Source organism: Paenibacillus aceris, assembly GCF_017874035.1.
Lineage (GTDB): Bacteria > Bacillota > Bacilli > Paenibacillales > NBRC-103111 > Paenibacillus_E > Paenibacillus_E aceris.
Window position 1 is genome coordinate 57,672 of the sequence record NZ_JAGGKV010000005.1, and the last position, 416,575, is coordinate 474,246.

General features: G+C 45.3%; 297 protein-coding genes, 1 rRNA gene, 2 pseudogenes and 1 riboswitch (1 of these 301 running past the window's edge). Of the genes and pseudogenes, 265 read left to right on the forward strand and 35 right to left on the reverse strand.

The window, feature by feature from the left end; all coding sequences use genetic code 11:
• The 8 genes from J2Z65_RS11280 to J2Z65_RS11315 form a co-directional block, all read left to right on the forward strand.
• Nucleotides 1–597, forward strand: the 3' portion of a protein-coding gene (locus tag J2Z65_RS11280; protein ID WP_167066494.1) for an ABC transporter substrate-binding protein. Its footprint begins 1,071 nt before the window's first position; 597 of the gene's 1,668 nt are visible here — the last part of the coding sequence; its start codon lies beyond the left edge, outside the window; it ends in the stop codon at nt 595–597.
• An 83-nt stretch (nt 598–680) separates the two neighbouring features.
• Nucleotides 681–2,306: a glycoside hydrolase family 43 protein gene (locus J2Z65_RS11285; protein WP_167066491.1), complete on the forward strand. Its 1,626-nt coding sequence runs from the start codon at nt 681–683 to the stop codon at nt 2,304–2,306.
• On the forward strand, nt 2,263–3,096 hold the full coding sequence (locus J2Z65_RS11290) for a ThuA domain-containing protein (RefSeq protein ID WP_167066488.1): 834 nt from the start codon (nt 2,263–2,265) through the stop codon (nt 3,094–3,096). Before J2Z65_RS11285 ends, J2Z65_RS11290 begins: the two co-directional genes overlap by 44 nt.
• A 2-nt stretch (nt 3,097–3,098) precedes the next feature.
• Nucleotides 3,099–4,091, forward strand: coding sequence for a zinc-dependent alcohol dehydrogenase (locus J2Z65_RS11295; protein ID WP_167066485.1), 993 nt, complete (start codon nt 3,099–3,101; stop codon nt 4,089–4,091).
• Between the two features lie 7 nt (nt 4,092–4,098).
• Nucleotides 4,099–4,977, forward strand: a complete 879-nt coding sequence (locus tag J2Z65_RS11300; RefSeq protein WP_167066482.1) for a sugar phosphate isomerase/epimerase family protein — start codon at nt 4,099–4,101, stop codon at nt 4,975–4,977.
• The gene (locus J2Z65_RS11305) at nt 4,958–5,758 is read left to right on the forward strand and encodes an alpha/beta fold hydrolase (RefSeq protein ID WP_167066479.1); all 801 of its coding nucleotides are present in this window, start codon (nt 4,958–4,960) and stop codon (nt 5,756–5,758) included. The genes J2Z65_RS11300 and J2Z65_RS11305 overlap by 20 nt, the downstream gene beginning before the upstream one ends.
• Before the next feature lie 28 nt (nt 5,759–5,786).
• Nucleotides 5,787–6,683: a sugar phosphate isomerase/epimerase family protein gene (locus tag J2Z65_RS11310; protein WP_167066476.1), complete on the forward strand. Its 897-nt coding sequence runs from the start codon at nt 5,787–5,789 to the stop codon at nt 6,681–6,683.
• A 3-nt stretch (nt 6,684–6,686) separates the two neighbouring features.
• Nucleotides 6,687–7,505, forward strand: a complete 819-nt coding sequence (locus tag J2Z65_RS11315) for a TIM barrel protein (protein WP_167066473.1) — start codon at nt 6,687–6,689, stop codon at nt 7,503–7,505.
• A 66-nt stretch (nt 7,506–7,571) separates the two neighbouring features.
• On the opposite strand, the gene J2Z65_RS11320 is transcribed toward J2Z65_RS11315, so the two are convergent.
• Nucleotides 7,572–8,000: a YuzB family protein gene (locus J2Z65_RS11320; protein WP_167066470.1), complete on the reverse strand. Its 429-nt coding sequence runs from the start codon at nt 7,998–8,000 to the stop codon at nt 7,572–7,574.
• A 49-nt stretch (nt 8,001–8,049) separates the two neighbouring features.
• The gene (locus J2Z65_RS11325; protein WP_167066467.1) at nt 8,050–8,784 is read right to left on the reverse strand and encodes a phytanoyl-CoA dioxygenase family protein; all 735 of its coding nucleotides are present in this window, start codon (nt 8,782–8,784) and stop codon (nt 8,050–8,052) included.
• A gap of 132 nt (nt 8,785–8,916) precedes the next feature.
• Between J2Z65_RS11325 and J2Z65_RS11330 the strand changes: the two genes are divergently transcribed.
• From J2Z65_RS11330 to J2Z65_RS11370, 9 genes are all read left to right on the forward strand, one after another.
• Nucleotides 8,917–9,759 carry a helix-turn-helix domain-containing protein gene (locus J2Z65_RS11330; RefSeq protein ID WP_167066464.1) on the forward strand — a complete coding sequence of 281 codons (843 nt, stop codon included), beginning with the start codon at nt 8,917–8,919 and terminating at the stop codon, nt 9,757–9,759.
• Between the two features lie 199 nt (nt 9,760–9,958).
• On the forward strand, nt 9,959–11,653 hold the full coding sequence (locus tag J2Z65_RS11335) for an ABC transporter substrate-binding protein (protein ID WP_167066461.1): 1,695 nt from the start codon (nt 9,959–9,961) through the stop codon (nt 11,651–11,653).
• A gap of 63 nt (nt 11,654–11,716) precedes the next feature.
• Nucleotides 11,717–12,652 carry an ABC transporter permease gene (locus tag J2Z65_RS11340; RefSeq protein ID WP_167066625.1) on the forward strand — a complete coding sequence of 312 codons (936 nt, stop codon included), beginning with the start codon at nt 11,717–11,719 and terminating at the stop codon, nt 12,650–12,652.
• A gap of 95 nt (nt 12,653–12,747) precedes the next feature.
• Complete coding sequence (locus tag J2Z65_RS11345) at nt 12,748–13,596, forward strand: carbohydrate ABC transporter permease (RefSeq protein WP_167066622.1); 849 nt, start codon at nt 12,748–12,750, stop codon at nt 13,594–13,596.
• A 12-nt stretch (nt 13,597–13,608) separates the two neighbouring features.
• Nucleotides 13,609–14,709: a fatty acid desaturase family protein gene (locus tag J2Z65_RS11350; RefSeq protein ID WP_167066458.1), complete on the forward strand. Its 1,101-nt coding sequence runs from the start codon at nt 13,609–13,611 to the stop codon at nt 14,707–14,709.
• A 28-nt stretch (nt 14,710–14,737) separates the two neighbouring features.
• Nucleotides 14,738–15,058, forward strand: coding sequence for a MocE family 2Fe-2S type ferredoxin (locus tag J2Z65_RS11355; protein ID WP_167066455.1), 321 nt, complete (start codon nt 14,738–14,740; stop codon nt 15,056–15,058).
• 105 nt (nt 15,059–15,163) lie between these two features.
• A complete protein-coding gene (locus J2Z65_RS11360) occupies nt 15,164–15,940 on the forward strand; it encodes an SDR family oxidoreductase (RefSeq protein ID WP_240159999.1) in 777 nt (258 codons plus the stop codon).
• A 157-nt stretch (nt 15,941–16,097) separates the two neighbouring features.
• Nucleotides 16,098–16,844 (forward strand): type I methionyl aminopeptidase, encoded by a 747-nt coding sequence (map, locus tag J2Z65_RS11365; RefSeq protein WP_167066449.1) that lies wholly within the window; start codon nt 16,098–16,100, stop codon nt 16,842–16,844.
• A 274-nt stretch (nt 16,845–17,118) separates the two neighbouring features.
• A complete protein-coding gene (locus J2Z65_RS11370; RefSeq protein ID WP_167066446.1) occupies nt 17,119–17,349 on the forward strand; it encodes a hypothetical protein in 231 nt (76 codons plus the stop codon).
• 221 nt (nt 17,350–17,570) lie between these two features.
• On the opposite strand, the gene J2Z65_RS11375 is transcribed toward J2Z65_RS11370, so the two are convergent.
• Nucleotides 17,571–18,095 carry a hypothetical protein gene (locus J2Z65_RS11375; RefSeq protein ID WP_167066443.1) on the reverse strand — a complete coding sequence of 175 codons (525 nt, stop codon included), beginning with the start codon at nt 18,093–18,095 and terminating at the stop codon, nt 17,571–17,573.
• A gap of 920 nt (nt 18,096–19,015) precedes the next feature.
• On the opposite strand from J2Z65_RS11375, the gene araD reads away from it, so the two are divergent.
• From araD to J2Z65_RS11395, 4 genes are all read left to right on the forward strand, one after another.
• On the forward strand, nt 19,016–19,735 hold the full coding sequence (araD, locus tag J2Z65_RS11380) for an L-ribulose-5-phosphate 4-epimerase (protein ID WP_167066440.1): 720 nt from the start codon (nt 19,016–19,018) through the stop codon (nt 19,733–19,735).
• Nucleotides 19,736–19,826: 91 nt separating this feature from the next.
• A complete protein-coding gene (araA, locus tag J2Z65_RS11385; RefSeq protein ID WP_167066437.1) occupies nt 19,827–21,317 on the forward strand; it encodes an L-arabinose isomerase in 1,491 nt (496 codons plus the stop codon).
• A 107-nt stretch (nt 21,318–21,424) separates the two neighbouring features.
• Nucleotides 21,425–23,023 carry a xylulokinase gene (locus J2Z65_RS11390; RefSeq protein ID WP_167066435.1) on the forward strand — a complete coding sequence of 533 codons (1,599 nt, stop codon included), beginning with the start codon at nt 21,425–21,427 and terminating at the stop codon, nt 23,021–23,023.
• A gap of 223 nt (nt 23,024–23,246) precedes the next feature.
• Complete coding sequence (locus J2Z65_RS11395) at nt 23,247–24,686, forward strand: PAS domain S-box protein (protein WP_167066432.1); 1,440 nt, start codon at nt 23,247–23,249, stop codon at nt 24,684–24,686.
• An 80-nt stretch (nt 24,687–24,766) separates the two neighbouring features.
• On the opposite strand, the gene J2Z65_RS11400 is transcribed toward J2Z65_RS11395, so the two are convergent.
• The 3 genes from J2Z65_RS11400 to J2Z65_RS11410 form a co-directional block, all read right to left on the reverse strand.
• Nucleotides 24,767–25,222 carry a CBS domain-containing protein gene (locus J2Z65_RS11400; protein WP_240159998.1) on the reverse strand — a complete coding sequence of 152 codons (456 nt, stop codon included), beginning with the start codon at nt 25,220–25,222 and terminating at the stop codon, nt 24,767–24,769.
• 126 nt (nt 25,223–25,348) lie between these two features.
• Complete coding sequence (locus tag J2Z65_RS11405; RefSeq protein WP_167066429.1) at nt 25,349–26,095, reverse strand: SDR family NAD(P)-dependent oxidoreductase; 747 nt, start codon at nt 26,093–26,095, stop codon at nt 25,349–25,351.
• 36 nt (nt 26,096–26,131) lie between these two features.
• Nucleotides 26,132–26,884 carry an SDR family NAD(P)-dependent oxidoreductase gene (locus tag J2Z65_RS11410; RefSeq protein WP_193581113.1) on the reverse strand — a complete coding sequence of 251 codons (753 nt, stop codon included), beginning with the start codon at nt 26,882–26,884 and terminating at the stop codon, nt 26,132–26,134.
• 144 nt (nt 26,885–27,028) lie between these two features.
• On the opposite strand from J2Z65_RS11410, the gene J2Z65_RS11415 reads away from it, so the two are divergent.
• From J2Z65_RS11415 to J2Z65_RS11465, 11 genes are all read left to right on the forward strand, one after another.
• Nucleotides 27,029–27,940 (forward strand): LysR family transcriptional regulator, encoded by a 912-nt coding sequence (locus J2Z65_RS11415; RefSeq protein WP_167066426.1) that lies wholly within the window; start codon nt 27,029–27,031, stop codon nt 27,938–27,940.
• A 1,172-nt stretch (nt 27,941–29,112) separates the two neighbouring features.
• Nucleotides 29,113–29,559 (forward strand): hypothetical protein, encoded by a 447-nt coding sequence (locus J2Z65_RS11420; protein ID WP_167066423.1) that lies wholly within the window; start codon nt 29,113–29,115, stop codon nt 29,557–29,559.
• 140 nt (nt 29,560–29,699) lie between these two features.
• Nucleotides 29,700–30,476 (forward strand): DeoR/GlpR family DNA-binding transcription regulator, encoded by a 777-nt coding sequence (locus tag J2Z65_RS11425; RefSeq protein WP_167066420.1) that lies wholly within the window; start codon nt 29,700–29,702, stop codon nt 30,474–30,476.
• A gap of 154 nt (nt 30,477–30,630) precedes the next feature.
• Nucleotides 30,631–31,443, forward strand: a complete 813-nt coding sequence (gene phnX, locus J2Z65_RS11430; RefSeq protein ID WP_167066417.1) for a phosphonoacetaldehyde hydrolase — start codon at nt 30,631–30,633, stop codon at nt 31,441–31,443.
• Nucleotides 31,440–32,579: a phosphonoacetaldehyde reductase gene (locus J2Z65_RS11435; RefSeq protein WP_167066414.1), complete on the forward strand. Its 1,140-nt coding sequence runs from the start codon at nt 31,440–31,442 to the stop codon at nt 32,577–32,579. Before phnX ends, J2Z65_RS11435 begins: the two co-directional genes overlap by 4 nt.
• Before the next feature lie 48 nt (nt 32,580–32,627).
• Complete coding sequence (locus tag J2Z65_RS11440) at nt 32,628–33,689, forward strand: phosphate/phosphite/phosphonate ABC transporter substrate-binding protein (protein ID WP_167066411.1); 1,062 nt, start codon at nt 32,628–32,630, stop codon at nt 33,687–33,689.
• Between the two features lie 39 nt (nt 33,690–33,728).
• Nucleotides 33,729–34,517, forward strand: a complete 789-nt coding sequence (gene phnC / locus J2Z65_RS11445) for a phosphonate ABC transporter ATP-binding protein (RefSeq protein WP_167066408.1) — start codon at nt 33,729–33,731, stop codon at nt 34,515–34,517.
• Entirely contained in the window at nt 34,507–35,292 is a 786-nt protein-coding gene (locus J2Z65_RS11450; protein WP_167066405.1) for a PhnE/PtxC family ABC transporter permease, read from the forward strand. Before phnC ends, J2Z65_RS11450 begins: the two co-directional genes overlap by 11 nt.
• A 55-nt stretch (nt 35,293–35,347) precedes the next feature.
• The gene (locus J2Z65_RS11455; RefSeq protein ID WP_167066613.1) at nt 35,348–36,163 is read left to right on the forward strand and encodes a PhnE/PtxC family ABC transporter permease; all 816 of its coding nucleotides are present in this window, start codon (nt 35,348–35,350) and stop codon (nt 36,161–36,163) included.
• A gap of 145 nt (nt 36,164–36,308) precedes the next feature.
• A complete protein-coding gene (locus J2Z65_RS11460; protein WP_167066402.1) occupies nt 36,309–39,983 on the forward strand; it encodes an NPCBM/NEW2 domain-containing protein in 3,675 nt (1,224 codons plus the stop codon).
• Nucleotides 39,984–40,266: 283 nt separating this feature from the next.
• On the forward strand, nt 40,267–40,764 hold the full coding sequence (locus tag J2Z65_RS11465) for a DinB family protein (protein WP_167066610.1): 498 nt from the start codon (nt 40,267–40,269) through the stop codon (nt 40,762–40,764).
• 9 nt (nt 40,765–40,773) lie between these two features.
• Here J2Z65_RS11465 and J2Z65_RS11470 read toward each other — a convergent pair whose 3' ends face one another.
• Nucleotides 40,774–41,352 carry a GbsR/MarR family transcriptional regulator gene (locus tag J2Z65_RS11470; protein WP_167066399.1) on the reverse strand — a complete coding sequence of 193 codons (579 nt, stop codon included), beginning with the start codon at nt 41,350–41,352 and terminating at the stop codon, nt 40,774–40,776.
• Between the two features lie 233 nt (nt 41,353–41,585).
• On the opposite strand from J2Z65_RS11470, the gene J2Z65_RS11475 reads away from it, so the two are divergent.
• The 11 genes from J2Z65_RS11475 to J2Z65_RS11525 all read left to right on the forward strand — a co-directional run bounded on the left by J2Z65_RS11475 (nt 41,586) and on the right by J2Z65_RS11525 (nt 54,720).
• On the forward strand, nt 41,586–42,809 hold the full coding sequence (locus J2Z65_RS11475) for a quaternary amine ABC transporter ATP-binding protein (RefSeq protein WP_167066396.1): 1,224 nt from the start codon (nt 41,586–41,588) through the stop codon (nt 42,807–42,809).
• A complete protein-coding gene (locus tag J2Z65_RS11480; RefSeq protein WP_167066393.1) occupies nt 42,784–43,617 on the forward strand; it encodes an ABC transporter permease in 834 nt (277 codons plus the stop codon). The genes J2Z65_RS11475 and J2Z65_RS11480 overlap by 26 nt, the downstream gene beginning before the upstream one ends.
• A 2-nt stretch (nt 43,618–43,619) precedes the next feature.
• On the forward strand, nt 43,620–44,516 hold the full coding sequence (locus tag J2Z65_RS11485; RefSeq protein ID WP_167066391.1) for a glycine betaine ABC transporter substrate-binding protein: 897 nt from the start codon (nt 43,620–43,622) through the stop codon (nt 44,514–44,516).
• Nucleotides 44,517–44,853: 337 nt separating this feature from the next.
• Nucleotides 44,854–46,194 (forward strand): extracellular solute-binding protein, encoded by a 1,341-nt coding sequence (locus J2Z65_RS11490; RefSeq protein WP_167066389.1) that lies wholly within the window; start codon nt 44,854–44,856, stop codon nt 46,192–46,194.
• A 21-nt stretch (nt 46,195–46,215) separates the two neighbouring features.
• Nucleotides 46,216–47,994, forward strand: coding sequence for a cache domain-containing sensor histidine kinase (locus tag J2Z65_RS11495; protein WP_167066388.1), 1,779 nt, complete (start codon nt 46,216–46,218; stop codon nt 47,992–47,994).
• Nucleotides 47,972–49,513: a response regulator gene (locus J2Z65_RS11500; protein WP_167066386.1), complete on the forward strand. Its 1,542-nt coding sequence runs from the start codon at nt 47,972–47,974 to the stop codon at nt 49,511–49,513. The genes J2Z65_RS11495 and J2Z65_RS11500 overlap by 23 nt, the downstream gene beginning before the upstream one ends.
• A 136-nt stretch (nt 49,514–49,649) precedes the next feature.
• On the forward strand, nt 49,650–50,960 hold the full coding sequence (locus J2Z65_RS11505) for an extracellular solute-binding protein (RefSeq protein WP_167066384.1): 1,311 nt from the start codon (nt 49,650–49,652) through the stop codon (nt 50,958–50,960).
• A 70-nt stretch (nt 50,961–51,030) separates the two neighbouring features.
• Nucleotides 51,031–51,966, forward strand: coding sequence for a carbohydrate ABC transporter permease (locus tag J2Z65_RS11510; protein ID WP_167066381.1), 936 nt, complete (start codon nt 51,031–51,033; stop codon nt 51,964–51,966).
• Complete coding sequence (locus J2Z65_RS11515) at nt 51,966–52,787, forward strand: carbohydrate ABC transporter permease (RefSeq protein WP_167066379.1); 822 nt, start codon at nt 51,966–51,968, stop codon at nt 52,785–52,787. The genes J2Z65_RS11510 and J2Z65_RS11515 overlap by 1 nt, the downstream gene beginning before the upstream one ends.
• A gap of 29 nt (nt 52,788–52,816) precedes the next feature.
• Nucleotides 52,817–53,674: a sugar phosphate isomerase/epimerase family protein gene (locus J2Z65_RS11520; RefSeq protein WP_167066376.1), complete on the forward strand. Its 858-nt coding sequence runs from the start codon at nt 52,817–52,819 to the stop codon at nt 53,672–53,674.
• Nucleotides 53,675–53,745: 71 nt separating this feature from the next.
• Nucleotides 53,746–54,720: an AEC family transporter gene (locus tag J2Z65_RS11525; RefSeq protein ID WP_167066373.1), complete on the forward strand. Its 975-nt coding sequence runs from the start codon at nt 53,746–53,748 to the stop codon at nt 54,718–54,720.
• A 462-nt stretch (nt 54,721–55,182) separates the two neighbouring features.
• Here the strand turns inward: J2Z65_RS11525 and J2Z65_RS11535 are convergent, their stop codons facing one another.
• Nucleotides 55,183–56,334: a glycosyltransferase family 2 protein gene (locus J2Z65_RS11535; protein WP_167066367.1), complete on the reverse strand. Its 1,152-nt coding sequence runs from the start codon at nt 56,332–56,334 to the stop codon at nt 55,183–55,185.
• A 239-nt stretch (nt 56,335–56,573) separates the two neighbouring features.
• Between J2Z65_RS11535 and J2Z65_RS11540 the strand changes: the two genes are divergently transcribed.
• The 4 genes from J2Z65_RS11540 to J2Z65_RS11555 all read left to right on the forward strand — a co-directional run bounded on the left by J2Z65_RS11540 (nt 56,574) and on the right by J2Z65_RS11555 (nt 60,875).
• Nucleotides 56,574–57,956 (forward strand): MerR family transcriptional regulator, encoded by a 1,383-nt coding sequence (locus J2Z65_RS11540; protein WP_167066364.1) that lies wholly within the window; start codon nt 56,574–56,576, stop codon nt 57,954–57,956.
• 346 nt (nt 57,957–58,302) lie between these two features.
• Nucleotides 58,303–59,502, forward strand: coding sequence for an MFS transporter (locus tag J2Z65_RS11545; protein WP_167066361.1), 1,200 nt, complete (start codon nt 58,303–58,305; stop codon nt 59,500–59,502).
• Between the two features lie 62 nt (nt 59,503–59,564).
• Nucleotides 59,565–60,518, forward strand: a complete 954-nt coding sequence (locus J2Z65_RS11550; RefSeq protein ID WP_167066357.1) for an aldo/keto reductase — start codon at nt 59,565–59,567, stop codon at nt 60,516–60,518.
• A 39-nt stretch (nt 60,519–60,557) separates the two neighbouring features.
• On the forward strand, nt 60,558–60,875 hold the full coding sequence (locus tag J2Z65_RS11555) for an NIPSNAP family protein (protein WP_167066354.1): 318 nt from the start codon (nt 60,558–60,560) through the stop codon (nt 60,873–60,875).
• A 71-nt stretch (nt 60,876–60,946) separates the two neighbouring features.
• On the opposite strand, the gene J2Z65_RS11560 is transcribed toward J2Z65_RS11555, so the two are convergent.
• On the reverse strand, nt 60,947–62,332 hold the full coding sequence (locus J2Z65_RS11560) for an MFS transporter (RefSeq protein ID WP_167066350.1): 1,386 nt from the start codon (nt 62,330–62,332) through the stop codon (nt 60,947–60,949).
• A gap of 198 nt (nt 62,333–62,530) precedes the next feature.
• Complete coding sequence (locus tag J2Z65_RS11565; protein WP_167066347.1) at nt 62,531–63,349, reverse strand: HAD family hydrolase; 819 nt, start codon at nt 63,347–63,349, stop codon at nt 62,531–62,533.
• 630 nt (nt 63,350–63,979) lie between these two features.
• Between J2Z65_RS11565 and J2Z65_RS11570 the strand changes: the two genes are divergently transcribed.
• The 28 genes from J2Z65_RS11570 (at nt 63,980) to J2Z65_RS11705 (ending at nt 118,445) form a co-directional block, all read left to right on the forward strand.
• Nucleotides 63,980–67,945 carry an S-layer homology domain-containing protein gene (locus J2Z65_RS11570; protein ID WP_240160011.1) on the forward strand — a complete coding sequence of 1,322 codons (3,966 nt, stop codon included), beginning with the start codon at nt 63,980–63,982 and terminating at the stop codon, nt 67,943–67,945.
• 30 nt (nt 67,946–67,975) lie between these two features.
• Nucleotides 67,976–73,135 carry a DUF2341 domain-containing protein gene (locus tag J2Z65_RS11575; protein WP_167066341.1) on the forward strand — a complete coding sequence of 1,720 codons (5,160 nt, stop codon included), beginning with the start codon at nt 67,976–67,978 and terminating at the stop codon, nt 73,133–73,135.
• A 98-nt stretch (nt 73,136–73,233) separates the two neighbouring features.
• A complete protein-coding gene (locus J2Z65_RS11580; RefSeq protein ID WP_280526924.1) occupies nt 73,234–74,013 on the forward strand; it encodes a DeoR/GlpR family DNA-binding transcription regulator in 780 nt (259 codons plus the stop codon).
• A gap of 684 nt (nt 74,014–74,697) precedes the next feature.
• Nucleotides 74,698–77,109 (forward strand): nitrite reductase large subunit NirB, encoded by a 2,412-nt coding sequence (gene nirB, locus J2Z65_RS11585; protein WP_167066335.1) that lies wholly within the window; start codon nt 74,698–74,700, stop codon nt 77,107–77,109.
• Between the two features lie 34 nt (nt 77,110–77,143).
• Nucleotides 77,144–77,479, forward strand: a complete 336-nt coding sequence (gene nirD / locus J2Z65_RS11590) for a nitrite reductase small subunit NirD (RefSeq protein WP_167066332.1) — start codon at nt 77,144–77,146, stop codon at nt 77,477–77,479.
• A gap of 189 nt (nt 77,480–77,668) precedes the next feature.
• Nucleotides 77,669–78,430: a uroporphyrinogen-III C-methyltransferase gene (cobA, locus tag J2Z65_RS11595; RefSeq protein WP_167066329.1), complete on the forward strand. Its 762-nt coding sequence runs from the start codon at nt 77,669–77,671 to the stop codon at nt 78,428–78,430.
• Between the two features lie 168 nt (nt 78,431–78,598).
• Complete coding sequence (locus J2Z65_RS11600; protein WP_167066327.1) at nt 78,599–80,335, forward strand: sensor histidine kinase; 1,737 nt, start codon at nt 78,599–78,601, stop codon at nt 80,333–80,335.
• Nucleotides 80,336–80,337: 2 nt separating this feature from the next.
• A complete protein-coding gene (locus J2Z65_RS11605; protein WP_167066323.1) occupies nt 80,338–81,648 on the forward strand; it encodes a response regulator transcription factor in 1,311 nt (436 codons plus the stop codon).
• A 125-nt stretch (nt 81,649–81,773) separates the two neighbouring features.
• Nucleotides 81,774–83,492, forward strand: a complete 1,719-nt coding sequence (locus J2Z65_RS11610) for an extracellular solute-binding protein (RefSeq protein WP_167066321.1) — start codon at nt 81,774–81,776, stop codon at nt 83,490–83,492.
• Between the two features lie 87 nt (nt 83,493–83,579).
• The gene (locus J2Z65_RS11615) at nt 83,580–84,470 is read left to right on the forward strand and encodes an ABC transporter permease (RefSeq protein ID WP_167066319.1); all 891 of its coding nucleotides are present in this window, start codon (nt 83,580–83,582) and stop codon (nt 84,468–84,470) included.
• 18 nt (nt 84,471–84,488) lie between these two features.
• On the forward strand, nt 84,489–85,379 hold the full coding sequence (locus J2Z65_RS11620; protein WP_167066317.1) for an ABC transporter permease subunit: 891 nt from the start codon (nt 84,489–84,491) through the stop codon (nt 85,377–85,379).
• Between the two features lie 31 nt (nt 85,380–85,410).
• Nucleotides 85,411–86,682, forward strand: coding sequence for a Gfo/Idh/MocA family protein (locus tag J2Z65_RS11625; protein ID WP_167066314.1), 1,272 nt, complete (start codon nt 85,411–85,413; stop codon nt 86,680–86,682).
• A gap of 267 nt (nt 86,683–86,949) precedes the next feature.
• Nucleotides 86,950–89,319, forward strand: coding sequence for a helix-turn-helix domain-containing protein (locus tag J2Z65_RS11630; protein WP_240159996.1), 2,370 nt, complete (start codon nt 86,950–86,952; stop codon nt 89,317–89,319).
• A 231-nt stretch (nt 89,320–89,550) separates the two neighbouring features.
• Complete coding sequence (locus J2Z65_RS11635) at nt 89,551–91,194, forward strand: type 2 periplasmic-binding domain-containing protein (RefSeq protein ID WP_167066311.1); 1,644 nt, start codon at nt 89,551–89,553, stop codon at nt 91,192–91,194.
• Nucleotides 91,195–91,322: 128 nt separating this feature from the next.
• Nucleotides 91,323–92,228 (forward strand): ABC transporter permease, encoded by a 906-nt coding sequence (locus tag J2Z65_RS11640; protein ID WP_240160010.1) that lies wholly within the window; start codon nt 91,323–91,325, stop codon nt 92,226–92,228.
• 41 nt (nt 92,229–92,269) lie between these two features.
• The gene (locus tag J2Z65_RS11645; protein WP_167066305.1) at nt 92,270–93,142 is read left to right on the forward strand and encodes a carbohydrate ABC transporter permease; all 873 of its coding nucleotides are present in this window, start codon (nt 92,270–92,272) and stop codon (nt 93,140–93,142) included.
• Nucleotides 93,143–93,146: 4 nt separating this feature from the next.
• Complete coding sequence (locus J2Z65_RS11650; RefSeq protein ID WP_167066302.1) at nt 93,147–96,269, forward strand: glycosyl hydrolase family 95 catalytic domain-containing protein; 3,123 nt, start codon at nt 93,147–93,149, stop codon at nt 96,267–96,269.
• A 26-nt stretch (nt 96,270–96,295) separates the two neighbouring features.
• Entirely contained in the window at nt 96,296–100,324 is a 4,029-nt protein-coding gene (locus tag J2Z65_RS11655) for an OmpL47-type beta-barrel domain-containing protein (RefSeq protein ID WP_167066299.1), read from the forward strand.
• Nucleotides 100,325–100,646: 322 nt separating this feature from the next.
• Complete coding sequence (locus tag J2Z65_RS11660) at nt 100,647–106,082, forward strand: galactose-binding domain-containing protein (RefSeq protein WP_167066297.1); 5,436 nt, start codon at nt 100,647–100,649, stop codon at nt 106,080–106,082.
• Between the two features lie 263 nt (nt 106,083–106,345).
• Nucleotides 106,346–108,622 (forward strand): helix-turn-helix domain-containing protein, encoded by a 2,277-nt coding sequence (locus J2Z65_RS11665; protein WP_167066295.1) that lies wholly within the window; start codon nt 106,346–106,348, stop codon nt 108,620–108,622.
• 75 nt (nt 108,623–108,697) lie between these two features.
• On the forward strand, nt 108,698–109,819 hold the full coding sequence (locus J2Z65_RS11670) for an ABC transporter permease (protein WP_338111793.1): 1,122 nt from the start codon (nt 108,698–108,700) through the stop codon (nt 109,817–109,819).
• Nucleotides 109,820–109,849: 30 nt separating this feature from the next.
• Nucleotides 109,850–110,722 (forward strand): carbohydrate ABC transporter permease, encoded by an 873-nt coding sequence (locus J2Z65_RS11675; protein WP_167066293.1) that lies wholly within the window; start codon nt 109,850–109,852, stop codon nt 110,720–110,722.
• 57 nt (nt 110,723–110,779) lie between these two features.
• Nucleotides 110,780–112,276: an extracellular solute-binding protein gene (locus tag J2Z65_RS11680; protein WP_167066291.1), complete on the forward strand. Its 1,497-nt coding sequence runs from the start codon at nt 110,780–110,782 to the stop codon at nt 112,274–112,276.
• 42 nt (nt 112,277–112,318) lie between these two features.
• Nucleotides 112,319–113,305, forward strand: a complete 987-nt coding sequence (locus J2Z65_RS11685; protein ID WP_167066289.1) for a Gfo/Idh/MocA family protein — start codon at nt 112,319–112,321, stop codon at nt 113,303–113,305.
• 24 nt (nt 113,306–113,329) lie between these two features.
• On the forward strand, nt 113,330–115,861 hold the full coding sequence (locus tag J2Z65_RS11690; protein ID WP_167066287.1) for a glycosyl hydrolase family 95 catalytic domain-containing protein: 2,532 nt from the start codon (nt 113,330–113,332) through the stop codon (nt 115,859–115,861).
• Between the two features lie 104 nt (nt 115,862–115,965).
• Complete coding sequence (locus J2Z65_RS11695; RefSeq protein WP_167066285.1) at nt 115,966–116,331, forward strand: cupin domain-containing protein; 366 nt, start codon at nt 115,966–115,968, stop codon at nt 116,329–116,331.
• A 357-nt stretch (nt 116,332–116,688) separates the two neighbouring features.
• Complete coding sequence (locus tag J2Z65_RS11700) at nt 116,689–117,282, forward strand: TetR family transcriptional regulator (RefSeq protein ID WP_167066283.1); 594 nt, start codon at nt 116,689–116,691, stop codon at nt 117,280–117,282.
• Between the two features lie 149 nt (nt 117,283–117,431).
• Entirely contained in the window at nt 117,432–118,445 is a 1,014-nt protein-coding gene (locus tag J2Z65_RS11705) for a zinc-binding alcohol dehydrogenase family protein (protein ID WP_167066281.1), read from the forward strand.
• A gap of 68 nt (nt 118,446–118,513) precedes the next feature.
• On the opposite strand, the gene J2Z65_RS11710 is transcribed toward J2Z65_RS11705, so the two are convergent.
• Nucleotides 118,514–119,395 (reverse strand): helix-turn-helix domain-containing protein, encoded by an 882-nt coding sequence (locus J2Z65_RS11710; protein ID WP_167066279.1) that lies wholly within the window; start codon nt 119,393–119,395, stop codon nt 118,514–118,516.
• Nucleotides 119,396–119,516: 121 nt separating this feature from the next.
• On the opposite strand from J2Z65_RS11710, the gene J2Z65_RS11715 reads away from it, so the two are divergent.
• The 4 genes from J2Z65_RS11715 (at nt 119,517) to J2Z65_RS11730 (ending at nt 123,716) form a co-directional block, all read left to right on the forward strand.
• Nucleotides 119,517–120,182, forward strand: a complete 666-nt coding sequence (locus J2Z65_RS11715) for an RraA family protein (RefSeq protein ID WP_167066277.1) — start codon at nt 119,517–119,519, stop codon at nt 120,180–120,182.
• Nucleotides 120,183–120,205: 23 nt separating this feature from the next.
• Nucleotides 120,206–120,547 carry a UxaA family hydrolase gene (locus J2Z65_RS11720; protein WP_167066275.1) on the forward strand — a complete coding sequence of 114 codons (342 nt, stop codon included), beginning with the start codon at nt 120,206–120,208 and terminating at the stop codon, nt 120,545–120,547.
• Between the two features lie 47 nt (nt 120,548–120,594).
• Entirely contained in the window at nt 120,595–122,589 is a 1,995-nt protein-coding gene (locus tag J2Z65_RS11725) for an SDR family oxidoreductase (RefSeq protein ID WP_205301081.1), read from the forward strand.
• Between the two features lie 146 nt (nt 122,590–122,735).
• A complete protein-coding gene (locus tag J2Z65_RS11730) occupies nt 122,736–123,716 on the forward strand; it encodes a 2-keto-3-deoxygluconate permease (protein WP_167066273.1) in 981 nt (326 codons plus the stop codon).
• Between the two features lie 403 nt (nt 123,717–124,119).
• On the opposite strand, the gene J2Z65_RS11735 is transcribed toward J2Z65_RS11730, so the two are convergent.
• Complete coding sequence (locus J2Z65_RS11735) at nt 124,120–124,953, reverse strand: AraC family transcriptional regulator (RefSeq protein WP_167066270.1); 834 nt, start codon at nt 124,951–124,953, stop codon at nt 124,120–124,122.
• Between the two features lie 176 nt (nt 124,954–125,129).
• Here J2Z65_RS11735 and J2Z65_RS11740 point away from each other — a divergent pair, with 176 nt between their 5' ends.
• The 6 genes from J2Z65_RS11740 to J2Z65_RS11765 all read left to right on the forward strand — a co-directional run bounded on the left by J2Z65_RS11740 (nt 125,130) and on the right by J2Z65_RS11765 (nt 135,323).
• Nucleotides 125,130–126,284: an AGE family epimerase/isomerase gene (locus tag J2Z65_RS11740; protein ID WP_167066268.1), complete on the forward strand. Its 1,155-nt coding sequence runs from the start codon at nt 125,130–125,132 to the stop codon at nt 126,282–126,284.
• A complete protein-coding gene (locus J2Z65_RS11745; RefSeq protein ID WP_167066265.1) occupies nt 126,278–128,671 on the forward strand; it encodes a helix-turn-helix domain-containing protein in 2,394 nt (797 codons plus the stop codon). Before J2Z65_RS11740 ends, J2Z65_RS11745 begins: the two co-directional genes overlap by 7 nt.
• 147 nt (nt 128,672–128,818) lie before the next feature.
• Nucleotides 128,819–130,489: an extracellular solute-binding protein gene (locus J2Z65_RS11750; RefSeq protein ID WP_167066262.1), complete on the forward strand. Its 1,671-nt coding sequence runs from the start codon at nt 128,819–128,821 to the stop codon at nt 130,487–130,489.
• Between the two features lie 20 nt (nt 130,490–130,509).
• Nucleotides 130,510–131,484 (forward strand): ABC transporter permease, encoded by a 975-nt coding sequence (locus J2Z65_RS11755; RefSeq protein WP_167066259.1) that lies wholly within the window; start codon nt 130,510–130,512, stop codon nt 131,482–131,484.
• A gap of 15 nt (nt 131,485–131,499) precedes the next feature.
• Nucleotides 131,500–132,375, forward strand: a complete 876-nt coding sequence (locus J2Z65_RS11760; RefSeq protein WP_167066256.1) for a carbohydrate ABC transporter permease — start codon at nt 131,500–131,502, stop codon at nt 132,373–132,375.
• 122 nt (nt 132,376–132,497) lie between these two features.
• On the forward strand, nt 132,498–135,323 hold the full coding sequence (locus J2Z65_RS11765; RefSeq protein ID WP_167066252.1) for an alginate lyase family protein: 2,826 nt from the start codon (nt 132,498–132,500) through the stop codon (nt 135,321–135,323).
• A gap of 175 nt (nt 135,324–135,498) precedes the next feature.
• On the opposite strand, the gene J2Z65_RS11770 is transcribed toward J2Z65_RS11765, so the two are convergent.
• Nucleotides 135,499–136,962 carry a sulfatase family protein gene (locus J2Z65_RS11770; RefSeq protein WP_167066249.1) on the reverse strand — a complete coding sequence of 488 codons (1,464 nt, stop codon included), beginning with the start codon at nt 136,960–136,962 and terminating at the stop codon, nt 135,499–135,501.
• A gap of 162 nt (nt 136,963–137,124) precedes the next feature.
• Here J2Z65_RS11770 and J2Z65_RS11775 point away from each other — a divergent pair, with 162 nt between their 5' ends.
• The 8 genes from J2Z65_RS11775 to J2Z65_RS11810 all read left to right on the forward strand — a co-directional run bounded on the left by J2Z65_RS11775 (nt 137,125) and on the right by J2Z65_RS11810 (nt 147,073).
• A complete protein-coding gene (locus tag J2Z65_RS11775) occupies nt 137,125–137,979 on the forward strand; it encodes an AraC family transcriptional regulator (protein WP_167066246.1) in 855 nt (284 codons plus the stop codon).
• Nucleotides 137,980–138,071: 92 nt separating this feature from the next.
• Nucleotides 138,072–139,853 carry a sensor histidine kinase gene (locus J2Z65_RS11780; protein WP_167066242.1) on the forward strand — a complete coding sequence of 594 codons (1,782 nt, stop codon included), beginning with the start codon at nt 138,072–138,074 and terminating at the stop codon, nt 139,851–139,853.
• Nucleotides 139,850–140,899: a response regulator transcription factor gene (locus tag J2Z65_RS11785; RefSeq protein ID WP_167066239.1), complete on the forward strand. Its 1,050-nt coding sequence runs from the start codon at nt 139,850–139,852 to the stop codon at nt 140,897–140,899. The genes J2Z65_RS11780 and J2Z65_RS11785 overlap by 4 nt, the downstream gene beginning before the upstream one ends.
• Nucleotides 140,900–141,008: 109 nt before the next feature.
• Nucleotides 141,009–141,962 (forward strand): ABC transporter permease, encoded by a 954-nt coding sequence (locus J2Z65_RS11790; protein ID WP_240159994.1) that lies wholly within the window; start codon nt 141,009–141,011, stop codon nt 141,960–141,962.
• Nucleotides 141,963–142,003: 41 nt separating this feature from the next.
• Nucleotides 142,004–142,828: a carbohydrate ABC transporter permease gene (locus tag J2Z65_RS11795; protein ID WP_240159993.1), complete on the forward strand. Its 825-nt coding sequence runs from the start codon at nt 142,004–142,006 to the stop codon at nt 142,826–142,828.
• Nucleotides 142,829–142,857: 29 nt separating this feature from the next.
• Nucleotides 142,858–144,414: an extracellular solute-binding protein gene (locus J2Z65_RS11800; RefSeq protein ID WP_167066236.1), complete on the forward strand. Its 1,557-nt coding sequence runs from the start codon at nt 142,858–142,860 to the stop codon at nt 144,412–144,414.
• A gap of 37 nt (nt 144,415–144,451) precedes the next feature.
• Nucleotides 144,452–145,777, forward strand: coding sequence for a Gfo/Idh/MocA family protein (locus J2Z65_RS11805; RefSeq protein ID WP_240159992.1), 1,326 nt, complete (start codon nt 144,452–144,454; stop codon nt 145,775–145,777).
• Nucleotides 145,778–145,996: 219 nt separating this feature from the next.
• Nucleotides 145,997–147,073 (forward strand): Gfo/Idh/MocA family protein, encoded by a 1,077-nt coding sequence (locus J2Z65_RS11810; RefSeq protein WP_167066233.1) that lies wholly within the window; start codon nt 145,997–145,999, stop codon nt 147,071–147,073.
• Nucleotides 147,074–147,313: 240 nt separating this feature from the next.
• Here J2Z65_RS11810 and J2Z65_RS11815 read toward each other — a convergent pair whose 3' ends face one another.
• On the reverse strand, nt 147,314–148,405 hold the full coding sequence (locus J2Z65_RS11815) for a LacI family DNA-binding transcriptional regulator (protein WP_167066230.1): 1,092 nt from the start codon (nt 148,403–148,405) through the stop codon (nt 147,314–147,316).
• Between the two features lie 228 nt (nt 148,406–148,633).
• Here J2Z65_RS11815 and J2Z65_RS11820 point away from each other — a divergent pair, with 228 nt between their 5' ends.
• The 44 genes from J2Z65_RS11820 to J2Z65_RS12035 all read left to right on the forward strand — a co-directional run bounded on the left by J2Z65_RS11820 (nt 148,634) and on the right by J2Z65_RS12035 (nt 220,493).
• Nucleotides 148,634–149,617 (forward strand): ROK family protein, encoded by a 984-nt coding sequence (locus tag J2Z65_RS11820; RefSeq protein WP_167066226.1) that lies wholly within the window; start codon nt 148,634–148,636, stop codon nt 149,615–149,617.
• Nucleotides 149,607–150,695, forward strand: coding sequence for an SIS domain-containing protein (locus tag J2Z65_RS11825; protein WP_167066220.1), 1,089 nt, complete (start codon nt 149,607–149,609; stop codon nt 150,693–150,695). The genes J2Z65_RS11820 and J2Z65_RS11825 overlap by 11 nt, the downstream gene beginning before the upstream one ends.
• Before the next feature lie 54 nt (nt 150,696–150,749).
• A complete protein-coding gene (locus J2Z65_RS11830; protein WP_193581112.1) occupies nt 150,750–152,039 on the forward strand; it encodes an extracellular solute-binding protein in 1,290 nt (429 codons plus the stop codon).
• Nucleotides 152,040–152,099: 60 nt separating this feature from the next.
• The gene (locus tag J2Z65_RS11835) at nt 152,100–152,972 is read left to right on the forward strand and encodes a carbohydrate ABC transporter permease (protein ID WP_167066212.1); all 873 of its coding nucleotides are present in this window, start codon (nt 152,100–152,102) and stop codon (nt 152,970–152,972) included.
• Between the two features lie 69 nt (nt 152,973–153,041).
• A complete protein-coding gene (locus J2Z65_RS11840; RefSeq protein ID WP_167066209.1) occupies nt 153,042–153,908 on the forward strand; it encodes a carbohydrate ABC transporter permease in 867 nt (288 codons plus the stop codon).
• A gap of 238 nt (nt 153,909–154,146) precedes the next feature.
• Nucleotides 154,147–154,674: a cupin domain-containing protein gene (locus J2Z65_RS11845; protein WP_240159991.1), complete on the forward strand. Its 528-nt coding sequence runs from the start codon at nt 154,147–154,149 to the stop codon at nt 154,672–154,674.
• Nucleotides 154,675–154,979: 305 nt separating this feature from the next.
• On the forward strand, nt 154,980–157,346 hold the full coding sequence (locus J2Z65_RS35860) for a helix-turn-helix domain-containing protein (RefSeq protein WP_167066206.1): 2,367 nt from the start codon (nt 154,980–154,982) through the stop codon (nt 157,344–157,346).
• A gap of 213 nt (nt 157,347–157,559) precedes the next feature.
• Complete coding sequence (locus J2Z65_RS11855; protein ID WP_167066203.1) at nt 157,560–159,191, forward strand: type 2 periplasmic-binding domain-containing protein; 1,632 nt, start codon at nt 157,560–157,562, stop codon at nt 159,189–159,191.
• Between the two features lie 84 nt (nt 159,192–159,275).
• Nucleotides 159,276–160,190 (forward strand): ABC transporter permease, encoded by a 915-nt coding sequence (locus J2Z65_RS11860; RefSeq protein ID WP_167066200.1) that lies wholly within the window; start codon nt 159,276–159,278, stop codon nt 160,188–160,190.
• A 14-nt stretch (nt 160,191–160,204) separates the two neighbouring features.
• The gene (locus J2Z65_RS11865) at nt 160,205–161,077 is read left to right on the forward strand and encodes a carbohydrate ABC transporter permease (protein WP_167066197.1); all 873 of its coding nucleotides are present in this window, start codon (nt 160,205–160,207) and stop codon (nt 161,075–161,077) included.
• Nucleotides 161,078–161,123: 46 nt separating this feature from the next.
• The gene (locus J2Z65_RS11870; RefSeq protein ID WP_167066194.1) at nt 161,124–163,076 is read left to right on the forward strand and encodes an alginate lyase family protein; all 1,953 of its coding nucleotides are present in this window, start codon (nt 161,124–161,126) and stop codon (nt 163,074–163,076) included.
• 257 nt (nt 163,077–163,333) lie between these two features.
• Nucleotides 163,334–170,329: a CBM96 family carbohydrate-binding protein gene (locus tag J2Z65_RS11875; RefSeq protein WP_167066192.1), complete on the forward strand. Its 6,996-nt coding sequence runs from the start codon at nt 163,334–163,336 to the stop codon at nt 170,327–170,329.
• 254 nt (nt 170,330–170,583) lie between these two features.
• Entirely contained in the window at nt 170,584–171,435 is an 852-nt protein-coding gene (locus tag J2Z65_RS11880) for a helix-turn-helix transcriptional regulator (protein ID WP_167066189.1), read from the forward strand.
• A 118-nt stretch (nt 171,436–171,553) separates the two neighbouring features.
• Complete coding sequence (locus tag J2Z65_RS11885; protein WP_167066186.1) at nt 171,554–172,780, forward strand: ABC transporter substrate-binding protein; 1,227 nt, start codon at nt 171,554–171,556, stop codon at nt 172,778–172,780.
• A 38-nt stretch (nt 172,781–172,818) separates the two neighbouring features.
• Nucleotides 172,819–173,064, forward strand: a complete 246-nt coding sequence (locus J2Z65_RS11890; RefSeq protein WP_167066183.1) for a hypothetical protein — start codon at nt 172,819–172,821, stop codon at nt 173,062–173,064.
• Between the two features lie 17 nt (nt 173,065–173,081).
• Nucleotides 173,082–173,984 carry an ABC transporter permease subunit gene (locus J2Z65_RS11895; protein WP_205301077.1) on the forward strand — a complete coding sequence of 301 codons (903 nt, stop codon included), beginning with the start codon at nt 173,082–173,084 and terminating at the stop codon, nt 173,982–173,984.
• Nucleotides 173,981–174,805: a carbohydrate ABC transporter permease gene (locus tag J2Z65_RS11900; protein ID WP_167066177.1), complete on the forward strand. Its 825-nt coding sequence runs from the start codon at nt 173,981–173,983 to the stop codon at nt 174,803–174,805. The genes J2Z65_RS11895 and J2Z65_RS11900 overlap by 4 nt, the downstream gene beginning before the upstream one ends.
• 52 nt (nt 174,806–174,857) lie before the next feature.
• The gene (locus tag J2Z65_RS11905) at nt 174,858–176,255 is read left to right on the forward strand and encodes a sulfatase family protein (RefSeq protein WP_167066174.1); all 1,398 of its coding nucleotides are present in this window, start codon (nt 174,858–174,860) and stop codon (nt 176,253–176,255) included.
• Between the two features lie 226 nt (nt 176,256–176,481).
• Nucleotides 176,482–178,116, forward strand: a complete 1,635-nt coding sequence (locus tag J2Z65_RS11910) for a helix-turn-helix domain-containing protein (protein ID WP_240160004.1) — start codon at nt 176,482–176,484, stop codon at nt 178,114–178,116.
• A gap of 198 nt (nt 178,117–178,314) precedes the next feature.
• Nucleotides 178,315–184,158, forward strand: a complete 5,844-nt coding sequence (locus J2Z65_RS11915; RefSeq protein WP_167066168.1) for an Ig-like domain-containing protein — start codon at nt 178,315–178,317, stop codon at nt 184,156–184,158.
• Between the two features lie 16 nt (nt 184,159–184,174).
• Nucleotides 184,175–188,272, forward strand: a complete 4,098-nt coding sequence (locus J2Z65_RS11920) for a beta-N-acetylglucosaminidase domain-containing protein (RefSeq protein WP_167066165.1) — start codon at nt 184,175–184,177, stop codon at nt 188,270–188,272.
• 41 nt (nt 188,273–188,313) lie between these two features.
• Nucleotides 188,314–191,055, forward strand: coding sequence for a cohesin domain-containing protein (locus tag J2Z65_RS11925; RefSeq protein WP_167066162.1), 2,742 nt, complete (start codon nt 188,314–188,316; stop codon nt 191,053–191,055).
• Nucleotides 191,056–191,450: 395 nt separating this feature from the next.
• Nucleotides 191,451–191,819 (forward strand): YhjD family protein, encoded by a 369-nt coding sequence (locus J2Z65_RS11930; protein ID WP_167066159.1) that lies wholly within the window; start codon nt 191,451–191,453, stop codon nt 191,817–191,819.
• Nucleotides 191,820–191,824: 5 nt separating this feature from the next.
• Nucleotides 191,825–193,096, forward strand: coding sequence for a DNA polymerase IV (locus tag J2Z65_RS11935; protein ID WP_167066586.1), 1,272 nt, complete (start codon nt 191,825–191,827; stop codon nt 193,094–193,096).
• The gene (locus tag J2Z65_RS11940) at nt 193,093–193,473 is read left to right on the forward strand and encodes a YolD-like family protein (RefSeq protein ID WP_167066156.1); all 381 of its coding nucleotides are present in this window, start codon (nt 193,093–193,095) and stop codon (nt 193,471–193,473) included. The genes J2Z65_RS11935 and J2Z65_RS11940 overlap by 4 nt, the downstream gene beginning before the upstream one ends.
• Before the next feature lie 77 nt (nt 193,474–193,550).
• Nucleotides 193,551–193,760 carry an alpha/beta-type small acid-soluble spore protein gene (locus J2Z65_RS11945; protein WP_147946845.1) on the forward strand — a complete coding sequence of 70 codons (210 nt, stop codon included), beginning with the start codon at nt 193,551–193,553 and terminating at the stop codon, nt 193,758–193,760.
• A 117-nt stretch (nt 193,761–193,877) separates the two neighbouring features.
• A complete protein-coding gene (locus J2Z65_RS11950) occupies nt 193,878–194,054 on the forward strand; it encodes a hypothetical protein (RefSeq protein WP_167066153.1) in 177 nt (58 codons plus the stop codon).
• 514 nt (nt 194,055–194,568) lie between these two features.
• Nucleotides 194,569–197,340 (forward strand): glycoside hydrolase family 3 C-terminal domain-containing protein, encoded by a 2,772-nt coding sequence (locus J2Z65_RS11955; protein ID WP_167066150.1) that lies wholly within the window; start codon nt 194,569–194,571, stop codon nt 197,338–197,340.
• Nucleotides 197,341–197,412: 72 nt separating this feature from the next.
• Nucleotides 197,413–199,194 (forward strand): S-layer homology domain-containing protein, encoded by a 1,782-nt coding sequence (locus tag J2Z65_RS11960; RefSeq protein WP_167066147.1) that lies wholly within the window; start codon nt 197,413–197,415, stop codon nt 199,192–199,194.
• Nucleotides 199,195–199,558: 364 nt separating this feature from the next.
• On the forward strand, nt 199,559–200,512 hold the full coding sequence (locus tag J2Z65_RS11965) for a carbohydrate ABC transporter permease (RefSeq protein WP_209855855.1): 954 nt from the start codon (nt 199,559–199,561) through the stop codon (nt 200,510–200,512).
• Between the two features lie 4 nt (nt 200,513–200,516).
• Nucleotides 200,517–201,347 carry a carbohydrate ABC transporter permease gene (locus J2Z65_RS11970; protein ID WP_167066144.1) on the forward strand — a complete coding sequence of 277 codons (831 nt, stop codon included), beginning with the start codon at nt 200,517–200,519 and terminating at the stop codon, nt 201,345–201,347.
• Nucleotides 201,348–201,415: 68 nt separating this feature from the next.
• Nucleotides 201,416–202,783 carry an ABC transporter substrate-binding protein gene (locus J2Z65_RS11975; RefSeq protein ID WP_167066141.1) on the forward strand — a complete coding sequence of 456 codons (1,368 nt, stop codon included), beginning with the start codon at nt 201,416–201,418 and terminating at the stop codon, nt 202,781–202,783.
• 97 nt (nt 202,784–202,880) lie between these two features.
• Nucleotides 202,881–204,653 carry a histidine kinase gene (locus tag J2Z65_RS35865; RefSeq protein ID WP_167066138.1) on the forward strand — a complete coding sequence of 591 codons (1,773 nt, stop codon included), beginning with the start codon at nt 202,881–202,883 and terminating at the stop codon, nt 204,651–204,653.
• A gap of 42 nt (nt 204,654–204,695) precedes the next feature.
• A complete protein-coding gene (locus tag J2Z65_RS11985) occupies nt 204,696–206,270 on the forward strand; it encodes a response regulator (protein WP_167066135.1) in 1,575 nt (524 codons plus the stop codon).
• 196 nt (nt 206,271–206,466) lie between these two features.
• Nucleotides 206,467–209,067, forward strand: coding sequence for a glycoside hydrolase family 3 N-terminal domain-containing protein (locus J2Z65_RS11990; RefSeq protein WP_167066132.1), 2,601 nt, complete (start codon nt 206,467–206,469; stop codon nt 209,065–209,067).
• A gap of 232 nt (nt 209,068–209,299) precedes the next feature.
• Nucleotides 209,300–211,171, forward strand: a complete 1,872-nt coding sequence (locus J2Z65_RS11995) for a sensor histidine kinase (protein WP_209855858.1) — start codon at nt 209,300–209,302, stop codon at nt 211,169–211,171.
• The gene (locus tag J2Z65_RS12000) at nt 211,149–211,916 is read left to right on the forward strand and encodes a response regulator transcription factor (protein ID WP_167066125.1); all 768 of its coding nucleotides are present in this window, start codon (nt 211,149–211,151) and stop codon (nt 211,914–211,916) included. Before J2Z65_RS11995 ends, J2Z65_RS12000 begins: the two co-directional genes overlap by 23 nt.
• 172 nt (nt 211,917–212,088) lie before the next feature.
• Nucleotides 212,089–212,589: a TRAP transporter small permease gene (locus tag J2Z65_RS12005; protein WP_167066122.1), complete on the forward strand. Its 501-nt coding sequence runs from the start codon at nt 212,089–212,091 to the stop codon at nt 212,587–212,589.
• 1 nt (nt 212,590) lies between these two features.
• A complete protein-coding gene (locus J2Z65_RS12010) occupies nt 212,591–213,886 on the forward strand; it encodes a TRAP transporter large permease (protein ID WP_167066119.1) in 1,296 nt (431 codons plus the stop codon).
• 49 nt (nt 213,887–213,935) lie between these two features.
• Nucleotides 213,936–214,970 carry a TRAP transporter substrate-binding protein gene (locus J2Z65_RS12015; protein WP_167066116.1) on the forward strand — a complete coding sequence of 345 codons (1,035 nt, stop codon included), beginning with the start codon at nt 213,936–213,938 and terminating at the stop codon, nt 214,968–214,970.
• A 53-nt stretch (nt 214,971–215,023) separates the two neighbouring features.
• Nucleotides 215,024–217,696, forward strand: a complete 2,673-nt coding sequence (locus J2Z65_RS12020; RefSeq protein WP_167066113.1) for a glycoside hydrolase family 3 N-terminal domain-containing protein — start codon at nt 215,024–215,026, stop codon at nt 217,694–217,696.
• Nucleotides 217,697–218,044: 348 nt separating this feature from the next.
• The gene (locus J2Z65_RS12025; RefSeq protein ID WP_167066110.1) at nt 218,045–218,506 is read left to right on the forward strand and encodes a GNAT family N-acetyltransferase; all 462 of its coding nucleotides are present in this window, start codon (nt 218,045–218,047) and stop codon (nt 218,504–218,506) included.
• Between the two features lie 76 nt (nt 218,507–218,582).
• Entirely contained in the window at nt 218,583–219,494 is a 912-nt protein-coding gene (locus J2Z65_RS12030; protein WP_167066107.1) for a CapA family protein, read from the forward strand.
• A gap of 201 nt (nt 219,495–219,695) precedes the next feature.
• Nucleotides 219,696–220,493 (forward strand): phosphotransferase family protein, encoded by a 798-nt coding sequence (locus J2Z65_RS12035; protein WP_167066104.1) that lies wholly within the window; start codon nt 219,696–219,698, stop codon nt 220,491–220,493.
• Between the two features lie 143 nt (nt 220,494–220,636).
• Here J2Z65_RS12035 and J2Z65_RS12040 read toward each other — a convergent pair whose 3' ends face one another.
• Entirely contained in the window at nt 220,637–221,266 is a 630-nt protein-coding gene (locus J2Z65_RS12040; RefSeq protein ID WP_167066101.1) for a hypothetical protein, read from the reverse strand.
• 419 nt (nt 221,267–221,685) lie between these two features.
• Between J2Z65_RS12040 and J2Z65_RS12045 the strand changes: the two genes are divergently transcribed.
• Nucleotides 221,686–222,399 (forward strand): FHA domain-containing protein, encoded by a 714-nt coding sequence (locus J2Z65_RS12045; RefSeq protein WP_240159989.1) that lies wholly within the window; start codon nt 221,686–221,688, stop codon nt 222,397–222,399.
• A gap of 18 nt (nt 222,400–222,417) precedes the next feature.
• On the forward strand, nt 222,418–223,710 hold the full coding sequence (murA, locus tag J2Z65_RS12050) for a UDP-N-acetylglucosamine 1-carboxyvinyltransferase (protein WP_167066098.1): 1,293 nt from the start codon (nt 222,418–222,420) through the stop codon (nt 223,708–223,710).
• A 192-nt stretch (nt 223,711–223,902) separates the two neighbouring features.
• Here murA and J2Z65_RS36095 read toward each other — a convergent pair.
• A pseudogene (locus J2Z65_RS36095) lies at nt 223,903–223,992 on the reverse strand (helix-turn-helix domain-containing protein); the annotation flags it as partial.
• Between the two features lie 1,137 nt (nt 223,993–225,129).
• A complete protein-coding gene (locus J2Z65_RS12060; RefSeq protein ID WP_209855862.1) occupies nt 225,130–226,347 on the reverse strand; it encodes an IS110 family RNA-guided transposase in 1,218 nt (405 codons plus the stop codon).
• Nucleotides 226,348–226,828: 481 nt separating this feature from the next.
• Between J2Z65_RS12060 and J2Z65_RS12065 the strand changes: the two genes are divergently transcribed.
• From J2Z65_RS12065 to J2Z65_RS36100, 10 genes are all read left to right on the forward strand, one after another.
• A complete protein-coding gene (locus tag J2Z65_RS12065) occupies nt 226,829–227,284 on the forward strand; it encodes a DinB family protein (RefSeq protein WP_167059024.1) in 456 nt (151 codons plus the stop codon).
• Nucleotides 227,285–227,662: 378 nt separating this feature from the next.
• Nucleotides 227,663–227,878: a DNA-directed RNA polymerase subunit omega gene (gene rpoZ / locus J2Z65_RS12070; protein ID WP_167059022.1), complete on the forward strand. Its 216-nt coding sequence runs from the start codon at nt 227,663–227,665 to the stop codon at nt 227,876–227,878.
• Nucleotides 227,879–228,219: 341 nt separating this feature from the next.
• A complete protein-coding gene (locus J2Z65_RS12075; RefSeq protein ID WP_167059019.1) occupies nt 228,220–228,381 on the forward strand; it encodes a hypothetical protein in 162 nt (53 codons plus the stop codon).
• A gap of 45 nt (nt 228,382–228,426) precedes the next feature.
• Nucleotides 228,427–228,837: a GNAT family N-acetyltransferase gene (locus tag J2Z65_RS12080; protein ID WP_167059017.1), complete on the forward strand. Its 411-nt coding sequence runs from the start codon at nt 228,427–228,429 to the stop codon at nt 228,835–228,837.
• A gap of 114 nt (nt 228,838–228,951) precedes the next feature.
• Nucleotides 228,952–229,479, forward strand: a complete 528-nt coding sequence (locus tag J2Z65_RS12085) for a DNA topology modulation protein (protein WP_167059014.1) — start codon at nt 228,952–228,954, stop codon at nt 229,477–229,479.
• Nucleotides 229,480–229,553: 74 nt separating this feature from the next.
• Entirely contained in the window at nt 229,554–229,961 is a 408-nt protein-coding gene (locus J2Z65_RS12090) for an ABC transporter ATP-binding protein (protein WP_167059011.1), read from the forward strand.
• A gap of 149 nt (nt 229,962–230,110) precedes the next feature.
• On the forward strand, nt 230,111–230,662 hold the full coding sequence (locus J2Z65_RS12095) for a histidine phosphatase family protein (protein WP_167059008.1): 552 nt from the start codon (nt 230,111–230,113) through the stop codon (nt 230,660–230,662).
• A gap of 108 nt (nt 230,663–230,770) precedes the next feature.
• Complete coding sequence (locus tag J2Z65_RS12100; RefSeq protein WP_167059005.1) at nt 230,771–231,562, forward strand: DUF4085 family protein; 792 nt, start codon at nt 230,771–230,773, stop codon at nt 231,560–231,562.
• A 236-nt stretch (nt 231,563–231,798) separates the two neighbouring features.
• The gene (locus J2Z65_RS12105; protein ID WP_167059002.1) at nt 231,799–232,341 is read left to right on the forward strand and encodes a hypothetical protein; all 543 of its coding nucleotides are present in this window, start codon (nt 231,799–231,801) and stop codon (nt 232,339–232,341) included.
• Between the two features lie 518 nt (nt 232,342–232,859).
• Complete coding sequence (locus J2Z65_RS36100) at nt 232,860–233,108, forward strand: GNAT family N-acetyltransferase (RefSeq protein WP_420850817.1); 249 nt, start codon at nt 232,860–232,862, stop codon at nt 233,106–233,108.
• 41 nt (nt 233,109–233,149) lie between these two features.
• Here the strand turns inward: J2Z65_RS36100 and J2Z65_RS12115 are convergent, their stop codons facing one another.
• Nucleotides 233,150–234,034: an AraC family transcriptional regulator gene (locus J2Z65_RS12115; RefSeq protein ID WP_167058996.1), complete on the reverse strand. Its 885-nt coding sequence runs from the start codon at nt 234,032–234,034 to the stop codon at nt 233,150–233,152.
• A 196-nt stretch (nt 234,035–234,230) separates the two neighbouring features.
• Here J2Z65_RS12115 and J2Z65_RS12120 point away from each other — a divergent pair, with 196 nt between their 5' ends.
• The 3 genes from J2Z65_RS12120 (at nt 234,231) to lepB (ending at nt 236,567) form a co-directional block, all read left to right on the forward strand.
• Nucleotides 234,231–234,569 (forward strand): hypothetical protein, encoded by a 339-nt coding sequence (locus J2Z65_RS12120; RefSeq protein ID WP_167058994.1) that lies wholly within the window; start codon nt 234,231–234,233, stop codon nt 234,567–234,569.
• Nucleotides 234,570–234,609: 40 nt separating this feature from the next.
• Nucleotides 234,610–235,782: an MFS transporter gene (locus tag J2Z65_RS12125; RefSeq protein ID WP_167058992.1), complete on the forward strand. Its 1,173-nt coding sequence runs from the start codon at nt 234,610–234,612 to the stop codon at nt 235,780–235,782.
• A 125-nt stretch (nt 235,783–235,907) separates the two neighbouring features.
• On the forward strand, nt 235,908–236,567 hold the full coding sequence (gene lepB / locus J2Z65_RS12130) for a signal peptidase I (protein ID WP_167058990.1): 660 nt from the start codon (nt 235,908–235,910) through the stop codon (nt 236,565–236,567).
• Between the two features lie 114 nt (nt 236,568–236,681).
• On the opposite strand, the gene J2Z65_RS12135 is transcribed toward lepB, so the two are convergent.
• The 3 genes from J2Z65_RS12135 to J2Z65_RS12145 all read right to left on the reverse strand — a co-directional run bounded on the left by J2Z65_RS12135 (nt 236,682) and on the right by J2Z65_RS12145 (nt 239,370).
• Nucleotides 236,682–237,104, reverse strand: a complete 423-nt coding sequence (locus J2Z65_RS12135; RefSeq protein ID WP_167058988.1) for a DUF1259 domain-containing protein — start codon at nt 237,102–237,104, stop codon at nt 236,682–236,684.
• A 46-nt stretch (nt 237,105–237,150) separates the two neighbouring features.
• Nucleotides 237,151–237,570, reverse strand: a complete 420-nt coding sequence (locus J2Z65_RS12140; protein ID WP_167058986.1) for a DUF1259 domain-containing protein — start codon at nt 237,568–237,570, stop codon at nt 237,151–237,153.
• A gap of 171 nt (nt 237,571–237,741) precedes the next feature.
• Nucleotides 237,742–239,370: a GMC family oxidoreductase gene (locus tag J2Z65_RS12145; protein WP_167058984.1), complete on the reverse strand. Its 1,629-nt coding sequence runs from the start codon at nt 239,368–239,370 to the stop codon at nt 237,742–237,744.
• 773 nt (nt 239,371–240,143) lie between these two features.
• Between J2Z65_RS12145 and J2Z65_RS12150 the strand changes: the two genes are divergently transcribed.
• The 5 genes from J2Z65_RS12150 to J2Z65_RS12170 all read left to right on the forward strand — a co-directional run bounded on the left by J2Z65_RS12150 (nt 240,144) and on the right by J2Z65_RS12170 (nt 244,704).
• Nucleotides 240,144–240,374, forward strand: a complete 231-nt coding sequence (locus J2Z65_RS12150) for a hypothetical protein (RefSeq protein ID WP_167058982.1) — start codon at nt 240,144–240,146, stop codon at nt 240,372–240,374.
• 438 nt (nt 240,375–240,812) lie between these two features.
• The gene (locus J2Z65_RS12155; protein ID WP_167058973.1) at nt 240,813–241,304 is read left to right on the forward strand and encodes a DUF2975 domain-containing protein; all 492 of its coding nucleotides are present in this window, start codon (nt 240,813–240,815) and stop codon (nt 241,302–241,304) included.
• A 412-nt stretch (nt 241,305–241,716) separates the two neighbouring features.
• Complete coding sequence (locus J2Z65_RS12160) at nt 241,717–242,208, forward strand: P-loop nucleotide/nucleoside kinase family protein (RefSeq protein WP_209855865.1); 492 nt, start codon at nt 241,717–241,719, stop codon at nt 242,206–242,208.
• A 367-nt stretch (nt 242,209–242,575) separates the two neighbouring features.
• Nucleotides 242,576–243,115, forward strand: a complete 540-nt coding sequence (locus J2Z65_RS12165; RefSeq protein WP_167058970.1) for a GNAT family N-acetyltransferase — start codon at nt 242,576–242,578, stop codon at nt 243,113–243,115.
• Nucleotides 243,116–243,975: 860 nt separating this feature from the next.
• Nucleotides 243,976–244,704 (forward strand): GNAT family N-acetyltransferase, encoded by a 729-nt coding sequence (locus J2Z65_RS12170; RefSeq protein ID WP_167058966.1) that lies wholly within the window; start codon nt 243,976–243,978, stop codon nt 244,702–244,704.
• Nucleotides 244,705–244,879: 175 nt separating this feature from the next.
• Here J2Z65_RS12170 and J2Z65_RS12175 read toward each other — a convergent pair whose 3' ends face one another.
• Nucleotides 244,880–245,962 carry a phosphotransferase family protein gene (locus J2Z65_RS12175; RefSeq protein WP_167058963.1) on the reverse strand — a complete coding sequence of 361 codons (1,083 nt, stop codon included), beginning with the start codon at nt 245,960–245,962 and terminating at the stop codon, nt 244,880–244,882.
• Nucleotides 245,963–246,360: 398 nt separating this feature from the next.
• Between J2Z65_RS12175 and J2Z65_RS12180 the strand changes: the two genes are divergently transcribed.
• The 11 genes from J2Z65_RS12180 to J2Z65_RS12230 all read left to right on the forward strand — a co-directional run bounded on the left by J2Z65_RS12180 (nt 246,361) and on the right by J2Z65_RS12230 (nt 260,514).
• Nucleotides 246,361–247,068, forward strand: coding sequence for a Dph6-related ATP pyrophosphatase (locus J2Z65_RS12180; RefSeq protein WP_167058960.1), 708 nt, complete (start codon nt 246,361–246,363; stop codon nt 247,066–247,068).
• A gap of 57 nt (nt 247,069–247,125) precedes the next feature.
• On the forward strand, nt 247,126–247,740 hold the full coding sequence (locus J2Z65_RS12185) for a class I SAM-dependent methyltransferase (RefSeq protein ID WP_167058957.1): 615 nt from the start codon (nt 247,126–247,128) through the stop codon (nt 247,738–247,740).
• A gap of 124 nt (nt 247,741–247,864) precedes the next feature.
• The gene (locus J2Z65_RS12190) at nt 247,865–248,440 is read left to right on the forward strand and encodes a LysE family translocator (RefSeq protein WP_167058954.1); all 576 of its coding nucleotides are present in this window, start codon (nt 247,865–247,867) and stop codon (nt 248,438–248,440) included.
• A gap of 24 nt (nt 248,441–248,464) precedes the next feature.
• Nucleotides 248,465–249,259, forward strand: a complete 795-nt coding sequence (locus J2Z65_RS12195; protein ID WP_167058951.1) for an AraC family transcriptional regulator — start codon at nt 248,465–248,467, stop codon at nt 249,257–249,259.
• A gap of 121 nt (nt 249,260–249,380) precedes the next feature.
• Nucleotides 249,381–251,273, forward strand: a complete 1,893-nt coding sequence (locus J2Z65_RS12200) for a sensor histidine kinase (RefSeq protein WP_167058948.1) — start codon at nt 249,381–249,383, stop codon at nt 251,271–251,273.
• Complete coding sequence (locus J2Z65_RS12205; protein WP_167058945.1) at nt 251,266–252,324, forward strand: response regulator; 1,059 nt, start codon at nt 251,266–251,268, stop codon at nt 252,322–252,324. The genes J2Z65_RS12200 and J2Z65_RS12205 overlap by 8 nt, the downstream gene beginning before the upstream one ends.
• 134 nt (nt 252,325–252,458) lie before the next feature.
• Complete coding sequence (locus J2Z65_RS12210) at nt 252,459–253,421, forward strand: ABC transporter permease (protein WP_240159723.1); 963 nt, start codon at nt 252,459–252,461, stop codon at nt 253,419–253,421.
• Between the two features lie 21 nt (nt 253,422–253,442).
• Complete coding sequence (locus tag J2Z65_RS12215) at nt 253,443–254,312, forward strand: carbohydrate ABC transporter permease (protein ID WP_167058942.1); 870 nt, start codon at nt 253,443–253,445, stop codon at nt 254,310–254,312.
• A 33-nt stretch (nt 254,313–254,345) separates the two neighbouring features.
• A complete protein-coding gene (locus J2Z65_RS12220; RefSeq protein ID WP_167058939.1) occupies nt 254,346–255,905 on the forward strand; it encodes an extracellular solute-binding protein in 1,560 nt (519 codons plus the stop codon).
• Nucleotides 255,906–256,014: 109 nt separating this feature from the next.
• Nucleotides 256,015–258,732, forward strand: a complete 2,718-nt coding sequence (locus tag J2Z65_RS12225) for an MGH1-like glycoside hydrolase domain-containing protein (RefSeq protein ID WP_167058936.1) — start codon at nt 256,015–256,017, stop codon at nt 258,730–258,732.
• A 213-nt stretch (nt 258,733–258,945) separates the two neighbouring features.
• Nucleotides 258,946–260,514: an FMN-binding glutamate synthase family protein gene (locus J2Z65_RS12230; protein WP_193580931.1), complete on the forward strand. Its 1,569-nt coding sequence runs from the start codon at nt 258,946–258,948 to the stop codon at nt 260,512–260,514.
• Between the two features lie 125 nt (nt 260,515–260,639).
• Here J2Z65_RS12230 and J2Z65_RS12235 read toward each other — a convergent pair whose 3' ends face one another.
• Nucleotides 260,640–261,122, reverse strand: coding sequence for a hypothetical protein (locus tag J2Z65_RS12235; RefSeq protein ID WP_167058933.1), 483 nt, complete (start codon nt 261,120–261,122; stop codon nt 260,640–260,642).
• Nucleotides 261,123–261,217: 95 nt separating this feature from the next.
• Nucleotides 261,218–261,347, reverse strand: a riboswitch (SAM riboswitch).
• A 335-nt stretch (nt 261,348–261,682) separates the two neighbouring features.
• On the opposite strand from J2Z65_RS12235, the gene J2Z65_RS12240 reads away from it, so the two are divergent.
• The 41 genes from J2Z65_RS12240 to J2Z65_RS12440 all read left to right on the forward strand — a co-directional run bounded on the left by J2Z65_RS12240 (nt 261,683) and on the right by J2Z65_RS12440 (nt 310,610).
• Entirely contained in the window at nt 261,683–262,045 is a 363-nt protein-coding gene (locus J2Z65_RS12240) for a hypothetical protein (RefSeq protein ID WP_167058930.1), read from the forward strand.
• 242 nt (nt 262,046–262,287) lie between these two features.
• A complete protein-coding gene (locus J2Z65_RS12245) occupies nt 262,288–264,117 on the forward strand; it encodes a sensor histidine kinase (RefSeq protein ID WP_209855869.1) in 1,830 nt (609 codons plus the stop codon).
• Nucleotides 264,118–264,124: 7 nt separating this feature from the next.
• Entirely contained in the window at nt 264,125–265,696 is a 1,572-nt protein-coding gene (locus tag J2Z65_RS12250; RefSeq protein WP_167058922.1) for a response regulator transcription factor, read from the forward strand.
• Between the two features lie 194 nt (nt 265,697–265,890).
• Nucleotides 265,891–266,820: an ABC transporter permease gene (locus J2Z65_RS12255; protein ID WP_167058919.1), complete on the forward strand. Its 930-nt coding sequence runs from the start codon at nt 265,891–265,893 to the stop codon at nt 266,818–266,820.
• 18 nt (nt 266,821–266,838) lie between these two features.
• Complete coding sequence (locus J2Z65_RS12260) at nt 266,839–267,747, forward strand: carbohydrate ABC transporter permease (protein ID WP_167058916.1); 909 nt, start codon at nt 266,839–266,841, stop codon at nt 267,745–267,747.
• Nucleotides 267,748–267,822: 75 nt separating this feature from the next.
• The gene (locus J2Z65_RS12265; RefSeq protein ID WP_167058913.1) at nt 267,823–269,355 is read left to right on the forward strand and encodes an ABC transporter substrate-binding protein; all 1,533 of its coding nucleotides are present in this window, start codon (nt 267,823–267,825) and stop codon (nt 269,353–269,355) included.
• A 127-nt stretch (nt 269,356–269,482) separates the two neighbouring features.
• Nucleotides 269,483–269,905, forward strand: a complete 423-nt coding sequence (locus J2Z65_RS12270; protein ID WP_167058910.1) for a MarR family winged helix-turn-helix transcriptional regulator — start codon at nt 269,483–269,485, stop codon at nt 269,903–269,905.
• Between the two features lie 54 nt (nt 269,906–269,959).
• Nucleotides 269,960–270,781, forward strand: coding sequence for an alpha/beta fold hydrolase (locus J2Z65_RS12275; protein WP_167058907.1), 822 nt, complete (start codon nt 269,960–269,962; stop codon nt 270,779–270,781).
• Between the two features lie 504 nt (nt 270,782–271,285).
• A complete protein-coding gene (locus J2Z65_RS12280; RefSeq protein ID WP_167058904.1) occupies nt 271,286–272,443 on the forward strand; it encodes an ROK family protein in 1,158 nt (385 codons plus the stop codon).
• 48 nt (nt 272,444–272,491) lie between these two features.
• Entirely contained in the window at nt 272,492–273,622 is a 1,131-nt protein-coding gene (locus J2Z65_RS12285; RefSeq protein ID WP_240159722.1) for an extracellular solute-binding protein, read from the forward strand.
• 59 nt (nt 273,623–273,681) lie between these two features.
• On the forward strand, nt 273,682–274,764 hold the full coding sequence (locus tag J2Z65_RS12290) for an ABC transporter ATP-binding protein (protein WP_167058901.1): 1,083 nt from the start codon (nt 273,682–273,684) through the stop codon (nt 274,762–274,764).
• Between the two features lie 15 nt (nt 274,765–274,779).
• Entirely contained in the window at nt 274,780–276,510 is a 1,731-nt protein-coding gene (locus J2Z65_RS12295) for an ABC transporter permease (RefSeq protein WP_167058897.1), read from the forward strand.
• 175 nt (nt 276,511–276,685) lie between these two features.
• The gene (locus tag J2Z65_RS12300; protein ID WP_240159733.1) at nt 276,686–279,184 is read left to right on the forward strand and encodes an NEW3 domain-containing protein; all 2,499 of its coding nucleotides are present in this window, start codon (nt 276,686–276,688) and stop codon (nt 279,182–279,184) included.
• Between the two features lie 86 nt (nt 279,185–279,270).
• Complete coding sequence (locus tag J2Z65_RS12305; RefSeq protein WP_167058890.1) at nt 279,271–280,020, forward strand: creatininase family protein; 750 nt, start codon at nt 279,271–279,273, stop codon at nt 280,018–280,020.
• 21 nt (nt 280,021–280,041) lie between these two features.
• Entirely contained in the window at nt 280,042–281,550 is a 1,509-nt protein-coding gene (gene argH / locus J2Z65_RS12310; protein ID WP_167058887.1) for an argininosuccinate lyase, read from the forward strand.
• The gene (locus tag J2Z65_RS12315; protein ID WP_167058884.1) at nt 281,550–282,539 is read left to right on the forward strand and encodes an N-acetylglucosamine kinase; all 990 of its coding nucleotides are present in this window, start codon (nt 281,550–281,552) and stop codon (nt 282,537–282,539) included. The genes argH and J2Z65_RS12315 overlap by 1 nt, the downstream gene beginning before the upstream one ends.
• An 18-nt stretch (nt 282,540–282,557) precedes the next feature.
• Nucleotides 282,558–283,322, forward strand: coding sequence for a PIG-L deacetylase family protein (locus tag J2Z65_RS12320; protein ID WP_167058881.1), 765 nt, complete (start codon nt 282,558–282,560; stop codon nt 283,320–283,322).
• A 214-nt stretch (nt 283,323–283,536) separates the two neighbouring features.
• Nucleotides 283,537–284,871 (forward strand): LLM class flavin-dependent oxidoreductase, encoded by a 1,335-nt coding sequence (locus J2Z65_RS12325; RefSeq protein WP_167058878.1) that lies wholly within the window; start codon nt 283,537–283,539, stop codon nt 284,869–284,871.
• A 1-nt stretch (nt 284,872) separates the two neighbouring features.
• Nucleotides 284,873–285,226, forward strand: coding sequence for a GNAT family N-acetyltransferase (locus J2Z65_RS12330; protein WP_167058875.1), 354 nt, complete (start codon nt 284,873–284,875; stop codon nt 285,224–285,226).
• Between the two features lie 28 nt (nt 285,227–285,254).
• Nucleotides 285,255–286,118 (forward strand): transporter substrate-binding domain-containing protein, encoded by an 864-nt coding sequence (locus J2Z65_RS12335; RefSeq protein ID WP_167058872.1) that lies wholly within the window; start codon nt 285,255–285,257, stop codon nt 286,116–286,118.
• Between the two features lie 34 nt (nt 286,119–286,152).
• Nucleotides 286,153–286,854, forward strand: a complete 702-nt coding sequence (locus J2Z65_RS12340) for an amino acid ABC transporter permease (RefSeq protein WP_167058869.1) — start codon at nt 286,153–286,155, stop codon at nt 286,852–286,854.
• A gap of 20 nt (nt 286,855–286,874) precedes the next feature.
• Nucleotides 286,875–287,585 carry an ABC transporter permease subunit gene (locus J2Z65_RS12345; RefSeq protein ID WP_167059055.1) on the forward strand — a complete coding sequence of 237 codons (711 nt, stop codon included), beginning with the start codon at nt 286,875–286,877 and terminating at the stop codon, nt 287,583–287,585.
• Nucleotides 287,586–287,756: 171 nt separating this feature from the next.
• Nucleotides 287,757–288,509 (forward strand): amino acid ABC transporter ATP-binding protein, encoded by a 753-nt coding sequence (locus tag J2Z65_RS12350; protein WP_167058866.1) that lies wholly within the window; start codon nt 287,757–287,759, stop codon nt 288,507–288,509.
• 11 nt (nt 288,510–288,520) lie between these two features.
• The gene (locus tag J2Z65_RS12355; protein WP_167058863.1) at nt 288,521–289,537 is read left to right on the forward strand and encodes an LLM class flavin-dependent oxidoreductase; all 1,017 of its coding nucleotides are present in this window, start codon (nt 288,521–288,523) and stop codon (nt 289,535–289,537) included.
• Between the two features lie 36 nt (nt 289,538–289,573).
• On the forward strand, nt 289,574–290,065 hold the full coding sequence (locus J2Z65_RS12360; RefSeq protein WP_167058860.1) for a DinB family protein: 492 nt from the start codon (nt 289,574–289,576) through the stop codon (nt 290,063–290,065).
• Nucleotides 290,062–290,601, forward strand: a complete 540-nt coding sequence (locus tag J2Z65_RS12365; RefSeq protein ID WP_167058858.1) for a GNAT family N-acetyltransferase — start codon at nt 290,062–290,064, stop codon at nt 290,599–290,601. Before J2Z65_RS12360 ends, J2Z65_RS12365 begins: the two co-directional genes overlap by 4 nt.
• Complete coding sequence (locus tag J2Z65_RS12370) at nt 290,598–291,635, forward strand: LLM class flavin-dependent oxidoreductase (protein WP_167058855.1); 1,038 nt, start codon at nt 290,598–290,600, stop codon at nt 291,633–291,635. Before J2Z65_RS12365 ends, J2Z65_RS12370 begins: the two co-directional genes overlap by 4 nt.
• Nucleotides 291,636–291,666: 31 nt before the next feature.
• Nucleotides 291,667–293,319: an ABC transporter substrate-binding protein gene (locus tag J2Z65_RS12375; RefSeq protein WP_167058853.1), complete on the forward strand. Its 1,653-nt coding sequence runs from the start codon at nt 291,667–291,669 to the stop codon at nt 293,317–293,319.
• A gap of 13 nt (nt 293,320–293,332) precedes the next feature.
• On the forward strand, nt 293,333–294,262 hold the full coding sequence (locus tag J2Z65_RS12380; RefSeq protein ID WP_167058850.1) for an ABC transporter permease: 930 nt from the start codon (nt 293,333–293,335) through the stop codon (nt 294,260–294,262).
• Between the two features lie 54 nt (nt 294,263–294,316).
• Nucleotides 294,317–295,210: an ABC transporter permease gene (locus tag J2Z65_RS12385; RefSeq protein WP_167058847.1), complete on the forward strand. Its 894-nt coding sequence runs from the start codon at nt 294,317–294,319 to the stop codon at nt 295,208–295,210.
• A gap of 13 nt (nt 295,211–295,223) precedes the next feature.
• Nucleotides 295,224–297,254 carry a dipeptide ABC transporter ATP-binding protein gene (locus J2Z65_RS12390; RefSeq protein WP_167058844.1) on the forward strand — a complete coding sequence of 677 codons (2,031 nt, stop codon included), beginning with the start codon at nt 295,224–295,226 and terminating at the stop codon, nt 297,252–297,254.
• A 199-nt stretch (nt 297,255–297,453) separates the two neighbouring features.
• Nucleotides 297,454–298,323: a LysR family transcriptional regulator gene (locus J2Z65_RS12395; protein WP_167058840.1), complete on the forward strand. Its 870-nt coding sequence runs from the start codon at nt 297,454–297,456 to the stop codon at nt 298,321–298,323.
• A gap of 66 nt (nt 298,324–298,389) precedes the next feature.
• Complete coding sequence (gene solA / locus J2Z65_RS12400; RefSeq protein ID WP_167058837.1) at nt 298,390–299,532, forward strand: N-methyl-L-tryptophan oxidase; 1,143 nt, start codon at nt 298,390–298,392, stop codon at nt 299,530–299,532.
• A 204-nt stretch (nt 299,533–299,736) separates the two neighbouring features.
• Nucleotides 299,737–302,034: a helix-turn-helix domain-containing protein gene (locus tag J2Z65_RS12405; protein WP_167058834.1), complete on the forward strand. Its 2,298-nt coding sequence runs from the start codon at nt 299,737–299,739 to the stop codon at nt 302,032–302,034.
• Nucleotides 302,035–302,236: 202 nt separating this feature from the next.
• Nucleotides 302,237–303,295, forward strand: coding sequence for a glycoside hydrolase family 88/105 protein (locus tag J2Z65_RS12410; protein ID WP_167058831.1), 1,059 nt, complete (start codon nt 302,237–302,239; stop codon nt 303,293–303,295).
• Nucleotides 303,296–303,445: 150 nt separating this feature from the next.
• A complete protein-coding gene (locus J2Z65_RS12415; RefSeq protein WP_420850819.1) occupies nt 303,446–304,411 on the forward strand; it encodes an ABC transporter permease in 966 nt (321 codons plus the stop codon).
• 19 nt (nt 304,412–304,430) lie between these two features.
• Complete coding sequence (locus J2Z65_RS12420; RefSeq protein WP_167058825.1) at nt 304,431–305,312, forward strand: carbohydrate ABC transporter permease; 882 nt, start codon at nt 304,431–304,433, stop codon at nt 305,310–305,312.
• Between the two features lie 133 nt (nt 305,313–305,445).
• Nucleotides 305,446–307,002 (forward strand): extracellular solute-binding protein, encoded by a 1,557-nt coding sequence (locus J2Z65_RS12425; RefSeq protein WP_167058822.1) that lies wholly within the window; start codon nt 305,446–305,448, stop codon nt 307,000–307,002.
• Between the two features lie 117 nt (nt 307,003–307,119).
• Nucleotides 307,120–308,319, forward strand: coding sequence for an oligogalacturonate lyase family protein (locus J2Z65_RS12430; protein WP_167058819.1), 1,200 nt, complete (start codon nt 307,120–307,122; stop codon nt 308,317–308,319).
• Nucleotides 308,316–309,899, forward strand: a complete 1,584-nt coding sequence (locus tag J2Z65_RS12435) for a sulfatase family protein (protein WP_167058816.1) — start codon at nt 308,316–308,318, stop codon at nt 309,897–309,899. The genes J2Z65_RS12430 and J2Z65_RS12435 overlap by 4 nt, the downstream gene beginning before the upstream one ends.
• Before the next feature lie 3 nt (nt 309,900–309,902).
• Nucleotides 309,903–310,610, forward strand: coding sequence for a DUF1961 family protein (locus J2Z65_RS12440; protein WP_167058813.1), 708 nt, complete (start codon nt 309,903–309,905; stop codon nt 310,608–310,610).
• 110 nt (nt 310,611–310,720) lie between these two features.
• On the opposite strand, the gene J2Z65_RS12445 is transcribed toward J2Z65_RS12440, so the two are convergent.
• Nucleotides 310,721–311,644, reverse strand: a complete 924-nt coding sequence (locus J2Z65_RS12445; protein ID WP_167058810.1) for a hypothetical protein — start codon at nt 311,642–311,644, stop codon at nt 310,721–310,723.
• A gap of 274 nt (nt 311,645–311,918) precedes the next feature.
• Between J2Z65_RS12445 and J2Z65_RS12450 the strand changes: the two genes are divergently transcribed.
• From J2Z65_RS12450 to J2Z65_RS12465, 4 genes are all read left to right on the forward strand, one after another.
• The gene (locus tag J2Z65_RS12450) at nt 311,919–313,376 is read left to right on the forward strand and encodes an arylsulfatase (protein ID WP_167058807.1); all 1,458 of its coding nucleotides are present in this window, start codon (nt 311,919–311,921) and stop codon (nt 313,374–313,376) included.
• 191 nt (nt 313,377–313,567) lie between these two features.
• Nucleotides 313,568–314,107: an RsfA family transcriptional regulator gene (locus tag J2Z65_RS35680; RefSeq protein ID WP_167058804.1), complete on the forward strand. Its 540-nt coding sequence runs from the start codon at nt 313,568–313,570 to the stop codon at nt 314,105–314,107.
• 646 nt (nt 314,108–314,753) lie between these two features.
• Nucleotides 314,754–315,236: a DUF2975 domain-containing protein gene (locus J2Z65_RS12460; protein WP_167058801.1), complete on the forward strand. Its 483-nt coding sequence runs from the start codon at nt 314,754–314,756 to the stop codon at nt 315,234–315,236.
• 10 nt (nt 315,237–315,246) lie between these two features.
• Nucleotides 315,247–315,468, forward strand: coding sequence for a helix-turn-helix domain-containing protein (locus J2Z65_RS12465; RefSeq protein WP_167058798.1), 222 nt, complete (start codon nt 315,247–315,249; stop codon nt 315,466–315,468).
• A 246-nt stretch (nt 315,469–315,714) separates the two neighbouring features.
• Here the strand turns inward: J2Z65_RS12465 and J2Z65_RS12470 are convergent, their stop codons facing one another.
• Both J2Z65_RS12470 and J2Z65_RS12475 read right to left on the reverse strand, forming a co-directional pair.
• Nucleotides 315,715–316,779, reverse strand: coding sequence for an LLM class flavin-dependent oxidoreductase (locus tag J2Z65_RS12470; RefSeq protein ID WP_167058795.1), 1,065 nt, complete (start codon nt 316,777–316,779; stop codon nt 315,715–315,717).
• 152 nt (nt 316,780–316,931) lie between these two features.
• Nucleotides 316,932–317,369 (reverse strand): NucA/NucB deoxyribonuclease domain-containing protein, encoded by a 438-nt coding sequence (locus J2Z65_RS12475; protein ID WP_167058792.1) that lies wholly within the window; start codon nt 317,367–317,369, stop codon nt 316,932–316,934.
• Nucleotides 317,370–317,594: 225 nt separating this feature from the next.
• Between J2Z65_RS12475 and J2Z65_RS12480 the strand changes: the two genes are divergently transcribed.
• The 5 genes from J2Z65_RS12480 (at nt 317,595) to J2Z65_RS12500 (ending at nt 321,873) form a co-directional block, all read left to right on the forward strand.
• Nucleotides 317,595–317,924, forward strand: a complete 330-nt coding sequence (locus J2Z65_RS12480; RefSeq protein ID WP_167058789.1) for a metalloregulator ArsR/SmtB family transcription factor — start codon at nt 317,595–317,597, stop codon at nt 317,922–317,924.
• The gene (locus J2Z65_RS12485; protein ID WP_167058785.1) at nt 317,921–318,343 is read left to right on the forward strand and encodes an SRPBCC family protein; all 423 of its coding nucleotides are present in this window, start codon (nt 317,921–317,923) and stop codon (nt 318,341–318,343) included. The genes J2Z65_RS12480 and J2Z65_RS12485 overlap by 4 nt, the downstream gene beginning before the upstream one ends.
• 270 nt (nt 318,344–318,613) lie before the next feature.
• Nucleotides 318,614–320,869 (forward strand): ATP-binding cassette domain-containing protein, encoded by a 2,256-nt coding sequence (locus J2Z65_RS12490; protein WP_167058782.1) that lies wholly within the window; start codon nt 318,614–318,616, stop codon nt 320,867–320,869.
• 134 nt (nt 320,870–321,003) lie between these two features.
• Nucleotides 321,004–321,537, forward strand: a complete 534-nt coding sequence (locus J2Z65_RS12495; RefSeq protein WP_167058779.1) for an RDD family protein — start codon at nt 321,004–321,006, stop codon at nt 321,535–321,537.
• A 156-nt stretch (nt 321,538–321,693) separates the two neighbouring features.
• On the forward strand, nt 321,694–321,873 hold the full coding sequence (locus J2Z65_RS12500) for a hypothetical protein (protein ID WP_167058776.1): 180 nt from the start codon (nt 321,694–321,696) through the stop codon (nt 321,871–321,873).
• Nucleotides 321,874–321,971: 98 nt separating this feature from the next.
• Here the strand turns inward: J2Z65_RS12500 and spoVB are convergent, their stop codons facing one another.
• Nucleotides 321,972–323,522: a stage V sporulation protein B gene (gene spoVB / locus J2Z65_RS12505; protein ID WP_167058773.1), complete on the reverse strand. Its 1,551-nt coding sequence runs from the start codon at nt 323,520–323,522 to the stop codon at nt 321,972–321,974.
• 292 nt (nt 323,523–323,814) lie between these two features.
• Between spoVB and J2Z65_RS35235 the strand changes: the two genes are divergently transcribed.
• From J2Z65_RS35235 to J2Z65_RS12515, 3 genes are all read left to right on the forward strand, one after another.
• Entirely contained in the window at nt 323,815–324,090 is a 276-nt protein-coding gene (locus J2Z65_RS35235) for a DUF5662 family protein (protein WP_342357344.1), read from the forward strand.
• 30 nt (nt 324,091–324,120) lie between these two features.
• A complete protein-coding gene (locus J2Z65_RS12510) occupies nt 324,121–325,227 on the forward strand; it encodes an alpha/beta hydrolase family protein (RefSeq protein WP_167058770.1) in 1,107 nt (368 codons plus the stop codon).
• A gap of 80 nt (nt 325,228–325,307) precedes the next feature.
• Nucleotides 325,308–325,748: a GyrI-like domain-containing protein gene (locus J2Z65_RS12515; RefSeq protein ID WP_167058767.1), complete on the forward strand. Its 441-nt coding sequence runs from the start codon at nt 325,308–325,310 to the stop codon at nt 325,746–325,748.
• A gap of 94 nt (nt 325,749–325,842) precedes the next feature.
• On the opposite strand, the gene J2Z65_RS12520 is transcribed toward J2Z65_RS12515, so the two are convergent.
• Nucleotides 325,843–327,171, reverse strand: a complete 1,329-nt coding sequence (locus J2Z65_RS12520; protein ID WP_167058764.1) for a catalase — start codon at nt 327,169–327,171, stop codon at nt 325,843–325,845.
• Between the two features lie 132 nt (nt 327,172–327,303).
• The gene (locus tag J2Z65_RS12525) at nt 327,304–328,557 is read right to left on the reverse strand and encodes an esterase-like activity of phytase family protein (RefSeq protein ID WP_167058761.1); all 1,254 of its coding nucleotides are present in this window, start codon (nt 328,555–328,557) and stop codon (nt 327,304–327,306) included.
• A 260-nt stretch (nt 328,558–328,817) separates the two neighbouring features.
• Here J2Z65_RS12525 and J2Z65_RS12530 point away from each other — a divergent pair, with 260 nt between their 5' ends.
• The 8 genes from J2Z65_RS12530 to J2Z65_RS12565 all read left to right on the forward strand — a co-directional run bounded on the left by J2Z65_RS12530 (nt 328,818) and on the right by J2Z65_RS12565 (nt 334,669).
• The gene (locus J2Z65_RS12530; protein WP_167058758.1) at nt 328,818–329,180 is read left to right on the forward strand and encodes a hypothetical protein; all 363 of its coding nucleotides are present in this window, start codon (nt 328,818–328,820) and stop codon (nt 329,178–329,180) included.
• Between the two features lie 65 nt (nt 329,181–329,245).
• Nucleotides 329,246–329,515, forward strand: a complete 270-nt coding sequence (locus tag J2Z65_RS36105) for a hypothetical protein (RefSeq protein WP_193580943.1) — start codon at nt 329,246–329,248, stop codon at nt 329,513–329,515.
• 124 nt (nt 329,516–329,639) lie between these two features.
• On the forward strand, nt 329,640–330,104 hold the full coding sequence (locus J2Z65_RS12540) for a hypothetical protein (protein WP_167058755.1): 465 nt from the start codon (nt 329,640–329,642) through the stop codon (nt 330,102–330,104).
• A 345-nt stretch (nt 330,105–330,449) separates the two neighbouring features.
• On the forward strand, nt 330,450–331,751 hold the full coding sequence (locus tag J2Z65_RS12545) for a histidine--tRNA ligase (RefSeq protein ID WP_167058752.1): 1,302 nt from the start codon (nt 330,450–330,452) through the stop codon (nt 331,749–331,751).
• A gap of 114 nt (nt 331,752–331,865) precedes the next feature.
• On the forward strand, nt 331,866–332,798 hold the full coding sequence (locus tag J2Z65_RS12550; RefSeq protein ID WP_167058749.1) for a D-2-hydroxyacid dehydrogenase: 933 nt from the start codon (nt 331,866–331,868) through the stop codon (nt 332,796–332,798).
• A 363-nt stretch (nt 332,799–333,161) separates the two neighbouring features.
• A complete protein-coding gene (locus J2Z65_RS12555) occupies nt 333,162–333,683 on the forward strand; it encodes a metallophosphoesterase family protein (protein ID WP_338111688.1) in 522 nt (173 codons plus the stop codon).
• A 17-nt stretch (nt 333,684–333,700) separates the two neighbouring features.
• Nucleotides 333,701–334,162 (forward strand): GNAT family N-acetyltransferase, encoded by a 462-nt coding sequence (locus J2Z65_RS12560; RefSeq protein ID WP_167058746.1) that lies wholly within the window; start codon nt 333,701–333,703, stop codon nt 334,160–334,162.
• A 27-nt stretch (nt 334,163–334,189) separates the two neighbouring features.
• Nucleotides 334,190–334,669 carry a DinB family protein gene (locus J2Z65_RS12565; protein WP_167058743.1) on the forward strand — a complete coding sequence of 160 codons (480 nt, stop codon included), beginning with the start codon at nt 334,190–334,192 and terminating at the stop codon, nt 334,667–334,669.
• A gap of 163 nt (nt 334,670–334,832) precedes the next feature.
• On the opposite strand, the gene J2Z65_RS12570 is transcribed toward J2Z65_RS12565, so the two are convergent.
• Both J2Z65_RS12570 and J2Z65_RS12575 read right to left on the reverse strand, forming a co-directional pair.
• A complete protein-coding gene (locus J2Z65_RS12570; protein WP_167058739.1) occupies nt 334,833–341,900 on the reverse strand; it encodes a family 43 glycosylhydrolase in 7,068 nt (2,355 codons plus the stop codon).
• 254 nt (nt 341,901–342,154) lie between these two features.
• Entirely contained in the window at nt 342,155–342,418 is a 264-nt protein-coding gene (locus J2Z65_RS12575; protein ID WP_167058737.1) for a UTRA domain-containing protein, read from the reverse strand.
• 71 nt (nt 342,419–342,489) lie between these two features.
• Between J2Z65_RS12575 and J2Z65_RS12580 the strand changes: the two genes are divergently transcribed.
• The 23 genes from J2Z65_RS12580 (at nt 342,490) to J2Z65_RS35260 (ending at nt 391,091) form a co-directional block, all read left to right on the forward strand.
• Nucleotides 342,490–343,566: an ABC transporter ATP-binding protein gene (locus tag J2Z65_RS12580; protein WP_205300985.1), complete on the forward strand. Its 1,077-nt coding sequence runs from the start codon at nt 342,490–342,492 to the stop codon at nt 343,564–343,566.
• A gap of 35 nt (nt 343,567–343,601) precedes the next feature.
• Entirely contained in the window at nt 343,602–344,390 is a 789-nt protein-coding gene (locus J2Z65_RS12585) for a ComEC/Rec2 family competence protein (RefSeq protein WP_167058731.1), read from the forward strand.
• Between the two features lie 197 nt (nt 344,391–344,587).
• A complete protein-coding gene (locus J2Z65_RS12590) occupies nt 344,588–345,013 on the forward strand; it encodes a DMT family transporter (protein ID WP_167058728.1) in 426 nt (141 codons plus the stop codon).
• Between the two features lie 51 nt (nt 345,014–345,064).
• A complete protein-coding gene (locus J2Z65_RS12595; RefSeq protein ID WP_167058725.1) occupies nt 345,065–345,883 on the forward strand; it encodes an inositol monophosphatase family protein in 819 nt (272 codons plus the stop codon).
• A 381-nt stretch (nt 345,884–346,264) separates the two neighbouring features.
• On the forward strand, nt 346,265–352,972 hold the full coding sequence (locus tag J2Z65_RS12600; protein ID WP_209855872.1) for an Ig-like domain-containing protein: 6,708 nt from the start codon (nt 346,265–346,267) through the stop codon (nt 352,970–352,972).
• Between the two features lie 369 nt (nt 352,973–353,341).
• Complete coding sequence (locus J2Z65_RS12605) at nt 353,342–354,277, forward strand: carbohydrate ABC transporter permease (protein ID WP_338111686.1); 936 nt, start codon at nt 353,342–353,344, stop codon at nt 354,275–354,277.
• 2 nt (nt 354,278–354,279) lie between these two features.
• On the forward strand, nt 354,280–355,146 hold the full coding sequence (locus J2Z65_RS12610; RefSeq protein WP_240159718.1) for a carbohydrate ABC transporter permease: 867 nt from the start codon (nt 354,280–354,282) through the stop codon (nt 355,144–355,146).
• 80 nt (nt 355,147–355,226) lie between these two features.
• The gene (locus J2Z65_RS12615; protein WP_167058716.1) at nt 355,227–356,594 is read left to right on the forward strand and encodes an ABC transporter substrate-binding protein; all 1,368 of its coding nucleotides are present in this window, start codon (nt 355,227–355,229) and stop codon (nt 356,592–356,594) included.
• Nucleotides 356,595–356,670: 76 nt separating this feature from the next.
• Nucleotides 356,671–358,434: a histidine kinase gene (locus J2Z65_RS35870; protein ID WP_167058714.1), complete on the forward strand. Its 1,764-nt coding sequence runs from the start codon at nt 356,671–356,673 to the stop codon at nt 358,432–358,434.
• 21 nt (nt 358,435–358,455) lie between these two features.
• Nucleotides 358,456–360,057, forward strand: a complete 1,602-nt coding sequence (locus J2Z65_RS12625; protein WP_167058711.1) for a response regulator — start codon at nt 358,456–358,458, stop codon at nt 360,055–360,057.
• 233 nt (nt 360,058–360,290) lie between these two features.
• Nucleotides 360,291–363,974, forward strand: coding sequence for a glycosyl hydrolase family 28 protein (locus tag J2Z65_RS12630; protein WP_167058708.1), 3,684 nt, complete (start codon nt 360,291–360,293; stop codon nt 363,972–363,974).
• A 205-nt stretch (nt 363,975–364,179) separates the two neighbouring features.
• The gene (locus J2Z65_RS12635) at nt 364,180–369,816 is read left to right on the forward strand and encodes an RICIN domain-containing protein (RefSeq protein WP_193580929.1); all 5,637 of its coding nucleotides are present in this window, start codon (nt 364,180–364,182) and stop codon (nt 369,814–369,816) included.
• Between the two features lie 86 nt (nt 369,817–369,902).
• Complete coding sequence (locus J2Z65_RS12640; protein ID WP_209855875.1) at nt 369,903–375,680, forward strand: Ig-like domain-containing protein; 5,778 nt, start codon at nt 369,903–369,905, stop codon at nt 375,678–375,680.
• A 220-nt stretch (nt 375,681–375,900) separates the two neighbouring features.
• On the forward strand, nt 375,901–377,226 hold the full coding sequence (locus tag J2Z65_RS12645; protein WP_167058700.1) for an ABC transporter substrate-binding protein: 1,326 nt from the start codon (nt 375,901–375,903) through the stop codon (nt 377,224–377,226).
• Between the two features lie 133 nt (nt 377,227–377,359).
• Nucleotides 377,360–378,286: a carbohydrate ABC transporter permease gene (locus J2Z65_RS12650; protein ID WP_167058697.1), complete on the forward strand. Its 927-nt coding sequence runs from the start codon at nt 377,360–377,362 to the stop codon at nt 378,284–378,286.
• Entirely contained in the window at nt 378,283–379,098 is an 816-nt protein-coding gene (locus J2Z65_RS12655; protein ID WP_167058695.1) for a carbohydrate ABC transporter permease, read from the forward strand. The genes J2Z65_RS12650 and J2Z65_RS12655 overlap by 4 nt, the downstream gene beginning before the upstream one ends.
• 54 nt (nt 379,099–379,152) lie before the next feature.
• Complete coding sequence (locus J2Z65_RS12660; protein WP_167058692.1) at nt 379,153–380,919, forward strand: cache domain-containing sensor histidine kinase; 1,767 nt, start codon at nt 379,153–379,155, stop codon at nt 380,917–380,919.
• A complete protein-coding gene (locus J2Z65_RS35875) occupies nt 380,916–382,415 on the forward strand; it encodes a response regulator (RefSeq protein WP_167058689.1) in 1,500 nt (499 codons plus the stop codon). The genes J2Z65_RS12660 and J2Z65_RS35875 overlap by 4 nt, the downstream gene beginning before the upstream one ends.
• A 315-nt stretch (nt 382,416–382,730) precedes the next feature.
• Nucleotides 382,731–387,653 (forward strand): dockerin type I domain-containing protein, encoded by a 4,923-nt coding sequence (locus J2Z65_RS35250; RefSeq protein ID WP_244999148.1) that lies wholly within the window; start codon nt 382,731–382,733, stop codon nt 387,651–387,653.
• Between the two features lie 220 nt (nt 387,654–387,873).
• Nucleotides 387,874–389,070 (forward strand): macrolide family glycosyltransferase, encoded by a 1,197-nt coding sequence (locus J2Z65_RS12675; RefSeq protein ID WP_167058686.1) that lies wholly within the window; start codon nt 387,874–387,876, stop codon nt 389,068–389,070.
• Between the two features lie 23 nt (nt 389,071–389,093).
• Nucleotides 389,094–389,276: a hypothetical protein gene (locus J2Z65_RS12680; RefSeq protein WP_167058683.1), complete on the forward strand. Its 183-nt coding sequence runs from the start codon at nt 389,094–389,096 to the stop codon at nt 389,274–389,276.
• 440 nt (nt 389,277–389,716) lie between these two features.
• Entirely contained in the window at nt 389,717–390,196 is a 480-nt protein-coding gene (locus tag J2Z65_RS12685; RefSeq protein WP_167058680.1) for a MerR family transcriptional regulator, read from the forward strand.
• A gap of 208 nt (nt 390,197–390,404) precedes the next feature.
• Nucleotides 390,405–391,091 (forward strand): SRPBCC family protein, encoded by a 687-nt coding sequence (locus tag J2Z65_RS35260; protein WP_338111685.1) that lies wholly within the window; start codon nt 390,405–390,407, stop codon nt 391,089–391,091.
• Between the two features lie 142 nt (nt 391,092–391,233).
• Here the strand turns inward: J2Z65_RS35260 and J2Z65_RS12695 are convergent, their stop codons facing one another.
• A complete protein-coding gene (locus J2Z65_RS12695) occupies nt 391,234–391,464 on the reverse strand; it encodes a PLDc N-terminal domain-containing protein (protein WP_338111684.1) in 231 nt (76 codons plus the stop codon).
• Between the two features lie 64 nt (nt 391,465–391,528).
• Between J2Z65_RS12695 and J2Z65_RS12700 the strand changes: the two are divergent.
• A pseudogene (locus J2Z65_RS12700) lies at nt 391,529–392,544 on the forward strand (AraC family transcriptional regulator).
• A 147-nt stretch (nt 392,545–392,691) separates the two neighbouring features.
• On the forward strand, nt 392,692–393,486 hold the full coding sequence (locus tag J2Z65_RS12705) for an SDR family NAD(P)-dependent oxidoreductase (protein WP_167058672.1): 795 nt from the start codon (nt 392,692–392,694) through the stop codon (nt 393,484–393,486).
• Between the two features lie 226 nt (nt 393,487–393,712).
• Here the strand turns inward: J2Z65_RS12705 and J2Z65_RS12710 are convergent, their stop codons facing one another.
• The 3 genes from J2Z65_RS12710 to J2Z65_RS12720 all read right to left on the reverse strand — a co-directional run bounded on the left by J2Z65_RS12710 (nt 393,713) and on the right by J2Z65_RS12720 (nt 396,789).
• Entirely contained in the window at nt 393,713–394,447 is a 735-nt protein-coding gene (locus tag J2Z65_RS12710) for a YheC/YheD family protein (RefSeq protein ID WP_338111683.1), read from the reverse strand.
• Nucleotides 394,448–394,591: 144 nt separating this feature from the next.
• Nucleotides 394,592–395,278, reverse strand: a complete 687-nt coding sequence (locus J2Z65_RS12715; RefSeq protein WP_167058669.1) for a response regulator transcription factor — start codon at nt 395,276–395,278, stop codon at nt 394,592–394,594.
• A gap of 35 nt (nt 395,279–395,313) precedes the next feature.
• The gene (locus J2Z65_RS12720) at nt 395,314–396,789 is read right to left on the reverse strand and encodes a sensor histidine kinase (protein ID WP_167058666.1); all 1,476 of its coding nucleotides are present in this window, start codon (nt 396,787–396,789) and stop codon (nt 395,314–395,316) included.
• A 130-nt stretch (nt 396,790–396,919) separates the two neighbouring features.
• Between J2Z65_RS12720 and J2Z65_RS12725 the strand changes: the two genes are divergently transcribed.
• The 11 genes from J2Z65_RS12725 to J2Z65_RS12775 form a co-directional block, all read left to right on the forward strand.
• Complete coding sequence (locus J2Z65_RS12725; protein ID WP_240159717.1) at nt 396,920–398,239, forward strand: ABC transporter substrate-binding protein; 1,320 nt, start codon at nt 396,920–396,922, stop codon at nt 398,237–398,239.
• A gap of 71 nt (nt 398,240–398,310) precedes the next feature.
• On the forward strand, nt 398,311–399,201 hold the full coding sequence (locus J2Z65_RS12730; protein ID WP_167058663.1) for a carbohydrate ABC transporter permease: 891 nt from the start codon (nt 398,311–398,313) through the stop codon (nt 399,199–399,201).
• A 33-nt stretch (nt 399,202–399,234) separates the two neighbouring features.
• The gene (locus J2Z65_RS12735; protein ID WP_205300983.1) at nt 399,235–400,113 is read left to right on the forward strand and encodes a carbohydrate ABC transporter permease; all 879 of its coding nucleotides are present in this window, start codon (nt 399,235–399,237) and stop codon (nt 400,111–400,113) included.
• Nucleotides 400,114–400,120: 7 nt separating this feature from the next.
• A complete protein-coding gene (locus J2Z65_RS12740) occupies nt 400,121–401,539 on the forward strand; it encodes a sulfatase family protein (protein WP_167058660.1) in 1,419 nt (472 codons plus the stop codon).
• Between the two features lie 131 nt (nt 401,540–401,670).
• Nucleotides 401,671–403,923, forward strand: a complete 2,253-nt coding sequence (locus J2Z65_RS12745) for a helix-turn-helix domain-containing protein (RefSeq protein WP_167058658.1) — start codon at nt 401,671–401,673, stop codon at nt 403,921–403,923.
• A gap of 257 nt (nt 403,924–404,180) precedes the next feature.
• Nucleotides 404,181–405,128 (forward strand): ABC transporter permease, encoded by a 948-nt coding sequence (locus J2Z65_RS12750; protein WP_193580933.1) that lies wholly within the window; start codon nt 404,181–404,183, stop codon nt 405,126–405,128.
• A gap of 18 nt (nt 405,129–405,146) precedes the next feature.
• Nucleotides 405,147–406,031 carry a carbohydrate ABC transporter permease gene (locus J2Z65_RS12755; protein WP_167058652.1) on the forward strand — a complete coding sequence of 295 codons (885 nt, stop codon included), beginning with the start codon at nt 405,147–405,149 and terminating at the stop codon, nt 406,029–406,031.
• A 54-nt stretch (nt 406,032–406,085) separates the two neighbouring features.
• Nucleotides 406,086–407,696, forward strand: coding sequence for a type 2 periplasmic-binding domain-containing protein (locus J2Z65_RS12760; protein ID WP_167058649.1), 1,611 nt, complete (start codon nt 406,086–406,088; stop codon nt 407,694–407,696).
• Nucleotides 407,697–407,698: 2 nt separating this feature from the next.
• On the forward strand, nt 407,699–410,752 hold the full coding sequence (locus J2Z65_RS12765; RefSeq protein ID WP_167058646.1) for a chondroitinase family polysaccharide lyase: 3,054 nt from the start codon (nt 407,699–407,701) through the stop codon (nt 410,750–410,752).
• Nucleotides 410,721–416,006 carry a polysaccharide lyase family 8 super-sandwich domain-containing protein gene (locus J2Z65_RS12770; protein ID WP_167058643.1) on the forward strand — a complete coding sequence of 1,762 codons (5,286 nt, stop codon included), beginning with the start codon at nt 410,721–410,723 and terminating at the stop codon, nt 416,004–416,006. The genes J2Z65_RS12765 and J2Z65_RS12770 overlap by 32 nt, the downstream gene beginning before the upstream one ends.
• A gap of 473 nt (nt 416,007–416,479) precedes the next feature.
• Nucleotides 416,480–416,575, forward strand: a 16S ribosomal RNA gene (locus J2Z65_RS12775); the annotation flags it as partial.

The window sequence follows — 416,575 nt, forward strand, 5'->3', positions numbered from 1 at the left end:
CGCTTCGTTATTACCAATAAAGCGAGCAAAGACAAGCAGATTGCCGCAATTAAAATGCTCGATTATTTGTGGACCGAAGAAGCAACCAGAGGGCAAGAGTTCGGCGTAGAAGGACATATGTGGAAAATGGCTGACAATGGCCAGTTGAATGTCAACGGCAAACCTGCGAAATATCAGGTTGACGAGAAATATCGCACAGAGACGATTCATACCGACGGCTGGGATCAAGCCGGTCCGGATTTCCGGCCTCGTGAGCGCTTTGAATCGCAGGCGGTTTCACAGGATATGTTTTCACCGGAAGGTTATGAGTTGCGTTTGGTGAAGGAAACGCAGAAGTACGACGGCTTCCAACCGAAAGAGCAGGATTTCTTCCCGATCGACATTTTTATTAGCTCCGAGGAAGGCGAGGCAGCCGCTCAACTGAAGGCGACCATCGAAGATTACGTCAAATCGAATATGCTTCAGTTCATTACAGGAGATAAAAACATCGAGAGTGGCTGGGATGCTTATATCAAAGGCTTTGACGGCTTAAAGCTGAATGATTACTTGAAAATTTTGCAAAATGCTTATGATGCCGATCGCAAAAAAGTAAAATAATCACATGAGAAACAGGAATGGGAAAGACGGCCTGCGGCAGAGTGCTGCAGGCCGATTGTATAAGAAAGCAAAGGATGTGCCGTATGGAGCCAAATCTACAATCCCAAATCGTGAACCCGGTTCTGAGGGGGTTCAATCCCGATCCTTCGATACTCCGCGTGCAGGATGATTATTATATCGCAACATCGACCTTCCAATGGTTCCCGGGTGTGCAAATTCATCATTCACGCGATCTCGTCCATTGGAGACTGCTCACGCGTCCGCTTGAACGGGCTAGCCAGCTTAACATGATAGGCAATCCGGATTCCGGCGGCGTGTGGGCGCCGTGTCTAACTTACAGCAATGGGACGTTTTATCTCGTATTTACGGATGTAAAAAGCCATGCGGGCGCTTATAAAGATACACACAATTATGTCGTTACCGCCAGCGATATAATGGGGCCTTGGTCCGATCCAGTGTACTTGAACAGCAGTGGTTTTGATCCTTCGATGTTCCATGATGACGATGGGAAAAAGTGGATCGTCCATATGGCATGGGATTATCGCAAAGACCGTGATCCGTTTAACGGCATATATTTGCGGGAGTATTCGGAGAGTGAGGTGAAACTGTTCGGTCCTTCGCATCTCATTTATAAAGGTTCCAAGCTTGGTTTGACGGAAGGGCCCCATATTTATAAGAAGGATGGCTACTATTATTTAATGGTTGCGGAAGGCGGAACGAGCTATGAGCATGCCGTTACGGTGGCGCGCTCCAGGCAGTTGACGGGTCCTTATGAGACGGATCCGCAGACGCCGATGCTCACGGCGGTTCATAATCCGGATGTGACACTTCAGAAAGCCGGGCATGCAAGCTTGGTTCATACGCATAGCGACGAATGGTATATCGTTCATTTATGCGGGCGTCCTCTGGATACGGAAGACAGAAGGTGCAATTTGGGCCGTGAAACGGCGATTCAACGTTGTGTTTGGAGCGAAGACGGATGGCTTCGTCTATCCGGGGGAGGAAGTGTGCCGCTCGATTTCGTGCAGCCTCCATCGCTGCCGAAGCATAAGTTTCCGAAATCTCCAGACAAGGACGACTTCAATGACAACAGATTGAATATCCATTGGCAATCGTTACGCCAGCCATTTGCCGAAGATTGGATCTCACTTGCCGAGCGTCCTGGGTATCTTAGGCTCAAAGGGATGGAGTCTCCCAATTCACGGTTCAGGCACAGTCTAATCGGACGGCGCCAGCAATCGTTTCGCTGTGAAGCGGAGACGGTCATCGAGTTTGGTCTCAGCTCCTTTCAGCAGATGGCTGGCATGATGTATTACTACAATTCGCAAAATTACTATTATTTGCGCTTAAGTTTTGATGAGAGTCTGGGTGCGAACCTCGGCGTTATCGGTAACGATCATGGCGTATATCAGGAGCATACGGAGAGGCTCGTACCGGTTGCGGTACAGAAATCCTGCTATTTAAAGATGAAGCTGAACTACAGCGAGCTGCAATTTTATTATTCCGTGAATGGGACGGACTGGCTAGCCATCGGTCCTGTGCTGGATGCCAGTAAAATATCGGATGAATATGCGACGCATCTGGTCGATGGTTATTTTACGGATTGGGGCTTCACCGGTGCTTTTATCGGACTTTGTGCCCATGATCTGTCAGGCGGCCGCAGACATGCCGATTTTGATTATTTCACCTATTCGGAAACAGAAAACTGATCATGGAGAGATGCATGTGGAGCAGATGAATGAAACGTTAAAAGGCCGCCATCTTGTATTCGTAATCGGAGAAGATGAATATGCGTCGGAAATCACGATGCCGCGTATCGCTAAAGAGGCTGAGCATAAGCATGGAGCTCAAGTGACCGTGTTATCCGCGCATCCGGGACCAGCTGAGCCTGCAAATATTCCAGGACTGGAGGCACTTCAAACGGCTGATCTCGCCGTGTTCTACTTGCGGTTTCGGCAGCTGCCTGAAGAGCAATTTGGTTATATTCGAGCGTATCTGGAAGCGGGGAAGCCAGTAATCGGTTTGCGTACCAGCACGCACAGTTTTGATTACCCGGAGGGGCACCCACTGGCGCGCTGGAATGACGGCTTCGGCACCGATGTGCTTGGCGCACCGTGGATTCGGCATTTCGGGCATTCGTCTTCAACGGATGTTTCGATTGCCTGGGGGGCGAATGAGCATCCAATTCTAAGAGGCGTACCAACGCATTTCTCATGCCGTTCTTGGCTGTATCAGGTACTGCCGTATCCTCCGGAAGGAGCACTACTTCTGCTGAACGGACATACGGTAAACCCGGAGGATAACGGCTGGTCGTATACGGAAGATACGCCAAGGGTGCAACCTGTGGCGTGGACGCGTACACATTTCGGAGGCGGTCGTGTCTTGACGACGACGATGGGGCATCCCGAGGATTTCGAGCAGCCTGCTTTTAGAAGACTGCTGTTGAATGGCATCCACTGGGCTGTCGGAGCCGAACATTGGATATCGGAAGGAGAATGAGGATGAAAATAGCAGCGATTACCGGCGTAAGGCAAGCGGAATTGGTAGAAAGAGAGAAGCCGGTCCTCAAGGAGGGCTGGGCGCTCGTTAAAGTGTATGCAGCGCCGATGTGTGCGGAATATAAAGGGTTTGTTCATGGACATACATCGGACTGCCTCGGGCATGAAGCGGCCGGTGAAGTGGTTGAAGCGGCGCCGGGCAGCAAGGTGAAGGTTGGCGACCGGGTCGTCGTCATGCCGCAGTATCCTTGCGGCGAGTGCGAGCTGTGCATTGCGGGCGATTTCATTTATTGCGAGCACAATATGGATCATTACGAGCCGACGATGACCCAGTACATTTCCAAGCCGTCCTGGATGCTGGCGCGGATACCTGACGGAATCACCTACGAGCAAGCGTCGCTGGCCTGCTGCGGGCTCGGCCCCTCTCATGGCGCTTTCCAAGCGATGGAAGTGGACGCTTTCACGACAATCCTCATCACCGGGCTTGGACCTGTTGGACTCGGAGCGATCGTCAATGCGAAATTTCGCGGTGCGAAGGTCATTGCGGTTGAGATGAATCCGTATCGTGTCGAACTGGCGAACAAGATGGGCGCCGACATGATCGTCGATCCCCGTGTTCCTGATGCTGTGCAGCAGATCAAAGCTTTAACCGGCGGCAAAGGGCCGGACTGCGGACTAGACTGCTCAGGCGTCGTCTCGGCTCATCGGCTTCAGATTGATGCGGTGAAGCGCAAAGGCAAGGTCGCTTTTGTTGGGGAATGCTTTACGGAGACACCGATTAAAGTTAGCGATGATCTACTCCGTAAAGGCATTCATCTGATTGGATCGTGGCATTACAATATGAACGAATTTCCGCAATTAATGAAAGTGATCGAACAGTCGCCTTTAACCGGACTACTGATCTCACATACGTTTCCAATGAGTAATATTCAGGAAGCTTTTGAATTGTCTGCCTCACAGCAAAGCGGCAAAATTATTTTAAAGCCATGGGAGTGAATCATTGATGAAGATCGGTATGAATTTGCTTTTGTGGACGGATCAATCCAAGCCTTCCGAGCATTTAACATTATTGCAATCGATCAAGCAGTGGGGCTTTGACGGGGTTGAATTCGCTGCCGACAATATGGATTCAGCGGATGCACGCGCTTTTGGCTTGATATTGAAGGAGCTTGGCCTCGGATGCACTGCAATCGCCGCACTTGATGCCAGCTCGGCGGATCCGGCGAGCAGGGACAGGGCGCTGCGGCAGGCTGCGCTCCAAACGCTGAAGCGGGCGATCGACAATACGAAATCTTTGGGGGCGGAGGTGCTGTGCGGGCCATTATTTCAAGGATTGGGACGCTTCTCCGGCCATGCACCGCAGCGGGATGAGTGGGATTATGCCGTTGAAACGCTGCGCGAGGCGGGCGAATACGCAGGTTCAGTTGGCGTGAAGCTGGCGCTGGAGCCGATTAACCGTTTCGAGATGTATATGGTGAACACGCTTGCAGATGGAGTGCGTTTTGTGAAGCAGATAGGCTTGCCTAACGTTGGCTTACTAGCGGATACGCATCATGGCAACATCGAGGAACGCAATGTGCCTGAAGCTTGGCGTCAGGCGGCGGCACACATCGTGCATGTTCATATTTCGGAAAATGACCGCGGAGTGCCTGGTAGCGGTCATGCGGTACCGAAGGAAATATTCGAGGTGCTTACAGAAATCGGTTATGACGGCTGGCTCACCATCGAAGCATTCGGGCAGCAGGTCCCCGGACTGATCTCACGACTCCATTTGTGGCGGGATTATGCGAACCACCCGGATGATGCCGCACGTTTGGGTGTTCAATATATTCGGCAGCAATTAGGTTATGGAGGTTCGGTTCATGCCAATCGTTCACGTTAACGGGATAGAGCTTCATTATACGGAAAGAGGTCAAGGCCAGCCCTTGGTTTTACTGATGGGTCTTGGGGCGGACGGGAGCGTATGGGAGGAGCATGTGCGCGTCTATGAACAGCATTATCGCTGCATATTGGTCGATAACCGGGGAGCGGGCCGCTCCGCCAAGCCGGAAGGCCCTTATACGACACGGATGATGGCCTTAGACACCATCGGATTGCTGGACGCGCTTGGGATCGACCAAATGCATTTGTCTGGCATCTCGATGGGCAGCGCCATTGCGCAGGAGGTGGCCTTGGCTACTCCGGAACGTGTCCGGACTTTAACGATTAACTGCTCGTGGTCGGAATGCGATGCGTACACTACGCGCATCTTCGAAACGTTCGGCGCAGCCTATCAAGCGATGAAAGCAGATGATTTCCAGAAGTTGCTGCAGCTCATCATCTACACGCCAGCTTATCACGAACAGCATCAAGATAGGCTTAAAGAAGGCCAGAACAGCGCATTAACGAACGGCAATCCGATGCCGGTTCATGCGTTTCAAGCGCAATGTAGCGCTTGTATGTCTCATCATACGACAGGGAAGCTCGGGGCAATCACCGCTCCTACACTGATCACTGTTGGAGACCAAGATATCTTTACACCGGTCCATCTGTCGTTGTCCATCGCAAGAGAGATTCCTCATGCCGAGCTAAGCATATTTGAAGGCAGCGGCCATACGCATCACTGGGATCGGCTGCAGGATTTTAACCGGATCACGTTGGATTTTCTTAACCGTCATCAATGATCTGAATAAAGTTTAAGGAGTGATTGCGTTGAATCCCAAAATATCAATTGGTTCTTGGGCGTTCGCTTTCGGCCCATTCGCCCGGTCTCCGTGGCCGTTTACACAAATTTTGCAGTATGCCGGAGCATCCGGTTATGACGGTGTGGAAATCAATGGCTTCGCGCCTCATCCGACCCCATACAGCCATCCGACTAAGGAAAGCCGTCAGGGGCTGTTGGAAGAAATTCAATCTTATGGACTCGGGATATCCGGCTATGCGCCGGATTTCACCTCGGTGCCCCCCGACCGGTGCAATCAGGACGATTATTTGGAGCTGCTGCAAACGTATATCGCGTTTAGCGCTGATTTGGGCATTGATACCATTCGTGTGGATACGGTCAGTCCGCCGGCCGAATTGTCCGTGGGAGAGTATGAGGACAATTTCGATAGACTCGTTGCTACTTGGCGGGCATCGGCAAAGCTCGCAGCTGTGGCGGGAATGACCATCGTTTGGGAGTTTGAGCCCGGCTTTTGGCTAAATAAGCCAAGCGAAGTGAAGCGGCTTGTGGAAGCCGTGGGTCACCCTGCCTTCAAAGTATTGTTCGATACGAGTCATGCGTATATGAGCGGAGTTGTCGGTGCGCGCCATGTCGGGGAAAAGGAGCTGCTTCAGGGAGGTATTATTGAATATGCGAAGTTGCTCCAAGATCATATCGGTCATCTTCATCTTATCGATTCAGACGGAACGCTTCACGACGAAGAAACGAGCACGCATGCTGCATTTGGGGCGGGAAAAGTGGATTTTGCCGGCTTTTTATCGGCAATGAAACCGGTCATATCGCAGATGGAATGGTGGTGCGTGGATTTCTGCTTTAATGCGGAAGTCGAGGAATGGGGCCGGCGCGCAATTCCTTTCATTCGCGAGGGGATCAAGGAGGTTGATTAATCGGTGGCAATTCGATATGGATTTCAAACATATACGTGGCAAATGTCTTATGCGAAATATGGCAATCGGTTGGACCATATTCTCGATGTGATCGCGCAAGCGGGAGCTGCAGGTGTAGAGCCGGAAGTATGCATGCTTGGGCCGTATACGCAGGAACCGGCCGCCTTGCAGGAAGCGCTGGCGCGCCGGAATTTGCGGCTCAGCGCCCTGTGTCTCGCACTCGATTGGCGAGGACCTGAAGAAACGGAGGCTGAACGAATTGAAGCGGATCGGGTGATTCAATATTTACAGCATTTCCCGGATACGGTTCTGACGCTGGTACAGCTTCCGGGCAAGGACCGGAGGGATCTGGAGCAGCGGCAAAAGAATGCGCTGGCTAACATTAACGCCGTTAGCAGACGAGCTTCCGAGAAGGAGATCGTATGTGCCTATCATCCGAATTCACCGGCTGGATCGATCTTCCGGATTGAGCAGGACTACCGGATTTTGCTGGAAGGACTTGATCCCCGGTACTGCGGCTACGCTCCGGATACGGGACATATTGCTAGGGGAGGGATGGACGTGGAAACGATATTCGGCACGTACCGCTCCCTTATCAAACATGTTCATTTTAAAGATATGGATATGACAACGGGCGCATGGTCAGCTCTGGGGCAAGGCTCAATCGATCACCTGCGCATTGCTCAATATTTGAACGCTACGGGTTACAACGGGTGGATTATGGTTGAGGAGGAATCAATTGGGGCTGAAGCGGATCCAGATCAGGTGACTTTGGCGAACGGGAATTATATACGAGAAAGGCTAGCCGCTTCAGCGCAATAACCAATAATCAATCGCCAGAAAAACGCCATCCCGCATTACAATGCGAAGGGATGGCTTCTCTTGGCTTCAAATCACTTCAGATGAGGCATAATCGTTGAACGGTGTATGTTCTTCATGAGCTCTTTCGAGTTTAGATCGCAAATCGATCATTTCTTTTGCCAATTGAACGAATCGGGCATTGAGCGCGCAGGCTTGCTCAAAATCGTCTTCATTCCGCAGGCTCAAAAGCAAGCTTTCCATCTGAATTTCCAACTCCTGAATGCGGGCTATCATGCTGTCATGAACCGAGTTCGAACCGGTATCCATCGACTTCAGCGCATACGTCTCGCCGTTGCGGGTGTAATGAGCCGAACGGCGGCATGTACCGCAATTGTTCAAACACCGCTCGACTTGTATGGAGCAGCCGGCTTGCTGCAGCTTGGTCAAGTCATCACTCAGCTTATGTTGGATGACGTTCGAAAGGCAGAACCGGATACTGTTAGAATCTTCCGACATGCAAATCCCCCTCTCCGGAGACGAATTCCGCTACATAGTTTCATTGCATTCATCTCGTTTGCAGGGTGTACACATACTCGCCATTCTTCGTCATGACCGGCCCGTTATCGAAGGCAATTCCCGTTTCGGGGTTCACCGCACCGGCTACGGAATATTGAAGCACCAATCCTTTGCGAGTCGCGCTGCTGCGGTTTGGCGTGCTGCGGTGGAACAAAAGAGAATGAAAGATCACCATGCTGCCGCTTTTCAGCGGAACCGGAATGCCGGGGTCTTCTTCAAAGTAGCACTGCCATCCAATATCCGTCTTTTTATGTTCCACAAAGCCTTGTTTATGGGATTCCGGCATAACCCAGATGCAGCCATTTTCTAACGTAGCGTCTTCCAAAGCGATCCAGCAGGTTAAATAATGCATCGGTTCGATCGGCGCATAGCCGTTGTCCTGGTGCCAAGGGAAATCCCGGTTTGCTTCAGGGCGTTTGTACACCGACTGGTCAAAATACAGCTGGACATCCGGCCCCAGAATATCCATTGCGATGGCTGCCATTTTATCCTGACAACAAAATCGTTGGATATCTGCACTTTTTTTGTTGAGCTGCGCATTGAAATTGATTTGCCCAGGGATATTGAGGAAATTTTGTCCTAATTTTTGTAATTCCTTTTCGGCTTGTTCATCGAGTTTATCGATCTGCGCCGTCACTGCGTCGATCTCCGCTTTCGAAAAAAATTGATCGAGAATAATATAGCCCTGATCTTCGTAGTGCTTCAGCTGTTCGTTGGTTAACATGGTCATTCGCTCCTTCAAGTTGGTTTTAGAAAGATTGTGTTTGTGATTTCATTATGCTTACCGAACCCAACTTCTCACAATGTCGAAATCGAACTACTTATTGCAAATTTGGAACATTACGGGGGTGCTGAATTGCAAACAAAGCTAAGTATCCGTGAAAATATGGACTTCTCTTTGTATCATGTTGAGAAAGCCGCTTATCATTCGTTTCACCTGGAAATGGTCAAACCGTATTGGACGGTATCGTTTGTGCTGGAAGGGGAAGTGGAATCAAGGTCGTGCGGTGCGGTGGATGTGGCTAAGACAGGGGATGTGATGATCCACCCTCCGAATTTGCCATTCACGGAAATTGCAGTCGGACCGGGGGTTCATTTATGGATGTTGATCGAAGTGCGGGTCATTCCGCAGCTCAGCTTTTTTCAACGGTTTCCCGTAAGCCGAGTCATCACGCTGCTTCATGCGGACAGCTATGCGGCTTCCTTTGAGGTACTGCTCCATATGTGGAATGAGCCGCCTTCACCGCTGCGTGATTATAAGGGGATAGCGATTGCGCTTCAACTGTTAGGCGACATTTTGGAGAGTTGGATGGTTTCCGGCAGCCCAAGCCGGCCGGCCTCGAAGCTTTCTACCGAGGACCGGTTTCTTCAAGTAGTGAAACATATGGAGGACAATCTCGACAAAAAGCTGATGAGAGAGGATTTGGCACAGCTGGTACATTTGCATCCTGGCTATTTTAACCGGGTGTTCAAGCAAACCTACGGGGTGTCGTCCATGCAGATGCTGAAAATGCTGAGGCTGCGCAAAGCTTTGCAGTTGTTGGAGGAGCCGGACAATACGCTCGAGCGGATTGCAGCGGTGTGCGGCTTTGGCGATGCCGCCTATTTCAGCAAAATATTTAAAGAAAGCGTAGGGAAAACGCCGGGAGATTACCGCAAAAGTATCAAAAGTACAAAAGAAGGCTTTGTCTCGACCTGAGCGCATAACGGATCAATCCGGCTGCATATTTTGCCGGGCTGCCTGTTAAAGATGTTCCAAAATTACAATATGTTGTTCACTTCGTAGATTGTCCGCTATTTGAACGCTCTAATATACTTTACTTATGTTCCAAACATAACAAGTATAGGCAGCGAAGAGAATGAGCCGGGACAAATTAGCGGAGAGGGGCAACAAACAAATGAAAAGCAGAAAATTCGGGTGGATATTTATGATGCTTACCATAGTGCTCGGGATCATCGGTTGTTCCAATGACGATACCACGAGTCAAAACGCAACCGCTTCCAATGCACCAACGACGCAGAATGATGACATGGCAAAGCCAGCCAAGGCGCTAGTAACATTTAGCTACTTTAACGCAGCGCGTCCCGGGAAAGATGTCAATACGAACGAAACGACGATCGGTAAAAAGTTAGAGGAGCAGACTGGGGTCAATTTTAAAATTGAGCATCTGGTCGGTGACATTAATACGAAAATTGGGGTTATGATAGCCAGCGGAGATTACCCGGATGTGCTAATTCCGGATAGTGCGATGGATAAAGTTCTCGATGCCGGGGCCTTTATCCCGTTGAACGAACTTTTGAAGAAACACGCACCGAACATTATGAAACTCTATGGTCCTTACTTGGACATGATGAAAGCCAAGGATGGAAATATATATCATATTCCGTTCGAGGCGGCGCAGGGATATATGCCTGACCCGAATCCGACTTCCGGCTTCTGGATTCAGCGGGGTGTGCTGAAGGAATTCGGTTATCCTACCATTACAACGCTGGATGAGTACTTCGACATCATTAAACGTTATAAGGAGAAACATCCGCAAATCAATGGAAAAGATACAATCGGATTCGAAACACTGACTCATGATTGGAGATTTTTCACGCTTACGAATCCGCCTATGCATCTGGCTGGTTATCCGAATGACGGCGGCGTTATTGTCGATATGAAGACGCACGAGGCGCAATATTACGGCGATGATGAGATAACGAAAAGGTATTTAAAGAAGTTGAACGAAGCGAACAATCAAGGCTTTTTCGATAAAGAATCGTTGGTAGCGAATTATGATCAATATTTGGCCAAAATTTCATCTGGCCGCGTGCTCGGCATGTTCGATTACGCATGGCAATTCCAGCCAGCGAGCCAAAGCTTGCTAAAAGAAGGCGACGACGATAGAAGATACATTGCTTTGCCTATCGTATTTGATAAAGGGACGAAGGACCAATACTTGGATCCTCCTACATTTGTTCAAAATCGTGGAATTGGCATTACGGTCAAAGCGAAAGATCCGGTTCGCATTATTGAATATTTCGATAACATGGTGACCGAAGAGAATCAGAAACTCATTAACTGGGGGATTAAGGGTGAAACCTACGAGGTGGATGCCAACGGCAAATTTACCCGCTCACCGGAACAAATTAAGAAAACAAGCGATCCGAACTTCCAGAAACAGTTTGGCATCGACATTTACGGCTATTTATGGCCGATGATGGGTAACTTCAGCGTATTCGCCGATGGCAATCCCAAAAATCCGAATTTGCAACCGTCAGTTGTCGAGCAAGGATATACCGATGGGGACAAAGCCATTTTGAGTGCTTATCATGCAAAAGTATTCTCAGATCTGTTCTCGCCGCCTGACGAGCGCAAATGGTATCCAGCCTGGAGCGCAGGGATTGGCAAAGGGACGCCGGAAGATATATTTGTCCAAAAAACCGTTGACCTGCAGCGCAAATATTTCCCGAAAATGATCTTAGCCTCGACAGCCGATTTTTGGTCACTTTGGGATGAATACATCAAAGAATTCAACAAGTTAGATGCCAAAACTTATGAAAATACGATAACCCGAATTGTAAAAGACCGCATTAACGGTAAATGGTAAACGCTATCAGTAGGGGTGAATACAGTGGCTGATTCCATTGCAAAACCAGCGTCCCTTAAGCGGATGCAGGTGCTTAAACCGACAGGGGCAAAACTTTTTTTCATCAAATTGAGAAATCAAAAAGCATTAGCCGCCATGTCCTTGCCGTTCGTGATTTGGCTGCTCGTTTTTAAATATGTCCCCATATGGGGCTGGACGATCGCATTTCAAAACTTTAAACCGGCGAAAAAGCTGGCTGATCAACAGTGGGTGGGATTCGATAACTTTAAGTTTTTGTTTCTGGACGACGGATTTTACCGGGTCATGCGCAATACTGTGGTCATGAGCTCCATTAATCTGGTGCTTGGCTTTGTGACTGCGATTACGCTGGCTATTCTTTTAAACGAGCTGCGCAGGGCGATGTTCAAACGGTTCGTGCAAACCGTCAGTTACCTGCCGCATTTTATTTCTTGGGTTGTGGCGGCCAACATCGTTTCCAGCGCTCTATCGACTGAGAACGGTATCGTCAATATTTTGTTGATGAAGCTTCATGTGATCAACGAGCCTATTCTTTGGTTGGCTGAGGGGAAATATTTTTGGGGTATTCTTGGTGCAGCCGAAGTGTGGAAAAATGTAGGGTGGAATACGATCATTTATTTGGCTGCGATGACGACGATTGATCCAACCTTGTATGAAGCAGCAGAAATGGATGGGGCGAGCCGATTTAGGAGAATTGTGCATGTCACCTTACCTGCGTTGAAGCCGATTATTGTTATTTTGCTTATTATGAATTTAGGCAACATCCTGGAATCGGGCTTCGAGCCTCAGTACTTGCTCGGCAACGGATTGACAGCAGACTATTCCGAAAATCTGGACATATTTGTTCTGAAATACGGCATAGCGATGGGCAAATTTTCGTTCGCGACCGCTGCTGGCATGTTCAAGACGGTCATCAGTTTTATTTTTCTCTTCTCTGCGAATCATTTGGCCAAGAAATTAGGCCAACCACGGCTGTTCTAAGGGGGACGGAGACGTTGTTAACGAAAACCATTTCAGCAAAAAGACGTGATAGCCGTATAGGAGATCGTATTTTTGATTTTAGCAACAATGTGTTTATGATTATGCTCATCGTCGTTACACTTTATCCTTTCATTAATACGCTGGCGATTTCATTGAATGATGCCAACGATTCGATCAGGGGCGGCATCTTCCTTAAGCCAAGAGTGTTTACTTGGTATAACTACGAGTATGTGTTCAAGGAAGCTAGCATTTTTCACGCAACACTTGTTTCCGTGTTGCGAACCGTACTTGGTACGGTTATATGCGTATTTTGCTCAGCGATGGTAGCTTATACAATCAGCAGGAAGGAGTTCGTGCTGCGCAAGTTCGTCACAGTCGCTTTTGTACTGACGATGTATTTTAATGGGGGATTAATTCCGAATTATTTGCTGATCAAAGAGCTTCATTTGCTTAATAGTTTCTGGGTGTACATTATTCCGGGCACGGTGGGCGTATTCAATATTATCGTGATTCGCTCTTTTATCGAGGGGCTTCCGGAGGGGATCTTGGAAAGTGCCCGCATGGACGGATGCGGCGAATTTACAACATTTATGAGAATCGTCCTTCCGCTATGTACGCCTGTGCTTGCCACCGTATCGTTATTTGTTGCGGTCTGGCAATGGAATTCTTGGTTCGATGTGTTTCTATATAATTCATCCAATATTAATTTAAGCACATTACAGTATGAATTAATGAAAGTATTGCAAAGCTCGAACGCTTCGATGTCGCAGAAATCGGCTGCAGATGTGTTCAGCAATGTGGCAGGACAAACAACGAATCAGGTTACGCCGCTTGCCGTAAGGGCAACAATGACCATAGTGGCGAGTCTGCCGATCATCGCAGTCTATCCATTTTTGCAAAAATATTTTGTAAAAGGGATGACCTTGGGCGGCATTAAGGGATAAGGGGGATAAAAAATGGCGGATCCCAATTTAAAAAGAAGAGACTATCGTGTGAGTGGTCCAGAAAACAAACGCGCACAGGAAAAGGGACTGGCAGAGGCGGATTGGTATACGTGTCCGATTCCGCGCGAGCGGCTTAAGGAGCTTATGAAACGAAAAGACAAGCCGGCTATTAGAGACACCTTCATTTGGTTTGGTGCGCTTTTCGTAATGGGAATTGTTGCTTATTATTGTTGGGGATCATGGTGGGCGATTCCAGCATTCGCACTTTACGGCATTCTATACGCAACTCCCGGTGATTCAAGATGGCATGAATGCGGTCATGGGACAGCTTTTAAGACACCCTGGATGAATGAAGTTCTGTATCAGATCGCCTCCTTTATGGTTCTGAGGTCGGCAACACCCATGCGATGGAGTCACACCCGCCACCATACCGATACGATTATCGTCGGAAGAGATCCGGAAATCGTGATGGAGCGACCTCCTATTTGGAAAATAATATTTATGCAAATTTTTCATCTCTATGGGGGACCGCGAGAGTTTTATAAGTTTTTCCTTCATTGCTTCGGCAAGCTCGACAAAGAGGAATATACGTATATTCCTCCATCGGAGCACAGCAAGACATTTTTGGAAGCTCGTATATACTTGCTTATTTATGCAGCTATCTTCGTATGGTGTTTGCAAATGGGAAGCCTTTTACCGGCCATGTTTGTCGGCTTGCCTTCCTTTTATGGCATGGCATTCGTGCTCCTATTCGGTATGACACAGCATTTAGGGCTGCATGAAGACGTGCTTGACCATCGGTTGAACACGCGTACGATCTACATGAACCCTATTCTACGGTTTCTTTATTGGAATATGAACTATCATGTCGAACACCATATGTTCCCCATGGTACCTTATCATGCTTTAGCAGACCTGCATGAAGAGATCAAAGGGGACTGCCCGCCAGCATCGCGTAGTTTTGGGTCTGCCCTCAAGGACGTGATAGTTGCACTTGTGAAACAGGGGAAGGATCCTGCTTTTACAATCGATCGTCCGTTACCGGGTACTGCCCGTTCCTATAAGTTTGGTCCTGAGGAAGCAGTGCTTGAATCGGATCGTGTTGCGAATTGAATTATGCGAATAGCTGGAGGAATCGGAGATGGAACATAAAGGTTGGATTGAAACATATGCTGCTGAAGATATCAACCAAGAGGACGTAGTGCGGTTTGACCTTGGAGACCGTACATTTGCAGTCTACCGAACGGATAACAACGAGTTTTTCGCGTCAGACGGCTTTTGCACACATCAAAAAATTCATTTGGCTGACGGCTTAGTTATGGGCCATATCATAGAGTGTCCGAAGCATAACGGTCGATTTGATGTGAAGACCGGAGAGCCTAAGCGTGCGCCTGTTTGTGTCAAGCTTAGAACATATCCTGTCAAAGTAGAGGCTGGCAAGGTGTATATCAAAATCGACTGAGGTAACGGCTTGTTGCCCTTCCTATCTTTATAAACTTCATGTACACTTATTGGTAGAAAGTACCACACTCATGGAGATGGAAGGGACGGTTGGAATCTGATGAAAATGAGCGGCAATACAGTTCTTGTTACGGGCGGGTCATCCGGCATTGGCTTCGAATTTGCAAGTCAGCTGTTGAAGCTCGGGAATACCGTTATTATTACGGGGCGGGATCAAGCAAGGCTTGATGCGGCTAAGAAAAAGCTGCCAACGGTACATACGTTTCAGAGCGATGCGGGAGATCCTCAAGCGATTGCAGATTTGTATGCTTCGGTGGTGAAGCAATTTCCCAAGCTCAATGTCTTGATCAATAACGCAGGGTTTATGCGAAAAATAAATCTTCATACTGCGGGTAACGACCTGGAGGATTTGAACAGCGAGATCGAAACGAATCTCAGTGGTCCGATCTGGATGGTGCAGCAATTTTTATCGCATCTGAAAACGCAAGAGTCGGCTGCGATCATAAATGTCTCATCAGGCCTTGCGTTCGTGCCTCTTCCGATCTCGCCCATTTATTGCGCAGCGAAGGCCGGCATTCATTCCTATACGCTTTCACTACGAGCACAGCTTAAAAACACCAAGGTCAAAGTATTCGAGCTGGCTCCACCGTTGACAGCAACTCCCTTGGTGGATACGTTCGATCCGGCAGAGTTGACAGGTTCAAAGGCGATGCCAGTCGCTGACATGGTGAGTTTTGCGATCAAAGGAATGGAGAGGGACCAATACGAAATCCGGCCCGGCCAAAGCAATGCTTTGAAAATGATGAACCGGATAGCGCCGAATTTTATTTTTAGCCAGCTCAGTAAGACTGTGGACCATATGCTGGGCCAGACAAAAAAGTAAGTCATAGAAGGGCCCAAAGCGAACTGCTTTTTTGTGGCAAAAAACAGCCATGACAATCCGACACCACCACGAGTTGGTTGGTGTTTTTTTGTTAGCGGCGGAGGTTTTTTCTTTCTATGTGGTAAAATAAATTCATCTGGAAAATGGAGGGGATTTTATGACAGTAGGATCTCAAAACGATATCGATGCTCTGAAAGAAATTGGCAAAATCGTTGCATTGACGATTAGTGAAATGAAACGAAACGCACGTGTCGGAATGACGACAAGGGAACTGGATGAGATTGGAGGATGGTTTTTGAAAAAGCATGGGGCTGTGCCGGCACCTAAAAAAACATACAATTTCCCGGGCAACACATGTATTAGCATTAACAATGAAGTTGCCCACGGCATACCGGGAAATCGAATCATTCAACCTGGTGATTTAATAAATATCGATGTTTCGGCAGAATTGGGAGGCTATTATGCGGATGCGGGACATTCTTTTCCGATACCTCCATTCAACCCATCATTAATGCGCCTCTGTCGCTACACACACAATACGATGATGAAAGTAATCTCTTCACTTAAGCATGGAGTAAAACTGAACGAAATCGGAAGGATTATTGAAATCGAGGCCAAAAAAGGCGGCTATAAGGTTATAGAGAATTTGTGCAGTCACGGTATTGGGAAATCCTTACATGAGGCTCCTACAGAGATTCTTCCTGTTTATAACAAGCACGATAAACGTGTATTGAAAGAGGGTTTAGTCATTACTATTGAGCCTTTTTTATCAACGGGTGCGGATTATGTCGTTGAGCAGTCGGATGGGTGGACTTTATGTCTACCGGACGGCGGCTTTGCGGCACAACATGAGCACACCATCATTATTACAAAGAATCAGCCCATCATCGTGACGGTAGCGTAGGATATCTGAACAAAAGTGGGTAGTTTAACGAATTCTAGCTGCCACTCAATTACGAAAACCGGATTCCTTTGTAAAATACAGGGTCCGGTTTTTTCATGTAATGAATTGCTTATCGGACGATTATTTTCCCGTTGCGTAAGGTGCTCGCTCCGCGGATGATGGCTTGAAATTTAATGGCGCTTAGATTATTTTATGTTTGTAGATGAGTACATCGTGTATAATGATATCGTAAAGATTGGCGAAAATTCTATTTGAAGGTTTCAAGGGGATATAAATGAACAAAGAGGATGTTAAGCAACGTATTAAGGATTACCAGCAGGCAGAAGGAGTGCATCATCTTGCTTGCGGAAACAACAGTAAACACGAGAAATTATACCCTAAGGTGCTTGAACAAGGGTTGGTACTTCTTTGCCCTAATTGCAATTACACTCAGACATACATTCCTGATCTCTTTTTCGACGATGGTTTTTATGAGTGGCTGCGGGGCATGAAGAGCTTAATTTAAGTCGAAGGCGGTAAGTAATTTTGAAAAGTATACTTACACAAGCGTCGGCAATCTAATTCCCGAACAGCCTGGCTGTGTTGTAAAACACGGTCAGGCTGTTTTTAGCTAGCCTTCATGTTTTGAAGCAGAGCATGGCGGTGGTATAACGGCAACTGTCCAATGACACAAAGTGGGCCGGTATTTGCGGTCCTACGGAGCAGGCTCTGGCATAGCTTCGCTTGTTATTCGAGATCGTTGTCCTTTACAAAAGAATGTCCCTTTGAAATAAAACGATAAAACAACATTGTTGCACTTTGAGAAAGTAAATAAATACAGAAAGAATAATAAATTCCGTAAGAATCCTTATAATGAAACACACCAACTTGCGTGCAAACCCATTCGAAAGCTATTGAAATACATGACCATAGTAAAATATAACCTACAGTCTTTATCCCTTTTAATTGAAAACGATCATATAAATAGATAAAGAAATACCCAAATGGTGCGTAAAGAAAATAAACCACAAAATCCATCACCGTGTATGCAGGTCCATCCATGATGTCATACAAATCAAAAATGTGACCGCCAATTGAGTTATCCAACATACATGCAACCGTTGAACTAAAAAGAAATAGTAACAAAGTTATAGATCCTGAAAAACGTTTTGGCATGAGATAGATGATCAAATAGGATAGTCCAATGCAACCAATTACGAACCAATCATTAAGATCAAAGGCTTTTTCTACAAAGGGAATAGTACCTTTCATGAATGGTTGCACATCCTTCTAAAGTAGCTAATTGTCACGAATTGCATGTAGAACAAAAGAAGCCTGTACACAATAAGCCAGCATAATATTTTAATTTCACTGTAAATAACAATTTTTAACAAAAGACTTAGAGTCTCCATACCTATAAGAAAAATAATTGAACCTGCATGTATAGAAACTTTAGTAGACACACTACTAGCCAACTGCCAAAGATTAATCATGATCGCTATAAAAAGTGGAATAATGATGCTTTGAATAAGTGAAAAGGAAACATAGTTCAATGGATTTTTGGAAATTTCGAAAAAGTGAAATGTTTCACCAAACAAGTAATATAAATTGGTATCTATGAAAGCTACTAATAAACAAATAAATGAAAACTCCTGGTTTGAAAATTTACTTTTCAAGACAGCGGAAGTTGCCACAAGAATCCAACATAGGGAAACATACAGGGAAATGATCATATTGTCCTCACAGTGATCTGATTCTTCATAGCATGGATGATTGCTGGGGAAATTATGCAATTGAAGAGATAACTTGGTGATGGATACAAAGTTAACAGTGATCTGCTAGATGTTAAGGGCGCAGCTAATGCGTTGCCTGTTGTAGTGTGGACCTCTGCCAAGCACTTCCATTCGAGCCCGCCTGTCGTTTATGATTGTGTGATATGTACGTACAAGCTATATGTGGTTATAATACCGATATATCAAATCGGGTTTAGTGGTGCCAGAGCTTAATCATATGCGAGTCATCGGCCCCTCAGTCTGGAGAATAGTAGAAAAAAACAGTAGCTTAACTTGTATGTACAAGTTATAATATAGATAGTCGCATTGTTATTACCTTTCGCATCTGTATAACAGCGAAGTTATATGTCTGGTCATGATGCGGGGAGCGAACTATTTCGCATAAGGAGTGTGTCTTCCTTGCTCGAAGATTTGAAACAAGCCGTGCTGGAAGCGAATATGGATCTGCCAAAGTACGGTCTCGTTACGTTCACTTGGGGAAATGTAAGCGGTATCGATCGCTCCGCCGGGTTAGTTGTCATTAAGCCAAGCGGTGTGCCGTACGAAGCGCTAAAACGAGACGACATGGTCGTTGTCGACCTGGAAGGCAACGTCGTAGAAGGTAAGCTGAAGCCGTCATCCGACACGCCTACCCACTTGGTGCTGTACAAAGCGTTTGCATCGATCGGCGGTATTGTCCATACGCATTCGCCGTGGGCGACTAGTTGGGCACAGGCGGGGTGCGACATACCAGCGCTCGGTACGACGCATGCCGACTACTTTTATGGCACGATTCCGTGCACACGCGACATGACCGAAGATGAAATTAAAGGTGCTTATGAACTCGAAACCGGTAATGTGATCGCTGAGACGTTCCGCGACCTCGATCCATCGATGGTTCCCGGCGTTCTTGTTAAGAGCCACGCACCGTTCAATTGGGGGAAAGACCCGCACGATGCCGTTCATAATGCGGTCGTGCTTGAGGAAGTGGCGAAGATCGCCTTCCATACGCTTCAATTGAAGGCAAATGTAAGTTCGATGAGTCAAGTTCTGCTTGATAAGCATTTTCTGCGTAAACACGGAAAGAACGCATACTACGGCCAGGCCGGCAATGGAACGATTGAACCGGTTCACCAATAAACGAAGGTACAACACATAGAAACACAATCGGCATCATAGACGCAAATTATTCTTTATTAAAAATTATCCATGATCCTTAGGAGGAAACTACATGTTCGATATGACAAAACACCAATTCTGGTTCGTGACCGGCAGCCAACATTTGTATGGTCCGGAAACGATCGAAGAAGTCGCTTCACATTCGCGTGAGATGGTCGCAGGCCTGAACGCAAGCGGCAATCTACCTTGCACAGTCCAATTCAAGACAGTTCTCACGACACCTGACGACATTCGCCGTCTGCTTATCGAAGCCAACTCGGACGAATCTTGCGCCGGCGTAATCACCTGGATGCACACGTTCTCCCCCGCGAAAATGTGGATCGCAGGCCTGAGTGAGCTGCGCAAGCCGCTTTTGCACCTGCATACGCAGTATAACCGTGACATCCCGTGGGACAGCATTGATATGGATTTTATGAATACGAATCAGGCGGCACATGGCGACCGCGAATACGGATTCATCGGCGCCCGCATGGGAATCTCCCGAAAAATCGTTGTCGGCTACTGGGAACACGCTGACGTGCAGAACCGGATCGGCGCCTGGATGCGCACCGCAGTCGCTTTGCAAGAAGGACGTCGTTTGAAGGTAGCGCGCTTCGGAGACAATATGCGCCAAGTAGCCGTAACCGAAGGCGATAAAGTGGAAGCTCAAATCAAGTTCGGCTGGTCGATTAACGGATATGGCGTTGGGGATCTGGTGGCGCGCGTCAATGACATAACGGAAGCTGACATCAATGCCCTGATGGATGAATACGAAACGCTTTACGAAATTACGCCTGAAGGTCGCGGGGCAGGAGCCGTGCGCGACGCGATTCGTTATCAAGCCCGCATTGAGCTGGGACTCAAGGCGTTCCTGGTAGAAGGCGGCTTCGGGGCATTCACGACTTCCTTCGAAGATCTTCATGGCCTGCAGCAGCTGCCGGGTCTTGCTGTACAGCGACTCATGGGAGCAGGTTATGGCTTCGGAGGCGAAGGCGACTGGAAGACATCGGCATTTACACGCATTATGAAGCTGATTGCAGGCAACGAAGGTACTTCGTTCATGGAAGATTATACGTATCACTTCGAGCCGGGACGTGAGCTGGTGCTTGGATCGCACATGTTGGAAGTTTGTCCGACGATTGCGGCGAATAAGCCGCGCATCGAAGTGCATCCGCTCGGTATCGGTGGAAAAGCCGATCCAGCCCGTCTCGTGTTCGATGGCCAGGCGGGGCCTGCTCTAAACGCCTCAATCATCGATCTGGGCAATCGTTTCCGCTTGCTCATCAACACAGTAGATGCCGTTCCGGCACCTCAACCGATGCCAAAATTGCCGGTTGCGCGTGTACTATGGCAGGCGCATCCGTCCCTTCAGGAATCGGCAGAAGCTTGGATTCTTTCCGGTGGAGCGCATCATACGGTGTTCTCCAACAAAGTAACGGTTGAACAGTTGATCGATTGGGCAGACATGACTGGCATTGAATATGTGCTCATCGACCGTAACACTAGTGTACAGCAGCTGCGCCGCGAACTGCAGTGGAGTGATATAGCCTGGAAGTTGAGATAAGCGGATGAAGTTTGAAACAGGCCCTTTCCTCGTTTTTGATGGGGGCAGGGCCTGTTGCTCTTGTGTGATCAAGCTTGTCATGTACCTTATAAAAGGAGAGACATTTCATGAATAATGAAGTTAAAAATGCCATTCAGAATGGCAAAACGGTTCTTGGTATTGAACTTGGTTCTACCCGGATCAAGGCGGTTCTCATCGGTGAAGACCACTCTCCTATTGCATCTGGCAGCCATGCCTGGGAAAACAGCTATGTGAATCAAATCTGGACTTATAGTTTGGAGGATATTTGGAAGGGCGTCCAGGACAGCTATCAACAGATGGCCGCCGAAGTGAAACAGCGGTATGGTGTTTCATTACACACAATTGGAGCAATCGGCTTCAGTGGCATGATGCACGGTTATGTGGTATTTAATAAGGCAGGGGAGCAATTAGTACCTTTTCGCACATGGCGGAACAATATAACCGAACAAGCTTCCGAGACGCTAACTGATTTGTTCCAATATCAAATTCCCCAACGTTGGAGCATTGCCCATCTGTATCAAGCCATTTTGAATCAGGAAGAGCATATCGCTCAGATTGATTTCCAGACCACTTTGGCTGGATATATCCATTGGAAACTAACCGGAGAAAAGATACTTGGCGTTGGGGAAGCATCTGGTGTATTCCCGATCGATCTGAATACGAAAAATTACAACGCAAAAATGGTTGGTCAATTCAATGAATTGATTGCAGCCCGTAACCTGCCGTGGAAACTAGAGGATATTTTGCCGAAAGTGTTGGTGGCAGGTGAAAACAAAAGCGTTCTCACTGAGGAAGGGGCCAAGCTTCTGGATGTTACCGGAGAGCTGCAAGCGGGTATTCCGCTTTGTCCACCAGAGGGGGATGCTGGAACTGGCATGATTGCAACGAACAGTGTTGCGCAGCGCACAGGAAATGTGTCTGCTGGAACTTCCGTATTTGCCATGGTTGTACTCGAAAAAGAGCTGTCTAAAGTGTATGCCGAGATTGATCTTGTCACCACGCCAACTGGCAATTTGGTCGCAATGGCGCATTCCAACAATTGCTCCTCCGACCTTAATGCCTGGGTAGGTCTGTTTGACGAGTTTGCCAAAGCAATGGGGTTTGATGCAGATATGAATCAAATTTACGGCAAGCTGTATAATTTGGCCCTTCAAGGGGACCCGGACTGCGGAGGTTTACTGGCTTACGGTTATCTCTCGGGAGAACACATCACTCATTTTGAAGAAGGCCGTCCATTGTTTGTCCGTACATCCGACAGTACATTCAATTTGGCCAATTTCATCCGAGTTCATTTGTTTACAGCACTCAGCGCGTTAAAAATCGGAATGGACATCCTGCTCAAACAAGAGGGCGTGAAACTTGAGGAAATCTTGGGCCACGGTGGATTTTTCAAGACCGAGGGTGTCGGGCAGAGCTTTATGGCTGCTGCTTTAAATGTTCCCGTTTCCGTTATGGAAACCGCAGGAGAAGGTGGAGCATGGGGGATCGCCTTATTGGCCTCCTACATGATCAATAAGTCCGAGAACGAGACATTAGAGGATTATTTGAGCCAAAAGGTATTCGCAGATAAAGTGGGTAAGAAGATGTCGCCGGAGCGCAAGGACGTGGACGGTTTCGAAGTGTTCATGCAAAGGTACATCAAGGGACTGGCTATCGAAAAAGCAGCGGTAGAGTATCTCAAATAGGTTATTTGGTCTCTTACTATAAAAAGCGGCAGTTGTGGAAGTTTTTTTTCCTTGGCTGCTGCTTTTTTTTGTTATGGAGATGTATACGCATTTTCCTTGATAATACGTTTTTATCCAACGCAAAAGCTGCCGCAGACAACTGCCGTACTATAGAAAAATCATTTATACTAATAATTGAAAATTGCTGTTATTATTAATGCAACTGCTTTAAACGGAGGATCGGATGTTATCTCATTTCAATGACCATAGTCTTTTTTTACGTACATTTGAAAAATCTCCAATTGGAATAGTTTTTTTATCTTTTGATGGAAGCCTTTTTAAAGTTAATCCATCTTTTTGCAAAATGTTAGGATATAGCGAAAGTGAATTAATAAATCTCGGTGTTCCATCTGTCACCTATCCTGAAGATATAGAAGCAGATTTGGAATTGTGGCGTAAATTGGTACAGGGTGAAATTGATGATTATCAAATAGAAAAAAGGTATATTCATAAATCTGGGACCATTATGTGGGGGCTTCTAAATGTTACTATAGTAAGGAACCAACAGGGACCCAATGGTAATGTCATATCCATTTCTCAAATTGTAGATATAACAGAACACAAAAAGAAGGAAGAAGAGTTCAAGAAGATTGGAGAACTCCACAAGCTTATTTCTGAACATTCACAGGACGTTATTTTGCGTTTAACTCCAGATGGAATTATCTCATATGTCTCACCAGCAATTCGTAATCAACTTGGATATGATCCAGATGAACTTATTGGAACATATGCCTATGATTATTGGCATCAAGAAGATTTGAACGGTGGTTGGTTAAGGCAAGGTAATTCTGATAATTCAGATAGTAGAATATTTGTTTATCGTCTTCGACATAAAAACGGTCATTATATATGGCAAGAAGCGCACTCTAAAAAAATAAGAAATACTGCAGGAGATGTTCTACATGTTATCAGTATGGGCCGTGATATAACAGAACGGGTGCATTCCGAAGAATTAATCCGCAGATCAGAGAAACTTTCCTTAGCTGGCGAACTTGCAGCTGGGATCGCCCATGAAATTAGAAATCCTTTGACTAGCTTACGAGGATTTATGCAACTATATGTGAAAGAGGATATTGAAGGTACAAAGAAATTACGAAATGAAGTCATGCTTTCAGAAATTGATCGTATCAATGAAATTGTAAGTGAGCTTTTAGTGTTAGCTAAACCTTCAAATGAGACATATGAATTAAGGGACGTAGTACATGAATTAAATCACGTTACAAGATTATTTGAAGGACAAGCCAACCTTTATAACGTTCAAATAAAGAAAGAGTTAGATGCTAATTTACCATTTATTCAATGTCAACGCAGTATCAATCAAGTATTTATCAATGTTTTAAAGAATGCTATTGAATCCATGCCAAAAGGCGGAGAAGTGATCATACAAGCCAAGCAAATCAACGATGAAATATACATTCGAATTCAAGACACAGGGTATGGAATCCCACAAAATGAAATAGCCAAGATTGGAGATCCTTTTTTTACTACAAAAGAAACAGGAACAGGATTAGGATTAATGGTTTCAATGAGGATCATCCAGAATCATAAGGGGACTATGCGAATCGACAGTGATGTTGGAAAAGGAACTATGGTGGAAGTTATTTTGCCAATCTTTAAATCGTAGGCAGCCGACATCAAGCGGCTGCCTCTTCCATGCTAAACGGGCAGTTTAGTGACAACGAGTTACAAATGCCTAACCGGGAGTCAAGCAAGTTTTTCTGAATAGATATGACGTATCAAATCACTCCGGCTAATGATACCTACAAGGACACCATTGCGTTCAACAGGCACTTCCTTAATCCGCTTCCGCCCCAAGATCGTCGAAATTTCCTCTATGTCGGTATCCCACTGAACTTTAATGATGTTTCGCTTGGAAATTTCCATTATGTTTTCCTGCCTTAAGCTATCACAACGAAATCCAAAAGGTTCTAATTCTTCGAAAATATGTGTCGAAAAAAATCCAGTGTCAATCACGTTAAGATTATGTTTTCCAACTATCTTTAGGATATCCCCGTCACGTATAAAACCGACAATTTCATTGTGATCGTTTACTACTGGCATTCCACTAATACCATATTTGATCAATTTATCAATGGCGTCTCCGACAGAATCACTTTCCTTAGCCTTATAGACAGGATGAGTCATGATTGTAAATGCCAATGTTTTTATTTTCGCTTTCCCCCTTAAGATTTTCCACAAAAACTATAAAACGAGGCGGCCGAACAACCGATCGGCCGTCTCGTTTGGCTTCAACTAAATTTAAAATCATAGTATGGGTTAAATAAATTATTGAGCTGTGTATCCGCCGTCCACCATAAGATTCGTACCGACAACGAAAGAGGCATCATCACTCGCCAAGAAAAGCATGGCATTCGCAATTTCTTCTGCGCGGCCAAGACGGCCGATGGGGTGAAGCGCGACCAGATGGTTTCTCGTCGCTTCATCAGCACCGTTTAAAATAGGGGTGTCGATAAAACCAGGGCATATGGCGTTGATACGAATGCCATGCTTGGCATAAGAAACGCCAAGCGATCGAGTGAAGTTAGCTACACCGCCTTTTGCAGCATTGTAGGATGCCAGATTCATCATCCCTACATGACCCATAATCGAGGCTGTGTTGATAATTGCGCCGCCGGTGCCCTGTTGCATCATTTGCGCAATGGCATGTTTATTGCATAAGAATACGCCGGTTAAATTAATATCAATCATCTGCTGCCAGCGGTCGAGGGTGACGTCTTCAATCGGTTTGGCGGAGTGACCAATTCCAGCATTAGCGATCATGATGTCTAATTTTCCAAAATGCTGAACGGTAGCCGCGATCAAAGATTGAATATCTTCTTCCTTTGAAACGTTTGTTTTTACGAAAATGACTTCCCCGCCAACGTTTGACAATTCTTTGACTGTTTCTTCGGCTTGATCAGAAATATCACTGATGACGACTTTCGCACCTTGCTCTACGAAAAGGCGAGCCGCAGCCTTCCCTATTCCTGATGCACCGCCTGTAATAACAGCTACTTTACCGGATAGTTTCATCGTTTGTGCTCCTTTATATATAAGTTATGATGGATATTATCTAGCTGAAGCTCCGCCATCGATGATCATTTCAGTGCCTGTGATGAATGTAGATTCGTCGGATGCCAGGAAAACGACCAAATTTGCTATATCGTCAGGCGTACCGCAACGCTTGAGGGGGATGCCACTTGCTAATTGCTCCGCAGAGACATTTAAGCCTGACGCAACAGCATCGCCCATGGTTGTCTGGATAACACCGGGATGGATGGAGTTGACACGAATTTGATCCGCCGCAACTTCCATGGCCATATCCTTGGTCATAATTCGAACAGCCCCTTTACTTGCACCATACAGCGTATGGTTTGCGCTACCTGTAATACCAGCAATCGAAGATGCGTTAATGATCGATCCACTGCGGTTTGAGCGCATTTCAGGTACAACGTGTTTCATACCAAGGAATACTCCAACTACGTTAATACCTAACACGCGATTCCATTCATCAACTGTATAGTCAGTCACTGGCTTGGTGCTATAGATGCCTGCATTATTGAAAAGAACATCAACCCGTCCGAATTTCTCTTTAGCCGTACTAACAACGTGAGCCCAGTCCGTTTCTTGCTGTACATCGTGTTTTACGAAAATCACGTTGCTGTTGATGACTTTAAGTTCTTCACATGTTTGATTGCCAGCTTGCTCATTTATATCAGTGAAAACGACATTGGCGCCTTCCTCTAGAAACTTTTGAACAGTTGCTTTACCAATTCCGTTAGCTCCGCCTGTCACTATTGCTGTTTTTCCTTGTAATCTCATGATGTCTAGTCTCCCTCTAAATAGAATCGAGATGTTATATGTTTCTTTGATCGGTTTCATTATACTGCGTTAAAATATTTAAATAAAATTAATATAATTTAGTATAATATTAAATATTCTAATGGAAGCGAGAGGGGGATGATTATGAATATTGATCAGTTGAATTATGTTATTGAAGTCGCCAAAACAAAGTCTCTCTCAGCTGCTTCCCATAATTTACACGTTACGCAGTCGGCTATCAGCCAATCCATCGCCAATCTTGAGGCCGAATTGGGCATCCAGTTATTTAATCGTTCCCGTTCAGGGGCAATACCTACTCAAGAGGGGCAGAGTGTGATTCGAAAGGCGCTTGAAGTGGTCAGCAAGGTACAAGAGATGAAAGATGAGGCTTTACACTGGTCGGAAACTCATCAGGCAGAATTACGAGTTGCAGCATTACCGCATACTATGAGTTCACTTATTAGGACTGTATCCAGCTTCAAAAATGATTACCCGAATGTTACGATTCGAATAATTGAAAGTGGCTCCGAAGAGATTATAGAGGCTATTCGAAAAAATAAAGTAGACATCGGTCTAATAGGAATTAGTAAAGAGGCTAATAATAAGGAGACGGGTTTGGCTTTTGAAGCACTCTGGGAAGGGAAATTCGTTCTTGGTGTCGGAAGAAACTGTGCTTTGTCTTCTAGGAATAGCGTTACTCCAGTAGAAATGCAGCGACATTCATTTGCCCTTTATGACGAAGAGCACATTGTAGAGTTTGTTAACAAGTTTATAGCAGATTACGGGCCGCTCCACATCTTATTTACGAGCAATAATCCGCATGCGGTTGCGACTGCTCTGAGGGAAAATCTAGCAGTTACCATCGGGTATGATTTTTCATTTATTGATAGCCCTTATATAATGAGCCGTGAGTTGGTTTTGCTTGAGATCGAACTAATGAAGCAAGAACCCATCTTATTAGGATGGGCTTACTCTGAGACCAATAAAGGCTCGCGAATTTCTAAAGTGTTTATTCAACGATTTCTCAATGAGTTTCAAATTAGAAACATTAAATAGTAAATCTCTTTTAAAAACCGCGCGCTGCGCGGTTTTTTGTTTTCTAATAAGAAATTCTATTTATGAGAGGGAACTACAGGGCGCTATTTTGAAAAAAGATCCCTTCGCGTGGGTGAGAGGGAACTAGGAGCCGCTATTTCGCCATTTTGACAAAAATTTGTACAATGGAGGTTGAATAAGAGACTGCAGTTCCCCTACAATCTACGAAATTCGGTTATTTGCTTAAATAGGGGACTGTAGTTCCCTCCCATTGTAAGGGGGCATCCCTGTTTGGGATAAGCGTTGTTCAAAACACTTTTCTGAGCTTGATTGGATGCAGCAAATTCCTTGATCTCCAGGGTAACATTGGGAAACCGTTTTTTGAATGCAGCTCTCTCCCAACCTTTCAAATACAGACGTATGGAATTGATGATGCTATAATTGAAATTACTCAATCTGAAAGATCACTCGAAAGGGGGAGTTGCAAGATGAAATATCTCGTAAAGCATGACATGACCAATAACATTATTGTGTTTGACTTGAAAGCATACTTGCTTATTAATGACGACATTTAATATGAAAGATATATCTATAATAATTGGATTCCATCGCAAGCACCAGCGCGTTCCAACAATACAGCAAGTTGAAGCTGCCTATCTGCAAGCAAAGAGTGGCCAGATGGATGGAGCGGTGCTACTGGCGGATTGGAAAAGGCACTGCTTCTATGTGAGGAACGATAATGAACGGGAAGTTATGACAATGATTTTCACTTATTGTTCTGAGTTAATACATTAAATCTTCGGAGGTGTCTATTCTGCAACAATTTTTATGCGGTCAATGCGCTCAATCTAATAATTTAAGTCTTGAAATGCGAATTGCTTTAGCAATCTCATTAAAGAGGGGTTATCAATACACTTGCAGTGAATGTTCTCAAGGCTACTTATTATCACGATATAGTGCCAGAGTCGAAGATGGTGATAAGAATGAGGTAGTCGACGATATGAATGCTCCTCTTTCCTCACCGGCAATCGATATAAATAGGAATGAAAATAAAGTAGTCGCAAATAACGTAGAACAACTTGATCTCTTTCTACTTTAATTATCGTGATACAGCAAATAACCGCCGCTGCTAATAATAAACAGCGGCGGTTATTTATTAGGTAAATCGGCTTTAATCGATGGAGGGAAACCATATGAGTGAAAACGAAAATGTTGAAATTCTTCTATTAACAAATGCGATATTAAAAGATAATCAACTTTCACTTAAAGCCAAGGGACTCTATTTCAATATAATTTTCTTAAACGAAGAACAGGATCTAACCATGGGCATGTTTAAGAAAATGAGTCAAATCGATAGTGATCGTTCTATAAAGATGGGCCTCACCGAGCTTGAAAAGGGCGGTTATATTATACGAAAAACGCTTCAAAATGGAGAAGCTTGTTGGGACTTAAATCGTACAATGAATATGAAAAACAAAAAGGAAGCAGCCGTGAAAACCGTAGAAGAAAAGAAAAAAAATCAAATGAATAAGCCGATAAGAAAAAAGGTGCAGCCAAAGAAGAGTACGCGAACACAGAAAACAACAAAAAAAACCGGTTTAAATCGTGCTTTGAGCGATTTCTTTAAGGAATTCTTTTGATATATACATTGGGGAAATGCTTCCCTCGCGAACATGAGTGATGCCCTGGATCAGATGTTACATTTACTGGACCATACATTTTTGGTACGATAAATAAAAAAAGCAAATTCACGCATAAACACATTGAGGAGAGATAAGCAATGCTTGCACCGGAGAGGCATCGATTAATATTATTGGAACTGGAATCAAAAGGGCAAGCCACGGTAGTGGAATTGAAATCACTGCTGCAAGTTTCCCTCGATACGGTTCGCAGGGATCTTGAACGGTTGGAGCAAGAAGGCAAGCTTCAGCGCGTACATGGCGGTGCCGTCTCCAAAAGGGAAGAGATCGCGACGAATCAGGCATTCTTTAAGCGTAAAATTACGCTGAACGATAGAAAGCAGGAATTAGCCACATACGCCGTCGATCTCGTAAAAGAGTATCAAGCCGTCTCCCTGAATGCCGGCACAACGAACATCGAGCTTGCCAAACGGCTTGCCGCTCGCTTTGAGAAACTGACAGTGATCACAAATTCCCTTCGCGTTGCAGATATTTTGGCCCAGAAAAAAGGCTTCACCGTTATCATACCCGGAGGTTATCTGAATCATGAGGAGTTCTCTTTGTACGGGCGATCGATAGAGGAAGAAATTATGAATTTCAATGCTGACTTTGCATTCATCAGTATCAATGCGATTTCCCTTGATAAGGGGCTGACTGATTTCCGTCAGGGAGAGGCGGAGGTCATTAATGCGATGCTGAAGAGCGCCAAGCGGAAAGTTGTGGTTGCGGATTCGAGCAAATTCGAAACGGTATCCTATCTGAACATTTGCGGATTGGATCAAATTGATATGATAGTAACGGATTCCTTCATGGATAAAGAGCTACAGGAAACCTATCAAAAACGCAATATATCCATCATAAACGCAAACTCATTGTAGCTTGCGTTTTTATTATGTTTTCTTAGTGTAAAAAACAGCAATAAAAAGCATATGTTTGTTAAAAATGCGTAAAATATTGCAAAATGTATTGCGTCATTGCGTTATTTCCGTCTATAATCAAACTATCAAAACCAACAAGAATTGAGGAAGCAAGATGACGCAAAAAGAACGCATCAAAGCAGTAATTTTCGATTGGGCAGGTACTGTCATTGACTATGGTTGCTTCGCGCCCATGCACGCATTCATTCAAACTTTTGAAGAAGCGGGAGTGCCGATTACGATTCGGGAAGCAAGAATTCCAATGGGCCTTCTGAAGTGGGATCATATTCAAGCCATTTTGCAGATGGGAAGAGTAAAGGCGGAGTGGGTTGCCAAGTTCGGCAAGGAACCCGTTAGTGAGGATGTTGATCGTCTTTATGTTCGATTCGAAGCCATTTTGATGGAGTCGTTGAAAATGTATACGGACCCGATTCCGGGCGCCTTGGAAACGGTTAGCCAACTTCGCGATGCGAAGATTGCCGTCGGATCAACAACCGGGTACACATCAGGCATGATGGAGGTCATTGTCCCGGAAGCAAAGCAGAAGGGATATTCCCCGGACTTCATGATCGCCTCTGATGAGGCAAAGGCCGGTCGGCCTTATCCATATATGATCTTCCAAAACTTAACCGAGCTGGGCATCTACCCCCCGAGAGCAGTCGTCAAGGTGGGAGACACAGTTTCCGACATACATGAAGGCAGAAATGCAGGGGTATGGACGGTGGCCGTCATCCTGGGAAGCAGTGAACTTGGACTAACGCAGGCTGAAGTTGAAAGCATGCCTCCGGATGAACTGACTGAACGAATGAATCAAACGAGACGAACGTTTGAGCAAGCAGGAGCAGACTATATTATCGGCTCCATCAATCAGCTTCCGGCCGTCATTGAAGAGCTTGAACGCAGCGGACTGGAGAGGGGATTACGATGAATCACTTTTATAATCCGGTAGCTGTGTCCTTCGGGGCGGCATCGGCGGAAGCATTCGCCGATATGTTACAAAACCGTTATGCACTCGTAGAGCGGGTATTGGTTCTAACGAGGGGAGGAGACGTTGAGAAGAGCGATAGTTTAAAGTCTGTCATGCACATGCTTTCCAAGAAAGAAACCTTATTAAAGGAAGTAACGCTGTATAATCCCAATTGCGCAGATATTTTGAAGTTGAAACAAGATATTGAGCCTTTTGGCTATGAGCTTATTGTGGCCATTGGCGGAGGCAGCGTGATGGATGCGGCCAAAGTGTTGTCGGCCTTGCAGCGTAAGCAGGTTCAGACCGTGGCCCAAGTTCGGGAGGCGATCACAAGTGAGTGGTATCGCGGCGAATCGCATTTTACTCCTTGGATCGGGATACCGACAACATCGGGAACGGGCTCTGAGGTCACATGCTGGGCTACCATATGGGACGAGGAGTGCGGCAGCAAATACTCGGTTTCCGACGTGAGGCTGTACGCGAGTGAGGCATTGATCCTTCCGGAGTTGACTGTAACAATGCCGATGCGTCTAAGCGTTGCGACTGCACTGGATGCCATGTGCCATGCAACAGAGGCGTATTGGTCGGTTCATACCAACACGATTACCCGCGTTTATGCTCTGCAAGCGATCAAACGCATTCGGCGTACGCTTCCTCTACTCATTGAGCAGCCGGACGATCTGGCATTGAGAGAGCAGCTATCAACGGCTAGTGTGCTGGCTGGCCTGGCCTTTAGCAATACGAGAACTACAGCCTGTCATTCGATATCTTATCCGCTCACGATGCTTTACGGCATAGATCATGGCATTGCCGCCAGTCTCACATTAGCTGCGGTGATGAGACATAACCTTGCCGCATTGATTGATCCGGAAAAATTACTTCATGCATTTGGTGCTGCGGACGTAGATGGAGTGGACCATTTCATTCAAAGTATTTATAACCAATACGGGCTGCCTGGCCGACTTGGTCACTATGGAGCTACCGTAGAAGGCATCCGCCATGTTGTGTCTCTCTCGTACACGAAGGGGAGAATGGACAATAATCCCGTTAACTTATCCTCTGAAGAACTTGAGCGTATGCTGGTTTCATTACTCTAGTGCAGAACGATCGTACTTTTAATCATTATTTTTGGGAGGAATTATCAAATGAAAAAGAAGATGTTAACGCTAATGCTTTCTGTGTCTCTTGTTGCAGTCACAGCAGGCTGCGGTACCAAAGCTGGCGAGGCACAGAATGGATCGGCAGCTGTAAAGACCAAAGATACCATTACGATAGCTTGGTACCCGAATGAATCCGGCGCTGAAATGAAAAGTGCCCGCGAGGAAATTGGAAAAGTCGTTGCGGCCGCAACCGGGAAAAAAGTGGAGCACAAGACGACAACGGACTACACGATCGCTATCGAAGCTATTGCCAGCGGAAGCGCAGATATCGCCTATATGGGGGCGCAAGGCTATGTGGAAGCGAATGCAAAGAATAAGAAGGTCCAACCGTTGGTCATTCCAAGCGGCGAGTCGGGGACGCTGGAAGATGCTGTGTACTACAGCTGGTTAAGCGTGCGCAAGGGTGAGGAAGAAGCTTATAGAAACGGCAGCGGTTATTCCATAGACAATATTGCCGGTAAAAAGTTCTCGTTCGTGTCCAACTCCTCTACTTCCGGATTTAAAGTTCCGTCTGCCGGCATTCTTAACTATTTTAGCAAAAAAGACAAGTACAAGAATTTAACCGTCGATGATTTGATTCTAGGCGGCAAGGATAAGTTCTTTGGCGAAGTGCTTTTCGGAGGAACGCACCAAGGTTCCGCTGTCAATTTGCTGAACGGTAAGGCAGATGTTGCCGCTTTCTGCGATACTTGCGTTGCCAACTATATCGAGCTGGACTCAGGGAACGCCAACACAGCTGGTGCGGTTTACAAAATTAAGCAAGGTGCAACCGAACCGTTCAATACGATGGTTGGCAAAGAATTTGCGCTCATTTCCGTTACGCCGGTGCTGAATCAGCCGTTTGTTATTAACACAGGCACGATCAGCGAGGATGATAAGAAGAAATTACAGGACTCTTTTACATCCGATTCCGTAACGAAAAATGCTCAAATCATCCTGCCTAAGGATTCAAAGGAAGTCGGCATGTTCAAGCAGAAGAGCGGTAAAGAAAAATTTCTGACTGTCGATGACGGATTTTTCAATCCGGTGAGGATGCTGTCCAATTAAATGTTAGGCTGATAGGCCAAACCGATCGAGGGAGCAACTATGACAACATTATTGGAATTTAAGCAAGTATCGAAGCAGTATGGCAGTGATACGAAGGCTTTAACAGATGTGAACTTCGCTGTGAAAGAAGGAGAGTTTGTGTCGATTATCGGCCCGTCCGGGGCCGGTAAGTCGACGCTGCTCCGATGTATTAACCGTATGATTGATGCAAGCAACGGTGAGATCATTTTTAATGGCGCTAGCATTCTTGGCATAAAGAAGCGTGAGTTAAAACGGTTGCGAACGCAAATGGGCATGGTATTCCAGCATTATAATCTAGTGAACCGATTGTCTGTGATCGAAAATGTACTGCACGGGCGGCTTGGCTACAAGTCCACGCTGGAGGGGGTCCTTGGGCTTTACTCCAAAGAGGAGAAGAACCAAGCGTACGCGATTCTGAAAACGCTCGGACTCGAAGGGCAGGTCTATAAGCGCTGTGATCAATTGAGCGGTGGTCAAAAACAGAGGGTCGGGATTGCCCGGGCTCTCGTGCAGAATCCGAAAGTGCTGCTCTGCGATGAGCCGATCGCTTCCCTAGATCCGAATGCATCGAAGGTCATTATGGACCTTCTGCGCAATATTTCTACCAATATGGGCATTACCGTTATTGTAAACCTGCATCAAGTGGATACAGCACTCAAATATTCTGACCGGATTCTTGGTGTGAACAAGGGAACGATTGTATATAACGGTACGCCAGCGGGGATAGACAACGAGCAGTTATCCAAAATTTACGGCGCGGAGTGGAGTGAGCTTCAGGAAGAACTGGAGGTCAGTCATGCTAGATAATTTCTTTGCCAAAAAGCGATTGAACACACTGCTGTATTGTTCATTATTGCTCCTACTGACGATCATTGCTATTGTGATCACGAACTATAACGTCATCAAAGGCTTCACCTCTATTCCTAAAGCCGCAGAATGGGTGTTCAATAATTTTTATCCGGACCAAAAGGCATTGAAACGGCTTCCGGTTATTATTAGCGGCCTTACAGAGACGGTGCTTGTCTCGATTGCGGCGACGACAGTTGCTGCCGTGTTTGCCTTGATGTTTGCGATGGCAGGTTCCCATTCAACCGGCAAAGGCGGCGTGTTCAGTATGGTGAGCCAGTCGATTGCAACGATCTTTCGAAACATTGATGTCTCCGCTTGGTCGATGATTTTACTGATTTCTTTCGGACAAAATGTGTTGACGGGATATTTCGCGCTGTTCTTCGGTTCCTTTGGTTTTTTGACCCGCGCTTTCATCGAGTCGATTGACGAAGTGAGCAGCAGCTCTGTAGAAGCTTTAAGATCAACGGGAGCAGGTTATTTTGCCATCGTTTTTCAATCTGTCATTCCGTCCTGTATTCCTCAGTTGATCAGTTGGATTTTATTCATGATGGAAACGAATATTCGTCAGGCCACATTAATTGGCATTCTGACCGGCACCGGTATTGGTTTTCTGTTCAGCTTGTATTACAAAAGCCTGAATTACAGTGCTGCATCTTTGATCGTTCTTGTTCTTGTCATGACCATTTTTGTTATTGAGACGATTTCTAACTATGTCAGGAAGGTGATTTTGTAACATGGGACTACAGAATACCTGGTTAGATGCCTCAAACAAAGACACCCGTAAGGAAATGATCATCGATGAGATCAGTGTGAAAAAACCGTTCAATAAACAAGCCATGGTAATCCGGCTCACTCTGGCCTCATTGGTGGCATTGACGCTATATGCTTTCGTGACGTTTGATTATAAGGATATTCAGTTTTTCGATGCCGCTTTAGAGACAGCACGTACAGTGAAAACTATGTTCTTTCAACCTCTCTTCAAGCATATTACTTTCCTCGAGGCGGTTAAACATTTGACCATTACGCTGGGACTTGCCTTTCTAACGACGCTATTCGGCGCAGTACTCGCCTTGATTCTGGGCTTATTGGCTGCGAATAATCTGTCCAACCCTAAACTTGCTATCGTCGTTAAAGCCGTAGTTGCTTTTATTAGAGCGGTTCCAACCGTTTTGTGGGTATTGATTTTTGCTGTTGCAGCGGGGCTTGGCAGTGTTGCCGCCGTCATCGGTATGACGTTTCATTCTGTCAGCTATCTGGTGAAAGCGTACTCGGAATCCTTCGAGGAGTTGGACAAAGGGGTCATTGAATCATTAAAAGCCAGCGGTGCCAATTGGGTTCAAATTGTGTTTCAAGCTGTCCTGCCTTCGTCTGTCACTTCTTTGATCTCCTGGACATTTATGCGTTTTGAAATTAACTTCGCTGTTGCTTTGGCTATGGGAGCTGCAGCTGGAGCGGGAGGAATCGGCTACGATATGTTTATGGCCAGCTCCTATTATTATGATGTGAGGGAAATCGGAGCGATTACGTATCTGATTCTTGCTTTTGCCATCGTTCTTGAGTTCATTGCCGGCTGGATCAAGAAGAAGTTACGAGTTCAAGCGTAAGTAACTTGTCGTGTAGAAAAGTACAATTTGAATGTAGATATGCATCATAGAGACAGGCAACGGTAAAGTCATTTTTTGCAAAATCCGCTCACGTCAGTGAGCTTGATGATAAATTCAATTATGAACTGAGCCGAGGAGGATATTCATGTTGCCGTTTAAACGTATGATGAGGTGCAGCATAACCGCAGTTTTGGTCTTCGCATTCATGCTATCCGCAGTAGGGACTGTATCTGCCGAGAATGTTGCAGCAGAGCGCGAAAGTTTGACGTTTCAGTTAGGTAACTACGGCATTATGGACAAGCCGGTAGAGAGCATTCCAACGACAGCGGAAGTGTGGGTTAAGCTGCAGCCCAATGTAAATACGCGTCAGATTATTGTCGGCAATTATAAAGACGGTAAGCAAAACAGTTGGTCGTTGGAGCTAACCGCTGACAATCGACTTCGTTACTGGGAAGAGTATTATGATGCGCAAGGTGTTAAAAAAGGAATTAGCAACTTATATGTGACAGGCGTTGACGTGGCAACCAATGAGTGGATGCTGCTCTCCGTTGTACGTGATGTAGCGAATCAGCAGATTATATTTTATAAGAACGGTACGAAAGTGTTTGAGAAAACCGGTTATACGGCTATTGCGCCGAGCAACACGATTTCGACTTTACCCATGTATGTAGGTACGGATTACAGAAAAAGTATGTGGCTGAATGGGGAAGTTTCCGAAATTCGTTTATGGAACCAAATGCGCACACCCGAACAGATTAGTCAATATGTTACGACAGAACTGACTGGAAGTGAAGCCGGATTGGCGCATGCTTGGCGATTAAGCGATGCAGCAGGCACCTCACCAACTGCAACATTCAGCGATTTAGTCAGTACGAATCCGATCAAGATCACCACGGAGGGCTTTCCAACAAGTCCTGTCATTACTGATCCTACAGACCCAACAGATCATAAAAAGAGAGTGCTCATTCTTGGGTTGGACGGTACACGTCCGGATGCTTTGCAGGAAGCAAATACACCAAATCTGGATCAATTAATGCATGACGGCGCTTCTTATTTTACAGCGTGGGCAAATGCGAGCGATACATGGAGCGGTACGGGATGGTCATCCATACTTACCGGGGTATGGAAAGCCAAGCATGGCGTTACCAATAACTCCTTTACCGGCAGTAATTTTGCGGCTTATCCCAATTTATTTAAGCGCGCCAAGCAAGTGAAGCCTAATTTATATATTTCATCCATTGTGCAATGGGCGCCGATCAATACCAACATAATCGATGGAATCAACATGGAGTTTAGAGGCGAAACCGATGAAATTGTGACAGCCAAAGCTGTGCAGCATCTGCAGTTCGACAATCCAGATTTGACTTTTGTCCACTTTGATGAAATTGATGCGGCCGGGCACTCCACTGGCTTTACCCCTCAGAACGCCAATTATATGGCTGCTATTCAGAAGGCAGATGCCGAAATCGGAAGAATCATGAATGCGATTAAGGCGCGAAGCACCTACTCGCTAGAAGATTGGTTAATTATTGTTACCACCGATCATGGCGGGGTAGCCGGAGGCGGAAACGGCGGTTCGCATGGCGGTACTTCCGAAACAGAGCGGAAAGTGTTTATGATTGTAAGCGGTCCTTCTGCAGCTAAAGGCATGATTAATCCACCTTCAACACCATACCCGAGTAACACGACGACACCGAACACTTTGACAGGCATTATTCAACCGGATGTCGGGGTAACCGCTTTAACTCACCTCGGGATTCCGATTAATCCCGCTTGGAATCTCGATGGACGTGCAGTCGGATTAGCCAGCAGTCCGCCGTTGATTCGAGGGATCAAAGTGAACGGCACAAATCTAAGCAGCTTCTCCTCGGAAGTTACAAACTATAACATGAATGTTGTGAAAGCTATTGGCTCGGTTGAGCCGGTAATCGATGTGGACAAGGTTTCTGATGATGTTGTCATTGATATCACGACAGATAACAGCAATCCGAATATCAAGAAAGTAAAAGCAACTTCAGCGGATGGCCAGACCAGTAAAGAATATAGTCTCAACCTTACACAAACGGACCAATATGTCAGTGATTTGGAGGGGGTTAGCGCTTCAACAGGTTATGGCAAAGTGATGAAAGATGTCACTGATCAGGGCAATCCGATCAAACTGAAAGGCGTAAGCGGAACCGTTACATTGGACAAGGGACTTGGTGTTTATGCCAACTCATCCGTCGTATACGATTTGAGAGGCAAGAAATACGACAGATTCACAGCTACGGTCGGTATTGACCAAAACACATCTTGGACAGGGTCCTCCGTTGAATTCCAAGTATGGGTTGACGATGTGCAAGTTTACGCCAGCGGTAACATGACGCCGGCTACTATTGCCAAACAAGTGGATGTTGATGTGCGCAACAAGAAAAAGATTGAGTTAAGAGTTACGGATGGCGCGGAGTGTCCGTGTTCAAACGCAGAAGATCATGCGGCTTGGGGAGATGCGAAGTTCACGATTCCGAGCACAGATTACGGTACACCGAGCATGACGGATACATATGCAGACAGCATGGACTGGTCGACCGGGACTTCAGGATGGTTCTCCGTACAAAGAAACAGAAGCGTCGAAATGAACCCATTAACCTTACGAGCGGATGAGAGCACAGGGAAGACTGTTTATACAAGAGGACTGGGGACGCACGCGAATTCTTCTGTTGTATATAATTTGGCAGGGAAGAATTTCAAGAAATTCTCGGCAGTTGTAGGCACAGATCAAGAAGTGGGGACAAACGGGTCCGTTCAATTTCTAGTATTGGTAGATGGTGTTCAAAAATATGCAAGTGGCGCCATAACAGGCAGCACGGTTGCACAAGCGGTGTATGTTGACGTCGAAGGTGCAAGCACAATTGAACTGAAAGTGACGGATAACGGAAATGGAAATTCATCTGACCATGCGGATTGGGCTGATGCCAAATTCAGCAGCCTGGAAACGGCATACTCGGTTACGATCGATAACGGCATAACGGGCGGAACTGTAGCGGTGGATGCTGTAAACCCTGTGCCTGGTCAACAAGTGAATGTGACGGTAACTCCGGCAAGCGGCAAACGTCTTAAAGCAGGATCGCTGAAGTATACAGCGGGATCGATGGAAACGGTTATAAATGGCACGAGCTTTACGATGCCGGCAAGCGATGTGGTCGTAACGGCACAGTTCGAAGAAGCAGCGGAGTCAACACCGACGACAACGATTACAGGACCGAACGCTGTACTGGCGGGGCAAGATTTTGTCGTGAAGGTCGGCCTCTCTAGTGTAATGCAAGCGGTATACGCCCAAGATATAACGCTGGCGTTCGATCCTTCAGCGATGACATTCGTCTCCGCGAAGGAAGCGCGTGGCGGTATCAGCGTCGTTGCCCAAAAGGTTCAGAACGAATCCGGCAAACTGCGGCTTATCTTAGTAAGTCAAGGTGCAGGCAACGCGATTACAGGCAGCGCGGATGTGCTGGAGCTGAGTTTTAAAGCTAATGCGGTTACACAACCTGCGGCAGGCAGCATTGCCATCATAAGCGCTTCGCTCGGCGGCGCAAGTGGTCAAGAGGTAAACGCGACGGCCTCATCGATGAGCGTCTCGGTTACGACATTGCCTCCAGGCATTCCTGGCGATATCAACGGCGATAAGAAGGTGTCGATTGGCGACTTGGCTGTCATTGCGGCGAATTACGGCAAGAATGCCAGCAGCCCGGATTGGCTCAGCATTAAGCTTGCGGATGTGGATGGCGATAACGAAATCGATCTTGATGATCTCGTACTCGTAGCCAGCCGGATTCTCGAATAAGAATTAACATTATAGCGGCATTCGGGCAGTGGCAACACGTCCGGGTGCCGCTTAAGTAATTCGGCGTAATATGAAATTGAGCTGTCAATTGGAGCGTTATTTTTCGATGTCATTGATGCAGAACGTTAGTTGTTTTATTGGAATTATATGGTATTATATAAAGAACATAAGTTCCCTTTCTTGGGAGTGTGGAGATAACTCGAACATATGTTTGATATTGGTTTAAAGCCGAAAAGAAATGGTCACTGAAAGTAATTGAACAATTAGGAGGGAAAAGCGGATGTTGAACAAAACGCTGTTGGTCGGGGATGCCATGCAGGAATGGACGGGGACGCGCCGATTGTTGGCGAGCTTGCCGGACGAGCATCTCAATTGGAGACCGCACACGAAGTCGTATACTCTTGGTGAATTAGCGACTCATGTCGTCAACCTGATTAATTGGCAACTGGTCATTTTGCGCGATCCGGGACTGGATTTGGCGACCGTGCCATCTCACAGGGAGGCCTTAGCGAGCCGGCAGGCGTTGCTAGACGAATTCGACGCGAACATCCAGGAGCTCAAGCGGACGCTAGACGCCACCGATGAAGTTGTGTTGGCCTCTAACTGGACGCTTCGTCACGGCGGTACAGTAATGGGCGTACAGCCGAAGGCATCCGCATTCCGTACGATGGGCATGAGCCACATGATCCACCACCGCGCGCAGCTCGGCATGTACTTGCGTCTGCTCGACCAACCGGTACCAGGCGTCTACGGTCCGACCGCGGACGAACTCGGCAAGTAGCTTTTGCATTCACAACTTGTTAGGATCCTGAGGCAAATCTTTAGGTATAAAGTTATAAATATCTCCTGTTTCAAAAGAGTCAATAAGCCGATCAAGCCAGTGGTAATATCGAATCGCTTCATCGATCTTATCCATATCTGTTTGTAAAATGGATTGCAGCGTTGCATCATCAGGATAGAGCAGACCAAGTTGGTTAAGCTCAATTCTTGACTTGCGCAGAGAACTAAGATTAATTTCCAACGCTTTACGCCACTTCAGTGAAAAATAATCGGAGAAGGTTTGAAACCAGTCCATTTCTACCTCGTAGAGATCTTTTCGTGATCCCTTCTCCCAAACTTTATTCACCATTTTCAAATCAACCAGCGTACGCACGCCTGTGCTCATGCTGGTTTTACTCATTTCCATTGCTTCTCCCATTGCATCCAGAGTCATGGGCTTGTTTTGAAAAAACAACAAACCGTACAGATGTCCGATTGATTGGGTGATGCCATAGAGATCCATGTTTTTCCCAATAGATTCAATGATACGTTTGCGAGCTTTTTGAATTATCAGTTCCTTGTCTGAGCTTATGTTTTGTAGTTGTTCCATTCTAAAGTTCACCCTGCCTTTATGTTTACATCGTCAATTGTAAGAAACAATTTTAATAAAGTAAAGAAAGTCATTGGATAGCGTGCTGAAGTATGAAGGAGAATATCGATTATATCATACAGTTTTTTCTGTACAAACAGATTAAACGGAATTAATTGTTGACATAACCTGTTTTAGTTCTTTACACTTAAGTAGGCATGAGGGCATTAACGCATACAGAAAGGAGTGAGCGTATGGCAATTATTGATGTGTATCAGGTAACCAAGGTATTTGGACCTGATCCTGAGTCTGTTCTTCCGCTAATGGCTAAACAGCATTCAAAAGAGCAGATTTACAGGGATACCAAGCATACAGTGGGGGTCAACGAAGTCAGCTTTTCAGTACAACCTGGTGAAATTTTTGTCATCATGGGGCTGTCAGGCAGCGGGAAATCAACACTTGTCCGACTGCTAAACAGGTTAATTGAACCTACGAAAGGGAACATCAACATTCATGGCAAAAATATTGTCGAAATGAATGACGATGAGCTTCGTCGTGTCCGAAGAGAGACGATCAGCATGGTATTCCAGAAATTTGCTTTGTTCCCACATAGAACAGTTGCGCAGAATGTGGAATACGGTCTTGAAATTCAGGGTAAAAGCAAGAAGGAGAAACGTTTAAAGGCGATGGAGGCCTTGAGCCTCGTAGGATTACAGGAATGGGCCGACAGTATGCCATCACAATTAAGCGGAGGTATGCAGCAAAGGGTAGGGCTAGCCAGAGCGCTTGCAAACGATCCGGATATTTTATTGATGGATGAGGCCTTTAGCGCACTAGATCCGCTAATCCGTAAGGATATGCAAGATGAGTTGCTGGATCTGCAAGATAAAATGAAAAAAACAATCATTTTTATCACACACGATTTGGATGAGGCGCTTCGTATTGGTGACCGCATTGCTCTGATGAAAGATGGAAGTGTCGTTCAGATTGGGTCGCCGGAAGAGATTATGATGAACCCTGCTAATGAATATGTAGAGAGATTTGTCGAAGATGTAGACCTGTCTAAGGTTTTAACTGCTTCAACCGTGATGCGCAGGCCGGAAACGGTTGGGCTGGACAGAGGCCCGCGGGTAGCTCTTCAACTTATGCGGGAAAGCGGGATATCGAACTTGTTTGTAGTTGATCGCGGAAAAAAACTGCTTGGCGTCATCACGGCTGAAGATGCTTCTGAAGCTGTTCGAGTAGGAAAAACACTCGAGCAGATCGTCATCCGGAATGTGCCTACTGTAGCACCTGAGCAATTGTTACATGAGTTATTTGAAATATGCGGAACTTCTAAATATCCGGTGGGCGTGGTTGATGATAACAATCGTATTATTGGTGTCATTGTTCGCGGAGCCGTCCTTGGAGCATTAGCAGGGCAACCCGTTACTAAAGAGGAGGTGCGAAGGGATGATCCCCAAGATACCGCTGGATGAATGGGTGGAATTTGCCGTTGATAAACTGGAAGTGAATTTGGTTGTTTTCTTTCATTTCATCTCGGCTTGCATAGAGGGATGCGTGAATGCCTTATCCTTTGTTTTTCATGGTGTACCGGTCTTATTATTCATTGCAATTATGAGTGTACTGGCCTTTTACTTAGGACGCTGGTCGCTTGCTCTATTTTCAGCACTTGGTCTTTTGTTAATTCATAATTTAGGATTTTGGAGCCATACGATGGACACATTGGCCCTTGTTCTAACTTCTTCGTTAATTTCCATCGTGATTGGCATCCCTATCGGAGTCTGGTGTGCACAAAGCGATAAATTTCGCAACATGGTCACGCCATTGCTGGATTTCATGCAAACCATGCCAGCATTCGTTTACTTAATTCCAACTGTAACGTTCTTTGGACTAGGTGTCGTTCCCGGGGTTATTGCCTCTGTTATCTTTGCTGTGCCACCAACGATCCGGCTTACCAATTTAGGTATTCGCCAAGTGGCTGCGGATTTAGTGGAAGCTGCAGATGCATTTGGCTCAACACCTTCACAGAAGTTGTTCAAACTCCAATTCCCACTAGCCATGCCATCGATCCTAGCAGGAATTAATCAAACGATCATGCTTTCGTTATCGATGGTTGTCATCGCATCCATGATTGGAGCCCAAGGTATAGGGGCTGACGTCTACCGCGCTGTGACTCAGATTAAAACGGGCCAAGGGTTTGAAGCAGGCTTGTCCATTGTCGTATTAGCCATACTTCTTGATCGTATGACTCAATACATTCTTAAAAGAAAAAGGAGTGTATGAACATGTTGAAAAATAAAGCGAAAGCCTTGATGTTGGCCAGTTTGGTTGCTGTGACCGTAATAACAGGGTGCTCCAAAGAAGCATCGTCGTCGACAGAGAGAAGCCTCGGAAGCCAGGTCAATCATGAAATAATTGGGATCGACCCTGGGGCGGGATTGATGAAACAAACCGCTCAGGCTATCGAAGATTACGATTTGAAGGAGTGGAAGCTGGTAGAAGGTTCAAGCGCTGCAATGACCGTAGCTCTTGATAAGGCTTATAAAGATAAGAAGCCGATCATTGTGACAGGCTGGACACCTCACTGGATGTTCGCTAAATATGACCTCAAATACTTAAGCGACCCTAAAGGTGTATTTGGTAAAGATGAACAAATCCATACGATCGTTCGCAATAACTTGAAAAAGGAAGCTCCATCCGCATACACAATGCTGGATAGGTTTGAATGGACGCCCGAGGAGATGGCCGTTGTGATGTCAGCGATCATTGATGGTAAAAAGCCGGAAGAGGCAGCATCCAGTTGGGTAAAGGATAATGCCGGCAAGGTTGGTGGCTGGGTAAAAGATCTCTCCCAAGAGAAGGGTAAGAAGTTGAAGCTAGCGTATGTGGCCTGGGATTCCGAGATTGCAAGTACAAACGTCGTAAAAGCTGTTTTAGAAGAAAAGCTTGGATATAAAGTAGAAATGCTTCAAGTCGAAGCTGGTCCCATGTGGGCGGGAATCTCCGATGGAAGTGCGGATGCGATGGTAGCAGCTTGGCTTCCAACAACGCATAAGGATTACTTTGATAAATATGCCGGTAAATATGAAGATTTGGGACCGAACTTGAATGGTACAAAGCTAGGATTAGTTGTTCCCGCATACATGAATATCGAGTCGATCGCTGATTTGAATACAAAATAATGAAGCTAAAAAGAAGAGGCTGTTCCGCTAGGTAGATAAACCTTGTGGGCAGCCTTTTCTTATTAGTTCCCCTCTAACCAACGAAATTCGGCTATTTGCTCAGCCGGTCGAGCAGACGTAATGGGCGTTAGCGTAGGCTCGGTCTTCGCGGGCATGTATACAAGATTACTGATGTACGTCAAACTCAAAAGGACCGTCAGGGGGTGCCCTAACGGTTTTTCTTATTTACAAGTTAACTGGATGCGACGAAGCACATAAGCTGTTTCGGCGCTCCGTCTGCTATGAAAATATGATAAGATATTTTGTATACTGGGAAACGAAGGGAAGTGTAGGGTACATGAGATACAATTTTACATCCGGAAGCTGGAAATTATTCGTTTTGATCCTCATATGTAATCTCATTGCAGGCTGCGCATCGGTGGCCCCTACCGTTCAATCTGCACAATCAGACGCTGAGCCGAAAAAAATAACGCTAACCGTCTGGCACGATTGGGCAGCGCAGGATTCGGCCTCGGACATTATGAGAGAGCTGCTTTCCCAGTTTCAAAAGGACAATCCGCAAATCGAGCTTCGCTTGCAAAGCGTGATCCCGGATGTCTACCGGTCAAGGATTAAAACGATTGCTGCGGCAGACGAGCTTCCTGACGTTTTCCTGATCGGTCCCGATTCCATGACACGCGAGTTCGTCAGAGGAGGACTCATTCAGCCAATCGACGATTTATTGAAAGCGAATTCAGACTGGGCGAATGGATTCGAACCGCGTTCGTTTGATGCCTTCACCGTAGAGGATAAAAAATATTCCGTACCGATGACCATATCTCCTACGTCTCTAGTGTTCTACAATCAAGCTATATTTGATCAATACCGTGTACCGGTCCCTCAAACGTGGGAAGAATTGCTTCAAGCGATCAGCACATTTAATAAGCATGGAGTCACTCCGATTGCGCTGGGGAACAAATCGACCTGGGTCGCTCCTTCAAGTATTTTCAGTACGCTTGCCGATCGGATTACGGGAACCGACTGGTTTATGAATGTCGTGTCGCAGAGCGGGGCCAGGTTTACCGATGCGTCATTTATGGATGCGCTTGCAAAAATGCAACAATTGGCTCGCGCCAGAGCGTTTCAGGACAATTTTGGCTTCATCGACAGCAACCAGATGGAACAAATGTATTTTCACAAGCAGGCGGCGATGTTTATTGAAGGGGGCTGGGCCGTCGGCAGACTAATTGCGGAAGCGCCAAAGGATGTGTTGGAATCGACTCACATTACCGTACTTCCAGCAATCCCGGGCGGCAAAGGGGAGCAAATGGCAACTTCCGGTGTGGTGGGAAAAGGCTTTGCGTTAAACGCCAAGCTGGAAGGGGAACGCAGGGACGCGGCCTTAAAGCTAATTTACACGATGGCTAGTCCTGAAGCGCAAAGGAAAATGTTAAACGGCAATATGCTGGTAAGCTATCGGGTAGACGTAGACCGTACGGCTGCACACCCGTTGTTCATTGAGCTGCACGATTTCATGAAACGTGTGAAGCTCCTGCCCGCCTATGAAACACAGCTGACTACAGCAGCGGTGGAAACGCTCAATGAAGGAATTCAGGAGCTGTTAAAGGGAGGCAGTCCGGCGGCGATAGCCCAGAAGCTGCAAGATACGCAAGCCAACGTGCTTGGCAAATTCCGATGAAAAGGACGGCACGGAGATCCCATGCGACAATATATAAGAAAATCCCTGCAAGTAAAACTTACCGTCATGATGCTTTTGGCTACGACTATTCCGCTGATACTTCTCGGGGCATTTTCTTTCTTTACTTCGGCTCGGATTAGCGAAGAGAAAACGAAGCAAACCGGGATGGATGCCATTAGCCGTATTCAAACGAACGTCCGGTTTATCACGAAGGATATCGAGGAGATGTCGATCTTTCTCACAGGAGATAAGGACGTCCAGCAGTACATGAGCGATTTCGATTACGATTCTCCCGAACGCGAGCGCATTCTGACTTTGACGACGAATCTTATTCAATCGAAGGCCTATATATCCAATATTTCGATTTATTCCAAAAACAAAACGACACCGCTGCACACGCAAAATATATACTCCTCCAATTTGTCAAAGGTGATAGAGGACTGGAATATTAGCGGCAAAAAGTGGACTACCCTATATTTGGCGCATTCGATGAACGGACCGGAATATACGTTCTCCTTCTTGCGGGCTGTCAAGAGCACAAATAACTTCGAGCCTCTAGGCTTTATCTGCATCAGTGTGAATGTGCAAGAGCTGTCCGGCTATTTCGATAAGCCGAATTTCGGTGTGGGAGGAGGGGATCTGCTGCTGCTCGACACACAAGGCGTTGTCATCTCGGGGAACAAGAAGGACTGGCTCTCCCGGCAATGGGATGCGCTATTCCCCGGTTCCGAACAGGCAGAATGGAAGAAGAAACAGGATACGTTTACCTATGGCGGGGAAGACAACAAACAGACGGTTCTCTATCAGCACATACCGGATCTCAATTGGACGCTGGTCGGACTCGTACCGTACGAGCTCTATACGGAGGAGTACCGCTACATCTGGCTGTTGACGGGGAGCGCAGTAAGCTTGGCGGCATTGTTGACGTTTGGTTTGAATTTGTTTTTCATACGCCACGTTACAAAGCCGTTAAAGGTGCTGCGGCGGCTTCTTGTACGAATCGATCCGAACGAGCCCATACCGCTCTATCAGTTCGAATCTCCGGACGAGGTGGGTCAGCTTGTCGGCAGCTACAATCAGCTGGGGGAGCATATTAAGAAGCTGAAGGAGCGGCTAATCAAAATGGAAAGCCGAAAAAAAGAAGCGGACATCCGTGCACTGCAGTCACAAATCAACCCGCACTTTTTATACAATACACTTTCATCCGTTCATTGGATCGCGTTGATAAGCAATGAACACCGGATTGCCGAGATGGTCGGTGCGCTTAGCGATTTTCTCCGATTTAGCTTAAATAAAGGAAACGACTATTGCTCAGTAGGACAAGAAATCTTGCATGTCAAAAATTATGCGGTCATTCAATCCATCCGTTTTCCTAATACATTCGATCTGGAGTTCGACATTGACCATCGGATTGAAGACCTGCCTATGCTAAAGCTTCTTCTGCAGCCTTTGGTGGAAAATGCGATGATTCACGGCATGCAAAAGGTTAAGCGGAGGGGTACCATTTATGTCAGCGCAGTTAAGGAAGACAGGGGTATTCGCTTTTCAGTATTGGATGACGGCGTCGGTATGCCGCAGCCTGTGCTTGACAAGCTGATCGCTGATATACAGCAATCGATGGATCAACAGCCAAGTGTCCCCTTCGGAAGCTACGGGCTGCGAAACGTGAATGAGAGGCTTCTGCTCCATTACGGGCCATCTGCTGAATTGGCCATTGAAAGCCAGGAAGATCAGGGAACTAGGATATCGTTCATCATTCCGGTAAAGGAGAATAGACATGAAAATTATGATCGTCGATGATGAAGCTATTATTCGGGAGGGCCTTTCCAAGGTTATCGACTGGAAGCAGCTCGGGTTTACCTTCCTGCCGCCTGCCGAGTCCGCTGAGGAGGCTTTGGAGCGGATGCCGGCGGAAAGGCCGGATCTGATCCTGTCAGATATCCGCATGTTCGGAAAAGACGGATTAACAATGGCTAAAGAAGCGAAGGAGCTATTGCCTGGCGTAGAGATCATTATGCTGACAGGCTATGATGACTTTGAATATATGCAACAAGCAATTCGCAACGAGGTGAGTGACTATTTGCTGAAAACAAGCCGGCCGGCAGATATTATTCAAGCCGTGCACCGTGCTGTGCAGCGCATCCGCAATAAGTGGGAAACACAGAATCAAGCGAATCTGAAAGATAAAGAAATACGAAAACGGTGGCTTGAAAAACTGCTGACGGAAGGCATAAACGAGGGAAATCATCTGCTTAACGACTACTTTCCGCTCTTAAAGCCAGAAGAGATGCAGCTTCAGGTGCTTTTGATCAAGGCGGCAGGGTGGGGGGATAAAGAAAGTAACAGACCGTTGCTGCAATTTGCGGTCGATAACATGCTGCGCGAGATGATTCCTTGCGAAACGATGCATATGACCTCCACACTGGCAGTTGTATTAAGGGTCGAGGAAGGTTGGCGTGTGGAAGGGCGATACCGGACATTATTGGCCAAAATCGAACAATTGCTGAAGTGTACACTTTATTGCGCAGTAGGCACTCCGGTAAACAGCGGGAATGAGCTGCATATTTCTTATAGGAACGCGGTACAGGCGTCGAAATTTTGGACGATGTACGTGCAGGAACGGATTTGGAGTTATGAGTTAATCAAGACACGTAAGGGCTGGAGAACGCTCTGCTCCCGCGAAGAAGAATCCGAGCTCTCGCAGCAGCTGCTGTCAGGTGATGAACTGCGGCTTAACCAATGGATTGGCTCCCGCATTTCCGAATATTTGGTGCATCCCGATGCGACTTACGATTCGTTATCTTCGTATATTCAATCGCTTGCGATATCCGGTTTTCGCTGGCTGGAGAGGGTGGCAAGCGAATCCGAAACAGGCCAAGCGCAGATCTCCGATTTCACCTCTTGGGGAGAAGCGAACGGCGAGACCACGCTTCGCGATTCGCTGCAGCATTACCTGCATGCCTTGATGAATGTATACCGGCAGAGCCTGTCCAAGGGACCGACTGGTTACGTAGAGCGCGTCATCTCTTTCGTGAGAGCCAATATAGGCAGCCAGAAGCTGACCTTGGTCCAGGCCGCACGCCACGTGCATCTTCATCCGGGCCATCTTAGCGAGGTTTTTAAAAAGGAGACCGGCAGCAACTTTATCGATTTTCTGGTGAAGCAGAAGCTGGAACTCGCCAGGGAAATGCTGAAGGATCCGTCAGTCAAAGTAAGCGATATTTCGCGGTCGCTAGGATACGAAGATGTCAAATATTTCAGCCAGCTGTTCCGTAAGCATTTCGGTCAAACCCCTTCGGAGTACCGGGAACAAGTCTAACCGAAAATTTTCTAACCTTGATACGAATATTCTCCCCTTTAGAGATACTAGAATTATCCTTACAATTAAAACAGAAACAACGAACAAGACTACAAGATACATGGCTTTCAAGTTCAAACTACTGGGGAGGTTGGCTATGAAGAAGGTAGCAGCATCGATTACGGTATTATCTATGATGTTTTTGGCAGCGTGCGGGAGCTCACCATCTACCACTGTGAAACAAGACACACCGGCCGAAACGAAAACGGCAAGCACAGGGCAATCCGGCGAGAAGAAAACGTTGGAGTTTTGGTACATCGATCCCGGCGATAAAGAAAAAGTATACTTGGAAGCGGTCGAACGATTTAAAAAGAAACATCCTGATGTGGAAGTCAAATCGCTGCAAACGCCTAACGACACCTATAAGCAAAAGTTTGCCGTAGCCATGTCCGGAGGTACTCCACCCGACGTCTTCCATTCCTGGGGCGGAGGTTGGCTGAAGGAATTTGTTGATCAAGGTAATGTTCTGGATATTACTGGGAAGTTTGACGCGAACAATTTCAGCAAGGTTGCGCTCGATAACGCGACCTTTGGCGGAAAGACGTACGGCTTGCCTCTTGGTTTGAGTATAGCCGAATTTTGGTACAACAAGGAGATTTTTGAGAAGAACGGACTCAAGCCTCCAGCTACTTGGGATGAGTTCACGAAGGTCATCGATACGCTAAAGCAGAATAAAGTGATCCCCCTCGCCTTAACGAATCAGTCCAAATGGCCGGGAGCTTATTATCTGATGTATTTTGCCGATCGCCTGGAAGGTTCTGATTTGTTCAATAGCGCATTAGGGCGTAAAGGCAGAGGGTTTGACGACCAGGGGTATGTGAAGGCAGGCCAATATATCCAGGACCTTGTCAAGCGGGATGCTTTCAACAAAGGGTTTAACGGCGTTCCTTACGACGCCGGCGCAGGACGCCAGCTTCTCTATACAGGTCAAGCGGCGATCATGCTGATGTCCAATTCGATTGTTAACAATGTACGGCAGGAGAAGCCGGATTTCGAGAAAAAGCTGGACTTCTTCCCATTCCCGTCGTTACCAGGCGGTAAAGGAGATACTTCCAGTTTACAGGGCGCTACAGCACCGGTGTGGTCAGTTTCCAAGAAGTCGAAAAACCCGGAGCTGGCGATCGAATTGGTGAAGGAATTATCCACCGTGGAAACAGCGCAGGCTTATTCGGATCGTACGGGTAGCGTCGTTGCGGTGAACGGTGTGAATTATAAGGATGATTACGCCAAGCGAATAGCCGAACAGGTCAAGCAAGCGAAGTCGATTTTCTGGCCTTATGACCAGACGCTGCCGCCGGATCTTGGCGAGCTGCATAAGGATACAACGCAAGGGGTGTTCGGATTGTCGATCACGCCTGAAGAGGCGGCCAAGAAAATGGAAGAGAAGGCCAAACAAATGCTCAAGTAATTTCATCGGTACAATAAGGGGGGATGCGTAATCCCCCCCCCTTATTTCTAAAAAGAAGGATGTGAGGATTATGGATACTACGATTGCGGCTTCTGTGGACAACAAGTCCCGACTGGCAATGACAAAGAAAAAGGTCTGGTCCAAGAGGATGACTGTCGTGTGGTTCATTGCGCCAGCGCTTCTCGTATATCTTGTCTACATTTTATATCCAATCTACGGGACCTTCTACTACAGCCTCTTTGATTGGAAGGGCGGCCCCGCTAAAACCTATGTCGGTTTTGATAATTATACCCGACTCTTCGCTGAAGCGGAGTTTTGGACCTCTCTTGCGAATAACCTTAAGGTTGTATTCTCCTCTGTATTTATTCAAATCCCCTTGGGGCTGCTTATGGCGCTATTGCTTTTCTCTTCCATTCGAGGACTGCGTTTTTTTCAAACGGTTTACTTTATGCCCTTTCTCATGTCTACCGTGGCGATCGGTATGCTCTGGATATTTATTTTTGATCCGTTAAACGGTTCCCTCAACAAGCTGATTGGGCTCTTCGGCATGGAGAATGTCGCTTGGCTGAGTGAAGGCAAAACGGCGATGGCCTCCATTCTGATGGTTATCGTTTGGCAGTTTGCACCCTTTTACATGATTTTGTTCAAGGCGGCGATGGTTGGCATTTCAGAGGATTTATACGAGGCTGCTTCTATAGACGGAGCGGGAGCATGGGCGCGTTTTACCCATATCACTTTCCCAATGCTTGTACCTACGATTGTGAGTTCTTCGATTTTGGCCGTGGTAGGCTCTTTAAAAGCATTTGATATTTTCTATATCATGACGGGCGGCGGACCCAATAATGCTACGGAATTATTAGGGATTTACATGTATAAACAAGCTTTTATCAATTTTAATATGGGGTATGCCAGTGCAATTGCGTTCATGATGTTCCTGATTGCCTTTTTGGCAGGCGGTATCATTCAATATGTCGAATACAACCGGAAAAAGAAGGGGGCCTACTAATGGCGATTCGCGCTCTCAAATCCGTGCCGTTATATGCATTTGCCGTCATACTGCTAGGTTTCACCGGTTACCCCTTCTTATATATGGTCATGACGTCCTTTAAAACGCAGGAGATGTTCTTCACGGATCCGTTTTCCTTATTCACAACCATCCGATTTGACAACTACTTGCTTGCGTTTCGAATGGGCCTCACCGGTTATTTTATGAACAGCGTTTATATTTCGGTTTTGTCTGTGTTACTGATTGTATTGTTAGCCGCCTGGGCGAGCTATCCAATAAGCCGTATGCGTTTCGGATTAAGCAAGCCGCTTTTCATGCTTTTTGTGGCCGGGATGATGCTGCCAATTCACTCCACACTAATTCCGATCTTTAAATTGACGAAAGATATGGGCATCTATGATTCGTTATTGGCACTCGTTGGGCCGTATGTCGGTTTTGGGCTGCCGATTTCGATATTCATCTTAACGCAGTTTATGTCCGAGCTGCCCCGTGAGGTGGAGGAAGCGGCAGAAATTGACGGCTGTTCGCATGGCCGTATTTTCTGGAGCATCATTCTTCCCATGCTGACTCCCGCTATTGCGACGATCGTCATTTACAATTTTATTCATATCTGGACGGAGTTTGGTTTTGCCCTGGTATTACTTAATAGTCCTGAGCACATGACGCTCCCTCTTGGAATGCAAAAGTTTTACGGCGAGCTTACCGTTAATGTTCCAGCCTTAATGGCGGCTTTGACGATGGCAAGCCTGCCGATCCTGCTCGTATATTTCTTGGCACAGGAAAAAATCGTATCCGGGTTGACTGGTGGAGCTGTGAAATAAACTTTATAAGGATAGGAGTTCGATACGGAATGGAAATTGGCATCAATTTATTTTCTGTGAATCAGGCCTTAAATGAGGATTATTTTAAAACCCTGGAACGGGTAGCGGAGTGCGGTTACAGAAACGTCGAGTTGATAGCTACCAATAAGCACGGCGCCAGATTTGGCGATACAATCCCTTTGCCTGCTTTGAAGAAGAAACTTGCTGAGCTGGGCTTAAACCCAATTGCCGCTCATGAAGGGATCATGCCGGGGGTAAATCTGAATGAGGTGGATTGGGATTCTATCATAAAGTACAATTATGAGCTTGGCGTTAACCGGATTGTTATTCCGATTCTTCGTATAGACACTATTCATGATACCTTAACAACAGCGGAGCAGTTGAACAAGATCGGAATCAATTGCCGGGAAAACGGTATCCAATTATATATACACAATCATGCGCTTGAATTTAAAAAGGAAGATGACACAACGTTGTTCCATCTACTGGTAGAGAATACGGACCCCTCCAACCTTAAGGTCGAGTTAGATCTGGTTTGGGTTACAAGGGGAGGAAACGAGCCTGTCGCTGTACTAGAGTGGCTAGGGGAGCGTTGCGACATGGTTCATCAGAGAGACTTGAAGAAGGACATTTCCTATCCTATCAATATTTTTGATGAATTAACCGAAGCTGATAAGGGGCTGACCTATCAAGACCTGCATATGAAGTATAGACGGCCTGATCTGTTTGTAGATCTTGGAACAGGAAGTTTCGATTTTGAGCAGGTGTATCGAAAAATCAAACAGTTGGGCTATGTGAAATATGCCTTCGTTGAAAGCGATGGGGAGCGGGCAGACAAGTTCCGGAGCATTGCGAATGATTTGAATTATTTAAAACAATATATTTGACATGAAGAAAGGAGGGCTCGTTATTTTAAAGCTCCTCCTCTTTTCGTTCGAGAATAAAAGGAGTCTGACGCATGGAGAAGCTTTTGATCCCGCTAGGAATCATCGTTGTTGGCCTAATTCTTGGCAAAACGTTGAGAGGACTCTGGGAGAATAAAAAAATTTTCAAAGACGCACCGCTCGATACATTCTTAAAAAAGACGATTCAGTGGGTTCTATTTTTTGTGAGCCCTTTTATTATTACGGGAGCCTTTTGGACGGTAAAGCTAGATAGCTTAAAGCTTATTGTGCTTCCTTTTCTTGGTGTCCTTACTTTAGTAATCGGTGGTCTTTTATCGGTCGGGGTATCAAAATTTCTGAAACTGGACCGGGCTAAGACAGGTTCTATGTTTGTTTCTGGTTCATTTTCAAATATGGGCAACTTCGGTACTTTTTTCTGTTTTGTGTTCATAGGTGAAGAAAGTCTGCCCTACATTGCCATGTTTCGCCTGCTGGAGGAATTTCTTTATTATTCCGTTGGCTTTCCAATCGCCAAATCTTTTGGCGATAGTGAGGTTATAGATAGGGACAAATCGAAGCTGCGGCATTTGATAAACAATCCATTTATTATAGGATCTTTATTGGCAATTGTACTGGGCTGTTTGTTTAATATGCTCGGGGTGGAGAGGCCGGCTGTTTACGGGACTATCATTTCTTATATGGTACCGCTCTCGACATTTTTAATCGTTATCCCCATCGGTTTTAATATGAATTTCGCGGCTCTTCGGAGCTACATAAAAGAATGTTACTCGATTTCACTTGTGAAATTTGTGGCGGTACCGTTGATTATTACTGCGTTAGGGTTTGTGCTTGGGCTCGGGCAAATTCATGAGAACCTAGTGCTTAAAGTCATGCTGATTTTGTCGGCCATGCCGCCGGCTTTCACCTCTTTGGTACCGCCGCAGCTCTATAAGCTGGATACCGATTTGGCAAATTCAAGCTGGCTTTTTAATTCAGGAATGCTAATACTCGTTGCTCCTGTTTTGTATTTGATATTGCGGTCGATTTAGATGGAGGTTCGATATGAACGCTTGAAGGGGGATCTAATATGAATAGTTATTTTTGCGCTCAGTGTAAGATGTTACATGTAAAATCTCTTTCTCCATATGAAACAATCTTCACATCTGGTTTTCATTGGGTCGATTCAACTTTATATCAAGTCGGTGTATGTAATAAGCAATTTATAATGCCAATAGAAGATACTACTACAAACAACTCGCACCTGTTAATTCTGGGGTGAGTTGTTTTTATTATTTACGGCTTGCAATAACCAAGTAATGGAATCGTATATCTTGAAGATTTGTCGGAGAGTATCATTCGCTCCACCGATAATCATTATTTCAGAAAAACGGGCAATATGATCAAATGATTGTAGTGACAACTGAGTTCGTATAATTAGTAAAAATTGCCAACTGTATTGCAATATTAGCATACTGTTGGCAATTTTTTTGGTGGAAAATGGACAATCCATGTTACTCTACCTGCTTTTCAGACTTCAGCAGCATTTTTCGTAAAACGCGAGCTACACGACTTTTCCTGTTTTTTGCTTTCTTTTTTATCCATTGTAATGACCTTTTGTATGCTTGGGTATTATTTTGTTGATAGAAGTGTTTGGCTGTAAGTTGTAGTGTTCTCCGTAATAACAGCGCAGACGAACGTGTTAACTTAGATCGGATTCCCCTGCGCAATACCCGCAGCGTATTTTTGTAAGTCTCGAAATCTTCTGATGGAGGTACTAGGGCGAATAAATTTAGCGAGGAGTCATTGAATCCGTAGGTTTCAAACATGATTTTTAGATTTTCAGTATTTATAACATTACCTCTGAAGTGGGTTGGATGTTCCTGGTGATACCCAACAACCTCTTTGATGGAGTAGAAAGGGATCTTTAACCGATGCAGCCTATATCCAAGGTCCCAGTCTTCGAGTCCATATAGTACAAATCGCTCATTGAATCCCCCAATACGGGTCAAATGGCTGCGTCTCATCGATACACAACGAGTAACTAGTAACGTCCAAGGAGCTACATCCGTTTTTGCAAATTGCTTTTTGATATTTGGGGGTACTCTTGAGGGGATAACAACTTTGGATAATGCACCCGTTTGATGAAGGATATCTTCTGGCGTTATTAGCGGAATAATTTCATTCGCTGATTCAAAGTCCATATTCCATAAGTTTGTTTGTGTAAGTCTGTAACGAAAATGTTCTTTTTCTTCAGGGGAAAAGTCAGGGTAATAATGGGTATATGCATCATCCCACGAGTAAGGGATGCCTGAAATCACGGCCATGGGATATTTGCGGTGATAACGGCTAACAGTTCTAATGAATTCAGGTAACACCAAAAAGTCAGCATCACAGAAGATAATGTATAACCCACTCGCATGGCGCAGCCCTAAGTTTCTAACGGCAGATCGACCGAGTTGTTCCTGATGGGTTACATATTTTATTGGATAGGATGCTTGGAAGCCTTCGACCATTTCCTTCGTTCCATCTGTAGAACCGTCATCAGCTACAATCACTTCGAATAGATGCTTTGGATAAGTTTGTGTTTCAAATGAAACGAGCGTGAGCAGCAGTTGCTGGGCTCGATTATAGGTTGGAATGATAATGCTGTAGCGGATAGCCAATATGATCTCCCCCGACCATTTTTAGAAAAGCCTTAAATAAGACAAAATAATAACAATATATTCAATGGCTTTAGCGTGGTATGGTCAAACATCCCTTAGGGTTTGAAAAGGGTTTGGGCTTATTCGGGTTACTAACTATTTCCTTAGTTCATTGTCATTTGTCTAATGACCAGAATATTATGATACAGCTAACGTCTAAGCTGAATAAGCATAGGAAGAAAGGATGAGGATAGATAATAATGAAAAGGACATATAAGGTCAACGAGATCGCCAGTAAAATTGGAAAAACGCGAGCAGCAGTGATGGAATGGTCAAATCATTTTCGCGAATTTCTTCCGACCATAGTTGTTGGTAGATCAATAAGGTACACTGAAGAAGCCATCGAGATTTTTCAGATCATTTCCAAGATGAAAGATGACAATAAACCACTCAAGCTGATTAGAGAACATTTACAGGATATGCGTCAAAAGGTATATATCTCACTTCATAAGGAAGAAAAACCGTTGCTTCCTACACCTACTATTATGCCTGACTCCAATTTGCCTCATGGCGTAAACAAATCAACTTTTCCTCCAATTGAAATCAAGTCCAACTTGTTATTAAGCCATGAAACAATGGAACTGCGTAACATGGTACATCTTCTCACGCAAAAGATAGAAGCGCATAAAGCTTCAGGGAATGTAAAAGACCATATAGACGACCTGAATCAAAAGGTTGGTGTATCATCTACTGCAGGCGGCAGGTTTTTATCACCTATTAAGGATAACTCAAACTCTCAGTTTATTCAGTTAACGAATGAAGTCACGGAACTGCGTAACATAGTCCATGTTCTTACCGAAAGAGTAACAGAACTGTTCGAACAAGACATTAGCAGTGAAGTTGCTTCCACCATAGAATTACTTAACAGACAATTTGAGGGTGTTTCTGTAGAAGTGACAGGGCTGCGGAATGTGATCCAGATCATTCAGCAAAAGGTAACTAAAGTTTCAGAGCAAGATCTCAAAGGTGAAATGCTTACTGCCGTAACAGAGTTACTGAATCAACGATATGAAGGCGTTTCTGAGGATGTAAATGAACTACGCAATATGAATCTCCACACGCAAAAGGTAACCGACAAAAGATATGACGCCATTTCTGAAGAAGTAACCGAACTGCGCAGCGTAATCCAGATGCTAGCCCAAAAGGTAACTGAAGTTTCAGAGCAAGATCTCAAAGGTGAAATGCTTACTACCGTAACGGAGTTACTGAATCAACGATATGAAGGCGTTTCTGAGCATGTAAATGAACTACGGAATATGAATCTCCACACGCAAGAGGTAGCCGACAAAAGATATGACGCCATTTCTGAAGAAGTAACCGAACTGCGCAGCGTAATCCAGATCCTTGCCCAAAAGGTAGGGGAAATGGTGGAGCAAGACGTTAGCGGTGAAATGCATGTAAGAGAAGAATCGTTGAACAGAAGAATGCAAAACATATCTGAAGAAGTAGCAGGACTAGGTAACTTAATCCAAACAACAGAATTACTGAGCAGACGATATAACGACATATCTGAACAATTGAGAACACAGCAACTATTACTTGACAAGATTGCCAAATTTCTTGGCTATCAGGTAATAAAATAATTCTAATATTTTCCAAAGCTAATATTGCTTTAGTCGTACATGCGTTCAGCCGAAGGCTGAACGTTTTTGTCGTACCGTCCAAGAGTGTTCTAATGGATGTACTCTGGCTGAATAGCAAGCCTCGGAAGATGATTTTAGGTACAGTGTAGTCAAGCTGGCTTCTTACGCTGCTACTGCTGTTGATCTGGGATGTACGCGTTGCACTTTCATCTTACCTTCAACTGATTATAACTTGGCATTCAATAGACAGTTAACTTTAGGTAACTTAGTTTAAAATAATTCACTCCTTCTCATAACAGGAATGACTATTTATAATTGATAATAAAGAATAAATTATGAGGTATTCATGCAAATCATTCGTGACGTTCGCAAGTTTGTTTCAATCCCCGGAGCGAGAACGCTGCTTACCATGTTATTTTTATACGGTATAGGAACAGGTATTTTAGCACCTATGAACGCCGTGTATCTCAACGAGAGCGTTGGGCTTTCTAAAGTACAGATCGTTGTTGTTTTCGCGGTATCACTGTTTTGCAATATAGCCATTACGATTACAGTTGGATGGATCAGCGACAGTTTGAAAAACAAGAAGAAACTACCGGTATTAGCGGCCTTACTTTGCATAATCGGGTTGTTCATCTACATGAATGCTTCTGATTTTCGGAGCGCGCTCATTGGAATGACGATAACCGTTGCACCGTCCGGATTGATTATGGGGCAGCTGTTTGGCATGGCTAGAAATCATTTTGCCCGAAGTGCCGGTGACATTGTGGAGATGGCCCAAATATGGCTTCGGGCTACCTATAGTATTGGCTTTTTTACGGGGCTGCTGCTTGGAGCTAACATCTTCCTCATTGCAACGTTTAAGGGCGTACTATGGGGGAATATGGCAGGCTATGTGTGTTTGGTGGTTCTCTTGCTGTTGTATAAGGAAACAACGGGGGGACCGGGAGCAAAACAAGTGGTGAAAGGAGAACCGTTCTCTCTTGTTATGCTGGTAGCACTGCTTATGCTCTCTTGTGCCGATGCCATTCGAGGCTTATATTTACAGCTTGTCGTATTAAAGCTGTTCGGTAAGCCGGAGATTATGTCCTATATATGGAGCGCGCAGGCGGTATTCGAGCTGTTTTTCATGACAATGGGCGGATATTTGGCGGCACGGTACGGTAGTAAGAAGATTATTTTTCTCGGCGGTTGTTTCGCGCTCGCCACTTATTTGACTTATACGAGCAGTACCTCGCTTCCTGTCTTCTTTATCGTCCAGCCGTTGTATTCGTTCTTTGTTTCAATTCTGTACGGAGTTGCCATGGGCTATGTGCAGCGGATGTTTTTAAGCCGAACAGGCTTTGGTGCAAGCTTATACGTGTTCATATCGCAGACGGCTTCTTTAATCGGATATTTCTTACCTCTGTTCATTCAGGGGATAACGCCGAAAATATTCTTCATACCAAGCGTTCTTGTCGTGCTATCGTTACTTATCATCGGAATGGTGTTGTACAGGGAAGGACGATCGAATTTGAGGAACTCGACCGTCATTGAGCAACTATGAACACTTAAATATTTCCCATGCAATAATCGTTTGAAAAACTAATATCTGGAGGGATTTGTTTTATGCGATATCGGAATTTGGGGACAAGCGGATTGGAAGTTTCGGTGCTAGGTTTGGGTACAAATGCATTCGGTGGGCGCGCAGACAAAAACACATCGATTCGAGTCCTGCATCACGCAGTTGACAAGGGGATCACGTTCATTGACACTGCCAATGTTTATACAGGCACGAAATCGGAAGAGATAATCGGAGAAGCGTTTGAAGGACGGCGTCATGAAGTGCTCCTTGCGACAAAAGTGGGTATAAAGCTAGGAGAAGGTCCGAACAGCAGAGGTTCGTCGCGTCAGCATATTCTAAAGGAACTCGAAAGCAGTTTGCGCCGCTTGCGAACGGACTACATTGACCTGTACCAGATCCATGTTTTTGATCCGAAGACATCGCTTGACGAGACGCTCCGTACTTTGGATGATTTGGTGACATCCGGAAAAGTGAGATACGTGGGGGCCTCGAATTATGCAGCGTGGCAAATGATGAAATCCTTGGCCATAAGTGAAAGTCAACGCCTGATCAAGTATGTATCGGTTCAACCCGGCTATTCACTGGCCGATCGTGGTGTGGAAAGGGAGCTGATTCCATTCTGCGTTGATCAGGGGATCGGAATCATTCCTTATTTTCCACTGGCAGGAGGAATTCTTACAGGGAAATATTCGGGAGGTTCTGTACCAAGCGGATCACAGTTGGACATGAACCCTAACTTTGCGCGGCGTGTGAACTCTGCCCGAGTGGAGCTGGGTGAACAGGTGGCCAAAATTGCAGCGGAGATCGGTACATCAGCCACAGCCCTCTCGCTGGCTTGGTTGCTGCACCAACCTGCGGTAAGCACCGTTATCGCCGGAGCGACACGTGAATCCCAAATCGATGAGAATCTGAAGGCGGTTAACCTTGAGCTTAGCGAGGATGTTCTGAGATCGCTCGATGATGTAAGTAAAGACTTTATCTACTCGCCTCCGTTTTGATTGCATGGAAATTATTAGGAGATTGGAGTTGAATGGCCAATGATTTACGAATTGAGAATCTATACTATTCATCCAGGAAAAATCGATGCGATTCGAAAGCGTTTTTCCGATCATACGCTAGGTGTTTTTGCCAGACTCGGCATGCAGGTGTGTGATTTCTGGGAGGATTTGGAGGAGCATCCTAAGCTCTATTACACAATGCAATACGAAAGTATGGAAGAACGGACAAGACAATGGGAAGCTTTCTCGCAGGACAAGGAGTGGAACGAAGTGAAACAAAAATCCGAGCAGGATGGAAAAATTGTTGAATTCGTCGAACAGGTTTTTATGAAAAGAGCGGAATATTTTAAAAAATAGATTCAGGCCCATGTAGATTGGGGGAAAGTGAATAGAAGTCTAGTTTAAAAAAGAGGCATAGCGACTCATCGCTATGCCTCTTCAACTTGTACTTTTCTTCGTAGTCCAAGCCTGTATCGGCGGAGCAGTCCGCATGCCAGCATCGCTAGACAGAGCAGAGCCCCTAGGCCGTAGAGCACTCGCAAATGCGGCACCTGGGCGGACAAATCAGCGCCCCCTAGACTTCCAACGAGCAGCACTGCGAAGGCGATGCCTGCCACCATGCCCAAATAACGAATAAGAGCAAGCATGCTGCCGACGAGACTTGCCTTCGTCCCGGGAGCCGCGCTCATCATATCTGCATTATTGGAGGCTAAAAACAACCCGCCGCCCGCACCGAACAACCCGCCGAACCAAAGAAAGTCGGCAAGCGAGGGGAGACCGCCGACCATAACGGGAAGCATCGCGCCCATGCAGAGAAGCGCTCCTACGCTCGTCGGCCAGAAGGCTCCGAACCGGTCTCGGCTCCAGCCGGACAAAGGTCCCATAATACCGAGAAATACCGGTTGGACAGCCAGAACCAGTCCGACCGACGTGATGGAAAGACCGAGGCTGTTTTTTAAGTAAAAGGCTTGCGGAATTTGGGTAGCAGTCAATGCGGCGTAATAAAGAAAAGATGAGCTGTTCCCAATCAAAATCGACCGATTTCGGAAAAAAATGGGGTCGATAATTCCGTTTGTCTGTCCTCTTTCATACCAGGCAAGGAAAATGGCAGTCAAAAGTCCGGCTCCCCCCAAAACGGCCACGGTGCCGGAAAAACCATCCTCCTCCAAGAATACGGCTCCAATGAACAAACAGAGGACGCAGACGGCGAGAACAACGGCCCCGACGTAGTCGATCGATCGGCGGTTGCGTTTTGTCTGAGGAAACCAAAGCCAGCCTAGAATGGCTGCAACTAAGCCGATGGGGACATTAATCCAGAATAGCAGCGGCCAACCGGAGAGATGCATGAGGAAGCCCCCGATAGCAGGCCCTGATAGGGTGCCAACGGACATTACGATCGTGTTGACTCCGAGCGCTTTTCCACGTTCATGATCAGGAAAAATGGCACGGACCATCGCTTGGCTGTTCGCCATAATCATGGCGGCACCGATGCCCTGAATGCAACGGGCGATCAGCAGGAGAGCGAAGCCTCCGGGTACGGTCGCTACAAGCGAACCGAGCGCAAAGAAGAGGAAGCCGATGCTGTAGACTTTGCCGCGATTCAAGCGATCCGATAAACTCCCCAGGATGGGAAGCAGACCGATCATCGTGAGTAAATAAGCGGTTACGGCCCATTGCACGGCGGAGAGCGTTACACCATTCTCCTCCGCGATGACGGGAAGTGCCAGATTTACGATCCCGACGTCCAATGTCGTCATGAACGTCCCTAGGTTGATCACCTGCATGATCGCCCAGCGGTTTACGAGTTTTGCCACACAGATACCTCTTTTCTGCTCATGATGCTTTCCTGTCTCATTTTACTCTTAACTCGCTCCCGAGGGGTGACTATAATTCGACTTTAAATCAATAATTAGAAAAACTGCGGGAACGCTAAAAAGCATCCCGCAGTTTAAGTTATTGAATCCCCGGGCGAGCGGGAGTCAAGCGTTCTTTTTGCAGCTGTTATGGGGGCTTTAACTAATTTGCTGCATGGATCCTTGGATTGCATGCAAGAGCTGTGGAATTTCGGATAGGCTACGAATCTCGTAAGTAGGTCTAATGTTGAGCGGTGAGTGTACAAGATGATGGTTAATCCAAATGTTGGTGATCCCGGCCGTTTGGGCACCTTTAATATCTGTTGCCAGTGTATCACCGATCATCACAGCTTCATTCGGAGAGAGGCGAAGCAGATCAAGTGCATGATGAAAAATAGCAGGATCCGGTTTGCCGGTGCCAAAGGTGCCGGAGATAACTATATGATTAAAATAATCCGCTAGACCGGGAATACTATCAATTTTTTCCTGTTGGATGTCTGGTGCACCATTTGTCAATAGCAACAGTTCGTATCGTTTGTGCAGTTCATCTAGTACTTTGAAGGTATCGTCGTATACAAAAGGTCGGTTTCTTCTTTCCTTCATGAATTGTTCCGCGAGTTGGGCGCCTATGTCTGGACAATCAATGCCAAGCATTTGCAGCCCAAGATTCCACGATTCTCTTCTGTATGTAGGCGCTAATTCCTGAATTCTGCGGAAGTTCGGATGCACCCCTTGATGAAATTGCCCCCATAATGCTTCAAGGTCGGTCACATCAATCATGTGCAACCACTCATATAAGTCTAAAGATTTAAAAAGCAAGCCTGCGGAAGTGCGGACGGCGTTTTCAAGCACTTGAGCTTCAATTGCGAATTGGTTTGCCGCTTGATTGCATGTTGCTTGAAACGATTCATTGATGCTCTTTTCATCCCATAGTAAGGTGTTGTCCAAGTCAAAAATAAGGGCTTTCTTCTTATGCATAGATCTAAAGTCCTCCTAGATGTTGTTGATTCGCAGCAATAAACATGATTATCTCAAAATAAATCACTGAAAAACACAGAATATACCAATAATGCAGATTAATTTCGCGATAAAGCGAGAAATTGACTTGAAAATTGTGGAAAGATCTTTAAGTCTGTTGTTGTTTTCTGTGATTTTAAAGTAGATATTACCCTAATCAAGAAACTATATCAATGTATTTTAATAAAATTAAACATAAAACAACAATAACAAATAATATTAAACATAAATTCACATAGAGTTAACACTGCGCTAACAAATTACTTATATCTTAAAGGTATCAATAAACACTACGAAACCTAAGGGGAGAAGCAAAAAGTGAAGTTGAAGTTGAAATCTATCTTGAATGTGACTGTAAGCGCAACGCTCTTGGTGACTGTACTTGTTTGCTTGTGGTCCTGGTAAAACCACAACAACACAGGGAGGGGTTGGCAGCACATCGTGCGCGATTCCACAGGAATCATAACAGCCAAGCTGCATTAAGCCGATAGCAAAAGAATTCCTGGACTGTTAGCGAAGACGCAATAAGACGATACGCGTCCAAACAGGGGCCAAAAAAGTAAATCAGATGGAAGAGGAGAATTGTGAGTGATGAGGTTACGTTGGAATCTGTCATTTTTGCTGCTATGTTGCATCCTTTTTGGAGCTTTTGCAACCTTTATGATCCCCAAGCAGGCAATTGCCGTCTCTGCTTGTACAGGCCCAGTTCCGGTGCCGGATTTAGTAGATTTTGATTTTACCGAAAGCGTGATTAAAGATAAGTCGCCTCGACATGTGGACGGTACTGCATACGGCAACCCACAGCTCGTGTATGAGCCAAAGCTGCAAAAAAACGTGCTGAAACTGACTGGCGGACAGTTTGTTATGATACCGAACGCAGCGGAACTCAACAACTTCCCGAACGGCTTTACCATGTTGGTCCAATTTTCGGCGGATATCTTAAGCGGTGAACAAGGGATTTTCGAGAAAACGCAAAGTACAGGCTACGGATTAGAAGTAAATCCAAACAAGATGGAGACATGGGATTATATTGGCGGTGCAACAAGGAAGTTGTATAGCCCTGTATTAAGTGCGAATAAGTATTACGATGCCGCAATTACCTATGACGGCGCTCGGCATGTACTTTATATGAATGGAGCTGGGCTGAATGGGATTGGACAGGTGGCTGCTTCGGAAAATCGGACTGGAGCGGTAACATCCCCTACTTCAGTCGGGCTGGCTATAGGCGGAGATCCGCAAAGTGCAACCACCGCCCAATTAACGTTCAAAGGCTCTATAGGCTACGCCAAGATGTTCAGCCGAGGTTTATCGCAATCTGAATTGGCTTGTTATTACGAAAGTACAGGCATTCTGGCCGATCAACAGGGCCCCACATGGTCTGCCGGCAGTGAGTTAACGGGAGCACTAATAGGCTTGACAAGTTTTAACGTGAACTGGCCTGCGGCAACAGATGATAAAGCGGTAACGCAATACAGAATTTATAAGAACGATACTTTGGTGAATACGGTAAATGGCAGCACAAACAATTATTCATTTGATTTATTGATTCCGGGAGAAACGGCTACATATAAAGTCGAAGCCGGAGATGCATTTGATAACTGGACGACGAACGGACCTTCATTAACCTATACGATGCCTGGGACGGTTGTCGCGCCTCCGGGCATGGCGCCTGATTTGCTCCAGCTGACTTTCGAACATTCGGCGGGTGAAGACGGCAGTAAAGCACACAATAACGGCACGCCAGTAGGCAATGCGGCTGTTTATTTCAATCCTGATTTTAACAAAAACGTGCTTGCGCTAGATGGGAATTCGTCCTATGTTCGGATCCCCTCCAATCCAGGACTCAGTCCAAGTTTTATGACAATGGCGGCGTCCTTCTCGCTGGACGATCTGTACCATACTCAAGATATTATCGGGAAAGCGCAGCATTCGGATTACGCATTAGAATTCAATCCGATAACGCAGAAGTTGGAAGCATGGTTCTTCATTCATGATATTACAGGGAATGATTCATTCGTAATTGTTCCAAGCAGTACGAAACTGACAACGGGTCAAATATATGATGTGGAGGCTACGTTTGACGGGCAGACAGCTAAACTTTATTTAAACGGAAACTTGGAAGCAAGTCAGTCCAAAAATGGCGTGATCGGCGGTGCCGCTAAGGTCGATCTAGCCATTGGTGCAGATGCCGAACCGACAGATGCCCAGAGTTATTTTCAAGGCAAAATCGGATTCGTGGAATTATACAGTAAAGTGCTTGATGCAAGTGCCGTGCAGCAACTTCATGCCAAGTACGCACCTGCGGTTACACTGCCAGTTTCTTCGATCGGCTGGGATATTCCTGCAGATTGGTGGGTAGGTCAAAGTGCACCTGCTGTGGTGAAAAAGAGGGATACCAACTCGGTGGAAACCGTTATTGACAGCGGACTTGTGTTTCAAAGCTTGAATCCGAATGTTGCAGTGATTTCAGGAACAGGGACGATTACACCGCTTCGTGCGGGAACAGCGACGTTAACTGCCAACTACGGTTCATTTAGCTCCAGCGTTATCATAACCGTGCATGAAAGAGAGCTGCCTGAACCGCAATTTCTTTTATTAAATGGAACGTCCGTCATGGCTGCCGGAGAAACGGCCAATGTAGTTACGACGATCGTCTATGAGGATGGAAGCACGCGTCTACTGACAACAGGTGTGACTTATAGCTCGGATCATCCTGATATTGCCTTCATCGACAATAACGGGATCGTCCACGCAATTGCACCGGGAACTGCCGTGCTTAGTGCTGTTGCTGATGGATTAAGAGGCGACTTTATCCTTACTGTCAGTCCATTTGGCGAGCAAAACGGAGACCCGCAGATCACGGCACTTCAATTTACCGGACCGAATTCCTTAACAGTAGGTCAATTGGAAAACACGGTACTCACGGCGGTATATTCGGACAACTCGATCAAACGGCTAGAGTCAGGTGTCACCTATTGGAGTGAAAACCCTAATGTGGTTGTGATTGATTCCGTCTCTGGAGCCGTATATGCGGTTCAACCGGGGATCGCGCGTGTAGTCGCTCAATATCAAGGATTTAACGCAAGCTATTCGATGGCAGTTTACGCTGTAAGCGTACCAACGGATCCAACGCCTCCTGAGCAGCGTCCACAGGAGCTGCAGCTGAGCGTCCCATCAAGCTTGCACACCGGACAAAGTGCAGCAGTATCGGCTATCGCCGTATATATGAATGGAGCCTCCGAGACTTCTGTGTCGGTTACAAGCATTGCGCAGTGGCTGGTTGTGAATCCGGATATTGTCCGGGTCGACGCTCAGGGTATAGTCACCGGGCTTCGTCCTGGTACAACTGTGGTGACAGCAACTTATCAGAACCTGGTAGCACAAACGTCTATTACTGTTCTGGAACAAAGCATTGGCGGTAATGGAGGGTACGCATCTTCCGGTTCAAGCGGAACTAATTCGAACGAAGATTCAAGTATGGGACACTCTCTAAAAATTGACGATTTAAAGCAGCAATTAGCTGTGAATGGTACGTTAAAAGTGGACGCCATCATCAACAATTTTGTATTCCCGTCTCTTGCCGAAAGCACATCGAGCACACAGACGGTTAGCTTAGATCGAGGCGATATCAAGCTGAGTCTGCCTGGCGATTTATTCGTTGGATCTTCAGACAGGAAGCTGATTTTGGGATTGTCTGTCGGCTCCGAAACGGATCAAACGGCATGGCTAAAAACATCCGGTTCGTCATCCAACACGAAATTAAAATTTGCGTCGTCACTCTTTGAAGTAACAATCGCTTCACAGAAGGCAGACGGAGCAATAATACCAATTCCTCGATGGGCAGAGCCGATTCAAGTGGAATTTACCGCAGTTGGCGATAAACAGCTGTTAGGCGTCTACCGCATTTTTGATGATGGCAGTATGACCTATATCGGTGGGGAACTGACAGATAAGGGCATTCGTGCGGAACTCCATGAGAACGCCAAGTATGCTGTACTAGATTACAAGAAAGCGTTTGAGGATCTGCCTGAACAGCATTGGGCAAATCGCACTGTGCAGATCATGAGCGCTAAGTATATCGTAGAAGGCGTAAGCGACGCATTCTTCCAACCCGAGAAGGCGATTACGCGGGCTGAATTTGTAGCTTTGCTGATGAAATCGATACATCTTCCGCAGCAAAAACAGAGCCGCTTCCAGGATGTTCCGGAAAGCGCCTGGTATGCGCCTTACGTTGCAGGGGCTGCAGTATCCGGCTTGGTCAGCGGCGAAGACGATACAACCTTTCGCCCTGAATCGGTTATCAGCAGAGAGGAAATGGCTGTTCTTCTCGCTAGAGTAGTTGAACAAGCGGGCGGAAAATCAGAACAAAGCGGCGTCGAATCGTTCCAAGATGCCAATCAAATGGCAGCGTGGGCTCGTCCATCCATTGCATTGACCGCAAAGCTAGGCCTTCTGCAAGGACGCGCGGATCAATGGTTTATTCCAAGCGGGAGCGTATCCCGTGCCGAAGCGGCACAAGCGTTATTTAACCTAATAAATAAAATGCCAAAAAAATAAAGCTCTCTGACATAGAATGGAGGATCCTCCTTGCTGCGAATTCAGCGTTTCAAGCAAATAATAGCACTACTAGTCGTGCTCATGTTCCTAAGCCAAATGGTGCTGCCAGCATTAAGCCTGCAAGCGAATGCAGCACCCGCTCCCTCAACATGGGCGGATGTGGACAGAAATTACCGTACTCAGCTAAGCTTTAATAATTCGGAAGGTACAGAAGATTTGCAAAATTATCCTGTATTGGTCAAACTTGATGCAAGCCAGATCGATTATTCGGTGACTGCGTCGAACGATCTGCGATTTTACTCGGCAGATCAGTCGTCCGAGCTGCCGTACGAGGTTGAAAAGTGGGATCCTCAAGGGGAAAGCCTGATCTGGGTTAAGGTTCCCCTCATTCATGCCCAATCCAGCTCGGATAACATCTGGATGTATTATGGCGGCAGCTCGACGATCAATCTTCAACCGAAGCAGGTATGGGATCCGAATTATTTGCTAGTGTATCATTTCCCGGATAGGATCGCCGACTACTTCTATCACCCTGCTCAAGTCCAGCAGTACACAGACTCGACCATGAACAACAATACCGGTTTGCGGAATGCAACAAACGCGGGTTCAAGCGGACCTTCTTATACGCTGGATGCGAAGGACCCTCGTTACAACATGGTTGGACGTTACTACGAAAGTCATCGCGGTTATGTACGAGCGACAAATGGCAACGTGGGAGATGGTCAAGGTCAAATTACGATTTCCGCCTGGGTGCGGGCGAATGAATATGAATTAAACAGCCTCAATTACTACGTGATTGCGAGAAAAAGAGGCACTGATACGCAAAACCAAGCGTACTTTATGAAAATTGGCGGCGGCAAATGGAGCGCTAATCTGTTCACTAACGATGCCGACCCGAGCAAAAACGGCAGCACATCACTAGACTTGGACGGCGGACCCGTCACGGCAGACTGGACCTATTTGACACTGACATACGATCAGAGTCTAGCTAGCAATAACCTCAAGCTGTATCGCAATGGAGCGCTCGTGTCATCTGCTACCCGCAGTGGAGCGTTGATTACGACAAGCGGGACGTCAACGACACCGTTCACGATCAGTAAGTCTTCCGATGCCGGCGCTGCCGGCGGTGGGTATCGTGGAGGCGTAGACGAAGTTAGAGTTTCTAAGCAAGCCCGCAGTGCGGCTTGGGTCATGGCCGATTACCAAAGCATGAGCAAAGACAGCCGATTTGTCGTTTTTGGCGGCAAGGAAACCAAAGGCTCGATGCAGCTTACCCTGGTTCAACCGAAGCAGGGGGGCGTATACTACTCGCCTGACTTAAGCTTCGGTGGCGTGACCAGCGATGCGTCAACGATCCGTTATGAGTTAGATAATCAGCCTACAGTTGAAGTCGACAGCAATTCCAAAGCTTTTCAATCGATGCTGAGTCATCTTGTTAGCGGCTTGCATACCTTGAATGTCGAGGCAGTATCCAAATCGGATTCTTCGGTTAGAGCCAGTAAAACGGTTACCTTTACGATTGATGGACGCAATTTGAGCCCAACTGCCACAACGGATGGACCGAATGGGTCACTCACTCAGGCGAGCGGCGATGTCACCTTGCGAGTCAAAGCAGAGTCACCGACCGGAGATCCGGTAAATGTAAACTTTTATCAGAAGGATATGAAGTTCGTTAAAGACTTTAGCGCCAAAGTTTCCACTGATACCGCCTATGAACGTACGGATACAATGGATCCGCCTAGCAGCGCCACTATTACCTCCGAGACGGCGTTGCCGGCAAGCGCTTATGAGCAGATAAAATCTACTGACGGAGCTTATTACAGCAGCAAGTCTTTGTCGAACTATCCTTACCAGCGTTTTGATTTGGCGATTGACAGCGATTTGAGCGACGTCAATCAGTTGGATGTGACATGGGAAGGGCGCTCCAAAGAGCTTGTCAAGCTGTATGCCTGGAACTACTCGACCAGTAAGTGGATATTAATTGCTTCGCAACTGGGAAATACTAACAACAGTGATTTCAAACTGACAGGCACTTTAGATAAAACGACGATGGTGAACAGTACGACTAAAGTTGCCAAATTGTACGTGGCCGCTACGCAGCATGATACGATGCTGCCAGGCAAAAACCCGTCACCGAACGATTACGATTTCTCTTTTGTATGGATGACGGACACCCAGCTTGAAGCAGAGTCTTTCCCAAGTGTGTACGACGCAGAAACACAGTGGATGGCGGATAACAAAGATGCACAAAAAATCCAGTATGTGATCCATACCGGTGATATTGTGAACAGTGCAAGCCAGGAGTATCAATGGCAGAATGCCGATCACAGTATGAAAATTTTGGAAAATGCAGGGATTCCTTACGGTGTCATTCAAGGCAACCATGATACGAACGATACGCTGTATAGCAAATATTTTGGCGCATTCCGATTTAAAGACAGGCTGTTCAATGGGAAACCTTACTATACGGCCTATAACAGCATGAATAAGAATCATTACGATCTTATTTCGGCCGGCGGTGTAGATTTCATCATCATGTATATGGGTTGGGGCGGATTTGACGCGACATCTATAGCTTGGGCAAATCAGGTGTTACAGCAGTACAAAGACCGTAAAGCAATTTTGGCGGTACATGAGTATTTGCTGTATGAAGGCACCTACGGCACGGATGATTATGACGGAATTAACATTATGAACCAGATTGTCAAACCTAACAGTAACGTATTTATGGTATTATGCGGTCATAACCAATCCGCTTTCTATAATGTCAAACGAATCGGCGGCAAAGTTGTTTATGAGTTGCTGCATGACTACCAGGATGCGGCTCTCGGCGGTGCGGCGTACATGCGGATGATGTACTTCGATTTGAAACGCCAGCAAATTTACATGGTTCCTTATTCTCCGATTACAAATGACAATAACGGATTTTTCCAGCAAAAGCATGAGTTTTACACGATGCCGATCAGGTGGAACAACGAGCCCATCGAATTGGCTACCGGATACGTTGGCATTACGGGAAGCACCCTTCATTTGTTGAATGAACAGCCGGTTTCATCCGTAGCAGGAACGGCTAATTATGTGTGGAGCGGGAGAAATGCCAACCAGTCCTATACCTGGTATGCCGAAGCTTTGGACACATTCGGTCATAAAGTAAAGTCAGATGAAAGCAGCTATACAATTAAAGCTCCTGCCGTACAATCCATTCGGTTGAGCGGGTTGGCTCCGATGAAAGTTGGACAACAACTCAGCTCGGTCGTAGAAGCCACTTATTCAGATGGCCGCATCGTGCCTGCAGCAGGATATGTATTAACGAGCAGTAATCCAGCCGTTGCAACGGTTGATGCAAGCGGACTCGTATCGGCGCTTGCCGAAGGACAAACCGATATCACAGCGAGATTGGGTGCAATTGCGACGTCCTACCGATTGTTTGTCCAAACGTCGCCAACCGAGCAGCCAATCCTACAATCCATACAATTGAGCGGTTTACAGTCAGCTGTGATTGGAGAGCGCCAGCAATCGGTCGTCTCAGCAATCAATAGCAATAATACGACCGCATTGCTGCTGGGAGCAGGCCAACCATCGGCACAAGGGCTTTCACTGACCAATTCGGAATCATCCGTTGCGGCACTGGATCCAATAACCGGTGAAGTGACAGCCTTAAAAGCCGGACAGACGGTCATTACAGCAACCTATCAAGCGCTTTTCAGCAGCTATACCTTGCTGGTGAAAGATGTCGGGACCGTACCAACACCGGATCCTGAACCTAAATTGGAATCGCTTGTGGTTAGCGGTCTTGATACGCTTAAAGTTGGAGAGAAGGGTCAAGCGAGCGTATTCGGACATTACAGCGATAAGCAGGACTTTGTTCCGATTCAGGACAGCGTTCAATTTACGAGCAGTATGGAATCCGTAGCAACAGTGAATGCTTTGGGCGAAGTGGCTGCAGTAAGTCCAGGAAAGTCAACGATCACGGTAAGGTACAAAGGGCTGGAGGTCAGCCATGAAGTTCAGGTGGTTGCGGCAAGTTTATCGCCTGCAGCAGGAGGCGGTGGAGGCGGCTACGTGCCGGCGCCTGTTCCAGCGAATCCGGACGACGCATTCATTCAAAAAGTTGACGCAAGTCAGTTGACTGCTAATAGTGCTACGGATTCGTTCGTCGTGCAGGCCGAAAAAGGCAAAGTACAGTTGGAGCTTCCTTACTTGAATGCGAACCAGGCAAAGGCGTCTAGTGTTGCTGTTCAGCTCGATTGGGGAACGGTGAAAGTGCCTGTTCATGCACTGGTGTCCGACAAGCCAAATAACGAGTCGGCGTTTGTGGTGTCGAGTCGCGAATGGAACGACGATTATATGGATATTCTGAAAGACTTGGAGTCTCATCCATCTTTGCGCGTGAAACCTGCACCCGGGATGATTCATCTTGCCTGGGACTCCTTGGCTCAGCTTGGACCTGTCGACATTCAGGTGCCTTTACTGCAGGGGTTTAACGGGAAAAGAGTGGGGTTATATCGCATTAGTAACGATGGTCAGCTGATTTTGCAGTCTCTCAATGCTTCTGTTGATCCAACCTATATGTCGTTCAAGGCGACTGGCAGCGGAGACTTTGTCATTGTACAAAAAGATGTCATCTATTTTGACGTCAAGGGCCATTGGGCCGCGGAGGTGATCGGAGACTTGGCTGCAAGAAACATGTTTGATGCTCTGGTGGCCGACCCGATTGTTGCCGATCAAGGGGCTCAAGGTTTCGATCCTGATCGGCAGATTACTCGCGCTGAATTTGCCGCATTGCTGGCTCGTTCGTTGGAGCTGCCGAAGGGAGGCAATAACAAATTCGCGGACATTCCGCACACTGCCTGGTATTCCCAAGAAGTTGCATCCGCTTTGAGTGCAGGCATCGTGGATGGGGTCAGTGACTCCGCATTTGCTCCCGATGCTCAAATTACAAGAGAGCAGATGGCTGTTATGCTAATGCGGGCTTGGAAAGTTAAAAATAGCGGGGGGGAAGCGCCGCGCGCAGGGAAAGCTTTTGCCGATTGGAGTGAAGTTGACAATTGGGCGAAAGAAGCAGTATCTCTTGCCTCCGCAGTGCGGCTGATGAATGGGCGCGCTGATGAATCGTTTGTACCTAAAGGTACAGCAACACGAGCTGAGGGCACACAAGCCATTCACAATTTCTTATTCGGAACCAATTAATTGTTCCTGAACCCCCTATTGGAAATAGTACGCAATTTTAATATACTGAAACATATATATATATATATATATCCATTGGTGGTGTATCGTACTTGTCATTGTTAGGTCAAGAAAGAAGAGAGTATATCTTGCAAACATTGCTTCGCAACGGCAAAGTCAAAGTTCTGCCAATGGCGGAAGAGCTGGGCGTATCCTCAGAGACGGTTCGTAGAGATCTCGATGCATTGGAATTAGAGGGGCACCTTCAGCGGGTTTACGGCGGAGCTGTTCGTTCCAGTTATCAAAACGGTGAACCCACCTTTGTACAGCGCACACAATTGTATGTCGATGCGAAGAAAAAGATTGGGGAACGTGCCGCGCAGCTCATTGAGGATGGGGATACGATCGCTTTGGATGTAGGAACTACAATGATGGAGCTTGCGAAGGCCATCCAAGGCAAGCGCAACTTGACGATCTTAACGAATTCACTGCCGATTGCCTCCTATCTGTCTGAAGCATTGAATAGCAATAGGTTTTCAGGTAAAGTTTTTTTACTCGGCGGACAGCTTAATCCGGAACAGCAATCGATCACAGGTCCGCTCTGTGAACAAATCATGGAACAGTTCTATTTGAATAAAGCATTTTTGTCCATTGGCGGCATTTCGTTGACTGGCGGTGTCACGGATTATGATTTGAACGAAACTTATATTACGAAGAAGTTCGCTAAATCGGCACGGGAAGTTATTGTACTAGCGGATCAGTCGAAAATCGGTGTCCAAGCATTCGTTCATATTATGCCGCTCGATCAGATTGATGTCATCGTATCCGACCAGCCTTATCCTAAAGAATGGAAGGAAACGATTGATCAAAAGGACATATATTGGATAACAAGCGAATGACGTTCAAGTAATAGCGAATAAGTAAGGCTCCTATTGGAAATTTTCCAGTAGGAGCTTTTTCTTTTTTAAGGTATTGTGAACGCTGCTTCGTGTCCACAACCTCATTCTCGGAATGGGCGGTTGAGTGAGGTTGGATAGGTGGATGTACGGGCAAATCATCCGTATCTAGTGCGGAATATCGACGAATTGTGATCAAAGTGATTCCCTCCATTTTTTTGTTTTTATAACTGTTCGTATATGTAATATAAACTAACATTATTTCGGGATCAAATAACCTTTTCTTATGCATTGTAATAAAAGTTCATATATAAGCGATGTTTTTTGACTAACACTTGACATGTTTATGCATTGACGCTGAACAAATAAAAGGAATGTTTTAACATTGATTTTCAAATTATTGTAGTTTTATTAAGACAAATATGCAAAAACATGAAAACTACTCGAAATAAATTACGCATAATAACTATGGTTTATAAGGGAAATGTTCGTGTTATTAGGAAATGAATGAACTTAATAACGAATAATAAATAAATTTTTCTTGAAATAAACGGAAATACGAAGTATATTATTAACAATTAAATGTTAGGTAATATAACACTAAAAAATATATTATTGGTTATTTATCGATAATGGAAATAAATTAACATTGTATGTAATATTTTTAAACTGGGAGCGTGAATAAAAATGAAGAAGAAAATTGTCTTAGTAGGGAACGGAATGGCCGGAGTCAACTGCATCGAGCAATTGCTTAAGCTTGCACCGAACAAATACGAAATTACGATTTTTGGAAAAGAACCGCATCCCAACTATAATCGCATTCTGCTCTCGTCGGTTTTGGCTGGTGATGCAGATATGAATGACATTGTCATTAACGACTGGTCTTGGTACAAAGAGAATCACATTGTCTTGCATCCAGGAAATACGGTTAACAATATTGATACAGCCCGTAAACTTGTCCGTACAGACGGGGGGATCACGGTACCCTATGATGAATTGATTCTAGCAACTGGATCGCTTCCATTCATGCTTCCTTTACCGGGAGCGGATAAAGAAGGGGTTATTGCTTTCAGAGATATTAAAGACTGCGAAACAATGATTGAAACTGCCAAGAGCTATAAAAAAGCGGTAGTGATCGGTGGGGGACTTTTAGGTCTAGAAGCAGCTCGTGGTTTATTAAACCTAAACATGGAAGTATCGGTCGTTCATATTAACGAATATTTGATGAATTTGCAGCTCGACCGAACAGCCTCACTCATGTTGCAGCATGAATTGGAACGCCAAGGAATGAAATTCTTGCTAAAGAAAAACAGTGAATCAATTCTTGGGAAAAAGCGTGTAACGGGCCTTCGTTTTACGGACGGTTCGGAAATTGAGGCCGATCTCATCGTGATGGCTGTAGGGATTCGCCCTAATATTGCGCTTGCAAAAAGCATCGGCATCGAAATCAATCGTGGCATCGTGGTAAATGACTTTTTGGAAACGAGTATTCCAAACATTTACTCCGTCGGAGAATGTACAGAACATCGCGGCGTAGCCTATGGTTTAGTAGCTCCTCTCTTTGAACAAGGCGCTGTGCTTGCAAAACGGCTCGCAGGCATAGACGCCGCCGGTTACCAGGGCTCAATTGTTTCAACCAAGCTGAAAGTATCGGGTGTGGATGTATTTTCAGCGGGCGAATATGCGGATAAGCCAGATACACGCGCTGTCCGCGTGCAGGACGATTTCGAAAGCATTTATAAAAAAGTCGTCATTCGAGACGGCAAAGTCATCGGTGCGGTACTGTTTGGTGACATCAGTGACGGCTCCCGATTATTTGCAATGATCCGGAATGGCGAAGACGTAACAGGCAAAGAAAAGACGGTGCTCCTGGGCGATAGCGGTGAAAAGGCCAAATCCGGAGCAGAGATGGTTGATGTCATGAGTGATGACGAGATCGTGTGCGGCTGTAACGGGGTTTCTAAAGGCGCAATTGTGCAGGCCATTCAGGAGAAAGGCTGCTCCAGCGTCAACGAGATCAAAGCATGTACCAAAGCATCCGCTTCCTGCGGAGGGTGTAAACCGCTCGTAGCCGATGTTCTCACCTATGTCCTTGGAGAAGACGGTGTAAAAACCGTAAAAGAGGGAATTTGCGGATGTACGACACTCGGACGCGATGAAATCGTGGACGCGATTCGCAGTATAAGACTAACCACTACGAAGGAAGTCATGAATGTGCTCGAATGGACCAATACGGAAGGCTGCTCCAAATGCCGTCCGGCGCTCAACTACTATCTTGGCATGGTATGGCCAGAGGAGCATGAGGATGAAAGAGAGTCCCGCTTTGTGAACGAACGCAATCACGCTAATATTCAGAAGGACGGTACATACTCCGTCGTTCCAAGAATGTACGGCGGTGTAACCACACCGAAGGATTTGAAGAAAATCGCCGAAATCGCCGAGAAATATGAAGTACCTCTTGTGAAAATGACAGGCGGGCAGCGCATTGACTTGCTTGGTGTTAAGAAGGAGGACCTGCCCGGTATGTGGGCTGATCTGGATATGCCTTCAGGCTATGCTTACGGTAAAACGCTGCGTACAGTGAAAACGTGCGTAGGTTCAACGTTCTGTCGCTTCGGAACTCAGGATGCTATCGGCATGGGCATTCAGCTTGAGAAAAAATTTGAACGTCTAAGCACACCGGCAAAAGTGAAAATGGCTGTGTCGGGTTGTCCGCGAAACTGTGCAGAAGCGACAATTAAGGACTTTGGCGTTGTGGCCATTGACGGCGGTTGGGAACTGCATGTCGGAGGTAACGGGGGAACCAAGCTTCGCGGAACCGATTTGCTGTGCAGAGTGAAGACCGAAGAAGAAGTGCTTGAATGGGCGGGTGCTTATTTGCAGTACTACCGCGAAACCGGGAAGTACAACGAACGGACTGCGGAATGGCTGGAACGAATCGGTTTAAATGCGATTAAAGAGGCACTAGAGACCAAAGAAGACCGGACTGCGCTCGTAGAACGCATAGAGAAAGCACTGGATCTGCTGAAAGACCCTTGGAAAGAAATCATTGAGAAGCAAGAGCTGCACAAGACGTTCGTACCTATGGTAGGACAATAGGCTTATTATTTTTGAAAAGAGGAGATGACGACATATGAAACGGATATATGCAGGTAATATTTCGGAAATTGCTGAAAAAAGATCAAGGGTGATTCGAATTGGATCTTTGGAAATTGCCATCTTTAAGCTTTCAGGCGGTACGATCAAAGCCATTGAAAATCGCTGCCCACATAAAGCGGGTAAGCTTTCAGAAGGAATCGTTTGTGATCAGCACGTATTTTGTCCCTTGCATGATTGGAAAATCAACCTGCAAAATGGACAAGTTCAAGCGCCGGATGAAGGCTGTGTAACATCCTTTCAGGTAGAGGTTGATGCAGCTAGTGGAGAAATGTACTTGCACATCGCAGAGGCAAATAGCTTGGTATCCTAATAGAAAGGGGCCGGCGAATTTGGATTATGTAAAACCAGAATATGTGGTAGAACAAATGGTGCAAGCAGGCACGAATAAAGCAAACTTAAGTATTAGGGATTTATTGATACGTAGCTTTTTGGGCAATCAAAGGCTGCTTAATCGTGCAAGGAAGAAAAGGATAACTCTTGTTGTTGAGGTGACACATATATGAAAACTAATAAAGGCATAGTATTTTTTGTCGGTGCTGGTCCCGGGGATCCTGATTTAATTACGGTCAAAGGTTTAAAATGTATTCAAGTTGCTGATGTGATCGTTTATGATCGCTTAGCCAATCCAGAGCTATTAAATGCTGCCCGCAAAGATGCAGAGTTCATTTATTGTGGAAAACAACCCAACCATCACTCGATTCAGCAAGAGCAGATCAATGAAATTATTGTCTCAAAAGCCCTTGAAGGCAAGACAGTTACACGTCTAAAAGGTGGGGATCCATGTGTATTTGGTCGTGTCGGTGAAGAAGCTGAGAAATTGGACCAGCAAGGGATATGTTTTGAGATCGTACCCGGGATTACGGCGGGAATTGCTGCGCCGGCTTATGCAGGCATACCTGTTACACATCGCAACGTGGCTTCAACGTTTGCTATGGTCACTGGACATTTGTGTAACGATAATACGATCTCGCCTGACAAGTGGAAGGCGCTTGCTACCGGAATTGATACGGTTGCATTTTATATGGGAATGGGGAATATTTCTAATATATGCAACCAGTTAATTCACTACGGAAGGAATCCCGATACGCCTGTTGCCATTGTTTCTTGGGGGACGACAGAGGATCAAAGAACAATCATAAGCTCGTTGAATACGATTGAGAAGACGTTACAGGAACAGCATATATCGAGCCCGGCGATCATACTGGTAGGGGAGGTTGTTCATTTAAGGGAAAGGCTTTCTTGGTTTGCCGAAAATAGTTGAAATCAAATAATAAAATAATAGTGAAAAGTAAAGTAACGCTTCCCAGTGCCAAGGGAGGCGTCTTTGTCATGTTTCCACTTGTCCGTTCTTTTGTTATGTTGATAGATAGCTGAAAACGTATGATAATATTAAAAATACATGTCTTGAGAATTAAGCAGGGGGTATGATATGAAGCTGCAGGCTGCTGGCAGATCCAGATGGCTCGTCTATCAGAAAATCGTCATCGTGTTTATCGTGTTCCTTATTCCTTTGGTCGTCATGAATATATGGGTGAATTACAAAGGATTATCATTTGTTAAGGATGAAATATCCGAGTCGGCGGTTGCCGGTGCGTCCTTTTATTCGAAGCAGCTCGACAACGAGTTATATTTTATTCGTAACCAACAGCTGCTGTTCATGAACAACCGCGATCTGCAGAAGCTCAGTTTTGTAGGCGGCACGGTTGAGAATTATGAAGAGGTCCAATTAATCGATCAAGTGAAAGACAGCTTGCTCACGCTGCAAAGCACAAGCGATTATGTGGTTGATACAGGTGTGTACATCAAGTCGGTAGGCAAAATGATATCCATGATGAATGGCGTTGAGAATACGCCGAATGATACATTTAGGATGATCTCCACGCTAATGGAAACCAATCCAAAGCCTTCTTTTTATAGACTGGGAGATCGCATGTTATTTATTGAAAGCGAAAACAATTCAGGCATATGGTCTTATATTGAAATTTCTAAAGGCAAGTTATTGGCGGCATTGAATCAAATTGCTGCTCTATACCAGAAGTCAGCAGTTCTGCTAGGAGAAGAGAAACTGGGTAGTATACTTTCTACCACAAAAGACACGGATGTTATCCCTACGATGCTGTCGTTGGTTGAGGAACAGAGCGAACGTAATTCTAACAAACCCATCATTCAGAAGATAAATGGCACAAGCTATTTCATCACGCACAGTCATGTCAGTTCATTGAATTTGTCGTTGATTATGTATGTAAATCAGAATGAACTTACAAGCAAGCTGAGTCAGTTTAATACCTGGTTTTTCGCTATCTTTGTCATCACCATTATGGTCCTACTTCTTTATTCGTTCTCGATCCACTTCATGATTCATAAACCGCTTTCTAAGCTGACTAAGGCGTTTCAAATGATTGAAACGGATAATTTGAATTTGAGCATTGAGTCAAAGCGAAAAGACGAGTTCCATTATTTATTTAACAGTTTTAACCGGATGGCTTATCGGTTGAAGCGCTCGATTGAGGAAAATTATGAACAGAGGATCGCTCTTCAGCATTCTGAATTGAAACAGCTGCAATCGCAGATTAACCCGCATTTTCTATATAACAGTTTCTTTAATATTTACATGATGTGTAAAACGGGAGATTCGGATACCGCTGCTGAGCTTTCGCAGAAGCTTGGGAGCTACTATCAGTACATCACGAGGAGCGGCTCCGATGAGGTGCCTTTATTTAAGGAGTATCGACACTCGCTCGATTATTGTGAAATTCAGTGTATCCGTTTTTCCAATCGCATCCGTTACGAATATGCAGAAATGACGCATCCCGTACAGTCGGTACTGGTACCTCGATTGATTATTCAACCAATCGTAGAGAATGTATTTGAGCACGCATTTGAAGACGGAACGATGCAGGGAATCGTCTACTTATGTGTTGACTACCAAGAGCAAGGCATACGCGTTACGGTGGAGGATAATGGTAATTCGCTAACGGACGAGAAGCTTGAGCAATTGCGCACAAAACTTGCGAGCAGTGCGGAACAAAAAGAGAAGACGGGAATGAGCAATGTAAACATCAGACTTCAACTGAAATATGGGGCGGGCAGCGGTGTATTCGTCTCCCGCAGCCAACACGGAGGCTTACAAGTAGATCTGATAATAAACTTTACCAAGGAGACATAATCATGTACCGATTGCTTATTGTGGATGACGAGCCTGCTATTGTAAATGGACTGGCACTGCTTTTTCAGGAAAAATCGGATTTCGAGCTTGAGGTTTGCAAGGCCTACTCTGCGAGAGAAGCACTCGAAATCGCTAGAAAAACGAAGCTTGATGTCGTGGTTAGCGATATTCGAATGCCCCAGAAGAGCGGTTTGCAGCTAGTGGACGATATTGTTTATTATTGGCCATCTTGCCGTATTATTTTGTTGACCGGTTACAGTGAATTTGACTACGTCTACGAAGCCATACGTAAAAATGTGGAGAACTATATCCTGAAGACAGAAGGTATCGAACCTATCTTTCAGGCTGTTAAGAGGGCAATCGATAAATTAGAACAGGAGAATCACCATAGCATGCTGGAGGAAAAAGCGCTGATGCATGCTCAATTCGCTGAGCCGCTGCTCAAAAAAGAAATGCTGGAAGCTTTGCTGCTAGGTGAGCCGGTGTCTTCGCTTCTGACTAATGCTCGATACGCAGAGGTGGAATTTCGTGTAAAGATAGAGCGGCCGGCCTTTTTTGTAGCAGGACAGATTAACCGTCTGGAGGAGCAATCCCCCTCCCATAAATCGAAGCTGCTGCAAGCAGTGCAACAGACCTTCAATAATCATCTGCCGGTTTCCATTAATGGGGAACAAGCGATTTATGATGCGAACACACTTGTTTGGCTGCTTCAACCGGATCATGAATTAATAGCCCGTTTTACGGCTGAAGATCATGAAATGGACTGGCAAGGCATTGTAGGCTATATGAAAAGTATTCTGGAATCGGTGCAGAATGACTGTGAAGAGAATTTGAATGTCTCCGTCTCGTTTGCAGTTTCAGCCAATTTAATGAACGATTGGGAGAATCTCCATGAGCAAGTAGAGGCTGCCCGCGCCAATATCCTCAAAAGATTTCAGCTCGGACAAGAGATGGTTGTCCTTGATCTGGGCATGAGGATGGAGATGATGTCATCTCAAATGCTGCTGATTGAACAAATCCATCAATATATCCAGAATCATCTTTCAGGAGATTTGTCGCTTACCGCCATAGCCGCAGAGGTACACTTTAATCCCTCTTATTTATCCCGCTACTATAAACAAATTGCAGGCCGCAATTTAATGGAATATATTCAATCGACCAAGCTGGAATCAGCGATAGCCATGATGGCGAATCCGCAGATGAAATTGAACGAGATTGCATCAAAGCTAGGTTTCGATTCGCCTTCTTATTTCACCACTTTTTTCAAGAAGATGACAGGAACTTCGCCTCAAGAATTTCGCAATTTACAATAAGTAAATAAAGTTAAAGGAATGTAAAAGAATTGAAATTGTTTGCTTTCTCCGTTTACCTTTACAATAAAACGTAGGAAAACAAATGAAAAACCTATTGCTAATTATAAAGGGGGAAAGCGTTTACTATGAAAAGTAATCAAGGAGTAAAGCTGCTACTGACGGGCGGGATGGCACTCTCACTGTTAACCGCATGCAGCAATCAAGTTGACGACAAATCGGGTTCACCTGCGCAAGCGGCAGCTGCCACAAGTACTAGCTCTGCACAAGATCCACTAGGCAAGTACGCCGAACCAGTAACGGTTACACAAGTACTCGGATTCAACCCGCCGGAAGATCCGAGAACGCAGCAAGGGATTACACCTGATAAGAACGCCTATTTAAAAGATCTGAAAGAGATGACGAATATCGAGGTTAAATATAAATGGACCGTACCTTCAAGTCAATTCGAGCAAAAATTTGCTCTATCCATGGCTTCAGGTGATCTGCCCGATATTATGGAACTCGATCAGAAAAATTATGAGAAGCTAAAGAAACAAGGCATGCTTGCCGATTTGACGGAAGCTTACAAACAGTACGCATCCCCTACGCTCAAAAAGTATATGGAGTCGGACGGCGGATTCGCCATGAAAACGTTCAACTCAGAAGGCAAGCAGCTCGGTATTCCTGCTTTCGAAGACCCCTTCTTGTCAACGCAGCTGCTTTGGATTCGGAAGGACTGGTTGGACAGCTTGAACCTTCAGCCACCAAAATCGATCGATGACCTGGAGAAAGTCGCAGAAGCTTTTGTTAAAGGCGATCCGGACAAGAATGGTAAAAACGATACCTATGGAATTGCGATGCAAAAAAACTTTTTCTACTGGGGATTTGATGTTAGAGGATTATTTAATGGGTTCGGGGCTTACCCTTCTGTAGGCGATAATCAGTCCGCTTGGATCAAAGGCGCAGATGGCAAGTTAGTACCGGGACTTATTCAACCTGAAGTGAAGAATGCACTGGGTAGAATGCAGTCATGGTATCAGAAGGGTATCTTCGATAAAGAGTTTGCGTTGAAGGATGAGAATAAAGCTGTCGAAGATATCACGGCTGGCAAAGTAGGTATATCCTACGGCGAATGGTGGTACCCGAACTGGCCGCTTAACTTGAACGTGGACAAAGATCCAAATGCAAATTGGATCGCGCTTCAAATCCCTTCGCTGGATGGGAAGCCTGGGAAGTCACTTGTCCCAACACTGCGCAGCAATAAAATATTTGCTGTGAATAAGAATGCGAAAAATCCGGAAGCAGCTATTAAGATGATGAATTTCTACATTGAAATGGGTAAAAAGAAATACATCGACAAGAATAAAGCGGAGAATGGTTATGTCTATAACTGGTTCAATCCTAGAATCTACAATCCGGCTCAGATCGATACGATCTACACGGAAGTCAACAAAGCGCTCGATGCCAAACAAAATGAGGTTACACTCGATGACGAAAATTACAAAAACGTAGCCGACGTCTTCAAAGCGACGCAGGACTTCCTCTCTAAGAATACGACGAATGCGAGCAAAGGCGTAAATTGGGGGCAGTATTACAGTCGCGCAGCCAAAGAAGGCGGCTGGGGGCTGACGCGTCAGATTCGCGAAAACAAAGCGTTCGTTAACAACGAGTTCTACAGTGTTCCTACAGCGACGCAAGTCGAAAAAGGCGGTCAGTTGGATAAATTAATGTCGGAATCGTTTACAAAGATTGTGTTAGGCGGTTCGCTTGATGATTTCGATAAGTTCGTTACTAGTTGGAAGACGCTGGGCGGCGACCAAATTACGAAAGAAGTAAACGAGTGGTATAGCACTGTAAAAAAATAAACAAGTTGAAATAGCGGGGGAAGTTACAGGTCAATAACTTCTCCCGCTCTATTTCTACACCAAAAGGAAAGGGAGGGGCATTCCAATATGCGAACATTACGCAGAGATTTCCCGCTGCATCTAATGCTATTGCCGGGAGTTATCTTGACGCTTATATATGCATACGGTCCAATGGCTGGCATCATAATGGCTTTTCAAAATTTTGAACCGTTGTCTGGATTTTTTAAGTCGAAATGGGTTGGGCTTGACAACTTTAACTATGTGTTTCATTTGCCGGATTTCAACCAAGTTCTATGGAATACCCTTCTGATCTCCATATTCAAAATGATATTATTTCTGCTTGTGCCTCTTGTCCTTGCGCTGCTGTTGAATGAGATCACGAAGAAATGGTTTTCAGGCTTGATTCAATCGAGTATTTTTTTGCCATTCTTTCTTTCGTGGACGGTACTGGGGGGGGGAATTATTGAATTGTTCTCCTTAAATGGACCGATTAACGGTTTGATATCGCTGGTGGGCTTAAAGCCAATCATGTTTATGCTGAACAACGATTGGTTCAGGGGGATCATAATAGGCTCAGATGTCTGGAAAGGGATGGGCTATAACATGATCATCATGTTGGCTGCTATCACTGGCATTAATATGAGTCTCTACGAAGCAGCCGAAGTCGACGGGGGAGGGAAATGGAAGCAAATGCTTCACATTACGCTGCCGGGCATTGCGCCGATGCTCATTTTACTCGGTGTATTGAGTTTAGGAAATATTTTAAATGCTGGTTTCGAGCAAATCTTACTCATGTATAACCCGACTGTGTATCAGGGCTCAGATATTATCGATACGTTCGTATATCGGCTTGGGATGTTCAGCCAGCAATTCGGGCCTGCAGCAGCAGTCGGTTTATTTAAATCTATCATTTCTTTAGGATTGGTTTCTATTTCCTACTATGCTGCCTACAAATACAACAATTACAGAATATTTTAGACGGTTGGAGGATGTGTTGTGGTCTATAAGCAATCGTTAAGCAGGAAGCTTTTTGTCGCATTCAATGTGCTGTTGCTAACACTCATCACAGTATTAGGTATTATACCTTTTGTACATCTGCTTTCCGTTTCACTCAGTTCGAACACCGCAGCGATGGCTGGCGAAGTGAAACTTTGGCCTGTCGGCTTTTCTTGGGATGCGTATATATATCTTGGAGAAAAAGTGGAATTTTTCCGGTCCTTGTGGGTGTCCGTGAAGCGGGTTGCTCTCGGTAGCGTAGTGAATATGCTGCTTGTGTTTATTACAGCGTATCCTCTTTCCAAATCGCAAGATCAGTTTGCTTGGCGAACGCCCTATGTTTGGTTTTTTGCCGTGACGATGTTTTTTGGCGGAGGGCTTATCCCGACGTATATCATTGTTAAGAATACAGGGATTATGGATTCGATCTGGGCGCTTATTTTACCAGGCGCATTGAATGTATGGAATATGATTCTCATGCTTAACTTTTTTAGAACGATTCCCAAAGAAATGGAAGAAGCGGCAACGATTGACGGTGCCGGCCATTGGAAGATGTTGTGGCAGATTTACTTGCCAGTTTCGCTTCCTTCCATCGCTACGATCGGGTTGTTTACCATTGTTGGACATTGGAATGCTTGGTTCGACGGCATCCTTTATATGAATTCGCCTGAAAATTACCCGCTGCAAACGTATCTTTCTACACTGATTACAGCGATGAGTTCGCAAATGACAGCAGTTTCTGCCGAGCAATTGAAAGCTATGGAGAATCTAAGCGAGAAGACGCTTCGGACAGCACAAATCTTTATGGGAGCTTTGCCGATCATGGTCGTTTATCCTTTTGCCCAAAAGTATTTCGTTAAGGGCATGACGGTCGGCAGCGTTAAAGAGTAATGAATAATCGTTCAAGGGAGACCAGTGGCAGATGAAAAAGGTGAAAGTTGCGTTAATTGGAGCAGGATTAAGAGGAGTTAATTATCTGGAATATGCCTTGCAGCATCCTCGTGAACTTGAAGTCACCGCTGTAGCTGAACCTAATAAAGAGCGCAGAGAGAATTTCAAAACAAGGCATGGTTTAACTGAAGACATGTGTTTTACGAACTGGGACGATTTATTTGCAGCGCCAAAGCTGGCGGATGCTGTACTGATCTGTACGCAGGATAAGCAGCATTATGAACCAACGATCAAGGCTCTAAAGGCAGGCTATCATGTTCTTTTGGAAAAACCGATGTCACCTGATGCGCAGGAATGCGCGTTGATGGGAGAGATCGCCGCTCAATCAAACCGCGTTTTTTCTATTTGTCATGTTTTAAGGTACACGAATTTCTTTACTACTATCAAAGAGTTATTGGAAAGCGGTGCCATCGGGAAGCTAATGTCGATTACCCATAATGAAAATGTGGGCTATTGGCATCAGGCACATAGCTTCGTAAGAGGCAATTGGCGCAAAAAAGAGGATTCCAGCCCGATGATTCTGGCCAAATCGTGCCATGACTTGGACATATTGCTATGGTTAGCAGGCTCGGATTGTATGCGTGTATCTTCCTTCGGTTCTTTATCACATTTTACTTCCGATCAAGCACCAGCGGGTGCGCCGCTTCGCTGCTTGGATGGCTGCCCGGTTGCGGATGACTGTCTCTACTATGCGCCTAAACACTATTTGACAGATAATACGGATTGGCCTACGTCTGCGATTGGTGATGATCTCAGCTATGAGGCTCGCTTGAAAGCGCTGCAGGAAGGACCTTATGGCCGATGTGTGTATCACTGCGATAATGATGTCGTCGACCATCAAGTGGTGAATTTAGAATTCGCAAGTGGCGCAACGGCTGCATTCACGATGAGTGCGTTCACCAAGGACGTTAGCCGAACCATCAAGCTCATGGGCACGAAGGGCGAAATTCGCGGTGCGCTGGAGAAGCAAGAAATTGAAGTGATTCATTTCGGCAGCGGGAAGGTGGAGCGAATTACCTTCGAGGATGCCGGGGGCCATGTTGGACATGGCGGCGGAGACACAGGTTTGCTCAGAGATTTCATCAAGCTGGTTCGAGAGGACGGCAATACACAGGGGCTTACAGCTGCCTATCATTCCGTGCAAAGCCATATGATAGCATTTGCTGCTGAACAGGCGCGAGAAGAACACAGTGTTATCCATTTGAAGGATTTTGTTGAGTTAACAAAAGCAAAGGCTCGATAAGTTATGGTACAGTCGGGGACCCTTTGAGGTAGTTCAATATGGAGAAATAAGGTGGCTGAAGGTGCTCATTTGTTAGAATTGCTCCTAATACGGATACTTAAGCAAGTTACCGTTAATGAGCACGAATTAATTATCTTACACGCAAAAGGACCGTCAGGGTGAACTGACGGTTTTTGTTGTTAATAAACTCCAAATTTCCGCTTTGCAGTTTGAACAGGCCGAGATACAATATATGTAACAAAATTCAAGAAGAGGGTGTGGCCTGATTTGAAATTACCACTGAGTCTACCTCTGATTGGCAGCCGCAAAAGCGCGCTATCAACGATGATCGCCACCAATTTGTTTATTTTACTCATTCCGCTTGCCATGGGTTTGTTTTTGTATGCCAAGGTTGAGCAAAGCTTGGAGCAGAGTTCGAATCGCTCCAATGCGGCGATGCTTGAGCAGCTGAAGATGTCGCTCGACAACAAGTTTTCGGAAGTGGATTTATTAATGCGACAAGTCGTGTTCGATCCCAAACTCGATTATATGCTTAAAATACCGGTAGACGCAGATGATGTAACCAAATATCAGTTTATTGAATTTATGCGGGACAAGATGAGCAAGTATCGCAGTATGACAAGCAGTTTCATTTTCGATTTTTACGTTTACTTCGCAAATAGCGATACGATCGTGAAGTCGGATTTACGAACGGACTCGCGAACCTTCTATTCGACTCACTATACATATAAGGACCTCTCATATGGTCAATGGAAAATGATGCTTCAGAACGAGCATAGAATGTCTTATTTGCCGGTAACGCCTCTTACTGACGTACCGACAAACGATGAAGACACTCCTAAGGAAGTCATCACCTATATACAGTCATTGCCGATCCTTACGCAGGCGGCTAATCTTGGAAGCTTTATCGTGTTAATTGACGTTGAGCAGGTCAAACAATTGTTTGCACAGATGGAATCGGCAAATCATAGCGCCATTTATATTATTGACGATGTCGGCACTACGATTGTGAGTAACAGTGATCAGCGATTTCCAGCTGACTTGCTGGCGCGCATTGAGGGAAGTAACGATCCCTTCGCATACAAGTTAGCGGGCATTAATCAAATGGTGTCTGTTGCATCCTCGAAAAAAGCAGGCTGGAAATATGTATCTATTACACCGAATGACATTTTTATGCAGCAGGTGAATCAAATCCAGAACTGGGCTATCGTACTGTTCGCCATATGCTTGATTACTGGGCTGCTGGCCGTCAGTGTCGGAGCTTACCGAAATTATAGGCCGCTTCAAAAAACAGTGAGCGCCATTATGCGCGGGAAGGATATGAGCAAACGCCCTTCCTCCGATGAATACGAATTTATTAGGCAAACAATTGAAGGGTCGATTCATGAAGAGAAGAGTTTACGCAGCACATTGACCCAGCAAGTTCCGTTCATCCGTGCCAACTATTTGTCCCGATTGTTAAACGGTCATATGGATGTGGACCTAACGGCAGTCAGCGAAAATAATCTCCAGTTTATGGAGTTAACTTTTATAAGCGATCGATTTGCAGTCGTATTGGTCAAAATAGAGGACGTTCATCTTTTTTCTGAAGATGGCGAGCAGCAGTGGGCTCATGCCAGATTTATCGTATCCAATATCGGCGTTGACCTGATCGGACTCCATCACAAAGGATTCTCCTTGGAGCTCGACAGGGATCGGCTGGCGTTCCTTGTTAACCTGTCGGAAGTTCGGGAGGAAAACGAGTCTGATATTCGCGATATCGCCCAATCGCTCTACACCATCATCTCAGATAAGTTCCAAATCGGCATTACGGTAGCCGCCGGAGGCATTCATCAAGGACCCACAGCGATTCGCAACTCATATCCAGAGGCACTTGCAGCCCTTGAATACAGATTGATTCGGGGCAAACGTGCCATTATCCATTTCCAAGACATGACCGATACGGAGCAGCATTATTATTATCCGCTTGAAATAGAGATCCAACTGATCAATTTCGTACGCAGCGGCGATACCGATAATGTCAAAAAACTACTGGATCAGATTTATTCGATGAACTTCGATTCCAGTCACATTACACCGGAACTGGGGAAATGTTTGTTTTTTAACGTGATCAGCACATTCTTGAAAATACTTAACTCCACCAATACGAACCAGGAAGAAGTGCTTGGTCCTAATTTCGATCCGATCCGGGCTGTGTTCAACCATCCGACGGCGCAAGGCATGCACTTGAAAACGCAGGAGCTGTATGAAACGCTCACGCGTTCATTTACCATCGAACGATCGGATCACAACACGCAGCTGCTGCAGGAGATCGTAAACATTGTGCATCATAACCTCGGTGACCCAAGTCTGGGCTTGGCGCAAATTGCAGAACAGTTCCGAATGACTCCGCAATATATTTCCACGTTTTTTAAAAAGAATCAGGGACAGAATCTGCAGGACTATATTACGCACAAGCGGATTAAAATGGCGAAGGATCTTATGGAACAGAGGGAACTGACGATTGTGCAAATTTCCCAAAAGGTTGGCTACAACAACGACGTCGTATTTATTCGGGCTTTCAAAAAGCTGGAAGGCATTACGCCGGGAAAATACCGTGAAACGATGCTTCCGGATAGAGCTAGTCTGGAAGTATAAAGGCAGCCCTCTTCAGGGGCTGCCTGTCTTTTTATGATGAACTGATGATTTTTAATGTCCTACTGATTTATTTTCTGCTGGCCGGCAATTGTTAAAAAAGATCATGGCTAGTGAAAACAAGAGAGTATCCATGTTCCATAAGGGGAGTTACACTGGGAACCAGAGATCAGACAACGATGATACAGCAGCTAACGTCACCGAAACATTTATCTATTAAAGGGAGGCAAACAAATGAAGAAGCATTTGAAACAAGCAGGCTCAGTCATTTTGGTTTCCGCATTGGCAATCTCGGTTGCAGCCTGCAGCAAAGAAAGCGGGAGCGAGGTTACCTCATCTGCTGCACCGCAGCCGGTAAAGGAATCACAACCGCCTAAACTGAGTCAGTTGACATATTGGGTGCCGACTCAAACGCAAGTCTCTTCTCAAATGAAAACATATGCTGAAATAGGGACGTATAAGGAGCTTGAAAAAGCAACCGGCGTAAAGGTCGCCTTCCAGCATCCTCCCGTTGAGGTCGCTCAGGCGCAAGAGCAATTTAACTTAATGATTGCGACCAACGACCTTCCGGACGTTATAGAAGCAAGCTGGGGAGCGACAAGCGGTGCGGTGGTTAGATACCCAGGCGGACCGGAGAAGGCAATTTCAGATAAGAAAATCATTAAACTGAACGAATTAATCGACAAGTATGCTCCCAACTTGAAGAAGCTGCTCGATGCGCATCCGGACTGGAAGAAGCAAATTTCAACGGATGAAGGAAGCATCTATGCGTTCCCGTTCTTACGTGGCGACGATAAAGTCAGGGTGTTCTTTGGCCCAGCGATCCGCCAGGACTGGCTGGATAAGCTGGGCTTGAAGATGCCGACAACGATTGACGAATGGTACACGGTATTGAAAGCGTTTAAAGAAAAGGATCCGAACGGTAATGGCAAAACGGATGAAATTCCACTTTACTTGGATAAAAATCTTTTCTCTACTGATGCTCCGTTCCTTGGCGCATGGGGGATTAACTACAGCTTCTATCAAGACAAAGGTACCGTGAAATATGGTCCGATTCAGCCGGAATATAAGGATTTCCTTGCAACAATGAATAAATGGTACAAGGAAGGCTTGCTGGATAAAGACTTCGCAGCACCGAATGATAAATTATTAGATAACAAAATGACGACCAACGTTCTTGGCGCAAGCGCTGTATTTAACGGCGGAGGTATCGGTAAATATGCTGGTCTCATGAAGGATAAAGACCCGAACTTCAAGCTGGAAGCTGCTCCTTATCCTGTATTGAAAGCAGGCGACAAACCGATTTGGGGACAGAAGGATTTTGCTTACAGCGGAATTGGAGCGGCCATTTCGGCAGCCAACAAAAATCCGATCGAGACCGTGAAATGGCTTGATTACGGGTATGGGGACAGAGGCGATCTGCTGTTCAACTACGGTGTAGAAGGCGCCAGCTTCAAGATGGAGAACGGTAAAGCAACATTCCTTCCGGAAGTTTTAAATCCTCCGGCTGGAACGAGTATCCAGCAATCGCTGGCTAAATATAATCGTGGTACGTGGAGCGGCCCGTTCGTGCTCAGCGATAATTTCCAACTGCAATATCTGGCTCTCGCTCAGCAGAAGAAAGCTTTGGAAGTCTGGTCGCAGCCGACTGCCGAACGAAAGTTGCCGATTGTTACACCGACACAAGAAGAGAGCAGTAAATTTGCTTCTATCGTGACCGATATCCAAACGTATCAAGATGAAATGCTCTTGAAGTTCATTATGGGCGTAGAACCGCTTGATAACTTCGATAAGTACGTTAAGAAGATGGAGAGTATGGGGATCCAGGATGCCATCAAAATTCAACAAGGGGCGCTGGATCGTTACAACAAGCGCTAAGTAGTAAATGTTAGGCTGGGAGATGAGAGGGGTCATCTCCCAGATTACGTATCTACCCTTAAGAAAGGTAAGGCGAGACGATGACGCAACACACCGGAGTGATTCACGTGACCAAACGAAATCCGACCATGCTGCAAACCATTCGCACGGATTGGAAGCGTCATTGGGCCATTTATGTAATGGCGCTTCCTGTTATTTGCTATTATCTCATTTTTCATTACGGTCCGATGTACGGATTGCAAATCGCTTTCAAAGAATTTTCACCGGCCAAAGGAATTATAGGGAGTCCGTGGGTAGGCTTCAAGCATTTTGATAGTTTTTTTAACGGTATATACTTCTGGCGGCTGATTAAAAATACAATTTTGCTCAATCTTTACGATTTATTGTTCGGTTTCCCTGCAGCCATTATCTTGGCGCTGCTTCTTAATGAGATTCGCAGCGGCCGTTTCAAACGTGTGGTACAGTCCATCTCCTATTTACCGCATTTTGTTTCAATTGTGGTTGTAGCTGGACTCATGGTCGACTTTTTGAGCAGAAGCGGTCTCATTAACCAAATCATCGGTGTCTTCGGTATCGAGTCTATTGATTTCTTAAAGGATGAGGGCTGGTTTCGTTTCCTCTTCGTCTCCTCAGGCATTTGGCAAGGAATCGGCTGGGGCTCGATCGTTTATTTAGCGGCAATTGCCACGATAGACCCGACGTTGTACGAGGCTGGTCGGATAGACGGAGCCAACCGGTGGAAGCAGACGCTGCACATTACGATTCCTGGCATCATGCCGACCATTGTTATTTTGTTTATTTTGCAAATGGGTAACATGCTGACAGTAGGCAGTGAAAAAGTACTTCTTCTTTATAATCCGCTTACTTACGGCACAGCTGATGTCATCTCCACCTATGTATATCGCAAAGGGGTACTAGAGGCGAGTTATAGCTTTACGGCTGCTGTTGGGCTGTTTAACTCTGTCATCAGTTTTATTCTGATCGTTGCTGCCAACAGCTTCGTCAAGCGGATCAGCGAGAACAAATTGTGGTAACCGTACATGATATTTAGAGGCTGGAAAAGGAGATAGGAATCATGAGACTAACGAATGGAGAACGAACATTTGGCTATTTCAATACCGTATTGATGCTCGGTCTCTGCGCTGTCACGCTGTACCCATTCTTATACGTGTTATTTGCCTCATTCAGCAATTCGACAGAGTTACTTCAGCATCTTGGGCCACTGTATAGGCCGGCAGGATTTGATCTTAGCGCCTACAAAGCCGTATTCAGCAATCCGATGATTGTTGAAGGGTACAAGAATACGCTCTTGTACGTGTTGCTTGGCACAACCATTAACCTGATTATGACATCCATCGGCGCATATGTATTATCCAGGCCGAACTTATATTTCAAAAATATGATGATGTTTTTTATCGTCGTCACAATGGTATTTCATGGTGGTTTGATTCCTTCTTTTCTGCTCGTCAACAATCTTGGCATGATGAATACGATGTGGGCGCTTCTCATCCCCGGTGCTATCAATACGTTTAATATGATCATCATGCGAACCTCGTTTCAAGGCATTCCGGTCAGTTTGGAGGAATCTGCGAGAATGGATGGCGCTGGCGATTGGACGATATTGTTCCGCATTATGATTCCGCTTTCTTTGCCGGTTATGGCTGTTATGGTTTTGTGGTATGCGGTCGGACATTGGAACTCCTATTTCAGTGCGCTGCTCTATTTACGAAACCGCGAAGCTTACCCGCTTCAGCTCATCCTCCGCGAACTTTTAATCCAAAATAGCACCGATGCTTATTCTGCGGGTTCAAGTGACGATAAGTATGCCATTGGAGAGACGATCAAATATGCGGCCATTATCGTCTCCACGCTGCCAATTCTTTGCCTGTATCCGTTTTTGCAAAAATATTTCGTCCACGGTGTCTTGGTAGGTGCGATTAAGGAGTGAGAACATGAGAGGTGTAATCTACGAGAACGCCCCGAGCAGTTGGAACGAAGCCTTGCCGCTTGGCAACGGTCATTTTGGCGGAATGATATTTTTCGAGGATCATCAGTTGACTATGGTTCTTAATCATTATGAGGTCTATTACCAAAAACTTCATCGTTACAGTAAAAAGTATCGGAATGGCGAGGAGGGGGACTTCCATCTCCAATATGGATATACGTTTGAACAATTGAGACAACTTGCTTCTGATTTGTACCGAAATCCTGATAAAGGTCCCATATTTCTATACGGCGATGTGTTATCCAGCAATAGCATGCATAGAAAATATGGCAAATCGTCAGGTGGAACATCCCATTATCCTACTGGTGAAGTGCACCTGTTTCCTTCCGTATGTATGTCTGATCCAGACAGCTACTCGTTAAAGCTGGATGTCGAGAACGCAACGGTGCATTTCGCAATAGAAAAGGGCGATGACAAGCTTGATGTGAGTACAATTGTTGCTCAGGACGGAGATTTTGTCATTACAGACATTAGGCAGACGGACACTGGTCTACTGTCAGCTGTCTCGCTGACCGTTCCATCCAGAAGATACGTGGAAATGAGCGTTACGTATCATCAACTGGATGAAACGACATTTTACTATCAAGGTTCTTTTTATCCGGATGGAGAGGACAGAGAACGGTTCGGCCCTTTTTCCTTTCTCGTGATGATGCGAATCCTTGGCGCGAAAGGGAGCTTGATGACGGGAGAGGCAGGTGATTCCTTACGGATAACGATGCAGAACGCCGAGGGACGCATGACGCTGCTTACGACGGTTGTGACGGAGGAAGAGACAAATGACTTGCTTCGTACTGCTCTTCAGAAAGTAAACCAATCCGGTTCGCTCTTGCGAATAGCAGATATGATAGCTGCTCATCAAGAACATTGGAGCAATTTCTGGAGTCGCTCATCCGTTACAGTTCCTGACAAAATGATCGAAGAATTGTGGTATATCAATCTGTACGCGCTTGCCTGCAGCAGCGGCAAAGGAAGTCGTATGCGTGAGCAGGCAATGGGACTGAATGGTTTGTGGGATATTAAGCAGCCGACCAAATGGGGCAGCATGTGGTACTGGGACGTGAACATTCAAGCCGCCTTTTGGCCGCTCTATACGGCGAATCACCTTGAAGTGGCGGAGGTGTTTAATGATGGACTGCTTTCCTACGTTGCGGAGGCTGAAAGAATGGCAAAGCAGTTCTATGGCTTGGAAGGTATAGCAGGGGATTACCCGCATGCGCTATATTTCAGTATTTGGCCATGGTGCGCACAGTTTCTGTGGGATTATTACCGCTACAGTATGGATGCGAGCTTTTTGCGTGAAAAGGCTTACCCTGTCTTTAGGGGCATTGCCCGTTTCTTCGAAGGCTACTTGAAGGTGGATGCTGCTACGGGGCAGTTCAACATTTTTCCGGATATATCACCCGAACAAGGACCGTTAACCTGCAACTCGACCTGTACGCTGGCATCGGTCAAATATGTGTTGCAAATCGCCAGTGAAGCAAATGAGCTGCTAGGCGAAGCTGAGGCCGATCGGCTCAAATGGCGGGCATTCGCATTGCGCTTGGCACCGTATAAGGCGGCTGAAACCCAACCGTACGGCGATATGCTGTTGGATTCGGAATGGGCTCCGGTGAATCTGCATCTGCGTCATCCTTCACTATTAATGCCGATTTATCCTATCGGTGAAATAAGTAAAAACAGCGAAGCAGCGCTGCGGCAAAGAGGAGACAATACGCTTCGTTATGTCGAAAATCATACGGAATACGGCGTGTTTCAGTTCGGCTGGCTCTCCTGTGCGGCTTCCAGACTGGGCAAGGGGAATACCGCGCTCCGATTGCTGTATGAGCAAGGCATAGATCTATCGATGAGGAGCAATGGTTTGTTCTCCGAAGAAACAGAACGATGGATGAACTACTGCAACATTACGAATGAGCCTTTGTATCATCCGCACATGATGGAGGCTTCAGGTGAAATGGTCGCTGCCGTGAACGAAATGCTGCTGCAAAGCTATGATGGGGTGATCGATGTATTTCCGTCGCTACCCTCGGGTGAGCCTGAGGAGGAGCGCACGATTGGTTTGTACGACCATGATGTAGAGAAGAAGGTAAAGAAGTATGAGAAATGGAACAATTGCTCCTTTCAACGCTTATTAGCCGTAGGAGCCTTCGAGGTTAGTGCAGAGTTGAATAATGGCCGCACGGTTTGGGTTTATATTCAAAGCAAGGCAGGATCTAAGGTTGTTCTGCGCAACCCGTTTAATTGGAGTGAAAAAGTACTGGTTTCAAGCAAAAATGGTCAATCGTGGAACAAAGTGGACTATCATCAGGAAGATGGACGGATTTCATTTGAGACGGCGAAGAACGGGGAGTATGCGATTTATCCTCATTCGGAATCGTTGCTACCAGAGTTGTTTTTATCCAACTCTGATCGCGTTAAGGCCAAAAGGAGTTATCCACTTGTTCACGAAGCCCATACACATCGGAGAGTATTCCTTGGCAAAAACCAAGACACGCAGCATTACAGGACACTCGACCATTTTACGTTTGATTATTATTCTGGCAATTACCGAGAATCGAGGCTGGCGGCCTATCGCTTTGATTTTGGCGTGGCCTCGCATGTGTTGGACAAAGATTATTACAAAGTGCTGCCAAGACAGGTGCATAGGGAAGGCGTCCTCGGCCAAACGTTCAGAAAAATAACGCCAGGGACGATTTTCACCGCTTATTCGGGGAACGGATGGGAGAGCGAAGAAGGTCTCATAGCGACGGATCGCGGGAAACCTGACGAGCTTCGAAGAGATTTTATCGGAGGCACATACGAAGCAACGTTTATCGTAGAGCTTCCAAAGGGGAGATACGATTTGCTTTTTGTATCCGGCGACCAAGAGGCAGCGTCTTACACGGAAGTAGAAGTCGTTGGGCAAAGCAAGTGGAAGCCCGAGAATGCGCTGAAGGCAGGTGAATTTGCAACGGATATGCTGCCACTCACACAGAGGAAGGACGGTTATATGAAAATACGATTCAGCTCCTGCGAAGGGATGCAATGGAGGGTCAACGTGCTGGTTGTCAACAAGAACTACACGTACTTATAGAAAGCGGGGCTGAAAGGGGGTGATTGATGACTCGACGACAGATCGTTTGGAAAGAAGAACCCGAAGAGCTTTCAACTAATACTAAACGCGGAGGTAATCGAATGCGTGTTAAAAAGAAAGTGAAATTCGCAAGTCCAATTGTTCTTCTAGCGTTCTCCATGATTCAGGCTTTGAGTGGGTCTCAAACGGCTTATGCAGCGACAGAGAATTTCCCGACTTATGTGCAAAATGCAGTCCCAAACCTGACTGCCGGTAAAGCTGATATTGCAGGCTCTGCCTTCGTCGACAAGGACGGGGAGTTTCATTGGATGTATTCTTTAGCTGACTACTCACAGACGGACAGCGGCGGTTCTTGGATCAAATACAACACCAATAAGGACTTTGGTGCGTTGAACACCAATTGGGGCACTACAACAACCTATAATTCTTACTGGAACAGGCCGGGGACCATCAATTACAAGATCGACGAAACTTACGGTATTCCAACTCCCTACCAGGATGACCACAACGATGGGATCGGCGTCTGGGTTGATCCGGAAACCGGATACTGGTATGCCCTGACCAACGACGAATATCAATTCTCGCCATTTGCAACGGGCAACCCGACCAACAATGAGCGAATTTCCACAGGTGTCCATAACAATCGTGTCTTGGCCACTTATTCGACAGATAAAGGAGCTACCTGGCAATTGATCGGGCAGGTTGCCACTTCACCGTGGAACGATAGCAATGAAGCAGCTACCAATGCGAACTTTCCCGGTTCAACTTGGTCATACGGGGTGGCCGGAACCAGATTTTTCGTTGATAATGTAAACGGTTACTTTTATGTGCTCTACAACAACCACATCAATTGGAAACCGGGTTTTAGCAACATCCTCACTTACTTCAGCCTTGCCCGCTCTCCGATTAGCGCCAAAATGGCTGAAGGATCTTGGGATGTTTGGTATAACGGAACATGGACCAGATCGGCACTGAAAGGGAATGCAGGCTGGATAGGCAGTCCTATGGGGGCTGGCAGTGATCATAATTTGACCGTAAACTATACGCCAGCGACGGACAGTCTGACTTTAACCGGGACTGGTATGGATGGATCATCTCTGAATATCAGCTACACGAAGGTACCAAGCGGTGGAGATTTCACCTTCAAAGATGCTGCAGGCAACACGTATACAGCAAATACAGTCAACGGCACAATTAAAAATGCAAGCGACACCAGCCTTCCGTCCGTCTCTTACTCCGATCCGGCGTTGGATGCTACAATCACCGTTTACATCCAAAACAACCAGGTATGGATCAGCCAAGAAAACAACTCAACCGGATACTTGACCTCCGTTAAACCAGGCGGCAGCACGCCGGTATTCAAAGATACGGCGACGCAAAGATTATTTCTTCCGGTCAATACGCAGTACGAAAATGCTTTTTCCTATAATGCTTACAGTGGAAAATATCGCTCCGTCGGCTATGACGGATACGTTTATGAGACCGATGATTTAGGCGCGCCGGACACGTTCAAAGTCGTAGGTAAACTTCCGTCTACGGTAGGTAGTTATTTGTCTCAAATCGACTCAGGCAGTCTGACCAATCAACAAGTCAGCGGCTATTCCTTCAGAACGATTTCCGATTTATCGGGTTCACAAAAAAATTATTCCACAGCAGCTCCCGGTCCCGGGCAGACTTATTATTCAACATATAACCCGCCAAAAGACCAAACCGGAACAGTCATTTCACCGTCTACAGCCTATACCGTCTCAATAGGCGGAAATGCTCTTCAGGATGGCGCGGGAAATCAGTGGCAATTTATTCCTGTACCTGATGAATTTGATTCTTCTAAAAATAGCGGTTTCTACAGATTACGGAACGTATCCACAGAAAAGTATTTGAAGGTATCCGGCTCAACAGCTGCAGCAACGCGGGCAATGGGAGCCGCAATTACCTTTGGTACAGCGGATGCAGATGCCAATCCGAGCGGAAATGGCGGAAATGGAACTGCAAGCGGCAGTGACCAATGGTACCTTTTACCTGTTGGAAATGCTACACCGGCCTACCTCACTCCCTCTTCTACGCCAGCTACGATTTCAGCAGCAACGAACTCAAGTTTAAGCGGGATCACGAGCTATCGACTGGTCAACCGGGCAAGCGCGCTTGGTGTTGAATTTAGCTCCAGTCAGCCTTCCATACAGAGTATCAAGTTTGGCGCAGGCAACCCGCAAGCCATGACCATCACCCCAGTAGCGTCAAATCCAAATCTACCATCTGTCCCCACCGGTTTGACCGCAACTGGAGTAAACATGTCTCAGATCAAAGTTAGCTGGAATAGTTCTACAGGAGCTACAAGCTATGACCTTATGGTTGATGGCGTGATAGTAAGTAGCGTAAGCAATACTTATACGCATACAGGATTAGAAGCAAGCTCAAACCACACCTACCAAGTAAGGGCAAAGAATAGCGAGGGCTCGAGCTTATGGAGTTCACCGATAAGTGCGACAACACAAACCGGAATTGTGTCAAAAGGCAAACCCGCTACGGCCAGCTCGGTACAAACCGGAAATGAGGTAAGCAATGCCAATGACGGGAATACGACTTCTACCCGATGGGCGGCCGTCACTAACACCTTCCCGCAGTGGTGGAAGGTCGATCTTGGCAGCAGCATGAATATTACCAAGCTTGAGAGCTACTGGTACAACAGCACAACCTATCCACGTGTATACAAGTACAAAATTGAAGGCAGCAATGACGATGTGACCTATACGACTATACTTGACAGGTCGGATAATACAACTCAAGGATTGATAACGGATACCTTCCATGCAACTGTCAGATATGTCAGAGTAACCGTTACGGGCTCCAGTTACAGTGGTGGAAGTGCCTCCGCTTATGAATTTAACGTATATGGAGATGCGAATCCGACAGCTGACACAACTCCTCCAGTGACAACAGACGATGCGGTTGCGGGGTGGCAGCAAACAGGGCAAACCGTTACCCTGACCGCAGCCGATACGGAAAGCACAGTTTCCAAAACGGTTTACAGCGTGGACGGCGGGGCGTTTGTTGAAGGCAGCACCATTCAAATCACGGACGAAGGCGTTCATACGCTCCAATACTACAGTGTAGACGCTGCCGGTAATCAGGAGGCAACGAAATCCGTACAAGTGAAAGTCGACAAAACGGGACCTGCTGTTGAAACGACTGCTGCTGTAACGGGCGAACCAGGTGCACAGACGATAACGGTCCTTCAGTCGGATACGGTAAACATTCCGTTCACGGCAACGGATGCGCTCAGTGGTGTCGCAAGATCAGAGGTGAAGCTGGATGGCGCGATTGTCAATCAGCCACTTACAGCACAGCCATTTACATTAACGGCTGGTGACCATACGATCGTTGTGACGGCAGTGGATAATGCTGGCAACACCACGGTACGTCAGTATACTCTCAAAGTCTTACAGGTCGTAAACGATCAGCCGTCAACGACTTTAACTGGATTAGGGACTGTTAAATCAGGCGACTCCTTTAAGGTAACCTACGGTCTCAGCGTGAATACGGCAAGTATATATGCACAGGACATTACGATCGATTATGACTCGAGTATCATGGCATTTGATTCGGCGAAATCGGTGAAGGATGGCGTTGTGATTGTTCAGACGGTTAACAGTACACCAGGCAAGCTGCGCTTAATTTTGGCAAGCACTGGCAGCAGTAATGCCGTTACTGGGCAGTCGCAAATACTGGAGCTTTCTTTCCAAGCGAAAGATCTGACGCAAGCGTCAACTGGACTCATACAAGTAAGCAAAGCAACACTCGCGAACGAGCTTGGCACGGAAATACAGGCCGTTTCTTCCTCAGTCAGTATCCAAGTGACGCCTGTGCCAGTCGGAATTCCGGGAGACATCAACGGAGACGGAAGAGTCAGCATCGGCGATCTGGCCTTGGCTGCTGCTAACTACGGTAAAACGGCATCCGATACGGATTGGCTGCAAATTAAGGCGGCGGATACGAATGGCGACAACCGTATTGACATCACTGACCTTGCGGCGATTGCGAGCAAAATTTTGAACTAAATAAAGGATCAGATCGCCTTCTTCCCTTCTATATTTTGGAGGGGGAGAAGGGTACTTAGCAAGCAGTTACCTGTGGAGTCTATAGCCCATTTATATGGAAAATGTTGCGTAATGACGAAGCTTGGCACATTCGTGCAGGTGCTAGGAACCTTTGTCGAAAGCATTGCTTGGACTCTGATTTCCCAATAATATTAACGTATAAATCGATGGTTTCTACGTGTGCCAATTTAAAGTGTGTTACCGATTTAGCGGGCACGAGCTTAAAGAGGTTTCTCTTTAAGTGCGTGCTTATTTGCGTACTGCATAAAATGGGAGGTAAGCTATGTTCCATCTATTTAGTCGGCATAAACGAAGCACGATGAGAAGTTTAAGTTTCTTACTAATCGCTGCCATACTCGCTGCTTTCATTCCTGCTGGAGCGGCGACTTACGCTGCTGGAGAAGCAACGAATCTGGCCGCAGGGAAAAGCGTGACCGTTTCCTCAGAGAATGCGACCAAAAACAAGAAAGAAAATGCGGTGGACGGGAATATGACTACGCCGTGGGGCAGCCTCTATTTCGACCCCGAATGGATCTATGTCGATTTGGGTAAAGCTTACAGCGTGTCGAAGGTGAAAATTTACTGGGAAGCCGCTTACGGCAAAGGGTACAAAATACAAGTATCGCAGGACGCGATGTCATGGACGGACGTATTCGCCACGCAAAACGGCGATGGAGGGTTGGACGAGATCAATTTCGAGCCAGTCGAAGCTCGGTATGTGAAAATGCTGGGTGTCCAGAAAGCGACCAAATGGGGATATACGATTTATGAGTACGAAGTGTACGGAGTGCCTGTCACACTGAAAGCGCCAACATTAAGTTTAAGTGCCGAAACTTGGACGAATTCGACCGTCGCGTTTACGATTGGAGACTATGATCCGTCTGCGCTCACGGCCCAATATAAGCTTGGCGTTAGCGGCCAATGGTTGGATTATACAGGGGAAGTAAGTCTTAACGGGGAAGGCGTAGTGGATGTGTACGCCAGGGTGAAGGATGCTGAAGGTAATGTAAGTGCGGCCGTGCAGCGAACGAGTCGCATTGATACAACGGCGCCAACGCCTCCGAGTATCTCTAGTAACGAGGGCGAGACGAACACGACGATAGTCATTAGTGGTGGCACCGACAGCGCAAGCGGTGTGGCCGGGTATGAGTATAAGCTGAGCACCGGCGGCACATGGCTTCGTTATTCCGAGCCACTTGCGATCAGCCTGCTGGCGCCAGTCACGGTGTCGGCTCGAACGGTCGATACAGCGGGCAATACGAGTGAGGTCGTGTCCAAAACGATTGAACCGCTCAATAGCCAGACGTTCATGAATTTGGCCAAGGGGAAGACAGCAGTTTCTTCAAGCACGGATTCTGCTGCGAATAAGACCGAGAACGCGATAGACGGCGACACGGCAACTCGCTGGGCCAGTCTGAAAACGAACAACGAATGGATTTATGTCGACCTCGGGAAAGTTTCGACCGTATATTCGGCCAAACTAAACTGGGAAGCCGCATTCGCCAAAGCATATAAAATTCAGTTATCGGAAGATGGCGTCGCTTGGACCGATGTGTACACGACAACAAAGGGAGCAGGCGGAATCGAGGAAATCAGCTTCGATCCGGTTACAGCGCGTTATGTCAAAATGCAGGGGGTAGAACGCGGCACGATTTACGGTTATTCCCTTTACGAGTTTGAAGTGTACGGCTATCCGGCGCGATCCAAGGTCACGCTTCAGGCGGATGCCGAAACATGGATCAATCGGGACGTGCTTGTAACCGCCGCAAGCCAGGAAACCGGTGGGGAGATTTCCTATAAAGTCGGGGAAACGGGAGCGTGGCAGCCCTACACTGCGCCTGTGAAGATCGAGCAGGAAGGGGAAACGAAGGTATTTGCCAAGTGGGCTGACGGTTCAGGCAACGAAGGTCCGACAATCTACAAGACGGTACATATCGACAAAACAGCGCCGGCAGCCCCCTATATCCATCGCAGCAATGTGTTGACTAGCAAGCAGGACGTTACGTTCACAATCGCCGGCGGGCAAGATACGGGCAGCGGCATTCAGATCAGCCAGTATAAGCTGAATGATGCGGCATCATGGATCGATTACACCGGTCAAGTGACGGTGAGTCAAGAGGGAGAGACGAAGGTTACGGCCAGAACGATCGATAAGGTAGGAAACGTTGGCCCAGCTGCCAGTGCAGTAATTCGGATCGACAGGTCGGCCGCTAACAATCCGAAGCCTACCGTTATCCCAAGCTTGCGCGAATGGTCGGGCGGAACGGGGACATTCCAAATGACGTCTGCGTCGCGCATCATCATAGATCCGGCATATGCATCGCAGCTTGCGAAAACAGCCGAAACGTTTAAGGACGATCTCACTGAAATTACAGGCTTCAAGCTTCCGCTCGTTTCGGCTGATACGCCTCAAACCGGCGACTTTTATTTAACACTGCAAAATAGTGATGCAGAAATCGGCGACGAAGGCTATTACTTCGAGATCGGCGATGCAGCGGTGATCCGGGCGAATACGCCTACAGGCGTCTTTTACGGCACCAGATCCGCATTGCAAATTTTGAAGCAGGACGCAGCGTTGAGCCGGCTGGCAAAAGGGGTTTCCAGAGATTATCCGAAATATAAAGTGCGCGGTATGATGCTGGATGTGGCGCGCAAATATTTCCCGATGAGCTTCATCCGTGATCACGTCAAATTCATGTCGTGGTACAAAATGAACGATTTCCAAATTCACTTGAACGACAATTTCGGCACTTACTCAGCTTTCCGATTGGAGAGTGAAACGTATCCGGAATTGACGGCTAAGGATGGACATTATACAAAAGCTGAATTCCGCGAGCTGCAGGATATGGCTGCCGTTCAAGGCGTGACGATTACGCCGGAATTCGATACGCCGGCGCATTCGCTTGCTTTTACGAATATCAAGCCTGAGATCGCTTGGGCGGGAGATTCAAGCAAAGTGCATCTCGACCTCAAAAATCCCGAAACGTACAAATTCGTGGAATCGCTCTGGGATGAGTATATTCCGTTGTTCGATTCACCAAACATGCATATCGGAGCCGACGAATACGATTATTCCACTGCAGAAATCCGTGATGATTTCCGCGCTTACGTCAACCATTTTAACAATTATGTCAAAAGCAAAGGCAAAAGCGCTCGTATGTGGGGAAGCTTGGGGCGCATTTCCGGTCCAAGACCGGTGGATAAGGACATCACCGTCAACATATGGGACAACGATTGGCAAAATCCAGTGACGACGATCAATTCCGGCAACGATGTAATCAACAATTACAAGCAATTGCTGTACATCGTGCCGAATATCGCACGTTATCAATCTTATCTGAATACGCGCAAAATTTACGAGGAATGGGAACCGAATATTTTTGATTTCAACAATGCAGCGCGCAATACGACAACTGATGAGCCGCATTTGCTTGGCGGTTCGTATGCCGTATGGAACGATACGGGCGGCGCAGGCGCCAGCATATTTGATGTGCATGCCTTCACTAAGCCAGCTACGCAAGTACTCGGTGAAAAGCTGTGGAGCGGGACGACAACCGGGCAATCGTATGCGGACTTCAAGGGCCTTGCCGACAAAATCGACGAAGCTCCGGGAACGAATTTGCTGCGCGAGGTTGATACCAAAGGCAATGCAATCATTGCCTACGATTTCGAGGAAGGTAGCGGCACGGTAGCGGAGGACAGTTCAGGCAACGCTTATCACGGTCAATTGATTGAGGTGTCAAGGACGGAAGAAGGTTATACAGGCGAAGGGCTGAGCTTTAACAAGGCTAACGCGCATTTGGAAACGGGACTCCAGAGCAAGGGCTTCCCGTGGAGCCTATCCATGCGCGTGAAACGAGAAAACGATGCGCAGCAGACGGATTCGATTCTGCTTGAATCGGTTGACGGCGCCTTGAAGCTGAAGCAGAACGGCATCGATAAGCTTGGCTTTACGCGCGAGGATGGAATCGGCTTTACGTTTAATTACACCGTTCCGGTAGGCACTTGGGTGCAGCTTACGCTGGAGGGGGATAAATCCGGAACTTCGCTTTACGTAAACGGACAGTTTAAGCAGCGGCTTACGAATTCGTTCGTGCTTCCGCTTGAAAAGATTGGCAGCAGCACGTCCTCGTTTAAAGGGGTGCTCGACGATGTGCGAATTTTTGCCGACGTTCGCCCTGTGGAAACCCATAACATCGCGCTCCGCAAAGTTTCGAACGCTTCGGCCGTCGATATAAGCGGAAACGCGGGCAACAACAACGGACAAAAAATTCATGTCCAGGCGTTCGATGGCGACACGAGCACACGCTGGGAATCGAAGGCCATCGATGACCAATGGATTGACGTTGACCTTGGCGAAATACGTACTGTGAACAAAGTGAAGTTAAACTGGTACACGGGCATGCAAGCCATTGGCTACACCATTCAGGTGTCCAACGATGAACGGACTTGGACGACGGTTTCGACAGTCGCAAATGGAGACGGCGGCATAGACGAGATCGCATTTGCCCCTATTCAGGCCAGGTATGTGAAAATGCAGGGGACGCAGCGCAGCCCGGGCAAAGGCTATTCGTTAACGGAGTTCGAGGTGTACGATGCATCCTTATTGAAATGGGAAACAACTCAGACCGACTTGGATGCGGGGCAGGCGGTTGCGATGAAAGCCGTGTTGACTGCCGAAGGCGGCGCTGTCGACGGATCGGTAAGACCCGTATACAAGTCGTTTGATAATACGGTGGCTGAAGTGAATGCTGAGGGACTACTTACAGCCAAGAAGGCGGGGCAGACTTGGATTACAGCTTCTTATGGCGGACAAACGGCCGTCATGGCGTTTGTTGTAAATGATAAACCTGAAGCGACCCTGAGTACAATTTCATTTGATCAAGAGGGGTACAACGTCAAGGTGAACGATGCTGTCCAAATGCTTGTTACGGCTAATTACAGTGACGGTCAAGCAGCGAATGTTTCGGCATTAGCCCAATATTCGGTGGAGAATCCTTCTCTCGCTCAGATTGATGCAAACGGTTTGCTTCATGGATTGGTGGAAGGAAACACCGTTGTAACAGCAACGTATGGCGGGGTAACGACAAGCGCAGCGGTTCAAATTGAGAAAAGCAGTACGGGTATAAACGAACTGAATGCCGTATTAACTGGGCCAGGAACAGCGAAGCCGGGCGATCCATTTACGGTGCGCATGGGCTTGAAAGGTGTGGCAAAACCGATATATGCCCAAGATATCCACATCAGGTACGAGGACAGCATATTTGAATTTGTTGAAGCGAAGTCGCTGAAAACGGGTGTAACAATTCTGCAAACGGTGCGTAAGCCGGGCGAGATCAGGCTGATCACGGTCAGCGAAGGCGCTACTCATGCGATTGCGGCGGATCAGGACGTCATTGAGTTGACCTTCGCGATGAAGCCCTCCGTCGTGCAAACATCGGGATCCATCGCAGCGTATGATGTGACGACAGCCGACGAGCTTGGGATCGAGACGCAAGCCGTACCGTCATCAATCACAATCATCCAGACACCGCAGGCGGTAGGCGATCTTAACCACGACGGCAAAGTGAGTATCGGCGATCTTGCCTTTGCTGCTGCCCATTACGGCAAAACAACGGCAAGCCCGGATTGGCAGCAGGTGAAAGCGGCGGATGTATCAGGGGACGGTACGATCGGTATCGACGATCTGGCGGCGATAGCTTCTAAGATTTTAGAATAGGTAGATCAAGAATCTAAAACCTAGTTCCGTCTCTTTTTGAGACAGGACTAGGTTTTTTTTTTCGCAGAAATATCGATCGTAACGAGAAGTGAATGATGATTCAGGCTTTGGATGATATTTCCCCGGAAATGATCGATTACGAGTTCCTGGTGATTAGGGGGTTTTATATACTATCGTAATTAAAGACAACCGTTAATAATTTATTACATACTTTTCCATGAATACTGGTGGTAAAATCTGATTGTAAGACTAGGGGGATGATTATGAAAAGGAAAAGTTACTTCGTAAAGCTGCTCTCCTTCAACATCGTATTGGTCATCATTGCCGTTTCGTTTCTTGGTTATATAGCCTATTATAAGACATCCTCCTTAATGAACGAGAAGATCGATAAAATAAACGCACAGCTTCTCCTTCAGTCGCAGATTCAGTTGGAAAATTCGCTGCAAACTGTTGAAAGCGCAATCATCCAATTTACACTGCTGCCCAGCTTTACTAGCCTATTGGACGATGACCTTACGATGAACAGTTATGACAATTACGTTAAGGTTAAAAATATGGTGTCAGAGGTCAGCTCTTTATACGCCCATTCCTCGATCATCAACAGTCTGGAAATTATTAATTTGGAAAAAGGGTGGGTTTTACGTAATGGCGGGGTACTCTTGATCAACGAGGTATATACCCGTGAAGAAATTGACCAGTTTAGGAAAGTCGTTTCACGCTCGAAATGGAGTAAATCTGCCAATTCTGATTTTTTCCAGTACACATTGAAGGTACCTTTTTCAGCGATTGACCGGTTCCAGGGAATCGTGAGAACCAAAATTTCGAGCAGCGACATATTTCGTGAGCTGATGCCGAGCAAAGACTTAGGCCAGATGACAATGATTGACGACGATGGCAATATTATTCGGAATATTACGCAGTATGAGCTTCGAGATCAAGACGTGAACCACCTTGTCCAAATGATTCAAATGCAAGTTAACCAAACCCCGCAAGGTAATTTCTTATCCAAAATCAACGGATCCCAATATTCGTTTATTTTTCGGCATTCCGAAAAATATAAATGGACTTATATATCGTTGATATCGACCTTAGAGGCCGAGCAAAACTCCCGATTCATTGGTCTGTTTATTTTTATCACAGGTTTTGTTGTGGTTAGTGTGTTTTTCGTGCTTTCCTTTTACGGCACCCGAAGACTATACTCTCCTATCAAACGACTGTACCATATGATCGCATATAACTCCTCGGAGAAACTAAATGCGCAGTCGCAAAGCAACGAAATGGATTATATAAATAATCGGATGCACGCTTTTTTTCAGGACAGCCAGAAGCTCAAGGTTCAGCTGCATATTCAAACGAATCAACTAAACGATTTTTTTGCTTTTAAACTGTTTCAAGGGGAAGTGAACCCTCAGGAAATCGAAAGTAATTTCAGGCGTGATGCTTGCTGGAACCATTTTTATGTACTCACGGTACAGATCGACACCTTACAAGATACCGGTTATAAGGATTCAGACCGAGATCTGTTATTATTTGCTGTGAAAAATATGCTGGGCGAAACCGCCTCGGACTTGTTAGTACTGAATCCCGTCATTATGAATCATACGCAAGTCGTCCTGCTCGGCGCTGATCATCAACATGTGGATGCTTTTAAGGAGGAGCTTTACTTACTGTCTCGTTCTATCCAGCAGGTTGTAAATCAGTATTTGCGTCTTCAAGTAAGTATTGGAATCAGCCGTCCGTTCAACCAGCCAGTAGAAGCATCTACTGCATATGGCGAGGCAACGGATGCTTTAAAATCAAGGTTTACCCAGGGCAGAGAGGCCATCCTGTATGCTTCCGACTTTGATTCTAACGAATCGGGCAACAAGGGCAAATACCCCGGATTTATGGTGAAAGAATTAATCGATGCGATCAAATTCGGTGACGCGGAGCAATCGAAGCGAACGCTTCATGACGTCATTGCGGAAATATGTTCAGGTCACTATGGTTATCGGTATTGTTCCATGTTTATTTTTCTGCTGCTTATGGATTTGATCAAGATTTCCCATCAATCGGATGAAATGTTCGTCTCTTTGTTCAAAGAAAAACCGATTTTTCAGAAGCTGGATCAACTGCTGCAGACTTCTGTCCAAGAAATGGAGGCGTGGATTTTCGAGCATGTCGTTCAATTGATCATGGTCGAAATGTTGGCCCGCAGTGAATCCCAGCAGAGGAATATGATCAAAACACTGATTCAAATCATCCATGATGAATACCATTCCGAGTTGACGCTCGAAGCCTGTGCTTCCCGTTTTCATTATAACCCAAATTATTTGGGGCAAATTTTCCGAAAAGAAACGGGGAGCAGCTTTAGCGATTATTTATCCCAATACAGACTGAATATAGCGAGAAGATTGCTCGCTGAAACGGATGATCAAATTCAGGAGATCGCCGAAAAGTTGCGGTTCAGCAATTCGCAAAATTTTATTCGTTATTTTAAGAAGATGGAAGGGATCACGCCTAAACAGTACCGAGATAAATTAGTGAAATTTAACGGATAAAGGACCTAGGACAGCGCAGGCTGCCCGCTCTCGATTGAGCGCGCGGTATGCGCGTTTTTGCTTTTGGAGGACTTTGTGGATAATCACTTCGTTACTGTGCTGCAGATTACTCGTGAAACCCGTGGATGCGGAATGATCCGTAGAGAACTGCGGAACAGATTATTTACAATTGGCAGCCCCCTCTTGTACCTTAACGTTATCAAACACGAGATGGGAGGTATCATATTGAAAGCGTTGACAAAACTAGCGCAGCAAAGGCGTCATCCAAACGTCGCCCTCACGGAAGGAGCATGGGGCAAGTTCTTAAAGGAAATAAAAAGGGACTACTGGTTGTATCTAATGCTATTGCCTGGCGTACTTTATTTTCTGATCTTCCGTTATGCCCCGATGTGGGGGCTGGTCATTGCGTTTCAGAATTATATGCCGTTCCTCGGAATTACCAAAAGTGAGTGGGTAGGCTTCGCCCATTTTTATGCTTTGTTCACAGGTCCCGATTTTTGGATGCTGCTGCGAAATACCGCAATCTTAGCCGCTTACAACATTTTCCTGTTTTTCCCGCTGCCTATCATTGTAGCTCTAATGTTGAATGAAGTGCGGCATGAAGTGTACAAGAGGATTGTTGTTTCGCTGGTTTACGTGCCGCATTTTCTGTCGTGGGTCATCGTTGTGAGCTTTTTTTATTTTTTCTTTGCGATTCAAAACGGTATCGTGAATGAGATCATTCAGTCACTCGGCTTTCAGAAGGTGCACTTTCTGGACAGCGCCAGCTGGTTTAGGCCAATGGTTACCTTGGAAGTCATCTGGAAAGAAACGGGCTGGGGCACGATTATCTTCATGGCGGCGCTGGCCGGCGTCAATCCACAGCTTTATGAAGCGGCACGAATGGACGGGGCGAACCGTTGGCGGCAGCTTTACCACATTACGCTGCCTTCGATACGAAGCACCATTATCATCCTGCTGATCCTGCGGCTGGGATCGTTTCTCGATACAGGCTTCGAACAAATTTATCTCATGCTTAATACGCTGAACCGGGAAGTCGGGGAGGTTTTCGACACGTATGTATACACGGTAGGGATACTGGGTGGCCAATTCGGCTTCAGCGCAGCGGTTGGCATGTTCAAGTCAGTGATTGGACTTCTTTTGGTTATGATCACGAATCGGCTGGCGAAAAAGTTCGGGGAAGAAGGCATTTACTAAGCTTACAGGAAAGGAGGTGAAGGCATACATATGTACAGATCATGGGGCAGCAAGCTGTTCGACAGCGTCAATTATTTGCTTTTATTTCTATTGGCCTTGATTACGGTCGTTCCGTTTCTGCTCAACGTGACCGGCTCGTTCGCCGCTCCGGAGGAAGCTCTTCGGAAGAGCTATGTACTTATCCCGGAGACATTCTCGCTCGCCGCTTACCAGTACATTTTCAGTACGAAAATTATTCCGCACTCGTTATTGGTTACGATTTTCATTACGGTTGCGGGAACAGCTATTAATATCGTGCTTACCGCCCTGCTGGCATTTCCTTTAGCCAACAAACGGCTGCGGATACGCAAGCCGGTCATGCTGATGGTCGTTTTCTCCATGCTGTTCAGCGGAGGGATGATTCCGACCTATTTGGTCGTGAAAAATCTAGGACTGCTCAACACATACGGCGCCCTGCTGCTTCCCGGGGCCATCAGCGCCTTTTATCTGATTATATTGAAAAACTTTTTCGCCCAACTACCGGATGAACTGGAGGATTCGGCCAGGATAGACGGAGCTAGCGATCCACAGATCTTGTTCCGGATCGTGATTCCGCTATCGATGCCGGCGATAGCGACATTAACACTGTTTTATGCGGTCGGGCATTGGAATCAATTTCTAAACGCCCTTCTCTATATCAATGATGCGGACAAGTTTCCAATACAGGTATGGCTGCGTCAAATCGTCCTTCTCTCACAAACCGGCATAGGTGATTCCACAAACAACTTCGAGGGGGTGATTCCGCCGGGTAAAACAATCCAAATGGGAGTAACGGTCGTATCCACTGTTCCTATCTTGCTCGTATATCCTTTCTTACAACGGCATTTCGCGAAAGGCGTGCTGCTCGGGTCAGTTAAAGAGTAGGAAAGGCGGTCCGGGAGTGAAAGACCAATACAATAATAGTATGGAGGTCATGGTTTCATGAGAAAAGAGTCCAAGCGGATTGTACCCATGGTGTCAATACTGCTAATTGCGGCATTGACCGGATGTTCTGGAGGCAGCAAACCGTCCGAGGCAGGCAGTACGGAATCAGCAGCGCCGTTTCGAATTAAAATGATGAGCCAATTTGAAAGTGCAGAGCCTCCGACAGCGGACAACCCCATTGTGAAATACATTGAACAGCAGACGAATACGAAACTCGATATCACATGGGTACTGAACTCCAATTATACGGATAAATTGAACGTGTCGATGGCGTCCGGGGACCTGCCACAGGCGATGCTTGTCGTCAATCCGCAGGATACGGTCATCGTGAGCGCCGCGCAGAGCGGGTTTTTCTGGGATGTCGAGCCCTATTTGAAGGACTATCCGAACCTAAGCAAATTAGATAAAGATACGCTGAACAATACCCGGATTAACGGGAAGATATATGGACTTTACCGGGGCCGTTATCCGGAAAGGATCGTCATGTTTTACCGGAAAGATTGGTTGGATAAAGCCGGGATCAAAGAGCCGCCTAAAACCGTGGACGATTACTATCATGTGCTAAAGGCTTTTACGTCGAACGACCCGGATAAAAACGGGAAGCAGGACACATGGGGCATCACCGAAAATAAAGATTTGAGCACCTATACGTTTCCGCTCCTGTTCGGCGCACCGAATGGGTGGGGGTATATCAATAACCAGGCCATTCCGGACTTCATGACCAAGGAATATATGGACTATTTGAAATTCATGAAAAAGCTGTACGACGAAAAGATCCTCAACCAGGACTTTGCCACTGTGCCGGGCGCCAAAGTATCGGAGGATTGGATAAATGGGAAAATCGGCATCCGAGGAAACATCGTCGAGGCTTACCGTGGCGAAACATTCGTCGGCCTTGGCAAAACACTGCCAGGCGCAGACGTTCACATCATTCCGGCGCTTGTATCGACGAACGGCCAGAAGCGGGTTGCCAAAGGCAGCGGGTACTTAGGCATGTATATGTTTCCGAAGTCGAGCGTCAAAACGGAAGCGGAATTGAAGAGGATACTAAGCTTCTTTGACAAGATGGTCGACGACAAGATGGTGAAGTCGGTCATACTCGGCGTTGACGGGGTTCACTACAAGGAAGAGAACGGCGTACAAAAGATTTTGGACGACACCAAATACAACAAGGAAGTCGTGCCGGTCCAACACCTCGCAATGCGTATGGACCTTATCAACAACGGAACGCCGCTCGCGAAAGAGGCGGCGGAGACACTTAAGGAAATCAAGCAATACGGAGTTGCCGACGTATCGCACGGACTCATTCTAAGTGACGACAGCAAGAAAAAGCTGTCGACGAATAAGAAGATTATTGACGATGCGAAAATCAAGTTCATCATGGGCGTCATCGATGAAGGTGGCTGGAATAAAGAGCTTGAGAAATGGAAGCAGTCCGGCGGCGCCGACGTCATCAAGGAATATACCGAGCTATACAACAAGTACAAGAAATAACAGAGAAAAGTGTTAAATCAGAAATAAAACTGTAAAGAGAGGATGAGTAATTTGAAGGTGGTACTGGTCGGTTTGGGAAACTTTGGTTCAGGTTGGTATAGGAGACTGAGACGCCATCCGGGGGTGCAGGCGGTATGCGTTGTTGAAGCTAACGCTCAGCTCCGGGAAACGATTGATTCGGAAACCCCGTTTTATTCGACTTTGAAAGAGGCAATTATTAGTGAGCACCCTGATATTGTCATTAATGTTACGCCGCCTCATGTTCACACTGCGATAAACGAAATCGCTTTCGAGCATGGTCTGCCTGTGCTCTGCGAGAAGCCGATTTCAGACGATATCATGGATGCGCAATATATTGTCGGCCAGGCGGAACTGAAAAATATCCCGTTCATGATTTCCGAGAATTACCGCTTCTTCGCTCCGGTGCTGAAAGTAAAAGAGCTTTTAGACAGCGGCACCATCGGACATTTGTCATCGGCTCATATCGAATTTGACCGCTATCATGTGGTACCCGTACCTTATTTCAATCGGATGGCAAACGGACTGTTGGAAGATGTGGCGATTCATCATTTTGATATGATCCGTTATTTTACCGGTCAGGAAGCGGTCAAAGTGTTTGCTGTGAACAGCAACCCGCCTGGAAGCTGGACGGAGACAACGACGATCCACCTCAGCGCTTGGATGGAGCTTGACGGTGGGACCATTGTGGATTATCACGGCAGTATGATGGCTAAGGGGAAAGTGACCGAATGGTATGGAGATTGGCGTTTCGAAGGAGCGGAAGGCGCGATTGTATTAACGAGCAACCGAGTGCAGCTAATCAAGGAAGGAAAGGCGGATGAAGTGTATACCTTTGACGGGGTAGGAAACGTACTGTCGATTGATGAATTTCTAGCTGCGCTGAAGGAAAAGCGTGAGCCTAGACCAAGCGGTAGAGACTATTTGAAGTCGCAAATATTGGTGCATGCTGCTGCCGTCTCGTCGAGAGATGGCAAAATGGTTTCCGTAGAAGATGTACTCAAAAAATAATGTCCACAGGAGTGTGATTTCATTATGAATTATCGAGAGCATGTGTCTCGCGGCGATTTACATTATGAGCACACGGTCAAAAGAAGCGAAGGTGGACTTCCGATTGGGAACGGAAGAATGGGAAGCCTCCTTTGGACGTCGCCGTCCGCAGTGAAAATGCAGTTGAATCGCGTCGATGTGTATGCTAATGACCGCTCCACGAACAGTTTCAATCAACGGCATTCGGATTACGGTTATGCCTGCGCTTTTGTCGACATCGATTTTGTGGATTACGGGGAAGACGTGTTTCAGGATGGTACGGTACGCCAGCATTTAAGCCTCTTTGATGCGACAGCGGTTATCTCCGGTAATGGCATAGGTCTCGAAGCGTTCGCTTATGACCACAGTGATGTTTTTGCCTTCAAGGTCGAGGATAGAAGGGAGAGTCCTCAAGGCATCAACATCAAGCTGAAAATGCTTCGGCCTTCGGAAGTCGCAACGAAGAATCATACCGCGGTTTCCAAACTCATCGTGCACAAGGACGTTATGATCTTAAAGCAGGAATTCAGGGAAGGCGGCTATTACTGCTCTTCGGCCGTTGCAGTCGGGATCTCCAACCGTGACGGGATTATTCGGATGAACGATGAGCTTGGCGGAAAGGCGCCGGTTACCGATTTTAGGGTTAACAAAGTGCTTGGGCAGCCGAATGAGACAGAAATGCGTCTATGCATGAAGCCGGAAACGGGTAACTTTGAAATCTTCCTTGCAAGCAGTGCAACGTTTGATGAGAACGAGGACGTCGTCGCCTCGGCAGTAAACCAATTGGAAACGGCAAGAAAAGCGGGCTATGAGCGCTTGCTGCAGGAGCATAAGGTTTGGTGGAACGAGTTTTGGCAAAAGTCCTACATCCGCTTAAGCAGTGATGATGGCAGCGCTGAATTTGTGGAGAAACATTATACGTATTATGTGTATCTGATGGCGTCTAACTCCCGGGGCGGAAAGTATGCTCCTAACTTCGGAGGTATGCTCCTAAGCCCTCGAGGAGACTTGAGACACTGGGGGACGATGCAATGGTGGAGCAACCTCAGGTTATATTACAATGCGGTTCTGGCGACAGGCCATTATGAATTGATGCAGCCCTATTTCGATATGTATTCCGGCATGTACGATTCTTGCGCCAAAGCGGCGGAGCAGCAGTGGGGCAGTAAAGGGATTTATATTCCTGAAACCGTTTGGTTTAACGGAGTCGAAGAACTGCCCGAAGATATTGCTTCAGAGTTGAGAGAGCTTTACTTACTGCTTAAGCCTTGGGAGGAACGTTCCGAAAGATTCAAGCAATATGCGCATAACAAGCATCCGCATGAGAGTCGATGGAACTGGAAGGGTCACGAGGCATGGGACCAAGGGAACTTGGTTTATTCCGATAAGGGCTGGGGCCCCTTTGGATCCACGAGCCACATGTTTTGGAACATCGCCGGCATCGCCTATCATTATTGGAATTATTACGAATTCACCAAAGACCGGACTTGGTTGAAGGAGCGGGCATACCCGATGATTAAAGGGGCCGCAGAATTTTTGCGCAATTATCCGCACATGCGATTAGAGGATGACGGCAAATACCATATGTACAACACAATTAGCGGTGAGAAGTACATCGGGGGTAAAGATACGATTCAAGTGATGTCTGCGCTACACGGGATCATGCCGGTGCTGCTGAAGGCCGCTAATATATTGGGTGAGGATCAGGATATGCATCCGGTGTGGGAAGAGTTTTATCACAACCTGGCTCCGCTCCCGCGAAGTGATCATCCGGAGGCCGTCTTTCGTTCGAAAGAAAATCAGGAGCCGGTTTGGGTCGGCGCGATTGGGCAGGTGCTTGACGACCGGCGTGACATCGCTACCGATCCGATGAGGGATTTTATTCTCTGTTCCTTAGAGACTGCGAGCGTAAATCCGGATTGGTTCAAGACAGGCCTAGCGACCCTTGCCAATCAACAGGATAGGTTGGAAGGAGACTGGGGTAGGGCTGCAACCGAGATGTCTTCCGTTGCCACAATGCTCGCGGGCATGGGGATGGCCGATGGTTTTAAACAAGCAGTTTTGGCGCAGCTGGAATGTGTGAACGCCGATCGCGAATACTGCTACTATGCGGATACGGGCAAAATCAAATATTATGACAATCGGCTGACGGTACGGGAAGGCGTTAACGCCATAAGCGCGCAGAGGCTTGGAAATATGGCGAACGGCCTGCAGGTTGCGCTCTGTCAAAGCCAGCCCGGCGCTCCCGGCAGAGAGCCGGTCATTCATGTGTTCCCGGCAATCCCTGACGGTTGGGATGCTGCCTTCTCGCTCTGGTGCCATGGAGGCTTTAAAGTGACGTCCGAGATCCGATGCGGCGTAATAATCTCGCTGAGCATCGAATCCACACTAGGCGGTATATGCAGGCTGCGCAACCCTTGGGAAGAACAGCAAGTATCCGTGAAGCAGGGGGACCGCGCATTGAAGTTTTTGAATGGATCATTGATTGAAATTGAGACATCTGCAGGTGAGTCGTTCAACTTGTTCGTAACAAGGTGAGATTTTAGCGAGAACGCTAGAAAACGATTTCGGGCATATGCTTAGTGTTACAGTCTTGCGCCCGTCTAGATGACATAAAACATGGTAAAAAGGAGTGGTTTCAAATGAAAACGTATCGTTTACAACAGTTGGCCGATGTTACGGAAGGGCATATTTTGAAAGATATTATGCCGGGGGATTACCTCACTTATGGCGGGTTAGCTTTTGAGAGGCCAGGAGCGCGCGCTCATACGAACGACGGTCCGGGAGGTATCGACTATCATGTACACGAAGATTGTGAAGCTTTCCTGATCCTGCAGGGCAAAGGCGAGGTGGAAATCAACAAAGCGCACAATTACCCTGTAAAAACGGGAGACGTCGTTATTATTGAACCTGGGGAGGATCATCATCTCATTTCAAGCTTAGAAGATCCTATTGTCGTCGTCTGGTGTCATGCCGGTGCGACTCGAAACAAAAATCAAATAGATTGAAACAGATTGCCCCTAACGTTATAAATTTAAGGTAGTGGAAGAATAAAGACATCCGGAGCGCATTCTTCCGGATGTCTTTTTATTTACATAGAATTTCTATGTTTGCAGGGAAACTACAGGGCTCTATTTTGCCAATAAGATCCCTTTCCTTGAGGAAGAGGTGACTAGGATCCGTTATTTCGCTATTTTGACACATATTTGGTCGATGGAGGTCGAATAAGAGCCTGTAGTTCCCCTCCAACCGACGAAATTCGGCTTAATTTACAGCTAATCCAATTATGTAACAACCAACAAACCGTGTAGGAATGTTGCTATAGCAACAAGATTGATGAATTGTCGAGTTTAAGGAGGGGGAATGTGGCGACAAAAGTAATGAATGTAAGAACAACACAAACGAAGCAGTCTTTGATTAACGCATTTATCCAATTCGTTTCAAAAAAGGATTTTGAAAAAATAACGATAGCGGATATAACAAAGGCAGCACAAGTTAATCGAGCCACATTCTATGCACACTTTAAGGACAAATTCGAATTGTTGGATTTTATTATAGGGGACTCTGCATCGGCTGCGATCATAAACCGTACGACAGGTGAAGTGAAATTCGATCAAGACAGCATACATAAACTCGTTTTAGCATTATGTGATTTTTATGAACAACCGAACATCCGATGTCGCAGCAGCTATGTAAGCTTAGTCGTACCTCAATTGAAAGAAAAAGCATTAAATGAGTTGAGGGTTTATCTGTCGAAAAGTCTTAAACACTTGTATTCAGATGAAGAAATGAAGATGTATGTGCCCATTTATGCACAAGTTATCCATGAAGGTGCTATTCAATGGGCGACTGGGATCACGATTATGAACAAAGAGGAAGTCGCCAAAAGGGTTGCATTATTAGTAATAGGCGGATTTGAATCATCTGCGCGAACGCTAACGGGAGACGATACGCAATGAAGATACGATGTTAGTCAAGCATGAACGTGTGCAATATTTATGTATTTTTAGTGGATTATTGAGGATGAAAGCACTTGTCTTCTTCGTTATAATGACAGGGAGTCGCAAAAGCGCACAATCTTCTTGAAGAGATGAGGAGGAATTTGAAAATGAAAACAATTGTTTGCGATAAACCAAATGAATTCATATGGAAACAAAAAAGTAAAACTTTAAAAAAGCAGGGTGAGGCCCTTGTTCAAATTCGCCGAATCGGTATATGCGGTACTGATTATCATGCTTTTCGCGGAGAACAGGCTTATTTCGAGTATCCTCGCGTTCTTGGACATGAGCTTGCGGGTGTCATCGAAGAGGTGGAAGATAATGAATACGATTTCAAAGTGGGAGATCAAGTTTCCATTATTCCTTACATGTACTGCGGCAGCTGTATCGCTTGCAGGAATGGAAAAACGAACTGCTGCACTGACATGAAGGTGTTGGGCGTTCATATTGACGGTGGCATGCAGGAATATATGTCTGTTCCTTTGTCGGCGCTTATTAAAACCAATGAGCTTAGTCTCGACCAATCGGTCATTTTGGAACCGATTGCTATTGGGGCACATGCGGTTCGCCGAGCTGAAATTCGCGAGGGTGAGACGGTTGCTGTGCTCGGGGCAGGACCTATCGGTTTAGGCGTGATGGCGATCGCCAAAGGCCGCGGTGCCAAGGTCATAGCGATGGACGTGAACGAGAGCCGCTTGGAATTTTGCCGATCCTGGGCGAATGTAGACAGCACGGTGAATGTAATGAATCAGCCTTACGAAACGCTTCTTCAATTAACTGGAGGAGATCTGCCGACAGTTGTGCTCGATGCGACTGGCAATGTGAGATCGATGACAGACGCTTTCCGGTATGTATCGCACGGAGGACGATTAGTGTACGTCGGACTAGTGAAATCCGACATTACCTTCTCAGACCCGGAGTTCCACAAGAAAGAGCTGACTTTGTTAAGCAGCCGCAATGCGACGAAGGAAGATTTCGGCGTTGTCATGGACGCCATTCAATCGGGAGCGGTCGATGCCTCAAGATTCATTACGCATCGTTCCTCCTTCGAGACGATGATTGATGGCTTCGAGTCTTGGCTGAGACCGGAAAGCAAAGTAATTAAGGCAATCGTAGAACTGTAATCGATAAAAAGGACATTCAAACTGATAACAGTTTGATGTCCTTTTTCTGTATAGGAAGACGCTTCTGACTAGAAAAATCGAACTGCGTTTTGCTGTCTGTATTTAAGCGGCGTTGTATTCGTAAGGTCTTTGAATTTTCGGATAAAATTATTCACATTGTTAAAGCCAACTTGCTCGGAAATTTCATTCACGGAATTGTCAGTTTGCTCAAGAAGCATTCTAGCTTTCGTTATCCGTAATTTCAGCAAATACTCGTAGGGAGTCAAGCCTGTCTGGCGTTTGAATGTACGGATGTAAGCATAGGCGGTCAAATGGATCATCTTGGCCATATCTTTAATCGACAGATCTTCGTTGTAATGCAGATCGATATAAATGATGGTTTCCGTTATCGCTTTCGTAACGGAACTGGAAATTTTCAACGTGTCATTGACATGTTTCTCCTCACATAGGGATGTTAAGGCTCCGCACAGCGCCTCCGCCATTTTGAGATCGGCAATAGACGAGTTAAGGTTTATTTGCTCCAGTATCGTGTCTATCCGACCTTCGACGTATCCGGGCTTTTGCAAAACAATCGACTGAAACTTCCCTTCATTGACGGTGTTCTCGTAATCAACCCCCGCGGATTCCTCGAAACGTACCCATTTAATTTCCCATTTCTCCCCAACGCATTCATAGATATGAGGTTCATTGCAATCAATCAGAAAAGCATGACCTGCAGTTAAATGAAACTTTTGACCGCGGTAAATGATTTGTCCACTCCCAGCCAATGTAAGAATGAGAATTCGGTTGTCAGGACCTTGCCGTTGTACCCGATATCCGCTCAAGCAATGATAATGACCACAGGCATATACCCGGAAAGGCAACTTGGAACTTTGGGGATTCGGAAGATGAAGGAGATGGACGGAATCTGGGCTGATAATGTCATTGATGATGTTCGTTGATGTGTTCATGTTGTCGACCGTCCTCAATTTTTATATATTTTCAGTTGATTATTGGCGATGTAAATCAATATTACCTCAAATATAATAGAAATGTAAGCGTCAATACTATTCACAGCGGAGGTATTCAAACATGAGCATCGCACAGAATGACCTGGAATTATTCGAACTTATGAAACGTGAACTTTATACACCTGTTATTGGAGATATTTTGGATGACCTGGGGAGGTATCACCAAATCCTTGCCCCTGCTGTTCAACCAATGAAAGAACATATGGTGTTAGCAGGACGCGCCATGCCGGTGGTTATGATTGATGTGTACGGCAAGCAAGAGAAGCCGTTCGGACTATTGACCGAAGCGCTCGATCAACTGCAGCCTGGCGACGTTTACGTAGCGAGTGGCGGAGATATGCGATGCGCCTACTGGGGTGAGATTTTAACGGCTACCGCAAAAGCGCGTCAAGCGGCAGGGGCCGTCATCAACGGTTATCATCGGGATACGCCGAAGGTGCTGGAACAAAACTGGCCTGTTTTCTCACGGGGGCGCTTTGCACAAGATTCCTCAGTCCGGACAAAAGTTGTCAACTATCGTTGCCCGATCGAGATCAATGGCGTGTGGATTAATCCCGGCGATCTCATATTTGCGGATTTGGATGGCGTTGTCGTGATTCCTTTGGAGCTTGAAGATGAGGTTATCGGGCGTTCGCTGGAAAAAGCAAAAGGCGAGAAAGTGGTCCGGAAAGAAATTGAGGCTGGGCTTTCAAGCACCGCCGCTTTTGCAAAGTACGGCATTTTGTAAAATGAGGAAGTGAGGAGTTCGAGATGAGCGACAAATTTCGCCAAGCGAGTTTTCAAATTCATCAGGACGATAATGTGTGTATAGCTTTGTCCGACTTGGAACCTGGAAGTATTGCGATCTATGGGTCCACACAAGCTATTCGCGTTGATATAGCGAGTCAGGTGAAACAAGGCCACAAAATAGCTAATCGCTCCATTGCCGTAGGCGAGCCCATCATCAAATACGGAGTCGCAATTGGAGTAGCCATGCAACCTATAACAGCAGGTGAGTGGGTGCATTTGCAAAATTGTAAAAGCTACTATGATAAGCGTTCGTCAACCTTGGATATAGACTCCGGAGCGCCGACAGATATGCAATATCGGTAAGTATTTTCGCTGCAGGTTTGCTACAAATTCAATAGGAGGACGAAAATATGACGGGACATTCGGTTCCTTCTTGGCAAGGATATCTTCGTAAAAATGGCGCCAAAGGTATTAGAAATAAAGTATTGGTGATGTATACAGTAGAGTGTGCCTCCTTTGTTGCCAAAGAAATCGGTAATTCTTATAGAGACTCGCATATCGATGTGGATGTTGTCGGATTTGCCGGCTGTACGGATAATGAATACGCACTGCGGATGATGATCGCGATGATTCGGCACCCGAATATCGGGGCGGTGTTGACCGTTGGACTCGGCTGTGAGTATTTACAAGCCAAAAATTTGGCTGATATTGCTGGGCAAGAGGGGAAACCTGCTTCCTGGATGCTGATTCAAGACCGTGGAGGAACCTTAAAAACGATTGAGGATGGAAAGCTTGCAATTGAGGAATTACATGGGCAGCTGCTGCGGGAAACAGTTATGACGGATATGAACTTGGCCGATCTTGTGATTGGGGCAGAATGCGGAGGATCCGATTATACATCAGGCCTGTCAGGTAATGTTGTCGTCGGCCGAATGTTCGATTTGCTTGTCAATGCTGGAGGGACGGCTATTTTCGAGGAAATCGTTGAAGCGATCGGGCTTAGAGATATATTGCTGGAACGTGCGGTTAATGACGAAGTGAGAAATGATTTGGGAGCGACGTATGACAAAATGCTCGATTATTGCAAGAGCGTCCGTCAGTACTCCGTATCGCCCGGTAATTTCGCCGGCGGATTGACGACGATTGAAGAGAAGAGTATGGGGGCTTTTGTGAAAAGCGGCTCCAAGCCGATTGAAGGCGTGCTCCGCGTATCCCAAAATCCGCCGCATCCCGGATTATGGTTGTTGGATAGTACGCCGGATCCTCACTTCATGGGCTTCGGATATACGAATCCGAACGATAGTGAAGGATTGATGGATTTAATTTGCAGCGGAGCCCATCTGTTATTTCTTGTAACCGGAAGGGGAACCGTCGTAGGAAGCGCTGTCTCTCCAGTCATCAAAATAACTGGCAACGAAACAACGTATCGCAGAATGCCTGACGATCTTGATTTCTGCTCTGGTGCTGCATTAACCGGCGAGAAGACGATGGACGTGTTGTCGGAAGAACTGCTCGATCTGGTCATTGGGGCATGTCGAGGGCAACTGACTAAAGCAGAGAAGCTAAAGCATAAGGAATATTATATTCCGTATAAATATCAAACTGAAGGAACGAATTGCGGGGGGGAAAGCGCTGTGAATAATTATCAGGAAATGTTTAGTCTCGCTGGTGAACGGGTGTTAATTACGGGGGGAGCAACTGGGCTTGGACTTGCAATGAGCCAATGTTTTCAAGCAGCCGGAGCGGAAGTCATCATGGTCGGTTCCGGCTCCGGCGAAGAAAGAATGCGCCTTGCCGAGGAAATGGGTGAAAAGGTACATTACCGCTCTTTTAATATAGCGGATACGGATCAGACTGAGCGATTTATTCAAGACGTAGAAGAAACGATCGGTCCGATTACCATTCTCATTAATAATGCGGGCAACCATTGTAAGAAGCCGATTGAAGAAACGACGGACGATGATTTCCGAATGGTCATGGATGTCCACGTATTAGGAGCATTTTCGTTGTGCCGCGCCTTAATTCCACGGATGAAACAACGAGGAACAGGCAATATTATTTTTCAAGCATCCATGACGTCTTTTATTGGACAACCTAATGTCATCGCATATTCTAGCGCGAAATCCGCGTATCTCGGGATGGTAAGAACGCTTGCTTCCGAAACGTCGGCTTACGGCATTCGTGTGAACGGTATTGCTCCTGGTTGGATAGAATCGCCAATGCTTCGCAAAGCACTTTCCGGCGACGAGTTAAGAACGCAAAAAATAATAGGACGTACCCCTATGAAAAGGTTCGGTGAGCCACAGGATATTGGGTGGGCGGCCGTGTATCTTGCCTCTCCGGCGGCGGCTTTTGTCAATGGAGCGGTTCTGCCAGTGGATGGAGGAGCACTAATCGGTTTCTAAGAAAATTGGTGATTACAATTTCGTTAGGAAATGTGGGTAGCTAGGAATGCTGCTCATTTCCTAATTTAAATGTCGGATCTATATGCAGATCTATTTGAAAGCGCTTAAAGATCTGGTGAATTTATCATCTTGGAAGGGTGAACATAATGAGAATTAAACAATCCGTTGAAAGAATACCAGGCGGAATGATGCTTGTACCGCTGCTGCTAGGTGCATTACTCCATACTTTACTTCCGAACTTGCCCACTTTCTTCGGTTCTTTTACAGAGGGTCTATTCAAAGGTGCATTGCCGTTTATCGCTCTGAACATCTTTTGTTTAGGAACATCTATCGACTTTAGGGTAACACCGAAAATATTGAAAAAAGGCGGAGCGCTCATTATCTCAAAAGTAGGTGTTGCGGCGCTTGCCGGCTTGATCGCCGGTAAATTTATCGGCGACGGAATGGTGATGGGTGGATTGTCCGTACTAGCCATTATTGTTGCAATGAATGATACTAACGGCGGCATGTATATATCCTTGATGAATCAATTCGGAAAGAAGGAAGAAATTGGGGCGACAACGATTATGGCCTTGGAAACCGGTCCGTTCATAACGATGGTAACCCTTGGCATCGCTGGAATCTCGGTTTTCCCTTGGCCCTATTTAGTGGGTGCCATTCTGCCTCTTCTATTAGGAATGATTGTCGGAAATCTGGATTCAGATATTCGCAGCATGTTCAGCAAAGGAAATGCGATGTTGATTCCATTTATCGGTTTCGCGTTAGGGAGTGGCATCGATCTCAGTAAAGTGTATCAAGCGGGTTTAACTGGAATTGTCTTGGGAGTCCTTGTTGTTGTGGTGACGGGGGCAGCATGCGTAATTGCCGATAAATTGACTGGCGGAAACGGCGTTGCCGGTATTGCCGCGGCGACAACCGCAGGCAATGCCGCAGCCGTCCCAGCCGTTATAGCGGCTGCGAATCCCAAATACGCCGCCGTAGCTCCATCGGCTACCGTAGTCATTGCATCGTGCGTTATTGTAACGGCCATTCTGGTACCTATCCTAACCGCCTGGTGGGCGAAACGGGTAGGTCGGGCGGAGAAGAAGGATAACGATGACCAAGTACAAGTGAAATTTAGTACGTAACGAACGACCTATAGCCTTCATCTAAATCAATGAGATGCAAAGCACTAATGGAGGAGCCTGTCAAAGACAAGGCTTCTTTTTTTTGGTAGAACTTTTGCTTTTGCACCTACCTTGACAAACGAGTTCGTCCTAAAAGGACGACGAAGTCGGCTATCCTTGGTAGATAAGAATTTATATGTTTTGGAGTGGTTGAGGAGTTACCTTGTCCTGTAGTTTCCTTAGGAGGATCTGTTGCTTTAAAAGGGCTCATCTCTTAGGATTGCTCGAATATGAAGGACAAGTTACGCCACTGCTCATTCAAAAATTGTGGGATCCAGTGGACGATGTTCTTATTGAACAGGGGGAATTGTTTGATCTGGAAAGGGATTGGTTAGGGGGGAGGAGACTCAAGGCTTTTGGAGTTCTAGGTCGATTTACCGTATTGACCGGGAGAACTGCCGGTAATTTTTTTGAATGTACGAATAAAATTGGCATAGTCGTTAAAGCCGGACAAATGACAAGCTTCGGAGACAGAATATCCCGTGGATAATAGCTGTTTGGCTTGGGCCACCCGTTTTAATAAAATGTAACGATAAACACTTCCTCCTGTCTGAAGCTTGAACATGCGGCTGAGATGAAACTTATCCACGGATAATTCCTTGGCGATTCGATCTAAGGTTAATTCATCAAGCAGGTTATTGTCTATGTAACTCATGACAGATTGAATCAAGGAGGAAGTTATGCTCGGTACCGTAGAACTGGTTCTCCGGAAAATATCATTCGTAAACACAAGAATTTGGGTCAGATACGAAAATGAAAGCACATCACTGCCATATTTGTTTTGATCCAATACTTCAATAAGCTTAGTCGCTAGTGACATGTACGCTTCGATTTGAGCTTCGTTGAGTTGGACAATGTTGTTCTCACCCGGCTTGTGATTTTGGAAGCAGGAAAGTAAATTTGTTTTGGATGAACAGAACGGCAAGACAATTTGCGGCTTAAAATGAATTGTAATTCGCTCGTACGGATTGGGCGTCAGCTTGAAAATTTTGTGGATCTCATGATTGTTAATGACAAGGAGATGTCCTCTTTCCAAAGGGTAGCAGTATTGATCAAGAAATAAATTGATTTCGCCATTCAAAAAAAGGAAGATTTCGTAATTGTCATGAAAGTGAAAATCTTCATTGGGTACATAGGTGGAGCTGGAATAGTGCGCCAATAAATCCGCTTCCAAGTACTCGTATTTTGAATTTGACATCGTGGTTATCCCTTCCTAATACACGGTTATAAACTTAATTTAATACAGAACGTGTTAAAATTCAATGACGCAAGAAACGCAATATAATTCCCAATAATAGCAAAGAAATTGCTTTAATTTAATAATAAGCTTATAGAGAGGTTAAAGCAAAACAAAACGGGAAAGTGGGAATAAGGATGCTGCAAGCAAGCGATCAGATCTGGTTAGAGGATGTTATTCAAAAACTTACAACGAAGATGGACTGGGTAAGCGAAAAATCACAAAACAAGATTCCTTATACCACGATTAATGGCACGCATGACAACCGTATCGTGGACAACCCGTTAGGTCAAATTACAGACGGAATCAACTGGTGGACGAACGGGTTTTGGGGCGGCATGATGTGGCTCATGCATCACGAGACCGGAAACGAAAAGTATAAAGAAATAGCCAATTTTTCAGAAGAGGCGCTCGATGTATGCTTCCATCAATTTTACGGACTGCATCATGATGTTGGATTTATGTGGCTGCCTACCAGTGTAGCGAATTATAAAGTAACTGGAAATCCGGACTCTCGAAGAAGGGCGATGCATGCTGCCAATCTGCTTGCCGGGCGGTTTAATTTGGCTGGCGGTTTTATCAGGGCATGGAATGACAACGAAATCAGAGATTGCCGAGGCTGGGCGATCGTAGATTGTTTGATGAATCTCCCTCTTTTGTATTGGGCTACAGAAGAAACCGGCGATCCGCGATTCAAACAAATTGCTATGAAGCATGCGGATACGGCCATGACGGCATTTATCAGGCCGGACGGTTCCGTTAACCATATCGTTGAATTTGACCCGTTTCTTGGCGGTGTAGTGAAAACTCACGGGGGTCAAGGCTTTGAAGAAGGCTCCTCTTGGACACGCGGACAGACTTGGGCTTTATATGGGTTCATGATGAGCTATATGCATACGCAGAAGGAAGAGTATCTGCATGCGGCCAAGCGCGTCGCCCATTATTTTATGGCGAATATTCCGGAAAACGGCATCATTCCGATTGATTTCAGACAGCCGAAAGAGCCTGCCTACGAGGACTCAACAGCAGCAGCCGTTGCAGCATGCGGATTCATTGAAATTGCCAAGGTCGTCGGTCAGCACGAAAAAGATGTATATATCAACGCCGCTTTGAAGTTGGTAAAGACGCTGGATGCGTCGCGCTGTGATTGGACAACGGATTCTGATTGCATTTTGACAGGAGGTTCAGCTGCGTATCATCATAATGACCGCCATACATCAATCATTTATGGCGATTACTATTTCATGGAAGCTATTTTCAAATTGAAGGGAAATGATTTGTTTCTGTGGTAGGACGGCTGAAAGGATGGAAACGACTTGCGGCAGATCGAAGAAAGAGCGTATTTCTTACGCTCATCTTTTCTTACATGATCATTTTGCTGCTTCCCGTTACGATTGGCGGGATATTTTATACCCGAATTGAAGCAATCATGATTGAGAATGCCAACAATTCCAATACGGCCATGCTGGAGCAGGTCAAGCGGACGATGGACAGCCGCATGAAAGAAATCGATCAGTTGACGCAGCAGATTGCGTTCCATCCGAAGCTTCTCAAAATGTTCAATCCGAGAGGGGATGGATACGCCCAACAGAACCTTTCTTCGTTTATCGATTTTATGGGCGACATGTCGCGATACAGTTCGGTCAACAGTTTCATTGATGATTTTTACGTCTACTTCAACAATTCGGACATTGTTCTCTCCCCTAAGATGAAAACAGACTCATATACACTCTATGAAAATATTTATCACTATCAAAACCTGACCTACGAGCAGTTTAAGGAGCAAATATTGCTTCCTTACCATGCCCGTTTTTTTTATCCGTCCAAGGAAATGGCGGTTGGTCTGAGCCAAACCAAGCGAATGGTTACATTCGTTCAATCGCTCCCGATTGGCGAAAGGGATCGCGTTGACGGCGCGTTTGTCATTCTGATTAATGAAAATCAGATCACAGAAATGTTAGCCAGCCAAGGCATGCGTGATGAAACGGTGTTCATTCTTGACGCCGACGGAACGGTTTTGATGCGTACAGCCGGAGATGCCCAAGAAAGTGGCGAAATCAGTTCCTACTTGAAGGAATTGGGCGACGGGTTGTCCGGCAAAGAATCGCTCGCATATACCGGCGTGGGCATGGGAAAGGGACAAGGAGTGGAAAAGGACATGATGGTTACTTATACAACTTCCAACCAAAACGGGTGGACTTATGTTTCCATTATTCCTAAAGCCGTTGTGTTATCACAGGTCAATGCGGTAAAAATGTGGGCGATCACGGTCGTCCTGCTCTGTCTCGCCGGAGGCGGCGCCGTGTGCTACTACATGGCTTACCGTCACTACCGGCCGATCCGGGACCTCGTTCACGCCGTCGCTCGGGGCGGAGGAGCGGATTCAACCGGAGTCTTCCCGAAAAACGAATTTGAACTCATTAGAGAGAAGGTTCACACGTTGTTCGAGAAGGAGAAGAATCTGGAGACGACTTTGTCCCGCCATTTGCTCGTTGTCCGCACGGAATTCCTTTCCCGGCTCATCCGCGGTCATGTCGATGCGGCGGCGCTCACAGAACGGGATCTCCAATTTATGAACGTTCATTTCGAATCCGGGCTCTTTGCCGTCTTGTTGATTGATATTGACGATTTCAGTCAATTTTCCGAGCAAAACACCGAACGCGAATGGGCGCTCATGCGTTTTATTTTGTCCAATTTGAGCGTTGAACTGCTTGAGCATAAAGGCTATCTGATCGAATTGGAACGCGATAGAATAGCGATTCTCGTGAACTTACCGACCGGCAACAGTCGCGATACGCGCATGGGAACGTTCGTCGATAAGTTGAAGGACATGATGGACAAGCGGTTCAAAACCAAAATCAGCATTAGCGTCAGCGACGTTCACGAGGGGATCGAATGTATACAGGAATGCTACAATGAATCGGTCTTTGCGATGGCATACAAAATGATTAAAGGGCAAAATTCGGTTCTGTATTATGAAGAGGTGCGCAAGTTTGGCCAGCCGACGTACTATTATCCGATGGAAATGGAGTCACAGCTCATGAATGTGGCCCGCAGCGGTGATTACGCCAATGTCGAAATCATATTGAACCGCATTTATGAAGTGAATTTCCAATCGGGCGGCATCACGCCGGAGATGGGAAAATGTTTGTTTTTCGACCTGCTTAGTTCATTACTTAAATTATCCGGTTCATTAAATATCGATCAAAACCTGGTTTTCAGCGGCGAGAGCGATCCGGTACGGATCATTTCCGAATGCGCCACCGCAGAGCAGATGGTTGATCGAATCAAACGGTTGTACAGGCGGCTATGCGAAGCAGTCCAAGAGGACCGAACCGGCCACGGCGAACAATTGTACAGGAAAATGACGGACTATATACAGGAACATTTTCACGACGGCATGCTGAGTCTTACGACGATGGCCGATCATTTCGACATGAACGCCTCGTATCTTTCCGCTTTTTTCAAAAATTACAGCGGGAGGAATGTCAGCAATTATTTGACGGAAATACGCCTTAACACATGCAAACGCCTGTTGGCGGAGTCGACGCAAACCGTGTCGGAAATCGCCCGTCAAGTCGGGTATGCCAGTAACATCGGATTGACGCGTATGTTCAAAAAAGCCGAAGGAATCACGCCTGGACAGTATCGCGAGGCGATGAAACACGAATCCGGATAATCGATCCAAAAAGCAGATAACTGCCGATCAATAAAACGGATAACCGATATTGAAAGCGTATTCTACCTTTTCACTGGCTTGCTTGTTATGGTGGAGACAGGCCGGAAGCGGTCATACAACGTTTGAAATGACAGGGGAGGATAAGGTATGCAGAACATAGCAAGTCAAAAGAAATGGGCGGCAATGCTGCTGACGGTACTCACGGCCAGCTCTTTAATCGCGGGGTGCTCTGGCAACAAGGACGCCTTAGAACCTAATAAAAGTAGCTCGAGCACCGACGGAAGCGGTAACACGCAAAGATCAGGGGGAGAAGGCAAGGACGAAGTCGGTTACCCGGCACAAATGTCCTATTGGGTGCCTTTGGATGCAAACGTCGCGGCAACATTGAAAAACTTCAGCGATGTAGGCATGTACAAAAAGCTGCAAGAGGTTACAGGCACGAAGGTGGAATTTAAGCATCCGAGCGCGGACTCCACGCAAAGGACGGAGCAGCTCAACCTGATGCTGGCTTCCAAGAATTTGCCCGATGTTATTGAATATACCTGGACGGAGGTTGGCGGCGGCCCCGAAAACGCCATTCAAACCGGCACGATTCTCAAATTGAACGATTTGATCGATAAATACGCCCCGAACTTCAAGAAATATTTGAAAGAAAATCCGGATATCGCCAAAATGGTCAAAACCGACAATGGAAGTATCTATTCGTTTCCGTTCATTCGCGGCGACAGTAAGCTGATGGTGTTCTACGGCCCGATTTTCCGGAAAGATTGGCTGGATAAAGTACACATGGACGCGCCGAAGACAATCGATGAATGGGAGAAGGTGCTGACCGCCTTCCGCGATCAGGATCCGAACGGCAACGGACAGAAAGACGAGATTCCGTTTTTGCTCAAATACAATGAGGTCCGCGATGCCACTCGCAACTCTTTAATCGGGGCTTGGGGAATTGGCGCTCAGTTTTATCAGGTGGACGGCAAGGTGAAATACGGAGAAATTCAGCCGGAATACAAGCAATTTTTGACGACGATGCGCAAATGGTATCAAGAAGGCTTGATCGACCCTGATTTTGCCGCCATGGACGCCAAACTGATGGACGCGAAAGTGACGAGTAACAAGCTCGGATCGTTTTACGGTCTTAGCGGCGGCAACATCGGAAACTACTTGGGGCTCATGAAGGATAAGAATCCCAACTTTAACTTGGTCGCCGCGTCTCATCCGACATTGAAACAAGGTGCGACTCCAGTGCTTGGGCAAAAGGATAAGCCTTACAAAGGCGTTGGCGCGGCAATTTCGGGAAAAGCGAAAAACCCGGAACAAATCGTCAAATGGCTCGATTACGCATACAGTGAGGAAGGCCGTCTCCTGTACAATTTCGGGGTTGAAGGAAAGACCTACGAGATGGTGAACGGTTATCCGACCTACACGAAGCTCATTACAGACAATCCGAACGGCCTGTCAATGGTCCAGTCGATGGCTCAATGGATGCGCTCTAACTATAGCGGTCCGTTCGTTCAGGATAAGCGCTATGTCGAACAGTATTATAAGTTGGACCAGCAGAAAACCGCCCTTGAAACGTGGAGCAAAGCGGAAAACACGATTTTGATGCCGCCGCTGACGTTAACAGCGGAAGAAAACAAGCGGTATTCGTCGATTATGAACGACGTGAACACGTATGCCGAAGAAATGGGCTTGAAATTTATTATGGGCGATGAGCCTCTAGATAACTTCGACAAGTTTGTCAATACCTTGAAAAAGTTTGGAATCGAAGAAGCGGTTAAAATCCAGCAAGCGGCCCTGGATCGTTACAAGGCAAGATAAACGAACGGGGGCTCATCACTATGGCGAAATTACAAATCGAATCAACGACCAAGAAGTCCGGTCTGCCGGCGATGGATCGTCGAAGCTTCGTGAAACGCGCAGCGAACGACTTCAGAATGAACAAAACAATTTACCTCATGCTTCTTCCTGTGGTCGTCTATTACCTAATCTTTCATTACGGTCCTTTGTACGGCTTGCAGATCGCCTTTAAGGACTATTCACCCATGAAAGGCTTTGCCGACAGCCCATGGATCGGTCTCAAACATTTTACAGCGTTTTTTGACAGCTTTTATTTTTGGCGTTTGTTGCGCAATACGATATTGTTAAGCGTTTATAGCCTGATTATGGCTTTTCCGGCAGGCATCATTTTGGCGCTTTTGTTGAATGAGATCAGGAGCCGGGCTTTTAAACGGGCCGTCCAGACGATTACGTATATGCCGCATTTTATTTCACTTGTCGTTATCGTCGGCTTCATGGTTGATTTTTTGGAACGGAACGGTTTGATTAACAAGTTGCTGACGTCTATTTTCGGGATTGACTCGATTCCGTTTATGCGACAGCCGGAATGGTTCCGTACGCTGTATATCGGCTCGGATATTTGGCAAAATATCGGCTGGAGCTCGATTATTTTTCTAGCCGCGATCAGTAATATCGACCCTTCCTTGTATGAAGCGTCCAAAATCGACGGAGCCAGCCGCTGGAAGCAAACTTTGCATATAACGATTCCGGGCATCATGCCGACCGTAATCATTTTGTTAATTTTGCAAATCGGTCATTTCATGTCAGTCGGGATGGACAAAATTTTGCTCATGTACAATCCGGCGACTTATGAAACAGCGGATGTCATTCAAACTTACGTGTACCGCAAAGGGATTCTGGAAGCGGATTACAGTTATAGCGCTGCCGTAGGTCTGTTTAATTCCGTGATCAGTTTCGTGCTTCTCATACTGGCCAACGCCATAGCCAGAAGAACGAGTGAAGCAAGGCTTTGGTAAACGAGGGAGGCCATCATGAAAAGAAGCTTCGGTGAACATTTTTTTGACATTATCAACGCAGTGCTGTTAATTTCGTTGTCGATCATCACGATTTATCCGCTCATTTACGTTTTGTTCGCATCGTTTAGCGACCCCTCTTTTGTCGTGCAAAACAGGGGATTGCTGTTTTATCCGCACGGCTTTACGACGGGGGCCTATCATTTGGTGCTTAAAAACCCGAATATCGGTACGGCCTATTTGAATACTTTGTTTTACGTTGTCGTAGGGACAGCTCTCAACATTTTACTCACTTCGCTCGGCGCATACGGCTTGTCCAGGAAAAACGTCATGTGGAAAAACGCCATCATGTTCCTGGTTGTGTTCACGATGTTTTTTGACGGCGGACTCATTTCGATGTACATGTTGGTCAACAATTTGGGGATGTTGGACACCCGCTGGGCGATCATCATTCCTTCGGCGGTCAGCGCGTTTAACCTGATTGTCATGCGTACGGCATTTCAAGCCGTGCCCGTCAGCCTGGAAGAGTCGGCGAGAATCGACGGGGCAAATGATTGGACGATTCTGTTCCGCGTTGTGCTTCCGCTGTCCATGCCCGTCGTGGCCGTCATGATTTTGTTCTATGGGGTGTCCCACTGGAATGCCTGGTTTTCCGCGACGATTTATTTGCAAACGCGTGATTTGCTTCCTTTGCAAATTATTTTGCGGGAAATCCTCATCGCCAACGATACGAGCAATATGCTGACAGGCATTGACACGGGCGATAAAGCGATGATTGGCGAAACGATCAAATATGCAACCATTATTATTTCCACCGTACCCATTTTGTTTTTGTACCCGTTTTTGCAAAAGTATTTCGTCAATGGCGTCATGATCGGGGCCGTGAAAGAGTAAACAGATTAAGCGGGATTGGCCCGCAGACCATATGCTCTGCAGCCAATCCGTCTATGACCATTCGTAAATCGAATTGAAAAGAGAAAACGAAAGCAACCAATTTGCAGGAGGAAATAATAAGCATGCCTATGAATCAAGCTGATTTTTTCGGTATTTGGGATGAAGCAGAGGTTCTATGGTCGACTCCGGGCAAATGGAACTACGCTGAATTCCCTGAATTGAAGCCTGTTGAAGACTATGTCAAGCTAGGGGATTATGACAACGCGCAAATCGCACTGCTTGACTATTTCAAACAGCGGCAAACGAGAACAGCTATGCCTTATGAATATGACGAGGCCAACGCCAAACTCGCGCCTCTGCTTGCCGACCAGATCATTCCCGTACTGAAAGAAACGTATGTAGACAGCTTCTACGTTACCAAAACACCCGCTGTCTTTTCATTCGATCTGCTCACCAATGTCAAAGCAGCGGCCGGCGCCGACAAAGTGATCAGCTTTATGCTTATGGGACGCCATAAAGGCATTGAACCCGCCTATCTTTACAGCAGCCAGCATGACTCCTTCTCCTTGCCGACTGAGCAGTGCCGGCCCGTTCTAATCGTAGACTATACAGATCAACAGAGGGCGCAGTCCGTTCATCTCGCTCCGAGCATGGATACGTTTATTCGGGGGTACGACGACACCAATCACAGTCAAGAACCGTTGCTGGAGGTGCTGGAGTCCGGTGCACCGTTCGATGAGCATACGCGGAAGGCTTACTTAAAGTTTGATTTGTCCCGGATCAGCGGCAGCGTTACGTCAGCAACATTGCGCTTATCGGGCTATACGCATGCCGAGGAACCCGTAGGCGTCATGCTGTTTCATACAGGGGATAATGCCTGGGATGAACATACATTCACTTATCGTCATCACAACGGCAAGACCTTCTCATGGCAGGGGTTGCCCGAAGGTACGGATTGGAAGGGACCGGGTGAACCGGCCGCAGATAACCAGTTCGCGATGCAAATCGCCAACTTTACGTGGCTGAATCCGCTCATCGCCGAATACGCCGCAACGAACAATGAAGTCTATGCAGCTAAATATATCGATTATATGACCGACTTTATTCATGATGCCGAGCAGTACGTCACTCCTGGCGCTATCAGCATGGGAGCTGGAACTTTCCCGAAATGCTTCCAAGCCTCGCTGCGGGCTGCCAACTGGGTGGACGCCTATCATTTGTTGAAAGGCAGCTCCTCCGTGAATGCAGCCGATCATACGATGATTCTGAAGGCCGTGTGGAAAATTGCGGCGGCTTTGTCAACGGAAGAAGGTTATGATCCCCGCAATAATCACGGCATTTACGAGACCAAAGGTTTGTACAGCATTGCTGTCTATTTTCCGGAGCTTGCCGATTCGTCCGGCTGGATCGAATTAGCCAATATCCGGTTAAACGCATTGATCACCAAATTGAATTTTAGCGACGGCTCTTATTCGGAATCGAGCTCCAGTTATTCGATCGGAGCCGCAGACTCTTTTATGGCTATTAAATCATTTGGCCTTATGAACGGGTGCAGCTTCAGCGAGACCTTTGATGCCTATCTGCGGAAGATGGGCTATTACATCGCCGATCTCGCTTTTCCTGACGGATATCTCCCGCTCTTCGGCGATGGAAGCAGCTTGAATGCCAGACTGACGATCAAGCGATTGGGCGAGCTGTATGAGGATGATGTCTTGCTGTACCTAGGCACAGGAGGTAAACAAGGAACTCCGCCGGCGTATGCTTCATCGTTCTACCAGGTCAGCCAATCGGCTACGATGCGCAGCGGTTGGGGCGCCGATGCCCGCTATTTATTTATGAATGTCAAGCAAGAACGCTCCCACAGACATTCCGATGACAACAGCATTATTTATTATGCGAACGGCAGGCAGCTGATCGTCGACCCAGGCACCTATTCGTATAGTGATGAGCCGATTTCCAACTGGCTGCGTTATTCTACGGAAGCGCATAACACGGTGGAAATCAATCGGCAATCGCAAGACATGACAGAAGGTGTATTCCGGTACTGGACCGATAACGAGTCATTCAATTTTTTAGAGGGCATCATTTATAATGTACCCGGTTTTATCTACTATAGGGACGTCCTTTTCTTGAAATCATCCTATACGATCGTTTCGGATTATATACGCGCACCGGAAGGCTTACATGAGTATCGGCAGCATTGGCATTTCCTTCCTACGGCCAATCCTGTCTTGGATCCGGTCACTGGGCAAGTGCGGACAACCTTTCATGATCATCTGGCAGATATTCAAATTATTCCTGCCGATCCGGAGCAATTGTCCGAAGCCGAAATCAAAGACGGATACTACTCCAAGGCCTTCTATACTGTGTCAAACTCCAAATATGCAGCGTTCACGAAGGGAATTGTACAAGGGGATATTACGTACGACACTATCCTTTATCCGACTGCAGACGGAGAAATGCACCATATTGAGGTTCATCGGCTGGAGCTTTCACCAGCCGTACCGACTAAGATTGCAAGTGCGCTTCAAATTGACAATATCGGCGAAGAAGGCCATACAGGGTATTACTATTTGTCGCATGAAGAAGATCCGCAGCGGTCACGCCGATTCGACGCTTTTACTTTTGATGGAAAACTAGCTTATGCCGAGAAAAACAGAGATGGCGATATACGACTGGCTATCATCAAATCCGGTCAAACATTCGTACACGACTCGACAACGTTAATCTCATCCGGCCAAGTCGTAAATGACATTGCCATAGAGTGGGAAGGCACGGTAATCAAGATCACCGGCTCCAACCTCGCTATTTCCGGTAATGGCAACGCCGCTTCGGCTATTGCGATCTATGCCCCTGCAGCAACAATCATACGATTGAATGGGGAATCGATGACCGATTTTATCGTTTGCGGTAATTATATTTATGTAGAAGGCATAACTGTCGAATAGTTTCGAGAAAAGGTAAATAAGAATCGAAGACTTATGAGGTAAGTGAGTGTATGCGGGGAAATATGGAATGAACTTTGAGATTCGGAAGGAGACTACAACCAGGATTGCAAAAGGGCTGTTCCTAAGTCTCCAAGACTTAGGGCAGCCCTTGTTTCATCCGCACAGAAGCTTTTCATTAGAAGGCGAATGGCGTATATCTATCGATAAACATGGCATAGGCGTCATCGGGTATTTTCAATAAATCACCTGTGGCTAGCATATGTTCTCTGAGATATTCAAGAAGAGAGAGGATTCTTGGCCGGTGAACGTCTTGAAATGCGAGATTGATAAGTTCTTGAGCATCACTTGCAAGATCGTACAATTCAATGAATATCTCGTCCTTAAACCAATCTACAATTAGCTTATAGTCCCCTTCGATCACGCAACGTTGAAAGTTCCCTCTGGCCCCGTTACCGTCGAACTGAATAAAGAGCTTGTCACGGTTCCAGTGATGGCCATTCACAAGCGGTAATAACGATGTTCCCGCAACACCTTCAGGAATCGGGAGGCCTAAATAGTCGCATAGCGTAGGGACGATGTCGATTGCACTGACAAGCGCATTCGATTCTTGTGCCTCGCACTTGAAACGCTCCGGGAATTTCAGCAATAACGGCGTACGGACGGACTCTTCGTACATGCACATTTTTTGCCAGAGGCTATGGGAGCCGAGCATCTCGCCGTGATCGCTCGTGAAGATTAGTAAGGTATCGTCATAGATACCCTGTGTTTTCAATTCTTGGATGATTCGCCCTACACAGTCGTCGAGCAGGCGAACAAGTCCTGTGTACACCGTCCAAATCCGGTGCCACTCTTCTCTGGAATAACGAACGCCGATCGCACCTGTCAAATTGTACAGTTGCAGGGGCGACTGATGTTTCGACCATACGCCAACATTCTCAGGGAGCGTTATGTCTGTCTGTGTGTACATCGAATACCAGGGTTCCGGGATCTCTAGCGGCGGATGGGGAGCTAGAAACATGGCGCTCAAGAATAGCGGCTTTGTCCGATCCCTATGTTGCAAGGCGTGCAGAGAATCGTTCAAAATAAACCCATCGAAGAAGGCATCAAACCCTTCTTCATAGCAGCCAGTCGTGGGGATAGAGTACGTTGCCGGGCGGGTTGTCGTCCCGCTGGCCATTTCCGGAACGATTCCTTTGAAAAGAGCTCCCCCAGGCATCCGTTTCCCTTGCTCTTTAAGGTGTTTCGCATAACGCCCCTCCAGCGGTAACCAGCTGGTATGTGAGCTCTCGGAACGATCGAAGCGATCCTCTGTCAACAGATGCTGCTTTCCTGTATGCCAGCTGTCCCAGTCGTTCTCAAGGAGCTGATATAGATTGGGGATGTTCCTGCGTACATGCCCATGAGTAGCATCCTTCGCTTCCCATGGGTTAATTAAACAACCGGTTTGGTTCGGATAACGCCCTGTAAAGAAGGATCCTCGAGCAGGGACACATAATGGCGATGCACAGTAAGCCCGGTTGAACCGGAAACTTTCCTGTGATAGTTTGTGGATATTCGGCGCGAATTGGGGGGTTATCAGATCGGCGCGTAATTGATCGGCCATAATCATCACAATGTGCGGTTTCGTGAGATCGTTCATGTGCAGTCAACTCCTTATCTGTTGTTGAAGCGTTCAACGGCAACTGTATGAAAAGGATGAGTCCGCTTTTAATTGTACCTATTGCAGCATAAGATTGTTTATCTATTCCAGGGTAGTTTTTGTCTATTGGTTATATACATGCTTGGTTGGAGTGAAGAATTCATGGAGAAATTCGGCGTTAACATCTTATGGACATCTAGATACGACTACGACAGAGGCAGGGAACTGCACATGCACATGCACGATTATTATCAAATGATATATTTTTTGAATGGTGCAGGGATATTTACTTGTGATGGCTCAACGTACACGATTAAGCCTGGATCACTATTCTTCATACACCCGATGCAGAGTCATGGGTTCGTTCCTCATGCATATGACACCAGGCGGATGAAGACGCTTGATTTGAAGTTCCACATACATGACAGTCAGCTCATTCAGAAGGTAAAGATGGTGCCGGTGCATCAAGCGGATTCGACATCAGAGTTGAAGCAATGGCTTGAGCGAATTCGCCGGGAAGGTACGATGAAAGCATTATTTTACGGAGAGTCAGCTTGCTTATGCTTGGTACAAATGTTGTATATGCTATGCCGAAAAGCGAGCAAGACGGATGTGAGCCAACTCGAGTTCCACGCAAGCGAAGGGATTCAGACAACATATGAGCCTACGGAAGCCGCCAAACGTGTAGAGCATTATTTAAAGGAATATTACTATTCCGAGGCGCTTACTTTGGAGAATGTGTCAGAGCGAATTTCTTACAGCAAAAGCTATATCAGCCAAACCATTAAGCACAATTACGGCTGCTCGTTTACTCATTTTCTGCAAAAAATCAGAGTGGAGAAAGCGAAGGAACATATCATGTACTCTGATCAATCACTCAAGCAAATCGCAGAAAAGGTAGGTTTTAAGACGATTCATCATTTCAATCGAGTGTTTAAGGGCGTTGAGGGCATAAGCCCGGGAAAATGGAAGCAGCGCGAGTTGGGCGGTATATGCAAAGATGTATCGTTTGATTAACGAAATTGGGTATATGCTTGGTTGATTTTGGAAGATAGAATGGCAGGAGGTGGTGAAAAATTCGAAAAAAAATCTATGAGAGGTGAGTAACGTTGAGGAAAAAATTGATTGCCTTATTTATTATGTTTCTGTTGCTGCCATCGCTGTTACTCTCGAAGATCTGGTTTGATAAAACATCGGATACGATTGTGGATGTGGCCAGAGTATTTAACGAGCAGCTTGTCAGACAGTTAAATAATCAAATTAGTGATTATTTTCAAGATTTGGAGCGCTCTACGATGCCTTTAATTGCTCACCCGTTGGTTAAAGAATTTATGCTTCTTCAACCGGATCAGGCTTATAAGCAGTTTATATTAACTCGAGATATCCAAAATGAGTTGCTCCAACAAATTGTATTTGGTCGTCCTGAAGTTTATTCACTAACTATCTATTCTGCTAATGGTCTGCAAATCTCCAATCATGTCGCGCTGCCAAGTCAAGATGATTATGAAAGCTACCTAAGAAATACAGAGTTAGGAAATTACAATGTAATGGGTATTCGATGGATAAATAATACCCCGTTACTTACCATTACGAGGAAGTTCACTGATACCACATTGTATCAGACAAGTGGAGTTTTAGTTTTTAATATAAGGCTTAATGAGATATGGAATAAAGTGAATAAAATTCAAACTGGCATGAAGGGGAAGTTGTGGATCATCGATTCCAACAATCTTGTTATTTATGACTCAGGTCATTATGACAAATTGGGCTCAAATATGCCGGATTGGTTTATCGATGGTATTCATTCGTTGAAACCGGATGAAACATTTTTGCATGAAGAAAAAGGGGTAACGAATATCGTCAATTACAATACTTCCGAATCTACTCGCTGGACGATCGTATCTGAATTCCCTATACATGAGTTTAGTAAAGGGTTAATTGTTCTAAGGGACTATTCTATTTGGATTTTGCTAATTATTACTTTTGTTGCCTGTATCATTATTGGCGGATATGCTTTCTATCTCACAAATTCACTAAGTATCTTAGAAAGGCTTATGCGTAAAGCGCAAGACGGAGATCTGCTTATCTTAGCCCCGCACCGCCGGGAAAAAGAAATAGGCAGTTTGTTCGTAGGATTTAACAAGATGATGGGGGAACTCCGACGTCTTATCGTAGAGGTGCATGCAGGACAGTTGCGAGAAAAAGATTTATTGCTGCGGCAAAAAGAGTCCATGTTACGAGCTCTTCAGTCCCAGATCAATCCGCACTTTTTATACAATACGCTAGAGATTATTAATTCCCATGCTATTCTCCAAGGCGTAATGCCAGTTAGTAGAATGGCTACCGCATTGGCCGATATGTTTCGGTATTGCATGAAAGATTCTATGCAAGTAGTAAACTTGACCGAGGAATTACAACATATCCATACGTATCTCGAAATTCAAAAGGAAAGATTTCCTGAATTAACGTGTGAATTTCATTTTGACATGACCGTTGCTTCATCGATTTCAATTTGCCGCCTTTCTATACAGCCCTTAATCGAAAACTGTTTTATTCATGCTTACGAGAATCAAATGCTTCCACCTAGTTTTATTGGGATTACGGGAGACATTCAGAAAGGGAAATATGTCATTAGGATTATGGATCAGGGTAGAGGGATGCCGGATGATGTGCTAGTGAGATTTAGCTCTGCATTCAAAAATCAATATAACGATCATGAAAATATGAATGAAGGATTAAATGGTCATATCGGCTTGATTAACGTTCATTCCAGGTTACGATTGACGTTTGGTTATCCATTTGGTTTACACATCGCTAAATCTAATCATACCGGGACAATCGTGGAAGTAGTTATACCACTTGAACAAGGGAGAAAGGATGAATCCGCATGATCCGTACAGTCATTATTGAGGACGAAGCCTTAATTCGAAAGAGCCTGTTTAAACTTGTATCCGAATCTTCTCTTGGCTTTGACATTATAGGCGAGGGGGGTAATGGCGTTGAAGGTTTAGAGCTAGCTAAAAGTGCGCATCCCGACTTAATTATTACAGATATAAAAATGCCGCAGATGAATGGATTAGACTTAATTAAAAACGTTAAATCACTAGGAATTCACTGTGAGTTTATCATATTGTCAGGTTACGGTGATTTTAGTTTTGCTCAAGAAGCGATACATTATGGTGTCAGCGATTATTTGCTTAAACCCATACGGCCAGAACAACTTATGCAAACTTTACATAAAGTCAAATTGGAAGTTGAGAAGTATCAGATTGATTTGAATGCGTATAGCGAGTGGTTGCTTTATTGTACGGAGGAAGCAAAGCATATCGCTCACTTGATATGGAATGTGAATGAAACCGAGGCTATGAACGCGATCGATTATTTTAATAAGAAATGGGCAGATAGTCGCGGAGTGAATTCGCAATATAAAGTGCGGAGTATTGAACTTTTGAGCAGAATCTATTCATGTCTGTACAATGACTTAGGAGCCAAAAGTCTTGATTACGATAATAAACTAACGATTCTTTTTGAAAAAAATAGGGAGGAAGTACAAGTTTTAAATAAGCATTTTATTAGTACTTGGCTTCAAACTGTTCGTGAAACCCGAAATTATGGTGCGCATCTGAGCATCAAACAAGTTATCGCATTTATCGAAAATAATTATAAGAATAATGAACTTTCCCTGCAGATGGTCGCTGACCATGTTAAATTATCCGTCCCTTATCTCAGTCAGGTATTTAAACAGAGCGCAGGCATCTCCTTTTCTCAATATTTAATTCAAACACGCATGGAGAAGGCGAAACAATTATTATCCGATCCTGATTGCAAGACTTGTGAAATCCCAGAACAGATTGGATATACGGATTACCCCCATTTTACGAAAAGCTTTAAAAAGCTCTTTGGTATTTCACCTCGAGAGTTTCGCACAAAAAAATAAAGCGCATACATTTACCTTATGAAAACACAACTAGCATAAGGAATACCATGTACGAACCCTCTGATTTCTTCTAGTATGGAGTTATCAAATATGACATCAGGAGGTTCCCATGAATACGAATGCGCCCCCAATCCATTTGATTAACACGGAAGCAAGAAAAAAAAGAACCAGGCTTTATTATTCGAAATACTGGCAATTATATTGCATGATAATGCCTGGGATTATGTTTTTCTTTCTCTTTAAGTATGTCCCGATTCTGGGAAGCGTTATTGCCTTTCAGGATTATAATGTTTACAAAGGTATCATGGGAAGCCCGTTTGTCGGATTAAAGCACTTCGAAACGCTATTTACGTATCCAGAATTTTTGAAAATACTCAAAAACACCGTATTCATTAGTATTTATCAGCTTGTGTTTGGTTTTCCTGCTCCAATTATTTTAGCTTTGCTTCTAAATGAAGTTAGGAAAATGTGGTTTAAACGCTCTGTGCAAACCATCGTTTATCTCCCGCATTTTTTATCTTGGGTTATTGTAGGTGGCTTAGTCATCAATGTGTTATCGCCAAATTACGGAATTATCAATGAGATCTTAGAATTTTTGGGGATAGAGCGAAAATTCTTTATGCAACAACCTGAATTTTTTCGATCTATTGTAGTTGCCTCAGGTATTTGGAAGGAAGTGGGCTGGAATACAATTATTTATCTTGCCGCCCTAGCTAGTATCAACATGGAGATGTATGAGGCTGCCGACGTTGATGGTGCTGGAAGATTCCGAAAGATGATTAGTATTACATTGCCATCCTTATTACCAACCATTATGATTTTGTTCCTGCTGAGAATTGGACATCTGTTAGATTTAGGATTTGAACAAATTTATATGCTGATCAACCCACTCGTTGCAGAGAAAGGGCAAATTATAGACACGTATATTTATAGCGTTGGTTTACTAGGAGGACAATATAGTTATACAACGGCAATCGGAATTTTTAAATCCGTTGTTGGCTTGATGCTTATCTTTAGTTTTAACCAAATAAGTAAAAGGCTGACCGGAGAAACATTATATTAAACAGAGGTGAAGAAATGAAAAAGAGGCCGGCGATATTCCCAATGATTAATGCCATCATACTGACAGGTATCAGCCTGTTAATGCTAGTTCCTTATCTCAACATATTAGCAGGCTCCTTCAGCGGCGGGCAGGCAATTCTGCAAGGTAAGGTCTCCGTATTTCCTGTAAACTTTACACTTGATCATTATTTGGCTGTGTTAAATAATAAGGCGATTTGGAAATCTTTTGGGGTCACCATATGGGTAACGGCAGCCGGCACATTTCTAAGCCTTTTTTTTACTTCGCTTATGGGATACGGATTATCAAAATCCCATTTAAAAGGTCGAAGTTTCATGATGATTATGATTATTGTGACAATGATTTTTCCAGCTCCACTGATTCCGACCTACCTTGTTGTGAAGTCATTCGGTTTATTGGATTCATTAAGCGCCCTCATTATTCCCGGCCTAATTAGCGCGTTTAATCTGGTCATCATGATAACCTTTTTTAAAGGCATTCCAGAAGGCCTTACAGATGCGGCAACCATTGATGGATGTGATGAATTTAATACCTTTGGAAGAATCATTCTGCCGCTTTCTCTCCCTTCTTTAACGACGATTGGTCTGTTCTATGCAGTTGGGTATTGGAATGGGTATATGAGTGCGATTATGTATTTGAGAGATCCCGGACTTTTCACTTTACAAGTTAAATTACGTCAACTTCTTGTAGAGAACGATTCTGGCAGTATGGGCTCCGGCATGCTGATGTCCATTGAAGGAATAAGAATGGCAACAATTATTGTTGCTACTGTGCCAATTTTATTCATTTATCCTTTGATCCAGAAACATTTTATCCAAGGTGCAATGATTGGTTCTGTCAAAGGTTAAAAATAAAGTGACTAAGGGAGTGGGACCGAATGAAAGCAAGCAAAAAAGTAGTTGGAACACTTTTGGTTACTACAATGATTTCCGCTTGTAGTAATCAGTCAGATGAAGGCAAAAGTTCGCCGGATGGACATGGAATTCCCTCAATAAACATTACTATGAACTCTAGATCACTTCCATATGTTGAAGCGTCTCCTAATATTAATGAGGATATCTATGTTAAAAGGCTGGAGGAACTATCCAAAACAAATGTCAATATCGAAATCATTCCCGCAACAGATTTTGATCAAAAACTTAATTTGCTGCTTGCTGCTAATGAAAAACTGCCAGATCTCCTTGAAATTTCAGCCATTAATACCAAGGTGTCCACACCTGCTATAAATAACGGAGCTTTTACGGAGCTGAATGATCTGATAGATAAATTCGGTCCTAATCTTAAAAGCAATATCCCTAAAGAAGCATGGGATTCCCCGACAATAAGTAAGGACGGAAAAATATATGCGATACCAGCCATGTCGGGCACGACTCGTAATCAGGTTGTCTTTATGCGGAAAGATTGGCTTGATAAACTTGGATTACAGGTACCCAAAACAATAGATGAATACATAAATGTATTGACCGCATTTCGCGATAAGGACCCGAATGGCAACGGTAAAAAAGATGAAATTCCATTCTCTGGGCGCAAAAATTTAAGAGTTGCTGAAGCCTTTTTTGGAGCCTATGATGTCAATCCTGGCGAAGGAATATCTGCGGGCACTTGGAAGTATAAGGATAACAAGCTGGTTCCTAAATACATTTTGCCGGAAATGAAAGATGCGTTGAAAATTTATCAATATTTGTACAAAGAAAAGCTCCTTGACAATGAAGTGTTTGTTCAAGAAGGCAAAGATTGGGATGCGAAGATTAAGGGCGCTGCACGTGTAGGTATGTGGATACATGATCCGGGCTATCCAGACAAGTGGTTGGCTGAAGTAAAGAAAGGAGAGCCCACCGCTGAAATCATAAACATCCCTTCACCAATTGGTCCAGACGGAAAAGGCGGAGCAGAAATCACTTCACCGATCAGGTCAGCTTATGCGATCCCTGCCAGCAGTAAGAAAGCTGAGGATGTTATTAAATTTTTGAATTGGTTCTACTCGAAAGAGGCGAATACATTCCTGACTTATGGCATTGAGGGGGATGACTATACCGTAAATAACGGTAAGATCGAGTATAACTATCAGACAAGCGCGGATGGAATTAACAAGGAAAATATGCACTTGATGTTCCTGCAAATTACCGGCGAACCTTATATTACGAACGAAGAATTTATGAAAGGACGCCCACACGGAGATTTAATCACGAATGCTTCGAAAGTTGCAAACAGTGAAGGTCGGGTGAATGATGGACTTGATATGCCTGTTCCAGCCATTATGTTGTCTCAACCTGAGCTCGCCAAAAACGGATTGTTTATGGAAACGGCAGCGAAAATCATTGTTGGCCAGGAAAGTATCGACTACTTTGATAAATTCGTTGCAGACTGGAAAGCGCGTGGAGGTAATAAAGCAATTGATGAAGCAACCCAATGGTATCAAAAAAATAAGAAATAAACGATATCATCTTATTTATTCATAGGGGGAAATGAGAATGAGCAACCAATTATCAATGGATATTGGATATAAGCATAAGAACGATCATGAGAGTCCTGTTACTGCCATTATCGTCGGAGCCGGCCACCGCAGCTTAATTTACGCATCTTTTGCAGAGTTTCATCCTGAACGATTCAAAATTGTCGGAGTTGTAGAGCCGGATAGCGAGCGCAGAAATTTAACCAAGGAACGTTTCGGATTATCCGAGGAAAACTGTTTTGCTGATATTGCAGAGCTTGTCGGTAAGCCCAAGATCGCGGATGCCGTAATTAACGGTACCATGGATCATTTGCATGTATCTTCTTCAATCTCGTTGTTAAGGGCTGGTTATGACATCATGCTGGAGAAGCCGATCGGCGTCAGTGCGGATGAAGTTTTGGAGTTGTATCAAGAAGCTGAGCGCCTTGGCAGGAAAGTCATGATTTGTCACGTGCTGCGCTATGCACCATTCTACGAATCGATTCGTCAAACCATAGCTGATGGCTTAATCGGTGATATTGTCAGTTTGACGACAACCGAGAACGTTACTTATCACCATATGGCCATGGCTTATGTCAGAGGAAAATGGGGGCGTGTGGATAAAGGTGGTTCCTCCATGCTCATGGCCAAAAGCTGCCATGACTTGGACGTATTGGCCTGGATGAAGGGAGATATCCAGCCTGTGAAGGTAAGTAGCTTCGGAAGTCTGCTGCAATTCCGGCCTGAGAAAGCGCCTTTAGGGTCGGGCACGCGGTGTCTTGTCGATTGTTCCATTGAGGAAGATTGCCCTTATTCTGCAAGGAAACATTACATTGAGCAGCGATTGTGGAAGGCTTATGTAACCTATAATACCCATTTAGGTGTTACAATGAGCGATGAGGAATTGGCGGAATCTCTGCGAAAAGACAGCCCGTACGGTCGTTGCGTCTGGCGCTGCGATAACGACGTGGTCGATCATCAGACGGTAATCGTAGAGTTCGCAGATGGCAGTACGGGAACGCATGTCATGACCGGTGGCACTTCCAAGCCAGGTCGTTCCATCCATATTGTGGGGACTAAAGGCGAAATTCAGGGAGAGATGGAAGCAGGTGCTTATGTCATCCGGCATCCCGATGCCCGCAAAAACCATATCTATTCCGAGCAGCAGATCAATGTTGGGGTGTCGGAGGAAATGCATGGCGGAGGAGACTTGCTTCTTGTCGCCGACTTCGTAAAAGTATTGAAGGGAGCAGTGCCATCGATCTCCTCCACATCTCTGGAAAAGTCGCTGCACGGGCACTTAATCGGATTCGCAGCAGATCAGTCGCGACTGGAACAAAGAACTGTTGAGATTAAGCGAGTGTAAACTGCAGGCAAAGTCCAGCTCATACTAAACTAAACGCAGAACGAGAGCTTAAAGAACAAAGTGCATTGCCGCAGGGCAATGCACTTTGTTCTTACGAGTAAGTGTATTTTAAATTACAAAACTCCATATTTAAATCATTTTAGTCCATTTATTACTAAAATTAAGAAAGATATAATAAGGCTTACTTAGACTATGAATGAAAAGCGAGGGAAAAAAGTTATGTCTTTGATAGAATTCGGCATTGTAGGCAGAGGGTGGAGAGCCGATTTTTATTTGCGGATTGCGAAATTGCTGCCTCACCGTTTTGCCGTCCGTGCGATGCTAGTCCGCGACGAGGAACGAGGCAGGGAGATCGAGAAGGAATGGGAGGTGAAAACCTACCGGGATATAGAGTCTTTCGTTTCAAGCGGGCCTCTCATGTTCGCGGTTCTTTCCGTTTCTAGGGATGCCTTGCCAGTCTGTACACTGGAGCTGGCAGAAAGAAACATTCCGATATTGACAGAGACACCTCCGGCTAATGACATCCCGGGTATGATTGCCTTGTACGAGTCGTTGCGCAAGCTTAAGGGGCGCGTACAGGTAGCTGAACAATATTTGTATCAGCCGATGCATGCTGCACGTATTGCTTTTGTGAGATCAGGTAAACTGGGGGACATTTCTCAAGTGCAAGTATCGGCTGCTCATGGTTACCATGGCATCAGCCTGATTAGAAAGATGCTTGGCATTAGTTTCGAAAACGCCATCATCAGGGGACAGAGATTTACCTCAAAGATCGTGAAAGGCCCGGGGCGTTATGGACCTCCCGAAAGTGAAGTAATTGACGATTCGGTGCAGGATATCGCTACTCTTCAATTCGGAAACCAACTGGCTCTGTTTGATTTTACAGGTGATCAGTATTTCTCATGGATTCGCCAACATCGTGTCCTCGTTCGAGGAAGCCGTGGAGAAGTAACGGACGAAACGTTCCGGTATTTGAAGGATTATAAGACACCTGTCTATGGCAATTTTCGAAGAGTCGATACCGGTCATAATGGTAACTTGGAAGGGTATTATCACCGAGGAATTACAGCAAATGAAGATTGGGTGTATGAAAACCTATTCGTTCCCGGGCGTTTATCCGACGATGAGATCGCCATTGCTACAAGTTTAACTAAGATGGCGGACTATTTGCTGGGGGGGCCGTCATGCTATGATTTGGCAGAGGCGATGCAGGATAATTATTTATCGATCATGATGCAGACGGCTATCGAGTCGGGAGAGGAACTGACGACGACGACTCAGCCTTGGGCGCTGTGAGGTATAGCTCGAACTGCTGAAATTGTGTCCCCATGGGACTCAAGGAAAGCAGGAAAAGTTTTTAAAAGGATATCTGATTGGCGGCTTTGTACTTATTGTAATTATATTGTAAATTTTTACTATTTTTTCAAACTTCAGATTTCTTAATAGGAAAAGAGGATGCCGAATGGCGTCCTCTTCCTTTGTATTCATAATTGATATTAGTATACTGTTGGTCTTTAACCTTTAGAGGGGGCTTTCTTAATGGGATTTGAACATGGCACCGCACGATTCGCGGACCACGAGCTCGGGAGAGTGATTGATGGTAATCGTCTCGTCGGAGCCATTAATCGCACTGATCAGCTGCAGTACGGCCATTCGCCCCAAATACTCGTTATGCTGATCCATCGAAGTCAGACGCGGAATGCTGTATTCGCTCAGCGGAAATTGATCACAGCTCGCGATGGCGATCTGCTCGGGGCAGTGCAGCCCGCGATCCTTCATGGCGCGAACCGCGCCGAGCGCAACCATGTCGTTATGGGCGATGACTGCCGACGGCAGCCTGTCCGAGTTGGTATTGAGCAACTGGATCATCGCGGCGTAGCCGTCCGGCGCGTAGTAGTCCGAGGTCACGATGTAAGGGTCGTAGACGGTTTGTCCGAGCGATTTCATCGCCTGCGAGAACGCCTCGATCCGTGAAGAGGTGACGCGAATGCCGGGTTCTCCTCCGATGAAGCCAATTTTGTCGTGTCCGAGCGCCATGAAGTGATTCACGATGGACGTTACGCCCTGCTTGAGATTCCGCTCGACGAACAAGCACTCGCATCCTTCTATTCTACTGCCGACGATAACGACTGGTACGTGACGGTGAAGCTGGTTAAGGGCGAGAATGAACGAATCCGGGATATCTTCTTTATCAATTTGGCCGCCTAGAATCAGTACGCCATCCACTTGCTTCTCGAGAATGATTTTGAAGTAATCCTCTTCAGATAAGTGCGTGTCGAAGCGCTTTGAGTCGCGAGAGAACATCGTGTTAAACATGAGCGTGGCGTACATGTGTTTCAAGGCGAAACTCTCAATCTGAAGAAATAACGAGGCGAAATAAGGATTCGTAATATCAGGTAGAATAACACCGATGTTTTTTGTCGTTTGATTGATCATACCCCTGGCGAATACACTTGGCGTGTAGTTGTACTCGTCAATAACCTGTTGGATACGCTCTCGCTTCTTCTGGGAAACGGAGGGGCTATTGTTCAGCACACGCGATACGGTGGTTACGGACACGCCGCTTTTTTGGGCGATCTCTGTAATTGTAATCTTGCTCTTCAATGTGACACATCCTTTTGCAAACATAGGCACTAGTTAGATTTTAGCGCAAGTTATCAAGTGACGCAACAGAAATTTGGTAACGATACCAAAATATTTTTATTTATTGGAATAGCAATGAGGATGAGGGGAGGTCCTTTATTTTTCAGTAAAATATAGATTGACAGTATTGTTGTCACCTGATAATCTTGCATTTGTAAGCGGTTCACATATTCAAATTTGGTAACGTTACCAAATATGCGGGGGATGTATTCGATGGAAAAACAGTTTTTAGGATCGGTCATTGCGGTCGATCTGGGAGGTACCAGCATTCTGTTAGGAGAGGTCACGGTAGAGGGAGAGGTCATTCGAACGAAATCCTATCCAAGCGATACGACGAGCCAAGCAATCGCACTGCAGCATATTATCGATGCGATAGCTGACTTTAAGAAGACCTCTACATCCCGGTCGGAGCCGCTGGCGATCGGCATTGGGGTTGTCGGCCGGGTCGATGGGACGAGAGGCGTCTGGCTAGAGATTGAGCCGGGAAAATCCGAAGAGACCGACGTTAAGTCGATCATCGAGTCAACGTTCGGAGTCCGTTGCGGCATCGACAACGACGTTGCATGTGCAACGAAGGCGGAGCAGCGGTTTGGATGGGGAGAACAGTCCGACAATTTCATCTACTTGAATATCGGCACCGGAATCGCGGCAGGATTCATTGTGGATGGGCATTACGTGAACGGCGCGAGCTTAAATTCGGGCGAAGTCGGCCATGTGGTTGTCGATCTGCATAGCGATGTGGTTTGCGGCTGCGGGCGCAAAGGATGCGTCGAACGGATCGCTTCGGGCCTCGGTTTTCATGAGAGAGTACTGGCACTGAGGAGCCAATACCCGAATTCGGCTCTTGTCATTCGCGACGGCGAACGCGTCGCAACGCAAACCATTTTCGCTGGGGCGGAAAGCGGAGACGAGCTCTGCGTGCGCGTTTGCGAAGATGCGGCCAGCGCCACGGCAGCGCTCGTCATGAATCTCGTGCGCGTCAGCGATCCCGATACGATCGTTCTAGGAGGCGGCGTCACGAAGAGTGATTATTTTGTCGGCGGAGTTAATTCGTATTTGAATCCAAAAACGATGCGTTTCGTTGCCAGGTCTCTTGTGAAGACGAAGCTGCCGGAGCCAGGTCTCGTCGGTGCGGCATTGGCAGGTATGCAAGCGATCGGCATAATCGGGGAGGGGGCTACGATTTATGGATGTTAAGCCTACAATGATGACATACGTTCTGGAGCAGTCGGAGATGGTCCAATCGATCCTCGAGCGCTTTCCGGGCAACGTGGATGAATTCGTGGACATCGCGCTCGGTACGTCCGAATGGCTCGTATTCGCGACTGGCTCGAGTTATAACGCTGCTTTAAGCGCTAAATATTACGTCGAGAATCGGGCGGACGTCCGGATGGAAATCAAAGAACCGTTTCATTTTACGCATTATGACCGTATCTCCCCGCATGTTGATCTTGCCATCGGCATCTCGCAGAGCGGCCAGAGCACGTCGACGATCGGTGCCTTGGCCCGCGTACGACAGGAATCCGATATCAGGACAATTGCGATGGCAAGCGATACGACCAGCGCGATCTCCGAGATGGCGGACGTGACCACGGATATTGGCAGCGGCAAAGAACGAGTCGGGTACGTGACGAAGGGATTCACTGCGACGGTGCTCACCTTCATGCTCGCCGGACTCCGTCTTGCGCAGCGCAAGGGGATTGCTTCACACGACCAAGTAAGCAGGGAGCTGAAGGCATTTCGGAAGTATGGAGCGGCTCTGCCTTACATCATATCGGCTACAGAAAATTTCTACGAGCGCTTTAAGGAGGAGTTCGTGGGTGCTCCCCGGTTCACGGCGATCGGCAATGGACCAGCCGTTGGCACAACGAAGGAGATCGAGACGAAATTCTCGGAAACGGTCAGACTGCCGACACAAGGGATCGAACTGGAAGCATTCATGCATGGCCCGTATCTGGAAGTCAATCCGGAGCACCGCATCTTTTTCTTGGAGACGGATAGTCCGGTCAAACATCGGCTTGAGTCGTTGAGAGCGTATGAATCCCGCGTCACGCCGTATACGTACATCTTTAAGCTGGGCAATTCAAACGATGAACGAACACTAGCGCTGCCAGTCTCATTGGACGAATACCAAGCGCCCCTTGCGCTCATTGTACCTTTCCAGATCCTCGCGCATCACATTGCAGGCGGGCGGGGCATCGACTTGACCCGTCGGATCTACACCGACTTTGGGGTTGCGATGCAGAGCAAGACACAGCCTGGCGATTACGCTTAACTGTGAAAGTTAATAAAAAAAGGTGGAAGTTAATCCAAAGGGGGAATCTGTAAGATGAAAAAGTTTTGGGTCCTGGTATTAGCATTACTCCTAGTGCTTTCTGTAACTGCATGCTCAAGCAGCAACACCAACAACGAGTCTGGGAATGCCGGGCCGTCTTCGGCAACGGCGAAGAAAGTCAACCTGAAGCTCTGGACCATTTGGCCTTCAGGAGATTTCAAACCCATACGGGATGAGCTAGTAGAAAAATGGAACAAAGACCACCCTGAAATTCAAGTGGAAGTAGAGTCCGCCGAGAACGACGCTTATAAAACGAAAGTACAAACGGCAGCGGCGGCTGATGGACTACCGGATATTTTCTTTAGTTATGGCGCGGGCTTCTCGAAGCCATTTGTTGATGGCGGAAAGGTTCTCACCCTGGACGAATACCTGAATGACGGAACAAAGGACAAGCTTTCAGCCGGTTCGTTGGACAATTTAACATATAACGGTAAAGTTTACGGCTTACCGTATACAATGTGGCTCGGAACTTTGTTCGTCAATCAAGAGCTGTTCGACAAGAACAATATAAAAGTACCGACAACATATACCGAGCTCCTCGAGGCTGTAAAAGCGTTCCGTGCCAAAGGAATCGATCCGATGGCGGTAGGCGGCAAGGATCTCTGGACAAGCGAGTTTTATCAAAACGTATTCGCACTGCGTGAAGGCGGAACAAAGCTGAATCTCGATGCATTGAGAGGCAAAGCATCATTTGAAGATGCGGCATTTACCAAAGCGGCAGAGAAGCTTCAGGAATTAGCGAAAGCGGATGCCTTTATGAAAGGCTATATGGGTTTATCAAGGGATGAGTCGGAAGCGGTGTTTCTGGCAGGTAAAATACCGATGTACTACAATGGCAGCTGGTTTGCAAAATCATTGGACGCTGCTCCGGCTGTTAAAGCCAAAGTTAAGGTTATGAAATTTCCTGTCATTGAAGGAGCCGCGGGGAACGAAAATGAATGGATTGGCGGCGTGCTCGACACGTTCATGGTAAGCTCAAAAACCAAGTATCCGGAACAAGCCGTTCAATTCTTGAAGTATTTGACTGAAAATCTCTCAAGCGAAGGTTACAAAGCGGGGGCTGGATTGCCTACTTGGAAAACGAAGGTCGACGAGTCCCGAATCGACCCGGTTTTAAAAGATGTTCTAGCGGCTTTCAATAAATCTACCGGTGTTGTACCCTTGTATGATTTGTACCTGGGAGGCAAACAAGGGGAGACGCATATGAACCTTGTGGCGAAGCTTTTGGCAAACAAAATAACTCCTCAAGAATTTGGGGTTCAAATGCAGGCGTTAGAGAGATAACCATATCCGTGAGGAGGGGAGTATATCGCTCTCCTCCTTTCCCTCAAGGAGGATCTTATCATGGATCGCGTTTTAAGCAACAAGAAAGCGATACTGTTTTTTACACTGCCGGCATTTTTGTGGTACGCAGTCATTGTGCTGCTACCTGTTTTTATCTCCTTTTACTATAGCCTGTTGGATTGGGACGGCGTAGGAAAGGGTGTATTCGTCGGTCTCGAGAATTACGTAACCATGTTTCGTGATGATGATATTTTCAGGCAGTCGTTATGGAATTCCATTATACTTGCTATCCTCTCTGTGTTTGTACGGCTTCCGATCTCGCTAGTCTTAGCGCTCATTCTAGCTGGTTACGTGAAAGGTAACCGCTTCTACCGTACCGTATATTTTATTCCTGTAGTCATGTCCACGGTGGTAATCGGGCAACTCTGGATGAAAATTTATCATCCTTCTTTTGGCCTTCTGAATGGGGTTTTGGGAAGTCTCGGATTGGAATCCTGGAAGGGCGAATGGCTAGGCAGCGAGAAAACCGCTTTGATTGCCACCTTCGTGCCTATCGTTTGGCAATATATCGGCTATCATATGCTTCTTCTGTTTGCATCGGCAAAGTCCATACCGGAGGATATTTATGAAGCTGCGCGGATAGACGGAGCAACAGGGGTGAAATCCTCCCTCTATATTACCATTCCACTAATTAAACCGATGTTGAAATTATCGACGATCTTTGCCGTTATTGGATCATTAAAAACGTTTGATTTCATTTATGTGTTGACGAACGGCGGCCCTATGCATGCTACTGAAGTACCAAGTACCTGGATGTTCAGCAATATTTTTAAACAGTATCAATACGGGTACGGAAGCTCACTTGCGATCATCATCATTCTAGAGTGTTTATTATTTACGGTTATGATTCAAAAAATGTTTAAAACGGACTAGGGAGTCTTTTCGTGGGATGTTTCGTCGAAAAGACTCTAGACCATTACTTTCGTTTCGGAGGCCTAAAACATGACTGTGCAACAGGCAACGATTGCTTCACGACGAAAAAGCGGAATCAGGATCAGCACCTTGATCATGCAGTTTTTTCTCATCTTATTTGCAATTATTCAACTATTTCCTTTGGTGTGGCTCTTTCTTTTTTCTTTCAAAGATAACACAGATATATTCAGTGGAAACGTAATCGGTTTTCCGAAGGTATGGCATTGGGAAAATTATAGTTCCTTGTTTACAGGAGGCAAACTAAGTCTATATTTTGTCAATAGTTTGATTGTCACATTTGGTACGATGGTATTTACCGCCATCTTGGCGACTATGGCCGCCTATTCATTGTCAAGGTTGAAATGGAAACTCAGTAAAGTGACACTGACGGTTTTTATGATTGGGCTTATGATTCCTATTCATGCAGCCTTGCTTCCTATATTTCTTATTCTGAAAAATACGGGTCTTCTGGACACCCGACTAGCGTTGATCCTTCCTTATACCGGGTTCGGATTGTCTCTCGCGATAATTGTCATCGTTAATTTTTTCGTTACGCTCCCCAGAGAGCTTGAAGAGTCGGCCTTTATTGACGGCAGCGGAATCTATCGGACATTTGCTTTGATCATGATGCCGCTGGTGGCGCCGGCTATCGCAACCGTTTCCATATTTACGTACTTGTCCTCATGGAACGAGTTAATGTTTGCTATTACATTTATCAGCAGTGACGACCTGAAGACTTTGACGGTTGGAATCATGTCGCTGTCAGGGCAGCATTCAACTTCTTGGGGACCAATCGGAGCAGGACTGTTCGTGACAACCTTGCCTACGATCGTTCTGTATTTACTTATGAGTTCCCAGGTAGAGCGCAGCTTAACGACAGGTGCAGTTAAAGGCTAAGCAGAATTATTTTAGACCTGCAAATTGAGGGACTGTTGACAGAATGGGTTGAGGACATTATTCTCACCCCATTTTTGTATATTTATAGAGTCCTGGCTTTATTTAAAATGACAGTTCATCACTTACCCATCATTTATTTGTATCTTCCTTTTACTCGGTACATAATATTTGTATGGAAAGCGAGGTCACCCCCATGTGATACCTGTAAGAATTTATCAAACATCAGGATGACTTGCCTATGCATTTGTTTGTAAATAGCGTTGCGCATGTTCCTTACCACTGGCATAAAGAAGTAGAGAACATTTATGTCCTGCAAGGAGCCGTAACCATCCTGGTGGATCAGCAACAGTATGATCTTAAACAAGACGATATTATTGTAGTAAATAGCATGTCTGTACATAAGTTAGAACGCACCCTGCAAGACAATGTGCTTCTCTCGCTGCAATTCAGCCCTATATTATTGGAGGGAGAAACGTTTATTGCATGTAATTCTTCCGGGAAAACGATGGAAGATCAGGGATGTTATAACCAAATCCGCCGATATTTAGCCCAGTTTGTTTGGGAATCAACCAAAACTGCGACAGGTTTTCGCAGCTTTTCGTTAGGCCTGTTGCATCTTTTTCAGCGAAAAGATCGGCATGCCGTTTCAAAAATATTTGACGCTAAAGTGTTTCAAATGTTCGGTCAGAACTGGTTAATCGATCGTTCGCCGGACCGACTGATTGAGGAAATGATCCAAAATTTTGTGTTGATGCGAAGTAAATAGGATTTAGTCCAAAGCCTGTATGTATAGTAACAACAATAAGACTATGTAACAAAAATACGGTGCTTAACATTAACTTGAGCTGTTAATGTTAAGCACCTTTTCTGAGTGTCGAATCTTTTGTTTAACCCATATGTTCCTTAACCGATGGATTCAGTATCAATCGTTATTGAATTACTAAGGGGATCATTTATATTCCTATTTTTGACCAACGAATATCTTTTCAAACCAAGAACAGTTGGTGTACCATGAATATACATCCTCTCTTTTTTGGGATAAACTCGCATAAGCATCTGGAGGAGTACATCGTGTTAAACAGCATTTGGAGGAAAAGACGAAGCGTTATCATAACCTGGCTTTTTTCGTACGTGGCCGTTTTGCTTCTGCCGATTGTAATCGGTGTTTTTGTTAATCGCGAATCAAACGCAGCTTTGGAAGAAGAAATTCACAGGGCTAATGATGCATTGCTAAAACAAGTTCGTGAAGTCATTGACAATGAATTAGAAAGTGTTTTAAGGCTGAATACAGAGATTACCTGGAATACCAAACTTCAAGAACTCATGTTTACGAACATACGGGGGCAGGATAGCTACCAGTATTCCTTGTACGAGATCGCGATGGATTTTAAAATGTATAAAACCTTTTATCCACAAATTACTGACTTCTATGTCTATTACACACCGGATGATATTGGTCTAATGCCAGGGTTTGTTCGTAGCGGTAAGGATGTGTATGAGGAAGTCCACAATAATCCTGATTTCAGCTATGATGACTGGCAGACCCTGATGACTTCGAGTAAAAAGCCGAGTTTTGTTCCACTTGTATACAGAGGGTTAAACGGCAGCATCCATCAGTCTATTGCCCATATAAGTTACTTAACATCGGACGTAAATACGAAACCTGAGGGCGCAGTGGTGATTCTAATTGACGGCTCGAAGCTATTAAGTGCACTCCAAAACGTTCAATTGTTCAGTGGAGGCGAAGTATTGGTTTTGAATAAAGAGAATCAGATTCTTTTATCCACTTTGGAAACGAATCAGCATCCGGTATTAACGAATCGGGTTCTTTCCGGAGATTCTGGCTTTTTCCAAGAAAATTACAAGGGACAAGACTCGGAGTTTTATTATATTGCATCCAAAAAATCGGATCTTAAAATTGTGACCATTATGCCGAGCGCCTTAGTATGGCAAAAAGCAATCAATGTGAGATGGATTACTTACATTAGCATCATCCTGAGTATTCTCGGGGGGAGTTTGTTGACCTTCTTCTTTTTGAAAAAAAACTATAACCCGATTAAACAATTAATCCATACCTTCAAAAGTGAATCCGCTGAACAATTAAATGACGGAAGTAACGAATTTCAATTTATTCAGCATATGATCTCCAATACCGTAAATGAAAAGGAGCAAGCAAAAATTCGTCTCCAGCAGCAAAATCATTTGCTGCGCTCTAATTTTATGAACAGGTTGTTAAAAGGCCGGTTAGACAACCAAATCCCGATCGAGGATGCGCTGCCTGCTTTCGAGATGCACTTTGATAGTGAACAATATGCCGTTCTTTTATTTTATGTAGAAGCAAATGATCAGTTTTTTTCGAGCATTAATGGAAAGAGTGATAACGAAAAGGCCAAACTGCTTCAGTTTATCGTTTCAAATGTTGTTGAGGATATCATGAACGCGAGGCATATTGGTTATATGACGGAGATCGATGACATGCTCGCCTGCATCATCAATTTCCGTGACACGGGGCAGGCAGGCAGCTTGGCCGAACTGCGTCAGATGACCGAAGAAGCGCAGCAATTTTTGAAAACTAAATTTCAAATCGAACTTACGGTTTCGATCAGCAATATTCACACATCCATTGTCGATCTTTCGATTGCCTACAAAGAGTCCGTTGACGCGATGGAATATAAGCTTATTATGGGCAGAAAAGAAATTATTTCTTTTCATGAAATTCAGAATGAGGCGCTTAATGAAATCCCTCAAGGCTATTATTACCCGCTGCAGGTGGAACAGCAGCTCATCAACTTTTTGAAAATTGGCGAATATGACAGGGCAAAGGAAACGTTGGATAACATCGTGGACAGGAATTTGAAGATCAATCAGATTTCGTTACCCTTGGCTCGCTGTCTGATGTTTGATTTGGTGAGTACGATGGTGAAGGCGCTTCACGAAATTGGCGATACACAGGAAGAATCGTCTGGAGGAAGCTTGAAAGAAATCGAGAAGCTGACAGCATGCGAAACCATGCAGGATATGCATGAACAGCTCACAGAGATGCTGAAAGAAGTATGCAGCAACAACTTGGCCAAAAGAAAATCAACTTTGGTTCAAATCAGACATCAAGATTTGCAGACATTAACACAAAACATCGTACGTTTTATTCAAGAAAATTATCAGGACGCGGATATGAATATCTCGATGATCGGTCTGCGGTTTGATATGAAATCGACCTATTTATCCAAATTATTCAGAGAGCAAACTGGAGAAGGGCTTCTTGATTACATGAATAAAGTTCGTATTGTGAAAGCTAAGGAATTGATTGAAAGTCAGAACATCACCATGAATGAGATATCAAGTCTTGTCGGATTCAGCGATGTCAACGCATTGATCCGAATATTCAAAAAGTATGAGGGAGTTACGCCCGGTAAATATAAAGAAATGTATTTAAAATAACCGAAAAAGGCTGCTGCAAAGCGGTCTTTTTTCTGTTTTGGCCGGGTAAATAAAAAATTTAATATGCGATTGTACAAATTTCAGATCGATTTTATGTTTTTTTTGATGCCTTTGGAGGATTTTAAGATATTCAAATCGGGTTTACAAAAGCATAATAAAGATGCGAAAGGAAAGTTGCCCGAAATCGTACACATTATAGGGAGGTAAACACAGATGAAGAAGAAAGTGAAACTTATATCAAGCGCTTTATCCATTATCATGCTGAGTTCAGTCGCATTGGCATGCAGCAACAAAACGGATAAACAACCAGCTCCATCGCCCGTTGCAAATGAAGAAACCGCAGTAACATATCCGCTGAAAACAGACAAAACTCTCTCGTTTTGGACAGCTGATGCTAACAACATCCTGCAGATCAAGCCTAGTATAAAAGATATTCCATTTTATCAGGAATGGCAAAAAAAGACAGGTGTTGCGATCAATTTCATAAACCCTGTTATGGGGCAAGAAAAGGAACAGTTAAACGTCACGCTGGCTTCCGGCGATCTGCCTGACATGATCGAATACAATTGGAAGACGAGCTTCCCCGGCGGTCCTGAAAAAGCGATCAAAGACGGAGCGATCTTAAAGCTCAATGATGTCATTGACAAATATGCGCCTAACTTGAAGAAATATTTAAAGGAGCATCCCGAGATCGACAAAATGGTAAAAACAGACGACGGAACTTACTATGCTTTTCCATTCGTTCGCAGCGATGAATCTCTGATGGTTTTCCAAGGGCCTATGCTGAGACAAGACTATTTAACTGAACTGGGTCTTCAAGTGCCGACCACGATGGATGAGTGGTATACGGTACTGAAAGCGTTCAAAGAGAAAAAAGGGATGGAGGCTCCTCTGACATTCCGCAGCAAACCAAGAGCTCTGGACGATATCTATAATGGAGCTTTCATAGGCGCCTACGGGATCAACCGCACATTCTATCTGGATAACGGCCAAGTGAAGTTCGGACCGGCACAGCCTGCTTACAAGGATTTTCTTGTTACGATGCGTAAATGGTATGCCGAAGGACTGCTCGATAAGAATATTGCTACCGCAGACCAAAAAAACCAGGATGCAAATATGACATCCGGCAAATCCGGTGCCACCATCTCCCAAGCTGGAAGCGGAATTGGCAAATGGATTGGTGCAGGTGCGGCAAATGCTCCGAAATATGACCTTGTTGCTGCTCCTTATCCGGTTCTGAACAAGGGAGATAAACCGAAATTCGGTCAAAAGAGCTTTGCATTCGGCTCGGAGCCAAGCGGAATGATTGCCATTACGGGATCAAGCAAAAATGTAGAGCTTGCGGCTAAATTCCTTGACTACGGCTATAGCGAGGAAGGACATAACTTCTTTAACTTTGGTACCGAGGGAGTCAGCTACAAAATGGAGAACGGGAATCCGAAATATACGGATTTGATTATGAACAACCCTGAGAAACTCTCCATTGCACAATCGATGATGCTCTATATCAAAGCAAGTATGAGCGGTCCATTCGTTCAGGATAAACGTTATCTCGATCAGTACTATACGATGAAACAGCAAAAAGACGCCATTGTTACTTGGCAAAATACAGATGCTTTGAAGTATGTGCTTCCTCCAATTACGACTACACCGCAAGAAAGCACGGAATTGGCTAAAATTATGAACGAAGTAAATGCGTTAGTGGATGAAACTACGCTTAAAATTATTCTTGGAGCTTCACCTATCGACGAATTCGACAAGTACCAAGCAAAGCTGAAAACGTTGAACATTGACAGAGCGGTTGAGATTCAAAAAGCTGCTTTGGATAGATACAACAAACGATGATTGGTTATTAATGAGAAGGGGGAAGGGTAGTCCTTCCCTTTCTATACAACAAACAGATCCTACAATTTGAAAGAAGGAAACCTTATGACTACTAAGAAAGATCTATTCGTGAAGGATTTTCTTCTGAATAAATCCTTATATCTTATGATGCTTCCAGTCCTTATTTACTATGCTATCTTTCATTATGCGCCCATGTATGGAGCCATAATTGCTTTTAAGGACTACTCTCCAGTGAAAGGAATTATGGAGAGCGATTGGGTTGGCTTGCAGAACTTCAAGGATTTTATGAACAGTTTTTATTTTTGGCGTATTCTCAAGAATACACTTGTCCTTAGTCTATATTCCATTCTATTTGAGTTCCCAGCTCCGATCTTGTTAGCCCTATTCATGAATGAGTTGAAGAACAAATTTTTCGGCAGGTTTGTACAGTCCGTTTCTTACATGCCTCATTTTATTTCAATGGTTGTCATTTGCGGAATCTTAACGGACTTCACGAATAGTGGTGGCTTTATTAACTCTTTCATTGCTCATTTTGGCGGTGACGGGCAGGCATTACTGCAAAAGCCAGAGTATTTCCGTCCTATTTATGTTATCTCTGAAATTTGGCAAAAAATTGGATGGGAATCCATTATCTATATGGCCGCTTTAATGGGGATCGATCAAGAGCAATACGAAGCCTCCAGGATTGACGGGGCCGGCCGGTTGAAGCAGATGCTATACATTACATTACCAGGGATTGCTCCTACAATCGCCATTATGTTCATTATGAGGATGGGCAATTTGCTTAATGTCGGTTTTGAGAAAATTATTTTGCTTTATAATCCGGTTACTTACAGCACGGCCGATGTGATTTCATCTTTTGTCTATCGCAAAGGTTTATTGGAATTTAACTGGGGGTTCAGCGCTTCTGTAGGACTATTCAACTCAGTGATTAATTTGATTTTATTAGTAGCAGCTAACCAGATCAGCCGTAAAATTAGTAAAAATGGATTGTGGTAAGGAGGAGGGACGACATGAACCGAATGAGTCGGTCCGAAAAGGTATTTGATGCAGTTAATATAATGATTATGCTTGTACTTGTTATTGTTACCCTATATCCCTTGGTTTATGTAGGGTTGGCTTCGATTAGCGATGCAAGCTCTCTTATTGCCCATAAAGGCTTGCTTCTAAAATCGTATGGATTTCATATCGATGCCTACAAGCAAGTATTAACCAATAAAAGTATTCTAACGGGTTACAGCAACACGTTTATCATTATTGTCTTGGGGGTATTTGTAAATCTGCTCCTGACTTCTCTTGGCGCTTATGTTTTGTCGCGAAAGAACGTATTATGGAATCGCGTGTTCATTTTTATTATTTTGTTTACGATGTTCTTTCAGGGCGGCTTGATTCCTCTCTATTTGGTGATAAAAGGAGTTGGACTTTACAATTCATTATTGGCGCTTGTACTTCCATTTGCCGTCAATACCTTTAATTTGATTATTATGAGAACCTCCTTCTCGGCTATTCCAGATAGTTTGGAAGAATCGGCAAAAATAGACGGGGCCAATCATTTTGTCATCCTGTTTCGGATCATTATGCCATTATCCATGCCTGTCATAGCCGTTATGATCATGTTTTATGCCGTAGAGAAATGGAACGGCTGGTTTTATGCCTCGATTTTCCTAAAAGACAGGGATTTATTCCCGCTACAGCTCGTTTTACGCGAAATACTGCTTGCCAACTCGACAGAAAGCATGACAAGCGGAGCCGATCAGGGCTTTCAGCTTGCCGAAACGATCAAGTATGCAACGATCATGGTGGCGACTTTGCCTATCCTGTTCTTCTATCCGATTGTCTCCAAATATTTTGTTAAAGGAGTCATGGTCGGAGCTTTAAAAGGCTAAGAAAGCAAGAGTTGCTTCTGGTAAGACTAAGTAGGGAGATGAACCAATGAGCATACAAAAATGGCTGAAGGAGCCGATTTCGACAACGGTGCTATTAGGCAATTTGCGTTCCCGCCTAGAGAAGATGGACGTAAAGAGCGCTTATATTTCCAGTCATATGCCGGAGTTTGTGCAGCAGACGATAGCTAAGGCAGAGCTTGCTTATCAAGGCATGCTCATGCTGCCTGGTACTGGCGGCGTAAGGGAATTTGTAGGCAATCCACCTCGCTGGCTGGAGCGTAGACATAATGATAATGAGTATCTGTGGCAGCTGAACCGCATGAATGATTGGCAGGATTTATTGGAGGCTTATTCTTTAACGAAGAATGAGAAGTATGGCCGCAAAGTGATTGAAGAGATGCTGAATTGGATCGAAACCGTAGAAATTACTGAGGACATGATCGGTCTGCCGATCAGCTATTATTCGGAATGTCATCCGCTCCGTGCGCTGGAGCTGGGCATTCGCAGCTACAAGACCTGGCCGCTTGTCTTGGAGCATCTGGGACATTCCGATCTGTTTACGGAGGAAGTATTGGAGCAGTATGTAGCTGCCGTCTATAAGCAGATCACAATCTTACGTAAAGTATCGCCACAGCTATGGCCCAAAGCGGATCATAACCATTATTTGATGGAATGCTTGGGAATTTTGACCACAGCGCTTTATTTTCCCGAGCTGAAGGAATCGGAGGAATGGAGAGATTTTGCGATCGATGGCATCGAGAAGTGCTGCTTTGCCCAGCTGACGGAGGATGGCGGACAAATTGAAGGCTGTCCATCCTATCATAATGGCTGCATGTTCTGGTTTGGCCTTGCCGTTGTGCTCGCTAAGCGCTTTGGCTTCCAGTTCTCGGAGCCATATATGGAACGTTATAAGAATAATCTGGATTACTCGATCTATTCGCTAAGGCCGACAGGCAAATGTGTACCCGTGGGTGATTCACATGCAAACAATCTTGCGATTATGGGCGGTGTATACGGTTATTTTGCTTTGGGGGATATGACTTGGCTGGGTCTTGCTGCTAACTTGATGGATACGAGCGAAATTATGCAGGAGGCAAGCAGGCATGTATGGCGTGCGCTAGATGTGCAGCGATTCGTTAGTGATTTACATTTTCTAAAGGAAAAGCGATATACATGCGATAAGCAAACTACATTTTGGAATCGCACGCTTCATCAAGCGATTATTCGCAGCGGTTGGGATCGCGAGGCGCTTAGCTTTTTGTTTACTTGCCGCAGCCCGATTCAAAATTTGCACGCCCATATAGATCTTATGAGCTTTGATTTTACTGCGCTAGGTAAGGATATGATTTGCGATCCGGGTCTTTTTTGCTTCAGAGAGGATGAAGACCGCAAGCAGTTTAAAAGCTCGAACTTTCATTCCACACTTCTCATTGATGACCGTGATCACTTTGAATATAGAGGCTCCTGGGACTATGGTCCGCAAAAAAAGGGAGAGATATACAAGGTGGAAAACAGAGGCTTCTACCAACTCGCAAGCGCTTGCCATCTGAATTATGAGCCGATTGTCCATCATCGCCATATTTCGCTCGTGGGTGATAAGTTCGTTGTGATTGCCGATCGGGTAGAGGGTTTGGAGCATCATAGCGTGCAGCGCTATTTTCATCTTGATTTTATAGATGTGAAAGAAGCTGCGGGCGGCATAATCGCAGCAAGCGATATCGCGAATCTGGCCATCTTTACTAGTGAGCAGGGGCAGCTGGAATTTTTGCCGGGAAGACTATCGGACATGAATGATGTTGCAAGGCCTTCCACTAGAGTTAAATTTCAGGGCAGCTATAACGGCTCGAAGAGCTTTTTGACGGTTCTTATTCCGTATAAAGGGGAGCCGCAGCCTGATGTTCAGATTAAGGAGGTGATGGATGGGGTTTTCGAATTCGGTTATAGGGAGCGTTATCATGTTGTCGTTAAGGATAATGATATGGTAATTAGCTCCTCTTGAAAAAGTTAGGTGTGTAATGGTAAAACAAAGGGAGTTCTTAACCTTGTTGGATGGAGTTATTGTCGAACTAACCCATCCAACGCAAGTTTTCAAAGAATGGTGAATATCCGTATAACACGGGAGGTAGCATGATGAGAAATTTATTGGCCGTACAGAAAAAAAGGGGTTCTTGTTTACTCGTTGCTCTATTAGTCTTTGCTCAAATAGTGTTAACTTTATTTCCTAAAACTGTAAGCGCTTCCTCTGGTGTGAGCAATATGTCAGATGCGTCCTTTTTTGGCGTTTGGGATCAAACAGGGCAAAGATGGACGACACCGAGCAAACTGAACTACGATGGTTTTCCAGGGTTAAGCACCGTACAATCCAATGTAAAAGCTGGCAATTACGATCAGGCTAAAACGGATTTGCTGAACTATTATAAAAATCGAACAACTCGAACGATTCCGACTGATTACGTTTCAAATCCAGCTATGGTGCCTCTCTTGATGGACCAAATTGCAACGCCGCTTAAAGAATATTATTTGAATACCTTTACCGTTGAGCACACGCCCAAACAGTACACCATGGATTTGCTTTCTACGGTACAAGGCGCCATCGGCTCCAATCTTAGCTTCATGCTGATGGGACGCTACAAGGGTACGAATCGAGCGAATATTTACAGTCGTGAGCAGGATTGCTCACTGACAACGCTCGCGCAATGCCGCCCCACGCTTGAGATCCAATATTCAGATGCAACGGGCGCTCATACAGCAAACTTGACGTCCACGAAGGACACCTATATTCGCGGCAATGATACGGTTATCCACGCCAGAGAGTCACTGCTTCAGGTACAGGAATCCGGCGCTCCCTATGATTCGAATACGCGTAAAGCTTATATGAATTTTGATTTATCGACGATTAAAGGAACGGTTACTGCGGCAACGCTGAAATTATCAGGGTATTCCGAATTAAATGAGAATACAGATGTGATGATCTATAAATCCGGCGACACGGCTTGGGATGAGAATACGCTCACATATGCAAACCATAATGGCAAAACATTTTCCTGGCAAGGGTTGTCCTCGGGTACGGATTGGGCTGGTCCTACCCCAAATATTGCAGATATCGAATACCATTATCAGATCACTCGATTTTACTGGCTTGATCCTCTTATAGCGGAATACATCAATACGGGGAATGAAAGCTATGCGGCGAAATATATCGACTACCTGATTGATTTTATTGTTGATGGCGATGCCTCTACGAGTGTGTCTGGCGCAGGGTCATTTCCCAGAAATTTTGATACTGGCATTCGGGCTGCTAGTTGGGTAAAAGCTTACCATGTGCTAAGAGAGAGTTCCTCCATGAATGCTGAGTCCAATACGGATTTATTGAAAACGTTCTGGAAAATAGGTGATTACTTAAATACGCCTGGCGGCTTTAGTCCCGATGGCAACCACGGAACGGTTGAAACACAGGGGTTGTATACCCTTGGCATTTATTTCCCTGAGTTTACCGATTCCACCACTTGGCTGTCCACGTCCTATTCCCGATTTGACTTTCTAATGTCGACATTGATTTATAAAGATGGTTCGTACATGGAGTCCAGTGATACCTATACGACAGTAACAACCGCTCCTATGATTGCAATTAAACAACTCGGGGCGATGAATAATGTGCCTTTCGAAGGAGCATTTGACAATAATTTGAACCATTTAGGCAAATATCTGGCCGATATTTCGTTTCCCAACGGCTATGCGGCCACTTTAGGGGACAGCCAGTACACCGATCTCAAAGGTACGATCAAACAAATAGGTGATATTACTAACGATGACGCCTTACGTTATGTAGGAACTTCGGGAGCGGAAGGCACAAAGCCTTCCTACACGTCCATTCTGTATCCGGACAGTAAAAGTGCCATTATGCGCAGCGGATGGTCGCCGAATGACCGCTATTTGTTTACGAATGTGAAACAAGCGGCGCCACACAGGCATCCCGATGATAACGCCATCACTTATTATGCGTATGGCAGACCCTTATTGGTTGATCCCGGTGCGTATTCCTACAGTGACGATCCGATTGCCAACTGGCTGCGATTCTCAACCGAAGCGCATAATACGATAGAAATTAATGATACGGCTCAAAATCTGTCTGAGGGTTGGATGCAAGATTGGACGGATAATAGCAAGTTCAACTTTGTTACGGGTGTTACCCAAAATGTGCCTGGATTCAAGCATTCGCGTGACACGCTTTTCCTGAAATCGTCCTTCTCAATTGTTTCAGACGTTGTGGAAGCGCCTTCCGGAACAAATAAGTACCAGCAAACATGGCACTTTTTGCCTACAGCCAAGCCAACGTTAGATGCGTCTACCAAAAAAGTAAGCACCGTCTTTGGCGACACTTACGGCAATATCCAAGTCGTGCCTGCCGATCCTGAGCAATTTACGGCTACGCTCGATCATGGCTATTATTCCAATGCTTTTTATTCGGTGTCGGACGCCACATATGCTTCCTATACTAAGAACGTGTCCGGAAACACTACATTTGACACGGTCTTATATCCGACAGCCAGCGGCGAGAATCGCAACATCAAAGTCAGTCGAATTGACCTATCTGTCCCGACTACCGTTGCCAGTTCGCTGAAGGTTGACAACATCGGAGATGCTGGAACTTCGGGTTATTATTATGTGTCTCACGAAGAAAATCCGCAGTTCAGACGCAACTTTGATACCTTTTCATTTGACGGGAAGCTGGCTTATATCGAAAAGACGAGCAGCGATACGGTCAAATCAGCCATCATGAAATCAGGAACAACCCTTGAGAATAGCGGAGCAAACCTAATTGCATCCAAAATGCCTGTGAGCGATATTGCTGTCGATTGGAACGGCACGACTTTGGAGATTAACGGATCGAATCTCATTGCTGCGAGTGACCCGAGTGCCGTTTCGGCTGTTGCTGTGCGAGCTCCCGGTGCCACTGCAGTGACATTGAATGGCAAACCGATTTCCAACTTTACCGTTTCCGGTGATTATATCTATGCGGTAGGTGTACCTTCATGGTCATCTTCTTCCGGTTATCAGAACAGCTTCGATTTGGGTGCCGGACATTCAGGGGTTCAATCCATTGAATTTGACCTGATCCCGGCAGCTGATAAAAGCGGAGGCATGATCGGATATACGGGACAATCTTCCGTCGTGAACAGCGAGTCTGATTTGCCAATGATTGTCCGATTGAATTCCGACGGTTATTTCGATGTTCGGAATGGCAGCAGCTATGGGCAAAGTGCCAAACTCGAATATAAAGCAAATGAGCTTTATCATGTTACCTTACTTGCCGATTTGGACACGAGAACGTATAACGTATATATCTCTCAGCGTGGCAAGCCGGACATTCAGATTGCGGACCAATTCATATTTAATACCCGGTCGTCTGCTATATCGGATATTGGAAAATTGGTGATGAATAGCCCGGCAGGAGATCAGCTGCGGGTGATCAACCATACAGTAGGTCATGCGGATTTCATTCAAATCGATGTGGCCGCAGATGCATTCGTGAATTCATCAAGTCCAACAACGAACAATGGAAATAGTAAAAAAGTGGAACTCAGGACGCCTCGTCAAGCTTACTTGCGATTTGATTTAAGTAACATACCTGAGCTTGAAAACGTTTCATTTGCGAAACTTCGGCTGACATCCGCATCGACAGGTACTTTTATCGATCAGGCGCAGTTTGTCAGTGATGATTCATGGGGGGAAATGACTCTTACCGATGAGAACAAGCCTGCGGGTGGAGCTGTCTTGGGTGTATGGAGCATGCCATCGGCAGAGAATGATGTGGACATTGATGTTACATCTCAAGTTAACAGCGAACGTGCCGGCGACAAACAGTTGAGCATGCTTATCAAAACTCAGATGACAGACAACGTTCCTCATTTTTATTATGCGAAGGAGAACGGAAGTAAACAAGCGAGGATATTGCTTTACACGAAAAAGACGAAGAGTCAGGGCCAGGTTAAGAGCCTCACAATCGGCGCAGAGGCAGATACGATGGTGAGTGCAAGCGTACCAACTGCGAACTATGGTAAAAATACGAATCTTGAGGTGAGAAATTCGGCTTTTGTCCCGCGTGAAACATTTGTTCGCTTCAATTTGTCGGGCGTATCCAGCAATGTAACATCGGCTAAGCTACGCCTTACATCCTCTATTGTTGGCGGGACTTTCACAGATAAAGTACAGTTTGTAAGCGATGACAGTTGGGAAGAAACCACGACCAACTACAATAACAAGCCTGCATTAGGCGCGGATCTGGGCACATGGGAGATGCCTCCTGCCCAACAATTTGTGGATATTGACGTAACCTCGCAGGTGCTAGCCGAGCTTGCCGGGGATAAGAAACTTAGTTTGGGTATTGCCTCGCTTACAGCGAATAATATTTCACACTATTATTATTCTAGGGAAAAAGGCAGCTTAGGGCCGCAATTGTTGATCGACACCGTTACGACATCCAATAGGGTCAGTCTCATTTCCGATGTGAATATCAAGTCCAACCGAACAATTGCAACGAAAGCCGGTACTGGCAACAATGTAACGCTATCATTCACTTCTAAAGAACCGATTCAAGAGGCTTCCGTTGTCATTCCTGGTGTGGAAATCGGAGCGGCTTCAACAGACGGTTTGCATTGGACTGCAGTATATACGGTTACTAAGGATACGCCGCCTGGGCAGTTGGCTTTTACAATCCAATATAAAGATTTGAACGGTTCGGCAGGCGTGCCGGTGACGAGTACGACGGACGGAAGTTACGTTACAGTTCTGAAAGACCCGCTGGTTTCGATATCGATCGATCCGAATAATGGGAAGGTGGAAACCGGGGACTCGACCAAAGACCCGACGAGTCCGAATCTGACGTCGAACAAAACAGTAACGACTACGCCAGGCCATGTCGCGTTCAACTTCGTGAAAAATCCGGATGTCACTGGCGATGTCACCGTATCGCTGGATGCCGTGACGTACCGGCAAGCGCTTGCAAGCGATACGCTTGGCGCAGCGGTACCGGGGAATAACGCCAAGATCGAGAATGGCAAGTTCACCTGGGACAATGCGGCGCCAGGAAACTATCGCATTCAAGTAAGTCAGCAGGGCAAGCCATATTCGACGACGGAGATTATTGAAGTGGTCGTGAGAAACGATACGAAAGTCGCAAACAGCTATAAATATGTGCGGGCTCGCTATTCCTACGTGCAGGGAGTGCCTTCCAACATCGTGTTGTATACGGATGTTCTTGGCGTAAGGAACTTCGATTCCTCGAAGGCCAAGAAACTCGCTTCTATTGATGCTTCCGAGAATTCAGGGTGGAGTAATTTTATCGTTACGAACTGGACGCCGATCCAGGCGGATAGCGTATCCGATGCGCTGAACAGCCTCGTATTAACTTGGGCCGGCGCAGGGAGCAAAGTCGACTGGATTGAGTTTGCAACCGATGAGCTAGGCTCGAATCCGAAGCGAATCGAAGTGGAGCATTTTGATTACCACCAAGGTTCTACGGAGCCGAATTATTTCGAATTCGGGAGAGACGGAAAGGCCGGCATGTTAAGTCTGGGCTACTCTGGAACCAAACAGTATTATGTATACGATCAAGTGGTATTGACGCAGTCGGACAAGACAGCGCCGGTTACGAAGGCGGAGACAACGCCGCCATTACCGGACGGATTGGGCGGGTGGTACATCCATCCGGTTACCGTCAGCTTGAGTGTCTACGATGACTTGTCCGGCGTAGCGGATACGACTTACAGTTTGGATAACGGGGCAACCTGGAATCTGTATACGACACCGGTTACGGTCAATCAGGATGGCGTGAACACAATTCTGTATCATTCGACAGATAAAGCCGGGAACGAGGAAGTCGTTCATACGCTAAGCCTTAATCTGGATACGTCCGTTCCAACGGCAACGGTAGCCTACAGCACGACGGCTCCTACAAATCAGGATGTGACTGCAACGATTACACCAAGCGAAGCGGTTACGGTGACGAATAACGGCGGTCGGGCGAGCTACACGTTCAGCGAGAACGGCAGCTTTACGTTCGAATTCGTAGATGCAGCTGGTAACAAAGGAAGCGTAACGGCTAACGTCAATACGATCGACAAAATCGCTGGAAACCCAGTTATTGAATCGCCTAGTGAAGCTTTTGTTAGCCAACCGATTGACCTGAATGTCGGCGTACAAGGCGTAAATAAAGCCTTTACGACCGTGAGCACTGTGGTTTACTACGATCCGAGCAGAATCGAATTTGCGACTAAGGTGAACGAGCAGGGACAACTTACACTGGATGAAAGTGCCTTTACGACTGTCCAAGCCGGCTTGCAGGTGATCGGTACCGGCGTTAAACCGGGGCTGGGGCAAATTCTTCTCCTGCTGGCTCGTTTCGGACAAACGGAGGCCGTCCCAGGCAATTTGATTACACTTCATGGCCATGTGAAAGCTGACGCTCCAGCGGGAGCGGCGAATGTGAGCCTGCATGATTTCGGGATTTACGCCGATGGAAATCCTGTCCTACTAACCACGGCAGAAGCTACTGCAACCATCCAGGTGAAGCTGGCTGACAAGTTGGAGCTGCAATCGCTCGTTATACAAGCAGAGCAAGTATTGAGTAATAGCGTGATCGGTTCGGAACCAGGTCAATACCCTCTATCTTCAAAATCTGCTCTCGAAGCGGCCATTGCAAGTGCGGTTAGCGTTCGGGATAACACATCGGCAGGACAAGCTGATGTCAATCAAGCGGCAGCTAGTCTGAATGCAGCGATCACCGTCTTTAAACAAAGCATCAACCCGTCTACTACTCCTGTAATACCGGCTGACAAGCAGGTATTAAGTGCGGCCATCGAGGCTTTACAGTCCAAGGTTAACAAAGCAGCAGCTGGAACGAAAGTCGGCCAATACCCGGCTAGTGCCATTACAGCGCTGAAGACAGCTCTGGGCACAGCTGTTACAGTTAAGAACAATGTAAGCGCAACACAAGCTCAAGTCGATGCAGCTAAAGCAGCACTGCTTGAAGCGGAAACTGCCTTCCAGTCTGAACTCATTACCCTTGTGCCAGGTCAGACCAAAGTAAGTATCAGGGATCTTTCGATCGTTGCGAAATATTATGGCGTGAAATCCACAGATCCGAACTGGAGCAGCATTGAGAAAGCAGACTTGTTCGGTCAAGGTGAGATTACAGTTCGAGAGTTGGCAGCCATTGCGCAACTGATTATTGGGGATTGGTTATCCGAGTAGATATTTACAATAACCATCATCCCCAGAGGGGATAAGCACGGAGGAGCTGTATGAGAGGCCCATGCAATTGCGCATGGGCTTACTTTTTATTTGCCAATTTACCTTGCTTCGTCGGACGGTTTGGAATGGAGCTTGACGGGAAGAACCAGGATCATACATGAGGACCTTGCGGAAGTTGGTTACTTAGTGGAGGATATGACCAAATCCTAGCGAATACAACATCTATTACAAGTTAAACAAGGAGTGACCCTGCTTTGATCGCACAGGTGAAAGATCTATTTGCCATAGCGTTATTTGATGTGAAAAAAATACAATATTACTCCCGGTTCATGTTTGATTTCACCCAACCTTATTTGACGATATCCTATATCAAACAAGGAGAGGTGATCACGACGGATGACGGTAAGGAGTATATCGCCAGAACCGGAGATGTCATGATTCATCGCCCTGATACGCCTTTTAATGTGATATCGCAGATGGAAGGCGTTCACTTTCTCTTTAGTATTGAACTGACTGTCAGGGAGGGAGAAGATTTCTTTACGATGTTCCCTTTGAATAAGGTTATTACAATCAGAGATACCGCTTTGTATGAAAAGAAGTTCGACGAACTGAAAGACATGTGGCAGCAGAATAACAATGAGCATGAGTCCGTGCAGGCGGGTTTTCTTGCTCTTTTCCTGCTTCATGAGATTGTAGAAAGCTCCAAAATCGGAGAAAAGCGTACGTCCAGAGATACGTTTGAGATCAACAGGTTCAATTATGCGCTTCATTATATCGAAAAGGGTTTGGAGCGAAATATTACGCGTGAGGAATTGGCGGACATTTACCATATGAATCCTGTTTATTTTAGCCGGGCATTTAAAAAGGTATATGATCTTACCCCGATGCAGATGCTGCAAAAAATGAGAGTTTTACAAGCAAAGAGAATGCTGGAAGACCCTGCAAACACCATTGAGCATATTTCCCAAAAATGTGGCTTCTATGACGCGTCGCATTTCAATCGCGTTTTTCAGAAAGCTTTCCACATGTCTCCAAGTAATTATCGAAAAAGTATCAAAAGTACAAAAAGTGGAATCGTGCCTACATGGTCTGAGGATAGTTTGTAGGATAACATATGGAGTATAGATTAGGGCGAGGAGGAAATGATAGCGCATACAATCAACTTAAAGGCTCACTAAATAAGGTTAACTGCGAATATTTGTCATATTAAAGGGGGAAATGCCAATGGTACAAAAACGGAAATATGCTGCGATTTTAATCGGATCTGCACTAATTGTACAAATCATTACAGCTTGCTCTGCCTCGCCTGTGAATACAGCCAGTACCGGAACTCCTGCAGCGGGAACTTCCGGAAATAAAGCCGAAGCAGCGCCAACGGGTGAGAAAGTTACCCTGCGTGTGATGGACTGGGCAGATAGCGAGAAGCCCTATCGCGAGAAGTTTATGAAAGATTTTGAAGCTAAATATCCAAATATCAAAATCGAATATACGCTAATGAGCGTTGATCAATTCCAGAATACGATCACAACAGCGATCAAATCAGGAGATGCACCGGATTTATTCCCTATTCCCGGCAATATGTCGCTCAGTATGGCGGTTAAAGGAGAATGGTATCTCCCGTTAGACGATTACCTCGATGATGCTTTTAAGAGCCGCTTCATTGACGGTGTGTTCGTGGAAGGTTCGACTGTGTTAAACGGCAAGCTTTATTCCATTCCTGCCCTTTCGAGTGTGCCGAGTACGCTTGTCTATTATAATAAGCAGTTGTTTAGAGATGCCGGTTTGAACCCCGACAACCCGCCAAAAACATATACGGAATTCCGCGAGGCGGCAAAGAAAATTACGGAAGCCGGTAAAGGCAAGGCGTACGGCATCATTGAGGGCGGCAAGCAAATCGGCCGCTGGAAGTTGGCGGCTATGGACTGGTCCGCACTGGGCGGCAGCGGGTTAAACCAACAATCGCCGATCAGTTTGGTCACGCATGACGCGAATTATGACAGCAAAGCCGTTGTCGATGTTATGAACTTGTTCAAGGGTATGAAGGACGACGGAAGTTTCCATCCGAAGACGATGAGCATTTCCGCACCTGAAGCTCGCGCTCTATTTGGGGAAGGCCAGGCTGGTTTCATCTTGCAGGGGGAATGGTCCATCGGTGTGTGGAAACGGGATAACCCTAATTTGGATTTCGGTGTGATGATGCCTCCAGTGCCGGACGATGGACAAAAGGGATATTTGCCTAAGTCAACCATAGGTCCTTGGATCGGGATATCGAAGACATCGAAGCACCCGAAAGAGGCCGCGCTTTATTTAAAGGAATACTTCAGTAAAGAGTACCAGTCCGTATTGGTGAAAGCGGGAGACCGTTTCTCTATCTTAAAGGATGTGAATGAGACTGCCTCCTTCCGCAATTTAAGCAATACTATGACATCGTTCAGAAATCTTCCCGATTAATTCCGAATCCTCAGATTAGAAACCCTGAGCTTACAAGCGTGTATGGGAACTATAAGGATGTTCAACCTGGTGTTGGCGATATCCTGCAAGGCGTCGTAGCCGGGGCGATCAAAGATCCAACCGCTCCGTTGAAGCAGTACTCCGCTCTCGTTAATAAAGCGTTAGATACGGCTATTGCGAAGGCGAAGTCGGAAGGCGCGAAGGTAGACAGAAATGATTTCACATTCTCCAATTGGAGCGCCGATAAAAATTACTTAGAACAAGATTACAAATCGATCAAATAATGGGGAGTTCACGCATCGTGAAAACCAAATGGAAAATTGAATTATGGTGTTGGCTATTCCTGTTTCCGACGTTATTGCTTTTCGTATTGTTTCAAGGCTGGCCGATTGCAGCCAGCTTGTACTATGCCACCTTGGATTGGTCGGGGCTAACCTCCGATGCAACCTATGTCGGACTTCATAACTTCGTTCAAGTAGCGAAGGACCCATACTTTTGGAACGCATTTAAAAATAGCTTTACCTTTATGCTCGGCGTCGTGCCTCTTAATCTGTTCATCCCCTTAATACTTGCCGTTGTTTTGAATCGTCCCAGAATAAAGGGGGCCGGCATCTACCGGACCTTAATCTTTCTGCCGGTTGTTACAACCACATCGATTGTCGGTATTATCATGGTTTTCATATGGGGCAGCGACGGAGCTGTCAATGATGCGTTATTGAAAATAGGATGGCTCGACACGCCGATTAATTGGCTGGGAGATGCCAAATGGTCCATGTTTACCGTGATCCTCATTTCAGTATGGAAAAATCTCGGTATTAACATGATTTATTGGCTTGCCGGGCTGCAGGGGATACCCAAGGATCTGTATGAAGCTGCTGAAGTGGATGGAGCAAGAGGGAGTAAATTATTTTTTCATATTACCGTACCTCTGCTTCTGCCGATAGGAGCCGTCATTTTCCTGCTAAATGTCGTCAATTCCCTGAAAGTGTTCGATTTGATCAAAACCATGACCAATGGAGGGCCGTTCTTCGCAACGGATGTTGTGTCCACCTATATTTACCGATACGCCTTTTCCAGTGAAATGGGACTTCCGCAACTAGGGTACGCATCGGCTGCCGGTCTCTTCTTTGCCGTAACAATCAGTGCTCTCGCGGTGATTCAATCCGTGCTGAGTAAACGAATTAAAGGTCGTGCAAAATCATGAAAATCTTAAGATTATCATTGTTCCACGTCGTCATGACCGCCTTTTGCCTCGTTTGGATTTATCCGTTTCTATGGATGGTCTCGGCTTCCTTCAAGACACAGAGCGAATTTTTCACAAATGGACTCCGGTTGATCCCGACCAGTTTCCAAATGGGGAACCTGGTCAGAGCATGGAACGAAGCGAATTTTGAACGCTATTTTTTGAATAGTGTCGTTATTTCCGTCAGCACCATTCTCATCGTACTTCTGGCAACGGCAACCTGCGGATATGTACTAGGCCGATACGCTTTTAAAGGGAAGAAGCCGGTTTTGGCGGTTTTGGTCGCAAGTATGATTGTCCCGATGGAATTTGCGATTATTCCGATCTATGATTTGATCAAACAATTGGGGCTGATGAACAATTTACTTGGTGTTATTCTTGCTGAAGCGGGAGGAGCGCACATCATCTTTATCCTGCTCTTTGCTACCTTCTTCGGCCAGATTCCCAAAGAGTTGGAGGAAGCCTCCATAATGGACGGCTGTGGATTTTTTCGCACTTTTTTCACCATTATGCTGCCGTTATCGAAGCCAATCGTCGGCAGTGTGACGATCATGCAGTTCATCTGGTCCTGGAACTCTTTTATGATTCCGTTAATTTTAACACTCAGTTCTCCCAATCTGCGGCCTCTTGCCGTTGGACTATATGCACTTCGGGGAGAGAATGTGGTGGATTGGACGGGGATTGCGGCCGGAGGCACGATTGCTATCGTTCCGATTATTGTTATTTTCCTGTTCCTGCAGCGCTACTTTGTAGATGGGATTGCCGGGGCCGTAAAGGGCTAACTACAGAAGATGCACAAACAACAAAATACATCAAAGGCAGGTTACATGACCTATGAGAATTCTTTATTTGGATTTAGATTCTTTGCGTCCTGATCATTTGGGCTGCTATGGTTACCATCGTGCGACTTCGCCTAATATCGACCGCATCGCCGAAGAGAGCGTTCGGTTTACCAACTACTATTGCTCGGATGCTCCGTGCATGCCCTCCAGATCGGCATTAATGTCGGGCAGATTCGGGATCCACACCGGCGTCGTCGGCCATGGGGGCACGGCTGCGGATATGAGGCGCGAAGGGATGGAGCGCGGTTTCAGCGACCGGCTGGCGACGGAAAGCCTTCCTGGCGTTTTGCGTAAAATGGGCATGAAGACGGCATCGATCAGCACCTTCTCAGAAAGACATTCCGTATGGACCTTTAACGCGGGATTCAATGAAGTTTTAAATATTGGAGGCAGAGGCGGAGAATCGGCAGAACAAGTATTGCCCGTTGCACTCAAATGGCTGGAAGATAATGCAAAATCAGAAAATTGGTTCTTGCATCTTAATTTCTGGGATCCGCATACGCCTTATAGGACGCCGGAGCACGTAGGCAACCCATTTGTTAGCGAACCTATGCCGGCATGGATCACGGAAGATGTATTCCTGCAGCATAAGCTGAAAAAGGGGCAGCACAGCATTGAAGATATGAATAAGCTTGCCAAGTCGCATTATTACAGACATCCAAGGCACAGCCAAACGATTGAGCGGCATAACGATTTAAGGACGATTATCGACAATTACGATTGCGCCATTCGTTATATGGATGAGCATATCGGGCAAGTGATGCAAAGGCTTGACAAGCTCGGCGTGTTAGCGGATACAGCGATTGTTGTTAGTGCGGATCATGGGGAGAATATGGGGGAATTAGGTATTTACTCCGAGCACGGGACAGCGGACCAGGGGACCTGCCGAATTCCGATGATCATCCGCTGGCCTGGCGGCCTTAAAGGAAGCGTAGACGAGGGGCTTCATTATCAGCTGGATCTTGCCCCTACACTGGCAAGCTTGCTTGGTGCGCCGAAACCGGAGTCTTGGGATGGTTTGAGCTATGCGGAAAGCATTACGAAGGGTGCGAATACAGGCAGGCCTTACTTGGTTGTTTCCCAGTGCGCACATGTCTGCCAGCGAAGCGTCAGATTTGAGAATTGGCTGTATATCCGAACATATCATGACGGTTATCACGGATTTCCCAAAGATATGCTGTTTGACTTGGAAAATGATCCTTACGAACAGTACAATCTCGTTGAAGAAAGAAGCGATATCCACATGAAAGCTGTATATTTGCTTAATGAATGGCACGATGACATGATGCTGACTATGAAAGAGGATACAGATCCGTTGTGGACCGTTATGAAAGAAGGCGGACCGTACCACGCGAAGGAATATAGGAACATGATGGATGCTGTGAAATAAACGAAATAGCGGGTGAAGCTGGCGGATACTGCTCTATAGGTATCCGCTAATTTCATTGGGATTATAAACTAACATGTCAAAATAGAGCTATAAATGTAAAGTGAGAGGGATTTTATAAATGGATGATATCGTGTATTATGCGCATGATAGCGGTAACTTTAGCTAGAGGCGGTTAGGTAAGAGGTCGGCATTCTTTGAATAAAGGAGACGGCATAACGTGTTTAAGATGATGATTGTGGATGACGAGCCGCTCTTAAGACTTGCCTTACATCAAATGATCCCTTGGCATGACTTCAATATTCAAATCGTATGCGAAGCCAATGATGGGGCGGAAGCGATCTCATTTTTGCGACAGCATGGTGACATTGATGTGGTGATTACTGACATCAAAATGCCAAAAATGAGTGGAATTGATCTGCTGCGTGAATGCAACGCTAGTGAAATATGCAAGCCACCGGTATGGATTATTTTAAGCGCAAATAGCGATTATGAAATCGTAAGACATACCTTCTTATTGGGAGCGCTAGATTATATAGTGAAAACGGAGTTAGACGAGGAGCATCTCATTCGTGTTGTTACGAAAGCGATCCAAACACTTAAACTTAAATCGACGCAAAGGATTAGTCACGTAGAAGCGAATGAATGGGGCAGGACGAAAACAGAACAATACATTAGCAAGCTTATTCACATTAACCCTGAGGTTGAGAAGTTTGAGTACGATCAACTAACAGCCCGAATCTGTGAAAGTATCGGAGAAGTTAATCAGGTAGCCGCAGTGATGTGTATAAAGAGGCAAACGGAGCCATGGATGAGCGATACCAAGAAGGGAAGTATCGTTGCCCAAACGATTCAGACTGTCCTTCATTCCATGTCGATTCCGTTTCTGTATGACAGGCAAGATGCTGATAATTATGTGTTGTTCTTAACGCTTCCCGAAGAAAGGAGCTGGTCGGCAAGCCGCTATAAAATCCAGTTCGCTTTTCAGTTAATAAAGACCCGCATTGAACAATACATGAATATGAAAGTTTCCATTGGGGTTAGCGACACAGCTAACAGCAGAAAAGATTGGCGCCGATTGTACGATCAAGCCAAGCAGTTGGCGGCTAAGATTTATTTTGAAGGATTCGGCCGAATATTTTATCCCGAACATGCGCATGTCGAGCAGGACAGCACGAAGCTTACGGCACAGAAAGAAGAGATTAAGAGGATAATTGTTGACTTTATCCGCTTTTTTTCGCTGGAAGACAAGTTGGCATGGGAACACAAGCTGGAACAAATCATGAAGATCATCGTGAGAAACAAAGGATCGGATCCCCTTGTAACCAAAGAGGTGCTTGCTGATTTCATTTGGGGAATCGGGACGTTTTTATATCAAAAAGGGTTGCGTTGGGATGAATTGGATTGCAAGATTAGCTATCCTTTTGAGGCAATCGAAAATTCTCAGACATTGGAGGATACGCTCATTTGGCTTAGGCAAATATGCCACAGTATCTACAGCGCCACTCATGAAAGCCGTAATACGCGAGATGAGCCCAATAGTCTCCCCGTTTTGAAGGCAAAACAATTGGTGGATTCCCATTATCGCGAAAACATAAACTTGTCTTTCATTTGTGAAATGGTCGGTGTCAGTGAAAGCTATTTAAGCAAGCAATTCTCCAAAGAGGTTGGGTGTACGTTCGTTCAATATGTAACAAACCATCGTATTGAGGAATCGAAGCGCTTATTGAGAATGAACATGAAGATTAGCGATATATGCGAACAGATTGGTTACTTGAATCCTGAACATTTCAGCCGTGTGTTTAAGAAGGCGACAGGATATAGTCCTAGGGCTTATAGAGGGAAATTTCGAGAAATAGTATAAATAATATCAATTTACTTCTAAAATGATCATTCTTAAACGCTTTCATTATGTTTATTCTTAATGCAGGGTTCCGCATGCAGTGAATGAAACATTTTGTATCTAAGCAAGTGAGAGCAGCGACAAGGCTAGAGGCATGATGTGGTTCTTGACATTGTGCATCTAGTCTCTTTAAAAGGAGAAAATGAAGGAGGATGTTAAGTGAAGAGGCGAATGATTGCAGCATTTTGTTTGATTGGCGTTTTACTTTCCAGTAATGTACTTCCCCCACCCATGGCGCAGGCGCAGCAGGTGGCAACTTCGGATGCCAGTCTTGCCGCAACGGGCAAAGCCGTTAGTTACAATGGAGAAAGGAGACTCAATTTCAATGAAAATTGGCGTTTCCAAAGGGAAACGAGCGGGAGCCTTACCGGGGCGCAGCTGCCCAGCTATGACGATTCAGCCTGGAGGCAGCTGAGCTTGCCTCACGATTGGAGTGTGGAGCTGGATTTCAATGCACAGTCTCCTGCTACGCATGAGGGGGGCTTTTTGGATGGCGGTACCGGTTGGTATCGCAAAACGTTTACATTGCCATCCACGATGGAAAATAAACGACTTTCTATCGACTTTGACGGTGTTTACATGAACAGTACGGCCTATCTGAATGGGCAACTACTGGGCACCTATCCATACGGCTATAATGCCTTTACGTATGACGTGACTGGAAAGGCATATACGGACGGCAGGGAAAACGTGCTCGTAGTGAAAGTAAACAACATTCAGCCTAGCAGTCGTTGGTATTCGGGCAGTGGGATATACAGAAACGTATACCTCTCTGTAACGAATCCCATCCACGTGGAGAGATACGGCACTTTCGTAACGACACCACATTTGGAAAACGATTACAAAGCTAACAAAGCCGGTGTAAACCTCAGCACAAAAGTGAAAAATGAAACAAGCGCAGCAGCGCAAATAAAGGTTAAATCAACGATTGTGGACAGCGCCGGGACAGCTGTAGCGTCTGTCGAATCGCCGGAGCAAACCGTTCAAGCCGGCGTGGTTGCTAATTTTGCTGATCATACTGAAATCATGAATCCTAAGCTGTGGAGTGTCGATAACGCTTACAGGTATAAGCTTGTCACAGAAGTAACGGTTGGCGGCCAAGTCGTGGATACGTATGAAACACGCTTGGGGCTTCGGTATTTTACATTTGATCCGAATGACGGCTTCTCGTTAAATGGGCAGTATATGAAACTGCATGGGGTATCGATGCATCATGATTTGGGCGCGTTGGGTGCAGCTACGAACTATCGTGCCGTAGAGCGCCAGATGCAAATTATGAAGGATATGGGTGTAAACGCCATTAGGGTTACCCATAATCCTGCCTCTCCGGAACTTATAGAAGCTTGTAACAACTTAGGACTATTGGTTGTGGAGGAAGCTTTTGACGCGTGGAATCAATCGAAGAAAACGTATGATTACGGCAGGTTCTTTTCCACTTGGGGGGAGCATGACGTGAAGGAGATGGTTGATAACCACAAGAATGAGCCTTCGATCATCATGTGGTCTCTGGGCAACGAAATTTATGATACAACTAGTGCCAGCGGAGTCACAACGGCCCGTAATCTGGTTAAATGGGTGAAAGAGATCGACACAACGCGGCCAACCACCATCGGCGAGGATAAAACAAGAGGCGATAAGGTCAATGTAACAGCTCTAAACGCGAATATTAAAGCGATATTCGATGCCGTAGATATTGTAGGTCTTAACTATTCCGAAAATAATTATGCCGGTTACCACCAGCAAAATCCAAACTGGGTTATTTATGGTGCCGAAACCTCATCGGCAACGCGTTCGCGCGGGGTTTATACACACCCGAATCAATCTAATCAGAGCACGACGTATGCGGATATGCAGCAATCCTCGTATGACAATGACTATGTAGGCTGGGGCAGAACGGCCGAGGATGCGTGGAAGAGAGACCGTGATTTAAAACATGTCGCGGGACAGTTTATATGGACTGGTTTTGACTATATTGGCGAGCCAACTCCTTATTATAATTCCTTCCCTGCAAAAAGTTCTTACTTCGGCGCAGTCGATACGGCCGGATTCCCGAAAGATATCTTTTATTATTATCAGAGCCAATGGAGCGATAAACCGATGGTACACTTGCTGCCTCATTGGAACTGGAAAACGGGAGATACCGTCCGGGTATTGGCATATACGAACGCGCAGAAGGTAGAACTGCTGTTAAACGGCAGATCATTAGGCGAGCGCAGCTATGAATCCAAGACAACTTCTTGGGGGGCTGCATATAAGGAAACTTCGGCTGGAAAGACCTATCTGGAGTGGTCGGTTCCTTATGAAGCGGGCACCTTAGAAGCAGTGGCCAAGGATGCGAGTGGAACGATTATCGGCAGAGATCAGGTGACAACCGCAGGTGAGCCTGCAGCGATTAGATTGACAGCCGACAAGCAGGTGATTACAGCAGATGGCACGGATTTATCTTTTATAACAGCTGATATCGTAGACAGCGCCGGTAGAATTGTGCCTACAGCTGACAATCTGATTCAATTCAGCCTCTCGGGCAGCGGCAAGCTGGCGGGTGTTGACAACGGAAATGCGGCAAGCGTTGAGCGCTATAAGGATAACAAACGGAAGGCGTTTAGCGGCAAAGCGTTGGCGATTCTGCAATCCGATAAGCAAGCGGGCGAGATCGTTCTGAACGCAACGGCCGCAGGATTAACTGGCAATTCCGTTAGGGTCATTACCGTACCGGCCGCTGACCGCGATACGAAAACGGTGGCCGGGTTCGAACTCATCCATGTAAGCGTTGAGGTTAACGAGGCGCCCGTACTGCCTGCTGCAGTGAAAGTATTGTACAGCGATTCGTCCGTTGCCACGAAGCCTGTCACTTGGGAACAAGTGAATCCTGCCTTATATGCGAAAGTCGGCGCATTTGATGTCGAGGGTACTGTGGAGGGGGTAACCGAAAAGGTAAAAGCCAAGGTTATTGTGAAAGGCGCTGCAGCGGTTAAGCCGTATTCAACCGTAACCAAGGTCGGTGTTAGCCCTGCTTTGCCATCGAAGGTTACTGTACTTTACAGCGACGACACGACGAAGGAAAAGGCGGTCATTTGGAACGCCATACCGGCAGATCTTATCGCTAAGGAGGGAACCTTTGTCATAAAGGGCAGCGTCGCTGAACTTGATCTACAGGCTGAAGCATCGATCAGGGTCACTGGCGAGAGTAATTCCGTTAATATTATGCGATCCCAGGCGGGTTCTTCTTATCCTCTGCTGGAGGCATCTTTTACGAATCCGGATGATAAATTAAGCCATATTAATGACGGGATTAAAAGCTATAACGATACGCCTGTCAATCGATGGACGAATTGGACACGCACGCCACGTAATGATGGCGACTCCATAACGGTAGATTTTGGCGAATCATACTCCATTAATAATCTGAATTTGTTCGTATTTACGGATAGAGACACGGTAGTGCCGCAAAGCGTGGCGGTACAGTATTGGAACGGCTCAGCATGGGTGAATGTAGACCATCAAGTTAGTCCCACACCGTATGTCGTTGGGCAAAACACGATCACATTTGACGCAGTAAGGACGAATAAGCTGAAATTCCACATGATCGCATCGCAGACGAACAAGTTTGTTGCCTTGACAGAGGTCGAGGTCAATGCGGATAAGCTGGTGATGGGTTCAACCGCTAAACTTAACGAGATTTCGGTGAATGGTCAGTTGTTGAGTGCTTTCAACCCGGATCAACAAAGCTATGAGCTCAGCTTGCCGTATGGCAGCAAGGTGCCTGAGCTGACGGCAACGGCGGGCGACCATGCATCCGTTACGATCTTGCCGGCCTATCAATTGCCAGGTACGGCCAAAATTTATGTCACATCAGAAAATGGCTTGGCAGACGCGATATATACGATTCATATGTCAACCGAGAAGGCCAAATTGGTATCAGCAAGTGTGACTGCCGATAAAACGAACCTTGTCGTCGACGACATCATTGACCTTAAGGTAAGCGGAACATTCGAGGGCGGAGAAGTGATGGATTTGACCGGTTCCAATCCGACTTACGCTTTTGAAGGAAACCATATCAAAATTATGAATAACAAGCTGTATGCGCTTAAAGATGGCACGGTTAAGGTGAAGGTGACAGTGAGTTACGAGAACGTGACTGTAACGACGAAGGAGCTTACGTTCCAAATCGCTCCAAGCTCAGTCGAGAAGCGCATGGTCAGCTTAAATCCTGTGAACATCGTTGTAGACAAGGGCTCCGCTCCTGTTCTGCCTCTAACGGTAACAGCTAATTTCAATGTAGGTATTCCAGCTGATGTGAATGTCACATGGGATCCGATCGATCCTGCCCTTTACAATAAATTAGGCGAGTTTACTGTCTTAGGTACTGTGCAGGGAACAACGCTCAAAGCGATGGCCAAAGTGATTGTTAAAGGCGCTCTATCCGCTGAAAATATTACGCTGGTCGTATTGAAGAACCGGATGCCCAGTTTACCGAAGACAGTGAAGGTATTCTACAGTGACGGAACTGAGGAGCAGAAGGCTACCGCTTGGGGGGATATTCCAGCAGGAAGTACAGGAAGAGTAGGGGAATTTGACATCGAAGGTACGATTGCCGGTACTGGGTTCAAAGCAAAAGCGCATATCCGAGTAACCGATGAAATAGGTTCCGAGCTAAATATAAGCAGATCCAAAAATGGCTACGATTATCCGAAGGCTGAAGCCTCGTTCACGAATAGAGGCCCGACTTCCAATGATTTCATCGAGTCGATCAATGATGATGTTATTTCTTACGAGGCAACGCCGCAAAATCGTTGGACGAATTGGCAGAGCACACCGCGTCAGGGCGATTGGGTGTCCATCACGTTCGGAGATTATGCGCCGCAGGAATACGATGTAGACAATATGGAAGTGCATTGGTTTGAGGACAGCGGCACATCGTTCCCTGCTTCCTTCAAGATCCAGTATAAGTCTGGCGATACGTGGGTGGATGTAACAGGCTTAAAGAGTGTTCCGGCAACACCAGCCTTAAGACAGGCCAACTTCTATACGTTCGACAGCGTGAAGACGACTTCGCTGAGACTGAATATGGTCGCGAAGCCAGGTAAGAGCTTAGCAATTACGGAGTTGAAAATATTCGACAAGCAGCCGAAGGCAAACAGCGAAGCGAAGGTCAAAGATATTTTGCTCGACGGAAAAAGCATCCTTCGCGACTTTGTTCAAACAGGGGGCAGCTATGCGTACAGTGTGAACGTAGCTAGCACAGCCAGCATTCCGCAAATCACCGGCATTGGGGAAGACAATACGAGCGTTACAGTGGTACCGGCGGTTACGGCACCAGGCACGGCTAAGGTGATTGCGAAATCCGAGGACGGTAAGATGACCCTCGTATACACGATCACGTATCATCTAGCGCAGCAGGTACAGCAGTCAACCACATTAACCGGTGCTGAAGCCGTTCCGGCAGGAACTGATTTTACCGTTCGATTCGGGCTGAGCGGCGTGACACAGTATGTGTACGCACAGGACATCACGCTGAATTATGATGCGAATGTCATGGAATTCGTATCGGCAAGACCGCTCGTGGATCAGATGCAAATTGTTCGAATCGTGAAGGAGCCGGCAGGCAAGATTCGTCTGATTGTGGCAAGCGAAGGTCCCGGTCATGCTGTTACGGGAACTGCCCAAGTAGCTGAGCTAACATTTAGAGCGAAACCTCTTATCCAAGATGCAGCAGGAACTATTTCTGTCATCAATGCCACGCTGGCAGACGAAAAGGGAACTGAAACGCAAGCTGTTTCCTCATCGTTAGACATTCGTTTCACAGGAGTCGTCCCTGGCGTAGCAGGAGACATCAACGCTGACGGTAAAGTAAGCATCGGCGATCTCGCTATGATCGCTGCGCATTACGGGAAAGATTCCAACAGCCCGGATTGGCAGACGATTAAAGCAGCGGACGTTGTCGCTGACGGGGTAATCGACATCGAAGATCTTGCATGGCTAGCTAGGAAACTTATGGAGTAACAGGAGGAATAACGAGATGTCGAGAAAGCTAATTAGCATTTTTCTAGCAATCTTTATGTTATCCAGTCTTGTGTCGGGCATGGCCAGCGCTGAGGCAGCTCCGAGTAGAAACGTATTGGAAGCATCTGCCGATAGCGGTACTTACGAGATATACCCATTGCCGCAGAAGGTGATCTATGCAGGGACGAATTTTACTATAACGGATGAAGTCAACGTCGTGATTGAACCTACCGTAGATGCAGCCACGCAAAATTTTTTGAATCAAGTACTTGCCTCCAAATCCTTGAAGGCGACGAAATCTGCGGCTGTCGTATCCGATAAAACCAACGTTCTCATAGGGACAAGGAGTTCCGGCGGATATGTAGACACCTACTTCGGTGCTCATATTCCCAACGATGCAGCGATTTTCGCCAAAAATGACGCCTATGTGTTAGACATTGACAAACAACTGGAGACGAAAGGCAGCATCGCGATACTGGGAGCTAATACGGATGCGGCATATTACGGGCTTGCGACATTGAAATTGATTTTCGATCAAATTCCCGGGAAAGATTTGAAATCAGTCAAATACGAAGACTATTCCGATGCCAAATGGAGAGGCTTCATTGAGGGCTTTTACGGATTCCCTTGGTCGCATGAAGACCGCAAAAGCTTAATGCGTTTTGGCGGGCAATTCAAAATGAATTCTTATATTTTTGCGCCTAAGAATGACCAGTACCATAATTCTGCTTGGAGAACGCTGTACCCGGCAGATGAACTGGCGAAAGTCAAAGAACTCGTCGATGTCGGACGAGAATCCAAAACCCAATTTGTATGGGCGATTCATCCCGGCTTCAGCATGATTAATTGGAATACGTATGACGCTGAGCTGGCAACCTTGTTAGCCAAGTTGGATCAGCTCTATAGCATAGGCGTTCGTCAATTCGGTTTATTTCTGGATGATATCTCCACAGCGCAATCTTTGACGGATAAAGATAAACATGTAAAGCTCATCACCGATGTTGCGAACTGGGCAGCAGCTAAAGGGGACGTTAAACCACTGATTTTTTGCCCGCCGTTTTACAATCAAGCCTGGACGGGAGAAAGCGGCAAGCCTTATCTCCAAGCGTTAAGTAAAGTTCCGGCAGATGTCGAAATCATGTGGACAGGAAGCGGTGTTGTCGGAACCGTAAACACGACCGATATGCAGTGGCCGAAAAATGCTACCGGCAGAGACCCGTACGTATGGTTAAATTGGCCGGTTAACGATTACAAGGATGCCAGACTTCTGTTGGGCAAAGGAGAAGTACTGAAGGCTGGAACGCATAATATTTCCGGTGTCGTCTCTAATCCCATGGGGAGTGCGGAGTTATCTAAAATTGCCTTGTTTGCCGTAGCCGATTTTACATGGAACAGCGACGACTTTAATGACAGTCAGAGTTGGTTGGATTCATTTAAGTATGTTGCGCCAGAGGCCGCATCTGAGCTCAATACGATAGCTTATCATATGAGTGACCCGTCACCAAGCGGACATGGGCTTCAAGTAGGGGAATCTGAAAACATCAAGGCACAGCTTGAACTGTTTTTGAGTACATTTAACAAAGGGGAAGCAGCGACGGAAACCGGAAATCAATTAATTGCAGAATTCGATCGAATATTGAATGCGATTACTTCATTTAGAGCAAAAAGCAGAAATGCAAAGATGCTGACCGAAATAGATCCCTGGTTAAATTCCTTGGAGGGTGTTGTGGAATCTGCTAAGTCCGCAACAAAGTCAGCGATGGCGCTGCAAAGCGGCGATATGCGTTTAGCGTGGGAAGAGTTGGCCAAAGCGGCGAATGCGATGTCTGATTCCAAAAATTACAAAATTAAGAAATTAAATTATCCGGACGTAACGGTAGAAGCCGGCTCCAAGCGATTAGTTCCATTTGCTAATGAATTGCTTCAAAAGCTGGATGCACGCATCTATACATCCCTGGATCCTGATTTTACCATTCCTACTGCAATGAGCTCCTACGGGTCGGTCTCAGGCTTAGATCAAATGATCGACGGCAATAAATCAACCTATGTGTACGTACAGACGATTCAAGTCAATGGCGACTGGTATGGCATTGATTTTGGGAAACCGATTCAGGTCAATGATGTTGATATTTTACAAGGTCGAACAGATACTGATTTTGATATTTTCCAGAAAGGGATATTGGAGTATTCCGTAGACGGGCAAAATTGGACGGCGATCGGAGCCGAACGATCCGGCTTTCATATTGCGGTTAGCGAGCTTGACCTGAAAGCCCGATATGTCAGATACCGGTTGACGCATGCCGGTATTCCCGGGGGTAAGCCTGATTTATGGACGGCGGTACGAGAATTTACGGTTAATGCAAAAAATGGAAAAGTAAAGCTCTATTCGAATGTGAACGAGCTTGCGCAAACGAGTGTAAACAGCACGGATGTAATGTCGCAAATTTCCAATCTTAACAATGTGAGCTTGAAGCCTTCGCAGTATGTTGGGATTCAGCTATTGTCGATTGAAAGGATTGCAGAAATTGCATTGCAAAGTACGAATGCCGAGATCGTACTGGAGACTTCGGAAAATGGATATGAATGGAACTCTGTCAAGGTAGGGGGTCCATATCCGAATGCAGCATATATCCGATTAATCAATAACACAAACACAGTACTCACATTTAATTTGACGAATTTGCAGGTTAAACTGCAAAAATTTAGTGCTCCAGTCGTTACCCATAACTATGAGAGTGTTTATCAAGGTGCGATTGCTGGTATATATGACGGCAATCTGGATGCAAAAGTATGGTTTGGCGGCAAACAATCTACAGGTAAATTCGTACAGGTTGACCTTGGCGGAGTAGTCAACGTGCAGAATGCTGCTGTGGTGATTGGCGACGGTGAGGGTGATTATTTCCGAAAAGGCGATCTTCAGCTATCTGTAGACGGGACGACGTGGGAAACGATTCACAGTTTCAATAATCCGGGAGATCGCAGTTTGAATTTCCCTGATCATGAGGTTCCATACCGATATAAACGCGTTCAAGTCGCTAATAAGCCGGCCAGATACATCCGATTGATTTCAACGGTCAATAACGAAGCTTGGCTTGCGCTTAATGAAATCATTGTCAATGAAGGTCTGGATAAGCCCGGAACCGAGCTTCCTGCATTTCAAGTAAACCCACAAGGGGACACGGGTAAAGAGGCCTTTTACACAACGGATCATAAATTATCTACGTTCTACACGCCAAAGGGTGATGCGAAGCCCGGCTATTTGAACTACAAGTTGTCCAAGTTTACTGAGGTAAGCCAAGTGATTATTTTGCAAAATCCAACGAGCATTTCTAATGCCGAAGTATCGGTAAGGGATGGATACGGCTGGCATCAGGCTGGTACGCTATCCCAATCGTACAACGCGATAAATACGGCTAATTACGAGCATGTCCTGGAAGTGAGAATTCAGTGGAACGGCGTCGTCAAACCTCAAATCTATGAAATCATCCCTGTTCAGCGTGAGGGAGGCTTCTTCCCGGCAACAACTTTAACGGCAGGAAGCTCCGTCGTTGGAGGCCAAGATTTCAACGTACAAATCGGGCTGAACAACGTTACGCATGCTGTGTATGCGGAGGATATTACGCTTGATTATGATGCCAACGTGCTGGAATTCGTGTCTGCGAAGTCCTTGCCGTCAGGGATCAGTCTCTTGTCAACAGGGAAGTCTACGCTCGGCAAAATCCGCATGCTTGTGGCCAGTGAAGGCGCGGGGCATGCGATTACCGGCAATTTGCAGCTGCTGGAGCTGACATTCCGAGCGAAAACAGTGTCGCAGGCGAGGGAAGGTACGATCTCGGTATCCAAAGCGATATTGGCTGATGGACAGGGAACGGAATTGGGTGCGGCAGCTTCCTCCATGAAGATCAATGTGATGCCGATCGTTAACCCAGGTATCCCTGGCGATGTGAATCATGACGGCAAAGTGAGCATTGGCGATCTCGCCCTCGTGGCGGCGAATTATGGCAAAGATTCGGGCATTCCGGATTGGGAGCTGGTGAAGCAAGCCGACGTAACGAACGATGGCAAGATCGGTCTGGAGGACCTTGTCTTCATTGCCAGCAAAATTGTTGAGTAAATCGGGAATGTATGAAGCTGTAACAGAAGGGAGATTTAAAAATGTTAGCCTTAGAAATGGAGAATTTGCTGAAAAGGATAGCAGTCTTTCTATTCATTGCTTGTTTCTTGTTCATGAGCAATATTGTGCCGCCACAACCGGCTCATGCGCTCGAGAATGGCTTGGGTCGCACGCCAATGATGGCATGGTCCAGCTGGAATGCATTCCGTGTTAAAATTAATGAGCAATTAATTAAGGAGGAAACAGATGCGCTGGTCAACAGCGGAATGAAAGCGGCGGGCTACACGAATATTAATATTGACGATGGGTTTTTTGGGGGCCGGGACGCGAATGGCTTTGTGCAACCGAATTCTAGATTTCCGAACGGTATGAAAGCAGTCGCGGACTATATCCATTCGAAAGGCTTGAAAGCAGGGATTTATACCGATGCAGGCAGAAATACATGCGGGTATTACTGGGATAAAGCCGATGACTTATCGCAGCCAGGTGATGGAAGCTACGATCATCGCCAACAAGATTTTGATATGTTTATTAAAACCTGGGGATACGATTTTATTAAAGTTGACTGGTGCGGCGCAGACAAGATGGGACTGAACCCTCAAACGGAATATACCAAAATACGAGATCATATTTTGGCAACGGGAATTCCGGTTATGTACGAAGTATGCAATTGGAGATTTCCAGGTGCTTGGGTGACGGATGTAGGCAATCAATGGCGTGTATCGGGAGACATCGCTCCGAAATTCAGTTCAATCATGGATATCGTTGATCTAAATGCGGATCTGGCGCAGTATGCAGGTCCAGGTCACTTTAACCATATGGATATGCTGCAAGTAGGCAACGGCATGAGTTATGAAGAGGATAAAACTCATTTCAGCATGTGGTCGATTATGGCTTCTCCGCTGATTGCAGGTAATGATTTACGTACGATGTCTCAGCAAACGAAGGATATTTTGACGAATACAGAGGTCATCGCTATCGATCAGGATCCGGCAGGTATTCAAGGAACCCGCATGATCGATAATGGCGATCAGGAAGTATGGGTTAAGCCGCTCGGTTCTGCAAACAGCGGAGAAAAAGCAGTCGGTTTGCTGAATCGTGGAGACACTGCAGTGAATATGTCAGTAAATTGGGACAATATCGGTCTTGATACCAACGTAACGGTTCGGGATTTGTGGGCGCATCAGGATAAAGGTATAATTGCAAATTCCTATCATGTAAATGTCCCTGCGCACGGAATTGTACTTCTGAAAGTTAAGGGAACTCCAATTCCGCCGACGCCAATTTTCGTGACAAAGTTCGAGGCGGAGTCCTCTGCCAACACTTTGAGCGGAGCCGTTCGTATCGGTAGTGAATCAAGCGCTTCCAACGGCAAAAAAGTAGGATGGATCGGGAATGGTGCTGCAAACACGATTACATTTAATAAAGTGATTGCACCTATTGCAGGAGATTATACGGTAAATATCAGATATTACTCCGGAGAAGTTAGGGCAGTGAAGATATCTGTCAATGGCGGGGCAGCGGAAACGATTAATTTTGCAGCCGCAGGCAATTGGACAACTGGCCAAACAAAAGCCGTGACATTGCGGCTGAACGCCGGGGAGAACACGATAAAATTCAGCAACGATACCGCTTATGCCCCTGATATCGATTATATTGAGTATGTGCCTCCTAAGCTGGTAAGTGTCACAGCGCCGGTTAACGTCACCGGGTTGGCGAACGGAACGGCGAGGACTGCCAGCGCCCTTGGGCTGCCTGAAACCGTAGAACTTGTTACCGATGTTGGAAAAGGGAATGCCAATGTTCTCTGGAATGTAGATGGAACAGGCTACATTCCAGAAGTCAAAACAGAGCAAACGTTCACAGTAAATGGAACAGTCAGCTTGCCTCTTGGCGTAGCCAATCCGAACAACGCAGCATTGACAACCGACATCAACGTTACTGTAAATGCAGCGTCATCCGCGCCGCAGTCTACATTGACAGGATTAAAGCAGGTTAACTCTGGCCAAACTTTCGATGTTAAGCTGGGATTGAGCAATATCTGGCAAAGCGGATACCAGACGGTATATGCGCAAGATGCGACGCTTCTCTATGATCCGACTATTTTGAAGTTCGAGTCAGTTGCATCGCTGAAGGAAGGATTCCAAGTCATCGACCAAAAGGAGACAGCACCGGGGCAAGTCCGGATTGTGGCTGCTGGCGTAGGTGCCAACGTGCCTGCCCAAGGGGATGTGCTCGTACTCAGATTTGCGGCCAAATCTGTAGCTCAGGCAACTAACACGACCATTACAGTTGACCATGTTGTGATTGCCAACGGACAGGGGAATGAACTGCAGGTCGGCGAAGCCTCCCAAGCTGTACAAATCAGCAGTATATCCGTAGATAAGTCGCTTCTGAATGCATCAATCGATAGTGCCCAGGCAAAATACGATGCTGCAGTGGAAGGCGACGGAGACGGATTGTATGCAGCAGGCTCCAAATCGCAGTTTAAGTCAGCAATCGATGCAGCACGTGCAACAGCAAACAATGGGAATGCCCTTCAGCAACAGGTGGACAGCGCGAAGGCTGCATTGGATGCAGCCGTTCAAGTGTTCGACGCCAAACGAATTTCTGCAGATATCAATGGACAAGGTGGCGTCACTGTAGGCGACTTGGCGATTGTCGCGGCGGCATTCGGTAAAGTTCAAGATCAAGTAGGCTGGAACGAAAAAGCGGACGTGAACCATGACGGCAAGGTTGACGTTGTAGACCTTGCAGTCGTAGCAAAAGCAATTCTTCAATAAAAACTGTTTTGCAAAATGGTAGAAGGGAATCTGTAAGACGGGGGGATTTTGGTTTTCCCTGTCTTTTTTTATGGGCAAAGAATGATATAATACGATGGGCTTAGCGGATCCATCATGGGTGTAACTCGGCATCCCCATGCTGATGGCGCCGGCGTTTGATCCGGTGTTGTCCGGCTGGCTGGTCGATTCTGTCAGCTGGCACTGGATTTTCATGTCGGCGGCGAGTCAGCTCCGATTCACTTGTTCCATTTATGTTAATAATTGTAAAGTTGATACCCCCATTGGCTGTAAATGGCTGGTGGGGATTTTTTTTTCTAAAAATCACTTGCATAGCGAATACGTGTTCGGTATATAATGTAAAACACAAACACATGTTCTTATTCTGAGGTGGTTAAATGAGTGTCATTACACATATCGAGACTGACGAAGATATTCAATTAATCAAACAATTTACACTGTTTCCTATTTTGCTGGATATGTTGTCCAGGGATTCGGAGGTGCTCAAGGTTCACAAGGATAAAATTGTATATGGTCATGTTCTGTTTTACTTAAAAGAAGTTGAGAACGCTATTTACCCTGAATTGCAAAGTATTAGAAGTACCATGAAAAAGCGGGATATCAAAGTGCTGCATACATCAACCACTTCATTTGGCATTCACATTGAATATAAAGTTCGTGGCTACATTCACCATTTCACAATGCTTCGAAGTTTGATTAAGGCTGAACTTATGACAACACTCATGAGAATGCGGAGGTCATTGTAATGGGAATGAGAGAAAAAAGCGATCGCACGATCTACCTCTCGGATTGCCAATCTTTTTACGCAAGCGTCGAGAAGGCTTCTCATCCAGGTCTTGAACATCTCCCAGTTGTTGTGGCCGGGGACCCGGCTAGGCGCTCTGGAATTATTTTGGCGGCATGCCCTATCGCTAAAGGCTTTGGAATTAGTACGGCTCAGCGTCTTGGCGAAGCACTTCAATTGTGTCCAAATGTGATTGTAATGCGGCCGCACATGCAGCGTTATATCGATGTATCCCTTGCGATTACGGATATTTACAAAGAGTACACGGATCTAGTGGAAGTGTTTTCGATCGATGAACAATTTTTGGACGTGACAGGCTCGCTTAATCATTTTCGCTGTACGCCAGAACAACTGGCCGTCATGATTCAAAAGAAGGTCGCGGCCTCGATGAACGTACGAATTCGGGTTGGTATTGGTCCTACCAAAATCCTCGCTAAGCAGGCGACGGACAATTTTGCCAAAAAGAATGCAAACGGGATTTTTACACTAGGCAAAGAAGATGTTGAGAAAGTGCTGTGGCCGCTTAGCGTCGATAAGATGTATGGCGTTGGATCACGCATGACCAGACATTTTGTCGCACTTGGCATGACCACAATTGGTCACGTTGCAAGGACACCGATGCATATTCTTAAACAGAAATTTCGCGCGCGTTTTGGTAAACAATCGGACATTCAAGCGGAAGTCATGTGGCGTACAGCGAACGGTCTCGATGATAGTCCAGTCACGCCAGGAACGTTCAATGTTGCTCCGAAATCAATTGGTCACGGAATGACCTTACCGCGAGATTACACAACGGCTGAAGAAGTGGATATCGTGCTTTTGGAATTAACGGAAGAAGTTTGCCGCGATGCGCGCACAAAAGGATATACAAGCGGGACCGTTCACGTTTTCTGCATGTGCTCGCCATATGATGCTCCTACCGGATTTAGTCAGCAGCGCAAAATGCCTTTTGCCACGAACAATACGCTAAAAGTTTTCGGGTCCGTTCGCGAGATCTTTCATCGTAACTGGAACGGTCATCCGGTGCGTAAAGTCGGCGTTACGCTAGGATCACTTGAAGACGAGGAAGTTACACAGCTGGATCTTTTTGAAGATGTAACAAAGCTGCGCCAACTCGATAGCGTTCTGGATGGGATCAAAGACCGTTTTGGGAGTACGGCAATTATTCGCGCTTCGAGTTTAATGAAAGCTGGCCTGGCAGCGGATAGAGCTGGCAAAATTGGAGGTCATTACAGATGAGTAAGAAATTAGAACTTAACGGTCTTTGGGAGTCTAGTCGGATGATGCTTCCTCAACATAAAGAGTCTGCCATTCGAAATCGAAGGGAAAGTCAACGTATCTCGCGTCCTATACATGATGTGCAAGAAATACAACACATATCAGCCGTTCTGAGTCTATCGCAGATGTACAAGAAACCGGTCGATTTAGTTTTGTATGAAGAATTTAAGACTCGCTCAATTACCGGTATCGTAGCGCGCAGCAAACATGGAGAATTTCGATTAGACACGGTTGATCCGTTTAGTGGAGCAAAGGATTGGGAATGGATTGCTTACAGAGATGTTCTGAAGGCAGAGTTGAGTAAAGAATGGACAGAAGAAGAAATGATCGATCCATAAATTTAGGATATGAATGCATAAGAATTCCTTTCACTCCACATGATACTATTACACCAAGAAAAGGAGTGATTTTTTCCATGGCAAATAATAACACACTGGTTGTTCCTCAAGCAAAAGCAGCTTTAAATCAAATGAAATTTGAAGTCGCTCAACAATTAGGCATACCTTTACAACCCGAGGGCTACAATGGAAATCTTGCCACACGCGATGCAGGCTCTATTGGTGGAAACATTACAAAGCGATTAGTACAAATGGCTGAACAACAGCTTCAAGGCTTTCAACGTTAGTCCTTTGATGTAGGAGCAAGCTCAAAAAAGACTTCAATCACCTGTCCTCCTTAGGTGAATGCAGTCTTTTTATTTTGATAATATTTACATGCAACACAGAACAGGAGGTGATACAAAATGACTCCAAGGGGAAACCAAAAATCTACAGGTGAAACAAATGACCTTAATCCGAATATACCGAGTTCAACGGCAGCAGATGTTTTACATACAACGGATGAAGTTAAAAGTATGAATGACCGGATAAAGGTAGATACGACACCTGAGACATGTCGTGCGAGTTTAGATGGGAATTAATTTGTGTATGAAACCACCTTGGATAATGGTGGTTTTTTTATAGTCTAGTAGGGCAACTGCGAATCAGCAGTTGCCTTTGCAATTGTTGTAGATGGCTTCAGCTTCCCGCAAGCAGTCCAGCGCGGGCCGGCCCCTAAGCCGGCGGGAAGGCAACCGGTATTAATCTATTTTTAAGACTCCATATAAAGATATTGATCTAAGTGGAAAAGATATAGAATTCCACAATCATCCAAATTCTTCTATATTAAAATCGTACCTTAGCAAGGGGCGAATAAGATAAAGAAAAGGTTACGGTTGTATCATCATGTAAGCACTTTCAAATAACGCTGCAACCGTTCTGGGAACATGGAGGTGATTGAGTATAAGTCATAAACCGCTAGCTGTTTGAAGACTAACTCTATCGCCAAAAGAGAACAGCGCAGGAGTAAGCTGCATTGGCGTGGAACGAGGAAACCCTTGTCCCATCTGCCTCGGCGATTGCCGAGAGCTATCATACCATTAGGAGTGATTCAGTTTGGCTTCTTTCTTTCATTCGAAAAAACGTAAGCTTGCATCACTGATTTTGTCGTTGACCCTCACCTTCACCTTCGCCAGCAGCGCCTTCGCCGACACTACGCCATCGAATCCAGCTTTACCCTGGATGAACACGTCGCTCACACCCGAGGTGCGTTCCGGACTTCTCATCGGCGCGATGACGTTAGACCAAAAGATCCAACAGCTCGCAGGGAGTCCCGGAACGAACCCGGAGCTTCCCCAATGCGGAAGCACTTTTCGGCACGTTAACGGTATTCCCGAGCTCGGGATTCCGAATTTCCGGATTACCAACGGCCCCGTCGGTCTTGGTGGTGGAGACTGCAACCCTCAGGACAAAGCCACCGCTCTTCCCGTCGCACTCGGTCTTGCGGCTAGTTTCGATACAGACCTCGCGTACTCCTTCGGGAACCTGATGGGTGGGGAGGCGCGCACGCTCGGTTTGCACGAGCTTGAAGGGCCAGGTATGAATCTAGCACGCGTTGGCGAGGGTGGCCGTAACTTCGAGTACATGGGGGAAGACCCCTACCTCGCCGGCATCCTGTCTTCGAGTGAAATCCATGGGATTCAAGATAACAACGTCATCGCGATGGCGAAGCACTATGCGCTCAATGATCAGGAGAAAAACCGCAACTCGGTCAGTGTCAACATCGCAGAGAACGTGCTGCACGAGCTTTATCTGCTGCCGTACGAGATGTCGGTTAAGGCTGGGAACGTCGCCTCGATCATGTGCTCGTACAACCGGGTCGGCGGTACCTACGCTTGCGAAAACGAGTACCTGCTGAAGACCGTCCTGCGTGACATGTGGGGCTTCAAGGGATATGTTCAGTCCGACTTCGGAGCCACGCACTCGACTGCCATGGCGCTTAATGCCGGTTTAGATTTTGAGATGCAGTCTGGCACGTGGTTCTCGAATGCAAGAATTAAAGCGGCACTCGCAGACGGCAGCCTCAACATTAACACAATCAACAAGGCTCTCGACCATCGGTACGTGCAGATGTTTAAATTCGGCGTCTTTGACCGGCCGACCGTGCAGGGCACCATCGACGCTCAGGCTAATGGGGCTAAATCACGCGAGATTGCTGAGCAGACTGCGGTTCTGCTGAAGAACAGCAATGATCTGCTCCCGCTCAAATCCTCCGTGAAGTCAATTGCCCTAATTGGCCAGGCTACCTTCGCTGACGCTGCAGTCGCCGGTGGCGGCGGCAGCTCGCGTGTCTTGCCGTTGTACACAGTCACTCCGCTTCAGGGTCTGCAAAATACGCTGGCGAAGCTGGGTTCGAAAGCAACGATCACCAAGGTAATCGTGGACAATAACAACAGTAATCTCTCTGCGGCTGTTGCTGCAGCGAAGAATGCCGATGTTGTAATTCTCATGGCTGGCGTCGTGACCAGCGAGGGCTCGGACCGTCCTAGCCTTTCCTTACCGAACAATCAGGACGAGATGATCTCTGCCGTCGCTGCCGCCAACAAGAACACCGCGCTCGTGCTCAAGGATGGTGATCCTGTCCTCATGCCATGGATCAACCAAGTTCCTGCGGTCCTCGAAGCTTGGAACCCGGGCGAGGAGGACGGCAATGCCGTCGCTAACTTGCTTTTCGGGCTCGCCAACCCTTCCGGTAAGCTTCCGGTAACTTACCCTGTCTCCAAAGCAGACACGCCAACTAGCACGGAAGATCGCTACCCGGGTATCGGTTCCGGTGCTGGAGTGGTCCCTCAGGTGTACTATTCCGAGGATTTGAAGATGGGGTACCGTTGGTATGACGCCCAGGGTATCGCTCCGCAGTTCGCTTTCGGTTACGGACTGTCCTACACCAATTTTAAGATTTCTAAACTTTCCGTTACGCAGAAAAGCAATGATGGGACCAAGCCGATTCAGGTGTCTGTTTCTGTGAAGAACACCGGAACTGTCGCGGGTGCTGAAGTTCCTCAGGTCTACTTGGGTCTGCCCGAGAGTGCAAACCAGCCGCCTAAGCGACTAGTGGGCTTCAAGAAGATCTGGCTCGCCCCTGGCGAGGAGAAACAGGTTACGATCACAATCGACCCGGCTGCGTCGAACCATCCATTGTCCATCTGGGACGCCGACGCTGACGCGTGGAAAACCCTTGATGGTAATTACAAGGTGTACGTCGGCAACTCCTCGAACAACATCACGTTAACTGACACAATTACGGTGGGAAAAACGGCTACTTTGACCGGGAAAATTTCCGCAACAGCGGGAGAAACATTTAGCTTGAAATACGGAATGAAAAATGTAACTAGCAGTGTGTATCAGGCTGTTTATGCTCAGGATCTGACACTTAATTTTGATCCGACTCAATACGAATTTGTGAATGCGCAGTCTTTGAAAACAGGGTTATCTGTTGTTAAACAAGAGCAAATCGAGCCTGGCAAAGTACGGATACTATTAGCCAGCTTAGGGGCAGGCAACGCAGTGAAAATGGATGGTGACTTATTAAGCCTGCAATTCAAAGCAAAGACAAACATCCAGTTTGCGAATCCCATTTCCATAAATAGCATCGTTATATCGAATGCGAATGGGGATACGACTCAACTTGCAGATGTTTCTCAAATCTTCAATCTAGCCGATTTTAACAGTAACGGTGTAATGGACATCGGTGACTTGGGCATTATTGCCGCTGCATACGGCAAGAAATCAAGTGATGCGGATTGGGCTATGTATCAGTCAAAGGATCTGAACAATGATGGGAAAATCGATATTTTCGATCTAGCTAGGGTAGCACAACTAATTTAATCAACTATTTGTAAAGCACGGGGGAAAGTTTAGAAACTTTCCCTTGCTTTTATCGAAAGGATGGTCTTCAAAGTGAGACGAAAATTACAGTTATTCGGCTTATTGGTTTTGATGAGTATCATGTTTTTGCTGCCACAGGCCGCTTTTGCTGATACGGCTCCATCTTTTTCATTGGGGCTTAATGCCTCCCAGGTGTCGCTGGGCAACGACATTCAGGTTACGATTACGGCAAACAATATAACCGATCTTTATGCTTATGAACTGAATCTCGATTTCGATCCTACAATGCTTGAGTTTAAAGGAATCAGCAACGGTGATTCCGATGGGTTTTCGGTTGATCCTCAGGTGAATGAGAATCAGCTTCAATATGCGTATACGAAGGTTGGCAAAGTACCGGGAGATAGTGGAACTGTAAAACTTGCCACAGCAACATTCAAAACCATCCGTCAAGGGAGCGCTGTTTTTCAGCTGAAAAGCGTGAAGTTTGTGAATAGTAATTTGAATGATTATACGTACAATACGGATGCGATGGTGTCGGCACTGATCGTCACGAGTAGTGACGGTACACCAACACCAACACCAACACCAACACCAACGCCAACTAGCGGTGGTTCAGGCGGATATTCAGGAGGTGGTAGTACGATCCCGCAAAATGGCACTGCTAACCCGGGAACCATCGTCATGCAAGCCGGGGATGCGACAGTGGATGCAGCGACGAAAACGGCAATCTTTACTTTAACGGAAGCCAATTGGGAGAAGGCAATTGGGCAAGTTTCAGCAAATGCAAAAGGAGTCAAGAATATAAAGTTTGAAATGAAGGAAGTACCTGGCGCGAAAGAGTATAAACTACAAATTCCATCGAAATTACTCTCAAATAATGAGTACTCGGTTCAAATAGAAGTTGAATCGCCAATTACATCGTTATTCATACCGAATAACATGTTCCATGCCGATGAACTATCCAGTGCAATTGTCACGCTGAAAATCGGTGAAGCGGATGTTAGCAAGTTGGGCAATGATGTTCTGAATCGAATTGGCTACCGGACCTCCATTGATATAAGCATGCAAGATGGCAGCAAAACGATAGCCTGGAACAATCCGAGTGCTCCAGTAGCAGTACACATGCCTTATTCGCCAAATGAAGATGAAAAGCAGCAACTTGAACATATCGTTGTATGGTTTTTGTCTGACGATGGACAACCAGTCCCGGTACCAAATGGCAGATATGATATGAAAACGGGTGCAGTTGTATTTACGACAACACACTTTAGTAAATATGCAGCAGCATTTGTGCAAAAGACGTTTAATGATATTGTTTCCCTGGATTGGGCAAAAAATCAGATTGAAGTACTTGCAGCGAAAGGAATTATTAACGGAACCTCAGACAACCTTTTTGACCCCAATAAGCCAGTCACACGCGCTGACTTTTTAGTCATGCTTGTTCGCGCTTTAGAGCTAGACAGCTCTAGGGGAATGGGAGACAAATTTGCAGATGTACAAGAAGGCGTTTATTACGACCGATCTTTGAGAATAGCAAGAGGAATGGGGATTACGGAAGGAGCGGGCGACAATTTGTTTAAACCTGCTGAACCTATCACAAGGGAAGACATGATGGTGTTAGCAGAGCGTACACTGAGAGTGGCGAAACAAATGACGATCCCTTCAAATCAAGAGCAACTAAAACAATTTAACGACTATTTACATGTATCTGATTATGCGGTTCATAGCGTAGCCTCTCTAATCGAGATGGGGCTTGTTCATGGTTATGATAATGCTATTCATCCTAAAGATACGACGAATAGAGCTCAAGCAGCGGTTTTGATTTATAACATTTTCACTAATTTGTATAAATAATTCAATGAGGAAAGTCGAATGATATTCGAGCTGATCCTTTCAAACAAATTATTTTCTGTAAAGAAAAAATACTTTGATGTGCTTGCTCTTTCTGCTCCTTATAATGAAAGTATAACAGCATACTCGACTCATTTATTTTGGATAGGAACATAGCCCATATGTTCCTTTTCTTGATTTCAAACTGGGGTTTTCACATGAAAATAGATTCAATTGAGGAAAAGATTTTGATAAGAGCTAAAAAGATATTGAATTCCAAACCCAACCCATTCTCCCTATATTTATATTATAGCTAAACGGAGTGAGGTGGATGAGTCCGATAAGATTCGCTGTAATTCTGTAATTCATGGAGAAAGAGAGGAAACAAATGAGTGCCAACACGATCTACTCAGATAAACTGCCGACCAGCCCGGCAAACACACTAAAGCGAAAACGAATGAAACGCCCACGAACACACTGGTTGCCCTATATGTTAATTGCACCCGCCGTTCTACTCATTATGAGTTTCTTATTTTACCCGATGGCCAATGTGTTTTATTATAGCTTTCAGAATTTTAATCCAGCCAAGCCTTATTATAACGGATTTATCGGTTTAGATAATTTCAAGAGCATCTTTAGTCAGGACGAATTGTTTTACTCCAGCTTGCTGATCTCTTTTAAGTGGGTATCCATAGAAGTTGTATTTCAGTTAATATTTGGCCTGCTGATTGCATTGCTCTTAACGCAGACTTTTGCTTTTCGCGGTTTGTTCCGATCCATTTCGATTATGCCTTGGGCGGTCTCGGGGGTCATAACATCTACGATGTGGTCACTGCTTTTCAATGAGCATATGGGGCTTATCAACAGCTTGTTCGTTAAATTCGGCTTCATCGAAAAAAACTTCGCATGGCTGGCAGATTTAAATACCGTTTTTCCCGCTGTCATCATTACAGAACTATGGAGGGGGATTCCATTCTTCGCGATCACCATGTTGGCAGCCTTGCAAACGGTACCTCAGGATTTATACGAATCCGCTAGGGTTGATGGTGCGGGACGGTGGAAGTCATTCATTCATATCACTCTTCCGTTTTTGAAAAATTCGATTATTCTTTCCACCTTGCTGAGAGCCGTTTGGGAGTTCAATAATGTTGACTTAATTTTTACGATGACTGGTGGCGGGCCGGCTAATGAAACAACGACATTAACGATGTATGTGGCCAATCAAGCAATTATTTCTCAAAACTTTGGATATGGATCTGCCTTGACCGTAATCAGCTTTATCATTCTGCTCGTGTTTGCAATGGGCTATCTGAAACTTAGCCGTTTTGGCAAGGAGGGATAGACCTATGTTGAAAAAATTGGATCGACTATTTATTTTAAGACTGCCGCTTTTGCTGACGATGGCGTTTACTCTATTTCCAATCTACTGGGCTTTAGTGACATCTCTTAAACAAGAAGGGGACATTACAAAGCTACCTATTCGTTATTGGCCGGAAAGGATCACCTTTGATAATTATGTAGTTGCATGGAAAAATGTTGGATTTTCGATTTTCTTTAAGAATAGCGTGCTTGTCTCGGGAATGACTGTGATTATCGTGCTAGTCTGTTCGGTATTGGTTGGGTATGCCATCAGTCGATTTAAATTCAAAGGGAAAAATGCCTTCATGATCATGCTGCTCTGTACGCAATTTGTGCCTGGCGCCATGCTGTTGATTCCGTTATTTATGATTTTCAAACAATTAGGTCTGACGAGTAACCTTCTTGCGCTCATTATTACTTACAGTACGTTTCAACTTCCGTTCAATGCACTGCTTATGAGTGGCTTTATTAGCAATATCCCAGAAGCACTGGAAGAAGCTGCTATGATGGATGGTTGCAGCCGGTTGAAAGCGATCTTTCTTGTGATCTTCCCGATCCTGCTTCCCGGTATAGTCGCGACCACAGTTTTTACCTTCATTAGTGCCTGGAACGAGTTCCTGTTTGCATTAATGTTCATTAGTAAACCGGCACTGTTTACACTGCCTGTCGGCTTACGCTATATGCAAGGAGAGTTTGATATCCATTACGGTGCACTTGCTGCCGGAAGCCTTATTTCTTTGCTGCCTGCTATCATTTTATTCAGTTTTGTACAGAAATATCTGGTTCAGGGCATGGGTTCCGGAGCTGTAAAAGGTTAAGTTTGATCTAATTCCCCAGGGAGTTAGCCTAGATACCTATTATAAGTTAAAAAGGGAGATGTTGAAGCATGAGAAAATTGAATGTGGTCCTTACTTTGGGAGTTCTTGGTTTTTCAATACTTTTATCCGGCTGCGGTGTCGGCACGAGTAACAGTACCGTTAGTCAGGCCAGTAGTAAGCCTGATGATGCTACAAAATCTGCTGTTACAACCAAGCCGGCAGAGCATGTAAATCTAGTCTTCTGGGATGAGAACGCAGGACCTGATCGTACGCCATATTTACAGGAAATTATTAAACGTTTTCAAACGAAAAATCCGAACATTTCAGTTGAATATGTCGGTATCCCGTTCTCCTCGGCCAAGCAGAAGTATGATGTTGCGATTGCTTCCAATGATACGCCGGATATCGGAGGAGTTACCGGAATTTGGATCTCAGACTTTGCTGCCAAGGGTACGCTCCTGCCCTTAGATCCTTTCTTCGATAAATGGAGCGACAAGGACAAAATCACCAAAAGTTTAGTTGATTACAATCGTACTTTGGTACCTGATAAAAAGCTGTACCAAATTCCAAGTACCATGTATTTAGATGTCTTCTGGTACCGATCCGATTTGATCAAAAATGCGGGTCTGAAGCCGCCTACTACATGGAACGACTTTTTCATAGATGCCGAGAAGTTGACGGATGCAAGCAAAAATCAATACGGATACACCATCCGTGGGGGATCAGGAAGTATTAATCAGTTGACTACTGTCATGTATGCATATTCTGGTCTGGAGCATTACTTTGATGCCAAGGGTAAAGCTACAGTAAATGATCCGAAGAATCTGGAGTTTTTGAAGAAGTATGTAGGAATGTATAAGAAATATACACCTACGAGTGATATTACTAACGCTTATAAAGAGATGGTGGCTACGTTCGATACGGGAACGTCTGCAATGGTTCAACACAACTTTGGTTCTTATAACAACCACTTTCAAGCACTCGGTGAAGGAAAATTCGCCTCAACGATTTTACCGAAATCAGACAACGGCAAAACAATCGTGGCTCCAACTGCGAATGGTTATGGAATATTTAAAAACAGCAAGCATCCGGAAGAAGCTTGGGAGTTTTTCAAATATATGCTTTCCAGTGAATCCCAAGCCTATTGGAATGAAAAAATCGGTCAAATGCCTATCAATGTAGACGCGCTGCAAAGTGACTACGTGAAGAAATCGCAACACATTCAAGACGGTGCCAATGTAATGGCTGACAAAAACACAGTTGTATTAGATGTGCCGAGTTATTTGCCTGACTACAGCAGTATATTGGCTCAAACATTGGAACCTAATTTTCAAAAGGTAATGTCAGGGACAATGACAGCCGAAGCCTTTCTTGATGGTTGGGCCAGCGCGATGGAAAAGGCGAAAATGGAATATGATAAAGGAATCAAGAAATAGCTGAAACTTGCCAAACCGTCTGAGGAGGAAGGTCGTCTAACCCGTCCGAAAAGTGAATAGGAAAGTTCGGACGGGCTGGATGGGGGGGATTAACATTGTGGTTTATCGGAATCGTACGTTGAAATCAACTATTTTGTGGATTTCTATCCCTGTTACTATGCTATTTGTTTTTATTACTGGATTATTCTCCTACCTTCTTGCGTCCAATCAGCTGGAGCAAAATGCATTTACGAGTATTTCCGATACCGTCTCTCAAACCCAAAGTTTCCTGAACGATAAATTAACCGATGTCGTGACGAGTCTGACGATTCTCGATAGCGATGCCGACTTGTCCGATATTATGACACGTACTGAAAATCCGGCTTATAGTCTGGAACCGGACGATTATCTTCAATTCAATAAAGTATTGAACAGAGCTTCTCCCGATCGAGGCTTAATCGATTCGATGCTGCTTTACTACAATTATGACCGACTAGCGTTCTACAGAAAAGATGACCTGACCGAACTAGTGAAAGTTTCCCTGGAGCCATACAAGATTGGGCTGGCAACGGATCCGACATCTATCATTCATTGGTTAACGCTGCATACGGATCCAATCGGGGAATCATTCAATCAGAATAAAAACAGAAAAGTGGTCAGCCTATTTAAACTGCTGGGTAAAAATGTAGAACAAAGCAAAGGAATTATTCTTTTTAATATAAAAGATTCATTTTTTCAAACGATATTAAGTAATCCAACCATCAGTAAAAATGGTTATCTATGCCTCGTTAGTGAGGACGGGATCATTTCTTACAAGAAAGTAGATGGGAAATATGAGTTTAAGGATTCGGAACTTCAGCCAAAATTAATTCAAACCAGTCAAGCATCGGGAGAAATCACGGTTACCAACGAATATGGGAAAGAGATGCTGATTGTTTACGATACATTAAGAATCAATAAATGGAAGATTGCTGCAGTAGTACCTAAGGATGAATTATTTAAAAAAGTGAATTACATCAAATACCTTATCATTGCTGTTATGTTCATTTTGTTTGGGTTCGTGATCTTCTTTTCCAACTTCCTGGCTAACGTGATTACGAGGCCGATCGTTCAACTTACTAAAAAAATAAATACAATCGAAGAAGGTAACCTGGAGGTCGAATTCAGAGAAATGTCGCAAAATGAGATCGGCGTTCTCAATAGAGGTATTCGCGATATGATCTGTAGGATCAAACAATTGCTTACGGAGATAGAGAATGTGCAAGAAAAGAAAAGGAAAGCAGAATTAGATGCGCTGCAATTTCAAATCAGGCCGCATTTTCTTTACAATACACTGTATTCAATCATGCATTTGATTGAAATGGACGAAAAAAAGAATGCCAGCCGGATGGTATCGGCGCTCTCCGACTTCTTTCGTATTTCGATAAGTAAAGGGAGCGAGATTATACCGTTCTCTCAGGAAATCGAGCATATCAATCATTATTTCACGATTCAAGAGTTGCGATATGGGGACAGTTTTACCTATGAAATAGATCTGGACCCGGCTATTTTGGATCATCAAATTGTAAAGCTGACTCTTCAGCCACTCGTCGAGAATGCGATTTATCACGGAATGAAGCATATTCGTAACAAAGGCCATATTTCTATAAAGGGTATTATTCAGGATGATGATTGTGTGATCCGCATAGAGGACAATGGTGCAGGCATGTCTGCCGAACAACTTGCCAAAGTCAATGCTTCTTTATCGGACAAGCATACCGGAGAGGGAGGAGCCGGATTCGGTATTTATAATGTACATAAGCGGTTGCAGTTGAATTATGGCACGAAATATGGGCTTAGCTATGAGAGCAATCCTGGAACAGGAACCGTAGTAATCGTCACGTTCAGATAACAGCAACGTTTTGATAATAGAACTTCCAGGGGGATGACCAGTATGCATAAGGTCGCAATTATTGATGATGAAGTCATTATTACCCGTGGTTTAAGCAGGAACATCGAATGGCAGGCTAATGGCTTTGAATTGGTGGGTTCTGCAGCGAATGGGGAGGAGGGTATGAAGCTCGTCGTAGAGAAAAGACCTCATTTAATTATTACCGACATATGCATGCCTTTTGTAGACGGCTTCGAGCTGACTGAGCAGGTAGTAAGAGCATATCCCGAGACTAAAATTCTGATGCTAACGAGTTACAATGATTTTGAATTTGCCAAGAGGGCGTTACAGCTTAAGGTGTTTGACTATTTATTAAAGCCGGTTGATGGTGAAAAGTTGCTTGAAACGGCAAAGCGTGCCATTAAGGAGCTTGAATATGAGTCCGAAATGAAGCAGAAGGTCGTTGAAGGCATGCCGCTCTTGAGACAACAGTTTTTGGAAAAGCTGTTTAAAGGGAAGCTGACACCTGCGGAAATTAATTCAGGTATTGACTTCCTAGATCTTCAACTAACTGCTGAGCGCTTTGTAGTCATTCTATTGAAGGCTGATGACTATAGTTATCCCGAATACCAGAACCGATTTGGGAAAGAAGTACTCAAATACTGTGTGATCAACGTATCGGAAGAAACGCTCGCCAGCATGGGCAAAGGGCTTGTGTTTAATTCTATTGAAGACGAGGTAGTACTTATTGTGTTTGCCGAAGGGGATCAGAAGGAAGCGGAACTTCAGGCCTATGAGATCGCAGAGTCGATCCGTGCTAATGTAGAGAAGTTTTTGAAAACTACGGTTACTGCAGGTATTGGTTTTGCTTATGAGCAGACAGCAGAAATTACATTTTCCTATCATGATGCCCGTTCTTCTCTGGATTTCCGCCATATTTTGGGGACGAATCGGGTGCTTACTATTGCCGATACGGGTTTGTCGCCTCGCAAAGAATCAATTGTGTTTGACGGATTGGAAAAGGAATTGGCCTTGAAGGTCAAGTTGGGCTTGGAGGGGGAAGCGCATGCCATCTTAAATACAATAGAGCAATCGATCATTGAAAGCCAATCGTTTTCCTTATCAAGAACACGTTTAATCGGGGTAGAAATTACCGTTCTCATGTACAAAGAGTTAGAGGAACAAGCGAAACAGCTGGATGACTTTTATTCCATTTATAACAAACAACAGCAAATGCAAACGGTTCATGAAATTTTTGCATGTATCCGTCAGCTGGTGAACCAGTTGGTTTCCATTGTCAATCATCAACGCGAAAATCAGGTGAAAAAGCTTATCAATCGCGCTGTGGAGTATATGGAGCAGCATTATGATCAAGAGGGTCTTTCTCTACATGATGTTTCAAGCGTAATACACATCAGTCCTACTTATTTAAGTATTATTTTCAAGAAGGAAAAAAACATAAATTTCAGTGAGTTCCTCAATCAGTTGCGTATGAACAAGGCTATGGAGCTGCTTCGTATATCTGATTTGAAGTCGTATGAGGTAGCTGAAAAAGTAGGCTTCAAAAATGCGCATTATTTCAGTCTATGTTTCAAAAAGTATACAGGTGTGTCCCCTTCGGAATATAAGAATGCGTAAAAGTGAATTCATGAAGGAGGTGATCCATCTGAGAATTACACCGATTATTCTAAGAAATTAAAGACGTTCTATGGTGTAGGAAACATTTTGTGATGTGAAAGATGTGCTTCTGAGATAGGCATCCGGACTGGTCATATGACCTTTAATTTTTTAGTATTGAAAGCGCTTAAATATGAAAAGGTGGGGGAAAGGGAATATGACATTAATTTCGAACCATTCAAAGAAAGTTATGGTGTCATCGCTTATTTTATCGTTGCTGTCTTCACCGCTGGCTATATCTAGTGTAAGTGCGGCTGCTGGCACGCCTCAGCCTGAAATTGCAAGTCATGTAAAGAATGTTCTTAATATCGACGGCAAGACATTTAAGGATTTAAACGGGAACGGTTCATTGGACCCTTATGAGGATTGGCGTTTGTCCACGAATCAGCGCGTGGCTGATCTTCTTCCGCGCATGAGCATGGCGGAGAAGGCCGGAATCATGCAGATTACTTCTTTACCAAGTGACATCAACGGTATCAATGATTTTGTTAATAATCGTCACATTCACTATCTGATTATCCGTGACAACATAACGGCCTTGGAGCTTGCCAAGAGAGCGAACAAATACCAAGAGGTTGCGGAGGCTACCCCGCTTGGCATCCCGCTTGTCTTCACCTCCAACCCTCGTAATCACGTAAGTCAGCAGCTCACGTTCGGCATCAGTGAGGCTTCCGGACAGTTCTCTACATGGCCTGGTACCTTGGGCCTTGCAGCAACAGGAGATCTCAGCATCATCCGCGACTTTGCTGAGATAGCCCGTGAGGAGTGGCGTTCGTCTGGTATCCAGAAGACCTACGGATACCAGGTTGAGATCGCTTCGGAGCCGAGATGGAACCGAATCTCAGGTACCTTTGGGGAGGGGACAGAACTAAACTCGAAGATTGCCCGCGAGCTGGTCCTCGGCTTCCAGGGTGAGAAACTGGGCAACAAATCCGTTGCCCAGACCATTAAACACTTCGTCGGTGACGGTGCGGTGGTTCGCGGTCTCGACCCGCACAACGAACCCGGTAAGTGGGCAACCTACCCAACTGAAGGCAGTCTCTTTAAATACCAGCTCCCACCATTCCAAGCCGCAATCGACGCTGGCGTGAGCTCAATTATGTCCTATTACAATGTTCCGAGCAACGCGCTTAGCGCTAAGCAGCTCCCAGACGAAATGTGGTTTTCCAAAAACCAGCAGTTCGAGGAAGTGGCAGGCGCCTATAATAAGACCCTGATCACTGATATTCTACGTAACAAGATGGGCTTCAGCGGCTATGTCAACACCGACAGCGGACCACTGACCACCCGTGATTTCGGAGTGCATGATCTGACCATTGAACAGAAGTTCGCCAAGTCGATACACGCCGGAGCAAACATTTTCTCGGATAACAATGATCCAAGCGGGCTCATCTCCGCTGTTAACACGGGTCTACTACGCGAAGAGGAACTCAATCCCTCCGTGGCGCACCTCCTTACAGAGATGTTCGATTTAGGGCTTTTTGAGAATCCATATACGGATCCGAATAAGGCTCAGATGATTGCCAGCTCACCTGCTTCCCAAGCGCGGGCCGATGAGGCGCACCACAAGTCGATTACGCTACTGCGTAACAACAAGGGCCTGCTGCCGCTATCGGATGCAAGCATCAACACCAAGAAACTCTACGTGGAAGTTTTCAACGGTAATAATAGCGCAACGCAAACCACTGCACTTAAAAAGCTCATTACCGATAAGGACCCATCGGTAACGATCGTCAACACGCTCGCAGAGGCGAATACCGCGTTTGTGTGGGCACTGCCGACTATATATGCCTACCCCGACAATTCCAGTCAAGAGATCCAGTTGAGTACACTCACAGGCATCGATGTCAATAAGATTAAGCAGATCGAGGCGGCCGTTCTGACTGTGCTTGCAATCAACATGACCAATCCATGGGTCGTCAATGAGATCGAGCCGGGCGCTGCGGCAGTAGTGGCAACCTACGATGTCAAGGGAGAAGCCTTACTGGACGTACTGCGAGGGCGCTATAACCCTACTGGTATTCTGCCAATTACGATCCCAGCTAACCAAACGGCCGTGGAGAACAACGCATCGGATGTCCCGGGCTACGCCGAGAATTTTCACTATGCCTACACAAATGCGGCTGGTGATGACTACTCATTCGGTTTTGGATTATCTTATGGCGCAAGAGCTACTCTGGCAGGAAGCAGTTCCGTACCAGTAGGAAAAACGTTTAGTCTGAATTATGGTTTGAAAAACGTCACCCAAAGTGTTTATAAAGATGTATATGCACAGGATCTGACACTTAATTTTGATCCGGCTCAAATGGAATTTGTCGATGCGCAATCACTAAATACAGGTTTGTCCATCGTTAGTAAAAATGTCACTGAGCCTGGAAAAGTAAGGATTTTGCTCGCAAGCTTAGGAGCAAGCAATGCGATTACAACGGATGGCGACTTCATGAAACTTCAATTTAAAGCAAAGGCAACTGCAATGACGCCTCCTGCTCGCGTTACGTTGTCTAACATCGTTTTATCTAATGGAATTGGAAATGAAACGCAGGTGGCTAACGTTTTCCAAAATGTAAAAATCAGCTTTACGCTAGCTGATTTAAACGGTGACAGTAAAGTGACCATTGGTGACTTGGGCATCGTTGCGGCAGCATTCGGGAAAACATCAAGCAGTCCGGATTGGGCACGATATATGTTAGCTGATGTGAATAATGATGGCAAAGTTGACATTGTGGATCTTGCAATTGTAGCACATGCAATCAATTAAGCAATGAAATGCTAATCGGGGGGAAGTATAACCTTTCTTCCCTGCTGGTGACAACTAGGAGGCTTCCCGCTAATTAGCGAGGAGCCTCTTTCAGGCTGGGATTGACTTGAGAAAAAATAAGTTCAAATCGGCAAAATTTGTTGCATGTATTTGGAAAAGGATTGAACTATAATTCATTTGTATTCGCACTGCATACAAAAATGTCGTCCAATAGAGAAGGTGAAACATGAGAATGTACTCGAAACAAGCCAAAAAAACATTCGTCCGTATCCTGTTTTTGCGGGACCAAAGTTTGGCTACAAAGCTTCTTGTGTACTCCGCCCTTCTTGTGGTTGTGCCAATGTGTGTTATCGGCATTATTTCCTATCAACGTGCTGCTAATGTTCTGGAGCGCGAGTCCCGCCAGTTTAGCTGGCAGATTATCGAACAGGTGAATACACATGTCGAATATTATGTAAATGACTTTGAAATTAGTATTTTAAAAATATTAAACAGTACGAACATGAACAACTATATAAAAATGAAATCACAGGAAGAAATCGATCAAAGCCACATTCGCGATATCGTAGAACAGGAACTGCGGAATGCGGCCTATTCCCGGTCGGATATTTCTAATATCACCATCGTCCTCGACGGTATTGAAACGATCGACACGATCGATAACAATTTTAAACATCCCGAAAATGCCGTAGTCAACGAATATTGGTATTCGACCATCCCTTATACCAGTGAACCGAAGATATTCACCCGGACGCTGCAATGGGGGGATCGTAAAGAACAGGTCATCAGTATCGCAAGGCGCCTGGTGAGTCCGATGACGCTAAAGCCGATCGGGATGATTGTCATGGATGTGAATTTCAAACGATTTCAGGAAATTGCCGAAAAAGTCAATATCGGCCATTTCGGCTCCCTGTATATTATTGATTCAGAAGGTCATTATGTCTATCACCCCGATTTGTTCGAATTGGGTAATTCGGCGCACTTTGAAAAATTGAACGATATTTTGAATGGTGAGAATAATTCATTTGTCACTTCTCGTGGCCCCAAGGAACTGCTAACCTACAGCCATTCGTCATTTCTCGGCTGGACGCTAGTTACCTCGATCCCTTATAGCGAACTGATTCAAGGCACTGAATACATCCGACGTACCATTGCAAGTATCGTGATGATTACACTAGCTATAGCTTACTTATTAGGATTTGGTTTTGTGGGCAGCATTGTCAGGCCGGTTCGACGACTGTATCAGTATATGAGAAGGGTTGAATCCGGCGACTTCACCGGTCATATTGTAGTGGAATCGAAGGATGAAATTGGTATGCTTGTTCATGGATTTAACACAATGGTATCAAGGCTCCAAGGATTGATGGACGAAATCTATTTCTCCAAGCTTAGAGAAACTGAGCTCGCTCTACGGCATCGAGAAATCGAATTGAAAGCGTTGCAATCACAAATGAATCCCCATTTTCTGTACAATACGCTTGAAACCATTCGAGGAATGGCGCTCGAACATTCGCAGGATGATATTTCATCCATCACATCTTCAATGGCTCGTCTTTTGCGATACAATTTAAAAAATAAAGGGCAGAAAGTTGCATTAGAAGAGGAAATGCGCTATGCCGAAATTTATTTGCGCATCCAGAAGTACAGGTTTGAGCATAGATTGGTGTACGAAATGAATATACCTGAATGGGCCAAGCAGCAATTGGTCCCCAAATTTTCCATTCAACCTGTCGTGGAAAACAGTATTATTCATGGCATCGAACCAGTCTTAAGCACTATCAAAATCACCATTTCCGCGATTCGGAATATGGAGGACAACTCCTTCATCGTCCGAATTCAGGATACCGGGGTGGGCATTTCCGAGCAGACGCTTCAGAATATACGCCGCAGCCTTGAGCAAAGAGATGCAATGGAAGACGGAACCAACATTGGGATTATCAATGTACATCGGAGAATTCGCTTACTATTTGGAGAATGCTACGGCATTTCAATTGAAAGCAAGGTTGAACACGGGGTCGTAGTTGATATTAAACTACCGTTAGTTGCCACGGTAAAGTTGCAGTCGGGAGGACCTAGTAAACATGTACACGATCATGCTGGTTGAAGACGAGAGATGGGTCCGTACAGCTTTTAAACGGACTGTGGAACGGACGGGCCTGCCTTTTACTGTAATCCATGAAAGCAGTAACGGTTTGGATGCGCTTGATTGGCTGAAAGACAACCAGGTCGACTTGATTATGGCAGATATAAGGATGCCTGTTATGGACGGGTTGACGTTTATTGACCAGCTTCACGAAGGCGGCCAAAGACAATCCGTTATTATAGTGAGCGGACATGATGATTTTTCTTATGTCCAGCGGTGTTTGCGGGCAGGCGTTTTTGATTATTTGTTAAAACCCGTAGAAGTTGAAGAAATGAAAAACTGCCTGATGAAATGGATGAAGGAAAAGGACAGTTCATTGGAACCTAATGAAGGGCTTAAGCCCGAAGACAAGATTGGAATGTCAGCGATTGAAAAAGTAATTGAACTCATCAAGGTTAGCCAACCGAAAAATATTAGCTTAACGGAGGCTGCAGCTGCGGTTAAATTGAATCCCAGCTATTTAAGCCAGCTCTTCAAGCAACGAATGAATCAAACATTTTTGGACTTTTCGCTGCGATTGCGAATGGATGAAGCCGAATGGCTGCTCGTTCACACATCGCTCAGAGTATGGGAAATCGCCCAGCGACTCGGTTATACGGACTTGTCTTATTTTGGCAACACATTTAAGAAAATAAAAGGAAAAACACCATTGGAATTTCGCAAATCGTTTCAATTAATCGAGGAAGGGACAGGGCGCACCAGATGACCTTGCTCCCTTTTTTTGAATTAGCGGCAATGTTTTTGGGATATCTAAAAAAGTTACCAAAAAATCTAAAAACAGGGCAGTTATCAATAAAGTGCCAACTCATTATAATTGAAAATGTACAAAGCAATGAAAGTGCTTTCGAAAAATAGAAAGGAGGTGAGAGTGAACTGCTATGAGAACGATCAAAAAAATCGCTTTATTCATTGATAGTTTTTTTGAAAATTTCGCCCAAGTTTCTTTAGTAGCGATGATTCTCATCGTCACAATTCAAGTCATAACCCGTAAGATGTTTAATTATGTTTTTTTCTGGTCGGAAGAGATTACAATGGTGCTGCTGATCTGGTTTACCTTTATGGGAATCGCCATCGGGTTTCGGGAAAAGCTGCATTTGGCTATCGATTCGTTCACTGCCAAATTACCGCGAAAGGTCAATATGGGCATTGATAAACTTGTAAGCATTGGAAGCCTTGCTTTCGGAATTTTCATGATCAAGTATGGTTGGGACTTTACCGTTCTAATGAACAGCTCGACACTGCCAGCAACGAAACTTCCGAACAGTGCGTTTTACGCTGTCATGCCGCTGGCGGGATTTATGATCAGCATATATGCCATGCTAGAGATCCTGGGAGTCAACACGAGACGTCATCAAGGAATGGAGGAAGGAGAACACTAACATGGATACGACCACAGTCGCCATACTAATTTTGGCCATCAGTTTTACAATTATGCTTGTTTTACGTTTTCCTGTTGCGATTTCCCTTGCAGGCTCAACGATATTAACGCTTCTATATATTGAAGTACCGCTGGAAGTTGTAGGTCAAAGGATGATTCAAGGGGTTAACTCTTATGCTTTGCTGACGATTCCATTTTTTATATTAGCTGGACAGATTATGGGTGAAGGTGGACTTGCCCTGCGGTTGGTCAATTTTGCACTTCTTATTGTCGGACGTATCCGGGGTGGACTGGCGATGGTTAACTGTGTGGCCTGTCTGTTTTTTGGAAATATTTCCGGTTCAGCAGCCGCCGACGTATCTTCAATCGGTTCGATCATGATTCCGATGATGAAGAAAAAAGGATACAGCGAGGATTTTGCGGTCGGATTGACGACTACGGCTGCCATCCAAGGCGTTGTCGTTCCGCCAAGCCACAACCTGATCCTATATTCCCTGGCAGCGGGGGGGACATCCATTGCGGCTCTGTTTCTAGCCGGTGTTGTTCCTGGCATTATCCTTTGTGTTTGTTTGATGGTTGCCAGTTATTTTATGGCTATCAAAAAAGGCTTTACACAAAAACATGTGACTCCTCGAAAAGATGTGCCTAAAGTTTTGCTGGACGGTATGCTTTCCATTATGCCGGCCGTTATTATACTTGGCGGAATTTTTTCGGGCTGGTTTACCGCATCCGAATCCGGTGCTATTGCCTGCTTATATGCATTCATCGTCACCTTCTTCGTATATCGCGAAATACCGCTCAGCCGGATGTGGGTAATCCTAAAACGATCACTTCGTACTGTCTCAATGGTCTTGTTTCTAATTGCCGCTTCGGATGCCTTCAGTTGGGTGCTTGCGTATCTAAAAATACCTGCGCTCGTTACGGATGCTTTAATGCAGATATCGCACAATCCAATTATTATCTTGCTAATCATTAACGTTTTACTGCTAGTTTTGGGAGCTCCAATGGATATGGCACCGCTGATTCTGATCATGACGCCGATCCTGCTTCCTGTGGTCACGGCACTAGGAATGGATCCCGTTCATTTCGGCATCATTATGATGCTAAACTTGGGAATCGGGCTGCTTACTCCGCCTGTCGGAACGGTATTGTTCATTGGCTGTGCGATCGGCAACATTTCGATAGGCCGTGGAACAAGAGCTATGGCGCCGTTCGCTCTCGTGCTTGTCGCCGTATTAATGCTTTTAACTTACGTACCGTCAATAACCATGTGGTTGCCTAATTTGATGAAGCATTAAGAAGCATGAAGCAATTCTGTCAATATGAAAACATTTAGGGGGAATAGAAATGAAACTTTTGACGAAACAACCAACGGTAATATTGGGAACGACGCTTTCTGTTTTCTTGTTGCTCGCCGGCTGCGCAGACGATGTCAAAACCACCGGGAATGTGACTACATCTCCTCAAGCGGAAGGCAAAAAATATACGTTCCGACTGGCTGACACACATCCGGATAATTATCCGACTGTCCTTGGTGACAAGAAATTCGCCGAGCTAGTTAATCAAAAGTCCAATGGACGCATTAAAATCGATGTGTTCCCGAACTCCCAGCTGGGGGAAGAAAAAGCGGTCATCGAACAGGTGCAGCTCGGCGCCATTGAGTTTACCCGCGTAAGCTCGGGGCCTCTTGCTGAGTTCAATAAATCACTAGGCGTATTCAGTCTTCCGTACATTTTCGATAACGCAGCCCATGAATGGAAGTTCCTCGAAAGCGACAAAGGAAAAGAACTGTTGAGCAGCCTGGAATCCTCTAAATTGAAGGGATTGGCCTATTATGACTCCGGGGCTCGAAACTTTTATTCCAAAAAACCGGTGAAGAGCGTTGAGGATCTAAAAGGCATGAAACTCCGCGTGCAACAGAACAAAATCAATATTGATTTAATCGATGCTCTTGGGGCCAACGCAAGCCCGATGCCGTATGGCGAAGTTTTTAGCTCTCTGCAAACTGGCGTTATCGACGGTGCCGAAAACAACTATCCGAGCTATGACTCCTCCAACCATTATCAAGTTGCCAAAAACTTAGTCTTGGATGGGCACCAGCGTGTTCCTGAAGTCGTGATGATCAGTAAAGTAACTTGGGATAAATTAGGTGACGAAGATAAAAAGATTATTCAAGAGGCAGCAACTGAATCCGTCAAGACGCAACGCGAAGAGTGGGCCAAATTCGAGAAAAACTCAGAAGCGAAAGTGAAAGCCGCTGGTGCAACAGTTACCGAAGTAACGGATCTAAAGCCTTGGCAGGATAAAGTGAAACCTGTCATTGACAAATACCGATCCGAGTATAAAGACGTGCTTGATGCTATCGATCAAGCAAGAAAATAAGTAAATAACAAGAAACTATGTGAAAGTAGACCGCCACAAGGAGGACTAAAAATATGACTTTGAATTCAAAACATTCCAAAAAAGTTGCGTTATCTTCGCTGGCGTTGACGATGCTATCTTCGCTTGCTATATCAAATGTAAGCGCTGCGGATAGCACGATTCAACCAGAAATCTCCAATCATGCAAAGAACGTTCTAGCGGTTGATGGCAAACAATTCAAAGATCTAAATGGGAACGGAAAATTGGACCCGTATGAAGACTGGAGACTCCCCGTAGACAAGCGCGTGGATGATCTTGTTTCCAAGATGAAGCTCGAAGAAAAGACGGGGATGATGCTATCCATGTCGCATTATATGGGAAACAGCAAATCTTGCCCGGCGCCGGCAGCAGGCGGGACGCCTAACGACATACTGTGTGAGAATGACCTATGGCAAACTATTAACAACTTTGCCGTTCCAGGAAGTGAAATGTATGTGCTTGATCCGCCTGTACTTGGTGCATCGGCTGCTACCAAAGGTATTACAGAGCGTAACTTGCGCTACTTTATTATTCGCGACAATCCAAGTGCCAAAGATCTAACAATCTGGACCAATAAGATACAGGAAGTTGCCGAGGGCACAAGGTTAGGCATTCCAGCTATTATGATTTCGAACCCACGAAACCATACGTCGAGTTTGGGCTTCGGGTTTAGCGAGGCATCGGGTCAATTCTCTACCTGGCCTGGCGAATTGGGACTTGCAGCAACGAATGACGCCGACCTGGTGAAGAAATTTGCGCAAATTGCTGGACGGGAATGGGAAGCATCCGGCATTCGCAAAGGCTATCAGTATATGGCGGATATCGCTACGGACCCTTTATGGATGCGATACAACGGTACGCTTGGCGAATCGCCTGACCTATCTGGGAAAATGATAACTGCTCTTATTAAGGGTTTTCAAGGCGAAGAACTTGGTCCACATAGCGTTGCCCTGACTACCAAGCATTTCCCTGGCGGCGGCACGCGTCTGGACGGTCATGATCCTCATTATTCGTGGGGGAAACCGAATCCGTATCCAACGGAAGGCAGCTTAATGAAGTATCATGTTCCTTCTTTCCAAGCAGCTATCGCTGCCGGTACCTCGTCTATCATGCCTTATTATGCGAAATTCGATAATTCGTTGAATGCACCTCAGCTTCCAAACGGGCAGACGTTTGAAGAAGTAGGTTTCGCGTATAACAAATACATAATTACTGACCTTCTGAGGGATCAACTTGGATTCAAAGGGTATGTGAATAGCGACACTGGCATTATTACGGCCATGCCTTGGGGCGTCGAAAATCTGACAAGGGTACAGCGGTATGCTAAGGCAGTGAATGCCGGTGTTGATCTCATTGCCGGAGATCACAATCCTGCCGATCTAACCCAGGCGGTCAAGGACGGTTTAATTACCGAAGAGAGAATTGACCAATCGGTAAAACGGCTGCTGACAGAATCGTTTGAGTTGGGCATGTTCGAGAACCCTTACAGGAATCCAGAAACTGCCCAAGCGATTGCAGATGACCCCGTTTCGCAGCAAATAGCCGATGAAGCGCATCGCAAGTCGGTCGTGCTCCTGCGTAACGACAACAATATGCTGCCTCTAACAGATGACAGACTCGCAAATCAGAAGCTTTATGTTGAAGTCGTGTCCAAATCGAACAACGAGAAGCAAACCAGCGATCTGAAAGCTACCATCAAGCAGTATGATCCTGCGATCACATTGACGGACAATCTTGACGAAGCAACACGTGCATTAGTCTACGTAGTTCCTAGCGGTATATCGGATAAACCAGATCTACCGTTATCCGTAGCGCTTAACGCAGACACTGGAGTTGATGTAGCGAGGATCAAAGCCATAGAAGACAAGGTTCCAACCATTCTGACTATCAATATGAGCAGTCCTTGGCTAATCGGAGAAATAGAAGAAAAGGCTGCTAGTGTTGTCAGTGTGTTCGGAGTGAAAGCTGAAGCATTAGTGGATGTTCTTCGTGGTCGTTATGCTCCTACCGCTAAGCTTCCTTTCACATTGCCCGCTAACCAAGCAGCGGTTGACAACAACAAGAGCGACGTTCCCGGTTATGCTGAAGGTCCCGATTACGTTTACCGTGATAAATATAACAACGAATTCGGGTTTGGTTTTGGTTTGAGTTATAAGAAAGAGAATCTTGTTTCTTACGATTGGGCGAAAAAACAGCTTGAGGAATTGGCTTCCAAAGGGGTTTTGGACAAAAATGTAAATCCTGGCCAATTCGTTACACGCGGTGACTTTGTAGACACATTGATACGTGCATTAGGTCTGGACGGCAGCAAGAAAATTGGTGAACGTTTTGCTGATGTAAACGAAACTGATTACTATAATAATTCTTTGAGAATTGCCAGAGGTTTGAACATGATAGATGGTTCGGGCAACAATGTATTTGATCCTCAAAAACCGATCTCAAGAGAAGACATGATCGTATTAACTGCGCGAGCGCTCCAAGTGGCGAAACAGACTTCGGTCAATCCGAAGGCCGAAACGAAGGCTGAACTGCTAAAACAATTTAGCGATTATGCAAAAGTATCGGAGTATGCGGTTCCTAGCTTGGCTTTACTGATCGAGCTGAAGCTTGTATCTGGTTATAATAACGCGATCCATCCTAAAGAATCTACCAACTGGGCTCAAGCCGCAGCTTTGATTTCTAACATTTATGCTAATGTGGAGAAGTAGTTGTTAATATTAAATGAAAGTGAGTCCCGATGCATTTGATCGGGACTTTTTTCTATCATACAATACATGGTATTATTATGCTAATTAAGATATTTTTTGGAAGCTATTTGGTGCAGTGCCCAATAATATTTTCATTAGTGTGGGGTGATTTTAGGGTATCTAGCATATTCTAATACCAGGAAGGAAATAGAAGCACCTAATAGAGTTGGTGTTATTGATACAGGAAATGGGAGTGGTTGGGAACAACCATCCTAAAGAAAACGGGATTCCTGTAAGAACTGATAAATATGGAAATTAGCATGAAGGAGAACGATAGTTCAATACCAGATTAAAGGAGCTGTTACATAGATGAAACAGATTACTCTTCGCCAATCCCAAAATTCCGATGTTGAGACCATTGCTAATTTACGGGCAATTGTACTACGAAATGATTTAACTAGGTTAGGAAGGTATGATGAAGAGAAGGTTCGTCAACGCTTTCGTAATTCATTTGAAGCAGCTTACACTTGGATTATTGAGTCAGATTCTTCTTTTGTTGGCTGTGTAGCTCTTAAACCGGCGTTAGATGGTTATTTATTGGAACATTTTTATATTTATCCTAATTACCAAGGTAAAGGGATCGGTAGTCATGTATTAAAAATATTGCTTGAACAAAATGAAATAAAAGGAAAACGTGTCACATTAAATGTCTTGCAAGGAAGCTCTGCTCAACGTCTTTATGAACGATTTGGTTTTAAAGTTGAAAGACAGGATCTCATAGACGTTTACATGTTTCTGAATATAGAGGAAAATATCAGATCAATCGAATGAATATAAGAGGGTGCCCAACTTACAAGCATTTCGCTTTTCTATCGCATAAGGTGTAAATATGAAAGGAGTGGGGGGATTGACGAAAATCACAATCGCTGCAGTCGGGGATTTGTTGATGAAAAAGAAGATGATCGCCTCTGCCGCACGGGAAGGCGGATTCGCCCCTATTTTTTCCAAAGTGAAGCCTTATCTGCGGAGATCCGATTTAACGATAGGCAATCTGGAGACGACATTCTCCGGTAACAATTTTCGCGAAGAACCTGGAAAACTGTTGTTCAACTCCCCGGATGAATTCGCTGCGACGCTCCGGAACTTGGGCTTCGATGTAGTAGGCACAGCCAATAACCATTGTATGGACGGGAAACTATCCGGTTTGAGGCGGACATTAAACGTCCTCGATGGGCACGGTCTGCGACATACGGGCACGTACCGTTCCGCCCGCGAAGCTCGCCGGAAACTGATTGTTAACGTAAAGGGAATAAAAATCGGAATATTGGCTTATACGAAAGGAACGAACGGGATCCCAGTGCCGGAGCCGTCGTTAGTCAACCGGCTAAACCAGAAAAAAATAATAGCTGACGTGCGCAGCTTGAAGAGTAGAACAGATTTTATCATCGCTTGCCTACATTTCGGTAAAGAATTTCGAACGTTTCCCGACAGCAACCAAATCCGGCTCATGCAGCTGTTGTTTAATAATGGTGTGAATGTAGTGCTGGGAGCGCATCCCCATGTACTGCACCCGATAAGAATGTTTAAGGCGAAGGACATCGACGGAAACATTAGAAATCGGGTAGCGGCGTCTTCTCTAGGAAATTTCGTATCCACCGAACTTCCCCAGCATACCGCTAGACTGCGTGGAACAATCTTGATGTTAACCATAACGAAAAATGCCAATGGGATAACGGATGTGTTGAAAATGTCATGTGTGCCAACCCGCATTTTGCAAAATATAGGGAAGAAAAACGTTTATCGGGTTGTGCCGAATTGATAGGACGGATATCGATAAAAGAGTTGTTAAATCTGAAGGTCTCCGTCAAGGAGATCTTTTTAGTGTGTGCGGAATGTATGTGAAATCAGCTTCGGGTGCATAGATTGACCGAGGCGCTCATTATTGCGGTTTTATCTTTTACCTCATTCGATTATAGTAATTTATAGGATTATTATTCTGTATAGGAATAGGAGGCGTCTCATGGGACTGGGAGAACGGATTGGCAGAGGCAACACTGCGGATATTTATGTACTAGGGGCGGATCAGGTTCTTAAAGTATTCCGCGACCCGAAATTGCTGGAACTGGAGCAAGGGATCAGCAACATTATTGAGGAGTTGGCGGTAGGTGCTCCGAAATTTTATGGTAACGTAGAAATTGACGGTTTTGCTGGACTTGCTTATGAGAGAATCATGGGGCCTTCTATGTTGGAGATTCTGATGGGTAAGCCGGAGCAAGCTGTAGAATACGGTCGTCAGTTGGCTCAGCTTCACGCCAAGTTGCACAGCGTCAAAGCTAGCGGTCGTTTGCAATCCATTAAAAGCCGACTGGCTGATACAATTAGCCTTATTCGTCATGTCGGCTTTGAGCCTTTTCGAGAGGCGGTTGAAAGTCGTCTGTCCGATCTTCCCGCAGGGGAACATCTTTGCCACGGCGACTTCCATCCAGGCAATGTACTCTTAAGTCAGCAAGGGCCAGTCGTAATCGACTGGATGACCGCAGTATGTGGACCAGCACAAGCCGATGCAGCCAGGACGATCCTGATACTTCGTCACGCGGTCTTGCCGGCAGAACTGCCCGAGGTAGTCAGGCAGACGTTTGCTGAGATTCGAACCGTATTGCTGCAAAGTTACGAAGACACATATCTCGAACTGACCGGTTACAACAGGGAAGAGCTGACGAAGTGGGAGCTACCGTTGATGGCAGCACGCCTAGTTGAGAGCGTTCCGGAAGAGGAACAACGTACACTTCTCGCTCTAATACAGCGGCAGCTCAGCTAAGATAACAAGGACAGATGGCCGAAGCCGGCTGCTGTTACTGTTTCATTAAAGCAACGGCGGGGTATCGTGTTATCACCTTAAAATGATAAGAATATCAGTAAAAAATAGCAATGCAGATTAATCTCTGCCTTGCTATTTTTGTGTTATTCCTGCAGTCTTTCCAACCGATCCACGCGGATCCAGCTCATTGCTTCAATACCAAGAATGCTTTTAAACTCATCTACGAGCTTATAGCGATTATGAGGATTTAAAAGGTTCCCCAACTCGAAAAGGTGACGAAGCTGCTCAAGCTGTTCGTCGCCAAGCTCGAAGAGTGAAAAGGTGCCAACATCGAGCCTCTCGAGTAACGTTTTGGCACGGTCTTCACAGCTACGCAACTGTTGCAGCTCCAGTAGCATGTTTTCTTTGAAAACATGCGAGTCGGGATTAAGGTAAAGAAGCTCAATATGATCTTGATCTGGGAATTTTTCCTGGACGTATTTCATCAATTCAATTTCTTCTTGTTCGTACGAAAAATCAAATGTTGCAATCACGCTACCTTGTTGCAAGATGCTGAATCCCCAGCCATGATCTTCAAAATTATAAAAGTAAAGTACGGGCGCTTCTTGTGTAATTCCCATGACATCATGTGGACAGTCTTCACTAACTTCTGTCCCTTCAGTAAAAAATAAACTCCACTTATCATTCAATTCATCCATAAAAATAGGATTATACTTTTGTACTGAGGGTTTAAATTTATTAAGAACCAAATTGCCTGAAGTAAATTCGCTCATGATATTCCCCTACCCTTATTTTCGATAGAAGGAAATTCGATATTCATTATGCATTTTCCTGTTGAATAGAACATGAGAAACTATCTGATCCTAAATTCCTCAATATGGTAAAATGAAGGAAAAATCATTAGAGGTGGTGGAATATGAAGCATCAACCTCCAGATTGGGAAAGTAAATATGGCTTAGAATTTCAAACCATTACTTGAAGAGTGGAAGCGAGAATATCCAAATTGAATTAGTGACTTACCCCATTAACAGGTGTTGTCGCTAAACTATCTGGAGTGATATACATTCCGGTTCTCAATGTTACTGAAAAGTGAGTGAGGCGTCAGTGTCAAGAGGTTTTAATCAGTCTCAGTTTGGGTTACGATGATAACTGGGGTTATTTCGCATAAGAAGGGGTAAGGCTGCATCATCAAATGGAGGGAAGAAAACTGGAAAACTTTGCATGCTTATACATCGTACGTGGCGAACCATATCGATCGGGCACCTGCGTGAATCTCAGCGAGGTTGAAACACTGGTCGGCCGGATATCCAATCAGTTAACTCCGGATTTGGCCTTTACGAACGCTTTTATTTCCCGGGAGCATTTCGTCATCCGCAAAGAGCAAGATAAGGCGGTGCTATATGACTTAGGGAGTCGACACGGAACTGAGATCAACGGCGTATTGCTAACGCCGCATACCCCGTATACTTTGAACAATTTTGATATCATTAAGCTCTCTAAAGGGATGACCGTCATCCACTTTTCTTATATGTTTGCCGAGCAGACCCTAGAAATCGAACCGCTCAGCATCACCAGGGATCTGGAAATTCCGGAACTGCCGCTCACGATTCATTGGGAGAGAAGAGAATGCGTCGTGGAAGGCAAGCGAATCCTAATGTCCGAAAAAGAATATTTACTGATTCGTGTACTACATGAAAATGCCAATCGGCTCGTTCCGCTTGAGGAAATTAAATCTACGGTATGGCCGGAAAGATCAACGGGAGCAGAAGGCTTCTCAGATGTGACTCTGGACGAACTGAATGCCCTGGTCTATCGGGTGCGAAAAAAATACGGAAAAGCTACCTTTCTGATTAGCGCAGTGCGCGGCAGTGGCTACATGCTCGAAACTGAATTGAAATCGTCATAACGAAAGTAGGGACACTTCTTGAAGTATATACAGGCTGAGTTTTCAGGTCCACTGAACGGAACGGTACATATACCAGGAGCGAAAAACAGCTCCCTTGCCTTACTTGCCGCCGCTTGTCTGGCGGACAATATAGTAACTTTAGAGGGCATTCCACGTATAGACGATGTCCGTATTATCGCGGATATCGGTCGGGATATCGGAATGAAGCTTAGACAGGATGGTGGACAAGTCATTATTGACCCACGGTGGATTCATAGTTCCGTGATCGATCCAGGAAAAGCATCAAGCTATCGGGCATCTTATTATTTTGCAGGCGCGTTACTGTCCAAATTCGGCAGAGTTACGATCGGATTACCTGGCGGTGACAATTTCGTTTCAAGGCCGATTGATCAACATATCAAGGTATTTAAAGCACTCGGAGCGCAGGTACATCTCTTCAAAGATTATTACGAAGTCGAGGCTGCCGAGCTAAAGGGTGCGGACATTTATTTCGACACAATTACCTCTGGTGCGACGATTAATGCGATGCTGGCGGCTGTGCTGGCAAAAGGGCGAACACAACTACACAACGCAGCTATGGATCCGGAGGTGTGCGATACGGCAAGCTTCCTTAATCAATTGGGTGCACGAATCTACGGGGCGGGAACGGAACATATTCGAATTGAAGGCGTCTCATATTTGAACGGGGGAACGCACACGGTTATTCCTGACAGGCTGATTGCCGGAGCTTTTCTGATGGCGGCTGGGCTCCTTGGGGGTCAAGTTACTGTCATGGACGTCATTCCCGAGCATCTTGGCTCATGTCTAGCTAAGATGGAGGAAATAGGGATGTATGTGGAATGTGGCGAGAGCCAAATTACCGCTTTTGGTACGAATTCGCTGAAAGCAACGCGTATTCGCACAGGCATGTATCCGAGCTTTGCCACCGATTTACAGCAACCCATGACCGCGCTTTTACTTCAAGCCAAGGGCAAGAGCATAGTTACAGACCGTGTCTATCCAAAGCGGTTCGCTCACGTTCCCCAGCTACGGCGGCTTGGCGCAGAGATAGAATTACGGCAAGAAAGTGCGTTTATAAGCGGAGGACGCCCATTGCAAGGCGGTTGGGTGCATGCTGCAGATGTGCGTGCAGGCACTTGTTTGCTGATGGCCGGTTTAGCGGCTGAGGGCAGCACGTGTATTACAGGCGTTGAGCACATCGAGCGCGGCTATGAGGACGTTATTGGCAGCTTCCGATCCATAGGGGCCAAGCTTTCGATGCGCGAGATGGATGCACAGGAGCACCTAAGCCAGATCCGTGAATCTCATTGAAGTTACAGAGAAATGTTTTATCGGAACAAAACAGCCGAGTGTATAATCGGCAAAACATAAACATCGCCCTTGAAAATGGCGGTGTTTTTTCATTTTTTTACAAAAGGTGTCGGATGATAAGAATCGTATCTCTTTCACGATGGAGGTATTCTGCAAGGATCCAAAAAGTCCGAACAAGCTCGGTCCACAGTTTTAATTATTTTGCATTCGCAAAATATCGGCAGTCGGAGGACACCCAAATAACCGTGCATACTCGCGACTGAATTGAGATGGACTTTCATAGCTTCTGACAACCCGCCGACTAACTAAACTTTGATTTCAATGTCTGGTTACCGTCGGTAATAAGGTTGACGCTCATTAATGTGTTCATAGAAAAATAAAGTTTCAGACTGAGACAAGGAGGCATATACCCAAGCCATATTAATTTCTACACAATTATGGTAGAAAAGTAAGTAAAAGCCTGGGGTTGCTTTCCCTCTGGCTTTTGGTCATCTACTTTGGTTTAACAGCATTTACACTGCTATTATTAGATAGCCTTACTGGTTCATCAAGTTTGGAAAATAAATTGATAGTATAAATCAATAACAGCACATGCAGAATCATAGATAGCTTAAATATCAAAGGGTATTTTTTACTAATCCATCTTATTATTAAGCAAAAAAGTAATGTTATGATTGCCGTTACTACCATCATTATTCTTAAATAGACTAATGCATTATTGAGACCGACATGAAATAAATCATTCCCCCACATTGAAACTCGTGTGAAAAATTGAATCCAATAAATAGGGAAAAGTATGCAATAGAATAAAGCTTTTGTTATCATCTTGAAAATTTTAATTATATCCACCCGCCATTCTAATTAAATACCCGACAAATGGTTGCTTTCTCCTTAGAGGACTAAGTCTGATGCTTCGAGTACAAGAAAATAATACCATTTACTTCCAAGCTTCTCTATCTTTATTTATTTGTAGCAACGTTGGTGCAATAATGCAGAGGTAGACTAAGACATTATCTTCATGTCCTAGAGTCTTGGGGAAATAAAGTATTAGACTTAAAAATAAGGTGTAGCCCTAGACTAGCGCTGCCGTCATTAAGCTCCCATGAAAATTAAATCCGGAGTATCAGAAAAAGGCCGCACTAAATAAGACGCAGTTCATTCATTTTTTGAAAGCGTCTGAAGGTGGGGGAGATAGAACTAGGTATTAGCTGCAATTGTTACGGAGTAACCTAAGTTCTCTAGTCTTCGAACGGCATACTTTACAATAGATTGTTGCTTCTGTTTGTCAAAGTAGTCTTCACCTAGATCTACATACATTTCTCCCATGAAAATTAAATCCGGAGTATCAGAGAAAGGCCGCACTAAATAAGACGCAGTTCATTCATTTTTTGAAAGCGTCTGAAGGTGGGGGAGATAGAACTAGGTATTAGCTGCAATTGTTACGGAGTAACCTAAGTTCTCTAGTCTTCGAACGGCATACTTTACAATAGATTGTTGCTTCTGTTTGTCAAAGTAGTCTTCACCTAGATCTACATACATTTCTTTACGTGTTAGGAGATAAAATGCAATCCGTAACATCGCATGTGCCACATTTACAGCTGCTCGCTTTTTACCTTTTCGTGCAGCCGTACGTCTATACATCGCTCCAAGGAAGTTCTTAGATGCAGCAACGGAATGGGCCGCTTCTATTAAAGCAGATTTAAGATATTTGTTTCCGTTTGTGGTTTTGGCAGATTTCTTTTTTCCTGCACTTTCATTATGTCCAGGTACCAATCCAGCCCAAGAGCATAAATGTGCCGCACTAGGAAACTGTTTCTTAATATCCGTTCCGATTTCCGCCAGGATTTGTTCTGCCATTCGAATAGCTATACCTGGGATTGAATCTAAACGTTCAACATCTTCTTGAAAAGATGCTATCCGCGCAGCAACTTCCTGATCGAGCACTTCAACTTGTTCATTTAAAAAATCAATGTGAGTTAAAATGGTTTTGATCATCAAACGCTGGTGAGGGTTTACATAGCCTTGAAGAGCTAGTTCGAGTTCGTTCTTTTTTTGTTTCAAGGTGCGCCTAGCAAAGTTCGCTAGTTTTTCGGGATCATCTTCGCCCTCTGCAATAGCACGCAACATATCGCGAGAGGAGACACCCATAATATCCGAAACGACAGAGCCAAGCTTAATATTCGCTCCCTCTAATACCTTTTGAATGCGATTGTGCTGTCTGGATCTCTCTTCAATGATGCTTCGGCGATACCTAACAAGCTCTCGAAGTTCACGTTGATTTCGATTTGGAATGAAGCTTGCTTTAAGAAGTCCATGACGGAGAAGTTTGGCGATCCATTCCGAATCCTTGACATCTGTTTTACGTCCAGGTAACGCCTTCATATGCTGGGCATTCACTACTAAAAATTCAATTCCCTCAGCTTCGAGTAGGTTAACAATTGGCTTCCAAAAAACCCCTGTGCTTTCCATTGCAACGTGAGAACATTCATGTTGTTTAATCCAGTCGATAAGTTGTAATAGATGCAGCGTTTTCGTAGAAAACGTTTGAATCTCCTTTCCTTTAGACGTTAGAATACATGCTGTAATGTTATCCTTGTGAATATCCATACCGCATGCACGTTCAATGACGACTTCCACTTAAAAAACATCCTCTCTACGGCTAATTCGGATAAGAGGCTGGTGCAACAACCAGAGTAGGATTAATCTCCCATGAGTGCTTCCAAAAAGGAGCGACAATCTGTGATGCACCGTGATCGTTGGAGTCAGACTAAAGGTTGGGCTCTAAGGCACCATAGCTTATCGACCTTCCTCTCCCAGCCATGGTACCAGTATTGACGGATTCCTCATCCCATTTTCATCATCTGTGGTGCGGCGCTTGCGCTGCATGTATGGCTAAAGGGCAGCATTCCTATAATGAAGTCCATCTTCCTCGATGTTCCTCAATATGATAATGTGTTGCTATAACAACAATAACTAAGAATAGAGGTTTCCCCTCATGTAGAGTGTTACAGCAACAAGGAATTCACCCAATAAAGGTTGTTTTAGTTCATTCAAATGAATAAACTAACGGATAACAGTAGGTTCAAGTAATCGATGAGACGAAGAGGGGGAAACCGAAATGAAGACGATCAAGTACATGATGGACCACCTGTACTGGGCGGACGGACGCATCTTGGACGCGCTCGAGGAGAGTGAGACGAAGAATAAGGACCTTCTGAAGCTGGTTCGGCACGTCGCTGTCGCGGAACGAGTCTGGCTGTCCCGATTGCAGGGCAAGGGCAGCGCGCAATATTCGTTGTGGGAGGAAGCGGAAGACCTGACGGCGATCCGGACGATGTTCGAAGAAAACGCCGAGCAATATCGCGTCTATATCGAAGGGCTCGAGGAATCCGAGTTGGACGAGATGATCGACTATGCGAACCAGAGCGGGGTTCCGTTCCAAACGTCCGTCCGGGACATCCTGTTGCAGGTCCTCTTACATGGGCAATATCACCGGGGACAGATCAACCGGGCTCTTCGGATCGAATCGGCAGAGCCTGTCCAAGTCGATTACATCACGTTCGCGAGGCTCTAACAGGGCCTAATAATCATCATTACTCGGAATGGGATTGGCATTGAAATAACGAGGAACGTTAGTTCAATGAGACTGTAGGCAATGGTTTGTGAGAAATACTTCAAAACTTATTTGTCACCCAACATTAAAGAACATTCGTCATTCGTTACTTTCAATGCTTACAGTGGATAATTAGCTGATAAAGAGGGCATAATAAAATAAAGCTATGCCCAAAAAGTAGCCCGGTATGAAAATGAAAATTTCGTGATTTATTGGTGGTACTTGCATTTTATCACTAGGCTCTTGCATATGTTGGAAGATCCCTGGCTTAGTGGCCGAAGTGTACACATTAAAACGTCGAATACCAAAAATCGCAACAATGGAACTGAGGTAAATTGAATGTTATATCCTTCAATTGATAAACTACTTGATATCGTAGATAGCAAGTATTCGCTAGTTGTAGCTTCTTCCATGAGAGCAAGATCTTTGCGTGATGGTGCTAAATCTGATTTGAAAGGCCAAAAGTCTCACAAACATGTTGGAATTGCGTTAGAAGAACTTTACGGCCACTATATCAGTTATGAAAAAATTATGACCGAGATGGACAAGAAATAAACAAGGGGTTTACCAAACAGTTAAAAGCGTCATCGGAGAATTCCGGTGGCGCTTTTTATCTTTACCAGAAATCCGAGACGGCATCAGTTTTCTTTTCAGCAGAACCAGTTCGAAAGACAATGGCTACCTTCACAACAGAAGCTTCTGCAGCAGTTGAACATCGTCATTTTCGGTACCGGAACGTTTTGTCTGTTGAAGTAACGGGCAGTTATCGCTAATTATTTTCACTCAATACCAGAATAAAACTAATTTGAAGTAATATCATCGTCGGGATAGACATACGAATACTTTTACGGGACACTCTATACAGTGGCATAGTGGCACCACCGGAGGTCAGACACTTGTATTTTGCGATGGTAGGCATTCCAAAAGTGCTGAGTCATTCGGAAGATTTCCAATATCACGATTCTTACTTCCTAGTGATACATATTGATCCATATAATGACGAAGCTGCCGGTACGATCGGCAGCTTCGCTGCGTTAACGGGCAGTTATCTTCAATAAGTTGTGTTAAAATATGGAATAGGATATATAGGTAGGGGGAAAGAGATGAGAATTGCTGTTGCAAATAATTCTGACTATGGATATATACAACAACGCGACCATCACATATTACAGGGCTTAATACTACAAAAAATTAAGGGAAATGAAATATATATTCTGCGGGACGAGGATGAAAATTATATCGGATGGATGAGGTACGGATATTTTTGGGACAACACACCATTCATGAACATGATATGGGTCGAAGAACAATATCGGGGTCAAGGGTTAGGTAAGCAAATCGTTTTTTTTTGGGAAGAAGAAATGAGACATAAGGGCTTAAAGTTGGTCATGACCTCTACTTTGGCTAATGAAGAGGCACAGCACTTCTACAGAAAGTTAGGTTATCGGGATTCAGGCTGTCTGTTACTTGAAGATGAGCCATTGGAAATCATTCTGACTAAGAAAATTACTTAACCATACCGAAGAGAGGCTGCTGACAAGATCGCAGCCTCCAATGCGTTAAATAATAAATACATTTACGGGCACTTAGTTAACTGTTTTTTTTTTTGAAAAACCACGGAGGACTTTATGAGAAAAATAATACTTATAGGTTCAGGCGGTTCGGGAAAGTCATCATTAGCTCGTGAGTTAGGCGACATTTTGGCAATTAGAGTTTATCACTTAGACGCAATATTCTGGAAACCAGGGTGGGTAAGCACGCCCAAAGAAGAACAAATAAGGGTGCAAGAGGAACTTATAAGTCTTGATAAATGGATTATAGACGGTAATTACGGAGGTACAATTGATATTAGATTGCGATCTGCGGATACGATTATTTTTTTCGACCTGTCTAAATGGTTATGTCTGTATCGTGTGTTGAAGAGAAGAATACAGTACCATAAGAAAAATAGGATTGACATGGGAGAAGGTTGTGAAGAAAGAATTGATCTCCAGTTTTTGAAGTGGGTCTGGGAATATCCTGAAAAACAGAAACCTAAGATTTTAGAGAAACTTCGTGCACTTTCTCAAGAAAAAGAAATTATCATAATAAAGTCCCCCAAAGCGGTTAAGGAGTTCTTAGAAAAAGTGAAATCATTATACGAACGGGAGAACTAGAGCTTAATCAATTTGCGGGTAAATTTAACTAATAGGTGGATGAAAGCAATTTTATGGGAAGTAGGTGTTGGTAGATGGTCTTTGAAATTGAAGCTTATGTCGGAGCAGGTTCACTTCATTTTGGTATGACAAGTGGACAGGTAAGCTCTGCATTAAATAGTATTGCTCAAAAATTTTTAAAAACAGAATCTAGTCAAATGGAAACAGATGCTTTTGAATGGTGTCATGCTTATTATAAACAAGATGGATTGCTTGAGGCTGTCGAGTTTTTTGAGCCTGCGGAAGTGAAATTTATGGGAAAAGACTTATTAGGTTTGCCGTTTGAAAATGTGAAAGATATGTTCAGTCAACTAGATGAAAAGCTAGCAATAGACGCTAATGGATTTACCTCTTATAAATTCGGAGTAGGAATTTATGTGCCATACCATGAAGCCCAAGTTGAAGGAGTAATTGTATTTGAGAAGGGTTATTACGATATATAAAGCCTTCAACTAACGGAAGAACAATAGCTCAATCACGACATGACGGTAGCCGGCACACGATTGGATGAATGTATGGATTATGAACTGCTCTAGTAACGGGAGACGTTAGCTGTAACTATTGCAATATAATATAGGAAGAAGTGGAATAAATGAGAACCTTTATTTATTTTGTCAGACATGCCGAATCACCATATTTTGAAGGTATGGAGAGGTCAAGAGGGTTGTCTGACAAAGGTAAATTAGATGTACTTAAAATCAATGAAATATTGAAAGATGAAGAATTTGATGTTTTTATATCGAGTCCGTATGAAAGAGCGATTCAAACTATTAATGGCGCAGCCGGAACTAACAAAATAATATTATATGAAGAGCTCAGAGAAAGAGAAATTGGTCAGATAGAAAATATGAGTTTTATGGAAGCCAAGCTGAAACTGTATAAAGATATTAATTTTTCATTTTCTAAGGGTGAATCAACCATTTATGCTCAAAGAAGAGCAGTGAATGTAATAGAAAACATTTTAAAAGAAAATATGGGAAAGAAAATTGTAATTGGAACGCATGGAGATATTATGACTTTAATACTGAATTACTTTGATAACCGATATGATTTTGAATTTTGGGAATCAACATCTATTCCGGACATATATAAATTAGAATTTGAAGAACAGAAATTAATCGAATTAGAGAGACTTTGGAACTAGGAGAAGGCAGGGGGTAGTTCAACCATAACAGGGAGCAGACTGCCGTGGTGCTCCTCCCTGTCTCATTGAAATCACTTTATTTCTTTAGGGAGAGGCGAGAGTAATAAAATGAAACATTTTACTAAAGAATGGTATGAACTGTGTCAAAAAACAAGTTTTCATCTAAGTTTAGAGGAAGAAAAGCACGCTGAAACATTTTCAGAAGAATATTTTCAACAACTTTATAACACAGAGTTAAATAGTTGGCTTAATTTACAAGAAGAAGTTGCTTCCATAATGAAAAATAACGAAACCGTAAATAGAAATAATAATAATGAATATGAGCCCTTTAATAGAGATAGGAAAATCGAACAATTTCATGACGGTTTCATCTATAATCAAGAGTATTTAAAAAGGAAATTACCAGAAACAATTTTAAAACAGATAGCTGATATAAGGGTTTTTACTTTAAATAAAGCAACCCGAACAGTAATAAACGCAGTAACTCAATATTGTGAGGATAATGAAAAGTCAGTAAACACAACAATTGAAGATTTTAGAAGATATATGGGGGAAGTCTCCAACACACTTGATAAAGCAATTGTTGACAAATTTAGATTTCATGATTGTACGATTACAAACTCAGTACAGGAAGATATGTCCTTAATATTACTCCTTGATAACTCAGGTGGTTTTACAAATATCGATCAAGTCACCTTTAAAAATTTTAATATAATAAAGCAAGAAGGTTCATTGGAAGATTCATGGTGGCTGTATGAGGAAGTATATAAAGTCAATGACAGATATGAGTTTCATGTTTTGCTACAAAACAACAATATGGGTTTAATTGACTTTATTATTTCAGCTGATCAAATTTCATTCAAAAGTAACAAAATATTGAACTCTAACGAGGAACTATAGTTCAATCACGACATGACGGCAGCCGGCATACACGATCGGCTGCCTTTGTCTGTTTATCTAACGGGCAGCAGTTTAGTTGAACAAGAGGATGGTATTTTTGTTAGTATTAAACAAAAGGGAGTGGATGAACGTGTATAACAAGAAGTATTTTATGTACAATGAAGAAGTTTAAAGAGTAAGATAATATTTCATCTCTATAACTTCTATGCTGAAACCTGAATGAAAGGAGAAACAAAATGTTCTTAATAAATTCAAAAACAATTGAAGTTCTAGATGCAACGTTATCTGGAGTTATGAATCACGATGGATTTATAGAATGGTACATAAATATAGATTGCGACAGTGCTGAATTTGACGGTATTAATACATCGCCAAGAATATATCTTGAAAGATATGAGTGGGGAATTAGTTGTATTGAAGAAATAACAAACAAAGAAATAAATATTGAAAAGGGCTCTAGTTTAAGTAACGATAACATGTTTCCTGGGGAAAGTTTATGTTGCCTTTATGCTTTTGAACATCAATTTCTAGATGAAAATCAAATAAGTTTTTATTTGAAAAGTGAGGACTTATATATTTCATGGAAAGCAAAGAACTCTAATAATTATCCTGAAAGATTTGAAGTTGATGTAGATACTAAGATAGATTTTTTGGGAATTAATTTAGGCGAAACTAAAGATTCAGAGACAGCTAAAAAACTCATTAGATTTGATACATCAGGTCTGGATTATTATAAAGAAGAAGGAACTCTCTACTTAATACCGGTAGAAAAAAAGTGAAGGATGTAAAAATACATTAAAGTTTCAATGGGTTAAGTTAATCATTGTTCCTCCGGAATTGAAATAATGTCGGTGACAAGAAGATTATCTCAGTAAGGGCCGCGAAAATCACGGCTTAATTTTAATACAGGTTAAGAATAGCGGCGCTTCGGAAATGATAATCAGGTGTAAATATAGGAGGTTTGCCCGGCGGTAACGACTGTGCGAAAACCACGGGAAGGTAGTTTAATATTAGTTGGGAATCTTTCATACATCCGAATGAATCAATTGTAAATAAACTATTTGAGAGTAAAGAGAATCAGGGATGTAATAGGTAGAACTCAAGTTATTAGAATAGAACAAAACTAATGAAGGTATTTTTAAATGAAGGGAACGAATACTATCCTCATATTGTTAAGCGAGGGTGGAGGCAGATATGGCTAATAAAAGCGAATTAGTCCTCGACATTGCAGGGGTCCTAGCTACTAACTTTTCGCCGTTTTTTTGGCAAGAACTATCTGATTTGTCTAAAGTGCCTTATGAAATGCTTGTTAACTTTATACAGGAAAGTTCATCCAAGTTACCGAAGATTAGGATTAGCGACTAAGCTAAAACTCAAGTTGGAGGAAGAAGCTGAAAGTCATAAAGTTAATTTAATTTATACACATACAGAAGAAACAAATAATCATGTCATCGAATTAAATAAAAAAATCGGGTATCAAGAGGTTCGACGTGGGCCAATTTGGGATGAAGTAATCCGAGTAAGCCTGATTAAGCAATTAAGCTAACATCCAGGGATTCACCATAAACACAGAGATCTCTTGTCTAATTAATTTAACTGGCTTTTACGATACTGAATGGGAGTAAAGCCCGTTATCTTTTTAAAAATCCGACAAAAGTAAGGGAAATTAGGTATTCCAACCAAAGAACCGATCTGTTCTATAGATTTTGATTCTGTTTTTAACAACCAGCAAGCTTGTCTTATTCTTCGCGCGATCACATATTCGGTGATGCTTCCCCCTGTTTCGGCTCGAAATAATCGAGAGACATGATTCTTGGAAAGATGGAGTTCCTTTGCTAATTCAATCAAGTCAAAAGGTTCCGTATAATGCTCTTCGACCCAATTCATTATTTTTTCAGCATGGCTATCCGGGCGTGCGACCCCTCCAAATCCTCCAATATGTAGTGAGGTAAGATAGTCTAAAATGTTGAGAATCAACATGGACGCAGTCTCGTGATCCTCATCCTTTTCTTTCCACCCCGAAACCAAGTCATAGAATCGTTCAAGAACGCCTAACATATAAGTCGAGTCGCGCTCCTCACGGAACACCTGATTGGACATTTGTTCCTTCCATATCTGCTCAAAAAAACGAGACAGCACAGAAAAGTTTTTTAGATGAGGTGCAACGATGGAGGGCTCAAAGGTTAAAACCGTTCGTACATATGGATTTTGAGGATTGGCATCAAATTGAATACGGTGAAGCTGGAAAGGTTGTAAAATGACGACACATCCAGCCTCTAATTTGTAAATCTTGCGGTTGAGGGTCAGGGTTCCTTTTCCTTGATGGATAAATAAGACCTCGATCCCTTTATGATAATGGTAAGTAATAGGGGGACACTCTAAGGACACAGCCCTATATTTAAGTCGTATCGCCCGGTTGTTTAGAACATGAAATACTTGTGCACGTTCATCTATTTGATTCGTGTGTTTCAACGATGCTCACCATCCAACCATCTTTTCAAAATTATCAATTGAGTGATATTTTGTGACTTAAGAATATAACTTTTTTGACCAAAAAATAAGCTATGATAATAATGTCGATATGATCTAATTATACGATGTAGTAATTATTGGTGACAATGCTGCTAGCAGAGAATAAGAATCACAGACCTTCGGAGGTGGGCGTAGAATGACTTTCGTTTTAGCGACTCTAAAAGAGGACGAATACACCGAATTATTGGATGGCATCAAAGATATTCTGAAAGAATGCTATCAGATAACAGAAGACGAGGCGAAGTTAGTTATTCATGAAGGTAGTGAAAAAGCGCAAGAGTATTTAAATGACTATTTCCCCTACATAGACTCGATTCGAGAAATGGTTGACGGAATTAATGACACACTAGACAAGCATATGAATCTAGTGTTTCAGGAGGAAGAATTACCGAATAAAATGATTTATGAAGCAGCTGCGTGGCACGCGTTTGAATATGTAAGATGTTACTATAAAAGAGCGGCAAATTTCGTGTAACGGCATTTCCGACTAAAACATGAGGAAGGCGAAAAATCCGATGGCCAGAAAATCAACTTACGTGTACATGTCCGTGTATTACTCGCTGGTATTTATGGCGCTAGGCGCCTTTAGTAACTATATTCCGCTCTATTACAACGACATCCGTCTTGATCATTTCCAGATTGGTCTGCTCTCGACCGCGGGAGCGATTACCGCGATGATCGCTCAGCCACGCTGGGGATTGGCTGCCGACAGAGCGGCATCGAAAAACCATCTGCTCCTTCTGGCCTTGCTGCTGACCTCTATCCTCGTCTGGACGCTGCCGGCGGTAGGCAATCAATTCTGGTTGCTATTTGTGTGCACAGTTGTGTTCGGCGCCGTCCAATGCGTAATCAACCCGCTCGGAGACACGATTACGCTGGAGATTTCCCGCAAGTCGGGATTTAACTTTTCACGCATCCGCACAGCAGGATCCGTCGGTTATGCCTTGATGGCGGTTATTGCCGGTTGGCTGCTGGACCGTAACCTGCATTATATGTTCCCCTTGTTCTCTGGACTCGTGTTCGTCGCCTTCCTGCTAGCTTGGGGCATCCCTAAAGTGGAAGGCCATCAGCGCAAGGCGAAGGTGGAACTGAAACAGCTATTCACCAGTAGAAAGCTTGTACTGATCTACTTGTACACGTTGGTGGTAAACTGTACGATGGGCTTTTTTACGACGTTCCAAGCCGTATACAGTAAGGAGCAGGGATTGAGTACGGCGTTGATCGGCCTTGGGGTAAGTATAGGTTCAGTCAGCCAGTTCCCGTTCATGCTGTTTTTTCAACCACTTTACCGAAGGTTCGGGATCTTTAAGATTTTGCTCTGCTCCGGGATTATCCTTGCCGTACGGTGGTTGCTGTTCAGCGGCTCCCTAAGCCCGGCCGTCTATTTGGCGACGTGGGTATTGCACGGTGGGACGTTCATGTTGTTTTACTTATGTCTCGCCGAGTACGTGAACACACATGTGCCCATAGAGCTGAAGGCAAGCGGCCAAATGATGAATTCATTGACGATGAACGCCATCAGTCGTACAATGGGTTCACTGTTAGGCGGACTGTACGCCGGCTGGTTCGGCATCCGTTCAGGGTTTGCAGTTAGCTCCTTCATCTGCATGGCTGCAGTGGCGTTGTTTTGGTATTATTATAGGCCGAACGATGAGGAACAAATGGAAATGGAAGGGTCCGCCCAATAGGTGCGGTTGCCTACCGGCAGATTAATGCCACACGTTATCATTTGCGGAAGTTCAGGAAATTGTTGGAATTTATTAGTGAATTCTCCATTTAAATGAGTAATATCAAATTAGGGGGGATTCCTGTGATGAAATCATTTTTGATTATTTTCTTTTTTCTATTCATTCTAGGCTGCGAAGAGCAAAGTATTACTGACGTAATCACTCAAGAGTCGCCTAAGACAGTAGTAATGAAACAGGACCTTATCACTGTTGAAAATCAAAATGATGGAATGGCGCGTCGCAACTTAGAATATATCTCCAAAGACAAAGGGAAGATAGCTGTCGACCCGAATTATTTTAATATAAATGATATTAATCGCGGCGATGTAATTTACTATAAAACACCTACAATTGATAAGAACAAATATCCAAGGCTAAACCCGCCCGAGTATAATATTGCAAGGGTTATAGCTCTTCCAGGCGAAAATATTGAAATAAAAAAAGGTCAAGTTTATATTAACAATAAAAAGTTAGATACCTTCTATGGTAAAGCTCTCAGTTGGGGACTCGAAGAAGAAGAGTACTTTAAAACGGTCAATAAGCCAGGTTCAGCTCAATGTGATGAATCATGCCAGAAAACAATGAAAGAATACTTTAACATGGAGATGGCTAATGTTAAAGTGCCTGAGGGACATGTCTTTGTTATGGGTGATACGTGGTGGAGAAGTATTGACAGTCAAATCTTTGGTACTTTGCCTGTCTCCACTATTAAGGGAAGGGTATTGGGATATGCTGGTACTTTATGACGAGAATACCCCAATTGATCTTCGATGAATTGCTTTTACAGGAGAACGATAGCAAATTAACAAACAGGGAGCAGCTTGCAGCAGCAGCTCCCTGTTCCTTTCAAGCAGATTACACTAACCCAAAAAAGCGATAGAACGTTTTACTTTTTTTGCAAATTCAATAGGATTATCAATCGACTCCCAGTGAATATACATAAGACGCGGGTTCTCGAACAGCCAGTGATTATGGACTGCTGTTACTTTAATCCCGTTATTGCGAAGATTTGAGAGCAAGCGATTTACTTGGTTTTGGAAAAGAGCCGTTTCCCCCAAACAGAGTGCGCGCCCCGACTTGTCCAATGATTCAAACGAAAACAGTTGATAACGGACTAAAGGAGATGTTGTGCGTCTTCCTAAAATAGCTGCGTTTACTCTCCTATTTCTAGTAACAAAACAAACCGGACCTTTTGTAATTTCATGCTCGGTTGCACCTAAAATGGTTGAAAATTGATTACATAGTCGTCTAAAGGCAGGACTTACATTTACTTGCTCCGCCATATGAAATCATCCTTTCATAATAAGATACGAACAAACTCAACGGCAATTAACCCAAGAATGCAATGGACTCTTTGGTTCTTTTCGCAAATACGACAGGATTCATGATAGCTTCCCAGTGCATATACATTAATCGAGGATTTTCTTTTAGCCAGTGATTATGAATCGCAGTCACTTTTATCCCGCGTTTACGGAGGTTCGTTATTAAACGATTAACCTGATCTTGATGAACGGCAGTCTCACCCAAGCATAGCGCACGACCCGAACTATCTAGCGATTCAAATGAGAACATTTGCATTTGAACCAGAGGGGAGCGCGTTCTTCTTCCTAAGATCGTTTCTTTTAAATTCGTCATTCGCGTCACAAAACAAACCGGACCTGCATCAATTTCCGATTCGCCTCCTAAAATTTTGCCAAATTGCATACAAAGTCTTCTAAATTGCGGACTTACTTTCACTTGTTGTGCCATATAAATCCTCCTTTAATCGTGTTCTCCATAACGTATGATCAAAGTAGAAGAGAGAATTGGACCAATCACTATTGTTTCAAAAATGTACGAATTCCATAGACCAGAAAAAACACTAAAAAAGCACTCTGAACGTAGAGTGCCTTTATGAAAACTGAACGTAAGAGATTTCAGTTACTCTTCGCTATTTTCGAATCTCTCTCGAATCTTCCTCCGTTGTTTCCTTTTATCTAACCATATGACTTGTTTAGCGATCGTATATCCGATTAGATATGCTGCCGCCGAAGTATTTCCATCCACAGTAAATGGGATGATTGAAGCGTCTGCAACAATTAAATCTTTTACCCCGTGAACGTTTCCACGCCGATCAACGACCCCTCCATTTTTTAAAGGAGCCATACGAAGCGAGCTTTGTTGGTGATGATTGTGGTCAAAATTTTCTTTAATAAATTGCTCAAGTTCGGTATCATCTTCTATCGTTTCAGGAGTTGGTGAAATGAGGCGGTATGTTGGATCAATGGAGACTAGCTCAGCAGCTATATTCTTTACATAGATCTTATAAATGTTTTTTACGGCTTCCAAATCACTCGGATTATCGAGAAATCCTTCATCTGCGAGCACAATTTTAAGTGGGTCTTTGTTTTGGATTTTAATGGAACCGCGACTCTTCGGACGCAGGTAAATCAAACCTAACGTTAACGTATCACCCTCAGAACCAATACCCAAAATTTGAACCGCTCGACGCTTTCCATCTATTTTTAAAGGGTCAGGCAGGAAAGCCCCGCCAGTATAAAGGGCATTTGGATCATTTGAAGGTAAAGGTCTGTCGCTAGGATTTGATTGAAATACTGCAAAGTTAAGTGTGTGGTTTCTTAAGCTTTTCCCCACGTTTGGATTATGAAAGATGCAGCGAATACCAGCTTCTTTAAGTATTTTTGCAGATCCTATACCGGATAGCATTAAGAGTTGAGCGCTGTTAATACCTGCTGTAATAATGACCTTTTTCCTTGCGTGTGCGATTATGCGCTTACCATTTTTTAGAAATTCCACTCCGCGGGCGCGCTTATTAGAAAAAATCACCCGTAAAGCGGTCGAATCAGAAAATAATCTTAATTTACGACCATTTACTCCCCGACCATTCAACGCTAAGACATCCGAAGACAAAAATGCAGTGGAGGAACTTTCCCTTCTGCCATTCGGTTTTTGATATAATTGCCATCGAGTAAAGGGGCCAATTGTGGTTTTCGGATTATTATAATCGAGAATTTCAGGGAAGCCGGTAGCTCGCTCGATTGCATTAACTAATTTTTTTGCCATGGATGTCGGATTTAGAGGAGCCTGACGAATGTCAATGCGCCCACGATACCCGCGTGCAGAGGCATTATTTGTATTCCCATTATATTTTTCAAGTCTTTTGAATCGCAGAACCGCTCGATTAGGAGACCAGAGAGGCCCGAGCAGCCTTTCCCATTCTTTCAATACCTTGCCTGTTGGGCGCACGTACTGTTCTCCGTTAATTGATGAACCGCCGCCCAAGAGACGTCCTGTTGTCCATTCAAACATTCGATCGTCCAGCCCCGCTTGCGGGACACCTTCTCCTTGCCAGAAATACTGAGGGAAGAACTGTTCTTCCAGCTCAGAAGCCATCGTCGAGTCGCTAATCGGTTTGTCTTTATCGTTGTTTCCGCCCGCTTCTAAAACAAGGACGGATGTTCTTTTATCGTCGGATAGGGTTTTCGCGATTACTGCTCCTGCGGGTCCTGTACCCACAATAATGTAATCAAAAATTAATTTTCTTTCCATCAAAACTCTCCTTTAATAACGGGCTAATGTAGGATATTAAGTTTAGTTGTCTCATGTGTCGAAAAAATAACTTGCCCTGTACACCCAGAGGGAAGATCGACTTGGAAAAATAAAATGCATCAAGTTGGTTAAGGGTTTTGTTATTCGAAAATTATCAATGTAGCCAAGTCATTAATGAAAGTTTACGTTACAGTACCTGAGTCTAGGCAAATGCCGTGTGCAACCAAGGTGTTTCCCCATAGACTGCTGTTGTAAGTCGATAAAAAACATAATGTGCTGGGAAAATGCGATTAGCTTTTTGGTAATAAAGGAGACGATTCAACTAGTAAAAAAGGAGAGGGATAAATGTCTAGAGAGTTCCATTTAACTACAACTCGAAGAGTGCCTTTGAAAACACAAAAAAGGATAAGAAATATTTCCCCTGGTCTGATTGGTAGAGTTGTTGTTGTTCGAACACTATTTAATACATTTACTGGCTGTTTATTAAGTGTTGGGCCAAACACAATTCGATTACGGATTTTTAGCGGGATAGACCGAATATTTATAACGATTCGTATTCCAATTGGTATCATAATTGATATTTTCCGTTTTCCATGCCCATGACAAGGTAGATTTGAGTTAATGAAAAGGAAATTCGGTAGAGGTGTGGCAGGGGTTTCGGCGTAAGCGATCACTTCCATATCAGAGTTCTATTAAGGCGAGTAGTTGTAAAAACTCGTCTTTTTTGCAAGCTTAAATGCCGCATTAGGTTTTCTACAGGGAGGTTCTGACCGATGAAAAAGGATCAAAGACCTGTAACGAATCGTTATATAACAATTGCCATTTTACGTCGAGCCGCTGCACGAATGATCCCCTTGTATACTCGAATTGCGCATAATCGAAAATATGCGGAAGCCTGGACCGCAGCCTTACGAGAAGGCAACATATCCCAACGCCTGTTAGATAAAATTGGCATAAGCCTTAACGATAAGGACATTTTCTCCTTTGGTGGTGCAGGAAATTGAACTCGGAAGCATTTCGCGCCGTTCAAATTACGAAGACAGGCTTCCAAATCGTTTTTCAATTTGGTGCAAGTCCAATTTTCTATTATAACGAGTTTTATCGCGGGGTAGATTTTTAGGGATAAAGCCATTCAATATAGGTGCTTTCTCGAAGAGCTACATCAAAATGATTAACTGAATGGTTAGTGAAGGAGAATAGACTAAACAAATGGGAAACGAGAGTTAAGTAATTGTTACATGATTGAAATTTTATTTCGTTGTAAATTTAATATTTTAAAGTAAGAGCATTTCTTTGTAATGAGAAATGCTTTTTATTTTTGTCAAAATCAAAAGGATATTTCAAAAACAATAATAATATAATAAATAACAGTATAAATTTATTGTAAAACGATATATTGTATGTTAAAATCATGTTGTCATTAAATAAGTGAGGTGTTTTAAATGAATGTTAAACGAGGCTCAACCACGTTCTTAAAGGTAATTATTTTTCTGGCTGGAATTGCAGTGCTTGCTTTGTGTATCTGGTTGCCTGTGATAGCCGTTAGAGATGCAAGGGTACATCCAGATACGGCTTACTTCCTGATCCCCTTTTTAATATGTGCATACGGATTTTGTATTGCGTTTTCTGTTGCGTTGTATCAAGCATATAAACTCTTAACCTACATCGAAAAGAACAATGCTTTCTCTGAATTATCCCTTAAATCTTTGACGATTATAAAGAAATGTGCTTTTACAGTCATCTTTCTCATTTTGTTAGGAATAGTAAGCTTAAGGGTGCTTGCTCAAGTTACAGATAGTGATGATGCGGCGGGTCCTACGTCATTATGTCTAATGGGCATTTTAGCAACAAGTATCATCGCAGCCATTGTGGACGCACTTCAAAAGCCATTAATAAATGCCCCAGATATAAAGTCAAAAAACAAAGTGGATTGATTTCGAATTACACAAACAGGAACGATAGTTCAATCGCGACATGACGGCAGCCGGAGCAGGAACGGCTGCCGTTGTCCATTGTAACGGGCAGGTTAGTTGCAATATGTGGTAAAATGAGGTATCAAGTTCAGTTTTTGGGGGATCAGGGGATGCCATCTTATGAGTTTGAGTTGAAACCGAAAGAACTTCTTCGATTGCTGTTCTTTAAAAAGATCTGTCCTGACTGCAAGAATAAGTTGGTGAAAAATAACGAAAAGACCTTTCTCAAAAGAGGTTGGTACAACATGAACGGAACTTATAGTTATGGAAACCAATATTTCTTCGTTTAGTTTCGGTACACGTCACTCAAGTAACGAGTAGTTTAATTCAAAAAAATTTTGTATATATGTTTAAAAAAAGGAGATGGAATCTCTTGGCGTCCCTTCATCTAATGGTTGGTCTCCCTTGTAGCGGTAAGACTACTTTGGCTCGTCAACTCGAAACGAAATACTCTGCACTTCGCCTTACTCCCGATGAATGGCATATCCGTCTATTTGGGCAAGATTTCGGGGATAACATGACGGAATCTGACGAAACAAAGCATGACTCTAGACATGATTCTGTGGAATCCCTAATGTGGGAAGTGGCATCTAGAGTATTAATTCTTGGTGTTGATGTTATTCTGGATTTTGGGTGTTGGGTTCGAAGTCAACGAGACGAGTTTCGTACTCGAGCTAATAACCTTGGGGCTGACTTTAAAATTCATTTTGTTGATGTGCCTGAAGAAGTGTTGTTTGAACGTCTAGAAGCTAGAAATGTGATGAACCCAGAGGGAACTTTTTTCATACCCAAAGCTAAACTTAAAGAATGGATACAAATTTTCGAGCCACCTTCACCAGAGGAACTTGAAACTTCCGCCGGTTAAACTAACGGAAGAACTATAGTACAATAACAAACAGGGAGCAGCTTGCCGCAGCAGCTCCCTGTTTGCATTCAAGTAACGGGCAGGTTAGTTGAATTTGTACTTTACTACTCCCATTAGTGTCCCAAGGTAACCCTTGAGATACCATCCATTGATTTCCTCGTTAGAACGGCGCATACCCATGCCATACTGTACAAATAAATCATATAACAAACGAGCGACTCTTTTTTGAGTTCACTAGAGTGATATGGAATACAATTTCTTCGATAAATTTTACACAAAGAAAATGTAGAATTAATATAATCCACAAAGTCCTTTTATATACTTAAATTGTTAGATATAGAGCTAAAAGGACTAGGTGGTAGATATAATGTTAAAAAAACGTGATTTGCACGAGTGCCATTCACTGTATGACTTAATGATGGATCCTGCAGTTTTTCCTTACGTTCGTTATAAATGCCAATTTTATGAAGAATATTTATTCATAACCAAACAGTTGATCGTTGAAGAAGAACGGGAAACATGTATTTCTAGAACAATTCTTGACGAGATGGGACATCCCATTGGTACCATTGATCTATATGATATTGTTAATAAAACAGGCTTCTTGGCCACATGGATTGGAACTCCTTATTTTGGAAAAGGATATAACCAACGAGCGAAAGAGTCCTTTTTTGCTGAACTATTTCTTGAACATAATATCGAAACGGTATTTTTGAAGATACGAAAACAAAATATTCGATCGAAGAAGGCAGTAGAAAAACTACCGTATGCCAAATTAGCAAATGATACAAACCATCAAATATATAAATCGATAAATAAAACGCAACAGATCTATGATTTGTATCAAGTGGATCGGTTAGGATTTTTAGAAAGTAGTAGAGTTATGCAACATGAGGTTGCTACGTAACAAACTATGCAAAAACTGTTGCTGATAAACGTCAAACTAAAACGTAAAATTTACTACGACCTTCAGAAAGCCCCAGCTGGTTGACTTTGTAATGAAGGTTTTGAATCAGTTTCTCTCAATTTTAGTCCTCATTTTTAGGGTTATGGTCTATTTATTTAAATCCAAAAGAACGGCCTACTGGAACTGCTTGCCTGTTTTACATGTTCCAATTCTTCAGCAAGGATTTGAAGTCCTTTTTCAATATCCTGTTCATCCGTGCGCATAATACTCATGCGTAACAGGTTCATTTTCGGGAAAGAGGAAAGGAAATGGTATCGCGGTCTTGCTCAGGGAGGAATAGCAGTCGTCGGGCAGTTGCAACTCCTTCAACCATTCTTTGGTCTGTTACTCTCGGCTCTTGTTTTGCATGAATCCATTGGATGGACAATCTTTATTGTCAACATTGGCGTTGTTTTGTGTGTGACGTTCGCAAAACGTTTTGCATCCAATTAGTGCTGGAGGTTGTAATATTCTCATATTTATCAAATAAAGCTCTAACGGGGAACGATATATAGAACAATAAACAGGGAGCCGTTTGCCGCGTCAGCTGCTCCCTGTTTTCGTTCAAGTAACGGGCAAATTTGTTTAATTGTGCAATCATGAACACTTCATTGCGTATGTATAAATAATACAAGATGGGCTTGCGGCCGCGACCATCTTTTTCGTTGTTCAACCAAGGGGGGAGTGGAAGAGGGAATTTGAAACGTTTTGGAAGAATTTTAATTATTGAAAGGACTTCTCTGAAAAAATCTTTTCTAAAAAATAGGAGGTTCTTGTGAAATCAAGAAGTGTGGGGTAAATAGCAGATGGGGGTGTGTTAGTTGGATGAAGGAACCAGATTTAAAGTATATAAGGATTGGGCAGAGCGATTTGATTGTGATATTTCATCAATGACTATTCCGAACGTCATAGTTCGTGAACACTCCAAGACTTTGAAAGGATATAATGGTATTTATTGCTTTTTTAATGGAACGACAAGCATTATATCGTCTCCCACTAAGTATACCTCATATATAAAAAGGGCCATCAGTGGTAGACATCCAATGGAAACTTTTGATGCGAATTTTCTTGTAAAGGCAATTGATATAGGTAAATACAAGGTTATTGGTCCTGCATTTCAGGGATACATTGATAGGGCTTCATTTCTTGAAGCATCTTCCCTTGAAGTTGTAGAACTTGTAACTTCAAATCAACTATCTCTACTTAATGATTTACGTAAATCTTGCTCTGAAACGGAGTGGGAGCATAGCTCCATAGAAATCAATAGACAACCAATACTAGCAAGGATATCTGATGAAAGAATTGTAGCAGCAGGTTCTTGGAGAGTAGAGGAATCTGGTTTTCTTAGCGTAGGTATTTTATGTCACCCAGATTATCGAGGTAAAGGACACGCCAAAGCAGTTGTAAGTGCTTTAACTAGGAAAGGGTTAGAAGATGGTTTCACGATGCATTATCAAACTTTAATGTCCAATAGTTCGTCAGTAGCTATTGCTAAATCGCTGGGATATGAAAAATTAGCTTGTACTTTGGCTATAAGGATTCTTGAGTAATTCTTGGATTGGTTTTAGTCGGTAATTAATTTAAGTGGTTAGTTATTCTAGTGCTAATGGGCACGATAGTGGAAATTACAGTTCAGGGTATGCTCCCTTCAGAGTACCCGGATCGTGGAGCCAAAATAAGTGATTTGATAGTTCTTCGCCGTGCCCCGTTCTCCTCGTAATTCGCTTACAACAGCTCACTGACCTTTAGATCGAAGAAGGCGGTCATCGCTTTTTGAAGCTGCGGGTACCATACCCATCTCATTGGTTCCATCTGCGACGGGTCGGCGCACCATTCGACAGCAACATATAGGCTCTGCACTACACACAGCCTGTAATCTAGACAAAGCTGCTCCCATGAATAGAGATTCACTCCATTGCTGCGCAGCACTTCATGATACTGCTGTAAAACCTGAAACTCCAGCGCCCGTCGGCTCTCAGTGTCCCACCAATGAATCATAGCGTAAGCCAGATCACTTACGCCTAGCCAGCAGGTCAACGACCAGACAAACGGCTGGCGGTCAATCAAAAACATGGGTGCGAGGCCGTTATGACGAATCAGGATATTGCCGGGATTCAAATCCCCGTGAATGAGGGTGAAACCTTCGTGTGAACGAGTCCTCTCGATCATCCGCTCCGGATGCTTCTCCAAAATCAGCGGCAACGTTTTGGTCCAAAGGTCGGGAATATCCTGTCGGCATGCCTCAAGCAAAGGGTCAAGCCCAGGGCGGATCGCTGAAAGATAGCGCTCAATTTCCTCCCTCTCCGGAACAGGCTGGCTTCCCGGTCTTCCTGCCCCTAGTTCGTTATTCACCCAGTGATGGGCATGCAGTTTGGCAACCGCTTCCGCGAGCGCTCTACCGTACTGCAGGGTGGGCTGAACTTCCCAACTCGGTTTGTGGGTATCTGTGACATCTTCCAGCAGTAGGTAATAGCTTTCTTCCGAAGCGTCATGCCCTGCATCATAGCATCTGAGGATGGGAGCATTCTGCAGGGTGATGTAGTCGCGGGCATAGTAAGCCGGCTCGGAAGCGGCGGCGAATTGTACCGAATCGCACAATTTAAGGAAGAGGGTCTGCGGAAGCACACCTTCTGCCTCTTCTGAATAGGAGATCCGTACCCGGTAAACTCTCGAATTGTCGCTCCGCGCCGGAAAAACCTCAAGCCCGGCCACTTCCCCTGCAGTCAGCGCGCCCGTCCTTCGGAGAATCTCCGTCAACCGTGCTCGCGACAGTTCGTACGGATGCCGAATCATTTTACTGCTATTCATAAAAAGACCTCCCAAAATTTAAAACCTAGACCATTCATTGTCACACGGCCGAGCAAGCGCAAAGGCGCCGCAGCAATCTGCTCCTGATCGTTCAAGCAGCGGAGATTAACGCAATAGATGATTGTTCATTTTCAATACGGTACTCCATATTTCTCGAATGCTAATTTTATGTTTTCCATCACACGATATATTCCTGATTAACTCCAGATCGAGTTGACTAAATTACCAAGCCGTAAATGACAAGCTCTATGCGGATCTTAAACATCCTCTCATCATTCGAGAGGAACTCATGATAGAATTAAACGAATGGAACTAGGAGCCTCACTTATTTTAAATACAAACTGATTTATCAAGGGGCATCCAGTAAAGAGCCTTAAAAACAAAGGGGAACGATAGGAATGACGGTAGCTACAGATTGGAAAAATGGCGCTCTAGGGCACAAATTTATAACTTCTTTCAGCGGAGGAAAGGACAGCGTCCTAGCTCTATATAAAGCAATGAAGGTTGGAGAAGCAGTTGGACTGATCGTCATGTTAGAGGAAGAAGGGCAACGCTCCAGATCCCATGGAATGCCCCCTGAGCTCATACGTGCACAAGCTGAATCTATAGGTTTGCCTGTCTACACTGCTGCTGCTAGTTGGACAGATTATGAAGAAGAATTTATGCGGCTTTTGGGAAATGCAAAAAATCAAGGAGCAGAGGTGTTAGTTACAGGAGACTTGGATATGCCTGTTCATGGTTGCTGGCATGACAAGGTTACGAGAAATGCTGGATTAAAGCTTGGGATGCCTCTGTGGGAAATGGATCATCATAAGGTTATCGAAGAGTTCATAAACCTAGGATTTATAACGATACTTGTGACTGTAAATTTATCATTAGGAATGCGTGAAGAAGATCTAGGACGAACGATAACCCATGAGTATGTGAAGGAGCTTGAATCTCGTGGTATTGACCCTTGTGGGGAAGGTGGTGAGTTCCATACCACAGTAATTGATGGTCCCATTTTCAAGCATCTTATTCCCGTACGCAAATGTGAGATTATTAAGAATGGAGAATATGCCTTTATGCCTTTGGAGTTGGATCACCCCGTGAGTAATCAGTACTAACGAGGAACGATAGTTCCATAATACAAATCATATCGTCTGTTATTGGAGGAGGGAACTATGAACAAAGAGAAACTCATCCGTAAATTTGATAATCAATCCAAAATTTATGAAGCGAGAAGGAAGAACCAGTCAGAACGGAAATGGCGGGAAAAATTGATCGGGAGTGCAAATGGGAAGGTTCTCGAGGTAGCTGTTGGTGCCGGAGCGAATTTTTACTTTTACCCCAATGATGTGGATGTGACTGCTGTCGATTTCAGCGCTACTATGTTATCCAAGGCAAAAGAGTCCGCCACGGCTAGCAATGTTCGGGCCATATTCATTCAATCAGATATTGAATCTATTTCGTTTCCTGAAAACTCATTTGATACCATCGTCTCGACATTATCCTTTTGCGGTTACGAATATCCTGTTAGAGTGTTGGAATCTTTTAGCAGGTGGTGCAAGCCAGGCGGTCAAATTTTGTTAATGGAGCATGGTCTGAGTTCAAACCGATTGATTGGCAACACCCAAAAGATCATCGAACCGTTATTTCTACGCGTTGTCGGCTGCCATCTGAATCGTAATATGATCAATATTTTTCAGCAGTCCCCGATTCATATACATCATATGGAACGCTACATATTTAATACTGTTCATTTGGTGTGGGCATCGCCAATCAAAGGAGAGGGTTAAAGTAGGGAGTAGTATTATGCCATTCAGATCCATGGCGGATGTAGCTCTTCGTCTGCAATAATATACTATATGGTATTTCATTTTAAGATGTAGGATATGTGAATAGCTTGAAAGGAGCATTCTCATGAATATTACATCTTTTTTGATTTACTGTATGATTGCCACTTTTACTCCAGGACCTACTAATATCGTCATATTGTCTACCGTGCATCATTTGGGGGCAAAAAAAGCAATGAAGTATTCGTATGGAGCAACGATTGGATTTGGTTTATTACTTGTTATTTCTGCTGCGTTAAATACAATGCTTGTAACGATCATACCGAAGATATTAATTGTCATGCAAATAATCGGGAGCATGTATATGTTCTATCTCGCTTATCAAATTTACAAAAGAGACACGTCAAAGCCAACTGTAAATCAACCGGCTACCTTAATGTCAGGCTTCCTAATGCAGTTTTTAAATCCAAAAGTAATACTCTTTTCAATGACTGTAATTCCAAGTTTTATATTGCCAAACTATAACGCGGTCCCTGAGGTGGCGACAAGTATTATAGCTATAACACTAATCGGATTTTCAGCTTTTTCTACGTGGGTTCTATTCGGTACAATCTTCAAGGAGTTTTTACAAAAGTATGATAAGACTGTTAATGTACTGATGACCTTATTTCTAGCTTATGCTGCGATCATGATCTGGATATAGTCAGCTAATGTAGAGGTGATTGAAATGGAGAAGTTTATCTATAAAAAGTCGGCAGGTATTACTGCATTATCAGCAAGTATGACTGAGTTTAAGTATAAAAAGCACGCTCACAAGGAGTATGCAATAGGCGTAACATTACGAGGTATTCAACATTATAACCTGGACGGCAGTCTACAATTATCCTATCAAAATGGAATTATGCTTTTTAATCCAGAACAGGCGCATGACGGAATGGCACATGATAAGGCAGGTCTTGATTATGTCATGCTATATATTGAGCCGCAAATGTTTTTAGAGGCTATAGAGAAAAAGGATATCGTACGTTTCTCTGATCCTATTGTGTATGATCGTAAACTTGAACAACGAATACTAAGTCTTTCTCATGCCATATTAAACGAAAAAGATGAGGCGTTGTGCAGTGAATTGCTCTTATCCCTCACGGATAATCTTATTCAAAACAATCTTTCTGCACACGACAAGAAAGATAACGCTCTAATTAGCAAAGCAAAGGATATGCTTCAAGCCAATTTCGAACATGTACTTAAGCTTGATGAAATCTGTAAAGAGCTTTATTTATCGAAATTTCAGTTTATCCGATTATTCAAGGCTCATACCGGAATTTCACCCTACCAATACTTTCTTAACTGCAAAATTGAACGTGCAAAACAATTAATTGAGCAAAAAAGAGATATTTATTCTGCTGTGGCTGCATGCGGTTTTGTTGATTTAACCCATTTAAATAAACACTTTAAAAGCGTATATGGAACAACAGCGTTTGAATACATGGCTCATATATATTCAGGAGGGAATGGAAGATAATTTGATTTGAATGAACCTTGTGTAATTTAGGAGAGTTACTAGGTTTATAAAAGTTGATAACATTAGAAGAAGGCAGCCGACAGTATAGAATGGCAGCCTTCTTCGGTTATGGGGCAGGATAATGGAAATATCTGCAGAAGAGATAAAGGAAATTTCGATGTGTATCAAACTGAGGCAGCGAGGTGGGAAATTGTTATTTAAGAAAGCGCTATCAATCAAAGCGAAGCTCGTGCTGCTCATTCTCTTCTTTTTATGCGTTCCGCTGCTAGTTTTTGGTACACTGTGGTATGAGAAGGCATCGGAAAGCATTGAATATAATGCTATCGATTATAGTGAGCAGCTTATGGGTCAAATTAATTCGCAACTGGACGGATATTTCTACGACCTGGAGAGGATAACCTATCCATTGCTGCTGCACCCCCAGATTCAATCGTTTATGAAGTTGGATCCTGAGGACCAATACGACAGGTTTCTTGTCAGCAAAAAAATATCCGACGAGCTATTTCCTAGTATCACCTTTGGCAGGCCTGATATTTATGGATTGTCTATCGTTTCTAATAGCGGGATAGCTACTTCAAGCTATAGTGATTTTGCCGGTAGGGAAAGTTATGAGCTATATAAAAATGCAGTTCTTGGTGAGCGGAACTATCGGATTGTTGGCATAGAATATATGGAGTCTACTCCTGTTCTGACAATCGCGCGCAAATTTTTGGATACGGTTTCATATCAATCTAGCGGAATGCTCATTATCCATGTACGGCTTAATGAGATTATTAAAATCTGTGAAAAAATTAAGCTAGGCGACACCGGATTCTTATGGATTATGGATGCGGAAGGGCGAGTCATTTATCACCCAGAGAAGGAAAGATGGGGAAAACAGGCATTGACGCCGGAACTTAGTGAAAAACTGTCAAGCGAGAACGGCTACTATGTGGAAAAGGCGCGGCAGGATAACAGGCTTATTATTTATGAACGCTCTCCGATGACAGGCTGGACGCTTATTTCGGAAGTATCGCTAAAGGAATTGAACAAAGATATGATCAGCCTGAGAAACGTTACTGTCTGGATCGTTCTCCTGCTGGTTGGTATTGCTTTAATTCTTACTGGTGGCTTTTCCCTCTACTTAACACAATCGTTGCTGCATTTGCAGCGACTTATGCGCCGTGCTGAAGAAGGGGACCTTAGCGTCAAAGCTCCCGAAAGGAGGAACGATGAATTGGGGGGATTAAATCGCGGCTTTAATCGGATGGTCGGTGAAATCCGCCGTCTTCTCGAAGAGGTGCAGACTTCCCGTATGAAAGAGCAGGAAATGGAAATTCGTCAGCGTGAATCTGCCTTACAAGCGATGCAATCGCAGATTAATCCCCATTTTCTATACAATACATTGGAGATTATCAACTCTTACGCAATTATTGAGGATGTAAAGCCAATTAGCCGGATGGCGACTTCATTGGCAGACATTTTTCGTTACAGCGTTGGAAATCCGAGCCAAGCGGTCACGCTTTTGGAGGAGATCCGCTACATACGTACTTATCTGGAAATACAGCAGGAGCGCTTTAATGCTTTGCAAGTAGAGATTATTGCCGACGAGCGACTGCTTCCTATGGTTCAAGCTGTTCGGCTTATGATTCAACCGCTTGTGGAGAATGCTTTTAAACATGGCTATCAGGCTCATAAACTGAGACCCAGTTATATAGGGATTAAGGGCATGATGCAGGACGGGGATTATGTGCTTCGGATAGAGGACCAGGGAAAAGGAATGGACCGTCAGCTAAGAGAACGCTACAATGCAGCGTTTATAGCCGGTGACAGCAGGGAGATGCGGCAAAAGGGGGAAGTCAGCGGAATGTTTGACACTATCGGCCTTTGGAATGTGCACCAACGCATCCGTATTAGCTTCGGTGACCCTTACGGGTTGTTTATTGTAAAGTCCAACGAGACAGGCACCATCATTGATATGCGGCTGAAATTCGCTGCTTGGCCGGTTGAAAAGGGGGTTGGGAACGATGTATAGCGTTTTAATCGTTGATGATGAAGTGATGATAAAGCATAGTTTAACTAAGCTGATTGATGGAAGCCAGTACGGTTTTCGCGTAAACGGGGAAGCAGAGGACGGCAGTGAGGCGTTAGCGCTCTGGGAGCGGCTGAAGCCGGATTTAATCATTACGGATATCAGCATGCCGGTCATGGATGGGCTAGAACTAATTGAAGAAATCCGTAAACGAAGCCAAGATACAGAAATTGTTATTTTGTCTGGTTATGACGATTTTGGATATGCCCAGCAGGCGATTCGCTACGGGATCACGGATTACGTGTTGAAGCCGGTCAGACAGGAACTTTTGGAGAACCTGTTGAGGAAAGTAGCTGACCGCTTGGATCAAAAAGGGAGAAGTTTCAAGGAGCGGGGGCAGAGGCTGTGGGAATGCCGGGGCATTGCTGCCTCGCTTACGGAACATTTGTGGATGCTCCGCGAGCCGGAAGCCCTGCTGCAGTTATCAGACTTCCATCAGCAACTCATGAGCCGAGGACTGAATCTCGCGCAGTGCTTGGAGCACCTGGAGGATGTGATCGCCTTGGCGGAAGCGGAGCTTATCGCAAGGAGCGGCGGAAAGATGCAGGAGCTTCCGAAGCCACGGTTATCCGCTGCAATTGCATCCCAGGATGAAGTCGTCCTTCACACACGGATCAGTATTGCGGCATTTGCCGAACAGGTTCGTATGATCCGCAACTGGGGACAGCATCATGGCATTATGAAGGCCGTGCGATATATCGAAGCGCATTACGCGAACGAATATTTGTCACTATCCCAAGCCGCTAATGAGGCAGGAATGTCCGACTCCTATTTCAGTAGGTGTTTTAAAGAGGAATTAGGCTTAAGCTTTATTGAATATGTCATTAAACTTCGCATGGAGAAGGCCAAAGATCTGCTGGAAGCAGCCGAAAGTAAAACGAATGAAGTTGCTCATGCTGTCGGCTACAGCGATTATCCTCACTTTTCCAAATCATTTAAAAAATATTGCGGTGTAGCACCTAACGAATATAAAAAACGATTAACCGGTAAATAAGACGCGGAGAGAAGCGCGTCTTTTTTTGTTGAAACATGTTAGTCAAAAAAACACAACATGTTACGGTTTTACACATGGATGCAAGGAATGATAGCGGTTACAATAAAGCTGCAACTTAGGAAGGAGAGATAATAATGGAGTTAAGGAGTAAACCCGCATCACGGGAACAAGCGGGCTCTTTTCCGGCAGAAGCCGTGAAGCGAAAGCCTTATTGGTTGAAGCACTGGCAAATATATTCAATGGTTCTTCCGGGACTGATTTATTTTATTTTGTTTAAATATATTCCTCTATCGGGTGTAATTATTGCGTTTCAGGATTATAGCGTATTTACCGGTATTTTCGGCAGTAGCTTTGTCGGGCTTAATCATTTTCACAACCTTTTCACATATCCCGAATTTCTTCGTGTCTTAAAGAACACACTGCTGATCAGCATCTACCAGATTGTCCTAGGGTTTCCGGCACCAATCGCTTTGGCTATGTTGATGAATGAAGTGCGCAAGATGTTTTTTAAACGCGCGGTGCAAACAGTTCTATATCTTCCGCATTTCATTTCCTGGGTCATTGTCGGAGGACTCGTTATCAACTTTTTGTCCCCAAGCTCAGGCATGGTCAACGATTTTCTCAAGTGGCTGGGCAAGGAGCCTGTCTTTTTCATGCAGGAGCCAAATTACTTCCGTTCGATCGTAGTTACTTCGGGAATATGGAAAGAGGTTGGCTGGGGGACGATCATTTATCTTGCGGCCTTGGCAGGCATCAATCCAGAGCTTTATGAGTCAGCCGAAGTGGATGGAGCCGGGAAGCTGAAGCAGGCGTTCAGCATTACGCTGCCATCGCTTTTGCCAACGATTATGGTGCTGCTGCTGCTGCGAGTCGGACACGTGCTTGACCTAGGTTTCGAGCAAATCTACATGCTGCTGAATCCTCTCGTGACGGAGACGGGTGAAGTTCTCGATACTTACATTTATCGCATCGGGCTCCTGGGCGGACAATATAGCTATACGACGGCAATTGGATTATTTAAATCGCTTGTAGGCGTCATTCTAGTTGTTGGCGCTAACCAACTAAGCAAGAAAACAACTGGAAATTCAATTTATTAATTCTGAAAGGAGAGCGGTACATTGATCAGGGAAAATGCCTCTCGACGTGCATTTATGTATGGCAATTATTTGGTTTTAACGGTAGTAAGTTTAGCTATGCTTCTTCCATTTCTACATATATTTGCGGGCTCTCTAAGCAGCGGGAGCGCAATTTCTCAAGGACGGGTCAGCATCTTTCCCGTTGAATGGACGATGATTAATTATAAAGCCGTGCTGCAAAACGCAGCTATATGGAAATCCTTCGGCGTGACCGTTCTATTGACAGTCGGAGGGACGGTGTTCAATCTGTTTTTTACCTCATTAATGGCATACGGTTTATCTAAAAATGAATTGAAGGGCCGCTCCTTAATTTTATTGTTGATTGTGTTGACAATGATTTTTCAAGTACCGCTGATTCCCGGATATTTGCTGGTCAAGTCTCTAGGAATGCTGAATACACTGTGGTCTCTTATCATACCTGGAACGATAAGTGCTTTTAATTTGATCATTATGATTTCTTTTTTTCGTGATATTCCAGAAGGGCTTGTGGAGGCTGCACGCATTGACGGCTGCGGCGAGTACCGCACTTGGTGGAGCATCGTGCTTCCTTTGTCGCTGCCATCGCTTAGCACCATCGGATTGTTTTATGCGGTTGGCCATTGGAACGGGTATTTCAGTGCGATCATGTACATCCGTGACCCTGCCTTATTTCCGCTACAGGTCAAGCTTCGCCAGTTGCTAGTCGAAAGTGATACCGAATCATTGATGCAGAGTGTAAACGTGACGCTGCAATCGATGGAAGGCATTAAGATGGCGACCATCATCGTTGCTACCGTTCCCATATTGTTGATTTACCCGCTGATCCAGAAACATTTTATTAAAGGCGCCATGCTTGGGTCAGTGAAAGGTTAATATATCATGATAAGCGAAAAGGAGACGGGTCAAATGAGAAAAAAAATGACGTTGCTTGCATTATCCGCTGTATTGGCTGCCGGGACTCTGGCAGGTTGTTCATCAAGCGGCGGCTCTCAGACTCAAGCCACTTCACCGGCTGCAAAAACAGAAGAAAAACCGGCGAAGGTGAAAGTTGGCATCGGTACGGAAGGACTTCAATATATTGAAGGTTCTCCGAACATTAATGAAGACAAATATACGAAGAAGCTTCGTGAATTATCCAAAACAGATGTGACGTTGGAGTTAATTCCGCACAGCCAGTTTGATCAGAAGCTGACGCTGTTGTTTGCCGGCGGCGAACTGCCAGATCTGCTGCAAACGCACGGTATTAACCGTCCGGAGGTGGCTCCTGCCGTTGATACGGGTGTATTAATTCCACTGAACGAACTAATTGATAAATATGGCCCTAATTTGAAAAAGAATATTCCGAAGGAAGCATGGGATTTTGCCTCTGTCAGCAAGGGGGGTAAAATTTACGGCATCCCTAACGTTAACCCGACTCCCAACGGCAATGTGATGATGGTTCGTAAGGATTGGCTGGATAAATTGGGCATGAAGCCGCCGAAAACTGTGGATGAATATATCGAAATGTTGAAAGCGTTTAAAGAGAAAGATCCGAATGGCAACGGAAAGCAGGATGAGATTCCATTCTCCGGACGCGAGAAGCTGGCTTTTACCGAAGCGTTCTTCGGAGCATATGATGTGATGCCAGCAGATTGGAAATTTGAAAACGGACAGCTGATTCCGAACATGATCCGACCCAACATGAAAGAAGCATTAGGGGTTTACCGGAAGCTTTATGAACAAAAGCTGCTGGACAACGAGGTATTTGTGCAAAAGCCGAAGGATTGGGATGCAAAAATTAAAGCCCAAGGTGTAGTAGGTTTATGGATCCATGGTCCAAGATTGGCTGATAAATGGGCGGCAGAGGTTAAGACTGGAAGCCCTACATCCCAGTTGGAAATTATTCCAGCACCAGTAGGACCTGACGGCAAAGGCGGTTTGAGCATCGGGAGCACGGTTGGAGGGAATGTGTGGGTCATTCCAAAAACGACCAAAAATCCTGAAAATGCGATCAAGCTCCTGGATTGGTTCTATTCTGACGAAGCTCAGAAGTTCCTCACCTACGGTCTGGAGGGTGATGATTACACAGTTGAGGGCGGTAAAATTAAATACAAATATCCGCAGAAGCAGGATGATATTTATAGAGAGGAAATGCATCTTACATGGCTTCGAATGGTCGGCCCTTCTCATCTGAGCGATGCGGAATTTATGAAGAACCGTCCATCCGGAGATCTCGTGATGAAAGCAATAGATGTAGCATCCAAGGAAGGCCGTAAAAATGACGGATTAGGTATGCCGGCGCTGCCGACACTGCAAGCTCGTCCGGAACTGGCAAGAGATGGTCTTTGGTTGGAGCTTGCTGCAAAGATCGTAACCGGCAAGGAGTCCCCCGATGCGTTCGATAAGTTCGTGGAGGATTGGAAGAAACGCGGCGGGGACCAAGTCATTAAAGAAGCTACGGATTGGTATAAAAGCACTCACAAATAAAAATGGATAGACGGGCTGGGGCATTGTTCTATGCAATGCCCTATTCTCTGTAATTTTCATGGAACATTACTTTATGCTTAAACCTTATACAAGGAGTCGGTTGTCGCATATGGAGCATTTACGTGGTACACATGACTTAAAGCAGCTCCCCCTGTGGGGGCCCTACACGAAGAAATATATAGGAATCTCGCATATAGCCGATTCGGAGAGGGGATTCCGCTTCGATCTAAGCGTATTTCCCGGCTTTTACCGCAGAAAAGTCGATGTGCCGAATGTGATGTGGGAGTCAGGATATCATCCGTGGGAAGCCGCGCCCGATTTAAGCTGGTATACGCACCGGCATGAGCTCGAATGGAAGGATCAGGTCTACACGGATATCTCTTACGCCGAATTATCAGCAAATGCGAGGTTAATCCGCTGTGAATTCGTTAACCGGACGCAGGCTAGTCAAAATGTCGTGCTGCATTACATGGCCTCCATGCATTTTCCGCAAGTGCGTGGGCACGGGGAGCAGCTGCGGACCGTTCGCCCCGAGCTTCCGAAGGAGCGGGCGTTATGGAGGGATGCGCTGGACTATGATTCATTGGCATTCGCAACGCACCGGCCGAACGATAATCTGGTTTACGACGGTTTTATTCGCGGAGAAGAGCGAGGGCAGAACCTAGTGGGAGGCTCGTCTCTCCGTTTCGGCCAGGAAGCGGGAGACCGCGTTGCCTATACAATTACGCTGGCTGAACCGATGAAGCAAGCTGCGCTGCTCTTGCGTTACAGGATGAAGGATGGACAACGACTTCGCCTTCAAATCAACGGTGCCTTTGATGCTTCTATGGAGCTTAACGGAACGGATGAGCCGGATGAATGTTATGTTGACGTGGGGACGCTGCCAGCGGGGCGGCATGAGGTTGTATTCACTACTGCCGAATCCTCCTCCAGTACGAGCGATTGCGCCGTTTCGGCGGAGCTTGATGGGTTTATCCTTACAGAGCGGGACTTACTGGGGAAGGTGCGGTTTGTGCATGAAACAACAGAGGCGCATCCGCAACGGTTTCCAGGGCCAGTTCCTAATAGTCTATTGCTCAAATATGAAGGCATCGAAGCTTACTACGGGTTGCTTTGGGCTTGTGATGACTATGAGGTGCGGGAGTTCCACTGTGATGAGCTTGATCGTTTTATGCGGCATAATGTACATCATCATGTTCACTCGGTGTTTAAAGGAGAAGGTGACGGTCACTTCACCAATGTTTATTTGAGACCTATTCCATTAGCTCCACAGTCAAGCAAGACCCTATATGGAATGGTTTGCTGCGGAACCAAAGATGAGGTGATGGGGCAGATTTTATCCTATAAGCCCGATGCCGAGCAGTTCGAGACGTTCTTCTCATCTGTGAAGCGGAAGTCAAAGTCCAAGCCATTCAACCCCTCTGGGGAGCCTTATCGCTTCAGTCAGCAACTGATGGAGGCTACCTTGGCTACGAATGTCGTTTATCCGGTTTATACGAAGCAGTCGTATATTCGCCATAACACTCCCGGGCGGTGGTGGGATAGCTTGTACACTTGGGATTCGGGTTTTATCGGAATCGGATTGGCCGAGCTCGATATAGAGCGTGCGGTGGAATGTCTGAATGCCTATGTTACAGAACCGGGAGACCCTCATGCGGCTTTCATTCATCACGGCAGTATGGTTCCTGTACAGCACTACTTGTTCCTGGAACTATGGAATAAAACGCAGTCGAGAGAGTTTTTGGACTATTATTACCCTAGGCTTAGGCAATATTATCAATTTTATGCCGGCAAAATGGGAAGTTCAACAACAGGAATTTTTTCTTCCCATTTGCTGAAGACGTGGGATTATTTCTATAACTCCGGAGGCTGGGACGACTATCCGCCACAAGTCGAAGTCCACCGTAGCCGTTTGACAGCCAAAGCGGCACCTATATCCAATACCTGCCATGCAATACGTATCGCCAAAATTTTGAAAATGGCAGCAGCCGCAATAGGCGGGTTGGAAGAGGACATTTATGAATACGATAGTGATATTGGACGCTTTGGAAAAGCTGTTCAGGCATATGCCTGGGATGAGGAAAGCGGCTATTTCGGCTATGTTCTGCATGATGAACAGGGGAGCCCCAAAGGATTGCTCCGGCATGAAAGCGGACAAAATTACAATATGGGGCTAGATGGAGCCTATCCGCTGATAGCCGGCATTTGCACTCCCGAACAGGAAAAGCGTTTAGTAGGATATATTTCTGATGGTGAGCGGTTATGGAGTCCGATCGGTCTGTCGACTGTAGATCAGAGCGCCGCTTATTTTAAGAAAGACGGCTATTGGAACGGGGCCGTTTGGATGCCGCATCAATGGATATATTGGAAAATGCTTCTTGCTCTTGGGTTTAGTGAACCTGCTCACCGTATTGCCCGCACGGGTTTGAAGCTGTGGCAAAGAGAAACCGGAGAAACCTACAACTGCTATGAACATTTTATCGTGCAGTCCGGGAGAGGAGCTGGGTGGCATCACTTCGGCGGACTTTCAGCCCCTGTGCTGAGCTGGTTTGCCTCTTATTACCGGCCGGGTACGCTCACATGCGGTTATGACGTTTGGCTGAAAAAGACAGATTTTAATTATGACAATACGGAGCTCTCGGCTGATCTTAGCTATTTTGGAGAGGAAGGCCGCGACCATACCGTGCTGGTTTGTATGAAGGCGGGACCCTTGTATCGCGTGTCTTGGAATGAGCAACCAGTCGGGTTCTCAACGGATGGCGATGGATTGCTGGATATTCGCTTGCCGGGGGAAAGCAGTGGAAGGCTAACGGTTACTTTGGTCTGAGTGCCGAAACAATTTATACTTCATATTGCGACGAAGTCTTTAAATACGTTTTTGCGGTATATTTCACACCACGGAGTATCTGTGGTGTTTTTTTATTGAACAAATGGATTCGAGAGTTTAATAAGTAAACCTTCCTACACATGTTGGCTTAAAATTGGAATAAAATGAAATACTAAACTCATTTCACTTTTAGCGATCCGGAGGTTTTTCTAAATGCTGCACATTATCCTGTTAGTCATATTGATTGCTATCGTTATTTTGCCACCACTCATCTTTTTTGGTTATATGTATGTTTTATCCAAAAAACCAAAGCATTCCATCATCCGCTCTCACCCGTTCCTTGGTTGGCTGCGTTATTTGCTTGAAAAGCTCGGACCCGAGTTTCGCCAATACTGGTTTGACAATGATACGGATGGGAAGCCTTTCTCGCGAGCTGATTTTGTCGGGATTGTGTATGCGGCGAAATACCGGACAGATCTCATCTCATTCGGTGGCAAACGCGATTATGAAAAACCTGGTTTCTATTTGTCCAACGCCATGTTTCCGAAATTGACTAGCGAGCTTAGGGTGGATAACAAAGAGACGATACCCGGAAAAAAATATGTCATTACCGATGAGGGGCTTTTTACTCGGCAGGAAAAGTTCGTGGAAGAACAAGTGAAACCTTGGTTGCTAGATGATGACGATGTCATTGTGGTAGGAGAAAACCGCAGAAACCCTTGGCGGCTTAAAGGCATGTTCGGTGCTTCAGCCACTTCCTACGGAGCAGTCGGCGAGCATTATATTCAGTCCACTGGTAGCGGGGCAAGGATGGCGGGTGGCTCGTGGATCAATACAGGTGAAGGCGGGGTTGCGGATGTACATCTTGCGACGGGGGTCGATATCATTTCACAGATCGGGCCCGGCATGTTTGGCTTCCGAGATGGTAGTGGCAACTTCTCCATAGAAGAATACAAGCACAAAGCTAAGGTCACAAATATCAAGGCTTTTGAATTGAAGTTTCATCAGGGTGCCAAAATACGTGGCGGACACCTTGAAGGCTCAAAGGTAACCGAGAAAGTCGCAGCAGCCCGCTTGGTGCCTGTTGGGAAAACGGTGAATTCGCCGAATCGGTTTGAATTTCTAACCAATCCGGAGGAAGCACTCCGTTTCATCAGCACCCTGCAAGAAGAGGGAGGCAAACCGGTGGGCATCAAAATTGTCGTCGGTGATCCGAAGCGTCTAGAACCGTTTTTCCGTTCTATGGTAGAGTTGGATATCTATCCGGATTTCATTACAGTAGACGGTTCTGAGGGTGGTTCTGGAGCGACCTTTAAGGCGATGGCGGATGGTATGGGATTACCGCTCTTTGCCGCGCTGCTCATCCTCGACGATATAGCTAGAAAATTCGGCGTGCGCGACCGTTTCAAAATTTTCGCTTCCGGTAAGCTCATAACGCCTGATAAAGTTGCAATCGCCTTAGCTTTGGGTGCCGACTGTGTCAACTCTGCTCGCGGCTTTATGATGGCTAACGGTTGTATCATGGCACTGCAGTGCCATACAGGTAAGTGCCCGACCGGCATTACAACCACGGATTCCAAGTATCAGGCTGCTCTGGCACCAGAGGAAAAGCAATGGCGGGTAATGAACTACATCCTTCAACTAAGGGAAGGATTATTCTCGCTGGCTGCAGCCTGTGGTTTGGAAAGCCCGCGTAGATTCACGCGGGAACACGTGGTGTTTACGAACGAAAGCGGTCAGTGTATGCGAATCATTGATTTGTTTCCTTATCCAGAATCCTGATGAATATAAACGGGAAATAATAGGTATATCCTGAAGGGCTGCAGAATTTGCAGCTCTTCGTTCCGCTTACGAGTCGGATTGTTGATACGAACCGGAAGTACATGATTTGGAGTATCATCAAGCTCTTAAAAAGAGATATAAGCTTGCGCATGCTCAAATAGGTATGCTCGATCCCAGAAGTATCTATGTTCCTTGTTATTTTTTGATTCTATTTTAATTTTTTCAATTAGATCCATTAGTGCAGACTCAATTAATTCAAATCTCACTGGTCCCCACGCCTCTTGCTTTAGTTGAGCATAATTCATGCTCTCCTTCAAAGTAAGACCTTTAATACGCTGAAAAAGGACGGCCCACATAGTCAAATCGCACTTTAGGCTTTTAGAAGGAACCGCAAACTCCTTTAACCCAACTGCTCCCGTATTTGTGGAGATGGCAATTAGCCCGCAGATATCATCTCTCTCATGTCCAAGTTGCAGCTTTTTTGCAAAATCGCTGTCAAACCGAAAACATTCTATTCGGGTAATCTTATACTGCTGCAAATATTCAAAGGAAAGACCAATCTCTTCAGTTTCATTCATCGTAAAATTGTCAGCAATCGTGATCGGCATCTTTATCGCTCCTTACACATGTTTAATTAGTTCATAAAAAAATGACCTTCTCTGGAGTCAGAGAAAGGTCATAAAAATACAATGTCAGAACCTCGCTCTTATCTCCCAGATTCGCTTAATACAGCGTTTCCGCAAGAATTAGCACCGTGCATTCCTTTGTTTAACAAAGGTTTGTCGGTTGCCGGGTTTCATCGGGCTAGTCCCTCCACCTACTCTTGATAAGAAAATTCAACATATTCGATTGTTTTTATAATACTATAAAGCATTTTGATGTCAAGAGAAATGATATAAGAGACCGGTAGCCGGAGCTTTTTAACATTTCGTCAAAACACCAAATGGCATAAGTTGTCACTCATTGCAAACTGACCTTTTCATGAGAAGTTTATAAATCTCATTGACAAAAAACAAGCTAAATCCAACTATTTGGATTAGCTTGTTTTTTTATTGGAGTAGCGAAATAGAAGTATAATGCCAGCTTGTAACAAATATATTGAAATATAGGTTGATCAAGTAAACTTTGATATGGAGTATCCCATTAAAAGAATGTGAGGAGATTGCCCTTGGCAAAACTTTTAACTCAGGTTGTACTTGGCGATGAAGATCTAAGATATCTGCAATCTAGCATGTTAGATGAAACTTTTTATCCAAATAAAAGGTTTTTCGTAATAAAAGAGGAACACTCGTATCAGGGTGTAACGCACTTGAGTGAACAACTTTTTGAACGAACTAAAAACAGATTCGGCAAATTTGAAGCAGCCTCGATCAATAAAGAGAAGTATTTAGTCCTAACCGATGAAAACGGCAATGAATTACACTTAACTGGCTGTACTTCCGAGTCTACCGGTACTGGCCTTCATGGAACGCTTAATATTTTAAGAAAACTTAACTTTGATATTGATTTGGAATTGGGTAGCACAGAATAGCTGCTGCATATAAAATAACCAAATACATTGGAACTCCCCGTAACTTATTGTTGTATGTGTTTGCTATATACTCAATTAAACCCCAAAATTACTCTGGGGCTTTTTTTCATGAGTGATAAGGCGTCTTTTGATTATTAAAGTAATGGGGAGGATAGCTTAATCACTCGTCGAATACCTCAAACGTGGAGAATCTTTTTAAAAGGGAAAAGTATGATAGGCTGAACTTTTGGTAGGAGACTAACATGATGCGAAAATTTAAAAAGAGGCTCACAGAGGGATATCAGAAATATTTTGCCCAGAAGATGTTTAATAAGATTCTCATGATCTACTCGCTAATTGTGATACTCACGCTGGTTGCTTTGTCTTTTTTTATTTATCAATATTTCTCGCAATATATGATGAACAAGGAGGCAGCGCGGGAACGCGAGGCAGTCTCGAATGTAAGTGCTTATATTGATCAACGTATTGATGCTTCCAGAATGATCGTGCAGAGCCTTAACTCCAATGATTATTTCCTTCAGAATTTTTCGATTTTGCTCAAGAAGGGGTACTCTGAATATTTAAATTACACTTTAAATCAATTTCTCAGCGCCGATTCGTCGTTCACGAATTCGCTGAAAGAGCTTTCTACCTTTTTTAATAGCGGGTTCAATATCGAATCGATCATTTTCTCGGGACAGAATGGAGAATTTTATCGGGTTAAAGATCAATTCTCGTTGGAGATTATTTCACCAGAAGAGACGGGATATAAGATTCCTTTTCAAGGAGGAGGGGGTTCTGACCAAAGCCAGATTTATCCTATCCCTGCTGATAAGAATGGAACGCACGAGCCGCTATACGCGGTTGCTGCCGAACTGAAGAATCCGAAAACCTTGGAGCTTCTAAGCAACATGATGATCTTGTTCCGATCCAATGCGATGATAGAGCCCAACGCGCGCATTCAGGACGAATTGAAAGGAAATCTTCTGGTAACGACCCGAGAAGGCGATGTCATTTACGATTCTTCCAGTACGTGGTACGGCCGCAAATTTCCTGTAACGAATTTAATGGACAAGGACTTATCTGATAGAGTGTTGGTCTCCGGGCAGGATTTGTACGCGACGGTATCTATGAATAACAAGGCCGGTGTGATGGTCGCGCAGGTCGTATCGCCTGAAGAGCTAAGTACCGATACGAAGGGGGTTAAAAGGTGGATAACGTTTCTTACACTCGTATTTATTTTGGCTTCTGTTATTCTTACGAGTACATTGATACAAAGATTCTCGAAACGTACCAAGGTGATCGTAAGAGCGATGGAGAATCTGGATATCAGTCAAAGGAATGTGCGAATTCCGCTAACCGAAGGAGATGAGCTATACCAGATAGCGACTAACTTCAATAAGCTGATTGAACGAGTAAACCATCATATTGAGAAGGAATATATCTCTGAGATCAAACAGAAGAATGCGGAAATTGTAGCGATGCAAATGAAGATTAATCCTCATTTTCTGTACAACACACTAGAGGCGATCAGGATGAACGCGGTTGCGCAAGGAGCGCCTGAAGTTGGTCATATGATTTATCTGCTAGCTACGTTATTCCGCACCTCGATGAAAAGCGCAATGGTTGTTAAAGTCACTGATGAGATTGAGCGCTGCCGCTTGTACCTGGAGTTATTCCAGTTTCGTTATCCGGATCGTCTGAAGGTTCAGTTTGACATTGCTTCAGAAATCGAACAGCAAGAAATTTTGAAGCTTTCCGTTCAACCGATCGTCGAAAATTACGTGCTGCATGGTTTTCGAACGGATCGCAGGGATAACTGGATTCATGTTATAGGAGCTATAGATTCCGGTGTCATGGTGATCGAAGTTAAGGACAATGGCAAAGGAATTCCGGAGTCCAAACTGATCAAGCTGCGCGAGTTATTGAAGGCGAGAATCGAGCTTGAAGCGGAGACGGAATCGATCGGACTTCATAACGTGAACATGAGGCTGCAAATGTTGTACGGTGAAGCATATGGTATTGGTATCGAGAGCACAAGCGGGACGGGAACAGCAATAACGATGAAAATCCCTTATATCAACAAGGAGTAAGAGGACTATGTATAAAGTAATGATTGTCGACGATGAACCGCTTATTCTGAAAGGCATGCATGCGATTATCGACTGGAAACGTCATGGGCTGCGAATTTTATCCCAGGCTGAAAGCGGCGAGGAAGCGATCGAACGATTTCTGGAAGATCCCGTAGATATCATCATCACGGATATTTGCATGCAGGGTATCAGTGGACTGCAGCTTATAGAAACCGTAAAATCCTTAGATTCAAACGCCAAATTTATTGTACTCAGCGGATATGACGATTTTCAATATGTGAAGGAAGGCATCCGTCTCGGAATTGAGAATTATTTGATCAAGCCGATTGATGTCAAAGAACTGGAGGCTACGCTCGAAGCTGCTGTACAGAAACTGGAGCAAGATGGACTTCGCAGAAACCGATCCGCTGAAGAGAAGCAAGTCTTACGCAATAATGTGCTGAATCGTTGGATGAGTCAGTCGATTTCGATGTCTGAACTGAAGAATCGAGCTGAAATGATCGACCTTTCACTTGATGAAAGATCCTATGCGGTTGTAATGAGTAGTCTTCTAAGGACTGAACCAGAAGGTGAAGCCTTCTCACAGGAAGTTCGCAACGAAATGATAGCAGAGCTATTCAATGAGGTGCAAGTGTTATTTGCCAAGGCCTTCTTCTCTTACACGAACATGTGGTTCATCAACCAGGAGGCCGATATTGTTATTCTATTCTCAGATGCTGGTGGCACCTTGAAACGCGATGTTCTTTATCGAGAGCTGCAAGAGCTTCATAAGGTTATTATGGAAAGGTGGCAGGTGGGCATGAGGTTCTCTATTGGGCCTACTGTCCAAAACTATGCCGATGTGCCTGAGAGTTACCGTAAGGCCCAGGAGCAGCAGATGCGCAGCTCTATTCAAGATGATGCCATGATACTAGACGGCGACAAGCCATACTCCTGGAAACCGAATATTGAACTGCTACAGGATCGTCTTGCTTTTACCTCTTTGCTCGCTAAGCGTGATCGGGAAGGGATAGGAAGATGGATCGATGACTCTTTTAACCGGATTAAGGAGCAAAAAGACATCTCGCTAGCGGATATACAGGATGTTGCGATGGACCTGCTGATCGTTATCGGCAAACAAGTCGGTATGAATCATTTCATGGAGACGTTCACTCAGCTTTTCAGATTCCGAAACTTAGAACAAATCCGTCATTTTGTCTTGAAATACGTCGATACGCGTCTGGAAGCCATTCACTTCACAGACAAGAATTTGAGTCCGATTATACGCAAAATGGTATCGGATATTCATGCGAATTATGAATCGGAGCTGTCGCTGAAAACATTGGGCAATCGTTATCATGTTCATCCGATTTATTTGGGCCAACTATTTAAAAAAGAAATGGGTATCGGCTTCACAAATTATATCAACCAATATCGGATTCAGATCGCCAAGGAGCTGCTTTTAAACTCGGATCTGAAAGCAAATGAAATTGCCAGAAAAATCGGGTATACGGATTCGAATTATTTCTATAAACTGTTTACCAAATTGGTCGAAGTATCGCCTACTCATTTCCGTAATCTTCATCAGTCAAATTTCTAAATATGCCGGCGTCCGTAAAATACGGCGTCGTTTTTTTGTTTTTACAAAAAGTTTATTTGAATCTAACGGTTCGTATTAGATTATTCCACTTTCTGAAAGTAAGATGACGTAGGATAATGAAAGCATCATCCTGAAGGGTTTTACTCAACAGCAAAAACGTAGGCTGCTTAGATAGGGAAGAGGGGAATGGACAGATGCAATCGGCATGGAAGTCGTTATTGAGGAATAGGGCTTTTTTATTGATGGTACTGCCAGGAACGATATGGCTTCTCGTCATGAAATACTTGCCCATCTACGGGAATTTGATCGCTTTTCAGCAATTCAGGTTTGATAGCAAAGGATTGTTTCACGGGATATGGCATGCGAAGTGGGTAGGATTCGACAACTTTAAATTTTTGTTCCAGACGAATGACGCTTTTATTATTACTCGTAACACAGTGCTGTACAATTTAGTTTTTATCGTACTGGGACTTGTTTTCCCGGTTACTATTGCGGTTATTGTAAATGGACTAAGAAATAAGCGTATGTCCAAGTTTTATCAAACCGGTATTATGCTTCCGCACTTTCTTTCCTGGGTCGTTGTTAGTTATTTCGCATTTACTTTTCTGAGCATGGATAAAGGGATTATCAACAATATTCTTATATCTCTTGGGTTGCAGTCTAAAATGTGGTATAACGAGCAGGCATATTGGCCTTTTATCTTGACCTTCGCGCAAGTGTGGAAAACAATTGGATATTCCAGTGTCATTTATATAGCAGCCATTGCAGGTATCGACAGAACGTATTACGAAGCAGCCGTCATCGATGGCGCGAATAAATGGCAGCAGATCATAAATGTAACGATCCCCCACTTGAAGCCGCTTATGATTGTTCTAACTATTCTTGCTGTAGGGCATATTTTCAGCTCTGATTTCGGATTGTTCTATCAAGTGCCTCGAGAATCGGGTGTTTTATTCCCTGTCACGAACGTGATCGATACCTATGTATATCGAAGCATGAAGGAAATGGGAATGTTTAGTATGAGCGCGGCCGCAGGGCTGTATCAATCCGTTGTAGGATGTATCTTGGTTTTGGCCGCCAATTACGTGGTTCGAAGAATCAGCAAAGAAGATGCTTTATTTTAATTGAAAGGGGATTCTTACATGCCAACCACGAACGTAACCAATCATGAGGCTTTTTCGCGAGGATGGAACATCTTCTGGAATATGATCATCATTTTGCTCGTTCTGACCTGTATAACCCCCCTCGTCTTTACGATCGTGATTTCGTTGACCAGTGAAAAGATGCTGGGTTTAAACGGCTATAGCTTCTGGCCACAGCAATTGAGTGTTTCCTCCTATACTTATTTGTTCAAGGATTCCGGTGAAATGTTGAATTCATTTTTCATTACATTTCTCGTGACCGTGATCGGCGTCATCTCAAGTCTGCTGTTCATTCTGCCATACGCCTATGCGATTTCTAGACCAGAATTTGCTTACCGTCATTTCTTTACCTTCCTTGCGTTCTTCACGATGCTGTTTCAGGCAGGAATTGTCCCTTTCTATATGGTCATCACACAATTACTTCACTTAAAAGATACGATTTGGGCGCTGATCCTCCCCCTTAGTGTTAACACCTTCTATATCATTGTCATGCGAACCTTCTACAAGACGACCATCTCTGAAGGGATGATTGAAGCGGCAAGGATTGATGGTGCAGGTGAATTCACGATTTTGTTAAAAACGGTGCTGCCCATTTCGCTTCCTGGTATTGCAACGATTGGATTATTCAGCGCATTAGGTTATTGGAACGACTGGTTCAACGCCATGCTGTTTATTGATAAACCGAACTTGATGACGCTTCAATATTTGCTTATTAAAATCCAGAACAACTTGCAGTATTTGCTTGATAATACAAACACGCTAAACGCGATCGCAGTTGCGGAAGAATTGCCGCAGGAATCGACCCGAATGGCCATGGTGGTCGTCGCAACGCTGCCCATTGTCTTAGCGTATCCTTTTTTTCAGCGCTTCTTTATCAAGGGTTTAACGGTAGGTTCCGTTAAAGGATAGGATGTAACGTACTGGTTGCATCACGCAGCCGTACATTAAAATAATGATTTCACACCAAAAAAGGAGGTCATTTCCATGAATTTGAGCAAACAGAAGCGGATTTGCCGAATTTTAGCTCCAATGTTGATCGTAACATCCATTCTAAGCGCTTGCGGCAATGGTGATGAAACAGCACCAAGTCCGTCTGCGGGAGGCACAGCTGAGATGACAACTGTAAAACCAGCAGATGCAAGTGCATTGAAGCCTTATGAACTGCAGCTTTATTTTGGCGGTAGTTCACCTAGGGATACAGAGCTTGTTGAGAAGGAAATCAACAAATATCTTCAGAAGAAGATTAACGCTACAGTAAAGCTTAACTTCGTCCCTTTTGGAGATATAAGCACGAAAATTCCGGTTTTGCTGGCATCCGGTCAGAAAATTGACGTACTCTTCACGGATAATGGATATTATTCTTCTCTGGCTTCCAAGGGAGCTCTGACACCTGTTAATGATCTGCTAAGCAAATATGGGCCAGACGCGCAGAAGTCAATGTACAGCAGGTTCCTTGAATTGACGAAGATTAACGGGAAAAACTATGCCATTCAGAATCCAAAGGAAATTGCTTCCCAATATGGCTGGCGTATTAATACAGATCTAGCTAAAAAACAAGGTATCGATGTTTCATCGGTTAATTCGATTATGGGCTTGGGTTCTGCTCTTAAGCAAATGAAAGAGAAAGATCCTACGATGAACGCAATAGAACCGAACTCTCGAGTAGCTTGGTATGTCCCATTCGACTATGTTCTAAATGATGCTGTCCCATTTGGTATGGTGTATGAGCCTAAGGCGACAGATGGAAAAATCGTCGATATGTGGGAAACGCCTGAATCCAAAAAGGCGCTTGCCCAAGCGCGTGAATTTTACAAGGCGGGATATGTTCGCCCGGACGTAGCAACTTATAAACGCCCGGCGGGTGAGGATCAGGCTGGAAAATGGTTAGCTGGTCTCATGATCGGAATTCCGGCGGCTGATGTGATTTGGTCGAATAATACAGGGCTGAAAGTATCGTATGCGCCAATTGAAAAACCTGTCGTTAACACTTCGTCCATCGAAGGCTCGATGCTGTCGATCCCGACAACTTCTCAGGATCCGGAGAGAGCTATGATGTTTATTAATTTGTTGCACGGGGATGTGTTCCTGCACAACTTGTTCGTTTATGGGATTGAAGGCACTCATTATACGAAAGTGGCTCGTTCCAATAATGTTATCAAATTGCTGCCGGCATTCAAAGAGGGCTGGAAACCAGCCTGGTATATGTTCGGTAACGGCTTCCAGACTTACTTGACCGAAGACGATCCGAGCGACAAATGGGATCAATTCCAGAAGTTCAATGACTCTTCCATCGTATCACCTCTCGTAGGATTTACCTTCGATCCAACGCCGGTTCAGAATGAGATCGCTGCAATTACGAACATATCCGCTGAGATTAAAGCGCCACTCACTACAGGATCCGTTGATCCGGATGAGTTTTTGCCCAAGGCGATCGCAAAATTGAAAGCTGCCGGTTCGGATAAGGTTATCGCAGAGATGCAAAAGCAATTCGATGCTTATAAAGCAACTATGAAATAATAAAATCGAAGATTTACAGCAATCATTTGAATCGTGAAAGAAAAGCACAAATAATTTGGGTGCTTTTCTTTTTTTTAATTAGTTTACATACATTGACATTGGTTTGATATCAAACTATAATGAGATTATGCAAAATAGAGATGCTATTTCATTGATTTCCAAAATTAGAGAGAAAGTTAATCGGTTTATTGTAGCAGAGATGGTGAAGTATGGGATAGAAGGTATTGGCACTTCGCATGGTGATATCATCTATGCGCTATTTAAGAAGCCCAGACTCACTATGGCGGACATTTCAAAAGGGATTAATAAGGATAAATCTACAGTCACAGCACTTGTTGACAAGTTAATCCGGCACGGATATGTAACAAAGGAAAGGGACAGAGAGGACAATAGGGTTGTTTATGTTGCTTTAACCCAACAAGGGAATGAACTGAAACCGATCTTTGAATCAATATCCAAAGAAATGTTAGACTTATTTTACTTAAACATCTCTGAAAAAGAAAAAGAAGATCTGATTAACATTTTAAAAAAGATTTATGGCAACTTTTAATTTTTTTTCAACAAATAGTTTGATGTCAAATTAAATGAGCGGGGAGGAAATCATGTGAGAGATTTTACGAAAGAATTGCCCGATCATACAGAGAAATACATTGGGGAAAACGATTTGTTTCTGGAGATATTCGAGGGGAAGAACCACCTGAAATCAACTGAAAAAAGGCCCCCATTGATTTTTATACACGGTTCCTACACAGGAAGTTGGATGTGGAGCAAATACATTCCTCACTTTATGAGTGCAGGGTGGAAATGCTATGTCATGAACTTGAGAAGTCACTACAAAAGCAGGCTGCTGGATATGACGAAGATCACTTTCGATGATTATTTGGAGGATATTAAAGAGGTTATCGCTGAGTGTGGTGTTTCTCCGATTCTTATCGGATTTAGCATGGGGGGGATCTTGAGCCAGAAGTTGGCTGAAACCGCCGAGATCGCAGGGTTGGTGTTGATCGATTCAGTCATAAGCAAAGAGGTTTATGAAGTGGTACCCTATAAAGAATTAGCCCAGATGACAACAGGTCTAATATTGCCTGCCCCAGTCCGTGAAGAGCTTTCAAGCATAGATGAAACAGCAGATGACATTGAATTTCAAAAAAAGTATCTGACAATGGAGTCATCAAAGGCATTTAGCGCTTTTTCTTTTTCAATCGAAACAAAGGGGATATCCATAGACAGCAGTTCAATTTCTTGCCCGTGCTTGGTTATCAAAGCAGTAAACTGTGATGATGACGACCGTCGGGGTAGGGTGACAGCGGAGCACCTCCATGCTGCATATACAGGGCTTTGGAACACAACTCATACCGGTGTGCTCGTAGGGCAGAGATATGTGGAAGCAGTCGATACAATTATGGACTGGTTAAAAAGATTTTGAAACCGGCTGAAGGTTGTTCGGTAATCCTATGAGAACAAGCTTATGTCATACTGGAAAGAATTTTGATGAAAACAAAAGGCTGCCGAATCGTTCGGAGGCCTCTTCCTTTTTATTTACAATATAATGGTGGCACCAAGGCTAAGGCTGCATATGTCATTAGTCCAATGGGCTTATGAAGCCTGTATAACTTGAATTGTACCATTTGCCTATTTGTCTTTTATGTCGAATGTGAAACGACAAAAACCGATCAATCAGAACGAGAAGGGCCTAATATCTACATGAACAAACTACGTGTTCGGGTAGAACCGTGGCCATCTGAGAGATTTCGATAGTTAACATGATATAGGTTATACAGACTATAACTTTGGGGTCTCGTGAAAGAGAAACAGTCGAAAAGTGAAGGAAAATATATCCAGAAAATTTGTTGACAAATATTCCCTTCGGTCTTAGAATTTGTATCAAGACACTTTGTTAGTCATCTTTACTATCAAAGGGGGTGAAAAAGTGCTTGGACGCGGTCAAACTGGAAATACCAAGCTAGTTAAACAAATGAATCGACATCTGCTTATAAGTCGGCTCAGAGAATACAAGCGAGTTTCCCGGGCGGATCTGGCTAAACTTACTGAATTAAGTCGTCCGTGCGTTTCCTCTCTAGTGGATGAAATGATTCGAGAAGGCCTCATCAACGAGGTCGGCATCGGTGAATCCAAAGGAGGAAGAAAACCGATTTTACTTGAGTACAATTTTAGAGCTAAAGGTGTGATTGGCGCTGTATTTGAGGGTAGCACCCTCCATATGTCCATAGCGGATCTTAGCGGTGAACTGCTCTTCAATTATGGGACCCGTTTATCTCAGCCGACCAACGGGGAGACGGCGATCCGGGCGCTGGAAGTAGGTGTGGATGCCCTTCTGAAGCAAAGCGGATTTGATAAAGACCGTCTTCTAGGGATTGGGATCGGACTTCCGGGAATCACGCAACGCACGGACGGAACGATTAGTTATGCGCCAAGCACAGGTTGGATGGGGCTGCCTGTTCAGCAAGAAATGGAAGAAAGATTGAACATTCCGGTATTTATCGATAATGATGTTAATTTAATGACGATTGGTGAGTTTCATCAGGGGATTGGCTTTGGTGTTCGTAATCAAGTTCATATGTATGTAGGTACAGGAATCGGTGCAGGAATTATTATTGACGGTCAATTTTATCGAGGCTTTCGTGAAGCTGCTGGCGAGATCGGCTATATGATGATTGGGCCTGTCGGACGAACCCGACGCGGTGAATATGGCGTATTCGAAAGAAATTATTCGGTTTCTGGCATCATCGAAAAAGCAAGGCTGATTCTGACAGGCTGGAACGAAGATACGAGTGTAATCACCGAACTTATGAGGCAATCGGAGGCCGGAAATCGTAAAGCGGAGCAGTTTTTGGAAGACATTTACGTTCACTGGGCACATGGCATGGTCAATATGATTAGTGTGCTGGATCCAGAGCTATTAATCATTAACGGAGAAATGGTCAACATCGGCGAACAGGGGATAAAGAAGTTAAATGGGCTTCTAGCTGAATGGGTTCCCTTCGTGCCACCTGTCAAAGTTGCAGCTTTAGGTATTAAAGCAGGAATTATTGGAGCAATTCAAATTGTCTTGGAAGCCCTTTCATAAACATACATAACGGATCACCAAAAATAATTTAGTGGAGGAATTTAAACAATGAGAATGATAAAGGGGAACGTATCGAAATGGGTTACCGGCATGCTTCTTTGCACCGTTATGACAGCGGTTACAGCGTGTGGGAGCGCGACTCCTAGCGGTGGGCAAGCAGCCAAACAGACAGATAAACCGGCAGAATCAGTTAAACCTGCAGAAGCTCCGAAGTCCACAGAAAAGCAAAAGCTCGTTATTTACACGGCTAGAGATAAAAACGTTGTGGATGAGATAATTCCAAAGTTTAAAGAGAAAAATCCAAATGTTGATGTTGAAGTGCTTACCATGGGCGCTCAGCAAATCATGGAACGTGTCCGTGGAGAGAAGGCTAATCCGCAAGCGGATTTCTGGTGGGGTGGAACCCAGTCCTCACTCATGACAGCGGCAGATGAAGGACTCCTCGAAAGCTTCAAACCTAGCTTCGGCGACAGCATACCAGCGCTCTATAAGGATGCGAAGGACCGCTGGTACGGCGAAATGCTGCTTCCTGAAGTTATTATGTATAACTCTAAAGCGCTGAAAAAGGAAGATGCTCCTCAGGATTGGGATGACCTGCTTGATGCTAAATACAAAGGAAAGATCATCATTCGCGGTGTTCTCGCTTCCGGTACGATGAGAACAATTTACTCAGCAATGGTGTTTAAAGAAGGTGGAGCTACAGATCCGAAGAAAGGCTATGACTGGCTGAAAAAGCTGGATGCGAATACGAAAGAATATGCACAGGATCCTACAAACTTATATTTGAAGCTGGCGCGTGAAGAAGGAACTCTGTCTCTTTGGAACATGCAGGATATCATGATTCAGAAGGAATTGCAGAAACAGCCATTTGACTTTATTTATCCGAAAAGCGGTGCGCCGATTCTGGTAGACGGTGTAGGTATTGTTAAAGGTGCAAAAAACATGGACGCAGCCAAGAAGTTTTATGAATTCCTATTTGACTCCAAGTTGCGAGTGGAATTAGCCGAGAAACTATTCCAAATTCCTACCAGAACGGATATCAGCAAAGATACGCTTCCAGCTTGGTTGAAGGGTGTTGAATTGAAGCCTATGCAGTTGGATTGGACAGTTATGGCTAACAAGGAAAAAGACTGGATGCAGTACTGGGACGAAAACATCAGAGGTAAAGGCGGCAAATAAATCAGATTTGATGGCGGAGGATACCCTCCGCCACGATTACAACAAGGGAGGTAGCCCGCTTGATTGATGTGGCTTTGGAACAGGTAAGCAAAGAGTTCGGCAAAGTGAAAGGTGTCCAAAATGTAGATATCAGAATTAAACCAGGAGAATTTTTCACTTTTCTTGGTCCGAGCGGATGCGGGAAAACAACGACGCTTCGGATGATCGCCGGATTCTATTATCCGAGCGCCGGACGCATTGTCTTCGGGCATGAAGATGTTACGATCCTGCCTCCGAATAAACGTAATACAGGGATGGTATTTCAAAACTATGCGCTTTTTCCGCATTTGACCGTATTTGAAAATGTAGCGTTCGGCCTGGAGGTTAGAAAAAAGTCTAAAGCGGAAATCACCGAGAAGGTAGAGCGAGCATTAGGACAGGTACATCTGGGTGATTTCGGACATAGACGAATTGACCAATTGTCAGGCGGACAGCAGCAGCGTGTTGCTCTAGCAAGAGCCCTCGTGATTGAACCCAAAATATTACTATTGGATGAACCCTTGTCCAACCTAGACGCTAAGCTTAGAGAAGAAACACGTTTAGAGATCAAGCGTCTGCAGATTGAGCTTGGAATAACTACGATCTACGTGACTCATGATCAAGCGGAAGCGATGTCGATGTCAGACCGCATTATGGTCATGCACGGCGGTGTCGTCCAGCAAATCGGGACACCCGAGGAAGTATATCACCGCCCGGTTAATCGGTTCGTAGCTTCGTTCATCGGTGAGTCGAATTTGTGGGAAGGCGTTATTGAAGAGATCCGTGGGGAGGAAGTCAAAATCCGAGTGGCCCCTAGCCTCGTGCTAACGGCTTTAGCCCGTAATTGTTCACCGAACACAACATTGACAGTTGGGACAAAAATGACTGTTTCTATACGTCCTGAGTCAGTTCGTGAAGCACTGCCGGAGGAGCAGCTTCGAACGAATGCGGTGGTCGGTAAGGTGATGATTTCAGAATTTACGGGCATCAGCGTCAATTATTTGCTTCAGGTGCAGGCGCTTTCGCTGAAAGCCATGTTTGTCAATCACAAAACACAGGTCCAGCAGCGTGGGGACGAGTTGTATATATATATTCCCAAAGAAAGCGTATACCTGCTGGGGTAGACGAGGGATCCGATAATGAAATCTGAAATGCAATCCTATACACAGCCTGTCACTCGTAAACGTTCGATCGTACATTCACCTAATTTCGTTTATGTACTAGTAGCACCGCTGTTTCTTGTATTACTGGCTTACGTGCTATTTCCCTTATGTCAGACCTTTCTACAAAGTGCCGTAGTGGATGGGCAGTTTTCGATGAAAAGCTACGCCAAGTTCTTTAGCTTGGAGCATACTGCAAACCTGGAAGCCCTATGGACCAGCATTTATTTATCGGTTCTTAGTGTGATAACGTGCGCACTCGTCGGTATCACCATGGCTTTCTTGCTTGAGCGCTATGAATTCCCAGGGCGGAAAATATTAGCCGTACTCGTTATGGTTCCAATGGCTTTGCCCCCGTTAATCGGTGTGCTGTCCTTTACGTTTTTATATAGCGAGAGCGGGATCATTCCCCGAGCCCTGAAACTTCTGCTTCACTTGGATCACGTCCCTTTTTCGCTTAAAGGGGTGTGGGGAGTGCTCGTTGTCCATACGTTTACCATGTATACGTATTTCTACATGACCGCTTCGTCCGCTATCAGAGGCTTGGATCCATCCCTGGAGGAAGCGGCATCCAGTCTTGGAGCCGGAAGATTATATATTTGGCGGCGAGTTATTATTCCGATGCTGACACCGGCCATTATCGCTTCATCTCTATTGGTTTTCATGGTTTCGATGGCCTCTTATACGGCACCTCTCATCTTTGGAATAGAACGGACTATGACGATGCAGATTTACTTGTCGCGTACAAATGGCAATCTGGATATGGCTGCGACGCAATCGACAATTTTATCGTTCGTCTCCATTTTGTTTTTGATTTTAATGCGTTGGTACCAAAGTCTTCGTAATTATCAAAATATGAGTAAAGGTGTCTCTGTGCACAGGACCGAGGTGAAAACGGTGTGGGGCCGATATTTGGCGATGCTGCTATCTTTCCTCGGTGTCATTGTCCTGCTTCTGCCGATTTTCGTGATCATTCTTATCTCTTTTTCCGCAGATGGGAAATGGACTACGCAAATTTTACCCCCGGAATACACCTTTAAGCACTATGTGGAGCTTTTTACTGATAGCAAAACGTGGCGTCCGGTGGTTAACAGTTTCAAAATGAGCTCCATTGCCACATTAGGCAATGTCATATTTGGCGTAGCGGCTGCTTACGCGATGGTTCGTTTGAAATTCAAAGGAAAATCGTTAATGGACATTTTTATTATGCTTCCCTGGGCGCTGCCAGGTACAGTTGTAGGTATTAATCTGATAGCTGCATTCAGTACGCCGTCAATATTCAGCTTTAACCAAGTATTGGTAGGAACCTTCTGGATTTTGCCTATCGCCTATTTTGTTCGCCATTTACCTCTGGTTTTCCGCTCGACGTCCGCTACCTTGATACAAATGGACGCCTCCACGGAAGAGGCAGCACGAAATTTGGGTGCTACCTGGTGGTACAGCTTCCGGCGCGTGGTTTTCCCGATGGCGCTTAGCGGCATACTAGCCGGGACACTGCTTGCGTTCGTGGATGGCATTGGCGAATTCGTAGCTTCAATTTTGCTTTTTAAAACAAGCACCGTTCCCATCTCGGTAGAAATATTTCAGAGAATGTACTCTTTCGAATTCGGCACAGCTTGTGCATATGGCGTTTTGCAGATCGTCCTGATTATCATTGTTCTCTTTATTTCGCGTAAGATTACAGGGGATAAAGCAGGTAGCGCATTCTGACGATCACTGATGATCTTTAAGCAGATTCGGTCATATCGTGGGAACACCTAGGAGTTCATAACCACGTCATGATATACAGCGGGAAATTGGCCATTTCTTGCCGTGTGAGATAGGAATGATCAAAGGAGGAGTTCAATTGAGTGGTAAGTCGAAATCAAGCCCCAAATTAGTATCGATGATGACGAGCGTTGCGATCGCAGGAAGTATGCTCTTACCTGCAATGGCAAGTCCTGCTTATGCAGAACGAGGCGTAGTAGATCTATGGAAATCGATCAAGCCGTTAGCGACGATTGCAAGTGCCATGAATACCGGTGCCCATCCAGATGACGAGCACAGTGCTGTGCTTGCTTATCTTTCTCTTGGCAAAGGCGTCAATACTTTCAGTGTTATTGCAAACCGTGGCGAGGGCGGGCAAAATGAAATCGGAAGCGAGCTGGGGAATCCCCTGGGAATCATCAGAACGCGCGAACTGCAAGAAGCCTCTAAAATCACTAACGTAACACTAGGTATGCTTAGCGAAGAAATCAATGATCCGATTTTTGACTTTGGATTTTCTAAAAGTGTAGAAGAAACACTTCAGCATTGGGGAGAGTCCGTTGCGTACGAACGGTTGATACGTAAGATTCGTGAGGATCGTCCGGATGTAATCATTCCATCATTCCTTAATGAAGATTCAACGCATGGCCATCATAGAACGATTAACGTTCTTACTGTTCGGGCTTACAAGGATGCCGCTGACCCGAAAGTATTCCCTGAGCAGCTAAAGAAAGGTCTGCAGCCTTGGCAGGTTAAGAAGTTATATTTGCCAGCAGACGCCAAAAAATATAACGTCATGGTTCCAGTAGGCGATTATGACAACATCTATGGCGCCTCTTATGTGCAGTTGGGTGAGGAATCGCGCTTTATGCATAAGAGTCAAGGTATGGGTAGAGTCGTAGATGAAGGTCCCTCCGGTAATTACTATACGCTTGAATCGAGTACAGTAAAAACGAATGATAAGGAAGCAAGTTTCTTTGATGGCATTGCATTTACTTTTGCCGACCTGGCTAAAGAGGTTGAAACCAAAGGCAAAGATAATAAAGTAACGAAGGACTTACAGCAGCTGCAAAAAGACAGTGAAGAGGTTATTCAGGCGTATCCAAACTTCACGGAAGTTGCTCGGGAAGTTCACGAAATGAAAAAGGATGTCCAAAACGCCTTGGCAGATGTGAAGTCTTCTAGTCTTGATCAAGCCGTGAAGGATGATTTGTTCTATCGTTTGAACGTGAAAGACGCGCAATTGAACAAAGCTAGTATGGAAGCCACTTCGCTGGTTGTTAAAGTAAAACCAGACACGGGTGAGCTAGTAGCCGGGCAAACGACCAAAGTCGTAGTTTCTGCCTTCAACGGTGGCAATGTAAACCTTAAAAACATTCAGCTAAACTTGAATGTTCCACAAGGGTGGGAAACAAAGGCTGCAGGGCCGGTTACCTTCGATTCTATTGGCAAAAACCAAACAGTTTCCGTTACGTACAATGTGACCGTACCTAAGGATGCTGCGGAGTTCAAGCCTTATGCGGCACCGAACCTAACGGCTGATGTTACATACAAGGCGTTTGATACATCAAGTACGGTTAGAGCAGTTCCGCAAAATGCGGTTGCAGTTCTTCCAGCGTATGCGATGTCTCTTAGCCCTAGTGCAACTGTATTTAATACATTGAAATCGGATGAGGCGATCCCGGTTAAGGTTACAGTACGTAATTATACGCCAGGCGCCTCCAAGGCATCTATTTCTTTGAATTTGCCGGAGGGCTGGACGGCCGAGCCGTCTGTAGAAGAGATAAGTTTCGCTTCTAAAGGCGAAACCAAATCCGTATCCTTCACGGTCAAAGGCTCCTCCAAGGTGGCCACAGGTAAGTACTCGATTACGGCGGTAGCTAAGAATGAAGATGTTCAAAGCAATGAAGGCGTTCAAGTGATTTCCTATCCGCATATCGGTACAACGTATTTGGTTCAACCTGCCGAACTAAAAATTCAAGCGTTCGATTTGGCTGTTCCGCAAAACTTGAAAGTTGGATACGTGTCAAGCGGTTTTGACAACATTGATGAATATTTGCGTCAAGTAGGTGTTAATGTTGTGAAGCTGGATGATAAGGCAATCCAATTCGGCGATCTCTCTCAATACGACACGATTGTTCTTGGCATTCGTGCGTATGCTTTCCGTCCGGAGCTGATTCCGAGTAATCAACGTCTGTTAGATTATGTGAAGAACGGCGGGAACCTCGTGGTTCAATATCACAAGCCTGAAGATAAATGGAAGCCTGAGCTTGCGCCATATCCGATTAAGATTGGTGAGCCGCTTATTAAATGGCGGGTAACCGATGAGAATTCAAAGGTTACGATGCTGGCCCCGGATCATCCGATCTTCAATTACCCAAATAAGATTACAAACGCAGATTGGGATTCGTGGATTCAGGACCGTTCCGCTTATAATCCTGCAGAATGGGGCAATGAGTACACGGAGCTGATTTCTAACGGAGATCCTGGTGAACAAGAATTCACAGGTACTTTCTTATCAGCTCCTTACGGAAAAGGTGTTTACACATACAGCTCGCTGGTTTGGTATCGTGAAATTCCAAATCTAGTTCCAGGCGCAATTCGTATGTTCGTTAATATGATTAGTCAAAAACAGTAATATAGCAGTTAGCTAACCAAGTACATATGGAGGGCACGATCAGTGTTCTCCATATGTATCATGAATTCGGAGGTTGTTCAGGGGATATGAATGTAATGAATGTTCATGGGCGAGAGGTAGATGAAGTTAAGAATACAGCGCAATTTGCTGTGGTTCCATTGGGTTCTTTAGAATATCATGGACCACATTCACCGTTGGGTACGGATGTTATCTTGGCTGAGGGCTTTGCACAAAAGGTGGATTTTGCTCTTAAGCCCTTAATCTATCCTGTAATATCGTATACGTCTTGTCCAGGCAAAACCAAAGATTATCCTGGTACGGTTTCGGTCCGCCCATCTGTCTTCATTGATTACTTATCAGACGTCGTAGACGGAATTTGTCAGTTGGGTATTCGAAATATTGTCTTACTCAATGCTCACGATGGCAATATGGGTCCTTCCCGGACTGTAGCCGAATCCATCACCGGTAAATATAAAGACGCGAGCTTCTTGTTAATCAACTGGTGGCAAATGGTTGCGACTGATTTTTCTGAGCAAATGGGGTTATTTCACGGGACTGCGGGCAGAGGCCATGGGGGTCCATACGAAATGTCTGCCGTTAAGGCTTTTCGACCGGACCTGGTTTCCGTACAGGATTCAGATTTGGAATTAGATTCATGTCCGCCTTTAACTTTAATGCCCTATGTTTTAGTGGAGGGTACCCCTCAAGGATGGGATGGATACACAGGTAAAATTAGGCAAACTTCCTATGAAGCCGGAGAGGCGATCGTGGAAGAAGCTGTCCGGAATATGAATCAACTAATCGTGAATTGGCTTGAGATGAGATCAAAAAAATGATTGGAAAGGATGAATTGCAATATGGGATATCGTGAACAACTGCTGCAATCGGAAGGATCATCTTTCCCGGGTAAAACGTATACGGAGGTTGTTTTGGAGCCAGCATTTAATGAAGCAAAAGAAAATCTGCTAGGCCCTATGATGGCAATCAATAAAGCACATTTGATCATGCTGCGTGAGCAAAACCTGATCACAGAAGAAGAATCCAGACAAATAGCTAAAGCCATTCAAAGACTTGATGTGGAGGCTCTGCGCCACAGCACCTATACCGGAGAGTTCGAAGATTTATTCTTTCAGGTCGAGCATCAGCTGCTGGATCATGCTGGGGATATAGCTGGCAATTTGCATCTTGCGAGAAGCCGCAATGATATGGGAATTGCGATCTATCGAATGGTGCTCAGAGAGAAGTTAGCGGTGACACTGTCATCTGCACTTTTCTTGAAGGACCATTTACTGGACTTTGCAGAGGAACACTTGGGCACGGTGATGATTGGCTATACACATACGCAGCAGGCTCAGCCAACGACTCTCGCTCACTACATGACGGCTGTTATCGATTCTTTAAATCGTGATATTCGACGCATGAAGGCGGCTTATGCCAATTGTAACCGAAGCAGTATGGGAGCAGCGGCATTGACGACCTCAGGATTTGCTATCAGCCGGGAACGTATGATGAACCTGCTTGCTTTTGACGAACTTATCGAAAATTCATATGACGCGATAGGCGGCGCTGATTACTTAGGAGAAATCGCGACAGCCATTCAGCTGGCGGCAATTAATTTAGGGCGGGTTGTGCAGGATCTTCTCTTGTGGTGTACTCAAGAGTTTGCGGTGCTTAAGGTAGGAGCTCCTTACGTACAGATCAGCTCCATCATGCCACAGAAACGCAACCCCGTCTCACTGGAACATATGCGGGCGTTATTGTCGAGCTGTGTCGGTAATACGAATACGATTCTTTCCATGATTCATAACACGCCCTTCGGAGATATTGTAGATACCGAGGATGATATGCAGCCGTATGCTTGGAAAAGTTTAGAAATCATGGATAAGTTATATAGATTGTTAGCTGCCGTAATAGGCACGATGGAGGTCAACAAGGAAGTGCTTCGCCAGAGGACGGAGGGAAGCTTCGCAACAGTCACCGAGCTGGCGGATACGTTAGTAAGATCGGATGCGCTGTCATTCAGAAAAGCCCATCATATTGTCAGCGATGTGGTAAAAAAGGCGCTTGCTAATGGTTTAAACGCGAATCAAATCACGCTTCAATTAGTGAATGATGCTGCAAGACAAATCATTGGCCGGGATGTGTCCCTGGATGAGGAAGACTTGCGCAGAGCGATGGATCCCGTTCATTTTGTGGACATCCGTACGTTGCCGGGAGGCCCAAATCCTAAAGAAATGAAGAGAGTCATCGATGACCGCAGGCTCCAGTACTCGTCACATACACAATGGCTGCAAGAGGCCCGGGAGAAGAGCCGATGTGCCATTCAGCATCTGGATGAAGTCATTCTTCAATGGAGTGAAGCCTAATGAGGAAAATAAGAATTCCACTACTTGCTTTTGATGGAGGAGGTACCAAAAGCCTTGTCGTACTCACGGATAGGGAAGGAAATGTACTAGGACAAGGAAAAGCAGGCCCATGTAATTATCAAGGGGTTGGCAAGAAGAGGGCGGTGCGGGAAATCGCTCATGGTATTCGCGAGGCGATACTGGATCTTGGTGTTACCGAGGATCTCGCAAACCTACCTTCAATCGAGATCGACTGCGCTGTTTTTGGAATCGCCGGCTTGGATACGGAATATGACAGGAAAGTGATTATGGAAATGGTGAAGGATACCCTCTGTCTTCTGACTATCCAAGTAGGGCACTTAGTGGTCCATAATGATGGATTAGCCGCATTATTAGGTGCAACCGAAGGCCAGCCCGGTGTACTCGTCATTGCAGGAACAGGGTCGATCGTATTTGGCATCAACGAGTTCGGTCAAACGGGTAGGACTGGCGGATGGGGGCATCGGGTAGGGGACGAAGGAAGCGGCTATTGGATCGGCAAGCAGGCCGTGACAGCGATTCTTCGGACGAATGATGGTCGGGGCGATGCAACTAGACTACATGAATGGGTGCTGCCGCATATGGGCTTTACCCATGTGGAAGAGCTGTTCAATTGGGTCTATAGTTCGGATTACTCCGTGGATAAATTAGGAGAATTATCTCAGTTGGTTAGTTTAGCGGCGATAGCCGGAGATCAAGAAGCTAAACGTATTTTATCCGCAGCCAGTGAGGAATTGTTTGTGAGTGTACGTGCTATCATTCAGCAATTAATGCTAACGGATAAACCGTTTAAGCTGATCCTGCAGGGCGGCGTGCTGCAAAATATTAGCCTCGTTCGGAAACAGCTGATTTCGAAAATCGAGGAATATGCACCCCAAGCTCAAATCATTGAAATGCAGGGGGAACCGATAAACAGCGTTACTTCGATGGGGCTAGTTTATTTAAAGGCCTCGATCAGCGAATTGAATTGAAGGAAGGAGTTGAATGATATGAGTAAGAGATTATTATTCGTGTTTGCTCATCCTGATGACGAATCCTTCGCAGCCGGAGGTACCATGGCTAAAGCCCATAAACAGGGGCACGAGGTGTTTTTAATATGCGTCACTTCGGGCTGTAAAGGGAAGTCCGGTGAATTTCAATTTAGCTCACGAGAACAGTTAGCCTTGCACCGCGAAGAAGAATTACGGAAGGCATGCTCCATACTTGGTGTTACCGATTTAATTTTATATAGATATCCAGACGGGACCCTTAAGGATCAAGATCCGGTTATACTGGCCGAGCGGATTAGTCAAACGATTATTGCTTTAAAGCCAGATGTCATCCTATCTTTTCCGCTGGATGGTGTTACCGGACACCCGGATCATATTGCCGTTTCCCATGCTGCACAAAAGGCCGTAATTTTATCGGAGGCATATTATTCTCCAGCTCGGCTGCCTAAATTTTATTATATATCCGTTCCTCACTATTATGATCATTGTCAGGACGCTGGGCCCGAGGATGCATGCATCATTACAGGAAAAGTGGATATCAGTGAATTTAGATTATTGAAGGGACAGGCACTGCAATCCTATAAGAGCCAAGTCTACTCCGTAAACCGGGCCTACCCGGGTGTGATGCAGAACGATTTTACGGTCATAGGGCGTTATGAATACTACACCTTAATTCGTGCTGACGGTAAGCAGGTCGATCTGGTGGCGGAAAAGTTCTCAAACGAATTACCAATCATCGAGTTAGTTGATAAATCTAGCCTATAGGCTTAAAAAAACATCTGCCATATGGCGGTGTTTTTTTATTTATTTTGAGATTGAAGCCGCTGTGTGACCGAAATCTCTTCTCCGATAGAACTTTTAAATAGATGAATAGAAGAATGCGATATACACTGTGACGGACTGTTGATATATAGTAATCCTATGGAATTAAATCCGATTATACACATCGGTATTAACGGTTAAAAGGGGAGTGACTTCTATGTCCAAGAAACAACTAAAGCTGGGAGCTAATTTGAATGGAGTCGGAAACAGCATATCCTTCTGGCGGCATCCCGAAGTGCCAACCAATGCGAGCGTAAATTTAGCGTTCTATAAAGAGCAGGCTCGTAAAGCCGAGCAGGGGAAATTCGATCTCTTGTTTATCGCCGATGGTTTGTTTATTAATGAAAAGTCGAACCCGCATTTTCTGAACCGTTTTGAGCCACTGACACTGCTGTCAGCCTTAAGCGAAGCGACTAGCCGAATCGGACTGGTTGCAACCTTATCTACATCTTACAGCGAGCCGTTCACAGTGGCCAGACAGTTTGCTTCCATCGATCATCTTAGCGGAGGAAGGGCGGGCTGGAACGTAGTCACCTCACCGTTGGAAGGCTCGGCACTTAACTTCGGCAAAGGCGAGCATCCGCATCATTCGTTGCGTTATGAGATTGCTGAGGAGCATCTTGAGGTTGTGAAAGGGCTATGGGACTCGTGGGAAGACGACGCGTTTGTCCGAGACAAAACTAACGGTGTATTCTTCGATCCCGCCAAGCTTCACACACTGCACCATAAGGGCAAACACTTTGCGGTTCAGGGGCCGTTGAATGTCGCGCGTTCCAAGCAAGGGTACCCGGTCGTGTTCCAAGCGGGCTCCTCAGATTCCGGCAAAGATCTTGCAGCCAAGTCGGCGGACGCGGTGTACACGGGACACGAGACGTTCGAGCAAGCACGAGCTTTCTACCAGGATGTAAAAGGCAGAGCGGCCGCTTACGGTCGTCAGCCGGATGAGATTCTGATTTTCCCGGGTATCGGGCCGATTGTCGGCAGAACCGAGGCGGAAGCGGAGAGTAAATATCAGGAAATTGCTGAACTTGTCACAATCGAACAGGCACTGAATTATTTGGGGCGTTATTTTGAGCATTATGATTTCTCACAGCATGTTTTGGATGATCCGTTTCCGGAACTCGGCGACTTCGGCAGCAACAGCTTCCGCAGCACGACCGACCGCATTAAGCAGGAAGCTAAAGAACAGGGACTCACACTTCGCCAGGTTGCACTGCGGGCATCCACGCCGAGAAGCAATTTCATCGGGACGCCGGAGAAGGTGGCTGATCTCATCCAGCAGTGGTTCGAAGGCGGCGCTGCAGATGGTTTCAACATTAGAACAGTGGTGCCGAACGGGCTTGCGGATTTCGTCGATTTGGTTGTGCCTGTGCTGCAGGAGCGCGGGATTTTCCGTAAAGAGTATGAAAGTAATACGCTGCGAGGGAATTTGGGGTTAGACGTTCCAGCGAACCGTTACATTCGGCAGTCTGAGGCGGTGAGGGGGAAATAGGATGTCAACTGCCATCGATGTGCTCATAAGGGATGCCAAGTGGGACGAATGGGAGAAGGCAGTCGAAGGGTTGTATGAGAAGCTGAGCGAGACCATCCCGTATCCGGAAATCCGCCTCCTCGGCGTACATCCTGCAGCAAGAAGCAAAGGCGTCGCTACCTTGCTGATAGAAGAATGTGCCCGGCGCGCCAAGCAAGATGGATTTACCTATCTTGGCTTACACACGTCGAACCGTATGCCTGACGCTGTGCGGCTCTATCTTAGGCTGGGATTCGAACATGAGCCCCGGTACGATTTCTTTGCAGCTGACAACACAACGGTGGTTGAAGCCTACCGCTTGGCACTGCAGACCTGACATGAAAAATAAAAAGGAGGATGTATCCATGAATATATTAAAAACAACCCCCCTTATCCTGACTTCAGCATTACTGTTCGCAGGCTGTGGGGCACAAAAAGAAACGGGTGTCTCGCCGGCATCGGGCGGAGCTTCACCGGTAGCTGCACCAGCTGCCACAGCTGCCACAGCGCCACAGAAAGTGAAAAAAATCGTAGTTGGAACAAGTGGAACATTTAAAGATGTTACTTTCCTCGATGACAAGGGAAACTTAACCGGCTATGATATCGAGTTGACCAAGGAAATTGATAAGCGCCTGCCTGAGTACGAGTTTGAATTTAAAACGATGGAATTTGCTAATATCCTCCTGAGCCTGGAAGCAGGCAAAGTCGATCTAGCGGTTAATCAATATGAAGTGAACAGCGAACGACAAGCCAAATTTCTGTTCAATGACGAAGCCTACAACATTTGGCCTAGCAAAGTTGTCGTGAACAAAGACAACAATACAGTGAATTCGATTGAAGATCTCAAAGGCAAGAAGGTCATCACCTCTCCGGGGAGCAATGGCGCCGTCTGGCTGCAGGATTACAATAAGAATAAAGGAACTCCCTTTGAACTGGTATACTCCGGCAGCGGCGGAACGAACGATGTGATTAACCAAATTAAAACAGGCCGTGTAGACGCCACAATCTCGACACCGTTCCAAGTAGCAGGACGCAATAAGGACGCGGATGCCCAGCAAAAAGTCGTAGGTCCCGTGCTGTACACATCCAAAATTTACTATGTGCTGCGTAAAGATGAAACAGACCTGAAAGGCAAGATCGATGAGGCGATAAAAGAAATCAAAAAAGATGGAACGCTGGCAAGCCTCAGCAAAAAGTGGCTAGGGGAAGATTTTACAGTGACGCAATAGCGGGAGGGAGTCATGGAGAGGCGGAAGGGATAGAATGGGAAAACCGTTTGATTTTTCACTGATTTGGGTGTACTTGCCTAAGCTGCTGTCTTACCTGCACGTCACGTTGTTCATTGTGCTGGCTTCCGTTGTATGCGGCATTCTGCTTGGACTTGTCATTGCACTTCCAAGGTTGTATCGCATCCCTCTGTTGAATCGGCTCGTTATTATTTATATTTCGTACACCAGAGGCACGCCTATTCTGATCCAGCTATTCCTCGTGTATTACGGCGTGCCGGAACTGCTCAAAACAGCGGGACTCGACGTAAGTGATGTTCAGCCGTTAGTTTTCGTCATACTGACTTATGCACTCCATTTTGCGGCCTATTTCTCGGAAATTGTCCGCGCTTCGGTTAACGCCATAGATCGCGGCCAGGCGGAGGCAGGCTATTCGATCGGCATGACCGGATACGCCGTGCTGACGCGAATCGTTTTGCCACAGGCGTGGAAAATAGCGCTGCCCAATGTGGCTAATCTAACGATCGGCACACTGAAGGATACGTCGCTCGCCTACACGCTGGGCGTAATGGATCTGGTCGGGCGAGCTGAAATGCTGGGGACGACCTATCACTTTCTAGAGATTTGGATTGCTTTGTCCATTATTTACTATGTCGTAGTCCTCTTATTGGAGTATATGTATCATCGTTTCGAACGCAGGGTGCAGCGCTTTGAAAAAGCGGTCACAGCTTTGGAATAGAAGGAAAGGAGGAAGCCGCCATTCACATCGATTTCCAGTTTATGCTTGAAGCTTTTAAGGCTATGTTGAAGGTGCTTCCTTTGACACTCGTTATCTCGATTGTTCCCTTGTTCACGGGGTTCATTGTCGGCGCCCTTGTCGCCTTTATCCGAATGTACAGAATCAAATATATTCACCGCATCGCGCAGTTTTACGTTTCTTTCTTTCGAGGCACGCCGCTGCTGCTTCATATCATGCTTGTTTATTTTGCCATTCCGATGATATTTGATAGCCTCGCAGTGAGATATGGCTGGAATGTGCGCTCTAGCGTGATTCCGCTGATTCTGTTCATCTTCGTGGCATTCACGTTGAATATCGGGGCGTACATGTCGGAAACGATCCGCTCGGGCATTTTGTCCGTCTCGAAGGGACAGCTTGAGGCGGGATATTCGGTTGGTATGACGACCTGGCAGGGCATGAGGCGTATCGTCCTTCCACAAGCACTGCACATTAGCCTTCCTAATTTGCTGAGTAAATTTATCGGCTTGCTGCATGGTTCTTCGCTTGCATTCATGATCTCGCTTCAGGAATTAAACGGCACTGCGCACATCGTAGCGATGAGGAACTGGAAATATCTTGAGGCATATATCGCAGCGGCTGCGCTGTACTGGATTTTGACCATTATCGCTGAAAGTATTTCCGCTTTGTTGGAGAAACGTTTGAATGTATACAATCGCAGCGGTGTCGCTTAGGCAAGTCACAGAATTTGCACCAGATGTATTGAATTGTTGAATCGATGTATAGAAGAACTCTATTAGACGAGAGCTTACGGAGAATGATAAGGTTAGATCAAGAATAATTCTTAGTATTTATATCGGAATTATAAGTTTAAGTTCAGCCACGCATTGAAAAGGGGGCACCTCATGATTCGTTTAGCCAATATCTCCAAATCGTTCGGTCGCAATCAGGTGCTCAAAGGCATTCATCTTACCGTTAAAAAAGGAGAGGTCGTTGCCATCTTGGGACCAAGCGGTTCAGGCAAAACGACACTGCTTCGCTGCTTGAATTATTTGGAAAAGCCGAATGACGGAGTGATTACGATTGACAATTTCAGCGTGGATTGCAAAAAAGCGTCCAAAAACGACATTCACCAGCTGCGTCAAAAGACGGCAATGGTGTTCCAACAATACAATTTGTTTCGTCACAAGACAGCGCTAGAGAACGTAATGGAAGGATTGCTAATTGTCAAAAAGATTCCAAAAGAAGAGGCGCGGAAAATCAGCGTCGAGCTCCTGGAGAAGGTCGGCCTTGGGGAGAAGCTTGATGCTTATCCCTCACAACTGTCGGGCGGTCAGCAGCAGCGAGTCGGCATCGCCAGGGCATTGGCGTTAAATCCTGAAGTCATTTTATTCGATGAGCCCACTTCGGCGCTAGATCCCGAACTTGTCGGCGAAGTGCTTGCCGTCATACGAAAGATTGCCAAAGAAGGCATCACGATGATTATTGTCACACATGAAATGACCTTTGCGCAAGATGTCGCCAGTCACGTGGTTTTTATGGATGAAGGCGCCATCGTCGAGGAAGGCAAACCGAATGAGCTGTTTAACCGTCCCAAAGAAGAGCGGACCAAGCAATTTCTGAGCCGCATTCGCCCGGAACTTTCATATTCCATCTAGGAGGCAATCTTATGACGATTTCAATTGGCATTCTGGATCAAAGTCCGATCTCCCCTGGGAGTTCAGCCTCTGAGGCGCTTGCCCAAACCATTCGATTAGCACAAAAAGCTGAGGAGCTCGGCTTTCAACGATTTTGGGTGTCGGAGCATCATGACTCCGAATTTCTCGCCGGCTCCTCGCCGGAAGTGCTCATCTCGCACTTGTTAGCCAAAACAGAGCGAATTCGCATCGGGTCAGGCGGCATTATGCTGCAGCACTACAGCCCGTATAAAGTTGCTGAGAATTTCAATGTTCTGGCTTCGCTGGCACCTGGAAGGGTCGACTTGGGGGTTGGGAGAGCGCCGGGAGGGCTGCCTCGCAGCACACAGGCGCTGCAGCATGGAGTCACGGAACCTCAGACGCTGACGGAGAAGCTCACAGAGCTTGAGGCATACGTGAATAACCAAATTCCGGAGGATCATCCGTTGTACGGCATTAAAGCATCGCCGATAGCAAGCATTCCGGCTGATATTTATTTGCTTGGGGCGAGTCCCGACAGCGCACAGCTTGCTGCTTCATTAGGTCTTCCTTATGTCTTTTCTTTATCCATTAACGGGGACCGATCAGCCGCCATTGAAGCCATACAGGTGTATAGGTCCAACTTTCAGCGTGCTTCGAATCGATCACCTCGGGCTATACTTGCCTTGTCCGTTATAGTGGCAGACACAGATCAGGCGGCGCATGCGCTTGCTTTTGAACAGAAGCACTACAAAGTGTATTTGGCCAGTGGCAAAAAAGCGACCGTAGGTACGTTGGAGCAGGCCGAGGAATTCGGCAGGCAGGCGAATGAGCCATACACGATTGAGGAGAAGACAACGGAAGTCACCCGAGGCTCCAGAGAGACAGTTCGTGAACAGCTGTTAGATTTACAGAGGCTCACAGGCGTGGAAGAGTTCATCGTTACGGCTAGAATCGAGGATTTCGCAGAGAGAGTTCGTTCCTATGAACGACTGGCAGAAGTGTTGAAGGGTGTAGAAACGTCCGTATAGTACTTTGCAGTTAAATAAACATTAGGAGGATATGACATGAGTCGTCACGACATTCAAGCATATTTGGATACGCATAACCAATTACTTCAGGCTGTGGAAGGACTAACCCCAGAACAATTGATTTGGAAGGAGACTTCATCTTCGTGGAGCGTGACCGAGGTTCTGGCCCACCTTGCGGATCATAGCCTTGTCATTTCCTTCCGAATTCGTGACATTTTAGCGGGTACGACGGTTCGATTGCCTGCTTTTAACCAGGATGCCTGGGTCAGCGGGCAAAGGGCTAATGACGGTGATGCTGCCGATATTTTGACGATATTTAATCCATTGCTCCGTTATAACAGCTTATTATTTCATCGTCTAAGTGACGAGGATTGGCAAAAGACAGGTATTAATGCCAAGGGTGAAGCCGTAAGCGTAACGAATATTATCCAGGGATTTACGAAGCATGTGAATACTCATTTACAACAAATTGAGCGAATTAAACGTGCTTTTTCAATCGCAAGCGAACATGAGGTGAGCTCTTCATGAGCGAAATTTATCGTCTTGCTGAGCCCAGAGATGCCGAGAGGCTTGTGGACATCATCTATGATGCGTATATCACGATACGCGAGCTGAAGCTGCAATGGCCCGCTGCGCATGCGGATTTGGCATTAATCGAAGAAAATATCGCGAAGAACGCCTGCTATGTTCTGGAAAAGGATGGACAGATTGCGGCTACGCTAACCTTGTCGAAGGATTCAGCCAACAGATGGAACAGGGAGTATCCGTTTCTCAAATGGTTCGCTGTCCATCCTGACGCGCAAGGCGGCGGACTTGGCACTAAGCTGCTGACTTGGGTGGAGGAAGCCGTTATTCGCGATGAACTCGGCGCATCGGCTGTCACGCTTGCAACAGCGGAGAAGCATCCATGGCTGCTGGATATGTACGAACGAAAGGGCTATGAGCGCATCGATGCTATCGACCGGGGCAATGGTGACGGTACGATGTATTTGCTGCGTAAAATTGTGAACCCCCATTTGCATGCTGAGAGAATTCGTCAGCACCGCCAAGGAGGTTCGTTATGAAATTCGCCTTATTCAGCTTAGTGATGAATATCCGCAATGCGGTTACCGGTGAAACGCTGACAACCCAAGAGAAGTTTCAGAACATTCTCCAGCAGGCGATTTATGCCGAAGAGCTCGGTTTTGACGCTTACGGAATTGGAGAAAGACACGGACCTCCGTTTCTTTCTTCATCGCCGGCTGTGCTCCTGACAGCCATTGCTGCCCACACTTCGCGTATTCGTCTGCTGACAACGGTTGCGGTGCTCAGTGTCTTGGATCCAGTTCGTGTTGCCGAAGATTATGCGACGTTGGATCACCTTTCGGGAGGACGTCTGGAACTAATTATCGGCAAAGGCAACGACCCGAGGCATTATCCGCTATTTGGCATCAAAGAAGAAGAACAGTGGGATTCGCTTGCCGAAAGGTATGCCCTGCTCAAACGCATATGGAGCGAAGAGAATGTCAACTGGGAAGGCAAATATCGTCCCCCATTAGAGGGAGTTACCATTTTGCCAAGACCGTTTCAATCGTCGATTCCGATCTGGCATGGCAGCGCCTCATCGCCGCTCTCCACGGAGCTGGCCGCCAAGTATGGCGAACCGATTTTTTCCTCCAATACGTTTCATCCTTTACCTAAGTACAAAGCGTTGATCGATCACTACCGGGAAAGATGGGCTTATTACGGACATGATCCTAGGCGTGCAACGGTTGGAGCGGGAGCAGGCACTTTATATTTAGCTAAAACGACAGAGGAAGCGATTCGGCGCTTTCGTCCGTATTATGAGGCTTTTCATTCCACGGATTCAGCGAAACATAATCAGTCGCCTTTTGTTAGTTTGGAGGATAACTTAGCAAACGGGCCACTGCTGGTGGGCAGTCCTGAGCGTGTTATCGAGAAAATATTGATCTATCAGGCCGCTTACGGCCACCAGGTCATGTCGATCAGTGTGGACGGCTTGACGGAAGCTGAACAGCGGGAGCAGATGGCATGGTTTGCCGAAGAAGTTGCGCCAGTGCTTCGACGGGAGATTGTAAGCAGCGTTTGGTCAGCTTAATCTATTTATTTGACATTGGAGTGTGCTCATAATGAGGAAATTACGTTTTATACCCATCACGCTGCTGCTGGCAGCTGCCGTGACGGTTTTATCCGCGTGCGGAGGAGCCGGCGGCCAAAGCGGATCGTCATCGCCGGTAAGCTCCAATAATGCTTCAGTGAACGGGCAGGCAGCGAGAGGCGGTGAAATTTCATATGCACTGGCAACCTCGCCGGATTCGCTTGATCCGCACCGCAGCGGTTTGGCCGTTGCCGTCAGAGTATTCCGGACGATCTATGACAATCTGGTTGTGCAGCTGCCGGACAACACGATTAAACCCTGGTTGGCAACGGAATGGTCGATTTCGCCGGATGGTAAGAGCTACACATTCAAACTGCGCAAGGATGTGAAATTCCAGGACGGGACGCCATTTAATGCGGAAGCCGTGAAATACAGCTATGACCGTATTCTCGATCCTGCCACGAAAGCGGCTAATGCTTCTGCGCTGCTTAAGCCTTACAAATCTTCGGAAGTGATTGACGAATATACGATAAAGCTGAATTTGGAGTCACCATCGGTAGCGTTTCTGGGTAATTTGAGTCAAGCGATGCTGGGGATCGTATCGCCAACAGCGGCTAAGAAATCCGGCGATCAATTCGGTAGAAATCCGGTCGGTACCGGACCTTTCAAATTTGTGAAATGGGAAGACAATTCCGAAATCAAAGTCGAGCGAAATCCAGATTATAACTGGGCCCCTTCGCTGGTTGAAAATAAAGGCAAAGCGTATTTGGACGCTATCACGTTCAAAATTATTCCCGAAGAGGCAACCCGGCTCGGCAGCGTACAGAGCGGTCAAGTGACGGCGGCAGAAACGATACCGCCGCAAAATGCCGTGGCGCTGAAAAACGATGCCAAGGTCCAGCTTCTGCAAGTGAACACAAGCGGCTTGCCGTACACGCTCTTTTTTAATCAAAGCAGAGTTCCTTGGAATGATGTAAAGGCGCGTCAGGCTGTACAATCTGCAATTGACGTCGATGCCATTGTCAAGACGCTGTATCTGGGCACCTATCAACGCGCATGGTCGCCTTTGACACCAACGATATTCGGTTACGATGCGTCTCTTGAAAATAAGATTAAACCCGATCTTGATAAGGCAAACCGTTTATTCGATGAATTGGGCTGGGTTAAAGGAGCAGACGGCGTACGCGAGAAAGACGGTAAAAAGCTGACGCTGCATTATGTAGATGGTTCACCGAATCGGGAGAAGCGCAATGATATTGCCGCCATCGTCCAGCAGCAGCTTAAGAAAGTCGGAGTCGTCGTAGAAGTTGAAATTACCAAAGACGTTCAGAGTGTCATTTATACAGCTCAAGCTTACGACCTCTATGGCAACAGCCAAGTGAACTCGGATCCGGTTGCCTTGAATTCGTTCTACCATACAACGGCGCCGAATGCTCGCCCGTCTCTTTCCCATTTATCAGATGCGGCTCTTGATAAACTGCTTGAACAAGGAGTTGTAGAAGCGGATGAAGCGAAGCGCAAGGAAATTTACAAAAATGTACAGCGCTATATCATTGACAATGCGGTCATTATTCCGGTTTACATTTTCCCTTACACCGTAGCAGCCTCGAAAAATGTAAGTGGCATCAAATTCGATTCATTAGGTTATCCGCTGTTCAATGACGCGTCTATCCTCAAAAAGTAAGGAGGCCGTTCGGATGGTAAAGGCAATGGCAATCCGGTTTGTCAGCTCTTTAGGCGTTATTCTGGGTTCTTCCATCTTGGTGTTTTGCGTTTTGTATGTACTGCCCGGAGATGTTGTGATGAATATGATCGATCCGAGCACAATGAGTCCTGAAGCAATCGCGAATTTGCGTCATCAGCTCGGGGTAGACCGACCGTTTATCGAGCAGTTTACGACATATTTCAGCCACGTGCTTGCCTTGGATTTCGGCAAATCATTAGTGAGCTCAGAGCCTGTGCTGCCCAAAATTATAACGCATTTCCCAGCGACATTGGCGCTAACGGCTGCGGCCTCGCTGGTGTCTGTTGCTGTTGGCCTCGTGCTGGGCGTGTTATCGGCGATTCACCGCAACAAACCGATTGATATCATCGCCAGAATTGTCGGGTTGTTCGGCATTTCGATGCCGACCTTCTGGTCAGGGATTTTGCTTATCTTGATATTTTCCGTTTTCCTCGGATGGCTGCCGGCTATTGGCTCTAACGGTTGGCAAACGCTGGTTCTGCCAGCCGTTACTTTAGGAATGCTGGGAGCGGGCTTTATCGTCCGAATGGTTAGAAATTCCATGCTGGAAGTGCTCGGAGAAGCATTCATTACAACGCTTCGCGCCAAGGGCTTGATGGAGCGCTCGGTGATGTACCGCCATGCGCTGCGCAATGCATTAATCCCTGCAGTTACGATGCTGGGAATTCTAATCGGCGAGATGCTCGCCGGCACGGTTGTCATTGAGACGGTTTTTTCCCGGCAGGGTATCGGCAGAATTATCGCAGACGCGATTATGGCGAAGGATCTGCCGGTTGTGCAGGGAGTTATTTTATTCTCCGCAATCGTTTACGTCCTGGTGAATTTACTTGTCGACATCTCGTACGCCTATATTGATCCCCGGGTCAGACGATTCCAAAGTTAAGTTTATGCTTACGAAGTCAGTTTTCTAACGAAAACTTTAAGGAGGATGCCTAGGATGAGGGAAGTTGCCACTGCGAAACCCTTGTGGCGGGTCAAACAAACCGGCCTGACCATTCACCGCAAGAAACTGAATCTGAGCCCTTCACGTTTCATACTGTATGCGTCAACGGTTGTCGTTGTTTTTCTAATAATCTGCGCCATGGTGCCGCAATGGATTGCACCTTACTTGCCGACGGACATGCAAGCGGACCAGATTTTGCTTGCTCCTGAAGCAGCCCATTTGCTCGGGACGGACTATTTTGGCCGGGATGTCTTCAGTCTTATTGTGTATGGCGCCCGGGAGTCGCTGTTCATCGGTTTTGCTTCTGTGATTGTAGGCGGACTGCTGGGAGGGCTGCTCGGCGCATGTGCGGGATATTTCGGGGGATGGACGGACCGTGTACTGATGCGATTTAACGATATCATCATGACGGTTCCCGGCGTATTGCTGGCGCTTGCGATTGCTGCGGCACTCGGCCCTGGGCTTTGGAATATTGTACTCGCTGTTGCTATGGCCGCAGTTCCTAACTATGCCCGCGTTATGCGTGGGCAAATTCTCAGCGTCAAAAATCGTCCGTTCATTACCGCTTCCCGGTCGATCGGGGCAACACAGCTTTCTTTGTTTATGAAACATGTTCTGCCGAATTCCCTTTCTCCGCTGCTCGTTATGGCGGCCATAGGCGTCGGGACAGCTATACTGACCGGGTCCGGTCTTAGTTTTCTGGGGCTTGGCGTATTAAAAGAAGTTCCTGATTGGGGCGCACTGCTTTCTCAAGGTAGAGGTTACTTAACCGTAGCTTGGTGGATATGCACGTTTCCAGGTTTGGCTATTACTTTGTTCGTCCTGTCCATCAATGTCATCGGAGATGAACTGCGCGATGCGCTTGATCCCAAGAAACGGCAGTCATAGGAGTGAGTAGAGGATGAGTGCATTACTATCCGTAGACCAGCTTGGCGTAGAATTTGCTACAATTCGGAACGTCGTGCAGGCTGTCAGCGATATAAGTTTTTCCATTCAGGCCGGTGAAATTGTTTGTCTAGTCGGTGAGTCAGGAAGCGGAAAGTCCGTGACCTCCAAAGCGATCATGCGCTTAATTGAACATGAGAACGGGGCGATTACCGCCGGTACCATACAGCTTGGAGATGTTGATGTCACTGCGCTTCCGCAGCAAAAGCTGCTTTCTCTGCGGGGCAAAAGAATGGCAATGGTTTTTCAAGAGCCTATGGCGGCTTTCGATCCTGTTTTTACGATTGGCAGCCAAATCACGGAGACAATTAGGCGTCATGATCGTCGTCAAACAGCTCGTGAGGCAGAAGAGGAAGCTGCCCGTCTGCTGCAGCGGGTAGGTATCCCAGAGCCGGAGCTTCGCCTTAAGCAGTATCCGGGCGAGCTGTCCGGGGGGATGCTGCAGCGGGCTATGATTGCGATGGCGCTCAGCGGCAAACCAGAGCTGCTGATTGCAGACGAGCCGACAACCGCTCTGGACGTGACGATTCAGGCGCAGATTTTGCAGCTCTTGCTAGAACTGAGGAGCGAGTATAACATGTCCATTCTGCTGATCACACACGATTTGGGTGTTGCGGCTCAGATGGCAGACCGCATCATCGTGATGTATGCCGGTCAAATCGTCGAGCAATCGGCAGCGGCGGATTTGTTCACTCAGCCCCGGCATCCGTATACGATGGGGCTGCTGCGTTCCATTACGACATTAGACAGTGATCGCACGAAGCCCCTTTACGCGATCTCGGGCTCTATACCGGGTATGAATCATCTTCCCTTGGGATGCCGGTTTCATCCACGCTGCGCCTACGCGACAGAGCTATGCACCCGTGAGACGCCGGCGCTGGAAGAAAGAGAAGGCCGTCAATGGGCTTGCTGGCATGCTGATCAGTTGCCGGAGCCGGGGGATGTCGGAGCTGCAAAGCCGTTTCACGAAGTCGACGTTCATCAGCGTCCTGCTCTTGACGACAATAACGCGAAGCAGGAGGCTGCATCGCTCATTGAGGTTCGTCATGTGACGAAGCATTATTCGCTGCAGCGTTCTTTCCTTTCAAGGGAGAGGAAATGGATTCAGGCCGTAGACGATGTTTCGTTCACGATAAGAAAGGGGGAAACCTTCGGCTTAGTCGGTGAATCGGGCAGCGGCAAGTCGACGCTCGGACGGATGCTGCTTCATTTGGAGAGGCCAACCTCCGGTACCGTCTTGTTTGAGGATCAGGACCTGGGCACCTTGTCCGGCTCCCGTTTACGTCAACAACGGAAACATATGCAGATGATCTTCCAAGATCCTCACGGCTCCGTTGATCCCCGCTGGAAGGTAGGGGATATTATCGGTGAACCCTTTGCGGTGCATGGCATGCGAAAGGGAAAGGAAAAGCGGGAAGCCACAGAGGCGCTGCTGAGGCTTGTAGGACTGGATCCGAGTGTCTATGACCGCTATCCGCATGAGTTTTCCGGCGGACAGCGGCAGCGTATCGGCATTGCGAGAGCGATCGCTATGCGGCCTAAGTTTTTACTGGCGGACGAAGCGGTTTCGGCCCTGGATGTATCCGTGCAAGCGCAGATTATTAATCTGCTGCAAGAGCTGCGCCAGCAGCTTGATCTTACGATGCTGTTTATCGGTCATGGATTGCATGTTGTCCGTTATGTGTCTGACCGTATCGGCGTTATGTATTTGGGCAAACTGATTGAAATCGCGCCCAGTGAGCAGTTATTCCGCCATCCGGCGCATCCGTATACACGGGCGCTGGTGTCTTCCATTCCGGTCCCCGATCCGCATCGGCAGCGCTCGTTCAAAACGATCGAGGGGGAAATTCCGTCACCAGCCAATCCCCCGTCAGGTTGTAGATTCCGTACAAGGTGCCCGGCTGCGACCGCGAGGTGCGCTGCGGAAGATCCACTATTCCGCGAAGTAGGCCAAGAACATTTCGTTGCTTGTCATGATCCCTTGTAATAAATTAATAAATTCCGATTGACATACTCGGGAATAATCGGTAGAGTATAGGATAATTCAATAGCTGTCAACCGGGCAGCCGGAGACCTGTGAAGCCTTGTAGCTGAATGTTGTTCAGCATTTCAGCATAGGTGCTCGGAGGTCTTTTTGTGCTTGGTTTTGGGCTTATCCTATTCTAAATGGATCTGGGGTACCGCGTATGAATATTGAAAACATTGAGGCGTTTGTTTATGTGTATCATTACGGAAGTTTTAATAAGGTTGCGGAAGTCTTGTTCCTGTCGCAGCCATCGGTTACTGCGCGAATTCAATCGCTCGAACGCGAGCTGGACATCCGGCTGTTCGATCGTTTGGGTAAGCAAGTGCAGCTGACGGAGAAGGGCAGACAGTTTCTGCCCTATGCGCAGCAGCTGCTGCAAGTGTATCAGAAAGGCAAGCAGCACATACAGCGCCAGCGGACGGATCCGCATGAACTTCGACTGGGCTGCACAGTGTCCGCTTCCAACTACATACTGCCTGAATTGCTGCCAAAACTGAAAGATCAGTACCCGGGGATTCAAATCAAATTAACGACAGCCACGACCGATGAAATTATGTCTAAAGTTCTGAATAAAGAACTCGATATCGGCTTCGTACGCAACATCAGTCATCCTAATTTACATTCGGTTAAATATTACCAAGATCCTATTCGTTTATATGCCTATGCGGACCATCCTCTTGTAGGTAAAGAAGAGGTGTCTCTTGACTTGATCGTCGATCAGCCCTTTGTTTTTTTTGAATGCGGTTCGCTGGATTGGTTGAGAATTCACCGACTATTTCAAAGTCTGGATAAACCTCCGGCTATTGAAATTCAAACGGATAATGCGGAGACAGCCAAGAAGCTAGTCTTGAACAAGGCTGGCATATGCTTTCTTCCAGGTTTATGTGTCGATAAGGAAGTACGTGAGCAGCTTTTATATCCCGTAGATTTAGCTGGGGTAGCGAGTGTCGCTCTGCAGACGAATTTGATCAGCTTGAACGGTGAGCAATCGGAGTTGGTGCAGTTTTTTCTTGCGAATCGAAGTGGGTAATAAAGAGTAGGCGGTTGATGAACGAAACGGTTCGCTGCGGAGTGATAGCATCGGAGGAGGTTAGGCATGAAAAATTCATTTGAAGTGATCGTTGTCGGAGCTGGGTCCATGGGGATGAGCGCAGGGTATTATCTGGCTAAGCGTGGGATTCGCACATTGATGATTGATTCATTTGATCCCCCGCACGAACAAGGAAGCCATCATGGCGAGCCTCGCTTGATCCGCCATGCGTATAGTGGAGGAAAGCCTTATATTCACTTGGCCCTTGAGGCTGACCGATTATGGCGGGAGCTCGAGGTGGCAAGCGGGCAAAAGCTGCTCGTTCGTTCAGGTGTTCTCAATATGGCTGATCTGTCTGCGGGAAAATTCACGAATAGGCTGCCCGATTCCGACGAGGCAGGCGTGCAGGTTGAAATGCTGGATGCCGATGAGGTCCATCGGCGTTGGCCAGGGATCGTGCTGCCGGAGTCATTTGAAGCGATGTATGAGCCGGACGCCGGTTATTTATATAGCGAACGGTGTGTCGCCGCTTATCGAACTCTAGCTTTAGCCGAGGGTGCCATGCTGCTGCCCTATAACCCGGTTCAGCATATTCAAGCGGACGGAGCAGGTGTCCGTGTACGTACACGAGCAGGCGAATTTTCAGCGGATCAACTGATTGTGACTGCCGGAGCCTGGTTCAAGAGTTTAGAGCCTTTCGTCTCGCTGCCAATCCGAGCTGTCCGCAAAACTGTAGGGTGGTTTCGGGGGGAGCCCAACCTTTACGATGCGGGCGTTTTTCCGGGGTTTACTCTCGGAACTGAGAATGGAGGGTATTACGGCTTTCCCAGCATAAACGGCGCAGGTATCAAAATCGGTCGCCATGATGGCGGATTGCCTTGGACGCCAGGGGAGCAGGCAGCGCCATTCGGTCACCTTGAACAGGATGAAGGTGACTTGCGCCGAACTTTGTCCACTTTCCTCCCCCTTGCAGGAGGAGAACTGCTAAAAGGGGCTGTATGCAAGTATGAATTGACTCCTGATGAGCAATTTATCATTGACCGGCATCCGCTTTATACGAATGTCCTGCTGGCAGGAGGGTTTTCCGGGCATGGATTCAAATTTGCCAGCGCTGTCGGGGCGCTGCTCGCCGATCTTATTCAACATGTGTCAACTACAGTGGAACTGAATACCTTTTCACTGTCTCGTTTTAATCAGATAAAGTCCTAGGAGGAGAGATAAGCAACAGTTATACGTAACTAACTTTAATGGGGGGAGCTGCCACAGGGCAACTCCTCTATTGTTTATTTAACTACTATACGGGCAGCTTAATGATTTCAATAAAGGAAAATGACGGAATTAGGCGAATTATTTCATATTAAGCATACCTGTCAGATATAAGTTCTGCATACAGACATCGGGGGAAGTGAGTTTTTGTTTAAAAGTAAGCGTTTTCGAAATAATTGGATCATGATTCTCCTCATTTCCAGTATTCCTGGACTGATCTTCGGAGGTTTCATTTATTGGCTGGCTGGGGGGCGCCTGGAAAATGAGTTACTCCAAATGCACAATAAACAGATTCAGCTGAGAGCTGGCACAATTGACGAGCAGTTCTCTTACTTGGAAACGTCGGTTATGCATTGGGCATTCGATCCAAGTTTCAGTTACTCATTAGCGAGTTTAAGCCTATCGCGTGATTTCGAGGTTGCGCGCAACATGACACAGACGTTAGCCAATATGAAAGGCGCCAACCCACTGGCTCTGGAAACAGAGTTGTATTTGGAAGGGGCAGCCCCGGTGCGGTTTCATCCGCAGTACGAGGCATTAACAAGTGCTGTGCAGATCGAAGGATACAGGAATTTGCTCGCGATGGATAAGAAGGTTTTCTGGTCCCAGCATACTTCGGAGTCAGGTCTTCCGCGTGATAACTCCTTGTCGTTAATGGTGAAAATACCTGAAACCAACGAGAACCCGTTTGGGGTTATTGCGGTTCGGGTCGACACCGAGAAGGTCGCCAAACTGCTGCAAACGTTGGCCCCGTATAACGACGGTAGCACGTTTCTGTTGGAGGAAAATGGCGATCGATTGCTATCAAGTTCAGGAAGAGAACCAGCATCGCAGCTTGACGAAGCGATTAAGAGCGAGGTGCTTGCCAGTAAGGCGAAATCAGGCTCATTCCTTTTTGATTGGAATCGAACGACGTACACGGTTGCCTTCGGCACAATGTCGCGCGTAGGTACCACTTGGACGTATGTCACGGCATCGCCGATCAGTGCAATTACCAAGCCGGTTATTTTTATATCTCAATTGGTCTTGACGCTAAGCGTCGCGATGCTGCTGCTAGCATTCGTTTTATCTTGGGTCGCTTCACGGCGTATCTATTCACCTATTGCACAGTTAGTCAACTTGCTAACGGGAAAGACAGGTTCAGCGGCGCTCCGTAAAGAACAGAATGATGATTTTAAAATCATTGAGAAAGAATGGCTGCATTTGACCAGAGAGAGTATGACGCTTCAAAATAAGCTGGAGGAGCAGCTCCCACATCTCAAGGAAGGATTTCTGCTTCAACTTGTTCAAGGGTATCTCTATTCCTACTCCGAGCAAGCTCTTCTGGAGAGAATGCGCAATTTTGGCTGGTCAGTGGACAATCGGCAATACGCCATGCTGTATATTCAATTGAGCGGGTTTGAGAACTTGGAGGGGCGCTTCTCGTCCGGTGATGAAGGGCTTGTCACTTTCGCTGCTGCCAATATTACGAAGGAGCTCGCATCGAGTCGTTTCGAACAAGCAGAAGTGTTGAACTTTCACGATTTGTCTATCGGTATCCTCATCATCCTTTCAGAAGAAATTGAAACGCCGGAAGGAATCAGAACGTTTAGTCAAGAAGTGGCTCAAGGGATTCATAACACGCTGAAAATGTACGTATCGGTCACCATCGGCAACCTCGCTTTGTCTGTCGTGCATGTGCCCTCTCGTTTCGAGGAAGCGATGCAAGCTTCAGGCAGACGCCGCTTCGAAAGCCGGAACCAAATTATCGACCTGGAAAGTCAGGATGAGTTCGAGAAAGAGAACCATGAATTTCCTTATCCGTTCGCGCTCGAAAGAGAAATTATTCAGGCTATTCGAATCGGCCAGAATGAAGAAGCGAAGCAGCTTATTCAGGCTTTCATGGAAGAATTGCTCGAACGCGGAGCCAAGGTGATCGATATTCAGCAAGGGAATCTTCAATTACTTGGCAGTATCTTGCATGCTATTCGACTTATGAATCTGGATCCAAACCGAATATATAAATCGGCTAATTTATACGAACAACTTATGCAAATCAGAGATCCGCAGAAAATGATCGCCTGGTTCCATGATAAAGTAGTGAGCCCATGCATGGTGGAACTGGAATCGCGATCCGATGCACAAATGAAGAAGATCGTAGAAACTACGATGATATATCTGCAGAACAATTACATGAAGGAAATATCGCTGGACAGCTGCGCTGACTACGCGGGTACGAATACAGTTGCTCTAAGCAAAGTGTTCAAGCAGGTCAGTGGTAAAAATTTTATAGACTATTTAACCGAGCTGCGTATTGGAAAAGCGAAAGAGCTTTTGCGGGACACGGATATGAAAATCAACGACATTGCCGAAATGACGGGATATCAGCCAAGCTATTTTAACCGAATCTTTAAGAAGCAAGAAGGCATAACGCCAAGCCGATATCGGGAGTTAAATAGAAATTAATAGCTTCATCCCAAAAACCGCCCACAGTGGCGGTTTTTTTCTTGTTTGAGAAAAGTCTTAATCCCGCAAAAAAGTATAAGGTCCCGTCATGTATGGAGTTAGAAAGTGTGCTTGATGGAAATTCCAACAAATACTACGCTTGAACCAAGGTACGAAATCCAATCTAAGATTTTAATTTCCTAATGTTAGGGGACGAACTATTTTGAAATACGTAACGATCAATGAAACGGATATTAAACAAGCTATCGACAGGATCGTAACAAGAACGTTTCAGATGGATATGACATGGGATTGGCCCGCCGGCGTCGCTTTCTATGGAATAGGGCAAGCCGTTAAGACTACCGGTGAAACGAAGTATTTGGAACCATTGCGCGCATGGATCGATGAGCAATTTGAGGATGGCATTCCTCCGTTAACGGTTAACGCGGTATCCATCGGTCATACCTTGCTTACCCTATATGAGCAGACCCAATCAGAACGTTATCTGGATACTGCTGTTCAAATGGCGGAATTTTTGAGAACGGATGCTGTTCGATTCGCCGACGGAGTGTTTCAGCATACCGTCTCGCAAAATTACGATTTCCCGCAGCAAGCTTGGGTGGATACGATGTTTATGGCCGGATATTTTCTGATCCGCATCGGAACTCTGCTTCGTAGAAACGATTGGCTGGAGGATGGCTTACTTCAGTACCATGCACATGAGCGCTTCTTGCAGGATCGAGAAACGAATTTGTATCTTCACGGTTGGGACCATATCGCCCAGAACAACATGTCCGGCGTATATTGGGCGCGTGGCAATTCATGGGCGGCTTATACGATGTCCGAAGCGCTGCATATTGTAGAAGTTACACATCCGTCCTACATGAAAATTTACGATTCGCTGCGTGATCAACTTAGCAGCATCGTTCGGCTTCAATCCGATCAGGGCCTTTGGCATACAGTACTGAACGATCCGACGGCTTATGAGGAAACATCGGGCTCCGCGGGTCTTGCTGCGGGATTGATACGTTATAATGAAGCCATCGGCGCGCCAATGTACAATAAATACATTCAGAAGGCCATGCCTGCCCTATTATCGAAAATTTCAAATAACGGTACTGTCTTAGATGTCTCGGCCGGAACAGCTGTAATGAAAGACGCTGAGGGTTATAAAGGGGTAGCCCATGAACGGATTCAAGGCTGGGGGCAGGGGCTGGCACTCGTGTTCCTATCTTCACTTCTTACGTACAAATGGGCAAAGGACGGTTCACGAATCGAGTAAGCTTTTGATGCTAATCATTTTTTTCTAAGTTCATACTTTTTTGCTAAAGCGCTTTCGAAATAGTGTTATTGTCAGAAATTTTCGAATCTTATAGTGTCTAACTTAGAAAGTCACAAGCTTAAATTTCCATTGCAAAGGAGTGAGAACATGATCAAAACATCTGATGCGGAGCAGCACATCGTGCCAGTACCAACCGTAAGAAATTCCAAGCGAAGCACGTTGATAGCCAAAGTAATAAGAGATAAATATTTGCTGCTGCTGCTAATACCGGGATTGGCCTACTTTATCCTATTTAAATATGTTCCGATGTGGGGGGTTCTGTTAGCCTTCAAAAATTATCAGCCTTATGTCGGTTTTTTTAAAAGCGAGTGGGTCGGGCTGGATAATTTCAAGCAGTTTTTTCAAGATCCTGTTTTCTTCCAATTGATACGCAATACGCTTTTGCTTGGTTTGTATGATATGGTGTTTTTCTTCCCGGCGCCAATCATTCTGGCTATTTTGCTAAACGAAGTCCGCAAATCTTTGTACAAACGGTTTATTCAATCGCTAATTTATATCCCGCATTTTATTTCGATGGTTATTGTTGCAAGCATTTCTTATCTTCTTCTGACAACAGAAGGTGGCGTCATCAATGAATGGGTGCTCAAGCTATTTGGGCATAAAATCGACTTTCTAACAAGTGAAAGCTGGTTCCGTCCCATGATCATTACACAGAGTATTTGGAAAGAGATGGGTTGGGGAACAATCATCTTCCTCGCAGCGCTTGCGGGCGTGGATCAAGAGCAATATGAAGCAGCCATCGTCGATGGCGCAAACCGATTTCGCCAGCTTTGGCACATTACGCTGCCAGCTATTCAGGGGACAATCATCGTCGTGTTGATATTGCGAATGGGCCACTTTATGGACCGTGGGTTTGAACAAGTTTTATTAATGATTAACCCGCTAAACAGGCCGGTTGCCGAAGTGTTTGACACGTATGTTTACACCGCGGGGATCATTCAGGGTGCTTTCAGTTATAGTGCGGCAGTAGGGCTATTTAAAGCCATTATCAGTGTCATTCTCGTTTTTACAACGAATTATTTAGCCAAAAGGGCTGGGCATTCCGGCATATTCTGATTGAAAGGAGGAGAGCACGATGAACGCACGTCATTCGTCTGCAGGCGAAAAATTGTTTGATATCGCCAATTATTTGTTTCTTGCTATCGTTGCCCTTGTCATGATTCTTCCGGTTATGTATATCGTGGCGGGATCGTTCGCAAGCGATCTGGAGATAGGAAGCAGATCCTTTTTCCTCATTCCCAAAGACATCACATTGGATGCTTATAAATTTGTTTTTAAAGATAATACGTTACCGCGAAGCTTGCTAGTATCTGTATTTATAACGGTTGGAGGTACTCTTGTAAATCTATTCTTTACCTTTACGATGGCTTATGCCTTATCCCGGCGGCATATGGTCGGGCGAAATATCGTCTTGAACATGATCATCTTTACGATGGTGTTTAGCGGCGGGATTATTCCTACTTATCTGGTTGTGAAAAGTTTAGGACTATTGAACACCTACTGGGCGGTCATGCTGCCTGTCGCGATCAACGCCTTTAATTTGATTGTCGTGAAATCATTTTTTCAAGAAATTCCTAACGAACTGATTGAATCGGCCCGGATTGATGGGAGTAATGATATTGGTGTGCTATGGCGAATTGTTCTACCGCTCTCTAAACCGGTTATCGCAACATTTGCTCTTTTCTATGCGGTTGCCCATTGGAATGATTTCTTCAATGCTCTGATCTATCTGTCTGACGCGAAAAAGTGGCCGATGCAGGTTCTCTTGCGGCAAATTGTTCTTTTGGCTACGGGGGCCTTGGATATGGGAACGTACGATCCCACTTACGTAAAACCACCGGATCAATCGATTAAAATGGCGATTATCGTCGTGGGGACGTTGCCGATTTTGATGGTTTACCCGTTTATTCAAAAGTATTTTGCTAAAGGCGTATTAATTGGCGCGGTAAAAGGTTAAAACGCTTTCAAATTGATGGCGGCTATTTTCGGATTGTCGCAGCAGGAGTCCAAGACCGAAAAGAGTTTGACGACAGACGGCTGCTTCATCATAAATAAGTACATTTTGAATGGATAAAGGGAGGATATAGAATATGAATTGGGATAAAAAGAAAAAACCATTATTCGCAACAACTAGTGTCATATTGGCCGTTACCGTTATAGCGGGGTGCAGCTCGGGAACTGAAGGATCTAAAGCGACAGAAGCACCTAAGACGACTGCAGGAGCAGCGACGGCTGCAAATGAAAAGCCTTTCCCAATCAGTATTATGTTGAAGAGCTACTACAATGATACGGCTACGCCGGAAAGTAAAGTGTGGAAAAAGGTAGAAGAATACACGAACACGAAGCTCGATTTCCAATTTGTCCCTGATGCAAGCTATAACGATAAACTGAACATAACGCTTGCTTCCGGTTCCGTTCCTTCTCTTCTATTTGTAAATAATGCGAAATTGCCTGCTGTTGCCAACGCCATCAAAGGAGGGGCTTTCTGGGAAATAGGCCCTTATCTCAAAGATTATCCGAATCTTAAACAAGCGAACCCAACTGTTCTTAACAATACGTCAGTTAACGGGAAATTCTATGGCCTCTACGTATCCCGCCCGATCGGACGGATGGGGATCAGCTACCGTAAGGACTGGCTTGATAATTTAGGCATGAAGGAACCGCAGACGATCGATGAATTTTATGCGATGTTAAAGGCATTCGCCAACAATGATCCTGATAAAAACGGCAAAAATGATACGTATGGCATGGTCGTAACCAAGTATGCGGGCCCTTTTGATATTATGCAAACCTGGTTCGGGGCTCCGAATAAGTGGGCTGAGAAAGACGGTAAGCTGATCCCGGCCCATTTGACCCCAGAATATATGGAGGCACTCAAATTTTTCAAAAAACTGTATGATGAGAAGTTAATCAATCAAGATTTTGCGGTATACGATTCGGCAAAATGGAATGACCCGATTATTAACGGTCAGGCGGGTGTGGCGGTTGACGTCACCGAACGTTCTTATCAAATTGAAGAGAAAATGAAACAGATCAATCCGAAGGGCAGTATCGGTTTAATTGGAGCAGTAAGCGGCCCGACCGGTCTTCATAATCAACCGACAGCTGGACACAACGGCATGTTCCTCATCTCGAAATCCAGCGTCAAAACAGAAGCTGATCTGAAGAAAGTGCTTACGTTCTTAGATAAAACCAACGATAAAGAAATGCAAGCGTTACTCAACTTTGGTATTGAAGGCGTTCATTATAAAGTAGAAGACGGCAAACAGGTTATTCTTATCGTTCCGACTGACCCTATGGCTCCTGATATTAATAACAAGAATATGAACCAGATCTTATCTTCAATTCCGTACATTATACCTGACATGTTCAAACCATCAACACCGCTTCGCACGAAGTCGGTCGAAGTGCAAAAGGAAAATGAGAAAATCGTTGTTCCAAATCCCGGAGAACCATTCACAACTGCAACCTATACGCAAAAAGGCGCACAGTTGGATCAAATGGTGGAAGACGCACGAATCAAATTTATTGTCGGAAAAACCGATGAAGCCGGCTATAAAGCCGACATGGAACTGTGGAAAAAGAGCGGTGGCGACGACTATACGAAAGAAATAAGCGAAGCTTACGCTGCAAGCAAGGGTAAATAAGTTATGTAAGTAAACTACTTTTAGAGGATAAGTTCCGGTCGCGCAAGGGGACTGGACTTTTTCTCTAAAGGGTTCCGGCTGTCTTTTAAAAACGTTATGACTAAAGGAGAGGTTACGATGACAATGATAAAATCCAGAGGCGGTAAAGGAACGGTTTGGCCTTCGGAACGGCGTACTTATACAGATTTGATCACGGGCGTAACAGTAACGCAGCTAACAAATCACTGCTCGCACAGTCACCATATCTATTTTACGAATAACGGCTTCTATGGAGATGGGAAGCTGCTCTTTGGATCGGACCGCGAGAATGTTACCAATCTATACAGCATGGATTTGCACAATGGCACAATGACGCAACTAACGGATTTGGAACGCGGCCGTGAATCCCGGATTCAAGGGACTTTTCTTCATCCAGACGGACATGAGGCTTATTTCTACTATGACAATGCCATTAGGGCAATCAATCTGGAAACAATGGAAGAAAGAATTCTATATACGATTCCACAAGGGTATAAATTCGGCAGCTTGAGCTGCACAGCAGATGGGCAATGGTTATGCTTTGGCCTGAATACGGATTTAACGCAAAGTATTGCAATAGATACGAAGAACGGTTACTTGGGGTTTGAGGAGTATTTCCGTGCAAAGCCGCACTGTATGATTATGGCGGTATCGCCTGAGAACGGAAAGGTGAAAAAGCTTCATGAAGATCAGCTGTGGATCGGCCACGTCAATACGTCGCCAACGCAAGCGCATCTGTTAACTTTTTGTCATGAAGGGCCATGGGAACAGATTGACCATCGGATCTGGGTGTTGGATATCGAAACGGGACGTCATTGGAAGGTAAAAGATAAGAAGGCCAATGAATATGTCGGTCACGAATATTGGATGTCAGACGGTCTACACATCGGCTACCACGGTTTTACGAACTCTCTTGAAGATCATACTGGGAAAATTATCGGGTCTGTCCTTTTTGATAATAGTCAAGTCCAGCAGTACGAATTTCCTTTTCAAAATATGCATGTTCATTCTAATGATCTTTCGCTTGTCATCGGTGACGGTCAGCAAACGAGCGCTTATCATGGGCAGCAATATCAAGACACGCTGCAGGTATGGCGGAACGACGGAACTGGGTTCCAAGGTCCGCGTATATTGTGTAAGCACCGGGGAAGTTTCCATACGCAAAATCTTCACGTGCATCCAAGACTAAGCCCGGACGGTAAGCAGGTGTTGTTTACTAGCGATATGTCGGGATACGGTAACTTGTATATGGTCGATATGCCGGAATTCGAGTCTTTACCCGAGATGCCAGTTAAATGAAGTCACAACCGAATCTGCTTCTCATCTTTACGGATCAGCAGCGATGGGATACGTTAGGGGTTTATGGAAATAAAATCATTCAAACGCCCCATTTGGATCGTTTGGGGCGGGAAGGGGCCGTATTCGAGAACGCGATTACTCCGTATCCGCTTTGTGCGCCTGCCAGAGCCTGTACCATAACGGGGTTTGCTGCGGGAAAGACGAATGTGTTCAATAACGAATCGGCCTCTGCGATTGCAGCCGATGAATCGATTGCAGCTTATTTGTCCAAAGCCGGGTATCACACTCAGGCGATCGGGAAGATGCATTTTACACCGGATGAGCAAACGTATGGCATGGATCATCTTATTTTATCGGAAGAAATGAGAGGCGTACGTACAGCTGAAAGTTTAGAGGATATCCGGTTTGATGATTATGACCGCTACCTGATGGAGCATGATGCCTGGGGGTGGGAGAAGCCTCCGGAGATTGGGTATAACGAACTTAAGCCGCTTGTGAACGGCCTGCCCAAAGAGCTTCATATCACACAATGGTGCGGGGATCGAACGGTAAAATGGCTGCAAACGGAAAGACCCTCTAACCAACCATTTTTCTTATGGACATCGTTCGTTAAACCACACGCTCCGTTCGATTGTCCTTCGCATTTGACGGATTTGTATGCGCCGGAAGATATGCCGCTGCCTTGGGTGTCCGATAAAGATGGAACGTCGAAAAACCCTTATCTGGAAACGCATCGTCAGGCAATGGAAGCCGATCTGTACTCGCAGCAAGCTGTTCTTACCAACAGGGCCTATTACTATGCCAATATTACTTTTATTGATGAACAAATAGGCCGGATTATGCAAACGTTGGAGGAAGAGGGGCTGGCTGACAATACGCTCGTTATTTTCACGTCAGATCACGGGGAACTGCTTGGCGACCATCGGCTCTGGTATAAAAATTTAGGGCATGAAGGCAGTTTGCACATCCCGATGTTAGCATGGTGGCCTGGCGTCATCAAACCGGGTACCCGCTGTGAAGAATTGACGACCCTGCTTGATATTTTTCCTACTCTTGTCAATCGGACAACGGAGAAACGCGAGCATGACGGCAGATCCGGTAAGGATCTATTGGAACTGCTCACGGATCCCGCATCGGTTCCTCGAGATGTCGTCTGTTCCGAATTCTATGTGGCACCCAACTATATGCTCCATGTCCGCAGTAAAGAGTGGAAATACCTCTTCTATCAGAACGGAGGCTACGAAGAGTTGTATAATCTTCTGAGCGATCCACATGAACTTGTTGATCTGGCGGATCATGCTGACTTTCAACATGTTAAAGAAGAGCTGCAAAAAGCAGCCGTTCGTTGGGTCATTCACTATGGAAATCCGGAAATTGCTCTGGATGAAACAGGTTGCAAGTTGAAAGTGATGCAATTTCAGCCTCAAAAAGCTAAGATTAACCCAAGACCGTTTTCGCGAATGCCCTGGGATTCCAGAGTGCCGCCTTCGCTGCTCCCTGCAGAGCAGCGCTCGTGGTTTTGGAAGGAAATGGGCGGGGATTGGAGCCATCTTATTCGCTTATTTAGAGGAGGCAAGTAGTTTATGGTTTGGAATGAAATATTTTCACTAGAGGAGCTTATTTATCATAATCCTTTGGCGGAAGAAAATGACGTGCGTGACTTTAAGATGGAAGGACAGGCTGCTGCCAGCTTCCCGCGAAATCGAATGAGGCTGGAAAATAAACTTGATCCCAGTCTTGGGCAAGCATCGAATTTCGTTTATTGGTGTCCGGTGGAATTTCCGGATAACATTGCGATCACATGGGATTTTTGGCCGATTTATGAGCCAGGGCTTTGTATCTTGTTTTTTGCCGCTAGAGGGATTCATGGTGAGGATTTGTTTGACAGCCGGCTTTCCGCAAGAACTGGCATGTATGATCAATATCACCATGGAGATATCAATGCTTTCCATGTCTCATACTTCAGACGTAAGTATGAAGAGGAGCGGAGCTTTCACACCTGCAATCTGCGCAAAAGTTATGGCTTTCATTTGGTCTCGCAAGGCGGAGATCCAATCCCTTCCGTTGTCGATGCCAGGGGCCCATATCGAATGAAATTATTGAAATGGGGAAATGAAATCTTATTCGCCATTAATGAAATGACCGTATTTCATTGGATCGATGATGGCAAAACGTTCGGGAAACTCCTCGGCGGCGGGAAAATCGGCTTTCGCCAGATGGCTCCGCTAATAGCTGAGTATGCCAATTTAAAGGTATATGCGATTTCAAAAATAAAAGGTAAGAATTCGTGAGTTTCGACTGGAAAAAGCATGCTTGTCAATGAAGGTATTCATTGATCGAGCGTGCTTTTTTTGCGACGAACATGCAAAGGGGGAATTAACGGGGAGAAAAGTGTAAAAGCTTAACCCGGGGGCAGCATGTGATAAATGAAATCCACGCCGCCTCTAGTTTTATGGAACGAGATGCCGCCACTAAAGCTGTCCGAAAATCTCCAGCCTGTGCCGCCGACTCTTTTTCTGAGTTCTCTGATGACCTCAGTAGGAACATTGGTCGCTCCGGTCGTAGAACCTGGCCGAGCCGATCCCCACCAAGCTCCCCGGTTCGTTCGGGTCCCATCCCAAGCCCCATATTGCGAGTTCATATCAGAGAAAACTGCGTCGCATTCTGTACTCCATGCTTTTTTATCACTCGTTTTTTCTTTCTCCCTTTCTTGCTCTTTCACTTTCTTCGCATCACTTTCATTTGAAAGGCTAGTGAAAGTTTCCCAGTACTCCGAGCCACCGCCCGACCATGCTGAAGTTTCCGTCCATTCGGTAAAGTTATCCCAGAGAAGCATCGGATTATCTGAATCTCTCATTTGTATAAACAAATTTGTCAGTTTCTTGAAGCATTGGTCAAGATTCTCCCGATTGTCCGAGCTCATTTCTTTCGATCTCTGGAGATCCGTAATCTTTTGGCGCTGCGACTCGATCAAGTCCAATAATGGCTGAACCTGTACCTCTGTCACTGGCTTAGGCAAGCTTTTCTCGCGCTGAATAGAAGCCGTAGTACGTTGTACGACCCGTTGTACGACCGTTTTTGAATCCATGCGGGAGGCAAACAGCTTCGCAGTAGCATGATTCCCGATCGTTTTTTGCAATTGCATGATTTGAGAGGCAGAAGGCGAAATGCTCGGACCGCCGAATGCACTTTGCCGCTGCACGGCTCCGGCCGACGGGGGCTGCTGAAAAGAGGGAGACTGGCGGGTAGGGTTTGATTTTGGCGCCGATCCGTTTTCCTCATCCTTGCGGGACTGTGCGGTTACCTGCGATTTTATGGTAATCACCTTCCAATAATTTTAAGGAAGACATATCCTTCCAGTAGTTAGTTCCATCATATCAGAAGATTGCTAGACAGACTCGATAAATTTTTTGAGAAGAGGCGATTGGGAACGGGCATAATGCTGAATGGGCTTGCACATGAATCGCAGATCTTGAACTAGCTACGTTTGCTAATTGGTGCGGTAAAAACGCTTTCAGATTTTGTGCTTGATTAAATTAACCTAAATAATGGATTATGGTAATAGGCACGAATGATACGATAACAAGGAGACCTATGACATGACGAAACCGAATGTACTCTTGATCATGACAGACCAACAGCGATGGGATACGTTAGGATGTTACGGTAATATGGCTATTGAAACGCCGAATCTGGATTGGTTGGCGTCAATGGGAACTGTTTTCCGTGCGGCCTACACGCCTAGTCCATCCTGTGTACCTGCGCGAGCCAGCTTGATATCGGGGATGGATCCATGGAACACCGGTATCCTTGGAATGGGCGGTGGACAGGGGAACATGGGCGTCGGATTCTCGCATACATTGCCCGGGGAACTGGCTCAAGCGGGATATCACACGCAAGGTGTCGGGAAAATGCACTTTTACCCGCAAAGGGCATTGAACGGGTTTCATCGAACCGTTTTGGATGAGTCCGGGAGAGTTTACGACCCGGGCTTTGTCTCTGATTATAAGCAATGGTTTGATCGCAATAAAACAGGTGACTATGACATTACCGACCACGGTATCGACTGGAATTCTTGGATGGCACGGCCGTATCACGCGCCTGAGTTTCTGCATCCGTCTGTATGGACGGTTAACGAGTCTATCAAATTTTTGAAAGAGCGGGATCCGAGCAAACCCTTTTTCATGAAAACTTCATTCGCGAGACCGCATTCTCCCTACGATCCGCCTTCTTACTATTTTGACATGTATATGAAGAAAGAACTGCCAGAGCCTTGCGTAGGCGATTGGGCCGCGGTACACGACGTTCCGGAAGATGCGGCTGCCCCTCATGCTTGGCGCGGAGTTCGCAGCCGCGAAGAAATTATGCGGGCCAGGGCAGGTTATTACGGATCAATCAATTTTATCGATCATCAAATTGGCAGACTGCTCATTTACTTGCAAAACAACAGGCTGCTAGATCAAACGCTTATTATATTTACTTCTGATCATGGAGATATGCTGGGAGACCACAATTTATGGAGGAAGACGTACGCGTACGAAGGATCTGCACATATCCCGCTGATCGTTCGACTGCCGAAATCATGCGGTAAACCAATCGCCGAAGTGGCGGAGCCTGTCACCTTGCAGGATATAATGCCGACGATTCTGGAAGCGACTGGAGTGAGTATTCCCGAAACAGTGGATGGCCGAAGTCTGCTTGGTTTAATGCGCGGAGAATCGAACGAGTGGCGCGAATATGTCCATGGCGAACATTCTACCTGCTACTCGGAAGTACAGGAGATGCAGTATTTGACAGATGGGAAAATGAAATATATTTGGCTTCCACGCGCCGAGGAAGAACAGTTGTTCCATTTGGGAAGTGATCCGTACGAGTGCATAGATTTAGCGCGGATGCCTGAGCACCGGGAGGAGCTGCTGAAGTGGAGAGCGCGGATGGTGAAGGTGCTTGAGCAGCGAAACGCTGGATTGACGGAGGGGGAACAGCTCGTTTCACTATCAGGCAAGCCGTTTCTTGTGTCGCCAAAATATGAGGAACGGATCCGGGGAACGTTATAAAATAGCCTATTGGAAATAAAGTAAATATGCGAAAAGAGCTGTGTTATAGCAGCTCTTTTTTGATTTCATTTTTTGATAGAATCTGAAAGTAGCCTACTTGTAAGAAATGTGGGTCTTTTGTGCATTAACTTTGAATAAAATTAATATTACAGGTAACAATCTCTAATAACATAGTAAAGAGGGTGACTAGAATGAAAGATAAGAGACGAGAAGATGCTTGGGCAGAGAATCACGATTTAACATTAGCCCAAACCGTTATTAGCCACATCCAAAATGGAAGTACACAACTTGCAGCATTCGAAGAATCTGCTTCTAGACTGAATCGCACCGCGGCTGCTTGTGGGTTTCGATGGAATAAAGAACTGCGAAGTCAATACGAAGCTGAGATTAATGATGCTAAATTGCATAGGATGAAACAAAGAAAACCAAAAAGAGAAGGTTTTGCAGCAATCTCTACTGTATCAAGGGTCGATGATGAAAATACACCGCCTAAATATGATGAAGCATTTAGACAAATCATCAAAATTGCGAAGGATCAAGCTCAAAAGTTTGAGCAGTTAATACAGGAGAATTCTAGGCTCAGGGTTGAAATCAATGAATTGAAAAATCAAAAAAATAGCAACTTGGATGGAATCAAAACCAATGAAGATATTGCAACAGAGGACCTTCAAACTTTTCTCAAAATTATGAACAGAGCGAGAAACTTATCTTCTTTAAATTTGAACCTATAGGTCTTCCTTACATGTGCTAGTTCAATGCTGCATTCATAGGAACTCAAAAAAGGCAATCGACCAGATAGGTCGGTTGCCTTTATATGTGTTTGGGGTAAGCGAAGCTTATCCCTTATTTATTTCTATGTTTATAGGGACACCACAGGACGCTATTTTGCCAAAACCATCTCTTTGCGTGAGGGAGTGGGAACTAGGGTCCGCTATTTCGCCATTTTGACCAAGATTTAGAAGAAAAAGGTTAAATAAGTGCCTGCAGTTCCCTTCTAAACCCCGAAATCCTGCTTTTCGCTTAAATAAAGGAATGGAGTTCCCTCAGTAAGGGCGGAGCATCTATCGTTTCACCTCTTAGCCAACCCTCCGATTGAAACCAACGTAATTAAACTGCCTTTTCACATCATTCCCGACGTAGATGGGGTAAGCATACTTTTTCGCTAAGCTTTTCGTTCAAAAAGAAAATCTACCCAATGCATTTCAGAAGTTATCATTTCCCAGGAAATTTCGAACCGTGTAACATGGCTTGTTTGTCTATATGATAGAGATATTTGTAAAACAATAATAATATAGTTATAATCGTTAATTATATATTGTAAAACGATAAAAAACGGTTTAAAATCGAATTAAGACTAAATATGTGAGGTGTTTTTTTATGAAACGAGGAACAACACTCTTTTTAAAGATAGCTGTTATTCTTATTGGCATCCCAGTTCTTGCTTTGTGCCTATTTTTGGTGCCTGAGATAGGGAAATTTGCGGCCAAATTGTATCCGGATATTGCTTATATCAAATATCTTGTTTTCATTGACTTATATGCAACGGCGATCCCTTTCTATTTTGCTTTGTATCAAGCTTTTAAACTGTTAAGATATATTGACAAGAATCAAGCTTTCTCGGAATTATCTGTACGAGCATTAAAAAGTATAACATACTGTGCAATTACAATCAGTTGCCTATATGTGGTGGGCATGCCACTTTTTTATCTCATTGCGGAGAAAGACGATGCGCCAGGAATTATCGTTATCGGACTGGTCTTGATTTTTGCCTCCATGGTGATTGCCGTTTTTGCCGCTGTTCTTCAAAGGCTTTTAAAAGAGGCTATTGATATAAAATCAGAAAATGACTTAATAGTCTGAGGTGAATGACATGGCGATTATCATTAATATAGATGTGATGTTGGCTAAAAGGAAAATGAGTGTAACTGAACTTTCGGAGAGGGTTGGAATCACCATGGCTAACCTTTCTATATTAAAAAATGGCAAGGCAAAGGCAATTAGGTTTTCAACTTTAGAAGCAATTTGCAAAGCATTGGAATGCCAACCTGGAGATATTTTAGAATACAAAAGTGATGAGAACGCGCAAGGTTGAATGACATGATATAAAGTTTGGTATGAACGGAGAACGAAGTGGAGGGGGGTGCTTAAGCGGCAGCTCCTTTTTTTTATTCAGAGGGATACAGATGCAGTTCGCCGTTAGGGTGAAAAAAATGCCCGAGCCAAGGTTTTGTACCTTGGCTCGGGCAAATTGCAGCGTGATGACCCGCATTGCCGGCAGGCCCCAACACACTACGAACACTTCATGAATGTCGATGCAAATCGGCATTCTAAGCCAAACTCACCCCTGCGCGGCCCCGCGAGCAAGTTCCTTGCGGACGATCGGAGCGACCTTAGTGCCGAGCAGTTCGATGGTGCGCAGCAATTCACGGTGTGGCAACGTGCTGACGTCCACGTGGAGGAGGAAGCGCGTTAGGCCCAGGTTCTTGCGCAGCAGCACGATCTTCTCCGCGACATACTCGGGATCTCCGACGTAGAGCGCTCCGCGAAGGCTGCGGGCGGCGTCGAACGAGTCGCGGGTGTATGGCGGCCAGCCGCGCTCGCGACCAATGGTGTTCATCTGGGCTGCCGTCGATGGGTAGAACAAATCGGCAGCCTTCTCGGTCGTATCCGAGATGAAGCCGTGCGAATGCGTAGCGATCTGCAGCTTGCTTACGTCGTGCCCGGCCTTCGCGGCCGCTTCTTTGTAGAGGTTGACTAGAGGAGCGAACCTCTCAGGCATGCCGCCGATGATTGCAAAGACGACCGGCAATCCCAGCATCCCGGCACGAATGGCGGAATCCGGATTACCGCCGGTTCCGATCCATACAGGCAACGGCTCTTGGACGGATCGCGGATAGACGCCAAGGTTGTCGATGGCGGGGCGATGGCCGCCGCGCCAGCTTACTTTCTCCGATTCACGGATCGCGAGCAGGAGCTCCAGCTTCTCATCGAATAGACTGTCGTAGTGATTCAAGTCGTATCCGAACAACGGGAAAGATTCGATAAACGAGCCGCGGCCCGCCATAATTTCCGCCCGTCCGTTGGAAAGGCCGTCCAAGGTGGAGAAAGCTTGGTACACTCGGACCGGATCGTCCGATGACAACACGGTCACCGCGCTTGAGAGCCGGATTCGTTTGGTCGTGGAAGCGGCAGCGGCGAGAATAACGGCTGGTGCCGAGCTTGCGTAATCCGCGCGATGATGTTCGCCGATCGCATAGACGTCCAGACCGACTTGCTCGGCCAGATTAATCTCCTCTACCGCTTGTCGGAGCCGTTCGGCGTGCGTGACGCCGCCGGCTCGCGGAGCAGCCTCGAGGAATGTGCTTATTCCTATTTCAATTGAAGAAGTCGTAAGATCGGACATAATGATTCTCTCCCTTCTAGATGTCTTCATTATACTATATAATTTAATGTAACTCAACAAAAGTAAGTTAATGAAATGCAGCCACTCGACAGCTGCAGTGTTGGTAAATCAAGCCATCGTCTCAGCTTTCCGGTGAAAATTACACGCAAAGTTTATTTCACGATGATCTCGACTCTGGTTCCATCAGGGTATTTTTCCAGTTGGTGGGAGATCCATGACCCAGCGCCGCGGTTATCAGATGGCGTGACGTACATAATATCAGCACCGGAGCCACCCTCTGCGCACATGGCCATTGGCCACTCATCGCGGTCATAGCCCTTCTTGGTTGGGACACCTTTAAGTGATAAATCTCGGTTATGGTCTGCCTGAGCCCTATCGATCGTACAAATAGGTGATTCTCCGTGCTCAATTGCGGACTTAATGTGAATTCCTGTTTCCGGATAACGATCCTTTGGGAATACGAGTGTTACAATGGAGTCGTTTTGAACGGATGTTTTGCTCTCGAAAATTCCCGATTGAATCGAAAATACGGTTGCGGCAACCAGTAACACTAAAATGAATAGCCATAACGATTTCTTAATTGATTTCATCCTCCAGTTCTGCGCAAGTCATGGATACTATTATAAAAAAGTTTATCTTAGATGTCTTCTTATTCCCCAGGGGAATAATATCAACTGTTGATACACATAGCTAACTGACAAATTTATTTGGCGTTTAAAAATGCGTTGACACGACACCGAAAGGTGTCTTATTATTGAATTGTCACCAAATGGTGTCCAATCAAGTAATCAGCCTAATACTTAGGAGAGGGTGTTGTGAGCGAAAACAACCAGTTGCGGGATGTGTTTGACGCGATTGCAGATCCAACTAGGCGCCAACTGATTCGTCTTTTAGCAGAGGCAGAGGATCTACCGCTTCATGAATTAACGGCACAGTTTCAAATGGGCCGTACAGCGGTATCCAAGCATTTGACAATCCTTAAAGAAGCCGGACTGGTACTTGACCGAAAAGTAGGCAGAGAAACGCGATACAGGCTAAACGCCTCCCCGCTCAGAGAAATTCAAGATTGGGTGGCTTTTTACGGCAAGTTTTGGAGGGCGAATATGTTGCGCTTGAACCAACTATTAAAGGAGGAAGAAGAATGAGTTTAACATTATCTTTGGATTTTCAGTACACGACATCGATCGAGAAGCTTTGGTCCGCCTTAACGGATTCCAACAAGCTTGCCAAGTGGGTGGTCAACATCCACAACGGTCAGGCGATGGAAAATGACTTTAAGCCCGTCGTTGGACACCAATTTCAGTTCCGCACGCAGCCGACCGAATGGTGGGATGGCGTTATTGACGGTGAAGTGCTTATCGTGGATGCACCGAACCGGGTGTCCTATTCTTGGGCCAGTGGAGGGGAAAAGCACACGGTTACCTGGACGCTGCAGGATTTAGGGGATGGAAAGGTTAACCTTCATCTCGAACAAATCGGATTCTCCAATGTTCAAGGACTCGAAGGCGCTAAGTATGGCTGGAGCAAATGGTGCGGCGAACTTGAAAAGGTGTTGGAACAATAAACACCCTAAAACATCACCTTCCTAAGTGCTAAATATGGGTACGATATTTGAACACGGCTTAACCCGAATCAACATAAACCGGCTGCAAACTACATGCAGCCGGTTTATATTGATTCGGATAACGTGACAAGATTTGAGAAAGCTATCGCATCAACTCCCTGGTTAAACCAACAAAAGCAGCAAGTTGCGGCAGCCCGGCTTTATCAATGCACGATGAATGGTACAATGTGAATAGAAGTAGAAATTAACACGACAGGAAGGATGTTATTCATGAGCGAATCCAATCAGGAGTATATCGTAATCTCGGCTGCGAGGGAAAACAATCTCAAGAACGTATCCTTGCGCATTCCCAAGCGGAAGATCACGATCTTCACCGGTGTATCCGGATCAGGCAAGTCATCGATCGTCTTCGATACCATCGCCGCCGAATCCCAGCGTCTGCTGAACGAAAACTTCAGCATGTTCGTCCGCAACTTTCTGCCGCGTTTTCCGCAACCGGATGCAGACGCGATAGAGAACCTGAGCATGGCTGTTATTGTGGATCAGAAGCGGCTTGGCGGCGGTTCCCATTCCACGATGGGCACGATTACCGATATCTCTCCCATTCTCCGTCTTCTCTTTTCCCGAGCGGGCCAGCCCTATGTTGGACAAGCAAACATGTTCTCGTTTAACGACCCGCAAGGCATGTGTCCTGAGTGCAACGGGATCGGTCGCAGGCTTGGCATCGATATGAGCAAGGCGCTGGACAAGTCAAAGTCGTTGAATGAAGGGGCAATCATGCTGCCGGGTTATACGGTGAACAGCATGGATTGGTCGATGCTTGTGCAGTCAGGGTCCTTCGATCCCGACAAGAAGCTGAACGATTATTCGGATGAGGAGCTGGAGCAACTGCTGTATGGCAAGGCGAGGAAAGTAGAGATGCAGTTCGCCGGGAAGGCAGTGAATATTACAGTAGAAGGCATCATCGAGAAGTTCACCAACAAGTACATCAAACAGGATGTGAAGACCAAGTCCGAGCGCACACAACAAGCTGTTGCGCCATACATCACTGAGGGTCCCTGCTCCAGCTGCCGAGGCGCGAGACTCAGTCAGGCTGCGCTTGGCTGCAGGATCAATGGACTCAATATTGCAGAGCTATCCTCCATGGAGGTCGGACAGCTCATCCGCGTCATTCGGGAGATTGACGACCCGATCGCCGCGCCGGTCGTCAAATCGCTGACGGAGCGGCTGCAGCATCTTGTTGATATCGGACTTGACTACTTAACGCTGGACCGTGAGACGGATACATTGTCCGGCGGCGAGTCACAGCGCGTCAAAATGGTGAAGCACCTGAGCGGCAGTCTGGTCGATGTCACTTACATCTTCGATGAGCCCAGCGTTGGCTTGCACCTCCGTGATGTACACCGGTTAAATGGATTGCTTCAGAAGCTGCGCGACAAGGGCAATACCGTGATTGTCGTCGAGCATGATCCCGATGTGATCAAGTTGGCGGATCATATCGTCGACGTCGGGCCTCACGCCGGCAGCCGCGGCGGTACCATCGTGTATGAAGGAAGCTTCCAAGGCTTGCTGGGGTCAGGTACACTGACAGGCACTCATATGAAGCGGCCGCTCCAACTGAAGCAAGATTGCAGGCAGCCATCCGGCAAGCTGCCCATCAAGGATGCCCAGCTTCACAACCTTCAGAACGTGAGTGTAGATATTCCAACCGGAGTGCTGACAGTAGTGACGGGTGTCGCCGGTTCGGGCAAGAGTACGTTGATTAACGAAGTGTTCCTCAGCCAGCATCCCGATGCGATCGTCATCGACCAATCGGCGGTAGGCGTCTCAACACGCTCGAATCCCGCGACCTACACGGGCATTATGGATGATGTGCGCAAGGCGTTTGCTGCCGCAAACAAGGTGAACCAAGGCTTGTTCAGCTTCAACTCCAAGGGGGCTTGCGAGAACTGCCAAGGGCTGGGTGTGGTGTATACCGACCTTGCATTCCTCGACAGCGTGAAGCTGCCATGCGAAGTATGCGGAGGCAGACGGTTTAAAGAAGAGGTGCTTGCGTACAAGCTGAACGGCAAGTCAATTGCAGAAGTGCTGGAGATGACTGTGGAGCAAGCCTTGGAATTTTTTCAGCTAAAAGAGGTTATGCGCAAGCTTCAGGCGATGAGTGATGTGGGGCTGAACTATATTACACTTGGCCAGCCGCTCAGCACGCTTTCTGGCGGAGAATGCCAGCGCATCAAACTGGCAAGTGAGCTGCATAAGAAGGGCAGCATCTATGTGATGGACGAGCCGACGACCGGCCTACATATGTCAGATATCGGTCACCTTCTGGAGATCATGAACCGCCTCGTGGATGCCGGCAATACGGTGATCGTCATTGAGCACAACCTCGATGTGATCAGCCAAGCGGATTGGATCATCGATATGGGACCGGATGGAGGCAGCAAGGGCGGCCAAGTGGTGTTCGAGGGCACGCCTCCGCAGATTGTCCATGCGGAGCAGTCGATCACGGGAAGATACTTGAAGTAATATCGACATAAGTAGTATATAGGATTCGTATATTCTAAGTATGACAAGGAAGTATGTTCAATCAGGGCTGCCAGCAGAATCGGCAGCCTTTTGGATCTGCATAAAACCCTATTTTGGTCAAAAGGGGTAGAGCTATGCATAAGCATTCAAATTTTAAAAGCGTACCTTTAGGCACCCGCTTAATCGCCTTTTTATGGGATTATGTTATCATCGCGGGCTATATAATTTTATTAATTGGCGTATCTTTCCTTTTACGACCTTTGTTGACTCCACTGTTTACGACAAATCCTTTGTTGGCGGAGATCAATGGATTTCTATTCATTACGCTGCCTGTATATCTTTATTTTGCCATATGTGAGGGATCGAAATGGCATGCGACATGGGGGAAACGAAAAATGGGGGTTGTGGTGTCAGGTATTAACGGCAAGTCAATCGGACTCGGATCCTCACTATTGCGTTCTGCTCTTAAATTTGTACCTTGGGAGCTATCCCATTTCACCATATGGCACATGGTCATTCCTTCTAAATACCCAAATTCATTCATTTTTGCACTATTAGCGACGGTCTACGGTCTGGTACTCATCTACTTGATAAGTCCATTATGGAACAAAAATAAACAAACGCTATATGACTTTATTGCGGGGACTGTTATAAGGTACAAGGATTAGGAAAAGTGCAACAACGATATCCAATGTTACTACAATGGAAAAAACTGTAGATATAGAGCTTCTTTAGCTGTGAATGCTGAAAACTGTGGAGTAATAAATAAACAGTTGTGATTTTTTTTCTTTCAAGACCAAGTTTTTTTGTGAGAGGAGTCAGTTATGGATGTGTTAGTTGGATTCTTAATTTTAGGTGCATTGTTTGGAATATTTGTTGCTATTCAAAAGCTTAACTCAAACATCATTACTCAAATTGATCAAAACGAAAAGATTATTGAATTAATGAAAGAGAGAATGCATAGGGAGATTAGGGATGGAAACAACCACAACATTCAGGATTAAGTTTATAAAAACATAGGACATAACGTAACGTGTGTTATTACTTTTTAAGCCAACAGCGAAAAAGCAGCCGATCATGGCTGCTTTTTTTTCAGCTTAACTTACCATGGAATCGAAAATCGGTGGCGCGTACTTTTCCAATTCACTGTACCCGTCAGTACGAGTGCGGCGAAATAGAGAAGCAAGGAGAAGGCGATTGAAGTAATGACGCACCATAACTGCGGCATACCATGGCTCACAACATAGTTATAGGTCCAGTGTCCGCATATCATCATCAGCATCATGCAGATTCCAACCTTGACGTAAGGACGAATACTCCAATAAAATCCGATCGAGCTTGAGATGGAAAAGAAGTTCAGCAGTGTTTGCATCACAATGCCGATCCCGATGCCGTACGCAACGCCAATAATACCATATTGGCTGCCGAACACGAAGATCGAGACACCCTTGAAAGCGGTGGCTATTATGTAATTCCACAGTGTAGCTTTGGCACGGCCGAGCCCGAGCAGAATCGCATGCAGAGGAGCGTCGAAATAATGCAGGAAAAACATCGGCGCCAGTATTTTCAGAAGCAATCCTGCTTCCGGCGAATGATAGACAAGTGTTGTTAATGGAGTTGCCCACACGTATAAGATAACGGTCGCCGGCGCGCCGATCAGGAGTCCCAAGTTCAAGGCCTGATTCATTCGCTCATGTATGAGCAGACTGTTCTTGTTTGCTGCTGCTTCGCCAATTGCGGGAATGAGAGCGGTGGACAAGGACTGCGTGATAAAGCTTGGCATGAACAGCAGCGGAAAAGCATAGCCGGCCAGCATGCCGAATTGTTTCGTGGCTAACGCCGTGCCGATGCCGGCTAGTGCCAGGCTGGTTGTAATAAGAAGCGGTTGGAACGTGCTGTATAACGAATGAATGACACCGTGCCCTGTCGTCGGCAGCCCGATCTGCAGCAGCTCGCCGAGTGTGCTTCTTCCTTGTTTCAGGTGGCTTGCCCAAGTCTCGCCCGGCATCTTCGATTCACCGTATAGCTTGTAGCTTGTCATCAGGAATAGGAGGCTAAATACTTCGCTAACAACAGAAGCGGCCATTGCTCCGGCAGCCGCATAAGCGACGCCGTAAGGCAGCAAGAGGTGGACCAGCGCAAGTACACAGGCGATTTGCACCGTATGCTCCAGTACATCAGAAGCTGCAATGGTCTTCATCTGCTGCATGCCGCGGAAATATCCCTTTAATACGGCGGAGACGGCGACGATCGGAGCGATCGGCGTAATCGCCAGCATCGCGTAATAAGCGCGTTGGTCGCTTAACAGAATGGATGCGATCCACTCAGATCCAAGTAACGTTATGGTCGTGAGCGATACGCTCAAGAAGCCTGTAACAGCGAGCGAGACATGCAGGATGCGCCTGACTTTCATCCGTTCGCCGCGAGCGTGTGCCTCTGCAACCAACTTTGAAATTGCCACCGGCAATCCAAGCTCCGTAATCGTAATGACGAGGGGGACGAGCGGATGCGCCATCATTAAGATACCGATTCCCTCTGCGCCCAGTACGCGAGCGATATACATGCCGCTGATAAAACCGAGAATACGGTTGATGAAAGCAGCGACAGACAAGACCAACGTACCTCTCATAAATGATTGCCCATGTTGTGACATGACTTGTGTCCTCCTGTTTATCGAATACTTAAATGTATTCAAAAATTGGAAAAGCATGCGAACAAGCCGGTAGAGATGTCATTATTGGACATGTGATGGCACATAGCAGTGCGGCAGCGGATCGATCGGCAACTTAAATATGCCTTTACAAATTCATGAGTGCACTGGTAAAATTACACAAATGCGATGATCAGCTTAGCGAACTGGGGTAGCACCACGACGAAATCTCGTCCCCAAGACAACGTTCTTGGAGGTGGGATTTTTATTTTGATAAGTTATTTTTGACCTTGGAATAACACATGATTTGTCGAAGTTTTCACCAACTGAGCTTTTTCCTTATGCAAAGAAATTTTATTCCGGGAAGCCTCTGAACGCAGAAGATGAATTAAAATGGAAATACGCATGGCTTCATCATCAACATAATAATAAGCATCATTGGGAATATTGGGTCATTAATCCAACTACCAAAGAGGCACTACCCATGCCAAAGAAGTATATCATCGAGATGGTATGTGATTGGCGCTCATTTTCAAGGAAGTGGGGCAGACGTGTTGTATTAAAAGTATAGTAACTATATTAAAATGGAGGGGAATTTAACATGGATGAGAAACGGGGATTACTACCGGACCCTTTAATAAGCAGCAATGGCCGTCAGGTTACAACTGTCGAGGACTGGAGGGTTTTTAGACGTTCGGAAATTATTGAGTTGTATCGCGAAAATGTTTATGGCAGAGAGCCAATCGGACGTCCTGACTCTATGCAATTCGATGTCGTGCTGGAAGAAGTGGCATTTGATGGAAAGGCGTTACGGAAACAAATTGACATCGTGTTTTCGGGGCAGGGCGGCGAAGGCCGAGTTCGTGTACTGCTTTATATTCCAATTAGGGAGACAAAGGTACCTGCCTTTATTTATGCAGCAATTAAAAGTCAGCGTGTATTCGATGTGGATTTAGAGGAGTGCTCCGACTTTTGGCCTGCGGAGGATATCGTGTCAAGAGGCTATGCGGCGGTTGTTTTCCATGTGGAAGATTTGGACCCGGATTTTTGTGATGAAGGCTACCAAAACGGGGTTCATGGCGTTTTCGATTCCACAGACCAACCGCGTTCGGCTGATGCCTGGGGGGCTATGTCCGCTTGGGCCTGGGGTGCGAGCCGTGTCATGGATTATTTAGAGTCAGATCCCCTGATTGATTCACAGCGTGTTGCGATTGTCGGTTATTCTAGAAGCGGCAAAGCGTGTTTGTGGGCGGGAGCCGTTGACGAACGATTTGCCTTCGTCATAAGCAATAATTCGGGCTGCTCAGGGGCGGCGATTTCAAGAGGCAAGACAGGGGAGCGGCTAGTGAACATTAACCGAGGCAATCCTCATTGGTTTAATGATAACTATAAAAAGTTTAATGATCGAGAAGATGAGCTGCCTATTGACCAGCATTTATTGCTTTCTCTCATTGCCCCCCGGCTACTCTATGTAGCCAGCGCCTCTGAGGACAAGTGGGCCGATCCCGAATCCGAATTGCTAGGCTTGTTCCTGGCGCAACCGGTCTATTTGCTTCACGGGCACAGCGGATTAGGCATGGACAAAATGCCGCCTGTTAATTCTCCTATACATAGTGAGAGACTCGGCTATCACCTCAGGGCAGGAAAACACGATATTACTCGTTATGACTGGAAGTGTTATATGGATTTTGCGGATAAACAGCTATAGATTCGTTAGGATCTTAAGGTCAGGATAAAGACTAGTATTAGTGTAAGCGCGACCAAATGAACGAAATCAGGGGGATAATCATGGAACCAGTTATTAGTAATCAAAGCAAAAGCTTTACTTTATTCGGTTATTCCAAGACACATGATCCTAACAAAGCATACAGTGAAACGATTTTCGAGTTGCTGGATAAAGTTTGGGCGGAAGTACGTAACAAGAAACTCTCTCACACAGGAATGAATCACGTAGTTTATGAGGTTGATCACGAAATATTTGCTGGGATAGAATTGATCTCTCCGCCTAATGAAGATTCATTATTGGAAAAGAGGGATGTTACTTTTCAAAGATATGCGTATTGCAAACATATTGGACCCTATAGCCAATTAGACGAAACTTATGAGAGCATACGGTCAATAGTAAAAGAATCAAGAGAACACCATGTGCTTCCGTTATTAGAGGTATATGGACATTGGAATGAGGATGAATCGAAACTTGAGACAGAGATTTACTATAATCTCAAATAAGGAATTCGGTTTCAATTAGTGACTAAATTTTACGGGTAACGCAAGGGCTGCCGTGCAGAACGGCAGCCTTTTCTCACGAGCCTTTAAGTCAACCCTATGGATGCATCTGAATCTGCCTGGAAACCCGTTCGCCTAATTCCGCTGATGCATGGTATAGGTAGCTCAAAACAACACTTTGCGTTTCACGAGAAATACCTGAAAGATCGGCAGCAAGGTTCCCAACCAGATGATCTTGCTGAATAGGAGGAAGAGAGTGATAATACTGTCCCGCTTGCGTAAAATTATCAGTTTTGGGCAAGTCGGATCGTACGAGTCGACCTTCTACGAATCTACCTTCGCCGCTTGTCTGCTGTGAACCAGGTGACCAGTTTTGCTGATGGTTGATAGGAATTTTCCGGAAATCAGGTCCCAATCGCCGCCGCTGTGAATCCGAGTATATATTCGCCCGTCCCTGCAGCATCTTATCATCCGATAATTCGACTCCCTCCAAAAGATTGGAAGGTGAGAAAGCGATTTTCTCTACTTGCTCCATATAGTTATCCGGATTGCGGTTTAATACGAGTCGACCTACCGGTAATAACGGATATTGCTTGACATCCCAAACCTTCGTATCATCCAGCGGATCATAGGGCAGACTGGCCTCGTCTACGGGATTCATCAGTTGAACATATAGCCCGTATTCGACCGTTTTACCTGACTCTAGAGTGTCATAGAGGTCCTTTCCGGCGTAATCGGGATTTTCTCCCGCCAACTGGGCTGCTTCGTGACGATCGATATACTGTATTCCGGCAAGAGGATGCCAGAGATATTTCACATAGGTACGGACGCCCTGCGCGTTCCTCCAGATATAGGTATTAACGCTATGGCCGGGAATGTGGCGGAGGCTCTTGGCAGTTCCGGCGTCAGAGTACAAATGGACTAGGAAATGAGTGGATTCCGGCGCTCTGGCGATGAAGCTCCAGAATCGTTCGGGGTCTATCAAATTATTGACCGGCGATGGCAGAAAGGCCTTGATCGACTCCGGGAAGCGAATGGCATCCCGAACCAAAAATACGGGGATATGATTGCATAACAAATCGAAAACGCCTTTGTCCGTATAAAATTTGGTGGAAAAGCCGCGCACATTTCGGGAAGTGTCAGGGGTACCCTTGTTACTTACGGCAAGGGAAAACCTTACCGTGACAGGAACCTGTTGACCGGGATTCTGCAGAAAACAGAGCTGGGTGTACGGCGCCATGGAATTCACGGTCTGAAAGTATCCGAAGGCACCATAACCCTTTACGTGCACGGGTCTCTCAATTATTTTGCTATGTATAAAGGTCTCCAAGGTTTCATGTAACATACTATCTTGTTCAAGTACGGGACCTCGTTCTCCGACCGTCTGGGAATGAAGCGATGCCGGTATATCCCTGTTTTCTTCCATTATTCAACCTCCTGTATTCATCTCACTGATATACATGGTTATGTTGAGATTCTAGCAATCATGACAGATTCATGCATGTACTTCAACACAAAAAAGACCGCCGAATGCGGTCTTTTTTGCTGGAAGTGCGCTTCACTTCGTCTCGGGCGAAACGTCGAAGGCCAGAAGTTGCGTCACTTGCGACGCGTTGAAATTGTTGTCAGAGACGAGGATGAGGCTGTCGTGCCCGTTTTGGAGTTTCGGTCCCCAAGCCATGCCTTCCACGTTGTCGAGCTTCGGCAGGCCCAGCGTATTGAGATCCAGCACCAGCTTCTTGTTAACAGGCGTAAATTGGCCCGCCGATAAAGAGTCAAGATTGTTCACATTCGTAGCTTGAGCGGCATCCGCTTCATATATGCGAATATAATTGGAATAATTGCCATCGGTGGCTTGCACACCGGACCGTTCCAGGATCAGGAACTGATGGTCGTTTATCGCAAGCATTTCCGAAACGCCGTTATCGGCACTTTTACCTGTTCCGGGTTTCGCCGGGATGGCGTCAATCGGATAAGCGTACTGCGCGATGATGTCGCCGCTTCGATTGTATTTTGTTATACGGGAATACGAGCCGGCATCCACGGAGGAGATATCGCCGTCCTGATAGAGCGCGGCTTCCATTGAAGTAAAATAGTAGTTGCCATCGGGGGAGAAGCTGCTTCCTTCCAGAGCAAGATTGTTTCGGAAGCCTTTCTGCGCGGCGTTATCGCCGACTGGATTCATTTGGAAGGCAGCAGGGATCGGGAGCGAAGACAAGTATTTGCCTTTTAACGTTGCTTGGCGGATGAAAGGATTCAAGGCAAGGCTGCGGTCGCCTTCGCTGGTGTACCAGATCGATTTGCCTTTCGGATCGAAGCGTACCGATTCCAGATCCGGGACGACGCCTTGCTTATTCGCAGCGTAATCTTTCTTGTTCGGATACGTCGTGCCGTCCTCCTGTTTGAACTCCGTCATGCCGGTAAGCTCGACAGCGTAGAAACTCTTCGTATCGTACTTCAGCTTTGCATTGTAAAAACGGGCAGGAGCATTGTCTGAGCGATCGTCGCTGATCAGGATCCATTGATGCGTTCCGGGGTTGTAATCAATGCCGGAAAGTCCGCCGATAGGCGTCTCTTCAAACTTTAGATCGTTTGCAATGCGCTGTTCACCGATCAACGTTAGCTGTCCGACAGTGTGGTTCTGAGTAAACCTAGCTTGCTTATGAGGTTTCGCTGCTTCTCGGTGATGGCCATCAGCCATTGGAGCTTGTCCGTTGGATTCCGTCGTTGCGGCCGATGCGGCAGCGAGTGGTACAGCGGCAAGCAGCATACCGGCGACGGCACCTGTGGATACGAGCTTTCTTACCTTCACGTCAACACCTTCTCTCCCAAATTCATCTATCGGAAACGATGACACTCTCATTATATAGAAGGGCGTTGGAACGGGACAATAGGATATGGGGAAATTTACATAAGTTTAACTCGGAGAATCGCTCAATAAGATGGCTTTCGGAAAAGTCAGCAGCCTGTGTAACGAACGGGTAGCCGCCTCTTTTCGAGAGTATATACCAAAAACCCTTCCCTAAGAGAGCTTACTGAATATGTTAAAGTACAAGCTACTTGGGGGTGGGGATGTTGATTCAACTGAATGGAATCGTAGGTGGAAACGCTCCAATTGCAGTGGGAGCTCGAAAAACGGTACTGCTCCAGCAGATCGTGATCCGGGTGAAAAATCGTCAAAAGCTCGTTTTGAAAAACCTGAACTTTTTATTTAATAATGAAGCCTTTGCTATCAAAATCGAGGCTGAGCCTTCTCCTGGAGTATTTATCGCAAGAGGCGGGAGCGGTGATCTGAGCCCCAATAAAGTGTTGGTTAACAATACAACCGGGTCGGAAGTGACAATCTTCTTGCTGATTAGCGCTGTAAATACAGCCAATAACACCAGATCTTTGAGTCGTTCCGACAGTTGGCGCCTGCTGCTTCAGCGTAAATAACCCCATACAGAACTAAAGGAGGCTGCCGGTGGCAGTCTCCTTTGCGTTAACGGGAGAGTAGTTAAATGAGAAATTCTGGAATCGTTGAATTTTGGATGATATCATTAGAGTTAGAAGTGGATTATGAGGACGGGATCGGAAAATCTTATCGCAGAAAACGTACAGTAGGTTTTTTAACGAGAATAAAAATAACTATTGCTATGGATTGGAACATCATCATTCTTTCAAATAATGAAGCTATCAATCAATATAGACTGGGCAAAGCCATCTCATTAAAGGCGGGTTATATGGGGTTGCCGTTGGGGATGCATTGGGAGGTACAACTGAATTTATGACAACCCAAGGAACGACTTGATATAGTTGCGTTACAACTATGGGCACAAAGACGTTGAAGTGCTGGGGAAAGATTGTAAATTACAGATCTATTACTTGAGAACGGACGTGGGGAGGTCGAAAAGTTTGGAGATTAATCAATTCAAACACACTGTAAGAAATCCTTCGAGGATAAAAATCATTATTTCTATGGCTGCTTTATGTGCACTATTTTTAATAAATGGATCAATGAATGATAAGGACAGTACAATACTACGATTCACTATAATTGTGATGTTCTGTTTTTGTGCAGTAGTCATGTTATGGTCCATATTTCAAACATTTAAGAAGCCAACTAAACTTAACCTGTCTCATGGAACGATCGTATTAAACGGACGGATCATTAAAGCGGAGCAAATTAAGGTCATAATGATTATGGGAGATATCGAAAAGCCGATTATTGGAATAAAGCCTTATGGAGCACAAATTGTCCCCATGTGGTTGTGTTTTAGTTTTGTGAAGAATGGAGAGAAAGGCGCAGCCGATTTAGCTATTTGGGCTGAAAGTAACAAGGTGAAGTTTGATAACACCTTTTTTATTAGATGGATATAGATCTTGAATGGTAATCAGTTGGTAGTTAAACTAAAGTGGAAAGACGGAGGTTGATAGGCCACTGGGAAAAGCAATGCTTAATAGTAATGCTTTTTGGCTTGCATCTCTTACGGTGCATTGTTATAATCATCTGTAATTAATTGGTTGAAGGGGTTTTGAACTATGAATAACATCGTATTGAATCAACTTCATCATCATCACAAACGGCGTTAGCACACCTGAAAAAATCCAGGGTGGGCTAACGCTTTTCGCGTTAGCCTCCCTGCGGCATACTAAGCGCGCAGGACCAATAGGTCTTGCGCGTTTTTGTTTTACAAAGTAAGACAAAAGAAAGGAATGATGATTATGCAAAATGTAAAAGGTACCTATGATTTCTTTGGAAAAGAACAGGCAATTCGAAAAAAGGTTCAATCTGTGCTTCAAGAAGTTTTTGAGTTGTATGATTTTGACGGAATGGACTCGACTATTTTAACTGAATTGGATCTTCTGACATCAAAGTATGCGGGTGGTGATGAAATATTAAAGGAGATGTATCAACTTACCGATCAAGGTATGCGTAATCTTGGACTTCGATACGACCTTACGATCCCATTTGCTAAGGTAATTGCATTAAATCCCGGCATTGAAATTCCATTCAAAAGGTATGAAATTGGAAAGGTTTTTCGAGATGGTCCTGTGAAGCGAGGACGTCTGCGTGAGTTTTTACAATGTGATATTGATGTTGTTGGAATAGAGGGACTTGAGGCTGAAGCAGAACTCATGCAAGTTGCTTTTGAAGTTTTTAAAAGGCTTGATTTACAAGTGACTCTCAGATGGAATAATAGAAAATTTCTAGGGGAGATTCTTGAAACGGTTGGGGTTACATCCGAAGAAAAGCTATCTGTGATGCTGTCTCTTGATAAAATTGAGAAAATTGGTAACGAAGGGGTTATCAAAGAGCTAATAAGTAAAGGACTGAGTTCACAGGTAACAAATGCAATAACCGGATTGATTGAAATGGATGAACCTACCTTAGAAAACTTGTTCGATAAATATAAGTTCAAGAATTCTGAAGGTTCAAGTGAAGTGTTTGCTCTTCAGGAATTAATTGTGAAGCTAGAACTTGATAAAATGTGCAAGTTTGATCCATTCTTGTCTCGTGGTCTCTCATTTTATACTGGAACCGTGTATGAGATCTTTGACGCGAATAAAATCTTTGCTTCAAGTTTAGGCGGAGGTGGGAGATATGATGCCATTATTGGAAAATTGGTCGGGAGAGATGATATTCAATACCCGACGGTAGGCATCTCATTCGGAATGGAATCCATCATGGAGATGCTAAAAAGCCGACCAATTCAATTGCCCCAACCTTTAGTTGTCGTTATTTCGATCGGAGAAACCAGCGCAGATGTTTTAAAGGCTGCTGCTATCCTGCGTTCGAACGGAATCCGCACAAGTATAGAGACAAGTAAGCGGAAGTTAAAAAAGTCGCTTGCTACTGCTGCATCCAATGGAATTCCTTATGTCATCCTAATTGGAGAAGATGAGGCAAAAGATGGCTTGCTACGATTAAAAGATATGAAGGAGAAGAATGAAAAAGTTGTAACTGTACAAGAAGCAGTAAACCGAATTTTACAACAGCAATCCAAAATATCAGAAGGTTATTAATCATGCTCATATGATTTGCTGAGGTAGGAGCGTTGAATTCAAAAAATGTACCTACCGTGGTAAAATAAGTTGCTATTTCGTAGTTTTTATGGATTCTGAAAAGGGGCGTAGCTGATGGATATTAAAAATATTTTAGTGACCGGACGGATGTACAGAGATCTTGAGAGGCTAGCCTTGCTGGACACCAAGAGGGAGTATAAGTTCCTTCCAGAGGCGGAGGTAAGTCCGAATCATTTCGACTGGGCTGACGGTTATGTGGCATTTAAGCCGACGGAGTCGTTTCATTTTGGGGGGTTGCGGTGGGTTCATGCGCTTGGAGCTGGCGTTGATGCATTTTTATATAATCGTGAATGGAAAAAGGATGTATTATTAACCCGTACGGTCGGCAGCTTTGGGCGGAAAATAGGGGAATATTGCTTAAGTTATATTCTTGCCGATGTACAGCGTCATGGTGATTTTCGGCAGTATCAGTCCGAAAGACATTGGCTGCCTTCGCAGCAGAAGCTTCTGCAGCAGCTTAACATCGTCATTTTCGGTACCGGAACGATTGGCATGGAAGTCGCCAAGATGCTTAGAACATTCGGGGTAACCGTATACGGAATATCTCGCAGCGGTGCATCGAACTGTCATTTTAATAGGGTCCTTCCGATTACCGAAGTGCACCCCTTGTTGGCGCAGGCCGATTGGATTATTAACACGCTCCCCTTAACTCAAATCACTGAAAGACTATTCGAAAAACGTTTGTTTTCTTGCATGCACGGTGCAGGCTTTATAAATGTGGGCCGGGGAGCTTCAGTAGATGAAAACGCACTGCTCGAAGCGATAGAACGAGGGCAAGTGCGCAAAGCAATTCTGGATGTGTTTAGAGAGGAACCTCTACCCTCGGAATCGCCGCTGTGGGCTCATCCGAACATGGCCGTTACCCCGCATATTTCTGCCGTCACCGGGCTGGATGAAGCGATGGACGGATTGCTCGCCGTATTAAGAGAAATTGACAGCGGACAAGAACGAATTAGCTATTCTGTGGACGTAAGCCGAGGATATTAGATCAAATCAGTCGGATGGCGATCGGCGTCCGGTGACATTCAGTAGGGTATTTCATGTTATGATATCTAACATTGTTATGGCGAAAAAACATATATTCGTGCTAAAATGAATAAAGTTGGACAACGATATATGATTTTCGACTTCAAAAACAAAGGTATTTACATGGGATGTAATATCTGAAACGGGGCGTTAGAGACATCATGACAGATTTATTTTTTAGGGAAAATGGGACATTTACGATTGTTCAATTTACGGACTTACATTGGAAAAATGGCGAACCTGAGGATTTTCGTACATATTCGTTGATGAAGAACATCTTGGAATTGGAATCGCCTGATCTAATCATTTAGTGCCGCATTGTATATGTTTGATTCAGGAAGTAACTTAAACCATCGGATAGGTTCTGGTTATGAATGGATTACACATAAGCAAATAGGCTGGTATAAGGATATTTCTAAGCTATTAACGGAAGACAATAATGGGATTCCATTGTTGTCCTTAGCATTCTTCCATATTCCTCTTCCAGAGTACAACGAAGTATGGAACTATCATACATGCTATGGTCATAACTATGAAGGAATGGGTTGTCCAAAAGTTAATTCAGGCCTTTTTACGGCATTTCTTGAAATGGACGATGTTAAAGGTGTTTTTGTTGGTCATGATCACATAAATGATTTTTGCGGAGAGTTACACGGCATTAAGCTTTGTTATGGAAGGGCGACAGGGTATAACAGTTACGGAAAAGAAGGATTTCCTCGTGGAGCACGAATCATTCGATTAGAAGAGGGGGAGCACTCTTTTAAATCATGGATTCGTTTGGAGGATGGCACAAAAATTATTAATCAAGAAGAACATGCACCTGAGCATGTTTGGAAACGAATTTAGACATAGGAGTGATTGTAGTGGAAATCAGAATTGATGATTTAACCGGATCTAAAGTAATCGCATTAATTGAGGAGCATCTTCAAGGAATGTCAGAAGACTCCCCACCTGAGAGTGTACATGCCCTCAACTTAGATGGATTAAGAAAACCGGAAGTGACTTTTTGGAGCGCATGGGAGCAAGACGAATTGCTTGGCATTGGGGCACTTAAAGAGCTTGATGTTACGCATGCTGAGGTAAAATCCATGCGTACGGCAGCTTCTCATATGCGAAAAGGGGTTGCTAGACAAATTCTTGAACATATCATAGCAGTTGCTATAGAACGTGGGTACACAAGGCTCAGTCTAGAAACGGGCTCCATGGAATCCTTTGAACCTGCAAGGAAGCTGTATGAAAATCTCGGTTTCCAATATTGTAATCCATTTTCAGATTACATCGAAGATCCTTACAGTATGTTTATGACCAAGGAATTGTTCCGATGAAAGCCACTGAGAACAGGAGACTGCGACATGTTGAAACTATTCGAGTATAACTGGCAAGTTCGGAAAGATTGGTTTGACTGGTGCGATACGGTGAGCAAGGAAGAGTTGTTGAAAAAACGCACAGGCGGCATAGGATACATCCTTCCCACGCTGCATCACATTGTGGCAGTCGAGTATGGCTGGATATGCGCTGGAATCCAAGAAAAAGCGATTGAAATCCCTCCGTTCGAAGAAGTGGCCAGCTTGCAGCAAATTAAGGGTTTTTCCGCCCGTTGCCATGTGGAACTCGCTCCATTTGTCTATGATTGGAATGATAGTTTGGAAGACCGCATTATGATTGATATCACGGATGAAGGGGAACGGGAAGCCCATAAATACGGCGAAGTGATGCGGCACGTGATCGCCCACGAGATCCACCATATCGGTCAATTATCAATATGGTCGCGAGAAATCGGAAAGAAGCCGGTTACTGCAAACTTGATTGGCAGAGGGTTATTCGATGTTTAACGTTGATATACCTATTGAAATAACGCAGAACATTGGTTAGACAAACTAGGGAGCAGATCGCCGCGGTAGAGAAGAGGTCAATTAAGAATTGGAGAGAAATTTCTTTCAACAAAAAGAAAATGGCGTGCCAAATTGATAATCAATTTGACACGCCATTCTTACGTTAATTCAATATCATTCGGGCTACCACTGCCAAGTCTTCAATATCGACTTTACCATCACCGTTGACATCTGTCTTTTTGTACTCGCTCCAATTCGGATCATTGGAAGTTTTTCCATATGCGGCAGCTACGATGCCAAGATCACCGATCGCAACGTGTCCATCGCCGTTGACATCGCTAGATTGAGTTTTATTGACCGAATCAATAAAGGTTTGAAGCGCTAGGTTAAGCTCTGTTGCTGCTTGATCGATCTGCTGTTGGGAAGCATTCGGATTGTTCAGAACCGATTTTGCTTTCTCGATCGCTGACAGCAATACTGCCTTAGATCCTAACGGATATTGATTCACTTCTGATCCTTCCACAGCGGCATCAAACTTCGCTTGTGCTGCTGCGATAGCGGCGCTCAGCGCTGCTCGGTCACTTGCTTGAATGTCTATACTCACTGCTACATTGCCGAGTGTGCTTTCCTCCCCTAGGCCATTCGAGATAACGACATTGGCTAAACCGATGACGGCTGGTTGAGAGGAAGATTTCGCCTTAAAGTGGAGCTTCAGCAGATCGCCGTTGGCATGAATGGCATTATCTGCCCCTATACTGGCCAGCAAGATGCGCACGCGACCGGATGTTTCGTTTTTACCGGCGATGGCTAATCCCTGCTGAATGGGCTCTGCATCAACAAACTCTACCTGTGCAGGATCGAAGGTAACCGTGATGTCTTGTGCATAAATACTTTGAGTGACGCTCAAATGGTTGAGACCGTAAGTGAGATCAAAGGACTGTCCAGCTTGCACGCTGTTTGCCCCTTTGAGTGTAGCAATCGGTGCTGCCGACTGTTCGGCGGAAGGTTTAAGCTGAGGAGTAATAGTCGGTCCCCACACTTCCATGGCATCGATACCGCTGGCTTGCGGTACAAAATGAACGCGATCAATCGCAAGCTTGCGCGGTTCAGTTGTACCAGCCTTGTAATGCGTGTGATACACCATGAACAATTCCGTGCCATCCGGTGAATAGATCAAGGAATGATGTCCAGCGCCAGGTACAATGGTGTTGGACTTCATGATCGGATTATACGTGTATTTCGTCCAAGGCCCCATTGGAGTCGGAGCCGTTGCATAGCCCACGCCATAATCCGGGCTTTCGAAATGATTGCCGGAATAGGTCAAGTAGTAGGTACCATTATGCTTGATCATAAACGGCCCCTCATTAATACTTGCAACCGGCTGTTTTTGACTGCGTTCCCAATCTTGTGTAGCCCGGAACACGAATTGCACCGTTTCTTCCTTCATGCTCTTCATATCGTCATTCAACTCAGCCATCCAAATTTCATTGCCTTGATTGAATCTGACGAAGTAGATGTACTTTTTGCCGTTATCGTCTGTAAAAATATGCGCATCGATTTCCGGTGTGTTCAGATGCATCGGTTGTTTGACGTCTTGGACGAACGGCCCTAATGGGGAGCTGCTTGTCGCAACCGCAAGCCTCTCATTGACTACATAGTACATGTAGAATGTCCCGTCTTTTTCCACGACCTCTGGTGCCCAAAAGCCGCTAGTCCCCCAAGAATCGGACTGCTTTAACGCCAATTCTTTCTGTTCCGACCAATTTACCAAATCCGTTGAGGTATATACCTTGAATCCCAATGACGACTTATTGGGATCCGTATTCGTCCCATACAAGTAATACATGCCGTCATGCTGCAGTACGAAGGGGTCCGCAATATTAGGCAACACAGAGTTGGTATAAGTAGGCCCAGTTATTGAATCGTGGTAGGAAGATACTTTGATGTTGTCAAATCTGGCATCTGCATTCCATGTGCGCAGTCCGATAGCACCGGTAGCCATATGCGAGGCATCCAACAAGTCAAATTTCGGATACCCGTTGACGTTGAGCGGATTGTCGTTCACATAAACCTGAATGTGATCTTCGTTCGCAACGACCTTAATGTGGTATGGCTCGTTTGCAAGAATCGGCAGCTTTTTGGAAGCAAGCTCTTGCCACTGGCCTTTCGACATTTGACCGAGTACGGCCGATTGTGCGGAAGCGTTAATACCTACATAATATCCGTCTAAGTTATCCGCGCCATTTGCAATGTTCGATGCTCTGAAAATAAACCCAGCTTCGTTTCCGCTTGTAATTTGCACATCGCCCTCAAGCACGAAGTCTGTAAAGCTTTTGCTGTTAAGCACCGCTTTATAGCCGGGACCGCTGTTTACCGCATACTGTCCGTTAGAGACGGTCCAATTACCTTCGTACGTAGACCATCCTTCAGCCGATGATCCGCTAAAGTCGTTCGCGTACAGGATCTCCGGCACAGGCTCGGAGTTCGGCACGGTTACAATAGCTTGCGAGCGGAAGTCACCGCTTGTAGATACCGCTTCAATGACCGCTCTGCCTGGCGCTAACGCCGTTACTAATCCGCTGCTGCTGACGGTAGCGATCTCCGGATTGCTGGAGGTCCAAGTCACTTCCTCGCCGCTTGCTCCAAGGTTGTGAAGTTGGGCTGTCTTTCCTGATTCAAGTGTCAGCTTCTTCTGATCAAGATCAACGCCGCCTTGAATGGATCTGACAGCGAAATAATCGAATCGGGCATCTATCCGATTGTTTGTTGCAACGATATTGTTTGCGTAAAACCCGACTTTGATATTTTTTAAATTCGCAGTGACAGGGTTGGATGCCTGGATCCAGTCATATCCATCCCAATAATAGGTTGTATAGACATTCCCCATTTTCTTGATTTTGAGCGTCATCGTATCGTCGCCGGGATGAGCCGCCTCATTGCTTGGTTTCTTGTAAATGCCGCCAAGTTCATAAGCGGATTCTATAATTCTTCCATTCGCATATACATGACCAAGCTTTACGAAATTATCCGCATCCTGCCAGACGAAGAGACCGCCTTGCTGGTGATTTAAGGCAATAGGTGCCGTAACTTTCGTAACGATCTCAAAATCCCCATTAGCCTGCACATCTCTCAGGAAGACATTGTTTTGACTATTGTTATCTTGATAGACATCTGTAGGCGTCGTATGAATAGTCATCGAACCCGGAGTTTGAGTCAAGCTCCAATTGCCTTTGCTTTCCTGGAAAATTGACCATGCCGGGTCGAGCGCCTGACTATCAAAGGAATCAACGGTAAACTTCGATAAATCCGGTTCTCCAGGCGATTGACGTACAGTAACTTGACATTCACCAATGACTGAGCCGTTATCGGCACTTATAACTCGAATTGTTGTCGTTCCCGGTTTCAATCCCTTGACCGTCAGCATGGTGCTTCCTGTAGCTGTATCCTTGCTGTCTTGGGTAACCGTCGCCACTTCAGGCGATGTTGAAGTTACCACGACGTTCTTGTTTGTTCCGATTAACGGTCTGACAGATGCAATCAAGGAAGCAGATTCTCCGGCACCCATCGTCACGGTTTGATTATCCAGTGCAATGCTTTCTACCGGCGCTGAAACATCATTCTTTTCCAGAGACTCAAGAATGATGTAATCCAGTTGGGCAAAATTCAGTTTGCTGGTTAAACGGATTTTGTTAATCCCGGCATGCAGGTTAACATCCATAGATACCGGATTAAAGCCTTTCCACCCAAAGTTTTTATAAGTGATCGTCTGGCCCGTACCGCCATTGACCGAAACTTCATGCTGCGCAGAAGCGCCTCCAGCTGTACCATTGTCAGCCATGACAATGAGCGAATAATCGCCGGCTTCCTTGACATCGACCGCAAACTCCGCATAATCTTTCCCAGGCTGATCCAAATGACCGACTACTTTATCTCCCGATGCATTATCGGAAGAAGTAATGGCCGCCGAGCCGCCGATGAGTGCGTTTTCAGCTTCATATTTGTATCTTGTTACACTCGGAGTGCTAGAAGGCTCCTCCATGGAAGCGCCATAAGCGGCAGGCGTTCCGAAATTCGGAGTGCCGTCTTCATTCCACGTGAATTTTTGCGCCCGGACACTGCGATTTCCCCAGCTTCCTCCGGAGAATTGATCGGCGTGATATACGATCCAGTCCTCTTTTCCATCGGGAGAAGTGGTGAACGTGTTATGACCGGGGCCGTACGCTGTAGGTACTTTGCTGAAAACAGGGCCAGACTTGCTCCAGGAAGCAGGGTTCAATACATTGCCATCCGTATTGCTTAGCATGCCGAGCGTATAATCGTCCGTCCAGCTGCCGCTGGCCGAGTAAACGATAAATAGTTTACCGTCTTTTTTCAAAATCTCCGGTCCTTCGTTGATATAAGGCGTACCTTTGCGCTCCCAGTCTTGATCCGGCGTAGAGATTTGAACTCTCGGACCACTGATTGTCCAAGGATTGCTCATTGGAGCGATATAAATGTTCTGCTTCACATTGACATCGCCTTCCCAGCCTGACCATACAAAATACTTGGTATTGTCGTCTTTGACAAGAACGGTTCCGTCAATAGCCCACTTGTTCGCGCTGTCCGATATTTTCCCTTTTAACGTATATGTCCCTTGCGGATCTTGGGAGTTTCCTTCCAGCACATACATCCTGTGATTTTCGTTTGCGCCGTCATCTGCAGCAAAGTAGATGTACCATTTGCCATCCAGATATTGAAGCTCGGGCGCCCATAGTTCCTTTGAATAGGGTTGGCCGCTTGGCGGCGAATAAACAGTCACTCTGGGGACTGAGCCGATATCCTGCAATCTTTTTGCCTTCGAAATTGATATAGACGCATCTCTGTTGGATTTTACATAGTAATAATAGCCATCTTTAAATACGATGCTCGGATCAGCTGAGCCGCCGCTGCTGTTGGAAACAGGAACGATAGGGTTATTAAAAGAAGTGCTTGCCTGAACCGTCACTTCAGCGGATGCCGTAGCCCCGCCGTCCTTAGCGGTAGCAGTAATCGTTGCGCTTCCGGTGTTTACCCCCGTTACAACGCCATTGTTATCCACGGTTGCTACAGCAGAGTTGCTGGATTTCCAGGATACTTCCTGATTACCGGCATCTACCGGTTTAAACTCAGGAACAAGGGTTTCCTTCGCGCCAACCTTCAAAGAGACAGCGCTCTGCTTCAGGGAGATAGACTCTACAGCTTTTCCGGAATATACAGGCAGTAACGCTTGCTTCGGCATGCCTGGTCCCGACCATCGGATGTGCAGGCTGGAAGTTCCGGTTCCATGCACGTATTCAATTTTGACTGGCAGCTCCTGGCCTTCTGTCAATGTCGCTTTTCCGCTTGCTTCTTCTCTTGAAGGGCTGGTTTTATCTACAACTAACGAATCCCCAACCCATACTTTTGCAATATTGTCACTATCCGCATAGAACGTATATTCACCTGTAGCGGCCGGCTCAACGGTACCTGTCCAGCGGACTGAAAAATGGTCCTCGCCAATGCCTGCGGATGCGTCAGGCGAACCCGTTCCTTTCTCATCGCCTAAATCAAAATCGATACGCGGGGTAATGGAGCTTTTCACCAGATTCGTAAATTGCTCATCTCCATAATACTGGACGCGGAAAACCGGCATCGAATCAAAGGCATCACCTTTCAGCGCCTTTACGTCTTTGACATCCCAAGGGTGGCCGTCGGGATACACAATACCATGGAAGGGTACCGCAGGTTCGGAAGTCGCCGGATTAACGTCCGTACCCCATGGGAAACGCGTGTTATCTCTGCCGATCCCAAGCTCCCACATGACATATCCGATGCCTTTGTTACCGTAATGCTCGACAATGCCCGGGACACTCTGATTAAGTCGATTCATTGTCTCATCGGCAAGAATGGAACTCTTTACACCGAACGGGGTAGGATAATCGGCATCATACGGATGCCAGGTAACAAAGTCGGAGAAGGGGCCTCCCGTGAACTGACCGCCAGTTGAAGATACAGGAAGCGTAGAGCCCGTCTCCTTAATCCACATTCTCGAATCGTTCATGAGCTGTTTGGTTACGCGATCCATGAGGCCGGATTCCCCATTACTGGGTTCATTGTAGATGTTCCAGAAAGCGATCCTTGGATCATCCTTATGCGCATTGACGATGCCCTGCACATAATCCTTGAGATCCTGCTTGTTTGCTTCGTAGTTTGCCTTAATATCATCTCCAGGAGCTTCCATCCATCGGCTGTTATGGGCTCCATATCGAGGCGCTTCCTGCGGTCCTAAATGCGGATGATCATCCCAGCAGTCATCAAAGAATACGAACTCCGTTTTAATGCCGTATTTATCGGTTAGTTGAAGGAAGTCCTCGATGTTGTTCAACATCGTTTCTTTGTCTTTTTTCCAAACCAGATTATGAAGGAAAACCCTTACAAAATTAATTCCATATGCCTTCGCGTAGGAAAGCTCCCTGTCATTAATGTCATGGTCGTACTCCTCCCACTGCTGCACCTGATTCACTGCGTTAGTGGGCACGAAAACGGCCCCTTTTACCCATGACCAATCGTAGCTCGGCTGTGTGTAGGGCCCCAGATCCGTTACCTTCAAATTGTCATAGGTCGCATTCGTCCAAAAGGACCTGACTCCGATAGCCCCCTGGGTAAAAGTAGAATCTACTGCACTGAGTACATGGCTGCCATCGATATAAATATCAATATTGCTTCCTTTGACTTCCACCTTCATACGGTAAACTTTATTTTGTTGAACCGTAAAAGGGATGGAGGCTAGTTCCGTCCAATTGTTATTCATTTTCCCCAGTTGAACAAGATTATTTACCGTTATGCCAGCATAATAGCCTTGTAAGTTGTCCGCTCCGACAGATGGGGTGTTGACCCTGAAAATAAGTCCGGCATTATCTGAATTGACGCCATCCTTGATGGAGATATCGGCTTCATACACAAAGTTGCTGAAGGATGTTCCGTTTGCAACGGCCTTGAATCCGGCCCCCTTATCGGTATGATAAGCTCCATCTGAAGCATTCCAGGATCCCCCGTACGTCGTCCACCCATCGGCGTTGCGATCATTAAAATCATCTTGGAACAAGATGGAATCGTCTCCTGCGGCCATTACGGCCTCCATAGGGGCTGTGAATGTTAGTACCATGCTGGCAATCAAGGCAGATGATACAATCTTTTGAATTTTATTGGGGATGCAAGTTAACCTTTTCTTCAAGCTACTTCCTCCAGTCACTTGATATATTTCCGTATGTACCAGATACATTATGTAGCAGATTCGCGAAATTGTATTTGTATTATTCCGTGTTTTTATCTGTTTTTACAATCTTTTTGCTTAAATAATTACACTTTAATTCTAGTGCCGGGTTACATGCAGGTTATTCTTCAACCCAAGTATGGTTTCATGCACCTTGAGGTTGAATGAATAGAAAAAATAAACCGGTACTCCGATGGAGTGCCGGTTTATTTTTTCTACTCACGTTTGATAAATAATTTAAAAACGCTATTTTTCAAATAGTCCAATGAATAGAACACAGGTCTATCCGTTTCGTCGAAATGGAGTTGCTTTAATAAGATAATTTCGCTGCCAAGCACGTTCACAGCGTTCTGACCCATTTCTTCGGAATGGCTTAATGCACAGATTTCTGTGATGGCGTAGGCAATGCTGATTCCCATCTTGCTCTTTAGAAAATCAAAGATCGCACCGGAAAATTCCCCGTCGAAATGTATTGGCATTCGCTCAATTTTTCTTGAAAAAGCAAGGCAGATCGATAGAACTTTAAGTTTAAATGGAGGAACCCATGAACATGGAGAGACCGATGATCCAAATTTCAAATGTATCCAAACGCTTCGGAGACTTCGAGGCGATCAAACAAGTGTCTCTCGACATTCCTGAGGGCAGCTTCACTACACTCCTAGGGCCAAGCGGATGCGGCAAAACGACATTAATGCGGATGATCGCCGGGTTCTATGAACCGGATGCCGGAGACATTTATATAGAAGGTAACAAAGTCAATGGGATGCCCGCATTTAAGCGTAATACACCTCTCGTTTTTCAGGAGTATGCTCTTTTTCCTCATATGACGGTTTACGAGAATATTTCGTATGGATTAAAACAGCAGAAGCCTTCTCGTCAAGAAGTGAGGGATAAAGTGGATACCATGCTGAGCATGTTTGGACTTCAAGGGTTACAGGACAGACTTCCCAGAGCGTTGAGCGGTGGGCAGCAGCAGCGTGTCGCTTTTGCAAGAGCGCTTATCATGGGACAGAAGGTTCTATTAATGGATGAACCGCTTAGTAATCTGGATGCAAAAATGAGAGTTGAAGTGAGAGATGAACTTAGAGAACTTCAGCAGCGCTTGGGCATAACGGCCATTTTTGTTACGCATGATCAGGATGAAGCTTTGGCGATTTCAGATCGAATTGCTGTGTTCAACAATGGGCGTGTCAGCCAAGTCGGAACACCGTGGGACATTTATTTTAAACCTGAAAGTAAATTTGTAGCTGATTTCGTTGGAACTGCAAATTTTATAGAGGGTGAAATTATGGCTGAAGAGGGGGATGACCTCGTTGTTAAATGTGGCGTTATTTGGCTGCGGGTACATCGAAACCAATATTCCTTTCGGCCAGGTGACCGAGTAACTCTTGTGATCAGACCGGAATGCTTCTCCATTATTGAGAAACCGGTTGCCGGTGATAATGTTTGGACTGGAGTCATACAGAGAAGCAGCTTTCTAGGGCGAATGATTCGCTATTGGGTCGATGCTTCCCCATTTCAATGGATTGTCGAAGATTCAAGTCCAAGCGTACGTGGCTATCTGCAAGGAACTGTGCATCTAGCTGTGGACAAGCATAACATTCATTTACTGCCGTTAGACAAGTAAGGAAATATAAAATGAACCCTAGAGGTGACAGGAATATGCCGAGTGCAAAAGTTCAATTTCTAAATGTCGGGTGGGGGGATGCTCACCTTATTCAGCTGCCTTCCGGTGGTATTTGTTTAATTGACGGGGGAGATGGTACGTTCTCCGAAGATCAGGACCATCCATTAACTTGGATGAACCGCAATGAGATCGATCGACTGGATTGGATGCTCCTTACACATATTCACGAAGATCATGTCAACGGGCTCTTAGATGTGGCTAAAGCTAAACGGGTCCTCAAGGCGGTGCTTCCTTATGAGCCTTTTGAGCTTCCTCCCGATCAGCTGGTTCAAGAGCTAGGGGACGATTTTACTTGGAGAGTATACCGCATGTTGGCATCTTATCTGGAGTTAGTACAGATCTTAAGCGAGCAGGGGACTGAGATCAAGTGGCGCAACGAGTATGGATCGAGCGATCAATCCGTTATCTGGTCGGAGGAAGGCATTACCTTAACCCATCTGTATCCTTGGAAAGGCGATCCTCTCCCGGCACACGAGGTACTCATGAAAGCTTTGGCTGCGGATGCGAGGGTGAACTTGCCGCGTTTCTTTGAATTATCTAATCATGATAGCTCTGTATATCGACTTAGTATCATGCAAGAGCCCCATTCGAGCGTTCTATTCGGCGGGGATCAACTGGAGCCTGGATGGGAACGTCTGGCACAGCGTACTGATCTTAGAAGCAGAATCTGGAAGGTTTCCCATCATGGGATGGAGGATGGCTTCAATTCGCGCATCCTATCATGGATTCAACCTGAACACTGCATCATTCCCGTTAGCGTATAGAGCTCTCATGCTCTGAAAGGGAAATGGCAAGAACTATATTCATGTACGAATGCTGCCTTTCATTTGACGGGGAACTTTGCCAGCGGGAAAACGTGCCGCTTAGATAACGGATCGGTTCCAGTCGAAATCGGCTTCTAATAACAGTTTTTTAATGAAATGTGCTTTGCGGCTTAATGATGTTGAAGGGGAATAGGCAAATGCTAGGTAACGAAGTCAGCTTTATACTTGCTTTTTTAGCAGGATTATTGGGAGTTATACAAGGGATGATGAATGCACACATCGGGAAAGTACAAGGGCAATATGGGATGATTATTGGTGTTTCCACGGCACAAATTGCCGTCGCCTCCTTTTTACTATGGCGTATGAAGTCCGCTTCTCCCCTGCAGCTTCAAGTTGTTCCATGGATGGTGGTTGCCGGAGTTTTGGGCGTAGGTATTATGTTTGGTACTTCCTATGCCACGGGGAAAATTGGAACACTCCCTGTATTTGTCCTGATCATTGCCGGGCAAATGATTGCTTCTTCGGTTATCGATCATTTTGGGATTATGGGATTGCCTGAAACCCTTTTACTATTTCCAAATTTGGAAGTGTATTACTTATATTGGTCGGTGTGTTTTGCTTAATAAAATCATCCCGGTAATTCAATCAGACAGTTTGTGGGAGAAGGAGAGCATATGAACGAGCAGCAAAAGTATGAAGATGCAGTCATGCAGGATGCCATACGGTATGTGAAAGATACAGGCAAATTGATTATGGAACTCATGAAGATGCCTTTGCAAATTCAAGAAAAGAAGAATCAAGCGGATCTTGTGACGGAAGTAGATGTACGAATCGAGCACTTGCTGCGTAATCAAATTCATCGCGATTATCCGGATCATTGGATCTTATCGGAGGAAACAGACGGTGGGAGAGAAGATTCCCATCATGCACTAAAGCAACCGCCGGCGGGCTACGGATGGATTATTGACCCAGTTGATGGCACAATTAACTTTATTCACAACATAGCTCATTTTGCAATCTCTGTAGGTATTGTGAAAGATGGAATACCGGTAGGCGGAGTCGTTTATAATCCTGTAACCGATGAGCTCTACTCGGGTCGTAAGCAGGGGGGCGCATTTCTGAACGGGCGCCCCCTTCATGTCGGGCGGGAGCAAGATATTGCTCAGGCCTTGCTGGCTACTGGATTCCGGGCTATTGACTGGAAACCGAACTCCGTTGTCGTGGAACAAATCGGCAGAATGACAGGCAAGGTCCGAAGCGTGCGCATTATGGGGGCTGCCAGCCTTGACTTATGCTTAGTGGCGTCAGGGCGGTTGAGCGGATTTTGGCATGACGGACTATACCCCTGGGATGTCACTGCCGGAATGGTCATTTTGCAAGAAGCGGGCGGCGAACTAACGAATGCAGCTGGAAAGCCATTCGCATTAAGCGATGACACCCTGGTTGCATCCAATTCGTTTCTTCATCAAGAGATACTATCACTGTTGGTGTGATTTCAGTAGGCGTAACAGAAGGTAAACGCGGTAGTAGCTCACTCCTGATTTAGGGGTGAGCTTTATTTTACATAAAAATGAGTCGAATCCGATTGAAAGTGCTAAATAGCTGCATCTCAGTCTGATAGCACGGCAGCAGTGAACGACCCACATGTTAAAAAAAAACATCCTATCATAAATTTTTCCATCTGCGGAAACGAGCTTGTGCTTTACAATAATTAAAGTTGAAGTTGGAAGGAGTTGATCTGAATAATGCCATTTGGAAGCGGTTCCAAGGGGTGAGGTCTTTTGTAACCTATTTATTTGTACTTCACATGGAATGCAGTTGGTGACTTGACTCCCTCGTTTAATTGTTCGTATTTGACTCAAGGAGGCTCTAGGATGTCCTTTAAGATGTTTAAGCAACAAGTTTTAAAAAGGGTAGTAAGTTCTGTTCTTTCATTTGTACTTGTACTTTCGCTTCTCATTAGTGTTTTCCCAGCGACAACAGTTCTTGCAGCGTCGGGTGACAACTTAGATATACTGGACATAGAAGTGAACAAGCCGGCAAACGCAGTCGTTGATCTTAATTTTGCAACCATTGGCATATCTTTGCCTTACGGTACCTTATACCAAATGCTGAATGTTACAACAAACCCAGGCGCAACAGCGACACTTTACAGAAGTAACGAAACAACTACGATTCCTTTTGCTGCCAGCGGCATCAACAAGGGCGATGCCAAAATGGACCAATTATCAGCAAGCGGAACTACGTTGTATTATTTGGTTGTAACGGATAAGAATGCAAGCAGTAACAGCCGGAAATATACCATAACGGTTACGGTTGATAGTCAAGTGCCACCTATTACAGGTACTTTGGGCGCCAACGACAAGTATATCCCGCTCAATATTCGGGGAGGGGAAGATGTATGGGACGTTTTGGGAGCATCAAAAATTGGCAATGGCAACACTACGAGTTCTATAGAAGGTCCGGGCGCTCCTTCGTCTTATAGCGGGAAATCATGGTCGGAATCCGTCTATGATCGATCAGGGGACTACCCTGCAGCTTCGACGGTGAACGAGTCATGGCTGGGAGATAACATGTATTTGCAGACAATAGGTAAAAATGATGCGGGAATGCTTGCCAAATATGGGATTGCCAATGTTCCAGGCACCGACAAGCTCAATTCCGACATTTTGCGCTATCACGAATTTAAGCCTTTTGTTACACCGGACGGCGTGAGCCGGGATGATGGCGACCGTGGCGCCGTGGGCAGCGACCGCCAAAGGCTGGAGATTAAAAGTAACACCGACGCAGCCAATAGTGATGCAAATAGTGTGGGCGGCGACATTATGACCCACCACTGGAGACTCATGCTTCCATCGGAAACATTAAAGTTTCAGCAAGATGTTGGTGATAAGCATGCTGGTGATTTTATTGATCCGCACCGGTTTTGGCATATATTCCAATTGAAGGAAGTGGCCGGCAACGCGGCTGGACAGCCTGTGGCTACTCTTTCACTGGTTTCCAGTGATGGCAAAGGACAGCTTGAATTCAGGAACAATCCTGATTCCCTTTATGCGGATAGAATAAAGCCGTTGTTCACGATTCCATTTGACAAGGTGGCTGACCGTTGGCTTGATTTGGATGTCTCAATTTTGACAGCCGATCAGGGTTATATATACGGTAAGCTTGTCGACTTGGAGACAGGCGAGGTGCTGTTCCAAGGCGGTATGACGGCTGAGACTTACAGACGCCCTGAAGTAGCGAACCCGACTACCGGCCGTGTCGAGCGAGTTGACTTGCCTGCTGAAGCTGGTCAGCAAAACCGTTCCAAGTGGGGCCTGTACCACGGGCTGTATAACGGCGCAGCAGACGCGGCTTATGCTGACGAATTTCAAGCCTCAACGATGTATCTGTCGGATGTCTACCTGATCAAAAGGGATAAAGCCAGCTTTGTTTTTCCGGATGGCTGGGATCCCAAGACGCAAACCAAGAATGTTGTAGCATGGGCAAGACCTAAAGAAATCGCAGCTTCTGAAGGTACGGTTTTTAGCAGCTTGCCATTGCCATTACAGCTTGATGTTACCATGAGTACGGGGAATATCGAAAAGGTGAACGTAACATGGAGCCCGGAAGGCTATAAGCCTGACAGCACGGGGAAAAACAAGATATATGGCGACTTTAGCGGCTCAGGTTTTATGAACACCAGCAGCATCAGGCCTTATATTGAGGTTAACCTTTCCGATTATAAGAACTGGGCGGTAACTCCGGGGGCTAAGATTAAGGTCGTGTCCTCAGGAAGCATTGTCAAAGAAAACTTTATCGATAACGATGCAACCACCTACTGGCAGGCGAACAGTTCTCTAATAACAAAAGACGGAGGCAATCATCAATACTGGGCGGCTGTGCAGTTGGAGAAGAAAATTGATATTAGTAAAATTCAAATTGAATGGACAAATAACAGCAGCTATTTGAAAAATTACCAAGTGTACTATGCCAATGATGCAGCCGCTTATGACGAGCTTGTAGAGGGCAATAATTTCTCAACGAGTTCGAAGGGGACGGAGAAACCGCTTGAGACGGCACATGGAACCTCGTGGAAAGTTATCCCCGGCGTAGGGAAAACGACTCCACTTAGCAATAACGAAAAGGCTGACCGCACGTTGGCCGAGCCGGTTGCAGCTCAATATGTACTGCTAGTGTCCGATGTTAACAACACTCTGGATAGTGGCAAGGGGGCTGGAATACGGAGCAATGTATTCAACATCTTCGGAGAACCATCCAGATCAAGAGTCGAACTTGATGACTTGAAATTAGACGGTACGACGATAGCTAACTTCACACCAGGTCAAACCGCCTATACACAAATTCTTTCAGGCCAAGCCTCAACATTGCCAAAGGTAGAAGCGGTTGCCCCTGCGGGAATGAATACCGATATTGTGTATCCGTCTGACTACCGGTCCGGCGCTGTGACGGTAACGGTATCTGATCCTACTGGAGCTATAGGTGAAACGCAGTACACCATAAACTTTAGTTCCCCTGAAAATGTTACACTGGTAGATTCCGTATCTCTGAACAAGAGCAGCCTAAGCCTTGCCATAGGCAAGACAGAATCGCTAAGCGCTGAAGTATTGCCTGAAGAAGCAACCAATAAGACGGTAACTTGGGCATCCGACGACCCGTCAGTGGCAACTGTAGATGCTAACGGTCTGGTAACCGGCATAAGCGCGGGCACGGCTGTAATAACCGTTAAGATTGGAAGATTGAGCGCAACTACCTCGGTTAATGTTACAGGATCAGGAATAGTTGCAGGCTCGGTCAATTTATTGGACCCGTCCCGTTTTACACCGATCGTGGACGGGAATCTCAAGGTAAGCTCAGAAGATTCTGCTAATCATCCGGGAGCAGACGCCTTGCGATCGGGCGGCAGCGGATATTGGCGTAATTCAAGCTCGAATGTATATATGGGCAGCTATTCGCCATCCTCACTGGCTTTAACTCTTGACTTGGGCGCTCCCAAAACGATTAATAAGCTTCATCTTGAGATTCCTAACACCATCGCCAACATCCAAAGCAATGCAACAAGATTCGAGGTATATTACTCCAATAGCCTCAGTTCTTGGGCAAGTGCGCCTACGTCTTCCGACTCGGCGAACAATTACGACTGGAGGGCAAACGGCTGGACGCTGGCCGGCGGTACGGAAACGGAAGGCTTGTGGTCCTATGTAACCTATAACGGACAACAATGGGCCTATGATAACAAAACATTCCTGTTTCCGTTTACAGCTAGGTATGTAATGATCAATACGGTTCTGGTTGGACCCCGTGATAAACGGACAGACGATGCAGCATCCATGATGGGGATATCCGGCTTGAAAATTTACGGCAAAGATGCAGCTTCTAACAGTACCGCACTGGTGCCGTCTAACGGTACCTACAGTACGTGGGATCAGGTTGCTCCTATATCTACAATTATGAACCTTGCCGGCGGACAGACGCTTACAGGGATAACTGTGGAAGGCACTGCTCTGCGTCCAACAACTGATTACTCAGTATCAGACAATACGGTTACATTTGCATCCTCTTACTTGGCTAAATTGCCACTGGGCACAAAAGAATTTACGTTTAATTTCAACAACGGCAGCCCTTCCATATTCGCATTAGACGTAACGGCCCGCGGGAATGGAGCGAATGCGAAAACAATTAAGATGAACCCGATCGAAGGCGTATCTCCTTATAACGTATTGGGCGGCGCAATGGGTACCGACGAACCGGTAGAAGGCGTGACCAAGCGGATCAGGGACGCTTATCACGAATATTATGGCGATCAGCCACGGGCGACAGCGGCCGACGACCATATTACGAACGTATGGGACAGCGTTTTGAACAAAAATGTATTCAAGATCTTTGAATTCGGCAGAGGCGTGAACAATGAATTCGCGGATAAGGTCCGCGATGGCGAGTACGGCCATAAAGGTGTTTTCGATTGGGATAAAGGTTATGTTGTTGGCGGAGCGGCTATAAATGATAGGCAAAGGGTGGAAATTCGCCCAAGCGAAGATTCAAACAACGATTTTGTAGCCTATAATGGCGACCTGGTTTCCTATCAATGGAAATGGAATATACCGGATGGCAACCAGTGGAATCAGTCGAACTTCAGGCACATTTTCCAATTGAAGGCTGTGAATGCCCAGAAGGCTGATACCTTGCCGGGCGGCAACACGGGCGGTGAGAACGGCGCATACCTCCTCGCTTTCTCGATTTCCGGAACTTCCAGCAGGAATCTTGTTTTGAATCATAACCGTTCAGATGGCGATAAAAACCTTATGAGCATTCCGTTAAAAGAGATCGACGGCCACTGGATTCAGGTGGAGCTTAACGCGCTTATTTCAGACTCCGGCTGGTTAACCATTAAGATTACGGATATGGTAACGGGCAAGGTATACACCTTTGACAGCCCGGATGTTTATCAAGCGTTTGGCAATCAAGGCGCAGGAGATGGCACGAAGGATTTATGGAGAAGGCCGGAAAGAGGCGGCAACTTTGAAACAGAGTACCCGGCTACTTTTGACCAATATGAACGTCCCAAATGGGGGATTTACCGCAGCTCCAACGGCGGCAATAACTCTGCATTTGATGCTGGGCTGCAGCTTTCCGACATCACGATAACCAAAGTGGCGACAGGGATATCATCCGTCAACCTTGCGCTAAATAAACAAGCTTATAACGTAGGTCCGACAGCAGGCGCCAACCCGATCCAGATGCAATCGGCTGCGGGCAACGAATTCGGGAATGCCAATAAACTGACCAATGGCGTACCGCAAGACCCGACATTATGGGCTGTAACCAATGTGAGCAGTTTGGATCAAATCGGTAATTATTCATGGCTGGGAACGGATGGAGCGAGAAAAGGCAGCTTCGTAATCGACCTTGGAAAAGACATGGATTTTAGCCAAATCAGATTGTTTGCCAAATCGACGAGGTTAAAGGGTGCAACCGTATATGTATCTGATGATTTCCAAAACCATACCTCGGCGGCCGATTTTGACGCAATGAAATTTACGCAAGTTGATAAACGGACAGCCGATGGCTATACGTTTGCTACCGGCAACAACGGCGGTACAGACTCTGCAGACAGCTCGTACCCTATAAACCTTGGTAAAACCTATCATTCCAGATATATCAAGGTAACGGTAGAAAACGCATCCGGCGGCAACATAGGCACAGATCTAACAGGGCCTCCGCGCCTTACGCAAGCTCAAGTGTTTAATGCGCCGACGCCTCCACAGAATCTTAAATTGGATGCCAGCGGCTCAGCGAAAGTACTGAAGTGGGACTCCAGTACTTCGAGCGAAGGTTACACAGTTTATAATAACACAACGGTACTTGCTGACTTACCGGCAGGAGCAACAAGCTATGAGCTGCCTCCCAGCTTGACAGACTTATCCAAAGTAGCGGTAAGGTCCAAGGGAACGGACGTGTATTCACGCAAATTTATGATCTCGGCGCCAGCCTTATTGGCTGACTCGCCTGTCCTGCCGCAGATTGCAAGCATTACGCCGATCAGCCTCACAACAACAGTAGGAACGGCGCCTGTATTGCCTTCAGTAGTTACAGCGGTATACAGCGATAGCACAACGGCGCAGCTGCCTGTAACGTGGAACAGCATCAACGCATCCCAATATGAAACACCAGGAAGCTTTAGCGTACAAGGAACTGTAACCGACACAACTTATAAGGCTTTAGCTAATATTACGGTGATTCAAGTCGCTCCAGCTTCGATCCTAACGGGAACGAGTGTCGTTCATTCGGGCCAATCGTTTGATCTGACCTACGGATTAAGCAATCTGAATGCAAGCATCAACGGAGGCGTATATGCCGAAGAACTGAGCGTCGATTATGACCCGGCTCAATTACAGCTAGGCTCAGTAACTTCGTTGCTCGATGGTATTTTTGTGAGTCAGACGGGAACGCCTGGGCACATTCGCATCGTCTCTGCGAGTCAAGGCGCCGCCCATGCCATCACAGACAGCAATAGCGCAGCAATCTTGAAGCTGAGCTTCCAAGTGAATCCTGCAGCGCAGTCTGCGAGCAGCATCGTCACGTTGTCGGGCGTGGTCATCTCTGATGGCAACGGCGTAGAAACGCAAGTGCAAGGCGCGTCCCTAAGCGTACAAATTACGGCCGTAGATAAATCGGCGCTGAATACGCTGATATCAACCGCACAAGCGAAGTACGACGCTGCTGAGGAAGGAAGCAACGCTGGACAATATCCAGTTGGATCGAAAGCAGCTCTACAAGCGGCAATCGCTAAGGCACAAACCGTAGCCGGCAATGCCGAAGCCACAACGGATCAAGTTGACCAAGCGTATGCTGATTTGAACGCATCGCTGCAGGCTTTCCTTGCTTCGATCCATGTTGCCATACCAGGAGATCTGACCGGTGATGGCAGATACAGTATCGGCGATCTGGCTATTGTGGCTAGTCACTATGGCGAAAATCGGAGCAGTTCGAACTGGCTAGCAAGCGCGGATATCAATAACGATGGTGTGATTGATATTACCGATCTTGCGGCTGTGGCGCAAAAAATTACTTTACAGCAGTAGTCGTCTTTATAAAAGGTAATCTTCAGCAGAGTCACCTGCTGGGGGTTGCCTTTTTTCTTTAGTTGAAATCGTAAAAAAAGACATGCCATCTTAATTTTACCCTTTGTGCGTGTTCGAAGAATATCTATAATGAAGTTGAATAAAAGAAGGCGCAGACGAATGTATGAATTCACTCTGTGCCTTCTTCTGCTTTTATACGATCAATTTGGTGTATGCAAGAGTCGAAAAAGTTCATTTAACTGTTAATGATCTTAAACACTCTGATAATGATATTTGATTCTCCCAAAAGCTTCTCAGTCCTACAATAGGGTATATAGAAACGGTTTCTATTCGATGGAAGCCGAGATGACTAGAAGTGGAGGAAACCCAGTGAGTACAAATCAATCCGCCGTTGTAAGCCGGGCGATCGTAAGAAAACAGAAGCAGCGCATTCAGTGGTTGCCCTACCTCTTAATTGCGCCAGCGATTGTCTTGATTATCGTCTTTTTGTTTTACCCTGTTGGGAATGTATTTTATTTTAGCTTGCAGAAGTTTAATCCCACGAAAGCTTACGAGAATGGATTTGTAGGGCTCGACAATTTTAAAGCCATCTTCACAACAGACAAATTATTTTTTTCAACCTTGTGGGTCTCAGCGAAATGGGTGTTCGTCGAGGTTGCTCTCCAGCTCATTCTTGGGTTAGGAATCGCGCTGATGCTGAATCAAGCTTTTAAATTTCGCGGATTATTCAGATCGGCAGCGATTTTGCCTTGGGCCATTTCAGGGGTTGTAACCTCCACCTTGTGGCAAATTTTATTCAACGAGCAAATTGGACCGCTCAATGATATCTTATTGAAACTAGGTCTTATCGATCATAAAATCGCGTGGCTTTCTGAAATAACCACCGCATTTCCTGCCATTGTAACAGCTGAATTATGGAGGGGAATACCCTTCTTCACCATCGCGTTACTCGCTGGTCTTCAAACAATCCCCGGTGATTTGTATGAGTCAGCAGTAGTGGACGGGGCGGGAAGATGGAAGTCCTTCATTCATATTACGCTTCCATATCTGAGAACGACTATTATTTTAACAACGCTGCTGCGAGCTGTTTGGGAATTCAATAACGTCGATCTAATCTTTGTAATGACGAACGGGACAGGTGGACCCATTGATTTAACGACAACTCTCCCCATGTATATCGTTAAGCAAGCGATTGTCGCGCAAGACTTTGGATACGGCTCGGCACTTACGGTTATTGGTTTTATCATTCTGCTGTTGTTTGCTGTGTTCTACTTGAAATTAAGCGGATATGGAAAGGAAGAGTAAGCATGATAAACACGCAAATGATGAAACCTAAGCCAGTTCTTCCTAGGATCGTGGAAAGAGCATTTATGTTATATATCCCAATGCTGCTGGCAATGGTATTCACACTATTCCCGTTATTCTGGGCAATTGTCACTGCTTTCAAGAGAGAGAGCGACATTACAAAGCTTCCTATCAAGTACCTGCCGATGCCCGCAACGTTTAAAAACTTTCTGATTGCCTGGAATAACGTTGGCTTCTCCAAGTATTTCTTCAATAGTTTAATTGTAGCGCTATTGACCGTCCTTATCGTGCTGGTTTGCTCTATTCTTGTGGGCTATGCGATCAGTCGGTTTAAATTCAAAGGCAAGAAGCTTTTCATGCTGCTTCTGTTATGTACGCAGTTTATTCCGGGGGCAATGCTTCTCATACCGATGTTTGAGATTTTCAGAACACTGCACCTCACTAGTAATTTAATGGCTTTGGTCATTATCAACAGTACTTTCCAACTTCCCTTCAATGCCATATTGATGAGTGGTTTTATTACGAACATTCCTGAGCAGCTTGAAGAAGCAGCGATGGTGGATGGATGCAGTCGATTGAAATCGGTCTTCTTAGTCATATTTCCCATCCTGGTGCCAGGAATTGTGGCCACAATGGTCTACACATTTATTGGATCGTGGAATGAATTTTTATTCGCACTCATGCTCATTAGTAAAAAGGCGCTTTTCACATTGCCAGTTGGACTTCGCTACATGCAAGGTGAATATGACATTCAGTATGGCGCATTAGCTGCAGGAAGCGTAATTGCTTTGCTGCCAGCGGCAATCTTATTCGCATATGTTCAAAAGTTTTTGGTACAAGGCATTAGCGCAGGAGCTGTGAAAGGCTAGATACTTTGAACTAATTCGCTCTTCGAATTCTTATACGAATAGGGATTTAGGATACATACTTTTATTAAGGAGATGTTAACATGTACACAAAGGGTCTTAAAATGTTAATGGTCATTGGCTCGGCATTATCGTTGACTTTATCAGGGTGCAGCAGCGGAAGTTCAACGACGACAGAATCGACAACAGCTCCAACGAGGGCGGCAGCGCCATCAGCCCAATCCTCAAACCCGGCAGAAAAAGTGAAGATTACATTTTGGGATGAGAACCCCGGCCCGAACAGAACTCCTTTTTATGAAGAGTTAATTAAGCGTTTTCAAGCGAAGAACCCGAACATTCAAGTTGAGTATGTAGGCATTCCGGCAAGTGGGGCCAAACAAAAATACGATGTTTCCATCGCGGCCAATGACACCCCTGATGTAGCAGGTATCAACATGGTGTGGTTGTCAGATTTCGTGGCTAAAGGAGCCGTGCAAGAGCTCGATCCGTACTTTAAGGATTGGAGCGATAAAGATAAAATTGCTTCGAATATGGTTGAGTTTGACCGAGGCTTAACGGCGGACAATAAGCTTTATTATCTCCCGCATACGATGTTTCTGGACATACTTTGGTATCGAACGGACTGGGTGAAGGATGCTGGTTTGAAAGCGCCTACAACATGGGATGACTTCTTCACCAATATTGACAAGCTGACTGATATCAAAAATAACCGTTACGGATTCAGCATTCGCGGAGGGTCCGGAAGCATCAACCAGCTTACTTCTATGATCTATGCTTACTCCGGCATCACGGATTACTTCACTCCTGATGGCAAAGCCACAGTTAGAGATCCCAAAATCACTGAATTTTTGAACAAGTATGTTGCCCTATATAAAAAGAATACGCCTGTAAGTGATGTTACGAACAGCAATAAAGAAATGAACGCAACGTTCGACACTGGCACTTCAGCTATGATTCAACACAACTTTGGTTCTTACAATGACCACGTCACAAATCTAGGCAACGACAAGTTCGCAGGTGTCATTCCGCCAAAAGCGGCTAACGGCAAAAGAGTGGTTGTTCCTGTTGCAAACGGATTAGTGATGTTTAAAAACTCTAAGCATCCTCAAGAAGCGTGGAAATTTTTGAGCTTCTTAATGAATGCAGACAGCCAAACCTATTGGAATCAAAGCATTGGTCAAATGCCTACAAACACCGATTCATTGAAAAGCGATTACGTGAAAAACACGCAGCATATTCAACAAGGCGCAGAAGTACTTGCTGATAAAGATACCACTGCATTAAAACTTCCTACGCATCTGCCGGATTACACAAAGATTACGACGCAGCAGCTAGAGCCTGATTTCCAAAGAGTGCTAACAGGGAAAATGACCGTTGCCGACTTTGTGAATGGCTGGGCTACTTCGATGGAAAAAGCGAAAGCGGACTATGACGCTGCAATGAAAAAATAAAAAAATCATGTCATCGCATTTGGGGGTGAGCGTTCATTCGCTCTCCCTGAATGTTGTTATTAATGGGGGAATCTCTGTGCCGGTCTTTCGTTCATTAAAGTCCACGATTATTTGGTTGTTTATCCCAATCATTATTGTGTTTGTGCTGGTTACAGGTACGATCTCATTCATTCTGGCTTCGCAACAATTAAAAGAAAACTCAATCACGAACTTGAACGATACGATTGCTCAAACGAAAAGCCTATTAAGCGATAAATTAACGGCTTTTATTGCGGAGTTAATCGGCCTGGAAAATAAATCGGAATGGATTTCCATTATGAATAAGACGGATGATCCGGGGGTACCTTTAGATCCTGAGGATTACATTTTTATGAATAAAGCACTGGACTCTTATTTTGAACGTTATTCCATGCTCGATTCTGTGCTGTTTTATTACAATGCTGGACGAGTATCTCTGTTCAAACAAAATAATTCCTTAATTTCAACCGTTAATATTTCTTTAGACGATTACAGCCGCAAATTGGATAGCGATCGCCTTTCGGTCATAAAATGGCTTAATATACATGATGAAACGGGGTTATCTACACCTCAGGTGATCAGTGTATACCGCATGTTTGGTATAGATCGATCGGAAACAAAGGGAATTTTCATGATGAATTTGAAGAGCCGCTTTTTTAGCGATTTATTGAACAATGCCAAGATCAGTAAAAATGGTTATTTATGCATTGTAAGCGATGATGGGGTTATGAGCTTTAAACATGTAGAAGAGAAGTACGATATTGATGAAGCGGTTTTACAAAAAGAACTAATGACAGCGGATAAGCCGTCAGGGCAAATTAATATCAAGAATAAATATGGCGAAAAAATGTTGATCGTTTACGATACGTTAAGTCTTAATAAGTGGAAGGTCGCTGCAATTGTACCGGAAGGCGAACTTTTTAACAAAGTGAACTCCATTGGACTTGTGATTATTACTGTCATGCTGCTCGTTATTATTTTCGCTGTAGTTGTTTCCAATATTGTTGCCCATATCATTACTAAGCCTTTGATTAAATTAACCCAAACAGTGAATCGTATTGATGATGGGAATTTGGCTATCGAGTGTAATGCGGTCCCTTCCAATGAAATCGGCGTGCTGAGCAGAGGAATTCAGGATATGACGCTTAGAATTAGGAATCTGTTAACAGAAGTAAAGGAAGAACAAGAGAAGAAAAGATCGGCCGAGCTGGCCGTGCTGCAGTCACAGATTAAACCTCATTTTCTGTATAATACGTTATTTTCAATTAAACAGCTTTGTGAAATGGAAGAAAATAAAGATGCCGCTGAAATGGTGACAGCACTATCTAACTTTTATCGAATTAGTATTAATAAAGGCAACGAAGTTATCCCTATCTCCTTAGAAATCGAGCATATCCGAAATTATTTGTACATTCAGCAGATGCGGTATGGTGAGGATTTTATTTATGAAATTGACATTGATCCGGAAATTATGAATTGTCATATTGTTAAACTGACTTTACAGCCGTTAGTTGAAAATGCGATTTATCACGGTATGAAGCAGAAACGCGGACAAGGCTTGATCCGAATCAGAGGGCAATTAGCCAATCAGGAAGTACGGCTCTATGTGGAAGATAACGGCAATGGGATGTCGGATGAAGAAGTCAAGGCAATAAACCAAAGTTTAAGAGAAGAAGAGGATAGCGGGAACGTGCTAGGCTTTGGCATTGGTAATGTAAATAAGCGGCTTCAGCTTAACTATGGGGCTTGTTATGGCCTTGTATACGAGAATAGGATCAGTGGCGGTATCATCGCAATGATAAGGATCCCATTTTATGGCTAACACACGGGAGGCGCTTGAAAGATGAAAGTTGTAATTGTGGATGACGACAGCATTATTCGGAAAGGGTTATCTCGGACGGTCCCTTGGGAGCAGAATGGGTTTACACTCGTTGGTCTGGCTAGAGATGGAGAAGAAGCTTTGAGCCTGATAGCTGAGGTGCGGCCTAATCTTCTAATAACGGATATTCGAATGCCTTTTATGGATGGTTTCCAATTGACGGAAGCTGTTAAAGAAAATTATCCGGATATAAAAATTATTATGTTGACCAGCTTTGATGAGTTCGAGCTTGCGCATCGGGCGCTGAAATTAAAGGTCTTCGATTATTTATTGAAGCCTGTCGATTCACAGCTTCTTTTGGATACAGCGAAAAGGTCGATGGCTGAGCTTGCCTACGAGAACGAGATGAAGCGGAAAGTAGTCGAGGGCATGCCGCTGCTGCGACAAAGATTTTTGGAGAAGTTAATTAAAAATAATTTATCTGAGGAAGAAATTCGTTCTCAAAGCGAGTTTTTCAATTTTACGATGCCAAGATCCAAATATGTTGTCATCTTATTAACAGCCGATGATTATAGCTACCCGGATTATCAGAACCGCTTTGGAAAAGAGATGCTCAAGTTCTGTATCTTAAACGTTGCTGAGGAAACAGTACTAAGCGATAATGAGGGAATTGTTTTTGAATCGGAAAAAGATGAGATTGTCATCATTTACAATGCGGACGGCGAGCAGGATCTAATTGTGCAGAAGACGTTACAAATCGCAGAGACAATTCGAGTCAATGTAGAGAAATATTTGAAAACGACCGTGACCGTCGGTATCGGTTTTATTTATGATAAACCTAGTGACGTTTCCCGATCATATCGCGATGCGAAAGCAGCTATTGAATTCCGTCATATGATTGGCACGAACAGGGTGTTAACCGTCGGGGACACCGGTCTTCCTCCCACAAGCTCAACGGAGATCATTTTAAACGAGTTAGAGAACGAATTTGTTATGAAAGTAAAACTGGGGTTGGAAAAAGAAGCGCATGCCGTACTTAATGATATCGAACAAAGGCTGCTCGAAATTAAATTCGTCTCCTTAGCGCAAGTTCGCCTAATCGGCATTGAGATCAGTCTTCTTCTGTTCAAAGAACTGGAAGAGATTGCGAAGCGTAATGTGAAGTTTAAGGAAGGCTTAGAGAGTGTTTACACTTACTACAATGAATTGGAACGGTTCCAAACGGTTCAGGATATCTTTGCTTCTATTCGTCATTTGACGGCTCGTTTCCTGGACATTGCGAATCGACAACGTGAGATCCAAACACAAAGTATGGTCCATAAGGCAATTGACTATATCGAGAGTCATTATGCAACGGAAGGGCTATCCCTGCAAGAGGTCGCCCGGTACGTACATATTAGTCCGACTTATTTGAGTATACTTTTCAAGAAGGAGAAAAGTATTACTTTCAGTGATTTTCTGCTTCAAACGCGTATGAAAGCAGCCATTGAAATGCTTCGAATGAGCGGATTGAAATCCTATGAAGTTGCGGAAAAAGTCGGCTATAGCAACCCGCAATATTTTAGTCAATGCTTTAAGAAATATACGGGATTCTCACCTACTGATTATAAAAATAATGAACATTAATGAGAGGGTAAGTGGAATTTTAATTTCCGCTTGCCCTTTTTTTACTTTAGAAGCCTGTTTAAGCCAAAGATATAAAGATATCAAACAAAAACAATAAAATATCATTAATTAACTTTTGGCAGATTATGGTATACAAGTACTGTTAAGTGATGCAAAACTTAATAAAATCAAAAGAAAGGGAGCTTCATTTTAGCTAAAGTACAATCTTAAATTAGAAAAGGAGAAATTGCACAATGAAGAAGATTCCGGTTCTGAATAAAAAGATCGCTATCTCGATGTTGGCTTCCTTTATGTTACTTAGCCCATGCTACTCAACCACATTTAATCATGTTGCGTTTGCTGCAGTAACTACATCCTCAAGTTTACAGGCACCGATAAACGTGTTATCTCCTCGAGAGTCACTGACAGATACGACAGTGCTCCTGTTGTGGGATAAACCGGCTAACATTTACGACATTTCCAATTTCGATACATATGTCGTTTATCAAAACGGCGTGCAAGTCGGTGAAACGACTAAAATGGGTTACTCGGTTTCTGGACTATCCCCCAGCTCCGCTTATACGTTTACTGTGAAAACAAGGGATACCGACGGCAATCTGTCTGAAGCAAGCGCGGCGTTAACAATCCAGACGAAGGCTTCCGGCCAGACGATAAATGTGGAAGATTACGGGGCGGTTGGCGATGGCTTGACAGTTAACACGGCAGCGATTCAACAAGCTATCAACGATCTGCCGGATGGCGGGACAATCTATATTCCGGCTGGTAAAACCTTTATGAGTGGTGCCTTGTTCTTGAAGAGCAACATGACCATGAAGATCGACGGAACATTGAAAGGGACGACGAAACTTAGTGACTACCCGATCATACCAACGCGCTTTGAAGGGTTCGAGCTTGACGGGTACGCCAGTCTCCTGACACTCGGACATCGGGATGCGAAAGGACCTTACAACATATCCAATGTCGTCATCACGGGTTCGGGAACGATCGATGGAAACGGGCTGGATCTAGGAAATGCCGAAGTCGCAGCTTCAGGAAACAGATCACGCGGACGCGCGATTATGATGCTTAATGCTCAGAACGTTTACATTAAGGATCTGACAGTGAGTTACGGTCCGGCATGGACGACGCATTTCATCTACAGCGATCATATCACTTTCGATAATGTTAAGCTGATTTCCAAAAATTCTTCCTACCGGATTGCCAATGGAGACGGGATTGATCCGGATTCATCCACGCATGCGAATATTTTCAATTGTTATTTCCATACCGGTGACGATTCCGTGGCGATCAAATCTGGCAAGAATCTGGAAGGATACAATCTGGGCATCCCGACGGAATACATCAGGGTAACCGACAATGTAATTGACGGGTCTAACGGCGGTTATGTCATCGGCAGTGAAATGTCCGGCTCAGTTAGACACGTGCTGATTCAAAACAACAGCGTAAGCTCGATCAGCTGGGAAGGCATTGATATCAAATCGAGTGCCGGACGGGGAGGCATCGTCGAGGACGTGACCTTTAAAGATATGACCATTTCCAAGACGAGAATGGCGATCAGAATATCCGCGAATTACTCAACCAACAATGACGGAGATCCGGCACCGGTTCTGCCGACCTTGAAGGATCTGCACTATGAAAACATTGTCACGGGCACGGGGACAAACGGTACAGCTTTGGGAATTGAAGGCTTGGATGGCAGCTATGTTCAAAATGTTACGATGAAGAACCTCAATCTGCGCGGTACGGCTGGTGCTGTCATTAAAGATGCCGATTCCATTTTGTTCGATCGTGTGAAGGTAACGGCAGATAGTGGTCCGGCATGGACCGTAACGAACGTAACGAATATTCAAAGCACGAATCCGGTAATTCAACCGCTGACTTCTCATCCGAATATAAATCAGTTTGATGCAGCAGGACATATCATCACAGCGTTAGGTGGTACAAAGGTAGGGCAGCTAATCCTTCAGCTGTCCAGTGAGGACGGGGCGCTCCAGACTTTCACCGTTGCGGATGCAGACGGCCATGTCAAGCAAGCTTCGGAAGTACTGGCAGAAGGAGACAAGTTAACCTCAACCGCCAAGATAGGAAGCGACACGGCTGTTTATACGATCAATCTTACGTCAGATACAACAATTCAACTTAAGGCGAGTCACCCGAATCTGACTTCTCTCGACAGTGCATTGCACAAACTTTCTGTAGCTTTCGGAACGACAGTTGCGGATCTTCTTAATCAAATTGAATCACCGACAGGAACGCCGCAAACTTATTCCGTAACGAGTGCGGCTAATTCGCCTAAAGCTTCGGGCATGCTGGTCAATGGCGATATGTTGGTCGTTACCGGTCAGGATGGTATATCAAAGAGCACTTATCAAATTTTGAGCGCTATGATTTTCGAGGGCGAAACGACTCCGTTTACAACTTCGGGCCTTGGAACAAGTACGGCGGCAGATGCGTTGGCAAGCGGCGGTTCCTACCGGCAGTTTACAGGGACACCAAAGCCGGGCAACTGGATGGAGTATACGATTAACGTACCTGCAGCGGGTACCTACGATGTGTCCTTCGGATATAAGACGAATACCAACAGAGGTATCGTGCAGTTGTCCATCGACGGCAATGCGCAGGGAACACCGGTCGATGAATATGCAGGCGCTCAAGGCTTTGCTTCGGTAGATTTGGGCAATGTGACTTTCTCTGCGCCAGGCGATCATAAGTTCAGATTTCTGATTACCGGGAAAAATGCAAGCAGCAGTGCTTATGGGATTACTTTCGATAATGTGAAGCTGACGGCTGTGGGCACTTCTGCTAACCTGTCAACGGATACCGGCATCCAGCTGGCGGCCAGCCATCCGAATTTGGCAGCGGTGGATGCAGTTGCCAAAGTGGTGAACGCCTCCAACGGTGCAACGGTTGCACAAGTCATTACGCAAATAGCTTCGGCAGACGGATCGGTGCAAAGTTATACGATTGCCGATGCGAGCGGCACAGCCAAGAACTCCGGAGCGCTGGTCAGCGGGGATAAGCTCGTTGTCACGGCTTCAGACGGAATAACACAGGCCGTCTATACGATTCAAGTCGCGCAGCCAGCAGCACCTACGGCAACGCTAACGGGAACGAGCGCCGTATATCCAGGACAACCGTTTGATCTGACATTTGGATTAAACAACCTTGGTTCTAATGGAAGTGGAGGCATTTATGCCGAAGATTTGACCGTGAACTATGACCCGGCGCAATTGCAGTTCGACGCGGTGACCTCGTTGATGGACGGCCTTTTTGTGAGCCAGACGGCAACTCCGGGACGCATTCGCATCGTCTCGGCGAGTGAAGGCGCCTCTCATGCCATAACGGACAGCAATATTGGAGCGATCTTGAAGCTTAGCTTCCAGGCGAATCCTGCAGTGAAGTCGGTGAACAGCACCGTCGCTTTGTCAGGCGTTGTCGTCTCCGATGGCCGAGGCGTGGAAACGCAGGTGCAAGGCGCCACCGCCAATATACCGATTACGGTCGTGGATAAAGCGGAATTGAATACGCTGATCGCATCCGCACAAACCAAATATGACGCTGCTGTAGAAGGAAGTAAACCGGGACAATATCCGGCTGGATCGAAAGAAGCATTACGAGCGAGTATCGCGACGGCGCAAACCGTAGCCGACAATTCGGCGGCGACACCGGATCAAGTTAACCAAGCGGTGATGGATTTGAATGCAGCGCTGCAGTCCTTCCTTGCATCGGTCAACGCAGCGATTCCGGGAGATGTGAGCGGAGACGGCAAGATCAGCATCGGCGATTTGGCTATTATAGCTAGTCATTATGGAGAAACACCTAGCAGTCCTAAATGGACGGCGAGCGCGGATTTGAATGGAGACGGTGTGATCGATATTAGCGATCTTGCGGCCATGGCTCAAAAGTTGGCACAGTAGATAATCATACATTTGCTGTAGTTTTGTGTATCACGATAGCGTTTTCATTTCAATTATAATAGGTTTTAAAAGAACATTTCATGCGGATTCAATCTACCTTATAAGTTACAAAGTGTATCGCTGGTTGGGGGTGATTCAGATCATACATAGAAATTAAAGCGGCAAATAGTGATATCTTCAGACTAACATTTACGAGGTGATTAGGATGTTGAGTAAACGAAGATGGTTTTCCGGATTTTTAGTGATTTGTTTGCTTGTGACAGGATTTTTGACGCCTGTTGGGAAATCGTTTGCGGCTGCAGCACCTGTCCCGCAGCCTGCAATTAATACGGCGACTGATTTATTTTTTAGCGATTTGCCTTATACCACATTGACAGGGTCAGGTTACAACGGCACGGTGAATAAGGATCGGGGATCTCATACCACGACGCCGCAGATTCCGATTAAGCTCGCATCCGTTGGCGGTGTTGATGCAGATCCTTGTAACAATAATTGCACCGCATTTACAAAAGGTATCAACTTGAATGGCAGTACCGTCGGTAACAAAACGGCCGTTCAATATAACGTGAACAAAAGCTTTGCCCGCTTTAAATCTTTGGTTGGACCTGATGGATATACGTACTCAAATACAAATTTGCCTACGCAAATCCAATTTCAACTACTTGGTGACGGGGTAACGCTATTTGACAGTGGTACGATGACGACAAAAGCAGATTCAACTGCTAAGTACCAAGAGGTAGATGTTGATATATCTAATGTAAATGTATTGACGTTATCGATGACTACGCTGAATGCAACAAGCTCAGCAGGCGATTGGGCAATGGCTCGTCTAGTGTTGAAATCGGCGGATCAAATTGCGTCAGGAATAACATCTTTCCTAATTACGAATACGGATGTGGCATTAAAATATCCAGCAGGTGCCGGATTTGCTTTTAGTGTACTTAGTTCGGATAATCCAGCGGTGGTTGGACTTGACGGAGCGATTCATCCTCAATTAACTGACGCGACTGCAAATGTGATCGTGAAAGTAACTAGAACGACGGATAACACTACAGCGAATACCGTCACTATTCCGATCACTGTGCCAGCTTTAACACCAGTATTTGTTGCGGCTGGCATTACGTCAATTGCGGCTCCTGCGCAAAATGCAACGTCATTGGCACTGCCGAACGTGCAGTCCGGTTTCACCGTAGCGATTAAGAGTTCGACGAATACGGGCGTCCTTGCGACGAATGGAACGATATCTCCTCCGCCCGGAAACACAGCTGTCACGCTCGTAATGACGGTAACAAGAACATCGGACGGTTCCACAGCGGATACCGGAAGTATTTCATTGGTTGTTCCGGCGAGAACAGGCGGGATCATATCGGGTTCAACCTATAAGATGATTAATAAAAATAGCATGAAGACTATTGCTGTCAAAAACGATGCGAATGCGCTGGCAAATGGGGGCCTTGTCGTTCAACAGGAAGACAGCCATTCCCATAATGAAGAGTGGATCGTCTCAGAAAATAGTGCAACCCCTGGCTATTATAAATTTACTAATGCATTGAGCGGCAAAGTGATGGCAGTTCAAAGCGCAGTTCTAACAGACGGTGGGCTTATTCTTCAGTGGTCCTTTGGCTCAAGTGGCAATGATCTGTGGCAGATCGTGGATGCCGGCACCGGTTTTTATGAGCTGATTAACAAAAAAAGCGGATTGGTTTTAAATGTGCCGGGAAATTCGACAGATAACGGAACCCAGTTAGAACAACGGACGAATTCCTCAGCAGATAGTATGAAATTTCAGCTTCATGCAATAACGGCTGCGGATATTGCGGCAGGGATTGTGTCGATTGCGGCTCCAGCGGCAAACGCGAACTACTTGACGCTGCCAACTGTACCTGCTGGTTATACCGTAGCGATTAAGAGCTCAGATAATACAGGCGTCATTGCAACGAACGGAACGATAGTTGCCCAGAGTTCAAGTACCACTGTAAATCTGGTGTTGACCGTTACAAGAACATCAGATAACACAACAGCCGATACAATGAGTCTTCCGGTGGTCGTACCTGCGTTAATCACCAGTAAGGAATTGTCAGACCTGGCTGCTGGACTATCGATTACGGCTCCGGCTGTTAATTACACGCATTTGATGATGCCGACCTTGCCGGTTGGCTATACGGCAGCTATTAAGAGTTCCACGAATGAAGGCGTTATTGCGACAAGCGGAATCATTACACCGCCGAGTGCAGCCACAACCGTATCGCTCGTATTGATGGTAACGAGAACTTCCGACAACGCGACTGCGGAAACGAGCGCCATTCCGGTCGTCGTGCCTGCATTGAGTCCGACTGCAGCTAACGGCTTGGCTCAAAAACCTATTTTGGGTTGGAGCAGTTGGAGTTTCATCAGAAAGACTCCTACAGAAGATAATATTAAGGCGCAAGCCGATTTCATGGCTGCAAATCTTAAATCGCATGGTTACCTGTATATTAATCTCGATGATTTTTACACGCTCGACTACAATACAGTCGTTGATCAATATGGCCGATGGGTTGTAGATCCAGCCAAATTCCCGAGCGGAATGAAAGCTCTGGGAGATTATATACACAGTTTGGGCTTGAAATTTGGCGTGTATGTAACCCCTGGTATTCCCAAAGGCGCAGTGACACAAAATACGCCGATTGAAGGAACGCCTTACCATGCGGCAGATATTGCCGACACGTCTAAAACGGAGAAGAACTATAATTTCAAAGGGATGTACTATATCGATTACTCGAAGCCCGGCGCGCAAGAGTATGTTAATTCTTGGGCTAACCTGTTCGCATCCTATGGCGCAGATTATTTGAAAATCGATGGTGTCGGCGACGCTGATATTCCTGACATCCAAGCTTGGTCCCAAGCGCTTAGAAGCACAGGGCGTCCTATTGTCATGGCTTTATCCAACAATTTGAATATCGCTTATGCCTCTACTTGGAAGCAATATGCCAACAGCTGGAGAACGCAGGGAGATGTCGAATGCTATTGCACGACCTTAACGGATTGGTCGCATGTATCCGGCAGATTTGGAAGTGCGGCATCCTGGGCTCAATATGCAGGACCTGGAGGTTGGAACGATCTGGATTCACTCGACGTCGCGGGTGGAAGTAATGACGGACTTACGAATGACGAAAAACAAGCCTATATGTCACTATGGGCAATGGCCTCCGCTCCACTGGATAGCGGCGATGACTTGACGCATACAGACAGCTATGGCTTAGGGCTGTTAACGAATGATGAAGTCATTGCAGTGGATCAGAGCGCGGTGGCCGGAACGCAGGTTTCCAACTCGAATAGCACGCAGGTGTGGAAGAAGAAGCTTGCGGACGGCTCCTATTATATTGGCCTGTTTAATTTAAACACGGCTGCTGCGAGCATCACGGCGAATTGGTCTACCCTCGGTATTCAAGGAGATGCTTTTATTAGAGATTTATGGAGCCACAAGGAATTGGGGATTATCAATACAAGCTTCACAGCTAGCGTCCCTGCGCATGGTGCCAAATTGATTAAGGTAACACCAGTATCCACTCTGCAGGTTACGCCGGCGAACGGAGCCGCAGATATCGATGCGGTATCGATCAACTTTAGTTGGCCTGCTCAGGTGAATGCGGACAGCTACAGACTGACAGTTGCCGAAGATACGGCATTCTCGAACATTGCATATAACAGCACCGTTGCTTCTACTTCAAGCAGTGTGACAGGACTCAGCAACGATAAACAGTACTACTGGAAATTATCAGCTATTCAAAACGGCGTGGAAAACGTGATCGGCGTATTCTCGTTTACTTCGAAATTTTCAGTACCACCAGCCGCACCTGATGGAGTCAGCGTATCCCGGACCACAGCTGCCACGGTTCAATTGAGCTGGAACAGCATTTACGGAGCAGCCTCCTATTCGGTTTATCGGAAAACGGTGTTGAATGGAAGCGGCAGTTATGTGAAAATCGCTTCGAACGTGACCGGAATCGGATATACGGATACGAATGCGCAAATCGATGACAACATTAAATATGCGTATCAAATAACAGCCGTAAACGGGATAGGCGAAAGCCAGCCATCCGCAGAGACGAATTTGCCGGATCTGACGTCTTCAGATGTTGCTGGCGGGATTACGGCGATTGTTACACCGGCACAGGACGCAACGAGTTTAGCGTTGCCATCGGTGCCTGCCGGTTATACCGTAACGATCAAGAGTACGGACAATCCGGGTGTTTTGACGACGAACGGCGTTATTAAGCCGCCTTTCTTGCAAACGACCGTTAACGTCGTACTTGAAATTAACAGAATCTATGACAACACCAAATCTGTTACCGTGAGCATTCCGGTCGTTGTGCCGGCTAAAAATGTAATTACGGCTTATTTTGAAGCGGAATCGGCAACGCTTGGCGGTACCGGTGCGGCAACGAAAGTTTCGAACTGCGCGTTGTGCTCAAGCGGGAAAAAAGCTGGATTTATTGGCAACGCAGCTGCTAACTATGTGTTATTCAACAACGTGTCTGTGCCAGCTGCAGGTCAGTACACCTTGAAAATTGATTATTTGACAACCGACTCTAGAACATTCTTTATCAGTATAAACGGAGGTACGGGAACGCAGCTCCCTCTGACCGGTGTAGATTTCAACACGGTATCTACAACATCGATCAAAGTGCAGCTTAATGCGGGTGTCAACACGATAAAGTTTTATAACGATAGCGCATATGCGCCGGATTTGGATAGAATCGGTGTCGGCGCTGCAAGTGCAGCATCGGTAGCCGCCGAAATTACATCGATTGCGGCGCCTGCGGAGGACGCTGCTACGTTGACGCTGCCAGCTGTACCGGATGGTTTTCTTGTCGCAATTAAGAGCTCGGATCAACCGTCTGTCATTGGGGTGGATGGGACCATCGTTCCTCAAAGCGTGAGCACTAAGGTAAATCTGGTTCTGGAAGTGACCCAAGTGTCTGACAATTCAAAAGCAGTGACTGTCAGCATTCCGGTCGTTGTGCCTGCAAAAACGGTTGTGTCTGTTCCGTCGGTAACCTTAACCGGTGTTGATGCGATTAATGCCGGTCAATCGTTCAATCTGACCTATGGGCTGAGCGGGATCACCCAGAATGTGTATGCGCAGGATATCACGATCACTTACCCGCAGCAGCAGTTGGATTTTGTGTCTGCGGATTCGCTGAAGGCTGGATTTTCGATTATCCAATCAGCTGTGACACCGGGTCAAATCCATCTGATCACAGCTAATATTGGAGCGGATCATCAAGCGAACGGAACTTGGCTGACTTTGAAATTTAATGCGAAATCGACCCAATCGACGAGTGCCTCTGTCGGGGTATCGAATGTTGTAATTGCAGACGAGAGTGGAATTGAAACGCATCTAAATGATGTGTCGCACAACGTACTCGTTACACTCGTGGACAAAACAGCGCTCAGCGGAATGATCGCAGATGCGCAAAGCAAACACGACGAAGCAGATGAAGGAACGCTTCCTGGACAGCACACGGCAGGCTCAAAAGCTGCGCTGCAAGCCGCCATCGACATCGCGAATGCGGTGCTCGCGAACACCGGAGCCCTGCAAGCGGAAGTAGATCAAGCGGTAAGCGATCTGAGCGCGGCCCTGCAAACATTTGCAAATTCGATCGTTCAACATGCTGTGAATGATACGAACGGCGACGGTAGAATCAGTATCGGTGATTTAGCCGTTGTTGCAGCCGCTTATGGTAAAACGTCTGCCGATGCAGACTGGAATCAATTTAAGCATGCAGATGTCACAGGAGACGGTAAGGTAGACATTGATGACCTCGCCGCTTTAGCAAGAGGAATTCTGACGAACTAACGGCGTGTGAACGAGGGGGCGGGCTGTTGCCTCCCCCTTGTTTAAACGAGGGCACGGGCAAAGATTAAATTCAAAGGAGGCAACACATGATAGTTACAAAGATTAAGCCTATGCGCAGGACCATTTCCGCGATGCTGCTGTTTCCATTAACGTTCACAGGCCTAACTAGCCTTATGGGCGTTACTCCCATCGCATTAGCGGATTCGGGCTTCACCGCGCCGCAGGCCGTTGTCGATCACTTAAATCAAGATGATTGGTCTAATCTCCAGAATAGGTTGTCAGGCATCTATGGATCGATCACAACTCCTCAGCAAATCAGCTCTCTTGATAAAGGCAACTACACATCAGGACAGCTCATTGGAAATGGCGACATCGGTGCAATTGCTGCGGGCGTGTCTACGACTTCTCAACAGTTCTATTTCGGGAAAAACGACTTCTGGGGAACACTTCATGCCCAAGGCACTTCGGTCAAAGATAATCAAGGTATTTTATCCGGGGGCGGGCTTGATATTTGGCCTACGACGGCTTCGGGAAGCCAGGCGGCATCTGTTTTTAATATGAAGCAAGACATTTTAAATGCGCAAATCATCACGAATATGCAGATCAAGGACGATACAGGCAATGATGCGGCAATCCAAATGAATTCATGGACAGCGGACACCGACAATGTGTTTGTAACTGAAATCACGAACAAAGGCACTGGTGGAGTAACGCTGAACACGAAGCAATGGGTTCCCGCCATGGCTTATGCCAATTCAAGCGCGACGGATTTGACGGATGCGAATAGCACTTACCCATACACAGGCGGCATCGATTCAACGGGATCTAACGCTGTGCTTTGGACCACAAGAGATACCAACGCAGGAAGCGGCGGCAACACCAGCAACTTCAGAAGCAGAATGGCGACCGCAACGACCGTAGTTGGCGCTTCACTTACCAATTTGAAAGAAAAAACCGAAGCCAATGATTATTTCGACAGCAACAAAGGAAAATATTATAACTCCCTCGGCGAGTCAGGCGATTTTCAAGTAAATGCAGGCAATACGGTTTATTTAGTTACCTATTTCGCAAGCAGCAGCGGCGCGTACGACAGCATTAAGAGTGTATCGGGTGTTCAGGCGGATGCCAAAACCGGACTTTCCGCCTATACCTCATCAGAGGCTGTAGCTCAGCTGAAAAGCGACCATTTAAACTGGTGGAAAAATTATTGGTTGAAAAGCTATGTTCAGTTTAACGATGCTGCTCTTAATCAGTACTATTACGGTTCGCTTTACATTCTAGGCAGCTCGAACCGGCCGACAAGCCCGAACGGCAAAGTAAATCAGCAGAATCTTCCGGGCTCGATGTACGGTCCATGGATTCCCGCCGACAATGTGGGTTGGGGCGGCAGGTATTTCTTGAACTATAACCAGCAAGCCCAGTATTATGCGTCGGGTTCGGTCAACCGGATCGAGACCGCGATTCCTTACAACAGAGTGATAGCCTATGACCTGCCGTGGCAAATAAACAATGCCGCCCAACAGAATCATGATGGAGCCGTGCATGTAAGAACGTTATCTCCCTTCCATGTCATGGCCAATGAGCAGCCTTCTCTGAACGCGAAATCATCATCTAAGATGTATGGTTTCAACTCAGGCTCGACTGACCAGAAGTCGAACGGCATGTTTGCAGCCGTTCCAATGATTTTCTACTACGAATACACACTGGATGACAATTATCTGCGAACGGTGCTTTATCCATACTTGAAACAGCTGCTTACCTTTTACAGTTCCTATGTGTTGAAAACGGATGACGGCAACGGCCAATACCACTATTCCGTTATCGGCTCCTCTATCCATGAAGGCGATGCCGCTGATATTAACCCGGATTTGGACATGGGCGCTATCAAGTTTATGTCGGACTTCTTAATAAAGCATGCCGCTGAAATTGGCGAAGACCCATCCAACTTGAGCCGCTGGCAGGATCTCTTAGACCATACTTCTTTCCCGGAAGCTAATCTTCCCAAGGGCATATTCAACACGGCTAACAACAGTAACTTTGTCCCTACTCTCATCGCTACCGATTATCAGTCCCCCAATCAGGCGCATGTCGATATGATTGAACCGGGCGACCAGCCAGTTGAGCTTGAAGGTGTCGTATTCCCGTTTGAAAATGTTCAAATGCTGGACGGCGACAAAGAGCTGTTGCAAAAGGTTATCAATACCCTTACGTACATGAATGCATGGTCTGCTGGCAGTTTCGGGGGTTGGAGCAGCCAAAATAACGGCTTTCCAAAGATTTATCCGATTGCTGCAAGAGCTGGATGGCCGGCGGCAGATTTGCTTTCCAAATTTAAAACAGCAGCAAGCTCAAAACTTAGAACGAGCAACCTCAGTTATTTGCAAAGCGGTGGCGCGGTAGAAACGATTGGGGCAATGGAAGGGTTGAATTCCATGCTCTTGCAGAGCAATACCACTCCGAGTGTACCAAGTACGATATGGGCATTCCCGAACTGGGATATGTCAAAGTCTGTCAGCTATGAAAGGCTTGGCGCAATGGGGAACGTAGAAGTGTCCAGCGCCTATAATGCAGACACACAATCGGTTTCATACGTCGATCTGAACAGCAAACGCGATGGCAAAATAGCACTTGTCAACCCATGGTCAACGGGTATGCCTGTCATTCAGGTTGTAAATTCGGACCAAACATTGGGTGCTAACGTGGATTACGCCATAACTGGTGGAAAGATTGTTTTTGACGCACAGAAAGACACAAGATATATGGTTATGAATAATAACCTCATCTCTACCCCTCATGTTTCGGGTATTACATTGAGTCAGTACTCGGCGACTTTGATCTATAAGGGGACGAATGGAGCAGATACCAATACCGTCACAGCGACAACATACGGGAACCCGAGCGATACCGTTACTTGGACCTCCTCGGACAGCAGCATTGTAACCGTTACGGGCAACGGCAATACAGCGACAATCAAAGCGGTTGGCACAGGCGCAAACAAGGTTGCCAACGTAACCGTCACCGCAACGAGCGTGCAGGACGCGGGCGTAAGACAGTCCATTAAAGTGAAGGTGGCGGACGTCTCCAGCGTTCCTACAAGCCTCTCGATGGTCAGCCCAGCGACAGCAACCATCTATGGACCCGCCAGTTCGGCCTCTGATAATTCAAAAATTACTGGCACAAACAGGTTGCAGCTTACGGCTTCCGTACAGCCAAGCGATGCTTACGACAAGAGAATCATGTGGTTCTCCAGTAATCCAAACATTGCGATGGTCGATAAGAACGGTTTGGTTATCGCGAGAGGAACGGGCACAGTCACAATAACCGGTACAAGTATGGCTGACTCGAGCTTACCGCCGATTACGTGTACGGTTACAGTTACGGCTGCGGGAACGGATAACAGCGGGGATGCCGCGCTTGCTTCTGTTTTAACCGCTGCCAAATCGATTTCGGCTTACACGAGCGATACAACCTCGAGCGGCGGCTTTAAACAGATTTCAGGAAGCCCGAATTGGGAAGGTAAACAGGAAAGTTTTCAGAAAGCTTTTATCAACGCCTTGGGCGTGAAGGGGAAATATGCGGGATATTCAACAACGAATATAAGCAGGGATACTGCGTTGTTTGCGGCAATTGCTTTGAATGAGGGCATTAGAAGTATTGATCCAAGCAAGGCAATCGTAGTCAGCTTGTTAAACAAAAGCGCGCTTATAGCTGCAATCAACAGCGCTGCTCAGTTAACGGCAGCCAATTTCAGCACACAGCAGGATTGGACTAATTTGCAGTCGGCACTTACTGTTGCGCAGAACATTAATAATGATGGAAGCGCCACACAAGTGGATATAGATAATGCTACTGCCGCCTTGCAAACGGCAATGAGCAAACAAATCCAAGCGCCGGTATCGAGTGGCAGCATTCCGACTGTCAATATGACACAGGGTTCCGCTACTATATATGGCAGCAGCTTTGTTCAGCTGCAAGCTTCGGGCAGTCGGACATGGTCGGTCACCCAACCGGACGGTTCGATAACGACAACGGGATCAATCGATCCGAGTGGCATTTTGTACGCTACTAGCGAAGGTACCTATAAAGTTACCGCTCAGTCTAGTCTTGGTGTTTCGGATAGTATGCTCATTACTTTCAGTCAAATGATTCCCACGCCGAATTTAACAGTTAACAATAATGGGAAAGGCAGTGCCTTTGGCTCAACGAGTAGTGGATCTTACCCGCCGCCAAACGCTTTTGACAGCAATCCGAGTACTTTCTACGACCATAGTTCTACCACTCCGTACGTGGGATGGGATTTTGGCAAACCTGTAGCGGTTAATGTGCTTCGATTCTTGCCGCGCAGTGGAACGAATGCCGCTAGGATTTACCAAGCCAAACTCCAAGGATCGAATACATCGGCTACTAGTGGATTTGTCGATTTGTATACCATTATGGACAATCCTAGTACCGCCAATTCTTCATCCTGGTACGTAAAAGTAATCAATACGACGACGGCCTACCGGTACTACCGTTGGTTGGGCACTAGCACGTCGCATGCGAATGTGGCTGAATTCCAACTGTACAATAATTTTGATAAAACAGCCCTTGGGAATGCATTGGATACGGCCCAATCTCTCGTTGAGGAAAATTATACCGATTTAACTTGGGAAGCCTTGCAGACGGCATTAGCCGACGCGATCAGCGCGAACGCCGGTACGTTTGTCACACAAGCTGAAATTGATACGGCTGCGGCAAATCTTCAACTGGCTATTGCAGGGCTCCAGGTAGCACCGGGCAGCGCCTTGGAGGTTGCTAACGGCATTACGTCAATCCAGGCTCCTATAAAAGACGCTACGTCTTTAACATTGCCGACGGTACCTGACGGATTTACCGTAGCGATCAAGAACTCGGATCATCCGGCTGTCATCGGACTGGATGGGACCATTACGCCGTCAACTGCCGATAGTGAGGTACAGCTCGTCCTAGAGGTTACGAGAACCTCGGATGGAACGAAGGCGGATACGGCAAGCCTTCCTGTAGTCGTGCCTGCAAAAACGATTGTGACGTTACCGACGGTAACATTAACAGGTGTGGATTCGGTGAATTCCGGACAATCGTTCAATTTGATCTACGGGCTAAGCGGGATCAGCCAGAATGTTTACGCGCAGGACATCACGGTAACTTACCCGCAGGAGCAATTGGACTTTGTCTCTGTGGATTCGCTCAAAGAAGGATTTACAATACTTAGTAAAGTGGTGACACCTGGCCAGATCCATCTGATTACAGCCAACATTGGAGCGGATCATCAATCCAATGGAACTTGGTTGACCTTGAAATTCAATGCGAAATCGACACAATCGACGAGTGCTTCTGTCGGTGTATCGAATGTTGTAATCGCGGATGAAAGGGGAACAGAAACGCATCTGAATGATGCGTCACACAACGTAACCATTACTCTCGTGAACAAAATAGCGCTCAGCGCATTGCTCGCGGACGCGCAAAGCAAACATGATGCGGCAGTCGAAGGAACGGCAGCAGGCCAATATCCGGCAGGGGCGAAAGCAGAGCTGCAAGCTGTCATTGACAACGCGAATGCGGTGCTCGTGAACACTGGGGCAACGCAAGCGGAAGTCGATCAAGCCGTAAACGATTTGAGTGCGGCATTGCAAAGATTTACAAACGCTATCCTTCAACATGCTGTGACTGATACGAACGGCGACGGTAAAACCAGTATCGGTGACTTGGCCGTTGTAGCAGCCGCTTATGGCAAATCGTCTACTGATGCAGACTGGCAGCAATTCAAACAGGCAGATGTCAACGGAGATGGCGAAGTCAACATCGAGGACCTTGCAGCTGTAGCAAGAGAAATTTTGTCTAATTAACAGATTTGAATGAGGGGGCGGCTGAATGCCTCCTCCTTTTTGTAAATGATAGGAGAGCGTTCTTCCATGGTTTCGAATCTTATTTTAGACGCTCACATTAAAAATTAGCACATTTATAGTAGTATTATGTCTCACGAAAGCCGTAATATCGATGCTATGATAGGTTTAACGGTCAACAACTTATAGGTTGACTACAACTAAAAATAACGGGAGGGTTCACATGTTCAAAAAACCGTTTTTTACTGTAACTGCCCTGATGCTTGTATCATCATTGGCGTTAATGGGATGCAGTTCCAGTACGAATTCAAATTCTGCCTCTTCTGCTTCACCAGCTGTAAGCGCTTCACCTGCAGGTGATAAAACGACTCCAACACCTTCCAAACAGGATAAAGTGATGTTATCCGCATTCATGTACGTGACGAGCCCGGCTGGTCAAGACGCCTACACACAGATTGCAAGAGATTTTGAGCAGCAAAATCCAAACATTCAAGTGGACTTGCAATTCCCAGGTGATTATGAAAATGTTTTGAAAGTCAAAATGGCGGCCAATGAGCTGCCGGATGTATTCGATACTCATGGCTGGGCGCAAATTCGGTATGGCAAATATTTAACCGATTTGAAAGCTGAAAGCTGGGTACCGCAAATGACGGATACCATCAAGGACGTAGTTACCGACAAATCCGGAAAAGTCTATGTGCTTCCGATCAGTGAAGCAAAAGATGGGATCTCTTATAACGTGAATGTACTAAAAAAATATAATGTTGATGTTCCAAAAACGATTGACGAATTTTTAGCTGCTGCAGATAAAATTAAATCGCAAAGCAATGGGGATGTTACTCCATTCTATTATGCAGGGGCTGATAACTGGACTGTCGGGCAGTTTTTTGACGAATTTGCAAGCCCATTGTTAATTTCACCGAAGGAAAACTCGGCTAGCGCACTGCTGGACGGCAGTTTCGATTGGACGAAATGGACGCCGCTGCCTGCAAAATTCAAAGAAATGTTTGATAAAGGATACATGAATAAAGATGTGATAACAGCGAAATACACAGATCTGGCCAAGTTGTTTGCGACAGATAAAGTAGCCTTCTTCATGGGTGGTCCTTCCTTTGCGGATGATGCCTATAAAGTCAACAAGGATACTAAGATTGGTATTATGCCTGTACCGTCTATGGTCGCCGGTGACGAACCAAGCTTCTCCGGTGGAGAAAGGGATACCATGGGAGTTTGGAAAGATTCCAAGCACATCGATGAAGCCAAAAAATTGCTTGCTTTCTATGCTAAACCAGAAAACATGGCTAAAATCGCAAATGTTATGAAACTTCCAGCCGGTTTGAAAGGTGTAACTGCAACTCATGAATTTGCCTCATTTTATGATCAATATTCATCGATTCGCGTCTTCCCTTATTTTGACCGTGTCTACCTGCCAAGCGGTATGTGGGATGTCATGTGTAATTCCGGTTTGGATTTAATCGCCGGACATATTACACCAGCGAAATACAGTGACGTTATGAAAGAGAACGTAGCCCGTTTAAATAGAAAGTAAATTCAAGGAATGGAACTGAATCGAATATAGGGTTGTCAAACTGAATGATGAAAAATTCCCGTACCATAAGGAAGTGGTGCGGGAATTTTTAAAAACATGATTTGGGACGCCTCAACTGAACGGAGGGAAAGCAATGGAATCTATAGATACTACTTATACAAAAAAGCGTATCCCCCTGAAAAGGCGGGGAAGGTTTAGTTCACCTGTTTGGCTCAATTTTCTATACTTACCGACAATTGTGCTTCTGCTTACGTTTATTGTGTACCCGCTACTAAACGGGATTAAAATTTCTTTCACGGATTGGGATGGGTTTTCCCAAACTTGGAAATGGTTTGGCTTTGGCAATTACCGCAGGATGCTTGGGGAGCAGGATGTATGGATCGTTATTAAAAATACATTTATTTATGGGATAGGCAGCACATTTTTTCAAAATCTAATTGGGTTGATGTATGCACTATTCTTAAATTATAAGATGCGTACCGCTGGCATTGCCAAAACGATCATTTACTTGCCGGTGATTATAAGTCCGTTAATTATGGGGTATATTTGGTACTTCTTCTTCCAATATAATGGCGGAGCTATAAACGATATCATACATCTATTCCAAAAAGAAACGATTGACTTATTAGCCAATTCGAAAATCAATGTGTGGATGATCACATTTGTAAATACATATCAATTTCTCGGAATCGCGATGATCATTTTTTTGGCTGGGCTCCAAACGATTCCCAAAGATTATTATGAGGCTGCTGATATAGATGGCGCTTCTGCCTTTTCTAAGTTCAAGCAAGTAACACTACCCTTACTGTCACCAGCGATCACCATAAGTGTCGTTTTAAACTTAATTGGAGGTTTGAGACTGTACGACGTCATTATGTCATTAACGAAAGGCGGGCCCGGCTTCGCTTCGTCATCCTTGTCTTCCTATATGTATAGACAATATTTTACACGGCAGGATGCCGGGTTCGCATCATCCATTGGGATATTGATGTTTGTGCTAATTTCTATCATCAGCCTCTCTGCACTTTATTTCTTAAGAAAAAGGGAGCTGGAGCTATGAAACCGGTAAAAAAATGGATGGACATCGTAACCATACTGATTTGCATCGCTCATATACTGCCTTTTTATGTCCTACTCACGACATCTTTAAAAAAAGATTCAGATTTGAGTTCTAAGTGGAGTCCCCCCCATTACTTATATCTAGATAATTTTAAGGATGCCTGGACGCGTGCTCATCTTGGTTCTGCGTTCATTAATGATGTTGTTATTACGGGGCTCACGATTCTTGTGCTTATCCTGCTAGGTATGATTTCCTCGTATCCGTTGGCTCGTTATCGTACTCGTTGGAATCGCTTCATGTACACGGTATTTATTGCGGCTCTGATTGTTCCGCCGTTAACGATTCTAGTTCCCTTATATAAATTTTACGTTAGTCTCGGCGCATTGAACACGTATTGGGGAATGGTTCTCTTGCATGTCACTTTTTATATTCCCATTACGATTTTTCTATACACCGGGTTTATTAGCTCGATTCCCAGAGAGTTGGATGAAGCGGCCTTAATGGACGGTTCCACCCGTTTGGGCGTGATATTTAAATTAATTTTGCCGCTTTTAAAGCCGGTAACCGCTACAGTGATCATCGTAAATGGCGTAAACATTTGGAACGACTACCAATTCTCCATCTTCTTCTTGCAAAAAACGAGCGCACAAACCTTTACGGTAGCTTTGTCGGCATTCTTTGGTCAATATACGAACAATGTCGGTTGGGTCGCTGCCGGTTCGGTAATCGCCGCATTGCCGCTTGCTGTCTTATATCTTTTTTTACAGAAATATTTTATCCATGGGCTTTCGGCCGGAGCAGTTAAAGGATGATAGATAAGAGATTATTTGCTATGATGGAGTGGAGATTCCTGTGGAGGACCATCAATGAAATTTGCATATTCGTTCAGGTTCAAATTATCCATGCTCTACCTGATCACCATCATCGTTCCGACGATTGTCATTACCATTATTATGCCCTCGTATTATAAACAAATTATAATTCGCAACTCTATGAATGAAACGAACAGTACCGTAGCCTCGCTTAAATTAAATATTGAAACCTATCTAGACGAACTTGAGCAATTAACCATCATTCCTTACTTAAACGATGACATCATGAACGCTCTCAAACAGAAAGCCAGCACGAATCATGACGGCACGGATCTGTATGCATTATTAACATCAAACAGGGTATTGAGAACCACGTTAGATAACTATATGCGAATAACCCGCAATGATATTTTGGGTACGATGATTATAGCCAAGGACAACAAAATGTATATGGGTTCAAAAGTGGGCACCTCATCAGACTCGGTCGATGCCTATCCATTTTCTTCACAAGATTGGTATAAGAAAGCTTTAACAGGCAACGGAAAAGCCGTTTTTGTCAGCTCGCACCCCCAAGATTATTTAATTAAACCATTGGCAGAGAACGTCTTTTCTGTAGCTCGCATGATTAAAGATCCGGATACGGAAGCACAATTAGCTTTTATTATGGCCGATGCGGATACCAATATTCTTCAGAAAATAGTAACAAGCATTCATTTTAATGTAAAATCGAGCATTTCCATCTTGGACGATCACAATCAGGTTTTATATAGTACAGTTTCTCTGTCGTCGAAGATGTTGGACCAGGTGGCATCAGGACAGATGACCATCAAGGATGACAACGAATCGTACATCATGATTCAGCGTAAGTTAGATAAAGCGAATTGGAATATTGTCGTTTTGATATCAAATGCTGCAATTCAGTCTCAATTCCACTGGGTAAATATTATAGGGATTGTATTTGGTTTAGGGGGACTCTTTTTTACTGTTTTAGTATTTTTTTCTCTTTCCCGTTGGATCATTAAACCTTTCAAGAAAATGACCTCGCTAATGAAAGTGGTGCAAAGAGGGAGATTTAATGAACAAATGGAGATTCATGGGAAGGATGAAATTGCTCAACTTGGCATAGCGCTAAATTCTATGATTTCACATTTAAACTTATTAATTGACAGTGAGTACAGAGCGCAATTAAATTTACGTAATACAGAGCTGAGTTTGCGCAATGCCGAGTACAGATCTTTGCAAGCACAACTTCAGCCCCATTTCTTGTACAATATATTGAACGGATTCATTGGTCTGAATCGATTGGGCCAAAAGGAATTGTTAGAGCACTCGATCATTTCTCTTAGTAAGATGTTAAGATACATTCTGCTAAACACGGATCAGTCGACCATCAAAGAAGAGTTTGAGTTTCTAAAAAGCTATTGTAATCTACAAAAAATGCGTTTTGCTAAAAAAGGCTTTGAATTCGATATTCAATGCGAGCCCTGCTTAGAGAAAATGAGTATACCTAAGCTGCTCTTGCAGCCTTTAGTTGAGAATTCAATTATCCATGGGATGGAGCCGATTAACCACGCATGCTTATTAGTCGTTTCGGCCAAGGAACTTAAAGGCGATGATAAGCACTTCGTCGAAATTATGGTTAAAGATAATGGATTAGGTTTTGAGCAAGCGCTTACAGATTCTCGCCTTCATATCGGTTTAAACAACGTAAAGGAGCGTTTGCGACTTGCCTTTCCGAGTTCCAGTTTTTTCATTTGCAGTGAGGTCAATGTGGGGACTCAAGTTGTAATACGTATTCCATTGCAGGAGGTTCAAGGGTGAGAATAGTAATTGCGGATGATGAATATCTCGTTCAAGAGAGTCTTATTAGCATGATCGCGGAAATCAACGATAGCTGGAGTATAGTAGGTATCGCTTCAGATGGGAATGAGCTGGTCCATTTAATTAAGGAGCATCAACCCGATCTTGCTATCGTGGATATTCGGATGCCGTATCTTTCTGGACTTGAAGCCATCAGACTAACCCAAAATGAATGCCCCTATATGCAAAGTATCGTGTTAACTGGTTATTCCGAGTTTGCATTTGCCCAAGAAGCGATACAGTTAGGGGCATCGAATTACTTACTGAAACCGGTTGGTATGGAGGAACTTAAGAGCTCATTGGAAGTGGTCAATCAGAAACTGAAGATCCAGAATGATTTTATCAATCATAGTTTTGAATCTGCCATGATATCAATTGTGAATGGGTTGGATCCCGCGTTAATCATAGAAGAGCTCGGCGATTGTGCGGATTGGTCGTTTACAATTGCAGTTTTTTATGTAGATAGTGCATTACCGGAAAATGAGCAGGCAAACAAGCTTCGGACTTTTTATCAGCATGTAAAGCGTCGAATCAATCAAAAAAGGGATAGGAATGTCCGTTGTGCTTTTGTATTTTTACCAAATGGGGAGCTAGCTCTAATTTGCTCATTTAGAAAAGAAGCTAAATACAGGAAAGTCATTGAGCATTTGATCGAAGAATTTGAACCCATTCTACAGGGCATATCCGGGTATGAATTTTGTTTGACGATGATATCGACGGAAAATTGTTCTTTCACTGACATCAAGGAACTGATGAACGATCTGCAAACGTTTTCATTTCTGCGTATATTATATGGCGTGAATAAAAAATGGAAGCTGCAGGATTTAATAAAGAAAAGTAGCGATAATGCATTCAAGTTGTGTTATACAATTCAAAAACTGGTAGCGAGCTTTCATGAACGTTCACATGCGAATTATATGAATAAGCTTCACGAACTCAAAACGATTTTTGATACCGACGAGCTATGTAAGAATGAATGGATAAGAAATGGAATTTCTCACTACTTATTTAACACGATACAATGTCAATTGAAGACTTCGGATGATTCTATGGAGTGGATCCATAAGTTAAAGAAACATGGTCAAAGTCTGCTGAATGATATTCGGAAAGCAGAGAGACCCCAAAATATCATTGAACAAACACTGATTTTTATAGAGAATAATTTTATGCATGATATTAGCATTCTACAAATTGCTGACGAGTTACAGGTAACTCCTAACTACTTAAGCACGTTGTTTCATAAAAAAATGGGTGATACATTTATTAAATATTTAACTAGGCTTCGATTAATCAAAGCACAGGAATTGTTGGCAGACACCCAATCACAAGTTCAAATCGTCGCAGAGATGGTGGGGTATTCCAATACTCGGCACTTTACTAAATTGTTTACTGAATTCACAGGTTGCTACCCATCTGTTTATAAAAAGTCAGTTAGTAAGAAAGAGGAGCTATCGTAGGGGCCGAAACGTTAAACAGTCTGACTAAATGAACATTTAATCAGACTGTTTTTTTGTGTTATATAGGATATGTTTTTCCGAACTATTGCTATTTTTCTAAAACGATCCAGTTCGTATCAAAGATATAAAGATATCAAACAAAAACAGTAAAATATTATTAATTGATTTTGGCGCCTTATGGTATAAAAGTACTATTAAGATATGCATACCTTAATAAAAATCAAAAAGAAAGGGAGTTCGTTTTTAACAATGGCAGCGCTTTCCTTGCACGGCATTTCACAATATTCTTTCACGTTCAAAAAGGAGATGGATACATTGAAACTCAAAATTCCAATGGTTTTTAAGAGAGTATTCAAAGCGATGGCAGTCGTAATGCTATTCAGCGTATGCTATTCAACAACATTTACTAATCATGTACAGGCAGCAGTGAGTGCAAATACGATGATTCAAATGAAAGCCTCTGGACAGCCTAATCTTACAGGTTCTTACACGATTGCTGCTGCCGATCCAATCTTTAATGAGAATACAGACATTATGCCATCCGCATTAGGTGTAAATATTGGCGATATCACAGCAGATTCGATTAACCTTACATTCGGCAACACCTATAGATACACGGTGGATACAGCTGAGGGGCAAGGACTTACCTCTACGGCCATCTCCACAGTGGGGGGATTGCTTTCACAAATCGCTTCCAAAACTTCTGCTCCTCAAAGTTATGCAGTCAAGAGTGCATCAGGGACTACAAAGGTGGCGGCGGATCCGATTGCTCAAGGTGATATTTTAACGGTTAGTTCAGGACTAAGCTCTCATGATTATACGGTAAATGTTGTAAAAGGAGCGCTGAGAGGAACCATGCAGCTGGTGAACAACACGATAACGGCAAATACGCCAGCTGACGTCGTGCTGAACTTCTTTTCAGGAATGAGAAGTCCGGCAACCCAAGTCGTCCTTCATGTTCCTAAAGGAATTGAAGCCACGATGGATAACACAACAGTCAATGTTATAGGCAGAGGCGAAGTGCCGCTTTCAGGACTTGCGACACAATCGATCGGCAGAACGGGTGCGGGATACCGATTCCAGCAGGTGGGCACGGTTGCTATTGTTAACAATAGTGACGGAAGTCAAGTTATTACTTTTAATGGACTTGATCTAAGGCCGGCCAATGGTCCAGATCTTCAAATCACCTTTAAAGGTGTGACGATGGCAGCGGCAGGCAATTACGATTTTACAGCTTCCTACACGACATCGGAGCCGGAAGTATTAACAAGCCCATCGTTTGCAGTGAGCTTAAACGTCGTAAATACAATCAGCAACTTCAATAGAATATTAGAAAAGAATCTAACGTATAAGGAAACCAGTGATACGTATACAAAGGCTAGTTTTAGTTGGAGTGCTGCTAAAAATGCGACTTCCATTAAGTTGATGCAGTCCACAGACAAAGGAGCGACATGGGCAGATAGTTCTGCTGCAATAGACATTCAAGGAACAAGGGTGGATGTAGCCAACCTTACGCCTAATACGGAGTATAACTTTAAGCTAGTCACGACGGGCGGAGAGAACGCTGGAGACTCGAATATCGCCAAATTTTATACAGGTAAATACAATGCCAAGCTATCTGGCGCAAAAGGTAATGGCACAGCGGATGACACCCAATCGATAAACGATGCCATATCGTATCTGAATTCTTTGGGCGGCGGTACGCTGCTGTTTGAAAATGGCACGTTCAATGTGAGAACCGTTTATCTGCAAAGTAATGTGTATCTATATGTCAATAGTGATGCAACAATCTCTGCTTTAAAAGGCGGCGATGCGCCGGAGACAACGTACTTCTCGGATTTAGGATATCGCTCGGGTACATCCGCAACATCGACGGGCCCTTACAAAGATCCTGAGAATTACATGACCAAGCAAGACGTAGGTCATCACTACTTTAGAAACACGATGTTTTTTGGTGAAAGATTAGATAATATCAAGATCATCGGCAATGGTAGAATTACAGGGAATAATAACCTAACGACCAGCGATGGGGTCATGAACAATGCACCAGACAGCCGTTCTGACAAGATGGTTACCGTAAAGCTGTGTACCAATTTCGAATTTGGCGGTTTGGATAACGGGCTTGACCTGTGGTACCAGGAGACGAACTCGCCTGCCACAGACCAACCCTATTATATTCAAAGCATTGACCCGGACGGCAACAATGAAGTCAAGAATACGGACATTAGCAATATGCTCAGAGTGGATAAAGCAGGACATTTTGCTTTGCTTGCAACCGGGACTGATCATATCAACACGCATGACTTTTATTATGGCAAAGATGCTAGCGGCAGCGCCAGAGACGTATTTGACTATATGGAGAGCAGCTATGTTACAGCCAAAAATATTTATGTCAGAGGTTCTTCCGATGATATTGTCAAGCCGGGCAGTGATACTGCGTTAGGCTTTACAAGACCTGCAACTGATTACTATGTTCGTAATATTATCGGTGACACGAATTGTAATTTATTCCAAATTGGCAGTGAAACAGCAGATGACATCAAAAATGCTTATGTGGATAATATTTATGTGCTGGCAGGAAATAAAGCGGGCTTCTCAATCTCAACAAATGATGGCGCTCATGTTGAAAATGTGTATTTGAATTATGGCAAGACAGGTACGGTGCATCATAAGGCACAAATGAGACGTACGCGGGCGCCTTTCTTTATCTCTATTTCAAATAGGGGACGTACAATCGGCGGCAGTGCCACTCGCATGCAATGGGTGGAAAATGGCAAAACGAGAGATGAGCTTTTAAGCACGAATGTAAATATCGGAATGGTCAAAAATATTTACATTAAGGATGTTAATATCGAACAGGTATATCAAGGAAGTTCATACAGCAACCCGAACAATAGATGGCAGGCATATAATGGAGATCCTACAACTAAGGCAGCGCCAATCATCGCCGGTTATAAGGTGGGAGACGGTGGACCTGTTCTTCCGGACGGACGCAATATTGGCTACATTGAGAATCTAAACTTTGAAAATGTGGATGTTTTAGTGAAAGGTGGAAACAGCTTTGCGGATACACTCATAAGTCCTCCAGAAATGGGTGTAGGGAAGTACAATATTTCAGACATTGGGGAACAACCATCCTATGGATTCTGGGCAAAACATGTGATCGGTTTGTCGTTCAAAAATGTCACAACCAATTTTGAGAAAAATGATGATCGTTTTGCGATCGTGCTCGATGATGTGAAAAATGCCACGATGGATGGCATGACAATGGTCAAAGGGACTGGCAACCCGAATATCTTACAGCTCAGAAATGCAAGCAATATTACCGTTAAGAATTCTTCCTACTATATGAATTCATGGGGCAACCAGCTTACGGCTCTTGCGGACATGGATAAAGTAAGCGTGACAGGCAACCAGGCCTATCCGAACATAATCATTGTGGATTTGACCAACACGGCGATCCAGCTGAAAGTGGCCGGACACGCAAATTTAACAGCGCTGGATACAGCATCCGCAACGGTTACCGCACTCTTGGGTTCGACTGTAAGCAACTTGGTTGGTCAAGTGGAATCAACGAATGGCACAACACAGACCTATGCCGTGTTGGACTCAAGTAATCATGCGAAGACATCGGGTCAACTGGTCTCCGGAGATGTGTTAGTCGTCACTTCCGAGGATGGAACGGTAACGAAAAACTATCAAATTTTAGTGCCGAACGTGATCACAGTCGAGGGAGAGTCGCAACAAGCTACCGCTGCCAAAAGCAATGGTGTAACGCTCTCGACCTCATCAACGAATGGAACTAGCTACCTGCAGACAAGTGCGTTAGCTATTGGTGGTTATGTCGAATTAACTGTCAATGTTCCTGTAGCGGGTACGTATGATCTGAGCTACCAGTATAAGACTAATACTACGGGCAGAGGGACTGCTCAAATTTCTCTTGATGGAACGAATATAGGTACTCCAACTAACCAGATCGGAGCTATAGCCAATGTATTTGTTCCGGTTGATCTTGGAAATGTCATGCTTACGGCAGGAAATCACGCAGTGCGGTTCACGGCAACTGCTCCGGGCAGCCTCGTTATCGACTATGTGAGATTGACTGGCTTGGATAGCACGCCAAGTCTGCCAACAGCGGCGGATATTGCCGCAGGAATTACAAGCATTGAGGCACCTGCGAAGGATGCAACGAGATTAACGCTGCCAGCTGTACCGAATGGATATAGCATCGTAGTGAAGAGCACTGATCATGCTGCAGTCATCCAAACCGATGGAACCATTATTCCGCCAAGCGTGCAGACCACGGTTAACCTTGTCTTGGAAGTGACCCGGACATCGGACAACACCAAGGCGGTTACTGGCAGCCTTCCAGTCATCGTTCCAGCAAAATCCACTGTTGCTGCTCCAGCTTCGATCCTAACGGGAACGAGTGTCGTTCATTCGGGCCAATCGTTTGATCTGACCTACGGATTAAGCAATCTGAATGCAAGCATCAACGGAGGCGTATATGCCGAAGAATTGAGCGTCGATTATGACCCGGCTCAATTACAGCTAGGCTCAGTAACTTCGTTGCTCGATGGTATTTTTGTGAGTCAGACGGGAACGCCGGGGCATATTCGCATCGTCTCTGCGAGTCAAGGCGCCGCCCATGTTATCACGGACAGCAACAGCGCAGCAATCTTGAAGCTGAGCTTCCAAGTAAATCCTGCAGCGCAATCTGCGAGCAGCATCGTCACGTTGTCGGGCGTGGTCATCTCTGATGGCAACGGCGTAGAAACGCAAGTGCAAGGCGCGTCCCTAAGCGTACAAATTACGGCCGTAGATAAATCGGCGCTGAATACGCTGATATCAACCGCACAAGCGAAGTACGACGCTGCTGAGGAAGGAAGCAACGCTGGACAATATCCAGCCGGATCGAAAGCAGCTCTACAAGCGGCAATCGCTAAGGCACAAACCGTAGCCGGCAATGCCGAAGCCACAACGGATCAAGTTGACCAAGCGTATGCCGATTTGAACGCATCGCTGCAGGCTTTCCTTGCGTCGATCCATGTTGCCATACCAGGAGATCTGACCGGTGATGGCAGATACAGTATCGGCGATCTGGCTATTGTGGCTAGTCACTATGGCGAAAATCGGAGCAGTTCGAACTGGCTAGCAAGCGCGGATCTCAATAACGATGGTGTGATTGATATTACCGATCTTGCGGCTGTGGCGCAAAAAATTACTTTACAGCAGTAGTTGTCTATAGCTTTTCTCAGTAATGAGACAGCCCTGAACGTCGATCACGTTCAGGGCTGTCTTTTCGTACGAAATTGATTATTTTGTGAAAAATATGGTAACTAAAACTTTGAGATTTTCAAGTAATGTACTATGATAAACTTGATTCAAGCGATGGTATGGGACAGTGCCCCTTACTCTTACACAATTTAGATAACAGATTACCTAAGGAGTGGTAGAAATGGCGCGGGTATTATTTATTAATGGTGGATCTGAGGGACATATCAATCCAACTCTTGGAGTTGTGGAAGAGCTTATTTCGCGTGGAGAAGAGGTCGTTTACTTTTCTATAGAAGCTTTTAGGGAGCGTATTGAGAAGACGGGAGCTTCCGTACGAACATTTGACGATCAAAAATTTATAAAAGCCTTTATCTCAGGTGGAAGAGACTATTTACTCGAAAGAATCAACGGTCTTTTACTTACGGCAGATATCGTCATACCAAGCGTTCTTGAACAGATCAAGGATGAGCATTTTGATTACATCATCCACGATTCCATGTTTGGTTGTGGACGTTTACTTGCTCAAATTCTTAAGCTTCCTGCAATCAACTCATGTACTTCTTTTGCGCAGTCAAAAGGTTCATTCGATAAAATGTTGGAACAATTATCCTTGAAAATCCCTGCCGATATAGTTAAACCAATAAACGATAAATTCCAAAGCCTGACGGAAATGGTGAAGGAAAAATATGATGTGGAGATCCAAACTCCGTACGAAGTGTTTTGTAATCCTGCACCACTTACAATCGTTTATACAACAAGGGAATTTCAACCTTATGGAGAATCATTCGATCAAACTTATAAATTTGTAGGTCCTTCTATCTCTTCACGATTAACTCAGGAAAATGTAGACTTTGCTGCAATCGAGGGGCAAAACCTGATTTATATTTCGCTTGGCACAGTCTTTAACCAAGCAATTGATTTCTATAAGCTTTGTTATGATGCATTTGGGAACACTGATCATACGATTGTTATGTCTATCGGGAATAGAACCCAAATTTCAGACTTAGGGGAAACTCCTAAAAACTTCATCGTAAAAAATTATGTTTCACAAACTGATGTACTGCAACACACTAAATTATTTATTACGCATGGTGGAATGAATAGTACCAATGAAGCTCTCTATTACGGGGTTCCGCTAATTGTAATCCCACAAAGCGCGGATCAACCGATTATCGCTGCGCAAGTCGCCAATATCGGAGCAGGCATTACACTGCAAATGCAAAGCTTGACTGCGGATCAACTGCGTGAATCCGTAGATCATGTGTTAAGCCGCACATCTTTCGAGAAAACTGTTGCGACTCTTAGTGAATCCTTCCGAAAATCAGGTGGGTATCAAAAAGCTGTTGATGCGATTTTCGAATTTACTAATAGAGGCTAACGGCAGTTAGGGGCGGAGACTAATTGAAAAAAATCTTTATTAATGCACTTGGAGGAGCAGTTGCCTTCGGATTGTTTTGGAGTTTTGGTAATATGATATTTGACAATAACCTAGCCAATGACTCAGGCATTTATGGAGGCATATGCTTCTTTGTAGTTGGCATGTTGATTGCTCTTATTCGTCGAGGAAATAGAACAAACGAATAAGAAGGAACATTAGTAATAAACCAGAAGGGCTGCCGCGTGGCAGCCCTTTGATTTACTTATTTGAACCCAATGAACTTGGACTAACTGTTAAGACGGGTTTTGAACACTTAGGATAGTATTGTATACTGCAAATTAAGGAGCAACGTATGGAGGAAGAAGATCAATTCCTAGGCTATATAGGTGATTATAGGGTTCATGATAGCAAAATTGAGCGCATTCTTTGGGAGAACACGAATCTTATTGTAGCTTTAAGAAGCTATGAGGGAGAGGTGGTAGATGTTAAATTTTATGGGGTTCGAACTATAAATTCTAACAGACCAATAGTGGAGTTTAGTGTTTAAATATCTTCAGTTTCTTATAAAATCTCTTGCACCTTACGTAACGTAACGTTTTATACTAAAGACACCGGTAACAGCTAGCGCCAAAGAAAGGAGTGGATTATGCCACAAGATTGGAAAGTGGGGGATCTTGCCAAAATGACCGGACTTACTGTTCGTACTTTGCGGTTTTACGATCAGATTGGCTTGTTTTCACCTTCAGGACATTCCAAAACCGGTCATCGGTTATATAACGAAGAAGATATCAGACGGCTGCAACAAATCTTGTCTCTTAAGGAGTTGGGCTTATCGCTTGAAGAAATTCAGGCGGTACTGAAAGGCCAGATGTACAGCCCCTCCGACATCGTGGCTATTCAAATTGAACGGATCCGGAAAAATATAAAAACTGGGCAGAAGCTTCTGGCCGAACTCGAACGCGTGAACGAACGAATGAAACATCAGGAGGCGCCTTCCATTGATGCATTTATTTCAGTTCTAGAAACGATGAAGATGAGCCACGAAAAGTATATCATTGAACATCGGTTGAATTGGGAACGCAGTTTCGATCAGCTTGGCGATTTTCTAAATGATAATCTAACATAATTTCTCTAGAGGAGGATTTACTTATGAACCAACGATTTACGACTCACTCGACATTCAAAATTGAGCGCATTTACCGCACCTCTCAGGAACGGTTGTTTGCAGCATGGTCGGACCGGAGCGCCAAAGCACGCTGGTTCCAGCCTGCCGAGGTATTCGACTTCCGTGTCGGTGGACGGGAATTGAGCAGTGGTGGACCCCGGGAGGTCCTGTGTATACATTTGAGGCCTATTATCAGGAAATTGTGCCCAATGAACGTCTGGTATACACGTATAGTTTGGACCAAGGAGAAGCGCGGATGTCGGTTTCCATCGCGACCATTGAATTGCAGCCGACCAGCGAGGGCACCAAACTGATATTTACAGAACAGGGTACGTTTTTTGACGGCCATGATACGCCGGAACAACGTGAGCAAGGAACTAAGGAAATGCTGGACCTTCTCGGAAAATCCCTTGGCGAGAGCAGCGCAGACAACTTCGAAATCGTATCTCGCCGCAAATTGAATGCCCCTCGAGATTTGGTGTACCGTGCTTGGACAGAGCCGGAACTCCTAGCCCAGTGGTGGGGACCTAATGGTTTCACGAATACTTTCCATACTTTTGATTTAAGACCCGGAGGCATCTGGGAATTTACAATGCACGGCCCTAACGGAGCCGACTATCCGAATCGAAACGTTTTTCATGAAATTGGGCCCGAATGTATCGTGCTGAGGCACGAAACTAGACCTAACTTTATTCTGACTGCTACATTCGAGGACGCTGACGGTGGAACTGAGATCACTTTCCGGCAGACTTTCGAAACAGAGGATGATTACACCAAGCTCAAACCGATTTGCGAAGAAGCGAATGAACAAAATTTAGATAGGCTCGGATCGGTCTTGAAGAGGATTTCACAATAGTTGGAGAACCCCTTACACATCTAAATAAGAATGTTTGCTTCATAATGACAGACGAATAAAGCAGGTCGCGCGGCGGCCTGCTTTATTTATTAAAGTAACGGAGAGTATACTGCAGTTAGGGAGATAACGGTAAGATTTGGAACTAATCATTACGAATAATTAGGTAAACGATCAGCCCTATGAGTGGGAAAAATAACATGGCTAACAGGATGATTATTGCAAATTCCGCGCTTTTACCTCTCCTTATGCAATCTCGATATGCCCATACGCATAAAACAATGTGTACCAAAAATAACGCGAAAGATATGAAAAGAAAGAATAAAATAATACCGGAGCTAAAAGCAAAACCAACGTTACTTTGCAAGTTTGACACCCCTTTTTCGAATTATTAATAATGATTAAATTGTACGAAATCACAGTAAAGGAGGCACATAGGTGTGAAGTCTCACATTTCTAACCGTATAAAAATCCCGCCAGGATTGTGGACAGGAATACGTCAATTAGGAATTGCAGTTCACGACGTAGCTCGCAAAGCACAACTGCCGCTCACCATAATTACGGAACCAGAAGTCACCACCGCCCAATATTTCGCGATCTGGCAGGCTTATTCCGATCTGATTGGTGACACGGCCACAGGAATCATCAAGCTTGCGACTGTCTATGAAACAGCGAAGTACCCACCGGCCGTCTTAGCGACTTACCACGCTCGTGACTACCGCGACGCTCTAAATCGAATGGCACGGTACAAACAACTGTGCCCTCCTGAAAGCTTACGTATCAGCGAGGAGGGGGTGCACTGTACAATCGAACTGGAATGGCTGGATAATGAACAGCCCGTTCCGCCGATGCTGGTTGGGATCACGCTGGCATTTCTACTGGAGCTTGGGCGCCGTGGCACAGGTCAACCTTTGACAGCGTGCTTCGTCGAGTTTTCGCATTCAATGGGAGATGTACAGGTTCTTGAAGCTTACTTCGGCTGCCGTGTCCGCACTGGAGCAAAATATAACCGATTGACGCTGCATCGAAGAGATCTGAACCGCACATTTGTCTCCTATAACGAAGAATTGCTGGAGATCCTGACTCCCGTTATGGACCAATCGTTGGACGAACAGCAGCGAAACCGCTCGATGACCGAGACGGTCAAATGGATCTTGAAACGCAGCCTTGCAGGAGGGCGTCCCGACATTCATGCTATCGCGAAGGAGTTGGGAATGAGTGAACGTACCTTGCAGCGCCGGCTTACGGACGAAAACACGAGCTTCAAGCATCTGCTGACACAAGCTAGACATGAGCTGGCACGAGAGTACTTGGCAGACCCCTCGCTTGAAATTCAAGAAGTGGCTTTCTTGCTTGGATATGAAGATCAGAATTCGTTCTATCGCGCCTTCCGCCTTTGGGAAGGTGATACGCCTTCAAGTTGGCGTACGAACATCTAGGCACATGCTTGATATGAGTATTACGGTTAGGAAGCAAGAACGGAGTTTTATTTTGGCGTATTATGCAAGAACTTTGGCGCAATATGCTAGTTACTGTACGATCCAGACAAGGTAATATGATCTCTATCCGGAGCACAAGACTGTTTCAAAAAAGGAGAAATGTTATGGATATGGGATTAAACAATAAAAAGGCTTTAGTTACAGGGTCAACGAAAGGAATAGGTAAAGCAATTGCCATTGAACTTGCCAAAGAAGGTGTTCATGTCCTAATTAATGGACGAGATTATGAAGAAGTAGAACGAACTGTAAATGAAATTAAGTCAGACTTCCCGGCTACCTTTCCTCAAAATGCTACAGCTGATCTAGTGGATATTGGGCAAAGAGAAGCTTTATTTGAAAAATACCCCACGATTGATATTTTAGTTAACAATATGGGTATTTATGAAATTATGCAATATGAAGACGTTGACGATGAAGTGTGGGAAAAATATTTCCGTACGAATGTTCTTGCTGCAAATGGATTATCTAGATTTTATTTACCAAAAATGTTGGAAAATGATTTTGGCCGCATTATCTTTATTGCGAGTGAAGAAGCAGTTATGCCTTCAGGACTAATGCCGCAGTATTGTATGACAAAATCAATGCTATTATCCTTGTCAAAAAGCTTATCTAAATTAACGATAGGCACAGAAGTTACCGTCAATACGATTATGCCAGGACCAACACTCTCTGAAAAGGTGCAACAAATAATTGAGGGTATGTACCCTAATACAGAAATGACTTTTGCGGAAAAAGAGAAAGAATTTATGATTACAAACCTCCCTCAATCTGAAATACAGCGGTTTATCAAGCCTTATGAAATAGGCAGACTAACTACATTTGTGTGTAGTCCATATGCTTCCGCTTTTAAAGGTTCTCCAATCCGAATGGATGGGGGAATGGTGCCTACTATTTTTTAATCGTGTGTCTCAGTACGTCCTGGTCGTGCATTTGTTGATTTCTCTTTTGAAATATTTGATTATCTTGGTGTGTATCAAGATCAGTATGAGGAAAGAGAACAATTATTTAAAGATATCATGGACAGATGAAAGGGAATGAACAACGGCATAAACGATAAAGAGGAGCTGCATGGAGGCAGCTCCTTGTATTGTTTCATTCAAGTAAGTGAACTTACATGCATTCTATTCAAAATTTTGAGTACATCAAAATCCTTCTATACATGGTTTTGTCTTTAAGCATGTTAAAAATACTCATATCTGGCCCCGTATTAATCTCTAGAATCCATGGCTTCATATTGGAGTCAATGGCAATATCAACTCCAAAAGCTTTTTTGCTTTTATAACTTTCTCCCAGAATAATACTCGCTTCTCTCCCTAAAGATTCAATCTTCTTTATAAAGTTTGTCCTTTCCACTCCGCTGAGATGTGATTTGAGTAAAGTGTCTATTGGAAGTGGTGTGCCTCCACTGTGGAAATTAGTTACTATCTTTCCCGGTTTAGCCAACCGGCCAACAATACCTGTCGTTTCAAGTTGTCCACTTCTGTTCTTTTGCACCATAACTCTAATATCAAATGAGCGACCGTCATGTTTTAACAGATGAATACCTTGTTGAACAACATATTTGTGTTTATATATGAATTTGTGGAGAGAATTGTATAAAGCATCCAATGTATGATAATTTCTTGAGGACGTTCCACCTCTTAAAACGAACCCATTTACCGTTTTTGCTATCTTAAATATGCCACGACCTCCGGTGCCCTCATCTGGTTTTAAGTAAAGGGAGTCATACTTCTGCATCATATTAAGAATGTTAGATTTTGTTGCTGCTTCCGTGTCAGGCAGTAATGTGTTTATCTGGCTATATTTTTTCATGAAATAATGTTTTCCTAATTTACCCATTTTGTATTTCACTTTTTTCACTCTAACTACCTCCTGCATATTCACTTAGAGGTAGTATATGCGAATGATTTTAATGCGGTACAGGCTTTAGACGACTTTAGGACTGCCGTACAAGTTGGTCTTCTCAACCGTGCGGCAGTCCTTTTATTGTAGCTCGCAGCCAGCCTAGAGCTTCTTCATGACCTCGAAAATGCGCAAATCGTTAATCGTTTGGATAACCATCGCCGAATCGGGCATTTGGAATTTTTTTAGAATAGAATTGATTTGTTTCTTAATCGTTTCATACTCAACGCAGCGCTCTTCGGCAATTTGCTTCCGCTTCTTGCCTTCGCACAATAGACGGAGCACCTGCAATTCGCTTGGCGTAAGCTCCGAAATGATATGAATAATCGTCAGCAGGCTGTTTTCCGCTCGCTTCACGCGTGCAAATTCTTCGCGAATTTTCTCAGCGATCATCGGGCGGATGGGGGAGGCGTTCATGTAGGCAGCGCGCACGGCTTCCATGACTTCAACGTCAGTCGCTGTTTTTAACAAATAGTCGGTGATGCCCGTTTGAAAGGCGGCAAAGATGAAATTCTCATCCTTGTGAACGGTGAGCACGATGATTTTCATCTGTGGATACTTCTCGTTAATCAGTTTCGCCGCTTGAATACCGGCAAATTGGGATTCCATTTCGATATCCATGAGAATCACATCCGGCTGATGCAGCGCTGTTTGAATAACCGCATCGTGCCCCGAGGAAGCGCGTGCCACACAGGCAAAATCATCATGTCCGGCGAATGTCCTTTCCAGCCTTCTAAGGTGGGCTTCCATGTCATCGGCGATGAGAATACGGATAGGTTGTTGTGTCATTGTGCAGCATCCCCTTTCGTCAGCTGTCCGTTCTTTTAGATAATCGGCAAGTATACCGTAAAGGACGTTCCGACGTCTTCCTTGCTCTCTACAACTATCTTACCGTCGTGGCCTATGATGATCTTATGGCAATAGGACAAGCCGATCCCCCAATTATTAACCGATGCTTTGGTGGTGAAAAAAGGATCGAAAATCGCCTCCAAATGCTCCTCGGCGACGCCGGGTCCGTTATCGGAAATCCGGATGAGCGCCCAACCGTTCTGCTGGCTCCGTTCGACTACAATGCGGCCATCATCCCGAAACAGGAGGGATTCACTGGCATTGAGGAGCAGGTTGTAGATGGCTTCAGTCAAATGATTGAAATCGATATAACAATTAGCGGGCAGCGTGTCTGGCGAATAGTCGACTTGGCAGCGGCTAGCCTGTTCGTTTAGGCGGGCAATTGCATGCTGAACCGGAAGATCGATAGACATCGGTTGGAGATTCAGGCTTATATTTTTTAATTTATCAGCGGCATCGTTAATGCTGGCGAGCGCCGATTGTGACGATCGTAAGATGAGGTCAAGACTATACAAGGATTCACTGTCCGCTTGATGGCGTTCTTTCAGATAGGCTGCCTCGGACTGAATGCCGATCAAATGATTTTTGAGGGCATGTGTAAAGGCACGCGTACCGAGCGTTGCCGTGTCGATGCTTTTATTAATTTGAATATCGCGATTTTTACGGTAATTCTCGATGGAGTTAAACTTGTACATAAGGTAAATCATCAAAAACAAGATTAAATAAATGGCAAATGGAAACACCGGAAGAAGGATCGACTGATAGCCAAGAGGAGGCTGCAGATAGTTGAAATATCCTTTCAGATACGTTTCTTTGACCAATACTTTCGGGGCCCAGGAAAAAATAAACAGATGGATCACGACGAGCGGAATAAAGAGCAAGACATGATACAATGTCAAATTTTTGATAAACTTAATTTTCGGATAATTCAAATAATAGTTGATCAATAGGCCAAAAGCAACAAAAAGTATGAGGTAGCGAAGGCTCTTTATAGCAATTTCCATCGCGCTAAAGAACAGCAGGTTATCAATCCGGTTGCTTAGGGCGATATGAAAAGAAGGATCATAGTAGGTGGTCTCGATAATAAAAAAGAGTAAGATCCCTCCATAGCCTATCCTTTGTTTCAATGTGCTTAGGCTGCGGGTGAAGGCAATGGCGAAGCCAAGCAGTGAACAGTAGAATAGCCCAACGCCGATGTTCAGCATGCGAATAAGCCAATCGGGATTGAATTTGGTCAGGACCAAATAATTCCAGGTGCCGGGACTGAAATCAAAGAAGGTGTGAATGACATTGAAATAGTAATTAAATTTACTCAGGTACAACGTGAAGGATACGAAAGAAAGCACCCAGCCGATGATGATGCCATACATGAAGCGGGTTGACGCATGATTTAGCTTTTTGTACGTGAACAATATGGTGAAAATGAGCAGTACAAGTGTAACGAACAGCATAGGATCACTTCCTTCTCTTCAGGCAAAAAGGGGGGAATAAAACATTCATCTGTCTGCCTGCCTGGTGTCTACGTATAATTCAAAATAAGAAAGCGCACACAAATCATATCAAAAAAAGGGTGGGTGTCAAATGAAAAAAAGTTTAAAGCTTGCTGTGACAGGCTCTTTGCTGTTGGGATTGCTGGCCGGATGCGGGACCGCCGGGCAAACGGCAGGAGATAAAAGCACGGCATCTCCGGACGCCAAAGCGGCTCAAGTGAATTTGAAAGCAACTGTACTTCAGGATGATTTGGAAACGTTTAAAAAGGCTTACGAAGAATTTAGCAAAGAGAACCCGACAATCCAAGTGCAATTTGAAACGATTCCACAGGCACAGTACTACGAAAAACTTCGCATGCAGTTGTCCTCCGGGGATAGTATCGATTTGTTCGGTGGCAATATGGATGTGTTTCTGGACACTGGCATTTTGGAGCCGTTAGACGATTATGTCAAAAAGGCGAACGTGGATGTTTCTGGGTATGGCCCGTTGTATGATGCGTTAAAAGTTAATGATAAAGTTTTCGGACTTCCATACCGGAAATCCAACTGGATGCTGTTCTACAACAAAACGTTGTTCGATCAAGCCGGCGTTGCCTATCCGAAAGCGGATATGACATGGGACGATTTCCGTGAACTGGCGAAGAAGATGACGAAAGGCGAAGGCGCCAACAAAACTTACGGTGCATTCTTGCATCCATGGGCACAAACGTGGTACATGCAAGGCGTTCAAACCGGCGCTTCGATCATCGATAAAGACCTAACGGCGTTCAAGAAAGGCCTTCAATTCCGGATGGATATGGAAAAAGACGGTTCGATCATGGGTTGGTCAGAGCAAATTACGACAAATGCACATTACAACGCCGCTTTCCAGAAGGGCAATGTGGCGATGAATCTGATCGGGGATTGGCATGTGGCACAGCTTAGACAAGCAGAAGCAGAGAAGAAAATCAGCTTTGATTGGGACGTTGTTCCAGTTCCGCATCCGGATGGCGTAGCAGCCAATACTAGTTTGGCTACTCCGGTGTCCTTGATGGTGAACAAGAACTCTAAGCACAAAGAAGAAGCGTTCAAAGTGGTTCAATTCATGACTGGCGTGAAAGGTGCGAAGCAGTTTGCGGCGAAAGGCTTTCTCACTGGTTACATCAATGATGAAATCCGTAAGACGTATATTGGCGACGGCAGCTTGAAGCCTAAAAACATCCATTATTTCGTGGAACAAAAAGAATATCCGGAATATCCGCTGCTGCCAGGCGTGAAAAACATTTTGGTGAACAGCGTCTATAAGCAAGAAGGCGAAATGGCTTTAACTGGCGCTCAGACCGTTGATCAAGCGATTCAAAAGATCGGCCAACGCGTTGCATCCGAATGGGCCGATAAATATGCCAAAGATTACAAAGCAGGCAAAAAGTAAGTGACAGAACAGAAACGGCCGGGCTTCGCTCAATGTAGTGAAGCTCGACTGCTTCGATAGGGGTGAAGCATATGAAGGGTTCGAGCAAAGCATTACGGCGTAATCGATTGACAGGGTATACATTTCTGCTTCCCAATATACTTGGATTTTTGATTTTTATTTGCTTACCGGTGTGTGCTTCCTTCCTCATGAGCTTTACGGACTGGAACGGGTTTGGTGAAATTGAATTTGCGGGATTATCGAATTATACGCGTTTATGGAGCGATGAAACGTTCCGTATCTCCCTGCTCAATAGTTTACTTATGACAGCCGTTTCCGTACCGGTGACGCTGATTCTTGCGATTTTGGCAGCAGTCGCCCTCAATAAAGGATTGAGAGGCGTTAAAATATTTCGAACGGCGATTTTCCTGCCGCATATTACGGCAACCATTGCCGTAGCCGTCGTGTGGCAGCTGCTTTATAACCCGACCATGGGGCCGATTAACGGCTTCCTCAGAAGCCTTGGGATCGACAATCCGCCAACTTGGCTTGCATCGACACACTGGGCGCTCCTTTCAGTCATTATCGTCAGTATTTGGCATTCGATCGGTTACTATATGGTGCTTTATTTAGCGGGCCTGCAGGGAATTCCAAAGGATCTCTATGAAGCAGCGGAAATTGACGGCGCAGGCAAAGTCTCACAGTTCCGCAATATAACACTGCCGATGCTATCGCCGGTCATTTTCTTTACGATTATTATGGGCATTATCAATTCGTTCAAAGTATTCGATCTGGTCTATGTCTTGACCAAAGGTGGACCTGGCCGTTCAACGCACATGCTGGTTTACGACATTTATTATACGGCCTTCCAGCGCTTTGAATATGGCTATGCCTCTGCCATGGCTTACGTGCTGTTCGCGATTATTCTAGTCATTACGTTGATTCAATTTAGAGGGCAAAAACGTTGGGTGAACTACTCCTAACGAGGTTAACGGGTAGAGAAGGGAGAAGCCAACATGAATATACGAATAGAGTCAAGACAGACGATGGTGACGTTACCGAGGCGAACTCCACTTGGCGCATGGATTAGAAAAACGGTTTTATATGCAGTCGTGACCGTTGTCGCCTTGTCTATGGTTGTTCCTTTCCTCTGGATGCTTTCCGCATCAGTGAAGTCGGAGGCGGAAATTTTTGGCTTCCCCATTCAGTGGATACCGAGTCACTTTTACTGGTCAAATTATAGCAAGGTATGGACACAACTTCCTTTTTTTACCTATTACTTGAATACGATCAAAATCGCTTTGTTTACTACGCTGCTGCAAATTATTACATGCTCCACTGCTGCTTATGCGTTTGCCAAAGTGAAATTTCCGGAGCGGGATAAACTGTTCTTCATGTATGTGGCAACGATGATGGTGCCTTATCAAGTCATGATGATTCCACAGTTTATGTTAATCAAGAAAATCGGGTTAATCGATTCGCATTGGGCGTTGATTTTACTTGGGGCTTTTAGTCCATTTGGCGTGTTCTTGTTCAGACAATTTTTTATGTCCATTCCAGAGGAGCTCTCGGAAGCTGCCAGAATCGACGGCTTGAGCGAGTTTGGCATTTATGCTCGGATCATCCTGCCGCTCATTCGGCCTGCGATTGCCAGCTTGACGATCTTTACATTCATGCACGCATGGAACGATTTCCTTGGTCCTTTAATCTACTTGAATTCGGATAACTTATTTACCCTCCAGCTCGGTATGCAGCATTTCCAATCAGAACATGCCACGGAGTACGGCCCGTTAATGGCAGCAGCGGTTTGTGCCATTATTCCAACCATTTTAATTTACTTTATGGCCCAAGACCATTTCGTCGAAGGGATTTCCGCAGGAGCGGTTAAAGGGTGAGTCTATCATGAAGCCAAATATCATTTATATTTTTGCAGATCAATGGCGGAAGCAGGCTGCCGGTTTTATGGGGGAAGATCCTGTCATCACGCCAAATATCGACCGATTCGCGCAGGAGAACCTAGTGTTTAACCATGCGCTCTCTTGTACGCCGCTTTGCTCTCCGCACCGGGCTGCGCTCATGACAGGCAGGTATCCGCAATCGACCGGTGTCTATACGAACTGCAAGATCGGAGCGGATGTCATGCTAAGCGAGGACGAGGTTTGTATTGGGGATGCGCTGAAGGCGGCGGGGTACCAAACTGGTTATATCGGCAAATGGCATCTCGATTTACCCGAGCAAAATCGGTGTCAGGAGCCTGAGTCCGGAGCGCGTGATTGGGATGCATATACACCGCCGGGGCCGAAACGGCACGGCTTTGATTTCTGGTATTCTTACGGTGCGTACGATCATCATCTGAAGCCGCATTATTGGAAAGACACGCCGGAGATGATTCAAGTCGACCAGTGGTCATTGGAGCATGAAACGGATGTTGCGTTAGACTTTATTCGGTCAAAAGCAAAAGAAACAGAGAAGGACAATGGACCGTTTGCATTATTTGTCTCTTGGAATCCGCCTCATAGCCCCTTTGAACTTGTGCCAGAACGCTACAAGGAAATCTATAGTGAAGGGAAGTTGAGCTTGCGTCCGAATGTGAGCTCGGAGCAGCTTGCTGCGCATACGGGGGAGCCCTTTGAAAGCGGGGATGAGGCGCTGAATCGGTACACCCGTGATTACTTTGCGGCGGTTTCCGGCATGGATGAACAATTCGGCCGGATTTGGCGGGAAGTTGAGGAGCTCGGGATTGCGGAAAACACGTTGATCGTGCTCTCATCGGATCATGGTGAGCTCATGGGCTCGCACGGTTTAATGGCGAAGCATTCCTGGCATGAGGAATCCATTGCCATTCCTTGTCTAATGAGTTGGAGAGGCACGATTGGGCAAGGCAGCACGAATTTGCTTTTTAACAGTGTGGATATTATGCCTACGCTGCTTGGCCTTGCCGGCGTCACCGTTCCTGCGGCTGTAGAAGGATTCGACCTAACTCGTGATATTCTCGGAACGGGTCGTACCGACATTTCCTCAGCTTTTATTTCCGCTTTCCCCGGCAGAAAGGATGCGATTGAGCAATTTGCCGCTGCTGGCTTGGATAATCGACAATATGGCTGGCGTGGCATCCGCACAAGCCTGTATACCTATGTTGTTCATAAAGGATACACGCCCGGCGCAGCAGTGCAGCGCTTATTCTATGATCATGAGAAGGACCCGTATCAGCTCAATCCCGTAGTGATGCAAGAGCGGCCGCAGACGAAGCTTCTGATTTCTTTGGAGGAGGAGCTGCAAAGCTGGCTAGATCGCACGGAGGATAGGTTTGATCTGGCGTAAAGCTTTTGAAGATTTTGCAAGCAAGCATATATAAGAGCGCGCAGAGTATGGATATGTGCGCTCTTATTTTTACTGCCAGTTAGAAATCGTCCCTCAAAAAGTTCATATCTCAGCCCAAAGGATGAACGTAAATGATGAATGCTACGGTAAACCGACAAAGGGTTATGACGGTCTTTTATAGATATTTGCTTTCTTATATGCTGCTGCTCTTTTTACCTATGCTTTTTTTGGGAATTACCGGCTATTATCAATTATCAACCATTGTGGGGGACGAAGTTGAAAGAAACAATCAGTCGCTTTTGAATAACCTCCAGATCGAGGTAGATAACAAACTAATTCTAATGAATAAAATTGCCATTCAGATTACGGAATCCCCAGAGTTGTCACCTTATGTGCTGACACATGACATGTTTAGTATGTATCAAGGAAAAAAGATATTGGAAAGCAAGGTTGCAGATGACAGTATTCGTGAAATTGTTCTCCATATTCGCGGATCTGAACAGTTATATTCTTCGTTAAGTACCTATAAGGTCAAAGACTATGCAAGTAAATTTTACCGCTTTACCAATTGGACCGAGGAACAATTCGATGAAGATTTGAACAATGTGAACACCACCATGCTTCGGCCGGCAGAGGACGTTTGGATAGAGGGGTTACCCACACAACGTTTGATTACTTATATCGTGCCGATTCCGTTCAAGAACCAAAAACCGTATGGTACGGTCGTGTTTGAGCTGAAGGAGGAGGCATGGCTTAAAGGTCTTAATCCAGATCTGCTGCTGCCCAGCGGTAACGCGATCGTTTTCGATCAAAAAGGCAGGGTAATATTCGCCTATCAGCAAGAGGATTATTTGAAATCCGTCGACTTTTACAAGCAAATCGTGCATGGGGACAACCAATTACATATTCAGGAGTTTCAGCATAAAAAGTTTGTGGTTTCGGCTCAGAAGTCAGCCCAAAGCGGTCTGACCTATGTAACAATGCTTTCCCACTCTTCTGTCGTTGCGCCAGTTAAGCAAGCCATCTTGAAGTGGATTAGTTACTTGCTGATCATTTTGATCATTGGCTGTGGAGTCGTTTACGTTGTTATGGTACTTAATTACAATCCGGTTAAAAAGCTGGCTGCTCTCGTAGAAACAATTCGAGGTCAATCGATCCGCAAATCAAACGAATTCGAAGCGATTGGCAGCGTTATTCACGATATTGCCGATTCTAACCGCATCTTGGGCCGCAAGTTGGAAGAGAATCGTTCAGCGATAAGAGACCATCTGCTCGGCAGCTTACTGAGGGGAGAATTTCAAACACTGGATGAAGTAAATGAACGGGGCGAGGAGGTTGGCGTTACTTTCCCTTTTCCACATCTCACCGTCATGATCCTAGAGGTCCCTGTTTCCCAAGTGTCCAATAAGGAAAAGTTGATTATGGAAGTGGAGCGGCAGTTCGGAGAAGAGGCTAGGGGGCATGTTAAGTTCAGCTTAGAAGAAAGAAGAACGATTTTTATTATGTCCTGTAGAGGCACTTCAGAGGATAGGAAGCTGTGGTTGAACACTTTGCATGTTCATTTGAGTACGACTTTTGTCATGCCGATTACGATGGGGATTGGCAATTGTTATACGGAACTGTCGCAAGTAGGTCGTTCATATTTGGAAGCATCCACGGCGATTGATTACAAGATGATCAAAGGCAATCAGCGAGTGATCTTCTTCAGTGACCTAATGGCGCATGATCATACAGATTTCTTAAACCCCAGACGTGTTCTGGAAGAATTGGAAATCGTGCTGCAGTATGGCGATGCAACGCGAATTACTATGGGTGTCCATCAAATCGCCATGAAAATGAAACGAAGCGGAATGACCTTGTTCATCGCAAAAGAGCTTTGTTATGACATGATTGGTAAATTTATCACGTTCATGGAAAATAGAAGTCCCGGGAGCTCAAGCGGTAACTTGCCGGACGTCTTAACTTTGATCGACTATACAACGTTGGATGAAATTGCCGATTTGCTCACAACCGCCTGCACAACGTTATGTCTTTCCCTTGAGGTGCCAAAGCCTGTTTCCACTGCCGTAACAATCGACCAAATAAACCAATTTATTTTACAGTCCTACAGCGAATATGATTTCTCCGTACAAAAGATTGCCGAGCACTTCTCTCTTTCCTTATCTTATTTGAGCCGTTATTACAAAGAACAGACAGGCAGAACCGTCATGGAATATTTGAATGAGGTGCGAATCGAACAGGCAAAACGCTTGCTTCGAAACAATAACAGTTCTGTTAAGGAAATTGTACAACAGATAGGCTACTATGATGTGTCTAGCTTTATACGTAAGTTCAAACTGCAAGTCGGCTTAACACCTGGCGAGTACCGAAAACAGTTTAAGTAAATAAGCTATTGCTTTTGATTTGAATATTTGGGTTGAAAATCGCATATGTGCGGTTCAAATTCAACATATCCGGTTGAAAAGGGGCAGATAATAAATATCGCATACTGCGATTGGCGATCTCACTTATATACCGGATGCAGCGGTGATGTTTAAATATCAATTATACATGCAATTGCCTTCATAGGAGTTGCATCCATAAAGATACAGTGGAGGTGAAAATAAAAATGTCATTGAAGTCGAATGTGGTGAATGTCAAAATGACAAACAAGCGTAACAACCAGCAAACGTCTAAAATCGAGCTGTCCAAAACGATCAAAAAAATTGCGCGTAATTACGATTTGTACCTTCTTCTTCTGCCAACGCTTGCCTATTTTATTATTTTTCATTATATACCGATGTATGGCTTGCAGATTGCATTTAAAAATTTCAATCCGGTAAAAGGGATCGTCGGCAGTCCATGGGTTGGCTTCGATCATTTTGAACGATTCTTTCAATCGTATCAACTGGGAACGATTATTAGAAATACGCTTGGTATCAGTATCTATGAACTTCTGGTGGCGTTCCCTGCTCCGATCATTCTGGCGTTAATGATTAACCAGCTAACAAGCGAGCGTTTTAAACGTTTTGTGCAAACGGTTACATACGCTCCGCATTTCATCTCCACAGTTGTTGTAGCCGGAATTGTCTATTTGCTTCTGTCTCCCAAAACAGGCGCAGTGAACAACCTGCTAGGTGTATTCAACATCGAGCCCATATTTTTTATGGGTAGTGCCGATTGGTTCAAAACCGTGTTTGTCTTCTCCGGGATTTGGCAAAATATGGGCTGGGGAACGATTATCTACCTTGCTGCTCTGACATCCGTCAATCCTGAATTCCACGAGGCAGCGGTCGTCGACGGAGCGACGAAATTGCAGCGCGTGTTCTACATCGATATCCCAGCGATCATGCCGACAGTTATCATCATGTTGATTATGAACATGGGGCATATGATGAGTGTTGGTTTCGAGAAAGTCTATTTGATGCAAAATCAACTGAATATCGATTCGTCAGAGACGATCCAGACATACGTTTATAAATCGGGACTTGTGCAAGCCCAGTACAGCTATGCATCTGCGATCGGTTTGTTTAACACCATTATCAACTTTATTTTATTAATCAGTGTAAACAAAATAGCTAAATCATTAAAACAAACGAGCTTATGGTAAAGGGAGGAGGGGGAATCTATGAAGCTGGCTAAGAATAGGGCGGATGTTATGTTCGACGTACTCAATTATTCGTTGATTGTGATCCTGCTCCTACTTGTTCTATACCCACTTTATTTTGTTGTAACCGCTTCCGTGACGAATCCTGACTTGGTTTACTCCGGGAAGCTGTTGTTTTTGCCTGAACAAGTGACATGGGATGGCTACAAAAGGTTGTTTTCCGATGCGACCATTTGGATCGGTTTTAAAAATTCGTTATGGTATACGGTTACCGGAACGACGATTAATGTTGTTCTGACGGTTATGGCCGGCTACGCGCTTTCCAGAACGGATTTGGTCGGAAGGAATGTATTCATGTTCCTGCTTGTATTTACCATGTTTTTTGGCGGCGGGCTTATTCCAACCTACCTGCTGGTTAAAGACCTCGGTATGCTGAATACGACATGGGCGATGATCCTTCCGAATGCTGTTTCCGTGTTTAATGTCATCATCGTTCGTACATTTTTTCAATCAAACGTTCCGGGTGAGGTGCTCGAATCGGCCATGATCGATGGCTGCTCGAATTTGAAGTTTTTTGTTAAAATCGCCATTCCTTTGGCGCTGCCGATTGTGGCGGTGATGGTACTGTTTTATGCAGTAGGGCATTGGAATTCCTATTTTCAGGCGTTGATTTATTTGAAAAGTAACGGGATGCAGCCTCTACAAATTATTTTGCGGAACATCCTGATCATGAATGAAGGCTCTGATTTGCAAAATTTACTGGATGGCTCACAAGAGCAGCAGAAAAAGCTTGAGCTGATGAAATACGCAATTATCATTGTCTCCAGTCTACCCATGCTTATTTTGTACCCTTTTCTTCAGAGATACTTTGTTAAAGGTGCGTTAGTCGGCTCATTAAAAGGGTAGTCGCGGGTATCATGCATGAAGATATGATCTATTCGAGAGGACAGGTGCTGGCATATGAATAATAAATCGCAATTATGTACAATTGCACTAACACTTACAATTGCAGTCGGACTTGCAGGTTGTGGAGATAAGCAAGCAGGAACAGTTGACAACAAACAGGCTTCGGCACAAGTGCCGAGCAATTTGAACGTAACCGACTTTCCGATTGTTAAAGAGAAGCTGACATTAAACATTGCGGCTTTCAAACCGCCGTCAGGTAAAGATTTGAACGATTATAAGTTTTTTCAGGATGTAGAAACGAAAACGAACATCCATATCAATTGGAGCTTGACACCGGGAAGCAGTTGGCAGGAAAAGAAAAACCTGTTATTTGCCGGCGGTGAGCTGCCTGACGCCTTCTACGCGCATGGTATTTTGAGCGAAGACACCGATATTGTTAAATACGGTTCGCAGGGGATTCTCATTCCGCTGGAAGGATACATCGATCAATATGCGCCGAACGTAAAGAAGCTGCTACAGGATAATCCAGTCTACAAAAAACAGCTGACGGCTCCGGACGGACATATTTATTCCCTACCGACAATCGATGAAACGTATTCAAGAACGAAATCAACGATGTTCATTAACAAAAAGTGGTTAGATGAGCTGAAACTTCCTATGCCGACGACTACCGACGAATTGTACAAAACGTTGAAGGCGTTCAAGGAAAATGATCTTGGTGGCAACAATAAGAAGGATCAGATACCGATGTCATTTCTACAAAATTGGAATAACGATGTGAACTCCTTGTTCGGCGCTTTTGGTCGAGTTGATCGTGATGTTCATAAAGCGGGAAACAATCATCTGTCCGTTGAGAATAACAAAGTAATTTATACGGCTGTTCAGCCGGAATACAAGGAAGCCATTCAATATGTTAACAAGCTTATTTCCGAGGGCTTAATCGACCAGGAAAGCTTCACGCAAGACGCCAAGGTGTTCAATGCCAAAACAGCCAAAGGGATTGTAGGCGTCGCTTTTGATTGGAATCCGGCTAATCAGGACTACGTTTCGCTTCCGCCATTGAAAGGATCGAAAGGACAGAAGCAAGTGTGGGCTGAGTATCCAGCGGGAATTCTGCTGAGAGGTTCGTTCGCAATCACCAATGTTAACAAGCATCCAGAAGCAACAATTCGTTGGATTGATAACATGTATGATCCGAAAAATTCCATGCAGCTTAGCAAAGGCGTGATTGGCGGCCAGAGCCTGAAAGAACGCTCAGATGGAAAGTATGAATCCGTACTACTTCCGCAAGGGGCTAATGAGGACGATTTCAAACAAGTACCTCCTACGGCTTATTCCGTTTGGGCTACCACGAAGACCGCAGGTGATATGGTCGTAACTACACCTACAGGTAAACGGTCCAAGATCGACATTGACAACGTTTACGGCCCGTTTCTTGTCAATGATGCATTTCCGAAAGCCTATTTCACCTCGGAAGAAAACGATCAAATTTCACGTTATTTGACGGATGTGGATTCATACGTTAGTAAAATGTATGCAAAATGGATGATGTCAGGTGGCATTGAGAAAGAATGGGACGACTACGTGAAGAAGTTGAACGAAATGGGTCTTGATAAAATGATGAAGATTTATCAAGCGGTGTATGATCGCTATCAGGGAGAGTAAGCATGAACATATTTTCTTTTGAAAATGAAATCCCGCCGCAGTTCTCATGTGATAACTGCTCACAATTATCTATTAGCGACGAGTATTGCAAATATGGTACTCATAGTCTGCAATGGGAATATACCATAGACTCCTACTTGAAAGTGAATCACCCCATTCTTTATCGCCCTTTTCAAGAGGGTTCAATTAGTCAGGCACGCGATTCGTTCGTTGTATGGATTTATAACTCAGAACCATTGCTGGATGTGCTTACCTTTCAATTTGGACGGAGCGATGAGGTGGATTGCCAGTTTGAGTTCCACCTCAATTTTCGCGGATGGCGTACTGCTTGGGTTGCTTATGAGCGAGACATGCAAGGGGAGCCGCATCCCGATATGAACATCCTGATCATTCGCGCACCGAAGACAATCGGCACGGGGAATTTGTACATAAATCAGCTCATGCTGAACACATCAATCGATCCGCGTTTTCATACACGGGATAAGCAAGTGCCGTTCGTTAATCTGGAGGCAGATAACAAAGCTAACGCACATTGGCTAAGCTTGTATGTTTTTGAGGAGCTGGAGCGGAGGCGTTCGGTGCCTGAAGTTGTGTCACCCGAGCAGCTATGGGCGCATGCGGTTATCAATGAGCGTTTCGAGAAGTTGTTCTTAAAAGGACGATTAGTCACCCATGAAGACATGATTCGAATTAAGGGGATTTTTTCCACATTCGAAATCACTCGAAAGGGGGATAGGATCTCAGGACGGCCCATCGATCTTCCTTTCTTCGACCATTTTCCACAATCGGACAAAGAACGATTGAAGGAGCGGGCTAACAGTATACAGCTATCTGATTATACGGATTTCATGCTGGAAATTGCCGTCAATTATCGTTCCACGGGAATTTCAAGTTGGAAGCAGGATCTGCAAGTCATGTTTATTGATTTACTGGATCATATGGACGATCAAGGGTGGACGTATGGCAGCTCTCAAGGGACTGTTCATCATTTCGGTTACAATTTCCGTCATTATTATCCGGCTGTTTTTTTGATGCGAGATGAGCTGGAACAAGCCGGGCGACTTCAACGAACACAGAAAACGATGTATTGGTTCAGCGGCGCCGGACGAATTCATACACCGTTTCATGAAATTGAAGGAAATATCGATATATTCAACACGACGCTGCATGGTATTCTGGCAAGTCTACTGATCTTGCACGATACGCCAAAGAAAGTGCGTGAACTGTCATCGTTCAGAGAATGGCTCAGCCATTCTCTTTTACCTGCACCAGGCTTGAGGTCCGCATACAAATCAGATGGTTCTGCCTACCATCATGTTAACCACTACCCAGCGTATGCCGTAGGCGGCTTCCTCGGAGTTACGCCGGTTATATATCTGATAAGCGGTACGGTTTACCGGATTGATGAACGAGCACACGAGTCTGTCCGTAAAGCGCTGCTAGCTTTGCGATTATATTCGAATAAATACGAATGGCTTCTTAGTCTTTCGGCGCGCCATCCTACGGGGAAGGGAGCATTGGAAGTAGAACCCTACAAATATATGGCGTTATCGGGTACCCCAGACGGATCGAAACCGGTTGACGAAGAGGTGGCGGCCACCTATTTACGGCTGCTCCCTCACGGGGAGAAATCCGAGGCTGCGGAGCGGTTTTTGGCTATGCGCATTGCACCGGAAGCGGATCCAAACGGACATTGGACGATGAATTTTGCAGCGCTGGCGATTCATCGCCGAGACTCTTGGCTTGCAGGCGCAAGAGGGCACAACCGGTATTTGTGGGCGAACGAAACGTATGTAAGCGCCAACCTATATGGTCGGTACATTTCGCATGGCCATTTGCAAATCATGAGCCAAGGTGAGCCCATAAATAATGCGGCCAGCGGTTATCATCACGACGGCTGGGATTGGAACCGCTGGCCAGGGACAACGACCGTACATAAACCGATAGCCGATCTGCGCTCAAATGTTCGGAACGTGGATACGTTTAGCGGCTTCGAAGAGATGCTGCTTTCGGATGAAACATATGCCGGAGGATTGAATTTGGAAGGGCGGAACGGTATGTTCGCGATGAAGCTGCACGAGCATCCGAAGTATGAAGGAAGCCACCGTGCACGCAAATCCGTGTTCTTTTTTGATCATCGAATCATTTGTCTTGGTTCGGATATTGAGAATACGAACTCGGTCTATCCAACCGAAACGACGCTGTTTCAGAATCATCTCGCTGATCTGGGAAGTCCAATCTGGGTGAATGACAACAGCCCTATTTGCGAGTTTCCTTACTCGTATCAGCGTGTATTGGAAGAGCCCATATGGCTTCTGGATCATAAGGAGAATGGCTATTATATCCCGGCAGGACAAATGCTGTCGGTAACCAGGAGCGTTCAGCGTTCAAAGCATCAAGCTACGGATGCGGATACGCAGGGCGATTTTGCTACAGCCATACTGGGGCATGGCTGCGCGCCTAAACAAGGGAGTTATGAATATACGATCCTTGTGAAAACAGACTGCGCTGGTATCGAAGCATTTTGCGAGAACATGAAAAGCCTGGAAACGGCAGCATACACCGTACTCCGCAAAGATCGCAGCGCACACATCGTGAAGGATCATGTTAACCAAACGACCGCCTATGCGTTGTTCGAGGCAAATGCAACCGTCGACACGGGCTGGATCGCAGATGTCGATACACCTGCGATGATCATGATCCGCGAGGCAAGCAATGAATTGACCGTAAGCGCTGTCGATCCTGATTTACGATTATACGAAGGTATCGAATCAGACCAGTATGATGAGGATGGCAACCAAGTAGAAGTCAGTCTTTATTCACGGAAGTGGGTCCATGCTGAAAGCGTTCAGCATACGATGCGCATTACCATGAAAGGAAATTGGATCCTGAAAGAAGACTGCTTTGGTTGCCGAATCGCAGAACATAGGGCTGATCATACAGTGATAGAAATGGAAGGTAAAGACGCGATGCCACGGGAGTTTGTTTTACAGAAAGGGTATGTAGGGGAATTGGGGGATTCGTATGAGACTTTCGATAAAGAAATTATTAGCTAGTACAATGGTTCTTGCGGTATTCGTCTCATTTGGGATAAATCCGGGAATCGGCGTGCTTCCAGTTGGAAAAGCTGCTGCAACCGTGCACGTCAGTGTGAATTATGATGAAAGTGCTACTGCCAAAAATACGAAGCTCTACAATCCGTCAACATATACCGGAACTGTTGGGGGCGCATGGGGGATCTATACTTCTGCTGTAAATACTGATTATGTCATGATGGAAAAAGCCCCTTTGCGTAATGATTACAGTCTCAAGATAGTTTCAAATACAACAAACATAAATACTGGAAGAAACAATTTGGGTGGATCCGTAACAGGAAATACCGGAATTTCTGGGAATCTCGTGTTCGAAGCTTCCGTGTATATGAATAGTACGCAGCATCGCAGGGACATTCAATTCAGGAGCTTAAACGCGCCGGTCCCCGCCACGGCAACGACGAATATTTCGGTGATTTCATTCGATAACACGGGTAAAGTAAGGGATGCGAATAATAAGGTGTTGGCCAATTACGAGGCTAATTCCTGGTACCGGTTGAAACTGTTCGTTGACAACTCTGCCAGGAAGGTAATCTACTTTGTAAATGATCAATATTTAGGGGAATCATCCCTTCCAGCAACCTGGTTAAATATAAGGCATATCTATATGTATCAATATTTTGGCAGTGGGATTCAGGGTGAGTGGTATGTGGACGATTTAAAACTTTCTGATTATGTACCCGTGACAGGTATAAATACCTCGCTTGAAGCGCTTGAATTGTCAGAGACGATAAGTAGGTCCATTACAGCATCTACAGTACCGGCAGATGCGTCAGATCAACGCTTGCTTTGGAGCAGTGCCGACCCAACCGTTGCAACTGTCACCTACGGCATGATTCGTGCAGTGAAGGAAGGCAGCACGACGGTTACTGTTAGCACTTACGGCGGAGCATACTCGAAAACAATCCCGATAACGATTACCAAACCAGTTGCTTTGGAAAACATCAGCTTACCGGATCAGGCTTCCTTGGTAGAGGGGGAAACGCATTCGTTACAGGTCGTATTCCAACCTGAGAATGCAACGAATAAAAAGCTAAACTGGCGTTCATCTGATACGAATATCGCTACAGTTGATATGAATGGAGTAGTAACAGGAATTACGGAAGGAAATACGTCGATTACAGCTACATCCGAATTAAACGGAGCAATAACAAGCAAAACTAAGGTTACAGTAACTCCGTTCATTCCACTAACAAAGGTAAGTTTCATGAATGCGCCTTTACAAATGACGAAGTATGATACTTTACAATTGGAAACCGTTGTAGAGCCAGCTAACGCTACCGAAAAGTTGTTGACTTGGCAATCCAGTAATCCAAGTGTAATTCGTGTAGACGGGAATGGGAACTTGAAGGCTTTGACAGTAGGCACAGCAACAATAACGGCTAGATCGTCAAATGGCGAGCAAGCAACTTCGACGATTGAGGTTAAAGCTCCCCAGCTGAAAGATCCGCAAGAATACGATAAAATCAGAATTCGCTGGAAGGAAACAATAACCGGTAAAGATTCTTTGGACGTTGATAACATGGAAGTAAAAGCAATAATCAATAACAATGCAGCGAAAGCACAAATGTATTGGGATAGCATGCAACTAGATGGCGCCCGTAATACGCTATGGGCAGATTTGGCGCCTTCCACTTCTGACTCAACATTTGTTACGGATCACTATACACGTTTGAAAGCGATGGCACAGTCCTTCGCAACGAAGGGAACTCCTCTATATAACAACCCAGAGTTAAAGAGAGATATTGTTCAAGCCATGGAATGGATGCTAGATCATTTATACACGAGTACGGGAGTTGAATTCGGAAATTGGTGGAACTGGGATATCGGCACGCCAACTCGCTTGGCGGATATTCTCATCCTCATGTATGACGATTTGACGCCAGAACAGATTTTAAGAAACACGGCAAGCATTGATCATTACATTGGAGATATTACTTTACCTTCTTTTACACAGCAGGGGGCCAACCGTTCAGATATTATGCTGATTCAAACGAGAATGGGTCTCGTTGAGAAAAACTATGATCGTCTTATTCATGCGCGTGACGGGCTGACACCACTTTTTGATTATGTGACAACGGGCGATGGTTTCTATGAAGATGGATCTTTTATTCAGCACGGTACGGTTCCTTATACAGGTAGTTATGGTGAAGTTCTTATTAATGGGATGGGAAATTTACTGCTGCTATTGAATGGAAGCACTTGGCAGCCCAATGTTCCTGAGGTAGAGCATGTATATCGATGGATCGAAGAAGGCTATGCTCCGGTCATGTACAAAGGACAGATACTCGATATGACTCGTGGACGTGCGATTGTAAGGGAAACCTTGGATTCCTATGGTTCGGCAAAAAATATTTTAATTGGTATGTCACGTATAGCCCAAACAGCTTCCGAAGAGAAGGCGGCCTATTTAAAAAGCTTTATTAAATATCACTTTCAGTTTCTTTTGGAAAGAGGGCTGACTTATTATCAACTTCCTCTGGATTTGTCCGACACGATTAAAGGGTGGATCGAAGACCCGGCTATTCAACCTATAGAAGAACTTCCGGCCCACTTTGAACTGAACGCGATGGCTCGCAGCGTACACGTAGGCGACGGCTATCTATTTGGGGTTAGTAAGAGTTCCAAGAGAATTGCTACCTACGAGTTGACGAATGGTGAGAATGCGAAAGGTTGGTATACCGGTGATGGCATGACCTACCTGTACAATAACGATTTATCCCAATACACGGATAACTACTGGGCAACAATTAATTGGTATCGCTTACCGGGTACGACTGTCGTTTTTAGACCAAGAACTTCAGATCAGTACCAATATGGAGATGGTGAAATGCCTCCAGCGAACTCCTGGGCAGGTGGCGCAGTATTAGGTAAGTATGGTGTTACAGGGATGAATTTAATCCAGAACGGCACAAAACTGAAAGCGAATAAGTCGTGGTTTACATTTGATAATGAAATTGTTGCATTAGGATCTGATATTACAAGTACAGATAATAGGAATGTAGAGACAATCGTAGAACAGCGCAAGCTTACAGATAATAACACGAACGAGCTTTATGTTAACGGTGAGTTGAAGAGTGGATTTTTTGGGGAGGAAATCCTGGAACATCCTGAATGGGTTCATTTGCAAGGAAATGTGGCTGGAGCAAGTATAGGCTATGTATTTCCTGGTACGCAACCGCTTAAACTTATGCGTGCTCAACAAGAGGGCAGATTGTCGGATACGAACCTTAGTAATCCTCCATCTGCAACAGTGCCTTCGGAACTTTTAAAGAACAATTTTCTGACTATGTGGATGGATCATGGTTCTAATCCAAGCAACGATTCCTATCAATATGCCATCCTGCCTAATGCAAGCAAGGCCGAAACCGCTGTGTACGCTTCGTCTCCAGATTACACCGTTTTGGCTAATTCAGAGGATGTTCAAGCTGTTCGTGAAAATAAGCTGGGAATGGCAGGCTTCAATTTCTGGAGAGATAAAGTCACGACAGTTGACGGCTTGACCTCAAACAGCAAAGCATCCGTAATGATGAAAGCGAATAAATCGACGGGAATTTACGAGATAGCGGTTGCTGATCCGACTTTGGAGAACAATGGATTCATTGAAATTGAACTGGATAAGTCTGCCCAAAATGTGATTAGCAAAGATGATCGAATAGAGATTCTACAGCTAATCCCTAACTTGAAGTTGAAAGTAAGTGTAAAAGACACGCTGGGGAAGTCTCAGTTTGTATCTATGCAAATGGTGCCTGAACCTGACGTTACAGCACCAACTTGGGGCAATAAAGGGCAGGTGACAACATCGGATGTGACTTCATCCAAGGTGACATTGAATTGGACTCCCGCGGAAGATAACGTTGAGGTCACAGAATATCAAATTCAGTGGGGCGACAAGCAATCTGTCTTGGTTCCAGGGCATATTCATAATCAACAAATTGAAGGTTTGCTGCCAAATAGCACGTATACGTTCCATGTGAAAGTGAAGGATTTAGCTGGAAATTGGAGTGCAGAATCACTTGACGTGTCTGTGACCACTTTGAAAAATCCTTCGGAGCCGTCAGGAGATGCTGGAGCTGGACCAGCTGGATCATCCGGACCATCCGGACCATCTGGCGTTCAACCAACGGTTCAGACGGATGTAGTAAACGTACAAAGCGACAAAGCAACGGTCGGATTTGGACATGGAAAGGATACAGTTTCCTTGCCAATTTCGCAGATTCCGAGTCTCCCTCTGGAGGTTTACGGAGAGTCGGCTCAGATTACAATTCTTCCCGAAATGCTAAAAGCACTTAAGGAGAAAGTAAATGGCGATGTCAGTAAAACTACGCTAGATATAATGGCAAAGCCTATCTCGGAGTCCTCCATTACGCAAACGGGCGTAGCAGATCCTACTGTTCGTTTAAATCTAGCAAGTAGTGCCATTGAATTTGCACTAAGCTTACGCTCTGATGAGGGTAAAACTTGGCCAGCGAATGCTTTTAAATCAGGCGTTGAAATTGTTCTCCCGTTTGACCCTGCAGGCAAGGATCCCGCGTTGCTTGGCGTTTACAGTTATCATATAGCGAACGGAAAATGGGAATATATAGGTGGAACCATTGATCTATCGTCTAAACAAGCCAAATTTACACCGGACCAACCGGGCATTTTCGCTGTGCTGGAGTATCATAAAAAGTTTAAAGATGTACCTGAAACTCACTGGGCTTTACGGGCTGTACAGGTATTATTTGCGATGCACATCATTGATGGAGTTACTTCTGAAGAGTTTAGTCCCAATGGGAAGACGACTAGAGCACAATTTACTACGCTGCTGGTACGTTTATTGAACTTGAAGAAGCTGGAAATGCAAACTTCGGAATTCGAAGATGTTCAACAAGACGCATGGTATGCCCAGTATGTTGCTGCAGCAAGCCAAGCCGGGTTGGTCTCGGGAGTCACTGAACAGAGATTCGATCCGAATTCTGAAATTACTCGTGAACAGATGGCTATCCTTTTAGTCAGAGCATATGAGTATTTGAATGGCAGCTATACGTCAATAGAGAGTAAACTTGAAACCTATACAGATCAAAGCGACATTTCCACATGGGCAAAAGATGGTGTTAACAAGGCCATCGAACTAGGCATTCTTTCAGGAAGATCAAACGAGCGCTTCTTCCCTTCTTCTACTGCCTTACGAATTGAAACAGCAGAAGCTTTATACAATTTTCTTAAGAAGAAATAGATGTCTTAACAAAGAAAAAGGTAGCCGTTAGATCGGTTGCCTTTTCTCCGTTGTAGGAGAGGGGGAATTGTCGTTTCTCAACTTTTTGAACTAAAGGGTTGTATTACTCATAAATCCATGGTATATTGCAAATCCACCAATTAATAAACAGTTTGTATATGGTTACTTATGTACCCAAGTTAAGCGTTGTTTTCTTAAATGGTGATAACAAAAATAAGTTTTAAAAAAACACTTGCTTTCAAATTGCCACCATGATATATTACATCTCGCTGCTTCGGTAACGCGGCGGTGAACGAAAGAAATTGATCTTTGAAAACTGAACAACGAGTGAGTAAGCACAGTCGAGCAATCGACTATAAATGAGATTGCAAAATCTCGCTAGCAAGTCAATGAGTACAATTAAGCTTAAAATATGGGCCCCGGAAAAGTAATCGGAATTCTCTTCGGAGGTTAACGTCACTTTTTTGGGTAACTTTATGGAGAGTTTGATCCTGGCTCAGGACGAACGCTGGCGGCGTGCCTAATACATGCAAGTCGAGCGGTCCCTTCGGGGATAGCGGCGGACGGGT

What these genes read in the sequence shown, in the direction of transcription:
- J2Z65_RS11815 (WP_167066230.1), bottom strand. Translation starts at nt 148,405, where the DNA reads ATGTTTGCAAAAGGATGTGTCACATTGAAGAGCAAGATTACAATTACA.
- J2Z65_RS11410 (WP_193581113.1), bottom strand. Translation starts at nt 26,884, where the DNA reads ATGAGATTACAAGGAAAAACAGCAATAGTGACAGGCGGAGCTAACGGA.
- J2Z65_RS12375 (WP_167058853.1), top strand. Translation starts at nt 291,667, where the DNA reads ATGAGGAAATTACGTTTTATACCCATCACGCTGCTGCTGGCAGCTGCC.
- J2Z65_RS11295 (WP_167066485.1), top strand. Translation starts at nt 3,099, where the DNA reads ATGAAAATAGCAGCGATTACCGGCGTAAGGCAAGCGGAATTGGTAGAA.
- J2Z65_RS11370 (WP_167066446.1), top strand. Translation starts at nt 17,119, where the DNA reads ATGAACAAAGAGGATGTTAAGCAACGTATTAAGGATTACCAGCAGGCA.
- J2Z65_RS11325 (WP_167066467.1), bottom strand. Translation starts at nt 8,784, where the DNA reads ATGTTAACCAACGAACAGCTGAAGCACTACGAAGATCAGGGCTATATT.
- J2Z65_RS12180 (WP_167058960.1), top strand. Translation starts at nt 246,361, where the DNA reads ATGACGGTAGCTACAGATTGGAAAAATGGCGCTCTAGGGCACAAATTT.
- J2Z65_RS12015 (WP_167066116.1), top strand. Translation starts at nt 213,936, where the DNA reads ATGAAACTTTTGACGAAACAACCAACGGTAATATTGGGAACGACGCTT.
- J2Z65_RS12530 (WP_167058758.1), top strand. Translation starts at nt 328,818, where the DNA reads ATGTTGATTCAACTGAATGGAATCGTAGGTGGAAACGCTCCAATTGCA.
- J2Z65_RS11905 (WP_167066174.1), top strand. Translation starts at nt 174,858, where the DNA reads ATGAGAATTCTTTATTTGGATTTAGATTCTTTGCGTCCTGATCATTTG.
- J2Z65_RS11470 (WP_167066399.1), bottom strand. Translation starts at nt 41,352, where the DNA reads ATGGAACAACTACAAAACATAAGCTCAGACAAGGAACTGATAATTCAA.
- J2Z65_RS11340 (WP_167066625.1), top strand. Translation starts at nt 11,717, where the DNA reads ATGCAGGTGCTTAAACCGACAGGGGCAAAACTTTTTTTCATCAAATTG.
- J2Z65_RS12650 (WP_167058697.1), top strand. Translation starts at nt 377,360, where the DNA reads ATGGAATCTATAGATACTACTTATACAAAAAAGCGTATCCCCCTGAAA.
- araA (WP_167066437.1), top strand. Translation starts at nt 19,827, where the DNA reads ATGTTCGATATGACAAAACACCAATTCTGGTTCGTGACCGGCAGCCAA.
- J2Z65_RS12635 (WP_193580929.1), top strand. Translation starts at nt 364,180, where the DNA reads ATGTTGAGTAAACGAAGATGGTTTTCCGGATTTTTAGTGATTTGTTTG.
- J2Z65_RS12025 (WP_167066110.1), top strand. Translation starts at nt 218,045, where the DNA reads ATGAAACAGATTACTCTTCGCCAATCCCAAAATTCCGATGTTGAGACC.
- J2Z65_RS12550 (WP_167058749.1), top strand. Translation starts at nt 331,866, where the DNA reads ATGGATATTAAAAATATTTTAGTGACCGGACGGATGTACAGAGATCTT.
- J2Z65_RS12490 (WP_167058782.1), top strand. Translation starts at nt 318,614, where the DNA reads ATGAGCGAATCCAATCAGGAGTATATCGTAATCTCGGCTGCGAGGGAA.
- J2Z65_RS12135 (WP_167058988.1), bottom strand. Translation starts at nt 237,104, where the DNA reads ATGGCGGAGCAAGTAAATGTAAGTCCTGCCTTTAGACGACTATGTAAT.
- solA (WP_167058837.1), top strand. Translation starts at nt 298,390, where the DNA reads ATGAAAAATTCATTTGAAGTGATCGTTGTCGGAGCTGGGTCCATGGGG.
- J2Z65_RS11800 (WP_167066236.1), top strand. Translation starts at nt 142,858, where the DNA reads ATGAAAGCAAGCAAAAAAGTAGTTGGAACACTTTTGGTTACTACAATG.
- J2Z65_RS12425 (WP_167058822.1), top strand. Translation starts at nt 305,446, where the DNA reads ATGAATTGGGATAAAAAGAAAAAACCATTATTCGCAACAACTAGTGTC.
- J2Z65_RS11345 (WP_167066622.1), top strand. Translation starts at nt 12,748, where the DNA reads ATGATTATGCTCATCGTCGTTACACTTTATCCTTTCATTAATACGCTG.
- J2Z65_RS12330 (WP_167058875.1), top strand. Translation starts at nt 284,873, where the DNA reads ATGTCAACTGCCATCGATGTGCTCATAAGGGATGCCAAGTGGGACGAA.
- J2Z65_RS11655 (WP_167066299.1), top strand. Translation starts at nt 96,296, where the DNA reads ATGACTCGACGACAGATCGTTTGGAAAGAAGAACCCGAAGAGCTTTCA.
- J2Z65_RS35680 (WP_167058804.1), top strand. Translation starts at nt 313,568, where the DNA reads ATGAAAGATAAGAGACGAGAAGATGCTTGGGCAGAGAATCACGATTTA.
- J2Z65_RS11910 (WP_240160004.1), top strand. Translation starts at nt 176,482, where the DNA reads ATGATGATTGTGGATGACGAGCCGCTCTTAAGACTTGCCTTACATCAA.
- J2Z65_RS11435 (WP_167066414.1), top strand. Translation starts at nt 31,440, where the DNA reads ATGAATCACTTTTATAATCCGGTAGCTGTGTCCTTCGGGGCGGCATCG.
- J2Z65_RS12120 (WP_167058994.1), top strand. Translation starts at nt 234,231, where the DNA reads ATGACTTTCGTTTTAGCGACTCTAAAAGAGGACGAATACACCGAATTA.
- J2Z65_RS12365 (WP_167058858.1), top strand. Translation starts at nt 290,062, where the DNA reads ATGAGCGAAATTTATCGTCTTGCTGAGCCCAGAGATGCCGAGAGGCTT.
- J2Z65_RS12285 (WP_240159722.1), top strand. Translation starts at nt 272,492, where the DNA reads ATGAGAATGATAAAGGGGAACGTATCGAAATGGGTTACCGGCATGCTT.
- J2Z65_RS11775 (WP_167066246.1), top strand. Translation starts at nt 137,125, where the DNA reads ATGGAGAAATTCGGCGTTAACATCTTATGGACATCTAGATACGACTAC.
- J2Z65_RS12300 (WP_240159733.1), top strand. Translation starts at nt 276,686, where the DNA reads ATGATGACGAGCGTTGCGATCGCAGGAAGTATGCTCTTACCTGCAATG.
- J2Z65_RS11680 (WP_167066291.1), top strand. Translation starts at nt 110,780, where the DNA reads ATGAGAAAAGAGTCCAAGCGGATTGTACCCATGGTGTCAATACTGCTA.
- J2Z65_RS11525 (WP_167066373.1), top strand. Translation starts at nt 53,746, where the DNA reads ATGGAGAAGCTTTTGATCCCGCTAGGAATCATCGTTGTTGGCCTAATT.
- J2Z65_RS11740 (WP_167066268.1), top strand. Translation starts at nt 125,130, where the DNA reads ATGCTGCAAGCAAGCGATCAGATCTGGTTAGAGGATGTTATTCAAAAA.
- J2Z65_RS12770 (WP_167058643.1), top strand. Translation starts at nt 410,721, where the DNA reads ATGAGACTTTCGATAAAGAAATTATTAGCTAGTACAATGGTTCTTGCG.
- J2Z65_RS11790 (WP_240159994.1), top strand. Translation starts at nt 141,009, where the DNA reads ATGAATACGAATGCGCCCCCAATCCATTTGATTAACACGGAAGCAAGA.
- J2Z65_RS12210 (WP_240159723.1), top strand. Translation starts at nt 252,459, where the DNA reads ATGGAGTTAAGGAGTAAACCCGCATCACGGGAACAAGCGGGCTCTTTT.
- J2Z65_RS11750 (WP_167066262.1), top strand. Translation starts at nt 128,819, where the DNA reads ATGCAGAACATAGCAAGTCAAAAGAAATGGGCGGCAATGCTGCTGACG.
- J2Z65_RS12475 (WP_167058792.1), bottom strand. Translation starts at nt 317,369, where the DNA reads ATGAAATCAATTAAGAAATCGTTATGGCTATTCATTTTAGTGTTACTG.
- J2Z65_RS11710 (WP_167066279.1), bottom strand. Translation starts at nt 119,395, where the DNA reads ATGAACACATCAACGAACATCATCAATGACATTATCAGCCCAGATTCC.
- J2Z65_RS36100 (WP_420850817.1), top strand. Translation starts at nt 232,860, where the DNA reads ATGAAATGCTTGTTAACTTTATACAGGAAAGTTCATCCAAGTTACCGA.
- J2Z65_RS12320 (WP_167058881.1), top strand. Translation starts at nt 282,558, where the DNA reads ATGAGTAAGAGATTATTATTCGTGTTTGCTCATCCTGATGACGAATCC.
- J2Z65_RS11645 (WP_167066305.1), top strand. Translation starts at nt 92,270, where the DNA reads ATGAGACTAACGAATGGAGAACGAACATTTGGCTATTTCAATACCGTA.
- J2Z65_RS12725 (WP_240159717.1), top strand. Translation starts at nt 396,920, where the DNA reads ATGAAAAAAAGTTTAAAGCTTGCTGTGACAGGCTCTTTGCTGTTGGGA.
- J2Z65_RS12485 (WP_167058785.1), top strand. Translation starts at nt 317,921, where the DNA reads ATGAGTTTAACATTATCTTTGGATTTTCAGTACACGACATCGATCGAG.
- argH (WP_167058887.1), top strand. Translation starts at nt 280,042, where the DNA reads ATGGGATATCGTGAACAACTGCTGCAATCGGAAGGATCATCTTTCCCG.
- J2Z65_RS11350 (WP_167066458.1), top strand. Translation starts at nt 13,609, where the DNA reads ATGGCGGATCCCAATTTAAAAAGAAGAGACTATCGTGTGAGTGGTCCA.
- J2Z65_RS11705 (WP_167066281.1), top strand. Translation starts at nt 117,432, where the DNA reads ATGAAAACAATTGTTTGCGATAAACCAAATGAATTCATATGGAAACAA.
- J2Z65_RS11600 (WP_167066327.1), top strand. Translation starts at nt 78,599, where the DNA reads ATGAAGCTGCAGGCTGCTGGCAGATCCAGATGGCTCGTCTATCAGAAA.
- J2Z65_RS11820 (WP_167066226.1), top strand. Translation starts at nt 148,634, where the DNA reads ATGGAAAAACAGTTTTTAGGATCGGTCATTGCGGTCGATCTGGGAGGT.
- map (WP_167066449.1), top strand. Translation starts at nt 16,098, where the DNA reads ATGACAGTAGGATCTCAAAACGATATCGATGCTCTGAAAGAAATTGGC.
- J2Z65_RS11375 (WP_167066443.1), bottom strand. Translation starts at nt 18,095, where the DNA reads ATGAAAGGTACTATTCCCTTTGTAGAAAAAGCCTTTGATCTTAATGAT.
- J2Z65_RS12685 (WP_167058680.1), top strand. Translation starts at nt 389,717, where the DNA reads ATGCCACAAGATTGGAAAGTGGGGGATCTTGCCAAAATGACCGGACTT.
- J2Z65_RS12580 (WP_205300985.1), top strand. Translation starts at nt 342,490, where the DNA reads ATGGAGAGACCGATGATCCAAATTTCAAATGTATCCAAACGCTTCGGA.
- J2Z65_RS11615 (WP_167066319.1), top strand. Translation starts at nt 83,580, where the DNA reads ATGCGAACATTACGCAGAGATTTCCCGCTGCATCTAATGCTATTGCCG.
- cobA (WP_167066329.1), top strand. Translation starts at nt 77,669, where the DNA reads ATGAAAACTAATAAAGGCATAGTATTTTTTGTCGGTGCTGGTCCCGGG.
- J2Z65_RS12295 (WP_167058897.1), top strand. Translation starts at nt 274,780, where the DNA reads ATGAAATCTGAAATGCAATCCTATACACAGCCTGTCACTCGTAAACGT.
- J2Z65_RS11520 (WP_167066376.1), top strand. Translation starts at nt 52,817, where the DNA reads ATGGAAATTGGCATCAATTTATTTTCTGTGAATCAGGCCTTAAATGAG.
- J2Z65_RS12430 (WP_167058819.1), top strand. Translation starts at nt 307,120, where the DNA reads ATGACAATGATAAAATCCAGAGGCGGTAAAGGAACGGTTTGGCCTTCG.
- J2Z65_RS11660 (WP_167066297.1), top strand. Translation starts at nt 100,647, where the DNA reads ATGTTCCATCTATTTAGTCGGCATAAACGAAGCACGATGAGAAGTTTA.
- J2Z65_RS12005 (WP_167066122.1), top strand. Translation starts at nt 212,089, where the DNA reads ATGAGAACGATCAAAAAAATCGCTTTATTCATTGATAGTTTTTTTGAA.
- J2Z65_RS12265 (WP_167058913.1), top strand. Translation starts at nt 267,823, where the DNA reads ATGAATTTGAGCAAACAGAAGCGGATTTGCCGAATTTTAGCTCCAATG.
- J2Z65_RS12205 (WP_167058945.1), top strand. Translation starts at nt 251,266, where the DNA reads ATGTATAGCGTTTTAATCGTTGATGATGAAGTGATGATAAAGCATAGT.
- J2Z65_RS11720 (WP_167066275.1), top strand. Translation starts at nt 120,206, where the DNA reads ATGAGCGACAAATTTCGCCAAGCGAGTTTTCAAATTCATCAGGACGAT.
- J2Z65_RS12435 (WP_167058816.1), top strand. Translation starts at nt 308,316, where the DNA reads ATGAAGTCACAACCGAATCTGCTTCTCATCTTTACGGATCAGCAGCGA.
- J2Z65_RS12385 (WP_167058847.1), top strand. Translation starts at nt 294,317, where the DNA reads ATGAGGGAAGTTGCCACTGCGAAACCCTTGTGGCGGGTCAAACAAACC.
- J2Z65_RS12545 (WP_167058752.1), top strand. Translation starts at nt 330,450, where the DNA reads ATGCAAAATGTAAAAGGTACCTATGATTTCTTTGGAAAAGAACAGGCA.
- J2Z65_RS11290 (WP_167066488.1), top strand. Translation starts at nt 2,263, where the DNA reads ATGCCGATTTTGATTATTTCACCTATTCGGAAACAGAAAACTGATCAT.
- J2Z65_RS12080 (WP_167059017.1), top strand. Translation starts at nt 228,427, where the DNA reads ATGAGAATTGCTGTTGCAAATAATTCTGACTATGGATATATACAACAA.
- J2Z65_RS12675 (WP_167058686.1), top strand. Translation starts at nt 387,874, where the DNA reads ATGGCGCGGGTATTATTTATTAATGGTGGATCTGAGGGACATATCAAT.
- J2Z65_RS12100 (WP_167059005.1), top strand. Translation starts at nt 230,771, where the DNA reads ATGAAACATTTTACTAAAGAATGGTATGAACTGTGTCAAAAAACAAGT.
- J2Z65_RS11545 (WP_167066361.1), top strand. Translation starts at nt 58,303, where the DNA reads ATGCAAATCATTCGTGACGTTCGCAAGTTTGTTTCAATCCCCGGAGCG.
- J2Z65_RS11415 (WP_167066426.1), top strand. Translation starts at nt 27,029, where the DNA reads ATGAATATTGATCAGTTGAATTATGTTATTGAAGTCGCCAAAACAAAG.
- J2Z65_RS11420 (WP_167066423.1), top strand. Translation starts at nt 29,113, where the DNA reads ATGAGTGAAAACGAAAATGTTGAAATTCTTCTATTAACAAATGCGATA.
- J2Z65_RS12340 (WP_167058869.1), top strand. Translation starts at nt 286,153, where the DNA reads ATGGGAAAACCGTTTGATTTTTCACTGATTTGGGTGTACTTGCCTAAG.
- J2Z65_RS11495 (WP_167066388.1), top strand. Translation starts at nt 46,216, where the DNA reads ATGCGACAATATATAAGAAAATCCCTGCAAGTAAAACTTACCGTCATG.
- J2Z65_RS12335 (WP_167058872.1), top strand. Translation starts at nt 285,255, where the DNA reads ATGAATATATTAAAAACAACCCCCCTTATCCTGACTTCAGCATTACTG.
- J2Z65_RS11695 (WP_167066285.1), top strand. Translation starts at nt 115,966, where the DNA reads ATGAAAACGTATCGTTTACAACAGTTGGCCGATGTTACGGAAGGGCAT.
- J2Z65_RS11605 (WP_167066323.1), top strand. Translation starts at nt 80,338, where the DNA reads ATGTACCGATTGCTTATTGTGGATGACGAGCCTGCTATTGTAAATGGA.
- J2Z65_RS11635 (WP_167066311.1), top strand. Translation starts at nt 89,551, where the DNA reads ATGAAGAAGCATTTGAAACAAGCAGGCTCAGTCATTTTGGTTTCCGCA.
- J2Z65_RS12150 (WP_167058982.1), top strand. Translation starts at nt 240,144, where the DNA reads ATGAAAAAGGATCAAAGACCTGTAACGAATCGTTATATAACAATTGCC.
- J2Z65_RS11785 (WP_167066239.1), top strand. Translation starts at nt 139,850, where the DNA reads ATGATCCGTACAGTCATTATTGAGGACGAAGCCTTAATTCGAAAGAGC.
- J2Z65_RS11770 (WP_167066249.1), bottom strand. Translation starts at nt 136,962, where the DNA reads ATGAACGATCTCACGAAACCGCACATTGTGATGATTATGGCCGATCAA.
- J2Z65_RS11475 (WP_167066396.1), top strand. Translation starts at nt 41,586, where the DNA reads ATGGCAATTATTGATGTGTATCAGGTAACCAAGGTATTTGGACCTGAT.
- J2Z65_RS11875 (WP_167066192.1), top strand. Translation starts at nt 163,334, where the DNA reads ATGTCAGATGCGTCCTTTTTTGGCGTTTGGGATCAAACAGGGCAAAGA.
- J2Z65_RS11550 (WP_167066357.1), top strand. Translation starts at nt 59,565, where the DNA reads ATGCGATATCGGAATTTGGGGACAAGCGGATTGGAAGTTTCGGTGCTA.
- J2Z65_RS11450 (WP_167066405.1), top strand. Translation starts at nt 34,507, where the DNA reads ATGCTAGATAATTTCTTTGCCAAAAAGCGATTGAACACACTGCTGTAT.
- J2Z65_RS12500 (WP_167058776.1), top strand. Translation starts at nt 321,694, where the DNA reads ATGGATGTGTTAGTTGGATTCTTAATTTTAGGTGCATTGTTTGGAATA.
- J2Z65_RS12040 (WP_167066101.1), bottom strand. Translation starts at nt 221,266, where the DNA reads ATGAGCGAATTTACTTCAGGCAATTTGGTTCTTAATAAATTTAAACCC.
- J2Z65_RS11825 (WP_167066220.1), top strand. Translation starts at nt 149,607, where the DNA reads ATGGATGTTAAGCCTACAATGATGACATACGTTCTGGAGCAGTCGGAG.
- J2Z65_RS12595 (WP_167058725.1), top strand. Translation starts at nt 345,065, where the DNA reads ATGAACGAGCAGCAAAAGTATGAAGATGCAGTCATGCAGGATGCCATA.
- J2Z65_RS12645 (WP_167058700.1), top strand. Translation starts at nt 375,901, where the DNA reads ATGTTCAAAAAACCGTTTTTTACTGTAACTGCCCTGATGCTTGTATCA.
- J2Z65_RS12230 (WP_193580931.1), top strand. Translation starts at nt 258,946, where the DNA reads ATGCTGCACATTATCCTGTTAGTCATATTGATTGCTATCGTTATTTTG.
- J2Z65_RS11835 (WP_167066212.1), top strand. Translation starts at nt 152,100, where the DNA reads ATGGATCGCGTTTTAAGCAACAAGAAAGCGATACTGTTTTTTACACTG.
- J2Z65_RS12565 (WP_167058743.1), top strand. Translation starts at nt 334,190, where the DNA reads ATGTTGAAACTATTCGAGTATAACTGGCAAGTTCGGAAAGATTGGTTT.
- J2Z65_RS12045 (WP_240159989.1), top strand. Translation starts at nt 221,686, where the DNA reads ATGGAGGGAAGAAAACTGGAAAACTTTGCATGCTTATACATCGTACGT.
- J2Z65_RS12730 (WP_167058663.1), top strand. Translation starts at nt 398,311, where the DNA reads ATGAAGGGTTCGAGCAAAGCATTACGGCGTAATCGATTGACAGGGTAT.
- J2Z65_RS11995 (WP_209855858.1), top strand. Translation starts at nt 209,300, where the DNA reads ATGTACTCGAAACAAGCCAAAAAAACATTCGTCCGTATCCTGTTTTTG.
- J2Z65_RS12615 (WP_167058716.1), top strand. Translation starts at nt 355,227, where the DNA reads ATGTACACAAAGGGTCTTAAAATGTTAATGGTCATTGGCTCGGCATTA.
- J2Z65_RS12765 (WP_167058646.1), top strand. Translation starts at nt 407,699, where the DNA reads ATGAACATATTTTCTTTTGAAAATGAAATCCCGCCGCAGTTCTCATGT.
- J2Z65_RS11555 (WP_167066354.1), top strand. Translation starts at nt 60,558, where the DNA reads ATGATTTACGAATTGAGAATCTATACTATTCATCCAGGAAAAATCGAT.
- J2Z65_RS11640 (WP_240160010.1), top strand. Translation starts at nt 91,323, where the DNA reads ATGCTGCAAACCATTCGCACGGATTGGAAGCGTCATTGGGCCATTTAT.
- J2Z65_RS11830 (WP_193581112.1), top strand. Translation starts at nt 150,750, where the DNA reads ATGAAAAAGTTTTGGGTCCTGGTATTAGCATTACTCCTAGTGCTTTCT.
- J2Z65_RS11320 (WP_167066470.1), bottom strand. Translation starts at nt 8,000, where the DNA reads ATGTCGGAAGATTCTAACAGTATCCGGTTCTGCCTTTCGAACGTCATC.
- J2Z65_RS12010 (WP_167066119.1), top strand. Translation starts at nt 212,591, where the DNA reads ATGGATACGACCACAGTCGCCATACTAATTTTGGCCATCAGTTTTACA.
- J2Z65_RS11685 (WP_167066289.1), top strand. Translation starts at nt 112,319, where the DNA reads ATGAGTAATTTGAAGGTGGTACTGGTCGGTTTGGGAAACTTTGGTTCA.
- J2Z65_RS12555 (WP_338111688.1), top strand. Translation starts at nt 333,162, where the DNA reads ATGTTTGATTCAGGAAGTAACTTAAACCATCGGATAGGTTCTGGTTAT.
- J2Z65_RS11810 (WP_167066233.1), top strand. Translation starts at nt 145,997, where the DNA reads ATGTCTTTGATAGAATTCGGCATTGTAGGCAGAGGGTGGAGAGCCGAT.
- J2Z65_RS11480 (WP_167066393.1), top strand. Translation starts at nt 42,784, where the DNA reads ATGATCCCCAAGATACCGCTGGATGAATGGGTGGAATTTGCCGTTGAT.
- J2Z65_RS12020 (WP_167066113.1), top strand. Translation starts at nt 215,024, where the DNA reads ATGACTTTGAATTCAAAACATTCCAAAAAAGTTGCGTTATCTTCGCTG.
- J2Z65_RS12705 (WP_167058672.1), top strand. Translation starts at nt 392,692, where the DNA reads ATGGATATGGGATTAAACAATAAAAAGGCTTTAGTTACAGGGTCAACG.
- J2Z65_RS12715 (WP_167058669.1), bottom strand. Translation starts at nt 395,278, where the DNA reads ATGACACAACAACCTATCCGTATTCTCATCGCCGATGACATGGAAGCC.
- J2Z65_RS11665 (WP_167066295.1), top strand. Translation starts at nt 106,346, where the DNA reads ATGAAAAGGAAAAGTTACTTCGTAAAGCTGCTCTCCTTCAACATCGTA.
- J2Z65_RS11285 (WP_167066491.1), top strand. Translation starts at nt 681, where the DNA reads ATGGAGCCAAATCTACAATCCCAAATCGTGAACCCGGTTCTGAGGGGG.
- J2Z65_RS11305 (WP_167066479.1), top strand. Translation starts at nt 4,958, where the DNA reads ATGCCAATCGTTCACGTTAACGGGATAGAGCTTCATTATACGGAAAGA.
- J2Z65_RS12460 (WP_167058801.1), top strand. Translation starts at nt 314,754, where the DNA reads ATGAAACGAGGAACAACACTCTTTTTAAAGATAGCTGTTATTCTTATT.
- J2Z65_RS12740 (WP_167058660.1), top strand. Translation starts at nt 400,121, where the DNA reads ATGAAGCCAAATATCATTTATATTTTTGCAGATCAATGGCGGAAGCAG.
- J2Z65_RS11795 (WP_240159993.1), top strand. Translation starts at nt 142,004, where the DNA reads ATGATTAATGCCATCATACTGACAGGTATCAGCCTGTTAATGCTAGTT.
- J2Z65_RS12735 (WP_205300983.1), top strand. Translation starts at nt 399,235, where the DNA reads ATGAATATACGAATAGAGTCAAGACAGACGATGGTGACGTTACCGAGG.
- J2Z65_RS11690 (WP_167066287.1), top strand. Translation starts at nt 113,330, where the DNA reads ATGAATTATCGAGAGCATGTGTCTCGCGGCGATTTACATTATGAGCAC.
- J2Z65_RS12610 (WP_240159718.1), top strand. Translation starts at nt 354,280, where the DNA reads ATGATAAACACGCAAATGATGAAACCTAAGCCAGTTCTTCCTAGGATC.
- nirB (WP_167066335.1), top strand. Translation starts at nt 74,698, where the DNA reads ATGAAGAAGAAAATTGTCTTAGTAGGGAACGGAATGGCCGGAGTCAAC.
- J2Z65_RS12625 (WP_167058711.1), top strand. Translation starts at nt 358,456, where the DNA reads ATGAAAGTTGTAATTGTGGATGACGACAGCATTATTCGGAAAGGGTTA.
- J2Z65_RS11300 (WP_167066482.1), top strand. Translation starts at nt 4,099, where the DNA reads ATGAAGATCGGTATGAATTTGCTTTTGTGGACGGATCAATCCAAGCCT.
- J2Z65_RS11360 (WP_240159999.1), top strand. Translation starts at nt 15,164, where the DNA reads ATGAGCGGCAATACAGTTCTTGTTACGGGCGGGTCATCCGGCATTGGC.
- J2Z65_RS11945 (WP_147946845.1), top strand. Translation starts at nt 193,551, where the DNA reads ATGGCAAATAATAACACACTGGTTGTTCCTCAAGCAAAAGCAGCTTTA.
- J2Z65_RS12270 (WP_167058910.1), top strand. Translation starts at nt 269,483, where the DNA reads ATGCAAAATAGAGATGCTATTTCATTGATTTCCAAAATTAGAGAGAAA.
- J2Z65_RS12395 (WP_167058840.1), top strand. Translation starts at nt 297,454, where the DNA reads ATGAATATTGAAAACATTGAGGCGTTTGTTTATGTGTATCATTACGGA.
- J2Z65_RS11950 (WP_167066153.1), top strand. Translation starts at nt 193,878, where the DNA reads ATGACTCCAAGGGGAAACCAAAAATCTACAGGTGAAACAAATGACCTT.
- J2Z65_RS11515 (WP_167066379.1), top strand. Translation starts at nt 51,966, where the DNA reads ATGGCGATTCGCGCTCTCAAATCCGTGCCGTTATATGCATTTGCCGTC.
- J2Z65_RS12360 (WP_167058860.1), top strand. Translation starts at nt 289,574, where the DNA reads ATGAGTCGTCACGACATTCAAGCATATTTGGATACGCATAACCAATTA.
- J2Z65_RS12600 (WP_209855872.1), top strand. Translation starts at nt 346,265, where the DNA reads ATGTCCTTTAAGATGTTTAAGCAACAAGTTTTAAAAAGGGTAGTAAGT.
- J2Z65_RS12155 (WP_167058973.1), top strand. Translation starts at nt 240,813, where the DNA reads ATGAATGTTAAACGAGGCTCAACCACGTTCTTAAAGGTAATTATTTTT.
- J2Z65_RS12515 (WP_167058767.1), top strand. Translation starts at nt 325,308, where the DNA reads ATGGAACCAGTTATTAGTAATCAAAGCAAAAGCTTTACTTTATTCGGT.
- J2Z65_RS12305 (WP_167058890.1), top strand. Translation starts at nt 279,271, where the DNA reads ATGAATGTAATGAATGTTCATGGGCGAGAGGTAGATGAAGTTAAGAAT.
- J2Z65_RS12220 (WP_167058939.1), top strand. Translation starts at nt 254,346, where the DNA reads ATGAGAAAAAAAATGACGTTGCTTGCATTATCCGCTGTATTGGCTGCC.
- J2Z65_RS11965 (WP_209855855.1), top strand. Translation starts at nt 199,559, where the DNA reads ATGAGTGCCAACACGATCTACTCAGATAAACTGCCGACCAGCCCGGCA.
- J2Z65_RS11675 (WP_167066293.1), top strand. Translation starts at nt 109,850, where the DNA reads ATGTACAGATCATGGGGCAGCAAGCTGTTCGACAGCGTCAATTATTTG.
- J2Z65_RS12390 (WP_167058844.1), top strand. Translation starts at nt 295,224, where the DNA reads ATGAGTGCATTACTATCCGTAGACCAGCTTGGCGTAGAATTTGCTACA.
- J2Z65_RS11900 (WP_167066177.1), top strand. Translation starts at nt 173,981, where the DNA reads ATGAAAATCTTAAGATTATCATTGTTCCACGTCGTCATGACCGCCTTT.
- J2Z65_RS12315 (WP_167058884.1), top strand. Translation starts at nt 281,550, where the DNA reads ATGAGGAAAATAAGAATTCCACTACTTGCTTTTGATGGAGGAGGTACC.
- J2Z65_RS12350 (WP_167058866.1), top strand. Translation starts at nt 287,757, where the DNA reads ATGATTCGTTTAGCCAATATCTCCAAATCGTTCGGTCGCAATCAGGTG.
- J2Z65_RS11865 (WP_167066197.1), top strand. Translation starts at nt 160,205, where the DNA reads ATGAACCGAATGAGTCGGTCCGAAAAGGTATTTGATGCAGTTAATATA.
- J2Z65_RS12085 (WP_167059014.1), top strand. Translation starts at nt 228,952, where the DNA reads ATGAGAAAAATAATACTTATAGGTTCAGGCGGTTCGGGAAAGTCATCA.
- phnX (WP_167066417.1), top strand. Translation starts at nt 30,631, where the DNA reads ATGACGCAAAAAGAACGCATCAAAGCAGTAATTTTCGATTGGGCAGGT.
- J2Z65_RS11870 (WP_167066194.1), top strand. Translation starts at nt 161,124, where the DNA reads ATGAGCATACAAAAATGGCTGAAGGAGCCGATTTCGACAACGGTGCTA.
- J2Z65_RS12380 (WP_167058850.1), top strand. Translation starts at nt 293,333, where the DNA reads ATGGTAAAGGCAATGGCAATCCGGTTTGTCAGCTCTTTAGGCGTTATT.
- J2Z65_RS11805 (WP_240159992.1), top strand. Translation starts at nt 144,452, where the DNA reads ATGAGCAACCAATTATCAATGGATATTGGATATAAGCATAAGAACGAT.
- J2Z65_RS11510 (WP_167066381.1), top strand. Translation starts at nt 51,031, where the DNA reads ATGGATACTACGATTGCGGCTTCTGTGGACAACAAGTCCCGACTGGCA.
- J2Z65_RS12750 (WP_193580933.1), top strand. Translation starts at nt 404,181, where the DNA reads ATGACAAACAAGCGTAACAACCAGCAAACGTCTAAAATCGAGCTGTCC.
- J2Z65_RS11855 (WP_167066203.1), top strand. Translation starts at nt 157,560, where the DNA reads ATGAAGAAGAAAGTGAAACTTATATCAAGCGCTTTATCCATTATCATG.
- J2Z65_RS11975 (WP_167066141.1), top strand. Translation starts at nt 201,416, where the DNA reads ATGAGAAAATTGAATGTGGTCCTTACTTTGGGAGTTCTTGGTTTTTCA.
- J2Z65_RS12250 (WP_167058922.1), top strand. Translation starts at nt 264,125, where the DNA reads ATGTATAAAGTAATGATTGTCGACGATGAACCGCTTATTCTGAAAGGC.
- phnC (WP_167066408.1), top strand. Translation starts at nt 33,729, where the DNA reads ATGACAACATTATTGGAATTTAAGCAAGTATCGAAGCAGTATGGCAGT.
- J2Z65_RS12000 (WP_167066125.1), top strand. Translation starts at nt 211,149, where the DNA reads ATGTACACGATCATGCTGGTTGAAGACGAGAGATGGGTCCGTACAGCT.
- J2Z65_RS11840 (WP_167066209.1), top strand. Translation starts at nt 153,042, where the DNA reads ATGACTGTGCAACAGGCAACGATTGCTTCACGACGAAAAAGCGGAATC.
- J2Z65_RS12465 (WP_167058798.1), top strand. Translation starts at nt 315,247, where the DNA reads ATGGCGATTATCATTAATATAGATGTGATGTTGGCTAAAAGGAAAATG.
- J2Z65_RS12370 (WP_167058855.1), top strand. Translation starts at nt 290,598, where the DNA reads ATGAAATTCGCCTTATTCAGCTTAGTGATGAATATCCGCAATGCGGTT.
- J2Z65_RS11625 (WP_167066314.1), top strand. Translation starts at nt 85,411, where the DNA reads ATGAAAAAGGTGAAAGTTGCGTTAATTGGAGCAGGATTAAGAGGAGTT.
- J2Z65_RS12420 (WP_167058825.1), top strand. Translation starts at nt 304,431, where the DNA reads ATGAACGCACGTCATTCGTCTGCAGGCGAAAAATTGTTTGATATCGCC.
- spoVB (WP_167058773.1), bottom strand. Translation starts at nt 323,522, where the DNA reads ATGTCACAACATGGGCAATCATTTATGAGAGGTACGTTGGTCTTGTCT.
- J2Z65_RS12145 (WP_167058984.1), bottom strand. Translation starts at nt 239,370, where the DNA reads ATGGAAAGAAAATTAATTTTTGATTACATTATTGTGGGTACAGGACCC.
- J2Z65_RS11725 (WP_205301081.1), top strand. Translation starts at nt 120,595, where the DNA reads ATGACGGGACATTCGGTTCCTTCTTGGCAAGGATATCTTCGTAAAAAT.
- J2Z65_RS12090 (WP_167059011.1), top strand. Translation starts at nt 229,554, where the DNA reads ATGGTCTTTGAAATTGAAGCTTATGTCGGAGCAGGTTCACTTCATTTT.
- J2Z65_RS12255 (WP_167058919.1), top strand. Translation starts at nt 265,891, where the DNA reads ATGCAATCGGCATGGAAGTCGTTATTGAGGAATAGGGCTTTTTTATTG.
- J2Z65_RS11390 (WP_167066435.1), top strand. Translation starts at nt 21,425, where the DNA reads ATGAATAATGAAGTTAAAAATGCCATTCAGAATGGCAAAACGGTTCTT.
- J2Z65_RS12140 (WP_167058986.1), bottom strand. Translation starts at nt 237,570, where the DNA reads ATGGCACAACAAGTGAAAGTAAGTCCGCAATTTAGAAGACTTTGTATG.
- J2Z65_RS12630 (WP_167058708.1), top strand. Translation starts at nt 360,291, where the DNA reads ATGAAGAAGATTCCGGTTCTGAATAAAAAGATCGCTATCTCGATGTTG.
- J2Z65_RS11505 (WP_167066384.1), top strand. Translation starts at nt 49,650, where the DNA reads ATGAAGAAGGTAGCAGCATCGATTACGGTATTATCTATGATGTTTTTG.
- J2Z65_RS11925 (WP_167066162.1), top strand. Translation starts at nt 188,314, where the DNA reads ATGTTAGCCTTAGAAATGGAGAATTTGCTGAAAAGGATAGCAGTCTTT.
- J2Z65_RS12195 (WP_167058951.1), top strand. Translation starts at nt 248,465, where the DNA reads ATGGAGAAGTTTATCTATAAAAAGTCGGCAGGTATTACTGCATTATCA.
- J2Z65_RS12585 (WP_167058731.1), top strand. Translation starts at nt 343,602, where the DNA reads ATGCCGAGTGCAAAAGTTCAATTTCTAAATGTCGGGTGGGGGGATGCT.
- J2Z65_RS12190 (WP_167058954.1), top strand. Translation starts at nt 247,865, where the DNA reads ATGAATATTACATCTTTTTTGATTTACTGTATGATTGCCACTTTTACT.
- J2Z65_RS12175 (WP_167058963.1), bottom strand. Translation starts at nt 245,962, where the DNA reads ATGAATAGCAGTAAAATGATTCGGCATCCGTACGAACTGTCGCGAGCA.
- J2Z65_RS12260 (WP_167058916.1), top strand. Translation starts at nt 266,839, where the DNA reads ATGCCAACCACGAACGTAACCAATCATGAGGCTTTTTCGCGAGGATGG.
- J2Z65_RS11985 (WP_167066135.1), top strand. Translation starts at nt 204,696, where the DNA reads ATGCATAAGGTCGCAATTATTGATGATGAAGTCATTATTACCCGTGGT.
- J2Z65_RS12185 (WP_167058957.1), top strand. Translation starts at nt 247,126, where the DNA reads ATGAACAAAGAGAAACTCATCCGTAAATTTGATAATCAATCCAAAATT.
- J2Z65_RS12495 (WP_167058779.1), top strand. Translation starts at nt 321,004, where the DNA reads ATGCATAAGCATTCAAATTTTAAAAGCGTACCTTTAGGCACCCGCTTA.
- J2Z65_RS12105 (WP_167059002.1), top strand. Translation starts at nt 231,799, where the DNA reads ATGTTCTTAATAAATTCAAAAACAATTGAAGTTCTAGATGCAACGTTA.
- J2Z65_RS12760 (WP_167058649.1), top strand. Translation starts at nt 406,086, where the DNA reads ATGAATAATAAATCGCAATTATGTACAATTGCACTAACACTTACAATT.
- J2Z65_RS12575 (WP_167058737.1), bottom strand. Translation starts at nt 342,418, where the DNA reads ATGCCAATACATTTCGACGGGGAATTTTCCGGTGCGATCTTTGATTTT.
- J2Z65_RS12355 (WP_167058863.1), top strand. Translation starts at nt 288,521, where the DNA reads ATGACGATTTCAATTGGCATTCTGGATCAAAGTCCGATCTCCCCTGGG.
- J2Z65_RS11570 (WP_240160011.1), top strand. Translation starts at nt 63,980, where the DNA reads ATGAGGTTACGTTGGAATCTGTCATTTTTGCTGCTATGTTGCATCCTT.
- J2Z65_RS12720 (WP_167058666.1), bottom strand. Translation starts at nt 396,789, where the DNA reads ATGCTGTTCGTTACACTTGTACTGCTCATTTTCACCATATTGTTCACG.
- J2Z65_RS12125 (WP_167058992.1), top strand. Translation starts at nt 234,610, where the DNA reads ATGGCCAGAAAATCAACTTACGTGTACATGTCCGTGTATTACTCGCTG.
- J2Z65_RS11755 (WP_167066259.1), top strand. Translation starts at nt 130,510, where the DNA reads ATGGCGAAATTACAAATCGAATCAACGACCAAGAAGTCCGGTCTGCCG.
- J2Z65_RS11485 (WP_167066391.1), top strand. Translation starts at nt 43,620, where the DNA reads ATGTTGAAAAATAAAGCGAAAGCCTTGATGTTGGCCAGTTTGGTTGCT.
- nirD (WP_167066332.1), top strand. Translation starts at nt 77,144, where the DNA reads ATGAAACGGATATATGCAGGTAATATTTCGGAAATTGCTGAAAAAAGA.
- J2Z65_RS11490 (WP_167066389.1), top strand. Translation starts at nt 44,854, where the DNA reads ATGAGATACAATTTTACATCCGGAAGCTGGAAATTATTCGTTTTGATC.
- J2Z65_RS11730 (WP_167066273.1), top strand. Translation starts at nt 122,736, where the DNA reads ATGAGAATTAAACAATCCGTTGAAAGAATACCAGGCGGAATGATGCTT.
- J2Z65_RS12590 (WP_167058728.1), top strand. Translation starts at nt 344,588, where the DNA reads ATGCTAGGTAACGAAGTCAGCTTTATACTTGCTTTTTTAGCAGGATTA.
- J2Z65_RS11920 (WP_167066165.1), top strand. Translation starts at nt 184,175, where the DNA reads ATGTCGAGAAAGCTAATTAGCATTTTTCTAGCAATCTTTATGTTATCC.
- J2Z65_RS12450 (WP_167058807.1), top strand. Translation starts at nt 311,919, where the DNA reads ATGACGAAACCGAATGTACTCTTGATCATGACAGACCAACAGCGATGG.
- J2Z65_RS11990 (WP_167066132.1), top strand. Translation starts at nt 206,467, where the DNA reads ATGACATTAATTTCGAACCATTCAAAGAAAGTTATGGTGTCATCGCTT.
- J2Z65_RS12035 (WP_167066104.1), top strand. Translation starts at nt 219,696, where the DNA reads ATGGGACTGGGAGAACGGATTGGCAGAGGCAACACTGCGGATATTTAT.
- J2Z65_RS11500 (WP_167066386.1), top strand. Translation starts at nt 47,972, where the DNA reads ATGAAAATTATGATCGTCGATGATGAAGCTATTATTCGGGAGGGCCTT.
- J2Z65_RS12325 (WP_167058878.1), top strand. Translation starts at nt 283,537, where the DNA reads ATGTCCAAGAAACAACTAAAGCTGGGAGCTAATTTGAATGGAGTCGGA.
- J2Z65_RS12470 (WP_167058795.1), bottom strand. Translation starts at nt 316,779, where the DNA reads ATGTCCGATCTTACGACTTCTTCAATTGAAATAGGAATAAGCACATTC.
- J2Z65_RS12755 (WP_167058652.1), top strand. Translation starts at nt 405,147, where the DNA reads ATGAAGCTGGCTAAGAATAGGGCGGATGTTATGTTCGACGTACTCAAT.
- J2Z65_RS11930 (WP_167066159.1), top strand. Translation starts at nt 191,451, where the DNA reads ATGAGTGTCATTACACATATCGAGACTGACGAAGATATTCAATTAATC.
- J2Z65_RS11355 (WP_167066455.1), top strand. Translation starts at nt 14,738, where the DNA reads ATGGAACATAAAGGTTGGATTGAAACATATGCTGCTGAAGATATCAAC.
- J2Z65_RS11455 (WP_167066613.1), top strand. Translation starts at nt 35,348, where the DNA reads ATGATCATCGATGAGATCAGTGTGAAAAAACCGTTCAATAAACAAGCC.
- J2Z65_RS11970 (WP_167066144.1), top strand. Translation starts at nt 200,517, where the DNA reads ATGTTGAAAAAATTGGATCGACTATTTATTTTAAGACTGCCGCTTTTG.
- J2Z65_RS12520 (WP_167058764.1), bottom strand. Translation starts at nt 327,171, where the DNA reads ATGGAAGAAAACAGGGATATACCGGCATCGCTTCATTCCCAGACGGTC.
- J2Z65_RS12745 (WP_167058658.1), top strand. Translation starts at nt 401,671, where the DNA reads ATGATGAATGCTACGGTAAACCGACAAAGGGTTATGACGGTCTTTTAT.
- J2Z65_RS12510 (WP_167058770.1), top strand. Translation starts at nt 324,121, where the DNA reads ATGGATGAGAAACGGGGATTACTACCGGACCCTTTAATAAGCAGCAAT.
- J2Z65_RS12235 (WP_167058933.1), bottom strand. Translation starts at nt 261,122, where the DNA reads ATGCCGATCACGATTGCTGACAATTTTACGATGAATGAAACTGAAGAG.
- J2Z65_RS12245 (WP_209855869.1), top strand. Translation starts at nt 262,288, where the DNA reads ATGATGCGAAAATTTAAAAAGAGGCTCACAGAGGGATATCAGAAATAT.
- J2Z65_RS11425 (WP_167066420.1), top strand. Translation starts at nt 29,700, where the DNA reads ATGCTTGCACCGGAGAGGCATCGATTAATATTATTGGAACTGGAATCA.
- J2Z65_RS12640 (WP_209855875.1), top strand. Translation starts at nt 369,903, where the DNA reads ATGATAGTTACAAAGATTAAGCCTATGCGCAGGACCATTTCCGCGATG.
- J2Z65_RS11650 (WP_167066302.1), top strand. Translation starts at nt 93,147, where the DNA reads ATGAGAGGTGTAATCTACGAGAACGCCCCGAGCAGTTGGAACGAAGCC.
- J2Z65_RS11935 (WP_167066586.1), top strand. Translation starts at nt 191,825, where the DNA reads ATGAGAGAAAAAAGCGATCGCACGATCTACCTCTCGGATTGCCAATCT.
- J2Z65_RS11885 (WP_167066186.1), top strand. Translation starts at nt 171,554, where the DNA reads ATGGTACAAAAACGGAAATATGCTGCGATTTTAATCGGATCTGCACTA.
- J2Z65_RS11335 (WP_167066461.1), top strand. Translation starts at nt 9,959, where the DNA reads ATGAAAAGCAGAAAATTCGGGTGGATATTTATGATGCTTACCATAGTG.
- rpoZ (WP_167059022.1), top strand. Translation starts at nt 227,663, where the DNA reads ATGTTATATCCTTCAATTGATAAACTACTTGATATCGTAGATAGCAAG.
- J2Z65_RS11765 (WP_167066252.1), top strand. Translation starts at nt 132,498, where the DNA reads ATGCCTATGAATCAAGCTGATTTTTTCGGTATTTGGGATGAAGCAGAG.
- J2Z65_RS36105 (WP_193580943.1), top strand. Translation starts at nt 329,246, where the DNA reads ATGAGAAATTCTGGAATCGTTGAATTTTGGATGATATCATTAGAGTTA.
- J2Z65_RS11405 (WP_167066429.1), bottom strand. Translation starts at nt 26,095, where the DNA reads ATGAAACTATCCGGTAAAGTAGCTGTTATTACAGGCGGTGCATCAGGA.
- J2Z65_RS12095 (WP_167059008.1), top strand. Translation starts at nt 230,111, where the DNA reads ATGAGAACCTTTATTTATTTTGTCAGACATGCCGAATCACCATATTTT.
- J2Z65_RS12660 (WP_167058692.1), top strand. Translation starts at nt 379,153, where the DNA reads ATGAAATTTGCATATTCGTTCAGGTTCAAATTATCCATGCTCTACCTG.
- J2Z65_RS12440 (WP_167058813.1), top strand. Translation starts at nt 309,903, where the DNA reads ATGGTTTGGAATGAAATATTTTCACTAGAGGAGCTTATTTATCATAAT.
- J2Z65_RS12225 (WP_167058936.1), top strand. Translation starts at nt 256,015, where the DNA reads ATGGAGCATTTACGTGGTACACATGACTTAAAGCAGCTCCCCCTGTGG.
- J2Z65_RS12655 (WP_167058695.1), top strand. Translation starts at nt 378,283, where the DNA reads ATGAAACCGGTAAAAAAATGGATGGACATCGTAACCATACTGATTTGC.
- J2Z65_RS11440 (WP_167066411.1), top strand. Translation starts at nt 32,628, where the DNA reads ATGAAAAAGAAGATGTTAACGCTAATGCTTTCTGTGTCTCTTGTTGCA.
- J2Z65_RS11395 (WP_167066432.1), top strand. Translation starts at nt 23,247, where the DNA reads ATGTTATCTCATTTCAATGACCATAGTCTTTTTTTACGTACATTTGAA.
- J2Z65_RS11735 (WP_167066270.1), bottom strand. Translation starts at nt 124,953, where the DNA reads ATGTCAAATTCAAAATACGAGTACTTGGAAGCGGATTTATTGGCGCAC.
- J2Z65_RS11845 (WP_240159991.1), top strand. Translation starts at nt 154,147, where the DNA reads ATGCATTTGTTTGTAAATAGCGTTGCGCATGTTCCTTACCACTGGCAT.
- J2Z65_RS11760 (WP_167066256.1), top strand. Translation starts at nt 131,500, where the DNA reads ATGAAAAGAAGCTTCGGTGAACATTTTTTTGACATTATCAACGCAGTG.
- J2Z65_RS12200 (WP_167058948.1), top strand. Translation starts at nt 249,381, where the DNA reads ATGGAAATATCTGCAGAAGAGATAAAGGAAATTTCGATGTGTATCAAA.
- J2Z65_RS11610 (WP_167066321.1), top strand. Translation starts at nt 81,774, where the DNA reads ATGAAAAGTAATCAAGGAGTAAAGCTGCTACTGACGGGCGGGATGGCA.
- J2Z65_RS12165 (WP_167058970.1), top strand. Translation starts at nt 242,576, where the DNA reads ATGTTAAAAAAACGTGATTTGCACGAGTGCCATTCACTGTATGACTTA.
- J2Z65_RS11940 (WP_167066156.1), top strand. Translation starts at nt 193,093, where the DNA reads ATGAGTAAGAAATTAGAACTTAACGGTCTTTGGGAGTCTAGTCGGATG.
- J2Z65_RS12065 (WP_167059024.1), top strand. Translation starts at nt 226,829, where the DNA reads ATGAAGACGATCAAGTACATGATGGACCACCTGTACTGGGCGGACGGA.
- J2Z65_RS11460 (WP_167066402.1), top strand. Translation starts at nt 36,309, where the DNA reads ATGTTGCCGTTTAAACGTATGATGAGGTGCAGCATAACCGCAGTTTTG.
- J2Z65_RS11715 (WP_167066277.1), top strand. Translation starts at nt 119,517, where the DNA reads ATGAGCATCGCACAGAATGACCTGGAATTATTCGAACTTATGAAACGT.
- lepB (WP_167058990.1), top strand. Translation starts at nt 235,908, where the DNA reads ATGAAATCATTTTTGATTATTTTCTTTTTTCTATTCATTCTAGGCTGC.
- J2Z65_RS11565 (WP_167066347.1), bottom strand. Translation starts at nt 63,349, where the DNA reads ATGCATAAGAAGAAAGCCCTTATTTTTGACTTGGACAACACCTTACTA.
- J2Z65_RS11860 (WP_167066200.1), top strand. Translation starts at nt 159,276, where the DNA reads ATGACTACTAAGAAAGATCTATTCGTGAAGGATTTTCTTCTGAATAAA.
- J2Z65_RS11540 (WP_167066364.1), top strand. Translation starts at nt 56,574, where the DNA reads ATGAAAAGGACATATAAGGTCAACGAGATCGCCAGTAAAATTGGAAAA.